The sequence below is a fragment of the Hymenobacter aerilatus genome, from assembly GCF_022921095.1.
GTDB classification, from domain to species: Bacteria; Bacteroidota; Bacteroidia; order Cytophagales; family Hymenobacteraceae; genus Hymenobacter; species Hymenobacter aerilatus.
Genome location: NZ_CP095053.1, coordinates 662,501 through 1,123,873 on the forward strand (window position 1 = coordinate 662,501; position 461,373 = coordinate 1,123,873).

The following is a 461,373-nucleotide window of genomic DNA, read 5'->3' on the forward strand; positions in this document are numbered from 1 at the left end:
GTGAAAAGAACCGGGAATACCGGAGTGAAAAGAACCTGAAACCGTGTGCTTACAAGCAGTTAGAGGGGATTCGTTCCCTGATAGCGTGCCTTTTGCATAATGAGCCTACGAGTTACTCCTCTCTGGCAAGGTTAAGTGTCTGAAGGCACGGAGCCGCAGCGAAAGCGAGTCTGAATAGGGCGCAGAGTCAGAGGGGGTAGACGCGAAACTTTGTGATCTACCCTTGGGCAGGTTGAAGGTTGGGTAACACCAACTGGAGGACCGAACCAGTTTCCGTTGAAAAGGATTTGGATGACCTGAGGGTAGGGGTGAAAGGCCAATCAAACTGAGAAATAGCTCGTACTCCCCGAAATGTATTTAGGTACAGCGTCGGTGTAGAGTTACGTGGAGGTAGAGCTACCGATAGGACTAGGGGGTGTCACAGCCTACCGAATCCTGACGAACTCCGAATGCCACGTAATATAACCGGCAGTGAGGCCTGGGGTGCTAAGGTCCCCGGCCGAGAGGGAAAGAACCCAGACCATCCGCTAAGGTCCCTAAATTCGGACTAAGTTGAACAAAGGAGGTCCACTTGCTTTGACAGCCAGGAGGTTGGCTTGGAAGCAGCCATTCCTTTAAAGAGTGCGTAACAGCTCACTGGTCGAGCGAGAGGGCATCGATAATACGCGGGCATCAAGTCCGGTACCGAAGCGATGGATTTGCATTATGTGCAAGTGGTAGGGGAGCATTCTAGCCGCGGTGAAGGTGACCTGTCAGGGTTGCTGGAGCAGCTAGAAAAGCAAATGTAGGCATGAGTAACGATAAGGCGGGTGCGAAACCCGCCCCCCGATAGACTAAGGTTTCCTGCTCAACGCTAATCGGAGCAGGGTTAGTCGGGACCTAAGGCTACGCCGAGAGGCTACGTCGATGGACAGCTGGTTGATATTCCAGCACTTATTTTATGGAGTGATGTAGTGACGCAGGAGTGAAAGATGCGCGGGCGGACGGAAGTGCCCGTTAAAGTGCGTAGGTATAGGGTTGGTAGGTAAATCCGCCGACTTTGCCGAAACATGATAGTACCTGGCGGCTTCGGCCAACGGGATAGTCATCCTAATCAGACTGCCAAGAAAACCTACTAAGCGTTTACTGTAAGATAACCCGTACCGCAAACCGACACAGGTAGTCAAGGAGAGCATCCTGAGGGGCTCGAGTGAATCACGGCCAAGGAACTCGGCAAAATGGTCCTGTAACTTCGGGAGAAGGGACGCTTCCTTGCAGCAATGCAAGAAGCCGCAGTGAAAAGGCCCAGGCGACTGTTTAACAAAAACACATGGCTTTGCGAACGCGTAAGCGGAAGTATAAGGCCTGACACCTGCCCGGTGCCGGAAGGTTAAGAGGGGGACTTAGTCGCAAGGCGAAGGTCTGAATCGAAGCCCCGGTAAACGGCGGCCGTAACTATAACGGTCCTAAGGTAGCGAAATTCCTTGTCGGGTAAGTTCCGACCTGCACGAATGGTGTAACGATCTGGGCGCTGTCTCAGCCGTGAGCTCGGTGAAATTGTAGTCTCGGTGAAGATGCCGAGTACCCGCCACGGGACGGAAAGACCCCGTGCACCTTTACTATAGCTTGCCATTGACGCTGGCTAACACATGTGTAGGATAGGTGGGAGACTGTGAACCGGTATCGCTAGGTATCGGGGAGTCAACGTTGAAATACCACCCTTGTGTTCGTCGGTGCCTAATCTGGAAACGGAAACAGTGGCTGGTGGGTAGTTTGACTGGGGTGGTCGCCTCCAAAAGAGTATCGGAGGCTTTCAAAGGTCCGCTCAGGCCGCTTGGTAACCGGCTGTAGAGCGCAATAGTAGAAGCGGGCTTGACTGTGAGGCCTACAAGCCGAGCAGGGTCGAAAGACGGATATAGTGATCCGGTGGTTCCGCATGGAAGGGCCATCGCTCAAAGGATAAAAGGTACGCCGGGGATAACAGGCTGATCTCCCCCAAGAGCTCATATCGACGGGGAGGTTTGGCACCTCGATGTCGGCTCGTCACGTCCTGGGGCTGGAGAAGGTCCCAAGGGTTCGGCTGTTCGCCGATTAAAGTGGCACGCGAGCTGGGTTCAGAACGTCGTGAGACAGTTCGGTCCCTATCTGTGGTGGGCGTTGGAGATTTGACAGGACCTGTCTTTAGTACGAGAGGACCGGGATGGACCAGCCGCTCGTGCACCGGTTGTGGCGCCAGCTGCAGCGCCGGGTAGCGACGCTGGGATGAGATAAGCGCTGAAAGCATCTAAGTGCGAAACTCACCTGAAGATGAGATCTCCCAATAGAAGAGTCGTGGTAGACGACCACGTGGATAGGCGCCAGGTCTAAGGCTAGAAATAGCGAAGCTGAGGCGTACTAATGACTCGAGCGCTTCTGCAAAGCAAGCTCACCTGTTTTCTTCTTACCCGTTACCTGCGTCAACGATTTTGTTGTTGTGCTCACTGAACACGAGCCAACCACACCAGCAATGGTGGCTGTAGCCCGGGTGTTCACCTCTTCCCATTCCGAACAGAGTCGTTAAGCCCCGGAGCGCCCATGGTACTGCCTTCACCGGCGGGAGAGTAGGTCGCCGCCAACTTTATTTACTGTCGCGAGGCCCCGGCCCGCGTCCTGACTGACAGGATGCGGCCGGGGCCTCCCGCATTTCAGCCCATCGCTGCTCTACCACCCGTGATTATCCTCTCTCCCTGCGTGCGGCGTGCTTAATGTTACCTCTCCCTGTGGACGTGCTAGCCCCACGTGTCTGTAGAGCTCAAAAAGGGCTATGAGCGAGATATAGAAGAATGATATTAGTGAGCCAGAAAGGTATACTCATTGATTCTATTCATTGAATCAACATTCCTATTCAGCTACCTGGAATGATTTAATGATGAATAAGTATCTATTTCCAATCAAACTTATTTCTATCACAAGTCACGCTTACTCATAGTGATATTAGTAATTGAGTAGATGGGAAATCTTACTGGATAAGAAACGTTAGCTTTGAGAAGCATGCGTGTCGCTGCTCTGCTTAGTTTGTAAACAAGAATGGCATTAACCTATCCTTGGTTTTTAGTAGGAATGCTAGCATTAGCAATTCCTCTTTTTATTCACCTTTTTGAGTTACGCAGGCCCCAGCGTATAGCTTTTACGAATGTTGGGTTCATTCGGGAGGTGAAGCTGGTCACAGCGAGACAACGTAAGGTAAAGCACATCCTTATTTTGCTGTGTCGTTTGCTGTTTCTGTCTTTTTTAGTCTTAGCATTCTGTCAACCTTTTATTAAAGCGCCTGAAGAACAACTAGGAGACAATAGGAATGTGCAGGTACTATTGGATACGTCAGCTAGCATGCAAACGCTAAGTGAAAACGAACAATCTTTGTTTGAGCAAGCCATACAACAGGCGCACGATCTGCCTACAGCCTATGCCTCATCATCAAGATTCTTTTTGAACAACAATCGGGTTGCTCTGTCCGCTGAAGCATTTCAGAATGAGATAGAGCAGTTGAAGCTAGTGTCTAACGGTAGCTCAAGATCTGCATTGTTGACTTCCCAGCAAAACAGACTTGCAAATAATCCTTCCTCCATATTTATACTTTCTGATTTTCAGAAAAACAGTTTCTCTTCAAAAAATATTAGCAGCTTAGACTCAAGTAAGCAAGTATTCTTAGTGCCATTAGCCGCAGCCCCTACCCACAATGTGTATGTAGACAGTGTCTGGATTGAAGATGCATTTGTGCGAGCAGAAAGCAATTTGCCTCTGCATATTCGGTTGCGTAATGGTGGTAAGGTTGAGGTACCGATATGCCGGGTCAAAGTTTTTGTGAAAGAACAGCAAGTAGCTGTACTACAGGTAGCAGTACCAGCGGCGCAAGAGGTTACAAATACAGTACAAATTCGGCTCACTGGTAGTGACCAGCAAGTATGCCGGGTGGAAATAGAAGATCTACCAGTGACATTTGACAACACTTATTTTTTTGTGTTGCAGGCGTCTCCACGTATTAACGTACTGGATGTAGTGGCAAATGCGCAAACTGCCACTCAGCGATTGTATGCCAATGAGGCCTTGTTTACTTATGCAAGTACACAGCCTGCACGATTACAGTATGGGCAGTTATCCAGTGCTAACGTAGTATTATTACAGGAGCTACCGCAAATAGAAGCGGGACTTCGTGATAATATTCAGCAAGTAGTAAAACAAGGTGGATCAGTTGTAATCATTCCGCCTACTACAAGCTCGGGTAGGGCCTCTTATACTGAGCTCTTCCAGTCTTTAGGTCTGAGCGGTATTCAATGGGAGCCTGTGGTTGCAGGCTCACCGGTGTTGCGTGAAGTGGCAATGCCTAATTTACAGAATCCGTTTTTCCAGGGCGTATTTACTGGCCCGACGCGGCAAACGGCGATGCCAAAGGTTGCACCCGTTTTGCGTTGGTCACGCTCGGGCAATGAGATTTTACGTATGCGTGACGGTGACGGCTACCTAGCGCGATTTACGAGTGGGCGTGGCAACGTATATATATTTGCGGCCCCATTCAGCGCGGTATACTCAGATTTTACTAGTCAGGCGCTGTTTGTACCAGTGATGTATCGATTGGCTATGCAGAGTTATCGGCAAGCTACGCAGCCAGCTTATCGATTAAATCAAGCGGTTGTATCAGTAACGGTGCCTACGGGTAGTCAGGGTAGTGCCGACCAAGTGTATAAGCTTACGCAAGACAGCTTGACATTCATACCAGTACAACGGCGAATAGAAAATAGAGTGCAATTCGAAGTACCACCAGCCATGCATTTGCCGGGCTACTATGTGCTCACGCGCAATGGGCAAGTGATTAGTACCTTGGCATTCAACGTGGATAAGCGCGAGTCGGAACTGGCAAGTTATTCCGCTGCAGAATTGAAGCAGTTGGTTGGACCAAACCGGCCAAATGTGCACGTATATAGTACAGCCAATGGTGAGTCCATAGCAGCGCGCTATCGCACTGAACGGGTAGGCACTCCCTTGTGGCGCTATTGCTTGTGGGCTGCGCTTGCGTTCCTACTGGCGGAGATAGTCGTGGTCCGGTTGCTAGGAAGAAGGACGGCCGGCGGTGTCCCAGTTAGTGCCGTTACAGCTTAAAGCGAATCGGGTATTTCTTGAGAAAGACTTCTATCTTGCTGCTTTCCTAAGAGTAGTCCTGTGCAATCTTCTTCGTCTTCCCATGTAATACTACGTACCGCGGTACGATTTGGAGTAGTTGCTGGCTTACTGAGCGTAGCTTGGATAGCAGCACTATATCTGATAGGAGTGAATCCATTTGGCGGGAAAAGGTTGATTACCATGCTATTTGTCGTAGGGGCAGTGTTGGCGGGCCAATGGTGGGTACGACGGTATTTTCAACAAGTAGGGCCCGGACTAGGCCGGTCGTTTGGAATGGGTATACTCACGGCGCTGGTGGCTGCAGTTGTATCGGCTACGGGCCTCTACGGCATTGCACAAGTAGCAGGGCCAAATGCCATGCAGCGCCATTTACTGGAAATGCGGCAGTTATTGGAGTCGAATAAAGAGGCTTACTTGCAGCAGCGCGATGGGCAGAAAGAGTATGAACGTACCTTGCAAAACTTAGCCAGCACACCACAAGGCCTAGCCGCTGATGATTTAAAGAATAAATTGCTTTTCGGTTTACTGATTAGCTTGCCAGGAGCAATTTTTTTCCGCCGGTAGTGCTCATTATTTATTTCACCACCAACTGATTTTGATATGGAAAACACTTCTACCTCCTCGGTTACTACTACCAGTGTAGGTGTACGCTACGGAATACTGACGGGTATTGCCAGCGTCATTATATCGCTGGTGCTGTATGCTACTAATCTTGAGCAGAGTCCGGTTCGTTGGATAAGTATGCTTGTTCTGGCCGGGGGTATCGTGTTGGCACATCAATTATTCAAGCAACACAACAATGGCTTTATGAGCTACGGGCAGGGCCTAGGTATTGGCGCCGTGGTAGGAGCGGTATCTGGTTTGATCAGCGGCGTTTATACGTTCATCTATTCCCAATTTATCAATCCTGATTTCCTGTCAATTGCTTTGAACAAAGCCCGCGCCGACATGGAAGCACGCGGCAACCTGTCGGACGAGCAGATTGAACAAGGCTTGCAGATGTCAGCTAAATTTATGGATGGGCCTTTCCTGTATATCGGAGCTATACTGGGCACGCTGTTTTTTGCTTTTCTGTTTGCCTTGGTAATATCGGCTTTCACTAAACACAAGCGTCCCGAGTTTGAGTAAGCGTAGTTCCTACTTTCCCGTTGAGCTTTCCATCGTTATTCCATTGCTCAATGAGGCCGAATCGTTGCCAGAACTCACGCGCTGGATTCATCGTGTGCTCACGCAGCATGGGCTTACCTATGAGGTGCTGCTAATAGACGACGGCTCGACAGACGAATCGTGGGCGGTGATTGAGGAACTGGCCGAGGCGGATTCCCATCTACGAGGTATTCGCTTCAACCGCAACTATGGTAAATCTGCGGCTTTAAACGTAGGTTTCAAGGAGACGCAGGGTAGGGTAGTGTGTACTATGGATGCGGATTTGCAGGACTCGCCGGAGGAACTGCCCGAACTCTACCGCATGATCACGCAGGACGACTATGATTTGGTGAGCGGTTGGAAAAAGAAGCGCTACGACCCACTGAGTAAGACCATTCCGACCAAGCTGTTCAATGGCGTTACGCGTTGGATTTCAGGTATTCAGCTACACGATTTCAACTGTGGTTTAAAAGCGTATAGCCAGCGCGTGGTGAAGAGCATCGAGGTTTACGGCGAAATGCACCGGTATATTCCGGTCATTGCCAAGTGGGCGGGCTTTCGTAAAATTGGTGAGAAGGTAGTGCAGCACCAAGAGCGGAAGTACGGAACTACCAAATTTGGGCTAGAGCGCTTTGTATACGGTTTTCTGGACCTGCTGAGTATCACCTTCGTAAGTCGGTTTCGGAAGCGTCCCATGCACTTTTTCGGGACGGTAGGGGCACTTTCGTTCCTGATAGGCATGCTGATTACGCTGTGGCTAGTAGGCGAAAAGGTGTACTTGGCTACCCAAAACCTGCACGCCCGCGACGTAACCAGTCAGCCATTGTTTTTCCTGGCATTGGTGGCCGTAGTAGTAGGTGTACAGGTATTTGTAGCGGGTTTTCTGGCAGAAATGATTCAGCTGAACGGACCGCGCAAAAATCAGTACCTTATTCGTGAGAAGCTGAATATCAATTAACAACGAATGAACGTCGTCATCATTGGGCCGGCCTACCCCTTACGCGGCGGACTAGCCACCTACAATGAACGGTTGGCCCGTGCCTTCCGTGAAGCCGGGGATGAAGTGCGGCTGGTTACGTTTTCGTTGCAATATCCTGGTTTTCTCTTTCCGGGTCAGACGCAGTTTAGCACGGAGCCCGGTCCTGCCGATTTATCTATTGAAGTCAGCATCAATTCCGTAAATCCTTGGTCGTGGTGGCGGGTAGGGGAGCAGCTGCGCCGTGAAAAGCCCGATCTGGTGGTGTTTCGATTTTGGCTGCCCTTTATGGGGCCGGCATTGGGGAGTATAGCCCGCCGTATCCGCCGTAACCGCCACACGCGCCTCGTGGCCATCACCGACAACGTAGTTCCCCACGAAAAGCGCCCCGGTGACCGGCCGCTCACGCGCTATTTTCTGAAAGCTTGCCACGGGTTTGTGACGATGAGCCGTGCCGTGCTGGCTGATTTGCGCCGCTTGCACTTCCGTCAGCCGGCGCAATACCAGCCTCATCCGCTTTACGATAATTTCGGGGCGCTACGCACCAAGCAAGAAGCCCTGCAAGCACTTGGTCTCGACCCGCAATTTGGCTACCTATTATTTTTCGGTTTCATCAGGGCCTACAAAGGTTTGGATATTCTGTTGGAAGCCTTTGCCGATGAGCGGTTGCAGCAGCTGCCCGTGAAGCTCATTATTGCCGGCGAATTTTACGAAGATGCCGCGCCGTATGAGGCACTCATTCAACAACACGGGTTGGAAAGTCGCTTGGTGCGAGCCACCGATTTTATTCCGAATGAACAAGTAGCAGACTACTTCTGCACTGCTGATCTGATAGTGCAGCCTTACAAGCACGCCACCCAGAGTGGCGTTTCGCAGATTGCCTACCACTTCGAACGACCTATGCTGGTGACGGATGTAGGTGGTCTGGCCGAGTTAATTCCGGACGGAGAGGTAGGCTACGTAGTGAAACCCACGGCTACAGCCATTGCCGATGCGCTGGTCGATTTCTACCAGCATCAGCGTGAAACCGAGTTTGCCGCGGGCGTATGGGCACGCAAAAAGCAGTTCTCGTGGAGCGAGATGGTAAAAGCGTTGAAGCAGGTAGCCGTTGATTGAGCTAACAGCTACTAGTTTTCACCAAATGAGAGCAGCTATTAGCTAACCGTAATGCTTGCCTGCACAGCCGCAAATACCTTTTCCGCGGGCAATTCTTCCATGCAGCTGGTGCCTAGCTTGCAGGTGCCCCGATAGAAGCACACACACGAGCGGTCGGGCTGCACAAGTTGGCCGCGGCCGTATAGGTCGAACTCGTAGGGGTTGAAAATATTGTTCATCAGCACCGTAGACTTGCGCAGGGCAATGCTGATGTGCATGGCCATGGTCACTTGTGTCACAATGACGTCCATCTGGTAGAGCAGGTTGATGAACTGTTGCAGAGGAAACGTGCCGGGGTAGGCAGCGCCGGTAGCCGCATGTAGGCGGCGGTTCCGTTCGTCCTCCGCCTCGCCACCGAGCAGCACGGGCGCGTATCCGGCCTGTTGCAGTTGTGTGATGAGGGAAATCCATTTCTCATCGGACCATAGACGCGTAGTCCACCGGTCGCCGCAACCGGTATTGAGGCCAATGCGCGGGCTGCCTTGGGGTAGGACATTCCAGTTATAGCCCTTATCCTCGTGCGTGTCGAACACGTATTCTTCACCTCGAAACTCGAAGCCGCACAGCTCAAAAATTTCCTGCACGTAGGGCTTGCGGTTTTCCAGGCTCAGCTGGTCAAATACGCCAGTCAGAAATTTGTGATTAGCCAGCTCGTTGCCAGGCCAGGCCACGCCATACTGCGGATGCAGACGGTAGCCGAATTTCTGGGTGGCCCGAATGGTGTCGTACAGCGCGCAGGCCTCTTTATCCTTATCAAGATTGAAGAGCACGTCAAATTCTCGCGCCTGCAAGTGCAGCGTGGCCGACAGATCGAGTTTCAATACTTCATCAATTTCGCCTTGGGGTAGGATGGCCGGCGTGAGGGTAAGCCACGTAATCTTGGCGGCGGGGTACTCCTGACGCAGCCGCCGAAGCAATGGCGTAGTACGAATTACGTCGCCAATGGCACCGAGCTTAATAATGAGAATACGCTGTTGCACGGGGACATACGCCGGGCAATCGGCGCACAGGTAGCCATGTTCTTTATTGGGTCGGCAGGGGATATCGCCCCGGAAGTGGCGGCAATCGGGACGAACCACAACGCCAGCGAGAAGCTCAGACACAGGAGAAAACAGGAGGTGGAAGCGGTAAAAATAGCAGGCAAAACGTGATAAACCGGCGCCGCGGCCGGGTTGTCAAATCAAATCGAAGGCGCGGGCATACTGCGACAGATCGAAAAAAGTATCGGCGTGCAGCTTTTGCTTGATGTTGCGGCGGTGCGTTTCTACGGTGCGTTCTGAGATAAAGAGGCGCTCGGCAATGTCGGCGGCACTGTGGCTCAGGGCCAGTAGGTGCAGGATTTCCCGCTCACGTTTGGTGAGCTGAGCAAAATGCTGATGGTGCTGCCGCAGAAAATCACGCTCATCCAGCAGGCGTTGCATCTTGGCGGTAAGGTGCAAACTAGCATCCAATGGGCTAGCAAAGCAGAACAAGAGTAAGGGTAGGCCATCGTCGCCGCGCAGTAGCAGGCGCATAGTGGTCAGGTACCAATCCCACTCCACGCTCGGGCTGGCGCGGGCCTGCTGAAAGAATGTGATGATCTGGTCTGGATCATTCTTCGCCACCAAGCCCAGAATATGCGGCACATACTCCAGCGACTCCTGCTGATTAAAAAAACGCGTGTGGTAGGCCGGGCCAAGAGCTCGTAGCTCGGGTAAGGTAGTCTGCAACAAGTGCAGCCCCATCTCCGACATATACTCCACGCAAGTAGTTCGGGTATTCAGAATGATGATGACGCCGGGATACAAGTTAGCCGTAGGCGCTATTTCGGCTACTTTCGCTTCTATCAACGCACGATACATTCCGGGAAAGGTAGGGTAGAAGAGTAAGTATGTTGATGCATCGATTACAGCAATATCAATCAATGCATCAACATACTTATTTTCATCTATATGCCTACGTAATTCATCGGCGAAATAGCGCGTAGTTCCTCCTTTACGCTTTCGGATACTTCCAGCGTATCCACAAATTCGCGGATGGTGTGCTCGGTGATAGAACCGTGGGTGCGCGTGAGGGCTTTGAGGGCGTTGTAGGGGTCGGGGTAGTTTTCGCGGCGCAGGATGGTCTGAATAGCTTCAGCTACTACCGGCCAGTTGGCCTCCAGGTCGCGGTGCAGGGCAGATTCATCGAGGGCCAGCTTGTTGAGGCCGCGTTGCAGGGCCTGCAAGGCAATCAGCGAATGGCCGAGCGGCACGCCTAGGTTGCGCAGCACTGTAGAATCGGTCAGGTCGCGTTGGAGGCGGGAAATGGGAAGCTTAGCAGCCAAGTGCTCCAGCACGGCGTTGGCCATGCCCAGATTACCCTCGGCATTTTCAAAATCGATGGGGTTGACCTTATGCGGCATGGCCGATGACCCTACCTCTCCGGCCTTAATAGTCTGCCGGAAATACCCCATCGAAATGTACTGCCACACGTCGCGTGCCAGATCAATTAGAATGGTGTTGAGGCGCTTGAGGCCGTCGCAGAGAGCGGCCAGGTGGTCGTAGTGCTCAATCTGGGTGGTAGGGTAGGAGCGCGACAAACCCAACTTATCCACAAACTGGTTGCCGAACTGGTGCCAGTCGATGCCAGGGTAGGCCACGTGGTGAGCGTTGAAATTGCCGGTAGCGCCACCAAACTTGGCTCCAAACGGCACCTGCGCCAGCAGTGCCACCTGGGCATCCAGCCGGGCCACAAACACCTGAATTTCCTTGCCCAGGCGGGTAGGCGAGGCCGGCTGTCCGTGCGTGCGGGCCAGCATGGGCACCGCGGCCCATTCCTGTGCCCGCGCCGCCAGTTGGTTGCGTACGGCTGCATAGGCGGGCAACAACGTTTCCAGCAGGCCTTCGCGCAGGCTCAATGGAATGGCCGTATTATTGACATCCTGAGACGTAAGCCCGAAGTGAATAAACTCTAGGTAATCAGCAAGGCCCAGGGCCGTAAACTGGTCGCGTAGAAAGTATTCCACAGCCTTCACGTCGTGGTTCGTCACTTTTTCGTGCGCTTTCACAGCCTCGGCATCGGCCTCCGAAAAGTTTCTATAGATGGCGCGCAACTGCTCGAATACTTGTGTATTTACCCCGCTCAGCTGGGGTAGGGGCAGTTCGCATAGCGCGATGAAATACTCTACCTCCACCAACACGCGGTAGCGAATCAGGGCCAACTCGGAGAAGTACGGGGCCAGCGCGGCGGCAGTGCGGCGGTAGCGACCATCGAGAGGCGAGAGGGCGGTGAGGGGCGAAAGCGAGAGGTAGGCAGTGGAAGTGGACATGCAGAAGAAAAATAACCCGTTGGGGCCAAAGGTAGTAAAGGCCAACAGGATGCCGATGCGGCACACCTGCCTTTTCGTACCTTTGTATCTTCTCCCTACCCCAAGCCCGGCACGAATCTAGCGCATCGGGCTACTCAGTTTATCTCTCCGAAACGTTCGCGTGACTCCAGCAACGAAGAAAAAAATCGGTATCGGTCTGGGCATCCTAGTGGTGCTGCTGGCCGGTGCATTTGGCGTGTTCCTTCTCAAGCGTCAGCAACTGTTGCAATATGCCATGCAGCAGGTAAAAAGCAAGGTAGAGCGCAAATACCCCCTCACGCTGGCTTTCGGCCCGGCCCGGTTCACCGATTGGAACTCAGTGCAGATTGACGGCGTGAGCCTGGTGCCCGTAGCGGGCCCGGCCGTGGCCGCTGATACGCTGCTGCAAGCCCGCTTGATTAAAGCCTCGGTGAGCCTCCGGTCGTTGTTTGCGCTGCGGCCCGTGTTCAGCAACCTCGAAATTGACGATGCCCGCCTGACCGCCCGTAGAACGGCGGCGCAGGATAATTTTTCCTTTCTCTATAAAAAGAAAAAAGGAGAGCCGGTAGTGAAGCGCGATACGACCAAGGGCGCCAACTACGGGCTGCTGGCCAACCAACTGCTGGAAGCCGCTTTCGATAATGTGCCGGGCCAGGCTAGCTTCCGGCGCTTTCTGGTTACCTACCGTAGTCCTAAGCACAATGCAACCATCGAGATGCCACAGCTGGCGATTGAAGACGGTGACATCAACGGCCAGCTGCTTACCAACATCGACTCGGTGGCCAACCAGCTAGGCGTGCAGGGCCACATCGAGCCCGGCGACTATGAGCTCAATGCCTCCTTGTTTGGCCTGAACCAGCAAGCCGTGACGCTGCCCTACCTGCAGCGGCGCTTCAATGCCCGCGTGCAGTTTGATACGCTACAGTTAAGCCTAGATGGGAAGGAGTATGGCAGCGAAGAGCTAACAGTACGCGGCACGGCGTCGGCGGTTAATTTCAAAGTATATCAGCCCAAAATTGCAACCCGCGACATTGTGGTGCGCCACGGTGGCCTCAATTTTATTACGACACTGGGACAAGAGTCTTTTGCGCTGGAAAAAGGCTCCAAAATCCGGCTGAACCGGATGGAGCTATACCCCGAATTCAGCGTGCGCAAGCTGCCGTACAAACAGCGGGTGATTGGGAAGAAGGTGAACGGCGTGACCTCACGCAACGACTTGCTGGCGGGCTTGCAGGTAGCCATCGATGTGAACTCAGCCGAAACCAAGGCCAATGATTTTTTCGCCTCCCTACCCGAAGGCATGTTTGAGACGCTGGAAGGTATGCAGGGCGAAGGCACGCTTACCTACAGCCTGCACACGGCCCTGGACATGAACCAGGTAGATAGTCTGGAGTTCAACTCGTCGCTGAAAGGAAAAAACTTCCGCATTACGAAGTTCGGTGCCGAAAACCTGAACAAGCTGAATGAAGACTTCGCCTATACTGCCTACAACGACAAAGGCGACTCCATCAAAACCTTCCTGGTAGGGCCATCCAATCCGGATTTTGTACCCTATAATCAGATTTCCAACTACCTGAAAGGCGCTATCCAGACGGCTGAAGACCCACGCTTTTTCTTGCACAAAGGCTTTATGGAAAAGGCTTTTGTGAAATCGGCTATTCAGAACATCAAGGAGCGGCGGTTTGCCCGCGGCGGCAGCACTATCTCCATGCAGTTGGTGAAGAACGTATTCCTGACGCGGCAGAAAACCGTGGCCCGCAAGGTGGAAGAAATGCTGATTGTATGGCTGCTGGAAAACACGCGCCTGGTATCGAAAGAGCGAATGTTTGAGGTTTACCTGAACATCATCGAGTGGGGCCCGAAAATCTATGGGGTGAAGGATGCCGCCCGTTTTTACTTTGCCAAGCAGCCGGCCAACCTCAACTTGTCGGAAAGCCTGTACTTGGCCAGCATCATTCCCAAACCCAAGTTCTACCGCTATTCCTTTGACAGCTACGGCAACCTGCGTGGCTCGGCGCGCTACTTCTACCGCCTCATTGCGGGCCTGATGGCACGCAAAGGCCTCATTCCGCAGGAAAACTACGATAACCTATCGTTGGGGGTAGCACTGAACGGACCAGCCCGTAAGTACATCGTAACGGCTGTAGACACAGTACGGACCGTGGTGCCGGCCGATACGGCACAGTTTGAGCCGCTAGATCTGATAGATTTGCTGGGTGGCGGCACGCCGCGTACCCCCGACGAAGGGGCCAATACGGCGCCGCCTACCACGGCCCCGCCACGAGTTCCGTAAGGCTTCTTTTATAGCCGCACAAGCGTGCTTTCCTGAGTGGAAAGCACGCTTTTTTTATGATTCTATGGTAGTGGCTTTTCGGCTTTGGGAAACAGCACTGACAGAAGCACCGAGCCCAGTAAAATAGCCCCTACTATACCCAGCGCAATACCCATCGAAATGTGTACATACTCACTGAGTAGCAGCTTGCCGCCAATGAAGATTAAAATAAAGGACAAGCCGTAGTGCAGGTAGTGAAATAAGCGCATCAGGCCGGCCAGTGCGAAATACATAGCACGCAGGCCCAGAAGGGCAAATACGTTGGAAGTAAACACAATAAACGTGTCGCGCGATACGGCCAGAATAGCCGGAATGGAGTCGGCAGCGAAGACTACGTCCGTTGTCTCTACCATCACCAGTACCACAAAGAGTGGGGTAGCAAACAATACCCCATTACGGCGCAGGAAAAACTCGGGCCCATCAATGCGGTTGGTAAGAGGCAGATGACGGCCTAAGAACTTAACAATAGGATTGGCCTCAGGGTCAATCTCGGGGTCGTTGGCGCTAATGGCCATTTTGACGCCCGTATACACAAGAAAAGCACCTAGCAGATAAAGCAGAAAGTGAAATTTAGCCAGCAACGCTGCTCCCGCCAGAATGAAAGCAGCCCGTAATACCAACGCGCCGATAATTCCCCAGAATAGAATCTTGTGCTGATACTGCGCAGGTACCTTGAAGTAGCTGAAAATCAGCAGAAAAACAAATAGGTTATCGACGCTTAAGGACTTCTCGATGAGGTAGCCCGTCAGAAATTCCAAACCAGCTTGGCGCCCCATGGTACGGTACACCAAATAGTTGAAGCCTAGCGATAAGGCTATCCAAAAGGTACTCCAGCCCAGGGCTTCGCGCATACGCACCACGTGCGCTTTGCGGTTGAGCACCAGCAAATCGAGCAAGAGCATGGCCAGCACGAACACGACGAAGCCGGCCCAGAAGAAAGGAGTATTTTCCATGCGTAGCCCAAGATACGAGGCTGCGCATATTTTGATAGTCAGCTGCTTGGAATCAGCCGGGAAGTACTAACGGCTTTTTGATGCCGCTGGCAAAATAGCTCCCTCGTTAGAAGCAGCTGCCTGCGCCGTTGCCCGATTGAAGCGCCTAAACCAGCTAGATACTTTCATTTGCAGAACTCCAAAAAAAGCTTCTTTAAAAATGCCTTTGCTCATTTTGGAGGTGCCCCGCGTGCGGTCGGTGAAAATAATGGGTACTTCTTTGATACGGAACCCATATTTGTAGGCCAGCCATTTCATTTCAATCTGAAAAGCATAGCCCACAAACCGGATACGGTGCCGCACCACTGTGCGCAACACCTTCGCTGAGTAACATTTAAAGCCCGCGGTGGCGTCCATGATGGGCATTCCGGTTACAATGCGCACGTAAGCCGAGGCAAACCACGACATCAGCACGCGGTCCATAGGCCAGTTTACCACGTTCACGCCCTGAATATAGCGCGAGCCAATGGCCAGGTCGTAGCCCTGCTGCGTACAGGCTTCATAGAGGCGAATCAGGTCTTCGGGATTGTGGGAGAAGTCCGCATCCATCTCGAAAACATAGCCATAGTCGCGCCGCAGCGCCCACCGGAAACCGTGGAGGTAGGCTGTGCCTAATCCTTGCTTACCGGCGCGCTCTTCCAAAAACAAGCGGTCTGGAAACTCCTGCTGAAGCTGCCGCACCACAGCAGCCGTACCATCGGGCGAGCCATCATCAATAACGAGCACATCGAAGGCTGCGGGTAGCGAAAAGACCTTTCGCACGATTAGCTCCGCGTTTTCGCGCTCATTGTAAGTAGGAATCAGGACCAGCCCATTGTTCATGCGACAAAGGTAGGAGGATGGGTGAAATGGTGGAATTGCGGAAAGGTATAAAGAGCGTGGTATGCCAACAGACCTAATCAAGCAGTGGGGCGAAAACTAATGACTAGCCAGTTCGCCAGCCAGCCGCCGGGCGTGACGGATGCAATCGGGAACGCCTACCCCGGCCAGCCAGTTGGCGGTGGTGTAAATGCACTGCTCTGCCAAGGTAGCGGCGGCAGCGTGCGCCGGCACTATACGAGCATCAAATTGTGGAATGGCCCGCTCCCAATAGTAACGAAACTGCCCCGTAGGTTGCCCCTGAATCCCATACAGCTGACTCAATTCCTGGTGCACAGCAGCTTTCTGCGCCGCTTCGGGCTGCCGGGCCTGCTCTTCGTACTGTGCACCGCCCACGAAGGTAGTGAACAGCACCTCACCCGTCGGCGCACGTTCCGGAAACAACGATGTAGTCCAGACGCTACCGGCAGCGTAGCGGTTTTCTTTTTTTGGGTGCAAGGCCCCGAAACCATCCAACGGATGCGTGACGGCCTTGCGGGGGTAGGACGAGTAAACAGCAGCCATGGGCGGGTAGTACACATCAGCCAAAGCGGCAGCTTCTGGCGTGAACTGTGGTTTGAGCAGCGCCGCGGCCGCATACGCAGGCAGCGCCAGCACCACAGCTGAGTAGGGGGTAGGCAGCGCCCCGGCAGAAGTATGTAGCTGATAAGCGCCATCAGATTGGCGGATGATAGTTACAATGGCCTTTCCGCTATGGTAGTGAGCAAGTTGTTGGGCAAGCGTATCCGTCAGCGTTTGCAAGCCGCCTTGCAGCGAAACAATGCGCCGCCGCTGCCCGCCGCCACTTTTGGCCAAACCTTTCAACACAGAACCGTGAGCTTGCTCCATCGCTGCCAATTGGGGGAAGGTTTTATGCAGTAGCAGCTGCTCCGGGTCGCCGGCATAAATGCCAGAAATGAACGGGTTCAGCGCGTAATCAACCAACTCCTGACCGAAACGACGACGGATGAAACCGGCCAGCGTTTCGTTGGGGTTAGCTGGGCCAGCCGGGCGGCTCAACTCGCGCAGGATGTGGTAGCGGGCCTTCAGGCTGAAAAAGCCGCTGAATAACAGTTGTTGCGGCTTGCCGGGTAGCTTGCGGTAGTGGCCATTGCGCAGCACGTAGCGGTTGGCACTCACGGCCGCCGTATCCTGAAGTTGCTCGGTGAGGCCAAGGTCTTGGATCAGGTCGCGCAGGTCGTCGCTGAGTTGAAGGGAGTTAGGGCCGGTTTCGAGCAGGTAGCCGTCGTGGTGCTGGGTGCGAATGGTGCCACCGGGCCGGTCGCTGGCTTCAAATAGGTCGTAGGCAACACCGGCCTGCTGCAGATACCACGCCGTGGTAAGGCCCGAGATACCACCGCCGATAATGGCTATAGCCATAAAGTGAGCTGGTGAAATAGTGAGAGGATGCGTTAGTCAAAACACCATCGTAGCACGCTGAGTTTAGAGAAACTGCGAAATCAGATCAGCTGAATGGCCTGCATCGGCGCAAAAGACGCAAATTTGCGCTTGCTTTTTCTCGCGACGCGCTTCCTTTTTGTACCGCCCCATATGTTGCCTACCTTCAGCAGAGCTATTTTTCTGGACCGTGACGGCGTCTTGAACGACGAAATCGGGGACTACATCCTAGATGTGGATAAGTTTGTAGTATCGCCGGGAGTGCCTGAAAGCCTGGCCCGGTTGAAGGCGGCCGGCTACTACCTCATTGTGGTAACCAACCAGGCCGGTATTGCCAAGCAGCTCTATGATGATCAGCATGTAACAGCTTGCCACAACAAGCTACAAGCGGCCTGCAACCACTTAATTGATGCGTTCTACTACGCGCCGGGACATCCATCGGTGAGCGAGTCACTCTCCCGCAAACCGGGCTCCTTGATGCTGGAAAAAGCTATTGCCCGCTTCCGGCTGGATCCTGCGCAGTGCTGGATTATTGGCGACCGGCTCCGCGACTTAGAAGCCGGAGCGCGGGTAGGCGTACGGGGCATTCTGGTGGGCCATTCCGAAGCGTATGCGGCCACGCCCTACGCGGTAGATCTGGCCGCCGCTACGGACCTTATTCTGGCTGAGGGATAGGCGCAGCTTGCGCGGTGAGCACTATAGCTGGTGCAGCGCATGGAAGGGTAGGCTGTTTGTGCGTGCAAGCAGGGCAACCAGACTTACACGGTGCCAACCCCACTAACCCAACAGCAGCCAGAAGCAAAATCCTTTTCACTTTTTTCAGGCGAAACAGGTAAATCAGCTTGCTAACGCTGCTAGAATAGAAAATTACTGGTGATGCTGCGGTTAGAAACCACCTTAATAAAAAAACGCCTTCCGCACGAGGCGGAAGGCGCTGTATATTCTGCGCAAATAGTATCTACTGACGCACAGTCGAGGTCGTAGCCGTTGAAGCCGTAATGGTCGAAGAAACCCGGTTGGCGGCTTTGGTGCTCGTATAAGCCGGGCACTTAGATCTGTTGCAAGCGCTCAAACCGGACAGGGCCACGAGGCTGAGCAGAAGTAATTTTTTTGCCATGAGTGAAAGCGAGGCTGAAGTCGTCTGATAAAGTTGAGCAACAAAGCTTAAGCAACAAAGGTACCAGAATACAAAAATTAAAATTGCCATTCCGAGCGCAGCGAGGAATCTGAGGTAGAACCCGCCAGATTTCTCGCTGCGTTCGGAATAACACTTACTCCTGATAGCCCAGAATTTTCATCATTGTCTCGGGTTTCTGCTCGTCGGCAAATACCCGGTCGGTAAGAGTGCCATCCTCGGCACGGTCCAGGATGACATGCTTGGGCGCCGGAATCAGGCAGTGCTTGATGCCGCCGTAGCCCGAGAGACTTTCCTGGTAGGCGCCGGTGTGGAAGAAGCCCACGTAGAGCGGCTTCTTATCGGCCTCCTTGCGCTCAGGCAGGAACACTTGATAGATGTGCTTCTCAGCGTTGTAGTAGTCCTGCGAGTCGCAGGTGAGGCCGCCGAGCTGGGTGCGGCGGTAGTTCTTCTCCCAGCCATTCACTGCCAGCATAATAAAGCGCTGATTTAGGGCCCAGGTGTCGGGTAGGTTAGTGATGAACGAGCCATCAATCATGTACCACAGTTCCTTATCGTTCTGTAGTTTCTCGTCCAGAATAGAATACAGAATGGCGCCCGACTCGCCCACCGTGAAAATGCCGAACTCTGTGAAGATATCCGGCTCCGGCACGCCCTGCTCGCGGCAGATGCGCTGAATGGTGCGCAGTACCTCCTGAATCATGTAGGGGTAGTCGTACTCGGGCTGGATGCTGGTCTGAATGGGTAGGCCACCGCCGATGTCGATGGTGGTGAGGGTAGGGCACACCTTGCGCAACTCGCAGTATTTGTGCACAAACCGGCTCAGTTCCGACCAGTAGTAGCTGGTATCTTTGATGCCTGTGTTGATGAAATAGTGCAGCATCGTTAGCTCGAAGCGCGGGTCTTCCTTGATGCGCTCCTGGTAGAGCGGAATCACATCGGCGTAGCGCACGCCCAGGCGCGAGGTGTAGAACTGAAAGCGCGGCTCCTCGTCCGATGCCACCCGAATGCCCATCTTGCACTTCTCGCGCACATGCTCGTGGTAGAAATCAAACTCGCCAAGGTGGTCCAGAATCGGCATGCAATTCACAAATCCCTCGTTGATGAGAGACGAAATTTCATGCCGGTACTCAGCCCGCTTGAAACCGTTGCAGATGATGTAGGTGTCCTTCGAGAGCTTGCCCTTGGCATGCATGGCCCGAATGATACTGGTATCAAACCACGACGACGTTTCGATGTGCACGTTGTTTTTTAGGGCCTCCTCTACCACAAAAGAGAAGTGCGAGGCCTTGGTGCAGTACGCATACGAGTAGCTGCCCTTGTAATCGATGTTTTTGATTCCTTGCGCAAACCATTCTTTGGCCCGCTGAATCTGGGAGCTGATTTTGGGTAGGTAGGTGAGGCGCAGCGGCGTGCCGTGCTTCTCGATAAGCGCCATCAGGTCGATGTCGTGGAACTGTAACTCGTTGTTCTCGACGGTGAAACCCTGGCTGGGAAAGTCAAACGTCTGACTGATCAGGTCGTGGTAGGTATCCATTGAGGAGGGTAGGGAATAAGTAAGAAGAACGTCATGCTAAGCGCAGCCGAAGCATCTCTACTGTGAGCAATCATATACTATCAGTAGAGATGCTTCGGCTGCGCTCAGCAGGACAATTGTCAGCATGACTATCCAGTTAGTCAGCATAACAACCAAATGCGCGCTTTTCGCGAACTTTAGACTTGCAAAGATACCCCGCGCGCGGGGTTTTGGTTGTGCTTTGTTCGTTGACCGCCGCGGAAGGTCCGCTGGCGCCAAGCCTACCCCGGTCCCACCCCTGGCAATCGGCAAGCATCGAAACCATATAACTGTTAGCTGCCCATGTAGTATGCGTCGCATTAAGTTGCTCGAAGTCCGCTCTGAGCTGGGAGCAGGCACCCGCGGTTCCAGCCTCGGTATTGATGCCCTGCGCATCGCCTGCCTCAACCAAGGCTCCGATTATTTCCGCCGGTTCAGTGCCGTAGTAGTGCCTGACCAGAACCAAGCATTGTTCGACGAAAATCAGTTCCTCTTCGCCAAACACATTGATGCGGTGTATACGGTGCAAAAGGCCATTGCCAGCACCGTAGAGCAAACGCTCCGCTTCGGCGAGTTTCCGCTGGTACTGGCCGCCGACCACTCCAATGCTGCTGCTACCATCGCCGGCATCAAAGCGGCCTATCCCCACAAAACGCTTGGGGTAGTGTGGGTCGATGCCCACGCCGATATTCACTCGCCCTATACCACGCCCTCGGGCAACTTGCACGGCATGCCGCTGGCTCTGGCCCTGAATGACGACAACCTGCCCTGCCAGTGCAACCAGGTACCCCCCGAAACCGAGTTTTTCTGGCGCCGCCTGCAAAACCTGGGTGAGCCCGGTCCCAAACTACTCCCCGAGCACCTGGTATACGTGGTAGTGCGCGACACCGAAGCCGAGGAAAACGCCATCATCCAGCGCCACGGCATCAAGAACTTCAGCCTGGAAGAAGTAACCGAAAAAGGCGCCCGCCAGGTAGCCCGCGAAATCTACGAGCGCCTGCGCTTCTGCGACATAGTATACATCTCCTTCGATGTCGATTCGCTGGATTCGCGCTTCAGCAAGGGAACAGGAACACCCGTGCGCGCTGGCCTCGATGTGCCCCAGGCCACTGCCCTCTGCCAAGCCCTACTCGACAACGAACGAGTGGTGTGCTTTGAGATGGTGGAAATCAATCCTACTCTCGATTCGGAAAACACGATGGCCCAAAACGCCTTCACGATTCTGGAAGCCGCCACCGAAACCATTCAGGAGCGCCTGCGGGTAGATGCCGTAACCTCGCGCGGGCCTCGGGGGGAGGTAGCAGGAGGGTAGGGGCTACGGAGCTATATATTTATATATCTTTCAAGCAGATATGTAAGTTCTACGTGTAGCTCTGCCTTATGAAAAGTGGTATTTCACTCGTGTTGCTGTGGTTAGTGAGTCTAACGGTACAAGCGCAACTATCGGTAGACCTTGCTGCATTCAGCAAGAAGAATGGTGCTACTGCGCGAGTCGATAAGGAGAAGCTGGAAGTGAGTTGGCCCGTTCAAGGGGCAGATCGTGGTAAAATCATCATTAGCCTCGCAGAGAACACGCCTCTTTTTACTAGCATCCAGCTCAGCCACAATCGGCGCTACCAGGTCATCGCCACCGAGTTGCAACCTGAGTTCGTCCTCACGATTGGCAAGCGGGATTTAATCTCGCAGAATGGTTGGAATATTTTCTTCGATAAAGTCCCTAACAAGCCCTTCAAGTCCTACCGGGTAGGGATGAGCAACAGGAAAGTTGAGGTAAGCAGCGTAGGTTCCCGAACGAAAATAACGGTAGGTGGCCTGCAAGCGGCTGATTTTAACGGTAATCTGGAGGTGACGCTGTACCACGGCAGCCCGTTGCTGAATATAGCAGCTGTACTGGCCACCAAAACGGATTCGACGGCTATTGTGTACGACGCCGGATTGGTGAGCGAGAAACCAGCATGGCAGCGGGTAGGATGGTCGGCTACCAACAAACAATACCAAAGCACCCTAGTAAGCGCCGCCGATACCAGCCGAAATCAGGCGGTGAAATATCGAACTATTCTGGGCGAAAGTGCCGGCGGAAGCCTGGCGGTGTTTCCGGCGCCCCACCAGTATTTTTATCCCCTAGACGAAGCCTTCAACCTCAAATTTGTGTGGTTTGGCAGCAAGTACCGGAAGGTGTTGCCTGGGTATGGCCTGGGTATCCGGCAGGATTTGTATGGAGATAAACGCTATGTGCCATGGTTTAACGCCCCTCCCGGCACCGCGCAGCGCCTGAACTTCTACTGCTTACTGGGAACCGGCAAAGCAGAGCCGCTTTTGGATGAAGTGAAGCGCTACACGCACCAGGATACGTATGCACAACTGCCGGGATACAAAACCATGGCCAGCCACTTTCACAACGAGTACGTGATGAACGTGATGCTGCCTGGCAAAGAAGCCGCCGGTACTCCAGAGTTTGTGAGGGTGTTCAAGAGCCTCGGCCTCGACATTGTGCACCTGGGCGAGTTTCATTACACTGCGCACCCAAAAGGACCCGATGAGCAACGCTTGCGGGAAATGGCTGCCTTGTTTGAGCTGTGCCAAAAGTCATCCGACAAGGACTTTTTGCTGCTACCCGGCGAAGAACCCAACGAGTTTTTGGGCGGCCACTGGCTAGAGCTTTTCCCGAAGCCCGTGTACTGGGTGATGGCAAAGAAGCCGGGGACGCCGTTTGTGCAGGAAAACACCACGTATGGCCGCGTATACCACGTGGGCGATAAAACCGAGATGCTGAAGCTGCTCGAAGCCGAGAATGGGTTGGCCTGGACAGCACACGCCCGCACAAAAGGCTCGACCGGCTACCCGGATGCCTATAAAAACGAGGCTTTCTTTAAATCAGACCACTTCATGGGCGCCGCCTGGAAGGCCCTACCCGCCGACCTGTCACAGCCTCGCCTTGGAAAGCGTACGTTGGACTTACTTGATGATTTCAATAATTGGGGCGTGAGAAAGCATATTATAGCGGAGGCAGATTTATTCACGGTGAACTTTGAGAATGAGATGTATGCTCACTTGAACGTGAATTATTTGCCGCTTTCTACATTACCTGATTTCAAAACGGGGTGGCAGCCAGTGGTAGATGTCTTGAAAAAAGGTAGCTTTTTCTCCTCTACCGGCGAAGTGTTGATTCCGCAATTCACCGTGAACGGAAAAGGTGCCGGGGAAACAGTCACGCTACAAAATCCAGCTAAAACCACTGTTGAGTTTACCTTAAACTGGACCTTTCCAATGGCCTTTGCCGAAATTATTTCCGGCGACGGCCAAAAAGTGTATCGCCAACAGGTAGACCTGCTTAAAACGACAGCCTTTGGGAAGCAAGCGTTTCACGTATCCGCTGATCTTACTAATCGCAAATGGGTGCGGCTTGAAGCCTGGGATGTGGCAGCAAATGGAGCCTTCACGCAGACCGTCTACCTTACTGAGTAAAAGGTGTTTCTTATCTCAACTCCGAAAACACCATGGATCAGAACACTGCCAGGATTCTGGTATCCGCCACCGAAGGCCATTCAGGAGCATTTGCACGTAGACATGGCGACCTCGCGCGGGCCGCGGGGAAGCGGCAGGAGGGTAGGGGAATTATTTCATTGGCAGCTTTTTCATACACTTCTCTACAAAGCATCCAACTAAAAGCAGAGCTTGGCAAGAGAATAAGCCCACCTTCCCCTCTACCTTTCTACCTTTGCATCAGTAGAAACCGGCTGCGGCTTCTGCTTCTGCTCGTTGCGCAGGCGGTGGCTTGCGTTGTGCCCTCTTTGGCGGCACTAGGGTAGAAGCAGCCGCGCCACCCCAGCATCTCTCCCGTGCAACAACTCGAACAGACCCTCAAAGCCGCCCTCAGCGCGGCCATGCAACACGTTTTCGGGGCCGATGTGCCCGCACAGCAACTCACGTTGCAGCCTACCCGCAAGGATTTTGCAGGTTCATTTACGCTCGTTACGTTTCCTTTCACCAAAACCCTAGGCAAAGGCCCCGAGCAGATTGGGCAAGCGCTGGGCGAGTGGCTGGTCGCCAACGAGCCTGCTATTACGGGCTACAACGTAGTGAAAGGCTTCCTGAACCTGGAAGTGGCCGTGCAGGAGTGGGTGAAGGTGTTTCAGCAGTTGCGCCAACAGCCCGCCGATGCGCCGGTAGTTACTGGTGGGCCGCAGGAAGTAGTGGTGGAGTATTCGTCGCCGAACACCAACAAGCCTCTGCACCTAGGTCACTTGCGCAACAACTTCCTTGGCTATTCAGTGGCCGAGATTCTGAAAGCCACCGGCGCGCACGTGACCAAGGCCAACTTGGTAAACGACCGGGGCATTCACATCTGTAAGTCTATGCTCGCCTACCAGCAGTATGGCCACGGCGAAACTCCGCAACAAGCCGGTATCAAGGGCGACCATCTCATCGGCAAATACTATGTGCTGTTTGAGAAACACTACCGCGAGCAAATCAAGCAGCTCGAACTGGAAGGAGTAGCCGCCGACGTAGCCAAGCGCCAGGCCCCACTGATGCTGGAGGCCCAAGACATGCTGCGGCAGTGGGAAGCTGGCGACGCCGACGTAGTGGCCCTGTGGCGTCAGATGAACGGCTGGGTGTACGAGGGCTTCAACGCTACTTACGAGAATATTGGTGTCGATTTCGACAAATACTATTATGAGTCGGAAACCTACTTGCTGGGCAAGGAGCGGGTAGAGGAAGGCTTGCAGAAAGGTGTATTCTACAAGAAGGAAGATGGCTCAGTGTGGGTAGACCTCACCGCCGAAGGCCTCGACGAAAAGCTCCTGCTCCGCGCCGACGGCACTAGCGTCTATATCACCCAGGACCTGGGCACGGCCGAGCTGAAGTACGAAGATTTCGGCTACGACCTGTCGGTGTATGTTATTGCCGACGAGCAGAATTACCACATGCAGGTGCTGAAGGCTGTGCTCAAGAAGCTGGGCAAGCCCTACGCCGATGCCATCTACCACCTCAGCTACGGCATGGTAGACCTACCCTCTGGCAAGATGAAGTCGCGCGAAGGCACCGTAGTAGACGCCGACGAGTTGGTGAATGAAGTAGTGGAAGCAGCTAAAGCCGCTACCCTCGCAAAAGGCAAAACTGAAGGGCTATCGGAGGAAGAAGCGCAGCAGCTTTACCACATGCTGGGCCTAGGCGCGCTGAAATACTACCTGTTGAAGGTAGACCCCAAGAAGCGTATGCTATTCAACCCCGAAGAATCGGTGAGTTTGGAAGGACACACGGGACCGTTTATTCAGTATTCGCACGCTCGTATTTCGGCCATTCGTCGCAAGGCGGCCGAGCAAGGCATCAGTGAAACAGCCGATTTAAGTAGCCTTGCCGCGCTTCATGCTACAGAGCAAGAACTGGTGCAGGAGCTTGCCCGCTATGCGGCCGTGGTAACGGAAGCAGCTCGCATCTATTCGCCTGCTATCATCGCCCAGTACGCCTACGACCTCGCTAAGGCTTACAATCGTTTCTACACCGAAGTGCCGATCTTCACTGAGCCCGATGCTGCCAAAAAAGCGTTCCGGGTGGCACTTTCGGCACAAACGGCTGGGGCTATCAAAGTCAGCATGGGGCTGTTGGGTATCCAGGTGCCGGAGCGGATGTAAGCTATTATCGGTTTCTAATTCAAACGTCATATCGACCGCAGGAAGAAATCTCGCTTGATAGTAATTGACATCAGCACGCGAAATTTCTCCCTGCGGTCGATATAATGTTATGAAATTCAAGTAGTAAGATAAATGAAATCAGTAGCAGTATACTGCGGTTCCAGCATCGGCCGCAATGACCTCTACCGACAGCAGGCCCACGAAATGGGCCGTGTGCTGGCCGAGCGTGACCTGACGCTGGTGTACGGCGGCGGTAGGGTAGGGCTGATGGGAGCCGTGGCCGACAGCGTACTTCAGCACGGCGGCCGGGCTGTAGGCGTCATTCCCGAGTTTCTGGCCAGCAAAGAAGTGGCGCACCTGAGCCTCACGGAGTTGTACGTAGTGCAGTCTATGCACGAGCGCAAGCTGAAAATGGCCGAGCTGGCTGATGGCTTTGTGGCCATGCCCGGTGGCTACGGCACGCTGGAGGAACTGTTTGAGGTGCTAACCTGGGGTCAGCTGGGCCTGCACCGCAAGCCCATTGGCGTGCTGAACGTGGCCGGGTTCTATACCCACCTGCTGCGCGCCCTCGACCATATGGTAGACGAAGCCCTGCTCCGTCCCGAAAACCGCCACCAGCTTCTACAAGCCGAAACGCCCGCCGTTCTGCTCGATTTGATGGCAGACTATCGGCCGGCGCAGGTAGAGAAGTGGCTGACGCCCTCTAAAACGTGAAATTATAGTATGCTTCCTGCGGGTAAGCAGAACCGTTGTATCCAACAATTACGTACCTTCTCCACCGAAACCAATGAGCTAGTCTAGTGGTTTGTCGGTTACGTATCCTCCACTTTCTCCTCCGCGTATTCTCATGAAAATTTCGTCACTGTTTCTGTTGGGCACTCTGGCAATTGCCGGTCTCTCGGCCGCTACGTTTGCCCCCCAACCTGCTCCTGCCATGACCGAAGCTCCCGCCGCTGCGCCCGCCACCGTGTACGACTACACCGTGAAGACCATCGAAGGTAAAGACGTGAAGCTGAGTCAGTACAAAGGCAAGAAGCTACTCATCGTGAACACAGCCTCTAAGTGCGGCTACACTCCACAGTATAAAGAGTTGGAAGAGCTGTCGAAAAAATACGCCAACAAAGTAGTGGTACTGGGCTTCCCCTCCGACAGCTTCAACCAGGAGCTTGATTCTGATGCCGAAGTAGCCTCGTTTTGCGAGAAGAACTACGGCGTTACGTTTCCGCTGTTCAGCACCGTATCAGTGAAAGGCGATGATGCCGCGCCGCTGTATAAGTTCTTGTCGGATAAGTCGAAGAACGGAACTGTGAGCGACGCGCCTACCTGGAATTTCTGCAAATACTTGGTTGATGAAAAAGGCCATGTAGTAGCCTTCTACCCATCCAAAGTAAAGCCCATGAGCGACGAGCTGGTGGCGGCTATTTTAAAGTAAAAGGGCTCTAACATAGTAGTATTCCGGACAGCGAGAAGAGGATAAACCACTTCCCACTGTCCGGAATATCATTTTATGCCCGCATGCTACCTACCTTCGCGGGGCTTAGGATCAACTGCTTTTGCTATGATACGCACGGTCATTTTTGATATGGATGGGGTAATTGTCGATACGGAACCTGTACACCGCTATGCCTTTTTTCGGCATTTTGAGGAGTTAGGTATCAACGTATCGGATGAGGAGTATGCTACGTTTACGGGTTCGTCCACCAAAAACGTATATCAACAGCTGAAAGATCGGTATGACCTTTCGGCGGATATTGACGAGCTAATGATGCGCAAGCGGGAGTTCTTCAACCGAGCGTTTGACGAAAAGCCCGACCTGTACCTGCTCGGCACTGTTCGTACGCTTATCGAAGACTTGCATGCGCACGAACTTCAATTGATTCTAGCCTCTTCGGCCTCCAAAAGCACTATCAACCGGGTGATGAAGCGGTTCGATCTATATCCATATTTTGACCACATTATCAGCGGCGAGGACTTCACGCACTCTAAGCCCGATCCGGCAATTTTTGAGCATGCCGCGTCCCTAGCCGTCGGCTCGAAGCGGGAGTGCGTTATTATCGAGGACTCTACCAATGGTATTGCTGCCGGTAAAGCCGCTGGTATCTATTGCATTGGCTACGACAGCGAACATTCGGCCTTGCAGGACCTAAGCCAAGCCGACTTGGTGATTCATGACTTTTCGGAGTTGAGTGCTGCTACCATCGCGGCTATTGAGCCGGCGTAAAGCAGGCCGTTTTTTTCGCTTTCCCTACCCTGTATTTCTGCTTCGTAATGGCTGCCCCTCTTTCTGCCACGTCCGCTGGTGCCGTTAGCCCAGCCAAAGCGTGGATTTCGGCTTTTCGGCCCCGTACCCTTCCCTTGTCGCTGGCCAGTATTTTCACGGGCGGCTTCCTGGCCGCTGCGCATGGGCAGTTCCGGGGGAGCGTATTTGCCTTGGCCGTCTTGACTACCATCTTGTTGCAGATCCTGAGCAACCTGGCCAATGATTACGGCGACTCGCAGAACGGCGCCGACAGCATCCACCGCGAAGGGCCACAACGCGCTGTGCAGGCAGGACACATTACGCCAGCGCAGATGAAGCGCGGCATGCTCTTGTTTGGGGCGTTGTCTCTAGCTTCTGGTGTGGCATTGCTATGGGTAGCGCTGGGCTTAGCTGCCATGTGGATTACCATTAGCTTCTTTCTGTTGGGGCTGGCTGCTATCTGGGCAGCCATCAACTATACGGCTGGCGCCAAACCCTATGGCTATGCCGGGTTAGGCGACGCATCGGTGTTTTTGTTCTTTGGACTAGTAGGTGTGTGTGGCACGTACTACCTCCAAACGCAGGCATTGCCGCTTCTGGTGCTGTTGCCAGCCGCCGCGCTGGGGTGTTTTGCAACGGCTGTGCTGAACGTCAACAACATTCGGGATATTCGCTCTGATAAGCTAGCTGGTAAGATTACAATCCCGGTACGATTGGGACCAGTAGCGGCCCGGCGCTACCATTGGTTGCTCCTGGGGGTAGGGTTTGCCAGCGCGGTACTGTACGTTGTACTTACCTACTATTCGCCCTGGCAATGGCTGTTTTTGTTGTCGGCACCACTGTTTTTGCGCAATGGTCGGTTGGTTGCGCAACGCCAAGAGTCGATGCAATTAGATCCACTGCTTAAGCAGATGGCCATGAGCACGCTGGCCTTTACTATATTATTTGGGGTAGGGCAAACGCTCGTGATGGTAGCTAGGCTTATAAGTGAGTCTTAACCGTGCAATCGATTTCGTAGATGGAAAATGTCATTGTTTTTTATCTGCGCTACTCTTATCCTAAAATAAGCTTTAGGTGCTCTAAGGCACATGTGTGGGGTATAATTACGTGTGTGCTAAACGTATAATGTATATTGTGCATCACCTGAAAAAGCGTGTTTAAACGCGTTTTACGCAGTTTTATAGTTTGCATTTGGTGCACCAACTATTCTATATTTGGTTGCCTTTCCACATGATGGCAACCTGATTACTAGACGTTTTCTTAAGTAGCGCAAACGTTGTAGTATCATAGGCTAGCGCTATGAGCAATACATACATGCTAGGTACAGCCTATCATGTAGTATAAGAGTCTATACCGGAGTGGAGAAGGGAATACTGCTGTTATCCTACAATCCTATTCTTCATATGGTGCTACATTTCCACCGGTTCCACCTTCTGAGCAGGTATCGGACTTGTCTATTTGTGGGGTTGCTTCTACTTTTTGCTCACGTCAGCCAGGGGCAACAGTTGCTGAGAGCCAAGGGCACTGCTATTATAGATGAGCGTGGAAGAGAAATTGTGCTGAAGGGAGTAGGACTGGGTGGCTGGCTACTGCAGGAAAGCTACATGCTGGGCACCGACACGCTGGACGCGCAAGGGCGCATCAAACGGGCCATGCGCCGTACTATGTCGGTTAGCGAGGTGGAAAGCTTTTATAAGCAGTACCGCAATGGCTTTATTACAAAATCAGACATTGATTTTATTGCTGCTCAAGGGTTTAATTGTGTGCGGCTACCCATGCACTATGACCTTTTTTTGACGAGTGCACAGCGTCATTTGCGCGAGCAGGCCTTGGATCAGGGCAGTGCCGTGCCAGCCTATGTGGCGGCCTTGGCAAAATGGTACGACGCAGACCAGCTGTTCACAAATCCAAAAGAGTTGGATGGATTTCGCTACATCGATGACCTGCTAGCGTGGTGTAAAGCGAATAAGCTCTATGTAGTACTTGATCTGCATGCGGCCCCCGGCGGCCAGGGCGCCGACCGTAACATTAACGACGGTATTATACCATTGGATTTATGGAAGCGTCGTGATGCAAAAGGGCGTTTGCTATATCAAGACGTGACCGTGCGGCTATGGCAAAAGCTAGCTGCTCGCTACCGCAACGAGAGCTGGGTAGCGATGTATGATGTGCTCAATGAGCCGCATGGTATGGACACGGCCCATGGCATGGCTGGCGACAATTCCGAGGCGCAGGCCTTGTACGGCCGGCTGATTACTGCTATCCGGGCGCAGGGCGATAAACACCTGATTATGGTGGAGGGCAACGGCTACGGCAATGAGTACACCAACCTGACACCTGATAAGCTGCCGACCAAGTACAAAACCAACTTGGTGTATAACGCCCACCGCTATTGGTGCACCAACGACCCTACCGTAGGCGATGCAAATCCCAATCAGATCAATCTGATTCGTAATCTGGTGGCTTTCCGTGAGCGGTGGAAAGTGCCGGTATGGGTAGGGGAGACGGGCGAAAACTCCAACGAGTGGCTGACTGCCGCCGCCCAGGCACTGAACGAACGTACTATTGGCTGGTGTCACTGGAACGTGAAGCGAGTAGCCGGTACAACTAGCCTGCTCAATATCAGGCCATATGGTTCTATACTGACACCGGAGGGTAGGGCAAATCTGCTGCGCAACATCCAGTTTAAGCATTGCGAGCCCAACCGCGACGTGCTTGATGCGCTGATGCGGCAGCCCGGCACCATGGCTACCAAAGCCTATGTGCCGTTAGCGCTGCCCGGCACCATCGCTGCTACCCACTACGATATGGGTAGGGTAGGCACTGCTTACCAAGATAGCTTGTACCAGAAAACGGATTACCGCCGACCCGACCGCTGGAACCTGGGCGGAGCTGGCCGCAACGACGGCGTTGATATCGGCCTAGCACACGATGGCAATGATACGGCGCTGGCCGTGCAACACATGACTGCTGGCGAGTGGCTGCAATATACAGTAACTGTCAAGCAACCTGGGCGCTATAATGTGGAGGCACGGGTAGCAAATGATGGCACAGTCCCGGCTGAGCTACAGATACACGTGGCCGATAGTCTTGTTGCTACTCTACCCGTTCCAGCCGGTCCCAGTATGAATACCTGGATTACCCTCACTACGACAACAACCATGTTGCCAGCCGGGCAGCATATGCTGCGAGTGTACGTGGCAAAACCGGGAGCCCGATTAAACTGGTTGCAGTTTAGCCCGGCGGCCACAACCCAAAGCGGACAGTAACTGGGCGCTGCAGCGCACTACATACCGAAAACAGGCAGCATATGATCCTACCCTACCCCATATTGCGGTATTCCTTTAGATGGATTACGCTGTGTATACTGCTAGCAATGAAGATTTTAATGGGCAGCAGTGCGTGTCAGGCCGCGGTACGGGAAGACACGCTGCACATCACAACGAACATAGACGAGCTTTTTCTCACACCTAGCTCTTACAGTATACTGGAGGACCCCACGGGCCGGCTAACCATTCAAGATGTACAGAAGCCCGAATGGACCCGACGCTTTACGAGGGCGAGCCAGGCGTATGCTAGTATTCAGCACACCTCCGCTACCTACTGGCTACGTCTGACGCTGCACGATGCCGAGCGTGCAGAGCGCCATTGGTACCTGGAGCTACTGGACTCGCACATCAACAATATCGCACTCTATCAGGATGATAAGTCAGTTCCCGTAGTACGTACGGGAGCAGATCTGCCTTTTAATAGTCGGCCGTATTTCTACAAAAATTTTCTGTTTCGGCTCACGCTAGCACCTGAGCAGACGCATACTTACTTTATCAGATTACAATCAGGTTCCAAAACGTCTTTCCTGGCCCGGCTGCGCACCGAAACCATCCTAGCTAGTCATTTTCAGCTCGAATATGGTCTGTTGGGTGGTTTCTATGGGGTGTTGCTGATCATGGTTATTTACAACTTGTGCATTTACCTGTTCATTCGCGAGCAGATGTACCTGCGATATGTAGCCTATGTGCTGAGTTGTGGTTTAGTGTTTTTGTCGGAAGACGGGTTGGGGTTCCAGTATTTGTGGCCTATGCTACCCTGGCTAAACCAGCTGGTGAATGCAGTGGCTCCGGTGTTGCTGTTGCTCACCTTCAGCTACTATGCCCGACAGTTTATGGACTCTGCCGAGCGGCTCCCGCGCTACGATGCGTGGGTACGGCGCGTGGTGTTAGGAAGTGCTGCGCTATTGTTGCTTGATGCTCTGGTGCTGCGCTCGGGGTTAGGGTTTTGGCTATACCCTTTGCCCTACACAATGATATGTTACCTAGCTGTGCGAGTTTACCAGCGCGGTTTTCGACCAGCTATTTTCTTCCTGGCAGCGCATAGTTTCGTAGCAGTCAGTGTATTATTTCTCGTGCTTCGGAAGCTGGGCATTCATACGTTCACCAACACCTTTACGGTATACAGTATGAATGTAGCCTTTGTGCTGGAAATAGCCGTGTTGTCTTACGCACTCGGCGACAAGATAAAGGCTATCAAAGACGCTACTATACGGGCTCAGGAACGGCTAGTGAAACAACTGCGTAAGCGGCAGCACGCCCAAAATCAGTTGCTAGAGCAACTACAGCAAAACCAGCAACTGAAAGATCAGCTCAACTCGGACCTGGAGGCCCAGGTGGCGCGCCGTACAGAAGAGTTGCGCTACCAAAGCGAAACAATTGCCGGTCAAAACCGAGAACTGGTGCAAGCCAATCGGTTGCTGGCGCTGCAGTCGGCAGCCATAGAAAAGCTAAATGCTGAGTTACAGCACGACCTGCAACAGGTCCAGGAAGCGCGTGTACTCTCCCGCGAAGTGGATTTCGGGGAATTCAGCCAGATTTACCCTGATAAGGATGCGTGCTTAACTTATCTGGCAGAACTAAAGTGGAGCCACGGCTACCAATGCCGCCGTTGCGGCCACGAGAAGTATTGCGACGGACGCGAGGCACATTCCCGGCGCTGCACCCGCTGCCGATACGTGGAATCGGCCACTGCCTACACGCTCTTTCAAAAATGTAAGTTTTCCATCGTGAAAGCTTTCTATGCAGTATTTCTGCTGCACACGCACCACGGTCATTATTCCTCCCAAGAGTTGTCTCGAGTGTTAGATCTACGACAGGGCACTTGCTGGAGCTTCAGTCAAAAAGTAGCCGATGCCATGCGTCGCCGGGAACAAGCACCCGATTATGACGAACAGGAAAGCTGGACGAAACTACTTTTAGATAATCACGAAGCAGAAGAAGATGAATTGTTGACAGAGCTAGCAGGCAAGCAACAGTCACAGCCTATGCAATAATGTCGCAAACGTTTTCGGTATTTTAAGAAATCTGAAAAAAATATTCTGCTTGAAGCCTATTTAGGGGTTGTTTTTTAACTGCGTTTGCTAAGGCAAGACGAAGCAAAGAACAGCTAGTGGACCATAAATAAGCGTGTAAAACGTGTGTGTTATGTGTATAGATAATTTGTGTAGTAGTCGAAAAAGGTCCTTTTTTATACATCTATGCAGGTTTTGAAGCTTGCATTTGCCAAACAAGTCCGAATATCTTTGGATAGTTGACAGAGTTTGTTGCACTGGTTGTCGTCTCACTACGCATCATCTAGGGGGTAACAGCATCAGAAAAGATTAGTGAGAAGACAGATTTAGAAATGCTGTTACTCTCTATTTCCTAAATCGATTTCTGAGATATGTATTTTAGATTTTGATATTCCCAATTCCCACACCCATTCTCTTTTATGAAGCACAACTCCTACTCACTTTTTTTCAGGCGACGGGTAGTATTGCTGGCTGCTTGCGGCCTGCCAATGACAGCGTTGCCAGTAGTAGGTGCTAAGGCACCTACCGGGCCCTTTCTGCTGCTGTCGGGAAAGTATCTAGCTGACGTTCCTGTATCTGGCCGCGTGACGCAGGCCAATGGGGAAGGCTTGCCCGGCGTAACCGTGATTGTAAAGGGTACAACGCTGGGTACATCTACCGGTGCCGACGGCTCTTTTTCGTTGAATGTGCCGGAGGGTAGCACACTAGTAATTAGTTCGGTGGGCTACATCAAAAAAGAAGTTGCCGTAACTGGAGCTATTACTGGCCTAACGGTAAGTCTACTGGAAGACCGTCAAGCGTTAGGCGAAGTAGTAGTGGTAGGATACGGGACCCAAGAACGAGGTAGCGTCACGGGTGCTATTTCCTCCGTAAATGGGCAAGAACTGGTGCGGCAACCAGTAGCCGACGTGACGCAGGCATTACAAGGCAAGGTGTCCGGCGTCACGATTACGTCGAATGGTGGTGCTCCTGGTGGTGCGGCTGGTACTTCTGTGCGTATTCGTGGTATTACGTCGGCCGGTAATAATAACCCGTTGTACGTAGTCGATGGATTTCCCTTGCCTGATGGCGGCGACAATCAACTCAATGCTATCAGCCCCAATGATATTGAGACGATTGATGTACTGAAAGATGCGTCGGCTACTGCTATCTACGGGGTGCGGGCAGCTAACGGGGTAGTAATTATTACGACGAAGCGCGGTAAAGCAGGCAAAGCGAATGTTAACCTGGATGTGTATCGAGGGGTGCAGTCGGTGGCCAGAAAGCTGGATTTGCTGAATGCGAAGGAATACGCGACAATCAACAACGAATCGTTGATAGCAGCCGGAAAGCCAATTGCGCTGGAAAAGCTACGCAACCCCGATGCGCTGACAGTGGATACCGATTGGCAAGACTTGTTGTTCCGTCGGGCAAAGATTCAGAACTACTCACTATCGGCTACAGGAGGTAGTGAGAAAGCGCGCTACGCACTGTCGGGTACTTACTACCAGCAAGATGGGATTATCCTGGGGTCTAATTTTGAGCGTTTCACATTACGCGCTAATGGCGACGTGGAGCTAAGCAAAATTTTCAAGATAGGAAATAGCATTTCGCTGACGCACCTTAGCGACCGGCAAATCACTACGAATAGTGGGGAGTATGGCGCTGTGCAACAACTACTGCGTATTCCGCCTACCGTGCAGGCCTACCGTCCCGATGGGTACTGGTACCAGCCAAATAGTGCCGATGATAACTTCACAGAAGAAAACCCGCTGGCTACTTCTCAGCGCACCAATCAGCGGTTTACACGCAACCGGGCGCTAACTACCTTCTACGCAGAGCTGGAGCCGTTGAAAGGGCTACGATTCCGCACCAACATAGGCGCCGATTTCATCTTCGATAACTTCAATGCTTTCTCGCCTCGTGGTCCAGAACTGGCAGGCTATACGCAGCGCTACATTACGGCTGGCGCTACGGCTACTTCCAGCTACGCACCTAGTTACCTTATCGAGAATACGGCTACCTATAACCGTCTCTTCGCAGATAAACACCAGGTAACTTTCCTGTTGGGTCAATCGGCGCAGGAGTTCAATTTCAGCAACGTAGCGGCAAACCGTTCGCAGTACCTGCGGAACGACTTGCAAACCATCAACTCAGGGCCGATCAACACCTTGCTGAGCAATGGCGGCACCATCGATCCGTCGCGCCGATTAGCTAGTTACTTCGGGCGTCTCAATTATGAGTTTGGCGGCAAATATATCTTCCAGGCGACGGCTCGCTACGATGGTTCATCGCGCTTCCAACCCGGAAACAAGTTTGGCTTCTTCCCCAGCGTATCGGCCGGATGGCGAATTTCGGAGGAAGAGTTCCTGAAGGACAACCGAACGATAAGCAACCTGAAGCTGCGGGCTAGCTACGGCCGGGTAGGCAATGAACTGAATGCTGGTCGTTTTGCCTACTTGTATTCCATCAACTTCGGCGCTGTTTACCCACTGGGGCCAGATGGAGCTATCAACACAGGCGGCGCACCTACACGCTTGGCCAACCCCAACTTACGCTGGGAGTACAACGACCAGGCGAACATTGCCGTGGACCTGGGTTTCTTGGACAACCGCCTGGAAGCCACTATCGACTTCTACAACCGTAACTCGCCAAACCTGATTGCTGGCGTACCGCAGTCGTTGGTGTCGGGTACGTATGAGTCGGTGAATACCAATGCGGCCTCTGCCTATAACCGGGGTATCGACTTCTCGCTGACCTCCCACAATTTCACAGGTGCCGACAAAGCACTGAGCTGGACTACTACCCTTAACGTATCGGCCTTCAAAACGCGGTTGGAGTCGCTAGGGGCAGGTATTCCCTATAACGGGTTGGGGTCCCTGAGTGGCACTATTGTACGCTATGACGAGGGCTATGCTTTCGGCTCGTTCTACGGGTACGTAGCAGAGGGTCTATTTCAAACTCCCGATGAGGTAGCCGCAGCACCTACGCAGCAGCCCGGTACAGCCCCAGGCGACATCCGCTTCCGTGACTTAAATGGCGATGGCGCTATCACAGACGCCGACCGTCAGTTCATCGGTAATCCGAATCCAAACTTCACGTTTGGTATCACCAATACTCTGAACTACAAAGGCTTTGATCTGAGTTTCTTCATTCAAGGTGTGCAGGGTAACGATGTGTATAACCTCAACCGTTACATCACAGAAAGCGCCCTATACAGCACCACCAACGGCACCACCCGCATTCTGAACCGTTGGACCGGCCCCGGCACCAGCAACGACATTCCGCGGGCTATCAACGGAGACCCCAACAACAATCTGCGCGTCTCTACGCACTACATCGAAGACGGCTCCTACGCACGCTTGAAGAACCTGACACTGGGCTATACCCTCCCTAGCAGCATTTTGAGTCGCTTCTCGATGACCCAACTACGGGTGTATGTCACGGCACAGAACCTGGCTACCCTCACCAAATACACGGGCTACGACCCCGAGGTGAGCGCCAGTGGTGTTGACTTGGGTATTTACCCACAAGCTCGCGTGTTTATGGGCGGCTTGAACATCGGGTTCTAATCACGGCTAATTCCCACTTACTTAATCATGACTATCTCAAAAATTACCTGCGGTGCTTTTCTGCTGTCGTTAGGTCTGCTAACTAGTTGCGGGGAGAAGTTTTTGGAAGAGGCACCTGCTGACCAAATAACCGACGCTAACTTTTACCAAACGCAGCAAGATGCCATCCAGGCCGTGACGGCTGCTTACAGCGAGCTGACAAAGGAAGGCCAATACAACCTAGCCATGTGGGCCTTCGACATTATGGCTGATATCTCGGTAACGGGCGGCGATGATGGCAACGACGGCATTGAATACAAACAGCTGGAAGCGTTCAGTATTCCGTCTACCAACCCCGTAGCTGGGCGCCTGTGGGGTGGTGCGTTCATTGGCTTGCAACGGGCTAACATTGTCCTGCAGAAGGTGCCAAATATCGCCAATATGGACCCCGCCATTCAGCGGCGATGCTTAGGAGAGGCTCAGTTTCTACGCGCCAAATACTATTTCGACTTAGTGCGGGTGTACGGCGACGTGCCGCTTTTCACAACGCCACCTACTGGTCAAGAGCAAGTAAACATCCCGCGTACCCCAGCGGCCGAAGTATACAAGCAGATTGAGCAGGACCTGACGGACGCCATCGGCAACCTACCCGCTGCGTACAGCGGTGCCGATTTGGGTAGGGCAACCAAGTGGGCTGCCACTGGCCTACTGGCCAAAGTGTACATCACGGAAGCCTCGATGGGCGATGCAAGCAAAAAAGCACTGGCTGCCCAGCGTGCCCGCGAGGTAATTACGGGCTCCGGCAAAACGATGTGGGCCAACTACGCCGATAACTTCAAAGTAGCCAACGAGAACAACAACGCCAAGGAGTCGCTCTTCGAGGTGCAGTACGTGAATGGACGGAATGAGTACGAGCGCAACAGCGTGGGGTCTGCCATGAACGAGTTCTTCGGACCACGGGGTGCCAACCAAACGCCGGGTAGCGGCTACGGTTTCAACGTGCCTGAGCCCGATTTTGTGAATGGTTACGAAGCCGGTGATACGCGCAAAGCAGCTTCTGTTTGGGTGCCCGGCGACGTATTCCCAAACGGAGCCGTACAGGCGGCTAAGGCAACGGGCTCCCCATTTGGCTATAACTGCAAAAAGTGGTTTGTAGGTAAGGTGAATACCAATATCTGGGACTCTCCTTTGAACGTGCCGGTACTACGCTTGGCAGAGATGTACCTAATTCTAGCAGAAGCAGTAGGGCCAACGCCAGAAGGATTCGAAGCCATCAATAAAGTACGGCGCCGGGCATTTGGTGTCGATAGTAACACGGCTTCTGCTGCGCACGACCTTTCAGCGTCTAACACTCCCGACTTCACAGGAGCCGTGTTGCGCGAGCGTAAGTACGAATTGGCTTTCGAATTTGACCGGTGGTTTGATTTGAAGCGCTACAACGGTACGCAGTATGGTCTTATCCCTGTGATGACAGCGCAGGCAGCCTACCTCCGTAGTCTGAACATTGGTGCCCAACGCGGTATTCCAACGGCTACTAATCTAGTGTTGCCTATTCCGCAATCGGAGCTAGATACCAACCCTGCGTTGGTGCAAAACCCAGGTTACTAAATCGCTTTTCACGGACGCTTTCAGCTTCATCTTAACATGAAAACTACCTGGAATAAAGCGGTTACGGCATTACTTATAAGCCCACTGCTCTTTACAGCCTGCGATAAAAACGAGGATGGCCAATTGGAGGGCCCACTGCCCGCTGCCAGTTTTACCAGCACCGTTAACTCAACGCAGTTTCCCGTAACGGTTACCTTTACAAGTACCAGCGAAAATGACTTTGTTAGTGGATGGGAGTTTGGCGATGGAACAGTAGGCTCCGGCTCGTCTGTAACGCACACCTACAACACACCTGGTACTTACAAGGTACGGTTGAACGTATCGGGTAGGGGTGGCTTCGCAGCTACTCCTCAAGCCGACGTAGTGGTGCCTACTGCTTGCGGCAATACAGGTTTCTCGGCACTAGTGGCCTGCAACGGTGGCGCTCCGGCAGTACGCGTTTGGACGTTGTCCAACGCGGCTGGCGCTATCAAGCGACTAGACGCTAGTAACAACGTTACCTCATCATCGGCGGCCAACGCTTTAGCTTCTTGCCAGGCTGATGACCAGTTCAGCTTTAGCGGCAGCTCTTTCACCTACACCTATACTGCCAACAATGCCTGCGGCACAGAAGCATCAGGTTCCTCAGGCTTTGTGTATAAGCCGGGTAGCGGCGGCAGCCTAGGGCAAATTGTGCTGGGCGGTACCAGCACGTTTATCGGTGAAAACGTGGCCGTTCCCAACCGCACCTACGATATCATCGAAGCCAGCAACACGATCCTGCGCCTGCGTGGTACACTAGCCAACGGTACCAAAACGGAGGTGACGCTGGTGCCCTTCGATGCCGTGACCCGCGTGAAGCAACTGCTGACGGGTGGTACGCAGAAAACCTGGATGCTCGATAACGCAGTAGAGAAGACTATTACGGTAGGCACCGAGTCTAACCCCACAGAGTACTACGGGGGGGGCAGTGTTGGTGCATTGCCTGCTTGCCAGGCCGATGACGAATTTACATTCTCCGCAGCCGATATATTTACCTACAATGCAAAGGATGAGACGTTTGTGGCTGGTAGTCCCGGTAGCTGTCAGACTGCTCGCTCGGGTACCTCGGCCTACACCTTCGGCCCGGCCGACGGTGCTGGCTTAGCTCAGTTGGTGTTTGCCAAAGCAGGCACGTTTATCGGCATCACCGATGCGCCAGACCTAACGTACCGTATCCTATCCATCACGGACAAAAACATGGTGATACGCGCCGGTACGGGCAAAAATAAAGGCACTGTATTCGACATCAAGCTGATTGCCAAATAACTATTGCGTGCCGGATGAGCTACCTTATCCGGCACTTGCTTTTCTCTTCTTATGAAAAACCACTCGATTCTCCCTCATTCTTTCCGTTTTCGCAAAGCCGGGGCCGGCGCATTGCTAATTCTAGGCCTACTGGCCTGCACTGAGGAGAAAAAGCCGGATATCCCGACGCCTACCCCCGACCCGACTAGTACTGCATCCAACGCCGAAGCCAAGGATTATGGGCAGTACACCGAGCTTATCTGGAGTGATGAGTTCAATGGTAGTGGTGCTATTGATGGTACTAAATGGACTGCCGAAACAGGAGGAAGTGGCTGGGGTAACAACGAGCTACAGTACTATACAACCTCCACCGAAAACGCTTATATGGTAGGTGGCAACCTGATCATTGAGGCTAAAAAGCAAAGTATGGAGGGCCGCAATTATACCTCGGCCCGCCTCATTACCAAAGGCAAGCGGAGCTTCCAGTTTGGCCGGATCGATGTGCGGGCAAAGCTACCGAAAGGGCAGGGTATCTGGCCGGCTATCTGGATGCTAGGAAGCGACATCGACCAGAATAACTGGCCCGCTTGCGGCGAAATTGATATCATGGAATTGCGCGGCCAGGAGCCAAACAAGATACTTTCTACAATGCACTATGGGAGCAGCACGGCTACTCACCAATACAAAGGCAGCGAAACTACCTTGGCAAACGGCAGTTTCGCCGATGACTTTCACATCTTTAGTGTGGTGCGTAGCAAGGATAAAATCCGTTCTTACGTAGATGGGCGTGAGTTTTACGCCTTTACGACGAGCGATACGGCACCGTATGCCTACCCTTTCAATAATCCATTCTTCGTGATTCTAAATGTAGCGGTAGGGGGAAATTTTTTGGGTAATCCTAGTACTACAGTAATTGACACCACGCCGTTTCCGCAGCAGATGATGGTTGATTACGTACGCTTCTATCAGTATAAATAGAGGTAGAATAAATACTATTTCCTCGGTGCGGCGCAACTGCACTGAGGTTTCGGGAGCCGGTTCCGCTTCGTGTTAGGGTAGCGGGTCGGCTCTTTTGGAACCTGCTTTTCTGGCTTATGCCGCTGAAATGTTGGAAAAAACCGGGTAATTGCGTCATTCTTCCAACTATTTTTTCGTCCATGGCTGGTATTCCACAATCCAACTCACCAACACTTGCTGTTGATAACCCCTCCGGAGGAGGGAAAAGTTATACCTCAGCCCTCGCTTCTCTAACAGTACTGTTTTTCATGTGGGGGTTTATCACCTGCCTGAACGACATTCTGATTCCCTTTCTTAAAGTCATCTTCGGACTCAGCTACGCGCAGGCTAACCTGATTAACCTATGTTTCTTCGGGGCGTACTTTTTGGTGAGTATTCCGGCCGGTAAGCTGGTAGCGCGGGTAGGCTACAAAAACGGTCTGCTGATTGGGCTGGTGGTAGCGGCCATAGGCTGCTTTTTATTCTATCCTGCTGCCGGTAGCCGGGCCTACGCGTTGTTTCTGGGGGCGTTGTTTATTCTGGCCTCAGGCATCACGGTGTTGCAGGTAGCCGCCAATCCGTATGTCGCCATCCTGGGTAAACCGTCGTTGGCTTCAGCCCGACTCACGCTCACGCAGGCCTTCAACTCGCTGGGGGTATTTATCGCGCCGTACATCGGCTCCATCCTCATCCTCTCGCATTTGCCCGAGCTGGACAACGTGGCGCCCGAAACGATTGATATTGGGGCGTTGCAGATTCCCTATCTGGTATTCGGCGGTATTTTGCTGTTTGTGAGCCTCGTCCTAAGCCGACTTAAGCTACCGGTTATCGCACATACCACGCCCGATGGCTATTCTGCCGCCGATATGGGCCGGGCATGGCACCGCCGCCACTTGGTGCTGGGGGTAATTGGCATTTTTGCCTATGTAGGTGCCGAGGTAGCTATTGGCTCGCACATCGTGAACTACCTCAACCTACCCGACGTGATGAACATGTCGCCGAAAGAGGCAGGTATCATGCTGATGTTCTATGGCGGTACGGCCATGGTAGGGCGCTTCCTTGGTGCGTATCTGCTAGGGCGCTTCCCCACAGGGCGGCTATTGGCCATCAACGCCGTAGGAGCGGTGCTGTTAATCCTGCTGTCTGTGAGTACCACCGGCGAGGTAGCCATGTGGACGCTGCTGGCCGTGGGCTTTATGAACTCCCTGATGTTCTCGGCTATTTTCACGCTAGCAGTGGCCGACTTGGGTTCTCTCACAGAAGAAGCTTCAGGCTTATTGTGCACCGCCATCGTAGGTGGCGCGCTCATTCCGCCGCTGTTTGGCTTGATTGCTGACTACCAGAGCTTGCGCCTAGCTTTCATCCTGCCAGCGTTGTGTTATGCCTACATCGGGTGGTATGGTTTGAGCGGCCACAAACAAAAAGCACTTTAGTAATCTGCTAAAACGAATTAGCTAGCAAAAAACACCCCCGGTACCAATAGTACCGGGGGTGTTTTTTGCTGTATGTAGCGCGCTACTCTGCGTTGGAAGAAGCTGGCGCTGGGGTAGGCGTCGCAGTAGCGTCTGAAGCCTGGCCCTCTGGGCGCGGGCCACGGCCGCCGCGGTTGCGGCCGCCACGCTTCCGGCGGCGCTGACCTTCACGGGCTTGTCCATCGCTACCAGCAGCCTCGGTGGTAGCTCCCTCGGGGCGTGGGGCGCGGGGCGGACGGCCTTCTGTAGCAACGAGTGGCGTAGTACCATCGGCGGCTGGGGTAGGGGCACTCTGGCCTTCGCGGCGTGGGCCGCGGCCACCGTGGCTGCGTCGCTCGCCACCTTCGCCACGGGGCTTGTCGCCTTCGCGGCGGGGGCGGCTACCATCGCGACCGGAACCGCTGCGGCCGTCGCGCCCGCCTATTTTGCCGCGTAGGCCGCTAAAGCGCTTGGGGTCGAACTCGGGGGCTTCGCCCAGGCCCAGCTCTTCCGTGATGTTCTGCTTTTCTACCTCGCGTTCCAGCAGCTTCTCAATCTTCACCACACGGTCCTGGTCTTGGTCCGAAATGAAGGTGATGGCCGTGCCGGTAGTAGCAGCGCGGGCCGTGCGGCCAATGCGGTGCACATAGTCCTCGGCGGCGCGTGGAATGTCGTAGTTTACCACGTGGCTCAGCGAGTCGATGTCGATGCCGCGGCTAAGCACGTCGGTGGCTACCAGAATAGGGAACTGCTTGTTCTTGAACTCGCGCATAATCTGCTCGCGCTCCTCCTGCGTGCAGTTCGAGGAAATACCCTTGGCTGCGTAGCCCAGCTTGTTGATGCTGCGCACAATGCCGCCTACCGCCGCTTTCTGCGACGTAAACAGCACCATGCTTTGCACTTGCTGATTCTTCAGAATATGCTCCAGCAGATAGATCTTCTGGCGGTCGAAGGCCATGTAGAACTGCTGGTTGATGCCCTCGGCCGGCTTGGATACAGCCAGTCGGATTTCATCTGGTTCCTGCAACAGCTGCTTTGAGAACTCTCGGATCTTGTTAGGCATAGTGGCCGAGAACAGCAGCGTTTGTCGCTCCTTGGGCAGGTGCCGCACAATGCTCAGAATGTCGTCGGAGAAGCCCATGTCCATCATCTTATCGGCCTCGTCGAGCACCAGATAATTGAGCTGGTCAAACTTTACGTAGCCCATTTGCATGTGGGCAATGAGGCGGCCGGGGGTGGCAATGATGATGTCGGCGCCGCCGGTGAGGGCACGTTTTTGCTGCTCCCAGCCTTCGCTTTTGCCACCTCCATAGATGGCAATGCTACTAGCTTCCACGAAGTAGCCAAAGCCCGTTACCTGCTCATCTATCTGAGTAGCCAGCTCGCGGGTAGGCACCAGAATGAGGGTGCTGGTGTGCGTGTGCTTGGCGTGCGAAATCTTATCGAGTAGCGGAATAAGGTAGGCAGCGGTTTTGCCAGTGCCCGTCTGGGCGCAGGCAATCAGGTCCTTGCCTTCAATAATTTTGGGAATGGCCTGCTCCTGAATGGGCGTGGCCTGTTGGTAATTCATGGCATCCACGCCGGCCAACAGGTCTTCGTGGAGATTGAAATCGTGAAACGTCAAAGGACAGCAAATATGAAGTGAAAAACAGGCTGACCTTGCGTTTCCGGTCAGCAAACAGCGGATAATGTGGTAAAGATACGGCATTTGCGCGGTTAGGTCCGTACACCAAACAAGCGGGTTACTTTCGCGAAACGCTAGTAGCTCCGCAGAAATTCCTTCTATTCCACGCCACCCTATGTCTCCACTCGACCGTTTTTCTACGCAAGCCGCCCAATACGCACAGTACCGCATTGATTATCCCCAGGAACTGTATACCGATTTGCTCACTGGCCTAAAATCCAGGCAGCGTGCCTGGGACTGTGCCACTGGCAATGGCCAGGTAGCCGCCGCGCTGGCCGAGCAGTTTGCGCACGTAGAGGCCACCGACAGCAGCGCGGCCCAGCTGGCCAAGGCTGTCCTGCGCCCCAACATCACTTACCAGGTAGCTGCCGCCGAAGCCACGACTTTTGCCGACAATACCTTTGACCTGATAACCGTGGGGCAGGCCGTACATTGGTTTGACTTCGACCGATTCAACGCGGAAGTGCAACGCGTGGCTCGGCCGGGCGCTACTATCGCCGAGTGGGGCTACCAGTTGGCTCAGCTACAGGCAGATCTGAACCCGGTTCTGGCGCACTTCTACGCCGATACGATGCGCCCGTACTGGGACGACAACCGCTGGCACATCGACGACCAGTACGCCCGCATTCCGTTTCCGTTTGCACAGGTGCAGCACCGTACCTACCACGTGCGCCGCAACTGGACGGCCGCGTGGTTTTTGGACTATCTGCGCACGTGGTCGAGCGTGGTGAAATACACGCAACAGCACGGTACCGACCCGGTGCTGTTGATTGAGGAAGAAGTGGTACGGCGCTGGGGCGAGGGGGAGCGAGAAGTGATTTTTCCTGTGTTTCTGCGGCAAGGAATAATAGAGAAATAGGGGTAAGAAAAGGGAAAATTGTACGTGGCTTATACAGCACCGGCACGCATACAATTGGCGTGATTTTGTATACTAGCAACTCGTGCTTACCTGTTTTTTTACCGCTGTGCGGTATTTTTCATCCTAACGCGTCGCTCGGGCGGCGCCTTTTTACTTATGGACGATACGCCCCGCTCTACCCCGCCGGCTGCCTTCAGCCCCGAGCAACTCCCTACCCCCGCCGCCACCGAAAGCGCAACTGCGCCTACCCCCGATACCGCGACGGCAATGATAGAGGAAACCCCCGACCGCCTGGATCAGATTTTTGAAGGGCTCAAACAAAAGTCCTCGGCTAAACAGCAGATCTACCGCAACACCATTGCCACCTTCGACTTGCTGCGGCAGGTGTCGCAGGAGCTGGTGGTGGAGCTAAGCCGCAAGATTTCGCCCCTCGACTCGAGCGTGTTGGTGGAGTACCGTCCCATCAACGACATGGAGTTCCACATCAAGTTTTCGGGCGATTTGCTGGTGTTCGTGCTCCACTCCAACATCGTCACCTTCCCCGACGACTACGGCCCGATGAATACAACGTACGTGGAGGCTGATTTTCGGCGGCGCTTTTTTGGGCACATCATGGCCTACAACTTCATGGCCGATAGCGTGAAATTCCAGCGCATGAACGACCCCGGCTATCTCGTGGGGCGCCTACTTGTCAACATCGACAACCACTACTTCTTGGAAGGCGTGCAGCAGCTGGAGCTACCCGACCACGACATGGCCGCATCGCCTATCACCCCGGAAATGCTACGCCTGTTCGTGGAAAGCGCCATGATTGCGGCCGTCAACAACGACCTCATCGCGCCGCCCATGAACGAAATCAAGAAGATTACGGTGAAGCAAAAGATTGAAAACCAGCAGGTAAGCCGCGGCAGTAAAGTCGGCTTTAGCTTCTCCCACCAGCAGCACCTCGGTGAGGGCTTGGTGTATTGAAGTGGTGAGGTTATGAATTAGAAAACGCCTGTCATCCTGAGCTTGCGAAGGACCTTATTAAGCCTGAACGGTTACCGTAACAACGACTCGTTCTGACGTGATAAGGTCCTTCGCAAGCTCAGGATGACAGGCGTTTTCTAATTCACAATCTCACAATCTCATCGCATAGCCTACCTTCTCGCGTACTTTGTTGAGGACGGTGCTGCCATAAGCCTGCGCTTTGCGGGCGCCTTCGGCAAGGCGGGCGTCTATTTCGGGGAGGTTGCTTGTGTAGTAGGCGAACTGCTCCCGCTCGGTGGCAAACCGCTCCCGAATCAGTTCGTACAGGGCCGTTTTGGCGTGGCCGTAGCCGTAGCCACCGTTCAGATAGTTGGCACGCATGTCGGCAATTTGCTCCGGGGTGGCCAGCAGGGAGTAGAGCTTGAAGGTTGTATCGTTTTCGGGGTCTTTGGGCGCTTCCAGGGGCGTGCTATCCGATACGATGCTGCGGATGGTTTTGAGCAGCGTTTTGTCGTCCACAAAAATGTCGATGATGTTGCCGTAGCTCTTGCTCATTTTCTGGCCGTCGATACCGGGGATGGTCATCAATTGCTGATCGACGCGGGCCTGCGGCAGCACGAAGGTTTCGCCGTAGCGGTTGTTGAAGGCTGAAGCAATGTCGCGGGTAATTTCCAGGTGTTGGATTTGGTCTTTGCCCACGGGAACCACCTCCGCATCGTAGAGCAGAATATCGGCGGCCATCAGTACGGGGTAGGTAAACAGACCCGCATTTACGTCCGAAAGCCGGTCCGATTTGTCCTTGAAGGAGTGTGCGTTGGCCAGCATCGGGTAGGGCGCAAAGCACGACAGGTACCATGCCAACTCCGTTACCTGCGGCACATCAGACTGCCGGTAGAACATGTTCTTCTCCGTGTCGAACCCACAGGCCAGCCACGCGGCCGCCACGGCGTACGTGTTCTGACGCAGCGTTTTGGCGTCGCGCACTGTGGTGAGGGAGTGCAGATCAGCAATAAACAGCAACGACTCGTTGGTGCTGGTTTTCGACAGCTCTACGGCCGGAAGAATGGCACCCAGCAGGTTGCCCAAGTGCGGGCGACCAGTGCTCTGAATGCCGGTAAGAATGCGGGACATAAGTGGTTTTTGATTATTCGTTGTTGGTTTTTGGGGTTCGTTATGCAGCCATGGAACAAAGGCCAAAAGCCAACAACGAATTCCTAAAAACCAGTTTTACACGCTCACGTCGGCTGCGGCTTGTTCTTGCAGTTCCTCGGTTTCTTCCTGGCCCAGGTATCGGTCGATGAGGCCGTGGGCCACGTAGAGCACCGGCGTGAGCAGAATGGCTGCCGCAAATTTATACCAGTAGTTGGTGTTGGCAACCTGCACCACTTGCGCTAGGCTCCAGTTGCCGAACAGGTAGAACGCCACGTACAGCACCACAAACGAGTCGACCAGCTGCGAAACCAGGGTAGAGCCGGTGGCGCGCAACCATACGTAGCGCCCGTTGGTCAGGCGTCGCAGCCACGCAAAAATGGTGGCATCCAGCACCTGCCCAACACCAAACGCCACAATGGAGCCCGTGATAATGCCCAGGCCCTGCCGGAAGATGCTATGGTAGGCAAAATCGATGTTGAACGGCCTACCCTGCGCGTCGGTGCCGTTCACATCCAGCCAGAATTTGGCCGGTGGCAGGTGGGTGGTGGCTAGAATAACGAAGAACGCGTACAGAATCAGCCCCATTGTGAGGAAGCTCACGCGCAGTACGCCCGCCTTGCCGAAGTATTCATTGATGATATCGGTAGTGACGAACACCACCGGCCAGATGAGTACGCCGGCGGTCAGGTCGCCGGGCAGGGTAGGGGGGAGGCCCAGCAGGGCATTGGCAGAAAATATCTTTACACCAATAATTTCTGCCAGCAGGGCATTCACAATGAAAATGCCGCTGAGAACCAGGTAAAGCTGTTGTTTCTTCTTCGCCATAGTGGCGGATAATAAGCCGTAAAATCAGTAGTGTAGGATCTGTGGTGGTACCAGCCAGCCTATCTATTTCGACAGAAAAATCGTTTTGCCTTCCTTGGCCGACTGCCGGGCCGCATCCAGAATCTCTACCACGATAAGGTTAGTCTCCAGCGACGACAGCTTATCCACCGGAATGTCGCCCCGTACCACGGCGGCCAAATAGGCAAAGGGCTCGTCGTAGGGTGCGGTTGGGGCGGCAATGGTCAGCTCCTGCGGAGCGGCCTTTTCCGTGGGTCGCACGCGCAACTGGCGGCTGTCGAGCGCAAACACGGCGCCGGTCTGCCCGTAGATTTCCATGTCCTTGCGAGAGTAGGGCCAGTTCCAGGATGCCTGAATGATGCCCTGCGCGTGCGGGTAGGTAACCACAATGGTGGCCTCATCATCTACGCGCGGGTACACCTGCGGCTGGAGGTGCTGGGTCACGGCTGTCACTGACTGAGGTCGTTGGCCCTGCATCAGCCAAGTCATTAGGTCGGCGCCGTAGCAGCCAAAGTCAATCAGCGCGCCGCCGCCATTCTGCACCGGGTCCGTCAGCCACTCCAGAAACTCTGGGTTCACATTGATGGCCTTTGGGCCCTGGTGACCGTCGTGCACCACCATTTTACGAATGTCGCCGATGGTTTTCTGCTGCGTCACCAGCTCATAGGCGCGATGGTTGGTACCGTACCAGCTGGTTTCGTAGTTGGTAAGCAGGTGAATGCGGTGCTTAGTTGCCAGGGCGGCCATCTGGCGGGCATGATCTACGCTCACGGCCAAGGGTTTTTCTACCATCACGTGCACGCCGCGGGGTGCGCATGCTTGCACTACGGCTAGGTGGTCGTAGATGCTATTGAAAGCGGTAACGGCCTGGGGCTTGGTCTTCGTCAGCATCTCCTCCAGGGTAGGGTACACCAGCTTCATGCTCAGGCCGTACTGCTTGGTGATGCGCTGTGCCAGGTCGCGGTTGGGTTCCGCAATGCCTACTATTACCACGTCGCCACGTTGTGCACGGCCTAACAGCACGTGCACGTGGGCATGCGTGAGGCCCGCAATGCCTACGCGCACGGGTGCTGGAGCAGGGGTGGCGCTAGCAACGGCAAAACAGCCGAGCAGCAAGGCAAGTAGCAGAATAATTTTAGGCATGGGTGGGAGGAGGTAGAGGAGGCGGCTGATTATAAACTCATTGCGACATCATGCTGAGCTTGGCCGAAGCAAGGCACTCATAGGCTTACGGTCTTACCTTCTACCCCCAACTCTGTATTCGGAAATACCGCCTGGGCCTCGGCTAGCAAAGGTGCCAAGTCGCGGTAGCGCGACGAAAAATGGCCGATAAGTAACTGCTTCACCTGCGCTTGTTGGGCCAGCAAAGCAGCTTGGTGAGCCGTGGAGTGGTGCGTGAGGGCGGCCCGCTCGCGCATCTCATCCGAAAAGGTGGCTTCGTGATAGAGAAGATCTACGCCGTGCAGCAGTGGGGCCAGGCCCGGCAGATACAGCGTGTCGGAGCAGAAGGCGTAGCTGCGCGAGGGGGTAGGGTCGGTGGTAACGTCGGCGTTGCGGGCCAACAAGGCGCGGGTGTCTGGGTCGTACACATCTTCGCCTTGCGTGAGGGCCGTAAGCTGGGCCGGCGTGAGGGCCGCTGGCAATTGCTCCTTGATGAGGTGGCGGCGCTTGGGCTTTTCCCGGAATAAGTAGCCGCAGCACGGAATGCGGTGCTGCATAGGCAACGTATGCACTGTTAGTTGCTTATCCTCGAAGATTTGTTGGTGCTGCGTGGTATCTACTGCCGTAAACAGCAGCTCGAAGTTGAGCCGCGTGTGCGAGTAGCGAAACTGTGTGGTCAGAATCTCATCGAGGCCGGGCGGGCCGAAGAGCTGGAGCGGCTCCGTGCGACCGTGCAGGTGCATAGTGCCCAGCAATCCAAACAACCCAAAAAAATGGTCGCCGTGCAGGTGGGAGATAAAAATGGTATGAATACGCGGTTGCCGGATTTTGTATTCCAGCAGGCGCCGTTGCGTACCCTCGCCGCAGTCAATAAGGTACTGGCTAGTGCCTACCGTAAGGAGTTGCGCCGTGTGGTGGCGGTCCATCACGGGAGTAGCCGAGGCACTGCCAAGTATTTTTAGTTCGAACTCCAAAATAGGCTGTTAGCTATTAGCTGATGGCTGCTAGCTTCATTAAAACGGATGAATGGCAATCAGTACCTATCTAAAAAAGAAAAGCTGCTGGTTGTCAGCTATCAGTGTAAAACTAATAGCTAACAGCCAACAGCTAACAGCTATCCGGCAGACTATTCCTTGTTGGTCAGGTCGCGCTCAATGGCGTGCAGGAAGATGCGGTCAATACCTTCTTCTACAGTGGGTAGGATATGCAATACCGATTCCAGCTTAGAGATGGTGATGAGCTTCATCACGTGGTCTTGCAGACCGGTAAGCACCAGCAGGCCACCAGTAGAGTTGCACAAGCGGTTAGCAATCAGAATGGAGCTGAGACCCGACGAATCGGTGTATTTTACGTTGCTCAGATCCAGAATCAGGTTATTGGTGCCTTCAGCATTCAGCTTCACAAACTCCGACTTCAGATCGGGCGCAACAGTAGTGTCGAGCTTCTTCTCGTCAATCGTGATTATGGTGTAGGTGTCCTTTTTATCAATCGAGTACTTCATACCGCGTGTTTCGGTGGTTAAGGGAGTTGCGAAGGTAGGAAAAAAATGTTCGGGACGGAGAGAAGAAAGGTACGGGAAAGATAGCAGAATTTTAATAACTAGTTGTACCTACCGTACCAAAAGTAAGAGAAGCCCACGTGCTATGCCAGTCGGCACGGGCGTGGTCGGGGGAGGCAGCCATTTGCACCGTGCTTAGCAAGTAGCTGCCAGGGGTAGATAAGCGTAACAAAATTCGGCCGCTAAGGTTACTATAGAAGCGCGAAGCTTTCGGTTTTTGTCCGGGTGGGTGCTGCCACACCTGCACCAAGGCGCCCGCAACGGGCTGGCCGGCTTGCTCTACGCGCACCGTGAGCACAGCACCCGGCCGCAGCAAGTAGGGGTTTTGCTCAGGCACCAGTTCTAGGGGTAGGCCCAGTGGCCGGGCGTAGGCGCGGGCTGTATCGCGGGAGTTGGGTTTGCCGGCTTGCACCAGCGTTTTGGCGCAGCGTTGGTAGGCCTCACGGGCCGATTTGCTTAGCTCGTTGCGCTGCTGGCGCAATACTAGTACTTTATCAAGTCCTTCTTCTTTCAGGTAGGTGTTAAATTCCTCGGCTGTTTGCTCTAGATAGGCGTCATTAGTAGTGAGGGCCACTACATGGGTACCGGGCTGGGTGAAGGTGAGGGCTGTTTGTAGCGTATCGGTTTGGGTAGCGGCCGGGGTAAGGTCTTCGATGCCTGCCGGACCTGCGTGCACAAAGCGCGTGAGGCGGTTGCTTTTGCCTACCCAGCGCTGGCCAGTGAAGTTCTCGCCTACCCATGTTTGCAGCCGCACTTTCTGCCCAACTGTTACGACATACTGCGGTGGCGCCAGCCAAAACTCGTGGGCGGCCGCCAACAGCGCCGGCGTGCTGATGAGGATAGTAAGAACGGTGCTTTTCAGCGCAAGCCGCATACAAGCAAGTAAAGATGAACACTACCGCCTGGGCGGCGGCCCGAAAAACGCGCGCCGCCCAGGCGGTAGTGCATGTAAGGTGAAAAAAAAGGATGTACGGCGGATGAAGCTCCGCCGTTTGCCCACTGGGCAAAATAGGATTAAAACCGCTCCAGCGCCAGCGCGTAAGCGCGGTCGTAATACACGCGCAGGTTTTTCCAGTCGAATAGCTCCGAGGAGTTTTCTACCCGGTTGCGTTGGGCAATCCGCTCGCGGCGGTTTTGCAGCACAAAATTCCAGAGCATGTCCGTGAGTTCTTCGGCGGCCTCGTGGAAGGAGCGTTCCTGGCGGTGCACCACATAGATGCCCTTGTCTTCGTGGTCTTGCACGTGCTGCATCACATAATCGCCGAAGCCGGACAGGTCGGAAGTGATGGCCGGCACGCCGCGCGCGATGCACTCTAGCGGCGTGTAGCCCCAGGGCTCGTAGTAGCTTGGGAACACGCCCAGGTGACAGCCCCGCACAAACTGCCCGTACTCCATACCAAACAACGGCGAGGTAGGCGACACAAAATCAGGGTGATACACCATCTTCACGCGGTCGTGCTGGTAATTCAGCAAGTTGGCGCGGCGCATGAAGTTCAGGATGTCATCGTTCTGGTCATCAATCAGGTTGTGGGTGATGATGGAGGGTAGGGCGTTGGTTTTCCAGCTTTGCAGGGTGCGGCGGTAGCGCAGGCGCCAGTAGTCGTCTACCATGGCGCTGAGGTCGGGGAGGCGGTGGTCAGTGCCAGCAGCAGCGGCGTAGAACAGTCGCTCACCCACCTGCTCCTGAATGGCCTCGCACGTCTCGCGCACCTCATCCAGAATAGCGCGGTTTTGGAGCACCAGCGGATTGATGCTGGTGAAAGGTCGTTTGGTGATAAAGAACATCACCACGTTGCCCTCCAGGCCACTTTGTTGCAAGCGGTAATTGAGGCGGGCCAGCGCCTCTAGGGTCAGGTCAAACCCCTTGTTGTGGTACTCGTAGCGGCCCGAGGTAAACAGGTACAGCGTGTTGTCCAAATCAAAGGAGTAGCTCTGGAAAAAGTGCGCCATCACAAACTCATTGATCTTGTCCTTATACTGCTTGTGCAGGTTCTGGAACTCGTGCAGGGCCACAAACCGCTCGATGTTCAGGCCGTTGGGCAGCACCGCGTCGGGGAAACGGTCGAGCAGGTAGATGCACTCGCGCACCGTCAGCTCGCTCACGGTCGTAAATACGTGCGAGCCGTGGGCGGCCGCTCGCTCAATGCTCACGGCCGTTTCGATGTTGAAGTGGCGCGCCTCGGCCAGCCAGTCTACCTGCATCAGGTGCTCGTAGAAGTTGGGGTCGTTCATGGCCAGGTAGCGGCCCAGCAGGGTAGCGTGGGTAGTAAACACGATGTGGGCCGGCACCTGGTCGCGGCGCAGATCGGGAATGGCTACGCCGGTCATCCACTCGTGGAAGTGCGCAATTACGCGGCGGGGCGGCACTACCTCGGCGGTTAAAATTTCAATGAAAATCTTCGCCAAATGGCCAAACGCTTCTACTTGGTGCAGAAGGTCGTCGTTGTCGGGGGTAGGGATGCCGTGGTGGTGCCACAGGTCGCTCTTGATGCTGCCCAGATGGCCATACACCTGAAAGGGGTTGATAAGCACCGTGCGGGGCCTACCCGTTACGAGCCATACGCCGTACTGCACATCATAGCCCATTTGGCGCATCTGGCGCACGGCTCCGGCAAAGGGGTCAGAGAGGAGCGTCAGCTGAATGTCGTCGAAAGGCTCGAACTCGCTTTGGGCTTGCTGCGGAAAGTAGGGGCCCAGCAGGCAGTACCGGTCGCCCCAGCCTTGCACGGCGGCGGGCACTTTGGAGCGAATGACGGTGTAGATGCCGCCTACCTGGTTGCAAACTTCCCAGGCGCTTTCGACGAGCAAAGCATCCAGGGCAATGGCATTGGAGGTACGGGTGGGGTATTGCATAAGGAGAAAGGGTAGCGGGAGTACACTAGCGTAGTAGGAGTACGGGCAATATAGCGGGGAGAGTTGGCAGAAGCGGCAAGATTTTCCCGATGAGGGAGAGATTTATTTGTTCCTGTTTCTGAGTGGAATGCCCAAACGCCACACTTCTGCTTTGCTGGTAGGCACACAAAACCAGGTATAGCAACGACGAGCAGCGCTAAACGCAACAAGGGCTTTACGCCAAAAAAACGTCCTATTGCGAGAACAGTTGTTTTTCGTGCGCAAAGCCCTTGCGAGCAGATAAATCAGTAAATCAGTCTACTAGGCGCCTAGCATTAGCTTTTCTTGGTAGCATCGTAGCGCTTGCCGGCTTCCGACCAGTTCACCACGTTCCAGAAAGCGGCAATGTACTCGGGGCGCTTGTTTTGGTGTTTGAGATAGTAGGCATGTTCCCACACATCAATACCCAAAATAGGCGTGCCGCGCTGAATGCCGGGCAGGTCCATGAGGGGGTTGTCTTGGTTGGGGGTGCTGGTGATGGCCAGCTTGTTGGTTTTGGTATCGTGGATGAGCCAGGCCCAACCCGAGCCAAAACGGCCGGTGGCGGCTTTGGCAAATTCTTCCTTGAACTTATCGAACGAGCCGAAATCCTTGTTGATGGCGGTAGCTAACGTGCCCGTGGGCTGCCCGCCGCCTTTAGGCGCCATCAGCTGCCAGAAAAACGAGTGGTTCCAGTGTCCGCCCGCATTGTTGCGCACCGCATCGGGTTGCTTGCTGGCCGAGGCCAGGAGCTGCGCTAGGCTCAGCTTTTCTTCGGGTTTGCCCGCCACTGCCTCATTCAGCTTCGACACGTACGTTTTGTGGTGCGCATCGTGGTGAATTTCCATGGTGCGGGCGTCGATGTGCGGCTCCAGGGCATTGTTGGGGTAGGGTAGGGCCGGCAGGGTGAAAGGGCCATCAGCCATGGGGGTGGCGCGGGCCTCGCGGAGCAACCGCTCCTCGTGCGCAGCAGCCAGCACCGATGGGCCAACCAGTGCGCCAACCATCGTCAGCAAACCGTTCTTCAGAAAATCTCGCTTCAGCATGAGCGTAACAATAAAGGTGAAAAGCAAAAGGTATACAGCGCCTTTTCGACACTGGCTAGAACATCTAGGCAACTACTCTTGCAAAGTAGCTATGGTAGTGAAAACTGCACAGCAGGCCAGTTGTTGGACCCACCCGCAGAACAAGCGCTGTCTACAAAGCACATCAGCCTACTGATGCTCGTCTATAGCGAGTGTCAATAGGCTGATGACTAGATAGAAAAGGTTTATTGCGGGTCTTGTGAGATGATAAGTACGGCGTAGGGCGCCAAACCAAACGTGCCGTGGTAGGGCTGGTCGTCGTACACGCCTTCTTCGGCCTGGGTGCCTACGCTCTCAAAGTTGCCGAACTCTTCGTCGTAGCCTTGCCAATCGGAGTTGAAACGCACGTGCCAGTTGCCGCTGCGGGGTAGGCCAATGGTATAGTTCTCGTGGCATTGGTTAGCAAAGTTGGCAATGACGATAGTGGTATCGCCGGGGCCGCCCTGGTCGCGGCGGGCAAAGGCAATGACTTTGTTCTCGTTGTTGAGGTGAAATACGTCCACGTATTGGCCCATCAGGCCGCGCGTGTTGCCGTGGAAGTTGCGTCGGAGTGCCGCCATATCGCGGTAGAGCTGCACTAGGCCGCTATGCACTTCGGCGTGCTCCCAGTTCAGGGGTTGGTCGTCAGAAAAGAAACCATCGGCCAGCATGGCCTGCCCCTGAAACACCATCGGAATGCCCGGCGCCGTGAACACCAGCGCGGCGCCCAGAGTAGCCCGCTTTTTCGGGAACCACGTGTGGGCGTTGCCGGGCATAATCTCCTCCGTTACGCGCGATTTGCCGTTGGCTACTTCGTCGTGCGACTCAGTGTAGATCACGCGCTGGAAGGCGTCGCCGTTGTACACTTTCGTGATGGCTGCTGCCACCGCGTGCATGTCACGCTCCTCATCGGAGTAGGCCGTGATGGCGTGCCGAATGGGGTAGACAAAGGCCGAATCCCACTGCGTGGAGAAGCCCTGGCCGCCGTCTTCGGGCATGCGGGTGATGTAGTCGTTGCCCAGCAAATCCTCGGCAATGGTAATCTTCCAGGGCATGCGCTGTCGGATTTCCTCGTTGATCCAGCGCATCAGCGACCAGCCATCGGGTAGGTCACGGGTAGGGTCCTCGGAGCCATCCACGTTGCGAATGTGGGAGATAGAGTCGGCGCGCAGGCCATCCACACGATAATCTTCCAGCCACATCAGGGCGTTGTCGCGGATGTAGTAGCGCACGGCGTCGCGGCCGTAGTCGGGACGATTGTGGCCCCAGGGCGTTACGGCGCGCCAGTCGTTGTAGAAGTAAATACCGCCGCCGTTATTTTCCGACCAGCCATCAAACTGCCAGAGGTCCAGGTCGCCGGGACCAAAGTGGTTGTATACCACATCCAGAATAATAGCAATGCCGTGGCGGTGGGCCTGCTTCACCAATTCTTTAAAGGCTTGCGGTCCACCATAATCGGTTTCGAGAGCAAACGGATGGGCGGGATTGTAGCCCCAAGAGCGGCCGCCGGGAAACTCCGTGGCGGGCATCACCTCAATGGCGTTGATGCCCATATCGCGCAGGTAATCCAGCTTGTCAATCACGTCGTAGAACGTGCCGGGTTTCTCGGGATCGGGGGCGTTGAAGGTGCCCACGTGCAGCTCATACACAATCAGCTCGTTCCAGGCAGGCATCTGGAAATTATCGTCTTCCCAATCGAAATTGGGGTCGAGCACCACCGAGTTGCCGGCCGAGTGTGTTACCTGGCGGGCGTAAGGGTCGTTGCGCTGTAGCTGGCCGGTGGGCGTATCCAGCCAAAATTTGTATTCCGTACCGGGGCCAAGGTCGGCAAAATCAGCAGCCCAGTAGCCATCAGCTTCGTGGGTAAGCGGGTGCGACTCGTGGTTCCAGTCGTTGAAGGGGCCTACCAGCGCTACGGCGTCGGCCGAAGGGGCCCACACCCGGAAGGTGGTGCCGTGTTCGTGCGGAATAGCGCCCATGCCGGGCTGTAGGGGGGTAGGTGTAGAGGTAGGGGCGGGAGAAAGGTCAGTTTCAGGCATAATAAGTTCGAAAAATCCCAGCGGGAGTGTGAGCCTTTAACTGTCCGGTTTTCATTTAGGTTGTGCTGCCGAGGTTGGTAGACAATTAAATGCTGCTTGCAGCCTATTTTAGAAAGCTACGGTTCTCCTTTCGGCTGGCACCCAGCTAGGCTAAATCCCATGCTAGCATACGGCAATGCGCCATTGCGTGCGGCCGCAGTGAGGGCAGGCTGCTTGGGGGAGGGCATCGGCCTGTTGCCCTTGCCCACACCAAGTACAGGCGTAGGCGCCGGATACGGCGGGCTGGCTTTGGATATAGTCCTCGTCCCAGTCGGGGGCCAGAGTGAGGCCGGGCCGGGCGGGCTGCTGTTTGATAAGTGTGAAGGTGCCATTGGCTTCCATATAGAAGCGTTTCACCTGGCCTAGCTGTTGCAGGCCCTGACTACGCAGTTGGGCCACTACCTACTCCCGCGAGAGGGTAGCCTGCTCTAGCGCATCGAGTTGCAGGCAGCCATCCAGCACCATAATGCTGAGCTTGCCCTGAGAAATCTGCTCGAACCGCCGGCTGCGACTCGACCACCACGCCACGCTGCGCTCCACCAGCACCACCACGCCGGCCACCACTACCGCCGGCAGCAACCCACGCTCCGGCGTGAGAATGGGCACGCCAATGCTGGCCGCCAAAGACGACATAGCCGCTACCTCACTGCGCCCTAGTTGGCCAGCCATGCGCTTGCCCATCAGGCGCATCGACACAATCAGCAGCGTGAAAAAGAACACAATGCGCACCACGGCTTCCAGCAGAAAGCTCGGCGGCAACTGGCCCAGTAAAATGCGGACGTAGTCAGTCAGTTGAATTTCTTCAGGTTTCATACAAGTGTAGTGCAGACCGGGTAGGGCCGGGTAGAGTTAGCACACAGCCGCTTCCCAGTGCGTAGACTGGCAGTTGCGGCAGTGGCCCCCCGTGTGGTCGGTGGGCTGGGACAGGGTACCACAGCGTGCGCAGGCCTGGCGCTGAGTGGCATCGGAGGTAGCGCGTAGCGCGGCATCAGCCTCAGGCAGCAGCGACAGGCCCGGCACCGGCTCGTCGTGTGTGAACACGCTGAAGGTGCCATTGGCTTCCAGGTACGCTCGCGCTACCTCGCCCAGCTGCCACACCTCACTGGCGCGCAACTGCGCAAATAACTCCTCGCGGGAGATACGGTAGTGTTGCAAGGTAGGCAGCTGCAATACCCCATCTTTCACTAAGGCCACCACGTCGCCCTGCAGCACCACCTCGGCCCGCCGCGACTTGAAGGCCAGCCAGTTGCTACCCCGTTGCAGGAGCAGGCAGCCTAGCAATACCAGCACACTAGGCAGCAGGCCTCGATCGGGCACCTGCATGGCCACCGACACAATGCCGCCGAGTGTCACCATTACGGCCATTTCCGTCACGGTGAGCTGCGCATGCATGCGCTTGCCTAGCCAGCGCAAAATTAGTAACAGCACCACGTAGGTGAACAGGGTGCGACCCACCACCTCTAAGGTAAACTCAACCGGCGCGTCCCCGAAAAGCAGGCGCTGCCAGTCGCTGAGCTTAATTTGTTCTTTCTCCATGAAGTATGAAATAATTCAGCCACGCAAGTGCATACGAAACTCCTCCTTATTGTGCTGCCCGGTTGTAGGAGTGCTGCGCTTCGGGAATGAACAAGGCCGTTTTCGTGTTGGTTTACTTCAGGTTTATTCACCCACCGCGCCGCGTATCTTCGCGGCTCGTTTCACAATCCGCTTTCCAGTGCCCCGACTCAAACCCGTGGTATACGGCCTCTATGGCTGGACGCCCGCCTACGGCTACCGCTACATTCATCCCGCCAACCGCCGCACCTTTGAGTGGCTGGAACCGGTGGGCAAGCTGTTCGAAAAAATCGACGAAACCGACGAGTGGCTGCTGCTGCGCTACGACGAACAGCAATTCAAAGTCAGCCCCGAGCTGTTCAAAGAGCTGTACGGCCGCCCCGCCTTCAGTTTCGGTGATTTGGTGGAGGAAGTGAATCCGCCCGCCGGCCGTGCCGCCCACCGCGGCCTTATCTCCGACGTGTTTTGGGACGAAGCTACCGACCGCGCTACCTACCAGCTGGTGGAGCGCAAGCGCAAAGTGCGGCAGGTGTTTGAGGCCGACGAGTTGCGGTTGGTGTAGGCATCTTGCTTTTCCTCCGGCTCTTTCGCAGAAGACGTTTGCTGCCTTACACGCTTTCTAAAAACGCTTGCGCTGTATGCTCTTGTCACTTACGCCTGCACAAGAGGATGATTACCACCCGTGATAAAGGAGCCGGTCGCGGCGGCGGTGCAACTTCATAAACGCGACCGTAGTAGATAAGCACGGCAGCTCCTCATAGACGTAATCAGCGCTGCCTCTATTACAGAGCATGAGTATGATAAATCCGTCGGCTTTTCTACAGACTATGGTGGAGGAGATGCCGCACATCTTCTTCATCTATCAGGTGAATACCAGACAGGTGGTATACGCTACCCCCGCCTGTGAGCAGCTACTAGGGGTAGCACCCGCACAAGCCACCGAGCAACTGCCGGAGCTACTGAGTCGGCTGCACCCCGACGACCAACCCTATCTAGCTCGGTGCTGGAACCTGTGGGTGCGCGGACATTTGCACGACGAACTGCAATTTCGCGTGCGCCGCGCTGACGCGCCTGATCAGTGGCAGATGCTGGTCCTGAACCCGCATAGCCAACAACATGCGGAGGATGGAATACTGCTTGGCGGCTTCCTGCGAGATGTTACGACGGAGCAGGATATCTTGGAAAACGCGCACAAGTTCAACGCCAAGAAAAACGCCACACTGGAAATTCTTTCGCATGATTTGGCGGGGCCTTTGGCGCTGGCACAGCAAATCAGCGAAGCGATGCAAGCACAGGTGCTACCCCTGGGCGACGCCAAACTCACGGAGGCGCTGGGCATTATGCAGACGATCAGCCAAGACAGCGTGAACCTTATCCGCGACTTCGTGGATAACGAGTTTATGACTTCTGCCAATGTGGATTTGAAGCTGGACCGGGTAGACTTGGTGTGGCGTTTGAACCTGACAATGGAAGAATATCAGCGCTCGGAGGCACAGCTCAACAAGCAGTTTATCTTCCTGCCCGCTTCGGCCCCCATCTACGTCAACCTCGACGAAAATAAGTTTCTGCAAGTGCTGAACAATCTGATCAGCAATGCCATTAAGTTTACGCACGATGGTGGTCATATCACCGTACGTGTAGAGCAGCAGCAGGGCCAGGTACTCCTAACGGTGCAGGACGACGGCATTGGCATTGCGCCGGAATTACAGCCAGTGCTGTTTGAGCGCTTTACTAAGGCGCGCCGGCAGGGGTTGCGGGGCGAGAAAACCACGGGCCTGGGCATGTCTATCATTAAAACGATTGTAGAGCTGCACCGCGGCCAAATCTGGTTGGAAAGCGCCGAAAACCAGGGCACCACGTTCTACATCACGCTTCCCGCGTCTGATTTTTAACGTTGTGGTCGGTACTATTTTTAGGTGTTCCTACTGTGGAGCAACAGTCAAAATCTGGGTGGTTTATGAGGACGGAGTGCGCAGGTAGGTAAGCTGCGCACTAGCAACTCGGAGGCTTGGGAAGCCGTTTTTGAGGTTGATTACGGCCTACACTACGGCCGTTGACCTTCCCAACCAAACCCTGATGGAAAACAAACCAACCTCCCTACCCCCGCAGGCCCAGGACCAACAGCCCGGCCTGGAAACCGAAATGACTCCGCAGCCGGAATACATCCGTGCTAACTACAAAGGCAGCGAAAAACTACAAGATAAAGTAGCCCTGATTACGGGGGGCGACTCCGGTATTGGCCGGGCTGTGGCCATCCATTTTGCCCGCGAAGGCGCCGACGTGGCCATCACCTATAAGCCCGAAGAAGAGCAGGATGCCTACGACACGCGCCAGCTGGTAGAAGCCGAAGGCCGCCGCTGCCTCACACTGGCCGGCGACCTGCGCGACAAGCAATTCTGCGAAGACATTGTGCAGCGCACCATCGATGAGCTGGGCAAGCTGAACATTGTGATCAGCAACGCCGCCGAGCAGTTTGTGAGTACAGATGTATCGGAACTGCCCAACGAGCAATTCGAGGACACCTTCAAGGTGAATTTCTTCCCGATGGTATACGTGGTGAAAGCCGCCTTGCCGCACCTGCACGAAGGCGACTCCATTATTGCTACTTCCTCGATAAACGCCTATAAAGGCAATGAGCAACTAGTGGATTACACCTCCACTAAAGGTGCCATTACAGCCTACATTCGCTCCATTTCGCAGCAACTGGCCGATAAGAAAATACGCGCCAACACCGTAGCGCCCGGCCCCATCTGGACTCCACTGATTCCAGCCAGTTTCCCACCCGATAAAGTGGCCAAGTTTGGGCAGGACACTACTATGAAGCGCCCTGGACAGCCTTCGGAAGTAGCTCCAGCCTACGTATTCCTGGCCTCGGAAGACTCCTCGTATATCACGGGGCAGGCCATCCATCCCAATGGAGGCTCAGTGTTAAATACCTAAGCAGTAGTCGTTGTATCTAACGATAATTGGGTGCAGTCAGGAGCCGTGTGCTACCAGACTGCACCCGATTGTTTTTAGCCCAGTCCCACGGCAATGCCCACCACCACGGCCACCACGCCCAGCGCCAGCAGCAGGAGGTAGAGGGGTAGGGCAAAGCGCCACCATGTATCAAAGCGCACCCCACAGGCGGCCACTATGGCCATCAGAGCGCCATTGGTGGGCGTAATCAGCTCGCACAGGCCGGCGCCGTATTGGTAGGCCAGCACCGTTACCTGCCGGGGTAGGCCCAGCAAATCGGAAAGGGGCGTGAGGATGGGCATGGTAAGTACCGCCTGCCCGCTCACCGAGGGCACCGGTAGGTGCAGGGCCGTGTGCACGACCATCATGCCCACGGCCGAAAGCGTAACCGGCAGGTGCGCCAGCGGCGCCGAGAGGCTGTTGACGATGGTATCCACCACCTGTCCTTGCTCCAACACCACAAAAATGGCCCGCGCAAACCCAATCAGCAGCGCTGAGAAAGCTAGGTCGCGGAAGCCTGCAATGAAGGCCTCGGCGGTGCCATTGAGGCCCAGCCCGCCTAGCAGACCAGCGGCTACCCCCAGCCCAAAAAACAAAGCGCCCATTTGCTCAAACTCCCAGCCCAACCGCAGCACACCGTAGGTGAAAACGCCAAACGCACCCAGCAGCAGCGCCAGCACCAAGCCGTGCCGGCCGTGGCTGGTTTCGGTCAATGCGGCTTCTTCGGCGGCCACCTCCACCACGGGTTCCTGGCGGTGGCGCCGGGCAAAGCGCATGGTGCCGCCAATCCAAATCAGCAGTGCACCGGCCAGAAACACCAGCCGAAATCCGGCCCCAGATAGCAGCGGCAGTTGCGCCAGCTTTTGCGCAATACCCACCTGAAATGGATTAAGCGGGCTGAACGCGGCCCCCACGGCGGCGGCGCCCAGACTGACGGCTGCGGCCGTGATGGAGGGGTAGCCCAGGCGGCGCATCAGCACCAGCAAAACCGGCACCAGCGGAATGATTTCCTCCTGCATATTCTCGAGGGCGCCCATAGTCGCGAACAGCAGCGACACGATGGGAATAACCAGCGCCTCGCGTCCGCGCAGCCGCACCAAAAGCCAGTCTACCCCATGGCGCAGCGCGCCCGTCTGGTCCACTACTGTGAAGGCGCCGCCCGTCAGGAACACAAAGAAAATTACGCTGGCTGCGTCGGCCATTCCCTTCGGAATGTCCACAATTGCGGCCAGCGGATTGACCGGCGTAGACGGCACGTGGTGGTAGGAGCCCGGCACCACTACCTCCCTACCCGTAGCGGGGTCGGGCAGCCGGTCGAATACACCGGCCGGCAGTAGGTAGCTTAGTAGCAGAGCCAATAAAATAAAGCCAAGCAGCAGCACCAACGGATGCGGAAAACGGAGGTTTTTTTTCATGCCTGATGGCAACAAGGATGAAGTAAATAACAGAAAATCAACTGATAAGCGTCGGGGCAAAAAGCTGTTTCTTTACAGGAAATCAACTTCGCCGCTTTACAGAGGACATACAGCAAGGTCGGCACCCGGCGTTGAGTGGGAACCTGCCGTGGTAGTACCGTAGTTGCTGCTGTCATCGTCCTGCTTATGCAATTTACCGCTTTCAAGCTCCTGCCCCTTCCTCAACAAACTGCCTACCTGCTGCAGCATGGTCGCTTTTTGGCTATGCAGCAGCAGGATAGCTTTGAGCTGCAACTATTTGCCTGCCACGATTTTTATGCGGAAATGTGGCGGGTGCAGGGAGAAGAACGGGTCCTGTTTATTCACATTTTCCAGAATCAGGACTGTCTTTTCCATTATCTGGAAAAAATCATACTGCCGAGCATATAAAATCCGGAACAACTTAGGTAGCTTTGCTCATAAGGAAAACGAAAGGGTGCTATGTCGACTATCAACGAAGCAGAATACTGGAAAACGCGAAAGCAGGTGCGCGAGGATATTCTGTCCATTCGCAACGAATTACTGGATATAGTAGCCAGAAAGAGCGTTATCGAGCGTCGGCTGGAGCAGATGCAAAACGAGCTGGCGGTGCTCAACAGCGCCCTGCTCAACGAGGCGTACTACCTGCGTTTGGGCTACGCCGATTACGCTCTGGACGCCCCCAATATCTACGATACGCCCCTGATTGTGCACGCCGTACCGGTGCCATTTGGTTCATATCGGGACGTGAGCCTGGAGGGAGAACAGCCGGTTCAACTATTCGGCCATGAGCGTACCGTAGAAGGTTTTCAGCGCGTGGCCATGCCCGAAACCGTGCCCGAACTAGCCCACCACACCGGCCGCTACATCACCGATGCCCTCGGTAAAGTGCGCTACCTGCTCGACGACCGGGTGCTGGCGGCCCTGCTGCAACTGGATCCAGAGGCATTCCGCCGTATCACCCGCAAAGATGCTGAAGGGCAAATTCTGATTCAGGGTGAGTTCGGAATAGTACCATCTTACCAGGAGGTAGCACCCGGCCGCATCTACGTAGACGAAGCGGAGTACTACGGCGCCCTGGCCCGCTACTACACCGACATGTCGAAGCTGGCTGGCCTAAAGGGGCGCGAGCAACACACCGCCGCTTAGGCACCTGGGACCGGACTGGTTTCTGCATCACTCCGCTGGCTAGAACAATTATAGCAAACGCCCTCTGCCGCGCAGGTCTGGAGGGCGTTTTTGCGTTATCTTCCGGCTCTGATGCCAGCGGCATCTCAACCGGCCTACATCAGCCGCTACTATGCCAAAACGCTTTGTTCCGCTGCTGTTTGCGCTACTGAAATTTGCAGCGGGTTTTCTGCTGGGCAGCCCCGCCTACGACTTGCACCGCGACGAGTACCTCTACCTCGACCACGGCCGCCACCTGGCTTGGGGCTACTTGGAGGTGCCGCCCTTGCTAGCGGCCCAGGCCTGGCTGACGCACGCGCTAGGCGGTGGCTATTTCTGGGTGAAGTTCTGGCCCTTTCTATGGGGCGCCCTCACGGTGTACCTGGTGTGCCGGCTGGCGCAGCGGCTCGGGGGCGGCTGGTTTGCGGCGGCACTGGCCGGCAGTTGCTACCTGGCCACAGCCTACACCCGCCTGAACTTCCTGTTTCAGCCCAACTCGTTTGAGGTGGTGGCATTTACGGCCTGCCTCTACTGGCTGGTGGTGTATTGGCAACCCGAGCGCTCACAGTATTTGTACTACGTGGGGGTAGGGGTAGGGCTGAGCTTGCTGAACAAGTACACCACGTTCTTCTTTGTAGCGGCGCTGGTGGGCGCGTTGCTCCTCACGCCACAACGCCGCCTGCTTCTTAACCGGCACGCGTGGGCGGCAGCCGGGGTAGCACTGCTGTTGTGGCTGCCCAATCTGCTCTGGCAGCTACGCCACGGCATTCCATTTCTGCATCACATGCGCGAGCTGCACGACACCCAACTGGTGCACATGTCGGCCGCCGATTTCTGGAAAGAGCAGTTGGTGATGTGCCTGCCCGCCTTGTGGGTGTGGGTGCCGGGGCTGCTGGCGCTGCTGCTGTACCCGCCGTTTCGGCCCTACCGCGCTGTGGGGCTCACCAGTGTGTTGGGCTTGCTACTGCTCACGGTGCTACACGGCAAGGGCTACTACGCACTGGGCTACTACCCGGTGCTGTTCGGCTTCGGGGCGGTGCTGTGGGCGCGGTGGCTGGCGCGGTTTCGCTACCACCGTTACGTGCAGCCGGTGCTGGTGGCACTACCGGTGCTAATTACGCTGCCCGTACTGCCACTGCTGTATCCACTCTACGCGCCTGCTCCAATGCAGGCCATCAGTGCCCGGTACAGCGGCCTGGGCGTGACGCGCTGGGAAGACGGCCGCCAGCACGCCCTACCCCAAGACTACGCCGATATGCTGGGCTGGCGCGAGCTAGCCGATAAAACCTGGCAAGCCTACCAAGCCTTGCCCGCCGCTACGCGCGCCCGCACGCTCATCAAATGCAGCAACTATGGCCAGGCCGGCGCTATCAATTACTACAACCGGCACCGCAACATGCCGCCGGCGCAGAGCTTCAATGGCAGCTACCTGTTTTGGTTTCCGCAGCAGTTGCAGGGCTATCAATACATCATCAATATCGACGACGAGCCCGACGACCTGACGGCGTATTTCACCAGTTACCAGCGCGTGGCGGCCGTGCAGAATCCATATGCCCGCGAGCAGGGTACCGCTATTATGGTAGGTGCTGACCCTACCCCAGTCTTGCTGACGCGGGTGAGGCAGGAGCATCAAGCGGCACTCGAAGTCTGGGAAGGTGCTACGGTCAAATAAGGAAGTAGCCAACGGTGCGGGTAGCAGGTGGTTTTTGATAAAAAAGCAAACTTGTTTTAGCCTTTAGACATTGTATTTTACTTATTTGTTATTGATTGAAAGTCAAATGAATAGCTTTTTTATTCTCTGATTTAGAAATAGTAGCGCTCTACCCGTTCTGCTTTTTGGGTGGCAGGGAGGTCTGCTAGTTTTGGTATAATGAAGGACGGCAACTAGCCTGCTGGCTTTGCTCCAACGCTTTCACCATTCTCATCATCTGCCCTTGTTATGCGCGTTGTCCTGGTCATTATTCACAGCCTGTGGGGCTACTAGGAACCGCTACTTATTGCTGCGCATAAGAAGCCTTTCTAAGCCCCGCTCAGAAGGGCTTTTTGTTGACGAGCTTTCTTACCTGACACCTACCTATGTACTTCACCGCCGACACCGTTGTTTTTCTGGATGGCCAGTTTATCCCGGCCACGCAGGCGCAGTGCAGTCTTTATGTGCCGAGCCTGCACTACGGCCACGCCGTATTTGAGGGCATTCGGGCCTACCAAACGGCCAACGGGCCACGTGTTTTCAAGGCCAAAGAGCACTACGAGCGCCTGCAGTATTCCTGCCGCGCTATTCACATGCCGCTGGCCTACTCGGTAGAGGAGCTGACAGCCCTTACCTACGAACTGCTCGAAAAAAACAACCTCACCAACGCCTACATCCGGCCGCTGGTGTACGCCGCCGAGCCTAGCATGGGCATCAAAACGCCTGCTACCAGCAGCCTGTTTTTAGCGGCTTGGGAGTGGGACAAGTACCTCGGCGACCAGCTGATGCGCCTCACCATCTCGCCCTATGAGCGGCCCAACCCCAAGGCCGTGCCCATTGAGGCCAAGGTGAGCGGGCACTATGCCAACTCCATCATTGCCAGCCACGAAGCCAAGAGCCGCGGCTACGACGAAGCTCTGCTGCTCGATATGAACGGCTACGTGGCCGAGGGGCCCGGCTCCAACTTTTTCTATGAGTGGGACGGCGCCCTTTACACTGCCCCGGCCGGCAACATCCTGCAAGGCATCACCCGCAACACCATCATCGGGTTGGCGCGCGACATGGGTATTCCGGTGTTCGAGGAGTTCTTCACACCCGAAACCCTGCATCACGCTACTGGCGCCTTCCTCACCGGCACCGCCGCCGAGGTAGTGGGCGTGGCTTCCATCGACGACCACGTGTTCGAAACGCCTTACGAGGAAACAATTGGCGCCAAGCTGGCCGCTGCCTATGCAGCTCTGGTGCGCGAGAAGGTAGGGGCGCGTACTACACACCCAGTTGCCGAACGCTCTGCCTAATACATTCTACCAACGACAAAAGGACGCATGCAGCGCCCCTACACAACCGCATGATTCTCAATAAATACAGCCGCATCTACACTCAAGACGACAGCTTGCCGGCCTCCCAGGCCATGCTCATCGGCTCGGGCCTCTCGGATGCGGATTTGCGCAAACCGTTTGTGGGCATTTGCTCCACGGGTTTCGAAGGCAATACCTGCAACATGCACCTCAACGGCCTGGCCGACGAGGTGAAGCGTGGCGTAGCGGCGCAAGGGCTGGTAGGGTTGCGCTTCAACACTATTGGGGTAAGCGACGGCATCACGAACGGCAACGCTGGTATGCGCTTTTCTCTGGTTTCCAGAGAGATTATTGCCGATTCGATTGAAGCGATGGCGGGCGCACACTACTATGATGCGCTGGCAACAGTGGTAGGTTGCGACAAGAACATGCCCGGCGCGCTGATTGCCATGGCGCGGCTTAACCGGCCCTCGCTGATGGTGTACGGTGGTACTATCCGGGGCGGCGAGTTCAAGGGGCAGCAGCTCAACATTGTGTCGTGCTTCGAGGCGTATGGCAAGAAGGTAAACGGACAGATTTCGGACGAGGACTACCGCGGCATTATCCACAACGCCTGCCCCGGTCCCGGTGCGTGCGGCGGTATGTACACAGCTAATACTATGGCGGCGGCCATCGAAACGCTGGGCATGTCGGTTCCGGCATCATCGTCCCTACCCGCCGATAGCGCGGCCAAAACCCAGGAGTGCCTCGACACGGGCGCCTACCTGCGCCGCCTGTTGGAGCTAGACCTCAAACCCCGCGACATTCTGACGCGCGAAGCGTTTGAGAATGCGCTGGTGGTGGTGACGGTGCTGGGCGGCTCCACTAACGCTGTGCTGCACCTCATTGCCATTGCTCACGCCGCGGGCGTGCACCTTACCATGGAGGACTTCCAGGCCGTGAGCAACCGCGTACCGGTGCTGGCCGACCTCAAGCCCAGCGGCAAGTACCTGATGGAAGACCTATCGAAAATCGGAGGGGTGCCCGCCGTGCAGCGCACCCTGCTCGACCACGGCCTACTCAACGGCGACCTGATGACCGTGACCGGCCGCACCCTAGCCGAAAACCTGGCTGATGTGCAGCCCCTCGGCGCCGAGCAAGACCTGTTGCGTCCGCTCAGCAACCCCATCAAAGCCGACGGCCATATCCAGATGCTGTATGGCAACCTGGCTACCAAGGGTAGCGTGGCCAAAATCAGTGGTAAAGAAGGGCTGCGGTTTGAAGGTCCGGCCATTGTGTTCAACTCGGAAGAAGAACTGAACCAGGGCATCACCGAACACAAAATCAAAGCTGGTCAGGTGGTCGTGATTCGCTATGTAGGGCCGAAAGGCGGCCCCGGCATGCCGGAAATGCTGAAGCCTACCTCCGCCATCATGGGCGCCGGCTTGGGCGACAAAGTGGCGCTGATTACGGACGGCCGCTTCTCGGGTGGCACGCACGGCTTCGTCATCGGTCACGTGTGCCCCGAAGCCTACGACGGCGGCGGCCTGGCCCTGGTGCAAGACGGCGACTGGATCGTCCTCGATGCCACCAAAAACACCATCAACGTGCAGCTTTCCGACGAAGATCTGGCCCAACGCCGCGCCGCCTGGCAGCGCCCTCCGCTGCCCGTACGCCAGGGGGTGCTACTGAAGTACATCCGCACCGTGAGCGACGCCAGCCACGGCTGTATCACCGATTTATTCGAAGAAGACCAGACGGGAGCACCTTATCCCCCGGCCCCCTCTGTTCAGGAAAGGGGGAACCTAACGACTTCCAACGCCTGATTGCAATTACTCTGTAAGTAATGTCTATCCATGCCGCCTCGGCTTCCCCTCCACGAGGAGAGGGGGCCAAGGGGTGAGGTGCCCGCCAGAACGATACGACTATGCAAACCCAACCCGCAACCGCTCCCGCTACCATCGCCCCCGAAACCACGCCTACCTCTGGCGCGGTAGCCACGCTGCAAGCCTTGATAGCCGAGGGCGTGGACACGATTTTCGGCTACCCCGGCGGCGCTATCATCCCTATTTACGACGCGCTTTACGACTTTAAGGAGCAGCTGCACCACGTGCTGGTGCGCCACGAACAGGGCGGCATCCATGCGGCCCAGGGCTACGCGCGGTCGTCGGGTAGGGTAGGGGTGGTGTTTGCCACTAGCGGCCCTGGTGCTACTAATTTGGTAACAGGATTGGCTGACGCCCAGATTGATAGCACGCCGTTGGTGTGCATCACGGGGCAGGTGTTTGCCAGCTTGTTGGGGACTGATGCGTTTCAGGAAACCGATATCATCAATATCACGACGCCCGTTACGAAGTGGAACTACCAGATAACGGACGCCACCGAAATTCCGGAGGTGCTGGCTAAGGCGTTCTACATTGCCCGCAGCGGCCGGCCCGGCCCGGTGCTCATCGATATTACCAAGAACGCCCAGATTCAACGGTTCGATTTTACAGGCTATACGCCGTGCCAGCACATTCGCAGCTACCGGCCCAAGCCCATCGTGCGCAACGAATACGTGGAGCAAGCGGCCGCGCTGATTAATCAGGCCAAAAAGCCCTTTATCATTTGGGGGCAGGGCGTGATGCTGGGCGGGGCCGAGCAGGAATTCAAAACGTTTGTGGAGAAAAGCGGCATTCCGGCCGCCTGGACCATCCTGGGTGTAGACGCCCTACCCACCGACCACCCGCTGAACGTGGGCATGCTGGGCATGCACGGCAACTACGGCCCCAACGTCCTCACCAACGAGTGCGACGTGCTGATTGCCATTGGGATGCGCTTCGATGACCGCGTGACCGGTCGCCTCGACAAGTATGCCAAGCAGGCCCAGATCATCCACCTCGACATCGACCCCACAGAAATTGGCAAAAACGTGCCCACGGCCGTGCCGGTGTGGGGCGACTGTAAGGAAACCCTACCCTTGCTCACGGCCCTGATAGAAGAGAAGCAGCACACGGCCTGGCGCCAGCACTTCGATGAGTTCCGGGACCAGGAGGTGGCGGCTGTTATTCAGAACGAGCTGTTCCCTACCTCCGAGGAGCTGACGATGGGCGAGGTAATTCAGCAGTTGAACGAGCTGACCAACGGCGACGCCATTATAGTAACCGACGTGGGCCAGCACCAGATGGTGGCCTGCCGCTACACCAAGTTCAACCAGAGCCGCAGCAACATCACCTCGGGCGGCCTGGGCACTATGGGCTTCTCCTTACCCGCTGCCATAGGGGCCAAGTTTGGGGCTCCCGACCGCACGGTGGTGGCTGTGATTGGCGACGGCGGCGTGCAGATGACGATTCAGGAACTGGGTACGATTATGCAAACCGGCGTCAACGTCAAGATCCTGATTCTCAACAACCAGTTTCTGGGTATGGTACGGCAGTGGCAGGAGCTGTTCAACGACCGTCGCTACTCCTTCGTGGATATTGCTAGCCCTGACTACGTGCAGGTAGCCAAGGGGTACTACATTGAAGGTCAGCGCGTTTCGGAGCGCGCAAACCTGCGCAACGCCCTGCGCACCATGCTGGAGCACGACGGCTCCTATCTGCTGGAGGTGATGGTTACGAAAGAGAACAACATTTTCCCGATGGTGCCACAGGGCTGCAGCGTGGCGGAAATCCGGTTAAAATAACTGCCGGCAACCCTTACAAGGGCTTCAAGCCCTGTCAGGGTTATGGACAGGAAAGAATCAGACGCATAATAACTCACCGCATGGAGCGCCAGGAATACAACATCACGGCCTACACCGAAAACCAGATTGGCTTGCTCAACCGCATTGCTATCATCTTCTCGCGTCGTAAAATCAACATCGAGAGCCTAAATACCTCGCCTTCGGAGATTGACGGCATCCACCGCTTCAACATCGTGATTGTGGAAACGGAGGAGGTGGTGCGCAAGATTGCGGGGCAGATCGAAAAGCAGGTGGAGGTACTGAAGGTGTACTACAACACCAACGAGGACGTGATTTGGCAGGAAATGGCCCTGTACAAAGTGCCTACCGACGTTATTGCCGAAAAGGCCCTGGTAGAGCGTCTGCTGCGCGAAAACGGCGCCCGCGCCGTGGTGATTCGCAAGGATTACACGGTGTTTGAAACCACCGGCCACCGCGAAGAGACCGATAACCTCATCAAGGTTTTGCAGCCCTACGGCCTGATTGAATTTGTGCGTTCAGCCCGCATTGCCATCATCAAAGACAGCGAAGGATTCAATAAGAAGCTGCGCGAGTTTGAGCAGCGCGAGCCGGGCTCGGAGGTAGTCGAAAACGAATACCTGAACAGCCGGGAAAAGGTCTTCACGATGTAGAGACACACCATGTTGTGTTTCTACCCCATACATCAACACTCAACATTCAACCCTTAACACTCAACATTTCACACATGGCAACCATCAACTTTGGCGGCGTCGACGAAACTGTAATCACCCGCGACGAATTTCCGCTGTTTAAAGCGCAGGAGTTCCTGAAAGACGAAACCATTGCCGTACTCGGCTACGGTGTGCAGGGTCCCGGCCAGGCCCTGAACCTGCGCGATAACGGCTTCAACGTGATTGTGGGTCAGCGTGAGGATTCGGCATCGTGGCAGAAGGCGGTGGAAGATGGCTGGGTGCCCGGCGAAACGCTGTTTGGGCTGGAAGAAGCCGCCGAGCGCGGTACTATTGTGTGCTACTTGCTCTCCGACGCTGGTCAGATTGCGCTGTGGCCTGCTATCAAGGAAAAATTGACGCCCGGCAAAACCCTCTATTTCTCGCACGGCTTCGGCGTAACCTTCAACGACCAAACCGGCATCGTACCACCCAAGGATATCGACGTGATTCTGGTAGCGCCCAAGGGTAGTGGCACCAGCCTGCGTCGCCTGTTTGTGGCCGGTGGCGGGTTGAACTCGTCGTTTGCTGTGTTCCAGGATGCTAGCGGTGAAGCTTTCACCAAGGCCACGGCCCTGGGCATCGGGGTAGGCTCGGGCTACCTGTTCCAGACCGACTTCAAGAAGGAAGTATACTCCGACCTCACCGGCGAGCGTGGCGTGCTGATGGGTGCTCTGGCTGGCATCATCGAGGCGCAATACCAGGTGCTGCGCCAGCGCGGCCACTCGCCCTCCGAGGCCTTCAACGAAACCGTAGAAGAGCTGACCCAGAGCCTGGTGCCGCTGGTAGGCGAAAACGGCATGGACTGGATGTTTGCCAACTGCTCCGTGACGGCCCAGCGTGGTGCCCTCGACTGGAAAGGCAAGTTCCGCGAAGCTACCCTGCCCGTACTCAACGAGCTGTATGACAGCGTGGCCTCGGGTGCCGAAGCCAAGCGCACCATCGAGCGCGGCTCTACCCCCGACTACCGCGAGAAGCTGCAAGAGGAGCTGAAAGAAGTACGCGAGTCGGAGCTGTGGCAAACCGGCGCCCGCGTGCGCGAGCTGCGCTCGAATACGACGAACGTAGAGGCGTAAGGAAACCAGAGGTAGAAGCTAGTTCCCCTCCTCAGCTAAGGAGGGGAACTAGCTTCTAATTCTAGTTTGAGAGTTATAGAAACCATGCAGTGGAACGCTGACACCTACAGCCAAAAGCACGCCTTTGTCTTTCATTACGGCGCGGGGCTGCTGGACTTGTTGGCCCCGAAGCCAGGGGAGCTGATCCTAGATCTGGGCTGTGGTTCCGGCGAGCTGACGCAGCGGATAGTCGCTGCGGACGCTGTGGTTATTGGATTGGATGCCTCGGCCAGCATGATTGCCAAAGCTCGCGAGCAGTTTCCTACCCTCGACTTTCGGGTAGGGGATGGGGCTAGCTTTGCGCTGCCGGAGCGCTTTGATGCCATCTTCTCCAATGCCGCGCTGCACTGGATGCCTGCTGCCGCTGCTGTTGTACAGCAAATGCAACAGCACCTGAAGCCGGGCGGCCGCCTCGTGGCGGAGTTTGGAGGCAAAGGCAACGTGGCGCAGATTACCAATGCGCTGTTGCGCCACCTGCACCAGCGCGGCCACACGCACATTCAAGCCGAGTGGTGGTACTTCCCCTCGCCCGGCCAGTACGCCACGCTGCTAGAGCAACACGGCTTCCGGGTGCAACTCGTGCAGCACTACGACCGGCCTACCCCACTTGCTGATCCAGAAACCGGCCTAACCGATTGGATTCAGCAGTTTGGCGCCAACTTCTTTGCGGGAGTAGGAGCCGAGGAGCAAGCCGATATCCTGGCGGCTGTCAATGATGAGTTGCGTCCGGTGCTGTTCCAGGACGGCCAATGGGTGGCTGACTACAAACGCCTGCGCGTGGTAGCGCAGAAATGACGCGGTTGTACTGGCGCGGGGCTATGCCCCGTGTTTACAATTCGCAGGCCTCTGGCCTGCCCGCCAGAACGATTTGCTTGTGCTAATGTTTGTGCCGAGCGGTGCAGACGGCAGCAGGCCAGAGGCCTGCGAATAGTAGACACGGGGCATAGCCCCGCGCCAGAAGCACCGACGCAGCCTGTGGGCCGCTATCTTTTATTATTGATTTCTCATGCAAGAACCTGCCACTTCCATCCCCGCTACGGTCGTCACCCTCGAACACGTACAGCAAGCGGCGCGCACGCTGGAAGGCGTGATTCTGAAGACACCGCTGCTGCAAAACTTGTGGCTCTCACGTACCTACGAAGCTGCGGTGTATCTGAAACGCGAAGATTTGCAGGTGGTGCGCTCCTACAAGATTCGGGGAGCCTACAACAAGATGGCGACGCTGCCGCCCGCGTCGGGGGGTAGGGAGGTGGTGTGTGCTTCGGCTGGCAACCATGCCCAGGGAGTGGCCCACGCCTGCCACCTTTTGGGCGTGCGCGGCTACATTTTCATGCCGGCCAACACGCCCGCTCAAAAGGTGGATAAGGTGCGGTTGTTTGGGAAAGACCAAGTAGAAGTTGTGCTCTGCGGCGCTACCTTCGACGATACCTACCACGAAGCCAAAGCCTTCTGTGACGCCCACGACTACACCTTTGTGCACCCGTTCGACGACCCGGCCATTGTGGCGGGCCAGGCAACGGTAGGGCTGGAGGTGTTGCAGCAAGCCACTTACTCCATCGACTACTGCTTTATGCCGATTGGTGGCGGCGGGTTGGCCTCGGGGGTAGGGAGCGTGTTTCGGCAGTTGAGTCCGCACACCAAGCTCATTGGTGTGCAGCCAGCCGGGGCGCCTTCCATGCACGATTCCATCAAAGTGCACCAGGAGCGGCGCGCTTTGGAAACCATCGAAAGCTTTGTGGATGGAGCAGCCGTGAAGTGCCCCGGTGAGCTAACCTTCCAACTCTGCCGCGAGCTGCTCGACGATGTGGTGCTGGTGCCCGAGGGTCAGGTGTGCGCCGACTTGCTGAAGATGTACAACGAGGAAGGCATCGTGCTGGAGCTTGCCGGCACGCTCAGCATCGCGGCCCTGCGCCAGTACGCCGATGAAATCCGCGGCAAAAACGTGGTGTGCATCATCAGCGGCTCCAACAACGATATCACCCGCATGGAGGATATCAAGGAGCGTGCGCTGCGCTTCCAGGGCCTCAAGCACTACTTCATGGTGACCTTCAACCAGCGCCCCGGCGCCCTGCGCACCTTCGTGAACAACGTGCTGCAACCCGAGCAAGACATCATTCACTTTCAGTACATCAAGAAAAACAACAAGGAAAAAGGTCCGGTCTTCGTGGGTATCGAGGTGAAGCAACCCGGTGACGAAGAGCTAATTAAGATCCGAATGGTGGAAGAAGGCTTCGGCTACGAATACCTTAACGGCAAACCCGATTTCCTGGCTTTGCTGGTGTAGGGGGAAGTTGCACGCGCCCGTAAAGAAACTAGCGCTATAGAACTAGCTCCCCTCCTTAAAAAGGGAGGGGAGCTAGTTCTATAGCGCTAGTTTTAGCATGGTTACCGTACTTTCGGCGGAAACAACGCCTGCTATGCTCTCCGCAAAACACCTGCTGCTACTGCTTCCTTTTTTGTCTACTCTCGGCCACGCGCAAGGGCCGGCCATTACCACTGGCGTTTCGCAGGAGCTGGCGCAGCACCGGACGCGGGTACTGCGGCAAGTGGCATACAAACTGCATTTCAACGTGCCGCCGCAGGTGACGGCGCCCATTCCGGCCACGGAGGAAATCACGTTTCAGCTGCTCGACAACGCGGCGCCGTTGCAACTCGATTTTAAGGAAAAGTCCGACCACGTGGGCCGCATTACCGTGAATGGTCAACCGCAGCCGCTGACGGTGCAGCAGGAGCACTTGGTCATTCCTGCGGCAGCTTTGCGGGTAGGGGAGAACCGCGTGGCCATCGAATTCACGGCTGGGAACTTGTCGCTGAACCGCAACCCGGAGTATCTCTACACGCTGCTCGTGCCCGACCGCGCCCGCACGGTTTTCCCGTGCTTCGATCAGCCCGATGTGAAGGCCGTGTTTCACCTCACGCTCACGGTGCCCACCGAGTGGCAGGCCGTGGCCAACGGGCCGGTGGCCGATTCGAGCAGGGTAGGGGCGCGGCAAACCTACCGCTTTCAGCCGTCCGATACCATCAGTACCTACCTGTTTGCCTTCGTGGCGGGTAAGTTCCGGCACACCGCGCGCCAGCCCGACGGTCGGCCCATGCACCTCTACTACCGCGAAACCGACCAAGAGAAAATCAGCCGGAGCCTGGGGCCGATTTTCGATATTCAGGCCGGAGCGCTGAAGTTCCTGACGGAATACACGCAGATTCCCTACCCCTTCCGCAAGTTCGATTTTGCGGCACTGCCCGATTTCCAGTACGGCGGCATGGAGCACGCAGGCGCCATCGACTACAAGGCCAGTACGCTATTTCTGGACGAAGGCGCCACCCGCGACCAGCTGAACGCCCGCGCCAACCTGCTGGCCCACGAAACGGCTCACATGTGGTTTGGCGATTTGGTGACCATGCGTTGGTTCGACGACGTGTGGACCAAAGAGGTATTTGCCAACTTCATGGCCGACAAAATCAGCGTCGTGACCCAGCCTGATGGCAATTTCGACCTGAAGTTTCTCACCGACCACTACCCCGCCGCCTACGCCGTGGACCGCACAGCCGGGGCAAATCCCATCCGGCAGCCGCTGGATAATTTGCAGGATGCCGGCTCGCTCTACGGCAACATCATCTACCACAAAGCGCCCATTATGATGCGCCAGTTGGAGCGGCTGATGGGTCAGGAGGCCTTCCGCGACGGCCTGCGCGCCTACCTCAAACGCTACGCCTACCACAACGCCACCTGGCCTGACCTCATCCATATCCTCGACGAGCGTACGCCCACCGACCTGCAAGCCTGGAACAAAGTATGGGTGAACGAGCCCGGCCGCCCGCAGTTCGACTACTGGCTACGCGTGCAAAACGGCAAGATCAAGCGCTTCAACATCGACCAAAAAGGCGAGGACGGCAGCCGCCGCGTGTGGCCGCAGCAGTTTGAGGTAGCCCTGGTGTACGCCGACCACGTGGAAGAACTGACCGTGGACATGCGCGCCGACAAGGTGCGTGTGCGCGAAGCGGAGGGCAAGCCCGCGCCGCGCTTTATCTTGTTCAACTCGTCGGGGCAGGGGTATGGGCTGTTTCCGGTAGATGCGCAAAGTATGCCCTACCTGGGGCAACTGCAAAGCCCGGTGATGCGTGCCGCCGCGTATATCAACCTCACAGAGAATATGTTGTCTGGCCGGGCTGTATCGCCCGCGCAGCTGCTGATGCTGGTGCGGCCGCTGCTGGCGCAGGAGTCGGAGGAACTGAACTTGAACCTATTGCTCGATCAGCTTACCACAGTGTTCTGGCGCTTCACGCCGCCGGCCCAGCGCCCTACCCTGGCCGCTACCCTGGAATCGGAGTTGTGGCAGGCCATGCAGCAGGTAGACGCCCCGAACAAGAAAAAGCAGTTGTTTAAGACCTATGCCAGCATTACCCTGAGCCAGGCCGCGCAGGACCGGCTGCACACTATCTGGCAAACCAAACAGCCGCCCGCTGGCGTGAAACTCTCCGAAGACGACTACACCGACCTGGCCGCCGCGCTGGCCCTGCGCGCCTACCCCGGCCACCAGCAAATCCTGCAAACCCAGCTTCAGCGCATTCAAAACCCCGACCGCCGCCTGCGCTTGCAGTATCTGTTGCCAGCGCTGTCGGATGATGTAGCCACGCGGGATGGCTTTTTTGCGGGCCTGGCCGAGGACAAGAACCGCCAAAAGGAAGCCTGGGTGCTCTCGGCGCTGGGCTACCTGCACCACCCGCTGCGCGCCGCTACCTCCGAAAAATACCTGCCGCAGAGCCTAGCGCTGCTCGAAGAAATTCAGCAAACTGGCGACATTTTCTTTCCGCAAAGCTGGCTGCAAGCTACGTTTCGTTGGTACCAAACGCCGACTGCGGCCGCCACTATTCGCAGCTTTTTGCAAGCGCATCCTACCTACAATCCGAAGCTGAAAGCGAAGGTGTTGCAGGCGGCCGACAACGTGTTTCGGGCTGAGAAGTTGATAGGCGAAAAAGGTAGTGCTGCGGCTGGTCAGTAACAGCCTTTTATGGATAGCTAATTTAGGGTTGTTTGCGCACATATACGGTGCGTTTGCGCGCACATTTTTGATTTTAGCAATACTTTATTGCAACGCTTCGCTATATTGGAAGCAAGTAGGTGAAATGTATAGATTTCGCTTCGCCACTTTTTGCCCGCAATTCAACCACCCTTCTCTATGAATCTATTTACCCGTACGCTGGCTCTGGCCTCTCTTTCTGTGCTTTGTGCCCGTGCCGGGCAAGCCCAGGAGCAAGGCGTCCACCAGCAATCCACGCTGTATGAAGCACCCACTGATCCGCTGGTGAAGAAAAAGCTGGACAAGTGGCAGGACCAGAAGTTTGGGTTGATTCTGCATTGGGGGTTGTACGCGGTGCCGGGCATTATTGAATCGTGGCAGCTATGCTCCGAGGATTGGGTGGAGCGCGACAGCACTGTGGCCTACAACGACTACAAAAAGTGGTACTGGGGCCTGAGCAAGGACTTCAATCCGGTGAACTTCAACCCCGAGCAATGGGCCAGCGTGGCCAAAAAAGCCGGCATGCGCTACCTGGTGTTCACCACCAAGCACCACGACGGGTTCAATATGTTCGACACCAAGCAGTCGGATTTCAAGATTACCAACGGCCCGTTCAAGGGCAACCCCAAGGCCAACGTGGCCAAGTACATTTTCGACGCCTTTCGGAAGCAGGACTTCATGATTGGAGCCTACTTCTCGAAGCCCGACTGGCATTCGCAGGACTTCTGGTGGTCGAAGTACGCCACGCCCAACCGCAACGTCAACTACGACATCAAGAAGTTTCCGTGGCGGTGGGATAAGTACAAGGAGTTCACCTACAATCAGATAAGTGAGCTGATGCACGACTACGGCGCCATGGATATTCTGTGGCTGGATGGCGGCTGGGTGCGCCCCCGCGAAACCGTAACCGACGAAGTACGGGCCTGGGGCGCCCCCATTCCGGAGTTCAGCCAGGAAGTAGATATGCCCCGCATTGCTACTATGGCCCGTCAGGCCCAGCCTGGCCTGCTGATGGTGGACCGCACCGTGCACGGTCCCTACGAGAACTACCAGACGCCCGAGCAGCGCGTGCCCGACCACAAGATTGACAACCCCTGGGAAAGCTGCCTCACACTGGCCAACAACTGGGGCTACGTGCCGAACGACAAGTACAAGTCGCCCACCAAAGTCATTCACTCCCTGGTAGAAGTGGTTGCCAAGGGCGGTAGCCTGCTGCTGGGGGTAGGCCCTAAGCCCGACGGTACGCTGGACAACGAAGCCGTGACGCGCCTTACGGCCATTGGCAAGTGGCTGGATGTGAACGGCGACGCCATCTACAGCACCCGCGCCACCGACCGCTACCAGGACGGTAGCACCTACTTTACGCAGGGCAAAAAAGGCACGCGCTACGCCATTGCCCTCCTGCCCGAAGACAAAGCGGCTCCCACCACCATCGCCTGGACCGGCAACACGCCCAAGAAGGGTAGCAAAATGACGCTGCTGCAAACCGGCAAATCGGTGAAATGGACGCGTACTGGCGACAAGGTAACGGTGGCCCTACCCAGCTCCCTTGCCAAGCAAGCGGGCACCTATCCCGCGCTGGCCTTTGCCTACGCGGCGGAGTAAACAACGATTCGCCTCACCCCCCGGCCCCTCTCAACAGGAGAGGGGAAGCCAGACGATGAACGGCTGAGTATTAAATTTTGAATAGTATTTCTGATTCAGTAACTCTTGATTTCCTCTCGGCTCCTCTGCTCCTTTCTCGGGGAGAGGACCGGGGGGTGAGGTGAATCGTCAGAACGCCCTGCCATGCCCCACCCCATGCTCCCCCGCTGCCTGCTCGTCCTCCTGCTGCTCGCCAGCCTGTCCACCCAGGCGCAGAAAAAGCACACGTTCGAGATAAAAAAGGGGCAGTTTCTGTACGACGGCAAGCCTACCCAGATTCACTCCGGGGAGATGCACTACGCCCGCGTGCCGCAGCCCTACTGGCGGCACCGGCTGAAGATGATGAAGGCGCTGGGACTGAACACGGTAGCTACCTACGTATTCTGGAACTACCACAACACCGCGCCCGGTGTGTGGGACTTCAAAACCGACAGCCGCAACGTGGCGCAGTTTATCAAAACGGCGCAACAGGAAGGCCTGTTTGTGATACTGCGGCCGGGGCCGTATGCCTGCGCCGAGTGGGAGTTTGGGGGCTACCCCTGGTGGTTGCAGAAGAATAAAGACCTGGTAATTCGGGCCAACAACCAGCCGTTTCTGGATTCGTGCCGGGTCTACATCAACAAGCTGGCCGCGCAGGTGAAGGGCTTGCAGGTGAGTAAAGGCGGCCCCATCATCATGACCCAGGTGGAGAATGAGTTTGGCTCGTACGTGGACCAGCGCAAGGATATTCCGCTGGAAGAGCACCGGAAGTACAACGCCGCCATCAAGCAGCAGCTGACCGAAGCCGGTTTTGAAGGACCGTTTTTTACCTCCGATGCGGCAGGGCTTTTTGAAGGCGGCGCCACGCCGGGCGCCCTACCCACCGCCAACGGCGAGGGCAACGTGGAGGCTCTGAAAACAGCTGTGAACCAGTACCACGGCGGCAAAGGCCCCTATATGGTGGCTGAGTACTACCCCGGCTGGCTCGACCATTGGGGTGAGCCGTTTGTGCGCGTGCCCACCGAGCAGGTGACCAAGCAGGTGGAAACCTACCTGAAAAACGGTGTCAACTTCAACTTTTACATGGTGCACGGCGGCACCAACTTTGGCTTCACCTCGGGCGCCAACTACAACAAAGAGCACGACATTCAGCCCGACATTACCAGCTACGACTACGACGCCCTCATCAGCGAGCCGGGTTGGGCTACGCCCAAATACACCGCTGTGCGGGCACTGATGCAGCAGTACGTGAAGTACCGCGTGCCGGCCGTGCCCGCCCCGCTGCCCGTAGTAACCATACCCGACATTATCCTGAACAAAACGGTGGAGTTGTTTGACCTGAAAAGCGGCATGCAGCCCATTGTAAGTGCCCAGCCACTATCGTTTGAGGAGTTGAACCAGGGCCACGGCTACGTGCTATACAGCCGGCGGTTTGCGCAGTCTGCCCGCGGCACGTTGCAGGTGCCCGGCCTGCGCGATTACGCCACCGTGTACGTGAATGGCAAACGGGTAGGGACGCTGAACCGCCAGCAGAATAAATACGAACTGGACGTGCAGATTCCGGCCAATGGTACGCTGGAATTGCTGGTTGAAAACATGGGCCGCATCAACTACGGCGCCGAGATTGTGCACAACACTAAAGGCATCATCGAGCCCGTGACGCTCGGTGGCGCGGCCCTTACCGGCGACTGGCAGATATACAAACTGCCCTTCGACAAGGTGCCCGACCTGACGCGCTACGCTACCAAAAACAAAGCCGGCCGTCCTACCCTCTACACGGCCAGCTTTGAGGTAAAGCAGCCCGGCGACACGTTTCTGGACATGCGCGGTTGGGGCAAGGGCATCGTGTTCGTGAACGGTCACCACCTGGGCCGCTACTGGAAGATAGGTCCTCAGCAAACCCTCTACGTACCCGGCTGCTGGCTCAAGAAAGGCCAGAACGAGGTGGTGATACTAGAGCAGCAAAACGACACGCCGCAGCAAGCCCTGAAAACCGTCGATAAGCCGATTCTGGATCAATTGCAGTCCGTGAAATCGGCAACCCGCCCTGCGCCGTAGAGACGCATCCTTGCGTGTGCCGTTGAATGCCCGCGTAGAAATCTGGACTCCTCACGTCTTGGCGTTGAACGTCCGGCGCCCGAATCGTTCAATGCCAAGACGCAGGGATGCGTCTTTACAGCGACCCGGCAAAATATCCTTTCTTACTTCTACCCCCCAACATGTTAAAACCCATTCTCTTCAGCCTCAGCTTATTTAGCGTAGTCCCGGCAGTTGCACAAAAACCTCTTTATAAAGACCGCAACGCCGCCACCGAAGCACGCGTGAAAGACCTGCTGGGACGCATGACGGTGGAGGAGAAGGTAGGCCAGCTGGGCACGCTGCTAGGCTGGGAGATGTACGAGAAGAACGGCCAGCGCGTGGGCACCAGCGCCGCCTACCGCAAGGCCATAGACGAGCGCCACATCGGTGCCCTGTGGGCCACCCTGCGCGCCGACCCCTGGACTCAGAAAACTCTGAAAACCGGCCTGAACCCGACCCTGGCCGCCGAGGCCACCAACGCCCTGCAAAAGTACACCGTGGAACGCACCCGCCTGGGCATTCCGCTGCTGCTGGCCGAAGAGTGCCCGCATGGCCACATGGCCATTGGCACCACGGTATTCCCTACCTCCATCGGGCAAAGCAGCACCTGGAACCCGGCCCTGATCCGGCAGATGGCGGCGGCCATTGCCACCGAGGCGCGGGCGCAGGGCGCCCATATTGGCTACGGGCCGGTGCTGGATTTAGCGCGGGAGCCGCGCTGGTCGCGGGTAGAAGAAACTTATGGCGAAGACCCCGTGCTCAATGGCCAGATGGGCGTGGCGATGGTGCAGGGCTTTCAGGGCGATAATTTGAAAAGCGGCGCCAACATCGTGTCCACGCTCAAGCACTTCACGGCCTACGGCGTGCCCGAGGGTGGCCACAACGGCGGCAGCATCAGCACTGGCCAGCGCGAGCTGTATCAGAGTTTCCTACCCCCATTTCGGGCGGCGGTGGGGGCGGGGGCCTTGTCGGTGATGGCGGCCTACAACTCCATCGACGGCGTGCCGTGCTCGGCCAACGAGTGGCTGCTGACCGATCTGCTGCGCCACCGCTGGGGCTTTCAGGGCTTTGTGGTGTCGGATTTGAATAGCGTAATAGGCGTGATGGGCAACCACCACGTGGCGGCCACACCCGCCGAGGCAATGGCAATGGCCCTCAACGCCGGCCTCGACAGCGACCTAAGCAGCTACGGCTACGACAAGGCCCTGCACGCGGCCATCGACCAAAAGCTGGTGTCGGCGGAGGTGCTGGACCGGGCCGTGAGCCGGGTGCTGCGCCTCAAGTTTGACATGGGCCTGTTTGAGAATCCGTACGTCGATGCCAAGAAGGCAGGCCGGCAGGTGAAAACACCCGCCCACGTGGCCCTGGCCCGTCAGGTAGCCCGCGAGTCCATTGTGCTGTTGAAAAACGAGCAGAACGCCCTACCCCTCAGCAAAACCCTGCAACGCATTGCCGTCATCGGCCCCAATGCCGACAACATGTACAACCAGCTAGGCGACTACACCGCACCCCAACCCGACGAAAACGTGGTGACGGTATTGGAAGGCATCCGGGCCAAAGTAGCCAAGGGCACGCAGGTCACCTATGTGCAAGGCTGCGCCATTCGCGACACCACCACGGCCGACATTGCAGCGGCTGTGGCGGCGGCCAAGCAGGCGCAGGTAGCCGTGGTGGTGCTGGGTGGCTCCAGCGCCCGCGACTTCAAAACCGAATACCAAAGCACCGGCGCCGCCACCGTGACGGCGGCCAAGAGCAATCAGCCCATCAGCGACATGGAAAGCGGCGAGGGCTACGACCGCGCTACGCTGGATTTGCTAGGCAAGCAGCTACAGCTGGTGCAGGCCGTGGCCGCTACCGGCACGCCGGTGGTGGTAGTGCTCATTAAGGGTAGGCCGCTGAACCTGAATTGGCTGGCGGCGCACGTGCCGGCTATGGTAGACGCGTGGTACCCCGGTCAGGAAGGCGGCAATGCCGTGGCCGACGTACTGTTTGGCGACTACAACCCCGCTGGCCGCCTACCCATCTCAGTACCGAAAAGCGTGGGTCAGCTGCCGGTGTACTACAACTTCAAAAGCCCCGCTAAGCACGACTATGTGGAGATGGACGCCAAGCCGCTCTATAGCTTCGGCCACGGCTTGAGCTACAGCACGTTTGCTTACTCCGGTCTGCAAGTAGCCTCCCCCGCGGAAAGCAATGGCGCCGTGCGCGTGCAGGTGCGTTGCACCGTGAAAAACACCAGCACCCGACCCGGCGACGAAGTGGTACAGCTTTATCTGAATGATAAAGTAAGCTCCACCGTCACGCCCGCTAAGCAGCTCAAGAAATTTCAGCGCATCACCTTAAAAGCTGGTGAGCAGCGGGAAGTAACCTTTGAGCTAACTGCCGAAGACCTGAAGCTACTGAACCCGAAGATGGAATGGGTGGTAGAGCCCGGCGCCTTCACCGTGATGGTAGGGGCCTCATCGGAGGATATCCGGTTGAAAGCTGATTTTGAAGTGAAGCAGCCCATTCGGCTGTCGGCCGCGCAGTAGATGGCGCCTACCGGTCGGACGTCGGAGGCGTCGGACCGGTAGGCGAATTGTGCGTAACGAATCAACTTAAAGTAGACCGGCTACAGCAACGACGAGATACAACATTTTGTGTCTCTATTTCAAGCTATGAAAAAGCACCTTCTTCTCGCCGCCATCTTGCTACCCCTATCCGTCTCGGCTCAGTCTAATTGGGTGAAGATGAAGGAAGAAGTGCTGTTTCCGGATCCACCGTTCCGGCAATGCCACGCCTCCACGCTGGTGGAGGTATCAGACGGTAAGCTGCTGGTATCCTGCTTTGGCGGCTCGGGTGAGGGGCAAAAGGACGTGGCTATCTGGCTGGCAACCATCGATAAGCAGGGCCAGGTGTCGAGACCAAAAAGCGTGGCGACGGGGGTAGTAAACGACACACTGCGCTACCCTACCTGGAATCCGGTGCTATTCAGGGAGCAGCAGGGCAAGCTGTTGCTATTCTATAAAGTAGGCCCCAACCCGCGCGAATGGTGGGGTATGGTGCAAACCTCGTCCGACGAGGGAAAGACCTGGACCACGGCGCGCCGCTTGCCGTCGGGTATTCTGGGGCCCATCAAAAACAAGCCTGTTCAGTTGGCCAACGGCACGATCCTGTCCCCATCCAGCGTGGAGGAAACGACGGACCGCTGGAAAGTGCACCTCGAAAAATCGACGGACCGCGGCCAGACCTGGCAGCGTATTCCCGTAGACACGGCCTCGGCGCTGGATGTTATTCAGCCCAGCATTTTGCGCTATTCCGGTGGCCGACTGCAGCTGCTGTGCCGCAGCAAGCAGGGTAGCGTGGTGCAGGCTTGGTCTACTGACAACGGCAATACCTGGGGCAAGCTGTCGAAAACCACCCTGTTGAATCCCAACTCTGGCACCGACGCCGTAACCCTGCGCGACGGCTCTCAGCTTATTGTCTACAACCCCGACGTGCCGGGCAAGGACTGGTTCAACGGCCGCGGCAAGCTGCGCGTGGCGCAGTCGCGGGATGGCCAGAAGTGGAACGACGTGGCCGTACTCGAAAACGGCGACAAAGAGGAATACAGCTACCCCGCCATCATCCAGACCCGCGACGGCCGCGTGCACATCACCTACACCTACGACCGCAAAAACATCAAGCACGTGGTGTTGCAGGGTGGAGGGAAATAGGTGGCAACTTTACTTTATAACTAGTAGAATGTCCTGCTGAGCTTATCGAAGCAGTACGTTTCGCTATTTTTTCTTTCTATCAGATAATCTTTTATTAAATTTTTAGTAAAGTCCTTTGACTTGTTGAAAAAAGTAAGCTTCTTGAGACACCAATCATAAGAAGCGCGCTAGCATGAGTTCACTATTAGCCTTGGAGGATACCTTTCTGGCCGGGCTGAATAATGTGGAACGGCGCAAATACGTGCAGAAGCTTAAGATTGTGAAGCACCTGTATGTAAAGGGTGCTAAGACCACCGCCGACATCTGCGGGCGTTTTCAGATCAGCGCGCCCACCTCCACGGCCATGCTGAACGAGCTGATTGCCGAGGGCTTGGTGGAAAAGCAGGGTAGGGGCAAATCCATTGGTGGGCGCAAGCCGGAGCTGTACGGTTTACGGGATAAGTCGCTGTTTGTCTTGAGTATCCACATGGAGAAGTACAAGGCACGCTTAGCTATTTTCGATAATAACAACAGCCCCGTCACTGGTGTGCAGACCTTCCCGATTGAGGTGACGCAGGACCTGCAAGCCGTGGACCAAGTGCACGAGCAGGCCACGCGACTAATTGAGGCGTCGGGCATCGACCCAGAGAAATTAATTGGGGTAGGCATTAATATGCCAGGTCTGGTAGCCTCCAAGGAGGGCAACAACCACACGTATCTGCGTGTGCCGGGAGCGGCCGAGTCGTTGCAGTTGTTACTGGAGCGTAAGTTTGGCAAGTCCGTGTACATCCAGAACGACGTGAAAAGTGCTACCCTGGCCGAATACCGCTTTGGACTGGCCCACGGCCGCCGCGACGTGCTGGTGCTGTCCATGGACTGGGGTGTGGGCCTGGGCATGATCTTGGACGGCAAGCTGCGCAGCGGCGCTTCGGGCTTTGCCGGCGAGTTTGGGCACATTCCGCTGGTAGAGGATGGCCGCCTGTGCCACTGCGGCAAGCGCGGCTGCCTGGAAACCGTGGCCTCGGGTAGCGCCCTCGTACGCAACGCCCAGGAGGGCATCCGGGCCGGCGAAAACACGCAGCTGCAAGCCCTGTCGGAAACCGAAATAGACCAGCTGGAAGTAGAGCAGGTCATCCGTGCCGCCCACGATGGCGACCAGTTTGCCATCAACATCTTGGCCGAGGTAGGGCTGAATTTGGGCAAAGGCATTGCCATCCTGATTCAATTGTTCAACCCCGAGCTGATTATTCTGGGTGGCGAGATTGCGCAGGCCAAGCCCTTTGTGGTGCCCGCCATCCAACAAGCCATTACCATCTACTGCATGAAGCAGCTGCGCGAAAACACCCGCATTGTAGTATCGGAGCTAGGCCGCGACGCTATGATTCTGGGCTCCGTGGCCACGGTCATGGAAAACGTATTCGAAACGCATTTGGACTCTGTGTGATTAAAAATTAGCAGCCTTGCTCCGCTTTACCTACCTGCTTACCGCCTTCTTTCAAGTTTTACCGCTCCGTCCCGCAACCTCCAACCGCCTAACAACCCTTCTACCCCCTCACCTACACCGCTTATGGCACGATTAAACCTACTCGAAGAAACTCGTTTTGAGAAGCTGCTGGTAACCGTTTACCCCGATAAGCAGATTGCCTCCGTGAAGGTGGCCGAGCGCATTGCGCGGCTTATCCGGCGCAAGCAGGAGGCCGGCGAGCAGGCCGTGCTAGGCCTGGCCACCGGTGCTACCCCGGTAGGCGTGTACGAGGAGCTGGTGCGCCTGCACAAGGAAGAGGGCCTGAGCTTTCAGAACGTGGTGACCTTCAATCTGGATGAGTACTACCCTATGCAGCCCGACGCGCCGCAGAGCTATGTCACGTTCATGAACGAAAACCTGTTCGACCACATCGACATCAAGCGGGAAAACATTCACATCCCCGACGGCACGCTGGCGCTGGAGGAGGTAGTGACGTTTTGCCTGAACTACGAGCGGCAGATTGAGGAAGCAGGCGGGCTGGATTTGCAGATTCTGGGCATTGGCCGCACTGGCCACGTAGGCTTCAACGAACCCGGCTCGGCGCCCAACTCGGGCACGCGCCTGGTGACGCTGGACGACCTCACGCGCCGCGACGCCTCCCGCGACTTCGGCGGTAAGGAAAATGTGCCCACCAAGGCCATTACCATGGGCATCGGCACCATCTTCAAGGCCCGTGAGATTATCCTGATGGCCTGGAGCGGCAAGAAAGCGCCCATCATTAAGAAAGCGGTGGAAGGCGAGGTGTCGGGTGAGGTGCCGGCTACCTACCTGCAACTGGCCGACAACGTGGAGTTTGTACTGGACGCCGACGCCGCATCGGAGCTGACGCGCTTTGACACGCCCTGGCTGGTGAAGGACTGCATATGGGATGAAATGCTGATCAAGAAGGCCGTGATTTGGCTGTCGAACACCCTGCGCAAGCCCATCCTCAAGCTCACAGAAGAGGACTACAACAACAACGGCATGGCCCAGCTGGTCACGGAGCGCGGCCCCGCCTACAACATCAACATTCACATTTTCAATAAGCTGCAGCACACCATCACGGGATGGCCCGGCGGCAAGCCTGGCGCCGACGACTCGCAGCGCCCCGAGCGCGCCCTACCCGAGAAAAAGCGCAGCATCGTATTCTCGCCCCACCCCGACGACGACGTGATTTCAATGGGTGGTACCTTTATCCGCCTCATCGACCAGGGCCACGATGTGCACGTGGCGTATCAGACCTCGGGCAATACCGCGGTGTGGGACGACGACGTGCTGCGCTACATGGAGTTTGCCATTGACCTAGAAAACAGCCTGGGTCGCGACAGCAGCGAGCTGCAAACGGTGTACGACAACATGCGCCAGTTTATCCAGCAGAAGCAGCCCAACCAGGTGGATACGCAGGAGATTCGGAACGTGAAGAGCTATATCCGGAAGAGCGAGGCTATTGCGGGCGCCCGCTACGCCGGTCTGCCCGACAGCCACATTCACTTCCAGGCCCTACCCTTCTACGAGTCGGGCAAAACGTCGAAGTACCCCGTAACGGACGCCGACATTGAGCTGACCATGGAGCTGTTGCAACAGGTGAAGCCTCACCAGGTATTCGTGGCTGGCGACTTTGCCGACCCCAACGGTACCCATATTGTGTGCTTCAATATTATAGCTGAGTCGTTGCGCCGCCTGAAGCAGACCGAGGACTGGGTGCAGGATTGCTGGGTGTGGATGTACCGCGGCGCCTGGCACGAGTTTAAGCCCTACGAGATTGAAATGGCCGTGCCCCTGTCGCCGCTGGAGGTGATTCGCAAGCGCAACGCCATCTTCAAGCACCAAAGCCAGAAAGACACGCCCGTATTCCCCGGCGACGACTCCCGCGAGTTCTGGGTGCGCGCCGAGCAGCGTAACCGCGAAACTGCCTTGCAATACGACAACCTAGGCCTAGCTGATTACGAGGCCATGGAGGCCTTCGTGCGCTGGCATTTTTAAGGGGGTAGGGTAGTTTCTTACTCCTGTCATCCTGAGCTTGCGAAGGACCTTATCACGTAACAACGACTTGTTTTCACGTGATAAGGTCCTTCGCAGGCTCAGGATGACAGGAGCAAGACAAACGGTGAAACTTTCCGCTACACGCACACAGCAGGCCGCTTTCGGGTAGGCGCGCAGAAGTAAATAGAATGACCTACACCAACTACATCGGCATCGACATCGGGGGCACCAAGGTGCACATCGGCGTGGTGCAGGATGGGCAGATTGTACACGAAGTCCGCTTCGAAACCTCGGCGCAGGCACCACAGGAGCAGATTCTGGGGGAACTGGTGCGGCATATTCAACTGATGCTGGATACGGCCGACGTAGCCGGTATTGGTATTGGCGTGCCAGGGCTGGTAGACGAGCAGCAGGGCGTAGTGCACAACGTGCAGAATATCCCCTCATGGCGGGAAGTGCGGCTGAAGGAGCACCTCGCCGCCCACTTCGCGCAGCCCGTGTATATGACCAATGATGCCAATGCCTTTGCCGTGGGCGAAAAGATCTTCGGCCAGGGCCAGCCCTACGCCAACCTGGTGGGTATTACGCTGGGCACAGGGCTGGGCGCGGGCATCATCATCAACCACGACCTGCACGCCGGCGTGCTGTCCAGCGCCGGCGAGTTCGGCTGCCTGCCCTACCTCGACAAAACCGTGGAGGACTATTGCAGCGGCAAGTTTTTCGTGCAGCAGTACCAGCAAGAGGGAGGCGCCCTGCACGCCCAGGCCCGCACCGGCGACGCCCGCGCTCTGGAGGCGTTGGCCAGCTACGGCCGCCACCTGGGCAACGTCATCAAAATGATTCTGCACACGCTGGCGCCGGAAGCCATTTTCCTGGGCGGATCGGTGAGCCACTGCTACGAGTTTTTTCGGGAGGCCATGGAAGCCAGCATCCGCGAGTTTCCCTTCCGCCTAGTAACCGACCGCTTGGTGGTAGCACCCTCCAAGCTGCGCAACGCGGCCGTGCTGGGCGCCGCGGCCCTGTGCAAAATGAAGCAGGATCTTAGCCCCGCTACTCCCCAAACACTGCCCCTTTAACCGTCTATTCAGCCTTATTCTCAATCCATACACCATGACGAAAGCAGTTCCCACGTCTTCGGCGGCCGTGCCCACCACCAGCACGCAGCAAACCAGGTCCATTGTCATCATTGGGGCGCTGTTCTTCATTTTCGGCTTCGTAACGTGGCTGAACTCGGTGCTGATTCCCTACCTGCGCATTGCCTGCGAGCTAAATAACTTCGAGGCCTACCTGGTGGCATTTGCTTTCTACATTTCCTACCTCGTGATGGCCATTCCATCGGCGTGGGTGCTGAAAGCCACAGGTTTCAAGAACGGCATGTCGGTGGGGTTGCTAGTCATGGCCGTGGGGGCCTTGATTTTTATTCCGGCGGCCCTCACGCGTACGTATGGGCTGTTTCTGTTTGGCTTGTTTGTGCAGGGCACGGGCTTGGCGGTGCTGCAAACGGCGGCTAATCCCTACATCACCATCCTCGGTCCGCGCGAAAGCGCTGCCAAGCGCATCAGCGTGATGGGCATTTGCAACAAAATAGCCGGTGCGCTGGCTCCGGTGGCCCTGGGTGCCGTGGCGCTGAAAGACGCCGACGCCCTGGTAGCCCGCTTGGGCACGATGAGCGTGGCAGCCAAAACCGCCGAGCTGGATGCGCTGGCTACCCGCGTTATCACGCCCTACCTGCTCATGACGGCCGTGCTGGTATTGCTGGCTGTACTGATCTACTTTTCCTCTCTACCCGAAATCGACACCGACCACGAGGATGAAACCGTGGCTGCTGCCAACACCAACAAAACCAGTGTGTTGCAGTTTCCGCATTTGCTGTTGGGCGCGCTAGCCATGTTTGTTTATGTGGGGGTAGAGGTTATTGCCGGCGACACCATCATTAGCTACGGTAATGCGCAGGGGATTGAACTGGAAACGGCTAAGTTTTTCACCACGTTTACGATGGGGGCCATGATTGTGGGCTACCTCGTTGGTGTTGTGGCCATTCCGAAGTTTATTTCCCAGGAAAAAGCATTGCAGGTGTTTGCCGTGGCTGGGGTAGCGTTTGCCCTGGGGGCGCTGTTCACCAGCGGCATCACATCGGTACTGTTCATTGCGTTGCTGGGGCTAGCCAACTCGCTCATCTTTCCGGCTATCTGGCCGCTGGCCATCGAGGGCCTGGGCCGCTTCACCAAAATCGGTTCGTCCTTCCTGATTATGGCCATTGCCGGCGGCGCTGTGCTGCCGCCACTCTATGGTTCCCTGGCCGATGCCTATAGCCCCCAGCAGGCCTACTGGCTGGTGATTCCCTGCTATCTGTTCATCCTGTACTACGGTCTTGCCGGGCACAAAGTGCGCCGGTAAAACCTCACCCCCGGCCCCTCTCCTCGGGGAGAGGGGTGCGTTCTGGTAGTGAATCTGTAAGTAATGAAAGGGGAATAATTCACTACTCACAACTTCACTATTCACCTTCCGTCTGGCACCCCTCTCCCCGAGGAGAGGGGCCGGGGGTGAGGTTCCGCTTTCGCTTACCAACACCTACGTCTGCATCGTTTTCGAATGTCACCACACAAACTCCTGCTCCCGCTTCTTCTCCTGACTACCCCGTTGCTTGCCCAGCAGCGCTACGAGCTGAACACGGGCTGGCAGGCCACACCCAAAAGCAAAGTGAGCGTAGATGGAGCCGCGCTTTCGCAGCCTACATATGCCCTGAGCGGCTGGCAGCCCGCCGTGGTGCCCGGCACCGTGCTTACGACCCAGCTGGCCAACAAGCAAGTGCCCGACCCGTTTTACGGGATGAACAACAAGCAGATACCCGACATCTACCGCACGGGTAGGGACTATTACACCTACTGGTTCACCAAAGACTTCACCGAAAAAGTTACGGGCGATGAGCAGGCCTGGCTGCACCTGCGCGGCGTGAATTACAGCTGCGACGTGTTTTTGAACGGCCAGAAGCTGAACGCGCAGACCCACCACGGCATGTTTCTGCGCCAGACCTACAACGTGACGCCCTACCTGGCCAAGGACGGCAAAAACCGGCTGGCCGTTATCGTGTACCCGCCCGACCCCGTGGGTAACCCCAACGGCGGCCAGGGCGGCGACGGCACTATTGCCCGCAACGCCACCACGCAGTACACCGCCGGCTGGGACTGGATTCAGCCCATCCGCGACCGGAACACCGGCATCTGGGACAAGGTGACGATTGAGAAAACCCAGCAGATCAACGTTAAGAATCCGCATATCATCACCCGCGTGCCGGGCAAGCGCAAGCCTACCGGTCCGCAGGCGCCGGCTACCGTGCAAGTATCGGCAGAGCTGGACAACCCAACTGCCAAGGCCGTGGCGGGTGTGCTGCGCTATACCATAGATGGTCGCACGGTGGAGCAGAAAGTGACCATTCCGGCGCGCACCACCCAGCAGGTGAGCCTCAAAGACCTCAGCCTACCCAACCCCAAACTGTGGTGGCCCAACGGCTACGGCGAACAGCCGTTGTACGAGTCGAAGCTGCAATTCCTGGTACGCGGCAAAACCGTGTCGGATGAGGAAACGGTACAGGTAGGTGTGCGCGAGATTCAGCGGGAATGGAACACCACCACCCAGAGCATGGAGGTACACCTGAATGGGCAGAAAATCTTCATCAAGGGCGGCAACTGGATTATTTCCGACGCCATGCTGCGCTTCACGGATGCCCGCTACGACGCCGAAATCCGCTTTCACCGCGACATGAACCTGAACCTGATTCGGGTGTGGGGCGGCGCGCTGGTGGAGCGCCCCGAGTTCTACCAGGCCTGCGACAAGTATGGGATGCTGGTGATGCAGGACTTCTGGATGTCGGGCGACGCCAACGGGCGTTGGGTAGACCCCATGAAGCTAGAGGACCAGTGGACCCGCCGCCAGTACCCCAACGACCACCAGCTGTTCATCAAATCAGCAGCGGACCAGGTGAAAATGGTGCGCAACCACGCCTCGCTGGCCATCTGGTGCGGTGGCAACGAAATCACCCCGCCCAAGGACATCCTCACGGCACTGGAAGATTCTGTCTTACCGAAGCTGGACGGCACGCGCTGGTTTGTGCCCTACTCCAACTCGGATAGCATGTCGTACAACAACCAGGGCGGCAACGGCGACGGGCCCTATGGCATTCAGAACCTACGCAGCTTCTGGCAGCACCGCACCTACCCCTTCAACTCGGAAGTGGGCTCGGTAGGGGTAGGCGATGAGGAGTCGTTGGCGCGGTTTGTTCCGCCAGCCAACATGGTGCCCCCGCGCTACCTCGGCGCTGATAAAAAGCCCACGGAGGCTGTAGATTCGGTGTGGCAATACCACCTCTACATCGGCTACGAAGACCACCTGCTACCCTACGGCGCGCCCAAAAACGTGCGCGACTTCGGCTTGAAAGCCCAGCTAGTGAACTACGACCAGTATCGCGCTTTGATGGAGGGTTTCAGCTCGCACATGTGGGAGTGGTACACGGGCAGCATCATTTGGAAAACCCAAAACCCCTGGACCGCCCTGCGCGGCCAGATGTACGACTACTACCTCGACCCCAACGCCTGCCTCTACGGTCTGCGCACCGGCAGCGAGCCGCTGCACGTGATGTACAACCCCGTGGATAGCGCCGTGGTACTGGTGAACAACACCTTCGAGACTAAGCGCGACCTGATGCTGGTGGTAGACGCCTATGACATGGCCGGCAAGAAAACCAGCCTCACGCAGGTAATTGTGGAAATCAACCCCTCGCAGGCCAAGAAATACTTGCCCATTGCCGGCACGATGCGCAAGCTGGCGCGGGAGAAAGGCACATTCCTGATGCTGCAATTGCAGGACCTGAACAAGCAGCCCGTGAGCCAGAACTTCTACTGGATACCCGATGCCAAAGGGCAATACTCGGGTCTGCAAACCATGAACAAGGCGCCCCTGGGCGTCTCGGCCCGCCAAACCGCACCCGGCAAGGTAGAAGTAACCCTCACCAACCCCGCCAACCAGCCCGTTGCCTTCTTCAACCGCGTGTCGCTGGTAAACCAGCAAACTCAGAAGCGTGTGTTGCCTACCTTCTACAGCGACAACTACGTGTCGGTGCTGCCCGGCGGGCGCCAGACTATCACGTTGGACTACACGCCCGGTGCGGAAGCAGGCACGCCAGCTGTATCGGTAGAAGGGTGGAACGTGGCAAAGCAGGTGGTGCCGGTGGCGCAGTAGGGGAGGGAGGGCACCCTCCGCGGGGCGCCTCACCCCCCCGGCCCCCTCTCAGAAAAGGAGAGGGGAAGCTGAACGATTTCGCTTAGAAACAAAGGTAATAAACCGTGCCGCCGTGGCTTCCCCTCTCCTTTTCGGAGAGGGGGCCGGGGGGGAGGCGCAACGTTGAACACTACCTATGAAAAGATTTTTGTGGTTGCTCCTTCTGGTTCTCACTACCGGTTCAGCCTCCGCCCAAACCGCTCCCGAGCGCTACCCGCTGATTCCCTACCCTGCCTCCTTGACGCCGGCAACGGGCACGTTCACCATTACCAAAGCCACCCAACTGGCCCTATCCAAGGAGAGCAAACGCTTTGCGCAGGAAGCTGAGCAACTGCAACTGCTGCTAACAAACGGGGTAGGGGCACCGCTGAAAACCACGAAGAAAGCCGGAGCTAGTAGCATTGAGCTGCGCTACGATGCTTCGATAACAGCGCCGGAAGGATACAAGCTGACCATCACGCCGCAGCAGGTGACGCTGGCGGCGCGTGAGCCAGCCGGCATGTTTCGGGCGGTACAAACGGTACGGCAGCTGCTGCCGCCTACCCTTGAGAAGGCCGGAAAAGGCGCTACCCCCCTGACGCTGCCCGCCGTGCAGATCGAAGACCAACCGGCGTACGCGTGGCGCGGGATGCACCTAGACGTGTCGCGGCACTTTTTTGACGTTGCCTACCTCAAGAAGTACATGGACTTGCTGGCGCTCTACAAGTTCAACAAGCTGCACCTGCACCTCACCGACGACCAAGGCTGGCGCCTCGAAATCAAGAAATACCCCAAGCTGACCGAAGTAGGCGCGTGGCGTACCTTCAACAACCAGGATTCGGCGTGCATCCGCAAATCGAAGGATAATCCCGATATGGCGCTGGAGACCAAGTTCTTGCGGCAGCGTAACGGCCAGACGGAGTACGGCGGCTTCTACACCCAGGACGACATGCGCGGCATCATTGCCTACGCCGCGGCCCGCCACATTGAGGTCATTCCTGAAATCGATATGCCTGGCCACATGATGGCTGCCATCCGGGCCTGCCCTTTCCTCACCTGCAACGGCAAAAACGATTGGGGAAAGCTGTTTTCAACCCCCATCTGTCCCTGCAACGAAACCACCTACGAGTTCGTGGAAAACGTGCTGACGGAGGTAGCCGCTTTGTTTCCAAGCCCCTATGTGCACATCGGGGCCGATGAGGTGGAGAAAACCAGCTGGAGCACGGCAGCCTGCACCGAACTGATGCAGAAGGAAGGCATTAAGGACGTGAATGGACTGCAAAGCTACTTTGTGCGGCGCGTCGAGCGGTTTTTGCAGAGCAAGGGTAAGAAGATGATTGGCTGGGACGATATGCTGGAAGGCGGCATCGACGCTTCGGCTACTGTAATGTACTGGCGCAGCTGGGTAAAGGACGCCCCCGCCAAAGCCCTTCACAACGGCAACCCGCTCATTATGACGCCGGTGAGCACGCTCTATTTCGATAACCTGCCGGATAAGAACTCCGTGGAGAAGGTGTATCAGCTGGAGGTAGTGCCCTCCGATCTGGACCCTACATCCGCCCGAAAGGCCATCCTAGGCGCCCAGGCCAACCTCTGGACGGAACAAATACCCTCCGAAAACCGCGCCGACTATATGGTAATGCCCCGCATGACGGCGCTGGCCGAGGTGGTGTGGACCAACAAAAACCAGTACGCTTCCTACCTCAGCCGCCTGCGCCAGCATTACCCCCGCCTGGCCCTATTGAACGTGCACTACCGCGTGCCCGACCTGGCGGGTTTCTCCGAGGAAAGCGTCTTCACCGACCGCACCACTCTCGCGGTAGAAAAGCCCCTCGACCAACTAATTTTGCGCTACACCACCGATGGCAGTACGCCCACGGCTACCTCACCCGTGCTGCCGGCTGCCCTACCCATCACCCAGCCCACCACGGTGAAGCTGGTGGCCTTCACGCCGGAGGGGCTGCGGGGTGATACCTACACCATCCGGTACAGGCAACAGCCCTACGCCACGCCCGTAGCCGCGAAGGCCCCGGCGTCTGGCCTCACGGCTACGTACTTCACCGGCTACTTCAAGAAATCGGCGCTGATGCAGGAGGCCAAGGCCAATGGCAGCATCACCGTAACCAGCGTGCAGGTGCCCAAGCAAGCGGAAGCCGACCAGTTTGGGGTGCAGTTTCGGGGCTACCTCGACGTACCGGAAACCGGCGTCTACACCTTCTACCTCACCTGTGACGACGGCGGTACCCTGCGCCTAGCCGACCGCATGGTAGTCGACAACGACGGCCTGCACTCGGCCATTGAGAAAAGCGGGCAGGTAGCCCTCTCGAAAGGATTGCACCCTATTGCCCTCGATTTTGTAGAGGGTGGGGGTGGCTACACGCTGCTGCTGAAATACAGCAAAGATGGCAGTGAGCCACAGCAAGTACCTGCTAGCTGGTTGAAACACTAATCTCTATTTCAATGAATTTTCTCGCAGTGTTTCGCAGTGCATGCGAGGAAATAACACTGCGAAACACTGCGAGAAAGCCCCATGCACAGAAAGCATAAACACCATAGTATAATGAAGTTAAGTTCCACCCATTCTGTCTGGTCTATTGTGGCGCTGGCTGGCAGCGTTGCCTTGTTCAACGCCTGCTCGGGCACAACTAAGGTTGCTGGTGGCTCCACGGCCGCTCCTGCCATTCCGGCCCCCACGGGCCTCACTCGATTTGTAGACCCGTATATCGGTACGGGCTTCCACGGGCACGTATTTATGGGGGCCAATGTGCCCTTCGGGGCAGTGCAGTTGGGGCCGGTGAACATTTCTGAGGGCTGGGACTGGTGCTCGGGCTACCACTACTCCGATTCTACCATCATCGGTTTCTCACACACCCACCTCAGCGGCACCGGCATCGGTGACCTAGGTGATGTGGCGGTGATGCCCACTACGGGAGAAGTAAAGGTGATGCGCGGCTCGGTGAAGAATAAGAGCCGCAGCTACGTGTCGGCGTTTTCGCACGAGGACGAAACTGCGCGCCCCGGCTACTACGCCGTGCAGCTGAAGCGCTACGGCATCCGGGCCGAGCTGACCGCCTCCGAGCGGGTAGGCTTCCATCAGTACACCTACCCCCAGTCGAAAGAATCGCACCTGATTATCGACTTGCAGCAGGGTATTGGTTGGGACCAGGCTACCGATACGCACATAGAAAAGCTCAACGACAGCACCTTGGTAGGTTACCGCTTCTCCAAAGGCTGGGCCCGCGACCAGCGCCTGTATTTCGCGGCGGTGCTATCGAAGCCCATCCGCGACTTTAGCAGCGTGCAAGTAGTAGACTCGTTGGGTAATACAACACCGGCCAATAAAGGCAATCGTCTGAAGGGCATCGTTACGTTTGCTACTAAGGCTGGCGAGCAGGTGAAGCTGAAAGTGGGTATTTCGCCTGTAAGCAGCGAAAATGCACTGGCCAACATTCGGGCTGAAATTCCGCACTGGAATTTTCAGAAAACCGTAGCCGCCGCCGATGCCGCCTGGAACCAGGAGCTGGACAAGGTGCAGATCAAAACTGAAAACCCAGACCAACAAAAGGTATTCTACACGGCGCTCTACCACACCATGATTGCGCCCTCAACCTTCAACGACCACAACGGCGACTACTGGGGTACGGACAAAAAAGTGCATAAAAACGCGCCGTTCACTAACCTCACTACCTTCTCGCTCTGGGATACGTACCGGGCGGCGCACCCACTGTTCACGCTCCTGCAAACCAACCGGGTGAACGACATGGTGAATACCATGCTGGCTATTTATCAGCAGCAGGGTAAGCTGCCAGTGTGGCACCTGATGGCCAACGAAACCAATACCATGGTAGGCTATAGCGCCGTGCCGGTGGTGGTCGATGCCTACCTCAAAGGCTTCAACGGCTTCGATGCCAACCTGGCCTACGAGGCCATCAAGACCACGGCCATGCGCGACGAAAGCGGCCTGAAAGCGGTGAAGGAATTGGGCTTCATCCCAGCTAACAGCGAGGTGGAAAACGTGTCGAAAGGCCTGGAGTACGCCGTGGACGACTGGTGCATTGCACAGATGGCCAAGAAAATGGGCAAGCAGGAAGACTATGCCTATTTCAGCAAGCGCGCTAAAAACTACCAGAACTACTTCGATAAAAGCGTGGGCTTTATGCGGGGCCGCGTGTCCAAAACCGAGTGGCGCACCCCATTCAGTCCCTTCCAGTCGGTGCACATGAAGAGCGACTTCACCGAGGGCAACGCCTGGCAGTACACTTGGCTGGTGCCCCAGGATGTGGAAGGCCTGATTGGCCTGCTGGGCGGCGAGCAGCGCTTCACACAGAAGCTCGATTCGTTGTTCACGGTACAGGGCAACATGGGCGAGGAGGCCTCCCCCGACATCTCGGGTCTGATTGGCATGTATGCGCATGGCAACGAGCCCGGCCACCACATCACCTACCTCTACAGCTACGTGGGCCAGCCCTGGAAAACCGCCGACAAGGTGCGCTTCATCATGGACCAGTTCTACACCACCAAGCCCGACGGCATCATCGGCAACGAGGACGTAGGGCAGATGTCGGCGTGGTACGTGCTGTCGGCCATGGGCTTCTACCCTCTGAACCCCGCCAACGGTGCTTTTGTGTTTGGCAGCCCCATGGTGCAGCAGGCTACGCTGGCCCTACCCGGTGGCAAGTTGCTTTCTATTGAGGCGAAAAACAACAACGCCACCAACAAGTACATCCAATCTGTGACCCGCAACGGCCAGCCCTACCCCAAGTCCTACATCACCTACCAGGACCTGATGCAGGGCGGCACATTGGTGCTGGAGATGGGCCCCAAGCCCAGCCCTACCTGGGGCGTAGCGCCGGACAGCCGGCCGCGTTCCGTAGTACAATAAGCTGCTCTATACTATCCTGCCCTAACCTAATGCACGCGCCTACACCTCGCGTGCTATGTGAAAAGCCGGCTGCCTCAGGCAGCCGGCTTTCTTTTTGGATAGTGACGACAAGTAACTGACGTGCCTGGTGGAGACGTATCCTTGCGTCTCGTCGTTGCACGATGGTGTTTCACCTGCCTGATGAGTAGCCGCGTCTCAAATTATTTAAGCAGTGTCTGCAAAGGCAAAACGCAACATGTCGCATCCCTATGCTCAACTCTTCCCAACAGCGCCGTCTATTTCTCTACGTAATAGTGTAAGTTTTCCTTCGCAATAATATCCAGGGGTAAGTATTTGAGGGGAGGCACTTCCTTCTTGAAAATGAGCTGATCTGCCAGAGCGTACAGGCCGTAATAGCCCTGTTCCTTAGGGTTTTGGTTGATCAGGAAATCGATAGTGCCCTCTTGCAGATAGTGGATATTCTCCTCCAGCAGGTCGTAGCCTACCAGCCGGATGGCGGCGGCGTAGGGCTGGAGGTAGGGCGCAATGGCATAGGCCCTGGACGTACTAACGAAGATGCCCCGCACCGGCTGGTTCTGGGCCAGTAGCCCGGTAAGACGACCAGCAAAGGCAGGCTCGGTGGGGTAGGGTAGGTCGATGCTGCGGACAGTGATACCAGCCGTCTGCGAGGCGGGCAGCTGCGCAAAATAGTCGCGGAAGCCTTGTTCTTTCTGCGTTACATGCACGGAGTTAGCAATGTCTTCGGCAATGTGCGCAATGAGGTAGGTACCCGGCTGCGTTTGCCCAAACTGCAGGAGCTTGCCCGCCAAAAACCCGCTCTGGTAGGAGTCCTGCCCTACGTAGCTGAGCGGGTTAATCTCCGTGATGTAGGTATTGAACAGTACGTAGGGAATCTTGGCGTGCTGCCACCGCTCGAAAAACGGCAGCGACTCGCGGTAGAACAGCGGGGCAATCACAATGCCATCGGGCTGCGCCTGCGTAGCCAGTTCCATCTGCTCCCGGAAAGAGTCTACCCGCGACATATCGTAGGGGTAGACTCTGAGCGTCACGCCGTACTGCTGCAGTTCCCGCGCCGCCTTGTTGATGCCCTCCCACGGGGCCTGCCAGTAGGGGTCCAGTGTGTGGCTGGGCTGCACGGCCGCTAGCTGGTATGTACGGTTGGAGCCTAGGGTCCGGGCAATCATGTTGGGCTCGTACTCCAATTCCTGCATCATCAGCAGCACTTTCTGGCGTACGTCCTCGGCTACCCGGCCGCGGTTGTGCAGCACCCGGTCTACCGTGCCTACCGAAACGTTTGCTTTTGCTGCTATATCCTTAATGCGTACTGCATTTTTGCTCATAATAATACCTCGTGCGTAAGTGACTAATGAGTGGGGTATTGCGTGAATACGGCTGCCAGAGCCGCGTAGCCGATCGAGGTGTATCAGAACAAGCTACCGTTGCTAGCCATCGGAACCACCAAAGCTAGTGCAATAGCCAGCCGTGGGGCCGCAGCCACAAAGCGTGCCACTGCACAAAAAGTAGCTACCGCCAGCAAGGTCGTTCCAATCCGATAGGCGTTGCAACGCTGCAGTAGCAAAGAACGAAACCCCTCCCGGAACAAGACGAAAACAGGGTGTAGTACAGCAGTTTGTTAGTGGAGAAGGGAGACTGGTTTTCAGCAAAAGAGGGGTAGGAGCTGTGTACAGCAACTAGTAGTTGGCTCCTGCTAGCACACCAGAGCCGCAACAGTGCATATTTACTGGTTTTAGTCCTAAAATGGCAACTAAAATACAATAATATTCTACAACGAAAAGAGCTTTATGCGTGCGCGCCCACTTATTCTGTTTTACTTGTGCGTGTGCCCGCACATTTTTATTTTATATTATTTGCTTTATAATTAACCGATGATTACGTTTGAGTTAATTCACCAAAAACCAGCTTCTTAAAATACAGTTTACCGTAAGTTTCTGCAGACAGTCCGTAAGCAAGACAGTGGTAGTTACAATACCGCTACAATTCTCACTGATTCTTACTTGGTAAAAACGCAGAAAAGCAGAGCTGTATTATAAGAAAAATACTATTTGAGCAAGAATGCATTCCGTCTTACTGTCCGGCGTTCGGATTGGAGGCTGTTTATAAAAAGTAGTGCATAGTTATGGTTGTGACTTTGTGTGTACGCACACATTTCATTCCTTTGCCAGCTGCTTTACCTCAAGTGCGTAGTATGGTTGCTAAGAACAGGTTGCCAGATGTCGGAAAAATCGTATATCTTGGTCTGGCAGAAGTTCATCCGCAAGAGTATGTCTGCCATGCGTTGCCACTGCCGTACCATGCGTGCAACCGATTGTGTGCGACCTGCCGCTCTGAATTCCACCCTTCCCATCAATCATTTCCCACTGCTATGTGCTGCCTGGTAGGCAGGTCATACAGCGACTAGTGCCCTTTAATGGGTTCGAGACGCAGACCGATCCATGTAAGTAGTTCATTTCCATCATTCTCTCACTCCATACACCATGATAAGAAAAACTTTACAGTTACTTGTTTTACTCTTGCTGCTGTGTCAGGCCCACGCCTACGCACAGGGGACGAAAGTCTCGGGCAAGATAACCGACAACCGCAACGAGCCACTGATTGGGGTGAGCGTGGTGGTAAGCGGTACTACCCAGGGCGCCACTACCGATGTGGACGGCAACTACACCGTGACGGCTCCAGATGGTGCCTCACTTGTGTTTTCCTACATTGGCTATATCAGCCAGACGGTGCCCGTCAACGGCCGCTCCTCCATCAACGTTATTCTGGTAAACGATACCAAGCAACTGGGTGAGGTAGTCGTAACGGCGCTGGGTATCAAGAAAGATGAGCGCAAGCTGGGCTACGCCGTGACAACGGTAGACGGCGAGAAGCTGAACGTAGCCCGCGAAACCAACGTGGCCAACTCCCTGCAGGGCCGCGTGGCGGGCCTGAACGTGGGTGGCACCAGCGGTGGCCCTGGCTCCTCGGCCCGCCTCAACATCCGGGGTGTAACGTCCTTCTCGGGTGCCTCGCAGCCACTGATTGTGATTAACGGTGTGCCCATGGACAACAGCGTGCGCGGTAGCTCCGGTGAGTGGGGCGGTGCCGACCTAGGCGACGGTATCAGCAACATCAACCCCGATGATATTGAGTCGATGACGGTGCTGAAGGGCTCGACGGCCTCGGCTCTGTACGGCGCCCGCGCCGCCAACGGCGTTATTCAGATTGTGACGAAAAGCGGCAACCGCGGTAAAACCACCATCGAATACAACACCAACCTACAATTCACCCGCGCAGTAGACGATACTGATTTCCAAACGGTATATGGCCAGGGTAGCCAGGGCGTGCGCCCCGCCGACCGGGCTGCGGCCATCAACTCGGGCAACACGGCCTGGGGCGAGCGGCTGGACGGCCAGCCTGTTATCGGCATTGATGGGCAGGAGCATGCCTATTCTTTGCAGAAGAACAATATCAGAGACTTCTACCGCACGGCACCAGCCTGGACTAACACGCTGGCCGTGTCGGGTGGGGGCGAGAAGGGTACTTACCGCCTGTCGGTATCGAACCTAGACAGCAAGTCGATTCTGCGCAACAGTGGCCTGGACCGCCGCACGGTGAACTTCAATACTCAGTACGACCTGACCAAGAAGCTGAGCTTCAACCTGACGGCCAACTACATCGACCAGAAGGACAACAACCGTCCTCAGCTGAGCGATGCCCCGCTGAATGCCAACAACATCATCTTCCTGGCGCCCAACATCAACCAGGCTACCTTGCGCCCAGGTTACGACCCGAACAACAACGGCCTGGAAACGGCCTGGAACAACGACAGCTACGCCAGCAACCCGTGGTTTGTGGTAAACCAGTTCAAAAACGACCTCTCGCGCAAGCGTCTCATCAGCGCCCTGTCGGCCCGCTATGCTTTCACCGACTACCTGTTCCTGCAAGGCCGGGTAGGCTACGACTACTCCAGCGACCGGCGCTTCAACGTGGCGCCCTACGGCACGCTGTACTCGGCCAACGGGGAAGGCAACCTGGAAAACCTGACGCTGGGCTCGCGCCTGGAACTAAACACCGACGCACTGCTGTCGTTCAGCAAAGATCTGAACCAGGACATTTCGGTGAGTGCTAGTGTGGGTACCAACTTCCGTCGCAACAATTTCGAAGCTACGCGTCTCTTTGGCGGACAGTTTATTGTTCCCTACCTGTACTCGCCTTCCAACCTGCGTACTCCTTCCCAAGAGTATCAGTATAACCTTCTGGAAACGTTCTCGGCCTACTACACCGCAGATGTTACTTATAAATATCTGACGCTGAGCACGACGGGTCGCTATGACCAGTTCTCTACCCTGCCGCGCAACGATCGTAGCATCTTCACGCCCTCGGTAGCGGCTAGCTTCATCTTCTCGGATCTGCTGCAATCTTCGGTTCTGAGCTATGGTAAGCTGCGTGCTTCCTATGCCGAAACCAGCGGTGAGCCGGCCCAGCCTTACCAAACGGGTTTCTACTACAACATCAACCGCTCCATCAACGGCGTGCCTCGTGCCTCGTTTGATTCGCGTCAGCCCAACGCCAACCTGAAACCTTATAGCCTCAACGAGTACGAGGTAGGTACGGAGTTGAAGTTCTTCCAGAACCGCATTGGCTTAGACGTGGCCTACTTCCGCCGCAAAACTGATGGTGAAATTGTAGGCGCCAGCTTGTCGCCAGCTACCGGCTTCAATAGCCGATCGGTGAATCTGGGCTCTACCCTGAACCGCGGCGTAGAAGCGGCCCTGACCGTAACGCCAGTGAAAACGGGTGCCTTCACCTGGACGTCGTCGTTCAACATCACCAAGCTGAAAAACGAAGTACTGGACATTGATAACGCTGCTAACAACCCGCTGCAAACCGGTACCTACCGCCCAGGAGCCAACGGTGGCGCCAACATTGCCATTGTGAAAGGGCTACCTATTGCCCAAATCCGGGCGTATGACTACCTGCGCGATGCCAACGGCAACGTGGTGATAGGAACCGATGGCATACCTATGCGGGGCGAACTGAAGACGATGGGCTCGGGCATTGCCAACCTGTTTGGCGGCTGGAACAACGACTTCAACTACCACAACTTCAGCATGTCGTTCCTGATCGACTACAAGTTCAACAACAAGGTACTGTCGGCTACGGAATACTATTCTTATACGCGTGGTCTGAACAAAGCCACCTTGGAAGGCCGCGAAACAGGCATTGTGGCTGAAGGGGTGAAAATGAACAGTGACGGGGACATAACGAATGAGGCCAACGACATTGTGGTGCCGGCTTATGTATACTATCCCAGACTGATCAACAACGTGGATGCCCTGGCTGTGCTTGACGGCAGCTTCATCAAGTTCCGCCAGCTCACGCTGGGCTACACCCTCAACCAGGCTGTACTGGCAAAGACTCCTTTCCAGGCCGTGACGCTGTCGTTGGTAGGTCGTAACTTGTTCACAATTATGAAGCGCACGGATAACATTGATCCGGAAAATACAATTTCTCCCCTAGTGGCATATGCTGGGGTAGAGGGTGGTTCGCTACCCTTCGCCCGCACGTACGGCTTCACGCTCAACGTAAAATTCAAGTAATACAGGAATATGAAAAAGCCATTCCTATTTATAGCACTCACCGCAGCGCTTTGGAGCACTTCCTGTTCCGAAGACCGCTTCGACGACGTCAATACCAACCCTAACGCGGCCTCGGCCAACAACCTCAACCCCAACTACCTGCTCACCGATGGCCAGCTGGGCTACGCCAATACGGGCTACGCGCAGTTGCTGTACCAGGCTCCCGCCATTCAGGCGCTGGCTAGTACGTTCAACTACTACGGCAACGGCGATAAGTACGTCAACGCAGGCGGTTTTGGGGGCTATCAGGCTCTGACTTTCAACAACGGCTACACGGCGCTCAGCCGCTTGGAGCAGGCCATTAGGGTAGCCAATACGCAGAGTCCCGAGCGCTTTGCCAACGTCATTGCCATCAGCAACATCATGAAGGTGATGATCTATCAGCGTCTCACCGATACCTACGGGGATATTCCGTATTCGGAGGCGCTGAAGGCGGAGGATGGTATTACGGCTCCTGCCTATGACAAGCAGGAGAACATCTACCCGGCTTTGCTGACGCAACTGGAATCTGCCATCAACAGCCTGGACACGTCGGCGCCCCTGGCTACTGGCGACCTGTTGTACGGCGGCAACGTGGCCCAATGGAAAAAACTGGGTTACTCGCTGATGGTGCGCGTGGCTATGCGTATGACCAAGGTGAATCCTACCCTGGCTCGCACCTGGACCGAGAAGGCTGTAGCCGGTGGCACGATGACGGCTACCACTGACAACGCTATTGCCCAAACCGACGCCTCGCAGGGCGACACGCAGAATGCTACGTCCGGCGCCCTGCTCACCACCGATGACTTCCGGGAAGTGAAGTGGAGCAAGACCCTGATCGACTACCTGCGCACCAACAGCGACCCACGCTTGGGCGTTATTGCCGAGATTCCGCAGGCCGGCGAAAAGAACAACGCCAACCAAGGCCTGACCGGCAACACCAACCCCGCTGTGCAGCGCGGCTTGCCCAACGGCTACGATCTGGCCAACGGTGACTTCGACATTCGTAAGCGCGCCGACTATCCGGGTCCTACGGGCGCTGCTGGTGATATTGCCCCACTGGGTAACTACTCGCGTCCCCGCGTGAACGTGTATGTTAAGCGCAACGCGCCTAACTTCCTGCTGACCTACGCCGAAACGGAGTTTCTGCTGGCCGAAGCGGCTACCCGCGGCTGGAACGTGGGCGGTACGGCTGCCACGCACTACGCCAACGGCCTGCGCAGCGCCATGGAATCTCTGGCGCAGATGGACGCGGCGGCTACTGTGCCGACTGCTACCATTACCGCCTACGTGGCTGCCAACCCGCTGAATACGACATCGACAACGGCGTCTTACAAGCAGATCAACGAGCAGTATTGGCTGGAAACGTCTACTACCTTCAACTTTATTGAAGGCTGGTTTAACTGGCGTCGCTCGGGCTACCCAGTACTTACGCCCGTGAACTACCCTGGCAACGTGACCAACGCGACCATTCCGCGTCGTCTCCCATATCCGGCAGCTGAAATCTCCAACAATCCTGCCGGCTACCGGTCGGGTGTAGCCAGCCTGAACGGCGGCGACCTGCTGACCTCGCGCGTGTGGTGGGACAGACCGTAATGACGTTCTAGTTTGAGTGAAAAAGAGGCTTTACCCTACTACTTAGGGTAAAGCCTCTTTTTTTGTAGCGGAATCAATCAGTTTTTTACCAAGTATCGCAAGCATGCATCACTTCTGCCATTTCAAGCGCTTAGCAACGCTAACGTTCCTGCTCGGTGGGGTAGGGTTATCAGCTTCGGCGCAGGATCAAAAGGCGCTCCAAGGTTTGGAGCACCTGTTTACACCGCCCAAAGGCTACGTGGTGCAGCACACCACCCAGGCCCTTACCATGGATGGCAAGCTGCAGGAAAGCGCCTGGCAGCAAGCCCCTTGGACTTCAGATTTTGTGGATATTGAAGGCGCCGCCAAGCCGCTGCCTACCTACCAGACGCGGGTGAAAATGCTCTGGAATGACTCTACGCTGTTCATTGCTGCCACCATGCAGGAACCGCACATCTGGGCCTACCAAACGCACCACGACGACATCATCTACAAGGACAATGACTTTGAGGTGTTCATCGACCCCGATGACAACACGCACCAGTATTTTGAGGTGGAGGTAAACGCCCTCAACAAGATTTTCGACCTGTACCTGCCCAAGCCCTACCGCAACCACGGCGACGCCCTCATCAGCTGGGATGTGGCCGGCCTGCGTTCCGGCGTGAGCATCGACGGTACCCTCAACCAACCCAAGGACAAAGACAAAAGCTGGACCGTGGAAATGGCTATTCCGTTGCGGGCCGTGCGGATGGGCTTTCCGTTTGCGCCGCCTACCGAGGGCACCCTGTGGCGCATCAACTTCTCCAGGGTAGAGTGGGACACGCGGGCGGCCAACGGCAAGTACGTGAAGCTGCAAGACGCCACCGGCAAAGACCTGCCCGAACGCAACTGGGTATGGTCGCCACAGGGCGTGATTAACATGCACTATCCCGAGCGGTGGGGCTACCTGCAGTTTACGCGCCAGGCCAAAGCGCCAGCCTTCGAGATGCCTATTTCTGAGTTGCGTCGGCGCTACTTGTGGCTGGTGTACTACCGCCAGCAGCAGTACCGCGAGAAAAACGGCCGCTATGCGTCATCGTTGGCTGAATTGAACATTGCGCCGCAAGTAACTGTAGCCCAGCAAGCGAATCAGCTGCAGCTGGAAGCTACTACACAACAGTTCACGGCTACCCTCATGGCGCCCGGTGCCACTACCCTGCGCATCAACGATGAGGGACTGGTAGAAACGGTGAAGCGGTAGGGTAGAGGAGTGACAGGCTGATAAAACACCGCCTGTCATCTCTCAACTCGTCTGTCATCCTGAGCGGAGCGAAGGATCTTCTCACGTTTGCACGAATCGTTATTACGTCCGTCGTTCTGCTGTAAGAAGGTCCTTCGCTCCGCTCAGGATGACAGACGAGTTGAGAGATGACAGGCGGTGTTTTATCTGTGTCTACCGGCTTGCCACGGGCTTCAGGCCGGCGTTGCGTAGCTTCGCTATCAGATAGCGGCCTATTTGCTTCCCTTGCTCGTTGCCGTTGTTGATGCTTTCCATGTAGTGGATGCCCCCGTAGAAACGCGATACGGAAGCTTCGCTGGCTGCTTGCCGGAAAGATGTGAATGCCCGCTCGCCGCTGCCAAAGGGAATTTCGGTGTTATCGAGGTAGGCAATATTATCACCGAGCAGGTAGGTAAGCATTTCGGCCACGGCATTGGAAACGACGGCGTGGCCGCTGGTGTACTCCGGGAACGGCGGCGTCTGCAGGAGCGGCTGCCATTTTACGTCGATGTAGCGGTTGATGTATGTTTCGGGGCGGATGCGGTTGGTGGCGTATTTGGCCTCCCAGCAGCTGATAAAGGCGTCCATCAGCGTGATGCCTTCCAGCGCCAATACCATCACCGTTTTGTCAAATCCTACCTTTTGTTGCTGCGCCACCAGTGCCCCAATATTCATCCAGTGGCCACCGGGACTGATCTTTTTGAAGCCGATGGCCATGTGCCCCGAGGTGTTGACTGCAAATGGGTTGCAGTCCCAGAACTGGGCAATTTGTAGCTGCTCGTCGGTGAGGTGCTTCGAGATGTTGTATACGGCTAGCACCTGCTTATGAAAGGCCGAGGCCGTGTCTTTGCTGAAAGGCGCAAACAGAGCCGGCCGGAACTGTGCGGCCGAGTCTATCATGAGGGGCCGAATGGTCTTCCAGTTGGGCTCTACCGCTTCAATGTATGCGGGTGGAGTAGGGTACCAAGAGCCTTCCGCTTTCAGGGGAGTATAGCGCTTCAAGGCGCTCAGGCGGTTGTAGCGGTCAGCTTTGGAAAACGTAACAGCCGCTTTTGCCGCCAGTTTCCCTACCCGAACCGACTGCGCCAGCACAGCTGGCTTCACGCCTTGTTTCTCCAGGCCGCGCACAAACTCCTCTTCTTCTGCTGCCAGATTTTCGCCGGAGGGTAGTAGCAGGCGCGCTGCTTCCAGCATGCTGTAATAGGCCGCTATCTGGTAGTCATACTTGCCCTTCACCGTATCCAGCCGCAGGTCGGTGGTGTAGCCGGTGATGAAGCGGGTAGGGGCGGGCAGGCTCTTGTTGTGGGCTGATACAATGGCGTAGGCGCCTAGTGTGGTGTACGCGTAGTAGCGCGCTGCCACCGGGGGAGCCACCACATCGTGCACCAGCGTCATGTTGATGGCATCCAGGGCTTTACCGGGGTTCAGGGGGGTAGGGGGGGCGGCAGCGTAAACCGATGCGTGGCCGCCCAGCACCAGGCTCATCAGGAAGAGGACCTGCTTTGTCATTTTTGCTTCTTGTAAAACTGTACGGCGCCGTTGCTCACGCCCACCACCAGGTAGGGCTGCTTGCCAACCGTTATTTCGCTCACTGATTTCACGTCGCCCAGCACGCACAGACCGGCTTGAGGCTGGGTTACGTAGCGGAATTCCCCCTTGCCATTGCCTTGCAGCAGGCAACCATAGTTGGCGTCGAAGCTGCCTAGCTTCAAGCGGTTGTCGGAGTGGTTGCCCAGCAGGAGTAGGTCGGGGTGGCCGTCGCGGTTGTAGTCGCCGCTGACAATGTGCGTTACGGCCGAAAACTGCGCCTCCGTAGGTAGGGGAGTAGCTGCAAATTTGCCGTTCTGGTTGAGGTAGAGCATGGTGCGCAGTTCATTCGCCTCCAGCTTACGAGCCTTGCTCAGTTCCTCGGCCGGAAAAATATCCTGCATGGTCGCGTCGGCGTAGGCCTTGTAGGAGGTGAAACGGCGGCGCATGGGGTAGATGACCTCGTTCAACTCGTCGCGGCTCACGAAGGGGTAGCTCTTGCCATCGAGGTAGAAATTGAGGAAAGGGTCGATGGAGCCATTGTTGTCAAAGTCAGCATAGTACAGCTCGGCTGGCTGCTGGGGAGTAGCCCGTATCTGCGTATTCAGCCCCAGGTTGCCGGCTACAATGTCGGGCTGACCATCCTGGTTCACATCGGCCACGTGCAGGCTGAACCAGAAACCTTGCTGCGGGGTAGCAAAGTAGTCGGCCGTTTGGTCCTTGAAGCCCTGCGGCGTGTTGATCCAAACCGTAAGAGGCATCATCTCGCCGCACAGCACCAGGTCAGGGCGCTTGTCTTTATTCAGGTCTACCCACTGTGCATCCGTCACCATGCCAGCGTGCGCAAAGGGCGCGTCGGCTACGGCCGCAAACTTGCCTTTGCCGTCGTTGAGCAGCAAATAGCTGGGCGGCGCCAGCGGGTACTGGCCGGGAATCACGCGGCCCCCCACAAAAAGGTCCTGGTCGCCGTCGCCGTCTATATCGGCCACGCGCACGCAGCCTTTGCTACTGCCGTGCAGCGCGGGTAGGGCGTTGGGAGCCAGCACCAAGCGGCCGTGGCCGTCGTTGAGATACAGTTCATCCTGCAAGTCAGCGGTGCCAGCCTCGTAGAGCGCATAGCCGCCTTTGGCCAGGTAGAGGTCGGGGTAGGAGTCGCCGTTAGCGTCAAAGAAGGTAGCCGCGGCCACTGTGCCCGCGGCCGGCGTGGCACTGCCCGCCAACGCCTGCTCCCGGAAGGTACCGCCCGGCTGCTGTATGTACAGGCGGCCCAGCTCGCCGGGCGCACCGCTCACAAATAGATCATCCAGCCCATCCTTGTTCACATCGGCCTGCGTGAGCACGGGGGCAGTTTTGGAGTACATAAACAGCATCAGCAGCTGGCGCTTGAAGTCGTTGAGGGCCACCTCTTCAGGCTGAAAAGCAAACAGCGGCGTGGCCGGCTGAAACATGGTTTTGGGGATGGGAGCCGGGCGGGCCGCCAGGTTTTTGCCGGCGGGGGGCGCGGTCAGCTTCAGCAATTGGTTGGCCTTCACCTTGGTCAGCAGCTGCCGGGTTTGGTTGGGCCACACAATCCGCACCGAATCCACTACCGAGCTGCTCCCCAAACCAAAGTGTAGGGTAGTGGGCACGCACGAAAGGTAGCCCCGGTTGGGATTCACCTCTTGATATTGCTGATTGCCAGCGGCGTACACATACACTTTGGCGCCCACAGCCTGGGTGTTCTTGTCCGTACCCGTGAGCTTGAGCGCTAGGTAGGCGGTGCGCTGATCCTCTACGCTGCGGTTGCGGTAGATGGCCGCCGGCTGGTTGATGGTGTTCACAATCAGCTCCAAATCACCATCATTGTCGAGGTCGGCGTACACAGCACCGTTCGACATATTGCTCTGGTTCAGGCCCCAGTCGGTTTGCTTGTTGGTGAAAGTGAGGTCGTGGTTGTTGCGGAAGATGTAGTCGGGCACGGCTGTGGAGGGCATGGCCGTCACCAAGTCCATCAGCAGAAATGGCTCCCGCGCCATGGCCTTTTTGATCTTGTAATCACCCCAATAGCGCAGAAAATCCTTGTTGGTGTAGTCGCGCAGGTAGCCATTGGTGATGAAGATATCCTTGTAGCCGTCGTTGTCGAAATCAGCCAGCAACGGGCACCAGCTCCAGTCGGTATTCGACACGCCGGCCAGCTGCCCAATCTCGCTGAACGTGCCGTCGCCGTTGTTGAGGTGCAGCATGTTGCGCATGTACTGGTGGTACAAGTCCTGTTGCAGCATCAGGGCAAACGACTCGTAGTTTTCCTGCAATTGCAGGGACTTCTGCCGGTGGTTGTCGGCCGGTATCATGTCCAGCGTCAGGATGTCGGGCCGAGCGTCGTTGTTGAAATCAGCAATGTCCACGCCCATCGAGAAGTGCGAGTGGTGGCGCAGCACCTGCTTCGACTGGTCCGTGAAGGTGCCGTCGTGGTTGTTGTGGTAGAGGTAGTCGGGCTCATTGTAGTCGTTGGTGACGTAGATATCCGCCCAGCCGTCTTTGTCCACGTCGGCCACGGCAATACCCAGCCCAAACGTGAGCGGGTTCTGCACAATGCCCGCGGCCTTGGATACGTCGGTGAAATGGCCGTTGTCGTTGCGAAACAGCTTGTTGCTCGATAGCACATCCGCCTGGCCTTTCAGGCTGGCGAAGGCCATGTTGTCAATCTTCTTGATGCTGTGGTTGAGCAGAAACATGTCCAGGTCGCCGTCGTTGTCGAAATCGAAAAAGGCGGCCTGGGTGCTGTAGCCGGGGTCGTCGAGGCCATAGGCCTGGGCTTCTTCCTTGAAGGTAGCGTTGCCCTGGTTGATGAACAGCTGATTGCGGCGCGTGGCCTCGTCCTTCTTGCCCGAGTAGCAGATGTAAAGGTCCAACAGGCCGTCGCCGTTCACATCGGCCATGGTTACGCCGGTTTTCCAGCTGTCTTTGCGGCCTTCCAGCAGCGGCGAGGCCTGGCGGGTGATGTCCTTGAACTTGAAATTGCCCTGGTTGAGGTAGAGCCGGTTGGGCCGCATGTTGCCGGTGAACAGCAAATCAGGTAGGCCATCGTTATTGATGTCGCCCACGGCCACGCCGCCGCCGTTGTAGAAATATTCATACGACAGCACGTTCAGCGCCTCGGTTTCGCTGACATCATTTTGGAAGGTAATGCCGGTTTCTTTCGGGCTAAGTAAGCTGAACAGTGTTTGCTGGGCTTGGGTGGGTAGGGTAGCGCCGAGAAAAAGCAACAGAAAAAAGCTGCCAGAGAAACAGTTACGCATAGTGCGAAGGGTAGAAAGAGTAGCTGCCGTGGTGTAAGTTAAGGTAGAATTGGGACTATTGAGCATACTTTTTTTGAAATAAAATCCGATAGATATTCCCGCCACCGTTGAGCAGCGTAACGAATACTATTTATACTTAATCCGCCGATACCTACAGCCGCGTTGAGTGTAGGTATCGGCGGATATGTTGAGGAGCAAGATGCTCGTCTAAATAGCTTCGGAAACAGTAAATAATCGGGCGTGGTCAAGCAGCAGTATGTTGAAACTTGCTGCACTTGTCAGTGCTAAAAAGGCAATGTACTTATGGAAGTTTCCACCCTTGAAAATCACTTCTTGTATTGGATAGACAGATTTGACCATATTCTCAGCGCGGAAGAATTTGGCGACAGTAGATTATATAGTTTTGTGCAAATCAATAATACTTTAAAAAATGAAAATATTATAAATGAATACTTGCGTGAAGAGCAGAAAATAATAAATTTTATTTTCTGTCTCGTAGATCAGCAAGATAGTGAGCTATCAAACTCAAGGATTCGATATAGCTGGCAGAGCAGTTGTTCAAAAAAGGTTAACTATTTATTTACTGAAGAGCAAATTAAATTTTTAGCTAAAGTCAATAGAAAATATGAACAAGAAATCATTTTGAATTCAAAAGACGAATTATATAATTATCTCGTTCTAGGTGTTCGTGAGCTCTTAAAAGTGAAAATAAAGCTTGCTGATGCCTATCTGGAAATAGGTTTCGATATGTCGCTGGTTGCGCAAAACGTAGAAGAGGAAAAGCTCTTGAAGCTGACGCGTGAAGCTGGTTTACATGTTCTCAGAAAGTGGGAGCATTTGATGTGGGAGTAGTAGAGTGTGACGCACGCTCTATCGGCTATGCGATGGGCGGTAACAGTGCTTGTGCACGGCGTAAATACTCTTGGCCGCCCGATAGTTTTCCTACCTCTTACCTAACTTCCCAGCGTCAACGCCCTTACCTGAAGCGGATGAGACCACAACCACTGATTATTCTTATTCTTACCTGCCTATTCTCTTTCACCCAAAAGGCTACGCCTGAGAACTTTATCCAATACGATTATCTATTTGGTATAAGATCAAGCTCTGCAAGTCAACAGTTTGACTGTCGTAGAAACTGGCAGCAATTCTCTCTTGGTACAGGAGTGAAAGGCATGGTTGTTTACCATGCCACTGCGGAATTTCTATGCGGACTTGAGCCAACGGCTTCAGTTACCTTAGTCAAAATATCTACTAACGATACTATCCGTGTATTATGGCTATGCAATACGAATAATGAGTTTGATACCGGGCAGTCTGTCTTAGTTAAGCCATCTACTGAATTCAGTAGTATAATGTCTACAAGCGTTCCTAATGATCCACGAGCGTGCACACTTAAAAAAACTTGCTTTGGGACTATTGAGTCTGTTTTTAAGTAACCGAAGCAATTAATATGAGATAAAGAAGTGCAACTGATGATTACCTTGCCAGCTTCAACGCCCCTATCTGAAGCTGATGAAACGCCTGACCCTTCCTACTCTTCTTCTTTCCTCCCTATCTTCTTTCGCCCAGAAAGCCCCCTCAGAAAACTTCGTGCAGTACGCCCACCCGCTGGTGGGCACGGCCAAAATGGGGCACACCTACCCCGGCGCTACGGTGCCCTTCGGCATGGTGCAGCTCTCGCCCGATACCGATACCATTCCCTACGAGCTGAACGGAAAGTACAATCCCAAGGTATACGAGTATTGCGCTGGCTATCAGTACGCTGATAAAACCATTGTAGGCTTTTCGCACACGCACTTCAGCGGCACCGGCCACTCCGATCTGGGCGATTTTCAGGTGATGCCTACCACCGGCCCGCTTCAGCTCAACCCCGGCACCGCCGACCAGCCGGAGAAGGGTTTCCGCTCCCGTTTCTCACACCAAAACGAGGTAGCGGAGCCCGCTTACTATCGCGTGAAGCTCGACGACCACAACATCGTGGCCGAGCTGACCGCCTCCAACCGGGTAGGGATGCACCAGTACACCTTTCCGCAGTCCGATCAGGCGCACATCATCCTCGACCTCGCCGCTGGCATCTACAACTACCCCGATAAGAACGTTTGGACCTTCGTGCGGGTCGAGAACGACTCGCTGATAACGGGGTATCGCCAAACCAACGGCTGGGCGCGTACCCGCGTGGAATACTTCGCTATGGCGTTTTCGAAGCCGTTTGCGAGCTACGGCAGCCGCAACTACTCCAAGAAACAGGTGTACCGTGGCTTCTGGGGCCGCTTCGATCAAGCCCACAACTTCCCCGAGCTGGCCGGCGAGCAGCTGCGCCTGTACTTTGATTTCAAAACCACGGCCAACGAGAGAATCAAGGTAAAAATGGCTTTATCGGGTGTGAGCATGGATGGAGCACTGCGCAACCTGCGGGCCGAAATACCGGGCTGGGACTTTGAGGCGGTGAAGCGCCAGGGGCAGGCGCAGTGGCAGGAGCAACTGGGCAAAGTGGTGATTGAGTCGCCGAAGAAGGTAGATAAGGAGAACTTCTACACGGCCATGTACCACGCCGCTCTTAGCCCTACCACCTACATGGACGTGGACGGCCAATACCGCGGCCTCGACCAGAACATCCACCAGGCCAAGGGCTTCACCAACTACACCACCTTCTCGCTCTGGGACACGTACCGCGCCCTGCACCCCCTTTTCAACCTGCTGGAACCGAAGCGCAACGCTGACATGGTGCAGTCCATGCTCGCGCACTACGACCAGAGTACCCTACACATGCTACCCATCTGGAGCCACTACGCCAATGAGAACTGGTGCATGATTGGCTACCACTCGGTGCCGGTGATTGTGGATGCCGTGCTGAAAGGCGTGGTGCCCGCCGACCAGGCCCAGCGTGCCCTCGACGCTTGCGTGGCTACCGCCCACCAAAAGCGTTTCGATGGCATCGGCTACTACGAGCAGCTGGGCTACGTGCCCGAGGACAAAAGCGGCTCGTCGGTGTCGAAAACGCTGGAATACGCCTTCGACGACTGGTGCATTGCGCAACTGGCCAAAAAGCTAGGTAAGAGCGATATCGAAGCCGAGTTTAGCAAGCGCGCCCAAAACTGGCAGAACGTATACGACCAGCGCATTGGCTTTATGCGTCCCCGCCTCGCCGACGGCAGCTTCCGCCAACGCTTTGATGTGCTGAGCACGCACGACCAGGGCTTTATTGAAGGCAACGCCTGGAACTACAGCCTCTACGTGCCACAAGACCCAGCCACGCTCATCGCTAAAATGGGCGGCGAGAAGAAGTTTGTGCCCCACTTGGATTCGCTGTTCACCATGGACCTGCCCGATAAGTTCTTCGCCGAAACTGAGGACATCACCCGCGACGGTATTATCGGCAACTACGTGCACGGCAACGAGCCCGCTCACCACGCCGCCTACCTCTACAACTGGACCAACCAGCCCTACAAAACCCAGGCTCGCGTGCGCATGATCCTGCCCAAGATGTACCGCCCTACCCCCGATGGCCTCGGCGGCAACGATGACTGCGGGCAGATGTCGGCCTGGTATATTTTCTCCTCTTTGGGCTTCTACCCCGTGGCCCCCGGCTCGCCGGACTATGCCCTCGGCAGCCCTGCCGTACACGGCGCCACCATTAACCTGGAGAATGGCAAAACCTTCCGCATCAAAGTCAAAAACCAGAGCGACAAGAACGTGTATGTGAAGGAAGCCCGCCTCAACGGTCAGAAGCTCACGCGGCCGTTCCTGGCATATGCGGATGTGGTGAAGGGTGGGGAGTTGGTATTTACGATGGCGGGAAAACCTTGAGCAAAATTGAGGTAATTATCAATTTGAATTATGAATAGCAAAACAAACCCTAGTCGACTACCGGAGGGCGAAATAGTAGCGCGAGTAATAAAGAATTTTATTATAAAAAGTAGGCGAGCTAGGTATTTAGCTGTGACTCAGAAACCCAATTCAAATGGTGGTTACGGGTTTGGTCAGCTAGCTCATTTTACTTCTGAATTGGATATGAAATACTGTAAGCAGATACCATCAAGATACCAATATGCAGATTATGTTATTGAAGAAATTAAAGGTTTAACCAAATCGGCAGAGTGCTATATAATGCATGAAAGCAGCGACCTAGATGGTAAATGGATGAATATAGAGGAAGCAATTAAGCAAATATTAGGTTCTAATTTAGGAGCATTTGTTATCGTTGATAATGGTGATATCATCTATCATGAGAGTGAGAATATTAAAGAGCGATATATAGGCGTGAGGCGAGAGGGGTAGTAGAGATATGCCAGCTAACGCGAGTTTAGTGCGCGGTAGCTCACGTCTATAAAGTCTATATTAAAATGGATAGCATGGATAGCAAAGAATATAGTATTACGAGGAAGTGTAAAAGATGCGGTAACATAGACGTGTTCCCTCTCTCTAAAAGAGAGGCAGCATTCGACTTATACAACCGTTACTCGTTATGGTATTCGGAATGCTCAAATTGTAATTCAACACAATGTGCTTCATTAGGTAGAAGCTATGTTTATCTAGATGAATCTCTTTTGCGCGAATGGGCATACAGTGAAGCTTTACGCGTTAATGAGCAAGATGAAGAAGTGATATTGGGCGATGAGACTATCTCAGATGTGAATGCACTATTTGACTTGTTGGATGATCATAGTGTGCTGTTTACTAAAAAGAAAATAATTATAGAGGCACTGTGTGTGGTTTTACACGATTATCTAACAGGCGATGGATTGGAAGTTAGTAACACCTTAGCTGCGAGAGTGAGGGCAGAGCTCATTAAAAGAAAACCAATGGTTGTTGATTCTGAAGATTGGATAATGGATTATGTAAAGCAAGCTGCATTCCCATACTTAGGTTTATAAATTGAGTAATGTTCTATGCTGGTAAATAGCACGAGTTACGTTACGCTAAACGCAGACCAGCCGACTACACAAATGGCTGTTTCAGTAGTGGCTACTTCCCTCTAACAAAAGTTGTAAACATAGAGTGTAAGAGCAGGGCGTCAACCTGAACGTGGAGGCTGTCGTTATTGGTTAGGCTACTAGCCATTTACCACACACTCAACCTGCTATCCTAATGAAACAACGTCTGCTTGTTATCCTTGGCGCATCCCTGGCCTTACTGTCGTGCTCAGATGAGAAAGAACAGGTTACGGATCCGGTTACGCCGGGGCCTACCACGGCGCCGGTAGAAACCAACGCCCCCAACACCACCTACCAGCCGGCCTTTGCGGGGCAAACTCGGGTAGGCGGCGTGACCACCTCGGCTAGCTATCGGGCCGATGTCGTGACGTCTTCCCTAACTAATCCGTGGGGTATTGTGGGCTTGCCCAATGGACGCCTGCTGGTAACCGAAAAGGCCGGGCGTATGCGTATCGTGGCTTCTTCCGGCACAGTTAGCGAGCCGATTACGGGTATTCCGGCTGTGAATCCGGCCGGGCAGGGCGGCCTGTTGGGCGTGTGCCTCGACCCCGCTTTTGCTTCTAACCGCATGGTGTACTGGTCGTTTTCGGAGGCCCGCCCCGGCGGCAACGTAACGGCCATTGCCAAGGGTAGGCTGGCTACCGACGAGCGCAGTATCGAAGGGGCCACCGTTATCTACCGAGCCGAGCCGGCGTATGGCGGCACGCTGCACTACGGGGGTAGGGTGGTGTTCGACCGCACCGGCAACCTGCTGGTAAGTACCGGCGAACGGTCGGACCTGGTGACCCGGCCCCAGGCTCAAGCGGTTTCGTCGGCGCTGGGCAAGATTATCCGCATCACCAAAGACGGCCGCCCGGCCCCCGGCAACCCCGTGTTTGCGCAGGCCGGCGCCCTACCCGAGCTGTACTCAATTGGGCACCGCAACCCGCAGGGGCTGGCCATCCACCCCGTGACGGGCGAGGCCTGGCAGAGCGAGCATGGTCCTCGCGGTGGCGACGAGCTCAACCGCCTGCAAGCGGGTGCGAATTACGGCTGGCCTACCATCACCTACGGCATCGAGTACAGTGGGCAACCCATCGGCAGCAGCATTCAGCAGCAGGAAGGCTTGCAGCAGCCCGTGTACTACTGGGACCCAGTGGTGTCGCCCAGCGGCATGACGTTCTATTCCGGCAATCGGATAGCGGAGTGGCAGAACAACCTATTTATCGGCTCGCTCAGCGGCACGCACATTATCCGTTTGGTTATCGACAGCAACAACCGGGTGGTAGGCGAGGAGCGGTTGCTGGCTAGTGAAGGGCAGCGGTTCCGGGCCATCACCCAGGGCAGCGACGGCGCCCTGTACGCCATCACCGACCAGGGCCGCCTGTACAAAATCGACCGGTCGTAGCGCGCCTACCCCCGCGGACTGCGGAGGCGTTTGCCGCCACCGCATCGAGGGTAGGGTAGGGGCGCAGAGGGCTGTTCCACCACGCTGCATCTACTACTATTACACCTAGTACCTGCTCCTGATAGACGGATAGTTTCCGTTTGTCAGGAGCAGTTTTCGTTTGGCAGGAACGGGGGCGCGCAGCACGCAGACGGGCGCAACACCAGACCATATACAGGGGTTGCACGCATGCGCTAGGGAGTGTTACAAATAGGCTCTGGTGGCCTCCTGACAAGATAGGGACTCAAAATGCCCCCGCTTTTTCACGAGAATGCCCCCACTTATATAGAAGGGGAGACAATAGCTTTGTCTCGAAAATCTGATGCGGCGCTTAGCAAACGATTGTGTGGAACAGCGCCCCCGTGTAAGCCATCCTGTGCTGGCCCTGTGCTCAAAAGCGACTTGCGTGTAAAAGGTAGCCAGTGGCAGATAGCTACGGCCGGGTAGCAGATGATCATCCTATATTCTTCATTCCCTCAACCCCACCTCCATTTATGAAAAACTTTCTACCCCCACGGTGGTACGCCGCCTGTCTGTTATGCTTTCTATTCTGCTGCACACTAACTACAGCCTTTGCCCAGGCCACCGCGGTGCGGGGCAAGGTGACGGATGAAACCGGCGTTGGCCTACCCGGCGTGACGGTGCTGCTGAAAGGCACCACTACCGGTACCGCTACCGGCTCCGATGGCAACTTCACACTCGAGGTACCCGACGCTGGCAACGGCGTACTGCAATTCTCCTTTGTGGGCTACAAGCAACAGGAAGTAGCCATTGGCGGCCGCACCAACATTAACGTGTCGCTGGGGACGGACAACCAGGTGATGTCAGAAGTGGTGGTGGTGGGCTACGGCTCGCAGGAAAAGCGCACCGTGACCAATGCCGTTACCACCGTGAAAGGCGAGGAGCTAAGCAAGCTGACGGTAGCCGACGTGGGCAGCGCTCTGCAAGGCAAGGCTGCTGGCGTAACGGTAGTAGGCGCCGGCTCGGAGCCCGGTGCAGCCCCACAAATCCTGATTCGCGGTATTTCGACCATCAACGGCAACAGCCCCCTCTACGTGGTAGACGGCTTGCCAGTGGCCAATATCGACTACCTCAGCCCCAAGGACATTGCGACCCTAAGCGTGCTGAAAGACGCGGCCTCGGCGGCTATCTACGGTTCGCGGGCGGCCAACGGCGTAGTACTGATTACCACCAAAGCCGGCGCCAAAGGCGAGCCACGCATCACGGTAGATGGCACTTTCGGCGTGTCGAACCCTACCAATGTGCCCAATATGGCCTCGGCCAGCGAATACGCCCGCATCATGAATCTAGCGGCTACCAACTCGGGCAACGCTGCGGTATATCCGAACCCTGCGCAGTACACCGAAACCACCAACTGGTGGAAGCAGATTGCCCGGCGCGGCATCACGCAGAACTACTCGGTGGGCCTCTCAGGCGGCAGCGACAAGGTGGTGTACTCTACGGGTCTAAGCTACTTCAAGGAGCGCGGCCTGGTGCAAGGCTCTGACTTCGACCGGCTGGCCCTGCGCATGAAATCGGAATATCAGGCCACCAAGCGCCTGAAAATAGGGGAGGACTTCAACATCTCGATGACCTCGCGCAACTACCTCAACAGCGGCACGTTGTTCCGCGACGCATTCAACGACGACCCCATCACGCCCGCTCGCGTGCCCGGCACCTCCGGCAACCCCTACGACTACTACGGCGCCTCGCCTACCGACGTGGGTAACCCCTTGGCCACTGTGGAGCGCAACGACGACAAGCGCAAGCAGTACTTCCTGGTGGGCACGGTGTACGCCAACTATGAGTTCATTCCGGGCCTGATTGCGGAAACGCGCTTCGGCACGAACAACAACGTGTACCGTCGCAACAACTTCAACCCGTTTTACACCATCGACGCCAATGAGCGCAACCAGGTGAACTCGGTGGTGTGGGAACGCAACATTGAAATCAACTGGAACAACACCAATACGCTGAACTACACCCACGCCTTTGGCGACCACAACGTGTCGGCGCTGGCAGCCCTCACGCTGGAGCGCTTCCAGACCACTACCAGCTACACCTCGGGCCAGGGTATTCCTAGCAACGACCCCAGCCTGCGCTACCCCGACGCGGCTACCACGGGCTTCGCCATTCGCGGCAACACCTACACCAACACCATTGCCTCGCTGATTGGGCGCGTGAACTACGACTACCGCGGCAAGTACCTGCTGGGCGCCAGCATCCGCCGCGACGGCGCCTCGGTATTCCCTTCTGATAACCGCTGGGGCACGTTCCCGTCGCTGTCGGTGGGCTGGTTGGTGTCGGAAGAAAGCTTCTTGAAAAACCAAAACGCCCTGAACTTTGCCAAGCTGCGCGCCAGCTGGGGCCGGGTGGGCAACCAGAACATTGCCAGCCTGACCAACAGCGCCTACACGGGCACCATTGGCAAGACCTACTACGTAACCGGCCCCGACCGCGCGCTACAACTAGGCGCTGTGCAAGGCAACGTACCGAACCCCAATGTGAAGTGGGAAACCGTGGAGGACTACGATATTGGCGTAGACCTGGGGCTGTTGCAGAACCGCCTGACCCTGACCGCCGACGTGTTCCGCCGCAACACCTACGACATGCTGATGTTCCAGGCCATTCCGGGCCACGCGGGCTACGGCTACAACAGCCCCGTGACCAACGTGGGTAGCATGAACACCAACGGATTGGACTTCACAGTGGGCTACGCCGAAACCAAGGGTGACTTCACCTACGGTCTGAGCGTGAATGCCACCCGCGCCATCAGCAAAATTGACAAGCTCGCCAACGGTCAGGCCTTGTACTCGGGCAACACGCCCATCTTCGGGCGTCCTTCTAAAACCGAAGAAGGCGGCTATGTAGGCGGATTCTTTGGATATGAAAACACGGGTATTTTCCAGAATCAGGGCGAAGTTGACGCTTACCGCTCGGCTACGGGCACACTCATTCAGCCCAATGCCAAGCCCGGCGACTTCCGCTTTGCCGACCTGAACGGCGACGGTGTGATTGATGAGAAAGACCAGAAATACATCGGCAACCCTACCCCCGATCTGACCTTCGGTGTGAACCTGACCATGGGCTACAAGGGCTTCGACCTGCAAGCGTCGCTCATCGGCAGCCTCGGCAACGACATTGTGAATGCCAACAAGGGCTGGTGGTACTCGGGCAGCTACAACTACAACAAAGTAGCTGGCCTCGAAAACATGGCGTGGAGCGGCGAAGGCACCTCCAACACGGTGCCCCGCATTCTGGCCAACGATAACAACCAGAACCTCACGCGCTTCTCCAATTTCTACGTGGAAGATGGCTCCTACGCTCGTCTGCGCAACTTGCAGCTGGGGTACACCTTCACGAAGGGTGTGAACACGCTACTGCACACCAACAGCCTGCGCCTCTACGTGAGCGCCCAGAACCTGTTCACCTTCACCAACTACAGCGGCGTGGACCCCGAAATTGGGTACGGCCGCTCCTACACCGATGGCGCTTCGGCCCTGAACCGCGGTGTGGACCTGGGTAACTACCCCACGGCCCGCACCTTCCTGGTAGGCGCTAACATCGGTTTTTAATCCATTTCCCACCGCTCTGTATCATGAAAAATATCCGCATTACTCTCACGCTGGCGCTGGGCCTGGGCCTGGGCCTGCAAGGCTGCGAATCCTTCTTGGACAAGCCCCCGCAGGGCCAGCAGAACGTGAACAACTACTACTCGAATGCTGAGGAGTGCAAGGCGGCCGTGATGGGCTGCTACGCCACCGCCGACCAGGACGACTGGTGGAAGATTGACCGCACCCGCATGTTCGGCGACGCTGGCTCCGACGACGCCTGGAAAGGCAACGCCATTGCCGGCGACCAGCGCGAGTTTGGCGACTTTGCCCGCTTTTTCTGGCTGCCCAACAACGAGTGGTTCGACAACCGCTACACCCACATCTACCAGTCTATCGGCAACTGCAACGCGGCGCTGGTGGGCATTGAGTCGGCCCCCATCGACAACACGCTGAAGCAGCAGCTCTTAGGAGAGGTGAAGTTTCTCCGCGCCTACAACTACTTTGAGCTGGTGAAGGGCTACGGCGGGGTGCCGCTGGTACTCACGCCGGTGGCACCGAGCGAGGCAGTAGCGCTGAAGCGTGCAACGGCTACGGAGGTGTACGCACAGGTTGTCAAAGACCTACAGGAAGCTGCTGCCGTGCTGCCCGCCAAGAGCGCCCGCGCCACCGGCGACCTGGGTCGTGCTACCAAAGGCGCCGCCAACGGCTACCTGGCCAAAGCCTACCTCTTCACCGAGCAGTGGGCCCAGGCGCAGCAGGCGGCCGAGACGGTAATGGCCTCGAATGAGTACAACCTGAACACTGATTTCAACAACATCTGGACGGTGAGCAACGTGAACGGGTCGGAGTCGCTGTTTGAGCTGAACTACAGCGCCAACCAGGCATTCAACCTAGGCACGTCGATGACGGTGATTATGCGCAGTCGTGCCGATGGCGGCTGGGGCTTCAACACACCCAGCAGCAACTTGGAGCAGGCCTTTATCCGGGAAAATGACCCGCGCCGGCAGTGGACCATCATCCGACAGGGCGACAACGTGGGGCCGAAAACCGCTGGGTTCGACTACTCGAACTACGACACCAAGCCCTCGGAAAACGAATCGGGTCGCATGAGCCGCAAGATTTTCCTACCCCTGGCCGACCGCCCCGCCAACGAGCGGGAGCACGCCCCCCTCAACCGCATCGAGCTGCGCTACGCCGACCTGCTGCTGATGCACGCCGAGGCTTCGTTCCGCCTGGGCCAGGAAGCCAAAGCCCTGTCGTCGCTGAACCTGGTGCGGGCCCGTGCCAACCGCTTGCAGCCCGGCACAGTGCTACCCCGCACCTCCACGGGTACGGCCCTGCTCAACCACATTTGGTTGGAGCGCCGCTTGGAGCTGGCCATGGAAGGCCACCGTTACTACGACTTGGTGCGCCAGAAACGCCTGGTAGCCGTGATACAGGCCTTTAACGCCGCCCAGCTCACCAGCACCGACCCCTACGACAAGGGCAAGGTGAAAGACCAGATTTCGGAGAAAAACAACCTGTTTCCAATTCCTACCCCGCAGATTCAACTCTCGGGTGGCAACGTGGCGCAGAACCCTGGTTATTAATCGGGTGCGTATTGTAGAGGCATAGGGTGCTGTGCCTCTATACAACCAAGCAATCAACTCACCCCAGTAGGTCGCGCATGGCGTGCATCTGCTGGGGTGACGGGCGTTTCAGGATGCTGCCGCTCCGGGCGCCTCACCCCCGGCCCCCTCTCCGGAAAAGGAGAGGGGGAGCCACGACGGAGCTGTTTGCTCATATTTCATATTTAGGTGTTAGACGAAAACGTTCGGCTCCCCCTCTCCTTTTTGGAGAGGGGGCCGGGGGGTGAGGCACCTTACCAGAACGATAATTACCGCTTCGCATAGCTTATGAAAAACCTGCCTTCTTACTTGGTAGCCGCCCTGGTGCTCACGGCCGCCACAGCCCACGGCCAAGACCCGGCGCCCGTTACCGTCGCCCTCGACCCGACCAAAACCTACCAAACCATCGACAATTTCAGCGCCTCCGATGCATGGTCGTGCCAGTTTGTGGGGCAGTGGCCCGAGGCCAAGAAGAATGCCATGGCCGATTGGCTGTTCAGCACCGAGGTAGGCCCCGGTGGGCAGCCCAAGGGTATTGGCTTGTCGATGTGGCGGTTTAATATGGGAGCGGGTAGTGCGCAACAGGGCGAGCAAAGCGGCATTAAGGACGAGTGGCGCCGCGCCGAATCGTTTCTAACGGCGGACAACACCTACGACTGGACCAAGCAAGCCGGCCAGATGTGGTTTCTGAAAGCGGCGCAGCAGCGCGGCGTGAAGCAGCTCCTAGGCTTTCTGAACAGCCCGCCCGTGCAGTACACCATCAATGGGAAGGCCTACGCCACCGACGCTAAGACCAGCCTGGCACCCGAACGCTACACCGACGCGGCCACCTACATGGCCAAGGTAGTAGCCGGCGTAAAGCAAACCACCGGCATCACTTTCGACTACCTCAGCCCCGTGAACGAGCCCCAATGGGACTGGAGCGACGGCGGCCAGGAAGGTACGCCGTTTTGCAACCCCGAAATTGCCGGCCTCACAAAGGCCCTCAACGCGCAGTTGGTGCAGCAAAACCTGCCTACCAAAATTTTGCTGACGGAAGCGGGCAAGCTGAATTACCTGCTGGCAACGGAAGACAAACCCGAGCGCGGCAATCAAATCGACGCGTTTTTCAAACCCGGCTCGCCTACCTACGTGGGTAACCTGCCGCGCGTGGCACCCATCATTGCAGGGCATAGCTACTTCACCACCTCGCCCTACCCCCAGGCCGTGGCGGTGCGGCAGCAGCTGGCCGACAAGGTGAAGCAGGTGCCGGGCTTGCGCTACTGGCAGTCGGAGTACTGCATCTTGGGCGACAATGCAGGCGAAATCAACGGCAACAAGCGCGACCTGGGCATCGAGTCGGCGCTGTACCTGGCGCGCGTCATCCACAACGATTTGGCTGTGGCTAATGCGGCGGCCTGGCAGTGGTGGGTAGCCATTTCGCCTTACGACTACAAGGACGGCCTGATCTACATCGACCGCAACAAAACCGATGGCGCCTACCACGACAGCAAAATGCTGTGGGCCTTGGGCAACTACAGCCGGTTTGTGCGCCCCGGCGCAGTGCGCGTAGCAGCCGAAGTAGCCAAGAAAGCTACACCAGAGCAGCAGCTATTGGTATCGGCCTATCGTGATGGGGCCAGCAAGCAATTGGTCGTGGTGGTCGTGAATTCGGGCAGCGAGGCAGCGGCGCTGAACCTGCAACTGGGCAAGAAAGCATGGCTTCCGCAACGCGCCTACACTACCTCCGCTACTGCCGATTTGGCACCTACCCCCGCGCCCCGTGCTAAGCAGTCGGTGCAGGTGGCCCCGCAGTCGATTACTACGTTCGTCGGCAACCTGCGTTAGGGGCTGCTACTCACTGTTCTACCTTCCTTTCCCATGATCCGTAACTTCCTACTTGTTTTGCTTTTTGCGTGGGGCTGGTTTGCCACTAGCAGCCACGCGCAAGAGCGCCACACGCTCTTATTCAACGAGGACTGGCGCTTTCACAAAGGCGACGTGGCCGCCGGCGAAACGCCTACCCTCGACGACCACGCCTGGCGCACCGTGCTGCTCCCCCACGATTGGAGCATCGAGGGGCCGTTCAGCCAGGAGTGGGCCAGCGCCACGGCTTTCTTACCGGGCGGCGTAGGTTGGTATCGGAAGTCGTTTGAGGTGCCGACTGAGCTGCGCTCGAAGAAGGTGTTTGTGTATTTCGATGGCGTGTATAAAAACAGCGAGGTGTGGCTGAACGGTCACTCGCTGGGCAAGCGCCCCAGCGGCTTTGCCTCCTTCGAGTACGAGCTCACGCCTTACCTAAACCCAGGCGGCAAGAACGTGCTGGCCGTGAAAGTAGAGCACAGCCAAGTGGCCGATTCGCGTTGGTACACCGGCTCGGGCATCTACCGCAACGTGTACCTCGTGGGTACCGAGCCCGTGCACGTGGCGCGGTGGGGGGTAGGCTTCACCACGCCCGAGGTGACCGAGGCATCAGCCACGGGTCAGGTAACGGTAGCCGTCACCAATGCCACGGCTGCCGCTACGCCAGTGCTGGTAAAGGCTATTCTATCAGATGCTAAGGGCAAGGAAGTCGCCACCACCCAGCAGCAAGTGCAGGCCCAACCCGGCACCGATACGCCAGCTGCTCTCACGCTGAAAATCAACAAGCCTACCCTATGGTCGGTGGGGCATCCCTACCTCTACAAGTTGCGCGTGGCGCTGGAGGTGCAGGGCAAGCCCACGGACGCAGTAGAGGAGGAGGTAGGCGTGCGCACCATCCGGTTTGATGCCGCCCAGGGCTTCTTTCTGAACAACAAGAACATGAAGCTCAAAGGCGTATGCCTGCACGACGATGCCGGCGCCTTGGGTGTGGCTGTGCCCGCCGAGGTGTGGGAGCGGCGCCTGAAGACCTTGAAAGAGGTAGGCTGCAACTCCATCCGGATGAGCCACAACCCCCACGCCGACTACTTCTACACGCTCTGCGACCGGATGGGTTTCCTGGTGATGGACGAGGCCTTTGACGAGTGGGAGGTAGGCAAAAACAAGTGGGTAGAGGGTTGGAACGTGGGCACGCCGGCCAAGTTCGGCTCGCATGAGCACTTCCAGGAGTGGGCCGACCGCGACCTGCGCGACATGATTCTGCGCAACCGCAACCGGCCTTCTATTATTATGTGGAGCATCGGCAACGAAATCGACTACCCTAATGACCCCTACTCCCACGAGGTACTGAACACCGGCCGCAATCCACAGATCTACGGCAAAGGCTTCCTACCCAACCATCCACCGGCTAGTCGGCTGGGCGTGCTGGCCCGGCACCTGGTGGAGGTAGCCAAGCAGTACGACACCTCGCGGCCCATTACGGCGGCGCTGGCGGGCGTGGTGATGTCCAACTTCACCGACTTTCCCGAAGTTCTGGACGTGGTGGGCTACAACTATCAGGAGTTTCGCTACCCCGAAGACCACCAAAAATACCCCAAGCGCATCATCTACGGCAGCGAAAATGGCATGGGCCGCGATGCCTGGGCGGCAGTTGACACCAACGCATACATCTCGGCCCAATACCTCTGGACCGGCATCGACTACCTCGGTGAGGCCGGCAAGTGGCCCCAGCGCAGCAACGGCGCGGGCCTGCTGGATATGGCTGGTTTCCCGAAACCCGAGTACTACTTCCGCCAAAGCCTGTGGGCTACCAAGCCTATGGTATACGCTGCCGTGGCACCCGCGCCCAAAACCGGCGACTCGCCCAACGTGAGTCACCGACGGCTTCAGCCTACCTGGAACTGGCCGGCTGGGGAGCAGGTGCGGGTGGTTGGCTTCACGAATTGCGAAGCCACGGAGCTATTTCTCAACGGAAAATCACTGGGCCGCAAAACCGGCCGCGAGGTGTATTGGGACGTGCCCTACCAGCCGGGTACTCTCTTGCTCAAAGGCTTCAATAAGGGCAAGGAGGTCAGTCGCTCGGAGCTGCGCACGGCCGCCGCGCCGCATGCCCTGCACGCCACCGCCTACCAGACCAAACTAGCAGCCAGCACCCACGAGTTGGCGCAAATTGAAGTAACTATAGTTGACGAAAAAGACAACCTGGTTCCTGATGCGGCCAACGAAGTAACAGTGTCGGTGCAGGGCCCTGGTAGGGTAGTGGGCATCGAAAGCGGCGACCTGGCGAGTCATGAGGACTATCAGGCGCCCAGGCACCGGGCCTACCACGGCAAGCTGCTGGTATTTGTGCAGCCCACAGCTGCCGGGAATATTACTGTGCAAGTGCAAGCACCGGGGCTACGGAGTCGGCAAGTAAAGCTGCGGGCGAAGTAGGCAATGATGAAGCGGTATAGCCCATAATTCATTTTTCATAGGGTAGGGAAATAGCTGTTACTTTAACCTCCTCAACCTTGCCCTACCCTATGAAATCCTACCTTGTTCTTGCCCTATTGGCCTGCGCTACGGCCACCCATGCCCAAACGAAGCCTATCAAGGTGGAAGTCAAGCAAGCCAATGGCCGCTACGAGCTGCTGCGCGGCGGCCAGCCCTACTTTATAAAAGGAGCCGGCGGCGGGCAGTTTCCTGAGCGAGTAAAGGCTTATGGAGGCAACTCCATCCGCACTTGGAGCACCAACGGCGCCGACAAAGTGTTAGCCGATGCTAACAAAAACGGCCTCACCGTGATGATGGGCCTCGATGTGGTCCGCGAGCGGCACGGTTTCGACTACAACAATCCCCAGGCCGTGGCCGAGCAGCTGCAAAAGGTGCGCGCCGAGGTGCTGAAGTACAAAGACAATCCGGCCGTGCTATTCTGGGGCATCGGCAATGAGCTGAATCTGGAGTACAAGAACCCCAAGGTGTGGGACGCCGTGCAGCAGATTGCCCAGATGATTCATGAGGTAGACCCCAACCACCCCACCAGCACCGTGCTGGCCGGCCTCAACCAAGCAGAGGTAGATTACATCAAGGCCAAATGCCCGGCCGTGGATATCCTCAGCATCAACACCTACGCTGGGCTGGCGGCTATTCCGCAACAGGTGCGCGCCATCGGCTGGACTGGCCCCTACGTGGTGGCTGAGTGGGGCCCCACTGGCCACTGGGAAAGCCCCGTTACGCCCTGGAAAGCCTCGGTGGAGGAAACCAGCAGCCAAAAAGCCGCCGTGTACAAAAGCCGCTATGAGGCCTCAGTAGCCAAGGACAAAACCCAGTGCCTGGGCACCTACGTGTTCTTGTGGGGGCAGAAGCAGGAGCGCACGCCTACCTGGTACGGCATCTTCACGGAGGATGGCAAAGAGTCGGAGGTGGTGGATGTGATGCAGTACCTGTGGAGTGGCAAGTGGCCGCAGAACCGCGCCCCTCATTTGGCCGCGTTTCGCTTGAACGGCAAACTGGCGACTGACTCGGTGTACCTGGAGCCCAACCGCTCCTACACGGCCCTCGCCACCGTAACAGACCCCGACAACGACCCGCTCACCTACCGTTGGGAGCTGCTGCCGGAAAGCACCGACCTCAAATCGGGCGGCGACCGGGAAAGCCGCCCTGCTGCTATTTCTGGCCTGATTCCGGCCAACGCAAAAGGCCAAACTACTCTTAAAGCTCCTGCCAAAGCGGGGGGCTACCGTCTGTTTATCTACGCCTACGATGGGCACGATAACGTAGCCACGGCCAACATCCCGTTTTATGTGAAATAGGAAGCTGCGAGTAGTGGGATGGTGCAGTGATGAGATGGTGAAATGAAAAGACATGTGTCATCCTGAGCTTGCGAAGGACCTTCTCACACTAGAACAAGTCGTTGTGATGACTGTCGTTCAGCTGTAAACAGGTCCTTCGCAAGCTCAGGATGACACGCGTCTTTTAACTCACTATTACTACTTCACAAACTCAGAATTTTACTGCCCTACCTCCCCGCTAGCTCTACCCGCAGGGGTTCTTCGTTGGTGATTTCCTCGTTGCCGGCTTTCAGGACCACGTCGCCTACCTTCAGCGGGCCGAATACCTGAATCTGGCCCATGGTTTCGTCGCCTTTTTGCACATCTACCAACTCGGCGCGGTTGTTTTTCACCCGGATGACGTAGGTGCGCTCGGCCGTGCTGACCACCGCCGAGCGGGGCACAAACAGGCTGCTCTTGGCGGCATTTACGGGTACGGTAGCAGTGGCAAACATGCCCGGTCGCAGCCGGTTTTTAACGTTCGGAATGTCGATTTCAATCTGCTCGGAGCGGGTTTCGGGCCGCACGCTATTCGCTACGCGGCTGATGGTGCCCATAAAGGTTTCGCTCGGAAACGTACGCACCATAAAGCGCACCGTGTCGCGCACGTGGATGCTGCCCACGTAGGCCTCGGGTACGGCCAGGCGCAGGCGCAAGCGGCTGAGCTGCCGGATTTTGACGATAGGCAAGTTGGTTTGGCCGCCTGGCCCCACAAAGGCACCGGGCGCCAGATTACGCTCCGTCACCACGCCCGCAAAAGGCGCCGTGATGCGCAGGTAGCCCGCCATCTGGCTGGCCGCCTCGTAGTGCGCCCGCCCGGCCGTTACCAACAGGCTATCGGACAAGGCTTTGGCGTGCGCCTGCTCCAGATTCAGCGGCGATACGGCGCCAGCCGTGCGGCTCGTGACCAGTAGGCGGTGGTAGGCGGCGCGGCTGGAGCTATAGCTGGCCTGCGAGGCTTTCAGCTGCGACAGTGCCTCGCTAAGGGCCGCCGTTAGCTCGGGGGCTTCCAGCTCGGCCAGTAGCTGCCCCGGTCGCACAGCATCGCCAATATCGACGTGCAGGCGCTTGAGGTAGCTGTTCACGCGTGGGTAAATGTCGGTTTGGTAGTAGCTGTCCAGCTCGCCGGGTAGGCTGAGGGAGCGGGTAGGCTGCGCGGCTGTCACCTGCACCGCGTCGTAGGGCAAGTCGGCGGCCGGCTCCTCGGTCACCACCTCCTTGGTGTCGCCGTGGGAGCAGCTGCCCAGTAGGCCAGTGGCTAGGCAGAGAGTCAGGAAAGAGCGGGCAATAGTCATGAGATAAGGCAGTAGGAAGTACGTTGAGGGAGAAAATCCCGCCTAGGCGTGCACGGGCTCGGCCAGCGCCGGGCGCGACGCAGGGGCGTCGGCTTTGGCTTCGGCGGCATCATAGGTGGTGCTGTCCGGGTCGTCTGGGTCGAGCGAGACAGAATCGAAGGACGTCTTGCGCTGCACGGCGGCAAAGGCTATGGGCAGAATGAACAGAGCCGCTACAGTAGAGGCCAGCAGGCCGCCAATCACGGCGCGGCCCAGCGGCGCGGTTTGCTCGCCCGCGTCACCCAGCCCCGAAGCCATCGGAATCATACCGAACACCATGGCAATGGAGGTCATGAGGATGGGCCGCAGGCGGGCAGCGCCGGCGTCGCGGGCGGCCGATACGGCATCGCGGTAGCGCAGGCGCAGGCCCTCGGCATTGGTAACCACCAGTACCGCATTCGCCACCGACACACCCACCGACATAATCAGACCCATATACGATTGCAGATTCAGGGTCTGACCCGTACCCAGCAGCAGCATGAGCGCCCCGGCCAGCACAGCCGGTACCGTCACGAGCACTACCCCCGCCACTTTAAACGACTGGTAGTTAGCTGCCAGCAGCAGGAAAATCACCACCACAGCCAAACCAAGACCAGTTTGCAGGCTACCCATGGTTTCCTGAAGCAGTTGCGAGAGGCCGCGCAGCTCCACCACCGAGCCCTTGGGTGGGTCGCCCACGTCGTTGATGGCCGCCTGCACGGCGCGGGTGGCCGTGCCCAGGTCCTGCTGGTTTATGTTGGCTGATACCGTCACGATGCGGCGCGGGCCAATGCGGTCGTATTGGCCGGGCTGAGTGGCGGGGCGCAGCGTGGCCACGTCGGCCAGGGTAGGGCGCAGCTGGCCGGGTACCAGCGGAATGTTCTGCATGTCAGCCTTGGAGCGCATCTGTTGCGCTTCCATCTGCACCTGCACCTGGTAGGCAAAGCCCTTGCTGCGGTCAAGCCACAGGTTTTTGGCTGTGAAGCGGCTACTGGAGGTAGCGGCCACCAGCGAGCGGGCAATCTGATCGGGAGTGAGGCCGAACTGCGCTGCCCGTTCCCGGTCAATCTCTACCTGCATGGTAGGGTAGCTCAGGGGCTGGTTGATGCGGACGTCGCGCAGGGCGGGTATCTTCTTCAGGCGGCGCACCAGCTTTTCGGCGTACTGCTCGCCCTCGCCTAGGTCTTTGCCCCCCACCAGAATCTCAATGGGCGTTTGGGCGCCCTGGCTCATGATTTTGTCGGTGAGGCTGATGGGCTCAAACGTAATAGAAACGTCGAGCAAGTGCTTTTTTACGGCGGCCCGGATCTGCTCTTTCAGGGCGTCCATCGACTCCACCTCGTAGTTCTCGGCCAGGCTCACCTGCAAAACAGCCTCGTTAGGACCGGAGTTGAACACGTACAGGGCACTAGTGCCGTAGCTGGAAGGCGTCATGCCCACGAAAGCCGAGCTGATGGCGATATTTCCGGGGCCTACGATCTGCTCAATCAGCTGAATTACTTCCTTCGTGCGCTGCTCGGTGCGCTCAATGCGCATGCCCTGAGGCGCCAGAATACGCATTTGAAATTGCCGCGAGTGCGTGATCTGAGGCATCATGTCCTGACCAATCGACATGAAGCCCCAGCCGATGAGGGCCACGCAGGCCACTGCGTAAATCGTCAGGGTAAGGGCACGATGGGCCAGCAGGCCGTCGAGCAGGCGCAGGTAGCGCACTTTCACTCGTTCGAAACCGGTTACTTTCTCGGGCTGGCCGGCATCGTGGTGCGCCGGGTTGGGCGCTTCGGCTGGTTTGCCGGGGGCATGCTCAGGAGCATCCTCGTGCGGGTGGTCTTTCAGCCACCAGTTGGCCACCACCGGCACAAACACCTGCGACAAGAGGTAGGACACGATAATGGAAAAGCCTACCGACAGCGACAGCGGGATGAACATGCCGCGCGGCACACCCGTCATCAAAAAGGCGGGCGCAAACACGGCCAGGATGCTGAGCGTGATGAGCAGCAACGGAAACGATACTTCCTTCGACGCATCCAGAATTGCCCGTGCCTTGGGCTTGCCCATCTCCAGGTGCTGGTGAATATTCTCAATCACCACCGTTCCCTGGTCAACCAAGATACCAATGGCTAGCGCCAACCCACTCAGGGTCATGATGTTAATAGTCTGACCCGTGAGCTGAAGCATGAGCACGGCCGCCAACAGCGAAAACGGAATGGTCAGAATGACGATGATGGAGCTGCGGAAGTCGCCAAGGAATAGCAGCACCACCAAGCCGGTGAGCAGCGCCCCGATGCCGCCTTCCACCAATAGGCTGTGCACGGCCTGCTCCACGTAAATGGACTGGTCGAACTCGTAGCTCAGGCGGATGTTGTCGGGCAGCAGGCTTTGCATCTCCGGCAGCTTGGCTTTCAGATCGTTTACCACGCTCATGGTAGAAGCATCGGCCGATTTGGTAACGGGGATGTACACCGAGCGTTTGCCGTTGATGAGGGCATAGCCCACGGGCACGTCGGTGGCGTCTTCCACCGTGGCAATGTCGCGGATGAACACCGTGGGGCCTACCCCTTGCCGCAGCGGCACGTCGAGGAAGTCGCCTACCTTTTCCATCACCGAGTTGCTGGGCGTCATAATCATGTAATCGCCGATACCCACCGAGCCAGCCGGCGAAATCCGGTTGTTTTTCACCACGGCCTCCACAATCTCGTCGGGCGTCAGCTCGTAGCTTTTCATGCGCTCGGGGTTCACCCGAATCACGATGGTGCGCTCGTTGCCGCCAAACGGCGACGGCGCCGAGGCTCCTGGAATCTGCGAAAACAGCGGCCGGATGCGCGTAGAGGCTAAATCCTGCATTTGCCCCAACGTGGCCGAGCGGCTACTAAACACCAGTTGCCCCACCGGCAGGCTCGACGCGTCGAAGCGTACCACGGTAGGCGGTACCGAGCCGGGCGGTAGGTAGTTCACCACGCGGTTTACCTGGCTGGCTACCTCGCCGGCGGCCTGAGCCATGTTGGTGTCTTCGTAGAACGTGCACTTAATCAGGCACAACCCTTGAATGTTCTTCACCTCCACGTCCTTGATGCCCGACACGTACAGCATCTGGTTCTGGTAGCGCGTCGAGATAAAACCCTCCATCTGGGCAGGCGTCATGCCCCCATAAGGCTGCGCAATGTAGATGGTCGGCAGGTTGAGACGCGGGAAAATATCAATCGGGATGCGCCCCAGGGCCAGCCCCGCAAACACGAGGATGCCCAGCAGCGCCACTATCACGGCAATTGGTTTGGATAAGGCAGCTTTTATCATGAGGGGAAAGGTGAAGTTGTGAAGTGGTGAGGTGGTGAATGGCGGTCTAATGAGCCTCATTCACCATCTCACAGCTGCTCCAGCAGCACGTGCAGGTCGCCGTTGGTGGCGGCGCGCAGGAGCAGGGCGCGCCAAAGGTTGTTCACGGCCAGGGCCTGGTCGGTTTCGGCGCGGTTGAGGGTAAGGGCAGCTTGGGTGAGCACCACCAGATTGTCGAGGCCGGCGTCGTAGCGAGCTTTGGCCTGCACGTAGGCGCGGCGGGCCGCATCAAGCTGGCGCGGGGCTTCCTGGGCGGCTTGGTCAGCAATTTCCAGTTGCAGCACTGCGTTTTGCCGTTCGGTTTGCAGCAGCAGCACTTGCTGGTTGTACTCGGCTTGCGCCTGGGTCACGCGCTTTTGCTGGGCCGTAGTGGCGTACTTGGTGCGCCACAGCTCCGTAATGTTCCACGACAAAGCACCACCCACCACGTAGTTATACGCCTTGAAGGGTAGGCCAGCACCCAACGACGGGTCGATGGGGTAGGTGCCATCGGTGCCGGTGCGGTTGCCGATGCCCGAGCCGCGCCCCCACGTGGCCCCCACCAGCGACAGGGTGGGGCGCTTGTTCATGAGCAGCAGGTTGTTCTGGGCTTCGCTGGCCCGCACGCGCTGCTGTGCTGCCCGCAAAATAGGCGGCAGGTGCATGGTGTCGGAGTACACGGCCGGAGCAATGTTGGGCAGCTTGGTGTAAAACTCCATCGAGTCGAGCTGAATGGCCTGCGTGGGCGTGCCCAGTAGGCTGGCCAGCTGCACGCGCTGCTGCAAAGCCTGCTGCTGGCTGGTCAGAAACTGCAACTGCGCCCGCGAGTTTTCGGCATTCGTAGTGGAGCTGTCGATGCCCGGCCGGATGCCCGACATAGCGCCGGCCCGGATAACCCGCCGCAACGACTGCGTGCGTTTCAGATTGGCCCGCTGCAATTCCACCGATTTTTGTGCCACCAAGGCCAGCATAAAGGCATCGGCCACGCGCACCTGGTGCGCAAACAGCTCCTGCTCGTAGTCGGCCTGAGCTTGGTTGGTGGCGGCGTTGGCCCGCTCCAGGGTAGCGCGGTAGCGCCCGAAGGTGAGCACCGGCCACTCCACCACCAAGCCGCCTTGGCTGGTCCAGGTGGTTTGGCTGTTAAAGTCGGGCCGCACCCCGGTAACACCAAGGGCGCCACCCGGCAGCACCGCGCCGCGCACCTGATTGGAGGTGCCGTGGGCAACCTGCGCCTGGGCCGTAATCTGGGGTAGGAAGTTGGCGCGGTTCGTCCGCACATCGGCGGCGGCGGCATCCACAGAAGCCTGCCGTGCCCGCAGCGCTGGGTAGTTGGTGCGGGCCAGCTCCAGCGCTTGCGTGAGCGTGAGCGGCGACGAGGGCACAGTCTGCGCCACGGCGGGCCTGATGGCGGCTATACTCAGCAGGCCCACTACTAGCAGCACCAGCAGGCGGCGGTCAGCCATTACGATATACGGAGAGGAAAGCGTTACTAACATGATGTCAGCAAAGCTAGATTCGCGGTATTAGACTGATGTTAGTGATGGATTAGAAGTTATTAGAACGCCTTCTAATGTGCTTATTCGGCTACGCCATCGATGTTTCTGTCGCAAACTCTAGGGTAGAATAAGAGGATGCGTTGCCCAGCCCACCTTGGCCACTTTCATTCAGTAGCGCCTTAAAAATTCACTATGCGTAGTGAAATAAAATCGTATGACGTAAACATGCGTCATAATGAGTCGTATATTTACGTCATACTTCGCACCTCTGCTGATGACGTACGCCAAAACCGCCGCATTCACCCAAGAGCAACAGCTACTCGCCCGCGTAGCCAAGGCGCTGGCTCACCCGGCGCGGGTAGCTATTATTCAGTTTTTGGCTAGTAAGAAAACTTGTATTTCGGGCGATATCGCGGCCGAGCTGCCGCTTTCGCGCACCACAGTATCACAGCACCTGCAAGAGCTGAAAGCGCTGGACCTGATTCGCGGCGAAATCGACGGCCTCACGATTTGCTACTGCCTCAATACGGAGTTGCTCCAGCAGGTACAACAGCAGTTTGCGGCCTTTTTCGACGAGGCTACTCGCGGCGGTGCGGTCTGCGGGCCAGACGACGCCTGCGCGTGCTAGGGCCACTCTACTTTTCGCTCTTTTAGAAGAACATCAATACGAACAACGCCATGAAAATCTCTGAAATCAAACAGGCCCTCGCCGAAGTAGAAGCTGTCAATTTTCGCCTGCCCTCGGGCGAATACTTGCCCGCGCATTTCCACGTGACGGAAGTGGGCCTGGTCAGCAAGCATTTCATCGACTGTGGCGGCGTGGAGCGCCGCGAAACCGTGGCCAACTTCCAGCTCTGGGAGGCCGGCGACTACGACCACCGGCTGGCCCCGCAGAAGTTTCTACACATCCTGGAGGTATCGCAGCGCATTCTGGGCACCGAGGACCTTGCTATTGAGGTGGAGTACCAGCAGGCAACCATCGGCAAGTTTGGGCTGACGCGGGAGGGAAATGACTTTGTGCTAACGCCTAAGCAAACTGCCTGCCTAGCGCAGGATGCCTGCGGTATTCCCGACGCCCAGCCGTTTGCCCTACCCCAGTTGCAGATGGCGGGCGCTGCCTGCACGCCGGGCGGCGGGTGCTGCTAATAACGTGGCCTCACGGCGCGGTCAGAAAGGACCGCGCCGGTTCGTTTTTGTCTCCACTCTTGCTTTCCTCCCGATGACCATTGCCTTTTTCTCCGACGTGCATGGCAACCTGCCGGCGCTGGAAGCCGTGCTGGCCGATATAGACCAGCGCCGTCCGGATATGGTTTTCTGTCTCGGCGACCTAGTAGGCTACGCGCCTTGGCCCAACGAGGTAGTGAACGAGGTGCGTCGCCGCGGCATTCCTACCCTGGCCGGCAACTACGACCAGGGCATTGGGCTGGCGAGCAACAATTGCGGCTGCGCCTACAAAACCGACACTGACAAGGACTTGGGCGCCCAAAGTATTGCCTACACCAACCGCGTGATAGGTGAAGCGGAGCGGCGCTACCTGCGCCTGTTGCCCAAGCACATGCGCCTCGACTTTCAGGAGGAACCCTGCACACTGAGTCTACTAATGGTGCATGGCTCGCCGCGCAAAATCAATGAGTATCTGTTTGAAGACCGGCCCGAAGCCAGCTTCCAGCGGATGCTGCAAGACGCGCAAGCCGACGTGCTGCTCTTCGGTCACACTCATAAGCCCTACCACCGCACCTTGGCCTACGAGCACGAGGGCGAAACCCGCTACCGCTATGCCCTGAACATCGGCTCGGTGGGCAAGCCCAAAGACGGCGACCCGCGCGCCGCCTACCAGCTCCTGCACCTGGATGAGCAGACTACGCTGACGGACCCTACCCGTGTACGCTCGGAGTTGGTGCGGGTAGCATACGACGTAGAGAAAGCCGCACGGGCCGTAGAGGCCTCGCCGCTGCCCAACGAGTACGCCGATATGTTGCGCAAGGCATACTAAGCGCCCTACCCAATGACTACAATGCGCTTGAGTGCAAGCATACCCTTGAGATGAGCGTAAACTCGTTAACTACCCTTTCAGTAGAGGTAAGCTGACCTCAGCAATGGTGCCGCCACCCGGCCGGGGTAGTAGCCGCAGCACGCCTTGGTGCAGCTGCAAAATCTCGTGCGCTAGCGTCAGGCCGATGCCAAAACCGCCAATGCGCTCCACGTTGCTCCCCCGAATCAGGGGCTGAAAAATGTGTTGTAGGTCGGTGGGTGAAATGCCAATGCCTTGGTCCTCAATGCAAAGTCGTATACCCTGGTCGGTGTTCATCTCCAAGTGCAAGGCCACGGGCTGCTCCGCTGAATACTTGCAGGCATTGTCTACCAGGTTTCCCAGCGCCGTGCGCAGCAGGTGGCGGTTGCCGAGCACGGTGGGCGGCGTGTGCTGCCGCTCCACGCCCTCGCTCACGGCCAGCGACAGACGCTGCTGGGGGCGCTGGTGCTGCACAGTATCAATCACATCCAGCAAAATGTCCATCACCTCCAGCGGCTGCCGATCCAGGGTAGGGGCCAGGCCGCCAAGGCGGGCCAGGTGCAGCAGGCCGTTGGTCAGCTCCGTGAGCTTGTCCAGCTCCTGGGCCGCGTGGCTGATGCTTTCTTTCAGGCTAGGCACGTCGGTATCGTAGTCCAGGGAGGTTTCCAGCCAGCCTTTGATGGTGGTGAGGGGCGTGCGGAGCTCGTGCGAGGCCTGCGCAATGAAGGCTTGCTGACTGGCCGCCAGAGCTTCCTGCCGCGTGAGTAGGTCGTTGAAGGCCGTGGCCAGCACGCCTACCTCATCGTGGGGGGTGGAGGCCCGCAGACGAAAGCCGGACGCCTGGGAGCCCGGCGCCCGCAACTGCCGAATCAGAAAATTGAACGGGGCCAGCGCCCGGCTGGCAAAGAGCAACCCCAGCCCGGCCACCACTACCACGGCCATCAAGTTGCCGTAGAGCAGCGAGTTCAGCAAGCTATACTGGCGGGTGTAGCCGTTACTGTCGTAGGCCGTCACGATGGCTACATACTCGCCGGGCGCGCCGGGTTTGCGGTACATAATGGCCACACCATCCTTGGGGTAGCGGTGGCCGGGGCTATGAAACGAAAAAGCATGTTCTTTTTTCTCCCGCACCCGCGCCAGAAACGACGGGGTAGCGTGGAAGTCCTGGCCGTGCAGGCTATGGTAGAGCGGCGTGTTGTCGGGGGCATACAGGTACTCGGCCTGTTCGGGTAGGGAAGCCAGGATATTGCTCATGGTCGTGTCGCCGAGCACCTGCTCTACCACATAGGCCTTGCGCGTGAGGCGGGCTGTGAACGACTCCTGCCGAAAGTCAACATAGCTCAGGTACACGTAGACGGAGAAGGCCAGCAGAATCAGGCCCACCAGGCCGCTGAACCACAGCAGCAGCTTGTGTTTGATCTGAAGCCGCGCCGCCATCAGCCCTGCATCAAATAGCCCATGCCTACCACCGTGTGCAGCAGCTTCTGCCCAAAGTTCTTGTCGATTTTCTTGCGCAAGTAGTTGATGTACACATCAATCACGTTGGTATTGGTGTCGAAGTGCAGGTCCCAAACTTTCTCGGCAATTTCCACCCGGCTCACGGTTTTGCCCTTGTTCACCATCAGAAACTCCAGCAAGGCATACTCGCGGGTGGTCAGCTCGATGCGCTGCCCGGCCCGGCGCACAATGCGGGCGTCCACGTCCATTTCCAGATCGGCTACCTGCAGCAGAGCGTGCTGGCCGGCGTAGGAAACGCTACGGCGGGCCAGCGCCCGAATGCGCAGCAGCAGCTCCCGAAACACGAAGGGCTTCACGAGGTAGTCGTCGGCGCCTACTCCAAAACCGCTTTCCTTGTCCTGCATGCTATCCAGGGCCGTGAGCATGAGCACGGCCTGGCGCGGCGAGTGTTGCTTGATGTATCGGCACAGCTCGAAGCCGTTGATGTGCGGCAGGTTCACGTCCAGAATCACCACGTCGTAGGGCTGCTGGTCGAACAGGCGCTGGCCCATCAGGCCATCGTAGGCCACTTCCAGCTCGTAGTTTTCGCTTTCGATGCCCTTTCGGATAAACGAGGCCAGACTTACTTCATCTTCGATGAGGAGAATTTTCAAGGCAATAGCTGTATTGAGTTTCAAGAAATGCCTACTCCTGTATAATATAATAGGGGAGCTGGCGGTAGGAGCAAGCAGCAAACTCAGCGGCCGGCGGCTGATAGCGCAGCCCCACCGCTGACTTTAAATACGTATGCCAGCGGGGAAGGTATCTGCGCCGGGCTCAGGGCGGGCGGCTGAATAATAAGCTGTCCACCTTTGGTGGTGCATTTCACTGGTGCCGGGCTGCCCAGCAGCGTCACATGAGGCGGCTTGCGGGTAGGGCGCACACCCGCCACCGCAAAAGGCGCCGTAGGCCAGGCTGTGGCTAGCACGTACAGGTCGTTGCCTTTGGCAGTGTAGTACAACGTTCTGGTTTTCTCGCCTTGCGTAAGGCCCGGCGCCCAGGGGGTCGTGCCATAAATGGCCTCGCCGTTGATGGCCAGCCAGTTGCCTATATCCACCAACCGCTCCTGCATCAGCACTGGAATGGTGCCATCGGCCGCCGGCCCAATGTTGAGCAGCAGGTTGCCGCCTCGGCTCACAATGTCAATGAGCTGGTGCACAAGTTGAGCTGAGGAAAGATAATCGTCGATGTTTTCGGCGCGGTTGAAGCCGTACGACTGGCCCATGCCGCGGCTTTCTTCCCAGGGATGATGGGCGCCTACCTTGTCGTTGTCGCTGGCATACTCGCTGGTATAGTAGCCGCCATGCTGGCTGCGGGTGCCGCGGCCCCACCGGTCGTTCACAACCACTTCTGCCTTGTTGGGGGCATTGTTGTAGAGCCACGCCAGAAACTCGCGGCTTTTCCAGTACTCGGCGGGCCGGTCCCATTCACCGTCGGCAAAGAGCACGGCCGGCTGGTAGCGAGTCACCAGCTCCTTGAGCTGCCATAGGGAGTTCTGCTCTACGTACTGCGCATCGGGTATCTGGTGCTTTGCAATGTCGGCCGGGGGGAGGTAGTAGCCACCGGGCCGACTGGTAGTAGGGGTGCTTTCCCACTCCATCAGGGAGTAGTACAGGCCCATTTTCAGGCCGCGGGCGCGCACGGCCTGGGCCAGGCCGCCTACCAAATCGCGCTTTGGCCCCACGGCGGCGCTGTTCCACTGTTGCTTGTAAGGGGCAGTGGTGGGCCACAAGGAGTAGCCATCGTGATGCTTCGAGGTGAGCACCACGTAGCGGGCACCGGCGCGCACAAACAAATCGGCCCAACGAGCGGGGTCGAACAGCTCCGCCCGAAACAGCGGCCCAAAGTCGCGGTAGGTGAAGGTAGGGCCGTAGTTTTTGTTGTGGAAACTCTCACGCAGCGCCGCATTGCCGTACACGTCGGCCCCATACCACTCGGCGTAAGTTTCATAGGGGCGAGGGCTCACAGGACGGTAGGCCGGCACCGAGTACACGCCCCAGTGAATGAAAATGCCAAACTTCGCCTCCGTAAACCACTGCGGCATCGGGCGCTGGTCCAGCGAAGCCCAAGTAGGCTGATACGTAGGCTGGGCTCCTGCCCGCGTTGCGGTGGCCAATCCCGCCAGCAGTAGGTAGGGCGCGTAAGAGGTGAACGGCATAGGAAACGCGTTGTATGAAAGGAGCCAAACGGCGATTCACCGCTCCATCAAGATACCAGTAACTCCATTAGCCGCAACAGAAGCAGCAAGGAAATGGTCAGTTGGCAGCAGAGGGAGTCTTACTGCGTCGGTCCATCGTCTACCCGCGCTTCTATAGTGGCTTGCACGGCGGTGGAAATGGCGGAGAGCAGGTCCAGCCCCGTGGCCTGTTCAATGGCGTCGACAGAGGTGCGGTAGGTGGCCCAGTCCGGGTTCAGGTCATTTCGGTTGGGCGTGTTGATGGCAATAATGCGGGTGTCGGCCGAGACGCGCCGGGCGTCGTCGGTGCCTACCGGCAATACCACCACTACCTTCCAGCAGCGGGCGGGCACCGTCACGCGGCCGTCGTCGATGGTGGTGGCGTAGCCGTTGCTGCCAGTGCCGCCCCGGCCGTAGCTGCCGCAGATGATGTACAGCTCATTGCCCTGGTCCACCAGCGTGCGGCAATAGTTTTCCAGCCCTACCCACGTGCGCTGGTTATTGGTAGGCGCCTGGGGCATGATGTTGGTCATCAGGAAGGTAGCCGAGTTGTCGTCTGAGGTGCGGGTGCGGTCGGCGGAGGGGCAGTTGTGGCCTCGGTCGAAGCCCGAGCCGGTGTAGCTGCTGGTCGTGACCTGGTACCAGCCGCGGGGTAGGGCCGCATCCGTCCGGAAGTCGTCTTGGCGCGGCGCCGAGCCCAGCCAAGCGCCACTCAGGTGCCACGATACCCAGTTCGGAATGCCCCGGTCGCGGTGGTAGCTAAGCGCGTATTGGGGCTTGCTGAGCAGGTAATTGGTGGGCTGCTTCTCATCGGCCGTGGCGCCGCTGGGGTTGCCCAAGGCCAGGTTGTCGTCGCGGGTAGGGGCGGTGGGGTCCGGCGCATCGGTGCAGGCGCTGGCGCCCGCTAAGCCGGTTAATAACAGAAAGCGCAGTGCCCGGCGAAAAGAAAGAGTAGTGCAGGAGGGTAGGAACATCATGGCGCAAAGCTACGCGCTAGCCCGCGAAGCTGCCCGTGGCGCCAGTAGTTCCGAAGAACTTGTCTGAGTTAAATCGGTAGGCCATTGAAAGGGTGTAGAGACGCATCCTCGCGTCTCGTCGTTGAACGACTCGTATCAGCACCATTCTAGCGAACAGTCTCAGCAACGACAAGACGCAAGGATGCGTCTCTACCCCAACTTCCGGCGCATCTCCTGCGCTGGCCTACCTCTATTTCTTTCCAAACCGCGTCCCGAAAAAGTCATTCTGATTCCAGGTAGGGCGCTGTGGGTCCTGCGCCACCTGGTAGCCAATCAGGAAGTTGAGCTGCGCATAGCGGCGGCCGGCTTCAAAGTCGAAGGTGCCAGTGGTGTCGTCCTGGGGCTTGTGGTAAGTGGCGGCGCGCCACACTTGCACTTGTTCGCTGAGATTGTTTTTGCCATCGGCAGTTTTGTTGCCGTACTTGATGTGCAGAGCCGGAATACCCTGCATCACAAAGCTATACTGGTCGGAGCGGATGAAGCGGTTCTGCTCCGGCTCGGGGTCCTGCTCCAGGCTGATGCCCAGGTAGGCCGCAGCCCGTTCGGCTGGCTGTAGCAGCGAGGAGTGCTGTGCCCCCAGTGCCACCGCCGACAGCAGCGGCGCAATAATCGTAGGCATATCAGTGTTGATGTCGGCTACGATATTCTCCTTTGGCACGGTGGGGTGGCTGGCGAAGTAGGCCGAGCCCAGCAGACCCAATTCCTCGCCGGTTTGCAGCACAAACAGCACTGAGCGTTTCGGCTGGCTCTTGCCCTTCAGCTTACTGTAGATTTTAGCAATTTCCAGCACCGAGGCCACACCCGAGGCATTGTCGTGGGCGCCGTTGTAGATGGAGTCGCCGCGCACGGGCACGCCTACCCCCAGGTGGTCGAGGTGGGCGCTGTGCACCACGTACTGGTCGCGCAGCTGCGCATCGGCGCCGGGTAGCTTGGCCACCACGTTGTAGCTCTCAAAATCCTGGTAGCCCGACTGGTAGCTGGCTTGCAAGGTGCCCATAAGAGCTTTCGACGCTGGCTTGCCGCTCCGCAAAGCCGGCAGTACCTGCGTGGTATCCAGCTGCGAGGCAACCAGCAACTGCTGAAAAGCAGGCGTGCTCAGATTGCCTACTATCTGCATGCCTTTCAGAAACGTGCGGGAGTTGGCCACCTGGCCCTGCGCGTCCAGCACATTGTAGGTCTGGCGCTTCGCGGTGGGCGAGGGGGTAGGCGCTTTCGGGTTGGTGCTGCCTACCAGCACGCCCACGGCGCCGTGCTGCAACGCCGTTTGCATCACCACCAGCAAGTCCTGGCTGGCCGAGGCCACGGTGCTGGGGAAATTGCGAGGGGCACCGCGCACTACCACTACTACCTTGCCTTTCACATCAAGGCCGGCGTAGTCGTCGTAGCCCAGCTCGGGGGCACTGATGCCGTAGCCGGCAAAGGCCAGCGGGGCCTCTGCAGTGCTGCTGGGCGCGCCGGGATTAGGGTTTAGGGTGAAGTCGGGGCCGTAGGTGAGGGCGCGCCCGTTGATGCTAAGGGTAGCGCCGGGTAGGGTAGTGGCCCGGCGCAGGCGCACAGTTTGGGTGTAGGTATCATTGTCGCCGGCGGGCTGCATGCCGAGGGATTTGAGCTGCCCTACCACGTAGTCGACGGCCAGCTGGTAGCCGGGCGTGCCGGGCTGGCGTCCGCGCAGCTTGTCGTCGGCCAAGTACCAGATATGTTGCTTAATGGCAGTAGGTTTCACTACTTCTAGTGCCCGCACCACTGGCTTGATAGGAGCAAGCGACTGCGCCGAAACTGCCGGCCCGACCAGTACAAAACCAAGAAAAAAACAAACCGAACGAAGCCGCATAACGCAAAAGAAAAGCCCCGAATCACCTGATTCGGGGCGCGCAATATGCGAAAAAAGGCTGGGCCGCTTAGGCTACCGAACGCGTGCTTTGCTCTAGCTGAAGCAATAGCGTCTCAATTTGAGCCGCATACTGCTCCACTTTTTCCAGGCCGGTGCGAGACTCTTCAATCTGGCCGCGCTGGTACCGGCGCACCAGGTCGCGGCCTGTTTCGAGTAGAGTTTGCATCGTTTGCTCGATGGTGCGCACCTCGGGAAAGTCGCTGTATTTGGGCTTTACCACGTTATACAGCCACTGTCCTAGCGGATTGTCGCGCAGTACAAATAGGCTGTCTTCGGGTTCGCGCACGCCGTAGAGCACGGAGCGTAAGCGCGATTTGAAGAGCACCAGCTTGATGCGCGCCTGTTGAAAATCCAGTGTACTTATATCCATGCAGGAGAGATGCGGCAAAAATGCTACCGAGAGAACTGGATTTACTGAAGATCAGCAGCGGGCGAGGTGGTATCTTCCTGGTGCTTGCGGGCGCTAATCAAGTCCGTCACATCATATGCAAACACAGTGATGCCTGCTTTCTGCCCGTTTTCTTCGAAGGGTTGGTAAGTAAAGTTAAAATAATGTTTTCGCAATTCGCTGGTGCCATCCTGGGCCAGCAGTAATTCTATTTCGTTGCCAATGAATGGCTCACCGGTTTCGTACACTTGGTTGAGCAACTGCTGAATGCCTTGGTCGGCCAACTCGGGTAGGGCCTCCAGCACGGTTTTGCCCACCAACTGCCGGTTCGGGAACAGACGCTGATACTCCGGGTTCACAAACTCGTACCGGTGCTCGGGCCCGCGTAGAATGCAGATAACGGCCGGGGCCTTCATCAGCAGGTTGTACAGCGTGTCGCGCTGGCTTTCCGCCATTTGATAGGCCTGATACGCTTGGTCGGAGAGGGTAGCCTGCTGCTCGTTGGTCACCAGCAGCTCCTCCACCATTTGCTTCTGGGCCTGTATATCAATGCCGCAGCCTATCCACATACTCACCTCGCCCTCGGGCGTGAAGTGGGGTAGGGCCTGCACCAGCAGCCAGCGGTACTGCCCGTCGTGGCGGCGCAGGCGGTACTCCACCTGGAACAGCGCCGGGTTGCTGACGGCTTGCTGCCACTGTTGCGCCACGCGCGGGGCATCATCGGGATGGAGCATTTTCAGCCAGCCTTTGCCCTCCAGCTCCGGCGGCGTGGCGCCCGTAAACTCCAGCCAGCGGGCATTGAAACTATCGGGGGTGCCATTGGGCTGGGTGGTCCAGATCATCACCGGCAACGACTCCAGAATGAAGCGCGTGCGTTCTTGCTGCTCGGCCAACTCGCGCTGCATCTGCTGGTTGCGCAAGAAGGCGCGGTGCTGCTCGGTTACGTCCTCCGTCTTTTGCAAGACGTACACCAGGCTGCCCTGCTCATCTAAAATAGGGTAGTGCGTGGCCTGCCAGTAGCGCTCCTCGAAGCCGCCGCCCTGCTCGGCAGGCCGCTCCAGATCGTACCGGATCAGGGGCATGGTGTGCGGGGTGTGATGCTGGCGCACATGGGCGTGTGAGCCGGCCAGAATATCGGCCTCGTTCTGGCTGGCTACCGGGTAGGCTTCAAATAAAGGCTTGCCTACCACCTGGTTCCGGCTTTTCAGCGACACGGCTACGTGGCTGTCGGTATTGTCTAGTACGGTGGCTTCCTCATTGGGAGCCATCAGCAGGAAGTTATCAGGTAGGGCGTGAAAAAGCTTCTGGTAATCGACGGGTAGGGAGGAAGTGGACATGAAGCTGAAGCGCAGAATGGCAGGTACAGCGCGAATACGCAGTAATGAGAGTAAAGATACACCGATTCCGGGGCGCACGCCGGCGCCGGTAGCCGCACTAGAGGCAGCGCAAAGGCAGGAGGTGCCCGCAGGCGGCAGCTACTATTTGCTCACGCGGTCGAGCAACTGCGCTATATCCTTAGTCGATACGGCTTTACCGGTGTCGGCGGCACGGTAGATAGCCTCCAACAGCTGCACATCGCGCAGGCCCATTTCGCCGGGCACGCGGGTAGGTTTGTTTTGTAAGATACAACTAGCGAAGTCGTCCATCTGCCGGGCCTGCTGATTCACGTTCTGCTTGTCCATCTTGCCCTTGCTGGTGTCGCCCTTCAAGCCACCGTAGCCGAAAGCAGGTTGCAGCTCAAACCAGCCGTTAGCCGCTTCGGCGCGTAAGCGCCCCATATTTTCGGTGTAGCTGCTACGGCAGTCGGCCGTAGAGCCATCGGCAAACGTGAATTGCCAGTTGATGGATTCCTCTACCTCGTTGAACTGCTCGGGCCGCGTTTTCTTGGGATAGTTAGCCGTCACAGATACCGGCAAGGCACCCTTCGTATAAATCACGCCCTGCACCGAGTAGATACCCATATCCATGAGTGGGCCGCCACCCGAAAGCTTCTTCTGAATGCGCCACGGCCGCTCGTTCTTGCCCATGGTAAAGCCGTTATCAGATTCCAGCTTCTTCACCGGCCCATATACCTTTTGCTGACCCAGGCGCATCATTTCCAGGTTGTGCGGGTCGAAGTGTAGGCGGTAGCCAATGCTGAGCTTTTTGCCGGCTGTGCGGCAGGCTTCAATCATGCGGCGGCAATCGGCGGCGGTGGTAGCCATCGGCTTTTCGCAGATGACGTGCTTGCCAGCCTTGGCCGCCCGCACCACGTACTCGGCGTGCAGGGCATTGGGCAGCACCACGTACACAATATCAATGGCCGGGTTGTCTTTGATCTGGTCGAACGTCTCGTAGGAGTAGACGTTTTTCTCCGGGATATTGTACTTCTGGCGCCACTCGGGCACCTTATCGGGCGAGCCCGTTACGATGCCGGCCAGGTAGCAATTCTTGGTTTCTTGCAAGGCCGGCGCCAGCTGCCCCTTGCTGTAGCCGCCCAGTCCCACCAGCGCCACGCCCAGTTTGCGCCCCTGCGGCCGCGCCTCCGAAAACAGGGGTAGGCCCAGCAACGTAGCGCCCAATCCCAGCGACAAGCGTTGCACAAACTGGCGGCGGCGGATAAGAAAGTCAGTGGTTTTCATCGGCGGAAAAGGAAAGGAGGTGGCGTAGAGACACACTATGTTGTATCTCGTCATTGCTAAGGTGGTGTATTCTGCGTGAGTCCAGTTGTTCAACGATGAGACACAACATAGTGTGTCTCTACCTCATATACTTGCGGTTGGCGCTCTGCAACTTGTGTGCATAAGTACTGGCTTGGCAGCAGGAAGGTTATGGTTCAGCGTGTCTGCTGCGGCGCTGCATCAGTGGATAGGACCACGTTCTTTGCTTACTATTGCAAACCTGACTCTACGCCTCCGCGCTTCATTGTGCGGGGGCTAAGTTCTTCGTTCCTCTTTCTTACTATGAAGCTTCCCTACCCCTCTTGCCTGCTGTCCGCGCTGGCCCTGCTGGCCGCCTGCAACAGCCAACCCGCTACCACAGCCACTACCGCCGCCACCGAAACCACCGCCACCGCAGGAGCCGACAGCATCACGGCCGAAACAATCGGCGGCTACCTGCGCGAGGTGTCATCGGACGAGATGATGGGCCGCAAGCCTTTCACGGCGGGCGAGGACAAGGCCACCGCCTACCTGGCCGCGCAATTCAAAGAGCTAGGCTTGCAGCCGGCTCCGTCGGGCAGCTATTTTCAGCCCGTGCCGATGGTCGAAATCAGCGTGAAGCCCGCGCCCACGGCCCAGATTGCCGGCAACGGCAAGAAGCTGACCATGCAATATAAAGACGATTACGTGGTGTTCAGCCAGCGCGAGCAGCCTACCGTGTCGGTGCAGAACTCGCCGCTGGTGTTTGCCGGCTATGGCGTGGTGGCGCCCGAGTACGGCTGGGACGACTACGCCGGCCTCGATGTGAAAGGCAAAACCGTGGTGGTGCTCGTAAACGACCCCGGCAACGCCGGCAACGACACTACCCTCTTCAAGGGCAAGGCCATGACCTACTACGGCCGCTGGACCTACAAATACGAGGAAGCCGCCCGCCACGGCGCCGCCGGCCTGCTCATCGTGCATGACACCAAGCCGGCCGCCTACCCCTGGTCGGTGGTGCTGAGCGGGGCGGTAGGCCCCAAACTGCGCCCCCAAACCGAAGACAAAGGCGCCAGTAAGTGTGCCATAGAAGGCTGGCTGACGCTCGACGCGGCCAAGCGCCTCTTCACGGCCGCCGGCCAAAACTACGACCAGCTCTACACCGCCGCCAACACCAAGGGGTTCCGTGCCCGGCCGTTGGGTGGCCTCACGTTCAGCACTAGCCTGCAAAACGAGCTGCGCCGCCAAACCAGCAAAAACGTGCTGGCCGTGCTGCCCGGCACCACCCGCCCCGATGAGTACATCATCTACTCGGCTCACTGGGACCATTTTGGGATAGGGAAAGCCATTGCCGGCGACTCCATCTACAACGGCGCCGTAGACGATGGCACCGGCCTGGCCGCGCTGCTCAGCATTGCCAAGGCCTTCAAAGAAGCACCACATAAACCCGAGCGTAGCATCGTTTTTCTGGCCGTGACAGGGGAGGAGCAGGGCCTGCTGGGCTCAGCCTACTACGCCCAGCACCCGCCGTTCCCGCTCAACAAAACCGTGGCCGACCTGAACATGGACATGCTCTGGCCTTTCGGTAAGATGAAGGATTTGACAGTTATCGGCTACGGCCAATCGGAGCTGGAGGAGTACGCCCGTGTCGCCGCCCAGGCCCAAGACCGCTACATCCTACCCGACCAGCAGCCCGAAACCGGCATGTTCTACCGCTCCGACCACTTTAGCTTTGCCCATGTGGGCGTGCCCTCGCTCTACGCCAGTGGCGGCTACGAAAGCCGCGATAAAGGCAAAGACTACATCGCCCAAAAGCGCCAGGAGTACACCACCAACTACTACCACAAGCCTGCCGACCAGTTCGACCCCAACTGGGACCTGTCCGGCATTGCCCAAGACGCGCAGCTGTACTTCGAGGTAGGAAAGAAGCTCGCCAGCGAAACGACGTTCCCACAGTGGAAAGAAGGCTCGGAGTTTAAATCTATAAAGCGGTAAGTTGTAGTAATGGCGCGGGGCTGTGCCCCGTGCCCACTATGCGTAGGCCTCCGGCCTACCCGCTAGAACGATTCATCCGAACATCCTAGCGGCGCGGACGACAGCAGGCCAGAGGCCTGCGCATAGTCGGCACGGGGCACAGCCCCGCGCCATCATCGGGCCTTATGCCAGTTGAACGACTGACGTACCAACGACTCGTTATTTCGTAATAAGGTCCTTCGCTCTGCTCAGGATGACAGATGCTTTTTATTCACCACTTCATTCCTTATTTCATCGCCCGAAACTTCCGCTGCATAATCTCCTGCACGGACACGTTTTCAATCTTGCTTTCCAGCCAGGAAATAATGTCGAGGTAGAGGAAAGGCCGGCGCTCCAGTGGGTTCACGGCAATAGCGATGAGCTGGTTTTTGAGGTTGGTGAAGGCGCCTTTTAGCTCGCCGGGCGTGAGGTCGCCCACGGTGCGCAGGAAGCGGAAAATAGCCACCTGCATCTGCTGCTGTTCGTTCATCTTGCCCAGGAAGCGGTACACCGACTTAATCTGGTAGTCCAGGGCTTCGTCTTGGCCAGCTTCGTAGTGGGCTATCAGGTTCAGGATGCGGGCAAAGCACTGGATGTCCTCGCGCAGGCTGACTTCCTTGAACTGAATGATTTTGGTGAGGTATTCGATGGCCTTCTCATTGTCACCGCTACCAAAGTAGAGGCTGGCAATCTTGTAGTAGAACACCAGGCGGCGGTGCATATCAAGCTGTAGCCGGTACTCGTCGAGCTGCCCCAGTAAGCCCGGAATCAGCGCCAGTCCCTCCGTGAAGCGCCCTTCCAGAAAGTACAGGTTGATGTCGTTGGTGGCGATGTACTGGAACAGTAGGGACTCGATGTTGGGGGTAGAACGGCGGTTGGGGTCGTTGGCGAAGGCCTTCAGCGTAGCCAGCACCTCCCGAAAGCGGCTGTAGTACAACGTATTGAACAGGGCAGCCAGCAAATTGTGCAAGCCCTTGATGTAGAGCATGGTTTGCTGGTTTTTCATGTCGGGCGTCTGCTCAAATAGCTCCACCCACTTGGAGGCGTAGCGGTAGCCGGCCGTGAAATCCTGCACAATGGTATAGTACCACACGTGCGCCTGGTAGTAGTAGAGCTGCTCGAAAAAGCCGCTCTGCTGCACCTGGGTAGGGGGCAGGGTAGTCCGAAAAAAGGCTGTCACCTGCTCGTAGTCCTGCTGGTTGCGGGCGTGGCCGGTTTTCAGGTAAAGCCCATACATCTGCAAGGCCGCATTGGACAGCGCGTGCAATTGGCTCACTTGCCCCGTTGTGCCAGTCGATTCGCTGGCCAGCTCCTCAGCCCTACCCTCCAGGCTGCGCGTGATAAACTGCGACTCAATCAGCTTCTCAAAATCCAGAGCCAGCAGGGCAATGTGCGAAAGCTGTTGCTGATACGCCGTGTTCTTTACCTTATCCAGCATTTTCAGGCTTTGCTGGTAGAAGCCCTTGTTGTAGAGCACGCGGGCGTAGCCCAATTGCTCGTGCAGCTGAATATCCACGTTCTGGCCCGCGTGGTAGAGGCGCAAATCGGACAATAATTGCCGATAAAGATTGGCCTTGAGGTTGGCGAGCTGGGCCTTTTTGATGGCCGGCGCCAGCGTCAAAATGCGTTCTTCGTCGTAGTGTGGGAGCTGGTCGAGGGCGTCGAACAGCTGCAAAAACTTCAGTTCTTCGGCTGCCCCAGGGCGGTCGGCCGATAGTCGGAAATGCCGTTTTTCGGAGCGCGTCAGCGACTTGATGAGCTGAAATACCGATTCGCCTGCTTCGTTTGGCATTGTAGGAATGCGGAAGTTAATAGTATGGTAATCAAATGCTTTTGGAAATGTTCAAGGCATTAGAAATAGTAACAATTTCCAAAGCCTTTTTCCGAAGCCCAACTTTCCCGCCGTAGTTAGTAGACTGAAATCTGCTCACAATTTTCGCATCTACTATGGGAGCGCACAACATCCAGATATTTGATACCACGCTGCGCGACGGCGAGCAAGTGCCGGGCTGCAAGCTAAACAAGGAAGAGAAACTTGTAATTGCCCGGCAGCTGGAACTACTCGGCGTGGATGTTATTGAGGCGGGCTTTCCAGTATCCAGCCCCGGCGATTTTGCTGCTGTGGAGGCCATTGCCGCCCAAACCCGCGAAGCCACCGTGTGTGGCCTGACCCGCGCCGTGGAAAACGATATTCGCGTAGCTGCCGATGCCCTGCGCAACGCCCGCTACCCCCGCATTCATACCGGCATAGGCACCTCCGAGCTGCACGTGCTGCACAAGCTGCGCACCACCCAGGAAGATGTGGTGGCCCGCGCCGTAGCCGCCGTGAAACTGGCTAAATCCTTCGTGGAAGACGTAGAGTTTTATGCCGAAGACGCCGGCCGCACCGACAACGAGTTCCTGGCCCGCGTGTGCGAGGCCGTGATTAAGGCTGGTGCCACCGTCCTCAACATTCCCGATACCACTGGCTACTGCCTACCCTCCGAGTACGGCGCTAAGATTAAGTACCTAGCCGATAACGTGCGCGGTATCGAGAACGTCACGCTTTCTACCCACTGCCACAACGACCTGGGCATGGCCACCGCCAATTCCATTGCGGGCGTCATCAACGGGGCTCGGCAGATTGAGTGCACCATCAATGGGGTAGGGGAGCGCGCCGGCAACACGGCCCTGGAAGAAGTGGTGATGGTGCTGCGCCAGCACCCCGACCTCAACCTGACCACGGGCATCAACACCAAGCTGCTCACCGAAACGTCGGCCATGGTCTCGCACCTGATGCAGATGCCGGTACAAGCCAACAAGGCCATTGTGGGTGCCAACGCCTTCGCGCACTCCAGCGGCATCCACCAAGATGGCGTCATCAAGCACCGCGCTACCTACGAAATTATCGATCCACAAGAGGTAGGCGCCCCCGATTCGGCTATTGTGCTCACCGCCCGCTCGGGCCGCGCCGCACTGGCCTACCGTTTGCAGAAGCTGGGTTACGCCTTCGGCGGCCAGTCGCTCAACAAAGCCTACGCCTCGTTCCTGGTGCTGGCCGACTGCCAAAAGGAAGTGCAAGACCACGATTTGCACGCGTTGGTAGAGCAGGAGAAGCTGGTGGCTGTTGAGTAGAGTTTAGTAAAAATCAGAGCACAGCAAAACGTCATGCTGAGCTTGTCGAAGCATCTCGTCTGCTGACGTTGCAGTTACAATCTGCTATCAGCACGCGAGATGCTTCGACAAGCTCAGCATGACGGCCTAATGGAGTTAAAATAGAGTATTCCGCCCCACCCCATGCCCAAGTCCTTATTTGATAAAATCTGGGAGGCCCACGTAGTCAAAACCGTGGGCGATTTGTCGGTGTTTTACATCGACCGCCACCTGATACACGAAGTAACCAGCCCGCAGGCGTTCGACGAAATCGAAGCACGCGGGCTGCCACTTTTCCGGCAGCAGCAGATTGTGGCCACCGCCGACCACAATGTGCCTACCCTCAACCAGCACCTACCCATCCAGGAGCCGCTTAGCCGCTCGCAGGTGGACAAGCTGACTGAAAACTGCGCCAAGTATGGCGTAGAGCTGTATGGCCTGGGCCACGAGCGCCAAGGCATTGTACACGTGATTGGGCCAGAGCTAGGCCTCACCCAACCAGGCATGACCATTGTGTGCGGCGACAGCCACACGTCTACCCACGGCGCATTCGGGGCCATTGCCTTCGGCATCGGTACCAGCCAGGTAGCGCAGGTGATGGCCTCGCAATGTCTGCTTATCGACCGACCTAAGCGCATGCGCATCTCCGTAGAGGGCGACCTGCGGCCGGGGGTAGGCGCCAAAGACCTGATTCTCTACGTGATTTCGCAGCTGGGCACCGGCGGCGGCACAGGCTACTTTGTGGAATATGCGGGCAGCGCCGTGCGCAGCCTGAGCATGGAAGGCCGCATGACGGTCTGTAACATGAGCATCGAGATGGGTGCCCGCGGCGGTATGATTGCCCCTGACCAAACTACCTTCGACTACCTGCAAGGCCGTCCCTACGCGCCCCAGGGCGAACAGTGGGAGCAGGCCGTGGCGTATTGGCAAACACTCTACTCCGAAGACGGCGCCGAGTTTGAGGCTGAACACCACTTCGACGCCGCCAACATCACGCCCATGATTACCTACGGCACCAACCCCGGCATGGGCATCCCATTGGGCGGGACCATCCCGCTGGACGTAGTGCCGAGCGAAGCCGCCGGCTTCAGCAAGTCGTTGCAGTACATGGGCCTGACGCCGGGTGAGTCGTTGCTGGGTAAACCCATTGACTACGTGTTTATTGGCAGCTGCACCAACTCCCGCATCGAAGACCTGCGCACCGTGGCGGCCTACGTACGCGGCAAGCACAAGGCACCTCACGTAGAGGCCATCATTGTGCCGGGCTCCAAGCAGGTAGAGAAGCAGGCGAAAGAGGAAGGCCTGGATAAAATTCTGGCCGCGGCCGGCTTCGAGCTGCGCGAGCCAGGGTGCAGTGCCTGCCTGGCCATGAACGAAGACAAGATTCCGGCCGGCGCCTACTGCGTGTCTACCTCCAACCGCAACTTCGAAGGCCGCCAAGGGCCCGGTGCCCGCACGCTGCTGGCCTCGCCGCTAGTAGCGGCCATTGCAGCTGTAGAAGGCAAAATCAGCGCCGTACCTGCATACGCGGAGCTAGAGCTAGTCGGTGGGTAAATGGCTTGTCTACCTGCCTGTCATCCTGAGCTTGCGAAGGACCTTATGATAGTAGAACGAGTTGTTATACTGGCTGTTCTAACGTGAGAAGGTCCTTCGCAAGCTCAGGATGACAGACAGGTAGACAAGAAGAATCTTTCTATCTCCAAATTTTCGCCTGACCTCAGGCCACCCAATACATGGAAAAATTTCAAGTTCTGCGTTCTACAGCGGTGCCCCTACCCAACGAGAACGTGGACACCGACCAGATCATCCCAGCGCGCTTTCTGAAAGCCACTACCCGTGAGGGATTCGGCCAAAATCTGTTCCGCGACTGGCGCTACGCCGCCGACGGGCAGCCCAAGCCCGACTTCGTGCTGAACAATCCCCGCTACTCAGGCCAGATTTTAGTAGCAGGCCAAAACTTTGGGTGCGGCTCCAGCCGGGAGCACGCCGCTTGGGCTATTTTCGATGCTGGCTTTAAAGTGGTTATTTCCAGCTACTTTGCTGATATATTTCGGGGCAATGCCTTGAACAACGGCTTGCTACCCCTACAGGTGTCGGAAGAGGTGTTGCAACGCTTGCTCGCGCAGATTGAGCAGGACCCGCAGACGCAGCTCGTGGTTGACCTGGCTGCGCAGACGCTAAGCGTGCCCGCATGGGAGGAAACCATTCCCTTCGCCATCGACGCCTACAAAAAAGAGTGCCTGCTGAACGGGTACGATGATATTGATTTCTTAGTAAGCCAAAAAGAGGCCATTGCCGCCTACGAAACCTCCCGACCATGGACGTATTAAAAAAGAAAATAGCAGTGCTGGCCGGTGACGGTATTGGGCCGGAAGTGTGCCGCGAAGCCATTAAAGTACTGGAAGCCGTAGCCGAGCGCTTCGGACACCAGTTCACTTTCGATCAGCAGCTGATGGGCGCTTGCGCCATCGACGCCACCGACGACCCGCTGCCCGCGCAAACCTTGCGAGCCTGCTTTGAGGCCGATGCCGTGCTGCTGGGCGCCATCGGCGACCCAAAGTACGACAACGACCCCTCGGCTAAGGTGCGGCCCGAGCAAGGCCTGCTACGCCTGCGCAAGTCACTAGGCTTGTACGCCAACATCCGCCCCGTGACAGCATATGACGCCCTGCTGGCGCATTCGCCTCTGAAACCAGAGCGCATCAGCGGCACCGACATGCTGATTTTCCGGGAGCTGACTGGCGGCATTTACTTCGGTGATAAAGGCCGCACCGACGACGGGCAAGGCGCCTACGACCACTGCACGTACTCGCGTGAGGAAATTGAGCGCATCGCGCACCGCGCTTTCCAGGCCGCCGAGACGCGCCGCCGCAAGCTCACGCTGGTAGACAAAGCCAACGTGCTGGAAACCTCGCGCCTGTGGCGCGAAGTAGTGCAGCAAATTGCCCCCCAGTACCCCGAGGTGCGCGTTGACTACTTGTTCGTAGACAACGCAGCCATGCAAGTGATTCTCAACCCCAAGCAATTCGACGTAATTCTGACGGAGAACATGTTTGGCGACATCATCTCCGACGAAGCCTCCGTTATTGCTGGCTCGTTGGGCCTGCTACCCTCCGCCTCGGTAGGAGACCAAGTGGCGTTGTTCGAGCCCATCCACGGTTCCTACCCTCAGGCCAAAGGTAGAGGCATTGCCAACCCCATTGCCACCATTTTGTCGGGTGCTATGCTGCTGGAGCATTTTGGGTTGCAGGAAGAAGCCGATGCGGTGAAGGCCGCCGTGCAAGCTGCCCTCGACAGCAACATCCTGACGCCGGAATTGAATGCAACCTCCCCGTGCAGCACCGAGCAGGTAGGCAACTTCATTGCCTACCAGGTAGCGGGGGGCATTGATTGTCAGATGTACAAAGAAAATATTGCCGTGGGCATGAGTACCATTATTTAATCCACGTTGCTTTTTAATTGAAAAGTCCGCTGGCGTAAGCTGGTGGACTTTTTTACTTATTACTTGGTCTGAAAACGGCAACTCATCTGCTAAAAATGAGTTTACTCTACACGCCTGCATCGTTTGCCGCCGCGAAAACGTGTTGACTGTCTGCAACCTCGCGGTCGGTTTCTCCTCAATAGCTTATGTGGATAGTCTTTTCTTTGCTGGCGGCGCTATGTGCCGCAGCGGTAGTAACGTTGTCGAAAATCGGTATCAAGAATATTGAGTCGAGCGTAGGGTTTGCTATTCAATCAGTGCTGATTGTGCTAGTGGCCTGGAGCGTGGTGATTTTTCGGGGTCACCTAGGTGAGTTGGAGCGCATCGACCGCCGCTCTTGGATGTTTTTGGTGGCCGCAGGCGTTATCACCTGTATGTCGTCCCTGTTTTCCTTTCAAGCCCTTAAGATGGGTGAGGCTTCTCGTACCAGTTCTTTCGACAAAGTCTCGCTGGTGTTTTCAGTGATTCTGGCCGTTGTGTTTTTGAAGGAAAAGGTGAACTGGCAACTGATAGTGGGTGCTACGTTGATGGGCGCCGGAGCTATTTTTATCGCCTATTCCAGCGACCCAAAGTAGGAAGCACGTTGTGGCGTTGCTAGGAACTGAATGCGCTAAGCTCGTAGCAGCCGCGCCTGCCACTGCCGCCGATACCACCAGAAAACAGCGCCGCCGGGTACAAACACCAGTGCCACCGACCAGCTAGCCACAGTCAGAAACGAGAGATGAGGTCGGTGCGAAAGTACTTCGGCCACTAGACCCACGTACAGCTCCATGATCGACCAGTACATACCGTAATAATGCCATGCGAGCCACTGAGAAGTGGGTTTCTTGGTAAGTACCGGTACCATACCGGCCAACAGGGTAACCAGCGTGAGCAGCGCAGCATAGTGAAAAACGCCAAAAGCATGGTAGAGGCGGTAGACACCGAAGGCCGTAGTCAGCATCAAGGCCATGCTGCCGAGGTAGACATAGCCCAAACTCTTATGTAAGCGAGTGCCCCACCGACCAACCAGCAAAACGCATGGCCCTAGCACTAAGGCTACAACAGCACCCACGAGATGCAGCAAGCCGGGGAAACTGTAAAAAGGCGTTGGCATGAATACCCAATCAACAACAAAAGCAGTAGCTGAGTTTTACGCCCCTAGTTGTGCCGCTAACTCGTGTAGGTCGCGGGCTACGTAGGTAAACGTGTGCTCGGGGTGCAGGTCGTTGGTTTGGCCGGGGCCGTGCTCCAGCGGGCGCGGGATGAAAGCCGTTTGCAGACCCAGCGCTCCGGCAGCCACCAAATCCTCGTTGTGGGCGGCTACCATCACTACCTCGGGTGGCGTGAGGCCTAGCGCCGCAACGCTGCGAAGGTAGACTTCGGGCTGAGGCTTGTAGTGCTGCGCTACCTCGGCACCCAGGATAACGTCCCACGGCAGATGGGCAAATTTCGCCATGCCTACCGCCAGCGCAATATCAGCGTTGGAATTGGGCGCAATGATGAAGCGTGTTTTCAGGCGGTGCAGGCCGGCTACGGTATCGGGCCAGGGTAGGAGGTAGCGCCAGGCCAGGTTAAAGGCATCGCGCTCGGTTGCGGACACCTGTTGCAAGCCAAAATCGGTAAGCACGGTATCCAACGATTCGCGGTTGAGAATTTCCAGCCGCGTCCAGGGGCGTGCGCCGCTGCGCACACTCGTGAGCTGGGGCTGATATTGAGCCCGCCACGCATCAGCAAACGCTGCCCAATCAATATCCATCAGGCCAAGGCGCTGGCCCAGCGCCTCACCGGCCCGCGTAATGCTGGTGCGCCAGTCGACGCACGTACCAAACACATCAAACAGAATGGCTTTGGGAGGAAGTGCTACGGACATACCAAGTAGAGGGACACGGTTGAAAACTACGTGCGTTTACGGCCGAAACATATAAATGTGCTCAATGCCATCTTCCAGGTACATAGCGCCCTGCTGCACAAAGCCGAAGCTCTCGTAAAACGCTTTCAGATAGAGCTGCGCGCCTATTTTGATGGGCTGGGGTCCGAAGGCTTGATTGCACGCGTTGATAGACTCGCGTATCAACTCCCTACCCAGACCGTAGCGCCGGTACTTAGGTGACACGGCCACCCGGCCGATGCTCACCTGCTCGTAGCAAGCGCCCGCGTCGAACAGACGGGTGTAGGCGGCTAGCTCGCCGGTATCGGTGTGGCCTAACAGGTGCAGGGCCGTTTGGTCCTGGCCATCAATGTCCTGAAAAGCACAGGTTTGCTCCACCACAAACACCTCGCTGCGGAGTTGTAGCAAGGCGTATAGCTCGTTGAGGGAGAGGGTAGGGTAGGGCTTGAGGGTCCAGTTCAGCTTCATGGGAAAGTGGGGAGAAGGTCTAATCGAAGGCGCAAAGATTGCCGTAGTAGGGGAAACAATTGCGTTGCCCGACCGGGCGACCCTACCTCTACGACAAACTGTATGGACTATATCCGACTGGGCAATACCGGCCTGCACGTCTCCCGCATCTGCCTCGGCACCATGACGTATGGCAAGCCTACCGAGCGCTGGCCCTGGGCGCTGGAGGAGGAGCAGAGCCGACCCTTCATCAAGCAAGCCCTGGAAAAAGGCATCAATTTCTTCGATACCGCCGATGTGTATGCCGATGGGGCCAGCGAGGAAGTGGTAGGCCGGGCCCTGCGCGACTTTGCCAAGCGCGACGAGGTGGTGCTGGCCACCAAAGTATTCAACCCCATGGGGCCGGGTCCAAACGACAAGGGCCTCTCCCGCAAGCACATCATGAGCGCCATCGACGCCAGCCTAAAGCGCCTCGGCACCGACTACGTGGACCTCTACCAGATTCACCGCTGGGACTACAACACGCCCATAGAGGAAACACTTGAGGCGCTGCACGACGTGGTGAAGGCCGGCAAAGCGCGCTACATTGGCGCCTCTAGCATGTACGCGTGGCAGTTTGCGCAGGCACTCTACCTGGCCGATCTGCACGGCTGGACGCGCTTCGTGAGCATGCAGCCGCACTACAACCTGGTGTACCGCGAGGAGGAACGCGAAATGCTACCCCTGTGCGAAGACCAGAAAATTGGGGTGATTCCCTGGTCGCCGCTGGCGCGGGGGCTGCTCACGGGCGGCCGCAGCAAGGAGCGCAATGAAACCGAACGCGCCAAAACCGATGCCTTCGGCAAGAGCCTCTACGGCCGCGACGACGATTTTGCCGTGGCCGACCGCGTGGCGGAAATTGCCCAGGAGCGCGGCCTGCCCGCCGCGCAGATTGCGCTGGCCTGGGTGCTGTCGAAGTCGGTCATCACTGCGCCTATTGTGGGTGCCAGCAAGCCCGGCCACCTCGACGATGCCGTGGCTGCCGTGGGCGTGACGCTTTCCCAGGAGGAAATCAAGCGCCTGGAAGAACCCTACCAGCCGCATCCGGTACTGGGCTTCTCGTAAGGGCGTTCGTCATGCTGAGCTTGTCGAAGCATCTGGCGTGTTGACGTTGGATACCATCTATCATCAGCACGCGAGATGCTTCGGCTCCGCTCAGCATGACATTCTGAACCATATCTATCTCTACCTACTACAACCAATCAGCCGATGACTGCTATTCCAAAAGATAAAGCCCTCGACAGCACCTTAAGTTTTCTACGCGAGGGGTACCATTTCCTACCCCAGCGGCGGAAGCGCCATCACTCCGATATTTTTCAGATGCGCCTGATGGGTGAGAAGGCCGTGTGCTTGAGCGGCGAGGAAGGTGCGGCTCTGTTCTATAACCAGGAGCATTTCCAACGCGAGGGCGCCCTACCCCGGCGTATCCTCACGACCCTCATGGGGCAAGATGGTGTGCAAACGCTGGACGATGCTGCTCATCAGCACCGCAAGGCGTTGTTTATGAAGTTGATGACGCCCGATAGTCTGCATCAGTATAGCACGCTGGTGGCCGAGACTTGGCGCGCCTACCTGCGCCGGTGGGAGCAACTGGAGCAGGTAGTGTTGTTTCCGGAGGTGGAGGAGGTGCTGTGCCGGGCCGCGTGCGCGTGGGCCGGCGTGCCCTTCGAGGAGAAAGACATCAAGCCTCTAACCCGCGACCTGAGCGCCATGATTGACGCGTTTGGTGGGGTAGGGCCGCGCCACGCCAAGGGCAAGCTGGCCCGCCACCGCGCCGAGCGGTGGGTAGGCAAGATGATTGACCAAGTGCGTGCTGGCAAACAATACGCTGTGGAAGGAAAGGCGCTGCACGCTATTTCCTGGCACCGCGAGTTGGATGGCAAGCTGCTTTCCACCCACGTGGCCAGCGTGGAGCTGCTGAATCTGATACGCCCCATCGTGGCCATCGGGCGCTTCGTGGTGTTTGAGGCGCTGGCCCTGCATGAGCACCCGCGCTGCGTCGAGCTGCTGCGCACCGGTCCGGCCCAGTACGCCGAGTGGTTTGCCCAGGAAATACGCCGTTTCTACCCCTTCACGCCGCTGCTGGGGGCCCGCGTGCGCGCCGATTTTGAGTGGCATGGCTACCGTTTCCGCAAGGGCACGCTCACGCTGCTGGATGTGCACGGCATCAACCACGACGAGCGTCAGTGGGAGCACCCGCACCTGTTCCGCCCCGAGCGGTTCCGCGAGTGGAACGGTAGTCCGTTCAACTTCATCCCCCAAGGTGGTGGCGACTATGCCCACAACCACCGCTGCGCCGGCGAGTGGCTTACTATCGAAGCTCTGAAAACCACTGCTGTGCTGCTAGCGACCAGTATGACCTACGAGGTGCCCGAGCAGGACCTGAGCATTGATCTGACCCGGATGCCAACCCTACCCGCTAGCGGCTTCATTATCCGCAACGTGCGCGCCACGGCTACGCCCGTAGTACCCATTGCCACTGCGCCTACGGTAGCCGCTGCGGCCGGCTGTCCATTTCATCAGTAATAAGTTCTAAGAATCTAATCAGCCGCTATTTTTCGCGCGCCACCTGCTTTTGTGCAGGTGGCGTTTTTTGTATGAGGTAAGATTATCGCAACTGCAAGCTAAATCAGATTCTTGTGATAACGATCTGTTTATAAGTTAGTTGATTGTTGAGATTGCATCCCAGCGGCACAGAGCGTTTATACTACGTTGTTTTGGGCTTAGATTAGGCAGCGTGTACCCATTACATCCTAATTCCACCCTACCCACATGGAAGAAATAGCCTTCGCTATGCAGCTGATGCCTGGCATGGAAGCCGAATACCAACGCCGCCACGATGCCATCTGGCCCGAACTGTCGGAGGCGCTGGGGGCAGCGGGTATCCGCGACTACGCCATCTACCTGCATCAGGAAAGTAGGCTGTTGTTTGCCGTGCAGAAGCGCCTGCCCGGCCACACCGCCCACGACTTACCCAGTCTCCCCATCATGCAAAAATGGTGGGCCTACATGGCCGACTTGATGGAAACGAACCCCGATAACTCGCCGGTAGTAATGCCACTACCGTGTGTATTTCGGCTGATGTCTTAAATAGCAGGAGAGTGCGGGAGGGTAGGGACCCAACTATAATGCAGCTTTGTATCAGGCTATTGTTCCACAAACGCGTGGTCGGATGTCAGTGCTGCGGCCGTGGGAATCCGTAGTGCTACTTTTCCGACCACGCGCTTTGTTGCCCTGCACCTTCTGTATCTTGCCGCCCCTGCACCGTTGCTATGCTTGCCTGGGCGTTGTTTGTGTTGATCAAGTAGCAAGCAGTGACCACGCTAAGCCTACAAGTGCGCGCCCGAAACAGGAGTAAAGTTTAGCTTTACTTCCAGCCCGGAGCTGGGCAGCTAAGCGGCAGAAGCTCACTTTCGTAACTTGTTGGCCTAATGAAGCAGGCCCAAGGGCAGGCATGCACCATCATTCAACTAGTACAGTTTTCATGTTTAGCTTACAAGGAAAAAGCGCCGTCATTACAGGCGGCGGTAGTGGTATTGGGCAGGCAATGGCTCAATTATTTGCTCAGCAAGGTGCCACAGTGCACATCATTGAACTGAATGAGGAAGCCGCCCGGCAAACTGTAGATACTATCGCGCAAGCCGGTGGCCAGGCCCAGGCGCACCACCTCAATATCAGCCAGCAGGCGGAGGTAGTGCGGGTATTTCAGGAGATTGGAAAGATCGATATTCTGGTGAATAACGCCGGTATAGCGCACGTGGGCAACGCAGAAAACACCACCGAGGCCGACTTCGAGCGCGTGTATCAGGTGAACGTGAAGGGCGCCTACAACTGCCTCTACGCCGCCCTACCCTTGATGAAGGCGCAAGGCGGCGGGGCCATTTTGAACCTAGCCTCCATTGCCGCCGTGGTGGGCATCACCGACCGGTTTGCTTACTCCATGAGCAAGGGTGCTATCTTCGCCATGACGCTCTCCGTGGCCCGCGACTACCTCGACGCGGGTATCCGGTGCAACAGCATCTCGCCGGCCCGCGTGCACACGCCTTTTGTGGATGGCTTCATTGCCAAAAATTACGCTGGCCGCGAGGAGGAAATCTTCGATAAGCTATCGAAAAGTCAGCCTATCGGCCGCATGGGCAAGCCCGAGGAGGTAGCCGCCCTGGCCCTCTACCTCTGCTCCGACGAAGCCGGCTTTGTAACAGGCTGCGACTACCCGCTGGACGGCGGATTTATCAAGCTGAACAACTAGGGCGGCTAAGAAGCTGCGTAACGCAGGAGGGTAGACGGCGCGAACGTTCGCACCGTCTACCCTCCTGCGTCGTAATGTCAGAAATTACACCAGCAGCACCACCATACTGCGCGCGCCGTGCGCCCCAATCACAAGCGACTGCTCAATGTCGGCGGTTTTGGAAGGGCCAGCCAGGAACGTGCCGTAGCCGCCCACCGAGGGGATGCGGGCATAGGCTTGATGCATAGTAGCGACCAGATTGCGCCGGTCGAGGACCAGGGCTAGGTGCTGGGTAATCATGGGGAGGGCGCGGTGCAGCATATTGGCCTCGGGCACCCAAATAGACCCGTTTTCGGCCACACCGAATTCGCCCTGCAACACGGCCAGGTCCACGGCGGCCAGCACCTCTATGGGCGTTTGGGCCGTCACGGGCACATTGGCCTCGGGGAGCAGAGGAGAGGCAATGCGGTAATCGGCCGGAAACAGCTGATGGATGACCTCTGGCAACCGAGTAGCATCGGCCACCTCTACCACCGTGCCGCCAATACCCTGCACGATGCTGGTAAACTTCTCCACCGAATCATCGCCCTCGAAAGACGGTACAGTGGGTAGCGGCAGCTCGACGGGCTGGTTAGTCCGTACGGCAGCCAGAATTTTCTCGCGGGAGGAAGACATAAACTGGTGAAATAGTGAACTGGTGAGATAGTGAGTGTGATGATGAAACGGCCGCGTTGCCAGCACGACAACTCACCATTTCACCATCTCACTATTTCACCGCTTGCTGGGCATACCACTCGCGGAAGCTCTGCTTCGGCGGCTCCGGTAGCTCGCGGGCAATAGCCCAGGGGTTGTAGCCCTTGCCGTGGGTAAGACCGTGGGGTAGGAAGCGAAGGCCCTGCCGGGCTACCTTGCCGCCCAGGCCATACACGGCGGGCTTGGACAGTACGCGGCTAAGCAGGCGCATGCTCCATTTCTTGCTGGCCGGAATTTCGCCCTCCTGCCCCAGCACCTGCCGCCACTTATAGAGTTGGGTGTGAATGTCGATTTTCACCGGGCACACATCCGTACAAGAGCCGCAGAGCGTACTGGCAAAGGGGAGGGAGGCGTGCTTGCGCATGTCGATGTTAGGCGACAGAATCGCGCCAATCGGCCCCGGAATGGTGAAGTCGTAGCTGTGGCCGCCGCTACGGCGGTACACCGGGCAGGTGTTCATGCAGGCCCCGCACCGGATACACTTCAAGGAATTGCGGAAATCGGGGCGGCCGAGCTGCTTGGTGCGCCCGTTGTCTACAATCACCACGTGCATTTCCTTGCCCTCGGCGGGCTTGCTGAAGTGCGAGGTGTAGGTGGTGATGGGCTGGCCGGTGGCCGAGCGCGTGAGAATGCGCGTGAAGACGCTCAGGTCGGAGAGGCGCGGAATCAGCTTTTCCATGCCCATGCAGGCAATGTGCACCTTGGCCAGGTTCACGCCCAGGTCGGCGTTTCCCTCGTTGGTGCACACTACCACCGAGCCGGTTTCGGCCACCGCGAAGTTGACGCCCGAAATGGCTACTTCGCTCACCAAGAACTTCTCGCGCAGGTGCTGGCGGGCAGTTTCGGTGAGCTGCTGCGGGTCGTTGTTGCCTTTTTCGGTGCCCAGGTGCAGGTGAAACGTGTCGCCGACGTCCTCTTTCTTGAGGTGAATGGCTGGTAGCACCACGTGGCTGGGAGCCTCGTCGCGCAGTTGGATGATTCGCTCGCCCAGGTCGGTGTCTACCACATCTACCCCGTGCTTGATGAGGTAGGGATTGAGGTGACATTCCTCCGTGAGCATGGACTTGCTCTTGACCACGCGGGTGGCGCCGTGGCGCTTCAATAAGCCGAGCACAATCTGGTTGTGCTCGTGCGCATCGGCAGCCCAGTGCACCTGCACGCCATTGCGGCGGGCGTTTTCCTCGAACTGTTGCAGGTAGAAATCCAGTCGGCTAAGGGTGTGGTCCTTGATATCGGAAGCCAGCTGGCGCAACTCCTGAAACTCGGGCGTGGCGTACACGGCCTTGTCGCGCTTCTGGCGCACAAACCACAGCGTTTCATCGTGCCAGGTGGTGCGCTCAGCGTCGAGCAGGAAGATATTGGAACGTTTAGAATGACTCATAGAATAGCGCCGTTTAGAATTTCGGCGGCGTGCATCACCTTGATGGGCAGCTTGGCGCGGCGCACAATGCCCTCCAGGTGCATCAGGCACGACATATCGCCGCCCGTGAGCACGCGGGTGCCGTTGCGGACGTGGTCGGCCACGCGGTCTTGCCCCATGCGGGCCGAAATGCCGGCTTCGCTTACGCAGAATGTACCGCCAAAGCCGCAACACTCGTCGTTGCGGTCCAGTTCGGTAAGCTCCAGGCCCTGCATGCTGCTCAGCAACCGCCGCAGCTGCCCGTCACGCACCGGCGTCATCTCCGATTCGTTGGCCTGGTGCAGGCCACGCTGGCCATGGCAGCTCAGGTGCAGCCCTACCTTGTGCGGGAAAGAGCCGGGTATTTCGTTGATGCCGAGTACGTTGAGAATGAAATCGAAAAGCTCGTAGGTGTTGGTGCGCACATGCTGTACGGCTGGCGTTTGCTCGATAATGTCGAAGTGCTTACGGACGTGGTAGACGCAGCTACCGGCTGGCCCCACCACGTACTCATAGCCATCAAACGCATCGACAAAGTTGTGGTACACTGGAATGGCGTCCCGCTCGCAGCCGCTGTTGGCCATAGGCTGGCCGCAGCAGGTCTGTTGCTTGGGGAAATCTGCCCGTACGCCTAGTTTTTCCAACAATTGCAGGGTGGCAATGCCTACCTGCGGGTAAAACTGATCGACGTAGCAGGGAATAAAAAGGGCTACTTTCATAGAAGAGTATGGTAGCTAGAAGGCTAGCTCCCCTCTTTAAGGAGGGGGTAGGGGGTGGTAAAGTCGTTGAAACGATAAACAACTAGTTCTAGTCCTCTAGCTCTAGATTTTACCACCCCCTACCCCCTCCTTAAAGAGGGGAGCTAGCCTTCTAGTTTCTAGCTCTAAAAATGCTGTTCAACTGAACAACAGCTGCGTTTTTTTCCAGGCTTCCCCCTGTTCCAAATGAATAAGGGCACCCAGGGCAGTGGCTTGTGGCACTTCTAGCGTCCGGATTTTGGCATCGGGGAAGTTCTGGCTGAGCAACTGCATAAAGAGCGGGTTGCGGGCAAAGCCGCCGTCCACGTAAATCAGCTTCTCGTCTCGCCGCACCAGGTTGATGGACTCGGTGAGGATGCTCATCAGCCCGTGCATGAGGTGCTGGTAGGCATCGGCGGCGGTGCTGAAGTTGCTCAGGTCCCACTCTACAACTGGCTGGTCGGGGTAGGGGCCGGTGCCCTTCATGCACCAGGGCCGGAAGCTGTCCGAAGCCGCATCGTAGGGGCGCGCCACCATCAGCGAATGGTAGAAATCGGGCTTGACGTGGAAGTGGTCGGCAATGCGCTGGACCTGAAAGTCGTGCTCGCGCCCGAAAAACACGCGGGCAGCCTTGGTCATCTCGCCCTTGGGCGAGAGGTAGCTCAGGCAGTCGCGGCGCAGCAGCTCGGGCGTAAGCGGCTCGCGGTTGAAGGGGTTGAGCGTAACGGCCCATGTGCCCGTGGATACCAGCAGAAACGACTGCCCGCCCTCCTGCCGGTAGGGCAGCAGGGCGGCCGAGCTATCGTGCAGGCCTACCCCCACCAGGATGCCATCTACCACCGAGGCAACCGAATCTTTCGTCAGCGGAGCCAGCTTTTCGTCGATGCCCTCGCGGTACACCCAGTCGTGGTAGCGCCCCAGCCTGAAATCCCACAGGCCCGTATGGCAACCCACGGACGTGTAGTCGCTAAACGCCTCGCCCGTGATGAGATAGGAAAGATACTGCGGCAAATGCAGGGACGTGCGGATGCGGCTAAACTGCTCAGGCTGCGTGTGCTTCAGCCAGTAAAGCTGCATGCCTGAGTTCAGCATGCCCATCTGCGGCGAGCAGGTTTCGGCCGCAAACTCGGTAGGCTCCGATTCCAGCTCGGCGTAAAACGCCTCCTGCACCGGGGTAGGGAGGGGCTTGAGGTAATTGTAGAGGGGTAGGATCGGCTGGCCGTTGGCGCCCAAGTGCACAAAGCTGGCCCCGTAGGAGGTGAAGTTCACGCCCTTCAGGTTATAGTGCGCGTTCTGGCGCAGGGCCTGCCAGCGGTCCAACACCCAGTGCGACAGGCGGCTTAGGGTTTCGCACGCAAAGCCATCCTCGTCCACGGTTTCCAGGCACACCTGCTGGTGCTCGTCGATGATCTGACGCGCCTCATCAAACAGAATAACTTTCTTGTTGGTCTTGCCAACGTCGAACACGGCGTAAATGGGTTTTTTCATGCTTACAGGCCGGTCGAGAGGCTGAATTTGCCGCGTTGCTGAATGAGTTGCTCACGCACTTGCGCAGCGCGGTAGGCTGCCACCGGGTTGAGCGCACCGCCGCTCTGGCGGTAAGCTTCCTGCACCAAGGGGCGCACATCGGTTAGGAAGGCATCACGCAGGATTTCCTCGGCCCGCACCACGTCGTTGTTTTCCTGGGCTTCCTGCAGGGCTGCGCGGTCTACCAGCAGGGCTTTGGCATAGGCGCCCAAAATGCTTTCTACCGATTGCAACAGGTCTTCGAGCGGGTCTTTGGTGTTGTGGCTGGCGTCAATCATGTAGGCCACGGCCGGGTTGGTCACGGCCTCGTCCTGGGCACCGTCTACTAGTTCGTTGAAGATCAGGAAGAGTTGGTAGGGCTTGATGCTGCCCGTGGTTAGGTCGTCGTCGCCGTACATGGAGCCGTTGAAGTGGAATCCCCCAAGGCGGTCGAAGTGCAGCAAGCGGCCCACAATCTGCTCGATGTTAGTGTTAGGCAAGTGGTGGCCCAAGTCTACGAGCACCTGCGCCTGCTTTCCCAGATACTGGCACAACGAGTACGACGTGCCCCAATCCGGAATCACCATGGAGTAGAAGTGCGGCTCGTAAGGCTTGTATTCAATCAGCAGGGTCATGTCGGAGGGCATGGCCTCGTAGATGCTGGCCAGCGACTCGGCCGTGCGCTGGTAGGCGCGGCGCAAGTGTTGCTGGCCGGGAAAGTTGGAGCCATCGGCCAGCCATACAGTGTGCACTTTGGCACCCAACTGCTTGCCATACTCCACGCACGCAATGTTGTGGTCGATGGCATGCTGGCGCACGGTGGCTTCGGTGCTGCTCAAAGAGCCGAATTTGTAGGAGTACGGCTGCTCTTTTTGGTCCTGAAACGTGTTCGAGTTCATCGAATCAATTGTCAGGCCTACCTCTTGCAACTGCTGCTGCACGGCGGGCACATCCTGCGGGATATCCCACGGAATGTGCAGGGAAATAGAATTAGAAGAACCGTTGAGCTGATTCAACAACGCCACATCGGCAATTTTCTCCTCCAAGCTGCGCGGCTCGCCGCCCCGTGGGTAGCGCCCAAAGCGCGTGCCGCCCGTGCCCAGCGCCCAACTCGGAATAGCCACCTGAAAAGCAACCAGCTTCTGCACTACCCCCGCCACGTCGGTACCCCGGCGGTTGAGGAGCTCCGTAAGGTGCTGGTAGCGAAACTGATGGTCCGAAAGATTCGCCTGGTTGAAATCATGGAGTTGTTGATCAGAAAGCATAGCAGGGTCTGGGGCAGGGTGGGGGTAGGGACCTAATGGCTTCGTGGCAGTGGTACCCACGTAGTGAGACATACTTTTTTAGAGAAGCAACTTACTTTTTTTACTGCCTCAAACTGTTCTGAACTCTCCTGTATAGAGGGATTAAATAGGCTTTTTGCTTCGCTTGTGTCAGCAAAACTGCCGTTTCGGCGTGGCCGCGTAGCGGCTATAGATTTGTAGCACAGCAGAATATATTAGGACTGCATAGGATCGAGCCGCGTAGTGGTGCAAGAATAGCAGAACGTTCCTTTTACCGCTACGTGGCCACGCCGAAACCTGAGAAAGGATAGTATGTCTGGTGCATTTGTACCCGTCTGGGTATGAAAAAAGCTGTCGGCTGCTTCTCCTGTAAGTAGCCGACAGCTTTTTTGGGTAGGATAAAAACTACAACGACCCGCGCCGGATGGTATAGAACGGGTTTTTCACCTTCACGCGCTGCTTGTCCAGCAGCAGCTCGGCGGCGGTGCGGCCCATGGCCTCAAAATCGGTGGTGATGACAGTGATGCCCAGCAGCTCCTTAAGCGTGCTAGAATTGAAGGAAAGAATGCCGATTTCGCGGCCCAGCAGATAATGCGTTTGCCGCACTTTCTTGATCAGCTCGGCCAGATCGGTGGTTTCTACCACCACATAGGCAGTGCCAGGCTCCATCACCTCCGGAATGGCGCTTTCCTTCACCGCAAAATCCTTTTTGTAATTGATACAAAAGCTACGGAAGCCCCAGGCAATTTCCATGGGGTAGTTGTTGCCCACACTGGGTAGGATGAGCACCAAACGATTATACTTTTCCAACAGGTCGTTCACTCCTTCCAGGGAGGTGAAGATATCCTTGTCGAAGTCCTGGTATACCGTCAGCGGTTGGTGCTTCAGCTCGGGCATCTCCTTGTCCAGCAGCACCAGCTCCCCGGGCGGAATGGCGTTCAAAACGCTCTTGTAATCTGCTTTGTCCAGGTCCTGGGTGAAGTGCGGCATCACCACGTAATGATTGTACTTGCCAGCGTTCTTCTCCATGATTTCCTGGAAGATAGAAGCACTATAGTGGTGAATTTGCAAGTCGACGGTGGCGCGCTCCCCCAGGGCCTGCAAGAAGGCGTAGTACACGATTTTCTTGTAGGAGCTGAGCTTGTTGAGCACCAGCAAAATCTTGAGCTTGTTGTTGTCGGGGGCCTGTACGTAGTAGCCTTTGCCCTGCACTGAAGTGCAGAAGCCCCGCTCACGCAACTCGCGGTAGGCTTTTTCCACGGTGTCGCGGGCTAGGTAGTACTCGGCGCTCAGCTCGCTGATGCTGGGTAGCTGGTCGCCTTTGTGCAGTTTGCCCCGCTCGATATCGGCAATAACGGACTGCACAATCTGCTTGTATTTCGGCGTCTTGTCGAAGGGCTTGAACTGTAGCTTATACATGCTTTGGATGGGTGGAAGTAGAGCAGGCATAGACAGATGAGCCAGCAGTTTTAAGAGGTAGGGAATAAGGCCAACGATTGGATAAAACCGGGAGGCGTAGAGAGGGCGGAGACGAAGCAGATACTGGCAGACGCATAAGCTACAAGGATTTCAAAATTATGCACGCTCTACTCGCTGATAAAATCGCGCAAACGTTTTCGGGAACGTTCCCATACAAATTACTATTCCCGCTAAGGAGAATAGTGCACAAAAAAATAGACCGGATTGGCAAGCCAACCCGGTCGTAACACGTGAGATATAAAATATAAAAATCAATAGCTAGCGCACAAAAGCCATAGCCACGCCGCCGTCTACGTTCAGGATATTGCCGGTCGATTTAGCTAGTTGATCATCCACGAAGACCAGCACGGCTTTGGCAATGTCCTCGGCCAGCACTTCCTCGCCCAGCAGGGTGCGCTTGGCGTAGTGCGCCGGCAGATCCTCCACCGATACGCCGTAGGCCTTGGCCCGACCAGCGGCCCAGTCGCCTTCCCAGATTTTGCTACCCCGCAGCACGGCGTCGGGGTTCACGGTGTTCACCCGGATGCGGTCCGGGCCTAGCTCGGCGGCCAGCAGGCGCGTCATATGCTGCTGGGCTGCTTTGGCCGTACCATATGCCACGTTGTTGGGGCCGGCTACAAGGCCGTTTTTGCTGGCAATGTTCACGATGCTTCCGCCCAGCTTCTGCTGACGCAGAATCTCCACGGCGGCCTGGCTCACCAGGAACTGACCTTTCACCAGCACATCATTCAGGATGTCCCAGTCAGCCTGGGTGGTGTCGGCCAGGGGCTTGCTGATGCTCAGGCCGGCGCAGTTCACCACAGTATCTACGCCGCCAAACTGCAACACGCTCTGCCGCAGCGACTCGGCAATGGTCTCGGCATCCGTCACGTTGATGGACGCGGTGAGGGCGTTGTCCTTGCCGTAGCGCTTGCGCAGGTCGGTTTGGGTTTCCTCCAGCCGGTCGCGGTCCACGGCTACCACGCAGGCACCGTTTTGCAGCAGCACCTCGCAAATGGCTTTGCCAATGCCGCCGGTGCCACCCGTTACGTAGGCCACCTGCCCGGAAAGCGACTTGGGCTTGGGCATACGCTGCAACTTGGCTTCCTCCAACAGCCAGTATTCAATGTCAAACGCCTCCTGCTCGGGTAGGCCCTGGTACTCGCTCACGGCCTCGGCGCCCTTCATCACGTTGATGGCGTTGGTGTAGAACTCGGCGGCCACGCGGGCGGTCTGCTTGTCCTTGGCAAAGCTGAACATGCCCACGCCGGGCAGCAGAATCACCACCGGGTTGGGGTCGCGCAGGGCGGGGGAGTTGTCGTGCTTGCTGCGCTCGTAGTAGGCGGTGTAATCCTGGCGGTAGGCGTCGAACTCCTTTTCCAGGTAGGCCCGCACATCGTCTTGGGTCAGCTGCTCGGGGTCGAGTACCAGCGGACGGATTTTGGTGCGCAGAAAGTGGTCGGGGCAAGAGGTGCCCAGGCGAGCCAAGCGTGGCAGGTCGTGCGAGTTCACGAATTCCAGCACGCGGGCGTCGTCGGTGAAGTGGCCCAGCATGCGGCGTTGCTGCGAGGCCAGACCGCGTAGGGTAGGCATCAGCTTCGCAGCCTGCGCACGGCGCTCCTCGGGGGAGAGGCTCTCGCTTTTGGCGCCGCCAAACACGGGGCGCTTCTGGCCGTAGTTGGCTTCGAGGTAGGTAGCGGCTTGCTCAATCACTTCTAGCGTGTTGAGGTAGGACGCGTACGAGGTATCGCCCCACGTAAATAGGCCGTGTCCGCCCAAAATCACGCCCCGCAGGCCGGGGTTTTCCTTTACTACTTTTTCCAGCTGCAAGCCCAGGTCGAAGCCCGGCCGCTGCCAGGGTAGCCACGCCATGGTGTCGCCCCAGATTTCCTTCATAATCTGCTCGCCGTCTTTGCTGGCGGCAATAGCGATGAGGGCATCAGGGTGCAGGTGGTCGATGTGCTTGAAGGGTAAGAGCCCGTGCAGGGGCGTATCGATGCTAGGGGCGGCGCACTTGGGGTCGAACAGGCAGTGGTTGAACAGGGCCACCATCTCATCTTCAAACTCCAGGCCGCGGTAGCGGTGCTTCAGCTGGTGCAGCTTCTCCACGTAGAGGTTGGCGCAGCCGGCTTTGGTGAGCGTGCCAATGTCGCCACCCGAGCCCTTCACCCACATCACCTCCACAGGCTGGCCGGTAACAGGGTCGATTTCAGTGATTTTGCAGGAGGTATTGCCGCCGGCGTAGTTGGTCAGGCGCAGGTCGGCGCCGAGCAGGTTGCTGCGGTAGATAAAAAGCGCTACTTCGTCGCCGGCAAGCTCCAGCGCCTTCGCTTCGTCCCACAAGTAGCTAACGTGCTGAAAGGTTAACGTTTTTTCCATAAGTTGAAACGGCCGGCTGATACCGGAGTCTGGTTGGAGTAATACACCAACAAAAGAAATCTGCCTAACTGGCGGCAACCTCCTGCACTCTCCTGCCTTACCAAAAATTAATGGACGAGTACTACGCCTGTGGCGACCACCCGATGGGGTAGGGGCTGGTCAGGAGAGCACAGGAGGGTTTGGTGGCCGTAACCAGACAGCTTTGATACTACCCACCACACACGAGCTTTTCATATGAGTGTCTTTCTCGGAGTTATTCTGCACGCGCTGGGCGGCTTCGCCTCCGGTAGCTTCTACCTACCCTATAAAAAAGTGAACGGCTGGGCCTGGGAAAGCTACTGGCTGGTGGGTGGGTTGTTTTCGTGGCTACTGGCGCCCATTCTGCTGGGCTACCTCACGGTACCCAACCTGTGGGGCGTGCTGGGCCAGGCCGATACTAGTACGCTCATCTGGACCTACATCTGGGGGTTGCTGTGGGGGATGGGCGGCCTCACGTTTGGGCTGGCTATGCGCTACCTGGGGTTGTCGTTGGGCATGGCCGTCACGCTGGGGCTGTGCGCGGTGTTTGGCACGTTGGTGCCGCCCATCTGGGAAGGCACGCTGGGCACGTTGTTCGCCACCACCTCGGGGCGCTACGTGCTGCTGGGGCTGGGGATCTGCGTGGCGGGTATTCTGCTGTGCGGCCGGGCTGGTATTATGAAGGAGCGCGGCCAAACCACCGCCGAAAAGCAAGCCAGCGTGGCCGAGTTCGACCTGCGCAAGGGCCTGGGTGTGGCCGTGTTTTCGGGGGTGATGAGCGCCTGCATGTCGTTTGGCCTCACGGCCGGACAGCCTATAGCCGAGCTAGCGGCGCAAAACGGCGCTAATCCGCTCTACGTCAACAATGCCATTCTGGTGATTATCCTGCTAGGCGGCCTCACCACCAACGCCATCTGGACCATCTACCTCAACATCAAAAACAATACCTACACCGATTATACCCGCGTGTCGGCGCCCATCTTACGCAACATCATTTTCTGCGCGCTGGCGGGCTTCACGTGGTATTTCCAGTTCTTCTTCTACGGCATGGGCGACAGCCAGATGGGCGAGTACCGCTTCTCGGGCTGGACGCTGCACATGGCCTTCATCATTGCTTTTAGCAGCATGTGGGGCCTAATACTGCACGAGTGGAAAGGCGCTTCGTCGGCTACGCTACGCACCATTTCGGCGGGCATTCTGCTGGTTGTATTCTCTACCGTAGTGGTTGGAATTGGGAATTATCTGGCGGCCTAACTGCATCTATTTTCAAAATTAAGCGCTTGGGTAGCGCTGATGTGCTTCTTTATGAAATACTGCCTTTTACTGCTGAGCTTCTTCATCTGGAGCTGCGCAACCACAAATCAGTCCACCACTACCCGCTCCGCCCGGCCGCTGTCGCAGCAGATGGCCGACTCGTTCATGGCGCTCTACCCCGACTCGGTGCCGGCTGTGCGCAACCGCGCCGCTCGCTGGGGCTACGAGCATGGCCTGATGCTGAAGGCAATTGAGCGCGTGTGGCAGCAAACCGGCGACAAAAAGTACCTCAACTACATCGTGAAAACGCTGGACCACTCGTTTCCGGCCGATGGCTCCATTCTGTACTACAAAGCCGCCGATTACAACCTCGACAACATCAACCCAGGCCGCGTGATACTCACGCTCATGCAGCAGCCCGGCCTCGATCAGCAGAAATACCGCCGCGTGGCCCAAACGCTGCACAAGCAACTAGACGAGCAGCCCACCACCAAGGGCGGCGGCTATTGGCACAAACAGCGCTACCCCTACCAGATCTGGCTGGATGGCCTTTACATGGCCGAGCCCTTCGCGGCCGAATACGCCAAAGTGTTCAACCAGCCCGAGGGCTTCGACCACGTAGCCAACCAGTTTGCGCAGGTAGAAAAGAATTTGGTAGACCCCAAAACCGGCCTGCTCTACCACGGCTACGATGAAAGCCGCGAGCAGCAGTGGGCCAACAAAGAAACCGGCCTGTCGCCCAACTTCTGGAGCCGCGGCATGGGCTGGTACGCTATGGCGTTGGTGGATGTGCTCGACTACTTCCCCAAAAACCACCCGCAACGCCAGCAACTCATCAAGGATTTGCAGCGCCTCGCCCCCGTGCTAACCCAGTACCAGGACCCCGCCACCGGCGGCTGGTGGCAGGTAACGGACCAGGCCAACCGCCAAGGCAACTACATCGAAACTTCCGCTTCCTGCATGTTTGTATACGCCCTGGCTAAAGGCGCCCGCCTGGGCTACATCGATAAGAAATACCAGGAAGTAGCCAAGAAAGGCTATCAGTGCATCGTCAAGAAATTCGTGGAAACCCAGCCCAACGGCCTGCTGGCCCTCAACGGCACGGTAAGCGTGGGCGGCCTCGGCGGCAACCCCTACCGCGACGGCAGCTACGAATACTACCTCTCCGAGCCCATCAAGCAAAACGACTTCAAAGGGGTAGGACCATTTATTATGGCGAGTTTGGAGATGGAGAAGTAGTCTTTCAAAAAGCACAAAAAGCCCCCAGCTGGTAATCAGCTGGGGGCTTTTTGTATAGTACTCCGCTGTTAGGCTTTCTTCAGAAATTCCGTCTTCAACACCATGGTGCTACCCCCGGCGCGGCCTTCAATTTCGGCAGGGCTATTAGTGAGGCGGATGTTCTTGACCAACGTACCACGCTTGAGCGTCTGCGACGAGCCTTTCACCTTCAAGTCCTTAATCAGCGTCACCGAGTCGCCTTCTGCGAGCAGGTTGCCATTGCTGTCCTTTACGTCCATGTGCGTGTGTTGTAAGGTAGGGAAAGTGAGAGCAATGAAGGGCGCGTGCAACGAGCCCCTACATCGTCCACAAAATCCGTGGAATCTGTTATAATCCGAGCGAATCCGTGGTCTTAGACGTTGAAGCGGAAGTGCATGATGTCGCCGTCCTGCACCACGTATTCCTTGCCTTCCACAGCCATTTTGCCGGCTTCCTTGATCTTGGCTTCCGAGCGATACTGCTCGTAGTCAGCTAGTTTGATCACCTCAGCGCGGATGAAGCCTTTCTCGAAGTCGGAGTGGATAACGCCGGCGGCGGCGGGGGCTTTGTCGCCGCGGTGCACGGTCCAGGCGCGTACTTCCTGCACGCCGGCGGTGAAGTAAGTAATCAGGTTCAGCAGCTCGTAGCTGGCCCGAATCAGGCGGTTCAGACCCGACTCAGTGAGGCCGTACTCACCCAAGAACATTTCCTTTTCTTCGGGGTCGTCCATTTCCGCAATCTGCGACTCGATGGCGGCCGACACCACCACTACCTGTGCATTTTCGTTTTGCACGTGAGCGCGCAGGGCATCTACATAGGCATTGCCGTTGTTCTGTATGCTACCCTCGTCCACGTTGGCTACGTAGATAACTGGCTTGATGGTGAGCAGTTGCAGGTCTTCTACAGCTTCCAGCTCTTCTTCGCTGGCGCCCAACGAGCGGGCGTTGTTGCCGGCTTCGAGGTGGTCTTTGAAGCGTTGCAGGGTCGCTACTTCCTTCTTAGCCTTGGCGTCGCCGCTCTTAGCCGAGCGCTCCGATTTGGCCAGCTTCTTATCAATGCTTTCCAGGTCTTTGAGCTGCAACTCGGTGTCAATCACGTCCTTGTCGAACACCGGATCAACGCCGCCCGCCACGTGCACAATGTTGTCGTCGTCGAAGCAGCGCACCACGTGAATCACGGCGTCTACCTCGCGGATGTTGGCCAGGAACTTGTTGCCCAGGCCTTCGCCCTTGCTGGCACCCTTCACGAGGCCGGCAATGTCCACAAACTCCACGATGGTAGGCACCACGCGCTGGGGTTTCACAATTTCCTCCAACACCTGCAGGCGTGGGTCGGGCACGGTAATCACGCCCACGTTGGGCTCGATGGTGCAGAAAGGATAATTGGCCGATTCGGCCTTAGCATTCGATAACGCGTTGAACAGCGTGGACTTACCCACGTTCGGCAGACCGACGATTCCGCAGCGGAGACCCATACGGTGAAATGGTGAAGTTGTGAGATGGTGAGCTGACGTTCTTTACTATGGCGTCAATTCGGGCACAAAGGTAAGGGTTTTGTAGGGGCGCGTGGCACGCGCCCGTCGTTGTTTATCCAGAAGGGGTAGGGTAGAGGTGGATAGATAGTATGCCTACAATTAAAAAACGGCGTGCATCAGCCTGAGCCGATGCGCGCCGTTTTGAATAAGCCGAGTAGCAAAAAGGGATAGTAGGGCTGTTTCGCTAGGCCGATGGGTTAGTACGTGTCGGTGGCGTTATTGTACGAATCGTTGTCGTAGGCGGGGCGGGGGCGGTCCAACTCAGCTACTTCTTCGGGCGAGAGCAATTCCTCGCGTACATAATCAACGGCATCCTGCAACGCATCTACGAACTTGGCAAAATCTTCTTTGTAGAGGAAAATCTTGTGTTTTTCGTAGGAGAAAGTGTCATCATCTCGGAGGCGACGCTTGCTTTCCGTAATAGTGAGGTAGTAGTCCTGCCCGCGGGTGGCTTTCACGTCGAAGAAGTACGTGCGCTTACCGGCTTTAATGCGTTGGGAGTAAATTTCTTCTTGATCGTGACGGTCTTCCACAGAATCTTCAGTAAGAGTGAATTATTCCAAAATGAACTTTTTGTAGGCTCAAAGTAAATCAGATACGACGAATATAAAAATACGAAGGCCGGCTTTTTTTATTGGAAAATGTACCATTTTGAGAAAATAGCGAAGCACAGCAATTTCTGTTTGCCCGTTGCCGGCACTGTTTCTCGTATTTTTACCGTTAGCACAGATTCGGCTGCCATTGGGCACCGCTCACCTCTTAGCTTGCATCTCTATGGCGCTCGATTTAGCCGCAGTTCGTTCCTTCGAAAATCTGGAATTTCTGGCCCGGCAGCTGGTAGAAGGGTTTATCACAGGCCTACACCAGTCGCCCTACCATGGGTTTTCGGTGGAGTTCTCGGAGCACCGGCTCTACAATCCTGGTGAGAGCACACGTCACATTGACTGGAAAGTGCTGGCCCGCACCGATAAGCTGTTTGTGAAGCGCTACGAGGAAGAAACCAACCTACGCTGCCACCTGCTGCTCGACGTGTCGCCATCCATGTACTACCCCGCGCCCGACCACGACAAACTGCGCTTTAGCATCCTGTGCGCGGCGGCCCTCATCACGCTCCTGCAAAAGCAGCGCGATGCCGTGGGCCTTGTCACCTTTGCTGACCAGATAGAGCTGCAAACGCCAGTGCGCTCCACTAGCACCCACCGCCACACGCTGCTACTCACGCTGCAACAGCTGCTAGAGCGCCCCGCTGCCCCGCGCCGCCCCACCGATGTGGCCGGCGTGATTCACCGCATTGCCCAGCAGATTCCGAAACGCTCGTTGGTGGTACTTTTCTCCGATATGCTGGGTCGGGCGCCCGAGGAGCAAACAGCGGCGCTGGCGGCCTTGCAGCACCTGCGCCATCAGCAGCATGAGGTATTGCTGTTTCACGTGATGGACCGCGCCACCGAGTCAGACTTCGATTTTGCCGAGCGGCCCTACCTGTTCGAGGACATCGAAACTGGCGAAACCATCAAGCTGCAACCCGCCCAGGTACGTGAGCAATACCGTGCCGCCATGCGCAGCTACGAGCAGGAACTAGCCCTGCGCTGCGGCCAGTACAAGATTGACTTCGTGCCGGTTGACATTCGAGAGCCGTTTGATAAAGTACTCTACGCATACATGGTAAAGCGGGGCAAAGCGAAGTAAGTGGTGAAGTAAAAAGCGTGTCATCCTAAGCGCAACGAAGGACCTTATGCCCGCAGAACGATACCGTACCAACGATTCATTTTAACGTGATAAGGTCCTTCGCATGCTCAGGATGACACGCGTATTTCACTCATCACCTCACAAAATCACCACTTTACATCCAAGCTACGCCACAAATACTTGCATGCTACTGACCGATATGGCCGCCAGGTTTCGGCAATTTTCGTCATGCGGCGCAGGAGGGCGCGGCCGGTTTCTTCCAGGCCGTAGTGCTGGCGCATAGCGTTTTGCACGCCTAAGTCGCCTTCGGAAAACACGTCGGGCTGGTCGAGGGCAAACATCTGAATCATTTGCGCAGTCCAGCGGCCGACACCTCTTATCTGGGTAAGATGCTTGGTGAAGTCTTCCTCCGAAAGCTGGCTGAGGTGGGCGTGGTCAAGCTGGTCGCGGAGAGCAAACTCGGCAATGGCGCGCAGGTAGCCGGCTTTCTGGTAGGAGAGGCCGGCAGCGCGTAATTCTTCGTCTGGCATAGCCACGAGTACGGAGGGCTCGGGGTAGCCATCGGGTAAGAACAGGCCCTGCACCTTGCGCCAGATGGCCGCGGCCGCCTTCGTCGAAATCTGCTGGCTGACGATGGCGCGCAGCAACGCCAAGTAGATATCCTCGTGGGCGCTGGGCTGCACGGGCGGCACCCGCGCAATGATGCGCGCCAGCACCGGATCGGCGGCCGAGAGGTAGGCATGGGCTTCGGCGTAGGGCTGAGCGTCGTCAGGCGATGTCATCGGCGTGGGTAGGAATGGTGATGGTATCGAGCAGGTCGCCGGTTGGGGAAAGGCGGATGGCCGTGAGCCCCCGCCCAGTGTAGGCGCCCGTATCGAGGTAAAAGGCATTGGCGGCCTCGTCGAAAACGGGTGTGCCATCGGGGGTAGGGGTGTGGCCTACCACTTGCCGCCGCCCCAAATTGCGCAACGGCCCGCGGCGCCACAAAATGCCGTCGGGGTTGGCTTCGCTGAGCGGCTGAGGCGTATCGGCTAGGCCCGCATGGCTGATAAACAGATGGTCATTTTCCCAGTAGAGTGGCAGCTGATTCAGCCATGCAGCGTGATGGCGCAACGTGGCTGGCGAGAGTAGCTGATACTGAAATAGTGTGCCGCGCCCGCCCCATTGTAGCCAGGGGGGGTAGGGGCCGTCGGGGCCGCAATGCTGCCACAAGCTAGCCTCGTGGTTGCCCTTCAAGAAAAAAACACTGTCGGGGTGGCGCTGGCGCAGGCTGATGGCCGAGGCTACGGTGGCGGGCGTGAAATTGCCACGGTCCACCAAATCGCCTACCTGAATCAGCAGCTCTTTGGCCGGCTGCCAGTGCCGGAGCAGCTGCTGCCAGGTGTAGTAGCACCCGTGCACATCGCCAACAACAAACAAATTCATGCAATAAAAAACTTAGTGCGCTGCACTGTTGGCTTCCGTGGGAAGGCTGATGCCCAAGCGCTTCACAAGACGATTGATAGTTAAGCCTTGCACAAGAATAGAGAAAATCACTACGATGTAGGTGACGGCTACCAGCAACTCCTGCTCGGGACTAGCGGGCAAAGAAAGGGCAAGTGCTACGGAGATGCCTCCCCGAAGGCCACACCATGTGAGTACTTTCACAGAATGCTCTGAAAATGCGTGTCGACGGCTTAATATCTGTAGAGGTAGGAAAACTGCCAACAGCCGGCCTAGCAATACCACCACAATGGCCCCTAATCCTACTAACAGATAGGTCGTCTCGAAGCGAAGAACCAAAATTTCGAAACCAATGAGCACAAACAGGATGGCGTTCAGGATTTCGTCCAGCATCTCCCAAAACTTATCTACGTACTCACGGCTTTCGTCCGACATGCCGTGTTTGCGACCATGCTGCCCAATAATAAGGCCCGCAGCCACCACTGCCAAGGGAGCCGAGGTATGCAGGGACGTAGCCAGCGCAGTGCCGCCCGTGACGATGGCCAAGGTAAGCATCACCTCCACCTGGTAGTTGTCGATGGTGCGCAGGAGCTGGTAGCCTACGTAGCCCAGCACCCCGCCCAACGCTACACCGCCCAGCGCTTCCTGGGCAAACAAAGCCCCCAGGCTACGTAGCGTAGGCGCACTGCTATCCGGAACAGTAGCAAATTCAAACAAGCTCACAAACAGAACCAGGGCAGTGCCGTCATTAAACAGTGACTCGCCTACGATGCTTGTTTCCAGTTGTTTAGGAATGCGTGCCTGTTTGAGGATACCCATAACCGCCACGGGGTCGGTGGGCGAGATGAGGGCTCCAAACAGCAAGCACCATGATAGAGGAAGTTGCAGCTGAAAGAAGGGTAGGGCCAGATATAGTGCTCCTCCAATGAATAGAGTGGAAATAAAAACGCCTGCGGTAGCCAGTGTAATCACCGGCAGCCGCTCTTGTCCGAGCTGACGCACATCGACGTGAATAGCCCCAGCAAACAGCAAAAAGCTTAGCATAACTTGCATGAGCACTGCATGAAAGTCAATCTGCCGCAACGCCTTCACAATCCCGATTAAACTAGGAAATTCAAACCGACCTAGCACAGCAATGCCAACGGACGACACCAGAGCCAGCACCATGAGCCCAATGGTGGAGGGTAGGCGCAGAAACCGGTGATTGAGGTAGCCAAAAAGAGCTGCTACCACAAGTAGCAAAGCAAAGACGTTGTATAAATCCATAAGTAAACAGAACGGAGGACGGGCTGCTTCGGTTAAAAATTATTGGTGAAACGCCTTACACCGGAACCGAAAGATCCGCCAGCGTATCTGTCACCCGTTGCACCATTGCATCGTCTATATCCAGATGCGTGACAAACCGAATCATCTGCGGTCCGAATGAAGAGGCGCGGATACCTTGCTGCTCCAGGTGCTGGAGAAAGGTGTCGGCGGGCATCTCGGGCTTGAGCTTGAAGATAACCAGATTGGTGTCGGGCGGGAGTACAAACTCCACGTAGGGTTGGGTGGCCAGCGCCTCACCCAATTGGCGGGCACGGCGGTGGTCGTCGGCTAGGCGGTCTATATGGTGCTCCAGGGCATAGAGGCCCGCTGCAGCCAGAAAGCCGGCCTGGCGCATGCCGCCGCCCATGGCCTTGCGGATGCGACGGCACTTATGGATGAAGGCCTTACTACCCAGCAGCACCGACCCCACCGGCGTACCCAGTCCTTTGGAAAGACACACTGAAATTGAATCGAAATACTTCCCGTAGTCCTCGGCGCGCTGGCCGGTAGCCACCAAGGCGTTGAAAACGCGGGCCCCGTCGAGGTGCAGGGCCAGCTTGTGTCGCTGGGCTACGTCGGCAATAGCGGCAATTTCGTCTAGGGCGTAGCAGCTGCCGCCGCCGCGGTTATGGGTGTTTTCTAGGCACACGAGGCGCGTGTCGGGGTAGTGCACGTTGTCGAGGGGACGGATGGCAGCCTCTACCTGCGCGGCTGTGAGGCGGCCCCGGTCGCCGGGCAGCAGCGCCACCGAGGCGCCCGAGTGAAAGGCAATGCCGCCTACTTCCCACAGATATACGTGAGCCGTCTGCTCGCAAATTACTTCCGAAAGCGGCTCGGTGTGGGCCTTAATGGCAATTTGGTTGGTCATGGTGCCGGAAGGGCAGAACAAGCCGGCTTCCAGCCCGAACCGGGCGGCGGCTTGCTCTTCCAGTGCCTGCACGGTGGGGTCTTCGCCGTACACATCGTCGCCGACCTGCGCCTGAAACATGGCTTCTAGCATGGCGGGGGTAGGGCGGGTAACGGTATCGGAGCGGAGGTCGACGGTTGGCAAGGACATAAAGAAGAAGGGGAAAGGTTTTCGAAGTCAAAAATAAGACTTACTTTTGCCCCTCATTCAAAAAATGACATTCAACCGACCCGGATATGACTGCTACCCGTCTCAAGCGGAAACACCGCAAGAACATTGCCCGCGCTAACAACAAGCAGCGCGTGATCAAGCAACTGCTCGCTACCCCCGTTCTGAAGAACGTGGATACCGACGAGCTGAAGGCCCGCTTCAACGGTGGCACGGCTCCTGCCGCTACCTCGGAGACGACTACTTCGCCCAACATCGCGAAAGTAAACCAGACCGGCACCGAAGGCTTCGACGAAGCTGAGGCTGTGGTAAAAGAGGTGAACAGCGACGGCCAGGAAGGCGAAAAGCCTAAGCCCGAAATCGCGCTGTAAGTAAGTCGCCACCGGCGTCGGTTGGCTTTTGCTTTATAGATTTAAAAAGGCTTTTCTGCTCTGGCAGAAAGGCCTTTTTGCGTTGATGAGGGGTAGGAGAGTGTGAGCGGGGGGTGGTAATGGTATGGAGTGAGAGTAGAAATACGGCTGTCATCCTGAGCGCAGCGAAGGACCTTATGCCAGTTGAACGAACATCGTATCGCACAACGACTTGTTCTCACGTGAGAAGGTCCTTCGCTGCGCTCAGGATGACAGCCGTATTTTTACTCACTACTCACTACTCACTACTCACTTTTTCCTATCCCCGCTCAGTGCGTGGCCCCAACTCAATAGCTTGCAACTGCTCTACCTTGCCCCGGTTGACTTGAAAGCGTAGCATGGTGCGCACCGTATGAAAGCCGTGGCGGCCCGCCGCGCCGGGGTTCAGGTGCAGCAGATGATTGCGCTTATCAGGCATCACTTTCAGAATGTGCGAGTGCCCACTGATGAATAGGCCGGGGCGGTACTCGGCAATGAGCGGCTTGGCAGCGGGGGTATAGCGGCCGGGGTAGCCGCCGATGTGGGTCATCAATACGCGCAGTCCTTCGATTTCAAAGGCCTGCACCAGCGGCTCGGTGGCGCGTACGTCCTGGCCGTCGATGTTGCCGTAGACGCCGCGCAGGGTGGCTATGGCCTCCAGGGTATCAGCCACGGCTACGTTGCCAAAATCGCCGGCGTGCCAGATTTCGTCGCAGGTGCTGAGATGATGCAGGATACGCTCGTCGAGGTAGCCGTGGGTGTCGGAAAGCAAGCCAATGGATTTCACCAGATACTGTACGAAAAGAAGCGGAGGGTAGTAAAGTTGCCCACCACGCACGGGCTGAGCTACCTCTACGCGGAAAACGCTGAGTGGAGCCAGTTAGGTAGGCCGCCCGCGTAATTGGAACACGGCGCAAGGTAACTACCTCGGCTGTTCCGCGTATCTTGCCCCACGCAGTTATTTCCGTTTGCCGATAATTATGCTGTGTTTTGCAATAAACTTCGGCTCGTTTTTGCTTTCTTGCCCTCCCAGAAGACTACTCCGCGATGAATGTTTTCATCAATGATATCCCGCTGATTATTAAGAAGAACAGCGAGAAAATATACAAGCACCGCTACGACCTGATTCTGAATCCGGAGGATGAGTTTTCGTCCAAGGATTTGGTGGGCGACGTGCTGGTGCGCGACGTAACCGACGTGTTCATCGACCGGCTGTTGCGCATGATGGAGGTGAAAAAGCTGAAAAAGCTAACCTCCCTCACACTGCTAGCCCGTAAAAAAGGCCGACTGATTCTGCATCTAAAAGACCAGTTCCGCATCGTGAAAGCCGCCGGTGGCCTGGTTACCAAAGACGGCATGGTGCTGATGATTTCGCGCTTCAACAAGTGGGATTTGCCCAAGGGCAAGCTCAAAAAAGAAGAAGACCCTGGCATTGGCGCCCTGCGCGAGGTAGAAGAGGAGTGCAACATCAAAGTATCGCTGGGCGAGAAGCTACCCAGCACCTGGCACTCCTACGCCTACAACGGCAACAAAATCCTGAAGAAAACCAACTGGTACACCATGCAGTGCCTCGACGATTCCCTGATGAAGCCCCAGGCTGAGGAGTACATCGAAGAAGTGCGCTGGATGACGCCCCAGGAGGCCCTAAGCGTACTCGACGACTCCTACGCCTCTATTGCGTTGGTCGTGCGCCACTACCTCAGCGAAGCCGCCGGGGAGACAGTCGAGAAATAAGAATGAATAATTAAGAGTAAAACTTACGCCTGTCATCCTGAGCAGCGCGAAGGACCTTATATCAGTAGAACGACTATCGTACCAACGACTCGTTCAACTGATATAAGGTCCTTCGCGCTGCTCAGGATGACAGGCGTAAGTTTTACTCTTAATTGACTTTCGGTAGCGCAAACGGTACGAAATCATCTACGTTGCCGCCGAAACGATGAATCTCGCGGATGATGGTGCTGCTGATGGCGGCCAGAGCGGGGGAGGTGATCAGGAAAACGGTTTCCAGCTCCGGGTTTACGTGGCGGTTGGCTTGGGCAATGGTATTCTCATACTCAAAATCGGTGGTGTTGCGCAGGCCGCGCAGCAGGTAGCGGGCCCCTACCTCGCGAGCAAAGTCGGCTGTGAGGCCTTTGTAGGCTTGCACGCGTACGCGCGGCTCATCCCGAAACACCTCGGCAATGAGGTCCAGCATTTGCTCCACGGGTAAGTAGCGGGTTTTACTGCTGTTGTTGCCTACGGCAATAATCACCTCATCAAACAACTGCGTGCCCCGCCGCACCACGTCGAGGTGGCCATTCGTGAACGGGTCGAAAGAACCAGGAAACAGCGCAATACGGGCCATGAGGTGAAATGGTGAATGGTGAAATTGTGACTGCAAAACCGTTTGTCATCCTGAACATTCCGCGCATCAAGCGGCGATGAAGGACCTTCTCACGTGTGAACGACAGACGTCACAACGACTCGTTTCTACGTTAGAAGGTCCTTCATCGCCGCTTGATGCGCGGAATGTTCAGGATGACAGACGGTTTTTGACCGTACGCTACTCTATTCGCACAAGTGCAGGGCGTACAGGTCGAAATAGCGGTATTCCGTTACGTCGTTGAGGCGGTAGCTGTAACGCAGGTCGAAGGGACGGTTGCCGAAGCGTAGGTGACGAATGTACTTGCGCAGAATGGAAAACAGCTCCGAGTCGTGCAGCAGGTCGCCCCACACCACTACAGGGTCCTGGTCGGGGTTGAGCTGTAGCTCCTGCATCACCAAGATGGTGTAGTATATCAGATCTTCGGGCGTGGTGAAGGCAAAAACGTTGCACAGCTCGGGGCGTTTGCTGCGCATCACCAGCACTGTAAGCTCTTGATGGCCAATGCTAAGGTAGACCCGACGCGGTGCGGCGGCCTCGCTCTGGTGCAACACACCTTCGAGCAAAGCGCTGGTCTGGTGCAGCAGCCGGCCGGTAGGGTAGGCCTGCCGAAACCAGTCGGCCAGTGGGCGGTCGGCAGCAAAAACGCTCACAATATCGAGGCCGGTATGGCGGTAGGCGCAGGCCATTTCGGTAGGCGCGCAGGCGTGGTGCAGCTGGAGGTACGTGGCCTCATCGCCGGGCGCAAACAGGGGGGCTGGTAGCAGCGTGAAAGCGCGGTTGTGTACGGCTAGGCGCACCTTGTTCCAGCCCGAGCGGGAAAGCAAATCGTGGTGGGCGGCCAGGGCGGGCAGTTGCGCCGCAGTTGGCACGCCTGGCTGCGCGGCATAGTCTTCTAAGGCCACAAACTTGTTGCGCTGCACATCGGCTATGCCCACGCGCACACCGGCCGCACCCACCGTGAGGTAGAGATTATAGGCGGCTAAGCGACTGGCATCCAGCGTTTCGTCGCGTAGGTAGGCCAGGGCGGTAGGAGCGGTAGAAGGGAGAGGGACAAGCGTAGCAGACACGAGCACAAACGGGTTGAGCCGCTAAAGGTACTATTTATCGGGCGGTCGTGCTATGCCCATGCGCCACCAAGTCGCGAGTAGCTTAGGGTGCAAACCGCAACTGCGGAATAAAAATATCATCGGGGCTGATGATCTGGCGCAGCACCGGGTGCACCTGCTGCATAGGGAGGGCAATGAGCTGGCGGGGCGTCAGGAAGGCCAGTTCGGTCAAGATTTGGGCGTCGGCGGCGTGCTCGGGGTCGGTGCCCAGTTGGGGTAGGGCAGTGGGGTCGGCAGGTGTCACCTCAAAGAACATTTCCAGGGCTTGCAGCGTGTCGGTCTTGAACTCGTGCAGGTGCAGAAAGCGCCCTACGTTCACTACTAGACCAGTCTCTTCGCGAAACTCGCGGCGCAAACACTCGTGCAGACTTTCCCCAAACTGCCACCCGCCGCCCGGCGGCGACCAAAACGGTGCCCCCTCGGGCAGCAACCCCCGGTGTGCGGCCAGCAGCAAAGCACCTTCGTGAATAAGCAGACCACAGGGCCGAACGCGCACCTGATGGGCATACGTAGCGAGAAGAGAAGAATCTGAAGTAGGCGTATCGGGCATCGAAAAGCAACTAGTGACGGGTAGCCTATACGGGAGCTTGCCAAAAAGGTGCGGCCCGCGCGGCGGGGGCTGCTACCTTTGCCCCATGCCTGACCTCCCTACCCCCGCTCCCGAAGAATCTCTGGAAACCCGCATTCGTCGCAAATTGGTGCGGCAAAACTTCATGCATCTCATCGGTGCCGACCTCACCCGCATTGAGCCCGGCAGAGTAGAGGCCGAGCTGACGCTGGCCGAGCAGCACCAGCAGCACCGGGGCTTCGCGCACGGCGGCCTAGTGGCCACTATGGCCGATCTGGTGGCGGGCTTCGCGGCCGTTACGCTCGTGCCGGAGGGTACGGGCGTCGTCACGGCCGAAATCAAAGTTTCCTACTTGCATCCGGGGGTAGGCACAACGATGCGCGCCGTGGGCTGGGTGCTGAAAGCTGGCCGGCGCCTGCACTTCTGTGAGGCCGAGGTGTGGTGCGATGACAAATTGGTGGCCAAAGCCACGGCCACCATGGCTGTAGTGGAATAGAGTATTCCTACAGTTCATAGGCTGATACTCTTCGCCATTCGCCTTGCCAGCGGCAGGTGAGAATACTGCACTGGTGTTATAAGAACGGTTTGTATTCAGCTTTTATCTATTGATTATGAGTTTACTGCGATTCTGCGTGCTGAGTAGTCTACTATTGACTGCACCCGCCCTGTACGCCCAAACTGCGCCTCCAGCTGCTCAGCCAAAGTCAGCCGAAGCGCCATCGTTCAATAAGCCGGTGCGCCTGGTGGTGGCGGCTGATGGATCGGGCGACTACCGCACTGTGCAGGAGGCCATAATGGCCGTGCGCGACTTTATGCAGGTAGAAGCCACTATTTTCATCAAGAATGGCACCTATAAGGAAAAGCTGCTGATTCCGTCGCAGAAAACGCACATCACGCTGCTGGGTGAAAGCACAGAGGGTGTAGTCATCACCTACGGCGACTATTCCGGCGATGCCGAGAAGCACACCACCTACACCTCCTCCACGGTGCGGGTGCAGGGCAACGACTTTCGGGCCGAGAATATCACCTTCGAAAACTCGGCTGGCAGGGTAGGGCAGGCCGTGGCCCTGCACGTGGAGGGTGACCGGGCCGTGTTTCGGCACTGCCGCTTGCTGGGCAACCAGGATACGCTGTTTCTAGCCATCGAAAACAGCCGCCAGTACTACCAGGACTGCTACATCGAGGGTACTACCGATTTTATCTTCGGGGCCAGCACGGCCGTATTCGACCGTTGCACTATTTTAAGCAAGAGCAATTCCTACATCACGGCGGCTTCTACCACGCCCCGACAGCGGTTTGGACTGGTATTTCTGAACTGCCGACTCACGGCCGCCCCCGAAGCCCAGAAAGTCTACCTCGGTAGACCCTGGCGTCCTCATGCGCGCACCGTCTTTTTGGATACAGAAATGGGGGCGCACATCACGCCGGCAGGCTGGGACAACTGGCGCAACCCAGAAAATGAGAAGACAGCTTTCTATGCCGAGTACCAATCGCGCGGGCCGGGCGCCAACCCTGAGGGGCGGGTGCGGTGGAGTCGTCAGCTCACCAGCAAAGAGGCCAAGCAGTACACGTTGAAAAATATCTTTGCGGGCACCGAGCCGTGGCTGCCTGAAAGCAAATAGGGTAGGGTGTGTTCAAGTAGAGATATAAAATGCTGTGCTACTACTCTACAACGCAAAGGCCTGGCCCTGCTCCGGAAAGATAAACCGGAGTCGAAGCGTATTATTCGTTTCGAGCTGCTGTTTGATCTGAATGAGGTTGTCGGCTGTGGGCTTGCTGTGGGTAACAACGATAGGCAGGTTGCGCAGGGCGCCAACTCCCGTCAGCCGGGCCAGCACCAACAGCTCTTGCTGTAGCCAGTGGGGCGTGAGGTGCCCGAACAGCTGGGTGTCGGGTTGGGCGTTGGGGTAGGATACTTCCATAAAAATACCCCGCAGTGTGCCGGCTCGTGCTAGTGGCGCTACCGCCTGCCACAGCTCGGCTAGGCGTGTGCTGTGCTCCACGGCATCGGGGCCAGTGTCGCCGAGGTAGAGGAGGTAGTTGTTGCCGTAGCGGAGCAAGAAAGCCGCGCTCTCGTAGCCGGGGCCGTGGCTGAGTGGAAAGGCTCGGGCCAACAGCGCGGTACCGGCCACGGCGGTTTCGGGGGCGCCAGGTAGGAGGGGGTGGTATTGATATTTGCCGAGGGTAGGGGCCGCGCCAGTAGTGCCGAAGTTGGGCCAGCTCTGCCAGTTGAAGTAGTGCTGTTGCAGGATAGCGAGGCAGCTAGGTAGGCCGTACAGGGTTTTGCTGGTGTCATCGGGGGCGTTGAGCAGCAGGCCGGCCATATGGTCGAGGTGGGCGTGGGAGAGTAGGTAGGCTTTGATCTGACGACGGATAATCTGGTCGGGAGTGCCGGGTAGGGCCCGTTGCGCTACCGCCTTTTCTACCCCGGCTCGGATGGTGCCGGCATCCAGACAAGCGTAGCTGATAGCGCCAACGGGGGCCACTAGGTAGGCCGAGAGGTTGCTTTCATCGAGGCCACCCCGTACGCCTAGGGGCACTACCCGAAAGTCTGGTTGCTGGGCTGTTGCCAGATGGCCCAGCAGAAGGAGAAGGCAAACGACAAGCTTCGACATGTATTACTAGTGGAGAACAAACTCACGTGGACCAAGCCAAAGGTAGATAGGGTAGAAACAACGACACAACCACGCCTACTCTATCTTTACCCTAGCTACCTACCCCGCACGCCCGTATGCTACTCAACCAAGCCCGCTTCGATGAAGCCATCCGCCTGTTCGACGACGCCAACGCCGAAGACCCCCACCAGGAAGTTGCGGACGGACAGTCCTACCCCAAAGAACTGCTCTATGGCCAGCGCATGAGCGCCTGTCTGCACGCAGTGGCCCCCAACGCTCCGGAAGCTATACAGCTGGCAGCCCGCTGCCAGCACATCCGCCGCTGGACCATCCCGCGCCAGGATTTTCCCATGGACCGCGCCGGCTACCACAAATGGCGCAACACGCTCAAGAAATTCCACGCTCAGCTAGCCAGCGAAATCCTGACGCAGGTAGGCTACGATGCCGAAACCATCCAGCGGGTGCAGGTGCTCCTGCAAAAGCAGCAGATGCACCTCGACCCCGAAGTGCAGCTGCTGGAAGATGTGATTTGCCTGGTGTTTTTGCAATACTATTTCCTTGATTTTGCCGCTCAACACCCGGAGGATAAAGTCATCGACATTGTGCAGAAAACCTGGCGCAAAATGACGCCCGAGGGCCACCAGCTAGCCTTGCAATTGCCCTTAGCGCCCAAGGCGCAGGCATTGATTGGCAAGGCGCTAAATAGTTAGTAGAGCAAAAGTCCGCAAATCTATACTCAGCCAATAAACCAGCTAATCAGTAAATACAGGCCAAATTTTATCAATCTGCCAGTGCCCGGTGTGGCGCGACAGGCCAAAAGCCAACCCCGTGCGGGGCATTTGCGCGTGGCTGGGCTGTGGTAACACCACCTGCGCCGAATCGGTCGTGTGGTGTTGCAGATGAGGCGTAGCGCGTAGTAGCTCGGTCAGTTCCTCAGCGTCTTGGGAGAAGATGATAGGGTCATAGTCGAAGCCTGCGGGCGGTCCGTCATATTGCGGGTGCAGCCGGAGCGTGTCGGCCCACTGCTGGTATTCTGCCCGGCGTGCTGCGGCGTAAGCCGCCGACACGTAGCCACTGCTACGCAAAGTAGTCAAGTAGGAGTCTACGGCTTCAAGGTCAACCGCGTAGATATCGGTACTGTCTTCGGAATAAGCTGCGGGCACTAGCGGCAGTTGATTCAGCTCATCAGCCTGCGGCGCATACCAGCGCAGAAACTGCTGCACTACGGCTACAGGCGTAGCGGCTGTATCGGTGGTAGTGTGGGCAGGAACTGGCCGCTCTGCGCCCGAAGCAGTAGTTTCTTCGGACGCAGAGTGCGTACAGGCGCAGCTTACAAGCAACAAAATAAGGCAGCAACGGCGCATAGTGCTTGCTTTCTACCGCACCGGCTTCGGAATCACTGGCAGGCTTTCGTGGCCTTGAGCATCCACGGAGGCCACCCCGAAGATGTAGTTGTCTTTGCTCTGGGTGAGGTCGGCTTTCGTGTCGGTCACGAATACCTTTTGCTGCCACTTGGGCGAGGTAGTTTCGCGGATGAGCACATAGTAGCCGGCGGGCTTGGGGCCGGCGGCAGGGGCGTCCCACTTCAGCTGCGTGCGGTTGGTGAGCTGGGCCGTGAGCACACCCACGTTTTGGGGCGAAGCCGGTGCCAAGGCCAAGCCGGCCAGGGTAGCCAGGTTCACGCCGGTGTTTTTGCGTAGGTAGCCAAAGTCCATGAACTTGGCATGGTCGCCGTACTCCACGCCGTTTTCGGTGCGCAGGTCTTGGTGCTGGTGGCGGAAATCTTCATTCATCTCCGTGAAGCGCACCGCCGTGAAGCCCTGCTGATTGAACGGCGTATGGTCGCCACCGCGTAGGAATCGGTCGGGGCGGTACACCACCACCACATCGAGGCCATCTACGTAGTCCTCAGCGGACTGCTGAGCGTAGCGGGCTAGTTGGCGGGAAGGCGAATCGTTTTCCGACGACAACGTGCGGCGCACCCTACCCTCGGCCTCGGTTTCAGTGGCAGGCACGCCCTCGCTAAATACGCGCAGGTGCTTATTATCGTCAGTGGAAGGGTCGTCGCCGTGCGAGTTGCCCACAATGTCGTTGTTGAGCATGGCTACCACGTTCCAGCCTTCGGCCTTGGCGCGTTTGGCCAGGTGCGTTGAGCCATAGAGACCCTGCTCCTCGCCCTGCACAGCCACGAAGATGATGGTGGCCGGATATTTCTGCTGCGACATCACGCGGGCCAGCTCCATCACGGCCACCGTGCCGGAGCCGTCGTCGTTGGCACCGGGCGCGTCGGCGGTAGCGTTCATCACATCCGACACCCGCGAATCGATGTGCCCGCTCACGATAAAGATGCGCTTGTCATTGGGGTCGGTGCCGGGTAGGGTGGCCATCACGTTGGCCATCACCACGGGCTTGTCGATGCGGCGGCCGTCAGGCTTGATGGTGAAGGTGTCCTGGGTGACTACAAGGCGGTTGCCGCTGGCTTTGCTGTACTTTCGGAACTCATCTTCCACCCAGTTGCGCGCCGCCCCAATGCCGCGCTTCTTGCTCTTGGTATCGCTCAGGGTATGGCGCGTGCCGAAACTCACGAGCTTGTCAACGTCCTCTTTCAGGCGTTTCTCCGAAATGTCATTCACCATCTTCTTGATGGTGGGGTCGGGAGTGGTCGAGGGCTTGTTTTGCGCCAGCAGGGGTAGGGCCGGTAAGAGAAAAGCAGTCAATAGGGTAGAGCGAAGCTTCATGCGGAGGTTGGTTTGGTTGAGGGCAAGCTACAGCTTGGTTGTTGGTTTGTAGTGATTCGTACTACTAAAGAACGTCATTTCGACCACGTTGCGCCGCAAGCAAGGAGGAGAAATCTCGCATGCTGACAAGCCAACGGCTGAATCTACACCAAAGACACCAACGCGCTGGCCGCGTTGCCCCCAAAACCCGCCGCATTCACCAGAATACGCCGAATAGGCTGCTTAGGCGCCGTGGCCAGATAAGTAGGAAAGGGCGCGACAGGCCATTGCTGCGTTGCCAGTATTTGCAATGCAAAATCGAGACTGAGTGCTGCCGAGGCACCCAACGTGTGCCCTACCAGCCACTTATTGGAAAGAAGCAGCGGGGGACTCCCGCTGAAAACTGTCTGTACGGCTGCCAGTTCGGCAGCGTCGCCGGCCGGGGTGCCAGGGCTATGCAGCACTAGGGCGTCTACCTCGTGCAGCTCCCTACCCGCCTGCTGCAACGCCTGCCGCATCGCTTTCTGAAAATGCTGCCCATCGGCCGAAATACCCGTTTTGCTGCCGATAGCTTCAAAACCAAATCCCACGCTTTCCAAGCGGAACAGCGGCTGGTGCGTCGCCGCTGCTTCGGTGGTGGCGGTAGTAGCGGCTACTCTCTCTAGGGCAAACACGGCCGCGCCCTCACCCAGCGTGAAGGTAGAAGGCCGCCCCGCCCCCGGCCGGCAGGGCCACGTGCCCGCCGCGAAGGGCGAGTAAATGCCGATAGCCTGCATCTGTGCTAGCGTGAACTCCGTGAGCGGCGCCTCAGCTCCGCCCGCCAAGTAGCGGTCTGCCATACCTGCTCGCAGCCAGGCCACGGCATTGCCCAGCGCCTGAAACGCGCTGCTGCACGTGCTAGAATGGCTTAGCGCAGCCCCATCGGCACTACCCGCATCAAAGGCCACCCAGCTAGCCACATTGCCCAACGTCGTAAGCGGCGACGCAGCCGCTGGCACGCTGCCTTCGCGTAAAAACTCCTCGTGGTACTGCTCTAAGTGGTGCGTGGCCCCGCGGCTGCTGCCTATGCTGACGGTAAGAGCGTGTTGATTGTAGGTTGTAGGTTGTTGGTCATGATTCCATCCCGCGTCCGTGGCGGCCTGGCGGGCCGCCAGTATGGCAAGCAACACAGTGCGGTCGAGCTGGCGGTAGGCGGGATGGGCGCGCCGCAGCTCCGCCACGGCCGCCTCGGTAGCGGGGGGTAGGGTGGCTACAGGCAGGCCGTTGGGGTGGGTGGAAAAAGGCGAATCGGAAGAAGCTGGAAAGGCCTGCTCACCCAGCGCCGACACCCGGCCTCGGCCCCGAATGATGATAAACGCCTCGTCGGCGCGGGCGTTAGTCATGCAGGTATTCGGGCAGGGTAGGGGCGGGCGTGAAGTTCAACACCAGCTCGCGCATCTGGCGCAGCACTTGGTAGAGTAGGGCTAGCTCGGCATCGGTGGTGCAATAAGGCGGCAGCAGATACACTACGTTGCCCAAGGGGCGCAGAATCACGTGGTTGTCGAAGGCGAGCTGGTAGAACGCGTCGCGGAGGCGACTGAAGTAGCTAGTGCCCTCGCCGGGGTCGTACTCCACAGCCAGCACTGTACCCACATGGCGCACGGCCCGGATGCCTGGCTGGTCTTCTAGTTCCTGCTTAAACGCGGCGTGGGCGGCCGCAATGCGCTGGCGCTGCTGTGTACACGCCTCAGCGCGGGTGAGCTCCAGGCTAGCCAGGGCGGCGGCGCAGGCTACGGGGTTAGCAGTATAGGAGTGGCCATGAAACAAGGCCTTCATCTTGTCGTCGCTCAGAAACGCCTCGTAGAGCGGCGCGGCGCAGGTGGTCAAGCCCATAGCGAGCGTGCCGCCCGTGAGGCCCTTCGAGAAGCACATGATATCGGGCTGCTCCTGCAACTGACTGCTGGCAAACAGCGGCCCAGTACGGCCGAAGCCGGTCATCACTTCATCGGCAATGCACAGCACGCCGCGCTGGTGGCAGCGGCGCACCATTGCATCCAGCACCTCGGCCGAGTAGGCTACCATGCCCGCTGTGCCCAGCAGCAGCGGCTCAAAGATGAAGCCCGCTACCTCGGGATGTTGTAAAGCTGCGTCCAGCTGCGCCAGAACCTCGGCCTCGCGGCCCGGCACCGGCACGTCGATAAACTCCACTTCAAACAGCAACGGCCAAAACGGCTGCGTAAACGCCCCCCGGCTGCTTACCGACATGGCCCCGAACGTGTCGCCGTGGTAGGAGTCGCGGAAGCAGAGGAAGCGCCGCCGCTGGGGCTGACCTTGGTTGTGGAAGTATTGCAGCACCATTTTCAGGGCTACCTCCACTGCCGTCGAGCCATTGTCGGAGTAAAATACGCGGGACTGGTTACGGGGTAGGAGTTCGAGCAGTTGCTCAGCAAGCTCCACGGCTGTAGGGTGAGTGAAGCCGGCAAACAGCACGTGCTCCAGGGTGCGGAGCTGCGCGCTCACACGCTCGGCAATGGCGGGGTGGGCGTGGCCATGTAGGTTCACCCACCACGACGAGATGCCGTCGAGGTAGCGGGTGCCGTCTTCGGCAATAAGCCAGGCGCCCTCGCCGCTGATGATAGGTACGGCCAGCGGGGCGGTTTGCATTTGAGTGTAGGGGTGCCACAGCACGGCGTGGTCCCGTTGGGCAAGCGTAGACATACCGCAAAGCTACGCGGTTCCGGGCGGACGTGGGTTCTCGGGTGGGCAGGCGCAGGCTTTTGGGTAGGGAGGCCAAGGTTCCTGTATAGGTGCGCGGAGGAAAAGCACGTAGGTGCCCAGACGCCGCCCAGTGACCTATTCTTGACTGTCATCCTGAGCTTGCGAAGGACCTTCTCACGTGAGAACGACCATCGTACCAACGACTCGTTCTCACGTGAGAAGATCCTTCGCAAGCTCAGGATGACAAGTGTTATTCCTCAATTACCCGCAAACCACTCCCGAAACTCTGCTGCATACCGCTGCACCACAGCCGCATCCAGCACCGGCTCGGGCAGTACGCGGGGCATAATGGGCACGCCAGTGTGCTGCGCAATAAATTCTTCGGTGGTGGGGGTAGGCTCGCCGTTGAATACGAGGCCGCGCACCGGAATCTGCCGCTGCCGCAGCACCTCCAGCGTCAGCAGGGTGTGGTTGATACTGCCCAGGTAATTACGCGATACCACCACCGCCGCCAAGCCCAGTTGCGCCAACAAATCCACCATCAGAAACCTTGGTGCCAGCGGCACCAGCAGGCCGCCCGCACCTTCTACTACCAGATGGTTGTCGGTGCGAGGTAGGTGGAAGGCGCTGGGCGTAGGCTCAATGCCCTCGGCGGCAGCAGCGGCATGGGGTGAGGCGGGTAGGGCTAGGCGGTACGCTTCGGGGTGGAAGTAAGAATTTGGGTTGCTGACCAAGCTGCGCACGGTGGCCGCGTCGGTAGTGGGCGTGAGGCCGGCTTGCACAGGCTTCCAGTAGTCGGCGCCCAGAGCTTCGGTGAGAATGGCGGCTGCGACGGTTTTGCCTACGTCCGTGCCGATGCCGGTGATAAAGAGGTGTTCCAAAAGAGTCAATTTAATATTCTCCCAACACCTCCGCTAGCCTATCAATCTCCGCCTCCGTGTTATACGCGTGCACAATCAACCGCAGGCGCTCGGTGCCAGTGGGGACGGTAGGCGCCACAATAGCTCGCACGTCGAAGCCAGCGTCTTGGGCGGTGGTGGCTATTTGCTTTACTGCTTCGGGGCCGGGGGAGGTAGGGAAGAACACCGGGTGAATGATGTGACTATCGGCCGGTACATGCAGACCAGGTACCGCGTTCAAGGTGATTTTTAAGTGATCTGACAGCGCAAATAGTCGCTGCCGCTCCGTATCTAGGGTAGGAAGCAACTGATACGCCGCCGCCAACGTGGCAATCATGTAGGGTGCTGGGGCGGTGGTATAGATGAAGGGGCGGCTGAAATTCAAGAGGTAGTCGCGCAGGATGGCTGAACCAGCTATAGCTGCACCCTGGCTGCCTAAGGCCTTGCCAAACGTCAGCACGCGGGCGAATATGTCGTCTTCCAAGCCCAACTCCGCTACCAAGCCGGCGCCGTGCGGACCGTAGAGGCCGTTGGTGTGGGCCTCGTCTACTACTAAGTACAACTCATGCTGCCGGCACAAATCAGCTAGTTCGCGCAGGGGAGCCATGTCGCCGTCCATGGAGTAGAGCGCCTCCACGGCCACAAACACGGCGCCGGTGGCGCGGGGTAGGCGACGCTCCAGGTCGGCTACATCGTTGTGACGGAAGCTGTAGGCCGTGGCAAAGCTGCCGCGAATGCCGTCTTTCACGGAAGCGTGCGAAGCTTCGTCGTAGAAAATGGTATCGCCGCGGCGGGGCACGGCGGCAAAGAAGCCCAGATTGGCCGCGTAGCCGGAGTTGAAAAGTAGCGCTGCCTCGGCGCGATGGAACTGCGCTAAGTGGGTTTCCAGGACTTCGGCCGCCACCGAGTTGCCGGTAAGCAGGCGGGAGCCGGTGCTGCCAGCATCTTCTCGTTGAATAGCAGTTTGCAACGCCTGCCGTAGGGTAGGGGAGCGGGCCAGGCCGAGGTAGTCGTTGGAGCTGAAATCAACCAGGTTGTCAGCGGACAGCGACAGGCGGCGGCGGGTGCCTTCAGCTTCGCGCTTGGCAAGGTGCTGAGCGAGGCGGTGGTGGAGGGGAGAGCTAGTAGACATGGTAGACTACAAAACGCGTGTCATCCTGAGCTTGCGAAGGACCTTCTCATGCCAGAACGAGTCGTTAGTACGATAATCGTTCATGCGTGAGAAGGTCCTTCGCTGCGCTCAGGATGACACGCGAAGGCTTACAGACAAAACAGGGAACTGCGTACTCTAAACGACTGCCGTTTCCTGCTTACCTAAAACCGCGGCGCCCTGCGGTACATCCTTAAACGCCTTGCGCGGCTTCAGACCCAGCAGCTCAAACATCTGCTTGTCGGCGTCGAAGTCCGGGTTGGGGGTAGTAAGAAGCTTTTCGCCGGAGAAGATGGAGTTGGCGCCGGCCAGGAAGCAAAGCGCTTGTTCGGTTACGGGCATTTCCTGGCGGCCAGCCGAGAGGCGCACAATGGTTTTAGGCATCAGCAGGCGGGCGGTGGCAATCATGCGCAGCATTTCCCACACGCTTACGCGGGGCTGCTCGGCTAGAGGCGTGCCTTCCACCGGCACCAGCGCATTCACCGGCACCGACTCGGGGTGTTGGGGTAGGGTAGCCAGCGTATGCAGCATGGCCACACGGTCCTCATCTGTCTCGCCCAGGCCAATGATGCCGCCCGAGCACACCGAAATACCCGCTTTTCGCACGTGCTCCAACGTGTCGAGGCGGTCGTCGTAAGTGCGCGTGGTGATGATGTCGTTGTAGTGCTCTCGGCTGGTATCGAGGTTGTGGTTGTAGGCGTAGAGGCCGGCTTCCTTCAGGCGCTCGGCCTGGTACTCGTTCAGCATGCCCAAGGTGCAGCACACTTCTAGGCCTATGTTATTTACTTCGGTCACCATGTTTAGCACTCGGTCGAAGTCGCGGTTGTCGCGCACCTCGCGCCAGGCAGCGCCCATGCAGAAGCGGGTAGAACCCGAGTCTTTGGCGCGTTGGGCTGCGGATAGCACCTCGGCGTCGGGTAGGAGCTTGTGGGCTTGCACGCCGGTGTGGTAGCGGGCAGCCTGAGGGCAGTAGGCGCAGTCTTCGGGGCAGCCGCCGGTTTTCACGCTCAGTAGCGTGCACACCTGCACTTCGCCAGTGGCTTGAAACTCGCGGTGCACGGCGGCGGCCTGCGCCACCAGCTCCAGCACGGGTTGGTGATAAATTGCGTTTACTTCATCGAGGGTCCAGTCGGTGCGCAGCATAGGGGTTGCCAGTTGTGAGTTGCCAAGTAGCAGAATGAAAAACGGTCCGCTCAGGCCGGAGGGGCGCTTGGGCGGACCGCAAGATACAGCAAACAGCGGTTGTGCCCTAGTGGGTGTTGAAACCGGTTTCGGTTGGTTGGGCTCCCGAACGGCTGCTCTGCGCGTCGCGCGTGTTCTTCTGCACCGCAATAGCCCCAAACAACGCCAGCATAAACGACATGGCATAAAAGCCTTTCTCACTCAGCAGCAGCGTCGCGTTCCATAGCCCTACAGCCAGCAACAAAATAGCCGAGAGCGTAGCAAACCAGCTCAGCCCGTAGTATATGCTTGTGACGGGAATACCCTCCAGCTGGTCGCGTACACTCTTTTGCAGCGATATAGCCGCAAACAACCCGTAGAGCAAAACTGTGAAATAGTACCCCTTTTCGCTGAGCGGCATGGTAGCATTCCATAGCCCTACCATAAAGGCAACCATACCGACCAGGAGTGCTGCCCACGAAGCGGCTATAAATGCATTGGATGGTTTCTGCATATACTGAAAGCTATAGAGAATAGAGGTGGGTAGGATGACTAATCAACCAAGCCAAACATAGTGATAATTGTATGAAATTGATACGTGCACTGCCCTGCTTCAGTAAGCTGCCGAACTGCACCTTTGGCTCAAACTGTTAGAAAACAAAAAAGCCCCGAATGACAAAGCATTCGGGGCTGAAGTTGTGTGATCCCGCTGGGATTCGAACCCAGGACCCGTACATTAAAAGTGTACTGCTCTACCAGCTGAGCTACAGAATCAGAAGAAATAAAAGCTCTCGTGCTGGTGCGGGGTAGGGCTTAGCCTACCTTTGTGAGAGACGAAAAAGCCCCGCCAATTGCGAGGCTTCGTGTGATCCCGCTGGGATTCGAACCCAGGACCCGTACATTAAAAGTGTACTGCTCTACCAGCTGAGCTACAGAATCAAATTGCAATAACAGGAGCGTTTTCCGTTATTGTGGCACAAAAGTAGGGAGTTGACGCCCGATTGTCCAAATATTTTGTTGAAAAAGGTTTTATTTTTTTCATTTCTAGCGCTGCTGTTCAGCCAACCAATTCTGGCTCAAAAAGATACTGAAGCGCTACAAAAGGCAGATTCTTTGTTTGCCGCCGACTCGGTGGAGGCTGCCTACCCCATTTACCAGCAAGTGCTGCGACAACAGAAAGCCTACTCGCCCCGCATGTTGCTGCGCATGGCCTACGTGCAAGAAGGGCTGGGGCATTATCCGGCGGCTCTCTACTACCTAAGTCTGGCGCAAGCCCGCCAGCCCCGGCGCTCTACCTGGACCAAGATGGCTAGCCTGGCCCAGCGCCACCGCCTCACGGGCTACCCCGATACGTGGCGGCAACAACTGCGCATTGTGTTTCGGCGCTACTACTACCGCCTGTTGCAGGCTGCGCTAGTAATAGCGGTGGTGGGTGGTACCGTGCTGTGGCTGCGTCGCCGCGAGCGGCGGGGTTGGTGGATGGCCTATGCTACTTATGTGCTGGCTACAGGAGCTTTTCTGAACTTGCTACAACCCGAGCGTAGCGGTCTGGTAGCCCGCTCGCGCGCTGCTCTCATGGCCGGCCCCAGCCCCGGCGCTACCTGGCTGACTACCGCTGCCGCTGGCGACCGGCTGGTCGTGCTGGGTCGGCAGGACGTGTGGTACCGCGTGCGCTGGCAGGGCAAAGATGCCTACATCCGGCAGCACGACTTACTGGAGGTGCAGTAGGGGTAAGGGATTTGTTATCCTGAGCTTGCGAAGGACCTTCTCACAGTAGAACGAGTCGTTGATACGCCTGTTGTTCTCACGTGAAAAGGTCCTTCACTGCGTTCAGGATGACAAATAGCTAGCTATACTATAACCTTACAGCGAAAAGTCAGCTTCCTCCTTGCGGAAGTGGTTAAGCACTAATTTGTCAGACAGGCCGGGTAGGATCTTGTTCAAGAAGACCGTGAGCTTGCCCATGCCGGTGAGCACCAGGTCGCGGCGGCGCTGCTGCACGGCGCGCAGAATGTGGCGGGCTACTTCCTCGCTGCTCATCATCTTCTGCTCGTCGCGGGGCGACTCGCCCTGGGCAGACCCATCGGCGGCCAGGGCGGTCTGGCGGATGTTGGAGGCCGTGAAGCCGGGGCAAGCTACCAGCACGTGCACGCCCTGCGGGAGTAGCTCCGTGCGTAAGGCTTCCAGGAAGCCCTGCATGGCAAACTTGGAAGCCGAGTAGCCCGTGCGGCCGGGTAGGCCCCGGTAGCCGGCAATACTGGAAATGCCTACGATAGAGCCTTTGTTGGCTACGATATAGGGTAGGGCAAATTTGGTGGTGTACACAGTGCCGAAAAAGTTGGTCTGCATCAAGCGCTCAATCACGCTCAGGTCAGCATCGGCAAACTTGGCCCGCATGGAAATGCCCGCGTTGTTGAGGAGCACATCGAGGCGGCCGAAGGCGGCCACGGCTTCGTCTACCGCGCGGGCGGCATCGGCCTCCACGCCCACGTCGGCGCGTACGGTGCGGTGCGCAATGCCCAGTTGCGTGAGCTGTTGTGCGGTATCAGCGAGGCGGCTTTCGTCGCGACCGGTTACAACGACGCTGGCGCCGGCTTGCCCAAATGCCACGGCGCAGGCCCGGCCAATGCCGGAAGTGCCCCCGGTGATAAGTACAACTTTTCCTTTCATAGCAGTCAACCAAAAACAACGGTGGATATAGACGACAAAGCTACTGCTTTCCGGTGGGAGCGGCGGCTGGTCGAGTGAGGAAAGAATCCGGTCGATTATGCACGGGGCAGCCCAAAAATGTCTCTACTTTAGGCCGTAGTATTGCGGAAGCTGAGAATTGCTTCTGCCGAGGTATGGTGCCTGCTTCTCTGGATTGTACTGTATGCGTGTAAGTCTACTGCGAGTAATATGGTTGATGTTGGTGCTGGCGGGTGTGGCCGGGCAGTCTGCGTGGGCGTCGCACCTGTTGGGCGGCGAAATCAGCTACCAGTATCTGAACGCCAACGGCTCAGCGGCCACGCCCTACCAGTACCGGCTGTCGATGACTATCTATTTCAACGCCGACGTGCTGACCTCGCAGGTGCCAGGCGGAAGGGCTAACGCAACAGTGGGTATCTATAGCCGCACCACGGGGCTGCTGCTGCGTTTCGCAACGCTACCCCGCACGCAGAACACGATTATCAGACCAGCCAGCAACGGCTCGTGTACCGTCACAGGCAATACAGCGGTGGAGGTGCGACTCAATCGGTACGAAGCCACGGTGGCGCTACCCGCCGATGCCCGCGGCTATTACGTGTTCTTCTCCGAAACGGCCCGCAACAACGACATAACCAACATCATACGGCCCAATAACGAGGGCATGACGTTGTACGCGGATATGGCGCCGCCCAGTATTCCCAACAGCTCGCCCAACTTCTCGGACACGGCTGTAGCCGTTATCTGTCAGGGCGATACGTCTATCATCGTCAACAATGCCTACGACCCCGATGGCGACCGGCTGGAATACTCTTTTGGCACCCCGTACGGTGGTACGTACCGTACGCTGCCCTCTTACTTTGCTCCACCACCTCAGCTGATTAGCTACCCCGCGCAGTACAGTGTGCAGCAACCTTTTGGCCCGGCAGCTGGGAGCTATGCATTCCTGGATAAGAACACGGGCCTAAGCCGCTACGCAGCGCCCGCGCTGGGCAAATACGTTATAGCAGTGGACGTGCGCGAGTACCGGCGCATTGCCGGGCGCGATAGTCTGGTGGGCACTACCCGGCGCGACGTGCAGTTGGTGGCGCGCACCTGTGAGCCCAACAAAGCGCCCGAGTTTAGCAGCGGCAGCGCTACGGCGCAAGAGCATACGGTGCTGGAAGGTCAACCCTTAACGCTCACTACCACCGCCAACGACCCGGAAGGCCAGCGCATAGCGCTGCGTGCTGCCAGCGTACTGTTGGATGGCGCTGGGGGCGTCGATGCTACCTTCAACAACGACCCTGGCACGGTGGCTACCCCCGGCAGCACAGGCACGGCGGTAGTGACGGGTACGGGCAGCGTCACGGGTACCTTCCGGTTTGTGCCGGCTTGCGGATCGGCTCGCACCGAGCCGTACGATGTGATTGTGACGGCCACTGATAATGCCTGTAACAGCAAAAGCGCGGCGGTTATTTACCGTGTGCGGGTAGTAGCTGCTCCTACCGTAACGGCGGGTCCCGACCGCACGGTGTGCTCGGGAGAGACAACGCAGCTGGGCGCGGCGTCCGTGCCGGGCATCAGCTACCAGTGGAGCCCCGCCACCGGACTCAGCAGCCCTACTGCCGCCAACCCTACCCTGATTCCTGTGAATACTGGCTTAGAGCCCGTGGTGGTGCCCTATGTGCTGACGGCTACCTCGGCCGGTGGCTGCACGCAGCAGCGCACGGTGCGCATAATGGTGAACCCCGCGCCAGCTCTGGATACTATTAGTGGTAGTCGCTCGGTGTGCCCCACGGTGCAGGGCGTCACCTACAGCGTCCGCAACCCACGCAACGCTACTTACCAATGGACCGTGGCGGGCGGCACCATCGCCAGCGGCCAGGGCACCAGCAGCATCACCGTAAACTGGGGAGCGGCCAACGCCACTGCCAGCGTGCAGGTGCTAGGCACCACAGCATATGGCTGCCCAGCGCAGCCAGCTACGCTGCCCGTTGTCATCAATCAGCAACTAGCTACTGAAACCCCTGCCGGCCCGGTGCGGGTGTGCCTGGGGAGCACCTACACCTATCAGACGCAGTACACTAACGGCTCTAGCTATGCCTGGCAGATTACGGGCGGCACGCAGGTGAGCACCAACCAGGCTACCGTGCAAGTCACCTGGACGCAGCTGGGTACTACCCGCTTGCAGGTGACGGAAACCAGTAACCCCGGCGGTACGGTACGGTGCCTGGGCGTGAGCGCGCCGCTGGTGGTGGAAGTGGTAGCGCCACCTGCTAACAATCTGGCCATTGCTGGCCCTGACCGCGTGTGTGTGGGAAGCAGCTTTGTCACGTTCTCGCTACCTGGATTTGCTACTTCTACCTATCAGTTTGCGCTGCTGAATACGGCTACGCAACAGTCGACTACGCTCACGGCAACGGGCAACAGCACCACGTTTGCGGTGCCGGCTGTGGGCACATACGCCATCACGGTCCTCGAAACCAGCGCTTGCGCAGGGCCACTCTACTCCAAGCAATTTGTAGTTGATCCGCTACCCTTGGCGGTGGCTATTGCTGGCCCTACCCGCGTGTGCCCCGAAAACCTGACGGGCCTGCGCTACTCCCTGGCGGGTCTGGCTGGCTCTACCTATCAATGGACCGTGATGGGCGGCACCATCACCAGCGGCCAGGGCACCGGCAGCATCACCGTCGACTACCCCAACAACGCCAGCGTGAAGACCGTGCAGGTGCTCGAAACCTCGCAATACGGCTGCTCCGGCCCAGCAAATGCCCTGCAAGTCCGCCCCGACAACATCAGCCTCGACCTGCAAGTAGCCAGCGTAAGCCTGACCAGTGACCAGCAGGTGCAACTCACGTTTCGGGCGCCGCTGAATGCCGATAACAACCAGCGGATTGTCGTTCAGCGCCGTGTGGCCGGTACTACGGGGGGCTTTACCAGGGTAGGCGACGTGCCCAACACGGCCACTACCTACACCGATGCCGCCGATACCGACACGCAGGCCTACGAGTACCGCTTGGCCCTCGCCAACGCCTGCGGCACCGAACTTACCAGCCCGGCGCATACCATCATGCATACCACTGCTTTGGCTACGGAGGCTGCCGGTGGCCGCGCCGAAGGCTCGGTACTGGTGCAGTGGAGCGCCTACCAGGGCTTTGCCGTGCAGCAATACGAAATATACCGCGTGGCCGACCAGGGCGCGCCTACCCTGGTAGCCACCGTGCCGGGCACTACCCTGCGGGCCTCGCTTACGACCAGCGCGGCGGGCTTCAACCAATGCTTCCGGGTGAAAGCCATTGGAGCGGGCGCATTGGTTTCGTACTCCAACGATGCCTGCGTAGACTTCGCCAATAAAATCCTGCTTTACAACATTATTACCCCGAACGGCGACGGGTTCAACGACGTGTTTTTCATCGACAACGTGGCCCTGTACCCTGGCAGCACCCTCACCATCTTCGACCGGTGGGGTAGGGAAGTGTATTCCGCCCGCGACTACCGCAACACCTGGGGCGGCGAAAAAACCGGACCCGGTACGCATTATTACGTTTTCAAACTAGCCGACGGCACGCAGTACAAAGGGTGGTTTGAGATTGTGAAGTAATGTCTGAACCACGGATTCGCTCGGATTTATCGGAGTACACGAATTTTGTAGGTGATTATGATGCGCGAAATGGTGACTTGTAAGTAGACTGTAGAGCTTTGATGGGTGGAGTAACCCGCTTCGAACGGCTGGTGTGCGTGTACTTTGGGCCAGAGGGCGTAGTTAGTAGCTGCTCCTTTGTTTCTTTGCGGTTTCGCTACTCGTTGCTATGCTGCTTACACTTCTTAAGTCTCCGTTTTATTTACTTCGGCTTGCGTTTGTGGCCTACCGCAGCCGCTACCGGGGGCGCGAGGGACTGGAAGTGTTTCGGGTGCTGACGGCGCTTTGGCTGAAAACCACCTTCAAATGGACGCCGAGTGGCGGTATGTATCGGCAGCGGCTGTTTGGGTTTACGGTGGAAGGCAGCAGCTACGAGCTGCTGCTGCGACTATTTAAAGAGTTGTTTTTGGTAGAGCCCTATGCATTTGAGCCGGCCACGTCTACCCCCTATATTGTGGATGCTGGGGCCAACATCGGCATGGCAGTGCTGTACTTCAAAAAGCAGTTTCCGACTGCTCATATTATAGCCTTCGAGCCGAATCCAGAAGCCTTTCGGCTGTTGGCATGCAACGTGGCTGCCAACAACCTGCGCAACGTGCAACTGCACAACGTGGCCCTGGCACCGACGCAGGGAGAGCTACCGTTTTACTTTGGCACCGATGGGGCCAGTCTTACCGGCTCGCTGCACCCACACGCCACGGGCGTACAGACTGTGCTGGTGCCTACCCGCCGCCTCGCCGACTACTTTGATGCTACCCCTATCTTCCACCTACTGAAGCTGGACGTGGAAGGCGCGGAAGCCGGCATCTTGGCCGACCTGGCAGCAACTGGGCTTCTGCCTCGCTTTCAGCAGTATGTAGTAGAGTTTCACTACTCCATCGGCACGACAGAAAGCGCTCAGTTAGCGGCTTGCCTGCAAGCGTTTGAGCAGCGCGGTTTCGCGTACAGTATCCGGCAGGCTTTGCCGCGGCTGGCCCATTCGCAGGACATCATCCTGCACTTCTGGCAACGTTCCTATTTGTAGACTGTCAGCTACTTACAGAGGCTGCAAAAATGGTTTTCGCTACGTCTGGGCTGCCGCGATGTGCCTATCCACAACCGCAAGCCCGCTCACAAAATCCGTGTAATCCGGAAAATCCGAGCGAATCCGTGGTCCAGACAGATTATCTTTGCCCTGTGAACAAGACTGCAAAGAAAATTCCCGCGGAGGCGCTCCGCGAAGTAGAGATTCAGGACATGGTGGCCGAGGGCAAGTGCATTGTCCGCCACGAAAACCTCGTCATTTTTGTGACCCAGGTAGCACCCGGTGATGTGGTGGACCTGCGCATCACCAAAAGCAAGAAGAACTTCCTGGAAGCCGTGCCCACGCACTTCCATAAGTATTCCGACCTGCGCGTAGAGCCGTTTTGCCAGCATTTTGGTACCTGTGGGGGCTGCAAGTGGCAACACCTTGGCTACGATACCCAAACCAAGTACAAGCAGCAGCAGGTAGAAGATACCCTGCAACGCATTGGCAAAGTGGAAATTCCGGAAGTGCTGCCCATCGCGCACTCGCCGGCCTTGCAGTACTACCGCAACAAGCTGGAATTCACGTTCAGCTTTATGGGCTGGCTGACAGAAGAGCAAATTAAGGACGAAACCGCGCAGTACGACCGACGCGTGCTGGGCTTCCACACGCCCGCTCGCTTCGATAAGATCATCGATGTGGAGCACTGCTGGCTGCAACCCGAGCCCAGCAACTCTATCCGCCTCGCCATCCGCGACTACGCGCGGGAGAATATGCTGCGCTTCGGCAACATCATCAAGCAAACCGGCCTGCTGCGCAACCTCATCATCCGCACGGCCGAAAGCACCGGCGAGCTGATGGTGATTTTGCAGTGCTACCGCCAGCACCAGGCCATCGAGCCACTGCTGGACTACGTGTACGAGAAGTTTCCACAGATTACCTCGCTCAACTACGTCCTCAACGACAAGGGCAACGAAACCTTCCACGACCTGGAGGTGGTGTGCTACAAGGGCAAGCCCTACATTGAGGAGGAGATGGAAGGCCTGCGCTTCCGGGTAGGGCCGAAGTCATTCTACCAAACCAACTCGGCCGGCGCCTACAACCTCTACAAAATCACCCGCGACTTTGCCCAACTCACCGGCAACGAGCTAGTATATGACCTCTACACTGGTGCCGGTACCATTGCCAACTTCGTGGCGCGCCAGGCCCGGCACGTGGTAGGGGTAGAGTATGTAGAGCAAGCCGTACAAGACGCCCGCGTGAACTCCGAAATCAATGGTGTAACGAACACCGAGTTCTACGCCGGCGACATGAAAGACGTCCTCTCCGCCGACTTCATCCAGCAGCACGGCCGCCCCGACGTAGTCATCACCGACCCACCCCGCGCCGGCATGCACCCCGATGTAGTGCAGCGCCTACTAGAAATGCGCGCCCCGCGTATCGTCTACGTCAGCTGCAACCCCGCCACCCAAGCACGGGATTTGGAGCTACTTGACGAGGCGTATAAGGTAGTGAAGGTGCAGCCCGTGGATATGTTCCCACATACTCACCACGTGGAGAATGTGGTATTACTGGAGCTGCGGTAAATCAAAAACTGTTTGTCATCCTGAGTGCAGCGAAGGACCTTATCACGTTAAAAAAACGAGCGTAACAACGACTCCCCTAACGTGATAAGGTCCTTCGCTGCACTCAGGATGACAAACGGTAAGATAATAACACTAGATTTTAGTAAATGGACTACGCCAACGACCCCGAACTGAATGGTAAATACCTCGGTACCATCACTAAGGATTTTGCCGCCGTTTCTGATACGCTGCAAGAGGCTTCCGCCCAGATTCGGAAGCGGGATATTTCCAAATACCCGGTGTTCATCTTTGCCCGACAGGAGGTGCCGCTGGGCACGCTACTGGTAAATGCCGATGATGCTGGCTTGGAGTGGCACGTGTTTGCCTCCTATCTGGAATTGTTGGTGCAGCAAGGCATTGTAGGTATGGAGGGTATCGAAACCTTTCAGCAGACCTACAAAGATGCCGACGAATTCTGCTGCCTGTTTGTGGTAGATGAGGAGTTCACCAACTTCGTGTTTATTCCCTACCCGGAGGATTAAGAACTGTCTACAAAGTCTGTCATCCTGAGCGCAGCGAAGGACCTTCGCTGCGCTCAGGATGACAGACTGTTTATTTGCTCTCTATTAAGCCGACTACCCCTCCGATACTTTTCGCAGCACCCGGCACGGATTGCCCACGGCCACCACGCCCGCCGGCACATCGCGCGTGACAATGCTACCCGCGCCAATGACTGAGCCCGCGCCGATGCTCACGCCGGGCATCACCTGTACACCGGTGCCGAGCCACACATTGTCGCCGATGGTGATGGGGCGGGCAAACTCCCAGCCAGCAATGCGCGGCGCGGTTTCTATAGGGTGGCCGGCGGTAGTCAGCACCACGTTGGGCGCCAGAAACACGTTGTCGCCGATGGTAACGGGGGCGCAGTCCAGCACAATCAGGTTATAGTTGGCGTAGAAATTCTCCCCCAGCCGGATGTTGTAGCCGTAGTCGCAACGGAAGCTGGTTTCGATGTGGGCATTGGTTTCGTAGCCAAGTAGTTCGGCCAGTACTTGTTTGTTCAGCTCTACGGGCTCTTGGTTGTAGCGGTGGCAGAGCTGCTTGGCGCGGAGGCGCTCGGCTACCAGTTCGGGGTCATTGGCCTGGTACAGCTCGCCGGCCAGCATTTTTTCTTTTTCGGTAGGCATGGGGTAGGAAGAAGAAAGTTTAGATAGAAAGTAAGGCATGCAAGATTTAAAAATAAAACGGGCCACTCCTGAGTAGGAGTGGCCCGTTTGTAAAGTGCCAACGGCAGTTAGCCCAGCGTGTGGTACACCGCCTGCACGTCGTCGTCCTCCTCAAACCGGTCGATGAGCTTGAGCACTTCCTCGGCCTGCTCCTCGTCCAGCGAAACAGTGGTATTGGGCACGCGCTGCAACTGCGCGCTAATCACGTTGAGGCCTTTTTCTTCCAGTGCTTTTTGCAACTGACCGAAATCGGGGAAAGCGCATTCTACCACGATGAGGTTAGTTACGTGGCCATGCTCGTCCTCCTCTTGGTCTTCGTACACGTCCTCAGCGCCGAAGTCAATCAGCTCCAGCTCCAGCTCGTCGCGGTCGAGGCCTTCGGCGGCCAGCTTGAACACGCCCTTGCGGGTGAATGTATAGTCGGAGGAGCCAGAGGTGCCCAGCGTGCCGTTGCCGCGGTTGAAGTACATACGCACGTTGGCTACCGTGCGGGTAGGATTGTCGGTAGCCGTTTCGACCACAATGGCCACGCCGTGCGGGCCGTAGCCTTCGTACACAACCTCCTGATAATCTTTTTCTTCACGGCTGCTGGCGCGCTTAATAGCGGCGTCTACCCGATCTTTGGGCATGTTCACGCCCTTCGCGTTCTGAATAGCGGTGCGCAGGCGAGCGTTGGTATCGGGGTTGGGGCCGCTTTCCTTCACGGCCATCACGATTTCCTTGCCGATGCGGGTGAAATCCTTGGACATCCGGTCCCAACGCTTCATTTTGCGGCCTTTGCGAAATTCAAATGCGCGTCCCATCTATGGTGAAATTGTGAAATGGTGAGTGGTAAGTTTTGGTGTTCGGCATGAGGTCGAACGGGGTTGCAAGTTAGCAGAAAGCCAGGCCGGGCGCAATGTTGAGTATGACGCGCCGGGTTATAGCGGATATACACTCCGGTTTTGCCACTGTTGTCAGAGTATATATCAAAGGCACCGACATAGGCAAACGGCGCAGCCGCGGCCACTAGTGCCGTTGCTGCGCCGTTTGCGCCAAGCTATACTATTGTCGCTTATTCCCAGGATCTGGTGCTTTGGCGCCGAAATTTCTTGGGAGTTTTGTGCGTAGGACTCTCGGGTTTCACTCGCTTGGCCTTTTTCTTCTTTTTATCGAACAAGAACGTGAGGCCAGCCGCCAACAGACCCGCACCAGCTAAGGCCATCAGCTTCTTGGGGAGCTGGTCGGGCGGAGCTACAGGCAGGTGAGCCACGCCGTTTTCGTCGAGGCGGGCGGGCGTGTAGGCGTAGCGGCCGTAGAGCGGCAGCGGAAACTCATCGGCCAGGCGTTGCAGGCCCATGGTGGCTTCCACTCCTGTAATCACCGGGCCGTGGCCGCAGCCGATGGCCTGTGGTTGCAATTCGGCCAGCTGACGCACAGAGTCACGCACTTGCTGCCAGTCGTAGTTGAAGGGCGCGCCGGCCACGCTGATGCAGGGCCGTTGCAGCAGCAGCGAGGGCACCGACTCGTGATTGGCCGTAGCAAACGCGTCGCCGCCGATGAGGGTGCGGTCCTTCTCACGGAACAGCGCCACCTGGCCAGGCGCGTGGCCAGGCACATGGTGCCATTGCCAATCGGGCAGGAAAGGCGGGTCTATGTCGTTGTTGGGTAGGGCTTGCACCTTGGCAAGGTTGAACGACTGCGGCGGAAAAAACCGGCTCATAAATGCCAGCGAGCCACCGCCTTCCACGGTAGGGTCGGCGGGCGGATACACGGCTTTGCCAGTCAAGAATGGCAGCTCCAGCGGGTGCGCCAGCACTGGTACGTTCCAATGCTCCGATAGTGCTTGCGCCGAACCAGCATGGTCCATATGGCCGTGGGTGAGGATGATGGCCTCGGGGTGCGTGCCAGGGTAAAATAGCTTATCGGCTGCCTCAATAATGGCCTTTTCGGAACCGGGTAGGCCAGTGTCTACCAGCACCCACTCACCCGGCGTGCCGGTCTCGACGAAGTATAAATTAACGAAGCGTTGGATGGTGAGCTGGTGTACACCAGGGGCTACTTGTTGCATAACAGTCAGGAAAGAGATGAACGGGAGGTACCGTATACGGAGAGTAGTCAGGCAGGGTAGGGATATATGCGAAAAGCCCCGCCCAGCTTTCACAACGGAAAACGGGACGGGGCTTTTAGGACTAAAGGCGATTTTCGACTCGCCTATACTGCTGAGCTTCTCGAAGCAGGATATGTAGTGTTACTGTGCTACAGCTTCCAGCTCCAGCACTTCGCTGGTTTTGGCGCGTAGCTCCTCGCACAGCGCCGGGTTGCTGGCCAGCTCCTGCCCAAAGGAAGGAATCATAGCCTTGAACTTAGCCTGCCACTCGGGGGTAGCAGCTTGCTCGGGGAAGCAGCGCTGCACCAGGCCCAGCATAATGCTGACGGCCGTAGAAGCGCCGGGCGAGGCACCCAACAGCGCCGCAATAGAGCCGTCGGCTGCGGCTACTACCTCGGTGCCAAACTCCAGCACGCCGCCTTCCTTGGCGTCTTTCTTGATCACCTGCACGCGCTGACCGGCCACTTCCAGCTCCCAGTCCTCGGCGCGGGCCGTGGGCAGGTAGTCGCGCAGGGCGTTCAGGCGGTCTTGCGGCGACTGGCGCACCTGCTGAATCAGGTAGCGGGTGAGGGGTAGGTTTTTGGCCCCCGCAATCAGCATAGGCCGTACGTTGCCAGCCCGGATGGATTTCAGTAGATCAAGGTAAGAGCCTTTTTTCAGGAACTTGGTCGTGAAGCCGGCGTAGGGGCCAAACAGTAACTCCTTACGGCCGTTGATCTGGCGCGTATCCAGGTGCGGCACCGACATGGGCGGTGAGCCCACGGCCGCTTTGCCATACACTTTGGCGCCGTGCCGGGCAATCACCTCGGGGTTGGTGCACTTCAGCCACTGCCCGCTCACGGGGAAGCCACCAAAGCCGTGTCCTTCCGGAATATCCGATTTTTCGAGCAGAGGAAGGGAGCCGCCGCCCGCGCCAATGAACACGAACTTGCCGTACACCTTGCGCGAAGTATCGGCGGCCCGGTCGCGCACCCGGATGCGCCAGGTGCCATCGGGTTTCTGCTTCAGCTTCTCTACCTCGTGGTTGAGGTGAAACGACACGCCCGGCATTGCCTGCAGCCGCTCGAACAGCGTGCGGGTGAGGGAGCCAAAGTTCACGTCGGTACCAATGGGCATGTAGGTAGCTGCCACAGACGTGTGCGGGTCGCGGCCTTCCATTACCAGCGGCATCCAGTCGGCTAGCTGCTGCCGATCCTCGCTGTACTGCATGCCCTGGAATAAGGGCGACTGAATCAGCGCGTCGAAACGCTTGCGCAGGAAATCCACGTTATTGTCGCCCCACACAAAGCTCATGTGTGGCACTTGCTGAATGAACTCGTGGGGCTCTGGGAGCACGCCCTTCTGCACGAAGTAGGACCAGAACTGCTTGGACTGCTCAAACTGCTCGGCAATTTTCACGGCCTTGCTGATGTCCACAGAGCCGTCGGGGCGCTGGGGCGTGTAGTTGAGTTCACAAAAAGCCGAGTGGCCGGTGCCGGCATTGTTCCAGGCATCGGAGCTTTCGGCGGCCACCAAATCGAGGCGCTCGAAGATGGCAATGGTCAGGTCGGGTTGTAATTCTTTGAGCATCGTGCCCAGCGTGGCGCTCATAATACCCGCGCCAATCAGAATGACATCGACAGAAGAAGAGGTAGGGAGCGAAGGGCTCATAGGTTGATGGTACAGAGCAAGAAATCAGGAAGAAAACGCAAAAGTATCCGAGTTGTTCGGTTTATGCACACGAAAACCTATTAACCACAGCAGTACCGCCTGTCTTAGACGGTACGCCAGCACCTCAACAATACCTGAGGCAAGCGGCTGAAAACGAACATTTTTTCGTGAAAGTGTGTATTAAACACACCATAAGTTAGTCTGGTTGCGCATGCCCCTACACTATATTGTCTACACGAGTGTGGCCGAAAAGCCTTTCACACCGGCGGAGTTGGAACAGATTCTGGTTCGGGCGCGGGCCAAAAACCACACCCTACGCGTGACGGGCATGCTGCTATACAGCGCCGGCCAGATTCTGCAAGTGCTGGAAGGTCCGCCCGACGCCATCGAGCAACTCTACGCTACCATTGCCAACGACCTGCGCCACCGACACGTGCTCACTGTGGCCGAAGGCGCTAGTGAGCGACGCCTGTTCCCAGACTGGAGTATGGGCTTCGGCGAAGCCTCGGCGCCCGAGTTTGCCCGCTTGGCCGGCTACGTCGACTCTAGTCGCACCACTTTTTTGCTGCCGCGCGCCCACAATCTGCCCGTAGAGCTGCGTGATATGCTGATGCGTTTTGTTAGCAAGCCTGATGCGGCGTAAATAGTTTTGAATACGATATAAGATTTTGGTAATCAATAGGTTGTATTAAGGTAGAAAGATGCTTCCTATTGCCTTCTAAGGACCTTTCTACCCTGCTTTGGTGTTGTGCTAAGTGATGATCGACCTACCACAACTTCCGCTTTTCGATACTGCTCCCGTTCGCACGCACGCCGCCAAAATCTGGCTACCCAAGCGTGTGGTCTTCACTCCCGATGCCCTCGATGAGGAGTTTGGTCAGCAGATTCTGAGCCGCGTAGAGGCGCACGGCCTGGAGGTAGAGCTGCTAAAAAGCAACCGCATCACCAACCTGCGCGGCGCCGATACCGCTGAGACTTACCGCCGGGCCAAGAGCACGTTGGCCGTAGTGAAAGCCCCGCCCAGCGCCCTGCGTCTGCAACCTACACCCCCCTCCGCCGACTGGCAGATGAACTTGGCCGAAGGCTGCCCTGCACACTGCCAGTACTGTTATTTGGCTGGTTCGCTTTCGGGGCCGCCGGTGGTGCGCGTGTTTGCCAACCTACCCCAATTGCTGGAAAATACGGCGCAGTATGAGCAGCCCGGTCGCCTCACCAGCTTCGAGGTGAGCTGTTACACCGATGTGCTGGGCATTGAGCACCTCACAGGCAGTTTGGCCGAGTGCATCCGCTACTATGGGCAGCGTGAGGGCGCCCGCCTGCGCTTTGTGAGTAAGTACGACCATGTGGATTCCCTGCTTTCCCTACCCCACCATGGCCATACCCGCGCCCGTTTCAGCCTGAACGCCGAGCCGGTAGTACGACGCCTGGAGGCCGGCACGGCCTCGTTGGAAGCGCGCCTGCAAGCGTTGCGCCGGCTGGCCCTACCCGTGGCAGAAGGCGGTGGGGGCTACCCGGTAGGCGTGGTGCTGGCTCCCATCATGCCCATTCCCGACTGGCAGCAGCACTATACCAACCTGCTGGACCGCTTGGCCGCTACCCTCGATTTCGACTGCGACCTGACGGTGGAGTTCATCAGCCACCGCTTCACGCCCGGCTCCAAAGACGTGCTGCTGCAGTGGTACCCCAACACTTCCCTCGACCTCGACGAAGCTACTCGCGCCGTGAAGCGCAACAAGTTCGGCGGCCACAAATACGTATACCAGCCCGACGATATGCGCACGCTTAAAGAGTGGTTCTACCAAGAGTGGCAACGCCGCTTTCCTAACGCGCCTATTAAGTACTGGACGTAGGGAATGGTGAGTTTGTGAAGTGGTGAATGCCAAAGTGGCTGTCATCCTGAGCGGAGCGAAGGACCTTCTCACGTGTGAACGACTATCGTAACAACGACTCGTTCTGCGTGCATAAGGTCCTTCGCTCCGCTCAGGATGACAGCCGCTTTGGCATTCACCACTTCATCGTGCTCCTCACCCCAAAAACACAAACTGCCGCACCGATTCCCAGGGGCCGCCGCGGTAGGCCCATAGGTGCATACCTTTGCCTTGGGCCTCGAAGGGCTGAAACGATGTACTCAGCTCCTCGTGGAGGGCGCGTGCCACCTTGGGGTCTACCTTGTTTTGGATGGTGACGTGGGGGCGGCGGCGCTGCTGATCCTGGGGCGTGAGGTAGGGCCACCATTGCTGCTGCAATTCCTGGTGCAGGGCTTGCAAAGCAGGGCTTTCGAGGGAATAGGCCACACCGCGGCCCAGAAACTGCACGCCCGTGACGCTTAGGGTAAGCGCCGTCAGGTGGCGAGCACGGGTGGCCAATTCCCGCATGATGGTCTCGCGCTGCTCGCTGGGCAAGTGATGAAACAGCGTGAGGTGTGCCGCCAGGTAGTTGCGCTCGGGCGGAAAATGTTCTTCGCGCAGGCGGTTGAAAAACTGCTGCGCGTCGGCGTCGAGAGTGAGTGTGAGGATAAGGGGTGCGTCCAAAGAGGTAATCGTTACGAAAGTAAATCGGCACTGTGGACCAGCTGGCCGCCGCGGTGCTGTACGTCGGCGCGGGCGCCGGCATAGCCCTCCGCATCAATAGCGCGGGTGGCATCCTCTATCACATACGTGGCAAAGCCCTCAGCCAGCGCATCTTTGGCCGTGAAATACACGCAGTAGTCGGCGGCTAGGCCGGCCAGGTATACCTCCTTCACGCCCCGGCCGCGTAGATAGTCAGCCAGACCCGTGCTTTTCAGGTGGCCATTGTCGAAGAAACCACTGTAGCTGTCAATCTCCGGGTTGGTGCCCTTGCGGAAGATGGCCTCGATGCGGTGTTGATCCAGTTGCGGGTGCAGCGCGGCGCCGGGCGTACCCTGCACGCAGTGGTCGGGCCAGAGCACCTGCTCGTGCCCGTGCAGCGAGATGCGGTCGAACACGGCATGGCCGGGGTGGCTGCTGGCAAAACTCTGATGGCCAGCTGGGTGCCAGTCCTGGGTAGCTACCACCAAGTCAAAGTGCGGTTGCAAGGCATTGGCCAGCGGAATGACGGCGTCGCCATCGGGCACGGGCAAGCGGCCGCCTGGTACAAAATCGGGCTGAATATCAATGAGCAGGAGAGCTTTCATGCAGTGTATACAATAAACGTGGTAGGGAGCGGGGCGGTAGGGTAGGCCGCCTGCGGCAAATTAGCCGACCTGCCGGAATTTCTTCTACACCTGGCAAGCCAGACCAAGCAACGACTGGAAGTAGTGCCGAACCTACCCAGCGTAGACCACCGAATTTTCCGTGCGATTTCACCCGCCACCCTGTACCTTGCCGCCGAGATGCTGGTAGACAGCAGCACCAATAGCGGCATGAAACAAAGACTAGCGTTAGGCATCGGAGGGGGTAGGGTAGGGCTGATGGTAAGCTTCGGTTTGTTGATGGGGCACTTATCAACAGCGCAGTTATTAAGCAAACCTTCTGAGGGACTAGCAGCTGAAACCCTACCGGCTGGCTACGTGCGGATACCCAACACCCGTCTGTTGTTGTTGCCCCCAACCGGGTTTGGTACAGCGCCGGGCTTTGCGGGTCTGCGCCACGGCAACGATGCTGTGCAGGTCTATGAATTACCGACCACTAACTACTACACCAACGCTGCCAGCTTTGGACCAGCCAAGATTACGGCCCGCGGGGGCAAGGTACTGTCCGATGAGCAAGTGCAGGTGCAGGGCTACCCGGCCCGCCTGATCTGGGCCGAGCCGCAACCTACTCGCCGCAGCTATCAGCTGGCCTTCGGCGACTCTGCCTTTGCCGTGCTGCTCACCACCACGCCCTACCCTGCCGCCGATACGGCCACCGGCACGGCGTTGCGCCGGGCCCTGCTCTCGGCCCGCTACGAGCGTGGCATGGCCGCCGACCCTTTTGCTCGCCTTGGCTTCACTCTGGATGATAAAGCCTCGCGCTTTGCGTTTGCACGCCAGATGGGCAACCAGCTCATTTATACCCGTGCCGGCAGCCGCGTGGAACCCCTCGGCAACGAGCCTGTAGTCACGGTTATTCCCATGCCCTTCAGCTCGGCTATGACGGCCGCCGACGTGGCCGAGGACCTCATCACCACCCTGCGTCAGTACGGCCTCACCGAGTACACCGTGCGCCGCACCGCCACCACGCACCCCCACGAGCTGGAAAGCTACGAGGTGGAAGCCTACGGCAAACTGCGCGGCCATAAGGTGTTAATATTCCAGCAAATAACCGTGCTGCGTAACACGGCCATAGCCCTGGAGGGCATCGCCCGCGACGACTACGAGACGAACCTAACAGAGTTCCGAAAGCTCACACAGTCTATCCGGAAAAAGTAATATCGGGTACTCAATATTTTCACTGCTCTTTCTTATGCTGCTGCCCCTCTACCAGGTCGACGCCTTCACGGATACACTATTTGCCGGCAACCCGGCCGCTGTGTGCCCACTCACGGCATGGCTGCCTGCCAGTATCATGCAGGCCATTGCCGCCGAAAACAATTTGGCCGAAACAGCCTTCTTTCTACCGTGTGAGGGCCAGGAAGGAGAGTACGAAATCCGCTGGTTTACGCCCGCGGTAGAGGTAGAGCTGTGCGGACACGCCACGCTGGCCTCGGCTCACGTGCTACTACGGCATCTCAATTTCAAGGGCGATGCGCTGACATTCCATTCTAAAAGCGGCCCGCTCCGGGTGAGTCGGCACGCCAGTGGCCGCCTTACGCTGGACTTCCCCAGCCGCCCGCCTCACCCGCTCGACGCGGTGCCGGAAGGACTGCTGAATGGGCTGGGCGCTACCCCCCAGCAGGTGCTGGCCGGCCCCGATCTGGTGGCGTTGTTTGCCTCGGCAGAAGAGGTAACGGCCTTGCAGCCCGACCAAGCTGCGTTGCTGCAAGTGCCCTACCGGGGCGTTATTGCCACAGCGCCGGGCAGCGGCCAGGTTGATTTTGTGTCGCGGTTTTTTGGGCCGCGAGTAGGCGTGCCCGAAGACCCCGTAACCGGCTCTGCGCACACTACCCTCGTACCGTATTGGGCCGAACGGCTGGGCAAAACCGAACTACGCGCCCGGCAGGTGTCGCCCCGTGGCGGCGACTTATGGTGCAAGCTGCGCCAGGACCGGGTGCTCATCAGCGGCTACGCCGTGACGTATTTGAAGGGCGAAATTGAAGTAGGGTAGCAAACGGACAGCCTAGCAATGCGACTATTTCTGCGCTACCTCTTTGCAACTGTGTGGCTCGTGAACGGCACGGTGAAACTATTGCATCTGGTGCCACGGCATGAAGCTATTGTAGCGCGCATTGTGGGAGCTACTCACGCCACGGTACTTACCCGCCTGATTGGCGTAGCCGAATTAGGAATGACTATATGGGTGCTGAGCGGGCGCTGGGTGCGGGTGAATGCTGCCCTGCAAATAGCAGTGGTACTGCTAATGAACGTGTTGGAATTTTGGCTGGCACCCGATCTGCTCCTGTGGCATCGACTTAATATAGTATTCGCCGGTTTGTTTGCGCTGGTGGTCTACTACTATGGTTTTGTATTGCAGCCCGCCGCTACGGTACCCACCGCCCAATGAGCTGGCTGAAGCACCATCCGTTTGGGGTAGAAGCGTACCTCACCCGCACGACCGTTCTCACTTTTGCGGCGCCCACTACGGTGCTACAACCATTGCTGCCGGAGTGCCTGACGCTGGACACGCTGGATAATACGTGGGGCTTTGTGGCAGTGGCCCTAGTGCAAACCCGCAACTTGCGTCCGCAAGGTCTGCCAGCCTGGTTGGGCCACGATTTTTTCCTGATCGGTTGCCGCGTCTTTGTACGCTATACCACCGCTACCGGTAAGCGTCTACGCGGGTTGTATATCCTAAAATCGGAAACTGATAAGCGAAAAATGCAGTGGCTGGGCAATGTATTTACCAGCTATCAATACGGCCTCATTGATATTGAGCAGACTACCGCGGGCGAGAAGCTGGCTTTCAAATCGAAACAGGCTGATCTTGCCATTCAAGTGGAGGTGCTACCCAATGGAAGTGAGCCAGAACTGCCCAGCGGGTCACCGTTTGCCAGCTGGCAGCAAGCCCGGCGGTTTGCGGGGCCGTTGCCATTCACGTTTTCCTACGAGCCGACTACGCAGCAAGTGACCATTGTAGAAGGTATTCGGGAGGCGTGGCAACCGCAGCCGGTGCGTGTGCAGCAAGCACAGATTGGGTTTCTGGAACATGCACAACTTCACGGCCTACAGTTGGCCAGCGCCTTTACTATGAGCGATATTCCTTACCGTTGGCAAAAAGGTCGAACTGAACGATGGCATCCATAGGCACTAGAAAACTCGGTCAGGGTACTTGGAATATCATCCGGTTTAACTGGCACTTTTATGCAATGATTGCTGGTGGGTTACTGCTGCTCACTGTACTTGCCTTCTACAGTGTTTCGTTGCGTCCCTACTTCTATTTGCTGATGGGAGCATTGGCCGGGCCTACCCTGCTATCCTTGGCCGTGTCTTATTACGTGTATGACTATTCCAATCTGTATACATTCAAATGGCTAACGAATGAGAAGGGAGCGTGTAAAGGATTGGTGTTGAACATTCACGCCGGTTTTGACGAAACCAGTACCTTATTACAGCAGCGTTTCATCTCATCTACGCTGCGCGTACTGGATTTTTATAATCCGGCCGAGCACACGGAGGTATCCATCCGGCGGGCACGGGTCGCCTACCCACCCTACCCAACTACTGAGTCTGTGCAGCCCCATGCGCTACCTGTTGCCAATGCATGTGCCGAGTGGATATTTGTGGTGTTGGCTGCGCACGAAATTCGGCAACCAGCGCAGCGTGTTGCTTTCTTTACGGAGCTACGCCGCGTTGTGCATCCGCATGGAAGAATTGTGGTGGTAGAGCACCTGCGCGACCCTGCCAATTTTCTGGCCTATACAATTGGGTTTCTGCATTTCTTTTCTCGCGCCACGTGGCAAAGCACCTTCCTGCGCAGCGGGCTAACGCTGGAGCGAGAACAAAAAGTGACTCCGTTCATCTCTGCGTTTATTCTCCGCCCAAGTGGAAGTGCAGCTTAAAATCATTGGTGGGCTGCTGGTCGTGCTGGCGCTTCTGCATGCTGGCTTTCCGCGCTACTTCAAGTGGTCTGATGAATTGCAGCCGCTCAGCCCAATTAATCGACAGATGATGTATGTGCATACCTTGTTTGTGGCCTTCACGGTGCTACTAATGGGCGTGCTTTGCCTGGGGTTTGCTGCTGAACTAGTACATACGCCGCTAGGCCGGGTAGTAGCACTAGGGCTAGGAATCTTCTGGCTGTTGCGACTCCTGATACAGTTCTTCGGCTACTCAGCTACGCTATGGCGAGGAAAGTATTTTGAGACAACCGTGCATATTGTCTTTGCACTGCTCTGGACTTATATAACGACAGTTTTTTTCTTGGTTGCTATGGGATAAGCGCTTACTCTATGCACACCATGTAATACCCAGACGTACACGCTGACCTTCAGAAGCCGTCAGAAAAACCAACCATCTGCTACCCACAACCTACCTATCTTACCTGACCACTCCCTGATGCGAATGAAATACTTACTATTAGTTGCCTGCCTGCTGTCCGCCGTGGCCAGTTATGCCCAGCGTAGCGCCACCATCACCTACGATGTAACTTACCACGGCAAAGCCGTTCCCGAAGGGCGCCTGCAATTGTTTATCGATGGGCCGCGGGCACACGTGCAGCGAGTAGCCGATACGCAGGCCAAAGAGCAGCAATACCTGGACTACGCCGCCCAGCGCACCTTGCAGGTGCTCACCCTACCCAACGGGGGGCACGTGACGCAAGCCAAGGCCTTTAGCGCCTACGAGCAGCCTGAGCTGCTTCCCGATACGGCCACTATCCTGGGCTATCCTTGCAAGAAGGCCAAGGTCATCATTCGCTCTAATACGGTGGAGGTGTGGTACACCAATGCCCTACCCCTAAGGGGTACGCCCAGCATTGGGGTAGCGCCAGGCCTGGGGTTGATTCTGAAAACGGTCCGTAATGGCGAGCAGGCCGTTACCGCTACCCGCATCAAACTCGGCTCCGTTAAGAGTGCCGATTTGGCCTGGCCTACCCCGGCCACAATGGGCCCAGTGGTGGATGCTGCCACCTACAACCGCCAGGTGATTGACAGCCGATTTACCACCATTCCGGTGTTCCGGCAGGAGCAGCTTTCCTTCGGCAACGACCAGCCCAACCCGGCGGCTGGGCAAGCCAACGTCACCTACCACTACGCCGGCGGCACGGTTATCCTGAAGAAAATCAAGCTGCCCGAGTACAAAGCCGGTACGCAGATTTTGGCCGAGCTGTCGCAGTATTCCAACGGCGACGCGTACGACCGAACAGGGTCGGTGTTTATGATTCCGCTGGACAAGCAACAGTCGTTTCTAAATGGCTTGCAGCAGAGCGTGAAGGCTTTGCCGGTGTACAAAGAGAAGTACCAGGGTGTGGTGGCTACCGAGCAGTACCTACCCCCGCTGGAGCTGATGCGCTTTTTTACCCCCTTCGGCGTGCGGGCCTACAACGCGGCTTCCACCATCAAAGGCTACAGCTGGGCCGATTCGGCGGTGTTTCGGCAGGACGTGACGGAGCTGGCGCCCCGCTTGCAGGGCGAGGTATGGCTGGGCGTATTTATCGGCAACTACGACAAAGGCGGACACAAGGTGAGCCTGCGTCTGCAATACTACCCTGGTGGCAGCGCCGACAAGCCAACGGCCGCCCCCGCGGTGCTGCCGCTGTTCAACTCTACCAACCTCATGGAAATGGCCGGGCAAGAATACGGTACCATGTTTGGGCAGGACTCACTAACCGTTACGGTGAATATTCCGCGGGCCATGAAGAACGTGCAGCTGCGCTACATCACCACGGGCCATGGGGGCTGGGGTGGCGGCGACGAGTTCAATCAGAAGCTGAACGAAATCTTTCTGGACGGCAAGCAGGTGTACCAGTTCATTCCCTGGCGTACCGATTGCGGCACGTATCGGCTGCTGAACCCGTCGTCTGGCAACTTCGGCAACGGCTTGTCTTCGTCCGATCTGAGCCGCTCGAACTGGTGCCCCGGCAGCCTGACCCCGCCCGTGTACATTCCCCTGCCCGATTTGCCCGCCGGGCAGCACACCTTCAAAGTAGCTATTCCGCTCGGCAAGCGGGAAGGTACCGCATTTAGCGCCTGGAACGTGTCGGGGTGTCTGCTGGGCACGGCCAAGGAATAGAGTGATGCTTTGGGAATAGAAATGGGCTTGTAGCTGATAAAACGCTTACCAGTTACAAGCCCAAAACTGCTACGGGCCACGGCCGTAGCGTAAACAATAAAGCTATAGCTGCACACCTATTTTGACGCCGGCCGGAAAGTAGAAGCCCCGATGCCCGTAGTTGGAAGTGCCGCTCTTAAACTGAGCCGCAACAGCATCCGACTGATTGTGTCGTTGCCGCCAGCCCACACCTGCGTACAAGTCTAAGAAAACCCGGCCGGGGGGTAGGGGCGCTTGGTAGCCCACCGTGGCCGCCGCGCCATAGCGGTTGATGGTGGTGCGGGTAGGAATGCGGCCGTACTCCAAGTACTCTAAGCCGTTGGGCCCTTTCACCTCCCGCCAGCCCAGGGTAGGGTAGGTCATGCGAAAGTGCTGGAAAGTAGGGCCGTAGCTGAAGTAGAAGCCGGTGGGATAGGCTTGGCGTTCCGCTGCCCGGAGGTACAGGCGATGACGCAGTTCTGCACCCACGCCCCGCACCGATTCGCCAGGGTCGGAGGCGGCGTAGCCCGGCACGTTGGGCCGCCCGGCCGGGCCGTGGTACAGTTGTGCCGTGAGGGCCACGCTCTGCTGCGGGTGGCGCGGCAGGCCATACTCCGCCTCCAGCCAATAGCCACTCAGTACCACGTGCTGCGGCACCACCTTCAGCGCCAAAAAGCGGGCGGCGGGGAGTGGAGCCTGCTGGGCCGCAGCGGGTAGTGCCCCCCCGGCCAGCAGGGCCGCGCACGCCCACCATGTTATTCTCATAAGACGAAAACGTGCGCGCACTAGGGTAGGGGCGTAATGGGCAGCAAGCTCAGCTGTTCGAGCTTCGTGCCGGTGTAGCGGTACTGATAAAGGCCGTCGGCACCAATAGCCAACAGAAGGCCTGCGTGCGGAATTACGTCCGTCACCTTCACCTTGAAGTGCTCTTGTAACGTGAGCTGCGGTGTTTGCTGGGTAGAGAAGGTTTTCAGACCGTCGCTGTCGCATACAAACAGTTGCCCGTTGTCGACTCCCAGGCCCTGTGGTCCCGTCATAGGGTAGGTTTGGGCCAGGCGGGGCTTGTCGAGGCTGGTGAGGTCGATAACCTGGAGCTGGTTGGGTCCGCCCCCGCAGAATTGCCCGCTGCGCAACGTCACGTAGGCGTACTTGCCATCCACCACCACCGGGTCGCAGCTCACCACGTGCTGGTAGTAGGATACTTGGCGCGGAGCCTGGGGCGTGGCGGCGTCGAAAATGTACATGCCCCGCTGGGTGCCCAGGAACAGGTAGTGGTCGTAGGGGAATATCGTTTCGACGCCAAAGGCCAGCTCTATCTTGGCGCCCGCTACCGGCGATGCAGGCGTGCGCAGGTCAAACAAGCGCAGGCTCTGGTTGTCAACCGTATACAGCATCTGGTTGAGGATGGTGAATCGGGCCAGCGACCCGCTTTTCCCGGTCAGGTTGCCGGGTGCGGCCGAGGCAGTACCGGCGCTGTTACTGAAAAATACGCCCCTGTCCCACAAGCTCGGAAAAGTTGTGCCCCCGCCGGGCGCCGGAATATTGACGTGTTGCCAGCCTACTACTATTGTATTCTCGGGGCGGGTGGAAGCGCAATTGTATGCCACGTATCCCATCGGCGGTAGCAGCTCCCGGAAAGCGTTGCGCACGCGACTGGTGATGCGGGGCGCCTGCACGTTGCTCACGTCCAGTGTCACCAGGTCGGGTCCGTTGTCGACGTAGAGGTAGTTGTTTTGAATGGCGAGGTCTACGTTGCCCGGTACGCGCAGAAACCCTAGCGCTTTGGGGTGGCTGGGGTCTTGGTTATCCACGATATGCAGGCCCTCATACAGCTCGTTGATGAAGATGTACTTTCCCCACAGGTAGATCTTGCCGGTTTGGTGCATGGCCCGTGCGGGCAGCACCGTTACGGATTCTTCCAGCGCCGTGCGCGTCATCAGCTGCGGGCAATACCCATAAGCGGAATTGCTCCACATGGTGTCCGTGATGGACGGCTGTGGTTCCTCTTTATCGACAGAAGAACAGGCCAGCAAGCCGCTCAGCAGCAAGCAGCTAAGCCAGCGAGTATAAGTGCGAATCATACAGATAATGAATGAAGATGTGAAATAGTAAACCCTGCTTTTTTGGTAGAGGCCACCGTTGTTGAAATGGTTGCAGGTCTATATGTGATTTTTATATATAGTTCACTAGAGGGCACATAGAAGCCTTCGGAGTAGCCGAGAAGAAAGTTAGTTGCCGAGAATAGAGTGCTATTGAGCTTGCTGCTCGTGCACAATTTGGACGCTGGGGTAGAGAAACGCTACCCCTTGGCCCGCACGGCCTTTTTGCCGGCAACGGGCGCGGCCAGCTTGTCTGGGTTGTCGGCCAGAAACTTACCCCAGCTTTTGCCGCCGGCTTTCTGGTTGTTGCCTTTTTGGTAATGGTGGCACATGGCCACAGCCAGCGCATCGGTGGCATCCAGAAACTTGGGAGCTTCCTCGATGGGCGGCAGTTGCAGGGTTTGACGCAGCATGTGAGCCACTTGCTCCTTACTGGCTGCGCCCGAGCCCGTTACCGACTGTTTTACCTTGGTAGGCGCGTATTCTACGTACGGAATTTGGCGCGACAGGCAGGCGGCAATGGCCACACCCTGCGCCCTACCCAGCTTCAGCATACTCTGGGCATTCACGCCGTAGAAGGGCGCTTCGATGGCCAGCTCGTCGGGCAGAAACTCGTCAATCAGCTCCACCATGCGGTCGTAGATGCGCTTGAGCTTGAGGGCGTGGTTGGCCAGCTTTTTCATCTCAATCACATCGTAGCGCAGCACCTTCACTTTGGAACCCTGCACCTCAATCATGGCATAGCCCATGATCTGCGTGCCAGGGTCGACCCCCATGATGATTTTGGGAAGTAAATCGGTGGCGGTGAGGGGTGCGAGCATGAGCGAGTGATTTCGGGGGCGGGTGGCCGGTAGAAGCAGATACGTGTCGGTTTTCAGGTAGCAGTATCTGCTAGAAACCAGTTCCCGACAACCAACAACTAGCAACTGACAACTAACTTGCCGGGACAACAAGCTTTTTCTCTTTTGCCTCCCGACCCTCTACAAAACTACGCCCAAAAGCCGGATAATGCTGGCCGGCGGCGCAATTGGCTGGTGCTGGCGGGCAAATTACTCGTGACGCTGCTCACGCTGGGCTTGCTGTACTACTCTGTGTTTGCCGATGCTGCTACGGCCGCCGCCTGGCGGCAGTTGGTAGCCGCCTCGCTCACGGGCGCGGGCCGCGGGCCAGTACTGGCCGCGCTGGCGCTGGTGCCCGTCAACTGGGGCCTGGAGGCCTGGAAGTGGTGGCGCCTAGCCCGGCACCTAGAGCCCGTCTCGTTTCGGCGCAGCTACCGCGCCGTACTCGTGGGCCTCACCCTGGGCTTCGTGACGCCTAATCGGGTAGGCGACTACGCCGGCCGCATCATCGAGTTGAAAAGCCGTCGGCTGGATGCCTTGGGGGCCGTGTTTCTGGGCCGCTATTGCCAGCTGATTGCCACAGTAATAGCCGGCTCGGTAGGCATTGCCTACTTTCTGTTGCGGTTTTACTTGGTAGGTTACCCGGCCACGCAGGTAGGCGTGGTGGTTGCCGTGCTGCTGCTGAATGCGGCTGTGCTGCTGCCGTACTACCGCTCGCGCCTGTTGCTGGCTGCTCTGGGGCTAGTGCGACCGTTGCGCCGTTTTCGCCGGTTTCTGGCCATCATGCCCAGCTACTCGGCCCGCGCCCTCACAGTAGTACTAGCCATTGCCGGACTGCGCTACCTAGTGTTCTGCGTGCAATTTGGCTTGCTGTTGCTGGCCTACGGCGCCCGGCCGGGGGTAGGCGAGGGGCTGGCCGCCGTGGCAGGCACGTTTTTGTTCAAGTCGTTGGTGCCCTCGCTCAACGCCCTGGCCGATGTGGGCGTGCGGGAGCTGTCGGCCACGCATTTGTTTGGCTTGCTGGGCCAACCGGTGCTGCCGGTGCTCAGCGCCAGCCTCAGTCTGTGGGTCGTCAATATTGCGCTGCCCAGCGCGGTAGGGCTGCTGTTTGTACTGCAAGTGAAGGTTTCCCGAAAGAAAAAAGCCCGTCGGGCCACTCATTCATGAAAACGAACTGGCTAGGGGTAGGGCTTGTAGTAGCGCCGCTGGTGTACGCCGGCGTGATGGTAGTCCTGCGCCGGGCGTGGACCTCAATGGGGGCCTCACCCCCTAGCCCCCTCTTCGAAAAAGGAGAGGGGAGACTAGTTTTAGAACTAGAAGCTAGAGTAAATAAGGTATTATTAAATTTAGAGCTAGAAAAACTAGTAGCTAGTTCCCCCTCTCCTACGGAGAGGGGGTTAGGGGGTGAGGTTTCCCATGAACCCTACTTCTCCGTCCTCATTGCCGCCCGCAACGAAGCCGCTACCCTGCCGCATCTGCTGCACGACTTGCGCCAGCAAACCCTACCCGCCGCGCAGTTTGAAGTCATTCTGGTCGACGACCATTCCACTGATGCCACGGCAGCCGTAGCTGCTCAGGCTGCTACTGATTTCCCGCTTCACCTCATTCAACTAGCCCAGCAGCCCGGCGCGCCTACCGGCAAAAAAGCGGCCCTGCAAGCGGCCTTGGCCGTGGCCCGCGCGCCCTGGGTGGTTTGCACCGATGCCGATTGCCGCCTCGGCCCCGACTGGCTCCGCAGCTACGCCCAGCTCATCTGGCAGGCGCCTACCACGCGCTTTATCAGCGGCCCCGTGCTGCTCACTGGCCCCGATACCGTGCTGCACCGCCTGATGGGGCTGGAGTTTGCCGGGCTAGTAGGGGTAGGCGGCGCCTGCATCCAGGCCGGTTTCCCCACGATGTGCAACGGTGCCAACCTTACCTACCGTCGCGACTCCTTCGCGGCCGTGCAGGGGTTTGCCGGCAACGAGCACCTGGCCAGCGGCGACGACGAATTTCTGCTCCACAAACTGCACGCGGCCTACCCTGGCAGCATTCGATTTTTGCAGGCTGAGGCGGCCGTGGTGCGCACGGGCGCGCCGCCTACCTTAGCAGCGTTGCTGCGGCAGCGGGTGCGCTGGGCCAGCAAATGGCGCCACTACCAAGCCGATGCGCCGCAACGCCTGGCGGTGCTGGTGTTGCTGGCTAATCTGTCGTTGGCGGCCGGGCCAGTGCTATGGCTGTGGCAGCCAAGCCTGGGGCCGTGGGTAGGAGCGGGGTGGGCACTCAAGCTCGGCGCCGATGTATGGTTTCTCCGTCCTGTGCTGCGCCTGTTGCACCGGCAGCGGTGGCTACGCATGGTGCCGCTGTTGCAATTAGCCTACGCGCCCTACGCGCTAGGGGTAGGGCTGCTGGGCCTACGCGGTGGCTACCAGTGGAAGGGGAGGCAGGTGAAATAAAAAGCGTTTTTTACTTGAGAATATAACGCGCCTGACGGTACTTGAGGGGGTAAGCAATAACAATTAACAACTTCATCAAATATACTATGAGTCAGGCATCGATACGCGGCGCATTAACGGTAGGGATGGGGGTAGTAGCGTGCGCCATAGGAGCAGTTTGTTTGTCGGCAGGCGGGCTGTTGCACGAGCCGGAAGAGATAGAAATGGTTGAGGTTGGGGGGTGTGGAGTGGTAAGCACACCTGTTTCGCAAGAGGCGGAATTGCCAGTGCTGGCCCCGGAGGAAATAGCACGTTTTGCCGCCGGCGACGCGCTATTTAAAGGCAACTGCGCTCAGTGCCATGCAATGAACGACGTCGTGGTCGGCCCTGCATTAGCTGGCATCACCAAGCGACAATCAGAAAAATGGATTGTGAAATGGGTGCAGAATTCTTCGAAAGTCATTGCGAGCGGAGATGTATACGGGGTGAAACTGTACGAGCAATACGGCAAGCAACAGATGCCCAGCTTCCGGCTTTCTGAGCAGCAAATCAAGAATATTGTAGCCTATATAGAGGTGCAGCAAGGTGCTAGCAGAGTAGCGTATAATTGAGCTACCCACACGGCTGCCTGACTTTCTCCCGGCTCAAGCTTATCTTTGCTACCCTCCCCGACCTACACCATCCCGTGACCGACGCCGAATTTGATATTCTCGACGAACTATATTTCGTCACGCCGTTTGCCGAGCTGAGCCGCAAAACCGGCCTTGCTGCCCCCGTTTTAGAAGAAAATCTGCGCAGCCTGCTGGAGCAGGACCTCATCCGCAGCTTCTGGCCCGATGCCGATACCGAGCAGGCCTACGAGCCTACCTCCTTCGGTGCCATCTGCCGTGACGCGTTTTTTCTGGCCTCCAAGGAAGGCCTGCTGCAACACAACACCCGCTAGTTGTGGCCGCACCTACCGCTCCCGCGCCCACTGTAGCGGCGGCTGCCCGGCCGCCCGGCTACTACGTGCGGCAGCGGCTGCTGCAAAATCGGCCCGCCATGTTTGGGCTGGCTTTTATTGGGCTGTGCACGCTGCTGGCGCTGTTGGGCTACTGGGTGCTGCCCGATAACTCCTCCAACGCCAACAATGGCCTAGTGCAGTTGCAAAAGGAGTCGCCGGGCTTCCAAGTTACCATCCTGAAACTACCGTTGCCTGCGGCCGCCCGCGCTGCTGCCACCGACAACCCGCTACGGACGTGGTGGCAGGGCAGGAGTCGCCAGTTTCAGGAAATTCCGGTTGGTGGCCGCCCCACCTTCACCAACGACTCGGCCTTTTTCCCACCTTACCAAAACCACAGCGCCCTACCCGACCCGCCGCGCCGCTACAGCCTACGGCAGCTAGCTGGTAAAGACGGTTCACCGGCCGAGCTGCAACGCTTCATCCTCGAGGAGCGCGTGGAGCAGCGCACCTACTGGCTGGGCACCGACAAAGCCGGCCGCGACGAGCTGAGCCGCCTGCTACTAGGCACGCGCATCTCCCTGGGCATTGGCCTGGTCGCCGTCCTGATCTCGCTGGCCCTGGGCATGCTCATCGGGGCCGTAGCGGGCTACGTGGGCGGCTGGGTCGATAGCGTGCTGCTGGGCTTGATGACGGTGGTGTGGAGCATTCCCGGTATTATGCTGGTCATTGCTATATCGCTGGCCCTCAACAGTAAAGGCGTATGGGTGTCGTTTGTGGCGGTGGGCCTTACCATGTGGGTAGATGTGGCCCGCGTGGTGCGCGGCCAAATGCTGAGCCTGCGCTCTGCAACGTTTGTAGAGGCAGGGCGCGTATTAGGCCTACCCCAGCGCCGATTGATAGCCCGCCACCTGCTGCCCAACATGATTGGTCCGCTGATTGTGTTGGCTACCAGTAACTTCGCGGCGGCTATTCTGCTGGAGGCCGGACTAAGCTTTCTGGGCCTGGGCGTGCAGCCCCCGGCCCCGTCGTGGGGATTGATGGTGAACGAGGGCTTTCAGCTCCTGGGCACCGAGGCCGGCTTGTGGCTCACGCTGCTGCCGGGCCTGGCCATCAGTCTGCTGGTGCTGAGCTTCAACCTGCTCGGCAACGGCCTCCGCGACGCCTATGATCCTAAAACACCCGTTGCCAATGTCTAAGTATATATCGCCCGAAAAGCGCCTGTTTCTGAAAGAGCGCGAGCTGGGTGCCCTGTTGGAAATCACCCAGGCCATCACGCTCGACTCGCCGGAGGCTGCGTTGTATAAAATATTTCAATTCACCCTACTCGGCCAGCTCAACATCCGGCGCATGGTGCTCTATGTGAAGGAAGAAGGCCAGTGGCAGTGTGTGGTGAGCTTTGGTGGCGGCATGGTCGATTTCTACCGCCTACCCCTGCCCGAGCATATCTTAGAGCACAGCCCTACCCAACCCGTACCCGTGGCCGACTTAGGCCTGGGCGACGAGTGGCATCAGCTGGAACTGCTGATTCCGGTGCAGCACCGGGGCGAAACCCTGGCCTACGTGCTCATCGGCAACGTGCACGACGACTATGTGCCCGAGGAGGCCACCAAGTTTCTGGAAACGCTGAGCAATATTCTGATCGGGGCGGTGGAAAACCGGCGCCTGGGCCGGCAACGCGTGGCGGCCGCGGCCATGCGTAAGGAAATTGAAATTGCGCAGGAAGTGCAAACCATGCTGTTTCCGCGCAGCCTACCCAACGATGCCGACGTGGCGGTGCATGCCAGCTACGTGCCGCACACGGCCATCGGGGGCGACTACTACGACGTGGTGCCCATCGATAAAAACCGGTTTTTGTTCTGCGTGGCTGACGTATCGGGCAAGGGCGTACCGGCGTCGTTGCTGATGTCGAACTTCCAGGCGGGACTACGGACGTTGTTGCGCCAGCAAGCCGATCTGGCAACTATTGTGGCCGAGCTGAACAACCTGATTTACCGCAACGCCGTGTCGGAGAAGTTCATCACGGCCTTTTTCGGCATCTACGACCGCGCCACCCGCGAGCTGGAATACGTAAATGCGGGCCACAACTCACCCATCCTGCTCTGCGACGACCACCACCACGAGCTGCTGGCCGACGGCACTACCATGCTCGGTATTTTCGAGGAGCTACCCTTCCTGAAAGTACAGAAGACCAACGTGCCGTCCCGCTCCCTGCTGCTCACCTACACCGACGGCCTCACCGAAGTGTTTGACCAGGAGGTAGAAGAGTTTGGCGAAGAGGGCGTCCTCAACTTTCTGCGCCAGTCACGCTACGTACCGCTCCCTACCCTGCACCGCGAGCTGCTCCAGGAAATAGAAGGCTTCAACAGCGAAGGCAGCCACTTCGCCGACGACATCACCATCCTCACCTGCCGGTTTAAGTGAGATGGTGAGGATGAGTGGTGAGTGAAAAAAGACGCGTGTCATCCTGAACGCAGTGTAGGATGACACGCGTCTTTTTTCACTCATCGCTTTCCACTTCATTCTCCAACCACGTCTGCATCCGAATCAGGATGGCCATATTGATGAAAAAGAAGGAGCCGACTTTATCAGTTTCTACCAATTCGTTCAGTAGTAGGTGGAAGACGATGATGAGAAAGGACAAGCTGCTGGCCAGCACAATGTAGCGCTGCGCGGGCAATCGGCTGCGGTGATATAGTCGCTCACAGAGAAGCAGTGTAGCGCCAACCAACAGCGTAAAAAGCAGGAAACCCGGAACGCCTTGCTCCGCCATCAGCAGCAAGAAGTAGTTGTGCGTGGTAGAGCGCTCGGGGTTGCGACTGACGTAGGTATGAAAGCTCCAGACGGTGTAGCGCTTGTACTCGGGGTAGAACGTGCTGGGGCCGCTGCCCATCCAGGGGCGGTCGGCTACCATGTGGCCGGCTGCCACCCAGCGGTACACACGCTCCATCCCCGACATATCTTCGAGCTTGTAGGTGGCCTCCAGGTGCTTTTCGAAATCCTGCCCGTTGAAGACAGTACGCTCAAAATTAGGGGCGTACTGCAAGTAGGTATTATCATGCACCAGGTAGTAGGTTAGGCCGATGGTACCCACCACTACCCCTACCAGCATCAGCCGGGTGAGGCGGTAGCGGATGACGAAGTAGTACAGTGCCGCGACGGGCACCGACAAGAGCGACGCCCGCGTAAAAGACCCCAGCAACCCAAGAAAAAGCACGAGCGTAGCCGCTCCCCAGAGCCAGCGCGTACGGCTGCGGCCCGCCGCACGCATACCATACAACGCGTACGGTAGCAGCAGTGCCAGCACTGTGGCGTAGATAACGTGATTGAGATAAAAGGGCTGAATAGCCCAGTTAATGGTATCAAACGAAAAGCCCCGCGTGGCGTGGCGTACCAGCGTGTATGCAACCGTGAAGCACACGCCGCCCAGATAAAGCGCGCCAATGCGCCACACCCGGTCGGGGCGAGTAAGCAGCAGGAGGGTGCCAAACAAGAACGGCCCCACGTACCACAGCTTGGCCAGCAGAAACTTCACTGACTTCACTACATCCACCGACGAAAGCATCGTCAGGATAGCCCAGCCGTAGCCTAGCGCCAGCAGCAGCAGTAGCGGGTGGCGCCACTCCCGGCGGGGTAGGGCGCCAGGGTGCAGCAACAGCGTGAGGCCCACGTTGCCCAACAGGAGCAGCATGAGGGGCTCAGAAGGCATGTCGAGGCTGAGGCCGCCAACTAGGCCACTGATTTCATACGAGAAAGGGAGCGTACATAGGAACGCATAATACAGCAGGCGCCACTCCACCGCAAAAACCGCGCCCGCTAGTACGGCCAGCGCGGGGAGTAGCCACAGAGGAGAGCCGGCCAGCAGCGCCAGTACGCCCCCCGGCAGCAGCAGCAGCAAAAACAGCACAAAGACGCGCTGAAGTTGGTCGGCAGGGCGCAGCAACTGCAACAAACGACTCATGCGGGTGAGGCGCTGGTAGCCGGCACTTGATTGGCACGATACAGTTCCAGCAGCATAATCAGCAGCAGCGACAGCACAAACGTGACCACCACCGATGCGGCCACGACGAGGCCACGCTTCGGAGAGACTTTTTCGCCAGTAGGGTAGGCTGGCTGTATCACATACAAAGAGGAGCTACGACCTTTGAGCGCTAACTTGGCGGCATCATAATCTTCTTGCAGCTTGTCGAGCCGCTTCTGCACATTGTCGAGGCGGGCATACATACTGCCTAGCGTATCGCTGCCTTCCACATAGCCTTCTAGGCTTAGGGTGTTACCGCCGTCAATCTTGGTGAGGCCGCGTAGTGCCCGGCGCAGGCCCGCAATCTTCGCTGCCGAAGCACCGCTGCCTTCTGCTTGTCGCAACTCATTTTCAGTGCGGATAATTTCCCGTATCAGGTAGCGTGTCTGTTCCTGCGTGAAGATACCGTAGTGGTAGCGAGCCGCTATCAGACGGTTGCGTAGCTTTATCTGCGTCTTTTTAAGCGTTGGATATAGCTTGTATTGTTCTAACGCTTCGTAGTGCGTGTGCAGGGTAAGGCGCTGATTGGACGTGTCGATGGCCGCCACCAGCGCATTTGCCACTGCGGCTGCTACCTGTCTGTCTGCATCTTTAAAGGAAGCTTCAATAACGTCGCGCTCGTTGTGCACGAGTGCCATGTGCTGCTTAAAGTGTTCGATGGCCGCCTCAGTGGCCGCTGGGTCGCCTGGCTGGCCTGTGCCATAGTGCTCCTGTAGGCGAAAGCGCAGTACTAAAGCTTGTGCCACTGGCTGCGACTGGCCAATGGTCAGGATGCGGTCTAAGTCTTCGCCACGCGTACTGGGTTGGCCATTCTCCGGGTTGGCCGGGTAAAATAGCGCTGTCGACTTGTAAATGTTTGGTAGTAAGAAGGTAGCCAGTAGGCTAACAACAAAAGCCAGTGCTACCGCAGCACCTAGCAACGTTTTCCAGCGGTTAATAATAGGCCACACATCGGGCAGTGAGTATGAGCGAACAGCCATAGAGGGGTTTGGGCAGACAATAAGACAGGCCAGCTGGCACGGCACGCCGACAGCAGGGTAAATATACTGGTAAACTTGGTGCTGCCTAGTGCCCTCATGGTAAGTGGCCGCCCCGGTACTAGCGCCACGTAAACGTCTATAAGGCGTCTTTCCTACTTAATTACTATTGCTTTTTGAAGCGGTAGGCAAGACTACGAATAACGGTGGGTAGGCAGGTAAAACAGGTTATTGTAGTAGCTTAGCAGCCGTTTTTCAGCCTCTGTTCTTCACACCTATCAAACGTTTTCTCGGAAATATCAGCTTTGTCTTGCTGTTGAACCTACTGGTAAAGCCAGGGTGGCTAGTGGTCGAAAACCTTGTGCAAAACCAGGTGGGGCACGCTGAGTACGGGCTGTTTGCAGCCCTGCTCAATCTGGCCCTGATTACGTCGGTACTGGCCGATCTGGGGCTGGCACAACACACGACCAAGCGCATTGCTTCGGCACCCGAGTACCTGGCCGAGTATTTTCCTACCGTGCTGCCACTCAAAGTAGCGCTATCCGGTTTGTTTTTGGGAGGTACCCTGCTTGTCGGCTGGCTGTTGGGCTATCGGGGCCATACGCTTGTATTGCTTGGATTAGCCACCGGTATTGTGCTGCTGACGCAGTTTACTGCCTTCCTGCGAGGAGCACTGCAAGGGTACCAGCGCTTTAATATAGATGCAGTGCTGTCGGTACTGGACAAGGCCACGGCTATACTATTGCTGCTTGGTGGGCTAAGTCTTGGTGTCGCACTGACGTTGGATGGTTACGTGATAGTGCGGGCCGGTGCTACCCTGCTTACGTTTGTAACACTCTACGCGCTACTCACCCGACTCTACGGGCGCGTGCCATACCGACCGCGCTGGTCGCAAGCCCGCACAGTGCTGCGGGAGAGCCTGCCGCTGGCTGCTATTGCGCTGGTATATGGCCTCAACGAGCGGGTAGACGGGCTGATGCTGGAACGGCTGGTCTCGGCGAGGGAGGCGGGCTACTATGCCGGCGCCTACCGGTGGGTAGACGCTGTGATGATGTACCTGTGGACGGTGCTGCCGCTGTTCTTTGCCAAGTTTGCCCACGCCACTGCCCGCCGCGACGAGCAACAAACGCTACTCTGGTTTGGGCAGCGCATCGTAACGGTGCCGCTGCTGCTGGTGTGCGCGTTTGTGCTGTTTCGGGGCGAGGTGCTATTCTGGCAGTTCACGCGCAGCACGCCCGCCGAGCTGGTGCGCATGACGTGGTGCCTGAAGCTACTGTTTCTGAATGTGCTGGTGCACGCGTTCTTTGCCATCTACAGCACCCTGCTTACGAGCACCGGGCAGGAGCAACCTGTGAGCTGGCTGGTGGCGGGAAGCACGCTACTCAATATCAGCCTGAACCTGTTGCTGCTACCCCGCTACGGCGCTCTGGCCGCCGCCGCAGATACGCTGCTGTGTGCGCTGTTTGTATCGGGCGGGTATTTGTGGCTGGTGACGCGCCGGACCGGGGTAGCCGTGCCCTGGGCTACGCTGGCACGGCTGCTGCTTGCTTTCGGGCTGCTGTGCGCCGCATGGTGGGGCCTGCGTTGGTGGCTGAATACCTGGTGGCTGGAAGCAGGGCTGGCAAGCGGCTTGTTCGTGGGCATCCTGTTTCTGACCGGCAACGTGCGCGTAGCCGAGCTGCGACAGTTGTTGCAACGTAAATAAATTGCGTTGTGCGGTGCGAGTTAATAGGTTGCCGTATACATATCTCTCACCACTCTCACCCTGTAACTGACAACTCAATTACCGTCTTGAATATTGCTGTAAACGTACGCTTTCTGCTGCCCGGCGACAAGCTGGAAGGCATTGGCCGCTTCACCTACGAAGTGCTGAAGCGGATGGTAGCAGCGCGTCCCGAGCATACTTTCCATTTTCTGTTCGACCGGCCCTACGACGAGCGGTATTTGTTTGCCGAGAATGTGGTGCCGCACGTGCTGCTGCCACCGGCCCGGCATCCCTTGCTGTTTGTGGCCTGGTTTGAGGGCGCTGTGGCACTGTGGCTGAAGCTAAACCGGCCCGACGCTTTCCTGAGCCCCGATGGCTTCACAACCTTAAATACACGTGTTCCGCGCCTTACAGTGATGCACGATCTAGCCTTTGAGCACTTCCCGCAAGACGTAACCGGGTCGGTACGGCGCTACTACCAGTTTTTTTCGCCGCGCTTTGCCCGGGCGTCGGAGCGGCTGGTGGCGGTGTCAGAGGCTACGCGCCAGGATATCGTGCAGACCTACGGTATTGCACCCACCAAAATCAGCGTGGTCTACAATGCCGCCGATGCCTGCTTTCGGCCTCAGCCCCAAGCTACGCAGCAAGACACCCGCGACAGGTTCAGCGCGGGCAAACCGTATTTCCTGTTTGTGGGTGCGTTGCAGCCGCGCAAAAACCTGGTGAACTTGCTGCGCGCCTTCGATCAGTTCAAAACCGCCACCGGCTCTCCGGTAAAGCTGCTTGTGGTGGGACGCACCGCCTGGAAAGCTGGCCCCATCTTCGAGGTGTACCAGCAACTGCACCACCGCCACGATGTGCACCTCACCGGCCGCGTGACGGATACCGAGCTGGTGCAGCTGTATGCTGCCGCACTGGCTACTACCTATGTACCTTATTTTGAAGGCTTCGGCATTCCTATTGTGGAGGCGCAGGCCTGCGGCTGCCCGGTTATTACGTCCAACGTCAGCTCCCTACCCGAGGTAGCTGGGGCCGCTGCCCACCTCGCCGATCCATTTTCTGTGGATAGCCTGGCCACGGCCCTGACAGACGTAGCCGGCAACGCCAATCTGCGCGCTACACTGGTGGCGCAGGGACTGCAAAATGTCCGTCGCTTCTCCTGGGACGCCAGCGCCGCCGCGCTGTGGACCGCACTCAGCGACATGCTGAATGAATTTTCCGCAGATTAACGACTCCAGCCTATGCGTATCTTCCGAATACCCGCCTTAGTGCGCCGCCTGGTACCCCAGGGGCAATGGCGTATGCCGGTAGGGGCCGGAGAGAAAACGCTCTACCTCACCTTCGACGACGGCCCCATTCCCGACGAAACGCCCTTTGTGCTGGAGCAGCTGGCTGGGGTAGGAGCACGCGGCACGTTCTTCTGTGTGGGCGACAACGTAGCGCGCCACCCCGAAGTGGCCCAGCAAGTGCTGGCCGCTGGCCACCGGCTTGGTAACCACACCCACCATCACCTCAATAGTTGGAAAACGCCCCCGGCCGACTACCTTGCCGACATAGCCCGCTGCCAGCAAACGCTGGATGCGCTAGAACCCACGGCCGCAGAGACCCGCCCTCTGTTGCGGCCGCCTTACGGGCGTATCACTCATCCCTTGGCTCGCACCCTGGCCGTCACGCATCAGCTCATTATGTGGGACGTGCTGACCTACGATTTCGACGCTACTTTTGCCCCCGAGCAGTGCCTGCGCGCTGCCGTACGCTATTCCCGGCCAGGCGCCATCGTGGTGTTTCACGACAGCTTAAAAGCTAGTCGTAACCTGCGCTTTGTGCTGCCACGTTATCTACAGCATTTTGCTGAGCAGGGGTATCAGTTTCGTAGTCTGTGAAAGCCCCGGACTGCTTACGCTGCTGCGTGGTCTATGCGCTGATCGGCTATCCATTACACCTCATAGCCGTTAGGCAGCTAAGAAGGCGTTAGCGTTAAATCGGTGGGCCGTTGAAAGAGTGTAGAGACGCATACTTGCGTCTCGTCGTTGAGTGGGATATGGTCTTATGATGCATGCGACGAAACGCAAGTATGCGTCTCTACATGCTTATAGTTAACTCAAACAGCTTTTTTGGTTATCATATGATATGGCTGACGGTCTACTTCGCTTGCTGGTTTGTGCTTCTGGGACTGTCGGTGCTGTCGTTGGCGTGGCGGCGCGGGAGCCCGCCCCAACCCCTGCCCGACGCGCTGCCCCGCGTGAGCATTCTCATTGCCGCCCGCAACGAGGAAGCGGCGCTGGGCCGATGCCTGCACGCCATCCGACAGCTGCGCTACCCCGTGCACTTGGTAGAGGTGCTGGTGGGCGATGATGGCAGCACCGACCGCACCCGCGCCGTGGCTGAGGCTGCCATGCAGGGCTACGCAGGCAGCTTTCGGTGTCTCGCCATTACTGAGGCACTGGGGCAGGCCCGTGGCAAAGCCAATGTGCTGGCCCACCTCACCCGCGCCGCCACCACCGACTATTTCTTCATCACCGACGCCGACATTGCCGTGCCGCCCACCTGGCTCACGGGACTGCTGGCGCACGCCGCGCTGGGGGTAGGCACCATCACGGGCCTCACGCTGGTGCAGGGGCCGCGCCTGTTCCACCAGCTACAGGGCCTGGACTGGCTTACTTCCCTAGGCCTGGTGCAGGTGGTATCCGATTGGGGCGTGGCCGTCACGGCTATGGGCAACAACATGCTGGTGACCCGTGCCGCCTACCAGGCCACCGGCGGCTACGAAACGCTACCCTTTTCCGTCACCGAAGACTATGCCCTGTTTAAGGCCACTGTGCAACAGGGCTTTGGGCATCGTATCCTGTTTCGGCCCGAGGTGCTGGCCGAGTCGCTGCCGCAGCCCACGCTGCCAGCGCTGCTGCACCAACGGCGGCGGTGGTTGCGTGGGGTAGAGCAACTGCCGTGGTGGTTACAAGCCAACCTGCTACTGTACAGCGGTTTCTATCCGGCACTGGCAATTCTTTGCTGGCTAGCCGGACCAGCTTCCGCTCTTAGCGTGTGGGCAGCCAAGTTGCTGATGCAGGCGGCCCTGACGCTAGTGTGCTACCGCCGCGCCGGGCGCCAAGCGCCCCTGTTGCTACTGCCAGCATTCGAATTGTACACGCTGCTGCTGGCGGTTGGCCTGCTGGGCTTTCGACTGCTGCCGTTGCCGTTTGTGTGGAAGGGTAGGCGCTACACTCGCTAAAGCTTGGCAGAGTTTCAGTCTTTAATACAACAGCGCTATAGCGCTACGCGAAGATTAACTTTGATTAAACGTAGAAAATAAGTGGAAAACAGATTGTTATAAATACCTTGTTGATAGCTAATTATATCATCACTATGCTGCCTATCTCTCCTTTCCTGATTCCGCCTGACGATGCTGCCCGCCTCGTTACACTCCGGCGTTATGCTATTCATCGGTTTTTAGATGAGAAGGTATTTAATGAGCTGGTGTCTTTAGCGGCGCGCATCTTCAGCCTGCCTATTTCCCTCATTGCCCTTGTCGACGAGACTGAGGTAGAATACATAGCGAACTATGGTATGCCCGGCAACGACGTGCAGTCGCGGCAGGAAGCGCTGTGCGCCACGGCTATTCTGCGCAATAGCGCGGTAGTCTACAAAGACTTGTTGGCTGACAATGAGCCATTCATAACGCCCCAGGCGGCTCAGGCGGCGCAGCAAAACAACATTCGGTTTTATGCAGCGGCGCCACTCCGGATGCCCGACCGATGCAACATCGGCACTCTGTGCATTATCGATTATCACCCTCGTACACTTATCGCGGCCGAGCAGCACCTGCTGGAGCATTTGGCCGATGTAGTGAGCCACGCCCTCGTAGTACGTCGGCAGTGCCAGGACCGGGGCGCTGCTGGCGAGCTGCATTGGCAAACCATTCGGGCGCACCTCGCAGCTGAAATTCAAGGCTTGACAGCACTAGTGCGCTATATGCTTACGCGCTACGGCGTGCAAGTACCGCTCTCAAACGAAGTACTGACGCAAATAGAACGGCGGCTACCCGATTTGCACGAGGTGCTGAGGCCAGTGAGTGAGTCGAGGGTAGGAGGTTAGGAGGTTAGGAGGGTAGGCAGGATGCCCTACCTTTGTGCTTCGTTGCTTACCATCTCACGCCTTACTTTCCTTTCATCGTGCACCTCACCGATTCTCACGCCCACGTCTACTCCGAGCAGTTTAAGCCCGACCGCGACGAGATGCTGCACCGGGCCTTCGAGGCCGGCGTCACCACCATCGTCATGCCCGCCATCGACCATACTACCCTCGATAGTATGCTCGAAACCGAGGCACGATTTCCGCAGCAGTGCTTTGCCATGATGGGCCTGCACCCTACCTCCGTGAATCAGCATTTCGAGCGTGAACTATACGCCGTGGAGGAGTGGCTGGGAAAACGGCCGTTTGCGGCAGTAGGCGAGTGCGGCCTCGATTTGCACTGGGATAAAACCTACTTTGCCCAGCAACAGGAGGCCCTGCGTGTGCAGATTGATCTGGCTAAAAAGCACAACCTGCCCCTGGTCCTGCACACCCGCGACGCCTTCCAGCAAACCGCCGACCTCATCGAAGCTGCCCAGGACGGTACGCTGCGCGGCGTGTTTCATTGCTTCTCGGGAAGTAAAGCTGAGGCTGACCGGGCCATCAGTCTGGGCTTTCTGCTCGGTATTGGCGGCGTGGCGACCTTCAAAAACAGGGGTGCCGATAAAGTCCTGCCTGGCCTCGCCCTGAGCCATCTGCTGCTGGAAACCGACTGCCCCTACCTGGCGCCGGTACCGCACCGCGGCAAGCGTAACGAGCCGTCTTATCTGCCGCTTATTGCACACCGGGTAGCCGAGCTGCTGGGAAAAGACGTGGCGGAAGTAGCCGAAGCCACCACGCAAAACGCGCAAAAGCTGTTTAATCTGTAGCAGTTGGTTACCTTCTTAGGCAGCGTGTTGTTCCAGGCAGAGTAGGGAAAGTGCCGATTGCCTGCTAGCTTGCGAATTCGGCTGCGTGGTTGCGCAGCTGATTACGCGCTATTTCCCGCCGGCATTGGACACAAGCTACTTTAATATTGACACGGCCGCACCGGCTACTCCCGAGGTTTCGGTACTATTAATTTACACGGGCGGTACCGTAGGAATGGCCTACGACGCCGATGGGTCGTTGGTGCCCATGCGGTTTGATAGCATTATGGCAAATATTCCGGAGCTGCGCCAGTTTCGGATGCGCCTGTCGGTATACAGCCTGCCTACGCCCATCGACTCTTCCAACGTGACCCCCACGGTGTGGGCCGAGCTAGTGCGCATCATTGCGCAGAACTATGAGGCATACGATGGCTTCGTGATTTTGCACGGTACCGATACCATGGCGTACTCGGCCTCGGCGCTGAGTTTCATGCTGGAAAACCTGACCAAGCCAGTTATCTTCACCGGGGCCCAGCTGCCTATTGGGCGTATTCGCACCGACGCCCGCAAAAACCTGCTCACGGCGTTGCAACTGGCCTCAGCCCGCCACAAAACCACCGAGGCAGCCCGCATTCCGGAGGTGTGCATTTACTTTCACAACGTACTGCTGCGTGGTAACCGGGCCAAGAAGGTAGAGAGCGGCCACTTCGATGCGTTCAAAAGCGAAAACCACCCGCCGCTGGTGCGCGCCGGTATCGACCTGGAGTTCAATGATGCCGCCATCCGGCCTGGGTCGGTGCTACCTCGCAAGTTTCATCAGCACCTCGATGAGCGGGTCGTGATTCTGAAGCTGTTTCCGGGCATCAGCGAGTCGGCCGTGCGAGGCATTTTGGCCATCGACGACCTGCGAGGTTGCGTACTCGAAACCTTTGGTTCGGGTAATGCCCCCACGGCCCCGTGGTTTACGCAGGCCCTGCGTGAGGCCCTGGATCGGGGTGTACACATGCTCAACGTCAGCCAGTGCGACGAAGGCCGTGTGCAGCAGGGACGCTACGAAACCAGCGCCCACCTGCGCGACCTGGGCGTCATCGGCGGCGACGACATCACCACCGAGGCGGCCGTTGCCAAGCTCATGTTTGTACTAGGGCTGAATCAGGATGCTCCTACCACCCGCCGCTTGCTGGCCCGCGACCTGCGCGGCGAAATTTCCAACTGGGAATCATAGAAAGGTTGCGTTTCTGATAAAACCCCCGTTTCTTTGCGCCACCATTAGCCCTAGAGAGGTGTCCGAGTGGTCGAAGGAGCACGCCTGGAAAGTGTGTATAGCCCAAAAGGTTATCGTGGGTTCGAATCCCATCCTCTCTGCATAAAAACCCGTTTGCGAGCTGCGAACGGGTTTTTTTATTTTTTCGGGGTACGTGTAGGGGTACACACTCTTTTTGTGGAGTGTATGGATCGCAAGTTGCCAGCGCTTTTTGGCGGCGGTGGGCTATCTTTGTTTTACCCGCCGGGTAAGTAGTTGCCAGCTCCTACCTAAGGGCAAGGGCCGCCGCGTCAATCGACTTGGCGGCCCTTCTCTTTATTTAGCAGGGTGTCCTGCTTCCAACTTGTTGGGTTGGTACTTCTGCTCACTGCTGAGAAAAAGCCCCGCTGTAAATGGTGGGTGTTGCCGACTTCTTGCGCCCTATTCCCGGAGCAGCCGGCGGGCGGCCTGTCTGTTGGCTTCGCGCTGCTCCGGGGTACCGCCGATATGTAGGGTAACTGTTACCGGGCTTTCCTCATCATCGGCAGCCAGGGCGGTGCGCTGCAGCTTGGGGGTTATAAACTGGGCAAGCTTTACATACGAGTCTATAAACTCCTTGCCGTTCAGGCTGAGCAGGTGCGCTCGAAGTATATCGGCATCAAGGCCAGCCAGGGCCGCCCCGATTAGTTCCCGGGCGTGGGTGGTAGCTTTGTTCTGGCTGCCTTTTGGCCGACCGGCAGAGTTGCCGCTTTGACCTTGTTCGTACTGCATAACTGCTGTTATTGTCTGTTCTTTACAGGGAATATAAGGCGAAAGGAGTGGGCTAGCTGGGTACGAATTTTTGGTTTTGAGTTTTGTACGCGTGTAGTTACGGGATAGATAGTGGTTGGCGCGTTAGGTAGAAAAGAATTTATTCCTTTACCCGTTGCAACGTCAGGCTTGAACGTAATAAGTAAGCGTTACCTCTTTTCTCTAGATTTTGCACACATGAAAAAAGCGATGGTTAGCAACTGCCATTTGCAGAAGAAATAGACCTCCTACCCAGTATGGGCTGTAAGTAATAGAAAAGGGTATACCGTTTCGGTATACCCTTCGGAATTGTTGCAGGTGTGCAGATTTGTGACCCGAAGCTGCCGGGTATAGTGAGTAGATAACTTGCTAGTGAAGATAACAAAAGATCGCGCCGCCGCAACTAAGCCTCAAATGTTAGAGCGAAGGCTATAATTAGTCATTGCACTATTAGCAAGTTCCAAAGCATTCATTTCTTGCCAAGGGAATGGGCGGCCGTGGGAAAGTGCGCGTTGAATTACTTCGGCTAAGGTATGCTGGCTATTTTGGTGCTTAGCAACGTGAATTGCTTCGAGGTAACGAGTGTAAGGCATTTTTCGGCCTTGGTACCTTGGCATTGGGTAATTAAAATCTTCTTGAATTGAAATCCATTTAATAGAACTAAAAAGTTCTTCAATCGTCAGGTCAGCGGAATTTCCTTCCCTTTTATATGATTTGCCATCATGGGCTAATTGAGCATAATTTAATAACGCTTCGGAGGGTGAAGTAGGCCGATAAGGCAAACGGGTGGCCAAGGCTTCGTAATCGATACCACAGTCACAGAGTTGCTCAAGCAAAGCTTGCTGCAGATCATCAGGATTCATATTACCGTTTACAACCTTGTTATATATATCAACAATAAGGTTCGCATGAGAGAGGGGGATACTGGCTTGACCGGGCTTTGTAATATCAACACGATAGTCAGGTCGGAAAGGGTTCAATTGAGCTTTGTAGCCAGGGAAGTGTACGGTAAGTTCGGCACCGCTTGCGCACCGGTGTACTTGGTGAGCTTTCTGTTGCTTCGTTGATAACAATTGCTCGAAGCCGTGAGACTTAAACACGGCGTACAGGTCATCTGTAACTTTATTGTAGCTCATTTTGGGTGTAATTATTAGAATGACCCCAATAGTAGCTATTCGCAAGTGTCAAATCATATAAAAATGCAAAATGATACTTATTGTCGGTTGAGCTGCATACAATAGGTATCTTCCTTTGACGGATGAGAGAAAACTCTCTTAAAGCCTTTGGCCTTACTGTCCGTTTCTACCGCAACGAGCTAAGAATTTCTCAGGAAGAGCTAGCTGAACGTTGTGGGTTCCATCGCACATACATAGGGCAAGTTGAGCGCGGAGAGAGAAACCCCTCGCTAATCAATATCATAACCCTGTGCAAAAGCCTGGAGGTAACCCTTCCCGATTTTTTTGTGCGCTATCAACAAAATAGTGACTCGTAGCTATAATACCGTTGGCGGTGGTGCTAATACCAATCTCAACGGTCTGGAATTTGAACGTGGTACCGACCTTAGAGAGGCATTTGCAAACCATCCGCAATACAAACTAAGCGGTGATTCTATAATAGACCGGACTACCCAAGAGGTAGTCGGGCGACTCTACGAAAAGAATAAACTATATAAAAATCTTCTTGAAGCTAATCACATCAACTACAAGAATATTATCTCCAAAAAGCTGCTTCCAGATGACGCTTTAGTAGTTGGTAACACATTGTACATCATCGAGAAGAAATACCAAGCTGGTGCTGGTTCCGTAGACGAAAAGCTTCAGACTTGCCACTTTAAGAAGCGCCAGTATATAAAGCTCATGACCTCATTGGGACTTGAAGTTCAGTTCTACTACCTACTTAGCGACTGGTTCAATGCACCCTCGTATAAAGATGTTCTTGACTACATTGAGGAAGTAGGCTGCAAATACTTCTTTGGTAAAATTCCATTAGAAAAGTTGGGTCTCTAAATCAACTCTGGTACACCTTGATAGTTACTGATTAACAGCTCACTAATCTTACCTCGCTCAGTGCCCTTCGAATTGATGTTACGGCTTGCCTGAATGCGTCGGATATTGAAACCGTCGTATAGGTCATCAAAATAATGATTGTCCGCGTCGGTATTCTTAACATCGGAATTACTCAGCAACCAGTAATGTTCTTGCTCGTCAAGCGTCCGGCAGAAATTGGCTAAGCGCTGCTGGCTTTCGTCGTTGAATACCTCTGAAACGTACGCATTGAATGAGGCTGTAGTACTCAACGGTTTGTAAGGCGGATCGAAATAAAAGAAAGCCCGGCCGGAAATATGCTTAAGTGTCTCCGAGAAATCGCCCGTTAGGATAGTAACACGCGACAGGAGGTGGCTATTGGCACGGATGGTAGCCGAGTCACAAATCAAAGGCTTTTCGTACTTGCCAAATGGTACATTGAACTTACTCTTGCTGTTCACACGGTACAAGCCGTTGAAACAAGTCTTATTCAAAAAAATAAGTAGGCAGGTGTTGCGAAGGCTATCTAAAGTCCGTGTATTAAACTCAGCTCGAATCTTATCGAAGAATTCTCTTCGTACATCTTCGCCAATCAAAGCGTAATATTCGGCTTGCATAGCTGCAAGCTGCTTAATGAGTTCTTCAGGCTGCTCTTTAATAACCTGATAGGCTGTCGTTAGGTCAGGATTAATATCGTTAATGATAGCAGTCGTGATGCTGCGGTAATGTTGCAACATCCAAAACATTACGGCTCCGCCACCAATGAATGGTTCGACATAGGTAGTAACCTTGCGTTCGAAGTCAGCAGGTAAAGCTTGCTGAATAGCTGGAATTAATTGCCGCTTACCACCGGCCCATTTTAAGAAAGGCTTAGCGCCGCTCACGTCTCCAAATAAATTCATGGACCAAAATTAGCTGCTTTTGTTGTTGAAACCAGCGTTAAGTTAGAGTTACTAAGTTTAGTAGAGTGCTGTAGCAAGTAGTGACAGTATATCAAAATGGCGGATATCCTTCCATCTTCAGGGCTAACATATTGTTTAGCACTTGCTGTAGTAGGTAATATCCTTGTAGGTCGTCCGGCGGCATCTTAGCATACAGGACGGCAAGTTGCTGGGCAGCGTTTAACACGGCATTAAATCGGGCCGTTAGCCGTTCGTTGGCTATGTCCTCATTAATTTCCTGTTCTATCTGTTCGATAATTGGTATAGGTACCATCCGACCGCTTTCATCAGGCCGGTACATAGTTATTTCCTTACCGCTTACGGCCGTGAACATCTTACGTAGAGCAAAATCGGTTTGATGTTCTACAGCCAAGGTAAAACGGTGAAAATCAATTGGACCACTGGTGCCAATGTATTCGCCGTGGCTTTCGGGGTCGGGAAAGAAGCGGGCTAGCTCGGCGTGTAGGCCGTACTCTGCCAGGCGTGCCGGGTCGGTGGTGTCGGTTACTTGCCAGCCTTCGCCCGCGTCGGGGTTGCCGGTGCCGGTGTGGTGCCAGTCGTCATCTTCGCCGCCGCCGTACTCTTCTAGCAGGCGTTTCCGGTTGGCGGCCGCGTAGGCGGTTAAGTCGCCTTCGTACACGGCAAAGAAGCTGTCGAGCAACGCGGCCGCGGCTTGTACGTGGCCGTGCAGGTGGTTCAGGGCGTTGCTCAGTACCGTTAGCTCGTAGTAGCGTTGGGCCTGGGCTACAATGGACAGCGGGGGCTTTGCGCCCTGGGCTTCGGTGGTAAACGCTACCCGACAGGCCCGCATGGATTCGCGGGGCGTGCTGAAAATATCCAGCGTTGAAAGACCGGCCAGATAAGCATTAAATAAGTGAGCCAACGGGGTATCCGCGTCGATTTTTTCCAGGATGGTGAAACGCATAACTGTAGAGTAATTAGAAAGTGTAGTAATTGGAGAAAGTGTAGCGTAGCACTTTTGCTACACGCTACGCGTCGAAGCGCAACCAGCGCGCAACGGTGGTAAAATGCACGCCTACTTGTGAGGCTATTTCACGCACACCCAACCCTTGCCCGTGTAGTTCCTGCACCCGGGCTTCCTGCTCCGCTTTCCCGGCGTACTTGCTGGCTGATTTGAAGGCAGAGCCGACGGGGCGGGGTAGTCGCTCATACAAAGCCAGCGCGTGTTGCCGGTACACATCGGCAATGGCTAGGGCAGCGGTTAGGTCGGCATCTTCGCAGGTGAGGGTACGGTCGGTCGGGGCTTCCCCGTTCTCAAAGCAGCGTAGCAGCGTCAGCAGCATGCAGAGGCGGAAACAGGCGCGGCCGTGGCGTTTAGAGGCACTACCAGAGCCCTCCCCGAAGTCCGCTATTCCTTCGCATAGCCACTGCTGCCAGGCCGCGTTGAAACGTTGTTCCTGAGTTGGGCTAAGGCGTACCACTATCCGGCCCGCACTGGCGGCGGCTATCATTTCCGATACCCGCACCGACAGCGCATCAAACCACGTATCAAGGGAGCCGCCGGCGGGCGCGGCAAATGGGTCGTCCCAAACGTGCGGAGACTCAAAGGCATAAAACCAGAAGCGCGAAAACAACCCATCCTCAGCAGTTGGAATAAGCCGGGCCACCTGCTCCGGCGTACCTCCCAGCGCTACCGATAAGGCCGGCCGGCTCAACTCATAGGTGCCGGCAGTTTTGCGGTCGTACTGGTGCGGTTCATGTTCGGAGCATTTGCGCAATAGAGCAGAGTAATCGCCAAAATCCTGCTTTAGCGCGCCGCTTAGGGTGTCGGCTTCCGTTTCACAGATGATACCCCGCTCGTTGTTTTCGGCCAGCGTCTTTACCACATTGGCCGCGCCGTTATCAGCTGGGATAAAGAGGCGGCGGCGTGGGGGCTCTGTTGGTTTCGGAGGCAGCGGCCCGCCGGCTTTGGCGGCGCGCTTCTGTTGCTCGTATTCCTGTAGCTGCAACTCGTATCCGTCCCGTTCCCGCTGGCTGGCTTCGCGCACAGCCAGGTGGTGAGGCCAGGCCAGCCGGCGGGCCCAATCCAGCGCGCCCTTGCCGGAGGCCGCGGGTGCTACTACAAAGGCATACACGTTGGCCCCAATAATTTTGCCCCGGTACATCCCTTCCAGCGTCGGGAAGCAGCCCGACAGCACGGCCAGCGCACCGGTCAACAGCACATCCCGTTCGCGGGCTGTGGGCAAGGGCTGGCAGCACTGTTGCAGGAAGTTGGGTAGCAGCTGGTATACTTCCGCCGAAATGGTGGGGGTATTGAGGGGCGCGGCCGGCAAGGGGCCGGAGCCCGTGCCGCCGGGGCTACGTCCGGCGCTACCGTACTCAGCTCCGGCGGTTGAGTTAGACCGGGCCGTGGGCGGCTCCCAGGGTTTGCTGTTGTGCTGGCTGGTTCCCCGCTGGTAAATACCGCGCACGGTGCGGGCTATTTCATCGGCGGAAAAATCGGCGGCGGCATACCCGGCGGCGTGGCTCTCAAAATCGGGTAGGGCTACTCCCTTTTCATTGCAGAAGAACGCCAAAGCAGTTAGCCAGGCATTGCGTCCGCCCTTAGCCGGAAAGGTGCCGTGCCGCGCTTCATGTTGTGTTACGCACCAAGTAAGGGCGTCGAGGGTAGGCATTCTCGGACCATTACGCGCGTACGCGTGCGCGCGCGTAGGGGTGTCCTGTTCTGTCCAGTTGGCAGTTTCGGGAGCAGTACGCGCGTACGCGTGCGTGCGCGTGGAACTGTCAACATTTGTCAACATCGGCGGCGGAGTTTCGCACCCATCGCGCGCGTGCGCGTACGTGCGCGTATTGGTCTCGAAACTCCCGGCGGCGGGTTGCGCGGGCGTTGATGTGTCGGGTTTTGTCGGGTCGGGCTCCGGTGCCGGGGTAGCGGCCCGGAGGGCGTTTAAATCTAACGTCATTGCCAGCTCTGTTGAAAATGTAGGGTTTTGTAGGGTTCACTGTGCCTATTAATTTTATAACCTCCCTTTTTATGGGTATTTAAGCCGCAAAACCTAGTTTATTCTTCGGCTCAATTCTGAGCGAAAGCCCGGCGGCTTACCCCGCAAAGCGTGGGCTTAGCCAGGCGTCGGCATCGTGGCAGACAAAGCAGGCGCGGGCCACATCTTTGCCGCTGGGGTCGGGCTGTAACTCCGGCCCGTAGGAGCCCAACAGGTAGCCCGATAGCACCCGGAAGTTGTCAAGGTGAGAAGCTGTCGGGTCGGTTTCCAGAATAACCTTTAGCCCTTCCCCGCCGGGGCTGGTAAACAAGACTACCAGCGCGGGGCTCAACAGCGGATCAGCTAGTAAGGCGGTGCGGGCCGCGCCCACGTCGGGCAAATGGTCAAAGTCCAGCACCAGCAGGCCCGAAGGGGTAACTAGGTTGCCATTGGCACGGGTAGGAGCGAAGGTGCCGGCGGGCGTTACGTAGTCGAGTCGTTTTTTCCATTCGGCGCGGGCTTCACTACCCGCCGGTGCTTGCCGGAGTTGGGTTGTAGCCGGCGCGAATAGAGGCCCGTGTACCATTTCCCAAAGTTGGCGCGGGGTAATGGCCGCATACGGGGCGGCGCTCCTAATACCGCCCCGGAAGTAGCTGAATTGGGGTGGCTCCGGTGCCGTTGAATCCGGGTCTGCTATTACTGCTTTGCTTCTGCTATCGGCTGGTAGCTCCGGCGGTGTGGCCTCATTAACCGGAGTCGGATTTATTCCTGCTTCATACCTGCTTTTGTCCGATTCTTCGGAATAATTCCCTGTTATTTCCCTGCTTTCTGTTGGCTCCCAAGGTGCGCCAAATACACCCCGCCGCGGCTCCCGGAGGCCACCCGCCTGGAGCATGGCTAGCCAGTCGGAGAGAGGCCCCGCGTAGCCGTGCCGGTGCAAAGCCGCTTCCAGCTCGGCGGCGGTGCGTGTGAAGGTTGGGCTGTAGTCAGAGAATAACGCGCGCACGGCGGCCGAATCCATGGCACGGGTTTCAGCAGCCAGCGGTCCACCATTAGCCACGGGGGCGGCGGGCCGGGCCCGTTCTGGTAACTACAACGGGTGAAGCCGCGGCAGTCGGATTTAACAAGTAGAGGCGCTTTATATCAGATGCCTCAAAACGAAATACCGGGTCGTCATTGGGGTGCGGGTCAGCTGGAACAAAGGCTATAGCGCCACCTCTGTAGGAAGTGAGTAGATTAGTTACTGCCTTACCTACCCAAAGTATACGCGGGCCGAAGTCCAGCCCTTCCCCGGTGGTGAGTAGTGCGACAGCAGAGCCAGCGGGCACAGCGGGCCAATCCCGGCGCCGCACACGGTAAGCTAGGCAGGGCCGGCCGCTGGCTAACAGCAGCACCGGTGCTGAATCTAGAAGCAGTACGTTAGGCACGGCGCGTTCCTCCTTTCCCGGCTGGTTTAGCCGTACGGTGCTGACGTTGCAGGCTAGCGAGCAGTTCGCTCCGTTTCAGATATACACGACCTCCTAAGCGGTGCTTCGTAATTAGGCCACGACGAGCAAAGTCGTGTACGGTCTGCTGGCAGATGTCAAGCAGCGCGGCGGCCTCCCGCACAGTTAGCAGTTCCGGCCCGGTGGCTATATCGGTAGGCACGGCCGGGCCGGAGCTACTGACCTCATGCCGGATAATGGCCCGGAGGTCGTCTAAAAGTTGGGAGTAGGTTACTCCGCTGGTTAAAATGGTTTGCATTGTACATCATGCCCGCCGGGGTGTGGTTCGGTCGAGATGATGCAAAACTGACTTAGGCCGACTAGTCGAAATTAGCCGACTAGAAAAGACCTAAAAAGACCAGTTTATTTAACCGTGAAGTGTGTTTTTATAACGTCGCAGATACGGGCTGTTTCCGTATTCTTGGCAGGAGTTTTATCTTCTATTTCATTTCTGTAAACCGAACTGACACTGCTTTTGCTTGTTTTCCCATTAAAAGACACAGCAATTAATTCAGGTACTCGCTCCATAGTAATCTTCTGTACATACCCCATCGAGAACAGAGCCCAATACAAACTTGCCCATTGTCCCGGCTCAGCAGACGCTTGCTTGCTAGCAACATCATAGAATGCCAAATGCTGTCTACTTACCAATGCTGCTAATTGGGTTGGTTTGAATCCACCTGCAAGAGCTCCCTCAAAAGTTGAAGGGTAGACACGCGGTTTTCTTCCTCGGCTCTTTGGCTGAGGGCTTACTATTCGCATAGTTGGATAAAGCTCTGGCATAGGTAACCATTCACATTCTGGCAGCCTCTTATTTATCCAATCATTGATGTGTTGCTTATGCCAAACTTCCATGTTTGCTCTAGGCAAGAACCCTTGTAAGGCATAGACGAAGTTCAATCCAGATTCACCACCTGAAAACGACTGCTTTTTATATTCTCCTTCTAAGTGTATGGGAATATCAATTCTGCCTAATTGACCTAAGACACAGCACAGCTTTGTAAAAAAAGTCAAGGTACTTGCGGCCTCTACACTTACATCAAATTCCTCTCCGTAGAAATTAGCCTCTTGGATATGAACCGCTCCCTGAGAACTAGCCTGTATAAACATGGCTTGATTAGTTATCTCTTGCGCAAAGCGAGTCCATTCCTTACCCGAACGGCCTCTCAACATCAGAGCGGGCATAGCAATTAGGGCTTCTAACTTCGTTTGAAAGTGCGCCTGCTGATACTTTACTCTCAAATAGTCAAATTCTACTATTCTAGTGCTTGCTCTCATGGCTCTAACTGGTGCCAATGATGCATGAACTGGAGCAGGTATTCGAGAATTAGACTGATCTAACGTTGTCCCAAAAGATAGAGGTTGAGCTACAGGTAATAGGCTATATTTTTTCATTCGACTTAAGTAGATATAGTTACTGAGCTATTTTAAGTAAAGAAGGCATTTCATAAACGCGGGCAAACTCTCGTTCTACTGCTTGCTCTGTAATATTCACATAGCGTTTAAAAGACTTCCAATCCCGGTGCCCGGTTATCTTCATTACCAACTCCGGCCGTAGGCCCCGTTCTAGGCTTAGGGTTACGAATGTACGGCGGCCAGTATGGCAGCCTAAGCGGTGCCACTTGGGTACGGTATGGCTTTCACGGGCTCCGCCCCGGTACCGGATAACTTCTACTAGCTCTGTAATGCCGGCTCGTTCTCCTAACTCCTTTAGGTAGTCGTTGAGCTTTTGGTTGGTTATTGGCCGCACTTCACCGGCAATCATCCGACGCACAATGGGCAAGGCGCGGGCCTGTAGCGGGATGGTTACTGCTTCCCGCGTTTTCTGAGTAGTGAGGCGTAAGGTTTGGCCGCGTAAGTGTTCGGCCCGGATGCTTACTAGGTCGGAGTAGCGGAGGCCAGTATAGCAACTCAGTAGGAATAGGGTACGGGCATTGTCTAGGTAGCCGGCTTCGGGTAGGGGCAAGGCTTCCAGCGCTTCTACTTCCTCAGCAGTAAGCGTCATTATATCGGGCTCCTGTCGTTTCCAGGTTAGCCGCTCGTACCCTATGCTTTGATGGTAGCCGCGTTCGGCTGCCCACTTCATAAAGCGTTTGAGCGTCATTACCTGCTTGGCTACGGTGTTATCTGTTAGGCCAGCAGTACCTAGTAGGTAAGTCGTGAAACGATCATTGAAGGTCGTAGTAACCGTGTCAAACCCTACGGCGTACTTCGCTTTCTTCTCGAAGCCGCGTAAGTGCCGGCCGGTGGTTTCATATACGGAGGCGCTTCGGGCCTTACCACGTACGCGGGTCAACTCTACCCATTCCGTATAGTAGTCCCAAAAGGTGAGGGTAGGGGCCGCTTCGGGCGTTGCATCCTGTTTTTTTGGCGCGGCGGCCTCTTTAAGTTGAGCTGCTGTCGGAAGTAGCCCCTCAGCCAAATAAGAGGCGTAGCAATCTTCTATCTGCTTCCCCTTGACTTCCAGCGCATCATTAACAGCTGGGTTATCCGGGTAGCCGCGTTCCAAGGCTTTTTGAGCTTTAGTCAGCCATTGGTTAGGATGGATAGAAAGGCCGGTATAAACCTTTATCCGAGTGCGCCGATCAACAGTAAGCAGCGCGAAAATAGCCGTAGGGCGGTCAGCCTTAGGCTCCTTCAAATGGAAGGATACAGTTGCCATAAAACGGGGTAAGTAGTTGCCGTTCTAAAGCTACTGAAAAATGTTTTTCGGGGTACACACAGGGGTACACACTTGCCGATTTATCCCGACTTTACCTGATTTGTTCTTTCAGGGTACACACTCAATATACCTCTATGCGCTGCAAATGGGTATTATTTCAGTCTTATGTCATCGGGCATGCATATAGGGAGTAAGTCCCATCCTCTCTGCCCTTATCTTTTAGCAGCCCCCGCCCTCCCCAGGCCGGGGGTTTCTTTTTGCCGCTATGCGCCGCGTGAACCGCGTTTCTGGGCTGCTAGGCCACTTTCTGCACGGATACCCGCCTGGCTACCCACAAAAAAGCGTCGGCTACACATAGTGATTCGTGTATCTTTCATCCAATAGTCTTAGTAACTAGGGTTAGTTATACTAATCTTTTTAGCTACTAGGATTCATGCAACACTATATGTGTATACGTTTCATCTTCCGCAAAAACGCTCGGCATCCCGAGCGGGAAGGTGCTATTACGTGTCGCATTACCGTTGATAAAACCTACAAGCCGTTTACTACCCCCGTGCACTGCCTGCGCAAAGAATGGGATGCCAAAGCCCAGCGCGTAAAAGGCAACAGCCAGCGTGCACGGCTACACAATGCATTGTTAGGTGATATCGAAAGCGACATCAACCGCATCTATTATGATATGGAGCGGGCGAAAGAATACATCACGCCCGAGCGGTTGCTATCCGCCTACCAGCGAGGCGACCAACCCCGTACTACTTTGCTGGTAGCCTGGGAAGAGTTTGAGCAGAGCCGGGCCCCGCTCATCGGTGTCTCGCTTAGCAAGGCCGCTGCTGAGTCCGTGCACGTCTGCTACGAGCATCTGAAAGCCTACCTCGAAGCCAACGGCCTGCGCGGCCTGCTGCCTGAAGAGTTTGGGGCGAAGCATGCCGACCGTTTTCAAACATGGATGCTCACCAAACGCAAGCTCTCGCAGAACTACACGGCCAAGAAGATTCAGAACATCAAACAGGTGCTTCGCTGGTGCGTGCGCCAGGAGTACGCGCAGCTCAATCCGCTGGATAGCTACAGTCTGAGCTTCGAAGCGCCCGCCGAACCTGTCTTTCTTACGCCGGTGGAACTGGGGCGTATCTGGAGCTACCCGTATGCCGCCGAGCCCTTGCGCAAAGTAGCCGACCTGTTTCTGTTTCAGTGCTACACGGGCTTGGCCTACGTCGACCTAACCCGCTTTGACCGGCGCCGTGATGTGCAGCCTGGGCCGGATGGGCGGCCGTGGCTGGTCATGCAGCGCTCGAAGACGCGGAAGAAAACCGGGCAGGCTGCCACGGTGCGGCTGCCGCAGGTGGCGCTCGATATCCTGGACCGTTACGGTGACACGCTACCCGTACCGACGAATCAGGTATTCAACCGTTACCTGAAAGAGATAGGGGCGCTACTGGGCCTGGGCAAAACGCTGACCACGCATGTAGGCCGTAAGACCGCCGGCATGTTGCTACTCCAGGACGGTATGAGCCTAACGGCAGTGTCGAAAATCCTTGGCCACGCCTCCGTTACGATGACTGAACGGCATTACGTCAGCATCACGGATGACGTGGTGAGCAAAGAATACGAGCGCGTGTATGGGAAGACTGGCACCGAAGACTAGCTATCTTTACACCCTATGCCCGCACTCACCTTCCTACGCGTCAAGTTCACCAGCAACAACGTGATCTTCCAGCTCTCCGACAATAGCACCCACTACCGCTTGTACACGGCCATGCCGTTCACGTTCCTCTACGAGACGCAGGCCACGCAGGCGCAGCGCGAGGACTACGACATTATTGCCAATGGGAAGATTGTCGAGTGGGCGGAGCTGGGGCAGATGGTGACGGTGGAGCAGGTGGTGGGGTAAACCATATCAACTAACCAACTTAGATTTGTACTTTATAGGTATAATTAAATTTTTTATGTGATATGTTTAAAAAATGACAACCAAACGCAACCAAACGCAAACTGTATTTGTATATTTGGCGAGTCCACGGTTGTGGATACGCGGGTGGAGCCGCGAGGAAATCAGGCATAGCCGTCTCGTCTAATCGGGATGATTCAGCTGTGTTTAAAGCCCCGACGTTGCTCCACACACGTTCGGGGCTTCTGCTTTTAAGGCCCTCTGGTGTGTAGCGAAAGGCTACAAATAACGCCAGCAGCGAAAACGGTAGCCCTCAGGCGGGACGGTCTTAAAGACCCCTGTGCGACAGTAACGGCACGGCGGCGACTGACTCCTGTTAAATGCGGGTAAGGACTTCTGGTTACTTGCTCACCTGCCCGCAGCCTCACCTATGACGAGAACTCACTGGATGCACACTTGCACTATGCAAGTTGGTCAGGATAGTATTTAATCCTCTGGATACCCTTACAATTTGTAAGGGGGATTTAGGGGGTTACTTGCTTTTTCCTGGCCTACCTACAACTTCGAATCTTCTAGCTGCACACCACAACGATTTAATTAACGACCGGAGGGAGTTAATTAAATCACTCATTTGGTACACCAGAACGATCTAAATCTGTTAGTGACCAGCGGGAGCTAACAGATTTACACTCTCAACAAAATTTGAAAAATTGCTTTCTAAGTACATTAATTGCTTTGAACTGATGATCAACAATTTAATGACCTTCTATGCTTATACTTTTATGGTATAAAGCAAAGGCCATTTTTTTGTCAGTTAATTTCCTTACTGGGAAAAGGAATTTCAGCTGTCAGATTGAATATGAAAACAACTTTAGTTTTTCTTCTTTAATGCCTCTTAATGTAGAAGCATTAACTGTAATCAGACACAGACTTAATATTGCCGTTGGAGCGGCTTTTGAACATAAACTATGGCGCACCAAAGCATCGAGCACGATGGGGAAAAACTCACGTTGCAAATCGAGGCGTTTATTCTGAAGGAAGGCAAACATTACGTAGCCTATTGTCCTGCGCTAGAGCTTTCTTCTTATGGATCTTCTCCGGAAGATGCGAAAGAGGCATTCGGTGAAGCTATTGAAATTTTTCTTGAGGACACCGCTGAAAAAGGTACTCTTGAAAAACTTTTACTAAGCTTAGGCTGGACGCTACGAAAGCGGCCTACTCCAGAATATCAACCGCCTCATTTTACTTATCAGCAGATAAGTAACCTAGGGTCACAATTCGGAACTAGTACTCGTGGTCCTATTGACACCATTAATCAACGTTTAGCTCTTTCTGTATAAGGATATGCCGAAAGCAGTTGAAATGTGGTTATGGTTAGAGTTTTTAAAGGCTCAAGGATTAGTGTACATACGTACGCACGCAAGTCATGATATTTATGATCGACCTGATAATTCTCTTCTGAGAAATATTACGGTACGTCCTAATAAAGATGACGAAGTCCCTATGACTCACATGAAAACTTCTTTGCAGACTCTGGGCTTACAGATGAAAGACTTTACCGAATGGCAGAAGCAGCGTGGTAAAGGGAATAAAAAGAAGAAAGTTGTGCAACCTGAAAAAAAGGCAACTGATTCAGAATAGTAACAATATAAATTCAATTCAATGAAAAGCCCCAGCCTATAGACTGGGGCTTTTATTTATTAGCAATCTCCACAAGACCTGGCTGTTTTCATGTACTGTTCCTCTAATCTCCATTTATTCCCCTCCATATCCTGAAAATCAGCATAGGCAACACCGGTGCTATGTTTATTTACTGTCAAAACTTGCTCTAACTGTCCTGAATCATTTATTCTTTGACACTCAGCTAGCACATTTTCTACATGGACTGTCTGAGGGATTGGGTCAGCTTGAAGCTCAGTGCTTGGTGCAAAGAATTCCGGATTGCCAGCTAACATAAAAGTATTGTCAGCAATATCGGGCTGAAATAGCTCCCCGAAGATGGCAGCAAGTTGCGCTCTATGTTCAAGAGGTCGTGTTGACCGGATGTAAAAGATATTAGGTTGGATAAGACTCATAGGACTGTATCTGATTTTCACTAAGATAAACGTTTTATAATTCGGGCAAGTCAATATACACCGCGTAATCTTCCAGCTCCTCTTTCCGCACAAACGTCCTACAATGGTGCAGGTGGTTGACCTCCGGATCATAGTACACCTCGGCAAAGAAGCTGCCCATGTGGTAGAGGTTCACCGTATCCTCTTCCTCGAAGCGTGTGGCCAGGAAGGTACCCTCGAAGACGACGATACCGAGTCGTTCGCTTAGGGGTAGCTGGTCGAAGGAGGCGCGGGATGGAATAGCCATGGTGGCAAGATAGCCACCGATTACAACAAGCCCCGCGCCGTTGAGCGTGATACCCGCGCACACAACGCATAGTTGCAGTCATCCAGCCAGCGCTCTACTTCTGACCAGTTCATAAGTTCCCCACAGTCCTCAGAATCAAATGCAAGCGGCTGGTTCCCGAAATGGTGGGCACGCAACAACAGCCGCGTAGTGCTTGGTTGCTCAAGCTCAACTTGCCAGCCCAAGAGTTGCGCAGGGTTCAGCATTGCAGCAAGCAAATGATGCACAAAAGGCAGCTGTTGAGTAGAAATTATCATACTCGAAGTTCAACAACTAGAATAGCGAAGACAAGCGCAACAGAGAAGATTTATAAAACAAACGCCCCGACCAACCGGCCGGGGCGTTTGTGTTGCAATAGATCAGGGCGTTTCTTTATTCATTCACACTCCTCATAGACGGGAGCTACGGCAGAGGGTTGCGCGGCTGATCTAAACGGGGCCGCCACGTTGCGAGCGGGCGGCGTACGGTTGTCGAGTCTACTATACGTGAGAAGGTCCTTCGCAAGCTCAGGATGACAAGCTACTTCGCAAATAACTTGTCAAATTTGATAAGCTTTTTGCGAAGCTACTTCCTGGGCGCCTGCCAATACCCGCGCCGGGTGCCAGGCCTACGCACGCCCTAACAGCACGGCCGCTGCGCTAAAGAGGATAACCCCAGCTAGCTTCAGGTACGCATAGGTGCGCCCACTTAACTGCCATTGCCCTACCTGCTTATCCAGGGCTGCCGTGTTGGCGTCCTGTCCTACGTAGTACCGCCCCAGCGCCCGCCGTAAGTTGAGACGGATATCGAAGCGCAGGCCGAATAGGCAGGCAGCGGCGGCGAAAGCACAGGGTGGCGCCAGCGCTGCCCACCAATGCGACACGCCACGGTGGGCGTAGGCTAGCACCACAAAGCCAGTAATGGCAGCAATCCGTTCACGGGTTTCCCACAGGTGCGACACGTCGAAGTCCCGCTTAATCTGGTAGGCATTGCTACCAGCCGCAATGCCTGCGTAAATAAAGGTAGCTGCCAGCACCAGCAGCAACGGAAGCAGTTGCGTAATCATACCCGCTTGCGCCGTTGCTCTTTGCTGAAGTAGGTCACGCCTACATTGAAGCCCTGCACCACAGCGGCAGCGGCTGCCACCCACGGGGCGTTTTCCGTCTCGCCTGTCAGGATGAAGATAATAGCCAGCAGCAGGATGAAGTTGAGGCCCCAGAACAGCCCCTTGTCGCCGGGCCGGCCTTGCAGTTGATACCAGTAGGTTTCCATAAAATGAGGAGAGCTAAAGTGAAAATGTGGAGAGTTGAGAGCTATAATGTGGAGAGCTAGGCCACGAACGGTGCCGTGGTTCGGCTCAGCCAGGCATTCAAAAACTTGCGCTGCGAGGCGTCGGGCCGCAGCTTCAGCTCGGTGTGAAAGAAGGTGTGCCACGCTGCCAAGCTGCGGTTATCCTCTGCTTTCCAGGCGTTGGCGCGGTAGGTGTGAAAAGCTCGGCGCATCTGAATCAGATGGTCGTACACCACAGCCGCCGGTGCGGCATTCAGCGCGTTGATGGTCTTGCGGCCGATAATGCCATCGACGGCAATGCCTTCGATTTCCAGTTCCTTCGCCAGCACGTACTGCACCAGCTTAGCCGGCCGGGAAGTGCCGGCATTCACACCGAAATCCGCCAGCTGCGTGGCAATGCTCTGGCTTTCCACTTCATCCAGGCGGAGCGGATTCCAGTACTTGGCTTTGTAGAACTGTTCGACCATCTTCGATAGCGCGGCGTTGCCCGCTACGTGCCGGTCAATCATAGCCCACGAAGCGTAAGCAACGGGGCGGCTAATGCCTAGTGCCTTCATAGCAGCCAGCACGGTAGGCCAGCCCGCCCACTCCGGATGGAAGTTGTAGGCAATGCCGCGGAACGTCATGCCGCCTTTATCACTCGGGTTGTCGGCGAAGCCACCTTCGTGGCCCTGCATGACGCGAAAGAATTTAGAGAAGTCAGCCATAACAATAACTAAGGAGTGGTGGGTGGTAGAGAATTGGTGGGCTCGGCAGGGAGTTGGGCGGCATCATCGACCGCCAGCGAGGCCACCGTGGCGGCGCCCGTGAGCATCAGTGTCAGGCCGGCAATGCAGTAGGTGCCGATGTGCACCAGCGGATTGTCTTGGGGCAGCATGGCCAGGCCAGCCGTGGCCGTGCCGAGCGTGCCCGCCGCAACGAGGGCGCGGGCGCGAAGCTTGCGCCAGAACTGCGGCGAGGGCAGGCGCAGGCGGTGGTAGGATTCAGTGAGGAAGTTCATTTGCGGAGCTTGTTAAGGAGCCAGATTAGGAAGAGTATCAGCAAGAAAATCAGCGCCCAAAACCATGCTTTCACGGCAATCCACAGGGTCTGCCAGAAGGTGGGCTCGATGATTTTCACCGGCTGAAGCGGCCCGGTTTCCGTCACTTCTTTTTCCACCTTGATATTCTGCTCCTTGTTGACCGAAGAGATATGCACAATACCGCGCGCATCAACCCAGGCCTTGACGACCAACGGGCCTACCTGCTGCTCAACCGTATCTCGGCTTAGCTGCGGGCGCTGGGCCAGAATGGTGTGCAGCCGCTGGGCAAACGCGGCGCTGTCGGCTTGTTTGAACTGATGGGTAGCGGATTGCAATAGCGAGTCGACGAGGCGCTTATCCGTCTCCGGAGTGGAAGCCGCGGGCACCGTGACCGTGATGGTCTGACCGGGCACCTTCACGTACTCGATCTTCGTGACCACTCGCGTTGTCTTGCCTACTAGCTCCGGATGCTCTTGCACCAGTTCGGCTAGTTGCTCCTCGGGCGGAAGTGCTGCCTTACGGGCCGCTTCCTTTTTCTGGGCAGCCTCGAACTTGCGGGCGGCCCGCTGGGTGGCGCAGCCCGATAGGAAGGCCACCAGTAACGCGTAAAAGAATAGCTGTTTCATGGCTGCTTATTTAGGTGTAGCGGCCGGCCGTGCGCCTACCGCAATGCGGATTTGGGTAAGCGTTTCCTGAATCTCCGAGCGCCACTTCTCATCCTTGTCGCTCTTGGCTTGCATGGCCGCCGACATGGCTTTGAATTGCTCGTTGATGGCCGTTTTGTTGTCGCGTACCTCGTTGATGTGGTTTTCTTTCCACGTCTTCAGGTCCGCCACGTCGGCGCGGATGCTGTTGCCCCACCCGGCCAGCGCTAGGATGATCGTAACCATGATAGCCAGCAGCGGAAACGGCAGCGTAATCGAATTGTCGGGGTTTACTTTCAGCGCTGCCATAGAGAGGGTAAGCGGATGAGCACAGGTAGGATAGAAAAGGACTTAGCGCCGGCAGCCAGTTGGCCGGCGGATCGGTTGCACTACTACCGAGGGCGTGCGGCCGGGCGTACTGGTGCCACATCCACAGGTGTTGTGTGGGTAGAAGTCACCGAAGCTTTTGGCGTTGGCCAGTAGCCACGTTTTCAACTCGACCTCATAGCTCAGTGCCTCACCATCGTAGACCGAGGCCATGCGCGCCAGGTCCCGCCCATCCGTCGCCTCGCTGTGCTGGCTGTTCTTCATGCGGATGCCGTTGCTGGTTATCGTCGACTGCGCAAACGGCATGTAGCGAGCCAGCGAAGCTGTTGCCAAAACGGGTACACACTTGCTGAGTAAGGTCAAGTAGGGCTCCGTCAACTCGTTTGCCTTGTACAGTCGAGCTAGTTCCGCATATAGCTTCTCAGTGAGCAGGGGCCGCAGGCGCGCCCGCTGCACCGCCAGAATGTGCGGGGTCAGCCGCTTCATTTCCAGCGACTCGGGCATGTCGGCGTAGGCCGCGTAGTCTTCTTTAGCTAGGAGTAGGTGCTGATCCATTACCGGTGTTGTTGGTACCGGTAGTCAGGCTAGCGGCCTGCTCCAGCGTGAGGTTTTGAATGGAGAAATCTTTGGTGGCATTCAGGGCACCGGGCTGCCCTCCAGCAGGCTGAAACAGCTCAAACACCGCCCGAAAGCCACGTTCTAAAGCCCGTTGCTCCCGGTTGATGACCATGCGCTGCACGTACTTGACAGCATTGCCAAAGTCGTCGGAGGTGCCCAGCTTGCCCGCTACTTCGCGGCCGATGACGGCGGAAGGGAGCTGAAACACTTCCCGGATGTTGACCTTTATAGCCTCTTCGTCGGTGGCGTAGCGCTTGCTGGCGTCAGGCGCTGGCAAGGCATCTACTTGAGGCTTCGTCGTTTGCTCAGCTGCATACTGTAGTAGAATGCGGCTTGCATTTTCGCCTACCATGGTGCCGTACTTGACGGCGTTGGCGTCTAGTACTTCCTGCGAAGGATCAGCGCTGCCAAACTCGGTAATCATCACCTGGGCTTTGAAGCCCTCGGCAATGTCCCCGTGGCGCGAAACCTTCAGGCGGGCCTCGGCATACACGTCTTCTAACACTGAGTCGTAGACCGGGCGCGGGTGATGGTGAGCACCAGGGCGCTTACGCCACCAGTAGTACACCTCACCAGGGTAGCCTTCAAGGCCTACGGGGTTGCCCTCCTTGTCTTTCCAGGCGTTGGCGCGGGCCAACCGCTCTTCTGGCTTTTCGCGCGGGTTGAAGACTGGGTGCTTCACGGCATCGGCCTTGCGGTAGCGCTTGCCCTCGCTCGGGTCGAATACCTGATTAAGCAGGTAGGTGTAGCGCAGGGGCTCCTCTTTGTCGGGGCGCCACTTCTCAAACGGAGCATGCAGCACCTCGGCCGGGTAGCCGTTGGCGTTGATGTTGATCAAGAGCGCGTAGCCTTCAAGCTGCGCCACGTCCTGCGTGGCCAGGCTCAGCAGCTCATCTACGGTCTGACCCTGGTCGTTGCACTCGGCCTCGTAAAAATCGTTGTCGTTGAAGCCGTTGCCCTCAATAAACTTGGCCTTCGTATCCACACACACCGAAGCCGTACCGCTACCTGCTACCGCCTCGATCAGGCGTTGCGGGTAACGGTTGTCATCTCCCCAGCGGCGAAAATCGACCTGAGAGTTGAACACAACAATATTCGGGCGGAGAGGTGCCTCCGCCCGAATCGCTTGCTTCTGTACTTGTTGCGTGGTGAGCGGCACAGCTTATTTCTGAACGGTGGCGCGATACTTTACCAGGGCGGCAATCAGCTCCCCTTTGTTTGCGAAAGCCTTCGCTGGGTCGCTGTCCGGTACTTCGCTGGTATACAGCGCATCGAGTTCTTCGCGCTTCAGCTTGTCGAGTTCTGCCGTTTGCTCGGCTATGGTCGGAGCAGTAGGCACTGGGGCCTCCGTGGCCTTCAGCAGCTTTTCAAAAGCCGGGTCGGCCTTGATTAAGCGCTCGGCCACAGCATCTGTGAGGTTGGCGTTGTTGTACACCGAGGGTGAACCGAACGGGCGGTAGCTGGTGTCATCGGACACGAAAGAGTATTTGCGGGCTTGCTCAGCCATAGCAGTAGGGGTTGAGGTGGAAGTAGGCTGGCTACTCAGCCAGCGGATAATGCGGAAGTAGGCAGGGCCGTATTTGCGGGGGCACGTCTCACAGACGGCCTCGGCGCTGGGGAACAAACCCGCGTGCACCGCGGCTATTTCCTGCGGGGTAGCGTGACTAGCGCCCGTCAGCTGCAACTGACGAGCGCGTAGCACCCACTCACCCAATTCACTGGAATTCACCACGAGCTATAAAAACTAGGCGGCCGGAACGGCCACAAACAGCGATTCGAACAGCGTGCGCGTGGCAGCCTCGTCGTAGTTGCCTTCGTCGTCCAACACCATCAGAATGTCTTCGCGGCCACCCTCTTTGGCGCTGGAGATGGTCTCCTGTGAGCCGCCGCCAAGGTCCTCGTTTGCCGAATCGTAGACGTCAGCACTCAGCTTGAGGCCCGCACCCAACCCGAAGATTTTGTAAAAGCCGTCGTTAGCCTTGATAATGGCAACGGAGGGCGTTTTCGCCATGTCTTCGATGGTCTCCAGGTTCTCGGGCGTATTGGCGAAATTCACCAGATCGACCTCATGCAGGTAGCGTCCGCCGAAGCGGTTGGGCGTATAGGTGGCGCGGCCCACATTGCTATCGGCCAAGCCTTCGAAGAAGAAGCCTTTTTTGCCGGTGGCCAGCGAGATACCAGTAACTATTTTGCGCTTTTCGGTGCTGCGCTGCACACCGATGATGAACGCCATGGGCAGAAGGCCCAACAGGGTAGTCAAGCCGCCGGCAGCCGGCACGCAGGGGGCGGCCATGCCGCGTTTTAGTTGGCCACAAGATGGCATAATTGAAAACAGGTTGAGGTGAAAAAGAAAGGCCCGCCCACCGGGGCGGGCCTGCTTTAGGTCTGAGGGAGAAAGCCTAGTAGGCAGCGGCTACGAGGTCGTAGCTCATCACCTTCACGTCCATTTTGAAGTTGGAGCGCATGTGGTTCATCTTCGTCTCTATGTTGAACCATGCGGCTACGCGGGTCGCTGCGTCGTAGGAGTCGAAGCCCAGCTGCAGGTTGCGCTTCGTGGTGTAGAGCACACGGTGGGGCAAGTCTTTCTTGCCAGCGATTTCGAAATCGGTTTCAATGATTTCGTCCAGCTCATCCACGGCAATCAGCGGCACGTTGCGGTACTTGGCCTTGGTGGTACCCTCTTCCTGCAACTGGAAGCTGGTTTCCAAGTTCTGCGACTCACGGTAGTCCGACCAGTTGATAGCCAGCGAGTCGGTGATGATCATCATGCGCTCAGGGTCACGCTTCAGGTGACGTGGGGCCTTGTTGTGCACGGCACGGAAGATTTTCAGTGACTCTTCCGGCTCCAGCTCCTGGCCTTCGCGGGTGTTGGCTTCAATCTCGTACACGCGCACAGCGGGATTTGAAGCAGCCATTTCGAACACCTGCGTGTACACCCCGTCGACCTGGTTGTAGTTCTTCACGTCGTCCGCACCGCCAGTGAGTTGGGCAGCTGTGATGGTCTTCTTGCCGAAGAAACCAATGCGGAAGATGTCCGACTTGAGGGCGGCAATAAACTGGTCCTGAATGAACTCCGTCCAGTAGCTGATAGCCTGTGCGTCGGAATCATCGGCCGCCTTTACCTTGATGAGGGCCTGATCGAGGTCGTAGCGCTCGTAGCCGAGGCCCAGGCCCCACGCCAGGAAAGTTTTGTCCAGCTCATCGGCACACTCAGTAATCCAGGCCTCCAGCTTCACTGGGTCCCAGGTCAGCTTGTCGAGTGGAATTTGTGGAGTAGTGGGCACCGAACCGCAACCCGCATCCAAGTGCGTGATTTTGGTGAAGCGGCCAACGAACAGCACGTCTTCTTTCGCCTTCACGCCGTTGCGGATGGTGAAGAGCACAGCCACATCAGGCGACTCAATAACGGGCTTTAAGATGAACTCCCGGAATTGTTCCGGGCCGTACACTACGGACAGGCCCGCGAGTGCGGCCATGCCCAGAATGCTAGGAGTAGATGCCATTTTTTACGTTGAAAAGGGCGTTTGTGAAAGCCGGCGAACCGCGCCGAACGGGCCTAGTGAGTAGGCGGCCTGCCCGGTGGGGCTTATTTTTTGCTGTTGCGGGCGGCGCGACGGTCAGCAGCTAGCTGATCAGCGGTTTTGCCTTCTTCCGTCGTGTCCGACGTGGTATTGCGCGTCTCAGCGTTGTCGTCAAGGTTCACCTTACCACCCGATTTTACCAGCGAGTTGACCTTGTTCGTCAGGTTGGTGATGGCTGTGCGGTCCTGCTTCATGGCCTGCACGTCTTTGGCGAGGTTGGTTACCACGCCAGCCAACGCCGTAACGGCTTCGGCTAGCTGCGTCACGCCCTCGGCATCAGCTGTGTTGGTTGCGCTGTCGGTGTTTTCCGTGGCCACGATGGACGTGATAGCGCCGGCGGCCGTGGTGATGGTGTTGCCATCGGTCAGCGCATAGCTGTTGTCAGCTACAGCGTTGCCCTCGGCATCCGTAACCGCATCACCCTCAGCGTAGGTATCCCGGTCACCGGTGTCAATAGTGAGGGTAACAGGCGCATCGCCGGTGGTGGTAACAGACAGGTTGGTTTTCGCCGCCGTTTCCAGGTTCGTTACGGCGTCCTTAATGGACTTGAGAAAGTCGGTGAAGCCTTTGGCCATAGTGGTAAGGGCCGAATCCGACGAGGCGGCGGCCGGTTTGGGTTGAACAAGTGCGTTTTTGGGAGGGGCAATAGCCAGCGCCGTGACGGGCTGCACAATCTGCGTGGCGAAGCCCAGGGACAGCATAGAATCAGCGGATTGCTCCACTTCCTGCGCCATCACGGCGGCCATTTCTTCTTCCGACCGGCCGGTGCGGGCCACGTAGAGGTCGATGATCTTCTGCTGACAGGCCGCCATTTCATCGGCCCACTTCTGCGCCTCAGAAGCCGTGGCGCCAATGACGCCACCACGGGGTAGGTGCACCAGGCAGACGGTGTGCTGATGAATCAGACGCACGCTGCCGGCCAGCATGATAGCGGTAGCAATGCTGGAGCATTGTCCCAGGGCCTCCGTCGTGATGGTCACGCCGGGTAGGCTACGCAGGTAATCATAGATGCCCAGGCCCACGTCTACCCGCCCGCCAGGCGAGTTGATGACGACCCGCACGCTATCGAACGGCTTTTGCCATTCGAGCTGCATGGTCACGTCTTCGAGCGTGGTGTAGGGGTAGCCATAGCCAGAAGCCTCAGCTTCTGCGCTGTCAGCGACAATCGGACCCGAGATATATACTTTAGCCTCTGCCATGCCCCAAAATTCCTATGAGCAGGGCCGGGCAATAGGATATTTCTGTCACGAATCTGACAGCACCAGCAATCGAGTTACGCTTTTGGCAACTCCGTTACGCTTTTGCGCTTGATCGTTTGCTAGCGGGCCTGTATTAGAGGAGTTTCGGGCTGTATTCATCCCGACTTCCATGGCCGACCAGACCGAAAAGGTTCTCTTCGAGATTCGTCTCGACGATGAGCAGTATAAGCAGGAAACCAAACTCATCCGCGAGTCATTGGTCGCGCTGGTGCTGGACATCGATAAGACCAAAGCGCAGCAAAAGCAGCTCAATGAGCAGCGTAAGCTAGGCGCTATTACCGATGCCGAGTATGCAAAGAAGGCCGTTGAACTACGCCAGCAGCTTCGCGCACAGCAGGCCGACCAGCGGGAGCTAGAAAAGGGGCTGGTAACACTGGATAAGGTATACAACAGTGCCGCTGGCAGCATCGACCAACTGAAAGCCCGCTCGGCAGAACTGACCACGCAGTACAATGCGATGGCCAAGGCTGGCCGTCTGAACACGGAGGAAGGTAAAGCGCTGACGGCTGAACTCGGTGAGGTAAATGCAGAATTGTTGAAAGGTGGGCAGGTCGTCAACGACAACCGGCGCAACGTCGGCAACTATACGGCCTCGTTTAAGGCTGGGCTAGAGCCGCTAATTGTAGAGCTGGCCAAGGTGCGGGCGCAGATGCAAGGGCTAGATCAGAGTAGCGAGGCTTTTGATGGCTTAAAGCGCCGAGCTATTGGTTTTGAGACAGCTGCAATTCGGGCTGGGGCGCAAGCTGGGCTCAGCTTTGAGCAGGCCGAGGCGAAGATCAAGGACTATGGCGCGCAGATTCAGCCTGTCGTTGAGAACTTGGTACGCCTGGAGCAAGAGCAGGAGAAGATAGAGGAAGGGTCAGAGGCTTACCGCAAGATTGGCTTTCAGATTGCGGCGCTGGGCAAGGAGTTGGAGCAGGCACCAGCCGACACCAAGAAGCTGAGCACCGCCTTAGTTGAGGCGGCTGGTAACACGGACTTGCTTGGTGGCTCCGTTCAGAAAGCCACTGAACTACAACAGGGCTACACGCGGGCTCAAGAGCTTGCCCGTATTGCTATGGGCACCAGCACAGGAGCAGCTAAAGCGCTTCGGATTGCTCTTATTGCAACGGGGCTCGGCGCCTTCTTGGTGCTAGTAGGGACCCTGTTTGCCTACTTTACTCAGACCGCCGAGGGTGGCAAAATTCTGGAAACTGTCTTAGCTCGTATCGGGGCCACCGTCGACGTGCTGACGGACCGCATTGGTAACTTCGGCAAAGCGGTAGCACAGTTCTTTAGTGGTGACTTTGAAGCCTCTGCTGAGACGGCCCGCCAGTCCTTCGCGGGTATCGGAGATGAGATAGAACGGGAAACCAAGCTAGCTGGCGACCTGAGCAAAGCCCGCCAGCAGCTGGAGCGCGATGAGATTAATAACATCGACACGAATAAGAAGCTGCTCAACCAAGTTGAACGGCTGAAGAACATTCGCGACAATGAATTCAACTCGTTGCAAGTCCGGAAGAAGGCTAACGAGGATGCTTATAAAATTGAGTTGGAGCGGGAAAAGACACTCGCTGACCTGGCAGCACGCCGGGTTGAGATTCTACGCCAGGAAATTGAGCGGCGCGGCGGCATGACCAAAGCCACTAACGACCAGCTCAAAACCTTTAAGGAGGCACAGAATGAGCTAGCCGACATTCAGGAAGATGCAGCGGGTAAGCAAAACGAACTGATCACCAACCGCTACCAGCTGGATAAAGAAGGCCAGGACGCCGCGAAAGAACGGGCGAAAGCTGCGGCCGATGCGGCCAAAAAGCGTGAGGAAGAAGCGTTGAAACGTCGTCGCGAAGCCATTCAACTAGAACTAGTAGCGCTCGATCAGCAGCTTAAGGCAACCACCGAGGGCAGTGATGAGGAACTAGCCATTCTGGAAAAGAAGCTAGCCAAGCAACGCCAGCTAGAGCTAACCGCGAAGGACCTTACCATTGGGCAAAAGAAGATCATCGACGCCAAGTACGAGGCTGACCGAGATGCACTAGTCGTAGAGCAGAACCGCAAGCGCATTAACCTGGCGCTGCAGGAAGAGGCCAACAACATTGCCGCCCGCTTGGTGGCCGTGAAGCGGGGAAGTGATGAGGAGTTACGCCTCCAGCAGCAAGTCATTGAAAAGCAGCGCCAGCAGCAGTTGGCCGCCATCAGTGAGCGGGCCAGTGCTGACGACCGGGCTGCGCAGGAGCGGCTGATTAATGCGCAGGCCGAGGCCCAGCAAACCGACCTCATCTACCAGAATCGGGCGGGCGCTGTCAATGCTTTCTACCTGCAGGAGCGTAACGCCCTGGAGCAGGCCCGTGCGCAGGGGCTGGTAACAGAGCAACAGTATAGTGATGCGCTGTTTCAGCAGGAGTTGGGTCGCCTCACCGCGCAGCTGGAGGTAGCCAAGCGCTACGGGCAGGATACCGCCGAGATTGAGCAGCAGATAACCGAGTTGCGGATCCAGAACATTGACCGGGTAACCGCGAAGGACCGCGAAGCCAAGCTGCAACAGCTCAACTCGGCCATTGCTTTCGGTGAGCAGTTGGGGCAGCTCTTTGCCGATACCATGAGCGAGACGGGTGCGCAGCTGCAGGACTTTGCCGCGAAAGCGCTGGTGCTGATTCTGGATACCATCAGCAAGGCCGTGATTGCTGCCCAGGTAAAGATTATTACCGAGGCGCTGGCCTCGCCTGAATCGGTGGCCACCTTCGGCGTGGCAGGCTTCGTGAAGGCGGGTCTTATCATTGCCGGCCTGACAGCGGCCACCGCTGGGCTAAAGGCCTCGCTTACCAAGTCTACCCCGAAGCAATTTGCCGAAGGTGGGGTAGTGCACGGCCCGAGCCACGCCCAGGGCGGCATTCCGATGTACCACCGCTCGGGCCGCTATGTGGGCGAGATGGAAGGGGAGGAAATTATTCTGACGCGCAACGTGTACCGTACGCCAGCGCTACGGGCCGCCGCTTCCGCTATCAACGTGGCGGCCGGCGGTAAGCCATTCGCGCAGAACCTACAGCAAATGGTAGCTATTCCACGCCACTACGCTGAGGGCGGGGTAGTTCGCTACGACCCGGCTACCATGGACCCGATGCGGGCAGGCACTAACAATGTGCAGGTGATTCAGCAGCCCATTGACTACGACCTATTGGCGGCTAAGCTGGCACCCGCTTTTGTGGCGGGCGTGCGGGCGTTGCCACCGCAAACCATTGAGCCCACGCAGTTCAAACGGTTAGCCGAAAATGAACGCCGCACTCAACTCACTAGCGACAACTAACCATGGCTACACTCATTTCGATGCTCAATACGCTGGCCGAGTCGGGTCAGCTGGCTACTCTCTACGCCGCGGGCGTGGTGAACCTGAAGACTTACAATTACCGTGATGTGTACCTGTACTACCAGGCCCTACGGACCACGCCGCGCTACGTTGATAACGCCACCCAGGCAGTAGAAGAAACGGCCCGGCAGTGCGGCGTCTCGAAAGAAACCGTCTACCGGGCCGTGAGGGAAATGGAGCAGGATGTGTGAAGGGTTGATTAACCGTATACAATAAGAAAAGCCCCGACGTATGCCGAGGCTTTTCTTATTGTATAGACAAGGTCTTATCAGTGCTGAATGATCAACCGATCTGTATGAGGCACGCCTTTTTTGATAGAGCGCACCTGATAAACACCGGACGAAAGACTTTGAACATCTAGCTGCACTTGCTCGTCTCCTGACGGGATTTGAGCCGATTTACATAACACACCTTTGTTGTCATAAACCGACACAGTAGATTCAGTATCCGCCCCTACGATAGTGACAGAGGATGACGCGGGATTTGGATACACTCCAGGGGCAAGGGTGCTGACTGATTCGTTTTCTGGAGAAGCGTTTGTAAGATCCTCCGTTTTCGACTTGGCCTGCAAATTTCTGTTGTACCAGGGGCTGGCAGTTATATGTATCTGCGCTGTGTTAATATTTCCACACTGATCTGTATACGTCGCTTGAAGGGTTCCTTCTGTTTCGTATCCAGGTGATTGCAAGGTTATGGATGGCCCTGTATAACCATAGCTGTTAAATCCATAAGGGAGGGACCATTGAATATTAGAGTTGCCAGCCCCCACTAGGTAGTAGGTTGAAGTAGCATATGGATTTGTACTGATGTAGGCTGGGCCGTCTATGTAGGAGTTCGGCGCCATGCCGACAATGATTTGAATTGACTTGTAGCCATTCGATCCACACGGCCCTTGGCTTGACACGTGCATTTCGTAATTCCCTGCTGGGGTATTAGCAGGGACATCTACGGTGATTTCGACCGAACCGCCTACGTTATGGCTGGACTGATAAATTACGCCTTGCCCGCCGTTTATGCGCCAATTAGCATTTGGTGCCGACCAATTAGTGGTAGTGGCTGGGTCGCCATCTGCTGGCGTAATTCTAATCTTGAAGGAGCTGCCAGCGCAGGCGCCGTACCCGTATAAATCTGTTTCGGGTGGAGGCGGAGGTACACCTATTTTAACGACGTTGCTGGTGTACCAGTGGTCGCGTCTGTCTATGCGATCCCAGTCGAATCCTGCACCCAAACCTGTACGGTAAAGGAGATGGGTAGAAACACGACGATAGTATGTGGTGCGAGTAATAGCCCCAGGTTGAAAGTTACGATCAGTAGCTCCCGAAATGTCATACCAATCCCTATTATTATAGCTATATTGCCACTGTACCTGTTCTTCTTCTTTTGCCCCTTTCCCATCGAAAGTATGGTAAGAAAATGCACCAAAATCCTTTTTATCAGGAAGGCAAGATGAAGCAGTATTCATATAAATTAGATAGCTAGCATCATTGTTATTAGCGAGCGCTCGACCTGAAATACGGGTAGGTGCCGAATTATATGGCACGCACTGATCTCCGCAGATAGCATTATATACATCTCCGCAAGGATATACTGCCCCTGTAACTACAACTGGGTTAATACCACCACAAGGAGATGTAGGCGGTGGCGTCGTGGGCGGTGGCGTCGTGGGCGGTGGCGTCGTTATAAATTGCAAGGGAATAGGGTCGCTAACTGATTTCTTCCCAAAAACCCGGTCTGTAAATACTGCTCGTATTTGGGTATAAGCAGACAATGTTTGAGGCTTCACGTCGCATTGCCCAGAAGTCGTAGCCTCTTTTATTCCTGAGCGTGGCCCTGGCCAAACAACTAATTGTTGCGCCGATATAGCCGGGCCACGAGTGCCATCTGCTTTCTCTGGAAAAATCTCTACGTACCCTTCAGTGGGGTCACTTTCTGGTTTATATAAAGTCACTACCCAAGAGGCCCTTGGGTCATTTTCCCTTACTTTCAAAGGTGTCTTGCTTGAAGATATACCTTCGCGGCACATAAAGTCTTGTGGGCTAGCCGTTCTAAATCGCACATCAGATTGCACTTGCGCAACTGCTTGTTGCCGCCCACAGAGCAACAATATCAGCAAGGCGAGAAATTGGTAAAGATTTTGTCTCATACAACTAAGAATTTAAAAAGGTGATAGATAGTAGGTGTGAAAAGGTAAGGACAAGGTATTGGCCTTATCCGAGTTAAAACAGGACACAATTAGGCCAATTGTGACTATAACATATATAATATTATATGTTATATAACCTACTCTGACAACCGCAATAGCTCTGCCTCGCTACTCGGCTGATCTGCTTCCCACTGAGCCACTTTGTTCACGTAGAAGAAGCTCCCTTCTTCCTCCAACCATACTGGCTGTAGCTGCTCAAATGCCACAACCTCAGCAGCGCTCAGCCGCACGGAGAGCGTCAGCGCCAAGGGCCGTCGTAGCACGGCAGCCAGGTGCGGGTAAAACGTCGGCAGCAACACGGAAGCAAAGTCCAACCCGCTGAACGTCGCCACCGGCAGTGCCACATCATGTAGCGTCGCTAGGCCATCCGTCAGATCAACTGGCCGGCTGTTGGCAGAGGTGTACAGCAAACGAGGCTGTGGACTTTGTGTGTCGTATTGCAGCGCAATCACCTCCCGCCGGGCTGCCTCGCGCTCCAGCTTGCTTTTCTTGGCGTCAGCCGCAATAGCTTTTTGCTCCGCCAGCTTCGCCGCGTCAACCGCATCTTTCTTCTTCCAGTAGGGCACCAACGGCAAGCCAGCCGCACCCGTAGGCGTGGCGGCAAAGGGTAGCGTCAGCACGTCTTTCGTAGCATCAAGCGTGGTATTGTCGCACAGCAGACTACCACTGCCCAGGTCCTTCAGCGCTTCCGGAGTGGTGCTGTCTTCCTTCCAGCGAAACCAGTTCACCTGCGCATAGTCGCCTACCCGCCAGCTGCGGCTACTGCTCTGACTCGCGTCAATGCGTCCGGACCAATCGGGCGCCGTGCTCAGGCGCGGCATAACGTTGGCCGTAGGCGTGAACAGCACGGCCCCGCTGTAGGCGTCTGTGCGCTGCGTCAGGCCATACAGCCCGATGACGGTCTTCACCAGTTCCTTTTGCGTCAGGTCGGGTAGCCAGTCCTGCAGGCGCACCAGGCCACCAGGCGGGAAGTCTTCCAGTAGTTCTACTTCGAAGATGTCCAGGTCATCCAGCGGGCTGTTGCCGTACTCCCACCGCTCGCCTACCACAACCTTCGTCCGCTCCTTGCCGCTCAGCCGTACCGTGACGGTGTCCCCAGTCTGCAACAGCATCCGCTCTTTTTCAGCCAATAACCCCACAGCAGCGCTGCCTGTGCTAACAAAATCCTGCGCTACTGGCTTCCCGTTCACCAGCACTTCCAGCGTACCCGATACGCGGCCCACATCGCAACGCAGGAACAGCCTGAGCCCTGCCTTCAGTCGGTAATAGCCCGCCAGTTGAATGGTCCGTACGCCCGTGGTGGCGTTGTAGCCGCCGCCGGGGTCTACGTAGCGTGGCGCCGCTACCGAGTCATACACCAGCGTATGCGTAAACTCACTGGTCTTCAGCACCCGGCCAGCCGTACCCAGACCACCGGAGCGCTGAGCGGCGCTGGTGTGCTCCTTGCGCACCTTTTCGCCATAGCCAAACGGCTCCGTCGCCGGCATCACCAACTGGTCGAACTCGGGCGGCATCGGCCCACCCCACACGGTACCCGCTTCCTTGAAAATTTGCTCCCAGACAGCACGCACGTAGGCAGTAGGCCATAGCCCCGCCTCAAACACATTCAGCGCCGTGTCGGCCACCGGAGCACCCTGGCCACGGTCGTACAGCTCGTAACGGTAGGCACTGGTGCGCAGGCTGCCATCCAGGATGCCGTTCAGGCTCCACACGTGGTCGTACTGGCTCAAGTCCAGCTCACGTAGTTTCTTATCCCCGAGGGCCGCGTAGAAGTCGCTGTTGCCGCCAAAAACCTGCACTTCGAAGCCTTCGTGGCGCGTGTGGCCCCAGGTAAGCAGTTGGCCCCGTGGCACTACCTCTACGCCACCCAGGCGCAGCACCGCTGGCACCTTGCGGTAGGGTAGTTGCGTAGTGCTGGTGCCTTGCTCGGCATGGCCCAGGGCCCGGCGCACCGGGGCGGCATCCGGCAGATTGATGGTGGTCGAGTAGTCCGACTGCACCGAGTCAAGCTTCGTCAGATCGTTGTCGCAACGCGTGACAGCCACGCGGTCGACCAAGAACGTAGCGTCGGAATCAGGTAAGAGCAGTTCGTTCATGGCTAGTTGCTCAGCGCGTTACGGGCGGGTAGCTCCAGTTCGAAGCTCAGCTCATGCAGGCCATCTCGGGGCGTAAACTGTGCAGAGCCGGGCACTAGGTACACGGGTGTGAGCTTGCCGCTGTAATCTTGCAGATAGACTTGTGGTGAGTCTAACAGGGTCGTCAGCGCCTGTACCTGCAAGGTATCCAGGCCACCCGCATACAGCACTTGCGAGGTGTAACCAGGGCGCCGCACAGCGACAGTGCGGCGGGTACCGGCGGGCTGCCAGCTGGTGGCATTGCGCACCTCCGTTTTCTGGTCGTCGTCGCCGCTAAATAAAAAACCTTCGAGGTTGCCTAATGGACTGAGCCAGCGTAAGTACGTGCCGGCCGGTGGGCACAAGTCGATTGCGATGAGAAGCGGGGCTGTGTAGGGCATAGGGTAAATATCCTATAGCCTGTTAGCCAGTGCAAAAGAACTTGCCGAAAGCGTAACTCGGTTTTCAGGCAGGCACAAAAAAGCCGCCTGCGGGTGGCAGGCGGCTTTCATGATTACCATCCAAACAGGAGGATCAACGTAAGAAATACTAGAAAAATGATTATTGCTAGAAACCAACCTATCCGTTCAGGTACTGCTGTGCTGCGTACACGTCGCCTTCTGCCAAAAAATCTCATATTACCAAGTAAGTTTGCGTCACCAAACATCTATGTTAATGAAGATCTGGAATTATATCGTTCGTTGGTATCAGTTACGGGAGTTAAAAAGACGTGCACGTGGCATCACTCCAATCTATCCGCTCGATTACGACGACATCGCAGAGGACTAGAGGTACTGTTCGAAACGGTAGAAGTTATTCTGGCCGCCGTCGACCGGATACCACTGGATAGTATGTGTGGCGCCATCGTTGAATTTGAAGTCGAACACAATCTGCCCGTTCGCAACCGGAAAAGGACCAGCGACAGCAACGCCATCCACGGTTACGACCATCGCACTAGGATTCGTAGTGCCGAACAATAGGTTCGAGCCAGGCGAGTCTGCGGAGGAGGCTGGCCAGCGTAGCCGACCGCCTTTCGTGCTAGTATGCCGGTACCACAAGGCGGGGTCGCGGCCGACCGTCCTGAATTCGGTGTTAGCTGGCACGCCAGATGGACCTGAATTGCCAGTGGAGTACAGGTAGCCGTACTGTCCATTCTCTGAGATATTGGCGTGATTGAACGGAATTTCTACGAAGTCCAGTACGACAGTAGCCTTCGTAAATGCCTGACTTTCTCGTTCTAAGCTAGCGTAGTAGTTGCCTACAGCAATCGAGTACACCACAACTTTTCCGTCAACGTCACCGACGCTAATTAGTCCATCTGACGGCACGGGCTGCGCTGTAGCAGAGCCAGGCAAGCGGTAGCGGGCGGCGGCTAGGCCAGCTGCGTTGGCTACTACTCGAATTGTATTATTCGTGTCGTTGTAATCTGCGAAGGTTGGTGCTGCTGGCGTCGTTTTTTGTGGTTGTGTTGTGCCAGTAGCCACCAACTGAATGATAGGTAATAGCTGCTGGGCATATTCCTCGTGGCCAACATTTCCCCAGTGGAAGCTATCGAACGGCACACCACCATTGCCAGTGCCTCCCACGCCCCCGAACATATCCAGCGCGAAATAGTCTGTGTTACTCGGGTAGTTCAGGCGGTTTATTTTGTCATTATTGTAAAAGTCTGCGAACCCAGCCGCGCCAACACTGCCCAGCGCGTTTTGCTGCAACCACGTACAAAAATCTCCAAACCATGCAGCATGTGGACGGCCTTGGTGGGCGCTTGGTTCTATTGCACTAGACACGATTAATTTACCGCCTAACGCTTCTACCTTTGCTTTGGCATCGATTAGATTTTGTTTCGCCTGTGCAGTGCTGACGCCGTTGTTGTTATCATTGGTGCCCATCATATAGCACACTACTAGGCCAGGATATTTAGTCTTATCCCATGCCGCGCTAGCTTGGTCTATCTGCCCCGAAGCGTTAGCGCTAGTAGCGCCGCCAAAGCCAAAATTTGCGGTGCCATAATTGGTGCCCGACCAACGCTTTCCATCCGTTTTTGTGGCGCCTAAACGTTCAGAAATAAGCGAGTAAAACGATTTGCCAGGACTGGTGAAATATGGCTGTGCGGCGGTGCCTTCGCCGCCGTCGGTGTTGCTGTCACCCACAAAGGCGATAAAGGTTTTTTGCCCGCCCGTTGCGGCTGCCTGCACTGTCACGCTTCGCACCGTCGAAATCCTCTGCGTCCCGGCTGCGTCCGTAACCGTGTTGGTGAGAGCATAGGAGCCGGCCGCGGTTGGCGTCCAAGTACCAGAATAGGTGGCGGCGCTACCTTCATAAATCGTAGCAGGCACACCGGTCGCACTGTTTTCCGCTACTACCTTCAGGCTGTAGGGCGCCGTGCCGCCACTGGCCGTGGCCTGGTAGGCAATGGCGGTGCCGACTGTAGTTGTGTTGCCGTTTGGCAGCGTCAGGCCCGCCGCCAGCGTTGCTGCTGCGGCCTGTGTTGTCGCTGAAGCACTCGCATAGTCCGAGTCCTGATAGCCCGAGGCCTGCGCTTTGGCGCGGGTGTAGTAGGTCGTGTTGGCCGTGAGCCCTGACCAGTTCTTGGTGGTACCACTTTGCGTAGCAGCCTGCGCATTTTGAGTGAAGCTGCTGTCAGTGGCTAGCTCAAACACGTAGCTGGTGGCATTGGCTACCGCGCTGAGTGCTGTGCTGATGGCGTTGGCAGAGGTAGCCGAGGCCTGATAGCCCGTAGGCGTGCTGAGCTTGGGTAACGTGGCAGGCTGCACGTTGAGCGTGATGCTAGCCACCTGCACGTTGCCGGCAGCGTCGGAGGCCTGTGCCTGGAGCGTGAGCGGACCGAGCGCTGAGGGAACGACGAAAGGCAGCGTGTAGGTGCTGCCGTTCTTGTTGGCGACACCTATCGTTGCGCCTGTACTACCGTTCGTATAGCTAACAGCTGTCACAGCTACGTTATCGGTGGCGATTGATGTAAGCGTCAGTTGCTGGCCAGGGTTGACGGTAGCACCCGAAGCAGGCGCGGTAAAGGTGAGGTTTGGTGCGGTGGTGTCGGTAACGGCTGGTGGTGTCACCGTGCTGCCTCCTCCAACAGCTACCCCAATCGGTCGCCACTTGCCACCGAATTTGCGGTAGACTGACAATGTTTTGTCGTTCGGGTTCGTATACAGCCACAGGTTGTCATCCACGCCCAATGCGTCATCCGGCGCATAGGCCTCGGCAAATACGATGGTGCCATCCTGCCCATCGTCACCATCCTGCGGCTGTTGATAGTCGATACCTGCCTGTGGCTTGGCCCCGTCGCTGCCCTTGGCAATGTACTGGAACGCATAGACACTATTTAGCCGCTGGTACACACGCCCGTTGGTGGTGTCGGTATACGTGTCGTAGTCCTTGCCGAGCGAGTTAGCGGGTAGCCCAGCGCCAAAGCGTGGCACCGAGGCGGAGCCGGTAGCGCGTAGGGCGAGGATGTCCGTTTTTACGGCGTTGAGCACGGCCCGCAACTCAGCGGCCGTGTTGCTGCCGCCGTCTTCAAACGCGGCAATGAGTTGATTGTATTGTTGCTCCGTTGCCATTAGCGGTAATCTGAAGTGTTAAAGTCTGAGGAGTTGAAGTCGCGCGGGGCAGGCTTGACGGGTGTCGTCGTGGGTGGCGTCACTACCACGGGGGCGCAGTTAGCGGCGCTGGTGCGGTCGATGTCCATCAGCGTCAGCTCTACCGAGGCCGCACACACCGGTGGCAGTGGTGGCACGCGCAGGCGTACCACGCCAGCGGGCAGGTCAGCTGGCAGCGGCACGGCCTTGACTTCCACCTGCCGGCCTGCGCTATCGAGGTAGCGCCACTGCGCGTACCAGGTGCCAAGGCGGTCAGCGGGCAGCACGGCTGATACCTCCAGCGGGTAGCCAACAAACTGGGTAGGCTCCGCGAAGGCCGTCAGGGGGAGGGCGTCACTACCCGCGATATAAGGCCGTAGGCTGCTCTCCGGAGCACTGAGCACCGCGTAGTGCGAGGCGGGATGCTGGCGCCACTGGCCAACCCCTTCGCTGTCCACCTCCCGGTATCGGTAGTTGAACACGACAGTGGCTGTGTCGTCGACGTAAGCATCGACGCGCACGGGCACAGCCTCCGTATCCAGTAGGCCCCGCAGATAAGGCTCTGCGTTGGTCGTCGTGTACTGCGAGCGGACAGCTTGCCGGAGCCGGGCAAACGGCACTGTCTCAGTAATTCGGTATAGTTCCACCTCCACATACAGCCCTTGGCGCGGGGTTTGGTCTGCCTTGAATAGCGAGGACACCGGCGTAGCCAGCGCCGCCACGGGCGGGTAGAGGCCACCCACAGCAAACCACTGCGAGCCGGGTAACTGGCAACTGCCATCATCATCGGTCGCGTCCGGATTCCAGTTGCTAGCGAAGGGATTGGTACAGCCGCGCACCTTTGGCACCACAACCTGCACATTGCGCAACACCGTGCAGTTGTTGGCATCGTAGGCATTCAACTGAAACTCCCCCTCGGGTATATGAGGCCACGTCACGCGTCCGTTGCCATCAGCCGCCACGTAGTCGAAGTACGGGTTGTAAGCATCACCCAACCCATTATTCAAGCGCGCCCGAATGCCGCCGGCGCTGCTGGTAAAGCGTACCGTCAGATAGGGGCCGTTCTGAGCGAACTCGGCTATTTGCAGGTCACAAGCCATATCAGAGTTTGCGGGGTATAGAAGTAGCTATATCACTGGTCAGCCCACTGCGCACGGCCTCCGTCAGGGCAGCGCGTAGGCGGGGCAAGGCAGCCTGTATGGGCGCCTGAAAGGTGTCGGTGGGCTTTTGGAAGCGTGGGTCTTCGCCACGGTAGAGCAGCGTGCCCAGCTGGCTAATGCGTTCGGCTACGGCGAAGGGGTTCAGGTTGAGCCGCTTGGCCTGTATCCACTCCCGGATAGCCTGCACCGACACGCCACCAGGGCCGCGGCCGTCACGCAGGTAGCGCACGTGGCTGGGGCCCAGGAGCTGGCCCAGGTTGGGTGCCACGACTTCACGCACAGCCCGCAGGGTTTTGCCGGTGGCTATCTGGTCGTTGGCCACCATCTGGTCGCCTACGTCCTGCTTGAGGCGTAGCAGCTCACGGCTGAGGATGTCGCTGAAGTCGGTCATACTGCTAATCCTGAGTAGTGCCACATCAATAAAATCACCACGCAGTGCGCGTACTGATCAAGACCGAAAACGCACCAGTGCAACACGTTTTGTGGGTTTTGCAACACGACAAAGTGTTGATTGAGCATGCCTTTGGCAGTGTCGATACCTGCGTGGGTCCATGTTTGAAATATGTACAGCTCAACCGCGCGTATCTGCTCCACTCCAAAGAGTAGCAACACAGCAAACATGAGCGTAGCATGTATCAGACCGTGCATGAGGATTGGTCCGAACGGCTTGCCAAAGCGCTTGGCGGCCAACATATCCGGCCGGGAAAGCCAAGTGTAGTCAGCTAGCCAATGGCAGAAGAATAGGGCGAGTAAGAGCTTCATGCCTGTGGTTGGTCTAAGGGTAAGCACACATTCACCGTGCCTTTCAGCGTGATATCCAGAAAGAGCGTCACGCCGTCCACAGGCCTATCGAAGGGACCAATGGCCATGATTTCGGCGGGTCGCACCTGCTTAATGTTCTGTACCCGCATACCTAGGTCTGCTAAGAACCTAGCAGAAGCATCAACCATGGCCGCGCTACGGGGTAGGCGCTGCTCCGGGGTGTCGTTCAGATCGGAGGGCACCAACAGCATAATCAGGCAGGAGCAGGTAAGACCTGTGATTTGCTTGTACTTGTTGACGTTGAAACGGAAGGGCATCTTGTCGTCGAGGAACACGATGCGGTCGGTGCTGCTGGTCTCGTCCAACTTGATGTTGGCTAGCTCCTGCTCACCGTGCAGCCAGAAGCAGCCGGGTAGTACCTGGCTGGCAGCGGCTTGAATGAGGGCGTGGGGTAGGTTCATTTGTCCGTAGCAGTGAATTGTACAGAAAGTACCACGTAGGGCGACATAGGCGAGCCAATGGAGCAGGTGGCATGCTGAAGGCCGATGATCTTCTTTTCTGGATTGGCTGTCATGTACCCATCAACTATCTGATTGAAGGCAGCTGGCACTTGATCGGGCGTGCACTTCGCAGTGCTGAGAGAGAAGTAGGTATTCATCGTGTGGCTTGCCGAAAACCTATCGGCTGAGGTTTTTCAGCTTCTTGTATTTGCTTGCGGAGGCGCTTATGTAGCTTGCCCAGCACTTTTGCCTTATCCTCCTTATTCAGGCTCTCCACTGAGGTATTGAGTGTGGCTAGTAGTGTCTTAGCGTGTTGCTTGTGCTTCATTATTTCCTCTGTTTCTCCTGTTGCTGACGCAGCCGGTAGCGGACGTGCGCTTGATGGTTTTCGTACTCAATCATCACGTTTACCTCGGCCCAGCTGAGGCGGAAGAAGTAGGGCCAACGGGTCTTGTCGCCTCCACTGAGCGCGTCCACGACGGCCACCGTATCCCACTCCGCCACCAGCTTATCCAGGCCGGCCGCACGCTCTTCAGGGCGGAGCGGTATCTTTTTAAGCTGCCGAGCGTGCTGCTGCCTGATGCGCTCGTACTGCGCAAAAAAAAAAGCGGTGATGGGCAGGGCTTCATCTAGCGTGGCCTGCATGCAGATGTCTACAAAGGCCTCGATAGCGTCCGAGTCGTAGGCGCAGCGGTAGTACAGCGGGTAGAAGTAGATAGCCAGCACCTTAGCGTGCTGCTGGTAAGCGCTCAGGCTGGTGTCGGTGAGTACGGCGGCCAAGTCGACGGACTGGCCGAAGCTCAGGCTACTGATGTCCTGCGGCACAGCCATTGACACCCACTTGTCTGGGCCAGCGCCAGGCAGGGCAAAGTATTTCGGCACCGACAAGGTGCGCAGCTCGGGCATGGGTTGGCCCAGGAAGGCTAGACACTCCAGTTGGCCGGGCGTTAGCACCGAGGCGGGCCACTGCATAATGTGCTCCGGAGACACGCCACAGAGAGCCGCCAAGTAGTCGTAGATATCCTTGCCAGCGCTAAGAGCATCGGCCTGCTGTAGCGTCACGTCCTGCCAGCGGTCGGGCAGGATAACGAGGCGGTCGGAGACGGGGAGGTGAAACGCGTAGGGCATAGACTAGCGGCGGCGCACGGCGCCGAAGGATTGGGAGTGACGGATAGGGGTATTCACTTTGTGCTCCAGCGCGTAGGAGTAGGTGCCGTAGCGGCCCGCGTCAATAGCGTCATCATTGAGCTTCACTGGCTCATCAAGAATCTGCCCGGTGCGCAGCGTTTTCCACTTATAGGCCCGTAGTTCCTTGATCAGGTCCACGCTATCAGCCGTGACGAACAGCGGCTTGCTTTTCACCTCGTCAATACCCGCCTTCACGGCCTTGTCGGCCTCCTTGATGGCAAAGCCAGCGCGCCGGATGTCCTCAATGATTTCGGGGCGGGCATGGTCGGCATAGATGACTTCCCGCCGGTTCGGTACCGCCACCTTCAACTGCTCAATCAGGTCGGGTGTTGTGAGGTGCGACTGATACAGCCGCTGCTGCCAGTAGCGGGCCGTTTCGGTTTCCGTTACTTCCACCAGGCTAGTGGGGTGGTTGAAGCCAAAGTCCAGCCCGTAGCGACGGTGGGCGGCGGATGGTGGCACACTAGCTACCTGCTGCCAGTGCGTGAAAATGGTGGTGCCAGCGGCACCCCGTTCACCCAAGCCATAGATGCGCCAGTAGTTGGGGTCAGCGGCCTCCAGCAGGCGAATTTCCTGCATGATGCTGACAGGTAGGAACGGATTGTCGAGGTAGGTGCTTTGAATGAACACGCAGTCCGGCCGGGGCAGCACCTCGTCATAAATCCAGTGAAATTCCTCACTGGGGTTGAAGTCAATAAACAGCACCCGGCTAGTGCGGAAGATGAGCTGGCGCCAGTCGTCGAGGCGTAGCTCGTTGGCTTCATTAGCCAGTAGGTAGTCGCGTTTGCGGCCGCGGATCTTCTGCGCGTCGTCGATGCTGAAATATTCTACCTGGCTGCCGTTGGGGAAGGTGTAGAGGTGGTCCTTCTTGTTATGTGAGTCCAGCACCTGAAACAGGCCCAGCGTCGTCAGCTGCTCCTCAAAGTCACGTAGCACCGTGGCCGTTAGCGCGGGTAGCGTCTCCCGCACAATGCTGATGAGAATACCCGCTTCCATCAGGCATAGGTAGATAGCCAGCTGTACTAAGCTCACCGTCTTGCTGCTACGGGTGCCGCCTTGGTTCACCACAATGCGCGTGGTGGGCTGCTGGCAAGCCTCAAGGTTGCGCGTGAATACGCTGGTGTGGCGAATGTCGAGGGTACTGCTCATGGCTGGCCCTCCCGCTTTACCTCCGTTAGCCGGATGGTGGTGAGCTGAATCGGGCCACCACCTTCGCCCGTGTGCTCTTTGCGGCTGAGCTTGGGCCGTACGTACTCCTGCAACTGCAAAAACGCCTCGACACGTTTGGCGGGCGTTAGCTTTTCCAGGTCTTCGAGCAGCGTCTCGTCGAGCTTGCTCAATACGTCCTCAATCCGCTCGGTGAGAGCGGTGGTAAACTTATTTTTGGCGCCTTTTTTTCGGCCACCCTGTCCAGCTTTGAAGGAAGTTGAGGTTTTCGGCATTGCCCTAGATAGCCCTACTTTAGGGCCGTTCCCCGAACTTCCGACTCCTTTAAAGCCTTACAAAACGCGCCCTTCCAAATCCGTAACTCGGCTGCAAAAAGCGTAACTCAATTTGCATTCTGGCTGACTTGCTCTTGCTCGGCAGCCTTACGGAGCAGGTAGCGCAGCTGCACGGTGCTGATGGCCAGCTCCCGTGCGACGGTGCTCCGGACGCGGGCCTGGGGCCAGCTCGGGTGCTTGCGGCTGATGTCGGTTACCCGGCGGGCAGCGGTGGTCATCTCGGAGATCAGGAAGCTGCGGGAGCCAGGCTGCGGGGCGGGAGCTTGGCAGGTAATGGGAAGAATAATAGCGGTGAGAGCGGGACGCATAGTAGGGATGGGATAAGGGTAGTACATCAGGCCGTCAGCAGGGGCACGTTTTGAATCAGCGGCATCGGCGTGGGGTGGTTAGGGATGTAGTTGTTGGGCTTTATGCCACAAACGGGCAATGCGCAGCTTCTCTGGCAAGGCCCGCCGTAGTTCGTAATGGGCTACAGATAACGGGAACTGTCGGCCTGTCTCTACCGCCTTTGCGCTTAGTTCACAGTACTCACCCAGTCGTTTAGCCGCAAAGTTTAATGAGGGGAAATACTTGTAGGGACGCTGCCGAAGTAGACTCTTGCGATACTGCTTTTGAGCGCGTTTATAGAGGAAACTCATCTTCTTAGGTTATAACTGTTGGGGAATACCAGCGGCCTGGCAGGCTTGGCGTAGGATGGCTACCTGGGCCTCACTGATACCGTGGCACACGAAGCGGTAGGCGTTGGAGTCGGGCCATGCTACTACACGGTAGGCAGGGCGCAAGGCAGGAGGCTGCTGGGTATCGGTTTTCTGGCTTCTGGCAGCACTTGGAGCGGCGGGCGGGCGTTTCCCTTTCCCGCCGCTCGGTAGTGCGCCTGCCGCGATTAATTGGGCGCGGACTGCTTCAGTCATCTTCACAGGGTTCTGTCTGCTGAATCTCAATGCCCTTACTCCGCAACACCTCTCGTAACTCAAGAAAGGCTTTGTGTTGAGGCCCATCCTCACTGAAAGGCACCATGTAGATTAGCGTAGGCAGTGCTGCGGCCAACCCATGAACTGCTTCGGGTGACAGGCGGATAGTTATACCCTTCCTCATTTCCCCTCACCTCCTTTCTTACCCGTGCAGGCCGGACACCAGTCAAGCCACTTGCCACAGAATAGCTTGAACTCATCCAACCTATTGCAGCCGGTTACAGTGCTATGCGCCTCACAAAGCACAAAGTATTTACAACCGTTGGCGGCCGGGTGTAAAGGGTAGTTTTCGTAAAGTAGTATTCTGCCGACAGGGCCTTTTGCTGTTTTTAGTAGTGTGTGGCTCATGTTATTTGTAGTAGGCGGGTTTGGGTTGCAGTTGCTTCAGTCGTTCGTCTATGGCCTTCACGACCTCCCGTTCGTTGGGGTAGAGCCGGCGTAGGCGGTGCAGCTGGGCCTCATCGGTGCCGGCGAGGTGCTGCTGAATTTTGGTGCGGGTGCTCATGTCAGCAGCCCTTTGCGTCGAAATAATGAATCCAGTACTGCCACACACCCTTCACGTAGAAACCCCACTCGCGCCGTCGCTTTGTCATCAGCACAAGGGTTATAGCTTCAGCAGGCTTTAGCCGTTTGCCCATAGCGAACTTGCCTGGCATGTATTCTTGCTGGCTTGGTTCGTCCTGCCACTTGTTGTGCAGAATGACTCGGTGGGTATGCCTGGCGGGGCGGTAGTACAGCCGCCCTACCTTGCATTCGCGAATTCGGGTAGCGTGTGGCTGGCCTGGCGTGGTGGCGTACTCTTCTTTGTAGCCGTGCCGCAGTGGTAGTGTCCAGAAATTCCAAGGATGATCATGCAGGTCATCCGCATCCGAACGGTGAAACACATGCACACACAATTGAAACCAGCGTGTGCTCAGCAGTGTGTAGCGAGTCAGGTAGGGGCTATCTGCGTCGCCGCGGGCTTCGCAGCCATAAATGATTTTCTTATTCATGCCGCTTCTTCGTTGGGCAGCGCCAGGCCGCGGGTGGAGGATGGTCGGCTGTTGCGCACCGCGCGCATCAGCTGTCGGTAGTAGGCGTGCAGGTCAGCCTGGGCCTGGGCAATGGCTGCCTGGGCGGCGGCGTTGGTGAGCAGGCCGCTGGGCACGTTGCCCATCACCTGATCGATGTACTGCTGGGGCGTTTTCATCAGAATGGTGGGTCTTCGGCGGGAAATCGGGCTTTAATGCCAATCAGTAGGCAGATAATTTCGTCGGCATCTTGCCGGGCGTCCTGAATGCGTGGGTCTTGGCGGCTCAGCAACTCCTCGTCTGTCATCGTGTCTTGCGTGACGAAGCCGCGGCGCTTCATCGCCCAGCGCACCAACACAGCGCGGGTGCGGTCCCTGTCGTCAGTATCGACGAGGCGGGCAATACAGTTCTGGCAGAGGCTCATGCGGCGTTCCGATTAGGTTTCTTGCCCCAGTCCTTGCGGTCGGGCCGGGTCGTCATCTGACGGTGCTCTGCCTGCACCTTCTCGTGCTGCTCTTTCGAAATCAGGTTTCGGGCAGCACGGGCCTTTGCTAGGCTGAGCCGGCGCCGTAGCCGTTCGCGGTTGGGGTGGTCTTCAGGAATGCGGGCAGCAATGTTGTCCAGCACCTCACCTGCGCTGACAGAGAAGGTGCGCAGCGCAACCGCCTCCGCCGCTTGGCCCATCACCTTCTGATCGTAGTGCTGATTTTCGAGGAAGTCCGCCTTCTTTTCGAAGTACTTATTCAGGCCGGCGTAGATGGTGCTGGGGTCCAGCGACTGATAGAACTTCGTGCCCTGGGTCCGCATATCCTTCAAGGCCAGTACAATGTCCTTGATGCTGTCGTGGGTGTAGGTCTGCGCCAGCGTGTCCGCCATTTCGATGATGTCGGCCGCGTCGGGCTTGGTCGGCACCTTCACAGAGTCCACGAAGGATTTCAGAATCACTACCAGCAGCTTCACCACCGTAGCCTCACCGAGTTGCCGATTGAGCTGAAAGAGCTTCGGTGCCGAGGTGGCCACCGCCGGGGTAAGTCCTACCGACAACTCGGCCAGCATCATGCGGGCGTCGGGGTTCTCCGTGCGGGCCAGCTCACTGATCGTACCGGGAGACGTAACCAGGGCGAGTAGCGCGTGCTCCGGCGTGGGCAGGGGCGCGCTGAGTGCTTGGGTCGAGGACGAGGCTGTTGGAAGAGATGTCATGGAGGAAGAATTGCTTTGCGGTGGCTAGCCAGTCTTTGCGCCGGGGTACTTCTCCCTTCTGGCGCCAGGCCGAAATCTTTTCGTGGTAGTAGCGCAGGTTGGCCAGCGCGTAATCGGTGCCGACGAAGGCTGCGGCGAACGTGTCGTAGTCGGCGTACTCGGATTCGAGGAAGGGCACTTCAGGCCGAGAGGTGCGCGGCGCCTTGGGTAGCCGGCTCTTCTTGGCGGGCTTGCTCGGCGCGGGCTCGGCCGCCCCCCCAGTGTGCGGAGCCTGAGCGGCTGGGCGGATAGGGTCGACTTGAATTTCTTCGGCTGCGACCTGCCCAACTTCTTCACTTTCCACCGCCGCCTCGTGCGTAGCACTGGAAGGTTTAATGGAATGTTCTATTGGAATATTAGTAGTGGAAGTATTACCGCCGGAAATTCCGGTTTGTGAAATCGGAAATTCCGGTTTGTGGAAGCCGGAATTTCCGGCGTGTGGAACCGGAATTTCCGGCGTGTGCAAACCGGAATTTCCGTCTTGTACACGCCGGAAATTCCGGCGTGTGTTTACCTCCACATCTGGGTAGGGATTGGTAGCAGCCTTGGCGGTAATAGCGGCGGGGTTGGGCGTTAGCGTCCGGTACTTGCCGCCCTGAACGGGTACCACTACTTTGCTTATCAAGCCATCGGCTTCGAGTAGCTTGATGGCCACACTCACCGTGTCTTTATTGACGCTCAGCCGAGCGGCAAAGTGTGGGTCGGATGCATCGCACAGGCCAGCGTTGCACGCATGCAGCGAGACGATTTCCGCCAGCACCAACCGCGTTGCCGGTGGGTACGGCAAGCGCAGCACATCGGCGCTTAGCGTGAGGGGCAACTCGGCAGGGGTAAGCTTCATAACGGGGCGGGTAATCGGAGTGAGCGGGCTTCCTGCACTCTCGGCGTGCAGGAAGCGGTTCGGGCGGTGGCTCATGGCGTGGTAGGCAGTAATTGATATTGCAGGCCGCGCATGCGCTTATGGTGTAGCTTCACGTTCTCGGGCTTTGCTTCCATGCCGATGTAGGCGCGGCCGTGGCGCAGGGCTTCCTGTCCGGTGGTTCCGGAGCCTGAGAACATATCTAGCACCACGTCGCCGGGGCGGCTGCCAGCCAGAATGCAGGGCTCAATCAGCGCCGGCGGGAAAACAGCGAAGTGAGCTTCGCTATAGGGCTTGGTGGCCACCGACCAAACTGAGCGCTTGTTGCGCAGGTCATCAGCATCTACCCAAGGCACAGAGCCCATTTGATTGCCTACTTGAGATTCTGGCGCATCTGGCCGAGGCTTGCGCTCTAAATTGCCAGAGGTGCGCTTAACTGCCTTCATCAGTTTTGCGCCGCCACCGTAGGCGCGTGCACTTCCCTCTTGTTGCTCGAGATCCTGAGCGAGTCGCGCAACGGAAGATGAAGCCAACGGCTCGGCTATTGCCTTGTGGTCAAAGTAGTACTGCTTTGACTTGCTGAATAGGAAGATGTACTCGTGAGCCTTCGTGCACCGATCTACTGTGCTTTCCGGCATTGGATTGGGCTTGTGCCAAATGATGTCTTGGCGGAGTATCCACCCATCAGCCTGCATAGCTAGCGCAAAGCGCCAAGGAATACCCACCAAGTTTTTCGCTTGGAGGCCTCCAACCTGTACATCGGATCGAGGTACTGCCGTACGGTCACGGCGACGGCTTTCCGTTTGAGCCTGCAATACTTGCTTGCGGGCCCCAACCGACTCAGCACGCCCGCGGCCGGACTGCTTGCCTTGAATAATGCCAGTATTGCCGCCACATCGGCTACCGCTATAAGTATCCCCCAGATTGACCCACGCCGTGCCATCCTTGCGCAGCGCTGGGGCAGCCAAGCGAAACACATGCAGCAGGTGCCCAATGAATGCTTCGGGCGTAGCTTCCAGCCCCAGGCAGCAAGTCATAGCGGGTATCACCAGCGCAGGCAGGCCCGCCATCGGGGCGTAGCTGATTTCGGGCCACTCAGTCGGGGCAATGCCGTAATCACGCAGCCCCCAATAGGGCGGGCTGGTGATGATGGTTTGCACGATGCTGGGGGCAAGGGTCGGCAGGCCGTTGATGCAGTCGCCGGCGAGAATATTGTAGCTGCTCATGCTTCTTTCGGTAACTGGTCCTTCGGTAGCAGCAGCGACAGTGGCATAGGCAGGTGCTTGCGGCGGCGCGGGCCATCGGGCACGCTCACGGTGTAGAAGCCATCTTGGCGGGGCTGGCTGTTCTCGCACTGCCAGGCGGTACCGGCCAGTGGGCCGCGCTGAATAGTACCCGTTTGGCCTTTTTGCAGAGGTGGGGTGGTCTTCGGCATGGCTTAGCGCGCATTGTAGTCAGTGAGCATCACCGGCATCAGCAGGCACAGTAGCCCGTCGCTGGCATCAGCGGAGGTGAACACACCCGGTTGGTTGTTGCGGCCCATGTTGATGCGCACGCTCTGGCAGGGCATCTTTTCCAGGAAGAAGCGCAGGAAGTTGGCGTTGAAGCCAATGGTCATATCTGCGCCCTCGTAGGTGCCCGGTACCGACTCGGTGGCCTTGCTGATCTCATCTTTATTTTCGGCCTCTACCTGGCAGCCAGCAGGCGAGAGGATAAACCTGACTTGGTGCATCGTATGCGGAGCGAAGAGCTGGCAGCGCTTGATAGCCGCTAGCATCTCTACCCGGTGCACGGTGAGCATATTGGGGTTATCGGCTGGGATGACCTTCTTATAGTCAGGATACTTTTCATCAAGTAGGCGCACCTGCAACTCGCCCCGCTCCATCTTCACCAGCAGTTGTGAGGCGCCTACCAACAGCTCAATGGTTTCGGCGCGGTTGACCAGCTTTAGCAGTAGTTCAGCCGCTTTGTGGGGCAGAATAAAGCTGCGGGCTTCGCCGCTCAGTACGTGCTCATCATCCTTTGTGATGGCTACCAGGCGGTGCCCGTCCGTGGCCGCGAATTCAATCGTTGCCGCGTTTACGGTCACGAGAATGCCCGTCATAGCGGGGCGCAGCTCATCGCGGCTCGTAACAGGCAGCGTAGCTTGCAGGGCGGCCAGCAGTACGTGGCCGGGCAGGGTGAAGGAGGTCGCAATCTTGCCCATCGGGTGAGCTGCGGGGTAATCATGGCCCGGGTCGCCGCTCATCTCGTAGCGGGCGGTTGCGGTATGGGTAGGAATAAAGCCCAGCGAGTCGGTCACAGCATGCACGTGCAACGAGGGGTATTTGCTCTCGTCGCTTACCACGGCTAGCGTTAGGGGCTGGTCGGGCAGGTTTTTGAGCAAATCAATTAGCTGACGGCCACGCACGCACACGTGTACATCCTCGGTGCCACGGCGCTCAATCGGCAGGGGGCAGGAAGTAAAGCGGTGCTCCAGGTCGTAGCCCGTGAAGGTGAGCTGAGAGCCCGCAACTGACAGCAGTAGGTTTTCCAGAATGGGTACAATCGGCTGATTCTTTGGGGCGGCCAGCTGCGCATGTTGCGCAACACGTAATAAGGCGGCGCCAGAGGCAATGAATTTCGAAGTGGTAGCGACAAGGGTTTTCTCGACAGTTGCCATATCTTTGGGCTGTGTTTAAGGTTGTTGAAGGGCCGCGCTATGTCAGTAGCGCGGCTTTTCGTTTTCTAGGCCGCCTGTGCGTGCTGTTCTTGTTCGGTGCGGCGCTTGGCGTAGCGCACGCTCAGTTCGCGGGCCATGTTGATGAGCGTCTCGTAGGGTCGCTCGGTGCTGTGGCAGAAGTTCTGCTGGGCGCTATCCAGGCCCGACAGGCTGTAGTAGGGCAGGGCCAACCCGCGCAGGTCCATCTTGGAGGTAGCCAGCGCCGTGCAGCTGGCGCAGTGGAACTTGTCGGCTAACTCCTGCGCCTGCTGGCAGAAGCGGAAGAAGTCGTGGCCGGTGTCGGCAATGCCGTACTTGGTGGCTATTTCGTCGTTAGTGCGTGCCATGGTTAAAAGGGCAACTCGCCGTTGATGTACTTGATCAGATTTTGCACTGCCCAAAGGCGGTTAGCGCAAGCGGCCGTAGCAGCCTCTAGTGCACTGGTTGGCGAATATTCGACCGTGGAGACAGTGAGAATTTCTATTATCGGCCGGCTGGCCTCTATCACCTGTTTGTAAGCCTCAGTCATAGCCAGTAACTGCTTTTCCTCGGCTTTCAATAGCGTGAGCTTGGCTTGCTCTACTGGTGTCAGCTCTCTGTTTTGATTATCCATCTTAGTAGGTCTTAGAGGTGAGGCGGCGCTGGGCCTGCTGGGCGCTGCGGTACTCGGCATCGAGGAGTAGGACCGGGCGGCTGTGGTAATTGGCCGGGCGGTGCACGCGTAAATCGGCGGGGCGGCGGGCACACCCACCGAGTAGTAGGCCGATGACAGTAGCCAGCACCAGCAGGAGGTAGGCGTGCGCCTCGCGCTTTTGGCGGGGTAGGCGGTAGTCGCCAGGAGTGCCACGCATTACCGCGCGCTCGTTTTGACAGCCTCCAAGGAGCCTACCAGGTGAGCAATCGGCATCGGGCCACGGCCACCACGGGGCACGTAGCGTTTGGCCTTAGCGGGCACTGCCTCCACCACGACGGCGGTTTCAGCCGGTAGGCCCGCGCCTTGCAGTAGCGCCTGGGCATCCGTGCGCACCTCTTTGGCGGCTTTATCCTTGGTTTTGCACGTAGCGCAGGCCAGTAGTTGGCCGCAGCGCACAGCCGTAGCCGTATGGCCATCCTGTGCGGGGGTAATCGTGATATGAAACATCGGAGTAGGATTAGGAGAAGAGAAGGATACAGGCCACCATCAGCACGAAGGCGAGTACACCCACCGTGCGCAATAGGCCAGGACTCAGGCCGGGTGTCTCGTAGCCGCCTTGCAGCAGGCTGCGGTCGGTCGGCTGACCGTGTTCGTCGGTGCGGTGGTGGCGCATGGTGTTATTTGCCTTGCAGGCGTAGGTATTCGGATTCCAGAATCTCAATCATGTCGGCCACTGGCTCGTACTTGGCTTTGCCTGTGTCCACTAGGATTTGCTCCTCTCCCCAAATCACCCCTGGACGCGAAGCCCAATACATCTTGTCACCATCGCAGACTGTCTGAAACTTGTAGTTGAGCAGACCATTCAGGTCGTCGTTACCAACTGTAGGCAGGGCCGCTATAGCATCGTGCAGTGGGCGGTTCGCCTTTGTTACCTTGGGATAGTAATAGTTGGGTTGCTGCAACAGCCTGTAGCCTTCTGGCTTGTCGTCGAAGCATAGGGCGGCAATGCCACCAGCTATCATATTGCGGCCTGAGGCGAAGCCGTTTGCACCTTGCTGGTCGGCTAGCGCCCGCGCTGCCTTATTGCATTCCGTGCATTTAGCCTGCAATTCAGATAGCTTTTCGAATAAGGCAGTGCCTTTTACAATCTTGAATTTCATAGCAGTAGGCTTAAGCGAGTCGTAAAGGATTAGCCAGCACGGCCCGGCGGCGGGTTTCGGCAGCCAGCAGAATGGGCGTCTCTTCGCGGAAGCGGGGCTGCGTGCGCGCTACCTCATCACAGCGGCGGGCCAGCTCAGGCAGCGGCACCAGCTGTGCCAGTGGTTCAGGAATGACGCGGGTTACCAGTTCGCTGTAGTCGCGGATGCAGGGCTTGCCAGCCGGGGTAGGGGCCGCTACCTGCATGTAGGTGGTAGCGGGAAAGCCTTGGTGGTTGTCGAGAGATTGGTACATTTGCAGTGCAGTTATTTGTTGAGTGAGGCCCCGCTATTGGTAGTAGCGGGGCTTTGTGTTTAGTGACCGAGTAGATCGTAGAGTGCCTGCCGGAAGCAGTGTTGGCCGTAGAGGCGGCATTCCATCAGTGTGCAACCCAGGTCGCGGGCGGTGCCGTAGCCGATAGCAGCCTGGAAATCGGCTTGGCGGTAGATGGCAATCAGGCCGTTGGCGGTGTGCATGGCTAGTCGGCCCAGTGTCGTAGCACGTCGCGCACATCATTGGCGGCGTACTCCAGATTATCTGCCAATTCAGCCAGTGAGCTTTCTAGCTTAGCAGTAGCAGTGCTTGCATTGGCCTCGTGCATATCATGCACCCGATTAGCGAACTCAAGTAGTTCGTGTCGGATGTTTTCCAAGTCCGACTTTTCTTCTGGCAGTAGTGGCATGGTAGGGGTTGTTGAGTGAGTGTGTTACTTATTGATACAAATGTGTGTAATATATCACACATAAGCAAACATGAATTGTGAAATATTACACACTAGCAGGCAAAAAAATATCAGGCAGCTAGTACGCCCTTATTGAATTTGTCGCACCATACGTTGCGCAGCACCTCAAGTAACTGGTCTTGTGTGCGAATGAAACCCATTTTTATGGAGAAAGCCATGTTCTCTTCCAGGCTGGTCAGCTCCTTTAGTTCAGCGGCTGTTCCCAGTTGTCTTATACCTGCTTCGTGCTTTCCGAATACAATCAGATTCAAGGCGCGGGCCACGGCGGCATAGTCTGGCTTGGTGAAGTTGGCAATAGCGGCCGATAACCCCCGGTACATGTTGCCTGCTTCAATTCGGTTGAGTAGTAATGCGTCAGTCAGCCAGATAACTGTCTTCGCATAGATCATCGGGTTCAACTCCATTGCAACCAGTGACCAGATATAGGGGTTGCACCACGTTGTTTTTGTTTGTCGGGCGCCAGTGGTTTTATAGCTCTTGCAGGCTTTTAGGTATTTGTAAATACCCTGCTTTTCAATCTCTTCTATAAACGTATGAAAGTCTACGTTTATAATTTTTAGCTCTTGGAGCAGGTAATACACCCTTTCGCGATTCTCGACCTGGGGTAGGATGTGGTCAATGCGCTTCTCTGACCAGCCGTATTCTTCACGCGCTACCGCGTAGGCGGCTTGCAGGTCGGATAGGTTAAGGTGGCCTGTTTTTGACTCTTGACGAATCTTGATGCCGAATAACTCCCGGTCTGGCGAGAGCATCACTACGTTGGTCTTCATGGCTATGCTTCTACAGGCTGGGGCATGAACTCTTCGAACCAGTAGGCCAACACATCCCAGTCAATCACAGCGCGCTGCTTCACATGTTGAATGTGAAGTAAAGTGCGGTTTGGGAATTTACGCTTGGTCATGCGTGAAAAAAAGTGATCCATATGCGGAACCACCTCAGCAAGAGCCTCTTTAAAGCGCTCCTTTTCCTGGCGATTTGTCTCGCCTTGGACTTTTTGAAGGATGTGTTTCATATTAAATTATTTAAATGTTTTGTTTTTGTGTGCGATGAATCGCACATTTGTAATGATATGCGGCACTGATGTAACAATATTACACACTGCAAAGCATAAATGCAAAATATATCACACTAAATTTCACGCCTGACAATGGATACTATCAACACCCGTCTAGCTGCTTTGCGAAAGCACTTAGATATGAACGTGACCGACTTCGCGCGGCACGTTGGTATAGACCGCAGCCGCTACACGCGTATTGAGACTGGACCTAATAAACCGGCGCTTGATGCAATTGAAGCCGTGGCAGAGCGAATCCCAACCGTTAGCTTAGATTGGTTGCTTACTGGCAACGGTGAAATGCTGCGCGAGAGTCGCAGCCTCGCACCGATGCCGAAAGACCCCAAGCCCCAGCAGCCCCAGGCTGTGGTCGAATCTGCCGAACTAAAGGAAGTAAAGGACGACCGGGATAAGTGGCGCAAGATGGCGCTGGAGCTTATGGAAGAATTGCGTAGCCGCCCACGTCGGCAGTTGCAGGCCACGGGCACCGATGGCGAGTCTTTTAACTCGGACAACGATGCAGCAGTTGAGCAGCCCGTTTCTATGTCTGTCTCCTGGCGTGCGCCTGAGACGGAAGAAGAGCTGGCCGCTTAAGTCGTTGTCCTAGCAGCCTTGCTTTCGGCGTTCCGGCTACACACCCGGTTACACACAGAGAAAGCTCGGCTGCAACCTGCTAAAAGATAAGTAGTTACGAGAGGTGTTCGAATCCCATCCTCTCTGCAAACCCCGTTTTCAAACTGAAAACGGGGTTTTTGCTTTTTAGGGAACATTTTGGTTCTGGGTAATATTGTATAGCAGCGCGAAGTTGTATTTCTATAAAGTATGGAAATTAAAGGTGCGTTCTGCTTTTGAATAAAACTTGCATTACACAAAAAGGCCCTAACTATTTTAAAAGCTAGGGCCTTTTTGTACGAAATAACCTTCTTTACACCGAGAAACTTTCACCACAGCCGCAGGTACGGCTGGCATTGGGATTGTCGAAATAGAAGCCTTTGCCGTTTAGCCCATCCGAGAAATCGAGTTCGGTGCCGGCTAGGTAAAGGAAGCTTTTCATGTCTACTACCACCCGGACGCCTTTGTCCTCAAACTCCTGGTCCATGGGCTTCACCTCGTTGTCGAAGTCTAGCTTGTAGGACAGGCCCGAGCAGCCGCCGCCTGCCACTGATGCACGCAACCGGTAGGTAGCATCTAGTTCGGCATCGCGCATGAGATGTTCGATTTTATCTTTTGCCTTGTCAGAAACGGTAATCATGGCAGTAAGGGTAGGGGTAAGCGAAGCTGACCGATGTGGCCATTTCTAGTACAAAAGTACACCCCAAAAGGTTTAGTTTATCTGATACCTTTCTAAATAATAAAGGGTAGGAAGCAACAGCTATTTTAGTTGCTTCCTACCCTCTACAATGGTATGCACCCGATAATACCGGGAGCCAACTTAGTGGTGTGACTTCTCCAACTCCAGGGCTGGCAAGCCATTCTTCACGCGGTAGTCGTTGATGGCCGATTTGATGGCATCTTCAGCCAACACCGAGCAGTGGATTTTCACGGGCGGCAACGCCAGTTCTTCCACAATCTCCATGTTGTCGATAGCCAGTGCCTCGTCTACGGTTTTGCCTTTCAGCCATTCCGTAGCAAGCGACGAAGAAGCAATAGCCGAGCCGCAGCCGAACGTCTTGAATTTAGCGTCGGTGATGGTGTTGGTGGCTTCGTCTACCTCAATTTGCAGACGCATAACGTCGCCGCACTCAGGAGCGCCTACCAAGCCAGTACCTACGGTTTTTTTTGCTTTTGTCCAGCGTGCCCACGTTGCGGGGGTTGCTGTAGTGGTCAATTACTTTATCAGAGTAAGCCATGACGTTGTCAATTAAGAATTAAAAATTAAGAATTAGAAAATTGAGTTTCAAATCAAAAGATAGTCAGGATAGTGAACCACCTTTCGGTTTTTAATTCTCAATTTTTAATTGATTCTAGTGTTCTGCCCACTCAATAGAGTTAAGGTCGATGCCTTCTTTGTGCATCTCCCACAGTGGCGACATCTCACGAAGCTTAGTCACGGCTTCTTTTACGTGGCCGATAGCATATTCGATTTGCTCGTCGGTGGTGAAGCGCGACAGGCCGAAGCGTAGCGAGGAGTGTGCCAAGTCGTCGCTCAAGCCGAGGGCCTTCAGCACGTAGCTAGGCTCCAGCGAGGCCGACGTGCAAGCCGAACCCGACGATACAGCCAGGTCCTTCACACCCATCATTAGGCCTTCGCCTTCTACATACTTGAAGCTGATGTTGGCTACGTGGGGTAGGCGGCGCTCCACAGAACCGTTTACGTAGCTTTCTTCCAGCGTCAGCAGTTCTTTTTCGAGGTGGTCACGTAGTTTGCTCAGGCGCTCAGCATCCTGGGCCATTTCGAGGCGGGCCAATTCACAGGCTTTGCCGAAACCTACGATGCCGGGTACGTTCAGCGTGCCGGAGCGCATACCACGCTCGTGGCCGCCACCGTCCATCTGGGCCGTCACCTTCACGCGGGGCGATTTACGCCGCACGTACAAAGCGCCTACCCCTTTGGGGCCGTACATTTTGTGAGCCGTGAAAGCCATCAGGTCAATGCCGTCAGCAATAACGTCTACCGGAATCTTGCCTACTGCCTGCGTGCCGTCGGTCATGAACAGCGCGCCGTGCTTGTGGGCAATTTTGGCGATTTCCTGGATGGGCTGAATCGTGCCGGTTTCGTTGTTGCCGTACATGATAGTCACCAGAATCGTTTCGGGTGTCATGGCGGCCTCCAGGTCTTCCAGGCTAATCAGGCCCTGCTCATTCACGGGCAGGTAAGTAACCTTACCACCCAGCTTTTCGATATGCTTGCAGGTGTCGAGTACTGCTTTATGCTCGGTAGTAGCCGTGATGACGTGGTTGCCCTTCTGAGAATACATCTCGAACACGCCTTTGATAGCGAGGTTGTCCGACTCAGTAGCGCCCGAAGTGAAGATAATTTCTTTTGGATCGCAGTTGATCAGTTGCGCGATTTGCTCGCGAGCGTAATCCACAGCCTCCTCAGCGGCCCAACCGAAGGGATGGTTGCGAGACGCCGCATTGCCGTATACTTCTGTGAAGAACGGTATCATGGCATCCAGCACCCGTGGGTCGAGAGGGGTAGTGGCGTTGTTGTCGAGGTAGATAGGTAGCTTGAGCATGGCTCGGAGTCAGTGAGTTCAGCGGAGAATCATTCGCATCTAGAACAGCAAAACTACTAAAGAGGTTTTACTTTGCCAGTGTAAATGTCTTTATAATCCTAATACTGCTATAGAGACCTTCTATAGCCTTTCTGCCTAGCTTCTCATGCTCACGAATCTCGAACACCTTGGCCTAGCCGTCCACGATTTGTCGGCGGCCACGGCCCTCTACACAAAGCTGCTAGGCGTGGCGCCCTACAAGCAGGAGCACGTAGCCAGCGAAGCTGTAGATACCGTGTTTTTTAAGGTAGGCGGTTCCAAAATTGAGCTGCTGGCCGGTACGTCTGCTGATAGTGCCATCACCAAGTATCTGCTCAAAAAACCAGAAGGTATTCACCACGTGGCCTTTGAAGTAGATGATATCCGAGCTGAAATGGCGCGGCTGCGGGCCGAGGGCTTCGTACTGCTCAACGAGGAGCCCAAGCGCGGCGCCGACAACAAGCTCGTGTGCTTTGTGCACCCAAAAAGTGCTGCCGGCGTGCTAGTGGAGCTATGCCAAACGATAGGCAATAGTGAAGTAGTGCGTAGTGAAATTGCGAATGGTGAGGTGAACTATCCATCTGCCTGAGTTGCGAAGGACCATTTTGGGTAGGCACCAGTTGCTAATACATTTGCTTCCTCACTGATACGAAGGCTCCGTGTACACCCAGACAAGCAAACGCTTCCACTCGCCATTTCACCACTTCACCACTTCTATGAACCTATTCCAGCAAGAAGTAGAAGCAGCCGTAGACGCGCTGCTGCTGCAACAAGTCATTCTCTACCCCACCGATACGGTATGGGGCCTGGGCTGCGACGCCGAATCGACGAAAGCGGTGGAGCGGCTCTACAAGTTGAAGGGTAGGCCCGAGGGCAAGCCCAGCATTGTGCTGGTAGCCGATGAGGCCATGTTTGCCCGCTATGCTGCCACCGTGCCCGACAACCTGGCCGAGCTACTGGCCGCCCAGGAGCGGCCTACTACCTATATCGTGGCTGCCAGCCGGCATATGGCACCGCAACTGGTAGGGCCCGATGGTACGGTGGGCCTGCGCATTCCGCGCGACGAGTTTTGCCGCAAGCTAGTGCGCCGGCTGGGGCACGGACTGGTGTCTACATCGGCCAACCGAAGCGGGGAGCCGACGCCGGCCGTCTACCGCGACGTAGACCCGCAGCTAAACCGCGGTGTGGACTATGTGGTGAGCTGGCGCCAAGACGACGACACGCGAGTAGCGCCCTCGCGGGTGGTACGGGTGCTGGTAGACGGTAGTCTGGAAACAGTACGTGATTAGTCGCAGCAGAAAAAAGTAAGCTCGACAGGGGGTTACATTTAGCTGGGTAGCGGTATGAAGGCCAAACAACTCCTTCACCTTTTCACTGATTGACCATGAAATTCTCGTTCAAATCACTGCTCGTTCTGGCCGCTTTCGCTCCTTTCGCCCTGGCTTCTTGCTCCGAAAAAACGCAGGAAAACGCCGAAGCTACCGCTGAAAGCGCTACCAACGATGCTGCTGCTAATGTAGACGCTGCTGGCGATGCCGTTGAAAACACCGCTGATAAAGCCGCTGCTGAAATGGCTCCTGAGTCGGGCGACACGGCTGTAGTGCGCGACGTTCCTGCCGATAAAATGGTAGAAGAAACTCCCAAGCAGTAGTTGTTTGGCGGGTTACCGCTCTAAAAAGCGCCTTCGGAATTCTCCGAAGGCGCTTTTTTTTGTACAAGGCGATGGTTTGGCATATTGGACGAGAGAACCATTTTAGGGGCGTTGCTACCTTTGCGGCATGAACAATCCGCAGCTGCCCGACCTTCCCCTGTTTCGTACCATTGCTGAAGCCGCCGGCGAGCTGGGCTACCCCGCCTACGTGATTGGGGGCTACGTGCGCGACTTGGTGCTCAGCCGGCCGAGCAAGGATGTGGATGTGGTGTGCGTGGGCGACGGCATCCGGCTAGCGCAGGCCGTGGGCAAGAAGCTGCCAGGCCGGCCGCGCGTAACGGTGTTCAAAAACTTCGGCACGGCCATGCTGCCTACCCCCGAGATTGAGGTGGAGTTTGTGGGTGCCCGCAAGGAAAGTTACCGCGCCGAGAGCCGCAAGCCAGAGGTAGAAGCCGGCACGCTGGAAGAAGACCTAGCCCGCCGCGACTTCACGATCAATGCTTTGGGCATCAGCCTGAATCCGGCGGATTTTGGTGCGCTGGTAGACCGCTACGATGGCATAGGCGACATCCGGCGCAAGACCATCCGCACACCCCTCGACCCCGACGTTACATTCTCCGACGACCCGTTGCGCATGCTGCGCGCTATTCGGTTTGCTACTCAGCTTGATTTCGATATTGAGCCGGATACCTACGATGCCATTGCCCGCAACAAGGACCGCATCAAGATCGTGTCGCAGGAGCGCATCACCACAGAGCTGAATAAAATTATCCTGGCTGACACGCCCAGCTATGGATTTAAGCTGTTGTTTCAGTGCGGGTTATTGCAGCTGATTTTCCCGAAGATGGCCCAATTGCAAGGGGTAGAGCGGGTAGGGCAGCACGCGCACAAAGACAACTTCTACCATACCCTGCAAGTGCTCGACAACGTGGTGGCCACCGGCGCCGACCTGTGGTTACGCTGGGCGGCCATTCTGCACGATATTGCCAAGCCCGCCACCAAGCGCTTCGACAAACGCGTAGGCTGGACCTTCCACGGCCACGAGGACAAGGGTGCCCGCTGGGTACCGCAGATTTTTGCCGATCTGAAATTGCCCTTAGGCGAAGAGATGCGGATGGTGCAAAAGCTGGTGCGCCTGCACTTGCGGCCTATTGCGCTGGTTAAAGAAATCGTGACCGATTCGGCCGTACGGCGCCTGCTCTTCGAGGCCGGCGACGACATCGACCACCTCATGCAGCTGTGCCGCGCCGACATTACCAGCAAGGACCACCAGCGCGTGGCGCGCTACCTGCGCAACTTCGATGTGGTGGAAGAAAAACTACGCGAAGTGGAAGAAAAAGACCACTTGCGCAACTTCAAACCCGTCATTACCGGCGAAATCATCATGGAAACCTTCGGCCTGAAGCCCAGCCGCGAGGTAGGAGAGCTGAAGGAAGCCGTGCTGGAAGCCATCCTCGATGGCCGCGTGCGCAACGAGTATGACGAGGCCTTCCCGCTACTGCTGGAGCTGGGCGAGAAGAAAGGGCTGGAAGTGGTGAAGTTGTGAGGTTGAGTAGTTAAAACGCGTGTCATCCTGAGCGCAGTGAAGTGCCTTCTGCCGGTGGAACGAGTCTTTGTTACGCCTGTCGTTCTAGCGTGAGAAGGTCCTTCGCTGCGCTCAGGATGACACGCGCTTTTTTATTCACACATTTCTCAACCTCACAACTTCACTCTTATAAAAAGGAGAAAGCCCTTTGCCCTTCCGTTGCAGCGGGGTAGGGAAAGGGCTTTCTTGGGTCACGGGCTCACTCACCACAAACCAGCGACCCACCGGCGGATTCTAATAGGGTAGATGGCGGTAGTTGCCAAAGCGTTGCCTGTGCGATAGTTATTCGCGGATGGCTACCAGGGAAGAGCCGCGGCTTACATCTTTCGAGATACGGCTGGGGTTGCCAGCATACTTTACCTCACTGGCGCCGCTGAGGTCCACTTTCAGGCTTTCCTGCACACGGGCTTTGGCGTTGCTGGCTCCCGATAAGTCGAAGTTGGCAGTACGGGCAGTTAGGCCCAGAGCATCCACCTGGCAGGCCCCGGAGCCATCTACTACTAGGTCGTTGGCTTGGCCGCGCAGGGTAGTTTGACAAGCCCCACTTAGATCCAGCGACAGGCGCGTTGCATTCACGGCGAGGGTAGCGGCGCAGGCACCGTTCTGCTCCACATTTAGATTGCGGGCCTCGTTGAAGCCAGCTACATCAGCTTGGCAAGCACCATTCAGCTCTAGCTTATCTATGGCAGGCATGGTTACGCGCACTAGCACGGGGTTGCGGTTGCCTTTCCAATTCGACCAAAAGCCCCGCTCGTGGTGCCGAATCAGCAACTCATTGCCGTTGGTAGAAATCTGCAAATCGCGCAGGTCACGGTCCTCGCCGGCAGCTTCTACTTTAAACTCGCTGCCCTGGCGCACCAGCACCCGGTAGGCGCCGTTGGCTTGAATGGTGCGAAAGTCGTTGAAGGAGTAGGTGCGGCGGCCGTCACCGTAGGAGTTGAAGTCAGTCGGAAACTCTGCCTTGGGAATGTCAATGTTCACTTTTACATTCCCGTTCTCATCGGTATCCGTATTGATGTGCACACCGTCTTCAGACTCGTTAATGCGCACATCCACACCGTCGTTCTCACCTTCTTCATCGGTGGTCTGCTCATCGTCGCTAGCAAAGTCCGAGGAGGTGCACTCGATGCAGTGCAGCTGGCTGCCGATGATTTCGTAGGTACGTGTTTCGGGGCTTTCGGGCTTCTCGTTGTTACTGAAGTTCTCAGAGTCGAGGCGGTCAGCAAACTCCTTGCTCAGACGGTAGCGCTTGTTTTGGGGTAGGCGCAGGGTCACGTCCAGGTCCTGGTCGCGGAAACGGGCGTCGGGTTGGAAGGTGAAATAATCATCCAGTATCAGCGTAGCGTTGTCGGTAGCGCGGGCAGTGTAGCGGATGGAGGTAGAGGCCGTACGAATAGCTTCCTGCTCCGTAACCCCGCGTGCCGAGAGGTATTTCACCACTTCCAGTACTTGGCCGCTGTCGGCTTCTGTCAGGTTCAGATCCACCCATTTGTGGCCGTCGTTGTGCGTGGTACGGTTGTCGAGCAGAACGGTAGCGGCCGTGAGGGTAGGGAAACGTTCGGTCTGCGTCACCTCGCCTTCCATCTGAAAGTCGCGGCTGATACGCACGCCGGCTGCGCTAGCCCCTACTACGCTCAGCAGCCACAAGCCCAGCAGCGAGAGACCTGCAATCCGGCTTAGAATAGGCCGGCGCAAAATCAACCCAAGGCCCAATAGAAACATAGCCAGTACCGGAATGGCCCCGGCGGCGTAGAAGGCTAACAGCGCCCACGAAGGCACACTGTTGGTGAACAGGTAGGGAGGGAATGGGCCGGTGTGGATGAAGCCCTGCGACTCGGGCAGCACGCCCAGGCCCACGCCCAGCGCAATGGTGAAGGCCAGTAGCAACCCAAAGCCCGTTGCAACCAGCAGCACGCCAGCGGCCACCCGAATCAGCGTACCTACAAAGCCCACGGCGGGGCGCAGATTGCGGCCAGCACCCTCAATAAAAGTCCCGATTGGGCGGTTGCCGGGCGTCACAGCGCCTTCTTCCGATGCGCGCAGGTTACTATCTAAGGCCGAAAGTGTTACAGCATCGCCCCGCATCCGAAGACGGTCGGAGGCCGTTTTGGCCTCCGGTACCAGAATCCATAGAATGATGTAGACCAGGAAGGCAAAGCCCCCCGCGAACAGGCCCGCCAGGAAGAGCACCCGAATCAGCACCACATCGGTGCGGAAGTAGGCCGCTAAGCCAGCCGATACGCCGCCGATTTTGCCGCTGTCCACGTCGCGATAAAGCTTGCGGAAATTGGGGTCCTCGTCGCTCAGTACGTTGTCGTAGCGCTTGGGTAGGGCAATCCAGAGCACCACGTAGGCAATCACAGAGAAGGCCGATAGTTTTCCGCCCAGCTCTTCTAACCAGCTGATATCGTCAAGAGCAGGACCAGCGAGCAGCAGCCCCACAAATGCCAGCCGGAACCACAGCGGATTGACGGCGAAGTAGCGACCCAGACCAGCGGCTACGCCGGCTACCTTGCGGTTGGCCATGTCGCGGGTGAGGCGGCGAGGCTCGTCGGAGGCGGCGGTAGCGGTATCGGGGTCGGTCGTGTTCTTCGTGCTGCTAGTATAGGCCCGGCCGCTGGTGCTGCCTGTGCCACTGCTAGTGGTGCCCGTGTAGAAGCCCTCGGCAGTGCCGCTGGCCACGGCCGAAGCCAGTGTTTCTTCGTCTTCTTCGGCCTCATCGGCGGCCTGAAAATCACGTACACGGCCCATCTTCGCTACCATCTGCTCCACGTCTTCCAGCGAAATAATCTGCTTGCTAGGCGACAGCCGCGACACAAACAGCTCGGCAATGCGGCTCTCAATATCGGCTACGATTTCCTCGTGCCCGCGGTAGCCAGAAAAGTGGGCTTTCACCTCGGCCAAGTAGCGGCCAAGGACTTCGTATCCATCTTCCTCGATGTGGAAGATGATGCCCTGAAGGTTGATGCTGATGTTCTTTTTCATCTCAGTGCTGCAACTAGTTCAAGTGAAAGGGAGTGGGGAGAGGGTAGCGGGCTAGGCCGCATCAGAGGTAGGGGAGTGGGAGCGAATAATGCGAATGGACTCCTCTACTTCCTCCCAGGTCAGGCGCAACTGGTGCAGAAACTCCTGGCCTTCTGGCGTGAGCGTGTAGTACTTGCGGGGCGGTCCGCTGGTCGATTCCTTCCAGGTATAATCCAGAAGGGCGGCATTCTTGAGGCGGGTGAGCAGCGGGTAGAGGGTGCCCTCCACCACAATCATGCGGGCTTGCGTGAGCTCCTCCAGCATGTCGGAGGCATACACCTCGCCGCGGGCAATGATTTCCAGGATGCAGAATTCCAGAATGCCCTTCCGCATCTGCACTTGGGTGTTCTCTACTTTCATGGGCTGAGGACAGATATCGGTGAAGAATGAGACAAAGGTAACAGAAGGTACTATGTAAAACAAGGTACTGTGTAAATTTATTTTTGGTTGTCATTTCAGCAGATTTTTTTGGCTGGAAATGAGATGCTACAGGAGGGGATTAGTTACTGAACAATCTGATTATCAGATGACATGCAGTTGAAAATTGCATCGGCCCGATTTGTGCTAAGCGCCAGTTGACCGCTTTTGCCGAAACCGCAGGGAATGAAGTAACTTGCGTGTCGGCCGTAAATGCGGCAGGTCGTTTTACCCTGTAAGGATACTATGATGCACTTCTCCCGCTATGCTGTTCTTAGCGCATTATTATTCGGGTTGTCGCTGGGGCAACAGGCTAAGGCTCAGAGCACCACGCCCAAATACAGCAACGAGTTTCTGAACATTGGCGTGGGTGGCCGGGCCCTTGGGATGGGCAACGTACAGGTGAGCTTGGCTTCCGATGCCACCGCTGGCTATTGGAATCCGGCGGGCCTCACGCGGCAAAAAAGCAAGTACGACGCCGTACTGATGCACTCTGAGCTGTTTTCGGGCATCGTCAAAAACGACTACGCTGCTTTCTCCATGCCGCTCGACGAGCAGAGCGTTATCGGCGCCAGCCTTGTGCGCCTGGGGGTAGATGATATTGCCGACACGCGCAACCTAGTGAACGAGTACGGCCAGATCGACTACGGCCGCATCACCTACTTCTCCATTGCCGATTATGCCATGCTGCTGTCCTATGCCCGCAAAATTGGGAGCGTGGAGGGTTTGTCGGTAGGGGCCAATGCTAAGATCATCTACCGCAACGTGGGCGACTACGCCAATGCCTGGGGCTTTGGCATCGACGCGGGCGTGCAGTACAACCACGCCGGCTGGCAGCTGGGCCTGATGGCTCGCGACATCACGACAACCTATAATGCTTGGTCTATCAACGCCGACAAGTTCCGGCAGACGCTGGTGCCCGGCGAGGCCATGCCCAAGGGCGGCCCCGAGGTAACGCTACCCCGCTTCATTCTGGGCGCTGCCCGCCTGATTAAGCTGCCGGGTGAGTTCACAGCCCTACCCGCCGTAGACCTGGAAATGACTACCGACGGCCAGCGCAACACCCTGATTTCGTCCAGCGCCGTGAGTATTGACCCCCGTGCCGGCATCGAGATAGGGTACAACAACCTGGTGTACCTGCGCGGCGGGGTAGGCAATTTTCAGAAGATCAAGTCTTTCAGAAGCACCACGCAGGAAGACTGGCACGCCCAGCCCAGCCTGGGGGTAGGGGTGGCCCTCAGCGGCCTGCGCCTCGACCTGGCCCTCTCGCGCCTGGCCGTCGAAAACACAGGCGGCAGTGCTTCTCAAACCAACTCGGTTATTGTGTCGCTGGGCTACGGCTTCAAATAAACGCGACTTCTACTTTCTTGACTTTTAGCTACTACTAGAGTATCTGATTTCTATGAACTACACCTACAATTGGGCAGTACGCGGGCTGTGGCAGCGCCTGTTGGCGGTAGTGATGCTTATGCTGGGCGGGTATCCAGTGCTGGCCCAGTCCGGACCGTACGGCAACGAGTGGATTGTACCCGGCCAGCAGTACTACAAGGTACAAACCGTGCGCGACGGTCTCTACCGCCTCGACAACGCCTACCTCACGCAGGCCGGCATCAACGGCGTAAATCCAAGTCAATTCCAACTGTGGCGGCGTGGTCAGCAAGTGGCTATTTATGTGGGTGGCAATGCCACTACGCAAGATGCCAGCACTTATATCGAGTTCTTCGGGCAGGGCAACGATGCCAAGCTGGACCGCGGTATGTACAAAAGAGCCCAGGACCAGGCGCAGCCCTACCATAGTCTCTATACGGATACTGCCGCGTATTTCCTGACGTGGTCCAGCGCTTCTCAGACCAAGCGTATGGCCCAGCCGGTGGCAACCGCACCAGGTACGGCGGCGCCTTACTGGCTACGCCCGGAGTTGCAGGTGCACGGGTATCTCTACGCCGATGTAGACGAAACAGCCTACCTGTTCCAGCCATGGGCCGAACCTGGGGAAGGCTTCTTTTCCGGAGCGATGAATACCAATGGTTTCACATTCCCGATTGGTACGGAGCAGCGTCAGAACATGGCTGCCGGGGCACGCTTAGAAACACGCTTGGTTGGTTCATCCAAGGCAAATCATATTGTTGAGGTAGCCATTGAGCAGCCCTCTGGTACCCGACGTCTACTAGGTGCCGAACGATTTGACAACTATGCCAGTCGGAAGGTATCCTATGCGTTGCAGCCTGCCGATGTGCGGCCGGATGGTACTATTCGCGTGCAAATCAAGCCCAGCAATACAGCTGAGGGCCAACGCGACATTGCACGTATCTCTTATTTTAAAGTTACCTACCCTCAAACCGCACGCTGGATAGCCACTCGGGAAAGCCGCCATTTTCAGAGTGACTCCACCCTGAACGCGCCGGCTTACTATGTGCTCGACAGCATTCCAGCCAGCGTATATGGCTACGATGTAACCGACCCCTACGCCGTACAACGTATTACAGGAACTGCCGCCACTGGTGCAAAGCGCGGTTTTTATTTCCCATCGGCTAGTGCCTCCAGTTCCCGGCGCCTGCTGCTGGCTGACACCGAAAAGCCTTTGGTGCCGGTGCTGCCGGCTCGGCGCGTCAATTTTCTGGCCCTACAGCCAACGATGGCAAACTACATCATTGTCACGAGCCCCGTGCAGATGCGGCCGGCCGGAGGCGTTGCCAATCCTGCTCAAGCCTATGCCGACTACCGGGCCTCGGCCGCGGGTGGCAAATTTGATGTGTTGATGGTGACTAGCCAGCAGCTTTACGACCAGTTTCACTACGGCGAAAAGTCGGCGCTAGCATTGCGGCAGTTTGCCTTGTGGATGCTCACGGACAAGAGTCGTGAGAAATTCCTGTTGCTGTTGGGTAAGGGCTACCACGTGGGCGAAGGGTTCAACGGCACCTACCCACGCAATATGCCAGGAGTGGAGCAGGTACCTACCAGCACGCGCAGTGCCTCGGATATATTTTTTACTGCTGACTGGCCCAATAATAATTACACTGCCGGCATGGCCACCGGCCGTATCTCGGCTTCCACGCCGCAGCAGGTAGTCAATTATCTGAACAAGTTAAAGGAACACGAAGCCCTGGGGCTGGAGCCCTGGCGAAAGCGGGCTATAAACCTAGCCGGTGGTGCCAACCTGACGGATTATGCAGAGTTCAACGGCTATATTGATAAGTACAAGCAGCTGATTGAAGCCCCTTGCTTCGGGGGAGAAGTGGTAAAAACCTACCGCCGTTCAGCGTTGGGCTCAGTTGGCTCATTTCCGGTAGGAATTAATATCTCAGAGGAGTTGAACAAGGGCTTATCCATGATTACGTATTTCGGTCACGGCTCCACTACTACCCTTGATTTAGATATAGGCAGCGTTAATGACGCTACCAAAAACTACAACAATAAAGGCAAGTACCCGGTAATGTTCGTGAACGGCTGCGCTGCGGGCAACACCTTTACTCCCTACGCTACGCTGTGCGAAGATTGGGTATTCACTCCCGACAAGGGCTTTGTAGGCTTCATGTGCGAATCGGGCTTTGGCTTCTCCAACGACCTGAACGAAAGCCAGACGCTGATGTACAAGCTGTTGCTGAACGACCCGGCCTGGTATGGCAAACCCGTGGCGCGAGTATGGAACGAGGTAGCCCGCCGCCTGCAACCCATTGCGCAGTATAGCCCTTCCACGGCTTCCAACTTGATGTGCACCATCTGGCAGGGCGACCCGGCCCTGCGCCTGTTCTCGCCCGCCAAGCCCGATCTGGTCGTTACCAACGACAGCCTCCACATTCCGGCAGCGGCCAACGGGCAGCCCGTGCTGGCTTCGGCGGAGTCGTTTAAGCTGGTTATCAACGCGGGCAACCTGGGGAGCCTGTGCGGGGCCGAAAAGGTGGATGTATGCGTAACCCGCAAATATCCCGCTACCTCCGGCCGCCGAGACGACGCGTACAGCTTCTCCTTTACCGCTACCCAGCGCGACAATACCTACACGGTGGACATTCCGAATACGGGCGACGTATTCGGCGAGAATACTTTTATCGTGAAGCTTGATTGCAACAACCTGATTGACGAGCTGGACGAAACCAACAACGAAGCACAGCTGAAATACAACTTCCTGCGGGGCGGCGTCACGGCCCTCACGCCCACGGAGTTTGCCATTGTACCCTCGGGTACAGTGCGGCTGGTAGGGCAGAGCAACCTTATCAGCACCGAGCCGCGCTTGTTTGATATGGAGCTGGATACAGTGCCTACCTTCAACAGCCCTCTGGTACAGCGCAACAACACCGTTTCGGGGCGGCAGCTGGCCAGCTGGTCGGCTACGGTGCCTACCGTTGCCGGGCGCGACAGTGTGGTGTGGTACTGGCGCCTGCGTCTGCAAACCCCGCAGGCTGAGGAAAGCAACGCTTGGGCTACCAGCTCGTTCCGGGTGATTCCGGGTAGTGCGGGTGGCTGGTCGCAGAGCCATTACGGACAGTTGCAGCGCAACACCCAGCAGCGCGTAGTCGTGGCGGCACCCAATGGCCGCTGGAGCTTCACGGAGGCCGATGGCGGCAGCGGGGTAGTCACCTCCACGCTTATTGGCCCGGCGCAGCAGTGGACTACCTTGTTCCATACTGTGCGTACGCAGGAAAACGACAGCTACACGCTACGCCTGCTGGGCGTAGATGCTACGGGTGCCACTACTGTGCTGAACCCCAATGTCACCAGTCGCACCTATTCGCTAGCCGACGTATCCGCTACGCGCTACCCTTATCTGCAACTGCAAGTAGTGCTGCGTGATACCCTTAGCCGCACAGCGCCGCAACTCAGACAACTTTTGGTGACGTACCAAGGCGTGCCTGAAGGCGTTGTGCGCCCGGATCTGGCTACGACCGATGCCTACGCGGCTGCCACACTCACTAGGCAGGCAGCTAGCGGTACACTCAGCTTTCCGGTATACTTCCAGAATATTTCTACTACAGATTTTGGTACGCCGCTGAAGGCGGAAGTAACTCTACGCGACGCGGCCAACCGCACCAGTACTACCCTGGTTGAATATAAAGGCGGTGTACTGAAAGCCGGTGAAACCGCCAAAATCGACGTGACAGCCAACGTGGTGAATCTGGCTACCGGCGTTGTAACGGGCTCCGTGAACGTAAACCCGCGCCTGCTGCCCGAGCAGTACTACTTCAACAACCAGCTAGTGCTGCCAAACTTCAACGTGAATAACAGCAGCACACCGCCTACCCTAGATGTAGCCTTCGACGGGCAGCACATCCTGAACGGCGATATTGTGTCGCCCTCGCCGCTGGTGACGGTGCAGTTGCAAAACAACAACCTGCTGCGGCCGGTGAAAGAAGCCAGCAACTTCAGCCTGTTTCTGGTAAAGCCGGGCGAAAGCAACGCCACGGAAGTAAACATGAACTCGTCGGCGGTGGCCTTTATGGCCGATTCGGCTAAGGGGATGGCGCGCATTGAGTACCGCCCCATCACGGCACTGGCTGATGGTAAATACACGCTCATCGCGCAGGGCCGCGACGCCTCCGGTAGTACAGCGGGTAGTCAGGAATACCGCGTGACGTTCGAGGTCATCAACGAGTCGACCATCACCAACGTGTATCCCTACCCCAACCCCATGACCAGCAAGGCGAAGTTTGTCTTCACGCTGACCGGGGCGCAGGTGCCACGCAACATGAAGATTCAGATTCTCAGCCTCACGGGCCGTGTGGTGCGCGAAATCATGATGGCTGAGCTTGGCCCGCTGCGCATCGGCAACAATATCTCCGACTATGCCTGGGATGGTACCGACGAGTTTGGTGACCGACTCGCCAACGGCACCTATCTCTACCGCGTGGTGCTCGACGACCCCAACAAAGACTTCCAGCACCGCACCACCGCCGGCGACAAAGCCTTCAAGAAAGACTGGGGTAAAATCGTGCTGCTGCGGTAGCAAATGACTGAGTAGTGAAATGGTGAGTTAAAAAAACGCCTGTCATCCTGAGCAAGCTCAGGATGACAGGCGTTTTTTTAACTCACCATTTCACTACTCACCATCTCACTACTTACCTCCTTCGCAGCGTCACGAAGCTATAAGCGAAGGCGTGTTTGAGGTCGGGCTCGTGTCGTTCACGAGTTTCTTCTTGCCATTCGGTGCGGTTGAGGTCAGGGAAGAGAGCGTCGCCTTCCACGGTTTGGTGCACCTCCGTGAGAAAAATAGTGTCGGCGGCAGGTAGGGCCTGGCGGTAGATTTCGGCACCGCCAATGATGAAAATATCTTCGTCGAAGGTCTGGGCTAATTCCACCGCGGCGGGTACGGAATAGGCTACTTCACAGCCTGCAGGCTGCCAGTCCGTTTGCCGTGTCACCACAATGTTTTGCCGGTTGGGCAGCGGCTTGCCAATCGAATCAAACGTGCGCCTACCCATCACAATAGGGTGACCCGAGGTAAGTTGTTTGAAATGCTTAAGGTCATTGGGTAGGTGCCAGGGCAGGGTGTTTTCTTGGCCAATAACGCCGTTTTCGGCCACGGCTACGATGAGGGCTATCATGAGGTGAAGTGGTGAAATGGTGAGTAAAATACGCGTGTCATCCTGAGCTCGCGAAGGACCTTCTGCCAGTTAAACGAGTCGTTATTATGTCTATCGCTCTAGCCTGATAAGGTCCTTCGCGAGCTCAGGATGACAGGTTTTTCTCGTTCAGCATTTCACTGTTGAATCCGCGTAGAAAGTCCTGCACGGGCATGCGCTTTTTGCCTTCCAATTGCACATCGAGCAGGTCGAGCATGCCGGAGGTAGTGGCAATGCGCAGGTAGGTACGGCCGTCGGTGGCCCAGGAGCCGGGCACGGCGGGCTGGGGCGTAATGGCCTCCTCGGGCGTGACCACGCCGGCGCGGAAAATCTTGAGCGTGCGCCCGTCGGGGAGTTGGGTGAAAGCCGTGGGAAAGGGCGATAAGCCCCGGACACGGTTCACCAAGGCCAGTGCGGGCTGCTGAAAGTCTAGTCGGCCTGTCTCCTTACTGATTTTGGGCGCCGTGCGTAGGGTAGGGCTATTGTGCTGAGGTGTGGTAGGCACGTGGCCAGCCGCCACGGCTTGTACCGTGCGTAGCGCCAGCGCGGCCCCAGCCACTTTCAGCTTTTCGTAGAGCGAGCCAAAATCGTCCTCAGGCTTGATGTCGACCACATCCTGCAAAATCAGGTCACCGGTGTCAATTTCGTGTTGCAGGAAGAAGGACGTGACGCCGGTTTGTGTTTCGCCTTCGATGAGGGCCCAGTTGATGGGCGCCGCGCCCCGGTACTGGGGTAGGAGGGATGCATGGATGTTCAAAGAACCCAAGCGGGGCATGGCCCACACGGCCTCGGGCAGCATCCGAAACGCCACCACCACCTGCAAATCGGCGGCGTAGCTGCGCAGCTCCTCCTGAAACGCCGGCGACTTCAGGTTGGTGGGTTGCAGCACCGGCACACCGTGCGCCACCGCCGCCTGCTTCACCGCCGACTCCTGCAGCTGTCGGCCGCGCCCAGCGGGTTTGTCGGGTGCCGTTACCACGGCCACTACTGCGCAGCCAGACCAAGTAAGCAGGGTTTCTAAGGTAGGCACCGCAAAATCGGGCGTGCCCATGAAAATAATTCGAAGCATTATATGAATGGTTGGATGGTTGAACGGTTAAATGGCTGAATGGCTGAATAGTTAAATGGTTAATTGTTCGGTGTCTCCTCAACAATCACTCATTTAATCTTCTAACCATTTAACCATCTAGCCATTCAACCATTAAAATCAGGATACAGCAGATACTTCTTGCGCAGCTGTTTGTACTGGCTTAGGCCCGGCTCCCACGTCTTGCGAATTTCCGCCTCCGTTTTGCCCGCAATAATCTGCTGCCTCAGCTCTTTGGTGCCAGCCAGTCGCTCAAAACCTTTGTTGAAGAACTGGTCTTTGGCGGTGCTTTTCTGGTAGAAGTCGAGCAGATAGCGAAGCGTGAAGCCCTCTACCTTCGCGTCGCGCAAGTTCACGCCGCGGCAGGGCTGGCCTTTCTGGGGTGGGTCGGTGGAGCCGGGGTTGGGGGTAGGGACAAACGTAAAGGGCCGCGAGGCTGGCTGCTTCGGGCTTCCTAGAATCTCGAACGGCGTGTTGGTGCCGCGACCCACGCTCACGTCGGTGCCCTCGAACAGGCACAGCGAGGGGTAGAGCGCCACGCTCTGCGCAGTGGGCAAGTTAGGGGAGGGGCGCACCGGTAGCTCATAGCGCGTAGCGTGGGTGTAGCCCGCCACCGGCACCACCGTGAGCTTGCACTGCACACCGCCGGCCAGCCATTTTTCGCCATTCAGCATCTGAGCCAGCTCGCCTACCGTGAGGCCGTGCACAATGGGCAGCGGGTCGAGGCCGACGAAGGACTTGAGCGCCGGGTCTAGCACGGGGCCATCTACGTACCAGCCGTTGGGGTTGGGGCGGTCTAGCACCAGCACTTCCTTGCCCTGCTCAGCGGCAGCTTCCATCACGTAATGCAGCGTGCTGATGAACGTGTAGAAGCGCGTGCCCACATCCTGAATGTCAAATACCAACACATCCAGATCTTTCAGCATCTCGGGGGTAGGCTTTTTGGTGGCGCCGTAGAGGCTGCGCACCGGCAGGCCGCTGCGGGCATCTTTGCCGTCCTTAATAGTCGCGCCATCGGCCGCCTCTCCCCGGAACCCGTGCTCGGGCGCGAAAATCGTTTTCACGCCTACCCCCTGCGCCAGCAGCGTATCCACGAGGTAGGACTGGGCCACGCGCGAGGTTTGGTTGACCACCAGACCCACACGCTTGCCTTTCAGCTGGGGCAGGTAGCGACCAAACTGCGCGGCGCCTACCTGCAACGCGGGGGCTGCGGGAGTTGCGCTAGCAGATGCCGGCCGGGTAGGCGGAGTAGTTGCCGTGGGCGCGGCAGCGCGGCTGCAATCGGTGGCGAGCAAGGCAAGGCTCAGCAAGCTGGGAAGAAAGGATACTGTCATCGGAAGAAAAGGGGCTAGAAAACTGCCCGCAGACGCGTAGCTTTACGGCAGTGAACGTCTCGCAGTACATATCCCACAAGATTGATGGGGCCGACTCAGGTTCTTTTACCTCGTCGGTGACAAAAATAGCCATTATCAGCATTGCCATGGGCTTGGCCGTGATGATTGTGTCGTTTGCCATCCTGGAAGGCTTCCGCAACGAAATTCAGAACAAAATTTTCTCGTTCGGGGCGCATCTGCAAATCACTAAGTACGACACCAACAACTCGCTGGAGGTGGCGCCCATCAACGGGCAGCAGCTCACGCAGGAGCTGCGTACGTTTCCGCAGGTGAAAACCGTGCAGCCGTTTGCCATTAAAACGGCCATTATCAAAACCCGCGATGAGGTGCTGGGCGTGGTGCTCAAGGGCATCGACGAGCCGCAGGCCGGTAGCTCGCCCATGCGCCAGAACCTGGTGGCTGGCAAGTTTCTGACCTTCCCCGACACGGCAGCCAGCAACGACGTGCTACTCTCGCGCAAAGTAGCCGACAAGTTGCGCCTGAAAGTAGGCGACGAGGCACTGTTCTACTTCATCCAGAATCCGCCCCGCATCCGGCGCTTCAAGGTCAGCGGTATCTACCAGACCGGCCTCGACGAGTTCGACGAGGTGTACGTCATCGGCGATATCCGGCAGATACGCGACCTGCGCGCCTGGCCCGATTCGCTGGTGGGCGGCATGGAAGTGGTGCTGCGCGACTTCCAGCAGCTCAATCCGGTAGCCGACAACATGTACGAGCAGCTTCCCTACGACCTGAAGCTCGACAAGATTACGGAGCAGTATCAGCAGCTCTTCGACTGGCTGAAGCTGCTCAACCGCAACGTGGTTATCTTCTTGGTGCTCATTATTGTGGTGGCGACGTTCAACATGATTGCCACCATCTTTATCATGATTTTGGAGCGTACCAACATGATTGGGGTGCTAAAGGCCATTGGCGCCACCGACAACCAGATTCGCAGTATGTTTTTCTTCCGCGGCCTGAGCCTCACGGTGCGCGGCATGCTCTGGGGCAACGTGATTGGGCTGGGCTTCTGCGCGGTGCAGTACTTCTTCCATGTCATCCCCCTCGACCCCGAGAACTACTACATGGACCGCGTGCCGATTCATTGGGACCTGCTCATCATTGTGGTTCTGAACGTGGCTACGTTCCTGGCATCGTTGCTAGCCGTGCTAGTGCCTACCTACCTCATCTCGCGCATTCGGCCGGTGACGGCTATTAAGTTCGACTAACTGTCTGAACCACGGATTCGCTCGGATTTTTCGGATTACGCGGATTTTGTGGCTGCGGTGTACGCGTACTGGGCTCTGTATAATACTCTTTCTCAACCGGAAGGGATGATGCGCGGTTGGTTTTTGAGGAAGCGTTTAAAGCGTAAGCTCGTCTCCCCGAAATTGATTAGTAGGCCTACCTCCAGCTTGTAGGCTTCTAGATAGTTGATGGTCTGAGCAAAATGCACTGCGCCAATTTCGGTTAGTGCCTTCAACTCCACCAACACAGTATCGTCCACCAGAAAATCGACGCGACGGGAGCCTACTTCTGTATCCCGATAGTACAGTGGCATTTCTACCTCACGAGCGAAAACCAGCCCTTCCCGCTCCATTTCCAGTGCTAGATAACGCTGGTAAATCACCTCCTGAAAGCCATTGCCCAATGTGCGATGCACTTGCATCGCACAGCTAATTACAGCTCCTGTCAAAGTATTGTAGCGCGTATCAAGCAACATATATCAAGGTAAATTAGAGAGCCAAATAACTTCTCGACCCTCCATCTACCTCACAAAATCCGTGCAATCCGATAAATTCAAGCGAATCCGTGGTTCAGACAACCTGGCTTTGCAGAATCAAATGCGGATCAGGACACAGCGCTGCCCATTGCTCCCGCTCTGCTGGGGCCGCCACGCCCGGAAAGTCGCCCTGGCGGCCTTGCAGGTCGGCTATTACCTGGAAATGCAGGTGCGGGGGCCAGTCGCCGTTTTCGGGTGGGGGGCCTACCTCGGCAAAGGTGGTGCCTTGGGCGACGGTCATGCCGGGACGCAATAGCGCTGTTTCGCGGCGGGTGAGGTGGCCGTAGAGGGTGTAGAAAATCGTGTCTTCGAGCTGATGTTGCAGAATCACGGTAGGGCCGTAGTCGCCGAAATTGGCATTGTCGGCCAGGCTGTGCACCACGGCATCGAGTGGGGCTAACACGGGCGTGCCGGCGCGCAGCCACACATCCACGCCTAGGTGCAGGGTGCGGGCCGGGGTTCTGTCGTCGGCGAAGAGGGTAGGGCTGCGGTGGTAGACAGCGCGGTTTTCGAGGTAGCCGCCAATGCCAATATCGGCCTGCTGTGCGGCGAGCATGCGCGCCACCAAATCAGAAAAAGCATCCGTATCGCGCAGGTCAACATCAGCCAACAGCGCATTGGCCGCAGTGAAATCCAGGCGAGCCACATCGGGCGCACTAAGGTCAACAGGCAGCACTGGTCCAAACTCGTGTTGGTGGCGCTCTAGCAGTTCGGCAAGGGAAGAAGACATAGCGTTTTTAGGGAATGAGGGCCTGTGGCGTTGGGTACTAGGTAGGGTAGGCGAAAATACTGTACGGCAGGTAATGCCCAATCTGCCAGCAAAACACGTAAATACGGGCATAAGCTACGTCATCCGGTGCGGAATCCCGTACTTTGCGCCCCCCAAACCGGTAGCTCATAGCATTGTTTACCTGCTGAGTTCCCTGGTTCCTAAACCCCTCAGTTCCTAAGTTTACCTAGCATGTCTTACCTCACGCTGAACGTCGTTGACCTCACCCAGGAAGCGCCCGACGCCGTTACGATTCACCTCGAAAGCCCCGACCGCCAGCCCATTGCCAGCCAGCCCGGCCAGTTTCTGACCCTGATTCTGCCCTGCGGCCCCGGCGGCAAAAAAGAGCGGCGGGCCTACTCGCTTAGCAGCACGCCCAGTGAGGCCCCGCGCCTGGCCGTCACGGTGAAGCGCGTGGCCGGTGGCCTGGTCAGCAACTACTTGCTCGATACGGTGCGGGTAGGGCAGCAAGTAGAGGCCATGGCGCCACTCGGTAACTTCACCCTGAAGCCTGATTCCAGCGCGGCCCGCTCGTTGGTGCTCATCGGCGCCGGCAGTGGCATCACCCCGCTCATGAGCATGCTGAAAGCGGTGCTGCGCGAGGAGCCCCGCAGCCAAGTGCTGCTCGTGTACGGTAACCGCACCGAAGACTCGGTGATTTTCCGGCAGCAACTAGCTCAGCTGGAGGCACAGTCGGGTGGGCGCTTGCAGGTAGAGCATGTGTATAGTCAGCCGCACACGCCCGCCAGTGGCAAGCCGCACCAGTACACCGGCCGCCTCAACCGCACCATGCTGCTGCGTATTCTGGAGCAGCGCCACGCCAGCTTGCCGGCGCAGGCTGAGTATTACATGTGCGGACCCGAAGGCATGATGAACGAAGCCCGCGCCGCCCTGGACCTATTGGGCGTGCCGGCCGCGCAGATTCACCGCGAGAGTTTCGTGGCCGCCGCCGACTCGGCTGAAACTGCCGCCGCGCAGCCCAGCGGCCACGGCGACGTATCGACGGCCGATGACGACGATGCCTCGGCTACCCGCCAGGTGACCGTTCAGTACGAAGGCAGCGAGTACCAATTTGACGTGGCGCCCGATCAGACTATTCTGGAGGCGGCTCTCGACCTGGATATCGACCTGCCCTACTCTTGCCAGGCGGGCCTGTGCACCGCCTGCCGTGGTAAGTGCTTGAGTGGTAAAGTGCACCTTGATGAGCGTGAAGGCCTGTCGGACTCTGAAATGGCCAAGGGCTACATACTAGTGTGCGTGGCGCACCCGCTCACCAAGGATGTGGTGATTGAAATAGATTAGCAGTCGAGCTAGCATTTGCTTACCTTCCGTCATGGACACAACCCGGTGGCTGACCATTGCCCAGCGCCTACAGGCGCTAGCGCAAGCTGGTCTGGAATACTCAAAAAACAGCCCGTTCGACCAGGAGCGCTACGCCGAAATCAGGGCGCTGAGCGTGCAGATGGTGGCCGGACTGACGGAAGAGCCGCTGGAAAAAGTAACCGCCTTTTTCACCTCCGAAACGGGCTACCAGACTCCCAAGGTGGATGTGCGGGTAGTGGTGTTTCGGGGAACCGATGAAGTGCTGATGGTGCAGGAAAAAATGGACCACAACCGCTGGACCCTACCCGGTGGCTGGGCCGATGTGGGCCTGACGCCCTTTGAGGTAGCCGAAAAAGAAGCCGAGGAAGAAACTGGCCTGCACGTGCGGGCGGTGCGCCTATTGGCCCTGTTCGATAAAAAGCAGCACCCGCATCCCCCACAGCCCTGGTACGTGTACAAGTGCTGCGTGCTATGCGAGGTGGTAGGCGGCGAGCTGGGCAACGACAACGTGGAAACCGGCGAGGCCCGCTGGGTACACGAATCGGAGCTGGACAACCTGGAGCTGTCTACCGACCGTATTACCAGGTCGCAGTTGGCTACCCTGTTCGAATTTGCCCGCCAACCTGACAAACCGACGCTCTGCGACTAAAACCTGTACGGCTGCTTGGTAGTTACGTAGTATTGACCCGGTGCAATCTCGACGGGCCCTTTTCCTACCCCGAATTAAATAACAGACTATATGAATCTTGCTCCCGCGTCGGCTACTGAGCTGGCTACCGATACGCAGCGTCTGGCGCGCCGCTACCTGCCCGAGTCGTTTGCGGTAACCGATTGGGCTTCTTTACAGGCCTATTTTGAGGAGTTGCGCGACCGGGAAATTACCTCCGCGGCTGAGCTGGAATCCTGGTTGCTCGACCGTTCGGAGCTGGAATCGGTGCTGAGTGAGGACTTGGCGTGGCGCTACATCCGCATGACGTCGGACACGCAGAGCCAGGAGCGGGCCGAGGCGTTTCAATTTTTTGTGAATGAGGTGGAGCCGCAGGTAGCGCCCTATGACCATGCCCTCAACGAAAAGCTGATGGCTTCGCCCTACCTGCCCGAGCTGGACCAGGACCGCTACCGCGTGTTTATCCGCTCGGTGCGGCAGGCCCTAGACATCTACCGCGCCGAGAACATTCCGCTGAAAACCGAAACCAGCACCAAGCAGCAGCAGTACGCGTCTACGGTAGGCGCCATGACGGTGACCCTGGACGGGGAGGAAGTAACCCTACCCCGCGCCGCCGATAACCTCAAGAGCACCGACCGCACCGTGCGCGAAACGGCCTACCGCGCCATTCAGGAGCGCCGCTTGCAGGATGCCAAGGCCCTCGACAAGCTATTTACGGAGCTAGTGGCCCTGCGCGACCAGATGGCCCGCAACGCTGGTTTCGCCAACTTCCGCGACTACATGTTTGCCGCGCTGGGCCGGTTCGACTACACGGCCGAGGACTGCTTCAACTTCCACCGCGCCATTCGTGAAACCGTGGTACCCCTCATTGATGACCTCGACCTGGAGCGCCGCCAAGACCTGGGCCTACCCGAACTGCGCCCCTGGGACCTCGACGTAGATACCTCCGGCAAAGCGCCGTTGCGGCCGTTTGAAACAGGGGAGGAGCTACTGGAAAAGACCATTACCGTGTTCCAGCGCCTCGACCCCTTCTTGGGCGAGTGCCTGCGCACCATGCGCCAGATGGGCCACCTCGATCTGGAGTCGCGCAAGGGCAAGGCGCCGGGCGGCTACAACTATCCGCTGGACGAAACCGGCGTGCCGTTCATCTTTATGAATGCCACCGCCTCCCTGCGCGATGTGGTGACGCTGCTGCATGAGGGTGGCCACGCCGTGCACTCTTTCCTGACGCGTCGCCTACCCCTCTCTGCCGACAAGCACCCACCATCCGAAGTAGCCGAGCTGGCCTCGATGAGCATGGAGCTGATGAGCATGGATTACTGGGACGAATTCTTCCCGGACCCCGACGAGTTGCGCCGCGCCAAGCGTACTCACCTCGAAGGCGTGCTCGAAACTTTCCCCTGGGTAGCCACCATCGACAAATTTCAGCACTGGGTATACGAAAATCCGCAGCACACCGAGGCCGAGCGGCACCAGCGCTGGACGGAGATATTCGACGAGTTCAACCAGCGTACTGTGAGCTGGCAGGGCTTAGGTACTTACAAGCCCTACCTCTGGCAAAAGCAGTTGCACCTCTACGAAGTGCCGTTCTACTACATCGAATACGCCATGGCCCAGCTAGGCGCCATTGCCGTGTGGCGCAATTACCGCCAGGATGCACAGGAAGGACTGGATGCCTACAAGCGTGCTTTGGCGCTTGGCTACACCGCGCCCATCGGAGAGATTTACGAGGCAGCCGGTATTCGCTTCGATTTTAGCACGGAATACCTGCGCAGCCTGGCCGATTTTGTGCGCGAGGAAATGGCGAAGCTGTAGCCTCTTACCAGTATTGCTTTTACCAACGCCCACCTGCACAAGGTGGGCGTTGGCCTTTTATAAGGCGGCTTGCCGGCGGCTTCGCAAACCGACACGATAGTGCGGGCTCTATGAAGAGGTAGCAGGTAGCGGTGTAGAAGTCTTTGGCAAACAGATTCTAAAACAATATTATGATAAACAGAAGCTGAGCAGTAACCCACGCAAACCGGCGCTGGTATAGCTACTCAATTCTCACCTATTCTCCTCCTGTATGCTACCCCTACCTCACCCCACCAAGCACCGTTCTCTACTGGCGGGCCTGTGCCTGCTGCTACTTCTGCAGTTCACTGGTTGCGGCATTTCCGATCAGGTGCAGCAAGCCAAGGCGTTTAAGGACGCACAGATTCGTCTGGCATCGGTGCAGCAAGCCACCGTGGCCGGCGTCGATATCATGCAGATCCGGCAGCTTAGCGACCTGAGCACCGTGGACAAGGCCCGCCTGGCCGCCGCCTATACCTCCGGCAACTTGCCCCTGCGCATGCTGGTGAATCTGGAAATTCGCAATCCGAATGATGAGATGGCTGCCCTAAATGAGTTGGATTACATAGCGCTCATCGGCGGGAAGCAGGTAGCCAAAGGCCGCTCCACGCAGCGGATTGAGGTAGCGCCCAATGGCGGTACTACCCTGGCACCCATCACGGTGGAAAGTAATTTGCGCGAGATGCTGAGCGAGGAGTCGGGCGAGTCCTTGGCCGATTTGGTGCTGGGCTTTGCCGACCGTGACCGTCAGCCCGTACGCCTGACCATGCGCGTGCGCCCTACCTTCGTTACCAACAGTGGCCGTCGTATCACGCCAGCTGGTTACATCAACCTGAGTAAGGAATTTACTGCGAGTCAGTTAATTGACGCCATAGAAAAGCGCGACTCGCTAAACACACGTCCGTAGCCGCAGCACTCTTGTAGATTGTGCTGCTCTAGCTCGCCGACCCGATTTACCGGGTCGGCTTTTTTGTGCACCAGATAAAATTTATTTAAATAAAATCTAAATAAGGCTTGCATCTGAAATGTGGGAGGCTACTTTTGTGTCACTGTTTAGAATATTTCTAAACAGTGGTTTGGTGACCATCGGGGCTGTTCGGCGGAATGGCCCCGATTAACCAAGCTGTAACCGCAACGACTTCTTCCACTATGGCTTGTGTTCGTCTTTGTTTGTTGTTGCTGACTGCTCCGCTGGCCGCATTGGCCCAGCGGCCAGTAGCGCCGGCAGACACGGTTCGGCTCCGGGGGCGCACGCTAGGCGAAGTGGTTGTAACAGCCACCCGCACGGAAAAGGCCCTGACGGAAGTGCCAATTCCGGTGACGGTGGTAAGCAAAGCGCAAATCCAGGCCATGGGCTCATTGCGCCTCAACGACGTGCTAAGTGAGCAAACCGGCCTTACCCTCGTAGCCGACCACGGCCGGGGCGTGCAGCTGCAAGGCCTCAACCCCGAGTACACCCTAATCTTGGTGGACGGTGAGCCGCTGATTGGCCGCACGGCCGGTACGCTGGAATTGTCGCGCTTGGCGGTGGGCAACATTGAGCGAGTAGAGGTAGTGAAGGGGCCGGCCTCGGCACTGTGGGGCTCGGAGGCGCTGGCGGGCGTGGTCAACATCATCACCCAAAAGCCCCAGCCCGGCACCCGCGGCGACGTGCGCCTGCGCTACGGCTCCAACCGCACCACCGATTTGGGCGGTACCTTCAACACCAAAGGCGAACGGCTGGGCCTCACGGTTTTCGCTAACCGCTACAGCTCCCAAGGCTACACCCTGCAACCCGAAAGCGGTACGGCCACGGTGCCTCCCTTCGCCAGCTATACCGGCCAATCGCGCCTCACCTATAGGGTAGGGGAGCATACCAATTTGAGCGTGTCGGGGCGATATTTTATTGAAAATCAAGAAAGCACGATGCCCATAACGGGCGAGGATGGCACCATAGCCGACGTGCGCAGCAAGGGCCGGCAGTTGGACTACAGCGTAAATCCGGTGCTGACGCACACATTCTCCGACAAGCTCTTCGGCACGGCGCGCTTCTACCACGCTGGCTACCGCACCAAGGAAGACTACACCTACACAACTACCGGCGCGCCCTACGACGCCAGCTACTTCCACCAGACGTTCACGCGCCCCGAGGCCCAGCTCGACTGGCAGTTGCACCCGCAGCACCTGCTTACGGTAGGCGGCGGTTACCTCACCGAAACCGTGGAAGCCACCCGCTACGACCAACGTCAACGGATGCGCTCGGGCTATGGGTTTGTACAGGATGATTGGTCGCCGGTGTCGGGTCTGAACCTGGTGGCTGGCGCCCGATACGATGGGCACAGCCAGTACCGGGGACAGCTCAGCCCCAAGCTCTCGGGGCGCTACCAGGCGCTACCGTGGCTGGCGGTGCGCGGCTCGGCGGGTAGGGGCTTCCGGGCCCCCGATTTCCGCCAGCTTTACCTCAATTTCGCCAATCCGGTAGTAGGGTACAGCGTGTTCGGTACGCATCAGGTAGGGGAGAAGGTAGCCCAGCTGGCCGCTCAGAATCAGATTGCCCGCGACGCCGCTACGGGCGAGTTGCTGATCAGCCAAACGCTGCTCGATCAGGCCAGTAGCCTCACTGCCGAAAGCTCCCGCGCCTACAATGTGGGCGTGCAGCTCACGCCCGGCAATAAGCTGAACCTGACGGTCAACCTCTTTCATAATGACCTGAAAAACCTGATTGAAACGGCGGCGGTGGCGCAGAAAACTAATGGGCAGTCGGTGTACTCGTACCGCAACGTGAGCCGGGCCTACACCCAAGGCGCGGAGGCGGAAGCCAGCTACCCACTGCTGCCGGGCCTCACGCTGAGCGCGGGCTACCAGTACCTGATTGCCAAAGACAAAGCCGTGGTAGAGCGGCTGAAAAATGGCGAGGTGTACCGCCGCGACCCTACCTCCCTTGTCACCGAGCGGGTGCCGGTGGGTGACTACGGCGGGTTGTACAACCGCTCGCGCCATTCCGGCAACGTGAAGCTGTTTTACCAGGATATGCGGCGGGGCTACTCGGCCAGTCTGCGCGGGATTTACCGGGGGCGCTATGGCTTGCAGGACCGCAACGGCAATCAGATCCTGGACGCTGATAATGAGTACGTAGCAGGCTACTGGGTCTGGAACCTGGCTGCCAGCAAAACCCTGCGCCAGCGCTACACCGTGCAGGCCGGCATCGACAACGCTCTGAATTTCACCGACGCGGCCAACATTAGCACGCTGCCGGGCCGCCAGTACTACGCCAGCCTGGTAGTGGCCATCGGGCAGAAGTAGCCCTACCCCAACGATTTCCCTTTTCCAATCACTATACGCTGCTTTCAGATGAACGCTCTTCTCTCCCGTGTTGCCCTACTTACCCTGACCACGGCTACCTTAGGCCTGACCGCCTGCTCCGACGACTCGGCTGACACCAACGCCGTGGCGCCGGCCTTGCAAGTGCAGACGGCCAGCAACCTAGCCCCCGCCGTGGGTAGTGCCACCGGCACCGGTCAGCCCTCCACGCCTAAACACCACGCGTTCTACAACCTGGCTACCAACAAAGAGGTGTCCTACACCGACTCGGCCTCGACGAAGTGGGACATTGCCGTGCGCGGCACCGACATTCTGGTGAATGGCGGCACCAGCGGCCCCGGCAAGGGTAGCGCCCAAGTGGTAGATGGGCTGTTTACGGAAATTACCGAAGCGCCCCCAACCGGATATAAGCAAGATGCCGGCACTGCGAAAGCCATTCCCAAGGGCTCGGGCAATGGCTGGTACAACTACAACTCCACCACGCACATCATTACGCCCCTTGCCGGCAAGGTCATTATGCTGCAAACCGCCGAGGGCAAATACGCCAAAATGGAAGTGGTGAGCTACTACAAAGATGCGCCTGCGGCGCCCACAGCTACCTCGCCCACTGGCTACACCTTCCGCTACCTATACCAGCCCGACGGCTCGCGCAACCTGAAATAAAGTCCGGTCTGGGTGGGTAGGCGCGGCGATATGGAGCGCCTACCCTACCTGCCTGGTGCCGGCACAAATCACTCGTTCACCTTCTCTTTTCATTGCTCATGCTCAAGCAATTTCTGAAACCGTTGCTCTTATTCTTGCTGCTGGCTGCCGCCGAGCTAGGCTATGCCGCCGCGCCCGCCCGCATTGTGTCACTGAGCGGCACCATCAGCGAAATAGTGTGCGACCTGGGCCAACAGGCCAACCTAGTGGGTGTAGACGTAACCAGTACCTACCCCACCGCGCTGGCAAAGCTGCCCAAGGTAGGGCATACCCGCAGCATCTCGGCCGAGGGCGTGCTGGCCCTGCGTCCTACCCTGGTGCTGGGTACTACCGAATCGATAAAGCCGGAGGTGGCGGCGCAGCTGCGCTCGGCGGGCGTGACGGTGCACCTGTTCAAGCAGGACTACTCGGTGGCGGGCACCAAAAAGCTGATGCAGGAAGTGGCAGCCGTGCTGGGCGCTACGGCACAAGTACCAGCGCTTACCAAAAAGCTCGACGCCGACCTCACGAAAGTGCAACGACCCGCCAAAGCGCCGAAAGTGCTGTTTGTGTACGCCCGCGGCACCGGTACCATGATGGTGGCCGGCCAGGGCACCTCGGTGGAAAAAGTCATTCAACTAGCCGGTGGGCAGAACGCGGCCGTTGGATTCTCTGACTTCAAACCTCTTACCGCCGAGGCCCTCGTAGCGGCCAACCCCGACTATCTGCTGCTGTTCGACAGCGGCTTGGAAAGTCTGGGCGGAAAAGCGGGGCTGCTGCAAGTGCCCGGCGTGGCCCAAACCACCGCCGGCCGCACTGGCCGCGTCATCGAAATGGATGGCCAGTTGCTCACCGGCTTCGGTCCACGCCTGGGACAAGCCACGGCTGAGCTAGCGCGCTTGATGAAGTAACGAAAACGCAATAACCTGCGCGCGAGCTTTCTTCCGCTAGTTGGAACAACAATCATATCTACTTCCCTATGCCTACCCTCACTGCTGCACCGATATCTACCACTCCTACCCTCACCGCCACTCGTACCGGCGCGGCTACTCGTCGTCGGCTGATGCTGGGGGGCGCGGTGGTGTTGCTGGTGGTGGCTGTGGTGGTAAGCGTGGGCGCGGGTGCCATGCGTATTGCCCCCACGGCGCTGCTGGGTATCTTACTGGCGAAGCTTGGTGTATCGACCAGCCTGGCGTTTGAGCCGCAGCAAGAAGCCGTGCTGTGGGCCATTCGGTTGCCGCGGGCTTGTTTGGGCGTGTTGGTAGGCGCCAGTTTGGGTCTGGCGGGGGCGGCTATGCAAGGGCTATTCCGCAACCCCCTGGCCGATCCGGGGCTGATTGGCATATCGGCGGGGGCATCGTTGGCGGCGGTAGCTACTATTGTGCTGCAAGTCACGCTGTTTCAGACGGTAGGTGAGTGGCTGGGATTGTATCTGCTACCAGTGGCGGCGTTTGTAGGTGCGTGCGGCACTACGCTGGCCGTGTATCAACTCTCGAAGGAAGGGGGTAGGGTGGTGGTGAGCACCATGCTGCTGGCGGGCATTGCCATCAACGCGTTGGCGGGTGCCCTCACGGGGTTGCTCACCTATGTAGCCACCGATGCGCAGCTGCGCAGCATCACGTTTTGGGGGTTGGGGAGCTTGGGCGGCGCTTCGTGGCCTGTTATCCTGAGTGTGCTACCATTTCTGACGGTGCCGTTGCTGTGGCTGCCTCGCTTGGGCAAGCAACTGAATCTGTTGGCGTTGGGCGAAGGTCCGGCCGCTCACCTGGGGCTGCCGGTGGCTTCGCTCAAGCGCCAACTGATTGTACTAAGTACCCTGGCCGTGGGCACGTCGGTGGCCGTGGCAGGAGCCATTGGCTTTCTGGGGCTGGTAGTGCCGCACCTAGTGCGCTTGGTGGCTGGCCCCGATCATCGGGGCGTGCTATTAGGCTCGGCGCTGAGCGGAGCGGCTGTGCTCACCCTGGCCGATACACTGGCCCGCACCGTGGTAGCCCCCACCGAGCTGCCCATCGGCATCCTGACGGCCCTGCTCGGCACACCGGCCTTCATCGCTATTCTACTGCGCGAAAAACGGCGGTTGTTTTAGTTTTTCGAACTGAACGTTTCCCACATAACACGCAAAGGCAGACCTTCCATCGTCTGGCTCCCCCTCTCCCCGAGGTAATGCGCATCAAGCATTTGCGGGGGCCGGGGGGTGAGGTGCCCACTGTAAGAATCACTACCCATGTTCGACGTACAAAACATCAGCTACCACATCGGACGGAAAACCCTGCTGCAACAGGTTTCCTTCTGTGCCCGCCCCGGCGAATTGATGGTGATATTAGGAGCCAATGGGGCGGGCAAATCTACCCTGCTGCGCCTGCTCAGCGGCGACCTGCTACCTAGCGGCGGAAGCATCTTCTTTCAGGGGCAGCCTCTGATGAGCCAGTCGCCGGGCGAGCTGGCCCAGCAGCGTGCCGTGCTCACGCAGCAGCACGCGCTGGCGCTGGCTTTCTCGGTAGAGGAGCTGGTGATGATGGGCCGCTACCCCCGCTTCGGGGGGCAGCCTAGCGCCCGCGACTACCACGTGGTGGAGACTGCGCTGGCAATGGTGGGCATGACCAGCATGGCCCAGCGTAGCTACCCTACGCTGTCGGGTGGGGAGCAGCAGCGCGTGCAGCTGGCGCGGGTGCTGGCCCAGGTGTGGGAAGCCGACCCTGGCTACCTGCTCCTCGACGAGCCCCTTACCGGCCTCGACCTGCACCACCAGCATCGCACCCTGGCCGTGGCCCGCGAACTGGTAAGTAAGGGCTTTGGGGTGGTGGCGGTACTGCACGACCTCAACCTAGCCGCGCAGTTTGCCGACCAGGTATTGCTGCTGCATCAAGGGCAACCGCTAGCCTATGGCCCGCCTGCCCAAGTGCTGACGGCCGCCAACATCCTCGTCGGCTTCGACTTACCCGTGCAACTCGTGCCGCATCCTCATCATGATTGCCCACTCATTGTGCCGTGCCCGACGGTGAATTGGTAGGGAATCTATGTATTCTGTCATTTCTAAATTGTCATCCTGAGCAGAGCGAAGGACCTTATCACGCGAGAACGAGTCGTTGGTACGTTCATCGTGCAGGCGTGAGAAGGTCCTTCGCTCTGCTCAGGATGACAGACGTAGAGTAGAGATGACAAAATAAGAAGGCTACTATTTCACAATTTCACAACCTCGCAACTTCATCATTCCCTATGTCAATCGCCACTATCTCAATTCCTGCCCTGGCCCGACGCTGGGCCGAGTACCGCCAGCAACACCCCAAAAGCCGCATCCGCAACGCGGCTGAGGACCTGGGCGTGAGCGAAATGGAGCTGCTGGTAACGCAATGCACCGGCCAGGCCAATGCGCCTGTGACGCGGCTGCGCGCCGAGTTTGCCGACATCCTCAAGCAAGTGCCTACCTTGGACCGCGTGATGGCTCTCACCCGCAACCACAGCGTGGTGCACGAGCGCAAAGGCCCCTACCTCGAGGTGGCCATCAACGGCCCAATGGGGCTGGTACTGGGCGAGGATATTGACCTGCGTTTGTTCCTGATGCACTGGCAGCACGGCTTTGCGGTAAGCGAAGGTGGCCGCCGCAGCCTCCAGTTTTTCGCCAAAGACGGCGAAGCAGTGCACAAAATCTACCTACTCGAAGAAAGCAACGCAGCCGCCTACGATGCGCTGGTAACGCAGTTCCGGGCCGAGGACCAGTCGCCGGACGTGGCAGTAGAGCCCGCGCCTACCCCCGCCGCCGAAGCCGCCGACGATACCATTGACGTGGAAGGCTTCCGGGCGGCGTGGCGGGCCTTGCCCGATACGCACGCGTTTTTTGGTTTGCTGCGTAAGTTTGGCGTCACGCGTACACAGGCCCTGCGCCTGGGTCCACCTGAGCTGGTGCGGCAGGTAGGCAACGACGCCGTAGACCAGGCTCTGCAAGCCGCTGCCGCCCAAGAGTTGCCCGTGATGCTGTTTGTAGGTAGCCGCGGCTGCATCCAGATTCATACCGGCCTTGTGCACCGCATTGTGCCCATGGGGCCGTGGTTGAACGTGCTCGACCCGGATTTCAACCTCCACCTCAAAGCCGAAGACGTGGCCGAAAGCTGGGTGGTGCAAAAGCCTACTACCGATGGCATCGTGACCTCGCTGGAGCTGTTTGATGCGCAGGGCAACAACCTGCTGCTGTTCTTTGGCAAGCGCAAGCCCGGCATCCCCGAGCAGGACGCCTGGCGCAAGCTGGTGGCGGGGTTGAACTAGGGTAGGGCAAGGGGCGACGTCGGCATCGGTTGCTGCGTAGAAGGAAACACCCTGGCCCGGCCGCGTGTTGTGGCTACCTTTGCCAGTGCGTCGGCCGTTTGGGCAATCCAATGTCCAAACGGCTGGCCCTACCTTCTTCAAGATTCCTACCCTATGAGCTCTGTTACCCCTTTAAACGCCCTCGGCGAGTTCGGCCTAATCAACCGCCTGCAGCAAACCATCACGCTGCGCCAGCCCAGCACCACGCTTGGTATTGGCGATGATGCGGCGATTCTGAGCCCGGCAGCCGGACAGGATACCGTTATCAGCACCGATTTGCTGGTGGAGGGCGTGCACTTCGACCTCACGTTTTGCCCCCTGAAGCATGTGGGCTACAAGGCCGTGGCCGTGAACGTGTCGGATGTGGCGGCCATGAATGCCACGCCTACCCAGATCGTGGTGGGTATTGCTGTGGGTGCCCGCTACTCGGTGGAGGCCATTGAGGAGCTGTACGAAGGCATGCGTCTGGCCTGCGAGGCCTACAACGTGGACCTGGTAGGCGGCGACACCACTGCCAGCCGCGGTGGCCTCACCATCAGCGTGACGGTGCTGGGGCAGGTGGCGCAAGGCCAGGCCGTGCGCCGCAGCGGCGCGCAGGCCAACGACCTACTTTGCGTGACCGGCGACCTGGGCGGCGCCCTGCTGGGCTTGCAAGTGCTGGAACGCGAAAAGCAAGCCTGGCAAGCCGACCCTGAGTTTCAGCCCGAGCTGGAAAAGTATAGCTACGTGGTGCAGCGCCAGCTTCGGCCCGAAGCCCGCATGGATGTGATTTACGAACTGCGCGAGCTGGGTATCATGCCCACCAGCATGATCGACATTTCGGATGGATTGGCTTCCGAAACCCTGCACCTGTGCCAGGCCAGTGGGGTAGGGGCGCGCGTATTCACCGAAAATCTGCCCATCGCCAACCCTACCCTGGAGGTGGCCGAGGAGTTCAGCCTCGACCCCATTATGTGCATGCTCAACGGTGGCGAGGACTACGAGCTGCTGTTCACGGTGCCCCTCGCCGACCACGACAAAATCAAAAACCACCCCGACATCACCATCATTGGCCACATGGTGCCCCAAAGCGAAGGCGCCAATCTCATCACTAAAGCCGGTCAAGCTGTGCCCCTGCGTGCGCAGGGCTTCAAGCATTTTTAGGGTAGGGAAGAGTTAATAATTACGAACGTCATGCTGCGACAAGCTCAGCATGACGTTCTATTTACTGTTGTTGCTGTTGCTGCTGTTGCAAGTCCAGGTACTTGCGATAGGAATTGACGGGCAATATAGGCGCGGCTACCTCTTGCGTATAGATGGGCTCGGTGGGGGTAGGAGCAGTCAGGGGCGTGCCGTTTTCGATGTGCACGGACACCTCTAGGCGGTGGGCGCTGGTGCCTTTGTAAGTGCCCTTCACGGGTGTGCAGTCCGAGAAGTTGCGGCCGATGGCCATGCGCACGTGGCCGTCGTTCACGATGCAGTTGTTGGTAGGGTCGAGGCCCAGCCAGCCGTAAAACGGGATGTAAGCTTCCACCCAGGCGTGGGTGGCGCCGGTGCCGCGCACGCCCTCATCCTTGGGGCAGATGTAGCCGCTCACGTAGCGCGCCGGAATGCCGTAGAGGCGTAGCATAAAGAGTAGAATGTGCGCAAAGTCCTGACACACGCCAGCTTGCAAGCGCCAGATTTCTTCTGTGGGCGTTTCCACATTGGTCACGCCTTGCTGGTACGCAAAGTGGTCGTACACGTATTCCGACAGCACCAAGGCGTTTTTTAGCGGTTTCTCCGTGCGGTTCACCACAGCATCCAGGGTCGCACGAATGGCCTCGGTAGCAGCTGAGTGCTCCGGAGCGAGGAAGTCGAAGAACTCAGCATCGCCGCGCAGGGCGTGCAGGTGCTGCCACTGCTCGGCGGCCGGCTGCTCGTCCATCGGGAACTGGATGGGGTGCGTCACCACTTCCGCCAGCGAGTCAATCAGCAGCTCCGAGTGCGGAGCAATCACCGAAAATACGCCGACCTGGTTGCCGAAATAATCGGTGAACACCTCCACTTCCGGGGTGTGTGTGATAATCAGCTCGTGCTTCTTCACCTCCAACCGGTCGTCGGGTAGGGGGTACACCATCACTTGGTTGGCGCAGTCAATAACCGGCGCGGCGTAGGCGTAGCGGGTGCGGTGCTTGATGGTATAGGCAGGCATGGGGGTATAGGTAGGAGGGAATGGGGGTAGGAAGGTAGGAGGGTAGAAAGTTATAGAGATAGGAGAGTAAGAAGTTTGTCATCCTGAGCTTGCGAAGGACCTTCTCACGCTAGAACGACCATCGTATCAACGACTCGTTCAGCCGCGATAAGGTCCTTCGCTCCACTCAGGATGACAAACTTTTTTGAATGGCTTAAATAGACTTAGTTATACCCAAAATAAGACGTATTCAGTGCGCTGGCCACGTCCAACAACTGTTGGCGGGTTTGCAGCAGAAAGCTGGTCAACTGCTCGGGCTCTTGGGCCGAGAGGCTGCTGTAGCGCACGGCGGTGCGTACTTTGCCAATCAGAAACGCAACGTGCGCGTGGCTTTCAGGGAGGCTCTCGGGTTGCAGGCGGCCGAAGTAGTAGGCCAGCTGGTCGAGGCTGTAGAGCAGCGCGTGCGGAAACTGCGTGTTGTAGACGATGAATTGCAGCACGTTATCCGTATTGAATGTGCCCTTGTAGGTCTTGATATACTGCTCGTAGCCCACCAGCGAGTACAGCAGGTAGCGCAGGGCAGGCGCATCCAGCGGGTGCACGTTGTGCTCCTTCACGGCGGCCCACCGCACGCGCAGGATGTCGGTGGTTTGGATGGCGCGCTCCAGGCACTTGCCGATGCCGAGGTAAGCGTAGCCCTCGTCGCGGGGCATGGTGTGCTGCACGGTGCCGGCATACAGCAGCGCCTGCCGTAGCAGCGCATCCAGGCCCGAAATGGGGTCTTCGTGCGTGATTTGCTGCCCTACCTCCGGGTCACGGATGACGTGGTAGAAGTCGTTGAGCGACTGCCACACTTCCTTGGTAATGTGGTCCTGCACGGCGCGGGCATTCTCGCGCCCCTGTAAAATGTTGCGGTAGGCCGAGGCGCCGTTATGCCGGTCCAGTACCAAATGGGTCAGAATGGGGGTAGAGTGGCCGTCCAGCTGCGCCAACTCGTCGGGCGTAAGGTCGCCGTAGAGCTGCAAAAACGGCCGCCAGTTGAAATCGTAGATTTCGTTTTGCGAGGCAATGTAATTTGTGCGAATCACCTGAAGCATCGACTGCGTGCGCTCCATGTAGCGCGCCAGCCAGTAAATCGTATCCGCAACGCGACTAAGCATGTGGTGAAGTTGTGAATTTGTGAAGTTGTGAAGAAGGAAAAGGCGAGGTGGTGAGTTTGTGAAATGGTGAATCTACTGTTCTGCCTGCGCCGATAGCAAGTTCACCATTTCACAAGCTCACAACTTCACTATTCCCCTAGCACCCAGGTGTCTTTGCTGCCGCCGCCCTGGGAGGAGTTCACGACAAGCGAGCCTTCCTGCAACGCTACCCTAGTGAGGCCGCCGGGCACAATGTCGATGCCGGAGGGGCCGTAGAGGGCGAAGGGGCGCAGGTCCACGCGGCGGGGCTGGAGCACGCCGTTGAGGTAGCACGGCGTCGATGACAGGCTGATGATGGGTTGCGCAATGAAGCTGCGCGGGTCTTCCAGAATGGCTTTTCGGAAATCCTCCATCTGCTCCTCGGTGGCCGCGCTGCCAATCAACATACCATACCCGCCCGACTCATTGGTGCGCTTAATCACCATGCGGTCCATCTGGCTGAACACCAGCTGGCGCAGGTCGGGGTCGGCCATCTGGTAGGTAGGCACGGTCTTCAAAATCGGCTCCTCGTTAAGGTAGTACCGAATCATCTCGGGCACGTAGCTGTACACCGCCTTGTCGTCGGCCACGCCGTTGCCCATGGCATTCACGATGGCCACGTTACCCTTGCGGTAGGCCCAGTACAGCCCCGATACGCCCAGGGCGCTATCGGGCCGGAACGCAAGTGGGTCCAGAAACTCGTCGTCGACGCGGCGGTAAATCACGTCCACGCGTTGCAGGCCCTTCGTAGTTTTCATGTACACAAAGTGATTGTGTACTATCAGGTCGCGGCCCTCTACCAGCCGGATGCCCATGAGGCGGGCCAGGGTGCTGTGCTCGAAGTAGGCCGAGTTGTAGATGCCCGGCGAGAGCAGCACCACCGTGGCGTCGCTATCCTGGCGGCCGGCGAGGGCCAGCAGGTTGCGGTAGAGCAGGTCGGGGTAGTCCTTCACCGGCTGCACGTTGTTTTTGGGCAGCAAGTCGGGGAAGATGCGGTAGGTGATGCTGCGGTTTTCCAGCATATACGACACCCCCGAGGGCGTGCGCAGGTTGTCTTCCAGCACGTAAAACTGCCCATCGTTGTCCCGAATCAAATCCACGCCTGCAATGTGCGTGTAGATGTCGTGGGGTACGTCTACGTGCATCATCTCGCGCAAAAACTGCGGGCACGAGTACACCAGCGCCGCCGGAATCAGCCCATCTTTTAGGATAAACTGCTGGTGATAAATGTCCTTCAGAAAGATGTTGAGGGCGCGAAGACGCTGCTTGATGCCAGCTTCAATGTGCTGCCACTCCCGCTGCCGAATGATGCGCGGAATGATGTCGAAGGGAAAAATCTTCTCGATGCCCTCGCCGCTGCTATACACCGTGAAGGTGATGCCTTGGCTCATAAACAGCTTTTTGGCCAGCTCGTCCTTGCGGGTCATCTCTGATGCCGGTAGGTTTTCGATGGCTGTTACGAAGTGCGTATACTCTGGCCGGATGCCATCGGCCCCAAACATTTCGTCCCACACCTGCGGCTGCTCCTGGTAAGCCTTTAGTAGCGAATCGTCTTTCATAAACAGAATAGGTAGGCGGTAGGGTAGGGGCAGTCACCAGTCGGCCAATAGCGCGCTGGTAGTGTAGGTAGTACGGCAAACTACTGAAAAACCGCTAACGAAGTGCGTCAGGAGAAAGGGGTATTTTCAAAAAAGCGGCTATAATTTGATGAAAATAGTAAGTGGTAAGACGCGTCAACTTATCCAATGATTCTCCGTTTGATAGGGCCAACCTGAGCTGCTAGCCCCTGCAAACTGCTCGCGCTAAGCCGCCTACCCTTTCCATGCGCCTCTTCCACTGCACCCACTGCGGGCACCTGCTCTACTTCGAAAACAACCGCTGCGAAAAGTGCGGCTATGCGCTGGGTTTCGACGCCGGCCAACTTCAGCTTTTCCCCTTAGTGGAGCAGCAGCCCGGCATTTTTGAGTTGTACGATCAGCCTACCCACGGCACCTTCCGCTACTGCGCCAACCACGCCCATGACGTTTGCAACTGGTTGGTGCCCACCACCAGCGACAATATTTTCTGCCAAGCTTGCGACCTGAACCACACCATTCCCAACCTCAGCAAGCCCGAGTACCTCACGCGCTGGCGCAACATTGAGGTAGCCAAGCACCGCTTGGTATACACGCTGCTGCGCTTGGGCCTACGCGTGGTCAGCAAGCGGGTAGAGCCGGAAACCGGCCTGCAATTCGACTTCAAAGCCGACGAAAATCCCGACAGCCAGCAGGGCGAAAAAGTAATGACTGGCCATGCCAACGGTCTCATTACCTTGAATATAGCTGAGGCTGACGACGTGGAACGCGAAATGGCCCGTCAGTCGATGGGGGAGCTGTATCGCACCATGCTGGGCCATTTCCGCCACGAGGTAGGGCACTACTACTGGGACCGACTCATTGCCGACTCGCCCTACCTGCCCGAGTACCGCCGCCTGTTTGGCGATGAGCGCGCCGACTACGGCGAGGCTCTGCAACGCCACTACGACCAAGGTGCCCCCACCGATTGGCCCCAGCACTACATCAGCGCCTACGCCACCATGCACCCTTGGGAGGACTGGGCCGAAACCTGGGCGCACTACCTGCACATCACCGACACGCTGCAAACTGCCCACGCCTTCGGGCTACGCATCAACCCCCAAGAAGCTGAGACGGAGGCCAACCTGCGCGCCACCATTCAAGACCCCTACCAGCTACCAGACTTCAAGGAGATTCTGCAACAATGGCTGCCCCTCACGTTCGCCATGAATAGCCTCAACCGCAGCATGGGCCAGCACGACCCCTACCCCTTCGTGATTGTGCCCGAAGTAGCCGAGAAGCTGAGTTTCATTCATCGAATTGTGAAATTGTGAGGTTGTGAAATTGTGAGTAAAGAATACGGCTGTCATCCTGAGCAGAGCGAAGGACCTTCTCAGGGTAGAACGAGTCGTTGTTACGTCAGTCGTTCACGCGTGAGAAGGTCCTTCGCAAGCGGACGCCAGATCAGGGATGACACGCGTCTTTCCATTCACAATTTTACAATTTCACCACTCCCCAAGTGCACCCGGAAGGTGGTACCCTCGCCTACGGTGCTGGCCACGTCGATGTGGCCGCCGGCTTGCTCTACCAGACGGTTTACCAGGTAGAGGCCCACACCAGTGCCGTGTACGTGGTCGTGGAAGCGGCGAAACATCTGGAATAGGTCGGCGCCGTAGCGGGCCAGATCTATGCCCAGGCCATTGTCTTGGACCACCAGCACGGGTATACCCGCTGGCGTCGGCTCCGTCGCTACCCGAATATGGGGTGGCCGGTCGGGGTGGGCGTATTTTAGGGCGTTGCTGAGCAGGTTGTAGAGGATGCTTTGCAGGCTGAGCTGCGCAAACTGGAGCGTGGGCATCTGGTCGAACTCCAAGGTAAATACCGCCCCGGACGCGGCTACCTGGTGGTGCATGCTCTGGATAACGGCCTGCGTGAGCGGACGTAGCTGCACCGTTTCGACGGGTAGCTGGCCATGGTGGCGCTCCACCTGCACTATCTCGGCCAGACCCTGCACGGTGCTGTGAATTTGGGTGAGGGCGCCCTCAAACATAGCGAGTAGCAGGGGCGCATCGGGGTCATGGAAGGTAGCCGTGCGCTTTAATTCCTCAAAGATGCCGGCCATATTATTGACCGGCTGCTTGAGGTCGTGTGAGGCCGTGTACACGAAGTTGTCGAGGTCCTGGTTGATGCGCGTGAGCTGCTGGTTGGTGTTGCTTAGCTCGTGGTTGGCCGCATCCATCTGGTGGCGGGCCACTACCTGCTCGGTCACCTCATACGCAAAGACCAAAACCCCGTCAATCATGCCAGTGGCATCGTGGCGCGGCTGGTACACAAAGTTGAAGTAGATATTTTCGAGGGGGCCGCCATCCTCGCGCGCTGCCTGAATCAGCCACTCGTTGCCTTCGTGCGGCTCGCCGGTATGGTACACGTGCTGTAGGATATGCCAGATGGGTTGCCCTACCAGCTCCGGCATCGCTTGGGCAATGGGGTGGCCCAGCAGGCGCCGCCCCGGGAAATGGCGTTGGTATGCCGGATTTACCAGCTCATACACCAGGTCGGGGCCGTCCAGAATGCAGATGGCGCCGGGGGCCTGCATAAACAGCCGCTCCAGGCGGGCGCGCTGCTGCTCGGCCTCTGCCTGCGCTAGTTGGAGCTCGTAGGTGCGGTGCTGCACGCGGCTTTCCAGCTCCTGGTTAAGTAGGCGCAAGGCATATTGTGTGTTAAACAGCTCATCGTTGTTGGCGCGGATTTCCTCGTTGGCGGCCTGCAATTCCTCGTTGGCAGCGGCCAGATCCTCGTTCAGAACCCGTTGCTGCCGCTCGCTGGCTTCCACGCGGTGGCGGGCCACTACCTGCGCCGTTACCTCGTAGGCAAACACCTGAATTCCATCAATATCGCCCTTGTAGTTGTGGGTAGGCTGATAGATGAAGTTATAGTAGTTATGCCCCAGTGTACCGGAGTTGCCGTGGTCGAGCTGCACCAACATTTCGGTGGCGTAAAACGGCTCACCAGTTTGATACACCCTGTCGAGCAGACCAAAAATGGGCTGCCCGGCAAGCTCCGGCATGGCTTCGGCAATGGGCTTGCCCAGCAGGGGGCGTGGCCCTACCAGCTGCTGGTATAAAGGGTTCACCAGCTTGAAAACATGTTGGGGCCCCTCAAAGATGGTAATCATGGCCGGGGCTTCCATAAACAGCCGCTCCAGGTGCACACGCTGCGTCTCGGCTTCGGCCCGGGCAGCGTGCTCGCGGGCTTGGCTGAGGCGCAGCGCCTCCTCAATACCAGGGCCGCTGCGCTCTATATTGGGGTTGAAGCTCACCAGCAGCCCATTGCCGGCCCGCCGCGCCGAAATGTAATAGGTGGCATTTTCGAGTGGATAATCGAGCAGGTGGTGTGCTGGCTGGCCCGAGAGAAAGGTGTGGTGGAGAAAGGTATACACGCCATTGGTACGGCTCTCTGGGTAGATGCCCAGCTGCGTACCGCCAGGCTGGGCCGGAAGCTGGAGCAGTTGCTGGGCAATGGTATTAAGCCGCAGCAATTCAAAATCGATGAGGGTAATGCCATCCTGAGCCCACACTGGCTTCATCAGCACGATGCCGGTATGCGACACTTCCAGCAACCCCGTAAGAAGCTCATCGGGGGGGAAGGTAGGCTGCAGCTCGGCAGTAGTAAACGTGGCAGGGTCGGGTAATGGCATAGAAGCAGGTAGAAATCAACAGCGTCAGACAACCAAAGCAGGTACGGGCGGGTAGTAGGGATACTGCTTTGCGGCAAGAAAGTAAAATAACGCAAATCTGCGGCGCTGGTCGGCCTGAGGCTTCCAAAGAATAGCCTGGGCCCACGCTCTATGCCCCTATGCTATGAAAATTACAAAATATAGTCATTCCTGCCTGCTGCTGGAGCACGACAGCAAGCAACTGCTCTCCGACCCCGGCATGTTCACGTTTGCCGACGGCGCGGTGGCGCCCGATACGTTCAGGGACGTGTCTACCGTCTTCATCACCCACCAGCACCCCGACCACTTGGATGTGCAGGCGCTCCGGCAGATTGTGCGCCTAAGCGGGGCCGGGGCAGTCCGTCACGGTGTAGTTTTCAGGGAATATCTGTCGTTGCTGGAAACCTGCATGCCGGCTAGGTGTTGAAGCTGTTTAAGAATCTTCAATGTGCGCGTCAGATCAAGCATGACGTGTAGCTTGCTTTGTTGAATTTCCTAAGCCGCTTCTTTGTCAACTGACCGGTACGCAGCCGGTCCGTTCCGCCTTTCTTTTATGTCGCATTCCACCGTTTCCATCGACCAGGCTTCGTTTCGCAACTCCTTTGCCGAAGAGCTGCGCGGCGACACCGCCGCCGACCTGCGCCCACGCCAGGTGCCCGGCTACCACTACTCGCACGTATCGCCCACTCCCGTGCGCGACCCGCACCTGCTGGCGTGGTCCGAGGAGTTGGCCGATTTTCTGGGCCTGACGCGCCCGCCCGAACGCGGCCCCGCCGTGGAGGTACTGGCTGGCAACCGCCAGGCGCCCGGCATGCAGCCGGTGGCCGCCCGCTACGGCGGGCACCAGTTTGGCAGCTGGGCCGGACAGCTCGGCGACGGCCGCGCCATTTCCCTGGGCGAGTTGATGGCCCTGGATGGCAGCAGCTGGGAGGTGCAATTGAAAGGCGCTGGCCCCACGCCCTACTCGCGCCGCGCCGACGGGCGAGCAGTGCTGCGCTCCTCGGTGCGGGAGTTTTTGTGCAGCGAGGCCATGTACCACCTAAGCGTGCCCACCACACGGGCGCTCAGCCTGGTAGGCACCGGCGACGAGGTAGTGCGCGACATGTTCTACTCCGGCAATCCATTGCCCGAGCCGGGTGCCATTGTGGCGCGGGTGGCGCCGTCGTTCGTGCGTTTTGGCAGCTTTCAGATCCTCACGGCGACTGGCGAAATCGACAACCTACGGGAATTGGCCGATTACGTCATCCGGCACCACTATCCCGAGCTGGGCGCGCCTTCGCCTGCGGTATATTTGAGCTGGTTTGCGGAAATATGCCGGCGTACGGCCGTGATGGTGGCGCACTGGCAAACCGTGGGCTTCGTGCACGGCGTGATGAACACCGACAACATGTCCATCTTGGGCCTCACCATCGACTACGGCCCCTACGGCTGGCTGGAGCCCTATGACCCCGACTGGACCCCCAATACCACTGATTTTGGGCAGCGCCGCTACGCCTTCGGGCAGCAGCCGCGCGTGGCCCTCTGGAACTTGATGATGCTGGCCCAGGCCCTGGTGCCCCTGGTAGGCAGCGCCGACGAGCTGACGCCGGTGCTCAACAGCTATGCCGGCATCTATACCAGCACCTACCGCACTCTGCTGTTCCGCAAGCTGGGCCTCACGCCCCACCCCGACGACCTGCCGCTCCTGTCGGCCCTACCCGACGCGCTAACCGCCGCCGAGGCCGATATGACGTTGTTTTTCCGTGGGCTTTCGTACGTGGCCCCCATGCTGCTGGAAAATGGCGCTATGGAAGAACAGGCCTTACAGGATTTGCTGGAAGCCGCCACCTACACCGCCCCCGGCAGCCCGGCCCACGAGCCGCTGCGCCAGTGGCTGGGGCAATACGTGGCGCGCCTGCGCCAGGAAACGGCAGCACCTGCCGCCATCCGCGAACAAATGCTGCGCGCCAACCCCAAATATGTACTGCGCAACTACCTCGCCCAGCAAGCCATCGAGGCCGCCGAAACCGGTGACTTATCGTTGCTGAACAACTTGCAGCACGTGTTGCGCACGCCCTACGACGAACACCCCGAGCACGAAGACCTGGCCGCCAAGCGCCCCGAGTGGGCCAGCACCAAGCCCGGCAGCGCCACGCTGTCGTGCAGCTCGTAGGGGTAGGAGGGCGTGGGGGTAGGAAATATTTAGGTGAGAAAGCGTCTGTCATCCTGAGTGGAGCGAAGGACCTTCTCACATTGAACGACCTCCGCACTCGCTCGACTGTGCCGAGTGAGGCCTACGCTCAAGCAGCTCTGCTGCGCACGTCTGCATCACGTTGAGGCGGCCTCGGGCAAGCGGCGCGGCCAGATTTGGGGAGCAGCCCCGCAGGCGTAGGGCTCACTCGGCACAGCCGAGCGAATGCGGTAGGAGTAGGAGAAGTTAGCGTCTGGTCAGGAAATATTGTTTTCAGGCGGTTATCTACCCGCTATAAAACGCGAGTTGCCGCTCAATTCTGCTGTTGGTCTGGTAGGGAAGAAACTCAAAACGCACGGGGTTTCACGGTCGTTGCCCGATAAATCCCGAACTATGCACCCACAATGGAAAGTCAACCCGAATTGCGCACCGTGGAGGTGACGCGCTACGTGACACCGCTGCGCGAGGGCGGCTCCCTACCCGCGCTGGTAGAAGCCGACGATGGGTTCCTGTACGTGCTCAAGTTCCGGGGTGCGGGGCAGGGCCTCAAGGCCCTGATTGCTGAGCTGATTGTGGGCGAGCTGGCCCGCACACTGGGCCTGCGTGTGCCGGAGCTGGTATTTTGCCAGCTCGACGAAGCCTTCGGCCGCACCGAGCCCGACGAGGAAATCCAAGACTTGCTGCGCTTCAGCACAGGCCAGAACCTGGGCCTGCACTACCTGTCCGGCGCCGTTACCTTCGACCCTTTGGTAAATCAGGTAGCGCCGCTGCTGGCCTCGCAGATTGTGTGGCTCGATGCCCTCACGCTGAACGTAGACCGCACCGCCCGCAACACCAATATGCTGATGTGGCACCAGGAGCTATGGCTGATAGACCACGGCGCCGCCCTCTACGTACACCACACTGGCCCCGACTGGGCGCAGCCCGACCGCCAGCGCACGTTTGCGCAGGTGAAAGACCACGTGCTCCTACCCCAGGCCAGCGAGCTAACGGCCGTAGATGCCGAGTGCCGCGCCCGCCTCACGCCCGAGCACATCCGCCAGATTGTGGAGCTGGTGCCCGAGGAATGGCTCCTGGCCGATGCCTCTACCACCGCCCCGCCCGCCGAGCAGCGCGAAAACTACGTCCGGTTCTTGACTGCCCGTCTGGCCGCATCCGAAACCTTTGTGCAGGAAGCCAATCATGCCCGACAAGCACTTATTTGAGTACGCCGTGCTGCGCGTGGTGCCCCGCGTGGAGCGCGAAGAGTTTCTGAATGTGGGCGTTATCCTGTACTGCGCGTCGCAGGGGTTCCTGCAAGTGCGCTTCACGGTGCCCGAAGCCCGTCTGCAAGCCTTCGCCGGCCAACCCCTCGACCTGGCCGACTTGCACGCACGGCTGCACGCCTTCGAACGTATTTGCGCGGGTCGCCGCACGGGTGGCCCCATTGGGCAGCTGCCGGTGTCCTCGCGCTTCCGCTGGCTCACGGCCATGCGCAGCACCATCGTGCAGACCTCTGCCGTGCACCCCGGCCTCTGCACCGACCCCAGCGCCGCGCTGGACCGGTTGTTTGAGGAGTTGGTAGCTTGACAGTATCTTCTTTCTAGTCTCTACCCATGCACACTCTCGACCAAATCCGCGCCGGCCAGCTGGCCGGCATTCAGCGCCTTGACCTTTCCTGTGGCCTCTCCGAGTTCCCCCGCGAAATATTCGATCTGGCTGATTCGCTGGAAATCCTGAATCTGTCGGGCAACCGACTCTCCTCCCTACCCGACGACCTGGGGCAGCTGCACAAGCTGCGCGTGCTCTTCTGCTCCGACAACCAGTTTACCGTCGTGCCGGAGGTACTGGGCCAGCTGCCGCACCTGAGCATGGTCGGCTTCAAGGCCAACCAGATCCAAACGCTGCCTGCCGCTGCGCTGCCGCCCCGGCTGCGCTGGCTGATCCTGACCGATAACCAACTGCAAGCGGTGCCGCCGGAATTGGGTAACTGCCGGGAGCTGCAAAAGCTGATGCTGGCCGGCAACCAGCTCACCGAGCTACCCGATACCATGGCCGCCTGCACCAACCTGGAACTGCTGCGCATTGCCGCCAACCGCTTCGCGGCGCTACCTGCGTGGCTGCTGGCGCTGCCGCGGCTGAGCTGGCTGGCTTACGCCGGAAATCCCTTCTTCGATGAGATAGAGGCCCGCGTAGTAGCCCAGCATCCCATCCGCAGCATCGAGTGGTCGGCGCTAACCATCCAGCAGCAGCTGGGCGAGGGCGCGTCGGGCGTGATCTACCGCGGCGAGTGGCAACAAGTGGCAGGCGCTGCGCAGCCAGTGGCCGTGAAGCTCTTTAAAGGAGCCGTGACCAGCGACGGACTGCCGCACAGCGAAATGTCGGCTTGCATCAGCGCCGGCCGGCATCCGAACCTAATAGCTGTGGAAGGCAAGATCAGCCACCATCCTGCCCAGGCCGAGGGGCTGGTGCTAGAGCTAATTGATCCTGCCTTTGGTAATCTGGCTGGCCCGCCCAGTCTGGCCTCCTGCACCCGCGACGTGTATGCACCCGGCACCATGTTCAGCCTACCCGCCGCGCTGCGCCTAGCCCACGGCATCGCCTCGGCCACGGCCCACCTGCACGCCCAGGGTATTTTGCACGGCGACTTGTACGCGCACAACATCTTGAACACCAGCGCCGGCGAGTGTCTACTCGGCGACTTCGGCGCAGCCTGCTTTTTCGATGCGGGCACACCCACGGCGCAGGCATTGCAGCAGTTAGAGGTGCGGGCCTTCGGCTGTCTGCTGGAAGAATTACTGGCCCACACCGAGGCCACAGCCGAAACTACGGCGACGGTGGAAGCCCTCGCAACCTTGCAGCAGCGTTGCGTGCAGCCAGAGGTTGCGGCCCGGCCGTTGTTCGCGGAGATAGAGCAGGTGCTGACGGAGTTGTAGTAGAATACTTGATAGGAATGGCGCGAGGCTGTGCCCCACGCCATTGATAGGTCGTGTGCCGGCGGACGCCGGTACACGACTCGGGCGTAAGACGCTGCTTTACGTTGAGCAGTCTCTCATAAGTAACCGTATGCGCATTAGTCCTGCTGGCTCGACCGCCCTAAGTGGTCGGACCGGTTGAAGCAAAAACAATTTCGTTCTGTCGGCAACCGGTCGGATCGCCTAGGGTGGTCGGACCGGAGCATACGCTTTCTTATGAATGAGTACTTAAAGCCGATAATTCAGCCCCAGTGCGGCACTGACACCGGGCGCAATGGGATAGAGGCTGTTGATAGGGCGCTGCAGATTTGCACTAGTGAGCAGGTCGGTGGCTAGGTGCAGCCGGCTGGTTAGCCGGAAGTTGCTGCCCAGGCCAAAGTTGAGGTAGCCGTTGGTGTCGCGGGCATCTTCGGTTTGCTTCGGGCCGGCCTCGTACCGGAAGGCCGTGTAGCGCTGGGAGAAGAAGCACAGGCTAAAACCCACCAGACCCTGCACTTGGAAGCGGTGAGGGGTTTTGGCAAACGACCACCGCAGCTGCGCGGGCACCGTCCAGGCGCTACGGATGTAGTTGGTTGCGGGATAGTTACTGAACGGGCCGCTGCCCGACAACTGCTCCACCGGCGTAGCTCCGCGCCCGTACGCCAGCCCCACCTGCAACATCAGCCGCGGCTGGAGTTCGTAGCCGCCGTGTACGCCGATGGCGGCGGTAGCCATCCCGGTACCGTTGAATTTATCTGTGTTGTATACCTGAAGGCTTGGCCCGGCCTGCGCTCCCACATACCACGAATGAGCGCTGGCCAGCGTAGGCGCCGCCTGTTGAGCGCTGGCACCAGCACCGCTTAGCAGGAGCGCACTCAGCAAGGCCATGCCGTGACGATGCCTTACAACGAACTGAACTTTCATGGCTTGAAGGAGAGGGGGTTAAACCTGCTTCAATAATAACACATCCCCGGTGGGCTTTCTATCAGCAGCGCCTTGGGCCAGAGCCTGGGCACAGCGTGACTTGCATGTAAGCTGTTAAGTAATTGCGCAAAAGTAAGCGTCTATCTGGCGCATGCTCCGGTCAGGCCGCCCTAGGTGGTCTGACTGGTTGTCGTCAGGGTGTAATTGTTGTTGCTTCAATCGGTCAGACTGCCTAGGGTGGTCAGATCGGGTATACGGTTACTTCTGCAAAACTACTTAAAGAGTTGTTACTTGCTCTTTTGCTTCAAAGCCTTCGCCACCGCCTGGTTCAGCAGGGGCTCCATGATGCGGTAGCCGGCCAGGGTAGGGTGCACGCCGTCGTTGGCGTATTTAGCGGGCAGGCCCTGGCGCTCGTCGGCGAGGGCCTTGTGGTAGTCGAGGTACACGAAGTTGTGCTGCTGGGCGTAGGCTTTGATTTGCTCATTGAGAGCCACAATCTTGGGGCCGGGCGTCAGGCCCTTACGCCACGGAAACTCGGAGGCCGGCAGCACCGAGCACAAAATCACCCGCACGCCGTTGGCCTGCGCCAACTCTGCCATTGACTTGATGTTGTTCATAGTAGCCTGCTGATCGTAAGGACCAGTGTTTTCGGCCACATCATTGGTGCCCGACAGAATGGCCACCACGGCGGGGCGCAGGTTCAGCACGTCTTGCCGAAAGCGCAGCAGCATCTGCGGAGAGGTCTGCCCGCCAATACCGCGGCCAACGTACTCGTAGGGCCGCCCGGCAAAAAAGGCTGAGTCAGCGCGGGGCCAGGCGTCGGTGATGGAGTTGCCCATTAGTACCACGCGAGGCGTGTTCGTGCTGGGAGCTTTCAGCTGCTGATTGGCGGGCGTGTAACGCTTCAGGTTGGCCCAATCAGGGTTTTGCTGCGCGAGCAGGGGAGTGGTGAGCAGGCTAAACGCTAAGGTAAGCAGGGGTAGGGTTTTCATGAGAAAGGAGCAAGGGTAGGATGAGGCCTGAAGGTAGCGAATGTGCCAAGGACGCGCAGCACACTGCGGACGTTGCTAGTGCCTACCTCCAACGGCGCGAATGGAAGCCTGTGGCGCCCAACCCGTGCTGAAGTCCTGTAGAAGTGAGTACTTCGAGCCGAAAACTACCCTACAAGCTGCTGCATATCCCAGCACTTCAGCCCTAAAAGGGTAGGGGAATGCCACAACAATGTCATTTATGAGCTTATTAACTGTATCAGATATCCGGCTGGAAGAAAAAGGTAACCTGGCATTGCAGGACATCAGCTTCTTGCAGCAGCGCTTCCAGAAGCTGGCCGTGGCCGGCGAAACGGGCTCCGGCAAAAGCACACTGCTACAAACTATTGCCGGGCTGGTGCAGCCCAGCGCAGGCACCGTCATGTTTGAAGGAAGCCGGGTGCGCGGCCCGGCCGAAAAGCTGATTCCCGGCCAGGCCGGCATTGCTTACCTCTCGCAGCAGTTTGAGCTGCCGCAGTTTTTGCGGGTAGAACAGGTGCTGCGCTACGCCAACAAGCTCCGGGGCAACGCCGCGGCCGATCTGTACGAGGTGTGCCGCATCAACCACCTCATGCACCGGCGCACCGACCACCTTTCCGGCGGCGAGCGGCAGCGCATTGCCCTGGCCCGCCTGCTGCTGGCCGCTCCGCGCCTGCTACTGCTCGACGAGCCCTACTCCAACCTCGACCGCGTACACAAGCAGATTTTGAAAGACGTGGTACGCGACCTGGGCGAGCAGCTGAGCATCACCTGCACCCTCGTCTCGCACGACCCCCTCGACACGCTCTCCTGGGCCGATGAGCTGCTGGTGCTGCAAGCGGGCCAGCTGGTGCAGCAGGGTACGCCCGTGCAGGTTTATCAACAGCCTACCAACGAGTACACCGCCGCCCTGTTCGGCGACTATCACCTGCTGACCGGCCCGGCGGCCGGCGCCCTCACCAAAGCTGCCGGCCGCCGCCTGCCGAAGGAAAAACGGCTACTGCTGCGCCCCGAGCAGGTGCAGCTAACTACAGCAGCTCCCGAAGGAGCTGTTGTGGCCACCGTGCAGGCCGTGCAGTTTTTTGGGAGCTACTACGAAACGGAAGTGGAGCTGCTGGGTAGTCGTCTCACGGCCAAAACCAGCATGCCCCCCGCCGCGCCGGGCCATGCCGTGGCCGTTTCCTACCCTGGGCCGCAGATGTGGTTTCTGTAGCAGACAACGTTGTGTCGTGCCTACCCTGGCAAATCGAACTATCTGCCGGGGTAGCTACGTATGGAGAATAGCATGCTTCCTCTTCGCCTATTCCCGCACCGCGCATGAACCTTCCCGGCCTAAAGATGCGGCGCCGCACCGGCGGTGCCCCCCAGGAACCCGACAACTACAACAAATGGGGCTGGTACGCCATGGCCGTGCTGGCCGTGGTGTGGATTATCTACAGCCTGTTTTTCGATAAATAGCCGCTGCCGGGCCTATGCTGCGTTGGCTGGATGTGCTCACCTTTGCCCGGTATGGTAACCCCGAGCCGCCCCACCGGGTAGAGAAAACGGCGGCCGTATGGGCGCAAGAGTTGTCGCCCGAGCAGTTTCGGGTGCTGCGCGAGCAGGCCACCGAGCCGCCCTACCGCAATGCCTACTGCCGCCTCTACGAGCCGGGCGAGTACGTATGTGCCGGTTGCGGTAGCCTGCTGTTTAGTGCTGCCACCAAGTACCACGCTATTTCGGGGTGGCCCAGCTTCACGCAGCCGGCCCACAAAAACGCTATCTGCTACCACTTTGACCACAGCCACCACATGCAGCGCGTGGAGGTGCGCTGCAATGTGTGCCAGGGGCACCTGGGCCACGTGTTTCCCGATGGCCCCGCGCCCGGCGGCCTGCGCTACTGCATCAACTCGGCCAGCCTGCAACTGGTAGCACCTACAGGGTAGTCGAAGCTATAATGGCGGCTCTTCCGAGGGTGGATTCTGTTTCTCTTCAAAGCGAATAATGCTGATGCGACCCGTTGGCTCCATATACGCTTCCTTGATGCCCGATATATCCGTCAGGCCGTTGGTGCGCAGCTCGCTCATCAGCTCACTGCGGGTAATCAGCTCCTTGCGCATGTTGTCTTTTTGCAGTTGGCCATTGCGGATCAACAGGAGCTTGGCGGGCTTTATCAGCCGCTGAAACAACGGATAATGAAAGCCCAGCCAGTTCAGAAAATAGCTCCAGCAAATGATAACGCCCACCAGCAGAATGCCTTCCGTAACGGAGCGATACTCACCGGCCATGCCGTTCTGAGCGGCGTCGGCAATCATCACCACAAACAGCATATCGGTGATGCCTAGCGTACCCGACTCGCGCTTCAGCACCACGCGCAGCAGCAAAAACAGCCCCAGGTAGATAAGCGTGCCCCGCACCACAATTTCGAGTAGGGGTGTATTGGGCACAAAGACTGCGTGCCAGTCTACTTGGTCAAACATAATGCGTTGGGTTGAAGTCTACCTACCGCATACGGGCGCTGCCGGCCAGCGGCTATGCTGGCAGGTGGATGTTGTTGGCAGCAGGGTAGGCGGGGCCGCACGGGTAGGGCGCGACCAATGCCTACTTCAGCAACTCTTGCTCGTACACCCAGCGCGCCTCCTCGTTGTAGGCCACAAACACCACGGTGGCGGGCAGCTCGTTTTCCTTTAGAAACGCCTGCACCTCGCGCACTGCAATGCGGGCCGCGTCGGCCTTGGGGTAGCCGTAAATACCGGTGCTGATGCCCGGAAACGCCACGCTGCTGAGCTGCTTCTCTGCCGCCAGGCGCAGGCAGTTGCGGTAGCAGCTGGTCAATAGCTCCGCCTCGCCCTTGATGCCCCCGTTCCACACCGGCCCTACTGTGTGTATCACGTAGCTGGCTGGTAGCTCGCCGGCGGTGGTTATCACGGCCTCGCCGGTAGCGCAGCCACCCTGCCGCGCCCTGATCTGGCGGCACTCCTCCAGAATAGCTGGCCCACCAGCCCGGTGAATGGCCCCATCTACGCCGCCTCCACCCAGCAGCGAGGAGTTGGCGGCATTCACGATGGCGTCGGTATCCACCCGTGTGATATCGCCCTGGTAGAGCAGGATGCGGCCGAAGGTTTGGGCGTCGGGGCGCCAGGTAGCAGCGGTAATAGCCATAGCAAAAGCGTAAGAAGAGCAGAGTGGCAGCGCCATTCATCCCTGTTGTAAGACAGTTCGGCCCGAAATGTTGCTGATTGGGTAGCAAAGAATTGTGTTGAGATAGACCATCGACTACCTTTCCTGCACTGTTTCACCTCGTTATCCTCTCTGCCATGGAGCCCCTCAACCGTGACCCGCAACTCTGGCGCCAGGCGAAAGCCCGTGCCCGCTTCAAAGCCAGTGTACTTACCTATTTGTGGGTGAATGCCCTGCTGTGGACCATCTGGGCTTTCACGGGCCGCGGGTCCTACCCCGTGCCGTGGCCGCTGTGGGCTACCTTCTTCTGGGGCATCGCGCTGCTAGCAAACGGCGCCAGCGTCTACGGGTGGTGGGGCCAAAGCCAGCAAGCCGAGCGTGAGTACGAGCGGCTGCTGCGAAAGCGAGAAGAGTAAAGTGGTGAGTTAACAGAAATACGTGTCATCCTGAGCATTCCGCGCATCAAGCGGCAGCGAAGGACCTTCTCACGCATGAACGGCAGGCGTATCAACGACTCGTTCACGCATGAAAAGGTCCTTCGCTGCCGCTTGATGCGCGGAATGCTCAGGATGACACACGTATTCTTTACTGAACCTCATCACTTGTATGATTGTACTACCCTAACTTAAGGGTAGCTAGAAAAGGAAACGGGGACACCATCCATCCCTAAATGCGGTGCTTTGGCGTCGACGTTGCGTGTGAGAATCTGTGCCCCGTTTCCCGTTTTTGCCTGAAGACTGCACAGTATGGAGGGAGCCCCGCCCTGGCGCGGATGGCATCCCGCATTTGTACAAGGAGAGTTGCGGTGAAAACCTTGCTGGCTGGTTGCTTTCCACCTTTTTACCCCGTGCCGATGCCCCGCGTCCCTTCCCCCACCGCCCCGCTGAAATACGTTGTGGGCATTGACATTGCCAAAGACACCTTCGTGGCCTGCTTCGGCCGCATCGAGGCCAGCCAGCAGCTGCGTTTTGGTAAAGAAACCACGTTTGCCAACACGCTGGCCGGCTTCACGGCCCTGCTGGCCTGGACGGCCAAGCAACAGGCGCCCGCCGCCCCATTGTGGTTCGTGGTCGAAGCCACTGGGGTCTACTACGAAGCCTTAGCCTATTTTCTCTCCGATAACGCACAGGCCCTGAGCGTGCTACTGCCCAACAAAGTCAAGCACTTTGCCCAGAGCACCGAGCTCAAGAGCAAGACCGATCAACTCGATGCCCGCCTGCTTTGCCGCCTGGGCCTGGAGCGGGCCTTGCCCGCCTGGCAACCACCAACGCCCGCTCTGCGCCAGCTGCGGGCCCTGGCCCGCGAGCGTCAGCGCCTAAGCGAGCAGGGCGGACAGCTCAAAACCCGGTGCCACGCCTACCAGCACAGCTACCAGCCCGACGCCCGCACCCTCGAGCGCTTGGCCGCTCAGCAGCAACTCGTTGCCCAACAGCTAAAAGCCGTCGACCAAGACCTCTCGCTGCTGCTCGACGCGGAGCCGGAGTTGGCCCGCAAACTGGCCCACCTGACCAGCATCCCCGGCATCGGTCTGACCACGGCCATCGTGGTGGTGGCCGAAACCAACGGCTTCATCCTGGTGGAAAACGAGCGCCAGCTCGCCTCCTACGCCGGCCTAGACGTGGTGCAGCGCCAAAGCGGCCTCTCTTCCCAAGCCACGCGCATTTCCCGCCGAGGGAACGTGCGCCTGCGTACGGCGCTCTACCTGCCAGCCGTGAGCAGCCTGCGCTATAATCCGCAGCAAAAAGCCTTCTATGCCCGCTTGCGCGCCCGCCAGCCCAGCGGCAAGCCCGGCGTCATTGCCGTCATGCGCAAGCTCTTGCTGCTCTGCTATTCGCTCTGGAAAAACGACCGCCCCTACGACCTGCAGTTCCACCCGGCCCACATGGCCGAAAAAGAAGTAGCCCCGGCCGATTAATGGGCCGAGGCTACACAGGATGAACCCGAAGGCTCTCCTTGAAGGAGCCTAAAGATAAAAAACTTGCCCAAGTTCTTGCTCTTTATCACAGTATCTCACAAGTTCACCTTTTCCTACCTTCGCGGGGATGAAAAAAATGCGAATTCCGAAGCGGGTAGTGGGGCGGCGGGAGCTGGTCGATTTCCCGGCGTTTGGGCTGCAAGGCATAGAGGCCAAGGTAGATACCGGCGCCTACACGGGCGCCATTCACTGCTCCGACATCCACGAGGAGCGCCGCGCCGACGGGCAAATTGTGCTGCGCGTGCTGCTACTTGACCCGTCGCACCTTAACTTTGACGGCCGGCCGCTGGAATTTACCACGTTCTCGCGGCGCGACATCCGCAGCTCGAATGGCGACGTGCAGGAGCGCTACGTGGTAGCCATGGTCATCCGCCTGTTCGGGGAGGATTTTGCCACCGAGTTTTCGCTTTCCGACCGTTCCGACATGAAGTACCCCGTGCTGATTGGCCGCGCTCTGTTGCGGCAGGGGCGCTTTGTGGTGGACGTAGGGCGGCGTAATGTTTCGTATAAGGCAACCCAACACCCCTCTTCGTAGTACCCGGCTAAGCTATAGCACTCGCCTTTTATAACCACCCGTCGACCGCCCCATCCTCTGTGTCACCCATGAAATTAGCGATTCTATCGCGTGAGCCAACACTATACTCTACCCAGCGCCTGGTAGAAGCCGCCCAGCAACGCGGCCACGAGGTGGTGGTGCTAGACCATTTGCAGTGCAACCTAGTGCTGGAAAAAGGTACGCCGGGTATTATTTATAAGGGCGAGCGACTGCACGATATCCAAGCTGTTATTCCGCGCATTGGGGCCTCTGTTACGTTCTACGGCACGGCCGTAGTGCGGCAGTTTGAGATGATGAAGGTGTCGACGGCCGTGAGCAGCCAAGCCATTGTGCGCTCCCGCGACAAGCTGCGCTCGGTGCAGATCCTGAGCCGGGCTGGCATCGGCATGCCCAAAACGGCCTTCACCAACTTCTCTGCCGACGTGCCGACCATGATTGAGCACGTGGGCGGCGCCCCCGTTATCATCAAGCTATTGGAGGGCACGCAGGGTCTGGGCGTGGTGCTGGCCGAGTCGGCCAAGGCTGCACAGTCGGTGATTGAGGCCTTTCACAACCTGAAGGCGCGCATCATCGTGCAGGAGTTTATTGCCGAAAGCAAGGGCGCCGATCTGCGGGCCTTCGTGGTGAACGGCGAGGTAGTGGGCGCCATGAAGCGCCAGGGCAAGGAGGGCGAGTTTCGCTCGAACCTGCACCGCGGCGGCACCGGCAAGCTGGTGAAGCTGAGCCGGGCCGAAAAAGCCGCCGCCCTGGCCGCCGCCAAAGCCCTGGGCCTGGGCATTGCGGGCGTAGACATGCTGCAAAGCAAGCGCGGTCCGCTGGTGCTGGAGGTAAATTCCTCGCCCGGCCTGGAGGGCATCGAGAAAGCCACCGGCCTCGATATAGCCGGCAAAGTCATTACCTATACCGAGGAGCTGGTGAAGAAGCGCAAGAGGGCCGAAGTCGCCAAGAAGCGCAAAGCCACTGAAACCGACGAGGAGTAGGGAAGTAGCGAAAGCTAGAAGCGGTTAGAACGAATTCCCCTCCTTTTTTAAGGGGGGGAATTCGTTCTAACCGCTTCTCAATCTCAACATTCAACACTCAACACTTCCCCTCCTTGCAGCTAAACGGCCTCACTATCCAGCCTGGCGAGCGGGTGATGACCCGCTTGGTTATCTCGCGCCTACCCTCCGGTACTATCATCGACGTGCCGGTGCACGTGTTCCGGTCGAGGGAGCCGGGGCCGACGGTGCTGCTGATGGCCGGCATGCACGGCGACGAGGTGAACGGCGTGGAAACCATCCGCCGCCTGATTCAGCAGGACTTGCTGCGGCCGTTGCGGGGCACCATCATTGCTATTCCGCTGCTCAATATCTATGGCTTCCTGAACTTCTCGCGCGAGGTGCCCGATGGTAAGGACGTCAACCGGTCGTTTCCCGGCAACTCGCGCGGCTCCTTGGCCAGCCGGGTAGCGCACCGCTTCATGCGCGAAATCATGCCGCTGGTCGACTACGGCATTGATTTCCATACGGGCGGCGCCTCGCGCAGCAACCACCCGCAAGTGCGCTGCCTGCTCGACCACGAGCCCAGCGCCACGCTGGCTCGCACGTTTGCGGCCCCCTTCACGCTGCACGCCAAGCTGCGGCGAGGCTCCCTGCGAGAAGCAGCGTTTGGCTTGGGCAAGTCTATTATCGTGTACGAAACCGGCGAGTCGTTGCGCTTCGATGAAACGGGTATTGAGCTAGCTATAGCTGGCACCTACCGCGTGCTGCACCACCTGGGCATGGTAGCCGAGGCCACGCCAGCCACGCAGCCCAGCATTGAGTGCTGGCGCGGGCGCTGGCTGCGGGCGCGCTTCGCGGGGCTGTTTCGCAGCCAGGTGCGCAAGGGCGACTACATCGAGCAGGGCCAGGTCTACGGCATCATCACCGACCCCTACGGCGAAATGGCCGTGCATCTGGAGTCGCCGGTGAGCGGCTACGTGGTGGGACTCAACCACATGCCTGTCGTCAACCAGGGCGACGCGCTCCTGCACATTGGCTTGACAGAACCGGCACCCGTTCCCACAGAAGACACCGACGCCCCTGCTCCGACTCTTTGAGTTGCGAGTTGTCAATCCCTAAAGATTGTCATCCTGAGCAGCGCGAAGGACCTTCTCACGCATGAACAAGTCCTTGGTACGTCTATCGTTCTACCGTGAGAAGGTCCTTCGCGCTGCTCAGGATGACAGATCCCAATAACTACTACCTGACAACTCCTCCTTAACAACTAAATAACCCGAGGTTTTTCTGTTTCTTTGTTCTGCCCGTAACGGGCGTTTCTACCTTTCTCCTTTTTCCTCGAATGAATAAGACTGCTCAACTCATTGTCAACGCCGTTTTGGTTCTGGCCGTTGCCGTGCTGTTTTACCTGCACTTCTCCTCCCGCCCTGCTGCCGCGCCGGTAGCTGCTACCCCTAAGGTGACCATGGCTGCTGATTCTACAGCCGAAGTACCTGTAGATGAGGTAGCCACCGTAGCCAGCGCCGACAGCAACAAAGTAGCCTACGTGGAGTCGAACAAGCTGCTGGAGGGCTATAAAGGAATGCAGGTAGCCCGTAAGAGCTTCGAGGTCAAGGCCAAAGGCTGGCAGGCCCAGAATGATGCTTTGGTGCGCAACTTCCAGGCGGCCGTGCAGAAGTACCAGCAAACGGCCCAGTCGCTGACCAACGAGCAGCGCGCAGCCACCGAGCAGAACCTACAACAGCAGGAAGCCCAGGCTGGCCAGAAACAACAGCAGCTACAGCAGCAAGCAGCGCAGGAAGAAGCCAAAATGACCAAAACCGTCCTCGACCGCGTGGAAAAGCAGATCGAAAAATACGGCAAGGAGAACGGCTACCGCATGATTTTGATTTCGTCGCCCGGCGGTGCCATTGCCTACGCCCGCAAAGAGCTGGACATCACTGCCCCCGTACTGAAATACCTCAACGACGAGTATAGCGCCAAGAAATAACACTTACTCTTCGTTCCTGACTTAAAAGCCCGGCCGTGTGCCGGGCTTTTTTTGTGGTTGTCGCGCAATGTCGGTTGGGCTGGCAACGGGTAGGGTAGGGTAGGGTAGGGTAGGGTAGGGTAGGGTAGGGTAGGGTAGGGTAGGGTAGGGTAGGGTAGGGTAGGGTAGGGTAGGGTAGAGTGACGCGCCATGTTATGTTTCGTAGTTGCCGAAGCGGCACGGGAAACGTGCGCTATACGGTGCTGCTTTTCTTATCCATACTATGAAATTACTTTACTCCTTATACCCAATTAAACCTTTGGGGGGTGGCAGGCGTCTAATAGGTATACCATCAACTAACACGCGGTAAGTGCTTGACAAGCTGCGCTTTTATACTATGAAAAAGTTTCTGAAAATACCCGTTTTACTTCTTGTCTTGGCCGCTGGCAGTCTGCTTAGCGGCTGCGTGGCCTCGGGTGGCGTGGGCTACGGCGACGTAGGTCCTTATTACGGTGCCGGGCCGTACTACGGTGGGGCGTATCCCCACTACGGGCGCTATTATGGGGGCTACCATCCGTATGCCCGGCCATACTACCGCAACCATACCACCGTGATAGTGCAGCCTACCCCGCGCCGTGCGCCGCGTGGAGTGGTACGACAAAACTATGTGCGCCCCAACACCACGTACCGCAACAATCCCCGGCCCGCGTACCGCGGCAACAATATGCAGGGTCAGAACCACGGGCCAGTGCAGGGCGGAAGCCGTGGCCGGGTGCGTTAGAGCGCTGTAGATGAAGTGATTATTAAAAAAAAGCCCCAGGCAACGAAGTATTGCCTGGGGCTTTTTTTTATGTGGTTTGCGTAGCTGTTTGCTCACAAAGTTGCTGTTGAGCGGCGCTTGATGAGTTTCGATTTCAGCTCTTGACTCTGAGTGGGTAGGGTAGGGCGGTTCTTGAGAATTGCTTTGAACAGGATGCGTGCCGCCTCCCTACCTATTTCGTAGGCCGGCTGGGTGATGGTGGTGAGAGGCGGATCGAGCAGATCGGCAATTTCCAGGTTGGAAAAGCTGATGATTTTCACGTCTTCCGGAATGCGGCGGCCCAGGTGGCGACACGCCAGGTAGCTACTCATGGCCAGCGTTTCCACGGATGCAAAGATGCCATCGACGGCCGGGTTTTGCTGCAGTAGCTCCTGAATAAGGGCTTGGTTGTGGGCCTTGTTGGGGGTGCCGTGCAGCAGCAGGGTAGGGTCGGGCGTGAGGCCGTGGTCCCGCAGCGCGTCGTGGTAGCCTTGCAGTCGCTTCTGCCCAATGGATAGGCGGTCGGAGATGAGCAGGTGGGCAATGTGGAGGCAGCCGGCATCCAGCAAATGCTGGGTGGCCTGGTAGCCACTCTGGTAGTCGTCGGTGGTAATTTTGGCCGTGGCAAACTCCTCGCACACCCGGTCGAAAAACACCATGGGCGTGCGGCGGGCCTGTAACTTACCGAAGTGAGTGAAATCCTGCGTGGCACCCGCCACCGATGCTAGCAGCCCATCTACCCGGCCGCTGGCAAGGTGCTGCACAATGGTGGCCTCCTGCGCGGCGTCATCGTGGGTGAGGTAGATGAGCACGTGGTAGTTGTTTTCGCGGGCCACCTCCTCAATGCCATTGATAGCCAGCGAGAAAAAGTTGTTGGCTACTTCCGGAATCACCACGCCGATGGTTTTGCTTTTCTGCCGGCGCAGGCTGCTAGCGTAGGGGTTGGGCTCATAGCCCAGCTGCCGGGCCAGCTCCTGCACCTTGGCCTTGGTCGTCGCGCTTATCTCGTAGCTGTCGCTCAATGCCCTGGAAACGGTGGATACCGATAGGTTCAGCTCCTGGGCAAGCTGTTTGAGATTGACGGGATTCATCCCGAAAAATAGCCATTATTTGCGTTTCTGCCCTGTATGTTTGTGCTGCGCAGGGGTATGCACGGGTAATTGTTCGCCTGTCCCCGGGTAGCACCAAGCAAAAAGCCCGACCAGTTGGCCGGGCTTTACAGTGGGTAGGGCGTGGCCAGGGTAGGAGCCAGCAACTTGCCGCCGCGCTTACTTGGTTACGGCCACACGCTTCTTGGCAAAGTTGGCAGCTGATTCCTCTACTTGTGCAGGTGCCAGCACCTTCACACCATTGCTGATAACAACGCGGTAGCGAAAGCTCACCGACTCGCCTTTTTTGAGCTGTAGGTTTTTCGCCGATTTGCCTTCCGTAAATATTTTCTCGCCCAAGGGGTTGGCCGCAAACAACCCGTAGCCGCGAGCGTGCCAGAAGGTAGGGTAGTTGGGGTTGGTCGGGTGGTCGATAATGGCAACGCTCACAGAGTCGTTGCCCATTTTGCCGTAGGCCATGCACCAGGCGGCGCGGGTGCTCCAGGCGTCGTTGCCGCGCTTGCCGGCGCTGGTGAGGTAGTTGCCGTTGGCTACCTTGTCGGTGCCGCCCTTCACTACGGTCACGTTGCCTTTATCGTCGGTGAACTTTTGGTCTTTCGTCTCCGGGATTTGCAGGGCGTGGGCCAGCCGCAGCCCCAGCATGCCGTCTTTGGCATCGGTGAAGGTGACGGTGGTGTTTGCTTTCAGGGTAGTATAGCGGTCGATGATGCGCTGCTGGGCCGTGCCGCTGAACTCCAGGCGGGTGGTTTCTTCCAGCAGCACGTCGCGTTGCTGGTTGGTCCAGTTGGCGTGGTAGGCGAGGGTGCCGGTAGAGCCGTTGGTGGTTTCCAGAATTTTATCCGTCCGGATCCAGCCATAGTTGGCCTTTTTCTCGGCCGGAATAGCGTAGGAGTTGTTCCAGAAATCCAGACCGTTCACATTCTCGAAGTTGAACCACAGGCCCAGGTGGTGCGGGTGGTCGGTGGGGTCGCCGGGCTGGGGCGCCACCGGAAAGCCGCGGGTGACGACGGCACCGCTGGCTGCGTGCAGCGGGTATAGCACAGGCTTTTCCAGCGTATCGGGGTAGAGGAAGCTGGTGAAGAGTTGCTTGCCTACAAACACGTCTATTTTGCGGGCCTTCGGGTCTTTTGCCAGTCGTACAGGTTGCGCCTGCTGCGCGTATGCGGCAGAACAATAGAGCAGGGGCAGAAGTAGATAGAGTGCTTTTCTCATTGCAATACAGTAAGCAGACAAGTACAAGATGAAACCCGTGTCCCTACCCCCTTCTGCAGTAGAGGGGTAGGGACACGGGCTCTGGCAGCAACTTACATCGTAAACACCTTGCCGCCTACCATCACCTCCTGCGTTTTCTCATCGAAGGTGGCTTTCAGGCCGGTGTGGCTGGCCGCGGTGGTCATGATATTAGCAATGGAGTGGCTGTAGCCGGCCTCTACGGGCGCGTTGGTTTCCTTGCGGCTGCGGATGCACTCCATCCAGTTGCGCACGTGGTTGGAGGTGAGCACGTCGCCGCCGGTGTTGGCCGAAGCCACCGCCGCTTCGGTGTTCGACAGGCTAAACTCTTGCAACAGGTTGGGCTGCATGTGCATGGCCTCGGCGTGGCGCTTGGTGAGGCCGCCGTTGGGCGACACCTTGTTGGTAATCAGGTTCAGCTCGCCGCCGTTGGAGTAGTAGATTTCAGCCGGGCGCTCGTCTCCGTTGTGCATGCGTGAGGCAAACATCACCTGGAAGCCCTGCGATGGGTCGTTTTCGGGACCATAGTCGAACACCGATGTGATGGTGTCCCAGTTGCGACGGCCGTCTTTCCACATATAAATGCCACCGTTGGCCACTACGCTGCGCGGGTGCTTCAGGCCCGTAAACCAGTGCACGGTATCAATCTGGTGCGACATCCACTGGCCGGGTAGGCCCGAAGAGTAGGGCCAGAACAAACGGTACTCCAAGTACTTACGTGGGTCGTAGGCTTCGTTGGGTCGGTTCATCAGGTAGCGCTTCCAGTCGATATCTTCCTGCCGGAGCTGGCTTACTAGCTCCGGCCGACGCCACCGGCCCGGCTGGTTCACGTTCCAACTCAACTCTACCATCGTAATCGGTCCAAACTTGCCCGACTTGATGTACTGCTCGGCGGCCTTATAGTTGGAGCCGCTGCGGCGCTGCGAGCCAATCTGGATAATCTGCTTCGAGGCCTTCACGGCTTTCAGGGCAGCGCGGTTGTCGGCCATGGTTTCGGCGAAGGGCTTCTCCACGTAGGCGTCGCAGCCGGCCTGCACGGCTTCAATGGCGTGCAGCGCGTGCTGAAAGTCGGCCGTACCGATGAACACCGCATCCACGCTCTTGCTACCATACAGCTCGTCGTTGTTGCGGTAGGCCTTCACGCTGTGGCCCAGCTTTTCTTTCCAGACGGCGGCACCTTCCTCGCGGCGCTGTTTCCAGATGTCGGATACCCCTACTATATCGAAGTTTAGCTCCTTGTAATGGTTCAAGAAGCAGGGCATGTGCGAGTTGCGGTGGCGGTCAGAAAAGCCGACCACGCCTACCCGTACCCGGTCGTTGGCGCCAATGATGCGCTTGTAGCTGCTGGCCGACCACGTAACCTGCGGTAGAAGCGTACCCGCCCCGGCCAGGGCCATTTGTTGTAGAAAAACACGACGTGATGTAGACATATAGAAAGGCTGTTTGCTAGGTGGGGAATAGGGTAGGGAACCGTGTGCTTACTTCAACTCCTTCATCTTGATGCTGCGGAAGGAAACTAGGTTGCCGTGGTCTTGTAGCAGCAAATGGCCTTTTGGCGCTTCCCCGAAGTTGGGCCACACCTTGTATTTGCTGATGGCTACCAGGTCGCGGAAATCTTTGGAGCCGCGTTCGTACTCCAGCACCTTCGAGCCGTTGAGGTAGTGCTCCACGTGGTTGTTGGGGTAGACCACCACGCGGCCCGTGTTCCACTCGCCAATGGGGTGGATAAAGCGCGGCGACTTGTCGGCCTTTTTCAGGTCGTAGAGCGAGGCTAGGGTGCGGTTGCCGTCGCGCCCGAGTTTGGCGTCGGGGTGCCGTTCGTCGTCCAGCACCTGGTACTCCAGACCGATGGCCGAGCCCTGGGTTTTCTCGTCTAAGGTCACAAAGTATTTCACGCCGCTGTTGGCGCCGGGCGTCAGCTTAAACTCAAACGACAGGTCGAAGGCGCTGTACTGGTCGTCGCTCACAATGTCGCCGCCGTTGGCCGCCTCCTTGCCCTCCGACGATAGCACCGTCATCGTGCCGTCCGTTACCTGCCAGCCCTGGGCCGGGAAAGCACCGCCTTTGGCACTGTGCCAGCCTTTGTTGGTTTTGCCGTCGAAGAGCAGCTTCCAGCCGCCTTTCTTTTCGCTGGCTGTGAGCGTATTCGGTACAAAGTTTACCACATACACATCACTTGGGAAAGCCGTGGGCTGCAAGTTGGTGGTCTTGATTTTGATGTTCTTGAAGTAAATTTTCTTCCCCTCCTGCGCCTTGTCGGAGATGCCGTGCACTTGCAGGCCAATGAAGCCCTTGGGATCCAGCGGGTCTACCACGTAGGCCACGGGCACGTTGTTGAGCCAGGTTTTCGTCTCGTTGCCGATGCACTCAATCTTGAGGTGGTTGTACTGCCCGGCTTTGTAGGCCGTTTTGGCCTCGGGGTGCAGATCCAGGGGGTAGAGCCACTGCCGGCGCGCCTCATCGTAGATGCCGCCCGACCAGCTCCGCGCCGAGGGGTCTATTTCTACTTGCCGGCCGTATACCTTGCCCTTCTGCTCCGGCGAGTCGAAGTGGCTGCGGGTTTGCACGCCGGAGTTGCCCTCGTTGCTTTCCAACTTGATGTCCAGCTCCAGCACAAAGTCGCCATATTCTTTCTCCGTCACCAGAAAAGTGTTGCCAGAGTTCATCACGGTAGTGCCCACAATAGCGCCGTTTTCCACCTTATAGTCAGCGGTGCCGGCCAGCTTTTTCCAGCCTTTCAGCGTTTTGCCGTCAAACAGGTTTTGCCAAGTATCGGCCGGTTTGGGTGCCGGCGGGTTGTGGAAAGCAGTTAGCAGAAAGGTAGCGGCGCAGGTGGTCAGAAAGGTTGTTGGTTTCAAGGAGTGGGGAGTAAGGTGGATGAGTGTGTTGTTGGAGTAAGCTACTCTTTTTTACCAGAATAGGCAGGCCGTTGGCACTTCCATATAGAAGTGCCAACGGCTGGAGGGTTGCTTAATAGCCAGGATTTTGCGGGAAGGCAGCGGCCCCGCCCGCCGTGCGGTCAATTTGGTTTTGCGGAATGGGGCGCAACACGTGATAGTCTTTGATGTTGGGGGCACCATCAGGATTGTAGAGCTTCACGCGCTCTATCAGCTTGCCCCAGCGCTTCAAATCAAACCACCGAAACATCTCGCCCAGCAGCTCCCGCTCGCGCTCTTCCATAATAAACTCCATCGTCAGCTGGTCAGCGGTGATTTGCATGGCGGCCTCCTTGCCCGCAAACGCCGCCCGCCGCCGCACCGCGTTGATATGGGGTAGTGCCTCGTTTGCTTTGCCCTGCTTCAGCAGCGCTTCGGCCGCAATCAGGTGCGTTTCGGCCAGCCTAAACATCAGGAAGTCGCGGCTGCCGTTCAGGTAGGATAAATCGGGCCGCAGAGCATCAAGAAACTTGGTGAGGGTAGGAAAAAGGCGTGCACTATACAGGCTGGGCACCAGCACCTGGTAGGGCTTGCTGGCGCGCTTGGCCCGTGACCATTCCTCGCCGGGCAGGTAAATGGCCGTATCGCCCAGCTGGTAGGTAACGCGCGTTTTGGTGTTGTCGAAGACGTTGGTATACGTGCCGGGCTTGTTGCTGAGGTACGTGGTGCGGAAGCTTTTCTGGTAGCGCGAGTCGTTGGTGCGGTCCTTGAAAATGGTGTTCAGCGTGTAGTTGGTCGGCCGGAAACGCTTGTAAGGACGGCCGTAAAAAACGTCGCGTTGCATGCCGGCCACCACGTCGTACTCCATCAGAAAGTGAATGTGCGTTTCGTTGCCGGAGCCGTTGGTGGTGGGGTCGGAGGTGTACTGGGTAGCAAAAATCACCTCGTCGTTCACCTCGCCCGCGCCCTGCGCAAACACGTTGGCAAAGTCGGGGAGCAGGCGGTAGGAGTAGTTCTTGATGACATTTTGGGCGTAGGTAGCGGCCTGGGCGTAGTCATCGGCGGCAGCGGCTTCGGAGGTGGCTTTGGTGAGGTACACCCGCGCCAGCAGGTGCTCACAGGCGCCTTTGGTCACGCGGCCGTAGTCGGTAGTGGAGTTTAGGTCGGGTAGGGCTTCCTGCAAGTCCTTCACAATGGCGGCGTATACCTGGGGCACCGGCGTGCGCGAAGCCTCCTTGGTGGCCGTAGCGTTTTGCTCTAGTACCAGCGGCACCGCTCCAAACATCTGCACAAGAATAAAATAGTGGTGCGCCCGCAGAAACTTCACCTCCGCCACGCGGCGCTTTTTCACGGCCTCTTCCAGGCCCGTCACGTTCGGGGCCTGGGCCACCACCGCGTTGGCCGTGTTGATACCCAGGTAGAAGGCGTTCCAAATATCGTTGAGGTAGCCTGTGCGAGCGTCGAGCTGGGTGGTGTACTGATTCACAAACTTATACACCCCATCCGACCCCATCGTGTAGGTGTCAGTGCCGAACACGGTCATGGTCATGCCACTTTCGCGGCCGTAGTAGTCGCGCAGAGAGGCGTACACGGCTTGAGTAGCCGCGTTGAAGCCAGCCGGGCTGGTAATGTATTGGGAGCCCACCTGCGAAATCACTTCCTCTTCCAGCAAATCATTGCACGAGGAACTAGCCGCTAAAACGAAAGCTGCTGCAAGCAACCTGCTGTATGTCAAGAATTTCATAAGAATACATCGGAGTAGTTGAACAACGGACTACCGCGCGGCACCGCAGCCGGCAGGGTAGGGGTAGAAAGGCCTAGAGCTTGGCGTTCAGGCCGAAAGTGATTTGCCGCACCGACGGAATCTGGCCAGCATTCACCTGATCGTCCACTTCGGGGTCGATGCCTTTGTATTTGGAGCGGTAAGGGGCAAAAATGAAGGGCTGTTGAATGCTGGTGTACAGGCGCAGCCCACTCAGGTGCAGGCGCTGCACCAGGGCCGGTGTGAAGTTGTAGCCGAAGTTGATGTTGCGCACCTTCACAAACGTGCCGTCGAAATACTGGAGGGTAGAGCCGTAAATGGGTTCTTCCTGGTTCACATTGGGCCGCGGGAAGTCGTTGGTGGGGTTGTTGGGCGTCCAGTAATCGATATCCAGGTTGTTGTAGCGGCCCGCTAGCCGGTTGTACGCCGTGTGAAACTCGCTGCGTATCATGCTGCCTACCCGCGCATAGACGAAAAACGAAAAGTCAAACCCCTTGAATTCGAAGCGGTTGGTGATGCCGCCCGACCACTTCGGCACTTGGGAGCCCAGCACCACACGGTCGTTGGCATCGATGCGGCCGTCGCCGTTCTGGTCCTTCACCTTAATCTGGCCCGGCGCCTGCCCAAAGCCTCTGGCCTGGTCTGCCTCGTCGGTCTGCCAAATACCAATCTTTTCGTAATCGAAGTACGCCGTAATCGGCTTCCCAATAAAGCGCCCGCTGCCCACGTCATCCACCTTGCCGTTAAACAGTTCCAGAATAGCCTCGCGGTTGCGGGTGAACTGCACGTCCGTCGACCAGCGGAAGCCGCCAGCAGTATTCAGGTTGACGGTAGAAACCGTGGCTTCGAGGCCGCGGTTGCGGGTGCGGCCCACGTTGCGCAGCACCTGCGTAAAACCGTTGGAAATGGGCAGCTGGTCGTAGAGCAGCAGGTCGCTGGTATTGGCCTGGTAGGCTTCTAGGGAGCCCGACAGGCGTCCTTTCCACAGGCTGAAATCCAGGCCGATGTTGCCGGTGGCGGTGGTTTCCCAGCGCAGGTCAGAGTTGCCGAGGCTGCCTACCCGGTAGCCGTAGGCGGGGTTGTTGCCGAAGGCATACGTGGTGCGCGACAACAGGCTCTGGGTCTGATAGGGGTCGATGCCCGTGTTGCCGATAACGCCGTAGCTACCACGTACTTTCAGCTGATCCAGCCACGACACGTTCTTCAGAAAGGCCTCGTCGCTGGCATTCCACCCCACCGCTACCGACGGGAAGAAACCGTATTTGTTGTTGGCCCCGAAGCGGGAAGAACCATCGTAGCGACCCGTGAGCGTGAGCAGGTAGCGGCCCTTAAAGTCGTAGTTCACGCGGCCCATGAAGGACTGCAACGTCCAGGTACGCAGGTCGGTGCCAGGGGTATTGAAGGTGCTGGCCTGCCCCAGGTTGTAGAACTCCTGCGTTTCAGCTGCCACCCCGTTCACGTCGATGAAGGCCCTTTCGTACCGGTCGCGCTGGATGGAATGCAGGGCCGTAACGCCCAGCGTGTGCACGTCCTTGAACGTCTTGTTGTAGGTCAGAATGTTCTCTAGCGTGTAGTTGAAGCGTTGGCCGTACTCGGTGCGGGCAGTGGCCGGGGCCAGCCGGCGGGCGTTGGTGTTGCTCCCCGTGAAGCTGCCAAACCGCTCGTTGGTGAGGTCGGGGCCGAAGTTGAGACGGTATTGGAGCCCGTTGGTAATCTTCCAGTTCGCATAGATGCTGTTGAACAGGCGCATCGTGCGGGTTTCTACAATGTTGGCGCCCGGCACTACCTCGGCCGCGGGGTTGGAGCGCAGGCCGTCGGGGTAGGTAGGAAAATGAGGTTGCCGTTCTCATCGTAGGGCTTGCCCAGCGGGTTTTCGTTGAGTGCCCCGCCGAAGGGACTAAAGCGTCCCCCTCCGTACACGGGGCTGTCGTTGCCGTTGTTGAGGCTGTATACCCCCAGGGTAGAAGTACCTACCTGAAAGTGGTCGTTGATCTGGTGGTCGAGGTTGATGCGGAACGTAAAACGCGTGAAATCAGTGGTTTTCAGAATGCCATTTTCCTTGAAGAAGTTGCCCGAAACGGCAAACTGCGTTTTCTCGCTGCCGCCTCGTACCCCTACCTGGTGGCTCTGAATGCCTGCCGTGCGCAGCAGCATGGAAGGGTAGTCGATGCTGCGTCCTTGCTCAATTCCTTCCAGCTCCACGGCCGAAAACAAGCGCTGATCTGCCGCAGCCGGGTTGGAGTCGTCGTAGTTGCCTACGGCCCGGCGCGACTCCCGCTTCATCTCCGCAAACTCTGCTCCGTTCATGATATCCACCCGGCCTAGTGCCTGCGAAAAGCCGCCGTAGGCATCATAGCTCACCACGGTTTTGCCGGCCGTACCCCGGCGCGTAGTTACCAGCACCACACCATTAGCCCCACGCGAGCCGTAGATAGCCGTGGCCGACGCATCTTTCAGCACTTCCATAGAGGCAATGTCATTGGGGTTGATGTCGTCGATGCCCGCGGCCAGCGGAATGCCGTCTACCACGTACAGCGGCTCGTTGCTGGCATTGATGGAGCGCCGCCCCCGAATGCGCACCGTAACGCCCTGACCGGGGCGGCTGCCCGCTTGCGTTACATCCACGCCGGCAGCCCGTCCTTGCAGCGCCCGACGCGGGTCGGCTATGGGCAACTCGCTGATTTCCCGAGAAGTAACCGAGGAAATAGCGCCCGTAGTTTGGCTTTTTTTCTGGGTGCCGTAGCCTACCACTACCACATCGTCTAAGGACTTCACATCCTCCTGCAACGTCACGCTGAATTGCCGCCGACTGCCAATGGCCACGGTTTGCGGCGTGTAGCCAATCGAGCTGACAACCAGCTCGGTAGCGGTAGGAGGGGCTTGTAATGTAAAAGTGCCATCGGGGCCGGTGCTGGTGCCGGTAGTGGTGCCTTTCACCTGAACTGTAACGCCGGGCAGTGCGGACCCTTTTGCGTCTACAATCTTGCCGCTAATGGTGTTGCCTGGCTGCTGGGCTATCAGCCTCGTAGCCGTTGCTAGCAAGAGCAGCAACAAGAAGAGAATAGCCTTGGGAAAGTGGCTGGTATACGGTGTTGCCATATGATAGAGAATAGGGGTGGGACGGAAAGAATACAGGCAGTAAATGCCCTGAAGCAGGCCGATGATGCGCCCTGAAAGCAGTAAGTACTATAGGAAAAAAAGTAGCTTAAATCGTTCGTGCTAACGTTTGCAGAAATGCAGCGCAAAAGCCGCAATTATGTAGCTAATTATAATGTGGCTGAGAGACTTAGTGGCGGTGGTAAACCTATAGAAAGGGATTAGTACTTCAAAAAAATAGCGGATTAATCTATGCAAACGTTTTCGTAAAAAGTGAACACAAAAGGCTGGAATTATGCTAAAGGACCGTAGCTTGTCGGCTGCTTCGTTTCAGCATATGTTTAGTCGACTTCTACTTGCTGTTATAACATCTCTATGGACGCCAGCGCCGGCCCCGTTGCAAGCGTTTCACTTGCACGGCTATGCGCAGGGCACTACCTATGCCCTCACGTACTACGCCGCCGATAGCATAGTGAAGCAGGCTGAAGTGACACAGCAACTGGCCGAAATCGACGCTTCGTTGTCGCTTTATCAGCCCGGCTCGCTCATCAACCGCTTCAACGCAGCCCCGCGGGGCGTGCGTGCCGACCAGCACCTGCAACGTGTGGTGCGCAAGGCGCTGGAAGTGTGCCGCGCTACCGATGGCCTGTTTGATGCCACCGTGGAACCGCTGGTACAAGCCTGGGGCTTTGGGCAACAGCCCGCAGCCGGAGCGCCTACCCCGGCAGCCATCCAGACCCTTTTGCGCAGCGTGGGTTCCGATAAGCTGACGCTGCGCGGCGACTCCCTGCTCAAGCAAGTGCCTACTTTGCACCTCGACCTCAACGGCATTGCCCAGGGCTACACCGTGGATGTGCTGGCGGCTCTGTTGGAACGCCACGGCATCCGCAATTACGTGGTGGAGCTAGGCGGCGAGCTGCGGGTGCGCGGCCACCGGCAGCCGGGCGGCGAGACGCTGCGCATCGGCATTGAGCGGCCCGATACCAGTGCGTTTGCCGCGCCGGCCTTGCAGCAGGTGATTGGCCTAACGGCGGGAGGCGTGACCACCTCCGGCAACTACCGCAAGTTTCGGCGGGTAGGGGAACAGCAGGCGGCGCACCTCATCAACCCCAAAACGGGCTACCCCTTTCGCAATGAACTGATTAGTGTGACGGTGGTAGCGCCCGACGCCCTCACGGCCGACGCCTATGATAATGCCCTGATGGGCATGGGCCTGGCGCGCGCCCTCGCGTTTCTGCGGCAAAATCCTGATCTTCAGGCTTATTTTATTTATCAGCGCCCTACCGGCGCCGTGGCCGATACAGCTACTGTAGGCTTTACCAAACTCCTGCTCCACCCATGACGACCGATTTTCTTCGCCGCGATTTTCTTAAAAAAACCGGCCTGCTGACCAGCGGCTTGCTGCTGCACAACCAGATGCTCAGTGCCTTCGCCGCTCCTGCGGCGGCCGGCAAGCTCAAAGTGGGAGTAATTGGCTGCGGCGACCGGGGCACAGGCCTGCTCAAAATCATCAACGACCTACCCGACAAGTACGAAGTGACAGCCCTGTGCGACGAGCTGCCCTTCCGCCTCACCAATGCCCTAAAGGTGAAATCGGCCGCCAAAGCCAAAACCTACCTCAACTACCGCGCTTTGCTGGACTCGCGCCAGGTGGAGGCCGTTATCATCTGTGTGCCGCTCTACCTGCATTTTGAGGTAGCCAAAGCGGCTTTACTGGCCGGCAAGCAGGTGTATCTGGAAAAAACCATGACCTACGACATTCCGCAGGCCCTGGAGCTGGTACAGCTGGCCCGGCAACGGCCCCACCAGACGGTGCAGGTAGGGCACCAGTATCGCTACTCGCCGCTCTACTACAAAGTGAAGGAGATGATAGACAAGGGCTACTTGGGCAAGGTGACGCAGATTGACTGCCGCTGGGACCGAAACGGCAGCTGGCGCCGCCACGTACCGGAGCCGGAGTTGGAGCGCAAAATCAACTGGCGTATGTACCGCGAGTATTCCGGCGGGCTGGCGGCCGAGCTGCTTTCCCACCAGATCGACTTTATCAACTGGGCCTTCAACACCCACGTTGATGAGTTGTTTGGCACTGGTGGTATCGACTACTACAAAGACGGCCGCGAAACCTACGACAACGTGCAGGTGATGGCCCGCTACGCCCAGGAGGGCATGGTTGGCAACTTCGGGGCCACCTGCGGCAACGCCTACGACGGCTACCTGTTCAAGCTGAAAGGCACCCGCGGCACCATTTCCCTGCTCATCGACGAGGGCGTGTACTACCCTGAAAAGGACACGCTGAAAGAGTACGGCACCGTGGACGGCGTGACGGGCGCCACCAAAATCACCTGGGACAAAAACGGCGGTATTCCCATCCAGACGGGGCCGCTGAAAGACGGTTCCTGGTACGCGCTCAACGATTTTCACCGTACGGTGCACGAAAAAAAACTGCCCGATTCCAACGTCTTCACTGGGGCCAAGGTGGCCTGCACAGTGCACATGGCCAACCAAGCCATCTACAATCACACCATCGAGCGGTGGCAATCTGAGTACAACGTGTAGGCCGTGCCGCTGCCCAGAAGCAGGGTGTTTCCGCCGGAATGCCTTTACTTCGGGGCTCACTTTATCGTTTTTTGCATGACCGATTCGTTTTCCCTGCAGGACAAAGTAATTGTAGTGACCGGTGGTACCGGCATTTTGGGTGAGGCATTTATCAATGGTATTGTGGCGGCGGGCGGTGCCGTAGGCATTTTGGGGCGCAATGCCGAGGTGGCCCAGGCCCGCGCCACCACCATTCAGCAGCAAGGGGGTAGGGCCGTGGCTCTGGTGGCCGATGTGCTGGAAGAAACCGAGCTAGAAGCCGCCCGCCAGCAGGTGCTCGATACGTTTGGGCGGGTAGACGGCCTCGTGAACGGGGCCGGCGGCAACGCCCCCGACGGTGTGCTGGATCCCGCCGAGGACGTGTTCAAGATGAACCTGGCCGGCATGAAGCGCGTGATGGACCTGAACGTGTGGGGCACTGTGCTGCCTACCCAGGTGTTTGGGCCGGCGCTGGCCGAGTCGGGCACGGGCAGCATCGTCAATATTTCGTCCATGAACTCCAAGCGGGCCATTACCAAGGTGCTGGGCTACAACATGGGCAAAGCGGCTGTGGACTGTTACAACCAATGGTTTGCGGTGGAAATGGCCAACCGCTACGGCGACCGGCTGCGCATGAACGCGCTGGCCCCCGGCTTCTTCCTCACCGAGCAGAACCGCAGCCTGCTCACCAACCCCGACGGCAGCTTCACCGCCCGCGGCGAAAAGGTAATCCGCCAAACGCCCTTCCAGCGCTTCGGCCACCCCGATGAGCTGCAAGGTGCCCTGGTGTGGCTGCTCAGCGACGCCTCCAAATTCGTGACCGGCTCCATGATTTGCGTGGACGGCGGCTTCTCTATTTTTGGCGGCGTGTAAAAGAAAACAGCCCGTCTGTCATTTATTTAAATCCCGATATATCTAGTAATGCCCCAACAACCTTACTTTCTGGAGCAAACCATGCGCTGGTTTGGCCCTTCCGACCCCGTTTCTCTGGCTGATATTCGACAAGCGGGCTGCACAGGCGTAGTCACGGCCTTGCACCACCTACCCAACGGCGTGGTGTGGCCGGTGGCCGAAATCCAGCAGCGACAGGCCGAAATTGCGGCAGCGGGCTTAGTGTGGAGTGTGGTGGAAAGCGTGCCGGTGCACGAGGCCATCAAGACGCAGGCCGCAGGGTATCAGCAGTATATTGAGAAGTATAAGGAGTCGTTGCGCAACCTGGGGGCGTGCGGGATTCGCACCGTTACCTACAACTTTATGCCGGTGCTCGACTGGACGCGCACCGACCTGAGCTACCCCATGCCTGACGGCTCGCGTGCCCTGCGCTTCGAGCGGGCGGCGTTTGTGGCCTTCGATACCTTGCTGCTAAAGCGCCAAGGCGCCGAGCACGACTATACGGCTGAGGAGCTGGAAGCCGCCCGGCAGCGCCTGGCGGGCATGAGCGAAGCCGAGCAACTGCAATTGCAGCGCAACATCATTGCAGGCCTACCCGGCAGCGAGGAAAGCTTCACCCTGGCCCAATTTCAACAGGCGCTGGATGCCTACCAGGGTATTGATGCGGCGCGGCTACGGCAGCACCTCATCCACTTTCTGAGCGAAGTAGCGCCGGTGGCCGAAGAAGCCGGCGTGCGCCTCGTTATTCATCCCGACGACCCGCCGTATGCCATCTTAGGCTTGCCGCGAGTGGTGAGCACCGCCGCGGATGTAGCCGCGCTGTTTGCCGCCGTGCCCTCGCCCAGCAACGGCCTGTGTTTCTGCACCGGTTCGTTCGGCGTCATCCCCGAAAACGACCTGCCCGCCATGGTGCGCCAGTTCGCCGACCGCATCCACTTCATTCACCTGCGCAGCACCCGCCGCAACGCTGCCGGCGACTTCTATGAGGATAACCACCTGGAAGGCGACGTGGACATGTATCAGGTGATGAAGGAGTTGGTGGAAACCATGCAGCAGCGTGGGGTTACGCTCCCCATGCGCCCCGACCACGGCCACCAGATGCTCGACGACCTCACCAAAAAGACCAACCCCGGCTACTCCGCCATCGGCCGCCTCCGCGGCCTAGCCGAATTACGCGGCTTGGAGTTAGGGATTCAGCGGGGGAGAGTAGGGTAGGGGGGTGTGAGGGTAGGAAATAGGGAGTAGGGTGTGAGGGCAAGTGGGTATAAGGGTAAGAAGTGTGTCATCCTGAGCGCAGCGAAGGACCTTATCACAATAGAACGACGAGCGTGACAACGACTTGTTCCAACGTGATAAGGTCCTTCGCTGCGCTCAGGATGACACCCTTTCTATGATGGCAGCCTTTCTAGACAGCTACTTTCTCGGTGCCTACCAGTCCCCACGCCCCTTCGCTACACTCAAGATGACACACTTCCTACCCTCATTTCTCTCCTACCAACCGCGTTTCCAGCGGCGCGAGCGTTACCAAGCCTTGCTTGTACAGGCTGCCCAACGCTTTTTTGAATACTTTCTTGCTCATGCCCAGGCGGCGGTAAATGTCGTCTGGCTCGCTTTTGTCGCCGAGGGGGATAGAGCCAGTTTTGCGGAGGGCAGCCAGCAGGTCGTCGGCGGCGGCCAGGGCTTCGTCGTAGCCGGGGCGCTGAATGGTGAGGTCGAGCTTGCCGTCGGGGCGCACTTGGCGCACGTAGCCGGTGTGCACATCGCCCAGGCGTAGGGGCTTGAAGACTTCGTTGTGGTAGAGCAGGCCCTGGTGGGTGCCGTCTACAATGGCTTTGTAACCCAGGTCAGTTTCGTCGGCAATGAGCAGCTCGGCGGTGTCGCCGGCCTTGCCGGGGTAGGGCTGGTCACTCAGAAACCATTCCCACTTAGCCGAGGCCACGATGCGGTCGGTGGTTTCATCGAGGTAGACAAATACCGTGGCCCGGTCGCCGGGGCGCAGAGTGCGGCGCAGGTTGCTATGCGGAATCAGTAGGTCTTTCTCCAAGCCCCAGTCCAGGAAGGCGCCTACCCCCGACACATCGCGCACAGTGAGGGTAGCAAACTGACCTACCAGCGCGTAGGGCTCCAGATTGGTGGCAATGAGGCGGTCTTCGGAGTCGCGGTACACAAACACGCGCACCGTGTCGCCTACCCTGGTACCGTCTGGTATGTACTTGGCGGGCAGCAGAATATCGCCGTCGTCAGAAATCAGGTACATGCCGAAATCAACTTCGCGGGCTACTTCGAGTTCGTTATAATCACCTAAAAGCATCAGGTCTCAAGTAAAAAGTAAGAATGAGAAAGGCGGAAGGCCTTTCTAGGACAGCAGTGACCAACTGGTATACGGAGTTTTTCTCTGTGTTGCGCAATGCTTCTGGGAGCGAACGAGCATAATACACCGTCGGAAATAGCCGCCGCGCTAGCAAGCAAAGGTCAATTCTTAATTCTTAATTCTCAATTTTTAATTGAAAGCTACTGGTAGGTAGTGATGCTGGGCTGGCCGATGCTGAAATCGTTGAAGCCGTAGTAGGAACGCGAAGACTGGAAAATTCGAAACCCGTCGCCGCTGACCTGGCCGCGGGGGTAGTAGCCCAAAAAGAACTGGAACGTGCGCAAGACGGTGTATTCGTTGCGGAAGCGCAGGCCCAGCCCAAACCCTGTGTAGGGCCTGCTGGAAAACGGAACCGCCTGCCCTCCGCCCGACAACCAGGCAGCATCGGCAAAGGCCACCGCGGCCACCCGGAAGCCCAGAAAGGATAGGGGCGTGAATACGTTGGCTTCGTAATTCAGAATGAAGCGGCTCTGCCCGCGTAGGGTTTGGTTGGAGTTGAAACCGCGCAGACCCCGGCTACCATCAATGACCAACGGTGCCTCATCGGCCAAGCGGTTGAAACCCAGGGTGGAGCGGTTCCAGAAAAAATGGCGCCACTGGAAGTTGCCGGTGCGATAGAGCGGTGTGAAATACAGCACTTCGGTGTTGAGCTGACCTTGCTGCCAGCTGTTTTGGGGGCGGAGCAGGTAGCTGCTAAACTCGGCATTGAAGTAGAGGTAGCCCCGCAGCGGACTATACCCGGCATACGCCGCCCGGATGCCATAGTAATGGCGGTTCTGTTTGGCGTTCAGCTCGTAGCCCGTCGTGAAGCTGAAAATAGAGCCTGTTGGAATGTCCTCGGTGCGGCCAAAGCCAAACAGGTATTTGTCCTTGTAGTAGCGGCGCACGGTGTAGCCCAAGGTGCCGTACAGCAGCGTATTGGTGCGGTACTCGGGGTAGGGCGACAGAATAATGCGCGTGTTGATGGCCCGCGCTGCTACTACCAGGCGACCGGGGTTTTCGTAGCCCAAGTCGTAGCTGGGCAAGTGCAGGGAGCGGCCCACCCACACATCTTGCCGGTAGAAGCGCAGCGGCCGGTACAGCGTATCGGGGTAGCGGGTGGCGTCTATATTGTAGTGGTCGATGTTGAGGGCGTAGGCGTAGCGCGTGTTCACGGAGTAGAAGCTCCGGTTCAGGCTGAGGCTTTGCTCTTTGTTGCGATACTCATCGCGCACGCGCACCTGGCCGTATAGAAAGTTGCGGAACGGCACCAGGTAGCTTCCCCTATACGACCAGCTCTGGGGCAGATTGCGGCCATACTGGTAGGAGTTGCGGAACTGGTGGCCCATGCCCAGAAAGTTGATGTCGCGCAGGTCGACAATGGCCGCGTCCACGTCGCGCAGCTGAAAGCCACCGCTGATGCTGAACACGTCTTTGGTGATGACCTCAATATCTACGCTGTCGGCGGTAGTGGTGGCCTCGTTCACGAACACGCGGGCGTCCAGAATCTCGGAGGTCTGGCGCAGCAAACGTTCCGATTCGGCCAAGTCCAGTGGGTCCAGCTCCTGGCCGGGCCGAAACAGCAGGACCTGCCGCACCCGCGAGCGGGATGTTTTGATGTGCAAACTGTTGCCGGCCTTCTCCAGAAAGTTGCGCGGCTGCCGGTTCACGTCGTTGATGTTGTAGCCAAACGCATCCAACGGCGTGATATTGATGTGGCGCACAATTTTGAAGTTGTGCCTGGCAAACTGCCGGTCTACCAGCTGGGCATCGAGGCCGGCCCGATCCTCACGTGGCGGTGTAAAGCGAAACAGTAAGGCTGTGGCCTTGCCGACAATGGTTTTGCGCTTGGTGTAGGCTTTCAGGCCATTGAGCAGGCGCTCCTCGTCGAAACCCCGCCTCAGCGAGTCGGGCTGCGCTATTTCGGTGGTGTCGGGGGGCAGCACCCGCACCGGTTGCTGCGCCCGCGCGGGTAGTGCCCATAGCAGCCAGCATCCTACCACCAGCGCCAAGCGCCAGGGCAACGACAAGCTGAAAAAGGCAACGCAGAAACGCATAAGGAGGAAGGCAGCCAATCGGCAACTGGCAAGTTACGAGGATTGTGCACGGTGTGGATTAGCAAGGCGGCCGCGTAACGGCCACAAGCAGGCACAAATTGCGCAGTGTAGGCAACGATACGCTCCTATTTCAAATTCAGCACGTCCTGCTGAGCTTGTCGAAGCATCTCGCGTGCTGATGAAAAATAGTATCCAACATCAGCTGCGAGATGCTTCGACTCCGCTGCGCTGCGCTCAGTAGAACATTCTACTTAGCACAAAATAGAAGACTGTGTTACGAAACTATTTCTAAAAAAATTAGCTTAACTATTACCTGGTTTATTGCAGATCAATCAATACTTTTAGGCCCGAAAAGCAGACTCTTACATGAACGAGCGGATTCAGGAAAAACTAAGCATCTTGGCAGATGCCGCGAAGTACGATGTATCGTGCTCCAGCAGCGGCGGCAAGCGCAAAAACGTGGACAAAGGTCTGGGCAATGCCGAGGGTATGGGTATCTGTCACTCGTTCACGGAGGACGGGCGCTGCGTGTCGCTGCTCAAGATTCTGCTCACCAACCACTGCATCTTCGACTGTGCCTACTGCGTGTCGCGCAAGAGCAACGACGTGAAGCGTGCGGCTTTCACAGTGGAGGAGGTAGTGGATCTGACCATGAACTTCTACCGCCGCAATTACATCGAAGGCCTGTTCCTGAGTTCCGGCATTTTCTCCTCGCCCGACTACACGATGGAGCGCCTGGTGCGCATCATCAAAAAGCTGCGCACCGAGCACAAGTTCAATGGTTACATCCACGTGAAGGCCATTCCGGGCGCTTCGGAGGAGCTGATTCAGGAGGCCGGCCTGTATGCTGACCGCTTGAGCGTGAACATCGAGCTACCCTCCGAAATGAGCTTGCAGAATCTGGCGCCGGAGAAAAACTACCAGGAAATCCTGACGCCGATGGCGCAGATCCGGGACGGTATTGTGCAGAATAAGGAGGAAAAGGCGCTGTTCAAGAAAGTGCCACAGTTTGCCACGGCTGGCCAGAGCACCCAACTGATTGTGGGTGCTTCGACGGAGAATGACCACCAGATTATTCAGCTCACCGACTCGCTTTACAAGGGCTACGGGCTGAAGCGCGTGTACTACTCCGGCTACATCCCCATCACCGACGACGCCCGCCTGCCCCAGCTCACGCAGCCGCCCGTCATTCGGGAGCACCGCCTCTACCAAACCGACTGGCTGATGCGCTTCTACGGCTTCCAGGCCGACGAAATCTTGGACCCAGAGCATCCCTACCTTGACCTCGAAATTGACCCCAAGCTGGCTTGGGCGCTGCGCAACCGCCACATGTTCCCAGTGGATGTGAACACGGCTGATTACCAGCTGATTCTGCGTGTGCCCGGCATTGGGGCCAAATCGGCCAAGCGCATTGTGGCGGCGCGGCGCTTCACCTCGCTTTCCCTCGACAACCTGCACAAGTTTGGAGTTGTGCTGAAGCGGGCCAAGTACTTCATCACCTGCAAAGGCATGGCCCTGGAAAAGCGCGAGTACGACGAGCAAAGCATCCGCCGGCAGATTCTATTCGGCAGCGGCTCCGTCCGCTCGGCCCTCGTCACCCAGCAGCTCGACTTATTTGCGCAGGCGGGCTAGTTGGTTTTTGGTTGGTGGCTCTGTTGCAGCTTGTTATGTACATAAAGCACCAGCGAAATCAAAGGAGCGCTTACCTGAAAATCATAAACCACCAACCAAAAACCAACTCCATGACCGTGTCACACCGTGCCCACGTCCGACAGATGAAAGTAGCCCGCATGGCGTGCTGCTGCAAGTTGAGCGAGCTGCTGCCGTTGGTGCGCCAGCTGCATGAGCAGAGCCGGGCGGCGTATCAGGCCAGCCAGAATGGCGGTCAGTCGCGCCCGGAAGCGGCCTAAGGGTAGGGAAGGCGTGCAACCCGCGGCCGTTGTTGCGGTATAGCCTCCTATGACGTATTTGCTGGAACACCACACCGTGCCCACCAACGGGCAGCAGCTACACGTGGTGCAATGCGGCCCTCCCGATGGCCCCCTGGTGCTGCTACTACACGGCTTCCCCGATTTCTGGTACGGCTGGCAGCGGCAACTACAGGCGCTGGCTGCGGCCGGCTACCGCGTGTGGGCCCCTGACCAGCGCGGCTACAACCGCAGCAGCAAGCCGCCCCGCATCCGTGACTACCGCATAGAAGAACTGGCTGCCGATGTACTGGGGTTGCTGGCGGCTGCAGGTAGGGAAAAGGCCACTTTGGTAGGCCACGACTGGGGCGCGGCCGTTACGTGGTGGCTAGCTACCCATCATGCTGCATCGGTAGAGCGGGCCGCCGTGCTGAACGTGCCCCACCCGGCCGTGTTGGCTCAGGCGTTGCGCCGCAACGGCCGGCAGCGCCGCAGAAGCTGGTATATGTTCTTTTTTCAGTTGCCTAGGCTGCCCGAGTGGTGGTTGCGCCGTCGGCACTACCGGGCACTGCGCCAGGCGCTGCAAGCTACCAGCCGGCCGGGCACCTTTTCGGACGCCGATATGGCGGCGTACCATATGGCCTGGGCGCAGCCCGGCGCCCTGCGCGGTATGGTGAACTGGTACCGGGCTGTACGCTACCAACGGCGCGCCGCGGCCTCCACTGCTTCTGTTACGGTGCCAGTGCGTATCATTTGGGGCTCTGAAGATGCGTTTCTGCTACCGGAGCTTGCCCAGCAAAGCCTAGCCTATTGTGCGCAAGGAGAGCTGTTCTACCTACCCGAGGCCAGCCATTGGGTGCAGCACGAAGAACCCGACCGGGTAAATCAACTGCTGCTGGAGTTTCTGGAAAAGCCCTGAGCCGAATGCAATTAGGCGCGGTGCGTGCCGCTGGGTAGGCTGTATTGGAAGTGCGTTTGCAGCACCGTATCGATTTTCTCGCGGGTAAGGGGCTTGCTCAGAAAATCAGCCACGTGCAGCTGTTGGGCGCGCGCCACCTCATGCGGCTGCAACGAGTTGGTAAGCATCACAATCACGAGCGCCTGCTGCTGGGCCGGCGGAAGCTGCTGGTACGCTTGCAAAAACTCGAAACCATTCATCACCGGCATATTCACGTCGAGTAGCACCAAAGCAGGGTAGGCTTCGTGCGCGTCAGGCTGCTGGTGCTGCTGCAAAAGCGTGAAAGCTTCCTGGCCATTTTGGGCCACCAGCAGCTGGTCGGCCACTGCCAGGTTTTCCAACAGATGCTGATTCAGGAAGTTGTTCACCGGGTCGTCGTCGACCAATAAAATGCACGGTAGTTTTTCCACAAAGGCAAAAGTAGCTTGTCGGGAGAAAATCTTGAAAGTAGCTGAGCAGGCAAGAGTACCAGTTGGCTGCGCAGAATACAAAATAATACGCATACGTAGCGCCGAATAGTTGCGTGAATACGTTCTAAGTCAATAAGCGTCAAGTGGCTGACGAGCCGGCCACATCACGCCAAACAGCATTTTACGGTATTGTTATGATTGCAAATCAGGCGGCAAACGGGCTGGATTACGTCTACGATGGGTCGTTTGATGGCCTGCTGACGGTGGTGCTGGAAATGTACGAGCGCAAAGCGGTGCCCAACAGTGTGCAGCCTGCCGGGGGTGTGCAGGGGGGACTATTTACGGCTGCCGTGCACATCGACACCAGCGAGGAAAAAGCTACGCGAGTGTGGCAGGGCCTGCTGAAATACATGAACGAAGACGCCCGCCGCCGGCTCTACCACACGTTCCTGTCGGAAAGGCCCGACCGGGAGCTGCTGATCTGCCGCTTCGTGCAGCAGGCCGTGGCGGCGCGGGGTAGGGTAGACGTATCCGAGAATCTGGCCGACGATACTGTGCGCCTCATTGCCCACATCAGCCAGCAGCTGGGTAGGGAAAAGCACCGGATGGAAGCCTTTGTGCGCTTCGAGAAAACCCAAGACGAACTGTTTCACGCCACCATCGAGCCGGATTTCGATGTGCTGCCGCTGATTGCGCCCCACTTCACCAAACGCTACGCCGACCAGCGCTGGCTGATCTTCGACCGGCGCCGCGGCTACGGTCTCTACTACGACCTGCACCGCACCGACATTGTGCAGTTTGAGGCGCCTACTCCCCAGCGCCGCACCGACGTGTCGGCCACGATGCTCGACGAGCGGGAACCGCTGTTTCGGCTGCTCTGGCAAACCTACTTCGACCACGCCAACATTCCGGAACGCCGTAACCTGAAGCTGCACCGCCGCCACGTGCCGCTGCGCTACTGGCGCTACCTCAGCGAGAAGCAACCCCGCGAAACTCGTTTCACGCCCATTGACAATAAGCGCCGCTAAATAGAACGATGGCGCGGGGCTGCGCCCCGTCTCTACTTTTGGCAGGCCTCTGGCCTGCACTCGTCTGCGCTACTTGTGCGAAAGGCTCAGGCCAGAGGCTTGCCAAAAGTAGACACGGGGCATAGCCCCGCACCATCTATGTTGCCTGAAACTTCTAATTTGCGGGCCATTCCGCCGCTGGCGGCGACACAGCTTAATGTAGCGCTATTGATTTTATGGGAACGACTCTCGTTTTTGGTGCCTCCGGTCAGCTGGGGCAATGCTTGCAACACGTGGCACAGGAGCGCGGCCTCACGGGTATTGTATTCCTACCCGAAGAGCAGGCTGATATCCTGGATTTAGGAAAGCTACAGGCTGTTTTTGCTGAGCACCAGCCCGCCTACTGCATCAACTGCGCCGCCTATACGGCCGTGGATAAAGCTGAGGACGAAGTAGCTATAGCCCGCCGCGTGAACCGCGACGGCGCCGAAAACCTGGCCCGCCTGTGTGCGCAACACGGCACCACGCTGCTGCACGTTTCCACCGATTTCGTGTTTGCCGGCACCGGCAACGTGCCGCTGGATGAAACCGATCTGGCCGAACCCATCAGCATCTACGGCCTCACCAAGCTGGAAGGCGAGCAGGCCATTGCCGCTTGTACGGAGCGGTATTTCATTCTGCGCACCAGCTGGTTGTACTCGGAGTATGCCAATAACTTTGTGAAAACTATGCTGAAGCTGGGCCGCGAGCGGGACGAATTGCGCATCATCTGGGACCAGGCCGGTACCCCTACCTACGCCATCGACTTGGCCGGCTGCTTGCTTACCATCATCGAGCAGCAAAACCAGGAGTATGGCATCTACCACTACAGCAACGAGGGCCTGACCTCCTGGTATGATTTCGCCGTGGCTATCTTCGAGCTAGGCAAGGTAGAGGTGCGTGCCCTACCCATCCGCACCGCCGAGTATCCTACCAAAGCTACTCGCCCCGCCTACTCCGTGATGGACAAAAGCAAAGTGAAAAAGGCCTTGAACATCAGCATCCCGCACTGGCGCGAGAGCTTGCAGACGTGCATGGAGCGGTTGTAGAACTGTAGGGTGGCAGAAGCTTGCGCGCCGTTCTGGTGGGCGCCTCACCCCCCGGCCCCCTCTCCGAAAAAGGAGAGGGGGAGCCAAAAGAAAATCATATATGAATGTCGTTCAACGAGCATTCAATACCCAAAAATCAATACTTTATCGTCTGGCTCCCCTCTCCTTTTTCGGAGAGGGGGCCGGGGGGTGAGGCGAACCGCTAGAACAATCCCTCTTAAAACCTGTCGTCGTTCACTTCCACCCAAAAGCCATCGGGGTCTCGCAGGTAGACTTGCTTGATGCCGTCGGGGCGGGGGGTGGTTTGGTTGGCCTCGCCGGTCCAGCTGCCGTAGGGAATGTGGAGCTGCGTGAGGCGAGCGGCAAAAGCATCTAGGTCCTTGACGTGAAACGCCAAGTGGGCGTTCTTGTCGTGGTCGATAACGGCGGTGGCGCCTTGGATCAGGTGGAGCTGGGCGTGGGGGCCGAGGCGCAGCCACACGTGCTTGCCGTCGTGGAAGGGCTCGGGTATTTCAGGCAGCTGCATCACGTCTTTGTAGAACGCAACGCTTTTAGGTAGGTCGTATACATACACCGCTATGTGGTTGATAGTGGGCGTGTTGCGGCTAGCGGTGCAGCCACTGCTGAGGGTAGCGACTGCAAGGCTCAGGCCGCAGCCGAGGCGCACGAGGGTAGGAAGGGGCATACCAGAGAAAAGGATAGGGTGGGAAATGGCACCGTGGAATAGCAGTGCGTTGTAGAGACACAATAGCTTGTGTCTCGTTGCCGAACGGCTCACCATGGCTTGATTTAAATCAGCAACAACGAGACACAAAATCCTGTGCCTTTACTGCAAAACCTTTCTAAACATACGCAATTGCAGTTTCCCCAAGGCTGCGTGAATACAAGGCGCACGGTGCAACCATCGGCCCGGCCGGCGGTTCTTTAGCCGATCATCGGGCGCTGGCGCCTGCGAAAACCTGCGTGTGGTATGTGGATAGTTCGACTGGCGCTGGCGCGCCCCTACACCTTTGTGGTGATGGCCCTACTGATTTTGCTGGGCGGCATCATGACCATTCGCACCATGGCGGTGGACATCTTCCCGGAGGTGAATATCCCGGTGGTAGGTGTGGTCTGGACGTATTCGGGCATGAGCCCCGAGGAAATGAACCGCCGCGTACTGGTCATCAACCAGCGGGCCTACACCACCACTGTCAACAACATTGAGCACATGGAGTCCCAGTCCCTGAAGGGGGTAGGGATTATCAAGGTATTCTTCCAGCCCGGCTCCGACCCCGCGGCTGGCGTGGCCCAGCTCACGGCCATCTGCCAAACCTTGCTGCGCATTATGCCGCCCGGCATCACGCCGCCCAACATCATCCGCTACTCGGCCTCCAACGTGCCGATTGCACAGGCCAGCTTGTCGTCGGAAACGCTGGGCGAGTCGGACCTCTACGACGCCAACAACTCGTTTATCCGGCCGGGTTTGGCCATTGTGAAAGGCGCCTCGCTGCTCCTACCCAACGGCGGCAAGCCCAAGCAGGTGATGGTAGACCTCGACCCCGTGGCCCTGGCCGGGAAAGGACTGTCGGCCAATGATGTCGTGACGGCCATTACCTCCCAGAACATCATCCTACCCGCTGGCACTGCCAAAATGGGCACCCGCGAGTACGACGTGCGCCTGAACAGCAGCCCCGAGGCCGTGGCCGCCCTCAACGACCTACCCATCCGGCAGGTAAACGGCGCCACGGTGTACGTGCGCGACGTGGCCTTTGTGCACGAGGGCGCGGCCGTGCAGCAGAACATTGTGCGCCAAAACGGACGCCGCACGGCCTTTGTGCCCATCATGAAAAGCGGTGGCGCCAGCACCCTCGACGTGATTGAGGGCATCAAGGAAGCCCTACCCAACGTGTTGGCCAACGCTCCCGAAGGCCTCGACTTAAAACTGCTATTCGACCAGTCGTTTTTTGTGCGCGCCAGCATCAAGGGCGTGGTGGTGGAAGCGTGTATTGCCGCTTGCCTTACCGGCCTCATGATTTTGCTGTTCTTGGGCTCGTGGCGCTCTACCCTCATCATTGCGCTTAGCATTCCACTGTCGATTCTGGTGAGCATCATCGTGATGAAGCTGCTGGGGCAGACGCTAAATATTATGACGCTGAGCGGCCTATCGTTGGCCGTGGGGATGCTGGTGGACGATGCCACGGTGGAAATCGAGAACATTCACCGCAACATGGGCTTGCGCAAGGGCCTGAAACGCTCCATTCTCGACGGGGCCCAGCAGATTGCTACCCCCGCGCTGGTGGCTACCCTGTCCATCTGCATTGTGTTTGTGCCGGTGTTTTTCCTGGCGGGTGTGGCGTCCTACATCTTCACGCCGCTGGCCCTGGCCGTGATATTTGCCATGCTGGCCTCCTACCTGCTCTCGCGCACGCTGGTGCCTACCATGGTGCAGTTTCTGCTGCGCAAAGAACTCCCGATTTATCATGCCGAAGGCGGCACCCACCTGCCCACCGAATCGGTGCGCAACCACCAGCCCGTGAGCGAGGCCGAAGCCCGCCTCGACCAGCTCCGCCGCGAGCAAGCCGAGTGGGAGCACCCCAGCGGCACGGCCGAGGAAGAAGCCGAAGAGCCCATCACCGAAGCCGAACGCAAGGCTGCGAAAAGTATTGAGGAAAGCTGGGTGTGGCGCCTGCACAAAGGCTTCGACCACCGTTTCGAGAAGTTTCGGGGGCACTACCGCGACGCCCTAGATTGGGCCCTAGACAACCGCCGGGCGGTGGTTCTGTGCTTTGTGGTGCTGTTTGTGGGGTCGGGCTGTCTGTACCCGCTTATTGGCGAAAACTTTTTCCCGAAAGTAGACGCGGGCGAGCTGCGCCTGCACGTACGCGCCCCCACCGGCACGCGCCTGGAGGAAACGGAGCGCCGTTTTGCGCAAGTGGAGCAGATTATCCGCTCGGTGATTCCGAAAGACGAGCTGGAGCTGATTCTCGATAACATTGGCCTACCCGTGGTGCCCCTAAACTTATTGATGAGCGACAACCCCGTGATTGGGGCCGGCGACGGCGAGATCCTGGTGTCGATGAAGGAGGAGCACGGCCCCACGGCCGAGTACATCCGCGAAATCCGGCGCCGCATCAACAAAGAGCAGCCCGACCTAACGGTGTTTTTCCAACCGGCCGACATCGTGAACCAGACCCTGAACTTTGGCCTACCCGCGCCCATCGATATTCAGGTGACGGGCAAAAACGTAGAGGAAAATCAGAAGATTGCCGCCAAAATTAAGGCCGAAATGAGCCGGGTGCCGGGCGTGGTGGATGCCTTCGTGTACCAGGCTTTCGACTTGCCCCAACTGCGCCTCGATGTAGACCGCGTGCGTGCCCAGCAGGCCGGCCTGGCCCAGCGCGACATTGCCAACAACGTGCTAGTGAACCTGTCGTCGAGCACCCAAACCACGCCCAACCAGTGGCTGAACCCCCAAAACGGCGTGAACTACACGGTGGCCGTGCAAACGCCGCCGCGGGATTTATCATCGCTGGACGCCCTGAATACCATCGGTGTGACGGGTGCCAGCCAGCCTAACCCGCAGCTGCTGAGCAGCTTTGCGACCAACCGCCGCACCGCCACCTCGGCCCTGGCCTCTGACTACAACATCCAGCGGGTGGTAGATGTGTACGCCAGCGTGGAGGGCCGCGACCTGGGCAGCGTGAATGCTGACATGACCAAAATCCTGGACAAATACCGCCAAAACCTACCCAAGGGCACCACCATCACAGTGCGCGGACAGGTAGACAGCATGCGCACTTCATTTATTGGGCTCGGCATTGGGCTGATTGGGGCTATTTTGCTGGTGTACTTGCTGATGGTGGTAAACTTCCAGTCGTGGCTCGATCCATTCATCATCATTATGGCCTTGCCGGGGGCGTTGTCGGGCATTCTGTGGATGCTGTTTGTGACGCAAACCACCTTCTCCGTACCTTCCCTAATGGGCGCCATTATGTGCATCGGGGTAGCCACGGCCAATAGTATTCTGTTGGTGACCTTCGCCAACGAGCGGCGCGAGGAAGACCCCGACCTCTCGCCCCGCGACGCGGCCCTGGATGCCGGCTTCACCCGCCTGCGCCCCGTGCTGATGACGGCTTTGGCCATGATTATCGGCTTGCTACCCATGTCGTTGGGCATGGGCGAGGGCGGCGAGCAGAACGCCCCGCTAGGCCGCGCCGTGATTGGCGGTCTGTTGCTGGCCACGGTCACTACCCTGTTTTTCGTCCCGATTATGTTCAGCTACCTCAAGAAAAAACAACTGAACGCGGAGGCTGAAGTAGAGGCCGAGCAGCAACAGGTAGCCGCTTAATAGAATGCTCACGTTCATCTATACTACTCCGTCTGGCACCCCCTCTCCCTTTTCGGAGAGGGGGCTGGGGGGTGAGGCGAACCGCCAGAACGAAGCGTAGTAAACGACCTAAGAGTCTCATCCCCGCAATCTTTCCAACCACGCGCCCTACCTTTCGCGCTTCAGCCTACCGTATGGCTACTCCCCCTGAAGAACAACCTGATTTCATCACCGACGATGCCAATGCTCATCTCTCCAGTGAGGAGCGGGCACGGCGCAAGCACGCCCACTTTGGCGAAAATCAGGTAGACCACCGCCCCGCCGCTGTGCCCCCGGCCGAAGCGCCACCTGCCCGGCCGCGCAGTCGGCGCACATTCTGGATTGTGGTACTGGTAGCTGTAGCGCTGTTTGCGGTGCTGCTGCTGATTGGGTTACTACCCCGCCTCAAGCAGAATAATGAGCGCAAAGAAGAAGCTCAAAGCGAGGACAACGCCACGCCTGCCGTGAGCGTGCTGCCCGCCGAAGAAGCCCCCGACACCATCCGGCTGGACCTACCCGCCGACACGCGCTCCAACCGCGAAACCTACCTGTTTGCCCGCACCAACGGCTTCGTGCAGGTCTGGTACACCGATATTGGTACCAAGGTGAAGCGCGGCCAGCTGTTGGCCCTCATTGCCACGCCCGAGCTGGATCAGCAGATTGCCCAAGCCCGCGCCAACCTCACGCTGGCCCAGAGCAACTACCGTCGCCTCACGGGCATTAGCATGCCCGGGGCCATCTCCAAGCAGGAGCTGGACCAAGCCAAGGCCCAGTTTGCCGCCGAGCAAGCCGTAGTGAACGGGTTGCTGGCCCAGCAGGGCTTTCGGCGGGTGGTAGCGCCGTTCAACGGTCTTGTCACGCAACGCAACGTGGAGGTAGGGTCGTTGGTGTCGGCGAGCAATGCGGCGGGTAGTCAATTGTTTAAGGTAGAGCAAACTGATACGCTCCGCGCCTTCGTGAACGTGCCGCAGAACTACGCCACCGCCATTCGGCCGGGCCTTGTCACCCAGCTTATCGTGCCGGAGTTTCCGAACCGCACCTTCGCCGGCCGCGTGGCCCGCGACGCCGGTGCTCTGAGCGAGGGCACGCGCACGTTGGAAACCATTGTGAAAATCCCGAACCGCCAGCAGCAGTTGCGGCCGGGCATCTTTGCACAAGTGCGCTTCGAACTGCCGCGCACTGCGCCTAGCGTACTCATCTCGGCCAATACGCTGGTGCCAGGCGGCACCCAGCCCCGTGTGGTCGTTATTCAAGACAAGAAAGTGCACTACCAGGACATCACCCCCGGCCGCGACTTTGGCGCGCAGGTAGAAGTGATTGGCGGTCTGAAAGGCGGAGAACTGCTGGTAGTAAACCCCGCCGAAACGCTAACGGAAGGCGAAACCGTGGCGGCCCGCCTTGCTAAAGTGGAAAAGAAAGCGTCGGCGCCTACCCAGCCCGCCGCCCCCGAGCGTCTCTACGACCCCAACCGACCCATCGTGTCGTCGCCGGCTGGGAAGTAGGGTAGGGGGCAGTTAGCAGCTATATAAAAAGTCTGTCATCCTGAGCGAAGCGAAGGACCTTATGCCCGCAGAACGAGTCGTTGTTATGATAGTCGTTCACGCGTGAGAAGGTCCTTCGCTGCGCTCAGGATGACAGATGAAAAAAAGACGCTCAGAGCAGCTTCTGAAACAGCTCAGAGCTGATAGTCAACCAGTAGCATTCACCTGCATGAGTTTTTCGTTGCGATATTATTCTCTCTCAATACTGATGCTGAGCGCGTTGCTGGTTGGTTGCGTGCGCGCCCCGCAGTACCAGCCCCCTAGCGTGACGGCTCCCACAACCTGGAAAAACAGCACCGATACCACCTTTGCCGCGCCCCAAAACAACCCGCCACCCGCCACCGCAGCCGCAGCGGCCGAGCTACCCCAGCAGCCGGCCGTGCCAGCGTGGTGGAGTATTTTTCAGGACGATGAGCTGGCGCGTCTGGAGCAGCAGGTGCTGGCCGCCAACTACAGCCTAAAGGCCGCCGTGGTGCGCGTGGAGCAGGCCCGCGCCAACGTAACGCTGGTTAACTCGTACCGCTCGCCGGTGGTGGCCCTCAATCCGCAGGCTTTCCGGCAGCGGCTGTCGGCCTACCGGCCACTGCCCATTGTGAGCCCCAATGGTCCCCAGGCCATCACGCAAACGCAGTTCTACTTGCCACTTAATGTGAGCTACGAGGTAGATGTATGGGGCCGTCTGCGCCGCAACGTGCAGGCTGCTGAGGCCGACCGGCAAGCCGCCGAGGAAGACCTGCGCACCGTGCAACTCTCGCTCACGGCCGATGCTGCCAGCTACTACTTCGATCTGCGCGGCCTCGATGCCGAGTTGCTAGTACTGGACAGTGCCCGCCAAGCCCGCGTGGAAAGCCTGCAACTCACCCAGGCCCGCAACCAGGCTGGCGTCGACAACGAAATTGCCGTGCGCCGCGCCGAAACCGAGCTGGCTAACGTGGACGCGGGCATTGTGGAAGTGCGCCGCCAGCGGGCAGGTCTGGAAGCGGCGCTGGCGACGCTGGCTGGGCAGCCCGCCAGTCAATTTGCGCTGCTGGCCCGCCCCGGCCAGCTGTCGATTCCGCGGGTGCCGGCCGCTGTGCCTGCCTCCCTGCTGGCCCGTCGCCCCGATTTGCGTCGCACCGAGCGCCAACTGGCTGCCCTCAACGCCCGCGCCGACGCTGCCCGCCTGGCCCGCCTACCCACCGTGCAGCTCTCCGGATTGGTAGGCCCTCTCGCCTCAGGCCTGGGCGACCTGCCCAAGGTAACGGACAGCTATACCTACTACGCCGGCGGTGGCGTTTCCATCCCGATTTTCAACGGCGGGCGCCTGCGGGCCACCCAGCAGATTGCCGAGCGCCAGTACGACGAGCAGGCCGCGCAGTACCGCCAAACGGCGCTGGTGGCGTTTCAGGAGGTGGAAACCTCGCTGGCCAACGTACAGCAGAGCGCGGCCCAACTGGTAGTACAGCAGCGCGCCCTGCGCTCGGCCCGGCTAGCGGGCCTGCTCACCAAGGAGCGCTACCGTGCCGGCCTCACCAGCTACTTTGAGGTAGTAGACGCCGACCGCCAAACCTTAGACGCCGCCCGACTGGTGGTGCAAAACCAAGCCAACGAACTAAGCTTCACCGTGCAGTTAATCCGGGCGCTGGGCGGTGGCTGGGAGTAGGGGAGAGTAGAACGGATGGCGCGGGGCTGTGCCCCGTGCCGATTAGTGGCAGGCCTCTGGCCTGCGCTGCCAGAACAAGCTTTGGTATGCTTCCCTAAATGGACTTACCCAAACTTTCCGAATGGCGCGGACGATTGCAGGCCAGAGGCCTGCCACTAGTCGGCACGGGGCACAGCCCCGCGCCATCCCTATTCCTATCTACTACATAACCCCAGGCCCGCGGAAACAGTAAGGGTAGGGCATCACCTACCCCTCCGCCCATGCCTACCCCCACTTCGCCTATTCTTCCCAATTTCTCAGGTTTCGTGCAGGTGCGCGGGGCGCGGGAGCACAACCTGCGCCACGTAGATGTGGATATTCCGCGCGATGCGTTGGTGGTGTTTACGGGCGTGTCGGGGTCAGGGAAGTCGTCGCTGGCGTTTGGAACGTTGTACGCTGAGGCGCAGCGGCGCTACTTGGAATCGGTGTCGCCGTATGCGCGGCGGCTGTTTCATCAGATGGCCGTGCCCGCCGTCGATTCTATTGATGGACTGCCGCCAGCGGTGGCCTTGCAGCAGCAGCGCGGCACGCCCACTACGCGTTCCTCGGTAGGGTCCGTCACGACGCTTTCCAACCTGGTACGGATGCTCTACTCGCGGGCCGGCAACTATCCGACGGGGCAGGGCATTGTGTACGCCGAGGGCTTTTCGGCCAACACACCCGAGGGCGCGTGCCCTACCTGCCACGGCCTGGGCCGCATCTACGAGGCCACCGAAGATACCATGGTGCCCGACCCCTCGCTCACCATTCGGGAGCGGGCTATTGCGGCCTGGCCTACAGCCTGGGGCGGGCAGAATCAGCGGGATATCCTGGTGTCGATGGGCTACGACGTGGACCGGCCCTGGCGCGAGCTGCCCCAGAAAGACCGCGACTGGATTCTGTTTACCGACGAGCAACCGGTGGTGCCCGTGTACCCCGGCTACACGCCTGAGCAAACCCAGCGGGCCATCCGGCGCAAAGAAGAACCCAACTACATGGGCACCTTCACCAGCGCCCGACGGCACGTATTTCATTCCTTCGCCAACACCCAAAGCGCTCAAATGAAGAAGCGGGCCTTGCAGTTTATGCGTGGCACCGAATGCCCTACCTGCCACGGCAAGCGCCTGCGGCGGGAGGCTCTGGCCGTCACATTTGCCGGGCTGGACATTGCCGATTTCTCGGCCCTACCCCTGCAACGGGTAGCTGCCCTGCTGCAACCCTACGCCGAAGGTACCGCCCCCGGCCGCGCCGCCCAGGATGCCGCTCATCCTGAGCAGGCCGTAGTGGCCCAGCGCATCACGCAGGACCTAGTAGCGCGCCTGCGTGTGCTGCTCGATCTGGGGCTGGGCTACCTATCGCTGGAGCGCAGCACGCCTACCCTGTCGCCGGGGGAGCTGCAACGGCTGCGGCTAGCTACGCAGCTGTATTCTAATCTGTTTGGGGTGGTGTATGTGCTCGATGAGCCTTCTGCCGGCCTGCATCCCGCCGATACAGAAGCGCTATTGGCGGCGCTGGCTAGCTTGAAAAGCGCCGGTAACTCGCTGTTCGTCGTCGAGCATAACTTGGACGTAATCCGACAGGCTGACTGGTTGGTGGACGTGGGACCGGCTGCCGGCGAGAAGGGCGGGCAGGTGCTGTACAGTGGCCCGCCCGCTGGTCTGGCTGATGTAGCGGCTTCTCAAACCCGTCAGTTTCTGTTTGCCGATGAGGCCGCCGCGCCCCCCCCTACGCCGCGCTCGGCACAAGGCTGGCTGCGGCTGGCAGGCGTCACACGCAATAACTTGCGTGGGCTGGACGTGGCGTTTCCGCTGGGCGTGTTCACCACCGTCACGGGCGTGTCGGGGTCGGGCAAGTCGAGTTTGGTGAGCCAGGCACTGGTAGAGTTGGTAGGGGCGGCGCTGGGTCAGGCCCTACCCACGGCCGAGGAAGAAGGCGACCTGCTGGAAACCGACGAGCCAACGAGTAGCGGCGGGCACATCACGGAGGGCATGGAACACATCAACCGCTTGGTGCGCGTCGATCAGAAGCCCATCGGGCGCACGCCGCGCTCCAACATGGCTACCTACACCGGTTTGTTCGACCATGTGCGGAAGCTATTTGCTGCTACCCCCGCTGCCCGCAAGCGCCGCTACGACGCCGGCCGTTTCTCCTTCAACGTGCCCAAAGGCCGCTGCGAGAACTGCCACGGCGAGGGCTTCGTGATGGTAGAGCTACTATTTTTACCCAGCGTGTACTCGCCCTGCCCCGTGTGCCATGGCACCCGCTACAACGCCCAAACGCTTGAAATCCAGTACAAAGACAAGAATATTGCCGAGGTGCTGAACCTGACCGTAGACGACGCCTGGACTTTCTTTGACGAGGAACCCACCGTGCAGCGCGCCCTCACGGTGCTGCGCGAGGTAGGGCTAGGCTACCTACGCCTCGGTCAGCCTGCCACCGAGCTATCGGGCGGCGAGGCCCAACGCATTAAGCTCGCCACGGAATTACAACGCCCGCCCCGCGGCCATTCGCTTTACGTGCTGGATGAACCCACTACCGGCCTGCACCCCGCTGACGTGGAGCGCCTGCTGACGCAACTGCACGCCCTGGTGGCGGCCGGTAATACGGTGGTGGTAGTGGAACACACCATGCGCGTGGCCGCTGCCTCCGACTGGGTGCTGGACATTGGCCCTGACGCCGGCGACGAGGGCGGCCAGCTGGTGGCTGCCGGCACGCCCGCCGAGGTAGCGAAGGCACGGGAAAGCAAGACGGCTCCCTACCTGCAGCGGGCGTTAAAGCGGCCTTCGGAGAAATAGAAAATGAAAAAAGAACGTCATGCTGAGCTTGTCGAAGCGGCAGAGAAGCTTCGACAAGCTCAGCATGACAGGAGAATTTTAACGTCCATAGCTTAGACCTCACGCTTGTATCGGTTCAGCGTAACAGCCGCAAGCGGCTTAAGTCAACTTTGCGACTGATGGCGTGTTTAGAAGTTATGGAAACTACTCCGCTTGACCTGCAATACCCCATCGGCCGCGCGCCCGCCCGCCCCGAAGCACCCCTCACGCCTGCTGAGCGTGCCACCTATATCGAGCAGATTGCCGCCCTGCCGGCCCAACTCACAGCCGCAGCCCGACAGGCGGGTGGCGTGCGCCTGGAGCAACCCTACCGTCCCGGTGGCTGGACGGGCCGGCAGGTGATTCATCACGTGGCTGACGTGCACCTGAACTTCTACCTGCGCTACCGCCTAGCACTCACCGAAGACAACCCCACCATCAAACCTTTCGACCTGAACGCCTGGGCTGAGCTGCCCGACGTGGCGGCCACACCCATTACGGTGTCGTTGGCGCTACTGGAGGCGTTGCACACGCGTTGGGTTACGCTGTTGTGGCACCTCACGGAGGAGCAGTGGCAGCGCACGTTTTACCATCCTGCCTACGATATTACCTACACGCTCGACCAAGCTCTGGTGCAGTATAGCTGGCATGGGCGGCACCATTTGGCCCATGTAGAACTGCTGAGCCGGGAGGGGTAGGGCACCCGTGAGTAAGCGGGTTCTAGAGGTGTAGCATCTTGGCAACGTGGGCAATTGCTATAACACAAGCGCCTGCGGCACGCGTATGTATGGAGTATATGACTGATACTTCCTCTTCTTCCTTCACTAAGAAATGCCCACACTGCCAAGAATGGTCGGCGTGGAACCAACGCCCCAACGACCGGTGCGAACATTGCGGTGAATTTCTGGATCCGCGGGCGCAAAAACGGCTGGAGGAGCAGCAGCAAAAAGCCAAGCAGCCCGACCAACCAACCTTCTTCGAAATACAACCCGACGACAACGTGGTGGTGCGGTTTTTCAAGCGTATGGGCCGGGTAGGGCAAGTGGTGTTCGGGGCTATTCTGGCATTTTTTATTGCGGTTGTCACCTTCGCGGCGGGCTAGGGTGGGGCTGCGGTCCGGCCCGCGCCGTCTTCTGCTGATGGGCGGGGTGTTGCTCTATGCGGTGCTATACCTCAATCGCCACATATGGCATTACCCACTGCCGTCCTGGCTATCTTCCCACGGCGCCGACCTGCTGGCTATGCCCATTCTGCTGAGCCTCACGCTAGCCGTACAGCGTCGCCTGTTTCCGCAGTTCCGTAAGCTAGTACTCCCCGATTCGTGGCTGTTGGGCGCTTGGCTGGCTGTATCGGTGTGGTTTGAGGGTGTGCTGCCCTATTTTTCCGCCGTAGCTGTAGGTGACCCATTGGATGTGGCCGCCTATGGGGTAGGTACCTTGGCCTTCCGGCGCTGGTTCAACTGGGCTGAGCAGTAAAATGGTGAAGTGGTGAGTTTGTGAAGCGTACAATAAACGCGTGTCATCCTGAGCTTGCGAAGGACCTTATGCCCGTAGAACGAGTCGTTGTTACGATAATCGTTCACACGTGAGAAGGTCCTTCGCAAGCTCAGGATGACACGCGTTTATTGTACGCTTCACAAACTCACCACTTCACCATCTCACAACTCAACGCACGACTTGACATCCTGGGCTAGTGCGGCGGCGCGGGGGGTAGCAGCGGCCAGTAGGTCGGCGTAGACGACCAGCGGCGGGGCGCATTGTTCAAGGTCGGGGGAGAGCGGTAGAAAATACGGATTGAGCAGCTCTACTGGGCCCCGCTGGCAAGGCACTAGCTGGAGCTGATGTGCCAGCTGCGCGCGGGGTAGGGTGCTGTAGAGCATGAGCAGGGGCGGCGGAGCAGCTGCAAGGCCTAGTAACCGCTGCGCAGCCGCTTCGCCGCTCCAAACGCAGCCCGCGGGTAGGGGATAGGGCCAAGTGGGCGGGGCAGCTGTCAGCCACCGGTAGCGCTGCGGATTCAGGCGGTTACGCAGGGTAGTGGCGTAGTGCTCTACCCAGTGCTCTATCACTGCCGGGCGTAGGGCTGCCCACTCGGCTGGCTCAGCCGACCACAGCGCGTGCCCGGCCAGGTAGGCCAGCGTGCGCACCACTACCGAGGGCGAAAAGCGGGTAGCCTTGGCAATTTCCCGGACCGGACAAGCCACCAGTGCCGGCGTGCGCAGCAGCAGAAACACCAGGCGCATCCCAGCCACGTTCAGCCGGGTAGGAGCGGGGGGCGTGGGACCCGGCCCAGCTGGTTGATTGCCGCGCAAGGCTACCAATAGCCCCGCCGCGTGCCGCAGCCAGGCATTGCCGGCGGCATCGGCGTAGCAGATGCCCCGTGTCCGCAGATGGGTGCGGGCCTGTTGGGAGATGCGCTCGGCCACCACCAGCAGTGGTGGCCCCGAATGCGTGAGACGGTCTAGGGCAGTATTCCAAGCAGTTTCGGCTACCAGGGGGAGGGCCACCACGTTGAACTGGGCGCTGGCCCCCAACTGCCAAATCTGCTGGGCTGCCCCAGTTGCCGGCCCCGCACTGATGCGGACGGCCAGTGCCTGCTGTAGCCCCAGCCGGACCTGCTCCAGCAAGACAGATGCGGAAAATAAAGCTGACAAAATACGCGTGCAACCGGCGCTACGCAGCCGGCATAAGAATAAGTAGAACGAAGGAAAGGAAGGTCGAGAAAGCCCCAAACAACAAGACCGGAGCTGGTAGCCAGCCCCGGTCTTGCGTATGCGTCGGCGCGGCAGAAGCCGTGCGATGAGCAGGGTTAGTACGTCGTGTTCTGCGGATCGAAGTTGGTCCAGCCTTGCAGCCAGTTATCGGAACCGTTGAAGGCGCCGCGGTAGGTTACCTTTTCGAAGAAGCTGTCGGCAGCTTTGCCCGTAAACACGGCCCCTGTCAGCAGCGAAGAAGAGCTAGATAGCAGGAAGTTAGGTGCCGTCAGGTTGAAGTTGTTAGTGTTCAAACCCAGCGTGCCCAGGTTGGCCTGCGTTACTACCGCGTTGTTCTTGCCCGTGCCATTAAACCAGGTTTGTACGTCGGCGTCGGTGAAGGCACCCGTGCCGGTGTTGGCGGCGGCGCGTATTGGCGTGTTCATGTTAGCCAGCGTTACGCCAGCTATTTGCATACCATTGTTTTGTACGTTGGCCCATGTAGTAGTACCATCTAAGCGTAAACCTTCGGGGTAACCTACAAATACTGAGTTGAATACACTGAGAGACGTATTACGACGCAGGTGCATAGCCGACTGATACGGGCCACTACCTGACAAGGTGCCGACAGGTGGTGCACCTCCCGTTACGAAGATGCTGACGTTGCTGAATACAGGGGCCGTGAGGGGTAGGCCATTATTCTCGGTTGGGGCGCCCGTAGCAGGCGTGCCAGGATTGTAGTTGTCCGATTCAAAACCGTTGGAACTCGATTGGTCAGCATACTGTGGGTCACGCAGCGATACGGCGTATTGAATCTTACCGGTAAAGCCTAGGTCGGTATCGAAGTCATCATCCCAGCCGCGATGCGCAACCAAGTGCTTAGCATTTACGGTGCCGCCAAACCATTCGAAGGAGTCATCCCCGCAGTAGGATACCTGTACGTAGTCGATAGTAGTACCCGAGCCTACTCCATATAATGTCAGCCCGTTGATTTCGCTATTCGGCTCTGATGTGAGTGGTACCCCAGCAAACTCAATGCGCACGTATCGTATAATACCCGAGTTATCCGTAGGATTCGTACCGCCAAAGGCCCCGCCCTGTGGTCCTGACGTTATTCCACCCTCCATCTTCGTAGCCTCAAGCGGTCGGTTGATGGGAGCTTCTCCTGCTATTATGAGCCCTCCCCAGTCGCCGTAGTTGCGGGTGCCTGGCGCTTGTGACGACGTAAATACAATAGGCCGTTCTTTGGTGCCCTCAGCCCGAATGATTGCGCCTCTTTCAATAATCAGAGCCCCCTTGTTAGTACGGTCGCCCATAATAACTGTACCGGGTTCAATTTCTAACGTCACACCACGCGTTACATAAACAGGGCCTTGTAGAATGTATTTTTCGCTGGCTACCAGCTTGCGATTGGCCGTGATATTACCTTGTAGTATTACTCGTCCTTGGGCATCGGTAGGACCGGAAGGATTTACCGCAGCGGTGTCATTGTCGTCGTTGCAACTTGTTGTGGCAGTGGCAGCACCAGCCAGCATCAGCATCAACAGAAGGCGAGGAATGCGTTTCATAAAAAGAAAAAGGTGAAAGATGGTATGCAAAAAGTAGAGGATGGCTTTATACCGTGTATGCTGGCCTAAGGAGTTTTAGAAGCTGTAGGTCAGCCCCAGGGTACCGTAGGAACCACGACGGAACACGCGCACGTCCAAGTCGTTGCTGTCGATACGGGCATTACGATTTACGTCCTGCACCAGGCGCACACGCTGGTTAAATATGTCTTGGTAGGCGGCGCGCAACTCCCAGTTTTTGCGAATTCGCTGAGTTACTACCAGATCGAGTACGTTGCGCGGTGCCTCATACACATTGGGCACTAGATCGTTACCCACAGCAAAGATTCGGGGACCCGCCACATTATAGAGCAAGCTAATTTGCGTACCCCGTTCTTCGTCGGTATAGTAGGCGTTCAGGTTAATTAGGTAGGGAGATTGGTTTTGTAGTGCCCGGTCTCGTTGCGACTCATCCGGCGTCGCCTCCGTTACGCTACCGCTCTGCGTTGGCAGTAGAATACGCTCACCCAAATTGATGCGGCTGTAGAGATAGGAGGCGTTGCCGACAAACGATAAGCGTTGCAGGAACAGCGACTCCGTGAGGCCTACCAGCGACTTGCGCACTTCGGCTTCCACGCCATAGGTGATTGCTTCCTTCGAGTTAGTGAAGGCGTAGTTCAAAGAAGTAGGGCCCCCAGCGGTTTGCAACAGGTACGATTCAATGGCGTTGTTGAAATGCTTGTAGAAGGCACCTACCGTAATTTGTTCATTGGTCGAAGGGTATAGCTCCCATCGCAGGTCAACGTTCTGAATAGTAGCCGTTTTCAGAGCAGTGTTGCCTAGGTTTACCGAATTTAGATTGAAGTCGTAGAAGATAAATGGTGCCAATTCCCGGAACTCGGGTCGGTTGATGGTAGAAGCATAAGCGGCTCGTACCAAGGACTTATCATTCAGGTTGTAAGTCAGGTTTAGCGAAGGCAGCGGGCTGAACAGCTTCTGACCGCCGGTAACCGAAGGGCCGGTGTAGAGAAAGCCATTCAAGCGCTGGTCGTTGTACTCGCCCCGGAAGCCGGCCGTACCTATGAACTTGCCCAGCGGCAGCGTAAGGCTAGCGTAGGCAGCCGCCAACGTGTTGCTAGCCGTGTAGCGGTTGTCGGGGGTAGTACCCTCTTCCAACGAAAGGCCACCGGTATTGCCAGTCACGTTTGCGGGGGCAAACACCTCGCCCACAGGTAATGTGCGGCTGTTATTCGTGGCAGGGCCTATACCTTGGTAGCCAAAGAAGCGGGCCGTAAAATCCCGGTCTTTACGCTCAGCATAGAAGCCGGCTTTCAGCTTAAACTTGCTCTCGTTCTTTACTGAGTCCAGCAGACCCAAGGCGTGCGTCAGGTCGCCGGTAAGGGTTACTACCCGCTCATTGAGGTTTGAGAAGTAACGGCCTGCATCTGTCAGAACTGGGTTAACAGGGATAGCAACTGAGTAAGGCACCGATTGTTCGCTGGAGCCAGCATTAGCCAGCGGACGGGTGTAGCGCACCCGACGCCAGTCGGGCTCTTTGCGCAAGGTATAGGAGAAGCCGCTCGCCCAGCCAATTTTGGTACGGTAGTTAGCTAGCTCGTGTTGGCCTACTAACTGCCCCGAATAGATGCTGCGACTCTCAAAACGCTGAGAGTAAGAGCGCTCATCTGTAGAAGAAGGATTATTTGCTCCTTCGCGGACTACCGTTTCAGAAGTACCTAATTGGTTAAATAGGTTTTTGAATTCAAGGGTATTACGGGCATTTAGGCGCAGCCAGAAGTTTTGTACTACCCCTACACGCACCTCACTATCGTACAAATTGTCGCGGTAGTCGGTGGCTAGAACGTTATTATTTCCTACCTCATAAGTTCTCAGCGAAACATCGGCTTGCTGATGGTAGTTGGCGTAGTTGATGCTGGTGAGGGTACCGGCTTGTTTCTCGCCCAGCTCAAAGCGCCGGCCCATGTTAAACGACATGCGCAGGTCGGGAGCAACGGTTTTCGACTGTAGACCCCAGGTGTTGGGGAGTTGGTTTGCCAGTTCAGCCCGCTGCTGGTTGCTGTAGTTTTCTCTTACCAACCCCCGGAAGCCCGGCCAGCTATTCGGAATAGCCCGGTCTCCGTCGCCGAAGCCAATAAAGTCCAGTTTGCCCCGTTGGGTCTGCTGCACCGATTTGCCCGTAGTACCAGCGCGGTAGCCGCCCAGCACGCTTAGGTTGGTGAAGTTTTCCTCCGGTGCCCGTTTGGTGTATACTTTGATGACCCCACCGGCAAAGTCGCCGGGCAGCTCCGCCGAGCCCGATTTGTAGATCAGCATGCGGTCAATCACGCTGCTGGGAATCATATCAAAGGAGAAAGCGCGCGTGTCAACTTCCGAGCTGGGCGTGAGCACATCGTTTAGCATCACCGCATTGTAGCGCTGCGTAAGGCCGCGCACCAAGATGAAGCGGTTGTCGGCAATAGACACGCCCGGCACACGCCGCGCTACCTGGGCAGCGTCGCGGTCCTGCGACTTCACAATCTGCTCGGCCGATACACCCACTGCTACCAGCTGGGCATTGCGCACCTCCGAAATAACGGCTACTTCGGTGTTGGTGCGGCGTTGAGCCGTCACGACCACCTCGCCCAGCGACTGCGAAGAGCTGCTGAGGGCCGTATTCACCACCACCACTTTGCCAGGCGCCACGGTTAGACCCGGAATAGTTTTCTTCTCGTACGAAACCGAGCTAACGGCCAGCGAGTAAGTGCCTTCCGGTACGTTGCTTACCGTGAAGCCCCCATCCAAGTCCGTAGAGGCACCCAAGGAAGTGCCCACAACACCCACGCTGGCCCCAATCAGAGGCTCTTGTGTGGTAGCATCTTTCACGGTACCCCGAATAGTACCGGTTTGAGCAAAGGCCGTGAGGCTGCTCAGCAGAAAAAATAGTAGAGTAAGAGGGTGCCGCATAGGTTTGATTTATGCTGCAAAGCTCCTCCGGCTACATTGCCCTAGTTTGTCCCGATTGTTAAGTGATTGTTATAGAATATTGGGCTATGTGAAGCCTGTATTATCTGCCGGGTAGGGCAGCTTAATCGAAGATGATGGTTTTGTTGCGGTGCACGAATACGTGCTCGTTGAAGACCAGGTGCAGGGAGCGGGCCAGCACAATTTTCTCCACGTCGCGGCCGGCCTGGGCCATGTCCTGGGCGCTGCGGGTGTGGTCGACGGGGATGACGCTCTGGGCAATGATAGGCCCCTGGTCGAGCTGCTCGTTGACGAAATGCGCCGTGGCTCCAATGATTTTCACGCCCCGCTCGTAGGCCTGCGCGTAGGGGCTGGCCCCCACGAAAGCGGGCAGAAACGAGTGGTGAATATTGATCAGGCGGTTGGGGTAGGCCGCCACAAAATCCGACGATAGAATCCGCATGTATTTAGCCAACACCACAAAATCAGGCTGGTAGGTGGCCAGGGTGGCCAGCACTTCCGCTTCGTGGGCCTCGCGGGTGCGGTCGGTGTGGGGTAGGTAGTGAAAAGGAATGCCAAACTGCCGCGTGAAAGGACCCAGCACCTCGTGGTTGCTAACCACGGCCAGAATCTCAGCGTTCAGCTCCCCAAAGGCGTGGCGCACCAGCAACTCGCCCAGGCAATGGTACTCACGGGTAGCCAGCAGCACAATGCGCTTCGGCCGATTATCGGACAAGCGCAATACCGCCGCGGGTGGCAGCACGGCGCGCAACTCCCGTTGCAACGTCTCGGCCTCGAAAGTGCCAGCCACCTCCGTCCGCATAAAAAAGTGGTTGTCGTGGCGCTCCACAAACTCGCCGTTGCGCACGATGTTGAGGCCATGCTGAAACAGCACACCGGTAATCTTATGCACCAGGCCCGGCGCATCCGGGCAATGAATCAGTAGGGTAGTGGCCATGGCAGGGGTAGGGTAGCGCCGCAAGAATACATAAACCGGCTAAGAAATATGAGATAGTGAGTGGTATGTAAAGGATACAGATGTCATCCTGAGTGCAGCGAAGGACCTTCTCACGCATGAACGACAAGCGTATCAACGACTCGTTCATGCGTGAGAAGGTCCTTCGCTCCGCTCAGGATGACAGACGCTTTTGCTATTCACCACTTCACAAACTCACAACTTCACCACTCACCTAACCCAAACCTGCTGCCTGCCGTTTGAAGAGCTATGAACGAAGAAAACAAACTCAGCCGTCGGCAGATAATCAGCGGATTAGGCGCCAGTCTGGCCGTGGCCGCCGTGGCACCGGTGCTATCGGCCGAAGGAGCCACCGCTTCTGCCAGTGCTGCTTCCATACCGCTTAAAGATCCTACCTCTGCCTACCCCAAGCCTCCTTTTAAGGTGCAGGAGCAACCCTGGCCGGCACTGGCCAGCAAGATGGAGCCGCGCCCCGACCACGGCGAAACCAGCTACAAAGGCTCGGGCCGCCTGAAGGGCCGCAAAGCCCTTATCACGGGTGGCGACTCCGGTATGGGCCGCGCCGCCGCTATTGCCTACGCCCGCGAAGGTGCCGATGTGGCCATCAACTACCTACCCGCCGAGGAGCCCGACGCCAAGGAGGTAGTAGCCCTCATCAAAGCGGCCGGGCAGAAAGCCGTGGCCATTCCTGGCGACCTGCGCGACGAGGCCTTTTGCAAGAAGCTGGTAGACGACGCCGTGCGTCAGCTTGGCGGGCTGGATATCCTGGTCAGCAACGCGGCCCGGCAGCAAAGCAACGAGTCGATTGCGGACATCACCACCGAGCAGTTCGACTGGACCATCAAAACCAACATCTACGCGCCGTTTTGGCTGATGAAGGCGGCCCTACCTCACCTCAAGCCGGGGTCGGCCATCATTGCCACTACCTCGGTACAGGCTACCGACCCCTCGGCCAACCTCTTCGACTATGCGCTGACCAAAGCCGCCGACACCAGCATGGTTCGCTCGCTGGCCAAGCAGCTCGGCCCGAAGGGTATTCGGGTGAATGGGGTAGCCCCCGGCCCCGTCTGGACGCCATTACAGGCGGCTAAAGGCGGCAGCACCCCGGAAAAGCAGCGGAACTTCGGTGGCGATACACCGCTGGGCCGGCCCGGCCAGCCCGCCGAGCTGGCCGGCATCTACGTGCTGCTCGCCGACCCGCTGGCCACCTACGCCAACGGTCAGATTTATGGCTCGGCCGGCGGCGGTGGCCTGCCGTAGCGGTACCTGCGCCCATTGTCACTACAGAACGCCCCGGCACTTGCCGGGGCGTTTTCGTGTGTGCCGCGTCGCCGCAAACCTACGGTACCTTACAAACAAGGCGAATAGCCAAATGCCGGCTGCTGCCGCGCCGGCTACAAGGTTTGCTGCGGTATGCTCAGTGAAATACGCAGGGTTGATGAAAGCCGCGGAACCGTACATCAGCGGGAAACAGATGATTTGTCAGTCGTCGTTTCCGGCTCCGGACGTGGCCGTGCACGTAGCTTCTTTTTGGTGAGCTACGTTAACATTATTTTATCTATCTGTCTCATTCGGTTATATGCACTATACAATGGCGCTGGCTCAGCATCTGCAAGCATTAGAAACAGTACCTGATTCCTACTTGATTGTGTCGCCGGAGCTGATGATTCTTACGGTCAGCAACGCCTACCTGGCTAATACCCGCACGCAACGGGAGCAGTTGGTAGGCCAGTACATCTTCGATGCCTTTCCCGATAATCCGGCCACGCCCGAAGCTAATGCCGTGCGCAACCTGCGTGCTTCCCTGGAGCAGGTACTGGCCACGGGGCGGCCGCACCAGATAGCATTGCAGCACTACGATGTGCCCGATCGGGGAAAGCCGGGCTACTTTCTGGAGCGCCACTGGGAAGTGGTGAATACACCTGTTTTCGATTCCGAAGACCACCTGTGCTACATTATTCACAGTATTGTGAACGTGACTGAAACAGTGCGCGCGCGGGAGGCGGTGCAACAAAGTAAGCAACGAGAACAGGCTGCCTTGGCCGAGGCCGAGCAGGAGCGGCAACGCCTGAGCCACCTTGTAATGCAAGCCCCGGCGGCCATCTGCCTGCATTATGGGCCTGAGCTGGTGTATGAGTTTGTGAATACCAGCTACCAGCAGTTGTTCTCGGGCCGCGAGCTGATAGGCAAGCCCCTCATAGAAGCCGTACCCGAGTTGCGCGATACGTTTATCTGGGAGCAGCTGCAGGAGGTGTATCGGACCGGGCAAAGCTGCCAAGCGCACGATGTGCTGGTGCCTTTGGTGCGCGCGCCGCACACCGAACCCGAGGACTCGTACTTTACCTACACGTTTCAGGCCCGCTACAATAAGAACCAGCAGATAGATGCCGTGTATGTGTTTGCCATTGAGGTAACCGAGTTGGTGCACGACCGGCGGCAAATACAAGCCCTCAACCACGAGCTCGACCAAGCCAACCAGCAGCTCACCCGCGTAAATGCCGACCTCGACAGCTTTGTGTATATGGCCGCCCACGACCTGAAGGGGCCCATCAACAACCTGGAAGGGTTGGTGCAGCTTCTGCGCGACACGCTGCCTGGCCAGAAGCCCACGGAAGTCGGTATGGTGCTGAACATGATGCAGGAGTCGGTGGCGCGCTTCCAACGGACGCTGGTGCAGCTGGGCGACGTGCTGCAACTGCACCAGGCCCACGACCCTGCCGCCCCGCCCACCCAGCTGGCGGCCGTAGTCGAGGACCTGCGCCAGGATCTGCTACCCGCACTTCAGCAAACCGGCGGCACGCTGGAAGTGGATGCCGACGCCTGCCCTCTGGTAGCTATGCCCGCCAAAAGCCTGCGCTCTTTGCTCTACAACCTGCTCAGCAACGCCATCAAGTACCGCCACCCCGACCGGCCGCCCCAGGTGCAGCTAAATTGCCGCACCCACGGCGGATTCTGGCACCTCACCGTGCAAGACAATGGCTTGGGCCTCGATACTACCCAGCAGGCTTCCCTGTTTGTCTTATTTCGCCGTTTCCATAGCCACGTAGAGGGCTCCGGGCTGGGGCTCTACACCGTCAAAAAGATAGTGGAAAACCTGGGTGGCCGGGTGGAGGTGCAAAGTGAGCTGGGGGTAGGCTCTACGTTTTCGGTGTATATCCCCAGCTAGGTGACTACCCGGCCCCGCCGGCGCGACGTATGCTCGCCGAACCCGCCGCACCAAGGCCGGGCATTTGGCTGCCCCACTTTAGATACCCGTGGGCTTGCCGTCGATGCTGTGGGTGTTGCGGTTGTGCCAGTACTGCGCTACCTGCTCGGGGCCGCGCTGTTCCATGTAGTCGTTCAGCTCATCGCGCTCCGCCCGATAATCGAAGAAGGGCACGGCCATGCCGCAGGAGGTTTGCACCAGATCCACGCCAACCACCACTATCTGCCGGGAGCCGGGCAGGGGCGGGAACAGCGGCAGCAGCTCGGCCCACTCCGCGTCGCGGGGGTGGTACACGGTGGCGGTGCCGTAGAGGCGCAGGATGTTGGGCTTGCCCTCGAAGGCGCACCACATCAGGGTAATGCGGTTTACCTCCAGCAGGTGGGCAGCGGTTTCGTTGCTGCTGCCGGTCAGGTTCAGCCAGGCCACGCGGTTGGCATCGAGCACGCGCAGAGTGTCCTGGCCCTTGGGCGAGATATTGACTCGCCCATCCGCGGCAGCCGTGCCCACGAAGAAGATGTGCTGCTGCTCGATAAACGCCTGGGTATCGGCACTGATGGAAGTATACTGCTTGCCCATGCGGAATAGGGGTTGGCTGGGTAGCAAGGTAGGACTTCCTCTGTACCAACGACAACGCCGCCCAGATTTTTCCAGGCGGCGCGGGTGTGGCTTGCTGCTCGCGCAGTAGGGGGTTACAACTAATATCAACTTATTCCCAAACGTTTCTTCTGCTCCTTCCACAGATCATCCAGTCGCTCCCTGTTTTTACCAAAGAATTCCATATCGAGCGGAATGCTAGCCCAAGCTACAATTGTTTCATAGCGAAGTACATGCATTACCATCTGGGCTACCTTTTTCTCATTCAGTGAATCTGGAATTGTATCCTGAAAAAGTGTGCGCCAACTCAGATTGATATTGCGGACTTCCGCTGTGAAATACCAAAGCTTGATTAATTCAAGTGCAAAGCTGGCTGCGATAATAGATTCAGCAATGACGCGGACAGTATGCTTGTCACCAATTGCGGCAGATAGACAATATGCGGCTACAATAAAGCCGTTCTTAATGCCAACCTTGGGGAGCATCTGGTCTAAATTGTGCTGAGAAGTAAAGCTGTTTTCAAAATTATTTAATGCCATGCGATACAAACCTGCTTGAGCCTCAGTATTTGTATAATATCCTTCGGAATTTGCTTCGGAAAACGTAGTGCCGAACGAGTTATCAACAAAATCAAATCGTCGCTTCGTTTCTGCTTGAACATACAATAAGTGGCCGCGATATTCAGCAACCAGATAAGCTATAACTAGCAATGCATTGCAGGCGCCTAAGGTTCGTGCAGTATCATCGGTAACTAACTTGTTGCGCTCAATAATACTTAGAGTCAGTGCTACTGCTGTAATGAAGTATGCAAGGTATTTCGATACTGTAAAATGCTTGTTAGCCTGGGCGTAACTCCCGTCAAAAGGAACGATTCTTCGTACTGCGTTATTCATGTTGATTTATTTTCTGGGTGGTAAGATGTAGTATAACCACAGTAAAGCCTTCGGCATATCATTATTATATAGATACGCCTCTACATATCCCTTATATTTTTTTAGAGTTGCTATTTTTTCCTTCGCCCACTGCGGTTTGCCGTAATCTGATAATTGATTGATAGCATAGAAAAAACCTGTTTGATAGTTGTCGCCTGAAAAGTTTATATTAATGATTGCTTTTTCTAGTTCGTATGAGGAATAAGGCTTACCAGCTCGTGTGTTCCATGCCTTTAATAATCTTATAATTGGCTTCACAATTGAGCCATAATGTGTATTGACCCGCGTTAAATCGGCTGTTAAGGCTGACGGGTCTGTACTTTGCCATTCGTTGCGACTGTCCGGAATATATAAAGTAGACGTGGACCAATAACTTACTTCGTAAGCTGGTACCAAGTCAAATTTGATGTGGCCTAGCTCAACCACCACCGTCGGGAAGTCCCTGTACACCGATGAACGCGAAAAGTGCTTATCAGCAAAAGCAAGTAGCCATGTGCGGTACGTATCCGGCGTTTTAGCAAGCGTTGCATGGTTAAACTTTACCATAATATCCACGTCTGAGCCGCTGTCGTAGGCACGTGGCAAGATGGTGTCACGCTTATAAGAACCAAAGTCTGAGACGGAAATAAGCTTTGTCCCAAACTCGTTGCGCAACTTACCGCTAATATTAGTCAGCGAAGTTTTAATGCTGTTGTCCTCTTGGCTGTCGTAGCTGATGTAATACTCGTAAGCCAGCTCACGTAATAAACCGTTGATAGAAAGGGCCATGTTTAGTGTAAAAAAAGTTGTGAAATGACGAACTGAACCGCTACCAGTTAGTCAACTATCTATATTTCCTCCTAATCTGAGGGGGAGTAGCCTTAGCTACTCTCGCTTCAACACCTCTCGAATCCCGCTCAACCCACCGGCAATGCTTTCGAGCTTGTCGAGCATCTGTAGGAGTTGGCCGGCGCCGGAGTTGCGGAGGTTGTCGCGGAAGGTGGCTTTGATTTCCTGCCAGCGGGCTTCTTCGGCGGGGGTGAGCCAGCCGAGCAGCTCGCGCAGCTTGAGCAGGTTGGCTTCGGTGGCGCTGGTCAGGGTTTGGGCTTCGCTTTCGTAATGGGCGGCCAGCAGGTCCGTTATTTCCTGGTCGTTCATCACGGGGCGCACTTTCTCGGCCAACTTGTTCATGTTGCGGTAGGAGCCCTGCAGCTTGAACGGCGGCTCGGTACGGTAGGCGTCGGCCTGGGCGGCGCTGGCAATGTAGGCCGCATTCACGCGGGCCACTACGTCGCGCAGGCGCAACAGCTTCTGGAGCACCGCCACGTACTCGTTTAGCTCCTCGGGCGAGTGGTTGCCCTCCAGGCTCAGGCCGTCCTGCTGCCCGGTTTCGGCCAGGCGAATGAGGGCGGGCACGTCCTGGGGGCTTTGGGTGGCGAGGCGGCCCAGGGCGGCGTTGCTGGTGAGGGCGTTTTCGAGGTAGGAGAGGCGGAAGGCTTCCTCGGAGCCGGTGCTCAGGATGTCGCCGAGGTTGTAGATGTCGGCGCGGTTGGCCAGCATGTCGGGCAATTGAAACACGTCGCCGCTTTCGGTGTAGGGGTTGCCGGCCATCACCACCGCCACCTTGCGGCCGCGGAAGTCGTAGGTGCGGGCGCGGCCCTCGTACACGCCCTCAATCTTGCGCTGGGCGTCGCAGAGCGAGATAAACTTTTGCAGAAACTCGGGGTTGCAGTGCTGGATGTCGTCCACGTAAATCATCACGTTGTCGCCCATCTCGAAGGCTAGGTTCAGCTTCTCCAGCTCCTGCCGCGCCCCGGCGTTGGGGGCCTGGGCGGGGTCTACGCTGGTTACGGCGTGCCCGATGGCCGGCCCGTTGATTTTCATGAAGATGAGGCCTAGCCGGTTGGCCACGTACTCCATGAGCGTGGTTTTGCCGTAGCCGGGCGGCGAGATGAGCAGGAGCAGGCCCATGAGGTCGGTGCGCTTGCCCTCGCCCGCCGTCCCGATCTGCTTGGCCAGGTTGGCCCCAATTAGCGGCAGATATACTTTATCAATCAGCTGATTGCGCACAAACGAGGTGAGCACCCTCGGGCGGAAATCTTCCAGGCGCATGTCCTGGGCGGCCCGCACCAGCAGCTGCTTTTTCAGCTCCTGAAACTGCTCGAACTGCGGCACCAGCACCCGCTCATAGTGCAGCAGCCGGCGGCGGAAGTCGGGGAAGTTGAGGGGGTAGGTACGGTCGTCGGAGAGGCGCGGGTGAGTGCCCTGGAAGCCGGCGAGGACTTCGCGGGTAGGCGTGTGGACAACGCGGGCGGGGTCATAGGTGTTGGTGAGCAGGAGGACGGCGCACTCGAGCGCCTCACCCCCCAGCCCCCTCTCCGAAAAAGGAGAGGAGGAGCCGGCCGATTCTGTCTCTAACTCTGCGTTGATTTCAGGGTCGGCTACGGCTCCCCCTCTCCTTTTTCGGAGAGGGGGCTGGGGGGTGAGGCGCTTCGGCTGCACCGCCTGCACCCACTGCCGCACCAACTGAACCTGCGCCACCGGCTGATCCTGGAGCTGGTCGATGGACCGCTGGAACAGCTCCGTGGCCTGGCGCTCCTGTAGCTGCTTCTGAAACTGCTGGTACAGCTCGGCGGCTTCCTGGGAGATGATGAAGTGGTTGTTGGTTTTCGGTTCTTGGTTTTTGGTTAGTTCTGACGTTGGAGAAGTACCACTTACCTGAGTCAGCGAAGCGAACAGGTAGTCACCGGCTTCGACTACTTGGTCAGGCGTAAATAGGCCGGTTTGCTGGGCGAAGGTTCCCACGGCGGCTTGCAGCTCAGCCTTCAGCGCGTCGAATTCCTGCGAATCGGGGAAGACTTGCAGCAGCACCCCGATGCCCTGAAGCTGCCGTTCCCAGTGGGCGCGCTGGTCGGGGTCAGCGAAGCGCAGCCAGTAGAGGGCCGCGGCGGCGCGGGTGTCGGCGGGGTAGCGGAGCAGGTCGGCGGTGCGGGTGAGGCGCACCAGGGCCGTGAGCAGCAGAGCGGCGTCGTGGTCGTGCACACCTTTGAGGTAGCCTTCCTGGTAGCGCGCGGCCATAAATTGCTGCACGTAGGCCAATAGCTCGGCGGCGCTGAGGTGGCCTAGCTCGGGTACGGACAGCACGGCGGGGCGGCCCGCTTCCGCATCGGCGGGCGTGGGGTGCTGGGCAGCCTGCAGGATGCGCCAGGCCAGAAACTCGGCCCGGTACACGTCCTGGTTTTCCGACACCACGGTTTGCTCCCACACTGGCCTAGCCGCCAGCAGGGTAGGGTCGTTGATTTTCTGGAAGAAGTTGGTGCCCGTGAGGTGGTAGTGCAGGTCGCCGTCGCGCAGCACCACGGTCAGCTCCAGGGGCTGGGTGTTCACGGTGAAGGCATGAGGACCGAACTTGAGGGTCTGGCCGCCGTCGGCAAACAGGTCGGCCCGGTCTCGGAGCTGACGCACAGCGTCTTCGCGCAGGGTTTTGAGGCGGCTCAGCACATCGTCGGCCTTCACCGAGTCGCCGAGGTTGAGTAGCTCCTGAGCGGTCTGGCGCACCTTTTCCACCATCACGTCGGCGGCAAAGCACCCGTTGATATCCGCCACCGATTCCAGGCGGGTGAGGCGGCTCTGCACCGCTTTCAGCAGCCGCTCGGCGCTTTGCAGTAGGGCTGTGGCGCGCTGGTTGCGGGCCGCCACCAGGGCCGTTTTCTTGGATTCGAAAGCTTCCACCACCTGCTCGCGGCGGCTAGTGAGTTGCTCGATAAACTGGTCGAAGTCGGGGAAGCGGCCTTCCAGCTCCTCCAGCTGCACCATGAGCTTGGTCAGGTACTCGTCGCACTTGGCGGGCGTGTCGGCCAGGTCGAGGTAGTTGGTCAGGGCCTGCTCCAGCAGCTTGAGCTGGGCGGTAAACTCGGCCTGGGCCTCGGTGCCAGCCAGGGCCTGCCGCCGCCGTTTAAGGGCCGCCCGAATCTGGTTGAAGCGGGCGTACACCGTCGAGATATTGTCGATGATGGCCGTGGTCTGAGTCGGGTCGGGGATGGGCAGGTTGCTCACTACCTCAATCAGCAGCTCCAACTCCTGGGCTACGGCGGTGGCTTCCTGCTCGCGCTGGTCGGCCTCCACGGTTTTCTGCACCTGCTCCACGCCGTCGGCAATGGCCTGCACGCGCTGGGCGTAGGGCGTGAGGGCATCGGGTTTCAGCAGGAAATCCACGGTTTGGGTGGCTACTTCCTTGCTCAACTCCTCTAGGCCAGTGGCATGTTGCTCCACGGCCGGCAGCTCTACGTAGCGCAGCTCCTTCAGGGAAATCACCTCGCCCCGCACCCCGCGCAGCTCGCCCAGCAACTGCACGAACTCCGTCACGGTATCGGGCGCCGAGCGGCGGATGCGGCTGATTAGCTCGTCGGCCTTCTGGAAAACGGTTTGGGTTTGCTGGGCAGTGTTCTTGCGGATGCTCTGTACCTTCTCAAACTCCTCCACGGCGGCCGTGGCCGTCTGCCGGATTTCACCCAGCGGCTCGGCCAGGGCTTGGGCGGCGGGTTCGCGCAGCCAGTGGTAAGCGTCGGTGAGGCTGGTAGTCTGGCGGATCAGATCGAGGTAGAGGCCGGCGTAGGAATCGTCCTTGCCCGTCAGAGTCAGCACTTCCTGTACCTCGCTCATGGCCCGCACAATCTCCTTGTTGCCCAGCTTGTAGAGGTAGGAATCGGAGGTGACGGGTAGCTCGAAGTCGGGAGCGGTGTAGGGCGTCTGCCAGATCTGCACGGCGTGGTGCTTCTTGGGCTCGTCGTCGGCCCGGAAGAAGCATAGCTCCCCGTTCTCAAACAGGGCGTAGCCGTGGCACACAATGGGGTTGTCGACGCGCTGAGCAATGCGGTTGTAGCTCAGCAGCAGGTAAGTGCCCTGGTCCTTGTTGTAGAACACGTACAGGAAATCCTCCCCGTTCGGCGACACCACCCGCTTCTCAAACAGCATCTCCCGCAGCCCGTTGTCGAGCAGCTTGTTGTCGCCGGTTTGCAGGTAGAAACCGTGCGGGAAAATCAGGCCCTGCCCGTCGGGCAGCAGCACGCAGGCATCGGCCAGGGCATCGAGGCGCTGGGCGGTTTTTAGCTTGAAGTTGAAGATGAAGTAGCGGTACTGCTGCTCCTGGTAGGGCCGGATCTTGAGCAGAATCAGGTTGCCCACCACGGCAAAGTAGATTTCCGAGTCGTCGAGGGTCTGGTCCTTATCATCTACCGGCTCACTCAAAATGCCCTGACCGGTGCTGGTATTGTCCTCTACTTTAATGGTCAGGTCGCCGCCAATCGTCTCCACGAACACCTTGTCTTCGATGCTGATGTGGGGGTGCTTGCCGCCGCGCTGCATGTCGCGGGTGGCGCGCTTCCACTGGAACTCGTGCTGGGGCGGGAAGGTGTACTCGTGGTCGGAGCGGTTGTCGAGGTAGGTGAGCGTGTCGCCTTGCATCAGCCACTTGAACGTCTTCACATCCGAGGTGCTGCGGCCCACCCGAAACACCATGAACAGGTGCGCCCCAATCACCGCAAACTTCACGAACTGGGTGTTCTTGTAGTAGCGGTACAGGTTGCGGAACTCCTCCAGAAACTGCGGATTCTGTAGCAGCTCCAGCCCCAGCGGCCGGAAGTCGTGCTCGGTGTAGTCGTACACCCCAAATACGTCGGCCAAATCCGGCTCCGCCTTCAGCCCCAGCGTCACATTGTACCCGAAGATGAAGCGCTGCCCCACCGGCACCATGTCCCAGGGCACGCAGTTGTTTTCGGTGGTAATGCGACCGGTGCCTAGCAGGCGAGTATCCACGGCCCCAAACACCTGCTTGCGTTCCGCATTGAGTGTATCCAGCCGCTGGCGCAGGTCGGTGCTGCTTTTGAGCAGGCGGTTGCGTAGAATTTCGTAGGTGCCGGTTTCGAGTTGTTCCATAGGGGGTAGTAGCCTAGCTCTAATCGCCTCACCCCAACCCCTCTCCGAAAAAGGAGAGGGGCTCTAGTTATGGCTTGTAGAGGTAGAATTAAGACTAGAAACTAGTTCCCCTCCTCAGATGAGGAGGGGTTAGGGGTGGTTGATGATGGTAGAACGGTAATCTAAAAAGCAGCCTCAATAGCTGCCAATACACTTTCGATATGTTGCACGACTAGCTTATTCTCAAACCGCAGCACTTTCAGGCCTAAGCTGCCTAAATAAGAATCTCGCTCCTGGTCCTGTGCCTCACCGCTTGCGGTAAAATGCCCTGCGCCATCTAGCTCTACCACCAGCTTTTCAGCCGGGCAGTAGAAGTCCACGATGTACGGCCCGATGTCGTGCTGGCGGCGGAATTTGCGGCCATCTAGCTGGCTGCGCTGAAGAGCTTTCCAAAGTAGGGCTTCGGCAGGCGTGAGGTTGCTGCGTAGGATGCGACGGGTAGCTTTCTGATAGCCTAGGTTATGGATATGGTTAGTATCGGGCATAGCTATAGAATTCTAGAGGCTAGTTCCCCTCCTTAGATAAGGAGGGGCTAGGGGTGGTTGACCAATCGTTGAACGACAAACTAATTCTAATTCCTAGCTCTAGTTTTTCAACCGCCCCCAACCCCTCCTCATCTGAGGAGGGGAGCTAGTTTCTAGCAGGGGTAGTCACTCTTTACCTCAGCTCCAGCATCTTCGCCGGCTTATCCCCAATACCCAGCGCGGTAGCGGTGCCGGCCAGTTGGGTGATGGTGGCGCGGGTGGCGTCGTCGCCGGCTTGGTTCATCATCTTGAGCAGCAAGGCCGAGACGCTGAGGTTCTTCATATCCTCACTGCTCAGGCCGAACTTATCGACGAAGCGGCGGAGGTTGGTTTTGAAGTCACCGCCGCCGTTGCCGTCGAGGGAGAAGAAGGCGTCTTTCACGGTGCCCAGTACCTCGCTGTTGTGCACGGCGCGGTCTACCATCTTGCCCTTCGTGATAGAGCCGATAATCTGGTCGAAGAACATCGTTTCACCACCCACAATGTCGATTTTGGCGGCTTTGAGGGCCTCGCCAATCACATCGGCTTGCGAAGCGGCAATGTCTTTCTGAATGCTGATTTGGGCCAGCTCCACCGACTTTTCTTTGTCGAGGCGCAGCTTGAACTCCTCGTGGTCTTTGCCTACCCCGTCGAGCTTCTTCATGGCGTCGGCCTTGGCTTCGATGCCCTTGGCTTCCACCGCAAATTTCTGCTCCGATACGGCGGCTTCGGCTAGGCCGCGCTTCTGCTCGGCATCTGCTTTGGCCTGGATGATGTCGGCGTCAGCGAGGCCTTTCTCGCGGTTCACCTTAGCGGCTACTACCCCCAGTTTCTCGTCGGCATCGGCCTGGGCTGCGGCTTTGGCCTGAATGGCCTGCGCTTCGGCTGTGGCCGTAAGCTGGAGCACAGTGGCTTCGGTTTCGCCTTCTTTCTGGCGGGCGGTGGCTTTGGCTTGCATCACCTGGGCTTCGGCCAGGCCTACGGCGGCGGCTTTGCTGGCTTCGGCTTCGGCCAGCGTGCGGATGGCCTGGGCCTTGAACTCAGCGGCGGCTTTTTCGGCCTCAGCGTCAATCAGAGCCTGCTTAGCGCGGAACTCGGCAGCCTGGCGCTCCATATCGGCAGTGCCTACGAGGGTTACCGTAGCGGCTTCGGCTTGCTGCTGGGCAGCCGTCACGGCTACCAACTTCTCCCGGTCGGCCTGCGCTTGAGCGCGGGTGTCCTTGATGCGCTCCTCTTCCTGCACGGTGGCTTTTTCCACTACCACCCGCTCCCGGATAATGGTCTGGATGTTTTTCTTTTCTTCTTCCAGCGCCTTTTCTTTTTCAATCTGCGCCAGGGCTACAATCCGCTCGCGCTCGTTGGCTTCCAGGGCTTTGGCTTGGGCTACGCGCTCGGTTTCCACGGCGTCGGTGCGCTGCTTGTTGCGCTCGGCCACCAGCACCTGCCGGTCGCGGTTTTGCTCGGCAATGCGCACTTCTTCTTCGGTGGCAATGCGGGCGCGCTCCGACTTCAGGCGCTCTTCCTGCTGCACTTTCTCGGTTTCGGCTAGCTCACGGGCCTTGATGTTGGCAATTTCGCGCTTCTGCTTCTCGGTGTTTTCAGCCAGTTGCTTTTCCAGTTGCAGAATGGTTTCCTGCGCCTCCACGTCCTGCTTCTTGATGGTTTTCTGCTGCTCGCGCTGAATCTGGTTGGCCTGAATCTTCTGCTCCGAAGTCAGAGCAATGATTTTCTTGATGCCCTCGGCGTCCAGAATATTATCTTGGTTCAAGGAGTGCAAAGGCGTCTGCTCCAGGTAGTCAATGGCGCAGTCGTCGAGTACGTAGCCGTTCAGGTCGGTGCCGATGATGCGCAGGATTTCCTGCTTGAACTGCTCGCGGGAGTTATACAATTCGATGAAATCGAAGTGCTTGCCTACGGTCTTGAGGGCTTCCGAAAACTTCGCGTCGAAGAGGTTTTCTAATGCGGCCGGGTCGGAGGCGCGGCGGGCGCCTATGCTCTGGGCTACCTGCACTACGTCTTCGTGCGTTTTGTTGACGCGCACGTAGAAGTTTACCTTTAAATCAGCCCGTAGATTGTCCTTACATACCAACCCCTCGGGGCCGGCGCGTTGGATAATAATGGTTTTCAGCGTGATGTCCATCACCTCCAGCTTGTGCAACACAGGCACGATGAAGATGCCGGAGAAAGATACTTTCGTATCGCCGAGGCCAGTGCGCACAAGGGCTTCGCCCTGCACGGCCTTTTGGTACATTTTGACGAGTAGGGCGAGCAAACCCAGCAGCAGAAAGCCGAGGATGAGCAGTACCGCCCAGGATAATTGAGCAACCATCGTTGTAAGGAGTAAGGGTAGAGAAATAGGAGTAGAGAGAAAAATGATGCAACAGAATTGTCGGGAAGCGGCCAGGCAAAACGTGTGCTATGCTGGTGCTGCAAGCGGTTTTGTTTTCAGCGGACGTGCTTACCCTACCTGTATCTGCGGGTTCAACTGACGTAGTGCCTCTACAAACCCCGCCTTATCGCGGGGGGAGAGTAAGATTTCGTCGTAGCGGTTGTAGTGAATAGCCAGTCGGTCGAGCGAAAGCGCTGCTGAACTAATGGGGTTGTGGGTAGGCTCCACACGGGTAATGCTGGCTACTGGCATCTGCACCCGCCATGGTCCACATCGCACCAGCAAGTGGGTAGGGGTTAGCGTGTAATACGTAGTGCGCATCAGGTAGAGAAAAAACGCGACAACCGACAGATTCACGAGGGTAGCTACGAAGTGGCCTGTAGTTTTCTGCCAGTACCCAAAAGGTAGTACTAGCAACAACAATAGTATCGGCCCAAACAACCACCAGCTGATTTTGGAAGGAAAGACTTGATTCATGGCAGTTAGAAGAAATCGGTTAAAAACTCGAAAAGCAGAACCAACGCGTGCCCTACGAGGCGCAAGCCTTTCCATAGCAGCGTTCCTACATCTAGGAGTAACTCCAGGGTGGCAGCCCAGTCCTGCGCCCGTCTGTTGCGCGACATTGCGGTAGATTGCTTACTACCTTTCGTACGGCTCAATTAAGTAGCAGCGCTGCTGGGCATCGAAGTCGATAACCAGGGCTGAGTCGCCTTTGCGCAGCTCGGTGGCCGAGGCGGCGCGCACATTCAGCATGAGCGGAGCGCCGCTGGCTATGCGCACCGCAGCCTGGCCCATTTGCTCACGGGTGGCGGGTAGCACCACCGTGCATATCTTGCCTACTGGCGAGGCGCCGGCGTCGTGGTCTTTCTCTAGTGCCGCGAAGAGTTTCACAAACGGAGTAGTCAGTACCTTCGCCAGCAAAAGGCTGCCTACGAGCAATGGAGCCAGAAAAACTATACCTACTAACCAAGAACTATTGTGAGTATAGTAATTAAGCAGCACGCTGCCGGCCCACAGAGGTAGGGCCACAAAGCTCAGAAACACCATCAGGGGCACGCGGCCCAGGTTGAAAAAAGCCAGGGCATTGTTTAGCCAGTCGGTGCCTACCTCGCCGTGGTGCAGGTGTGGCCCCGCGTGCGTATCGAGGTCAACACCCGCGTCAGCATCGGCGGCTACATCCACGTCCAGCGCATCGAGGTGCACCAGCCCTACCATGACCGTGAGCCAGTAAAGCAGCACGAACACCAGCAGCCCGGTAGGGACCAAGTTGGGCGGCGAAACGGCGGCTTGTAGGAGCTCAGTCATGATATAAGAAGGATAAAAATGGATATATGTATCTCAGGTTGCTGCCAACGTAGCTGGGCAAAGGCAGCACAACTGCCGCAATTATTGTGGCTTTCGCAACTCCGCCAGCTGCTCCTCCAACTCTGTATTGCGCTGGGCCAGGCGGCCGGCATAATGAGCGTATACTCTGGTCGTCAGAATGCTACAGAATAGTATCACAATCATGCCCCAGCCGGGGTCGAGCAGGTGGAACAGGCGCAACCCAACTACCGCAAGAACGATCAGCGAGGCAGCGTAGTAGAGAAGCTTTTCGGCGGTAGTCATGAAAAGGGGATGGTTGAGTTGCTAGCTGTTGGGGTAGACTATGTTGAGCCTTTTTTTGCTACTCCGCAAGGCCCAACTTCGCTTTCAGTGCCTGCACGTCGGTGGCGGCCTGGCTGGCGCTGCTGCCGGCCAGAGCTTTGTCAATCTCGCCGTCGATGCTTTTGCTTTCGTTGGCGATTTGCCCGTACGATTCTGCCAGGGCTTCTTCTGCGGCCACCTTCTCCTTCATGCGTTCGAGTAGCGCCACCGTGCCCGACGAGTCAAGCTGAGCGAGTTGCTTGTTGATGGTCTTGGTAGCGGTGCTTACCGTCTGGCGAGCCTTCAGCGTCTTCAGCTCGTTTTCCCACTGCGAAATGGTCTGCTTGAGCTGCTGCACGTTCTCACTCAGCTGGGCCGCCGATTTTTCGAACTGCTCCTGATCTTGTCCGGAGCGGGTGCTGTGGGCTTCGTTTTCTGCTTTTTTGAGCAGGGCTTCACCTGCCAGTCGGTCGGCTTCTGCTTGGTCTAGGTCGCCTTTGTGGGCGCGTTGCAACAGCAGCACGGCCTTGTTTTCGTAGTCGAGGGCTTTCGAGCGGAAGTTTTCGCCCTCGTTGCGCGCCCGGATGGCCATAGCTTTCACCTCGGCCAGCGCTTGCAGGCTTTTGTCGAGGTCCTGACGTAGGTCGCGCAGGCCCTGCTCAGTCATGTTAATAGGGTTTTCGAGCTGGTCGACGGCGGCATGGGCTTCAGATTGCCCAATTTTGAAGAGGCGGGATAGAATGTTCATGTTGTTAATTTTTAATAGGTTGACTATTTAATGACTGATTTTATTCTCTGTCATCCTGAGCAACGCGAAGGACCTTCTCACGTGGGAACGAGGCGTTGGTACGTCTGTCGTGCAGACGTGAGAAGGTCCTTCGCGCTGCTCAGGATGGCAGAGGTTCTTAGCCCTTTGCGAAGCTGATCAGCTCCTCCGAATACTCGCTCAGCAGCAGGCCTAGTGAGTTGAGCACTGCCTCTAACTCCTGCCGGTCGAGGGTTTCGATTTGCAGGGTATCGCGAAAAATCACCTTGCGGCCCGATTCATCCAGGGCAAAGGCACCGTGAATGATGTCGCGGTTTTTCTGGAGCAACTGCTGGTACACCTCGCACGAGGGCGCGGGCAGTTCCAGCAGGTATTGTTCCAGCAACAGCAGCGGATCGGCGCAGCCAATCACCAAATTGCGGATACCCATCTCCGGCTTATCAACCACCAGAATGCCGTCGGTTTCCTCGGCCCGACGGATGTCGAAACCTAGCTCCAGCAGGTAGCTTTTAATGATAGGGAAGTAGCAGTTTTTCATAGATAAAGAAGGGAAAGCAACCGGTTCGGATGGCAACTTAACCAGATAGCGCTACCACCGGAAACCGGAACATGTTGCAGATGGTAGCCCAAGCTCAAAAAAATAGCAGTCGTAAGAATCCTTCTGGTTGGATTGTAGTAGCTTTACGATACAATACTACTAAAAGTTGGAGATAAGCTCAAAGTTTGAGCATAAATATTTTTTCGCGCATGACGTACATCGGAAAGAACATACGCAAGATTAGAACCGTTAAAAAGCTGAGTCAGGCGGCTTTTGCTGATTTGTTCGGATTGGCGCGGCCTAGCGTAGGGGCATATGAGGAGGGACGCTCAGAGCCGAAAATGGAAACTCTAATTCAGATTGCTCAGTATTTTGGCTTATCGGTAGACTTGCTACTAACGAAAGAACTGACCGTAAATGAGCTCTATAATTTCGATATATTTCAGGAGGCACAGAAGGATGCCGCACCCAAAGAAGGGGCTTCTGAGGCCGACCGTCAGGCATTGCTGACGCCGCTAGTGCCTGCTCGGCGCGTGCTGGAATATATCGTGAACTACCACAATAAAAGCTTTATTGATGGGTTGCAGATGCTGACATTTCCGCACACGCTGGGGTCCGTGACGCGGGCGTTTGAAATCAGCGGGGCTGATATGCAGCCTACCCTACACCACCAGGATGTGGTGCTGTGCTGCCGTGTAGATAAGGCCGCGCCGGTGCTGTACGCGGGGCGGCTTTATGCCTTGGTGACGCAGGGCCGCTTGCTGGTGCGCCGCCTAGCTGAGCGCCTCCCCGACGACGTGCTCAAACTACGAGCCGACAACCGCGACTACCCCACCCAGGATTTTGCCCTCAGCCAGGCCCTGGAAATCTGGGAAATAAAAGCGCAGTTCACCACGCATTTGCACGCGCCTACCCTGCTAGAAGACCGGGTGCAGGTCTTGGAACGCCAGGTAGAAGAATTGCTAGCCCGCATCGGAGCCGCATAACGTTTTTCGCACAGAGTCAGGAGATTGAAAAAGGGAGTAGAAAGAGTGTCGTCGGACCGCTCTTTCTACTCCCTTTTTCAATCCCTGATTCTATACTAAGCTACTCCGCGTTGTGCGCTCGTCCCTGGTGGTGGGGGAAGCCAAACAGCCAGGATGTGAGAATGGGCACCAGAAAAATAGCCACAGTCAGGACGGTGAGGCCTACCTCGGCGGCGGTGCTGGCCAGAAACTCGCTCACGGGGTGTTGGGGTAGGAAATGCTCAAACAATGAGAGCAGCAGCTTCAGGCCCAGAATGACGATGACAAGAAAAGCAGCCGTTTCGAGGAACGGATATTTGCCCATAAGCACCACAAACGACTGCGCCACCAGCCGCATGGCCAGAATGCCAATGAACACGCCCGCACAGATCAGAACCAAGTTATTGGTGAAGGCTACAACGGCGAATACGTTGTCGATGGAAAAAGCCAGGTCCATCAACTCAATGAGGGCTACCGTGGCCCAGAAACCGCCCAATAGGCGCTTGGTATTGCGGTAAAACCAGCTTTTTTCCTTTTCTATAGTTTCTGCCTCATCTGCTTCTCCAGTGGATTTCGGGCGGAAATGGTCGTAGGCGAGGTACAGCAGGTAGAGGCCACCGATGGGCTTCAGAAACCAGAACTGAATCAGGAGAGAGGCAAAAACAATGCACAGCGCCCGGAATACGTAGGCGCCGAAAATGCCGTAACGCAGGGCCTTCGCGCGCTGCGGGCGGGGCAGGTCGTTGACCATGGTAGCCAGCACGGCGGCGTTATCGATGGAGAGTAAGCTCTCGATAATCACCAAGTTGCCTACAATGGCCAGGGAGGGTAGGGGGTGCGCGAGGATGTCTTGCAGGTGCGGGAGAAACATAAGGCAGAAGCAGTGCGAAACGCCAAGGTAAGGAAGCTGGCGGAATGGTTAGAGGGTAGCGTGCGCGGCGGCCAGCTCGCGTAACAACGCCCGCAGGTCGGTGGGTGTGTGTAGTTGCCGGGCCACCTGGGCCAGAGACTCAGCCTCGGTGCGTAGCTGGCGCTTGAGCTGGCGCAGGCCAGCTTCCTGCTTTTTGGGGGTGCTCCCCAAGAAACTCCACGGACCAAACTTCACCTCGTTGAGCTGCTGACGCAGGTCGTGAAGCTGGCGGCGCAGGGCCTCGGTGTAGCGAATGAGCAGGGAATCGTCGGTGGGTTCGGCTTCGTCTTCGGCCAGCAGTTGCAGCAGCGTATAGAGGTCGTTGGCCTCGTAAGCCTGTGTGATGCGCTGCATACGGGTGGTTTTTTCGGCGGCGCGGGCGGGGTCGCGCTCCAGGTCGGGGTGGTTGGCGCGGGCCAAGCGGCGGTACACGGTTTTGGTATTTACCAGCAGGCTTTGCTGGTCCTGCTCGGCTTGCAGGGCCTCGGCGGCGGCAGCGCGTTCGGCTTTGGTCTGCCGGCGGCGGGGGCGCTCGGGCTCGTGCTCGGCCGCTAGGTCGGGGGCGGCTACGGGCTCGGCTTGCCGCGGAGGCGCATATTTCAACAGAATATCCAGAGTCTCTACCCCAAAGCGCTCCTGCAAATCCTGGGCATTGGCCACCAACAGCTCCATAATCTGGCGCTCTTCGTCCCGGCTGAATGCATTCCACAGCAGGGCGTCCTCCAGGGGGGCAAACAACGCTTGGCGGGCCGTCACCACGGCGTCGGCCAGGGGGCCTACCTGCTGCCAGTAACGTCGCCGGGCCTCGGTCTGCGTCGTTTCGGCTTGGCGAAGCTGCTCGCGCAGATTTTCTACCTCCACCAGCGCCCGCTGGAAGGCCTGCTGGGTGAACATATTGGCCGTGAACGGGCCACTGGAAGGCGTAAAAGAAAGCGGAGCCGACATGCGCGGGTACTAAAACAACGAATTCTATGAGACTACCCTATAAAGCCGCAACCGGGCCAGATGGTTCGGGGAAATACGGAGTAGGCGGGTCTTTGAATGAGGTAAACAAGTTTTGCATCGACTACCCCCACAGCGTGTATGCTACCCGAAAGGTGTTGCAATGCGCATCTACGATGTCGGCGAGGCGCTCGGAGTAGCCGCCGCCCATGCTCACGGCCACAGGCAGGCCGCGCTGTTGGCACAAGCCCAGCACCAGTTCGTCGCGGCGCTGGCAGCCGGTTTTGGTGAGGGCCAGCTTGCCCAGCTTGTCGGTCGCTAGTATATCCACGCCGGCCTGGTAGAACACGAAGTCTGGCTGCACTTCGTCGAGCAAGCGGGGTAGGGTCTGGCCCAGCAGGTCGAGGTAGGCGGCATCGGTGGTGCCCAGGGGTAGCGGCAGGTCCAGATCCGACTGCTCCTTGCGCAGGGGGTAGTTGGCCCCGGCGTGCATGGAAAAGGTGAACACGCGCGGCTCGTGTCGGAAAATGCTGGCTGTGCCGTCGCCCTGATGCACGTCCAGATCCACGATGAGCACCTGCCGGGCCAGTTGGTGGTGCAGCAGGTAGGCGGCGGCAATGGCCTGGTCGTTGAGCACGCAGAAACCCTCGCCCCGGTCGGCAAACGCGTGGTGGGTGCCGCCGGCTAGGTTCAGGGCTACTCCCTCGCGCAGCGCATGCCGCGCCGATTGCAGCGTGCCCGCCGAGCTGCTGAGGGAGCGAAGCACCAACTGCGGCGTTTGGGGCAGGCCCAGCTGCCGCACCTCTGCAGGGGAAAGCTGCTGGTCGCGCACCTTGCCCCAGTATTCTGGCGTGTGCACTCGCAGCACGTCTTCCTCGGCGCACAGGCCTGGGTCGTAAAAATCTTCGGGCGGCGCAATGCCCTGCCACAGCAGCTGCTCCCGAATGAGGGCGTACTTGGCAATGGGAAAGCGGTGGGTAGGGGGTAGAGAAAGCGTGTAGCGGTCGGAAGTAGCAAGGCAGGGCATGGCTCACTACAGACGTAGCGCCGTGCCTCGGTGTTTCGTTGGAGTGACTATTGCTTCCTCGCAGACGACAAGACATACTATAGTGCGTCCCGTCGTCTGCGTTATTCAGGGTTTGTCGTTTAATGACGAGACGCGAGGATGCGGCTTTACTTTATACATAAATGCGCGATAAATAGAAATAGGTGCGACTTAATAAGTCTTTCTTTTAGCGAAATACATAATTGCGTAAAAGCGTAATTTTATTGAAAATTAATAGCCGTGGACTACTGAGTAAAAAATATTTTATGAATTTTATATTCAACTATTGACTTATAAAATAACCTTCTTACCTTTGAGACGTTCAAAGCACAAATTACTAACGATTCCAACGACTTCACTCGTCATGCAGCGCCATTTTAATCAATACCCCATGCCATTAAGCTCGCTGGATAGCAAGATCCAGCCGGGGTTCGGCGCGCATTCCACAACGTGAGGTTTCTCTAATAGAAGCTCACCGTGCGAAACGCCCGAATCCCACCAGATTCGGGCGTTTTGTTTTATCTCTACCTTCTAGTTTACTCTTAAATACTTCATTAGTATGCTACTGCTTCAACTCATTCAGCCCAGTTTGGCGTCCCGTTTTCCGGTAGCTGTTGGCGCGTCGGTAGCAACTCGTTGAAACCGATTGATAGGTGCCCGCGAAAACGCGGGTAATTACACAGGTTAATACTCCGGGTAGTTTATTCCTACGGGTAATACTTAATAGAAATTTCCTTGCTAACGAACAGCTAAAAAATAGCTGATAGGAAAATTATTGCCTGAATTTTATTCATAAAACTGTAACGGTAATTATTTAAATAAAAATTGCCGAATGATTTTGTACACCCTTTTTACGCAAATTATTATGTACGACGCTTTCCGACTTCTGCTTTATCCGGTGGCCTCTAAGCCTACCCCATCAACTGATTCTTTATTCGGTAATCGTCCCCGCGAGGACACCCCCGACCGATGGCTAACCGCTACAAACCCTTATCCCACGAAGCCTGGCAAGCTGAACAAGCAGTAATTATTCTAGCGGCCTCACGACGCCTTGACTGGCGCCGCTGGCCAGCCGCCCGGCAGGTAGGGTACCTATGCTCCTTCACTGGGTCGTTGCCCGTGGTGGAGGCTCATCTAGGTACTGGCTCAGTACTGGCAGAGTTCTACCGCAACTGTCTGCACAACCGCTCCTACTCGGAGCAGCAGCGGTGCCGGAAAGTGCTCTTGGCCCTAGCCTATAAGCGCAGTGAACTGCTGTGGCGCCCCGAGCTAAGTGCCGCGCTGGCCGCGCTGGTTCAAGTTTATCCCCAGCGATGCCGCGAACTGGCCGACTGGCAACCCCGCAGCCGCAACCCGTTTCGGCAGCTGGAAAGCTTGGTGCGGCATTTATTCGATCAATACGGCGACCTACCCACCTGGGTGCTGAACGCCTGGACAGCCAATCGGCTGCACGACGGTATCAACATCGCCGACCTCACAACGCATTTGGGGCGGGGTGGTGCCCTCCGGACGTTTCACAAGCTGCCGGTGCCTCTCACCCGGAAGCTCGAACACCACCTGCGGCAAGCTCCCGCTGGCTACACCTTTCTGGAGGCGTTGCTTTACGCTCAGCTAGCTGCCCGCAACCAACTGGCGTGGCTAGGACCGGTGCTCGACTCACGCCTCGGGCGCAGGTTGAGCCGCGACGATGAGTTCTACCTACGGGTAGTCGACTTTTTTGCGGCGGCGCCGATGGTTGACCCCAACCAGTTTGGGCCAGTGTGCGACTGGATTCACCAGAAGCGCCGGGTAGGCATCGGCGACGAGCCCGCCCAACCTGGCTTCTCGCTGAAAGGTAGGTCGATGGCGGGAGTGCTGGCCCACACAGCCAAGTGGCATCGCCAACTGGTTCGGGCACGCAACAACCCCGATTCCCGTCACCCTCAGGAGACGTTTGCATCCACCTGGGAACTGCTGCCCGTGCCCAACTTCACGGGTGGCGACAAAGGGCAGGTGCGCATCACGCAGTTGGGCAGCTACTGGGAGTTGGTGGAAGAAGGAGGGGCCCTGCACCACTGCGTGTCGTCCTACCTGAACTCCTGCCAGCGCGGACGGTGCGGTATCTTCTCGCTCACCCTCAATGGCGTGCGTACGCTTACCCTGGAGGTGCTGGCCAACCGCACCATCATACAAGCCCGCGGCAAATATAACCGCCGCCTCACCGACACTGAGTATGTGTGGGTAACCCGCTGGGCCGCCGAAGCCCGCCTGCTGGTACCAAAGCATCTGTTTGCTGCCGCTGGGTAATACCGTGTATCACAGCGAGCCTAGCAAGGCATCTCGCGTGCCGAATACGGACTTCTCACCCTGATTTGCTATCCTATTATGCGCTTCAATACGCACACTCAACATCACTCGGCGCCTACTGCCGTGAACCACGAAGGCGCTCCTGCTTACCAACTCACACCACAGCTGGAGCTGTACGCTGCCGTGGCTACGGCAGCCCTCAGCAACCAGTTCTACGAATCGGCCGGCACACGTTTGCAGCGGTTGCGCCAGCTGATTGCGCAGAACGACCCACAGTTTGTGGCGCAGTTGGCGGTGTATGCCCGCGAGCAGTTGCACCTGCGCTCGGTGCCGCTGGTGCTGGCCGTAGAGCTGGCCCAGGTGCACCGCGGCGACGGTCTTGTGAGCCGCTTGGTAGCCCGCGTGGTGCAACGCGCCGATGAAATCACGGAGGTGCTGGCGTACTACGCCGCTGCCAACCAGCGCCAGGGCGCCAAAACGCTGAACCGCCTTTCCAAGCAGCTACAAAAAGGCCTGGCGTTGAGCTTCAATCGTTTCGATAGCTACCAGCTGGCCAAGTACGACCGCGCCGGTCAGGTACGCCTCCGCGATGCCCTGTTCCTGGTGCACCCCACCGCTAAGAGCCCCGAGCAGCAAGCTCTGTTCGACCAACTGGTACGCGGTGAGCTGCCTACTCCCTACACCTGGGAAACCGAGCTATCGGCGCTGGGGCAGCAAGCGTTTGCTATGGATGCGGAACGGCAAGCGGCCTTCCGGCAGAAGTGGGAGGAGCTGATTGGCAGCGGCAAGCTGGGCTACATGGCCTTATTGCGCAACCTGCGCAACATCCTGGAGACCAACGTGTCGGGCGAGGCGGTAGAGCAAGTGTGCGCTACACTGGCCGACCGCACAGCGGTGGCACGCAGCAAGCAATTACCCTTCCGGTTCTTGGCCGCCTACCGAGAGGTGGTGGGCCTGGATGCGGGTTTGCTCCGGCGCGCGGCAGCAGCCATCGGCATTGGTAGCAGCAACGGCCACGTGCCCGCGGTGCTGGCAGCGCTGAAAACGGCCATCAGCCACTCGGCTCAAAACCTGCGCGGTTTCGATGCCAATACACGAGTAGTCGTGGCCTGCGACGTGTCGGGCTCCATGCAGCAGCCTGTGTCGGCGCGCAGCAAAGTACTGCTCTACGACGTGGGGCTGGTGCTTGGCATGTTGCTACAAAGCCGCTGTCAGCACGTGGTAGCGGGGATGTTCGGCGACCAGTGGAAGCGCGTGACCCTACCTAAAGGGCAGGTGCTGCGCAACGTGCAGGAGCTCTATCGTCGCGAAGGTGAGGTAGGCTACAGCACCAACGGTCACTTGGTGGTGCAAGACCTGCGCCAGCGCCGGGAGGTAGTCGAGAAGGTGATGATCTTCACCGACTGCCAGCTCTGGGACAGCCGGGGCACCGGCAACACGCTGGCCCAGGCGTGGCGCGAATACCGCCGCACGGTGGCCCCCCACGCCCGCCTCTACCTCTTCGACCTGGCCGGCCACGGCACAACGCCGGTAGAGGTGCACGAGCAGGACGGCGCAGCGCTCATCGCCGGCTGGTCCGACAAGGTGTTTGACGTGCTGGCGGCGCTGGAAAACGGCGGCTCCGCACTGACTGAAATTGAGAAAATTGATTTGTAATCCTAAAAAACGCGGCCCAGGGAGCGGCAGATAGATAAAGCGGCTGCCGCTCCCATTGAGGGCTATTAGATATGAATCGTGAACAACGACAACAATTAGCTACTGAAACCCTGACAGCGCTTCAGCGCGGCGCCTACCTAACGGAAGCCGAGCAAGAGGTGACGATTGCCGCGTGGCAACAAGCCGCCGAGCAAAACAGCCAACTCTACCGCCCAGAAGATGCTACCGAGCTACTCTTGGAGCTAACGAAACCGGCCAGCGCGTCTGCCGAGGTGCGCGTGTACAACGCCACTACACTGCACGCTGCCGCCGATTTGGCGCAACAGTACGTGCGTGTAGCCTGTCTGAACTTTGCCTCAGCGCGTAACCCCGGTGGCGGATTTTTGGGTGGCAGCCAGGCCCAGGAAGAAAGCCTAGCCCGCTCAACGGGGCTGTACCCGTGCATTGCGCAGTTTGCCGAGATGTATAAATACAATGCCCGGCCCACTAGTACAGGCCTCTACAGCGACTACGCCATCTACTCGCCCGGCGTGCCGGTACTGCGAAACGATGCCGGACAGTGGCTTACAGCGCCCTACCGCGTCGACATCATCACAGCACCCGCCGTGAATGCCGGCGCGCTCCGTCAGAATGCTCCGCACCTGCTGCCGCACCTAGCACCCACCATGCGGCAACGCATTCGACAGGTGCTGGCACTTGCTGCCCGTTACAACGTGGAGGCGTTGGTGCTGGGGGCCTGGGGTTGTGGCGTGTTCGGCAATGATCCGACACAGCTGGCGCAGCTCTTCGCCGAGGCGTTAGCCGAGCCTTCTATTCGCGGCCGTTTTCAGCGTATCGATTTTGCGGTGCATGATACCCGACTGCCCTACCCAACACTCACCGCTTTCGAGCACACGCTTGATGCCTTTACCTGAACTTGCCATGTATGACATACCCTGTTGTTTCTATGTATCGGTCGGACAATAGAAAGCTGACTATGTAATTGCTTTAAAATCAACTCCTGCAAAGGTGCCGTAGGTGGGCATTACTTCGTGGTGAAGCCGTATGGTTTGGGTTCGAATCCCACTGCGCAATCCAGGTTGTGCAGATTAGTCGCCTGCCGCTTGTTGCCCTTGTTGAGTTGAGAATACGTACTGATTTTCAAACGGGTGCCGTAGCCAAGCCTTACTTCGCACTCTTAATGCCCGGGTCGTGGGTTCGAGTCCCACCAGCTGCCGTGCGGCGGCTGTAGCTCAGGTGGTAGAGCAGGATACAGTGGCTGGCGTTTGTTGCCCCGCGCGGAAATCAGGATAGTTTGTTGGGTGTCGTAGGGAGCCGATACTTCGGTGTACGTTCCGTAAGGAAGTGCAGGTTCGAGTCCTGCCTTGTGGTCTCGTGGCCGCAAGTGGCGAAACTGGTAGACGCGCTACAGGCAACGGCCGCCGTTTGTTACCCCAACTCATTTTTTACCCTAGTACGGGTGCCGTAGTCGGGTCATACTTCGCCGTTAACATCCAGATGCGGGTTCAACTCCCGCCGGTTGTGTTGTAAACCAACCGTAGCTGAGTCAGAAAGCAGGATGAGAAAGCCCCGGCGCTTGTTGCTCCGTACAAGAATTATTTACCTGATAGGTGCCGTAGCATAGCCTTCCTTCGCTTGGGGCGCTGGGGTCGTGGGTTCGAGTCTCACCTGCCTTTTAGGGCAGTAGCTCAGTTGGTTAGAGCACAGTTTAACGGTGGCTATGCGTTTGTTGCCCTGTCAGTTTTAATAGGAGAAAGGAAGGTGTCGTAGAGTAGTCATACTTCGTACTGAAAATACCAAACGGCTATTCGTTTTTCACCCTTCCTACCTCTTATTGCCTACTACCAGATGCCGTAGGTCCGCGTTACTTCGACCTGTCACGTCGGCTATCAGCCTTGCGCGAACCGCCTGTTGCTCTGGTACCAGTAGGAAGCCATTCAATCATTCAATAAGCAACCATTTAGCATAATGGCTCAACAACTACGCGGCAACGACCTTCGCCAACTGGGTTTCCCGGAAGGTCGGGCCATTGGGCTGGCGCTGGCACAATTGCAGCGCAAGCACCTCAAAAAACTTTCGCATACCGAGCAGCTGATGTTGCTCCAAAATTTACTCGCTAACCCCAACGACTACCTCACCCACCTCGATTGGAGCCACACGGCCGCCGCCTTGCTACCACCGCCTTCGCGCCATATTGCCCTAGCCGAGCGCAAGCCTTACGCCTTGTTTGGGGCTGAGTACATCGACCAGAGTGCCATTCACCAGATGGAAACGGCCATGAAACTGCCCGTGACGGTGGCCGGCGCCCTCATGCCCGACGCTCACCACGGCTACGGCCTACCCATCGGGGGCGTGCTGGCTACCGATAACGCCGTGATTCCCTACGCTGTGGGCGTCGACATTGGCTGCCGTATGGCCTTGTCAGTATTCGCGCTGCCGCCCAAGCACCTGGAGCAGCGTGTGCAGGAGCTACGCAAAATGCTGGTAGACAACACCCGCTTCGGTAACCGCGACGTATTCCGTCACGGGCAGAAGCTGGACCACGCCGTGCTCGACCGCGCCGAATTCCAGGAAATCGGGTTTCTGCGCAATAAGCTGGACACGGCGGCCACCCAAATTGGCTCATCGGGTGGCGGCAACCACTTTGTGGAGTGGGGTGTGGTAGACATTCTCGACCCGACCAATGAGTTGGGCGTGCCGGTAGGGCAGTATCTGGGGCTGTTGTCGCACTCCGGCTCGCGGGGGCTGGGTGCTAGCATCGCCAACCACTACACCAAGCTCGCCAAAGACGTGTGCCAACTGCCCAGCGAGGCGCAGCACCTAGCTTGGCTTTCGCTGGAAAGCGAAGCCGGCCAAGAGTACTGGGCCGCCATGAATCTGGCTGGCGACTACGCCTCGGCGTGCCACCACCAGATTCATCAGCGACTGGCCAAGGCCTTGGGCGAACGGCCCCTGGCAAAAGTGGAAAACCACCACAACTTTGCTTGGAAAGAACGCCTTGCGACTGGGCAGGAGGTAGTGGTGCACCGCAAGGGCGCCACGCCGGCCGGCGCGGGCGTGCTGGGCATCATCCCCGGCTCCATGACGGCCCCTGGCTTTATTGTGCGGGGTAGGGGCGAGGCAACATCGCTGGCATCGGCCTCACACGGGGCCGGCCGGGCCATGTCGCGCACCCGCGCCAAGCAGGAGTTGGGCGAAGCCGACGTACGACGCTACCTCCAGCAGCACCACATCGAGCTGATTGGGGGCGGGGTAGACGAGGCTCCTCAGGCGTACAAAGACATCCACGCCGTGATGGCCAGCCAGCACGATCTGGTGGATGTGCTGGGCACGTTCACGCCGCGCATTGTACGCATGGAAGGCGGGGTATAGTCCCGGCATAAAATGCCAATAGGGGCGCTTACCTACAGGTAGGCGTCCGTATTGGCTTTGTTGGCGTGAGCGAAGGTGTTAATGCAGAAACGTAGCTAGCTCCTGGTCTGTATCACATTACGCGCTGATGGCGACGGCGCAAACGTACCAGTCGGTTTGCGCAAGGGTAGGAGCGGGCCGAGGCGCGGGCAGTAGTAGTCCGGCATACGGAAGAAGTAAGAATAACTCCGCTGGAAAGTAGTAGCAGCGCTAGCGCTGTGAGGGCAAGCGGCGAGGAGGCAGTTGAATTCATAGGGCGGGAGGGTAAAGAGCGGTAGGATACGTAATAGCCGGTAACAAGGCAGAAAATCAGCGCGCAGTAGAAAAGCGGTTGCTGCATTGCTGCCGGGAGTAGCAAGAGATATAAGAAAACTAAGTAGTCTAATAATACGAACTTTTGGGTTTTCTAGTTGAGTTGCTGCCTAAAACCGGCCATTATCAGGCGCGCAAGCTATATTCACGCCACTCCGGTTGCAGGATTAGAAAAATACTACATTACCCTGCTTTCAGACCGTAGATGCCTATGCTGAAGTGCTTTGCAGCGGCTGCCGCAGTTGCCGAAACAGGTAGGCGTAGAAATCCTCTTTGCGCACGTGCACGGCCATTTTCACCCATTGCCCCGAGCCAGGAGCACGATGCGTGCGGCCGGCGCTGGCACCCGTAGGCGTTACCTCTAGCTCTACTCTTTCAAAATCGAGGGCCTCAGGAATAGCGAGGTAGCTGGTCGTGAGTACGTCCCACATAAAATAGGTGTACTCGTAGGCCGGAATAGTGTCGATGGTAGTGGCCCAGAACTGCCCGGCCAGGTTGGAGAAGAAGTACTCCGACTGCCGGGCCAGCTGCTGCAGAAAATCAAAGCTGACGGGCACGTGGTTGGTGGCATCCAGCGGTACGATGGTAACGGGCAGCCCCATACGAAACAGCTTGTGCGCCGAAATCGGGTCCCAAAACACATTCCACTCGGCGGTGCCGTTGTGGTTGTAGGTTTTCACGTTGCCGATAACGTCCACGGCGCCGCCCATCCAGACCACCTCGCCTACCTTGGCCGCTAGGGTAGGGTCTTGTTCTAGGGCATGCACCAAGTTGGAGCACGGCCCCGTGAGCAGCACCGTAACTGGGCCGGGGGCAGCCGTCAGCTTGCGCCAGATAAAGGCCACGCTGTCGTCGTAATGAGCTGCGCCGGGTGTGTCTACGTTGATCATGCTGGGCAGCGCATTCAAAATCTTGGGCTTGGCCCGCCAATCGGAGGGAAAGGCGTTTACACCGTGGTAGTCGCCGCCGCTCACCTCAATATCGGTGCGCTGAGCAAGCGCCAGCAGCTTGTGCGTGGTAAGCAGGGCGGTTTCGAGGTAGCAATCGGCAGGCGTGACGGAAATGCCCAGCAACTCAACCTGCGGCATGTGCAGCAGCAGAAGCAGCGACAGAAAATCGTCTACCCCACCATCGTGGTCGAACAAAACATATTGCTTGGGCTGGCGTGCATCGGGCATATAGCAGTGGGCTAAGGAGGTGAGAAAAACGGGCGGTAAAATTGGGTCGCTTTTACCAGAATGACGCTACCAGGAAGTGAGATAGAACTGGAATATTCGCAGCAACCTGACAGCGAATATCTTTGCAGTACCCTAGGCACTAGCTACTCACTTGCTCGCTAGATTTCTCCTCCTCCGAACAGTTCTTTCTGCCCTCCTCCGTGAAAAAACATCTACTTCTTGGTTTGCACATCCTGTGCTTCATGGGTTTGTATCACCCGTTGCAGGCCCAAACAGCTGTAAATCCGGTACAGCCGTGGGGAAGCTGGGGAATACTGACGCTAGTGCTGCCCGGCACCGCTGAAAAAAAATGGGGAGGCTTTGCGGAAGTACAGGCCCGCACCAATGCCGTGTTTCGGCAGTACTTCTACCACGAGCTGAAAACCGGGCTGAGCTACGATCTGGACCGCAACTTCACCTTCACGCTGGCCGGCGGCCGCTACGCTACTGCCGACTACAAAGACCTTGGGGCTGGCCCGCTCAACGTAGAAAAGCGCTTCTGGCAACAAGTAATTATGAGCCAGTTTACGCACCGCGTGAAGCTGGAACACCGCTACCGGGTAGAGGAACGGTGGTTTCGGTTTCGCGACGACAGCACCAGCTTCCGTATGCGCCTGCGCTACCGCCTGAACGCGTTCCTACCCCTGAACAAACCTACCATCACCGATAAAACCGTGTTTTTGTCGGCCTACGACGAAATCTTCTTGAACCCCGACGGGCCTACCTTCGAGCGCAACCGCATATATGCTGGCGTGGGCTACCAGATCAATGCTCATCTGACTGTGCAGGCGGGATGGGTGAACCAGGCCAACTATAATCTGCCTGCGTTTCGGCAGGGGCAGTTTATTCCGCAGAACACGGCCGCCAAAAACAACGTGGTGCTGGCCATGGCCTACCGGCTGGCGCACCGCAGCGGTGGGCCGGTAGGAGAGCGTCTACCCTCACAGCATGATTAGGCCTGCCAGGGTATTGGCGCTAGCTGGCAGCTATTACCTGCACCGCATCGCCTACCCGAATGGTGCCGCCGTGCAGAATGCGGGCTGTAAGGCCACCGTGGCCGCGCATGGCGTTGTAGCCACCCGGCCCCAGCTCCTCCTCCATCCGCGAGCAAGGGTGGCACTCCCCCGTAATTTCCAGTACTACCTCGTCGCCAATGCGTACCTGGTGGTTTTTCAGCGCCAGCAGGTTCAATCCGCTCACTACCAGGTTGCGGCGCAGCCGGGCCGGGTCCACGGCTTCCGTCAGCCCCAGGTAGCCAGCTACGGCGGGTAGGTGTTCGGCCTGGATGAGGGTAATCTGCCGCTTGCCGCCGGGCTTAGGGCGGGCGTGGTCGCCGGAGAGGTGGCGGTCGGTTTCTACGGTGGCCTCCTGCATGGGCACCATGGGGGCGCGGCGCACCGGCCGGATGCCAATCCATTCTAACTGGCCTACCTGGGGTAGGGTGTTCAGCAAGCGGGCAATGGTGGATTTGTCGTCGCCGACGAAGGGGAAAGGCATGAGCGAAGAAACAGTAGAAGTGAGAAAGCAGCGCTGGCAGCAAGATACGTGACCCGCCGCCAGCACACACCGCCCTACATGTACAAAATAGAGGCAAGGGAAGCAGCCTAATGAATTTAAGCTAACCCCGGCCATAATTGTGCGTACACAGTGGCAAGCAAGCCGCACAGCGCAATAGGTACTCTAGCCTGTACCGGCTTGCCTCTCCAACCTGTTTACTTTCTTTCTGATTATGGCCCTTCCCAGCACCAATAAAAAGGCTCCCGTAGCCGCCAAAGCAGCTCCTGCTAAAGCAAAAGAATCTAAGAACGCCGTTGCTGCACCCAACCCTGCTGTCAACGTGCAACCTATCCTAAATCAGCAGCAAAACGCGCCAGCTCCCATCCAGAAATACGGCACTGTATCGCAGCGTCTACCCATTGGCCTGAGCGAAGACACCCGGCGCGAAAGCGTAGAGCTGCTAAATCAGCTGCTGGCTGATACGTGCAGCCTGCGCGATATGTACAAGAAGCACCACTGGCAAGTAGTAGGCCCTACCTTCTACCAGTTGCACTTGCTGTTCGATAAGCACTATGAGGAGCAAAGCGAACTAGTAGACACCATTGCCGAGCGCATCCAGATTCTGGGTGGTGTAGCCGTGGCCATGGCCGCCGACGTAGCCGAGCTAACCAGCATTCCGCGCCCTCCCCGCGACCGGGAAGAAGTACCGGTACAGATTTCGCGTCTGCTGGAAGCGCACCAGATCATCCTGGAACAGTGCCACGACATCGCCAAGAAAGCTGACGACTCCGGCGATGACGGCACCAACGACATGGTAATAAGCGACGTACTGCGCGCCAACGAAATGCAGGTATGGTTTGTGTCGGAGCACGTAGTAGAAGCTCCGCTTACGCAAGCAGAGTAAGTATTTTCTAACAGAAGATTAAAACGCTCGGCCATCCTCTTGGCCGGGCGTTTTGTCTGTAGAGGCAACTACAGGCCGCTCCACCAAACTGATAGGGTAGGGATTCCGCATCTGAGGCCTGCCGCCAAGCTGCAAAAGCGAGTGTCATAGGAAAAAATATCTGGCTGTTGCAAGCTGATACTGAGCCCGAAACCATCTTGCCAAGAATACCCGGCAAGAAAAATACGGTCGTAGGCTTGCACGAGCGGTAGCAGCCCCCTACTTTTGTGCCCACTTCGCCGCCTCAGCGAAGCCCGAAGCTTGCTTTCGGAACCAGAAGTTGTGTTTTTCTAGCCTACTGCGCACGTGGTGAAACTGGTAGACACGCCATCTTGAGGGGGTGGTGCCTTCGGGTGTGGGAGTTCGAATCTCCCCGCGCGCACTTACACAAAAAAGTCCGGTCTATACAGGCCGGACTTTTTTGTTTGGCAGCAATGAAGTAGCCAGTAGTATGTGCCGCTGATGACGCTAGGTAGCGCCGCGCGGAGTCGTTGGCTACACGCCTACCCGTTCAAACGGATTTCCGGGCACTACCAGCACCACCCGCTCGCGCTCTACCACCACGGCGCCCGGCGCGGCGCCTTTGGGCTTGCGCACAAACTTTTTGGGCGTCACCGTCACGGGGCACAGCGAGTCGTGCTGGCGGCGCGAGTACCAAGCGGCTAGCTGGGCGGCGCGCTCTACTACAGGTTCAGGCACCGGGTATCCTGCTCGGTGTCGCACTACCACGTGCGAACCGCTGACGTCTTTGGCGTGCAACCATAGGTCGTCTTTGTGCGCGTATTTCTGCGTGAGTAGGTCGTTATTCTGGGCATTGCGGCCTACCAGAATGGTAAAGCCGCTATCCGTAAATACTTTGAAGGGTAGCTCGTTGCCTGCTGCTTTGGCCTGGGCTGCAGCATCGAGACCATGCTGCTTGCGCCAGGTTCGTAGCGTGCGCAGGTCAGCTAGACCAGTTAATTCTTCTAACCTCTCCAGGCACCAGAAAGCTTCGGTTTCGCGCTGTTCAATGCGCTGGCTGAGTTGTTGTAATTCAATCTGCTGGTTTTTGGCCTTGCGGTAAAGGTTTTGGGCCGTGCGCTGGGGCGTTTCGGTGGGTTTGAGCTTGATAACACGCGGTTGATTATCCTGATAGAAGTCAACTACTTCCACCTGCGCTGCTCCGGCCGAAATCTGGCTGAGGTGCGCCATGATCAGGTCGGCGGTTTGGCGGTAGCCGGCGGTGTGCTCTAGGGCGTGGCGGCGCGTGCGGGCCATTTGGGCGCTGGTGCTGGCTTCCTCGGCTCGCTTTTCCAAGGTCTGGCGCACTTGGCGAATCTCCGTCTCATACGCCCGCCGACTCAGAAAATGCGGTACAAACTCGCGCAAGGCCGCAATAGGGTCGGTAGGGGGTAGGGTCTTCTGTACCTCCCCGAGCGGCAGCAGACTCAGGCGCGTTCGGTTTTCCAGCTGTATGATGTAGAGCTGCGCTGGTTGCTCCAATTGCCGGATAATATCTGCTACCAGTTGCTCCCGTTGGGGTAAGGGTGCGGCGTCGTAGCCGTGGACGCGCAGGTAGCGGGCGGGTAGGTCGCTGAGGGCAGGGTAGCGGCGCAGCGGATCGGCCTCGTGCGGGCGGGTACCAGCATCCGGGGCGGTGGTAGGGGGTAGGGGCAGAATGTCCGCATCGGCAGTGTAGCGCTGGTGAAACAGCTCGGCGGGCGCATCCGGGGTAGGGCGGAAAATGGCGTTGGGCCGTGGGCCAAACAGCTTCAGCAGCAGGGTAGCACCATCGATGAAGGTGAATTGCAAAATTCTGTCCTGCGGTAGCGCATCCACGTGGCTTACCTCGCGCCCTAGCAAACCAGGCAACAGATCCACTGAGTTTTGTCGGGCGCGGTGGAAGGTTTCGGGCAGGGCTAGCGCCGGAAAGGCCGCCGACAGCTGCGCTTTCAGCCAAAACTCGGCCGCACCGTTGGTCAAACCAATCACCAATTCATCCTTTTCCTGCGAAAAGCACGTGACTACCCGGTAGCCGGCCAGGGCGCGAGTGAGAGCAGGCGCCAACAGACGCAGGAAATAGTAATTGGTATGCATGAATTATTCAACTAGTGCGAGTAGAGGAAGTGTTGCAAAGGGCGTGTAAATGCAACCTCCGCCACTATTTTAAGCTCTTGCAAATGGGATAAACTACTCCTTGTATTTTCTTTAATTATGAAAAAATATCCACTACTGATTGGTGTAGCATTAAGCCTGACAGCGTGTTATACAGCCGATGAAGGTGAGGCTATACCATTGTCTATTGTCGCCGATTTCGACCGGGAGTTTGCCCTAAACTATCGGCAACAGGCGTAGTTAGATGCCGCCTCACAGCCAGAATTGACGGTAGAGGTGACGGATATTCAATCTACGTTCTGCCCTAAGAACGTGACTTGCGTTACAGGTAACTTTGTAATGCCTACGCTGTGCGTAACAGATGCAACTGGGAGAGCACAAGAGTTGAAATTACCCGTTAGCGAAAACAGAATTTATACCTCAGCTTGGGTCGATACTACCAGCGTGCATGCTAATGGTAAGCGTTATATTTTATACTACACTAAATGGACTTTTGATACTGAGCGCGAACAGCCGAGTAAAAAGGACATTACCGTCTCCTTCCGCATTACAAAATAGCACATCCGTCACACCTCTATCTGCAACCCATCGTATGCCAGCCGCACGAAGTCCGGCAGTGTGGCTTCTACTTCGTGGTGTTTTCCCAATTGATGGCTGATATGGGTAAGGTAGGCCTGCTCGGGAGCCAAATCCTCTAGTAGTTCCAGCGCTTCGGGCAGCGAGAAGTGCGAAATATGCTTTTCGTGGCGCAGGGCGTTGAGTACTATCACCCGCGAGCCGCGCACCTGGGCTAGTGCCTCTTCGGTCAGATAATTGGCGTCGGTGATATAGGTGAAGTCGCCGATGCGGTAGCCTAGCACCGGCAGCCGGTAGTGCAGGGCTCGGATGGGCTGAAACGGTACGCCTTCCACCAAAAACACCTCTGTGTCGCTGGTGATGGGAATGGTTTTCACGCGGGGCACGCCGGGGTATTTCTCCTCCGCGAAGATGTAGGCAAATTCCTGTTGGAGCTGCCGAAGCACGCGCGGCTCGGCGTAAAGGGGCATGTCGCGCTGCTGCAGAAAGTTGTAGGAGCGAATATCGTCGAGGCCGGCGGTGTGGTCTTTGTGCTCGTGCGTGAACACAAGGGCGTCCAACTGCTCAATCCGCTCGCGCAGCATCTGCTGCCGAAAGTCCGGCCCCGAGTCAATCACAATGCTCTTGCCGGCCACTTGCACATGCACCGACACCCGCAAACGCTTGTCGCGGTAGTCCACCGAACGGCACACGGGGCAGTGGCACCCTATTACGGGTACCCCCTGCGACGTGCCCGTGCCGAGAAAAGTAATTTGCATCGTCAAATGGCTGAATTGCTAATTGGTTGTTGAAATAAGCTGTATGAAAAGCCAACCATTTAACAATTCAGCCATTAAACTACTTACCCCACATGCTGCTTCACTACGCGCACCAGGGCATCGAAGTCGAGAGGTTTGGGGAGGTAGTCGGTTACGCCAGCCTCGCGGAACTGCTCCATCGAGTAGTTGTTGGCGTTGCCGGTGATGGCGATAACCGGAATCTGAGCGATGCGCGGATCAGGGTTGCGGCGGATTTCGCGGGTGCACTCCATACCGTCCTTCACCGGAATATTGATATCCATCAGAATGCAGTCAATTGGCTGGCTTTCAACCTGCTTGATGACTTCACCCCCATTTTTTGCCGATATGATGCGGTACTTTTGCAGCTCGAGTATTTTCTTGGTGAGGTTCAGAATAACGGAGCTATCTTCCGCAATCAAAATAGTTTTAGAATCAGCCATGCGGGTAGTTGTGTTGAAGATGTAGGTTGGGAAAACGTGATGGATAAAAACAGATTTGCCGGTTACGGCACCTGCGTGACCTGCTGATATACGGCCTTAAACTGCGCAAAGTAACGCAGTAGGCGCTGAAAATCCTGAACAACGTTGGTCGTTTCTCCTTTCTTGAGGTCGTGCTCCAACTCCTTGGCGCCCTCGGCCAGCCGGTTTATTCCCAACGTGAAACCTGTGCCCTTTAGCTGGTGCAAGTGAGGTAGAATGGCCTCGAAGCGCCCAGTACTCACCAAATTGCCAGCTTCGGTGAGCAACTGCTCCGCTTCAGTCTCAAAATCGGAATAGAGGCTGGCCGCAAAATCGTCGCCGCCCAGCTGCCGTAGCTGGTTGATTACTTCGGCATCAATGCAGCCTTCCAGCTCTTCGGGCGCCAGCTCTTCGGCGGCCACAGGCGTGGGGGCGGGGGTATCGGTTGGGGCAGTTGGGACGGGCTCGGCGGGGGGTAGGGCCGTGCCCATGTCGCGGGTGGGTAGCACGGCCCGCTCGGTGGTGCTGGTCCAGCGGCGCAGCACCGTGTAGAGGTCCTGCGTTTTCACAGGCTTCGACACGTAGTCGTCCATGCCTTCTTGCACAAACCGCTCGGCATCCTCCTTCATAGAGTAGGCCGTCATGGCCACCACCGGCGGGCACTGCTTGCCCAAACGACGTCGGATTTCGTGCATGGCCGTCACGCCATCCATCTCCGGCATCTGAATGTCCATGAAGATGATGTCGTAGCGGTTTTTGGGTGAGTCGGCCTTGCTGATGGCCTCAAAGCCATCGGATGCCATTTCCACGTGGCAGCCCAGCTTATCGAGCAGGCGCGAGGCCACCTTCTGGTTGATAGGGTTGTCATCAACCAGCAGCACCCGCGGCACCGACTCGAAGCGCACCACCTCCTGGGTCCGCTCGCGAGCCACCGTGCGCTGGTGCAGAATCTCTTCCTCGTTGTGGGCAATGTTGCACTGAATGGTAAACCAGAACGTGCTACCCTCCCGCACGTGCGAGTCTACCCCAATCTCGCCGCCCAGCAGCTCGGCCAGTTGCTTGCTGATGGCCAAGCCCAGGCCCGTGCCGCCAAATGCTTTGGTAGGGGTTGTATCGAGTTGGGTGAAGTTGGTGAACAGCAGCTTGGCGTCTTGCTCTGAAATGCCAATGCCCGAGTCCTGCACCGCAAAGCGCAGCGTGTGCTGCTCCCCATCGGTGGCAATAGACGACACCTCGATGCTCACCGTGCCCTGGTTGGTGAACTTGATGGCGTTGGACGTAAGGTTAGACAGGATTTGCAGCAACCGTGTTTCGTCGGTGAGGATGAAGCGCGGCGTGTGCGGCGTGACATGGTAGGTGAACTGCAAGTCCTTCTGGCTGGCACGGTTGGCAAACAGCGAGTGAATCTTGTCCAGCGTGTAATACAGATCCAGGCCGTGGGAGTGCAGCTGTAGCTTGCCCGCCTGAATCTTCGATAAGTCCAGAATGTCGTTCAGAATAGCCAGCAGCGCTTCCGACGATTTCCGCAGGGTATCCACATAGTCTTCCTGCTCCTCCGACGTTACCGTCTGGTGCAGCAGGTCAATCATGCCAATAATGCCATTCATGGGCGTGCGCAACTCGTGGCTCATATTAGCCAGGAACTGCGTTTTGGCTTCCAGCGCGGTTTCGGCTTCGTCCTTGGCGCGGCGCAAATCGTCCTGAATCTGTTTCAGCTCCGTGATGTCACGGCCGATGCCCTCGGTACCGCCCGTTTGCCCCGGTGCAGGGCGGGCATTGATGAGCATGCTCACGTAGTGCCCATCTTTATGACGGATGGCCGTTTCGAAGTTGCGCAGCACGCCCTTCTCTTTGATTTCCTGCTGCAGGCGGTCGTAGTCGGCTGGGTCGGCGTAGTGCGAGGGTAGGTGCTTGCCAAGCGCTTCTTCAGGCTGGTAGCCCAAGGCCTCGTATACCGACGGGCTCACCAGCGTGACGTGGCCGTTTTCGTCGGTGCGGTAGTATATATCCTGGAACGACTCGAAGATGGCGCGGAATTTCTCTTCCTGTGCTGCAAGCTCCAGTTGCGAAGCCTTGGTTTCGGTGATGTCGTGGGCCATGCCCGATATTTCCTCAAACGAGCCGTCGTCGAGGTAGATCGGGTTGAGGTAGATTTCGCGCCAGGTGTCGTGGCCGCGGGGGTCGCGCAGGCGCACCTCAAAGCGCTGCGGGTGCCCCTCGAAGGCCTGCTTATAGTGCTCCACAAACAAGTCGCGGGCTTCTTCGGCTACCATCGCCAGGTCGGCCTGCCACAGGTTCACGTTGAGGGTAGGGTAGACCCCGTTGTTGCGCAGGAAGTAGGCAGCGTAGTTGCGGTTGAAGGATGTTAGGCGCGAGTGCGTATCCACGGACCACATCAAGTGAGAGCCGCTCTCGAAAATGGCGTTCAAACGCGCGTTCTGCTTGTTGATCTGCACCTCATTGCGCTTGCGCTCAATGGCCAGGGCCACCTGATTGGAGATGAAGTGCAAAATCTCAATGTCGCCCACCGCGTAGGCATCGGCCTTGTGGTAGTCCTGCACGGCAATGACGCCGATGATTCGTTCCCCGATGCTTAGGGGCGAGCACAGCATCACCTCCGGCATCACACCATAGGCCGTAATAGCGCCGTTGCCAATCAGCTCCTCTAGCTCGCTTCGCAGCAGAAACTGCGGCCGCCCCGTGCGGATAATATACTCCGACACCCCCGACGAAAACGGCCGCGCCTTGCTGGGCTGCTCGTTGGGCGAGCTTTGATCTACATAATACACAAACTGCAACTGCGTGCGGGCGTCGTCGCAGAGGGCAATGTAGAAGTTATTGGTTTCAATAATCTTGCTCAGCTCCCGGTGAATGGCGCCGTACAGCGCGTGCAAGTCTTTGGAGCTAATGGCCAGGTTAGCAATGCTATAATATACCTTTTGCAAACGTTCCGCCTTGATGCGGTCAGTGATGTCGTGCAGAATAGCGCGGGTGCTCACGGGCTCGTCTTCCTGCCAGGCGCAAGAGATAGAGCCAATCAGGTGCACCGGCTTGCCGCTTTTCGTCAGGAAAACGGTTTCCAGCTTATTGACTTTTTCCCCCTTGTACAAATTGCGCAGCTGGTAGAGCAGCTTGGCTTTATAGTAGGGGTGCACCACGTCGTTGAGCGTGAGCTGAGGTAGGTCTTCTTCCGAGTAGCCCAGCTTTTCGCGCCAGGCCTTATTCACGGACAAAAACCGGTTGTCGATGCTCAGGTTTTGGATCAGGTCGTGGGCATTGTCGAAGAAATCCTGGAGGCGGTTGCGGTTGTCGTTGAGGACGCGGGCCGTCATGTGGCGGTCTGTCCGGTCGCGCCCGATAAAGAACATCCCCGTCACGTTGCCGCTTAGGTCGCGGGCCAGCTCGGCGTGCCAGAACACTTGCCGGGGCTTGCCAGCGCGTGTCAGAATCACCCGTTCTATATCGTCAACCTCCTGCTCGCCCCGTATCACCACCTCAAAATGCCGCCGCCGGGCGTCGCGCTCGGCTGCGGGCACAAAGAGTGCGTGGTAGTTTTTGCCCAGCACCTCTTCGCGGGTATACTCCGTGAAGTTGAGGAAAAACTCGTTGACGTCCTGAATGGTGCCTTCCTGATCAATGAGGATGTACGCCTGGTCGGTGCGGCTGAGTACGTCGCGCAGCTCGCGGCGGGTACGGTCGAGCAACCCCGCCTGGTCGGGCGGGCGCTGGGCGGGCCGAGGGGCCCGCGTAATGTCGCGTAGCGTGAGTTGCACGCGGGTTCCCTGTGGGGTAGGCACGCGGTGCAGGGTCACCCATCCATCGAGGCGGGAGTGGTTGATGCCCAGGCCATGCCAGCTTTTGGCATAGGTCTGGCCAGTGCGGGCCGTGTCGAGCACCGCCTCGCGCAGCATAATATCCGACTGCCAAAAATCCTCGCCGCTAGCGCCGCCGTGGGGGCGGGCAAAGCTCATGAGGCCAGCCATCAGCAGGTGGTTGCGAGTGGTGCCCAGCAGGTGCACTGCAGTTCGGTTGCAGTCGAGCAGCTTGCCCCGTTCGTCGTAGAGCAGCAAGGCATCGTACGCATCGTCAAATAAAGCCCGATACATAGCATCAGAGGCAGTAGCGCCTGGGGTAGCGGGCAGGGAGCGAGTAGACATTAGAAAAATGAAATCCGGGCGACAGGCGATATGGCCTTAGACGGGTATTCGTAATAAAACAGGCTAATTTCCTAAATTTGTCAAAAATAACGCAATTTTCAGGCTTCTGCCTCAGGAATTTATCCTACAAGCGCAACTAGCGTCTTTTCGAGTATGCGCTCTTTGCTCTTCGCTGTTACTACTGATCTGAACTACGACCAGCGGATGCAGCGCATTTGCGGCAGCTTGGCTCGGCAGGGTTACCACGTGACGCTAGTAGGGCGCGCGTGGCCGCAGTCAGAACCGCTGCAACCTCAACCGTACAAACAGCACCGGCTGCAGTGCTGGTTCACGAAGGGGAAGTTGTTCTACGCGGAGTTTACGGTGCGGCTGCTGCTCTACCTGCTACGGCAGCGGGCCAGCGCCTGGTGCGCCATCGACCTAGATACGGCCCTACCCGTATGGTTGCGCGCCCGGCTGGGGGGGCAGCCCTTCGTATACGATGCGCACGAGCTTTTCACGGAAGTGCCCGAGGTAGTAAGTCGCCCCGCGGTGCAGCGTGTGTGGCGATGGGTAGAAGGCTTTATTGTGCCGCGTGCGGCCCTAGCCTATACGGTAGGGCCCGCGCTGGCGGGCGTGTTCGAGGCCCGCTACGGTAGGCCCTTTGCCGTAGTTCGCAATATAAGTCGGTTAACGGCTGCGGAAACCGAAACGCATTTGCCAGCGCCCGGAGGCTATATCCTCTATCAGGGTACGCTGAACGTAGGGCGCGGCCTGGAGGCGCTGCTAGACGCCATGCCCCACGTGCAGGGGCGGCTGGTGCTTTGCGGCGAGGGCGACTTGTCGGCGGAACTGCGGGCGCGGGCCGGGCGGCTGGGGCTGTTAACCTCGGGTAAGGTAGAGTTTAGGGGGTATGTACTGCCCCACGAGCTGCGTGCCGTGACGCATGGGGCGGTGGTGGGTATTATGCTGCTTGAAAAGCAGGGACTGAGCTACTACTACTCACTGGCTAACAAGTTTTTCGATTACCTGCACGCGGGTGTGCCGCAGCTGATTGTGGATTTTCCGGAGTATCGGGCCCTGAACGATGTATATGATGTGGCCGAGGTGGTGGCCCTCACGCCCACAGCCATTGCGCAGGCGCTCAATCAGCTATTGCATCACGCGCCCGGCCGTTACCAGGAGTTGGTGCGCAACTGCCGGCGGGCGCGGCAGGTGCTCAACTGGCAGCACGAGGAGCAGCATCTGCTACAGCTCTACGCGGGCTTGTGGCCTACCCCCGAAGCACAACGTGCCTGCGGGTAGGCCAAAACCATTGTAGTTTTGCGGCTTCCTGTATTCATCTTCGCGCAGCAGCAAGATGCAGGACCTTTGTTTTATGCTGGATCTTACCTCGCTGGCAGCGGCCGCTCGTCCTACCTTATTAGTTATTGCCGGTCCCACGGCCGTGGGCAAAACGGCGCTGTGTGTAACGCTGGCTCAGCAGCTGGGCACCGAAATCGTATCGGCCGACTCGCGGCAGTTTTTTCGGGAGATGAGCATTGGCACGGCCAAGCCTACCCCGGCTGAGATGCAGGGGGTGCCGCACCACTTCATCAACTCGCACAGCATCACGGAAAGCTACAATGCGGGGCGCTACGAGGTGGAGTGCCTGGCGCTGCTCGATCAGCTGTTTCAGCGGCACCAGGTAGTGATTCTGACAGGCGGCTCGGGCTTGTACTTGCAAGCCGTGACGGATGGCTTTGATGCCCTACCCACCATCGACCCGGCTGTGCGGGCCGGCATTCAGCAGGAGCTGGTGGCGCACGGCCTACCCGCGCTGGTGGCCGAACTGGCCCGCCTCGACCCGGTGGCGCACGCTCGCATCGACGCGCAAAACCCCCAGCGTGTGGTGCGGGCCCTGGAAGTAACGCGGGGTACGGGGCAGCCCTTTTCCAGCTTCCACGGCCAGCACACTAAGGCGGCGCGCCCTTTTGATGTGGTGAAGATTGCCCTGCACCGCGAGCGGGAAGAGCTGTACCAGCGCATCGACCAGCGCGTAGACGAGATGTTGGCGGCGGGCCTGCTGGCTGAGGTGGAAAGCGTGCTGCCCTACCGCCACCACAACGCCTTGCAAACAGTAGGCTACCAGGAAATCTTCGGCTACCTCGATGGGGCCTACGACTGGGCCGAGGCCGTGCGCCTGCTCAAGCGCAACACCCGCCACTACGCCAAGCGCCAGCTCACCTGGCTCCGCCGCGATGCGCAGTATGAGTGGCTGCACCCGGCTGAGGTAGGGCCGCGCTAAAAGCGCCGCCCTACTTTCAATTGCAACGTAGCCATCGTGTTGCCGAACGTATCATTCTGAAAAGAAGCTTTGCCGCCCGCCAGCCATTGGCGGTCGATGCCCAAGGCCACATCCAGATTCAGCGAGAGCATGTATCCGGCGTGCAGGCCCTTCTCTTGGTCAAGTGAGTTAGTCTTTATACCGGTAGAAAAGTCGATAGTTGTCTGGGGGGCACCATAGCGCTGCGAGTAGCCGGCGTAGCCACCGCCGCCCACGGCAAACAGCACCTGCTGGTCGTTGCCGAACGGGTAGAGGTAAAACTCGTGTTCCACGTTCATGGCCTGATAGGTCATAGCGAAGGGCACGTTCACGCCGGTTGTGCCGGTCCGCGGATCAGGGTTGTATACTGTCTGATAAGATTCCTGGCTGCCACCAATAAAGGCTAAGCGTGTGCCCGTACCCAGGTGACGGCCGAAAAATGGGGCGTATTCTACGTGGGCCTTCAGTGCCTTATAGTCGCCGGTGCCTACCAGCGCAGAGCCTACCCCTAGCTGAATGCTGGCAGGCCGTTGGGCAAGGGCGGTAAATGACGAGAAACTTAGCACGGCCGCAATAGCAGCTACTTTGTGGTAATTCAACATAAATGCAGACAAAAAAGAATAAATAGTTAAAGCGTCAGCCAAGATAGGAACTGCCTAATATAATCCAACAGGTACCAAAAAAAGCAGTGCCTCCGGGTGGAAGCACTGCCTGTAAGAGTTGCATAGGTAGCTTGCTAGCTACGAGTTCAAAATCTCTACCATCCGCATAAAGCTTTGGTTGATGAGCTTTTTCTTACTAATAGTGTCGGCGAAGGGTGTGTATACCAACTTCTTGTCTACAATGCCGGCCATTACGTTGCGCATACCATTAACTAAGCCCTCTACGGCGGCAATACCAATCTGAGAGCTAAGCAGGCGGTCGGCGGCGGTGGGGGAGCCCCCGCGCTGGATGTGGCCCACAATCGTTACGCGGGTGTCGAGCTGCGGAATGGCTGCCTTCACGCGCCTGGCTACTTCGTGTACATTGCCCTCTACCTCGCCCTCGGCCACAATCACGATGAACGAGGTTTTGGAACGCTTCCAGCCCTCGCGCAGCGTATCAATTACCGCCTCCGTCGACATTTGCGTTTCCGGCACCATCACAATCTCGGCGCCGCCGCCAATGGCGCATGGAATGGCAATGTAGCCCGAGTCGCGGCCCATTACTTCAATAAAGAAGCACCGGTCGTGCGAGTCAGCTGTATCGCGGATTTTGTCGATGGCCTCCAGGGCCGTGTTCACGGCCGTGTCGTAGCCAATGGTGTAGTCCGTGCCAAACAGGTCGTTGTCAATCGTGCCGGGCGCGCCTACCGTAGGTATGCCAAATTCCTGCTCGAAGAGGGTAGCCCCCGTGAAGGTACCGTTGCCGCCAATGGCAATCAGACCTTCGATGCCGTTGTTCATGAGCTGATCGTAGGCCTGCTGGCGGCCTTCTTTTGTCATGAACTTCTGGCTGCGCGCCGATTTGAGGATGGTGCCACCTCGCTGCACCATGTTGGAGACGGAAGCCGAATCCAGCTTCACGAACTCGCCCTTGATCATGCCCGAGTAGCCGCGCATAATACCGTATACTTCGATGCCGTGGTAAACGGCCGTGCGTACCACGGCCCGAATGCAGGCGTTCATACCAGGCGCGTCGCCGCCGCTGGTGAAAACTGCAATACGTTTCATCATGATGGTCCTTCTGTGCCACCCGCAAGGGTGGCAGTGAGCCGGCAAAGTTGGTGAATCTGTGCGGAAAGTACAGCGTCCGGCGAAGGAAAGACAAAATCAAGCGGTAGAAGCCAGCTTTTTTTTCTGAACTGCGTAAGCGGAGCTATTGGAAGAATCTGAGTATTCTTTTAACTTTCACAACTTACCACGCTGTAAGCCGGCCTCGGAGCGTCATACACGCCTGTTGCTGCGTCCGCCCTTGTGTCATCTCTAAATCCCCCCAGTATGTTTGGTTTTTTTTGAAAACGAGCAGACCAAAAAAGTGAAAAGCCACCTGCTAAACCTGGCCGCACTAGCCAAAGCAGACGGGCACATCGACGAACGGGAGATGAACTTTATCGTGTCGGTGGGTCGCAAAAACGGGATGCGGGCCGGAGATGTGCGTGATATTGTGGCCAATTCCAGCAGCGGCACGCTCATCATTCCTGATAACGACTCTGAGCGCTTCGACCAGATCTTTGACCTTGTGGACATGATGCTGGCCGACGGGGTGGTAGACGAAAACGAAATGGATTTTTGTATTGGCATGGCCGGCAAGCTGGGTTTCCGCCAGGCCATTGTGAGCGTGCTGGTGCGCAAAATATCTATAGGCGTGCGCGACGGCCTACCTCGCGAGCAAATCAAAGAAGAAACCCAAAGCTTTTTGAGCCAGAACAATCAGGCAAACTGAGAGTTTTGAGAAGATAAGTAGTTTTCATCCTGAACGCAGTGAAGGACCTTTTCGCCCGAAAGCAGCCGTCGTACAAACGACTCGTTCTCGGGTGAAAAGGTCCTTCACTGCGTTCAGGATGACAGCTGATGTATAGCGTGTCTACCCCACCACAAACTCGATTGCCCGCAGTAGCGCGGCGCAGGCCTCGTCTATCTGATCATTGGTAATGATGAGGGGCGGGGCGATGCGGAGGGAGTTGTCGCAGAATAGGAACCAGTCGGTGAGGATGCCCTCGTGAAACAGGGCGCGGTCGATGATGGGCTTGAGCACGTCGAACGACTCAAACTCCACTGCCATCAGCAGGCCGCAGCCGCGCACTTCCCGGATGGCTGGGTGCTGAAGCTGCGCACGGAAGCGTGCCGCTTTGTCGGCCACGCCCGCCAGCAGATTTTCCTCTTGAATGGCGTGCAGCGTAGCTAGCGAGGCCGCGCACGATACCGGGTGGCCGCCAAAGGTGGTGCAGTGACCCAGAATCGGGTTGGTCTTGAAACCGGCCATAATCTCTTGCGTGGAGATAAAGGCACCAATGGGCATGCCGCCACCCATGCCCTTGGCACACAGCAGGATATCAGGCTCGATGCCAAATTGATCGAAGGCCCAGAACGTGCCGGTGCGCCCAAAGCCGCATTGGATTTCGTCCAAGATGAGCAGGGCGCCTACCTCCGTGCAGCGCTGGCGCAGCGCGGGCAGGTAGCCGGGAGGCGGCACGCGCACGCCCGCCTCGCCCGCCACCGTTTCGATGATAACCGCCGCCGTGCGCTCCGTAATCAAGGCCAGATCAGGTAAGTAGTGGGGCTCGATGTGGCGCACGTCGGGTAGGAGGGGGCGGTAGCTGCGCTTGAACCCCTCAGACCCCGTGACTGATAAGGCACCCTGCGTAGAGCCATGATAGGCGCGGTGGCAGCTTACTAGCTCGGTGCGGCCGGTGTGGCGCTTGGCTAGTTTCAGGGCACCTTCCACAGCCTCGGCGCCGGAATTGGTGAAGTAAACGGTATCGAGCTGCTGGGGTAGGGTCTGGTGTAGGGCCTCGGCCAGCAGCGCCGGCGGCGCCGACACCAGCTCGCCGTATACCATCAGGTGCAGAAACTTATCGGTCTGGTCCTTGATAGCCTGCACGACTCGCCGGTGCCGGTGCCCCACGTTGCTGACGCCAATACCGGCAATTAGATCAAGGTAGCGGCGGCCGTCAGGGGCGTACATGTACACGCCTTCGGCCCGTTCAATCTCTAGTAGCAGCGGAAAATCGGAGGTTTGCGCCTGGTGGCGCAAGAAAAGCTGGCGGGGGGTAAGCATCCCGCAAAGATACAGGATGGTGAAGTGGTGAGATAGTGAGTAGAGAATACGACTGTCATCCTGAGCGCAGCGAAGGACCTTCTCATGGTAGAACGATGTTCGCAACAACGACTCGTTTCAGCGTGAGAAGGTCCTTCGCAAGCTCAGGATGACAGTCGTATTCTCTACTCACTATCTCACCATTTACCTCCTCCGGCTGCGAGTAACGCGTTGGAGGACTTCGCGGGTAAACTGGCGTTCGGCAGCGTAGAGTTGGCTCACTTGCCGGATACTCAGGACTTTCTGAAACTGACGGAGGTAATCTTTGTCGAGGTCTACCTCCTGCTGGCGCAGGGCCAGTACTTGGTTGAGATTGTCTTTTAGCTGCTGGTCGCTGAGGGTTTCGGGTCGGGTGGTGCGGAGCTGGCGCGAGCGTTGATTCAGGTCGCGGCGCTTGGCGGCGTATTCGTTGTAGACGGGCCAGAACTGCTGCGCCTGCTCCTGCGTGAGCGAAACTTTCTCGGTGAGGTAGGCAATGCGGGCATTCTCAAGCTGGCTGAGGCGGCCGCCAGGGGGCGTTTGCGCTGCGCCGTGCAGGCTCAGGGTCAGCACGAAAAGCACCAGCAAGGGGCGAAGAGGACGAAAAAAAGCAGATAACGGGTGCATGGTGTAGAAAGCGGGCTTATAAATACGAGTCATCGGTGGGCTGGGCGTCGAGGGCACGCTCCAGCTCCTCGGGGGAGGCGTGCAGGTAGCTAGCGGCGGTAGCAGGCGCAGTGACCGATACATCGGCCAAGTCGGCCAGGGTTACGCGGGAGTCGTTGGCCAATAGGTACTGCACCAGTTCTTCTTGGGGCACGGCGGCTAAGGTAGCCGAGGCCGAGGTAGGCGTGGAGCTGAGCACCAGCGACGCCGCAAACCCACCTAGCAGCAGCACGGAGGCCAGCGCGGTGCGAAGGGGTAGGGGCAGACGGCCCAACCAACTCAGCGCCGGGGCTGCAGGATCGGTTGGCTGCACGCGGTCCATCACGCGGCGCGGCAGCTGCTCGAAGTAGCTGGCTGGGGGCGGCGCCAGCGGGTAGGGCCGGCGCGGGTGGTCATCCAATCGGAAGGGCGTGTTCATATCGGTTAGAAACGGCGCGGGCCGCGGGGTTTAATCGTTGGTAGGCTGATTGTTGACGTACTGCTCAATTTTCTTTACGGCGTGGTGGTAGGAGGCTTTCAGCGCACCCACCGACGTGCCCGTGACGTCGGCCATCTGCTCGTAAGTCATGTCCTCGTAGTATTTCAGGTTGAACACCAGGCGCTGTTTGTCGGGCAGGCGCAGGATGGCTTTTTGCAGCTTTTGCTCCACCTCATCGCCGGAGAGTAGGCCGGGGTCAGCCTCGGCCTTGGCCAGCAACTCGGCACCCACATCGTTGAGGGGTAGGAAGAACTTACGCCGCTTGCTCGACAGAAAATTCAGGCACTCGTTGGTGGCAATGCGGTAAATCCAGGTGAAGAGGCTGGCGTCCTGCCGAAAGGTTGAAAGGTTCTTCCACACCTTCACGAAGGTGTCTTGCGTGAGGTCGTCGGCGTCTTGGTGGTCGACTACCATCTTGCGCACGTGCCAATACACCCGCTGCTGGTATTTGCGCACCAGCTGGTTGAAGGCCAGATTGCGGGAGGCCGGATCAGCAAACTTGGCAAGTATCTCCTGGTCTTCCAAGCAGAAGCGGGGGTTAGGTCGGGTAGGGTATGAGGGTTAGACGCAAGGAATAGGGTAGGGTTTAATCGGTAAATAAAAATAGACCAAGACCAGCGCTGCAACACCGTGCGTCCCAGGCCGAAGCTCTGGATGTGCTACTGGACTGCACGCAGGGGGCGTGCCGGGCACACCGGGCAGCCAAAACCTGGCGCCCGCCGTACTACCAGAGGTCGGTGGGCGTTTCATGGATGTCGTCCCCGATTTTCTCACCAACCCGCCCCTGCATGGACCTTACCCATTCCAACTACGGCCTTTCGGCCAGCAAAGAAGAGGAAGAGAACACCACCTCACCCGTTGCCAGCGAACCTACCAGCCTACCTACCGAAGACCCCGGCAACCCGCTGCCCCGCGCCGTGCTGCGCCTCAACAATCACCAGCTGCTCGATGGCGAGTGGAAGTTTGCGGTGGATACCGAAGACCACGGCCTGCGCGACGGCTGGCAATTGGGCCACGCCTACCAGCACACGGCTCAGTGGCCGGGCTCGGTGGAAATGCACATGGCCACCGCCAAGGGCGAGCACAGCCCCGTTGCCTGGAAAGACAAGGTAGTGGTGTGGTACGAGCGGGAGTTTGCCCTACCCGAGCGCGACGACGAGCAGGCGCATTCCATGCTCCAGCTCACCTTTGGCGCCTGCGGCTACGAAACCCGCGTGTGGCTGAACGGGCACTTGCTGCAAACCATTGAGGGTGAAGAAGTACACTACGGTGAGTATACGTCTTTCTCCTACGAGCTACCCGAGGAAATCCTGCACCTGCGCAACCGCCTCACCGTGCGCATTGCCGATACGATGGACGCCGAAACGCCCCGCGGCAAGCAGGAATCGCACGTGTACAAGCGCGGCGGCATCTGGTACCAAACCTACACGGGGGCTGTGCGCTCGGTGTGGTTGGAGATGGTAGAGCGCAACCGCCTCCGTTCCCGCGTGGGGGTAGTGAGCGTGGTAGAAGACCAGTTGGTGCGCTTCAATCTCACCATGCGCATCCATGACCCCGGCCACTACATAGTGCGCTTGCAGGTATTTGGGCAAGAGTCAGAAGCGGCAGAGCCGTTGGCTGTTTCTGATTTTCCGCTGCTGCTGGAGGCAGGGCAGCACGAGCAGCGCGTGGTGATGGAGCTACCCGGTGCCGAGCTCTGGTCGCCGGCCTCACCGCATCTCTATCGGCTGGTGGCTCAGCTGATTGATGCTGATGGCTACGCGGCGCAGATAGAAGCCTACTTCGGGCTGCGCAAAATTGAGGCGCGGGGCTGCTACGTGTACCTCAACAATGAGCGTATCTACCTCGATGGTATTTTGTACCAACCCGGCACGGCTACCTACGCCGAGATACAGCGCCATTTCTACGCCATGAAGGAGCTGGGGTGTAACCTGGTGCGCGTGCACATTGCCGGCGTCGACCCGCGCATCTACAACTTGGCCGACGAGCTAGGGCTGCTGCTGTGGGTGGAAGTGCCCAGTCCGCACAGCTCTACCACGCGCAGCCGGCGCAACCACCGGGCCGAGCTGCTGCGCATGGTGTCGCTCATGGAAACGCACCCATCCATCATCATTTGGAGCTTATATAATGAAGACTGGGGCGCCCAGGACATTGCCGTCAACCGCAAAACCCAGCAGTACATTGTGGATACCTACCACTACATGCAGCTGGCGCACCCGCAGTTTCTGGTGGTCGACAACGATGGTTGGCACCACATTTCCTACCACGGCCGCTTGAAATCGGACTTGCTGACGGCCCACCTCTACACGCCCGACGCCAACCGCTGGCGCGAGCTGCTGGACCGGCTGGTGCGCGGCGAGTTGGAAGGCACGGCCGCTTTCCCGCTGGTGGTAGGCGACCCGTTTTTCTACCGTCGTCAGGTGCCGTTGCTGGTAAGCGAGTGGGGCGGCTTTGGCTTCCCCGACTACGGTGGCCCCCAAGACGATGCCGAGCGTGCCGAGCGCATTCGGTTGTTCAAAGAGGAGCTGCGCGCCCGCCCTATTGCCGGCGACGTGTACACGCAGGCCACCAACATTGAGGATGAGCGCAACGGCCTGATAGACCCGCAGACCGGCGAGCTGAACGTGCCGGCGGGGCTGCTGGCCTCGGGGCCGCCGCCTGCACCGTCAGTGTAAGGGCAATTGCTGGACGCCCGCCGGTCCGATGCGTTGTTATGCATCGGACCGGCGGGCGTCCGCTGTTACGTGTTATCAGCACTACTTGTATATCGAATGCATCATCCCCCAGCTATTCCTACCCGTGCAGCCGTGTGGCACTCCGAGGCCTATACGCTCTACCCCGACCGCGTGGCGCAGGGTGGGTATGAGGCGCGGGCCGTGTCGCGCACTGAACTGGTGTCGAATTACCCCAACACAGCCGGACGCTGGCAGCAGACCATCAACACCGCCGACTTTCCGCAGTACCACTCCGACTACCCTCTCTCCGACACGCTTTACAACCTGGCCCTAGAAGAAGCCCGCCGCGCCGTGGAACTCGATGGTACGTTCCGCACGGGGCAGGAGTGGGCCGGCGTCTGGACGCGCGACATCAGCTATTCCATCATCCTGTCACAGGCCCTGTTGCAGCCCGAAGTGGCCATGACCAGCCTTTTGCGTAAGGTCACGCCCAACGGCCGCATTACACAGGACACTGGCACAGGTGGTGCCTACCCTTGCTCCACCGACCGCATGATTTGGGCCGTGGCTGCCTGGGAAATCTACCTGGTGACCGGCGACGAATCCTGGCTGCGCAAAGTCTACCCCATCATCAAACGGTCCATCGAAGACGATATGCAGAATGCCTACGACCTGCACAACGGCTTGGTGCGCGGCGAGTCGTCGTTCCTGGACTGGCGCGAGCAGACTTACCCCCGCTGGATGCAGCCCGCCGACATCTGTCAGAGTGAGTGCCTGGGTACCAACGCCGTGCACTACCAAGCCAACGTGGTGGTGGCCGAAATGGCTCGTCACCTTGGAGATGCCCCCGCCGCCACCCGCCATCAACAGTTGGCCCATCGCATCCGGCAAGGCATCAACCGGCACCTGTGGCAGCCCGACAAAGGCTACTACGGCCAGTTTCTATACGGGCGTCATTTCTTGATGCTTTCGCCAAAAGCCGAGGCGCTGGGCGAGGCCCTGAGCGTATTATTTGGTGTGGCCGAGGACGAACAGGCGCAGCAGGTAGTCGCTCAAACACCTACCGTTCCGTTCGGCGTGCCATGCATCTACCCGCAAATTCCGGGCGTTCCGCCCTACCACAACAACGGGGTGTGGCCCTTCGTGCAGAGCTATTGGGCGCTGGCCGCCGCCAAGGTAGGCAACGAGGAGTCGGTGCTGGAAAGCATAGCCGCCATCTACCGCCCGGCAGCGCTGTTCCTGACCAACAAGGAAAACTTCGTGGCCGAAAACGGTGACTTCACCGGCACGCAGGTCAATAGCAGCAATATGCTCTGGAGCCTCTCGGGTAGCCTGAGTTTAGTGTATAAGTTGTTGTTTGGGATGCAGTTTGAGGTGGATCGGCTGGTGTTCAAACCCTTTGTGCCGCAGGCGTTGCAGGGCACACGCACGCTTACAGGCGTGCGCTACCGTGATGCCGTACTCGATGTGGAGCTGCAAGGCTTCGGCAACGAGCTGAGCAGCATCCTGCTCGACGGACAACCTGTGGCCGAAGCCGCTGTGCCTGCTACCCTCACGGGTCGGCACACGCTACGCCTGGTGCTCAGCGGCCAAGCGCCGGCGCCGGCGGCCGTCAATCGGGTGCGCAATACCTGTTCACCCGAAACCCCGGACGCCCATTTGCAACTCGGGTCCGACCACGTAAAGCGATTGGAATGGCAGCCGGTGCCGGGCGCAGCGCACTACCGGATATACAGGTACGGCCGGCTCCACGAAACGACGCCTAACGGACGGGTGACGGCTGTGGCGGCCGACGATATACTTGCGGAATACCAGGTGACGGCGGTAGACAAGGATGGGCTGGAATCGTTTGCCAGTGAGCCCCAACGTTGGCAAGACGCGCTGGCCCAGCAGGTGCAGCTCGAAACGGTAGCCACGGCATCGTTCCTACCCTACAACGGCTTCACAGGTAAGGGCTTCATCGAAATCAGCAAAACCACAAACACCACTCTCACCATCCCCGTGACCGTGGCCGAGGAAGGCCTATACATCGTGGATTTCCGCTACGCCAACGGCAACGGCCCCATCAACACCGAAAATAAGTGCGCCATCCGCACGCTGCGGCGGGGCGCCGAGCTACTGGGCACTGTGGTACTACCCCAGCGCGGCACCGATGCGTGGTCGGACTGGGGCTATACCAACCCGCTGCCCGTGCGCCTACCCAACGGCACCACCCACCTGACCCTAACCTTCGAGCCCGCCAACGAAAACATGAACGGCGACGTGAATCAAGCTATGCTGGATTATATGCGGGTGGTGAAGTTGTGAATGGTGAGATGATAAAATAGTGAGTAATAAGTTGAAAAATGCCTGTCATCCTGAGCGGAGCGAAGGACCTTCTCACGCGTGAACAAGTAGTTGTTACGTCTATCGTGCTAATGTGAGAAGGTCCTTCGCAAGCTCAGGATGACACACTTTTTAACTCACCATTTCACAAACTCACCACTCACCTTCACTATCTCACCGCTTCGTGGCATAAGAAAACCCGACAGTAATATTTGTATTGTCAGGGACTTTGCCTTCGCTGTATTGGCTTTCGTGCGTATAGTTGTAGCTGAAGTTGAAGGCCAAGTGGTTGGTGAGCTTGAGGGCGGCCGTGGAGACGTTGCTGAAGCGGTAATTGTTGAAATTGGCCAAGGATGGCTGATAGAACGTGATGGAGCTAACCGTCAGGATTTTAATGGAGTAGGCGACTTTGAAGCGCACCGAGTTGCGAGCCGTGAGCTGAGAGGTGCCATCCAGAAAATTAGTTTTCTCCCGGATAATAAGGTTGCTGATCGAGACTTCCCTACCCAGCGTATCGGAGTAGAAAGCCCAGCCGGGCCCGGCGCCCAGCTGCACGCGGTCGGTGATGCCGCGCAAGTTGCTGCGCTCGAAGCCCCCAATGGCATAGGCCCGAAAACGGCCTTTGTAGTAGTAGGGGGTGGCGTTGAGCAGCAACTCCCGCTCCCTCAGCAAGCCATCTTGTTTGCCATAGATAAAGCTGCCGTTGAGGGGTAGGCCGTAGTGCTGCCCGCGGGTGAAGGTGAGGGCCTGGGTGGTAGATAATAGTGCCCTGTTGACGCCTCCTTTGCTGAAGGCACCTGTCAACTGGCTGTTGTATACAATTAGCGTGGTATCGCGCTGCTGCTGGTTTTGGGCGCGAGCTGCCGGCGGGGCGAGCAGCAAAGCTGCCAGGAGCAGCAAACAAAAGCAATACAGTTTGGGCATAAAATCGAGCTGGGCGGGTCGCTGCAACCAGCCAGGGGCAACAGCAAAAAGGCAAATTGGCAAAGGCTCCGACTAGGGCGGAATCCTGTAAAGGTAGGGCCGCTGCCTCGACTTTGCTGGGAGGTAAGATTGATAGTCACCAAGGTATATTGCATGATCAGCCCCAGCCTGGACGCCTGGCTTTCACCTTTTGTGTGTTTCATTGAAAAGTATGCGTATTCGTTTTTGGTGTTTTTTGTTGTTGATAGTGAGTCTGTTAGGAACTGCGAAACGGGTGGGCGCCCAAGCACCCGCGCCTACCCTGCGCGACTCTGTGCGCACCCAGGCCCTCACCTCCGACACGCGCCAGCTGCGTCAGCTCGATTCGCTGCGCCGCCAGAACACCGAGCGCCTGGCGCAGTTGCAGCAGGAGCTGCTTACGCTGAAAGGCGCGGGCCAGAACCGCACCCGTGAGCGGGAGTTGGTGCAGGAGCTGCGCACTCTGCAATGGGTCGACTCGCTGCGCCACGTGCGCGCCCGCCAGCGCATCGACTCGCTGAAGCAATATGCCCGCGGCTACCCCGTGGTGCCCCACCACGATACCTTGTTTTACGTGTACACCAAGCTGGGACCATTTTCGCCTCAGGAGCGCGCCAACCTTATTGCCGAGAAAGTGCGGCGCCTGGAGTCCGATGTGTTTTTCCGGCCCGACTCGCTACGCCTTTACCCCTCGGAGCAAACCATCGACCTGATGTATGGTGCCTTGGTGATACAGAGCATTTCCGACAACGATGCCCTTTGGCTCGACACCTCCCGCGACTCGCTGGCTGTGCGCTTCCGGACGCGTATTGTGCAGGCAATAGCAGTCTACAAAGAGGAGCATAGTTTTTACAACATCTTGAAGGAGATTGGATTGGCGCTGCTGGTGCTAGTAGTGTTCTACTTTATTATACGCCTCGTCAATCAGTTTTTCCGTTGGGTACGGCTCAGGCTCATCGACCGCGAAGAAACCTGGTTCCGAGGGATTAAGCTGGGTGCTTACGAGCTGTTTACACCCCGCCGTGAGCTGGATGCGGCCTTGCTGCTAGTGAACGTGCTGCGCTGGGTTGTCATTTTCTTGATGATTTACCTGGTACTGCCCGTACTGTTCAGCATCTTCCCCGGCACCCAGAATGTGGCCGATACGCTGCTGGGCTACGTACTCACGCCTCTACGCAAGATGCTGCTGGCGTTGTGGAACTATCTGCCCAACCTTATTACTATTGTAGTGGTAGTCACGGTGTTTCGCTATATTCTGAAAGGGGTGTATTTTCTGAAAGAGGAAATCCGTCAGGGCCGCCTTACCATTCAGGGCTTCTACCCCGATTGGGCCAACCCTACCTACCAGATTGTGCGGGTGCTCATCTTTGCCTTTCTACTGGTCGTTATCTTTCCCTACCTGCCTGGCTCCGACTCGCCCATTTTCAAGGGGGTCTCGGTGTTTTTGGGCTTCCTGTTCACGTTTGGGTCGGCGGGGTCGTTGTCAAACATTGTGGCTGGGCTAGTGCTCACCTACATGCGCGCCTACAAGCTGGGCGACCGGGTGAAAATTGGCGACGTGACGGGCGACATTATCGAGAAGAACCTACTCGTGACGCGTATTCGCACCATCAAAAACGAGGAAATCACCATTCCGAATTCCTCTATTATGAGCAGCTACACCACCAATTATAGCAGTGCTGCACCCACATTGGGCCTCATCGTACATACTACCGTTACGATGGGCTACGATGTGCCTTGGCAGCAGGTGCACGAGTTGCTGATTACAGCCGCTCTACAAGCCGAAGGCATTTTACCTGAACCCAAACCCTTCGTCTTGCAAACCAGCCTCGACGATTATTATGTGAGCTACCAGCTAAACGCATACACGCGCGAGGCCAGCAAGCAGGCGCTGATCTACTCTAGCCTCCATCAGCATGTGCAGGACGTGTGCCACGCCGCAGGCATCGAGATGATGTCGCCACACTTCCGCGCTGTGCGTGATGCGTCTGCTCCGCAAATGCCCCCAGAATACGTCCCCAAGGATTTTGAACCGCCGAAGTTTCGGGTAGAGGGACTAGGCGACAAGGACTAGGTGACGCCAACAGGCCGGGTGATGTGTAGCGGTAAGGGACGGTAGTGCACTCATGCGGCGCTGCCTCCGAAGGCGATAAAACATGGCCTTATCAAGCGCTTGCTAAGCACGTTTAATACGAGTTGTCTACTTGAAGGTCTTTTATTTAGCTATACTGCAGAGACTATTTAGCTAAACGACAATGGCACGTATCTTTTTAGGTAGCCCTGCGAAGTATCAGCATAAGTGGGCGCACTTGTTCCTGTTTGCACTTCTGGCCGTGGTTTGTATCTCCTACACCGCTGGTTATGCTGCGTTTCAAAAGGCAACCGTGGCCTCCCTGCGGCCAGAAAATGCCGGCAGTGCAAGCAGCAAAGACAGCAGCCAGCGCCAGGAAAACCCGGTTATCCCCGGCGACTTTGCCGATCCGTCCGTTATTCGGCAGGGTAAAGTATACTACGCTACGGGCACCTCGTCGGAATGGGCGCCGCACTTCCCGCTGTTTCAATCCACCGATTTGCTGCACTGGCAACCTATGGGCTATGTGCTGCCCAAAACGCCCGACTGGGCCGCCGCTTCCTTTTGGGCGCCCGAGCTTTTCTACCGCAACGGCACCTACTACGTGTATTATGTGGCCCGCCGCAAGAGCGACAATGTCTCCTGCATTGGCGTAGCCACTTCCCCCAACCCCGCGCAAGGCTTCACCGATCGGGGCATCGTGCTGGCCTACGGCAAGGAGGCCATTGATCCGTTTGTGCTGGAAGAAAACGGCCAGCTGTATATCACCTGGAAAGCCTACGGGCTGGATCAGCGCCCCATTGAGCTGCTGGGCAACCGACTTTCCGCCGATGGGCTGCGGGTGGAGGGGGAGCCATTTATGCTGCTTCGCGATGACGCCAAGAAAGGCATAGAAGGCCAGTGCCTGGTAAAGCACGGCGGCTACTACTACCTGCTCTACTCGCTGGGTGCGTGTTGTGGGCGAAACTGTAGCTATCAGGTGGAAGTGGCCCGGTCGGCCACGCTGCGCGGACCCTACACTCGGTCTGCCAACAACCCCATTCTGGCCACCACCCAGGAGTGGAAATGCACCGGCCACGGCACCATCGTGACTTCAGACGAAGGCAAAGACTATTATTTGTACCATGCCTACAGCAAAACGGCCGATGTGTATACTGGCCGACAGGGCATGCTGGGCGAAGTGCGTTGGAACGAGACAACGGGGTGGCCGGCCATACTGCCGCTGGGCAATGCGGCCGCTCCCGTGCAAAACTTCCGGGACGAGTTTGCCGCAAAAACGCTGACCGATGCCTGGCAGTGGGATTTTCGTCATAGTCAGCCCACGTGGCAGGTAGCCAACGGGACGTTGGCGCTGACCGGCCGCCCAACCGCCGACAACCTGACCGGCACGGCCCTAACCGTTCGCCCACTCACTAGCTCCTATACCCTGACCACGGAGGTAGTTAGGCCCAACGCGGCCCTGAAGGGACTGGTCCTCTACGGCGACGCTGGCCAGGCAGTAGGCGTGGGCGTCCGCAACAACGCGGTGGAAGTATGGGCAGTGAAGGACAAGAAAAGGACGGTATTGCGCACCGCCGCCGTGAAAGCCAGCCAACCGTTGCAGCTGAAGATGACGGTACAAAACGGGTATCAGTGCCGATTCTTCTGGCGGAGTGGTGGCAAGCAATGGAATGAAATAGCTACGGGCGGGCCCTACTACAACGGCGACTTCCTACCCCCGTGGGACCGTAGCCCCCGGCCCGGCCTACTCCACCAGGGGAGCGGGACAGAACCGGCCGTTTTCCGCTTTTTCAAGCTTGCCTATCAATAAAAATCTAAAAGTTCGGGCGCTAGGTAAACACTCCAGTATCCAGCACGCCCCACTGTTCGTTGTCATGCTGAAAACCACGCTGGCCTTTTGCCTGCTCCTGCTTCTACAGACCGCGTACGCCAGCTCGCCGGCTACCATTGCCGGCTTGCAGTGCGAATACCTGGAGCGTCCTTTGGGCCTTGATGCGCCGCAGCCGCGCTTTACGTGGCGCCTACGAGATGCGCGGCCGGGCGCCCGCCAAACTTCCTACCGCGTGCTGGTGGCTACCGACTCGGTGGCGTTGGCGCAGGGTAGGGGTGCGGTCTGGAACTCGGGGGTGGTGAAAGCGGGCAGTACGTTGGTGACGTATGCGGGGCCAGCGTTGCAGCCCTTTACGCGGTATTACTGGCGGGTAGAGACGAAAGACCACCAGAAACAACCGGTCATCAGCGCCATCACCAGCTTCGAAACCGGAATGCTGGACCAGCGCAATTGGCAGGGTGCTTGGATAGCCGATGCCCACGATGAGCATGTGAAGCCTGCGCCCTACTTCCGCAAGGTGTTCGAGGCGAAAAACAGCATCCGGTCGGCGCGGGCATATGTGGCGGCGGCGGGGCTGTATGAGCTGTCGGTGAACGGGCAACGGGTAGGCGACCATGTGCTAGACCCGCTATACACGCGTTTCGACCGTCGCACGCTTTACGTCACCTATGATATTACCAAGCAGCTACAAACCGGCCAAAACGCCCTAGGCGTGCTGCTCGGCAATGGGTGGTACAACCTGCAATCTACTGCCGTATGGGACTTTCATAAGGCACCCTGGCGCGCCCGCCCTACCTTCTGCATGGATGTGCGTATCACCTACACCGATGGCCGCGTGGAAACTATCACGACCGGCAAGGATTGGAAAACGGCCCTGAGCCCTGTCATCTTCAACAGCATCTATACCGCCGAGCACTACGACGCCCGCCGGGAGCAGCCAGGCTGGAACACGGTGAATTTCAACGATAAGGAGTGGAAGGAAGTCTTCTTCCGCACGGCGCCGTCGCGCAATATTGTAGCGCAAGCGGTGCGGCCTATCCGGGCCGTGGAGGAGCTACCGACCCAAAGCGTGCGTCGCCTCAACGATACCACCTACGTGTTTGACTTGGGTAGGAACATTGCGGGCGTGAGCCGCCTCACAGTGCAGGGACCGGCTGGCACGGTGGTGCGCCTCAAGCACGGCGAGCGGCTCTACCCCAATGGCCACGTGGATATATCAAACATCGACGAGCACTACCGCCCCACCGATAAATCGGATCCATTTCAGACTGATATTTTCATCCTGGGCGGAAAGGGTAGGGAGAGTTTTCAGCCGCGTTTCAATTACAAGGGCTTTCAGTACGTGGAGGTGACAAGCAGCCGCTCGTTGCCGCTCACGAAAGAGAGCCTGATGGGCTACTTTCTGCACAGCGACGTGCCTGCCATCGGCCACGTGGCCAGCGCCAATCCTACCCTCGATAAGCTCTGGCAGGCTACCAACGCCTCCTACCTCTCCAACCTCTTTGGCTACCCCACCGACTGCCCGCAGCGCGAGAAAAACGGCTGGACCGGCGATTCGCATATTGCCCTGGAAACGGGTCTGTATAGCTTCGACGGCATTACAGTATACGAAAAATGGCTGGCCGACTACCGCGACGAGCAGCAGCCCAACGGCGTGCTACCCTCCATTGTGCCCTCCAACGGCTGGGGCTACGAGTGGGGCAATGGCCCCGACTGGACCAGCAGCATGGTGCTGATTCCTTGGAACATCTACCTGTTCTACGGCGACTCGAAGCTGCTCGCCGACTGCTACGACAACATGCGCCGCTACGTAGACCTCATCACCGACATCAGCCCTACCCACCTCACCACCTGGGGCCTCGGCGACTGGGTGCCCGTCACGGATAAGCCGCCCGTGGAGTTTACCTCCACCTGCTACTACTACGCCGATGTGGTGATAATGGCAAAGACCGCCCGGCTGTTTGGCAAGACGGGCGATGCGGCTCGGTACGAGGCGCTGGCCGCCGCCATCCGGCAGGCCTTCAATGCGAAATACTTCAACCCGCAAACCAACCTCTACGGCAACGGCACCCAAACCGAGCTGAGCATGCCGCTCTACTGGCACCTGGTGCCGGAGGCCGCCAAAGCCCAAGTAGCCGCTAACCTGGCCAAACAAGTAGCCACTGATAACTATCACCTCAATGTAGGCTTGCTAGGCCAGAAGTCCATCCTGAACGCTCTTAGTGAAAACGGCTACGCCGACGTGGCCTACCGCATTGCTGCGCAGGAAACCTACCCTTCCTGGGGCTGGTGGATCAAGAACGGCGCCACCACGCTATACGAAAACTGGAATATCCAAGCCAAGCACGACATCTCGCTCAACCACATCATGTTCGGTGAAATTGGGGCGTGGCTCTACAAAGGCCTCGGCGGCATCCACCCCGACCCGGCCCAACCTGGCTTCCGCAACGTGCTGCTCACCCCGCATTTTGTGCCGAACCTTGCGCACTTCGAGGCCAGCCACGAGGCGCCCCAAGGCACCATCCGCTCCGCCTGGGCCCGTACTGGCCGCGCCGTGCAGTACACCGTGACCGTTCCGCCCAATGCCACGGCTACGCTGCGCCTACCAGTGGTAGAGGGCTTGCAGCCGCACCGGGAGGGTAGGGCAGTGAAGGGCGAAGAGGTGCAGCTGGTGGCCGGGAGTTACGTATTCGACTGGAAGTGAGCCTATATATGCCCCTACCCGAATTGCAGGGCAAATAGGTACGCGTCTTCTCGTTGCCCTACTTCACTTGTTTCACAAATCGTGTGGTCAGGCGCTGTTCACCTTTGAGCCAGCAGAGGGTGTACACGCCTGGTGCTAGTGCAGAAACGTCCAATCGCTTTGCATAGGAATCGACCAGCATAACCGTTTGTCCCAGCGAGTTAACAACCGTAACTTTTCCTCCTGCTACGGTGCGGTTGCCTTGTAGCGTGAGGTGGTCCGTTGCCGGGTTGGGGAAGACCCGTAGCTCATCGGTGCTGGCTGCACGGCGGGTAGTAGCGAGCGGCGTAGCGGTGGCTTGCGCTACCCGCAAAATGGCCGCCGCCGCACAGGCCTGGCCCATCATCTGGATGGAAGCGGGTGAGATGTAGCGGCGGTCTAGGCTCCAGGTACCATCCGCATCGTTGTAGGAGCCGGGATAGTAACCCAACTGGTCGCGGCCGTACTCTATAAGGTAGTCCACAATGTTTTGTGCCGTAGTAAGCCACTTTGGATTGTGGTCAACGTCGTAGAAGTCCACCAGCATTTCCACCATGTCGCTGCCACCCCAGAAAGAGATTTCTCTCACTCCCTTGCCAGGCGTATACCATTGCTTCAGGCAGGCATCGGCCATACTCCTCGCATCGTCGAGGTAGCGGATGTTGCCCGTCAGTTGGTAGAGCTTGAGGGCTAACTGAATGTTGGGCGTAGTTTGATAGGCACGGTAGCCCGCCCCATTTTCGCCGTGCCCCACTAGGCTCCAACTGCCGTTGGAGTAAAAGGAATACTGATGAAGGAGGTGGGTGCTACCATCACGCATCTTGCGGTTCACATCATTGATGAGGTCGTAGTAGCGTTTGGCAATGGTCAGGTAGGTAGGGTCGGAGCTATTTTTGGCGATTAGAGCGCAGTGGAGTGCCGGCAAAATCGTGGCCTGCGAGTAGAACTTGCCCCATCCTAACTCTGCTTCTTTTTGCGGGACGCCCCAATTTGCATCGCGTGCGTTCAGGCAGTAATTGAGGCCAATCAGGGAGCGGTCGTAGATGCCGCTTTCGGTGGGGAGTACCTGTTGATAGGCATCCATCAGCGCCAGCCCCACAATGGCATTATCGTCATACAGCGGATCGGCGCCGGGCACAATGTCGGAGGCGTATATGCCACGCTGCTGGTACTGATCGAGGGCGTAGGCGTAGGATTTGAGCCGCGCTGTATACTTCGCCGGATTTACCAAGGACCCGTAGCGCAGCGCCCGCAGCATATGCGATGCAGGCCACACGTAGCTTGCGCCGCCGCGCTCCACAATCACGTTTTCGTTGGCATCAATCTGCTCCACATACAGCTGCCTGCTGGCGTTGTAGAACTTGGTATTCAGCTTATCCAGAATAGCCTCGCCCGCCACTTGGTATTTGTTCTGGCCAAAGGCAGTTGGAGCAAGCAACAGGCAATAGGCAGCAATCAGCAAGCGAAGGCGATGCTTCCTGAAAAGGATAGTAGAAAAGTTCGGCATAATTCGTCGGAGATATAGATGGGAAGGATAGGTAACAACACGTAAGCTATTTATGATTGCAATGTATATAATTAATAGTTATTTTGATCGTATTACAATAAAGCGATCATTCATTTTTAGCTTCCTATAAAGACTCACTTCTGTTAAAATGAATCCTCATAGTTTTAGAAACGAATTATCCACTACCCATTATTTAGTGGCAGTTATTAGCATAATCATGTATTGCGTGTCAGCTCACAAAGCTGACAGCACGTACTCGTGTGGGGCCATACCACGCTAGTGCGCTATAGTTTGTCATTGTAGCTGTGGTTCAGGGCGCCTACAAGCGCCGCTAGTTGCTGTCCTTACTATTTATTAACCGCTAGTAACCTTTGGTTTGGTAGTTAAAAAGGCAAGAAAGTTAACAGGCTGGAGACTATTGCATAAATATTGCCTAGAGGGATTTCTAGGTATTATCTCATTAAACATTCTACTTTATGCCTACGAAACACTTTTACCTTGATGATGACAAAACTCACCTTATCAAGCTACGTTGGGGCCTATTCTGGAAAACCTTACGATTGCTGAAAATGGTCATATAGTAGGGCAGGTCAAAAACCAAGCGGCTTTGCGAACAGCTTCAACATTTCCATTAGCCGACGGCCGGTCATTGACAGTACAATTGCGTCGCGTACTAATGTCGGAAGACTTGGAAGTGCTTATTGATGGAGAGCCGGTAGCAGGTAGTTCTTCTCATCCGGCCGAACGCTTCAAGCAAGCATTATATACGTTGCTGCTCCTAGCTGCTTTCAATGGAATACTGGGTATAGTTGCTGAAATCGTCGATGTTGAGTTATTTAAAGCATTAGGTCTGGGGTACGGTACCGTAGTTGTAGGCATGGTATACTTAGGACTGTATTGGTGGGCTAAAAACCAGTTTTCCTCCGTCGCCCTGTATATCGCTATCGGAATCTTGATACTTGACTTTATACTTGCTGTCGTTTATGCTACTGATAGTCAAGCTCCAAATACACCCGGTGCGGGTGTATTAATGCGCGTAATATTCTGCACTCTATTATATAAAGGTGCTCAGGGAGCCAAACAATTGAAAGCGAGTCAGACTGAAGTAGACTTAGCATAAAAAGCCTCTATAGAGTGTATTCTCTTCCAAAGAAAAAGCCCGATGCTAACAAGCATCGGGCTTTTTCTTCATTTAGTATGGCAGCCTTACTTCCGGCGGGCCATTACTTTTTCAACGGCGGCTACAATAGCGGCTTCGTTGAGGCCGTATTTTTCCATCAATTGGTCGGGGGTACCGCTTTCGCCGAAGGAGTCATCTACGCCAACCATCTCCAGGGGTAGGGGCTCCTCGCGGGCTAGCAGCTGGGCCACGCTGTCGCCGAGGCCGCCGTTGAGCTGGTGCTCCTCAGCCGTTACCACGCAGCGCGTTTTGCGCACCGAGTTCAAAATAGCTTCGGCATCCAGGGGCTTGATGGTGTGGATGTTGATGATTTCGGCATTGATACCTTTGTCAGCCAGTAGCTTACCAGCCAAGATGGCCTTCCATACCAAGTGGCCCGTGGCGAAGATGCTCACGTCGGTGCCTTCGTTCAGCATCACGGCTTTGCCAATGATAAACTCCTGGTCAGCGGGGGTGAACACCGGCACCACAGGGCGGCCGAAGCGCAGGTACACCGGGCCTTCGTGGTCGGCAATGGCAATGGTGGCGGCTTTGGTCTGGTTGTAGTCGCAGGGGTTGATGACGGTCATGTTGGGCAGCATCTTCATCATGCCCACGTCTTCCAGAATCTGGTGGGTAGCCCCGTCTTCGCCCAGCGTCAGGCCCGCGTGCGAAGCGCAGATTTTCACGTTCTTATTAGAATAGGCAATGCTCTGCCGAATCTGGTCGTACACGCGGCCCGTGGAGAAGTTGGCAAACGTGCCCGTGAAAGGAATCTTGCCGCCAATAGTCAGGCCAGCGGCCACGCCCATCATGTTGGCCTCGGCAATACCTACCTGGAAGAAGCGCTCTGGATTGTCTTTGATGAAGGCATCCATTTTCAAGGAGCCTACCAAGTCGGCGCAGAGGGCTACTACGTTGGGGTTGGTTTTGCCCAGCTCCTGCAAGCCGGCGCCAAAGCCCGAGCGGGTGTCTTTCTTTTCGGTGTAGGGGAAGTCTTTCATGTGAGGTATGGGAGAGTTTGAGATGTTCAACGATTGGCCTCACCCCCCGGCCCCCTCTCCGAAAAAGGAGAGGGGGAGCCAGACGGCGAAGAAAAAATTAGAGAATAGGTAGCCTTTCGCGCCAGTGCAAGCCGCTTGGCAACTCAGCCGCGCTAAATTCTAGGTGAATCACGCGGCGAGGGCGGGCGCTAGTACTGCGGTTGGAAGCATGTAGCGTCAATGGTTTCATCAGCATCACGCCACCGGCCGGTACGGGGCACGTTATAGCGTTAAGGGTATACGCTGGTAAATTGGCAGCCGGAATAGCGCCGCACTGATGCGAACGAGGTACCACTTTCAGCGCCCCATTGGTCGCGTTGCAATCATCAAGGTGAAGACGAAGGGTACAGATACTTTCCAGAATTTCTCGCGGGGGCTGTACGCTCACGTTGTCTGACTTTGTGCTCCACGGACTAAAGCCAAGAAAATCAAGTCGTTGGTTAACGTTATGCATCAAGTCTTGATGCCAGGCTACCAGCCAGTTCGATTGAGCTGGCTTGTCAAAGTAGATAGCCTTGGTGAGGCAAGGTGTAGTGTTCGGAAACAAAGTATCTAACAATTGCCGCAGTTTCGGTGTGAAAAGTGCCCGCTGCAACTCAGGTATTTCTCCTAACAAATTGCGAATTGCAAACAAATCCTGTGTGCGTCGAAAGTTATGAGATGTGGCTTCTGCTTTGTCAATGATTTGTAGCAATTGTGTTACCTCCTGAATGCTAAATACCTGCGGTATAGTAGCGCAACCATTCAGCGCCAGCTGTTCAGCGGCGGCGGCTGGAGCATTAGGCGCCACTGGAAATAAAACGGGTAGCGTAGCAAGCTGAATCATTTCCCGAAAATGCTAACCGAGGTGACCTGCCCCGAGCGAATGGAAAAATTGCGCGTGTCGGTGAACTTGCTGCCCAGTGCGTTGGCCGAGCGGAACACTAGGCGGTAGTTGCCCGGCTGCATGGGTAGGTTGAGCTTGCTGCTACCTCCATCGGGCAGGGTGTACACCCATGTTTGCGAGTCGTCCTGGTTTATCTGGTAGATGCTGCCGTAGCCTTTCAGATCCGAGATGATGTTGAGCGTACCGGGCGCTTCGTACGTCACGGCCGTTTCTTGGCCCTGCTTCACCGTGATGCGGCGCACCAAGCGGGGTAGGGTCAGTAGCTCTACCTCGTAGTTGCCGGCCAGTAGCTTTTGCTTCGCGCCAAAGGGTAGGGATACTACCGTAGCCGCATTGCCCTGCGCCCGCACCACGGCTCGCACCGTGCCATAGGGGTTGGGCGTGAGCGACGGATTGCGAAGTGCCAGCGTGCCTTGGGGCGTTTTGTATGTCAGCACGTTGGCTTTGCCGGGCCGGATGGGTAGGTTGCGTTGCACCACCGGCGGCACGGTGTTTATCACTAGGTCATAGCTTTGCAAGGCATCCACGTCCAGCACGTCGGGCTTGCCCTGGGCGTCGCGGTAGTGCACGTAGTTGTACTCCGGCTGCTCCGTCACGTTGTTGAGGAACGTGAGGTTGACGTTGCTTTCCGTCGGTCTACCCTGTTCGTCGGTAAGGTTCACGGCCACGGTGGTTTTGCTCAGGGTTTGGGCAATCACATCGTTGAGTACTGTGCGGAAAGTGCCCACGTCGGCGGCGTTGTAGTACTGTCCCAGGCATTCGAGCTGCTTGCCGAACTCCTTTTCAGCCCCAATACCAATTACAAACGGCTTCAGGAACACCCGCTTGCGCTGCAACGCCAGCGCCGTAGCGCAAGGGTCGCCCTTGCAAGATTCGAGGCCGTCTGTGATGAGGATGAGCACGTTGCGGGAGTTGGGGTCGGCGGGAAAGTCCCGGGCCGACTGTTGCAGGGAGTAGGTGATGGGCGTATTGCCCTTGCCCTCGATGGTCTTGAGCTTTTCGCGAATAGCGCGGGCATTTTTGCTGGCAAACGGCACTTCCAGTCGGGAGTCCTCACAGTTGTTTTCCTTGGCCAGGTGCTGATGGCCGTACACGCGCAAGGCCAGTTGCAGGTTGGGGTAGGAGTCGAGCGAGTCGGCCATGCGAGCAAGTAGGCGTTTGGCTACCTCCATGCGTGGGCCGCCTTCCCAAGAAGCATTCATCGAGCCCGAGGCATCGAGCAGAAACAGAATGCGGGTGGTGCGGGGCTTTTCAGACTGATTTTGAGCGCGTAGTGGGGCTGTGAGTAGCAGCAGGCTACCCAGTAGAAACCCACATACGCGGCCCAGTGTCAGCATACGGTGCGCCTCACCCCCGGCCCCCTCTCCGAAAAAGGAGAGGGGGAGCCACGGCGGCTTTTTGTGCTTGCGTTAGCAAGACGACTACAAAATCCGATAAATCCGGCTAATCCGAGAAATCTGTGATTAGTAGTCGCTGGCTTCCTCTACCAGTAGCTGCTGCAAGGCTTTTTCCAGCTGCTCGTCGTTGGGGGCGGTGCCGTGCCACTTGTGCGTGCCCATCATGTAGTCCACACCGAAGCCCATTTGGGTGTCCATCAGGAACATCACGGGCTTGCCGTTGCCTAGTAACGACTTAGCTTGCTCCAGGGCGGGCAACAGGGTTTCAAATTGGTTGCCATCGGCTTCAATCACCTGCCAGTTAAAGGCTTCAAACTTGGCACGCAAGTCGCCGAGCCCGCCGATTTTCTCGGTGGGGCCGTCAATCTGCTGACCGTTGCGGTCTACGATGGCAATGAGGTTGTCTACCTTGTGGTGTGGAGCGTAGAGGGCGGCTTCCCAGATTTGGCCTTCCTGCAGCTCGCCGTCGCCCATGAGCACATATACGGTGCGGTCGTCGTTGTTGAGCTTCTTAGCCTGGGCGGCGCCCGTAGCCACGCTCAGGCCCTGGCCCAGTGAGCCGCTGGCAATACGCACGCCGGGTAGGTGCTCAGCGGTGGTAGGGTGGCCCTGCAGGCGCGAATCGATCTTGCGGAAAGTGTTCAGCTCGCTTACCGGGAAGTAGCCCGAACGCGCCAGCACCGAGTAGAGAGTAGCCGAAATGTGGCCGTTCGAAAGGAAAAATAGGTCCTCGCCGATACCATCCATCGAAAACTCGGGGTTGTGCTTCATCATTTTGAAGTACAGCGCCACTAGCAGATCGGTGCAGCCCAGCGAGCCGCCGGGGTGACCCGAGCTAACGGCGTGCACCATGCGCACGATGTCGCGCCGCACTTGGGCAGCAATCTGCTTGAGTTGAGGAATAGACTTGGGTTCCAGAGAAACGGGGGGCGCGGGGGCAATCGGCTGCGTCATCATACGTGAGAGTAGGTATGGCGGTAAAGGTAACAAGGATTGCCACACTCCCAAATTTCCCCATTAATTTACTCTTGATACGACTAAATAATGCCGATTCTAGGGCATTAACCAGCTTTTTACCAACACAATCGTTTGTGATAGGAGTATAATAGCAGGTTGCCGCATAGCATAGAAGATTTCCCGCAGCAGGCTCAACCTACAGTTTCGAGATATTGAAGGAAGCAAAGTCCCCTTTTGCTGTTTCTTGGTTCTGCAGCACCGGTAGCATAGGATTCAAAACCCGTTTGCCCGCAACGTAGAAGCAGTATTTCAGTTCTTCCCGGTTTGTTTTCAGCTTTAAAAGCCAGCCAGTAGGCGTTTTTTGCATAAAATGGAAAAAACTATACTCGCCTTTAATCTCTACGACAACGGATTTTGCCTTCAGATAACCTGGTAACTCAATTACCACATTAGCTTCTATTGAGTCCCGAAGGTTGGCAAGCAACGCGTTGGTTTTCCAATTAGGCTTTGCAAGTGCCTCTAGCACCTGAATGGCTTCTTCGTTCCTACCCTCAACGGCTAACACCTCTGCCTTCGTAAACTGTACTTCTGTACTGTCCAGACGCTTATTGGTGTACATATACTGCTCCCACACAGGAAAAAGAACGTTTGCTTGCGCAAATTTTTTGTCGATGTAGAAGTCGTTCAGAAAAGCCATGCGCAACTGTGATTCTCTCTGGTCTGCAGTGAGTTGGCTCTTTTGCAAAAAGCGACCAACTGCTTGCGCATCACCCCCATGCTGCAACACCGAAGCAAGGAGCTGACTGGTATTTCGCGGAAATTTGGTCGCTAGTAAGATGTGCTGCTTGCCTTGCGTGAGCAATTTGGCCACGCTCGTGTGCCATGGCATGGTGTATTCTTCGGCCAGATAAAACCAGATTTCCCCCGTAGATAGGTTGTGAATATTCGTGTAGACTGAGGTCGTAAACTCACGCTGGGACGTAGCGGCTGCAATCTTGAGGAGGCTTTCATGACTTACACCATCTTGCGCCAGCAATTTCTGCGCAATAGGGTAACGCCAGCAACTCTGCTTTTGCAGACCAGTAGCGCACACGTTGAAATTCGTGGAAGTGAGGTATTTGGTGGCGCGAAGAATGGTGTCAGGGGCAATAACGGCCAGATTCCCATATTTATCGGCGACATGGATTTGATCACCTAGATCGGGTAAATAGTAGGTGTCCCACAAGGCCAAAAATTCGGGCACCGATTTACAATGCTGAAGCATGTATTCCAGCATGTTGCCGTGAGGAAACGGCTTTTTGCCAACGCTTACTTTGTACTGCTGCGGTGGCGGTAGCGCATTGATATCAAAAAAGAGACCAGCCTCGTTCACACCCCCTTGCACGCTGCTTTGAGGAGAACCGTAGGTAAGGGTGATGTAACCCAGCGTGTGCTTGTCCTTGGCTGGAAAGGCATTCACGTAGTTAGAAGACGTATGAAAGAAGTCTTCATTATTCATGGCCCACGTCTGGCCTTTCTGATCTGTACCCGAAACGATGGTACAAGCGAATAGCCAGCTTACGGGGACGAATAGAAAAAGTAGGAGTAGGGCAGTTCGCATAAGTATTAAGAACTGTAATGAGAAGCGCTACCCTACTCATTAGGTAGCTTTGGGTAGGTGCCTTAAGCTAACTGCTCGGTGTGGTTTTTAGTGTCTACTTTCTTGATAACCTTCTCAATCACACCTTCTTCATCAATGAGAAAGGTGGTGCGCACAATGCCCATATAGGCGCGGCCGTAATTCTTCTTTTCCTGCCACACACCGTAGGCTTCTACCAATTGCTTATCGGTATCGGCGAGTAGGGGAAAGGGTAGGTCGTACTTCAGAGCAAATTTCTTATGTGAGGCTTCGTTATCGGTACTTACACCGATGACCTGCACGTTTTTGGCGGTCAGCTCCTCTTGGTGGTCGCGCAGGTTGCAGGCCTGGGCCGTGCAACCAGGCGTGTCATCCTTGGGGTAGAAGTATAGCGCTACTTTCTTTCCCCGAAAATCGGAGAGGCTAACGGTGTTGCCATCCTGGTCGGTGGCAGTGAAGGCAGGGGCGGTATCGCCAGCTTGTAAGGCCATGGTGGTGAAATGGTGAGTTTGTGAAGTTGTGAATATGAGTGAAAAGCCACGTGTCATCCTAAGCAGAGCGAAGGACCTTCTCACGCGAGAACGACCATCATAACAACGACTTGTTCTCACGTGAGAAGGTCCTTCGTCGCCGCTTGATGCGCGGAATGCTCAGGATGACAGACGCTTATCAACCGCCTACCCTAAAACGCAGGTGGGGCTTGCTGGGTGAAAATCAGCTTTTCGACGGGGAATCCCAACTCCTGGCCGCGCTGTACCAATTCATTTTGTACAACGACGGGCAGTTGCGGGGTGCGGCTCAGCAGCCACAGGTTTTCGCGGCTGGGTTCGCCTACTAGGGCGTAACGGTAGTCGGCATCGAGAGCCAGAATCCAATAATCGCCTTTAAACGGCCAGAAAAATTGCACTTTCAGCTTGGCATTAGTGGTAGGGTCGGCTACGGTGGCCAGACCCGCGGCCTTCTTCACTTTGCCCGTGGGCGTATGCTTATGGCAGGTGTTTACCACCGTCACGTCGCCGTCGGGGCGGATGGTGTACTGGGCCGTTACGCTGGTGCAGTCTTTCTCGAAGGAAGCAGGCAGGCGGGCAATTTCATACCATTTGCCCGCGTAACGCGGCAAATCGACGTAGGGGACGGTAGGCAGCGGCTCATGGTGGCGTGATTTGGCGTACAAAGCAGCCACGGCGGCCACGGTGGTGGCCACGGCTCCTACAATAATCGGACGGCGTGCAGACATAGCAAAGGTTGGTTGAGGTCAAACGAAGCTCCTTGTACGGAGCTGTTGCGAAAGAGTCGGCTAGCAGCCTTACTTCAGCTTTACCGGAATTACTTTTTTGTTGCCGGCCTGGTCTACCAGGTGCAGCTCGGCGGCGCCGTGCAAAGGCGGGCCCAGTGTGTCTTCCTTCACCGTGAATAGGGTAGCGTTTTTGTATTCGTAGCGCAGCAGGCGCCACTGTCCGTTCACAAGCAACCGGTAGCTGCTCAGCCCCGAGAGGTTGTCGCCGACCACGAAGGTGAGGCCGGCCGGCGTGTTGCGTATCACCCGCGCCGAGGGCGCAATGGTATCCGTGAGCACCCGAAACATGCCGAAGGTTTTGATGGGCGTGGTAATCTGGTTGCCGGTCCACTTGCCGCCCTGGTAAATCTTGCCGCCTTTGGAATTGATCATATACACCGCCGAGCGGGCTTTGTCGGTTACTTCCTGCTCGGGTTTCAGGGTCAGGCGCAGGGTTTGCAGCAGGGGCGTGCGCAGGTTTTGCACGGTGTAGGTGCCACCAGCCAGGGGCTGGTAGCTGGTTTGCAGGTACAGCGTATCGAACAGCGTGCGCGGGGCAAACGCCAGATTCAGGTGGGCATCAGCAAAGGTCCAGTCGCGGCCGCTGGGCACCATTGCTTGCCGGTTGAAGGCGCGGTGCACTTTCCCAAACAGCAGGGAGTCGGGTAGGCCGGCGCGCAGGTCGTAGAGGTACACGTTCTGGCTTTGCTGTACGTAGCTGGGGCGCAGCTGCAAGCGTCGCGCGCCGCGCGTGAGCGTGAGGTTGCCTACCTGGGTGGCCGTGTCGGGGTCGGCCACCAGTACCTTCAGAATGTTGCGGGTGATGTCGTAGCGCAGGCTGGGCTGCTTCACGGCCGCCGAACGAGTTTTGAAGTAGGCCGGCTGTTGTCCGCGCAGCACAAACGACACAGGCGTAGTATTGCCATAGGAGTCGCGCATCTTGATTTCCACGGTATAGAGTTGCCCATCTTCCACCCGCAGCGTGCCCTTGCTGGGGCCAGTGGTGTAGAGCGGAATGGTGGTGCCATCGTCCACAAACAGCTTTTCCAGCGTGCGGCCGGTCATTTTCTGCCAGTCGTAGTCGATGTGGTTGGAAATCTGGCGCGACTCCGTGAAGGGCACGCCGTCGATGTGGTGCTCGTATAACGGCTGCCCGTTTACGGTTACAGCCACATGTTGCAGACCGTACTTGTTCCACACGTTATCAAACCGGTCTACGGCTTGCAGCAGCAGCCCTACCGTGCCGTAGGCCTGGATGGTATCGGGGTGGGTATAGGCAGCGTTGGGGGTAGGCGTTTTGGGCAGAAAAACACGCTTCTCAAACAGGCCCTGCACGCGGGCATCAATGCTAAGCGGCTCTATGGCGAAAGATTGGAGGGTAGGCGGCACATGGTCCTGAATTTCGGGGAAGCCGCCCCACTGCAAGGGGTTCAGCTGCTCGTCTTTGGCCGTGCGCACCTCCCAGTGCACGTGTGGTCCACCCGAGCCACCGGTGTTACCCGATAGCGCCACCACTTGCCCACGCTTCACCGGAAACTGGTCCTTGTCGAAAAACAGCTCCAGCTCGTAGGTCTGCTTCTGGTACTGACGCCGCAGCAGCGTATCGGCCACGGGGCCGAGGAAGCGGTTGAGGTGACCGTATACCGTGGTTAGGCCATTGGGGTGGGTGATGTAGAGCACGTTGCCATAGCCGAAGCTGCTCTGCTTCAGGCGCGAAACGTAGCCATCGGCCGAGGAATATACTGGCAAATCCACCCGCCCATCGGTTTTGATATCGAGGCCGCCGTGGAAGTGGTTGGGTCGGATTTCGCCCATGCTGGCCGCCAAAAAGTTGGGGTTGCCGGGCTTGATGGGAAATAGGAAGTAGCCTTTGGGTACCTCTACGGGCATGAAAGGCCGCTTGGGCACCACCACCGAGGAAGAGTCGGGCGCGGCCGCGGTAGGGGTGTCTGCGCCGGGCGCTGGCACATCGCCGGCAAATGGAGCCGGCCGCAGGCCCAGCGTCGTCAGCAGCAGAGTAGCCGCCGCGGCGCCCAACCGCCAGCCGGAAAAGAAATAGGGCATTCTGGAAAGGAAATCTAGGAAACAGGGTAGGGAGCAGCGAAAAGCTAGGGCTATGGGTCTAACTCCCCTCCTTGAAAAAGGAGGGGAATTCGTTCTAACCGTTTCTCGCTTCTAGCCTTTAAACTCCCAACCGCGCAAAAAATTATTTAACCGCTACATCCAGCACGCGTTCCTGCTCGATAAAGCCCACCAGCCGGTCGCCGATTTTCACGGGGCCGACGCCGCTGGGCGTGCCGGTGAAAATCAAGTCGCCGATTTTCAGGGTGATAAAGCGCGAGATGTAGCTGATGATGGCGTCGAAGGGATGCAGCATCAAGCTGGAGTTGCCCTGCTGGCGCACTTCGCCGTTCACTTCCAGCCGGAAGTTGATGTTTTTCAGGTCGGCAAAGTCGCCCACAGGTTTGAATACGGTGCCCAGCGGGGCGGAGCCATCGAACCCCTTGGCTAGCTCCCAGGGTAGGCCCTTGGCCTTGAGCTTGCTTTGCAGGTCGCGGGCCGTGAAATCGATGCCCAAACCGATGGCATCGTAATAGGTATGCGCAAATT

General features: G+C 57.5%; 394 protein-coding genes, 4 tRNA genes and 2 rRNA genes (2 of these 400 only partly in view). 190 read left to right on the top strand and 210 right to left on the bottom strand.

Features of this window, described 5'->3' with window-relative positions; all coding sequences use genetic code 11:
- The 7 genes from MUN82_RS02795 to MUN82_RS02825 all read left to right on the top strand — a co-directional run.
- A 23S ribosomal RNA gene (locus MUN82_RS02795) occupies window positions 1-2,397 on the top strand (it extends 510 nt beyond the left edge of the window).
- 87 nt (window positions 2,398-2,484) lie between these two features.
- Window positions 2,485-2,596: ribosomal RNA gene (gene rrf / locus MUN82_RS02800) — 5S ribosomal RNA — on the top strand.
- 449 nt (window positions 2,597-3,045) lie between these two features.
- Complete coding sequence (locus MUN82_RS02805) at window positions 3,046-5,112, top strand: BatA domain-containing protein (RefSeq protein WP_245094808.1); 2,067 nt, start codon at window positions 3,046-3,048, stop codon at window positions 5,110-5,112.
- A 60-nt stretch (window positions 5,113-5,172) separates the two neighbouring features.
- Window positions 5,173-5,697 (top strand): DUF4199 domain-containing protein, encoded by a 525-nt coding sequence (locus tag MUN82_RS02810; RefSeq protein ID WP_245094810.1) that lies wholly within the window; start codon window positions 5,173-5,175, stop codon window positions 5,695-5,697.
- Window positions 5,698-5,733: 36 nt separating this feature from the next.
- Window positions 5,734-6,261, top strand: coding sequence for a DUF4199 domain-containing protein (locus MUN82_RS02815; protein ID WP_245094812.1), 528 nt, complete (start codon window positions 5,734-5,736; stop codon window positions 6,259-6,261).
- A complete protein-coding gene (locus MUN82_RS02820; protein ID WP_245094813.1) occupies window positions 6,254-7,237 on the top strand; it encodes a glycosyltransferase family 2 protein in 984 nt (327 codons plus the stop codon). The genes MUN82_RS02815 and MUN82_RS02820 overlap by 8 nt, the downstream gene beginning before the upstream one ends.
- Window positions 7,238-7,243: 6 nt before the next feature.
- A complete protein-coding gene (locus tag MUN82_RS02825) occupies window positions 7,244-8,371 on the top strand; it encodes a glycosyltransferase (protein WP_245094815.1) in 1,128 nt (375 codons plus the stop codon).
- Between the two features lie 38 nt (window positions 8,372-8,409).
- Here the strand turns inward: MUN82_RS02825 and MUN82_RS02830 are convergent, their stop codons facing one another.
- From MUN82_RS02830 to purB, 3 genes are all read right to left on the bottom strand, one after another.
- Window positions 8,410-9,513 (bottom strand): glycosyltransferase family 9 protein, encoded by a 1,104-nt coding sequence (locus MUN82_RS02830; protein ID WP_245094817.1) that lies wholly within the window; start codon window positions 9,511-9,513, stop codon window positions 8,410-8,412.
- Between the two features lie 72 nt (window positions 9,514-9,585).
- On the bottom strand, window positions 9,586-10,251 hold the full coding sequence (locus MUN82_RS02835; RefSeq protein WP_245094819.1) for a helix-turn-helix domain-containing protein: 666 nt from the start codon (window positions 10,249-10,251) through the stop codon (window positions 9,586-9,588).
- A gap of 86 nt (window positions 10,252-10,337) precedes the next feature.
- Window positions 10,338-11,699: an adenylosuccinate lyase gene (gene purB / locus MUN82_RS02840; RefSeq protein ID WP_245094820.1), complete on the bottom strand. Its 1,362-nt coding sequence runs from the start codon at window positions 11,697-11,699 to the stop codon at window positions 10,338-10,340.
- Between the two features lie 160 nt (window positions 11,700-11,859).
- Between purB and MUN82_RS02845 the strand changes: the two genes are divergently transcribed.
- Window positions 11,860-14,010, top strand: coding sequence for a transglycosylase domain-containing protein (locus MUN82_RS02845; protein ID WP_245094822.1), 2,151 nt, complete (start codon window positions 11,860-11,862; stop codon window positions 14,008-14,010).
- A gap of 62 nt (window positions 14,011-14,072) precedes the next feature.
- Here the strand turns inward: MUN82_RS02845 and MUN82_RS02850 are convergent, their stop codons facing one another.
- The 3 genes from MUN82_RS02850 to hemG all read right to left on the bottom strand — a co-directional run bounded on the left by MUN82_RS02850 (window position 14,073) and on the right by hemG (window position 17,279).
- Window positions 14,073-15,002, bottom strand: coding sequence for a TerC family protein (locus MUN82_RS02850; RefSeq protein ID WP_245094823.1), 930 nt, complete (start codon window positions 15,000-15,002; stop codon window positions 14,073-14,075).
- A 66-nt stretch (window positions 15,003-15,068) separates the two neighbouring features.
- Complete coding sequence (locus tag MUN82_RS02855) at window positions 15,069-15,863, bottom strand: polyprenol monophosphomannose synthase (protein WP_245094824.1); 795 nt, start codon at window positions 15,861-15,863, stop codon at window positions 15,069-15,071.
- 96 nt (window positions 15,864-15,959) lie between these two features.
- The gene (hemG, locus tag MUN82_RS02860) at window positions 15,960-17,279 is read right to left on the bottom strand and encodes a protoporphyrinogen oxidase (protein ID WP_245094826.1); all 1,320 of its coding nucleotides are present in this window, start codon (window positions 17,277-17,279) and stop codon (window positions 15,960-15,962) included.
- A 171-nt stretch (window positions 17,280-17,450) separates the two neighbouring features.
- Between hemG and MUN82_RS02865 the strand changes: the two genes are divergently transcribed.
- On the top strand, window positions 17,451-17,972 hold the full coding sequence (locus MUN82_RS02865) for a D-glycero-alpha-D-manno-heptose-1,7-bisphosphate 7-phosphatase (protein WP_245094827.1): 522 nt from the start codon (window positions 17,451-17,453) through the stop codon (window positions 17,970-17,972).
- A gap of 596 nt (window positions 17,973-18,568) precedes the next feature.
- Here the strand turns inward: MUN82_RS02865 and MUN82_RS02870 are convergent.
- Entirely contained in the window at window positions 18,569-19,969 is a 1,401-nt protein-coding gene (locus MUN82_RS02870) for a type III PLP-dependent enzyme domain-containing protein (RefSeq protein WP_245094829.1), read from the bottom strand.
- Between the two features lie 328 nt (window positions 19,970-20,297).
- Here MUN82_RS02870 and MUN82_RS02875 point away from each other — a divergent pair, with 328 nt between their 5' ends.
- From MUN82_RS02875 to MUN82_RS02940, 14 genes are all read left to right on the top strand, one after another.
- Window positions 20,298-21,299, top strand: a complete 1,002-nt coding sequence (locus MUN82_RS02875; protein ID WP_245094831.1) for an arginase — start codon at window positions 20,298-20,300, stop codon at window positions 21,297-21,299.
- 68 nt (window positions 21,300-21,367) lie between these two features.
- The gene (locus MUN82_RS02880) at window positions 21,368-23,452 is read left to right on the top strand and encodes a CehA/McbA family metallohydrolase domain-containing protein (protein ID WP_245094833.1); all 2,085 of its coding nucleotides are present in this window, start codon (window positions 21,368-21,370) and stop codon (window positions 23,450-23,452) included.
- Window positions 23,453-23,826: 374 nt separating this feature from the next.
- Window positions 23,827-25,620, top strand: coding sequence for an arginine--tRNA ligase (gene argS, locus MUN82_RS02885; RefSeq protein WP_262922835.1), 1,794 nt, complete (start codon window positions 23,827-23,829; stop codon window positions 25,618-25,620).
- 132 nt (window positions 25,621-25,752) lie between these two features.
- Window positions 25,753-26,334 carry an LOG family protein gene (locus tag MUN82_RS02890; protein ID WP_245094834.1) on the top strand — a complete coding sequence of 194 codons (582 nt, stop codon included), beginning with the start codon at window positions 25,753-25,755 and terminating at the stop codon, window positions 26,332-26,334.
- A gap of 133 nt (window positions 26,335-26,467) precedes the next feature.
- On the top strand, window positions 26,468-27,052 hold the full coding sequence (locus tag MUN82_RS02895; protein ID WP_245094836.1) for a glutathione peroxidase: 585 nt from the start codon (window positions 26,468-26,470) through the stop codon (window positions 27,050-27,052).
- Window positions 27,053-27,178: 126 nt separating this feature from the next.
- Complete coding sequence (locus MUN82_RS02900) at window positions 27,179-27,841, top strand: HAD family hydrolase (RefSeq protein WP_245094838.1); 663 nt, start codon at window positions 27,179-27,181, stop codon at window positions 27,839-27,841.
- Between the two features lie 47 nt (window positions 27,842-27,888).
- Window positions 27,889-28,857, top strand: coding sequence for a 1,4-dihydroxy-2-naphthoate polyprenyltransferase (locus MUN82_RS02905; protein ID WP_245094840.1), 969 nt, complete (start codon window positions 27,889-27,891; stop codon window positions 28,855-28,857).
- 468 nt (window positions 28,858-29,325) lie between these two features.
- Window positions 29,326-31,128, top strand: a complete 1,803-nt coding sequence (locus tag MUN82_RS02910; protein ID WP_245094842.1) for a cellulase family glycosylhydrolase — start codon at window positions 29,326-29,328, stop codon at window positions 31,126-31,128.
- A 107-nt stretch (window positions 31,129-31,235) separates the two neighbouring features.
- Window positions 31,236-33,182: a 7TM diverse intracellular signaling domain-containing protein gene (locus MUN82_RS02915; RefSeq protein WP_245094844.1), complete on the top strand. Its 1,947-nt coding sequence runs from the start codon at window positions 31,236-31,238 to the stop codon at window positions 33,180-33,182.
- 437 nt (window positions 33,183-33,619) lie between these two features.
- On the top strand, window positions 33,620-36,751 hold the full coding sequence (locus tag MUN82_RS02920) for a SusC/RagA family TonB-linked outer membrane protein (protein WP_245094846.1): 3,132 nt from the start codon (window positions 33,620-33,622) through the stop codon (window positions 36,749-36,751).
- 27 nt (window positions 36,752-36,778) lie between these two features.
- On the top strand, window positions 36,779-38,338 hold the full coding sequence (locus MUN82_RS02925; RefSeq protein ID WP_245094848.1) for a RagB/SusD family nutrient uptake outer membrane protein: 1,560 nt from the start codon (window positions 36,779-36,781) through the stop codon (window positions 38,336-38,338).
- Window positions 38,339-38,374: 36 nt separating this feature from the next.
- Complete coding sequence (locus MUN82_RS02930; protein WP_245094850.1) at window positions 38,375-39,625, top strand: PKD domain-containing protein; 1,251 nt, start codon at window positions 38,375-38,377, stop codon at window positions 39,623-39,625.
- 51 nt (window positions 39,626-39,676) lie between these two features.
- Window positions 39,677-40,582, top strand: a complete 906-nt coding sequence (locus MUN82_RS02935; RefSeq protein ID WP_245094852.1) for a glycoside hydrolase family 16 protein — start codon at window positions 39,677-39,679, stop codon at window positions 40,580-40,582.
- A gap of 287 nt (window positions 40,583-40,869) precedes the next feature.
- Window positions 40,870-42,033, top strand: coding sequence for a sugar MFS transporter (locus MUN82_RS02940; protein ID WP_245094854.1), 1,164 nt, complete (start codon window positions 40,870-40,872; stop codon window positions 42,031-42,033).
- 82 nt (window positions 42,034-42,115) lie between these two features.
- Here the strand turns inward: MUN82_RS02940 and MUN82_RS02945 are convergent, their stop codons facing one another.
- Window positions 42,116-43,621, bottom strand: coding sequence for a DEAD/DEAH box helicase (locus MUN82_RS02945; protein WP_311136440.1), 1,506 nt, complete (start codon window positions 43,619-43,621; stop codon window positions 42,116-42,118).
- 229 nt (window positions 43,622-43,850) lie between these two features.
- Between MUN82_RS02945 and MUN82_RS02950 the strand changes: the two genes are divergently transcribed.
- Together MUN82_RS02950 and MUN82_RS02955 are read left to right on the top strand one after the other, a co-directional pair.
- On the top strand, window positions 43,851-44,594 hold the full coding sequence (locus MUN82_RS02950; protein ID WP_245094858.1) for a class I SAM-dependent methyltransferase: 744 nt from the start codon (window positions 43,851-43,853) through the stop codon (window positions 44,592-44,594).
- A 156-nt stretch (window positions 44,595-44,750) separates the two neighbouring features.
- A complete protein-coding gene (locus MUN82_RS02955; protein WP_245094860.1) occupies window positions 44,751-45,563 on the top strand; it encodes a hypothetical protein in 813 nt (270 codons plus the stop codon).
- 150 nt (window positions 45,564-45,713) lie between these two features.
- On the opposite strand, the gene trpS is transcribed toward MUN82_RS02955, so the two are convergent.
- From trpS to MUN82_RS03015, 12 genes are all read right to left on the bottom strand, one after another.
- On the bottom strand, window positions 45,714-46,694 hold the full coding sequence (trpS, locus tag MUN82_RS02960) for a tryptophan--tRNA ligase (protein WP_245094862.1): 981 nt from the start codon (window positions 46,692-46,694) through the stop codon (window positions 45,714-45,716).
- Between the two features lie 96 nt (window positions 46,695-46,790).
- Window positions 46,791-47,540, bottom strand: coding sequence for a queuosine precursor transporter (locus MUN82_RS02965; protein WP_245094864.1), 750 nt, complete (start codon window positions 47,538-47,540; stop codon window positions 46,791-46,793).
- 63 nt (window positions 47,541-47,603) lie between these two features.
- On the bottom strand, window positions 47,604-48,701 hold the full coding sequence (locus MUN82_RS02970) for a Gfo/Idh/MocA family protein (protein ID WP_245094865.1): 1,098 nt from the start codon (window positions 48,699-48,701) through the stop codon (window positions 47,604-47,606).
- Between the two features lie 77 nt (window positions 48,702-48,778).
- Window positions 48,779-49,693 (bottom strand): ribonuclease Z, encoded by a 915-nt coding sequence (locus MUN82_RS02975; RefSeq protein ID WP_245094867.1) that lies wholly within the window; start codon window positions 49,691-49,693, stop codon window positions 48,779-48,781.
- Window positions 49,694-49,845: 152 nt separating this feature from the next.
- Window positions 49,846-50,220 (bottom strand): STAS domain-containing protein, encoded by a 375-nt coding sequence (locus MUN82_RS02980; RefSeq protein ID WP_208307201.1) that lies wholly within the window; start codon window positions 50,218-50,220, stop codon window positions 49,846-49,848.
- A gap of 91 nt (window positions 50,221-50,311) precedes the next feature.
- Window positions 50,312-51,151 carry a DUF4198 domain-containing protein gene (locus MUN82_RS02985; RefSeq protein WP_245094868.1) on the bottom strand — a complete coding sequence of 280 codons (840 nt, stop codon included), beginning with the start codon at window positions 51,149-51,151 and terminating at the stop codon, window positions 50,312-50,314.
- Window positions 51,152-51,291: 140 nt separating this feature from the next.
- Window positions 51,292-53,130, bottom strand: a complete 1,839-nt coding sequence (locus tag MUN82_RS02990) for a glycosyltransferase (protein WP_245094870.1) — start codon at window positions 53,128-53,130, stop codon at window positions 51,292-51,294.
- A 314-nt stretch (window positions 53,131-53,444) separates the two neighbouring features.
- On the bottom strand, window positions 53,445-54,074 hold the full coding sequence (locus tag MUN82_RS02995) for a superoxide dismutase (protein ID WP_245097500.1): 630 nt from the start codon (window positions 54,072-54,074) through the stop codon (window positions 53,445-53,447).
- Window positions 54,075-54,418: 344 nt separating this feature from the next.
- Window positions 54,419-56,251 carry an alpha-amylase family glycosyl hydrolase gene (locus tag MUN82_RS03000; RefSeq protein WP_245094872.1) on the bottom strand — a complete coding sequence of 611 codons (1,833 nt, stop codon included), beginning with the start codon at window positions 56,249-56,251 and terminating at the stop codon, window positions 54,419-54,421.
- Between the two features lie 162 nt (window positions 56,252-56,413).
- Window positions 56,414-56,689 carry a hypothetical protein gene (locus tag MUN82_RS03005; protein WP_245094874.1) on the bottom strand — a complete coding sequence of 92 codons (276 nt, stop codon included), beginning with the start codon at window positions 56,687-56,689 and terminating at the stop codon, window positions 56,414-56,416.
- A 3-nt stretch (window positions 56,690-56,692) separates the two neighbouring features.
- Window positions 56,693-57,103 (bottom strand): DUF421 domain-containing protein, encoded by a 411-nt coding sequence (locus MUN82_RS03010; protein ID WP_245094875.1) that lies wholly within the window; start codon window positions 57,101-57,103, stop codon window positions 56,693-56,695.
- Window positions 57,104-57,139: 36 nt separating this feature from the next.
- Window positions 57,140-57,826 (bottom strand): DUF421 domain-containing protein, encoded by a 687-nt coding sequence (locus MUN82_RS03015; protein ID WP_245094877.1) that lies wholly within the window; start codon window positions 57,824-57,826, stop codon window positions 57,140-57,142.
- 178 nt (window positions 57,827-58,004) lie between these two features.
- Here MUN82_RS03015 and MUN82_RS03020 point away from each other — a divergent pair, with 178 nt between their 5' ends.
- From MUN82_RS03020 to MUN82_RS03030, 3 genes are all read left to right on the top strand, one after another.
- Window positions 58,005-58,406, top strand: a complete 402-nt coding sequence (locus MUN82_RS03020) for a DUF6960 family protein (RefSeq protein WP_245094878.1) — start codon at window positions 58,005-58,007, stop codon at window positions 58,404-58,406.
- A gap of 235 nt (window positions 58,407-58,641) precedes the next feature.
- A complete protein-coding gene (locus MUN82_RS03025; protein ID WP_245094880.1) occupies window positions 58,642-59,736 on the top strand; it encodes a PAS domain-containing sensor histidine kinase in 1,095 nt (364 codons plus the stop codon).
- 184 nt (window positions 59,737-59,920) lie between these two features.
- Window positions 59,921-60,784: an SDR family oxidoreductase gene (locus tag MUN82_RS03030; RefSeq protein ID WP_245094882.1), complete on the top strand. Its 864-nt coding sequence runs from the start codon at window positions 59,921-59,923 to the stop codon at window positions 60,782-60,784.
- Between the two features lie 74 nt (window positions 60,785-60,858).
- Here MUN82_RS03030 and MUN82_RS03035 read toward each other — a convergent pair whose 3' ends face one another.
- Window positions 60,859-62,217: a YfcC family protein gene (locus tag MUN82_RS03035; RefSeq protein ID WP_245094884.1), complete on the bottom strand. Its 1,359-nt coding sequence runs from the start codon at window positions 62,215-62,217 to the stop codon at window positions 60,859-60,861.
- Between the two features lie 186 nt (window positions 62,218-62,403).
- Between MUN82_RS03035 and MUN82_RS03040 the strand changes: the two genes are divergently transcribed.
- From MUN82_RS03040 to MUN82_RS03145, 22 genes are all read left to right on the top strand, one after another.
- Window positions 62,404-62,646: a hypothetical protein gene (locus tag MUN82_RS03040; protein ID WP_245094886.1), complete on the top strand. Its 243-nt coding sequence runs from the start codon at window positions 62,404-62,406 to the stop codon at window positions 62,644-62,646.
- Window positions 62,647-62,697: 51 nt separating this feature from the next.
- Complete coding sequence (locus tag MUN82_RS03045) at window positions 62,698-63,384, top strand: hypothetical protein (protein WP_245094888.1); 687 nt, start codon at window positions 62,698-62,700, stop codon at window positions 63,382-63,384.
- Window positions 63,385-63,535: 151 nt separating this feature from the next.
- Window positions 63,536-65,074: a glycosyltransferase family 39 protein gene (locus tag MUN82_RS03050; protein ID WP_245094890.1), complete on the top strand. Its 1,539-nt coding sequence runs from the start codon at window positions 63,536-63,538 to the stop codon at window positions 65,072-65,074.
- Window positions 65,075-65,478: 404 nt separating this feature from the next.
- Entirely contained in the window at window positions 65,479-66,390 is a 912-nt protein-coding gene (locus tag MUN82_RS03055) for a branched-chain amino acid transaminase (RefSeq protein ID WP_245094892.1), read from the top strand.
- Between the two features lie 50 nt (window positions 66,391-66,440).
- Entirely contained in the window at window positions 66,441-68,195 is a 1,755-nt protein-coding gene (gene ilvD / locus MUN82_RS03060; RefSeq protein ID WP_245094894.1) for a dihydroxy-acid dehydratase, read from the top strand.
- Window positions 68,196-68,296: 101 nt separating this feature from the next.
- Window positions 68,297-70,033, top strand: coding sequence for a biosynthetic-type acetolactate synthase large subunit (ilvB, locus tag MUN82_RS03065; protein WP_245094896.1), 1,737 nt, complete (start codon window positions 68,297-68,299; stop codon window positions 70,031-70,033).
- An 80-nt stretch (window positions 70,034-70,113) separates the two neighbouring features.
- Entirely contained in the window at window positions 70,114-70,704 is a 591-nt protein-coding gene (gene ilvN / locus MUN82_RS03070; RefSeq protein ID WP_245094898.1) for an acetolactate synthase small subunit, read from the top strand.
- Between the two features lie 74 nt (window positions 70,705-70,778).
- Window positions 70,779-71,837 (top strand): ketol-acid reductoisomerase, encoded by a 1,059-nt coding sequence (gene ilvC / locus MUN82_RS03075; protein WP_245094900.1) that lies wholly within the window; start codon window positions 70,779-70,781, stop codon window positions 71,835-71,837.
- Between the two features lie 84 nt (window positions 71,838-71,921).
- On the top strand, window positions 71,922-72,671 hold the full coding sequence (locus tag MUN82_RS03080; protein WP_245094902.1) for a class I SAM-dependent methyltransferase: 750 nt from the start codon (window positions 71,922-71,924) through the stop codon (window positions 72,669-72,671).
- 211 nt (window positions 72,672-72,882) lie between these two features.
- Window positions 72,883-74,160: a threonine ammonia-lyase IlvA gene (ilvA, locus tag MUN82_RS03085; protein ID WP_245094904.1), complete on the top strand. Its 1,278-nt coding sequence runs from the start codon at window positions 72,883-72,885 to the stop codon at window positions 74,158-74,160.
- Between the two features lie 133 nt (window positions 74,161-74,293).
- The gene (locus tag MUN82_RS03090) at window positions 74,294-76,876 is read left to right on the top strand and encodes a M1 family metallopeptidase (protein ID WP_245094906.1); all 2,583 of its coding nucleotides are present in this window, start codon (window positions 74,294-74,296) and stop codon (window positions 76,874-76,876) included.
- Between the two features lie 177 nt (window positions 76,877-77,053).
- Window positions 77,054-78,499, top strand: a complete 1,446-nt coding sequence (locus tag MUN82_RS03095) for an alpha-L-fucosidase (RefSeq protein WP_245094908.1) — start codon at window positions 77,054-77,056, stop codon at window positions 78,497-78,499.
- Window positions 78,500-78,694: 195 nt separating this feature from the next.
- Complete coding sequence (locus tag MUN82_RS03100) at window positions 78,695-80,575, top strand: beta-galactosidase (RefSeq protein ID WP_245094909.1); 1,881 nt, start codon at window positions 78,695-78,697, stop codon at window positions 80,573-80,575.
- Window positions 80,576-80,736: 161 nt separating this feature from the next.
- A complete protein-coding gene (locus MUN82_RS03105; protein WP_245094911.1) occupies window positions 80,737-83,127 on the top strand; it encodes a glycoside hydrolase family 3 N-terminal domain-containing protein in 2,391 nt (796 codons plus the stop codon).
- 126 nt (window positions 83,128-83,253) lie between these two features.
- The gene (locus tag MUN82_RS03110; RefSeq protein WP_245094912.1) at window positions 83,254-84,291 is read left to right on the top strand and encodes a sialidase family protein; all 1,038 of its coding nucleotides are present in this window, start codon (window positions 83,254-83,256) and stop codon (window positions 84,289-84,291) included.
- Between the two features lie 172 nt (window positions 84,292-84,463).
- On the top strand, window positions 84,464-85,714 hold the full coding sequence (locus tag MUN82_RS03115; protein ID WP_245094913.1) for an ROK family transcriptional regulator: 1,251 nt from the start codon (window positions 84,464-84,466) through the stop codon (window positions 85,712-85,714).
- A gap of 123 nt (window positions 85,715-85,837) precedes the next feature.
- Window positions 85,838-87,757 (top strand): glucosamine-6-phosphate deaminase, encoded by a 1,920-nt coding sequence (gene nagB, locus MUN82_RS03120; protein ID WP_245094914.1) that lies wholly within the window; start codon window positions 85,838-85,840, stop codon window positions 87,755-87,757.
- Window positions 87,758-87,945: 188 nt separating this feature from the next.
- On the top strand, window positions 87,946-88,833 hold the full coding sequence (locus MUN82_RS03125; RefSeq protein WP_245094916.1) for an ROK family protein: 888 nt from the start codon (window positions 87,946-87,948) through the stop codon (window positions 88,831-88,833).
- A 34-nt stretch (window positions 88,834-88,867) separates the two neighbouring features.
- Window positions 88,868-90,154: a sugar MFS transporter gene (locus tag MUN82_RS03130; protein WP_245094917.1), complete on the top strand. Its 1,287-nt coding sequence runs from the start codon at window positions 88,868-88,870 to the stop codon at window positions 90,152-90,154.
- A 195-nt stretch (window positions 90,155-90,349) separates the two neighbouring features.
- Window positions 90,350-92,992 carry a glycoside hydrolase family 2 protein gene (locus MUN82_RS03135; protein ID WP_245094919.1) on the top strand — a complete coding sequence of 881 codons (2,643 nt, stop codon included), beginning with the start codon at window positions 90,350-90,352 and terminating at the stop codon, window positions 92,990-92,992.
- Between the two features lie 175 nt (window positions 92,993-93,167).
- Window positions 93,168-95,459, top strand: coding sequence for a family 20 glycosylhydrolase (locus MUN82_RS03140; protein ID WP_245094921.1), 2,292 nt, complete (start codon window positions 93,168-93,170; stop codon window positions 95,457-95,459).
- A 111-nt stretch (window positions 95,460-95,570) separates the two neighbouring features.
- Window positions 95,571-97,892 (top strand): GH92 family glycosyl hydrolase, encoded by a 2,322-nt coding sequence (locus MUN82_RS03145; protein ID WP_245094922.1) that lies wholly within the window; start codon window positions 95,571-95,573, stop codon window positions 97,890-97,892.
- A 275-nt stretch (window positions 97,893-98,167) separates the two neighbouring features.
- Here MUN82_RS03145 and MUN82_RS03150 read toward each other — a convergent pair whose 3' ends face one another.
- A complete protein-coding gene (locus MUN82_RS03150; RefSeq protein ID WP_245094924.1) occupies window positions 98,168-99,232 on the bottom strand; it encodes a LacI family DNA-binding transcriptional regulator in 1,065 nt (354 codons plus the stop codon).
- Window positions 99,233-100,387: 1,155 nt separating this feature from the next.
- Between MUN82_RS03150 and MUN82_RS03155 the strand changes: the two genes are divergently transcribed.
- From MUN82_RS03155 to MUN82_RS03165, 3 genes are all read left to right on the top strand, one after another.
- Complete coding sequence (locus MUN82_RS03155) at window positions 100,388-103,489, top strand: SusC/RagA family TonB-linked outer membrane protein (protein WP_245094926.1); 3,102 nt, start codon at window positions 100,388-100,390, stop codon at window positions 103,487-103,489.
- Window positions 103,490-103,498: 9 nt separating this feature from the next.
- Entirely contained in the window at window positions 103,499-105,103 is a 1,605-nt protein-coding gene (locus tag MUN82_RS03160) for a SusD/RagB family nutrient-binding outer membrane lipoprotein (protein ID WP_245094928.1), read from the top strand.
- 103 nt (window positions 105,104-105,206) lie between these two features.
- Window positions 105,207-106,322: a carbohydrate-binding family 9-like protein gene (locus MUN82_RS03165; protein WP_245094930.1), complete on the top strand. Its 1,116-nt coding sequence runs from the start codon at window positions 105,207-105,209 to the stop codon at window positions 106,320-106,322.
- Between the two features lie 192 nt (window positions 106,323-106,514).
- Here the strand turns inward: MUN82_RS03165 and MUN82_RS03170 are convergent, their stop codons facing one another.
- Together MUN82_RS03170 and MUN82_RS03175 are read right to left on the bottom strand one after the other, a co-directional pair.
- Window positions 106,515-107,849, bottom strand: coding sequence for a vanadium-dependent haloperoxidase (locus MUN82_RS03170; RefSeq protein ID WP_245094931.1), 1,335 nt, complete (start codon window positions 107,847-107,849; stop codon window positions 106,515-106,517).
- Entirely contained in the window at window positions 107,846-111,145 is a 3,300-nt protein-coding gene (locus tag MUN82_RS03175) for a VCBS repeat-containing protein (protein WP_245094933.1), read from the bottom strand. Before MUN82_RS03175 ends, MUN82_RS03170 begins: the two co-directional genes overlap by 4 nt.
- Window positions 111,146-111,448: 303 nt before the next feature.
- Here MUN82_RS03175 and MUN82_RS03180 point away from each other — a divergent pair, with 303 nt between their 5' ends.
- The 10 genes from MUN82_RS03180 (at window position 111,449) to MUN82_RS03225 (ending at window position 128,296) form a co-directional block, all read left to right on the top strand.
- Window positions 111,449-111,997: a hypothetical protein gene (locus MUN82_RS03180; protein WP_245094934.1), complete on the top strand. Its 549-nt coding sequence runs from the start codon at window positions 111,449-111,451 to the stop codon at window positions 111,995-111,997.
- 660 nt (window positions 111,998-112,657) lie between these two features.
- The gene (locus MUN82_RS03185) at window positions 112,658-114,952 is read left to right on the top strand and encodes a GH92 family glycosyl hydrolase (protein ID WP_245094936.1); all 2,295 of its coding nucleotides are present in this window, start codon (window positions 112,658-112,660) and stop codon (window positions 114,950-114,952) included.
- 132 nt (window positions 114,953-115,084) lie between these two features.
- Window positions 115,085-115,423, top strand: a complete 339-nt coding sequence (locus MUN82_RS03190; RefSeq protein ID WP_245094937.1) for a hypothetical protein — start codon at window positions 115,085-115,087, stop codon at window positions 115,421-115,423.
- A 74-nt stretch (window positions 115,424-115,497) separates the two neighbouring features.
- On the top strand, window positions 115,498-116,019 hold the full coding sequence (locus MUN82_RS03195) for a hypothetical protein (RefSeq protein ID WP_245094939.1): 522 nt from the start codon (window positions 115,498-115,500) through the stop codon (window positions 116,017-116,019).
- A gap of 214 nt (window positions 116,020-116,233) precedes the next feature.
- Window positions 116,234-117,466: a PQQ-dependent sugar dehydrogenase gene (locus tag MUN82_RS03200; RefSeq protein WP_245094941.1), complete on the top strand. Its 1,233-nt coding sequence runs from the start codon at window positions 116,234-116,236 to the stop codon at window positions 117,464-117,466.
- A 533-nt stretch (window positions 117,467-117,999) separates the two neighbouring features.
- Window positions 118,000-121,080, top strand: coding sequence for a SusC/RagA family TonB-linked outer membrane protein (locus MUN82_RS03205; protein ID WP_245094943.1), 3,081 nt, complete (start codon window positions 118,000-118,002; stop codon window positions 121,078-121,080).
- A 23-nt stretch (window positions 121,081-121,103) separates the two neighbouring features.
- A complete protein-coding gene (locus MUN82_RS03210; RefSeq protein WP_245094944.1) occupies window positions 121,104-122,648 on the top strand; it encodes a RagB/SusD family nutrient uptake outer membrane protein in 1,545 nt (514 codons plus the stop codon).
- A 306-nt stretch (window positions 122,649-122,954) separates the two neighbouring features.
- Window positions 122,955-124,493, top strand: coding sequence for a glycoside hydrolase (locus MUN82_RS03215; RefSeq protein WP_245094945.1), 1,539 nt, complete (start codon window positions 122,955-122,957; stop codon window positions 124,491-124,493).
- A gap of 33 nt (window positions 124,494-124,526) precedes the next feature.
- Window positions 124,527-126,938 carry a glycoside hydrolase family 2 TIM barrel-domain containing protein gene (locus MUN82_RS03220; protein ID WP_245094947.1) on the top strand — a complete coding sequence of 804 codons (2,412 nt, stop codon included), beginning with the start codon at window positions 124,527-124,529 and terminating at the stop codon, window positions 126,936-126,938.
- An 89-nt stretch (window positions 126,939-127,027) separates the two neighbouring features.
- On the top strand, window positions 127,028-128,296 hold the full coding sequence (locus MUN82_RS03225; protein WP_245094949.1) for a glycoside hydrolase family 2 TIM barrel-domain containing protein: 1,269 nt from the start codon (window positions 127,028-127,030) through the stop codon (window positions 128,294-128,296).
- 206 nt (window positions 128,297-128,502) lie between these two features.
- On the opposite strand, the gene MUN82_RS03230 is transcribed toward MUN82_RS03225, so the two are convergent.
- The 3 genes from MUN82_RS03230 to MUN82_RS03240 form a co-directional block, all read right to left on the bottom strand.
- On the bottom strand, window positions 128,503-129,609 hold the full coding sequence (locus MUN82_RS03230) for an efflux RND transporter periplasmic adaptor subunit (protein ID WP_245094951.1): 1,107 nt from the start codon (window positions 129,607-129,609) through the stop codon (window positions 128,503-128,505).
- A gap of 42 nt (window positions 129,610-129,651) precedes the next feature.
- A complete protein-coding gene (locus tag MUN82_RS03235; protein WP_245094953.1) occupies window positions 129,652-132,921 on the bottom strand; it encodes an efflux RND transporter permease subunit in 3,270 nt (1,089 codons plus the stop codon).
- Between the two features lie 68 nt (window positions 132,922-132,989).
- Entirely contained in the window at window positions 132,990-134,402 is a 1,413-nt protein-coding gene (locus MUN82_RS03240) for a TolC family protein (RefSeq protein WP_245094954.1), read from the bottom strand.
- Between the two features lie 268 nt (window positions 134,403-134,670).
- Between MUN82_RS03240 and MUN82_RS03245 the strand changes: the two genes are divergently transcribed.
- From MUN82_RS03245 to MUN82_RS03255, 3 genes are all read left to right on the top strand, one after another.
- On the top strand, window positions 134,671-135,063 hold the full coding sequence (locus MUN82_RS03245; RefSeq protein ID WP_245094956.1) for an ArsR/SmtB family transcription factor: 393 nt from the start codon (window positions 134,671-134,673) through the stop codon (window positions 135,061-135,063).
- Window positions 135,064-135,113: 50 nt separating this feature from the next.
- Entirely contained in the window at window positions 135,114-135,581 is a 468-nt protein-coding gene (locus MUN82_RS03250; RefSeq protein WP_245094958.1) for a DUF6428 family protein, read from the top strand.
- A gap of 73 nt (window positions 135,582-135,654) precedes the next feature.
- Window positions 135,655-136,428: a metallophosphoesterase family protein gene (locus tag MUN82_RS03255; protein WP_245094960.1), complete on the top strand. Its 774-nt coding sequence runs from the start codon at window positions 135,655-135,657 to the stop codon at window positions 136,426-136,428.
- Between the two features lie 69 nt (window positions 136,429-136,497).
- Here the strand turns inward: MUN82_RS03255 and MUN82_RS03260 are convergent, their stop codons facing one another.
- From MUN82_RS03260 to MUN82_RS03295, 8 genes are all read right to left on the bottom strand, one after another.
- Window positions 136,498-137,883: a sensor histidine kinase gene (locus tag MUN82_RS03260; protein WP_245094962.1), complete on the bottom strand. Its 1,386-nt coding sequence runs from the start codon at window positions 137,881-137,883 to the stop codon at window positions 136,498-136,500.
- Entirely contained in the window at window positions 137,883-138,557 is a 675-nt protein-coding gene (locus MUN82_RS03265; protein ID WP_245094963.1) for a response regulator transcription factor, read from the bottom strand. Before MUN82_RS03265 ends, MUN82_RS03260 begins: the two co-directional genes overlap by 1 nt.
- Before the next feature lie 83 nt (window positions 138,558-138,640).
- Window positions 138,641-140,101, bottom strand: a complete 1,461-nt coding sequence (locus MUN82_RS03270; RefSeq protein WP_245094965.1) for an alpha-L-fucosidase — start codon at window positions 140,099-140,101, stop codon at window positions 138,641-138,643.
- A gap of 119 nt (window positions 140,102-140,220) precedes the next feature.
- Entirely contained in the window at window positions 140,221-141,096 is an 876-nt protein-coding gene (locus MUN82_RS03275) for a DNA/RNA non-specific endonuclease (RefSeq protein WP_245094966.1), read from the bottom strand.
- A gap of 229 nt (window positions 141,097-141,325) precedes the next feature.
- Complete coding sequence (locus tag MUN82_RS03280) at window positions 141,326-142,966, bottom strand: M28 family peptidase (protein WP_245094968.1); 1,641 nt, start codon at window positions 142,964-142,966, stop codon at window positions 141,326-141,328.
- 67 nt (window positions 142,967-143,033) lie between these two features.
- Entirely contained in the window at window positions 143,034-143,396 is a 363-nt protein-coding gene (locus tag MUN82_RS03285; RefSeq protein ID WP_245094970.1) for a hypothetical protein, read from the bottom strand.
- A 41-nt stretch (window positions 143,397-143,437) separates the two neighbouring features.
- Entirely contained in the window at window positions 143,438-144,751 is a 1,314-nt protein-coding gene (locus MUN82_RS03290; protein WP_245094971.1) for a PAS domain-containing protein, read from the bottom strand.
- A 141-nt stretch (window positions 144,752-144,892) separates the two neighbouring features.
- Window positions 144,893-146,035, bottom strand: coding sequence for a Gfo/Idh/MocA family protein (locus tag MUN82_RS03295; RefSeq protein ID WP_245094973.1), 1,143 nt, complete (start codon window positions 146,033-146,035; stop codon window positions 144,893-144,895).
- A 321-nt stretch (window positions 146,036-146,356) separates the two neighbouring features.
- Here MUN82_RS03295 and MUN82_RS03300 point away from each other — a divergent pair, with 321 nt between their 5' ends.
- Window positions 146,357-148,027 carry a M28 family metallopeptidase gene (locus MUN82_RS03300; RefSeq protein ID WP_245094974.1) on the top strand — a complete coding sequence of 557 codons (1,671 nt, stop codon included), beginning with the start codon at window positions 146,357-146,359 and terminating at the stop codon, window positions 148,025-148,027.
- Between the two features lie 265 nt (window positions 148,028-148,292).
- Here the strand turns inward: MUN82_RS03300 and MUN82_RS03305 are convergent, their stop codons facing one another.
- Window positions 148,293-149,837 (bottom strand): hypothetical protein, encoded by a 1,545-nt coding sequence (locus tag MUN82_RS03305; RefSeq protein WP_245094975.1) that lies wholly within the window; start codon window positions 149,835-149,837, stop codon window positions 148,293-148,295.
- Between the two features lie 155 nt (window positions 149,838-149,992).
- Between MUN82_RS03305 and MUN82_RS03310 the strand changes: the two genes are divergently transcribed.
- From MUN82_RS03310 to MUN82_RS03330, 5 genes are all read left to right on the top strand, one after another.
- A complete protein-coding gene (locus MUN82_RS03310) occupies window positions 149,993-151,159 on the top strand; it encodes a 2-isopropylmalate synthase (RefSeq protein ID WP_245094977.1) in 1,167 nt (388 codons plus the stop codon).
- A gap of 162 nt (window positions 151,160-151,321) precedes the next feature.
- On the top strand, window positions 151,322-152,731 hold the full coding sequence (leuC, locus tag MUN82_RS03315; protein ID WP_245094979.1) for a 3-isopropylmalate dehydratase large subunit: 1,410 nt from the start codon (window positions 151,322-151,324) through the stop codon (window positions 152,729-152,731).
- A gap of 179 nt (window positions 152,732-152,910) precedes the next feature.
- The gene (leuD, locus tag MUN82_RS03320) at window positions 152,911-153,507 is read left to right on the top strand and encodes a 3-isopropylmalate dehydratase small subunit (RefSeq protein ID WP_245094981.1); all 597 of its coding nucleotides are present in this window, start codon (window positions 152,911-152,913) and stop codon (window positions 153,505-153,507) included.
- Window positions 153,495-154,619 (top strand): 3-isopropylmalate dehydrogenase, encoded by a 1,125-nt coding sequence (leuB, locus tag MUN82_RS03325; protein ID WP_245094983.1) that lies wholly within the window; start codon window positions 153,495-153,497, stop codon window positions 154,617-154,619. The genes leuD and leuB overlap by 13 nt, the downstream gene beginning before the upstream one ends.
- Window positions 154,620-154,804: 185 nt before the next feature.
- Window positions 154,805-155,233 (top strand): EamA family transporter, encoded by a 429-nt coding sequence (locus MUN82_RS03330; RefSeq protein ID WP_245094985.1) that lies wholly within the window; start codon window positions 154,805-154,807, stop codon window positions 155,231-155,233.
- 35 nt (window positions 155,234-155,268) lie between these two features.
- Here MUN82_RS03330 and MUN82_RS03335 read toward each other — a convergent pair whose 3' ends face one another.
- From MUN82_RS03335 to MUN82_RS03345, 3 genes are all read right to left on the bottom strand, one after another.
- A complete protein-coding gene (locus tag MUN82_RS03335; protein WP_245094986.1) occupies window positions 155,269-155,610 on the bottom strand; it encodes a hypothetical protein in 342 nt (113 codons plus the stop codon).
- A 180-nt stretch (window positions 155,611-155,790) separates the two neighbouring features.
- Window positions 155,791-156,510, bottom strand: a complete 720-nt coding sequence (locus tag MUN82_RS03340) for a haloacid dehalogenase type II (protein WP_245094988.1) — start codon at window positions 156,508-156,510, stop codon at window positions 155,791-155,793.
- Between the two features lie 36 nt (window positions 156,511-156,546).
- Window positions 156,547-156,996 carry a GNAT family N-acetyltransferase gene (locus MUN82_RS03345; RefSeq protein WP_245094990.1) on the bottom strand — a complete coding sequence of 150 codons (450 nt, stop codon included), beginning with the start codon at window positions 156,994-156,996 and terminating at the stop codon, window positions 156,547-156,549.
- Between the two features lie 102 nt (window positions 156,997-157,098).
- Between MUN82_RS03345 and MUN82_RS03350 the strand changes: the two genes are divergently transcribed.
- From MUN82_RS03350 to MUN82_RS03365, 4 genes are all read left to right on the top strand, one after another.
- On the top strand, window positions 157,099-158,079 hold the full coding sequence (locus MUN82_RS03350; RefSeq protein WP_245094992.1) for an aldo/keto reductase: 981 nt from the start codon (window positions 157,099-157,101) through the stop codon (window positions 158,077-158,079).
- 144 nt (window positions 158,080-158,223) lie between these two features.
- Entirely contained in the window at window positions 158,224-159,540 is a 1,317-nt protein-coding gene (cypC, locus tag MUN82_RS03355; RefSeq protein WP_245094994.1) for a CYP152 family fatty-acid peroxygenase CypC, read from the top strand.
- Between the two features lie 246 nt (window positions 159,541-159,786).
- Window positions 159,787-160,104 carry an L-rhamnose mutarotase gene (locus MUN82_RS03360; RefSeq protein ID WP_245094996.1) on the top strand — a complete coding sequence of 106 codons (318 nt, stop codon included), beginning with the start codon at window positions 159,787-159,789 and terminating at the stop codon, window positions 160,102-160,104.
- Between the two features lie 394 nt (window positions 160,105-160,498).
- On the top strand, window positions 160,499-161,263 hold the full coding sequence (locus tag MUN82_RS03365) for an SDR family NAD(P)-dependent oxidoreductase (protein ID WP_245094997.1): 765 nt from the start codon (window positions 160,499-160,501) through the stop codon (window positions 161,261-161,263).
- A gap of 84 nt (window positions 161,264-161,347) precedes the next feature.
- Here the strand turns inward: MUN82_RS03365 and MUN82_RS03370 are convergent, their stop codons facing one another.
- The 7 genes from MUN82_RS03370 to MUN82_RS03400 all read right to left on the bottom strand — a co-directional run bounded on the left by MUN82_RS03370 (window position 161,348) and on the right by MUN82_RS03400 (window position 170,757).
- The gene (locus MUN82_RS03370; protein WP_245094999.1) at window positions 161,348-161,917 is read right to left on the bottom strand and encodes a LutC/YkgG family protein; all 570 of its coding nucleotides are present in this window, start codon (window positions 161,915-161,917) and stop codon (window positions 161,348-161,350) included.
- A gap of 91 nt (window positions 161,918-162,008) precedes the next feature.
- Window positions 162,009-163,376, bottom strand: a complete 1,368-nt coding sequence (locus MUN82_RS03375; protein ID WP_245095001.1) for a lactate utilization protein B — start codon at window positions 163,374-163,376, stop codon at window positions 162,009-162,011.
- Window positions 163,373-164,113, bottom strand: a complete 741-nt coding sequence (locus tag MUN82_RS03380) for a (Fe-S)-binding protein (protein ID WP_245095003.1) — start codon at window positions 164,111-164,113, stop codon at window positions 163,373-163,375. Before MUN82_RS03380 ends, MUN82_RS03375 begins: the two co-directional genes overlap by 4 nt.
- 177 nt (window positions 164,114-164,290) lie before the next feature.
- Window positions 164,291-165,619: an FGGY-family carbohydrate kinase gene (locus tag MUN82_RS03385; RefSeq protein ID WP_245095005.1), complete on the bottom strand. Its 1,329-nt coding sequence runs from the start codon at window positions 165,617-165,619 to the stop codon at window positions 164,291-164,293.
- Window positions 165,620-165,621: 2 nt separating this feature from the next.
- Window positions 165,622-166,902, bottom strand: a complete 1,281-nt coding sequence (locus MUN82_RS03390; protein WP_245097502.1) for a sugar isomerase — start codon at window positions 166,900-166,902, stop codon at window positions 165,622-165,624.
- Window positions 166,903-167,325: 423 nt separating this feature from the next.
- On the bottom strand, window positions 167,326-168,369 hold the full coding sequence (locus tag MUN82_RS03395) for a GntR family transcriptional regulator (protein ID WP_245095006.1): 1,044 nt from the start codon (window positions 168,367-168,369) through the stop codon (window positions 167,326-167,328).
- Window positions 168,370-168,657: 288 nt separating this feature from the next.
- Entirely contained in the window at window positions 168,658-170,757 is a 2,100-nt protein-coding gene (locus MUN82_RS03400; RefSeq protein WP_245095008.1) for a bifunctional aldolase/short-chain dehydrogenase, read from the bottom strand.
- A gap of 234 nt (window positions 170,758-170,991) precedes the next feature.
- Here MUN82_RS03400 and rhaT point away from each other — a divergent pair, with 234 nt between their 5' ends.
- Both rhaT and MUN82_RS03410 read left to right on the top strand, forming a co-directional pair.
- Window positions 170,992-172,029: an L-rhamnose/proton symporter RhaT gene (gene rhaT, locus MUN82_RS03405; protein ID WP_245095010.1), complete on the top strand. Its 1,038-nt coding sequence runs from the start codon at window positions 170,992-170,994 to the stop codon at window positions 172,027-172,029.
- A gap of 51 nt (window positions 172,030-172,080) precedes the next feature.
- A complete protein-coding gene (locus MUN82_RS03410) occupies window positions 172,081-173,268 on the top strand; it encodes a glycoside hydrolase family 88/105 protein (protein WP_311136419.1) in 1,188 nt (395 codons plus the stop codon).
- Between the two features lie 68 nt (window positions 173,269-173,336).
- Here the strand turns inward: MUN82_RS03410 and MUN82_RS03415 are convergent, their stop codons facing one another.
- From MUN82_RS03415 to MUN82_RS03425, 3 genes are all read right to left on the bottom strand, one after another.
- A complete protein-coding gene (locus MUN82_RS03415) occupies window positions 173,337-173,546 on the bottom strand; it encodes a zinc ribbon domain-containing protein YjdM (RefSeq protein ID WP_187321078.1) in 210 nt (69 codons plus the stop codon).
- Between the two features lie 113 nt (window positions 173,547-173,659).
- The gene (gene ychF, locus MUN82_RS03420) at window positions 173,660-174,760 is read right to left on the bottom strand and encodes a redox-regulated ATPase YchF (protein ID WP_245095012.1); all 1,101 of its coding nucleotides are present in this window, start codon (window positions 174,758-174,760) and stop codon (window positions 173,660-173,662) included.
- Window positions 174,761-175,017: 257 nt separating this feature from the next.
- On the bottom strand, window positions 175,018-175,353 hold the full coding sequence (locus tag MUN82_RS03425; protein WP_245095014.1) for a DUF3276 family protein: 336 nt from the start codon (window positions 175,351-175,353) through the stop codon (window positions 175,018-175,020).
- Window positions 175,354-175,588: 235 nt separating this feature from the next.
- Here MUN82_RS03425 and MUN82_RS03430 point away from each other — a divergent pair, with 235 nt between their 5' ends.
- Window positions 175,589-176,506 (top strand): DUF58 domain-containing protein, encoded by a 918-nt coding sequence (locus MUN82_RS03430; protein WP_245097504.1) that lies wholly within the window; start codon window positions 175,589-175,591, stop codon window positions 176,504-176,506.
- Between the two features lie 146 nt (window positions 176,507-176,652).
- Here MUN82_RS03430 and MUN82_RS03435 read toward each other — a convergent pair whose 3' ends face one another.
- From MUN82_RS03435 to MUN82_RS03450, 4 genes are read right to left on the bottom strand one after another with little or no spacing between them, the layout of a single operon-like run.
- The gene (locus MUN82_RS03435; RefSeq protein WP_245095016.1) at window positions 176,653-177,288 is read right to left on the bottom strand and encodes a DNA-3-methyladenine glycosylase family protein; all 636 of its coding nucleotides are present in this window, start codon (window positions 177,286-177,288) and stop codon (window positions 176,653-176,655) included.
- Window positions 177,275-177,931 (bottom strand): metallophosphoesterase, encoded by a 657-nt coding sequence (locus tag MUN82_RS03440; protein ID WP_245095018.1) that lies wholly within the window; start codon window positions 177,929-177,931, stop codon window positions 177,275-177,277. Before MUN82_RS03440 ends, MUN82_RS03435 begins: the two co-directional genes overlap by 14 nt.
- A gap of 12 nt (window positions 177,932-177,943) precedes the next feature.
- The gene (locus tag MUN82_RS03445; protein ID WP_245095020.1) at window positions 177,944-179,215 is read right to left on the bottom strand and encodes a cation:proton antiporter; all 1,272 of its coding nucleotides are present in this window, start codon (window positions 179,213-179,215) and stop codon (window positions 177,944-177,946) included.
- A gap of 55 nt (window positions 179,216-179,270) precedes the next feature.
- Window positions 179,271-180,311: a threonine aldolase family protein gene (locus MUN82_RS03450; protein WP_245095022.1), complete on the bottom strand. Its 1,041-nt coding sequence runs from the start codon at window positions 180,309-180,311 to the stop codon at window positions 179,271-179,273.
- Window positions 180,312-180,397: 86 nt separating this feature from the next.
- On the opposite strand from MUN82_RS03450, the gene MUN82_RS03455 reads away from it, so the two are divergent.
- On the top strand, window positions 180,398-180,700 hold the full coding sequence (locus MUN82_RS03455) for a hypothetical protein (RefSeq protein WP_185284418.1): 303 nt from the start codon (window positions 180,398-180,400) through the stop codon (window positions 180,698-180,700).
- Window positions 180,701-180,998: 298 nt separating this feature from the next.
- Here MUN82_RS03455 and MUN82_RS03460 read toward each other — a convergent pair whose 3' ends face one another.
- On the bottom strand, window positions 180,999-181,505 hold the full coding sequence (locus tag MUN82_RS03460; RefSeq protein WP_245095023.1) for a metallophosphoesterase family protein: 507 nt from the start codon (window positions 181,503-181,505) through the stop codon (window positions 180,999-181,001).
- A 260-nt stretch (window positions 181,506-181,765) separates the two neighbouring features.
- Between MUN82_RS03460 and MUN82_RS03465 the strand changes: the two genes are divergently transcribed.
- Window positions 181,766-182,452, top strand: a complete 687-nt coding sequence (locus tag MUN82_RS03465) for an NUDIX hydrolase (protein ID WP_245095025.1) — start codon at window positions 181,766-181,768, stop codon at window positions 182,450-182,452.
- Between the two features lie 148 nt (window positions 182,453-182,600).
- Here MUN82_RS03465 and coaD read toward each other — a convergent pair whose 3' ends face one another.
- From coaD to MUN82_RS03480, 3 genes are all read right to left on the bottom strand, one after another.
- Window positions 182,601-183,065 carry a pantetheine-phosphate adenylyltransferase gene (gene coaD, locus MUN82_RS03470; RefSeq protein ID WP_245095027.1) on the bottom strand — a complete coding sequence of 155 codons (465 nt, stop codon included), beginning with the start codon at window positions 183,063-183,065 and terminating at the stop codon, window positions 182,601-182,603.
- A gap of 203 nt (window positions 183,066-183,268) precedes the next feature.
- The gene (locus MUN82_RS03475; RefSeq protein ID WP_245095029.1) at window positions 183,269-184,153 is read right to left on the bottom strand and encodes a DUF3822 family protein; all 885 of its coding nucleotides are present in this window, start codon (window positions 184,151-184,153) and stop codon (window positions 183,269-183,271) included.
- Between the two features lie 82 nt (window positions 184,154-184,235).
- The gene (locus tag MUN82_RS03480; RefSeq protein ID WP_245095031.1) at window positions 184,236-184,742 is read right to left on the bottom strand and encodes an NUDIX domain-containing protein; all 507 of its coding nucleotides are present in this window, start codon (window positions 184,740-184,742) and stop codon (window positions 184,236-184,238) included.
- Window positions 184,743-184,827: 85 nt separating this feature from the next.
- Here MUN82_RS03480 and MUN82_RS03485 point away from each other — a divergent pair, with 85 nt between their 5' ends.
- The gene (locus MUN82_RS03485; protein WP_245095033.1) at window positions 184,828-185,256 is read left to right on the top strand and encodes a PaaI family thioesterase; all 429 of its coding nucleotides are present in this window, start codon (window positions 184,828-184,830) and stop codon (window positions 185,254-185,256) included.
- Window positions 185,257-185,371: 115 nt separating this feature from the next.
- Window positions 185,372-186,382 carry a pectinesterase family protein gene (locus tag MUN82_RS03490; protein WP_245095034.1) on the top strand — a complete coding sequence of 337 codons (1,011 nt, stop codon included), beginning with the start codon at window positions 185,372-185,374 and terminating at the stop codon, window positions 186,380-186,382.
- Window positions 186,383-186,427: 45 nt separating this feature from the next.
- On the opposite strand, the gene MUN82_RS03495 is transcribed toward MUN82_RS03490, so the two are convergent.
- On the bottom strand, window positions 186,428-187,375 hold the full coding sequence (locus tag MUN82_RS03495) for an MBL fold metallo-hydrolase (protein ID WP_245095036.1): 948 nt from the start codon (window positions 187,373-187,375) through the stop codon (window positions 186,428-186,430).
- A 116-nt stretch (window positions 187,376-187,491) separates the two neighbouring features.
- Here MUN82_RS03495 and MUN82_RS03500 point away from each other — a divergent pair, with 116 nt between their 5' ends.
- Window positions 187,492-188,085, top strand: a complete 594-nt coding sequence (locus MUN82_RS03500) for a DUF4202 domain-containing protein (protein ID WP_245095037.1) — start codon at window positions 187,492-187,494, stop codon at window positions 188,083-188,085.
- Window positions 188,086-188,127: 42 nt separating this feature from the next.
- Here the strand turns inward: MUN82_RS03500 and MUN82_RS03505 are convergent, their stop codons facing one another.
- The 10 genes from MUN82_RS03505 to MUN82_RS03550 form a co-directional block, all read right to left on the bottom strand.
- The gene (locus tag MUN82_RS03505; RefSeq protein WP_245095039.1) at window positions 188,128-188,715 is read right to left on the bottom strand and encodes a hypothetical protein; all 588 of its coding nucleotides are present in this window, start codon (window positions 188,713-188,715) and stop codon (window positions 188,128-188,130) included.
- Between the two features lie 36 nt (window positions 188,716-188,751).
- A complete protein-coding gene (locus tag MUN82_RS03510; protein WP_245095040.1) occupies window positions 188,752-190,113 on the bottom strand; it encodes a M28 family metallopeptidase in 1,362 nt (453 codons plus the stop codon).
- Between the two features lie 143 nt (window positions 190,114-190,256).
- Entirely contained in the window at window positions 190,257-191,474 is a 1,218-nt protein-coding gene (locus MUN82_RS03515; protein ID WP_245095042.1) for a beta-ketoacyl synthase N-terminal-like domain-containing protein, read from the bottom strand.
- The gene (bioA, locus tag MUN82_RS03520; protein WP_245095043.1) at window positions 191,467-192,789 is read right to left on the bottom strand and encodes an adenosylmethionine--8-amino-7-oxononanoate transaminase; all 1,323 of its coding nucleotides are present in this window, start codon (window positions 192,787-192,789) and stop codon (window positions 191,467-191,469) included. The genes MUN82_RS03515 and bioA overlap by 8 nt, the downstream gene beginning before the upstream one ends.
- Window positions 192,790-193,046: 257 nt before the next feature.
- Entirely contained in the window at window positions 193,047-193,670 is a 624-nt protein-coding gene (gene bioD, locus MUN82_RS03525; RefSeq protein ID WP_245095044.1) for a dethiobiotin synthase, read from the bottom strand.
- 10 nt (window positions 193,671-193,680) lie between these two features.
- A complete protein-coding gene (locus tag MUN82_RS03530) occupies window positions 193,681-194,820 on the bottom strand; it encodes an aminotransferase class I/II-fold pyridoxal phosphate-dependent enzyme (RefSeq protein WP_245095046.1) in 1,140 nt (379 codons plus the stop codon).
- A 156-nt stretch (window positions 194,821-194,976) separates the two neighbouring features.
- Window positions 194,977-195,981, bottom strand: coding sequence for a biotin synthase BioB (gene bioB / locus MUN82_RS03535; RefSeq protein WP_245095048.1), 1,005 nt, complete (start codon window positions 195,979-195,981; stop codon window positions 194,977-194,979).
- 106 nt (window positions 195,982-196,087) lie between these two features.
- On the bottom strand, window positions 196,088-196,513 hold the full coding sequence (gene yiaA, locus MUN82_RS03540; RefSeq protein WP_245095049.1) for an inner membrane protein YiaA: 426 nt from the start codon (window positions 196,511-196,513) through the stop codon (window positions 196,088-196,090).
- Window positions 196,514-196,700: 187 nt separating this feature from the next.
- Window positions 196,701-196,773, bottom strand: a tRNA-Lys gene (locus tag MUN82_RS03545).
- Between the two features lie 92 nt (window positions 196,774-196,865).
- Window positions 196,866-196,938, bottom strand: a tRNA-Lys gene (locus MUN82_RS03550).
- 174 nt (window positions 196,939-197,112) lie between these two features.
- Between MUN82_RS03550 and MUN82_RS03555 the strand changes: the two genes are divergently transcribed.
- The gene (locus MUN82_RS03555; RefSeq protein WP_245095051.1) at window positions 197,113-197,727 is read left to right on the top strand and encodes an SH3 domain-containing protein; all 615 of its coding nucleotides are present in this window, start codon (window positions 197,113-197,115) and stop codon (window positions 197,725-197,727) included.
- A gap of 135 nt (window positions 197,728-197,862) precedes the next feature.
- Here MUN82_RS03555 and MUN82_RS03560 read toward each other — a convergent pair whose 3' ends face one another.
- The gene (locus tag MUN82_RS03560) at window positions 197,863-198,669 is read right to left on the bottom strand and encodes an SDR family oxidoreductase (RefSeq protein ID WP_245095052.1); all 807 of its coding nucleotides are present in this window, start codon (window positions 198,667-198,669) and stop codon (window positions 197,863-197,865) included.
- Window positions 198,670-198,871: 202 nt separating this feature from the next.
- Here MUN82_RS03560 and MUN82_RS03565 point away from each other — a divergent pair, with 202 nt between their 5' ends.
- From MUN82_RS03565 to MUN82_RS03580, 4 genes are all read left to right on the top strand, one after another.
- Entirely contained in the window at window positions 198,872-202,267 is a 3,396-nt protein-coding gene (locus MUN82_RS03565; protein WP_245095054.1) for a PKD-like domain-containing protein, read from the top strand.
- A 259-nt stretch (window positions 202,268-202,526) separates the two neighbouring features.
- Window positions 202,527-203,330 carry an FkbM family methyltransferase gene (locus MUN82_RS03570; protein ID WP_245095056.1) on the top strand — a complete coding sequence of 268 codons (804 nt, stop codon included), beginning with the start codon at window positions 202,527-202,529 and terminating at the stop codon, window positions 203,328-203,330.
- Window positions 203,331-203,482: 152 nt separating this feature from the next.
- Window positions 203,483-204,898 carry a 23S rRNA (uracil(1939)-C(5))-methyltransferase RlmD gene (gene rlmD / locus MUN82_RS03575; RefSeq protein ID WP_262922836.1) on the top strand — a complete coding sequence of 472 codons (1,416 nt, stop codon included), beginning with the start codon at window positions 203,483-203,485 and terminating at the stop codon, window positions 204,896-204,898.
- Between the two features lie 146 nt (window positions 204,899-205,044).
- The gene (locus tag MUN82_RS03580) at window positions 205,045-205,419 is read left to right on the top strand and encodes a hypothetical protein (protein ID WP_245095058.1); all 375 of its coding nucleotides are present in this window, start codon (window positions 205,045-205,047) and stop codon (window positions 205,417-205,419) included.
- Between the two features lie 93 nt (window positions 205,420-205,512).
- Here MUN82_RS03580 and MUN82_RS03585 read toward each other — a convergent pair whose 3' ends face one another.
- The 4 genes from MUN82_RS03585 to MUN82_RS03600 all read right to left on the bottom strand — a co-directional run bounded on the left by MUN82_RS03585 (window position 205,513) and on the right by MUN82_RS03600 (window position 209,842).
- A complete protein-coding gene (locus MUN82_RS03585; RefSeq protein ID WP_245095059.1) occupies window positions 205,513-206,064 on the bottom strand; it encodes a sugar O-acetyltransferase in 552 nt (183 codons plus the stop codon).
- 107 nt (window positions 206,065-206,171) lie between these two features.
- On the bottom strand, window positions 206,172-206,906 hold the full coding sequence (locus MUN82_RS03590; protein ID WP_245095061.1) for a YebC/PmpR family DNA-binding transcriptional regulator: 735 nt from the start codon (window positions 206,904-206,906) through the stop codon (window positions 206,172-206,174).
- A gap of 251 nt (window positions 206,907-207,157) precedes the next feature.
- The gene (locus tag MUN82_RS03595) at window positions 207,158-208,153 is read right to left on the bottom strand and encodes an MBL fold metallo-hydrolase (protein ID WP_245095062.1); all 996 of its coding nucleotides are present in this window, start codon (window positions 208,151-208,153) and stop codon (window positions 207,158-207,160) included.
- Window positions 208,154-208,333: 180 nt separating this feature from the next.
- Complete coding sequence (locus MUN82_RS03600; RefSeq protein WP_245095064.1) at window positions 208,334-209,842, bottom strand: malate:quinone oxidoreductase; 1,509 nt, start codon at window positions 209,840-209,842, stop codon at window positions 208,334-208,336.
- Between the two features lie 211 nt (window positions 209,843-210,053).
- On the opposite strand from MUN82_RS03600, the gene MUN82_RS03605 reads away from it, so the two are divergent.
- Together MUN82_RS03605 and MUN82_RS03610 are read left to right on the top strand one after the other, a co-directional pair.
- Window positions 210,054-210,485 (top strand): BLUF domain-containing protein, encoded by a 432-nt coding sequence (locus tag MUN82_RS03605; RefSeq protein ID WP_245095066.1) that lies wholly within the window; start codon window positions 210,054-210,056, stop codon window positions 210,483-210,485.
- Between the two features lie 115 nt (window positions 210,486-210,600).
- Complete coding sequence (locus tag MUN82_RS03610) at window positions 210,601-211,692, top strand: spore photoproduct lyase family protein (RefSeq protein WP_245095067.1); 1,092 nt, start codon at window positions 210,601-210,603, stop codon at window positions 211,690-211,692.
- Between the two features lie 174 nt (window positions 211,693-211,866).
- Here MUN82_RS03610 and MUN82_RS03615 read toward each other — a convergent pair whose 3' ends face one another.
- A complete protein-coding gene (locus tag MUN82_RS03615) occupies window positions 211,867-212,373 on the bottom strand; it encodes a 2'-5' RNA ligase family protein (protein WP_245095069.1) in 507 nt (168 codons plus the stop codon).
- Window positions 212,374-212,384: 11 nt separating this feature from the next.
- Window positions 212,385-212,996: a bifunctional nicotinamidase/pyrazinamidase gene (pncA, locus tag MUN82_RS03620; RefSeq protein WP_245095071.1), complete on the bottom strand. Its 612-nt coding sequence runs from the start codon at window positions 212,994-212,996 to the stop codon at window positions 212,385-212,387.
- Window positions 212,997-213,224: 228 nt separating this feature from the next.
- Here pncA and MUN82_RS03625 point away from each other — a divergent pair, with 228 nt between their 5' ends.
- The 7 genes from MUN82_RS03625 to MUN82_RS03655 all read left to right on the top strand — a co-directional run bounded on the left by MUN82_RS03625 (window position 213,225) and on the right by MUN82_RS03655 (window position 219,107).
- Entirely contained in the window at window positions 213,225-214,211 is a 987-nt protein-coding gene (locus MUN82_RS03625) for a hypothetical protein (protein ID WP_245095073.1), read from the top strand.
- 34 nt (window positions 214,212-214,245) lie between these two features.
- Entirely contained in the window at window positions 214,246-215,046 is an 801-nt protein-coding gene (locus tag MUN82_RS03630; RefSeq protein WP_245095075.1) for a PhzF family protein, read from the top strand.
- Between the two features lie 18 nt (window positions 215,047-215,064).
- Window positions 215,065-215,442 (top strand): DoxX-like family protein, encoded by a 378-nt coding sequence (locus MUN82_RS03635; RefSeq protein ID WP_245095077.1) that lies wholly within the window; start codon window positions 215,065-215,067, stop codon window positions 215,440-215,442.
- Window positions 215,439-216,182 (top strand): DUF2071 domain-containing protein, encoded by a 744-nt coding sequence (locus tag MUN82_RS03640; RefSeq protein WP_245095078.1) that lies wholly within the window; start codon window positions 215,439-215,441, stop codon window positions 216,180-216,182. Before MUN82_RS03635 ends, MUN82_RS03640 begins: the two co-directional genes overlap by 4 nt.
- Window positions 216,183-216,244: 62 nt before the next feature.
- Complete coding sequence (locus tag MUN82_RS03645; protein WP_245095079.1) at window positions 216,245-216,937, top strand: class I SAM-dependent methyltransferase; 693 nt, start codon at window positions 216,245-216,247, stop codon at window positions 216,935-216,937.
- A complete protein-coding gene (locus MUN82_RS03650) occupies window positions 216,921-217,316 on the top strand; it encodes a hypothetical protein (protein ID WP_245095080.1) in 396 nt (131 codons plus the stop codon). Before MUN82_RS03645 ends, MUN82_RS03650 begins: the two co-directional genes overlap by 17 nt.
- Window positions 217,317-217,439: 123 nt before the next feature.
- Window positions 217,440-219,107: a PNGase F N-terminal domain-containing protein gene (locus tag MUN82_RS03655; RefSeq protein ID WP_245095081.1), complete on the top strand. Its 1,668-nt coding sequence runs from the start codon at window positions 217,440-217,442 to the stop codon at window positions 219,105-219,107.
- Between the two features lie 102 nt (window positions 219,108-219,209).
- On the opposite strand, the gene MUN82_RS03660 is transcribed toward MUN82_RS03655, so the two are convergent.
- The 3 genes from MUN82_RS03660 to ruvC all read right to left on the bottom strand — a co-directional run bounded on the left by MUN82_RS03660 (window position 219,210) and on the right by ruvC (window position 222,045).
- The gene (locus MUN82_RS03660; protein WP_245095082.1) at window positions 219,210-219,890 is read right to left on the bottom strand and encodes a hypothetical protein; all 681 of its coding nucleotides are present in this window, start codon (window positions 219,888-219,890) and stop codon (window positions 219,210-219,212) included.
- A gap of 20 nt (window positions 219,891-219,910) precedes the next feature.
- On the bottom strand, window positions 219,911-221,206 hold the full coding sequence (locus MUN82_RS03665) for an LVIVD repeat-containing protein (RefSeq protein ID WP_245095083.1): 1,296 nt from the start codon (window positions 221,204-221,206) through the stop codon (window positions 219,911-219,913).
- Between the two features lie 218 nt (window positions 221,207-221,424).
- Window positions 221,425-222,045: a crossover junction endodeoxyribonuclease RuvC gene (gene ruvC, locus MUN82_RS03670; RefSeq protein WP_245095085.1), complete on the bottom strand. Its 621-nt coding sequence runs from the start codon at window positions 222,043-222,045 to the stop codon at window positions 221,425-221,427.
- Window positions 222,046-222,189: 144 nt separating this feature from the next.
- Here ruvC and MUN82_RS03675 point away from each other — a divergent pair, with 144 nt between their 5' ends.
- The 6 genes from MUN82_RS03675 to MUN82_RS03700 all read left to right on the top strand — a co-directional run bounded on the left by MUN82_RS03675 (window position 222,190) and on the right by MUN82_RS03700 (window position 227,841).
- Window positions 222,190-223,230: a lysylphosphatidylglycerol synthase transmembrane domain-containing protein gene (locus tag MUN82_RS03675; protein ID WP_245095087.1), complete on the top strand. Its 1,041-nt coding sequence runs from the start codon at window positions 222,190-222,192 to the stop codon at window positions 223,228-223,230.
- On the top strand, window positions 223,227-224,498 hold the full coding sequence (locus tag MUN82_RS03680; protein WP_245095088.1) for a glycosyltransferase: 1,272 nt from the start codon (window positions 223,227-223,229) through the stop codon (window positions 224,496-224,498). Before MUN82_RS03675 ends, MUN82_RS03680 begins: the two co-directional genes overlap by 4 nt.
- A gap of 86 nt (window positions 224,499-224,584) precedes the next feature.
- A complete protein-coding gene (locus tag MUN82_RS03685) occupies window positions 224,585-225,088 on the top strand; it encodes a c-type cytochrome (protein WP_245095090.1) in 504 nt (167 codons plus the stop codon).
- The gene (locus tag MUN82_RS03690; protein WP_245095092.1) at window positions 225,085-225,420 is read left to right on the top strand and encodes a hypothetical protein; all 336 of its coding nucleotides are present in this window, start codon (window positions 225,085-225,087) and stop codon (window positions 225,418-225,420) included. Before MUN82_RS03685 ends, MUN82_RS03690 begins: the two co-directional genes overlap by 4 nt.
- Before the next feature lie 2 nt (window positions 225,421-225,422).
- Window positions 225,423-226,616 (top strand): ABC transporter permease, encoded by a 1,194-nt coding sequence (locus tag MUN82_RS03695; RefSeq protein WP_245095093.1) that lies wholly within the window; start codon window positions 225,423-225,425, stop codon window positions 226,614-226,616.
- Complete coding sequence (locus tag MUN82_RS03700; RefSeq protein WP_245095095.1) at window positions 226,609-227,841, top strand: PP2C family protein-serine/threonine phosphatase; 1,233 nt, start codon at window positions 226,609-226,611, stop codon at window positions 227,839-227,841. The genes MUN82_RS03695 and MUN82_RS03700 overlap by 8 nt, the downstream gene beginning before the upstream one ends.
- Window positions 227,842-227,917: 76 nt before the next feature.
- Here the strand turns inward: MUN82_RS03700 and MUN82_RS03705 are convergent, their stop codons facing one another.
- Both MUN82_RS03705 and MUN82_RS03710 read right to left on the bottom strand, forming a co-directional pair.
- Window positions 227,918-229,378: an O-antigen ligase family protein gene (locus MUN82_RS03705; RefSeq protein WP_245095097.1), complete on the bottom strand. Its 1,461-nt coding sequence runs from the start codon at window positions 229,376-229,378 to the stop codon at window positions 227,918-227,920.
- Window positions 229,375-230,418: a GumC domain-containing protein gene (locus MUN82_RS03710; protein WP_245095099.1), complete on the bottom strand. Its 1,044-nt coding sequence runs from the start codon at window positions 230,416-230,418 to the stop codon at window positions 229,375-229,377. Before MUN82_RS03710 ends, MUN82_RS03705 begins: the two co-directional genes overlap by 4 nt.
- A 295-nt stretch (window positions 230,419-230,713) precedes the next feature.
- Here MUN82_RS03710 and MUN82_RS03715 point away from each other — a divergent pair, with 295 nt between their 5' ends.
- From MUN82_RS03715 to MUN82_RS03750, 8 genes are all read left to right on the top strand, one after another.
- Window positions 230,714-232,120 carry an oligosaccharide flippase family protein gene (locus MUN82_RS03715; protein WP_262922857.1) on the top strand — a complete coding sequence of 469 codons (1,407 nt, stop codon included), beginning with the start codon at window positions 230,714-230,716 and terminating at the stop codon, window positions 232,118-232,120.
- A gap of 86 nt (window positions 232,121-232,206) precedes the next feature.
- Complete coding sequence (locus MUN82_RS03720; RefSeq protein ID WP_245095101.1) at window positions 232,207-233,349, top strand: glycosyltransferase family 4 protein; 1,143 nt, start codon at window positions 232,207-232,209, stop codon at window positions 233,347-233,349.
- Window positions 233,350-233,361: 12 nt separating this feature from the next.
- Window positions 233,362-234,003, top strand: a complete 642-nt coding sequence (locus MUN82_RS03725) for a polysaccharide deacetylase family protein (RefSeq protein ID WP_245095102.1) — start codon at window positions 233,362-233,364, stop codon at window positions 234,001-234,003.
- Window positions 234,004-234,245: 242 nt separating this feature from the next.
- Window positions 234,246-235,349: a glycosyltransferase gene (locus tag MUN82_RS03730; protein ID WP_245095104.1), complete on the top strand. Its 1,104-nt coding sequence runs from the start codon at window positions 234,246-234,248 to the stop codon at window positions 235,347-235,349.
- 134 nt (window positions 235,350-235,483) lie between these two features.
- Window positions 235,484-236,212 carry a GAF domain-containing protein gene (locus MUN82_RS03735; protein ID WP_245095106.1) on the top strand — a complete coding sequence of 243 codons (729 nt, stop codon included), beginning with the start codon at window positions 235,484-235,486 and terminating at the stop codon, window positions 236,210-236,212.
- 32 nt (window positions 236,213-236,244) lie between these two features.
- Window positions 236,245-237,057, top strand: a complete 813-nt coding sequence (locus MUN82_RS03740) for a TatD family hydrolase (protein ID WP_262922837.1) — start codon at window positions 236,245-236,247, stop codon at window positions 237,055-237,057.
- Window positions 237,058-237,181: 124 nt separating this feature from the next.
- Window positions 237,182-238,261 carry an asparaginase gene (locus MUN82_RS03745; protein WP_245095108.1) on the top strand — a complete coding sequence of 360 codons (1,080 nt, stop codon included), beginning with the start codon at window positions 237,182-237,184 and terminating at the stop codon, window positions 238,259-238,261.
- 52 nt (window positions 238,262-238,313) lie between these two features.
- Window positions 238,314-238,401: transfer RNA gene (locus MUN82_RS03750), tRNA-Ser, on the top strand.
- A gap of 319 nt (window positions 238,402-238,720) precedes the next feature.
- Here MUN82_RS03750 and MUN82_RS03755 read toward each other — a convergent pair.
- Together MUN82_RS03755 and MUN82_RS03760 are read right to left on the bottom strand one after the other, a co-directional pair.
- Window positions 238,721-239,050, bottom strand: a complete 330-nt coding sequence (locus tag MUN82_RS03755; protein WP_245095110.1) for a DUF5681 domain-containing protein — start codon at window positions 239,048-239,050, stop codon at window positions 238,721-238,723.
- Between the two features lie 428 nt (window positions 239,051-239,478).
- Window positions 239,479-240,204, bottom strand: a complete 726-nt coding sequence (locus MUN82_RS03760; RefSeq protein ID WP_245095112.1) for a hypothetical protein — start codon at window positions 240,202-240,204, stop codon at window positions 239,479-239,481.
- A 122-nt stretch (window positions 240,205-240,326) separates the two neighbouring features.
- Between MUN82_RS03760 and MUN82_RS03765 the strand changes: the two genes are divergently transcribed.
- Window positions 240,327-240,560 carry a helix-turn-helix domain-containing protein gene (locus tag MUN82_RS03765; RefSeq protein WP_245095113.1) on the top strand — a complete coding sequence of 78 codons (234 nt, stop codon included), beginning with the start codon at window positions 240,327-240,329 and terminating at the stop codon, window positions 240,558-240,560.
- The gene (locus MUN82_RS03770) at window positions 240,529-241,074 is read left to right on the top strand and encodes a hypothetical protein (protein WP_245095115.1); all 546 of its coding nucleotides are present in this window, start codon (window positions 240,529-240,531) and stop codon (window positions 241,072-241,074) included. The genes MUN82_RS03765 and MUN82_RS03770 overlap by 32 nt, the downstream gene beginning before the upstream one ends.
- Here the strand turns inward: MUN82_RS03770 and MUN82_RS03775 are convergent.
- The 7 genes from MUN82_RS03775 to MUN82_RS03805 form a co-directional block, all read right to left on the bottom strand.
- The gene (locus MUN82_RS03775; protein WP_245095117.1) at window positions 241,071-241,994 is read right to left on the bottom strand and encodes a DNA adenine methylase; all 924 of its coding nucleotides are present in this window, start codon (window positions 241,992-241,994) and stop codon (window positions 241,071-241,073) included. The two genes, MUN82_RS03770 and MUN82_RS03775, sit on opposite strands and share 4 nt — an antisense overlap.
- 91 nt (window positions 241,995-242,085) lie before the next feature.
- A complete protein-coding gene (locus MUN82_RS03780) occupies window positions 242,086-242,958 on the bottom strand; it encodes a hypothetical protein (RefSeq protein ID WP_245095119.1) in 873 nt (290 codons plus the stop codon).
- Between the two features lie 64 nt (window positions 242,959-243,022).
- Window positions 243,023-244,957 (bottom strand): DUF3987 domain-containing protein, encoded by a 1,935-nt coding sequence (locus MUN82_RS03785; protein WP_245095121.1) that lies wholly within the window; start codon window positions 244,955-244,957, stop codon window positions 243,023-243,025.
- 136 nt (window positions 244,958-245,093) lie between these two features.
- Window positions 245,094-246,035 carry a BT4734/BF3469 family protein gene (locus tag MUN82_RS03790; RefSeq protein ID WP_245095123.1) on the bottom strand — a complete coding sequence of 314 codons (942 nt, stop codon included), beginning with the start codon at window positions 246,033-246,035 and terminating at the stop codon, window positions 245,094-245,096.
- A gap of 359 nt (window positions 246,036-246,394) precedes the next feature.
- The gene (locus tag MUN82_RS03795; RefSeq protein ID WP_245095124.1) at window positions 246,395-246,718 is read right to left on the bottom strand and encodes a helix-turn-helix domain-containing protein; all 324 of its coding nucleotides are present in this window, start codon (window positions 246,716-246,718) and stop codon (window positions 246,395-246,397) included.
- A 104-nt stretch (window positions 246,719-246,822) separates the two neighbouring features.
- The gene (locus MUN82_RS03800) at window positions 246,823-247,854 is read right to left on the bottom strand and encodes a hypothetical protein (protein ID WP_245095126.1); all 1,032 of its coding nucleotides are present in this window, start codon (window positions 247,852-247,854) and stop codon (window positions 246,823-246,825) included.
- A gap of 19 nt (window positions 247,855-247,873) precedes the next feature.
- Complete coding sequence (locus tag MUN82_RS03805) at window positions 247,874-249,121, bottom strand: site-specific integrase (RefSeq protein WP_245095127.1); 1,248 nt, start codon at window positions 249,119-249,121, stop codon at window positions 247,874-247,876.
- 445 nt (window positions 249,122-249,566) lie between these two features.
- Between MUN82_RS03805 and MUN82_RS03810 the strand changes: the two genes are divergently transcribed.
- From MUN82_RS03810 to MUN82_RS03825, 4 genes are all read left to right on the top strand, one after another.
- Window positions 249,567-250,763, top strand: a complete 1,197-nt coding sequence (locus MUN82_RS03810) for a site-specific integrase (RefSeq protein WP_245095129.1) — start codon at window positions 249,567-249,569, stop codon at window positions 250,761-250,763.
- A gap of 15 nt (window positions 250,764-250,778) precedes the next feature.
- Complete coding sequence (locus MUN82_RS03815; protein ID WP_245095131.1) at window positions 250,779-251,009, top strand: hypothetical protein; 231 nt, start codon at window positions 250,779-250,781, stop codon at window positions 251,007-251,009.
- 965 nt (window positions 251,010-251,974) lie between these two features.
- Window positions 251,975-252,346, top strand: coding sequence for a type II toxin-antitoxin system HicB family antitoxin (locus MUN82_RS03820; protein ID WP_245095133.1), 372 nt, complete (start codon window positions 251,975-251,977; stop codon window positions 252,344-252,346).
- Window positions 252,347-252,350: 4 nt separating this feature from the next.
- Window positions 252,351-252,647 carry a hypothetical protein gene (locus tag MUN82_RS03825; RefSeq protein WP_245095134.1) on the top strand — a complete coding sequence of 99 codons (297 nt, stop codon included), beginning with the start codon at window positions 252,351-252,353 and terminating at the stop codon, window positions 252,645-252,647.
- 59 nt (window positions 252,648-252,706) lie between these two features.
- Here MUN82_RS03825 and MUN82_RS03830 read toward each other — a convergent pair whose 3' ends face one another.
- From MUN82_RS03830 to MUN82_RS03895, 14 genes are all read right to left on the bottom strand, one after another.
- Entirely contained in the window at window positions 252,707-253,081 is a 375-nt protein-coding gene (locus MUN82_RS03830) for a hypothetical protein (protein ID WP_245095136.1), read from the bottom strand.
- 34 nt (window positions 253,082-253,115) lie between these two features.
- Window positions 253,116-253,367, bottom strand: a complete 252-nt coding sequence (locus MUN82_RS03835; protein ID WP_245095137.1) for a hypothetical protein — start codon at window positions 253,365-253,367, stop codon at window positions 253,116-253,118.
- 646 nt (window positions 253,368-254,013) lie between these two features.
- Window positions 254,014-254,451 (bottom strand): hypothetical protein, encoded by a 438-nt coding sequence (locus tag MUN82_RS03840; protein ID WP_245095139.1) that lies wholly within the window; start codon window positions 254,449-254,451, stop codon window positions 254,014-254,016.
- Window positions 254,448-254,657, bottom strand: a complete 210-nt coding sequence (locus MUN82_RS03845; RefSeq protein ID WP_245095141.1) for a hypothetical protein — start codon at window positions 254,655-254,657, stop codon at window positions 254,448-254,450. Before MUN82_RS03845 ends, MUN82_RS03840 begins: the two co-directional genes overlap by 4 nt.
- Window positions 254,658-254,713: 56 nt before the next feature.
- Window positions 254,714-255,382 (bottom strand): glycoside hydrolase family 108 protein, encoded by a 669-nt coding sequence (locus MUN82_RS03850; protein WP_245095143.1) that lies wholly within the window; start codon window positions 255,380-255,382, stop codon window positions 254,714-254,716.
- 8 nt (window positions 255,383-255,390) lie between these two features.
- Window positions 255,391-255,675, bottom strand: coding sequence for a hypothetical protein (locus MUN82_RS03855; protein ID WP_245095145.1), 285 nt, complete (start codon window positions 255,673-255,675; stop codon window positions 255,391-255,393).
- On the bottom strand, window positions 255,672-256,322 hold the full coding sequence (locus MUN82_RS03860; RefSeq protein ID WP_245095147.1) for a lipoprotein: 651 nt from the start codon (window positions 256,320-256,322) through the stop codon (window positions 255,672-255,674). Before MUN82_RS03860 ends, MUN82_RS03855 begins: the two co-directional genes overlap by 4 nt.
- Window positions 256,323-256,328: 6 nt before the next feature.
- Window positions 256,329-256,649, bottom strand: a complete 321-nt coding sequence (locus MUN82_RS03865) for a hypothetical protein (protein ID WP_245095149.1) — start codon at window positions 256,647-256,649, stop codon at window positions 256,329-256,331.
- 42 nt (window positions 256,650-256,691) lie between these two features.
- Window positions 256,692-257,222 (bottom strand): DUF6712 family protein, encoded by a 531-nt coding sequence (locus tag MUN82_RS03870; RefSeq protein ID WP_245095151.1) that lies wholly within the window; start codon window positions 257,220-257,222, stop codon window positions 256,692-256,694.
- Window positions 257,197-258,372, bottom strand: a complete 1,176-nt coding sequence (locus MUN82_RS03875; RefSeq protein ID WP_245095153.1) for a hypothetical protein — start codon at window positions 258,370-258,372, stop codon at window positions 257,197-257,199. Before MUN82_RS03875 ends, MUN82_RS03870 begins: the two co-directional genes overlap by 26 nt.
- Window positions 258,373-258,447: 75 nt before the next feature.
- Window positions 258,448-259,017 (bottom strand): hypothetical protein, encoded by a 570-nt coding sequence (locus MUN82_RS03880; RefSeq protein WP_245095154.1) that lies wholly within the window; start codon window positions 259,015-259,017, stop codon window positions 258,448-258,450.
- A 12-nt stretch (window positions 259,018-259,029) separates the two neighbouring features.
- Window positions 259,030-259,578: a hypothetical protein gene (locus MUN82_RS03885; RefSeq protein ID WP_245095156.1), complete on the bottom strand. Its 549-nt coding sequence runs from the start codon at window positions 259,576-259,578 to the stop codon at window positions 259,030-259,032.
- Between the two features lie 106 nt (window positions 259,579-259,684).
- A complete protein-coding gene (locus MUN82_RS03890; RefSeq protein WP_245095158.1) occupies window positions 259,685-260,788 on the bottom strand; it encodes a hypothetical protein in 1,104 nt (367 codons plus the stop codon).
- Window positions 260,789-260,871: 83 nt separating this feature from the next.
- The gene (locus MUN82_RS03895) at window positions 260,872-262,065 is read right to left on the bottom strand and encodes an ATP-dependent Clp protease proteolytic subunit (RefSeq protein ID WP_245095159.1); all 1,194 of its coding nucleotides are present in this window, start codon (window positions 262,063-262,065) and stop codon (window positions 260,872-260,874) included.
- Window positions 262,066-262,234: 169 nt separating this feature from the next.
- Here MUN82_RS03895 and MUN82_RS03900 point away from each other — a divergent pair, with 169 nt between their 5' ends.
- Window positions 262,235-265,408 (top strand): coiled-coil domain-containing protein, encoded by a 3,174-nt coding sequence (locus tag MUN82_RS03900; protein WP_245095161.1) that lies wholly within the window; start codon window positions 262,235-262,237, stop codon window positions 265,406-265,408.
- 2 nt (window positions 265,409-265,410) lie between these two features.
- Window positions 265,411-265,659, top strand: a complete 249-nt coding sequence (locus MUN82_RS03905) for a hypothetical protein (protein ID WP_245095162.1) — start codon at window positions 265,411-265,413, stop codon at window positions 265,657-265,659.
- Window positions 265,660-265,736: 77 nt separating this feature from the next.
- Here MUN82_RS03905 and MUN82_RS03910 read toward each other — a convergent pair whose 3' ends face one another.
- The 34 genes from MUN82_RS03910 to MUN82_RS04075 form a co-directional block, all read right to left on the bottom strand.
- Window positions 265,737-267,611 carry a T9SS type A sorting domain-containing protein gene (locus MUN82_RS03910; RefSeq protein WP_245095164.1) on the bottom strand — a complete coding sequence of 625 codons (1,875 nt, stop codon included), beginning with the start codon at window positions 267,609-267,611 and terminating at the stop codon, window positions 265,737-265,739.
- Between the two features lie 137 nt (window positions 267,612-267,748).
- Complete coding sequence (locus MUN82_RS03915; RefSeq protein ID WP_245095166.1) at window positions 267,749-269,767, bottom strand: hypothetical protein; 2,019 nt, start codon at window positions 269,765-269,767, stop codon at window positions 267,749-267,751.
- A gap of 2 nt (window positions 269,768-269,769) precedes the next feature.
- The gene (locus MUN82_RS03920) at window positions 269,770-270,186 is read right to left on the bottom strand and encodes a hypothetical protein (RefSeq protein WP_245095167.1); all 417 of its coding nucleotides are present in this window, start codon (window positions 270,184-270,186) and stop codon (window positions 269,770-269,772) included.
- A 384-nt stretch (window positions 270,187-270,570) separates the two neighbouring features.
- A complete protein-coding gene (locus tag MUN82_RS03925) occupies window positions 270,571-273,363 on the bottom strand; it encodes an SGNH/GDSL hydrolase family protein (RefSeq protein WP_245095169.1) in 2,793 nt (930 codons plus the stop codon).
- Window positions 273,363-274,481, bottom strand: coding sequence for a hypothetical protein (locus MUN82_RS03930; protein ID WP_245095171.1), 1,119 nt, complete (start codon window positions 274,479-274,481; stop codon window positions 273,363-273,365). The genes MUN82_RS03925 and MUN82_RS03930 overlap by 1 nt, the downstream gene beginning before the upstream one ends.
- Before the next feature lies 1 nt (window position 274,482).
- Window positions 274,483-274,932 (bottom strand): hypothetical protein, encoded by a 450-nt coding sequence (locus tag MUN82_RS03935; RefSeq protein WP_245095172.1) that lies wholly within the window; start codon window positions 274,930-274,932, stop codon window positions 274,483-274,485.
- Entirely contained in the window at window positions 274,929-275,303 is a 375-nt protein-coding gene (locus MUN82_RS03940; RefSeq protein WP_245095174.1) for a DUF3307 domain-containing protein, read from the bottom strand. The genes MUN82_RS03935 and MUN82_RS03940 overlap by 4 nt, the downstream gene beginning before the upstream one ends.
- Complete coding sequence (locus MUN82_RS03945) at window positions 275,300-275,764, bottom strand: hypothetical protein (protein WP_245095176.1); 465 nt, start codon at window positions 275,762-275,764, stop codon at window positions 275,300-275,302. The genes MUN82_RS03940 and MUN82_RS03945 overlap by 4 nt, the downstream gene beginning before the upstream one ends.
- A complete protein-coding gene (locus MUN82_RS03950; protein WP_245095178.1) occupies window positions 275,761-275,961 on the bottom strand; it encodes a hypothetical protein in 201 nt (66 codons plus the stop codon). The genes MUN82_RS03945 and MUN82_RS03950 overlap by 4 nt, the downstream gene beginning before the upstream one ends.
- Window positions 275,962-276,130: 169 nt before the next feature.
- The gene (locus MUN82_RS03955; protein WP_245095180.1) at window positions 276,131-276,931 is read right to left on the bottom strand and encodes a hypothetical protein; all 801 of its coding nucleotides are present in this window, start codon (window positions 276,929-276,931) and stop codon (window positions 276,131-276,133) included.
- A 3-nt stretch (window positions 276,932-276,934) separates the two neighbouring features.
- Complete coding sequence (locus MUN82_RS03960) at window positions 276,935-278,140, bottom strand: PBSX family phage terminase large subunit (RefSeq protein WP_245095182.1); 1,206 nt, start codon at window positions 278,138-278,140, stop codon at window positions 276,935-276,937.
- Window positions 278,137-278,433: a hypothetical protein gene (locus MUN82_RS03965; protein WP_245095184.1), complete on the bottom strand. Its 297-nt coding sequence runs from the start codon at window positions 278,431-278,433 to the stop codon at window positions 278,137-278,139. Before MUN82_RS03965 ends, MUN82_RS03960 begins: the two co-directional genes overlap by 4 nt.
- A gap of 107 nt (window positions 278,434-278,540) precedes the next feature.
- Window positions 278,541-278,828 carry a hypothetical protein gene (locus MUN82_RS03970; protein WP_245095185.1) on the bottom strand — a complete coding sequence of 96 codons (288 nt, stop codon included), beginning with the start codon at window positions 278,826-278,828 and terminating at the stop codon, window positions 278,541-278,543.
- Window positions 278,829-279,140: 312 nt separating this feature from the next.
- Complete coding sequence (locus MUN82_RS03975; protein WP_245095187.1) at window positions 279,141-279,404, bottom strand: hypothetical protein; 264 nt, start codon at window positions 279,402-279,404, stop codon at window positions 279,141-279,143.
- 409 nt (window positions 279,405-279,813) lie between these two features.
- Complete coding sequence (locus MUN82_RS03980; protein WP_245095188.1) at window positions 279,814-279,969, bottom strand: hypothetical protein; 156 nt, start codon at window positions 279,967-279,969, stop codon at window positions 279,814-279,816.
- A 1-nt stretch (window position 279,970) separates the two neighbouring features.
- Entirely contained in the window at window positions 279,971-280,456 is a 486-nt protein-coding gene (locus tag MUN82_RS03985) for a hypothetical protein (protein WP_245095190.1), read from the bottom strand.
- A complete protein-coding gene (locus tag MUN82_RS03990; RefSeq protein WP_245095191.1) occupies window positions 280,453-280,653 on the bottom strand; it encodes a hypothetical protein in 201 nt (66 codons plus the stop codon). The genes MUN82_RS03985 and MUN82_RS03990 overlap by 4 nt, the downstream gene beginning before the upstream one ends.
- Window positions 280,653-280,898: a hypothetical protein gene (locus tag MUN82_RS03995; protein WP_245095192.1), complete on the bottom strand. Its 246-nt coding sequence runs from the start codon at window positions 280,896-280,898 to the stop codon at window positions 280,653-280,655. The genes MUN82_RS03990 and MUN82_RS03995 overlap by 1 nt, the downstream gene beginning before the upstream one ends.
- Window positions 280,895-281,674, bottom strand: a complete 780-nt coding sequence (locus tag MUN82_RS04000) for a hypothetical protein (RefSeq protein WP_245095194.1) — start codon at window positions 281,672-281,674, stop codon at window positions 280,895-280,897. Before MUN82_RS04000 ends, MUN82_RS03995 begins: the two co-directional genes overlap by 4 nt.
- Window positions 281,565-282,629 carry a helix-turn-helix domain-containing protein gene (locus tag MUN82_RS04005; RefSeq protein ID WP_245095196.1) on the bottom strand — a complete coding sequence of 355 codons (1,065 nt, stop codon included), beginning with the start codon at window positions 282,627-282,629 and terminating at the stop codon, window positions 281,565-281,567. The genes MUN82_RS04000 and MUN82_RS04005 overlap by 110 nt, the downstream gene beginning before the upstream one ends.
- The gene (locus MUN82_RS04010) at window positions 282,626-283,798 is read right to left on the bottom strand and encodes a DNA-methyltransferase (RefSeq protein WP_245095198.1); all 1,173 of its coding nucleotides are present in this window, start codon (window positions 283,796-283,798) and stop codon (window positions 282,626-282,628) included. The genes MUN82_RS04005 and MUN82_RS04010 overlap by 4 nt, the downstream gene beginning before the upstream one ends.
- Window positions 283,795-284,007, bottom strand: coding sequence for a hypothetical protein (locus MUN82_RS04015; protein WP_245095200.1), 213 nt, complete (start codon window positions 284,005-284,007; stop codon window positions 283,795-283,797). The genes MUN82_RS04010 and MUN82_RS04015 overlap by 4 nt, the downstream gene beginning before the upstream one ends.
- A gap of 3 nt (window positions 284,008-284,010) precedes the next feature.
- Window positions 284,011-285,234 carry a DNA polymerase III subunit beta gene (gene dnaN / locus MUN82_RS04020; RefSeq protein ID WP_245095202.1) on the bottom strand — a complete coding sequence of 408 codons (1,224 nt, stop codon included), beginning with the start codon at window positions 285,232-285,234 and terminating at the stop codon, window positions 284,011-284,013.
- A 65-nt stretch (window positions 285,235-285,299) separates the two neighbouring features.
- The gene (locus MUN82_RS04025; RefSeq protein ID WP_245095204.1) at window positions 285,300-285,620 is read right to left on the bottom strand and encodes a hypothetical protein; all 321 of its coding nucleotides are present in this window, start codon (window positions 285,618-285,620) and stop codon (window positions 285,300-285,302) included.
- Between the two features lie 2 nt (window positions 285,621-285,622).
- Window positions 285,623-285,886, bottom strand: a complete 264-nt coding sequence (locus tag MUN82_RS04030; protein ID WP_245095205.1) for a hypothetical protein — start codon at window positions 285,884-285,886, stop codon at window positions 285,623-285,625.
- 1 nt (window position 285,887) lies between these two features.
- Window positions 285,888-286,124 carry a hypothetical protein gene (locus MUN82_RS04035; protein WP_245095207.1) on the bottom strand — a complete coding sequence of 79 codons (237 nt, stop codon included), beginning with the start codon at window positions 286,122-286,124 and terminating at the stop codon, window positions 285,888-285,890.
- A complete protein-coding gene (locus MUN82_RS04040; RefSeq protein WP_245095208.1) occupies window positions 286,124-286,414 on the bottom strand; it encodes a hypothetical protein in 291 nt (96 codons plus the stop codon). Before MUN82_RS04040 ends, MUN82_RS04035 begins: the two co-directional genes overlap by 1 nt.
- Window positions 286,415-286,424: 10 nt before the next feature.
- Entirely contained in the window at window positions 286,425-286,628 is a 204-nt protein-coding gene (locus MUN82_RS04045) for a hypothetical protein (protein WP_245095210.1), read from the bottom strand.
- Window positions 286,585-287,067: a hypothetical protein gene (locus MUN82_RS04050; RefSeq protein WP_245095212.1), complete on the bottom strand. Its 483-nt coding sequence runs from the start codon at window positions 287,065-287,067 to the stop codon at window positions 286,585-286,587. Before MUN82_RS04050 ends, MUN82_RS04045 begins: the two co-directional genes overlap by 44 nt.
- A gap of 10 nt (window positions 287,068-287,077) precedes the next feature.
- On the bottom strand, window positions 287,078-287,359 hold the full coding sequence (locus tag MUN82_RS04055) for a hypothetical protein (protein WP_245095213.1): 282 nt from the start codon (window positions 287,357-287,359) through the stop codon (window positions 287,078-287,080).
- Between the two features lie 59 nt (window positions 287,360-287,418).
- Window positions 287,419-287,580: a hypothetical protein gene (locus MUN82_RS04060; protein ID WP_245095215.1), complete on the bottom strand. Its 162-nt coding sequence runs from the start codon at window positions 287,578-287,580 to the stop codon at window positions 287,419-287,421.
- Window positions 287,581-287,582: 2 nt separating this feature from the next.
- Window positions 287,583-287,786: a hypothetical protein gene (locus MUN82_RS04065; RefSeq protein ID WP_245095217.1), complete on the bottom strand. Its 204-nt coding sequence runs from the start codon at window positions 287,784-287,786 to the stop codon at window positions 287,583-287,585.
- A 110-nt stretch (window positions 287,787-287,896) separates the two neighbouring features.
- Entirely contained in the window at window positions 287,897-288,616 is a 720-nt protein-coding gene (locus tag MUN82_RS04070; RefSeq protein ID WP_245095219.1) for a hypothetical protein, read from the bottom strand.
- Between the two features lie 2 nt (window positions 288,617-288,618).
- A complete protein-coding gene (locus MUN82_RS04075; protein WP_245095221.1) occupies window positions 288,619-288,858 on the bottom strand; it encodes an RES family NAD+ phosphorylase in 240 nt (79 codons plus the stop codon).
- A gap of 165 nt (window positions 288,859-289,023) precedes the next feature.
- On the opposite strand from MUN82_RS04075, the gene MUN82_RS04080 reads away from it, so the two are divergent.
- Window positions 289,024-289,494, top strand: a complete 471-nt coding sequence (locus MUN82_RS04080) for a helix-turn-helix domain-containing protein (RefSeq protein WP_245095223.1) — start codon at window positions 289,024-289,026, stop codon at window positions 289,492-289,494.
- Between the two features lie 331 nt (window positions 289,495-289,825).
- Here the strand turns inward: MUN82_RS04080 and MUN82_RS04085 are convergent, their stop codons facing one another.
- The 4 genes from MUN82_RS04085 to MUN82_RS04095 all read right to left on the bottom strand — a co-directional run bounded on the left by MUN82_RS04085 (window position 289,826) and on the right by MUN82_RS04095 (window position 292,079).
- Window positions 289,826-290,152, bottom strand: coding sequence for a HesB/IscA family protein (locus MUN82_RS04085; protein WP_185280586.1), 327 nt, complete (start codon window positions 290,150-290,152; stop codon window positions 289,826-289,828).
- A 180-nt stretch (window positions 290,153-290,332) separates the two neighbouring features.
- Entirely contained in the window at window positions 290,333-290,629 is a 297-nt protein-coding gene (locus MUN82_RS04090; RefSeq protein ID WP_445991659.1) for an iron-sulfur cluster assembly scaffold protein, read from the bottom strand.
- A 13-nt stretch (window positions 290,630-290,642) separates the two neighbouring features.
- Window positions 290,643-290,750 (bottom strand): iron-sulfur cluster assembly scaffold protein, encoded by a 108-nt coding sequence (locus tag MUN82_RS22525; RefSeq protein WP_445991660.1) that lies wholly within the window; start codon window positions 290,748-290,750, stop codon window positions 290,643-290,645.
- 114 nt (window positions 290,751-290,864) lie between these two features.
- Complete coding sequence (locus MUN82_RS04095) at window positions 290,865-292,079, bottom strand: IscS subfamily cysteine desulfurase (protein ID WP_245095224.1); 1,215 nt, start codon at window positions 292,077-292,079, stop codon at window positions 290,865-290,867.
- A gap of 145 nt (window positions 292,080-292,224) precedes the next feature.
- Here MUN82_RS04095 and mce point away from each other — a divergent pair, with 145 nt between their 5' ends.
- The 4 genes from mce to MUN82_RS04115 all read left to right on the top strand — a co-directional run bounded on the left by mce (window position 292,225) and on the right by MUN82_RS04115 (window position 295,294).
- Window positions 292,225-292,686, top strand: coding sequence for a methylmalonyl-CoA epimerase (gene mce / locus MUN82_RS04100; RefSeq protein ID WP_245095225.1), 462 nt, complete (start codon window positions 292,225-292,227; stop codon window positions 292,684-292,686).
- Window positions 292,687-292,813: 127 nt separating this feature from the next.
- Entirely contained in the window at window positions 292,814-293,386 is a 573-nt protein-coding gene (locus tag MUN82_RS04105; RefSeq protein WP_245095226.1) for an L-threonylcarbamoyladenylate synthase, read from the top strand.
- A 95-nt stretch (window positions 293,387-293,481) separates the two neighbouring features.
- The gene (locus tag MUN82_RS04110; RefSeq protein WP_245095227.1) at window positions 293,482-293,748 is read left to right on the top strand and encodes a hypothetical protein; all 267 of its coding nucleotides are present in this window, start codon (window positions 293,482-293,484) and stop codon (window positions 293,746-293,748) included.
- Window positions 293,749-293,875: 127 nt separating this feature from the next.
- Window positions 293,876-295,294, top strand: coding sequence for a CCA tRNA nucleotidyltransferase (locus MUN82_RS04115; protein ID WP_245095228.1), 1,419 nt, complete (start codon window positions 293,876-293,878; stop codon window positions 295,292-295,294).
- A 321-nt stretch (window positions 295,295-295,615) separates the two neighbouring features.
- Here the strand turns inward: MUN82_RS04115 and MUN82_RS04120 are convergent, their stop codons facing one another.
- Both MUN82_RS04120 and MUN82_RS04125 read right to left on the bottom strand, forming a co-directional pair.
- Window positions 295,616-298,318, bottom strand: coding sequence for a GIN domain-containing protein (locus tag MUN82_RS04120; protein ID WP_245095229.1), 2,703 nt, complete (start codon window positions 298,316-298,318; stop codon window positions 295,616-295,618).
- A gap of 51 nt (window positions 298,319-298,369) precedes the next feature.
- A complete protein-coding gene (locus MUN82_RS04125) occupies window positions 298,370-298,717 on the bottom strand; it encodes a PadR family transcriptional regulator (protein WP_245095230.1) in 348 nt (115 codons plus the stop codon).
- A 303-nt stretch (window positions 298,718-299,020) separates the two neighbouring features.
- On the opposite strand from MUN82_RS04125, the gene MUN82_RS04130 reads away from it, so the two are divergent.
- Both MUN82_RS04130 and porU2 read left to right on the top strand, forming a co-directional pair.
- Window positions 299,021-300,124 (top strand): putative type IX sorting system protein PorV2, encoded by a 1,104-nt coding sequence (locus MUN82_RS04130; protein ID WP_245095231.1) that lies wholly within the window; start codon window positions 299,021-299,023, stop codon window positions 300,122-300,124.
- A gap of 52 nt (window positions 300,125-300,176) precedes the next feature.
- Window positions 300,177-304,712, top strand: coding sequence for a putative type IX secretion system sortase PorU2 (gene porU2, locus MUN82_RS04135; RefSeq protein ID WP_245095232.1), 4,536 nt, complete (start codon window positions 300,177-300,179; stop codon window positions 304,710-304,712).
- Window positions 304,713-304,824: 112 nt separating this feature from the next.
- Here the strand turns inward: porU2 and MUN82_RS04140 are convergent, their stop codons facing one another.
- The 3 genes from MUN82_RS04140 to MUN82_RS04150 form a co-directional block, all read right to left on the bottom strand.
- Window positions 304,825-305,310, bottom strand: coding sequence for a dihydrofolate reductase (locus MUN82_RS04140; RefSeq protein WP_245095233.1), 486 nt, complete (start codon window positions 305,308-305,310; stop codon window positions 304,825-304,827).
- 124 nt (window positions 305,311-305,434) lie between these two features.
- A complete protein-coding gene (gene fmt, locus MUN82_RS04145; protein WP_245095234.1) occupies window positions 305,435-306,397 on the bottom strand; it encodes a methionyl-tRNA formyltransferase in 963 nt (320 codons plus the stop codon).
- A gap of 125 nt (window positions 306,398-306,522) precedes the next feature.
- The gene (locus MUN82_RS04150) at window positions 306,523-307,749 is read right to left on the bottom strand and encodes an exo-beta-N-acetylmuramidase NamZ family protein (protein WP_245095235.1); all 1,227 of its coding nucleotides are present in this window, start codon (window positions 307,747-307,749) and stop codon (window positions 306,523-306,525) included.
- Window positions 307,750-307,799: 50 nt separating this feature from the next.
- On the opposite strand from MUN82_RS04150, the gene MUN82_RS04155 reads away from it, so the two are divergent.
- Complete coding sequence (locus MUN82_RS04155; protein WP_245095236.1) at window positions 307,800-309,017, top strand: ABC transporter permease; 1,218 nt, start codon at window positions 307,800-307,802, stop codon at window positions 309,015-309,017.
- Window positions 309,018-309,109: 92 nt separating this feature from the next.
- Here the strand turns inward: MUN82_RS04155 and MUN82_RS04160 are convergent, their stop codons facing one another.
- Together MUN82_RS04160 and MUN82_RS04165 are read right to left on the bottom strand one after the other, a co-directional pair.
- Window positions 309,110-309,511 (bottom strand): GxxExxY protein, encoded by a 402-nt coding sequence (locus MUN82_RS04160; RefSeq protein ID WP_245095237.1) that lies wholly within the window; start codon window positions 309,509-309,511, stop codon window positions 309,110-309,112.
- A gap of 94 nt (window positions 309,512-309,605) precedes the next feature.
- Window positions 309,606-310,301, bottom strand: coding sequence for a peptidoglycan DD-metalloendopeptidase family protein (locus tag MUN82_RS04165; RefSeq protein WP_245095238.1), 696 nt, complete (start codon window positions 310,299-310,301; stop codon window positions 309,606-309,608).
- A gap of 231 nt (window positions 310,302-310,532) precedes the next feature.
- On the opposite strand from MUN82_RS04165, the gene MUN82_RS04170 reads away from it, so the two are divergent.
- The 11 genes from MUN82_RS04170 to thiL all read left to right on the top strand — a co-directional run bounded on the left by MUN82_RS04170 (window position 310,533) and on the right by thiL (window position 323,586).
- On the top strand, window positions 310,533-311,642 hold the full coding sequence (locus tag MUN82_RS04170; RefSeq protein ID WP_245095239.1) for a ferredoxin--NADP reductase: 1,110 nt from the start codon (window positions 310,533-310,535) through the stop codon (window positions 311,640-311,642).
- A 31-nt stretch (window positions 311,643-311,673) separates the two neighbouring features.
- Window positions 311,674-312,312 (top strand): NUDIX hydrolase, encoded by a 639-nt coding sequence (locus MUN82_RS04175; protein WP_245095240.1) that lies wholly within the window; start codon window positions 311,674-311,676, stop codon window positions 312,310-312,312.
- Between the two features lie 90 nt (window positions 312,313-312,402).
- The gene (locus MUN82_RS04180; RefSeq protein WP_245095241.1) at window positions 312,403-314,145 is read left to right on the top strand and encodes a M3 family oligoendopeptidase; all 1,743 of its coding nucleotides are present in this window, start codon (window positions 312,403-312,405) and stop codon (window positions 314,143-314,145) included.
- A 250-nt stretch (window positions 314,146-314,395) separates the two neighbouring features.
- On the top strand, window positions 314,396-315,070 hold the full coding sequence (locus MUN82_RS04185) for an LEA type 2 family protein (protein WP_245095242.1): 675 nt from the start codon (window positions 314,396-314,398) through the stop codon (window positions 315,068-315,070).
- A gap of 242 nt (window positions 315,071-315,312) precedes the next feature.
- Window positions 315,313-317,445 carry a TonB-dependent receptor plug domain-containing protein gene (locus MUN82_RS04190; RefSeq protein ID WP_245095243.1) on the top strand — a complete coding sequence of 711 codons (2,133 nt, stop codon included), beginning with the start codon at window positions 315,313-315,315 and terminating at the stop codon, window positions 317,443-317,445.
- A 48-nt stretch (window positions 317,446-317,493) separates the two neighbouring features.
- Window positions 317,494-318,126, top strand: coding sequence for an HmuY family protein (locus tag MUN82_RS04195; protein ID WP_245095245.1), 633 nt, complete (start codon window positions 317,494-317,496; stop codon window positions 318,124-318,126).
- Between the two features lie 98 nt (window positions 318,127-318,224).
- Window positions 318,225-319,055, top strand: a complete 831-nt coding sequence (locus tag MUN82_RS04200) for a heme/hemin ABC transporter substrate-binding protein (protein WP_245095247.1) — start codon at window positions 318,225-318,227, stop codon at window positions 319,053-319,055.
- 68 nt (window positions 319,056-319,123) lie between these two features.
- Entirely contained in the window at window positions 319,124-320,230 is a 1,107-nt protein-coding gene (locus MUN82_RS04205) for a FecCD family ABC transporter permease (RefSeq protein WP_245095248.1), read from the top strand.
- A 138-nt stretch (window positions 320,231-320,368) separates the two neighbouring features.
- Window positions 320,369-321,154, top strand: a complete 786-nt coding sequence (locus tag MUN82_RS04210; protein WP_245095249.1) for a heme ABC transporter ATP-binding protein — start codon at window positions 320,369-320,371, stop codon at window positions 321,152-321,154.
- A 206-nt stretch (window positions 321,155-321,360) separates the two neighbouring features.
- Window positions 321,361-322,404, top strand: coding sequence for a hemin-degrading factor (locus MUN82_RS04215; RefSeq protein WP_245095251.1), 1,044 nt, complete (start codon window positions 321,361-321,363; stop codon window positions 322,402-322,404).
- A gap of 153 nt (window positions 322,405-322,557) precedes the next feature.
- Entirely contained in the window at window positions 322,558-323,586 is a 1,029-nt protein-coding gene (thiL, locus tag MUN82_RS04220; protein WP_245095252.1) for a thiamine-phosphate kinase, read from the top strand.
- Between the two features lie 61 nt (window positions 323,587-323,647).
- Here the strand turns inward: thiL and MUN82_RS04225 are convergent, their stop codons facing one another.
- The 3 genes from MUN82_RS04225 to MUN82_RS04235 all read right to left on the bottom strand — a co-directional run bounded on the left by MUN82_RS04225 (window position 323,648) and on the right by MUN82_RS04235 (window position 327,332).
- Window positions 323,648-324,616, bottom strand: coding sequence for a transglutaminase family protein (locus tag MUN82_RS04225; protein ID WP_245095253.1), 969 nt, complete (start codon window positions 324,614-324,616; stop codon window positions 323,648-323,650).
- Window positions 324,617-324,819: 203 nt separating this feature from the next.
- Complete coding sequence (locus MUN82_RS04230) at window positions 324,820-325,755, bottom strand: alpha-E domain-containing protein (RefSeq protein WP_245095255.1); 936 nt, start codon at window positions 325,753-325,755, stop codon at window positions 324,820-324,822.
- Between the two features lie 128 nt (window positions 325,756-325,883).
- Entirely contained in the window at window positions 325,884-327,332 is a 1,449-nt protein-coding gene (locus tag MUN82_RS04235; protein ID WP_245095256.1) for a circularly permuted type 2 ATP-grasp protein, read from the bottom strand.
- 263 nt (window positions 327,333-327,595) lie between these two features.
- Between MUN82_RS04235 and MUN82_RS04240 the strand changes: the two genes are divergently transcribed.
- Window positions 327,596-328,660: a zinc-binding metallopeptidase family protein gene (locus MUN82_RS04240; RefSeq protein WP_245095257.1), complete on the top strand. Its 1,065-nt coding sequence runs from the start codon at window positions 327,596-327,598 to the stop codon at window positions 328,658-328,660.
- Between the two features lie 155 nt (window positions 328,661-328,815).
- Here MUN82_RS04240 and MUN82_RS04245 read toward each other — a convergent pair whose 3' ends face one another.
- Window positions 328,816-331,023 carry a PAS domain-containing sensor histidine kinase gene (locus tag MUN82_RS04245; RefSeq protein WP_245095258.1) on the bottom strand — a complete coding sequence of 736 codons (2,208 nt, stop codon included), beginning with the start codon at window positions 331,021-331,023 and terminating at the stop codon, window positions 328,816-328,818.
- A 163-nt stretch (window positions 331,024-331,186) separates the two neighbouring features.
- On the opposite strand from MUN82_RS04245, the gene MUN82_RS04250 reads away from it, so the two are divergent.
- The 5 genes from MUN82_RS04250 (at window position 331,187) to MUN82_RS04270 (ending at window position 336,126) form a co-directional block, all read left to right on the top strand.
- On the top strand, window positions 331,187-331,468 hold the full coding sequence (locus MUN82_RS04250; protein ID WP_245095259.1) for an MBL fold metallo-hydrolase: 282 nt from the start codon (window positions 331,187-331,189) through the stop codon (window positions 331,466-331,468).
- Window positions 331,469-331,594: 126 nt separating this feature from the next.
- A complete protein-coding gene (locus MUN82_RS04255) occupies window positions 331,595-333,193 on the top strand; it encodes a protein adenylyltransferase SelO (protein ID WP_245095260.1) in 1,599 nt (532 codons plus the stop codon).
- Between the two features lie 422 nt (window positions 333,194-333,615).
- Window positions 333,616-334,416, top strand: coding sequence for a HipA family kinase (locus MUN82_RS04260; protein WP_245095261.1), 801 nt, complete (start codon window positions 333,616-333,618; stop codon window positions 334,414-334,416).
- Window positions 334,394-334,780, top strand: coding sequence for a DUF3037 domain-containing protein (locus MUN82_RS04265; protein WP_245095262.1), 387 nt, complete (start codon window positions 334,394-334,396; stop codon window positions 334,778-334,780). Before MUN82_RS04260 ends, MUN82_RS04265 begins: the two co-directional genes overlap by 23 nt.
- 26 nt (window positions 334,781-334,806) lie before the next feature.
- Window positions 334,807-336,126, top strand: a complete 1,320-nt coding sequence (locus MUN82_RS04270) for a leucine-rich repeat-containing protein kinase family protein (protein ID WP_245095263.1) — start codon at window positions 334,807-334,809, stop codon at window positions 336,124-336,126.
- A 267-nt stretch (window positions 336,127-336,393) separates the two neighbouring features.
- Here MUN82_RS04270 and MUN82_RS04275 read toward each other — a convergent pair whose 3' ends face one another.
- Entirely contained in the window at window positions 336,394-337,068 is a 675-nt protein-coding gene (locus MUN82_RS04275) for an outer membrane beta-barrel protein (protein ID WP_245095264.1), read from the bottom strand.
- A 287-nt stretch (window positions 337,069-337,355) separates the two neighbouring features.
- The gene (locus tag MUN82_RS04280) at window positions 337,356-338,060 is read right to left on the bottom strand and encodes an SGNH/GDSL hydrolase family protein (RefSeq protein ID WP_245095265.1); all 705 of its coding nucleotides are present in this window, start codon (window positions 338,058-338,060) and stop codon (window positions 337,356-337,358) included.
- Window positions 338,061-338,298: 238 nt separating this feature from the next.
- On the opposite strand from MUN82_RS04280, the gene MUN82_RS04285 reads away from it, so the two are divergent.
- From MUN82_RS04285 to msrB, 3 genes are all read left to right on the top strand, one after another.
- The gene (locus MUN82_RS04285; RefSeq protein ID WP_245095266.1) at window positions 338,299-339,288 is read left to right on the top strand and encodes an ATP-binding cassette domain-containing protein; all 990 of its coding nucleotides are present in this window, start codon (window positions 338,299-338,301) and stop codon (window positions 339,286-339,288) included.
- 104 nt (window positions 339,289-339,392) lie between these two features.
- Window positions 339,393-339,533 (top strand): hypothetical protein, encoded by a 141-nt coding sequence (locus MUN82_RS04290; RefSeq protein ID WP_245095267.1) that lies wholly within the window; start codon window positions 339,393-339,395, stop codon window positions 339,531-339,533.
- 14 nt (window positions 339,534-339,547) lie between these two features.
- Entirely contained in the window at window positions 339,548-340,000 is a 453-nt protein-coding gene (gene msrB / locus MUN82_RS04295) for a peptide-methionine (R)-S-oxide reductase MsrB (RefSeq protein WP_245095268.1), read from the top strand.
- A gap of 6 nt (window positions 340,001-340,006) precedes the next feature.
- Here msrB and MUN82_RS04300 read toward each other — a convergent pair whose 3' ends face one another.
- Window positions 340,007-340,534: a DUF421 domain-containing protein gene (locus MUN82_RS04300; RefSeq protein ID WP_245095269.1), complete on the bottom strand. Its 528-nt coding sequence runs from the start codon at window positions 340,532-340,534 to the stop codon at window positions 340,007-340,009.
- Window positions 340,535-340,655: 121 nt separating this feature from the next.
- A complete protein-coding gene (locus tag MUN82_RS04305) occupies window positions 340,656-341,216 on the bottom strand; it encodes an O-acetyl-ADP-ribose deacetylase (protein ID WP_245095270.1) in 561 nt (186 codons plus the stop codon).
- Between the two features lie 155 nt (window positions 341,217-341,371).
- On the opposite strand from MUN82_RS04305, the gene MUN82_RS04310 reads away from it, so the two are divergent.
- The 6 genes from MUN82_RS04310 to MUN82_RS04335 all read left to right on the top strand — a co-directional run bounded on the left by MUN82_RS04310 (window position 341,372) and on the right by MUN82_RS04335 (window position 346,732).
- Window positions 341,372-341,650 (top strand): 2TM domain-containing protein, encoded by a 279-nt coding sequence (locus tag MUN82_RS04310; protein WP_245095271.1) that lies wholly within the window; start codon window positions 341,372-341,374, stop codon window positions 341,648-341,650.
- Window positions 341,651-342,087: 437 nt separating this feature from the next.
- Window positions 342,088-343,149 carry an IS110 family RNA-guided transposase gene (locus MUN82_RS04315; protein WP_245095272.1) on the top strand — a complete coding sequence of 354 codons (1,062 nt, stop codon included), beginning with the start codon at window positions 342,088-342,090 and terminating at the stop codon, window positions 343,147-343,149.
- A 127-nt stretch (window positions 343,150-343,276) separates the two neighbouring features.
- Window positions 343,277-343,744: an ATP-dependent zinc protease family protein gene (locus MUN82_RS04320; RefSeq protein ID WP_245095273.1), complete on the top strand. Its 468-nt coding sequence runs from the start codon at window positions 343,277-343,279 to the stop codon at window positions 343,742-343,744.
- Between the two features lie 68 nt (window positions 343,745-343,812).
- A complete protein-coding gene (gene rimK / locus MUN82_RS04325) occupies window positions 343,813-344,745 on the top strand; it encodes a 30S ribosomal protein S6--L-glutamate ligase (protein ID WP_245095275.1) in 933 nt (310 codons plus the stop codon).
- A gap of 113 nt (window positions 344,746-344,858) precedes the next feature.
- Complete coding sequence (locus MUN82_RS04330; RefSeq protein ID WP_245095277.1) at window positions 344,859-345,842, top strand: succinylglutamate desuccinylase/aspartoacylase family protein; 984 nt, start codon at window positions 344,859-344,861, stop codon at window positions 345,840-345,842.
- 242 nt (window positions 345,843-346,084) lie between these two features.
- The gene (locus MUN82_RS04335) at window positions 346,085-346,732 is read left to right on the top strand and encodes an OmpH/Skp family outer membrane protein (protein WP_245095279.1); all 648 of its coding nucleotides are present in this window, start codon (window positions 346,085-346,087) and stop codon (window positions 346,730-346,732) included.
- Here MUN82_RS04335 and MUN82_RS04340 read toward each other — a convergent pair.
- Window positions 346,704-346,952 carry a hypothetical protein gene (locus MUN82_RS04340; protein WP_245095280.1) on the bottom strand — a complete coding sequence of 83 codons (249 nt, stop codon included), beginning with the start codon at window positions 346,950-346,952 and terminating at the stop codon, window positions 346,704-346,706. The genes MUN82_RS04335 and MUN82_RS04340 overlap by 29 nt on opposite strands.
- A gap of 156 nt (window positions 346,953-347,108) precedes the next feature.
- Between MUN82_RS04340 and MUN82_RS22345 the strand changes: the two genes are divergently transcribed.
- Complete coding sequence (locus MUN82_RS22345; protein WP_311136421.1) at window positions 347,109-347,492, top strand: hypothetical protein; 384 nt, start codon at window positions 347,109-347,111, stop codon at window positions 347,490-347,492.
- A 92-nt stretch (window positions 347,493-347,584) separates the two neighbouring features.
- Here the strand turns inward: MUN82_RS22345 and MUN82_RS04350 are convergent, their stop codons facing one another.
- From MUN82_RS04350 to MUN82_RS22355, 7 genes are all read right to left on the bottom strand, one after another.
- Window positions 347,585-348,601 carry a LacI family DNA-binding transcriptional regulator gene (locus tag MUN82_RS04350; RefSeq protein WP_245095282.1) on the bottom strand — a complete coding sequence of 339 codons (1,017 nt, stop codon included), beginning with the start codon at window positions 348,599-348,601 and terminating at the stop codon, window positions 347,585-347,587.
- Window positions 348,602-348,778: 177 nt separating this feature from the next.
- On the bottom strand, window positions 348,779-349,831 hold the full coding sequence (locus tag MUN82_RS04355) for a DUF6807 domain-containing protein (RefSeq protein WP_245095284.1): 1,053 nt from the start codon (window positions 349,829-349,831) through the stop codon (window positions 348,779-348,781).
- A 92-nt stretch (window positions 349,832-349,923) separates the two neighbouring features.
- Window positions 349,924-351,279 carry a Gfo/Idh/MocA family protein gene (locus tag MUN82_RS04360; RefSeq protein ID WP_245095286.1) on the bottom strand — a complete coding sequence of 452 codons (1,356 nt, stop codon included), beginning with the start codon at window positions 351,277-351,279 and terminating at the stop codon, window positions 349,924-349,926.
- 48 nt (window positions 351,280-351,327) lie between these two features.
- Window positions 351,328-352,707: a 3-keto-disaccharide hydrolase gene (locus MUN82_RS04365; RefSeq protein ID WP_311136422.1), complete on the bottom strand. Its 1,380-nt coding sequence runs from the start codon at window positions 352,705-352,707 to the stop codon at window positions 351,328-351,330.
- Between the two features lie 112 nt (window positions 352,708-352,819).
- The gene (locus MUN82_RS04370) at window positions 352,820-354,397 is read right to left on the bottom strand and encodes a RagB/SusD family nutrient uptake outer membrane protein (protein WP_311136423.1); all 1,578 of its coding nucleotides are present in this window, start codon (window positions 354,395-354,397) and stop codon (window positions 352,820-352,822) included.
- A 145-nt stretch (window positions 354,398-354,542) separates the two neighbouring features.
- Window positions 354,543-356,270, bottom strand: a complete 1,728-nt coding sequence (locus tag MUN82_RS22350; RefSeq protein WP_311136424.1) for a SusC/RagA family TonB-linked outer membrane protein — start codon at window positions 356,268-356,270, stop codon at window positions 354,543-354,545.
- Complete coding sequence (locus MUN82_RS22355) at window positions 356,270-357,586, bottom strand: SusC/RagA family TonB-linked outer membrane protein (RefSeq protein WP_311136425.1); 1,317 nt, start codon at window positions 357,584-357,586, stop codon at window positions 356,270-356,272. The genes MUN82_RS22350 and MUN82_RS22355 overlap by 1 nt, the downstream gene beginning before the upstream one ends.
- 334 nt (window positions 357,587-357,920) lie before the next feature.
- On the opposite strand from MUN82_RS22355, the gene MUN82_RS04380 reads away from it, so the two are divergent.
- From MUN82_RS04380 to uxuA, 4 genes are all read left to right on the top strand, one after another.
- A complete protein-coding gene (locus MUN82_RS04380) occupies window positions 357,921-358,925 on the top strand; it encodes an FAD:protein FMN transferase (RefSeq protein ID WP_245095290.1) in 1,005 nt (334 codons plus the stop codon).
- Window positions 358,922-360,139, top strand: coding sequence for a Gfo/Idh/MocA family protein (locus tag MUN82_RS04385; protein ID WP_245095291.1), 1,218 nt, complete (start codon window positions 358,922-358,924; stop codon window positions 360,137-360,139). Before MUN82_RS04380 ends, MUN82_RS04385 begins: the two co-directional genes overlap by 4 nt.
- Window positions 360,140-360,214: 75 nt before the next feature.
- Window positions 360,215-361,030, top strand: coding sequence for an SDR family oxidoreductase (locus tag MUN82_RS04390; RefSeq protein ID WP_245095293.1), 816 nt, complete (start codon window positions 360,215-360,217; stop codon window positions 361,028-361,030).
- 48 nt (window positions 361,031-361,078) lie between these two features.
- Window positions 361,079-362,263, top strand: a complete 1,185-nt coding sequence (uxuA, locus tag MUN82_RS04395; protein WP_245095295.1) for a mannonate dehydratase — start codon at window positions 361,079-361,081, stop codon at window positions 362,261-362,263.
- 265 nt (window positions 362,264-362,528) lie between these two features.
- Here uxuA and MUN82_RS04400 read toward each other — a convergent pair whose 3' ends face one another.
- Both MUN82_RS04400 and MUN82_RS04405 read right to left on the bottom strand, forming a co-directional pair.
- Window positions 362,529-363,359, bottom strand: coding sequence for a CvfB family protein (locus tag MUN82_RS04400; RefSeq protein ID WP_245095297.1), 831 nt, complete (start codon window positions 363,357-363,359; stop codon window positions 362,529-362,531).
- A 200-nt stretch (window positions 363,360-363,559) separates the two neighbouring features.
- The gene (locus MUN82_RS04405; protein ID WP_245095299.1) at window positions 363,560-365,455 is read right to left on the bottom strand and encodes a BamA/TamA family outer membrane protein; all 1,896 of its coding nucleotides are present in this window, start codon (window positions 365,453-365,455) and stop codon (window positions 363,560-363,562) included.
- A gap of 366 nt (window positions 365,456-365,821) precedes the next feature.
- Here MUN82_RS04405 and MUN82_RS04410 point away from each other — a divergent pair, with 366 nt between their 5' ends.
- The 3 genes from MUN82_RS04410 to MUN82_RS04420 all read left to right on the top strand — a co-directional run bounded on the left by MUN82_RS04410 (window position 365,822) and on the right by MUN82_RS04420 (window position 368,281).
- Complete coding sequence (locus MUN82_RS04410; RefSeq protein WP_245095300.1) at window positions 365,822-367,087, top strand: putative DNA modification/repair radical SAM protein; 1,266 nt, start codon at window positions 365,822-365,824, stop codon at window positions 367,085-367,087.
- Window positions 367,088-367,203: 116 nt separating this feature from the next.
- The gene (locus MUN82_RS04415; RefSeq protein ID WP_245095301.1) at window positions 367,204-367,365 is read left to right on the top strand and encodes a hypothetical protein; all 162 of its coding nucleotides are present in this window, start codon (window positions 367,204-367,206) and stop codon (window positions 367,363-367,365) included.
- Between the two features lie 49 nt (window positions 367,366-367,414).
- Window positions 367,415-368,281, top strand: a complete 867-nt coding sequence (locus tag MUN82_RS04420) for an alpha/beta fold hydrolase (RefSeq protein ID WP_245095302.1) — start codon at window positions 367,415-367,417, stop codon at window positions 368,279-368,281.
- 11 nt (window positions 368,282-368,292) lie between these two features.
- On the opposite strand, the gene MUN82_RS04425 is transcribed toward MUN82_RS04420, so the two are convergent.
- A complete protein-coding gene (locus tag MUN82_RS04425) occupies window positions 368,293-368,730 on the bottom strand; it encodes a response regulator (protein WP_245095303.1) in 438 nt (145 codons plus the stop codon).
- 194 nt (window positions 368,731-368,924) lie between these two features.
- Between MUN82_RS04425 and MUN82_RS04430 the strand changes: the two genes are divergently transcribed.
- A complete protein-coding gene (locus tag MUN82_RS04430; protein WP_245095304.1) occupies window positions 368,925-369,758 on the top strand; it encodes a TIGR03915 family putative DNA repair protein in 834 nt (277 codons plus the stop codon).
- 215 nt (window positions 369,759-369,973) lie between these two features.
- Complete coding sequence (gene rfbD, locus MUN82_RS04435; RefSeq protein ID WP_245095305.1) at window positions 369,974-370,825, top strand: dTDP-4-dehydrorhamnose reductase; 852 nt, start codon at window positions 369,974-369,976, stop codon at window positions 370,823-370,825.
- Between the two features lie 217 nt (window positions 370,826-371,042).
- Here rfbD and MUN82_RS04440 read toward each other — a convergent pair whose 3' ends face one another.
- Entirely contained in the window at window positions 371,043-371,510 is a 468-nt protein-coding gene (locus MUN82_RS04440; protein ID WP_245095306.1) for a VOC family protein, read from the bottom strand.
- Window positions 371,511-371,795: 285 nt separating this feature from the next.
- On the opposite strand from MUN82_RS04440, the gene MUN82_RS04445 reads away from it, so the two are divergent.
- From MUN82_RS04445 to MUN82_RS04475, 7 genes are all read left to right on the top strand, one after another.
- Window positions 371,796-375,155 carry an efflux RND transporter permease subunit gene (locus MUN82_RS04445; protein ID WP_245095307.1) on the top strand — a complete coding sequence of 1,120 codons (3,360 nt, stop codon included), beginning with the start codon at window positions 371,796-371,798 and terminating at the stop codon, window positions 375,153-375,155.
- Between the two features lie 173 nt (window positions 375,156-375,328).
- A complete protein-coding gene (locus tag MUN82_RS04450; RefSeq protein ID WP_245095308.1) occupies window positions 375,329-376,675 on the top strand; it encodes an efflux RND transporter periplasmic adaptor subunit in 1,347 nt (448 codons plus the stop codon).
- 208 nt (window positions 376,676-376,883) lie between these two features.
- Window positions 376,884-378,356 (top strand): efflux transporter outer membrane subunit, encoded by a 1,473-nt coding sequence (locus tag MUN82_RS04455; RefSeq protein ID WP_245095309.1) that lies wholly within the window; start codon window positions 376,884-376,886, stop codon window positions 378,354-378,356.
- A 260-nt stretch (window positions 378,357-378,616) separates the two neighbouring features.
- Window positions 378,617-381,169 carry an excinuclease ABC subunit UvrA gene (gene uvrA / locus MUN82_RS04460; protein ID WP_245095310.1) on the top strand — a complete coding sequence of 851 codons (2,553 nt, stop codon included), beginning with the start codon at window positions 378,617-378,619 and terminating at the stop codon, window positions 381,167-381,169.
- Window positions 381,170-381,345: 176 nt separating this feature from the next.
- Entirely contained in the window at window positions 381,346-381,885 is a 540-nt protein-coding gene (locus tag MUN82_RS04465) for a YfiT family bacillithiol transferase (RefSeq protein ID WP_245095311.1), read from the top strand.
- A gap of 98 nt (window positions 381,886-381,983) precedes the next feature.
- Complete coding sequence (locus tag MUN82_RS04470; protein ID WP_245095312.1) at window positions 381,984-382,289, top strand: hypothetical protein; 306 nt, start codon at window positions 381,984-381,986, stop codon at window positions 382,287-382,289.
- A gap of 1 nt (window position 382,290) precedes the next feature.
- Entirely contained in the window at window positions 382,291-382,662 is a 372-nt protein-coding gene (locus MUN82_RS04475; protein ID WP_245095313.1) for a hypothetical protein, read from the top strand.
- Window positions 382,663-382,844: 182 nt separating this feature from the next.
- Here the strand turns inward: MUN82_RS04475 and MUN82_RS22405 are convergent, their stop codons facing one another.
- The 4 genes from MUN82_RS22405 to purU form a co-directional block, all read right to left on the bottom strand.
- Window positions 382,845-383,216, bottom strand: a complete 372-nt coding sequence (locus MUN82_RS22405; protein WP_375374091.1) for a type IV toxin-antitoxin system AbiEi family antitoxin — start codon at window positions 383,214-383,216, stop codon at window positions 382,845-382,847.
- Window positions 383,217-383,992: 776 nt separating this feature from the next.
- Window positions 383,993-385,444: a beta-helix domain-containing protein gene (locus tag MUN82_RS04485; protein ID WP_245095315.1), complete on the bottom strand. Its 1,452-nt coding sequence runs from the start codon at window positions 385,442-385,444 to the stop codon at window positions 383,993-383,995.
- Window positions 385,445-385,519: 75 nt separating this feature from the next.
- Window positions 385,520-388,384: a TonB-dependent receptor gene (locus tag MUN82_RS04490; RefSeq protein ID WP_245095316.1), complete on the bottom strand. Its 2,865-nt coding sequence runs from the start codon at window positions 388,382-388,384 to the stop codon at window positions 385,520-385,522.
- A gap of 121 nt (window positions 388,385-388,505) precedes the next feature.
- Complete coding sequence (purU, locus tag MUN82_RS04495; RefSeq protein WP_245095317.1) at window positions 388,506-389,339, bottom strand: formyltetrahydrofolate deformylase; 834 nt, start codon at window positions 389,337-389,339, stop codon at window positions 388,506-388,508.
- A 267-nt stretch (window positions 389,340-389,606) separates the two neighbouring features.
- Here purU and MUN82_RS04500 point away from each other — a divergent pair, with 267 nt between their 5' ends.
- Both MUN82_RS04500 and MUN82_RS04505 read left to right on the top strand, forming a co-directional pair.
- Window positions 389,607-390,617, top strand: coding sequence for an SDR family oxidoreductase (locus MUN82_RS04500; protein WP_245095318.1), 1,011 nt, complete (start codon window positions 389,607-389,609; stop codon window positions 390,615-390,617).
- Between the two features lie 319 nt (window positions 390,618-390,936).
- Window positions 390,937-392,523, top strand: coding sequence for a sensor histidine kinase (locus tag MUN82_RS04505; RefSeq protein ID WP_245095319.1), 1,587 nt, complete (start codon window positions 390,937-390,939; stop codon window positions 392,521-392,523).
- A 78-nt stretch (window positions 392,524-392,601) separates the two neighbouring features.
- Here the strand turns inward: MUN82_RS04505 and MUN82_RS04510 are convergent, their stop codons facing one another.
- From MUN82_RS04510 to MUN82_RS04560, 11 genes are all read right to left on the bottom strand, one after another.
- The gene (locus MUN82_RS04510) at window positions 392,602-393,138 is read right to left on the bottom strand and encodes a pyridoxamine 5'-phosphate oxidase family protein (RefSeq protein WP_245095320.1); all 537 of its coding nucleotides are present in this window, start codon (window positions 393,136-393,138) and stop codon (window positions 392,602-392,604) included.
- A gap of 125 nt (window positions 393,139-393,263) precedes the next feature.
- The gene (locus MUN82_RS04515) at window positions 393,264-394,049 is read right to left on the bottom strand and encodes a hypothetical protein (protein ID WP_245095321.1); all 786 of its coding nucleotides are present in this window, start codon (window positions 394,047-394,049) and stop codon (window positions 393,264-393,266) included.
- Between the two features lie 6 nt (window positions 394,050-394,055).
- The gene (locus MUN82_RS04520) at window positions 394,056-394,856 is read right to left on the bottom strand and encodes an SMODS domain-containing nucleotidyltransferase (RefSeq protein WP_245095322.1); all 801 of its coding nucleotides are present in this window, start codon (window positions 394,854-394,856) and stop codon (window positions 394,056-394,058) included.
- A 96-nt stretch (window positions 394,857-394,952) separates the two neighbouring features.
- Window positions 394,953-400,001, bottom strand: coding sequence for a DNA repair ATPase (locus tag MUN82_RS04525; protein ID WP_245095323.1), 5,049 nt, complete (start codon window positions 399,999-400,001; stop codon window positions 394,953-394,955).
- A gap of 161 nt (window positions 400,002-400,162) precedes the next feature.
- Window positions 400,163-400,525, bottom strand: coding sequence for an endonuclease domain-containing protein (locus MUN82_RS04530; protein ID WP_245095324.1), 363 nt, complete (start codon window positions 400,523-400,525; stop codon window positions 400,163-400,165).
- Between the two features lie 172 nt (window positions 400,526-400,697).
- Window positions 400,698-402,872, bottom strand: coding sequence for a flotillin family protein (locus MUN82_RS04535; RefSeq protein WP_245095325.1), 2,175 nt, complete (start codon window positions 402,870-402,872; stop codon window positions 400,698-400,700).
- 129 nt (window positions 402,873-403,001) lie between these two features.
- Complete coding sequence (locus tag MUN82_RS04540) at window positions 403,002-403,409, bottom strand: PH domain-containing protein (RefSeq protein ID WP_245095326.1); 408 nt, start codon at window positions 403,407-403,409, stop codon at window positions 403,002-403,004.
- A 162-nt stretch (window positions 403,410-403,571) separates the two neighbouring features.
- On the bottom strand, window positions 403,572-404,237 hold the full coding sequence (locus MUN82_RS04545) for an OB-fold-containig protein (RefSeq protein WP_245095327.1): 666 nt from the start codon (window positions 404,235-404,237) through the stop codon (window positions 403,572-403,574).
- An 81-nt stretch (window positions 404,238-404,318) separates the two neighbouring features.
- The gene (locus tag MUN82_RS04550; RefSeq protein ID WP_245095328.1) at window positions 404,319-404,540 is read right to left on the bottom strand and encodes a hypothetical protein; all 222 of its coding nucleotides are present in this window, start codon (window positions 404,538-404,540) and stop codon (window positions 404,319-404,321) included.
- Between the two features lie 58 nt (window positions 404,541-404,598).
- Complete coding sequence (locus MUN82_RS04555) at window positions 404,599-405,306, bottom strand: PspA/IM30 family protein (protein ID WP_245095329.1); 708 nt, start codon at window positions 405,304-405,306, stop codon at window positions 404,599-404,601.
- Window positions 405,307-405,463: 157 nt separating this feature from the next.
- Window positions 405,464-405,862 (bottom strand): YbjN domain-containing protein, encoded by a 399-nt coding sequence (locus tag MUN82_RS04560; RefSeq protein ID WP_245095330.1) that lies wholly within the window; start codon window positions 405,860-405,862, stop codon window positions 405,464-405,466.
- 209 nt (window positions 405,863-406,071) lie between these two features.
- Between MUN82_RS04560 and MUN82_RS04565 the strand changes: the two genes are divergently transcribed.
- Window positions 406,072-406,848, top strand: a complete 777-nt coding sequence (locus tag MUN82_RS04565) for an XRE family transcriptional regulator (RefSeq protein WP_245095331.1) — start codon at window positions 406,072-406,074, stop codon at window positions 406,846-406,848.
- A 100-nt stretch (window positions 406,849-406,948) separates the two neighbouring features.
- Here MUN82_RS04565 and MUN82_RS04570 read toward each other — a convergent pair whose 3' ends face one another.
- The 3 genes from MUN82_RS04570 to MUN82_RS04580 form a co-directional block, all read right to left on the bottom strand.
- Window positions 406,949-407,737 (bottom strand): MeeY/MeeF family manganese export membrane protein, encoded by a 789-nt coding sequence (locus MUN82_RS04570; protein ID WP_245095332.1) that lies wholly within the window; start codon window positions 407,735-407,737, stop codon window positions 406,949-406,951.
- A gap of 48 nt (window positions 407,738-407,785) precedes the next feature.
- On the bottom strand, window positions 407,786-408,721 hold the full coding sequence (locus MUN82_RS04575) for a J domain-containing protein (protein ID WP_245095333.1): 936 nt from the start codon (window positions 408,719-408,721) through the stop codon (window positions 407,786-407,788).
- 121 nt (window positions 408,722-408,842) lie between these two features.
- Window positions 408,843-409,745 (bottom strand): histone deacetylase family protein, encoded by a 903-nt coding sequence (locus MUN82_RS04580; RefSeq protein ID WP_245095334.1) that lies wholly within the window; start codon window positions 409,743-409,745, stop codon window positions 408,843-408,845.
- Window positions 409,746-410,732: 987 nt separating this feature from the next.
- Here MUN82_RS04580 and MUN82_RS04585 point away from each other — a divergent pair.
- The 4 genes from MUN82_RS04585 to MUN82_RS04600 all read left to right on the top strand — a co-directional run bounded on the left by MUN82_RS04585 (window position 410,733) and on the right by MUN82_RS04600 (window position 417,077).
- Window positions 410,733-412,049, top strand: a complete 1,317-nt coding sequence (locus MUN82_RS04585) for a PcfJ domain-containing protein (protein WP_245095335.1) — start codon at window positions 410,733-410,735, stop codon at window positions 412,047-412,049.
- Window positions 412,050-412,127: 78 nt separating this feature from the next.
- Window positions 412,128-413,705 (top strand): TROVE domain-containing protein, encoded by a 1,578-nt coding sequence (locus tag MUN82_RS04590; protein WP_245095336.1) that lies wholly within the window; start codon window positions 412,128-412,130, stop codon window positions 413,703-413,705.
- Window positions 413,706-413,776: 71 nt separating this feature from the next.
- Complete coding sequence (locus MUN82_RS04595; protein ID WP_245095337.1) at window positions 413,777-414,619, top strand: TIGR02452 family protein; 843 nt, start codon at window positions 413,777-413,779, stop codon at window positions 414,617-414,619.
- Between the two features lie 1,054 nt (window positions 414,620-415,673).
- Entirely contained in the window at window positions 415,674-417,077 is a 1,404-nt protein-coding gene (locus MUN82_RS04600; RefSeq protein ID WP_245095338.1) for an RtcB family protein, read from the top strand.
- Window positions 417,078-417,189: 112 nt separating this feature from the next.
- On the opposite strand, the gene MUN82_RS04605 is transcribed toward MUN82_RS04600, so the two are convergent.
- Both MUN82_RS04605 and MUN82_RS04610 read right to left on the bottom strand, forming a co-directional pair.
- Window positions 417,190-417,369, bottom strand: coding sequence for a hypothetical protein (locus MUN82_RS04605; protein ID WP_245095339.1), 180 nt, complete (start codon window positions 417,367-417,369; stop codon window positions 417,190-417,192).
- Between the two features lie 268 nt (window positions 417,370-417,637).
- A complete protein-coding gene (locus tag MUN82_RS04610) occupies window positions 417,638-418,606 on the bottom strand; it encodes a nucleoside hydrolase (protein WP_245095341.1) in 969 nt (322 codons plus the stop codon).
- 200 nt (window positions 418,607-418,806) lie between these two features.
- On the opposite strand from MUN82_RS04610, the gene MUN82_RS04615 reads away from it, so the two are divergent.
- On the top strand, window positions 418,807-419,601 hold the full coding sequence (locus MUN82_RS04615; RefSeq protein ID WP_245095343.1) for a DUF2490 domain-containing protein: 795 nt from the start codon (window positions 418,807-418,809) through the stop codon (window positions 419,599-419,601).
- Window positions 419,602-419,620: 19 nt separating this feature from the next.
- Here MUN82_RS04615 and MUN82_RS04620 read toward each other — a convergent pair whose 3' ends face one another.
- The gene (locus MUN82_RS04620) at window positions 419,621-420,142 is read right to left on the bottom strand and encodes an MOSC domain-containing protein (protein ID WP_245095345.1); all 522 of its coding nucleotides are present in this window, start codon (window positions 420,140-420,142) and stop codon (window positions 419,621-419,623) included.
- A gap of 232 nt (window positions 420,143-420,374) precedes the next feature.
- Here MUN82_RS04620 and MUN82_RS04625 point away from each other — a divergent pair, with 232 nt between their 5' ends.
- Together MUN82_RS04625 and MUN82_RS04630 are read left to right on the top strand one after the other, a co-directional pair.
- Window positions 420,375-421,046 carry a Dps family protein gene (locus MUN82_RS04625; RefSeq protein ID WP_245095347.1) on the top strand — a complete coding sequence of 224 codons (672 nt, stop codon included), beginning with the start codon at window positions 420,375-420,377 and terminating at the stop codon, window positions 421,044-421,046.
- A gap of 339 nt (window positions 421,047-421,385) precedes the next feature.
- Window positions 421,386-421,467, top strand: a tRNA-Leu gene (locus MUN82_RS04630).
- Window positions 421,468-421,580: 113 nt separating this feature from the next.
- Here MUN82_RS04630 and MUN82_RS04635 read toward each other — a convergent pair.
- The 4 genes from MUN82_RS04635 to MUN82_RS04650 all read right to left on the bottom strand — a co-directional run bounded on the left by MUN82_RS04635 (window position 421,581) and on the right by MUN82_RS04650 (window position 429,149).
- Entirely contained in the window at window positions 421,581-423,161 is a 1,581-nt protein-coding gene (locus MUN82_RS04635; protein WP_245095349.1) for an NFACT RNA binding domain-containing protein, read from the bottom strand.
- A 584-nt stretch (window positions 423,162-423,745) separates the two neighbouring features.
- The gene (locus tag MUN82_RS04640) at window positions 423,746-424,513 is read right to left on the bottom strand and encodes an MBL fold metallo-hydrolase (protein WP_245095350.1); all 768 of its coding nucleotides are present in this window, start codon (window positions 424,511-424,513) and stop codon (window positions 423,746-423,748) included.
- A gap of 83 nt (window positions 424,514-424,596) precedes the next feature.
- Window positions 424,597-424,974, bottom strand: coding sequence for a response regulator (locus tag MUN82_RS04645; protein WP_187318155.1), 378 nt, complete (start codon window positions 424,972-424,974; stop codon window positions 424,597-424,599).
- A 62-nt stretch (window positions 424,975-425,036) separates the two neighbouring features.
- Window positions 425,037-429,149, bottom strand: coding sequence for a PAS domain S-box protein (locus tag MUN82_RS04650; RefSeq protein WP_245095351.1), 4,113 nt, complete (start codon window positions 429,147-429,149; stop codon window positions 425,037-425,039).
- A 153-nt stretch (window positions 429,150-429,302) separates the two neighbouring features.
- On the opposite strand from MUN82_RS04650, the gene MUN82_RS04655 reads away from it, so the two are divergent.
- Window positions 429,303-430,433: a glycosyltransferase gene (locus tag MUN82_RS04655; RefSeq protein ID WP_245095352.1), complete on the top strand. Its 1,131-nt coding sequence runs from the start codon at window positions 429,303-429,305 to the stop codon at window positions 430,431-430,433.
- 73 nt (window positions 430,434-430,506) lie between these two features.
- Entirely contained in the window at window positions 430,507-431,415 is a 909-nt protein-coding gene (miaA, locus tag MUN82_RS04660) for a tRNA (adenosine(37)-N6)-dimethylallyltransferase MiaA (RefSeq protein WP_245095353.1), read from the top strand.
- Here miaA and MUN82_RS04665 read toward each other — a convergent pair.
- Both MUN82_RS04665 and pfkA read right to left on the bottom strand, forming a co-directional pair.
- Window positions 431,412-432,035, bottom strand: coding sequence for a hypothetical protein (locus tag MUN82_RS04665; protein WP_245095354.1), 624 nt, complete (start codon window positions 432,033-432,035; stop codon window positions 431,412-431,414). The two genes, miaA and MUN82_RS04665, sit on opposite strands and share 4 nt — an antisense overlap.
- Before the next feature lie 138 nt (window positions 432,036-432,173).
- Window positions 432,174-433,145, bottom strand: coding sequence for a 6-phosphofructokinase (gene pfkA, locus MUN82_RS04670; RefSeq protein ID WP_245097512.1), 972 nt, complete (start codon window positions 433,143-433,145; stop codon window positions 432,174-432,176).
- Between the two features lie 271 nt (window positions 433,146-433,416).
- Here pfkA and MUN82_RS04675 point away from each other — a divergent pair, with 271 nt between their 5' ends.
- Window positions 433,417-433,857 carry a tellurite resistance TerB family protein gene (locus tag MUN82_RS04675; protein WP_245095355.1) on the top strand — a complete coding sequence of 147 codons (441 nt, stop codon included), beginning with the start codon at window positions 433,417-433,419 and terminating at the stop codon, window positions 433,855-433,857.
- Window positions 433,858-433,998: 141 nt separating this feature from the next.
- Here MUN82_RS04675 and MUN82_RS04680 read toward each other — a convergent pair whose 3' ends face one another.
- From MUN82_RS04680 to MUN82_RS04695, 4 genes are all read right to left on the bottom strand, one after another.
- Window positions 433,999-435,192 (bottom strand): aspartate aminotransferase family protein, encoded by a 1,194-nt coding sequence (locus tag MUN82_RS04680; protein ID WP_245095356.1) that lies wholly within the window; start codon window positions 435,190-435,192, stop codon window positions 433,999-434,001.
- 183 nt (window positions 435,193-435,375) lie between these two features.
- Complete coding sequence (locus tag MUN82_RS04685) at window positions 435,376-435,870, bottom strand: Spy/CpxP family protein refolding chaperone (protein ID WP_245095357.1); 495 nt, start codon at window positions 435,868-435,870, stop codon at window positions 435,376-435,378.
- Window positions 435,854-436,294: a hypothetical protein gene (locus MUN82_RS04690; protein ID WP_245095358.1), complete on the bottom strand. Its 441-nt coding sequence runs from the start codon at window positions 436,292-436,294 to the stop codon at window positions 435,854-435,856. The genes MUN82_RS04685 and MUN82_RS04690 overlap by 17 nt, the downstream gene beginning before the upstream one ends.
- Window positions 436,295-436,324: 30 nt before the next feature.
- Window positions 436,325-436,879: an RNA polymerase sigma factor gene (locus MUN82_RS04695; RefSeq protein ID WP_245095359.1), complete on the bottom strand. Its 555-nt coding sequence runs from the start codon at window positions 436,877-436,879 to the stop codon at window positions 436,325-436,327.
- A 263-nt stretch (window positions 436,880-437,142) separates the two neighbouring features.
- Here MUN82_RS04695 and MUN82_RS04700 point away from each other — a divergent pair, with 263 nt between their 5' ends.
- A complete protein-coding gene (locus MUN82_RS04700) occupies window positions 437,143-439,029 on the top strand; it encodes a glycoside hydrolase family 2 protein (RefSeq protein ID WP_245095360.1) in 1,887 nt (628 codons plus the stop codon).
- A gap of 96 nt (window positions 439,030-439,125) precedes the next feature.
- Complete coding sequence (locus MUN82_RS04705) at window positions 439,126-441,336, top strand: alpha-L-rhamnosidase-related protein (protein WP_245095361.1); 2,211 nt, start codon at window positions 439,126-439,128, stop codon at window positions 441,334-441,336.
- Between the two features lie 192 nt (window positions 441,337-441,528).
- On the opposite strand, the gene MUN82_RS04710 is transcribed toward MUN82_RS04705, so the two are convergent.
- Window positions 441,529-442,278, bottom strand: a complete 750-nt coding sequence (locus tag MUN82_RS04710) for a DUF481 domain-containing protein (RefSeq protein ID WP_245095362.1) — start codon at window positions 442,276-442,278, stop codon at window positions 441,529-441,531.
- A 211-nt stretch (window positions 442,279-442,489) separates the two neighbouring features.
- Between MUN82_RS04710 and MUN82_RS04715 the strand changes: the two genes are divergently transcribed.
- The 3 genes from MUN82_RS04715 to MUN82_RS04725 all read left to right on the top strand — a co-directional run bounded on the left by MUN82_RS04715 (window position 442,490) and on the right by MUN82_RS04725 (window position 448,902).
- On the top strand, window positions 442,490-444,370 hold the full coding sequence (locus tag MUN82_RS04715; protein ID WP_245095363.1) for a mechanosensitive ion channel family protein: 1,881 nt from the start codon (window positions 442,490-442,492) through the stop codon (window positions 444,368-444,370).
- 181 nt (window positions 444,371-444,551) lie between these two features.
- Window positions 444,552-446,177, top strand: a complete 1,626-nt coding sequence (locus tag MUN82_RS04720; RefSeq protein ID WP_245095364.1) for a glycoside hydrolase family 43 protein — start codon at window positions 444,552-444,554, stop codon at window positions 446,175-446,177.
- A 64-nt stretch (window positions 446,178-446,241) separates the two neighbouring features.
- Entirely contained in the window at window positions 446,242-448,902 is a 2,661-nt protein-coding gene (locus MUN82_RS04725) for an alpha-L-rhamnosidase (protein ID WP_245095365.1), read from the top strand.
- A 58-nt stretch (window positions 448,903-448,960) separates the two neighbouring features.
- On the opposite strand, the gene MUN82_RS04730 is transcribed toward MUN82_RS04725, so the two are convergent.
- Window positions 448,961-450,358, bottom strand: coding sequence for a T9SS type A sorting domain-containing protein (locus tag MUN82_RS04730; RefSeq protein ID WP_245095366.1), 1,398 nt, complete (start codon window positions 450,356-450,358; stop codon window positions 448,961-448,963).
- A gap of 601 nt (window positions 450,359-450,959) precedes the next feature.
- Here MUN82_RS04730 and MUN82_RS04735 point away from each other — a divergent pair.
- On the top strand, window positions 450,960-451,547 hold the full coding sequence (locus tag MUN82_RS04735) for a hypothetical protein (RefSeq protein ID WP_245095367.1): 588 nt from the start codon (window positions 450,960-450,962) through the stop codon (window positions 451,545-451,547).
- An 86-nt stretch (window positions 451,548-451,633) separates the two neighbouring features.
- On the opposite strand, the gene MUN82_RS04740 is transcribed toward MUN82_RS04735, so the two are convergent.
- From MUN82_RS04740 to MUN82_RS04780, 9 genes are all read right to left on the bottom strand, one after another.
- Window positions 451,634-452,590: a transketolase family protein gene (locus MUN82_RS04740; protein ID WP_245095368.1), complete on the bottom strand. Its 957-nt coding sequence runs from the start codon at window positions 452,588-452,590 to the stop codon at window positions 451,634-451,636.
- Window positions 452,591-452,687: 97 nt separating this feature from the next.
- Complete coding sequence (locus MUN82_RS04745; protein WP_245095369.1) at window positions 452,688-453,455, bottom strand: phytanoyl-CoA dioxygenase family protein; 768 nt, start codon at window positions 453,453-453,455, stop codon at window positions 452,688-452,690.
- Window positions 453,452-454,852, bottom strand: a complete 1,401-nt coding sequence (locus MUN82_RS04750) for a vWA domain-containing protein (protein WP_245095370.1) — start codon at window positions 454,850-454,852, stop codon at window positions 453,452-453,454. The genes MUN82_RS04745 and MUN82_RS04750 overlap by 4 nt, the downstream gene beginning before the upstream one ends.
- Before the next feature lie 126 nt (window positions 454,853-454,978).
- Complete coding sequence (locus MUN82_RS04755; RefSeq protein ID WP_245097514.1) at window positions 454,979-455,866, bottom strand: transketolase; 888 nt, start codon at window positions 455,864-455,866, stop codon at window positions 454,979-454,981.
- Between the two features lie 199 nt (window positions 455,867-456,065).
- Complete coding sequence (locus MUN82_RS04760) at window positions 456,066-457,367, bottom strand: C45 family peptidase (protein ID WP_245095371.1); 1,302 nt, start codon at window positions 457,365-457,367, stop codon at window positions 456,066-456,068.
- 164 nt (window positions 457,368-457,531) lie between these two features.
- Window positions 457,532-457,978, bottom strand: coding sequence for a thioredoxin-dependent thiol peroxidase (gene bcp, locus MUN82_RS04765; protein ID WP_245095372.1), 447 nt, complete (start codon window positions 457,976-457,978; stop codon window positions 457,532-457,534).
- A gap of 191 nt (window positions 457,979-458,169) precedes the next feature.
- A complete protein-coding gene (locus MUN82_RS04770) occupies window positions 458,170-458,724 on the bottom strand; it encodes a lipocalin family protein (RefSeq protein WP_245095373.1) in 555 nt (184 codons plus the stop codon).
- A 69-nt stretch (window positions 458,725-458,793) separates the two neighbouring features.
- Window positions 458,794-460,827: a M23 family metallopeptidase gene (locus tag MUN82_RS04775; RefSeq protein WP_245095374.1), complete on the bottom strand. Its 2,034-nt coding sequence runs from the start codon at window positions 460,825-460,827 to the stop codon at window positions 458,794-458,796.
- A gap of 142 nt (window positions 460,828-460,969) precedes the next feature.
- Window positions 460,970-461,373, bottom strand: partial view of a fumarylacetoacetate hydrolase family protein gene (locus tag MUN82_RS04780; RefSeq protein ID WP_245095375.1) — the 3' portion only. It continues 211 nt past the right edge of the window; only the last 404 of its 615 coding nucleotides appear in the window; the start codon falls outside the window, past its right edge; its stop codon occupies window positions 460,970-460,972.

Excerpts from the sequence above, each read along its gene's own strand:
- MUN82_RS03980 (WP_245095188.1), bottom strand. The coding sequence starts at position 279,969 with ATGAGCACCCGCACCAAAATTCAGCAGCACCTCGCCGGCACCGATGAG.
- MUN82_RS04420 (WP_245095302.1), top strand. The coding sequence starts at position 367,415 with ATGACGTATTTGCTGGAACACCACACCGTGCCCACCAACGGGCAGCAG.
- MUN82_RS03835 (WP_245095137.1), bottom strand. The coding sequence starts at position 253,367 with ATGGCTATTCCATCCCGCGCCTCCTTCGACCAGCTACCCCTAAGCGAA.
- MUN82_RS03160 (WP_245094928.1), top strand. The coding sequence starts at position 103,499 with ATGAAAAAGCCATTCCTATTTATAGCACTCACCGCAGCGCTTTGGAGC.
- MUN82_RS03200 (WP_245094941.1), top strand. The coding sequence starts at position 116,234 with ATGAAACAACGTCTGCTTGTTATCCTTGGCGCATCCCTGGCCTTACTG.
- MUN82_RS03910 (WP_245095164.1), bottom strand. The coding sequence starts at position 267,611 with ATGAGACAAAATCTTTACCAATTTCTCGCCTTGCTGATATTGTTGCTC.
- MUN82_RS03515 (WP_245095042.1), bottom strand. The coding sequence starts at position 191,474 with ATGACTAACGCCCGCGCCGACGAGGCGTTTATCATCATTCGGGGCCGA.
- MUN82_RS03995 (WP_245095192.1), bottom strand. The coding sequence starts at position 280,898 with ATGAGCCTCTGCCAGAACTGTATTGCCCGCCTCGTCGATACTGACGAC.
- MUN82_RS04400 (WP_245095297.1), bottom strand. The coding sequence starts at position 363,359 with ATGCTTTTAGGTGATTATAACGAACTCGAAGTAGCCCGCGAAGTTGAT.
- MUN82_RS03685 (WP_245095090.1), top strand. The coding sequence starts at position 224,585 with ATGAGTCAGGCATCGATACGCGGCGCATTAACGGTAGGGATGGGGGTA.
- MUN82_RS03245 (WP_245094956.1), top strand. The coding sequence starts at position 134,671 with ATGAGTCGTATATTTACGTCATACTTCGCACCTCTGCTGATGACGTAC.
- MUN82_RS03415 (WP_187321078.1), bottom strand. The coding sequence starts at position 173,546 with ATGGACGTAAAGGACAGCAATGGCAACCTGCTCGCAGAAGGCGACTCG.
- trpS (WP_245094862.1), bottom strand. The coding sequence starts at position 46,694 with ATGTCCCGCATTCTTACCGGCATTCAGAGCACTGGTCGCCCGCACTTG.
- MUN82_RS04240 (WP_245095257.1), top strand. The coding sequence starts at position 327,596 with ATGCGCCTCTTCCACTGCACCCACTGCGGGCACCTGCTCTACTTCGAA.
- MUN82_RS04165 (WP_245095238.1), bottom strand. The coding sequence starts at position 310,301 with ATGTCTTCTTCCCTTGCCGAACTGCTAGAGCGCCACCAACACGAGTTT.
- MUN82_RS03735 (WP_245095106.1), top strand. The coding sequence starts at position 235,484 with ATGCTGCCTATCTCTCCTTTCCTGATTCCGCCTGACGATGCTGCCCGC.
- MUN82_RS04060 (WP_245095215.1), bottom strand. The coding sequence starts at position 287,580 with ATGCACACCGCCAACGGCCTGATTGCCATCTACCGCCAAGCCGATTTC.
- MUN82_RS03015 (WP_245094877.1), bottom strand. The coding sequence starts at position 57,826 with ATGGAGAAAGAACAAATTAAGCTCAGCGACTGGCAGCGCCTGCTTTTC.
- MUN82_RS03580 (WP_245095058.1), top strand. The coding sequence starts at position 205,045 with ATGGACTACGCCAACGACCCCGAACTGAATGGTAAATACCTCGGTACC.
- uxuA (WP_245095295.1), top strand. The coding sequence starts at position 361,079 with ATGCCCCAACAACCTTACTTTCTGGAGCAAACCATGCGCTGGTTTGGC.
- MUN82_RS03700 (WP_245095095.1), top strand. The coding sequence starts at position 226,609 with ATGTCTAAGTATATATCGCCCGAAAAGCGCCTGTTTCTGAAAGAGCGC.
- MUN82_RS04270 (WP_245095263.1), top strand. The coding sequence starts at position 334,807 with ATGCACACTCTCGACCAAATCCGCGCCGGCCAGCTGGCCGGCATTCAG.
- MUN82_RS02870 (WP_245094829.1), bottom strand. The coding sequence starts at position 19,969 with ATGGATACCTACCACGACCTGATCAGTCAGACGTTTGACTTTCCCAGC.
- MUN82_RS04705 (WP_245095361.1), top strand. The coding sequence starts at position 439,126 with ATGCATCATCCCCCAGCTATTCCTACCCGTGCAGCCGTGTGGCACTCC.
- MUN82_RS02920 (WP_245094846.1), top strand. The coding sequence starts at position 33,620 with ATGAAGCACAACTCCTACTCACTTTTTTTCAGGCGACGGGTAGTATTG.
- ilvC (WP_245094900.1), top strand. The coding sequence starts at position 70,779 with ATGGCAACCATCAACTTTGGCGGCGTCGACGAAACTGTAATCACCCGC.
- MUN82_RS02945 (WP_311136440.1), bottom strand. The coding sequence starts at position 43,621 with ATGAATTACCAACAGGCCACGCCCATTCAGGAGCAGGCCATTCCCAAA.
- MUN82_RS04555 (WP_245095329.1), bottom strand. The coding sequence starts at position 405,306 with ATGAACATTCTATCCCGCCTCTTCAAAATTGGGCAATCTGAAGCCCAT.
- MUN82_RS04430 (WP_245095304.1), top strand. The coding sequence starts at position 368,925 with ATGATTGCAAATCAGGCGGCAAACGGGCTGGATTACGTCTACGATGGG.
- MUN82_RS02835 (WP_245094819.1), bottom strand. The coding sequence starts at position 10,251 with ATGTATCGTGCGTTGATAGAAGCGAAAGTAGCCGAAATAGCGCCTACG.
- MUN82_RS22355 (WP_311136425.1), bottom strand. The coding sequence starts at position 357,586 with ATGGCAACACCGTATACCAGCCACTTTCCCAAGGCTATTCTCTTCTTG.
- MUN82_RS04650 (WP_245095351.1), bottom strand. The coding sequence starts at position 429,149 with ATGTCTACTCGCTCCCTGCCCGCTACCCCAGGCGCTACTGCCTCTGAT.
- MUN82_RS04115 (WP_245095228.1), top strand. The coding sequence starts at position 293,876 with ATGAACAATCCGCAGCTGCCCGACCTTCCCCTGTTTCGTACCATTGCT.
- MUN82_RS04390 (WP_245095293.1), top strand. The coding sequence starts at position 360,215 with ATGACCGATTCGTTTTCCCTGCAGGACAAAGTAATTGTAGTGACCGGT.
- MUN82_RS04570 (WP_245095332.1), bottom strand. The coding sequence starts at position 407,737 with ATGTTTCTCCCGCACCTGCAAGACATCCTCGCGCACCCCCTACCCTCC.
- MUN82_RS03480 (WP_245095031.1), bottom strand. The coding sequence starts at position 184,742 with ATGCCCGATACGCCTACTTCAGATTCTTCTCTTCTCGCTACGTATGCC.
- MUN82_RS04405 (WP_245095299.1), bottom strand. The coding sequence starts at position 365,455 with ATGCGTTTCTGCGTTGCCTTTTTCAGCTTGTCGTTGCCCTGGCGCTTG.
- MUN82_RS03815 (WP_245095131.1), top strand. The coding sequence starts at position 250,779 with ATGCCCGCACTCACCTTCCTACGCGTCAAGTTCACCAGCAACAACGTG.
- MUN82_RS03705 (WP_245095097.1), bottom strand. The coding sequence starts at position 229,378 with ATGAGTCGTTTGTTGCAGTTGCTGCGCCCTGCCGACCAACTTCAGCGC.
- MUN82_RS04320 (WP_245095273.1), top strand. The coding sequence starts at position 343,277 with ATGAAAAAAATGCGAATTCCGAAGCGGGTAGTGGGGCGGCGGGAGCTG.
- MUN82_RS03140 (WP_245094921.1), top strand. The coding sequence starts at position 93,168 with ATGAAAAGATTTTTGTGGTTGCTCCTTCTGGTTCTCACTACCGGTTCA.
- MUN82_RS04655 (WP_245095352.1), top strand. The coding sequence starts at position 429,303 with ATGCGCTCTTTGCTCTTCGCTGTTACTACTGATCTGAACTACGACCAG.
- MUN82_RS04465 (WP_245095311.1), top strand. The coding sequence starts at position 381,346 with ATGGAAACTACTCCGCTTGACCTGCAATACCCCATCGGCCGCGCGCCC.
- MUN82_RS03820 (WP_245095133.1), top strand. The coding sequence starts at position 251,975 with ATGGCGCACCAAAGCATCGAGCACGATGGGGAAAAACTCACGTTGCAA.
- MUN82_RS03825 (WP_245095134.1), top strand. The coding sequence starts at position 252,351 with ATGCCGAAAGCAGTTGAAATGTGGTTATGGTTAGAGTTTTTAAAGGCT.
- MUN82_RS03590 (WP_245095061.1), bottom strand. The coding sequence starts at position 206,906 with ATGGGACGCGCATTTGAATTTCGCAAAGGCCGCAAAATGAAGCGTTGG.
- MUN82_RS03970 (WP_245095185.1), bottom strand. The coding sequence starts at position 278,828 with ATGTACTACCCTTATCCCATCCCTACTATGCGTCCCGCTCTCACCGCT.
- MUN82_RS04070 (WP_245095219.1), bottom strand. The coding sequence starts at position 288,616 with ATGAAGACCAACGTAGTGATGCTCTCGCCAGACCGGGAGTTATTCGGC.
- MUN82_RS04550 (WP_245095328.1), bottom strand. The coding sequence starts at position 404,540 with ATGACTACCGCCGAAAAGCTTCTCTACTACGCTGCCTCGCTGATCGTT.
- MUN82_RS04225 (WP_245095253.1), bottom strand. The coding sequence starts at position 324,616 with ATGCCTGCCTATACCATCAAGCACCGCACCCGCTACGCCTACGCCGCG.
- MUN82_RS03130 (WP_245094917.1), top strand. The coding sequence starts at position 88,868 with ATGACGAAAGCAGTTCCCACGTCTTCGGCGGCCGTGCCCACCACCAGC.
- MUN82_RS03920 (WP_245095167.1), bottom strand. The coding sequence starts at position 270,186 with ATGCCCTACACAGCCCCGCTTCTCATCGCAATCGACTTGTGCCCACCG.
- MUN82_RS02970 (WP_245094865.1), bottom strand. The coding sequence starts at position 48,701 with ATGCCTAAAATTATTCTGCTACTTGCCTTGCTGCTCGGCTGTTTTGCC.
- MUN82_RS04150 (WP_245095235.1), bottom strand. The coding sequence starts at position 307,749 with ATGACAGTATCCTTTCTTCCCAGCTTGCTGAGCCTTGCCTTGCTCGCC.
- MUN82_RS22345 (WP_311136421.1), top strand. The coding sequence starts at position 347,109 with ATGAAAAAGTTTCTGAAAATACCCGTTTTACTTCTTGTCTTGGCCGCT.
- MUN82_RS04770 (WP_245095373.1), bottom strand. The coding sequence starts at position 458,724 with ATGTCTGCACGCCGTCCGATTATTGTAGGAGCCGTGGCCACCACCGTG.
- MUN82_RS04680 (WP_245095356.1), bottom strand. The coding sequence starts at position 435,192 with ATGCTTACCCCCCGCCAGCTTTTCTTGCGCCACCAGGCGCAAACCTCC.
- MUN82_RS02895 (WP_245094836.1), top strand. The coding sequence starts at position 26,468 with ATGAAAATTTCGTCACTGTTTCTGTTGGGCACTCTGGCAATTGCCGGT.
- MUN82_RS03165 (WP_245094930.1), top strand. The coding sequence starts at position 105,207 with ATGCATCACTTCTGCCATTTCAAGCGCTTAGCAACGCTAACGTTCCTG.
- MUN82_RS03150 (WP_245094924.1), bottom strand. The coding sequence starts at position 99,232 with ATGAGCAAAAATGCAGTACGCATTAAGGATATAGCAGCAAAAGCAAAC.
- MUN82_RS04445 (WP_245095307.1), top strand. The coding sequence starts at position 371,796 with ATGTGGATAGTTCGACTGGCGCTGGCGCGCCCCTACACCTTTGTGGTG.
- MUN82_RS03335 (WP_245094986.1), bottom strand. The coding sequence starts at position 155,610 with ATGGCCTTGATGCTGACTACGGCCTTCGGTGTCTACCGCCTCTACCAT.
- MUN82_RS03270 (WP_245094965.1), bottom strand. The coding sequence starts at position 140,101 with ATGCCGTTCACCTCTTACGCGCCCTACCTACTGCTGGCGGGATTGGCC.
- MUN82_RS03230 (WP_245094951.1), bottom strand. The coding sequence starts at position 129,609 with ATGACTATTGCCCGCTCTTTCCTGACTCTCTGCCTAGCCACTGGCCTA.
- MUN82_RS04125 (WP_245095230.1), bottom strand. The coding sequence starts at position 298,717 with ATGAAAGTAGAGAACACCCAAGTGCAGATGCGGAAGGGCATTCTGGAA.
- MUN82_RS03680 (WP_245095088.1), top strand. The coding sequence starts at position 223,227 with ATGAAAACGAACTGGCTAGGGGTAGGGCTTGTAGTAGCGCCGCTGGTG.
- MUN82_RS04275 (WP_245095264.1), bottom strand. The coding sequence starts at position 337,068 with ATGAAAGTTCAGTTCGTTGTAAGGCATCGTCACGGCATGGCCTTGCTG.
- MUN82_RS04585 (WP_245095335.1), top strand. The coding sequence starts at position 410,733 with ATGGCTAACCGCTACAAACCCTTATCCCACGAAGCCTGGCAAGCTGAA.
- MUN82_RS22525 (WP_445991660.1), bottom strand. The coding sequence starts at position 290,750 with ATGGCTTACTCTGATAAAGTAATTGACCACTACAGCAACCCCCGCAAC.
- MUN82_RS04530 (WP_245095324.1), bottom strand. The coding sequence starts at position 400,525 with ATGCCCGATACTAACCATATCCATAACCTAGGCTATCAGAAAGCTACC.
- rimK (WP_245095275.1), top strand. The coding sequence starts at position 343,813 with ATGAAATTAGCGATTCTATCGCGTGAGCCAACACTATACTCTACCCAG.
- MUN82_RS03135 (WP_245094919.1), top strand. The coding sequence starts at position 90,350 with ATGTCACCACACAAACTCCTGCTCCCGCTTCTTCTCCTGACTACCCCG.
- MUN82_RS03305 (WP_245094975.1), bottom strand. The coding sequence starts at position 149,837 with ATGCCAAACGAAGCAGGCGAATCGGTATTTCAGCTCATCAAGTCGCTG.
- rhaT (WP_245095010.1), top strand. The coding sequence starts at position 170,992 with ATGAGTGTCTTTCTCGGAGTTATTCTGCACGCGCTGGGCGGCTTCGCC.
- MUN82_RS03465 (WP_245095025.1), top strand. The coding sequence starts at position 181,766 with ATGAATGTTTTCATCAATGATATCCCGCTGATTATTAAGAAGAACAGC.
- ychF (WP_245095012.1), bottom strand. The coding sequence starts at position 174,760 with ATGGGTCTCCGCTGCGGAATCGTCGGTCTGCCGAACGTGGGTAAGTCC.
- MUN82_RS02965 (WP_245094864.1), bottom strand. The coding sequence starts at position 47,540 with ATGGCGAAGAAGAAACAACAGCTTTACCTGGTTCTCAGCGGCATTTTC.
- MUN82_RS03255 (WP_245094960.1), top strand. The coding sequence starts at position 135,655 with ATGACCATTGCCTTTTTCTCCGACGTGCATGGCAACCTGCCGGCGCTG.
- MUN82_RS03115 (WP_245094913.1), top strand. The coding sequence starts at position 84,464 with ATGAGTTCACTATTAGCCTTGGAGGATACCTTTCTGGCCGGGCTGAAT.
- hemG (WP_245094826.1), bottom strand. The coding sequence starts at position 17,279 with ATGGCTATAGCCATTATCGGCGGTGGTATCTCGGGCCTTACCACGGCG.
- MUN82_RS03030 (WP_245094882.1), top strand. The coding sequence starts at position 59,921 with ATGGAAAACAAACCAACCTCCCTACCCCCGCAGGCCCAGGACCAACAG.
- MUN82_RS03600 (WP_245095064.1), bottom strand. The coding sequence starts at position 209,842 with ATGAGCCCTTCGCTCCCTACCTCTTCTTCTGTCGATGTCATTCTGATT.
- MUN82_RS04015 (WP_245095200.1), bottom strand. The coding sequence starts at position 284,007 with ATGCCGAAGACCACCCCACCTCTGCAAAAAGGCCAAACGGGTACTATT.
- MUN82_RS04040 (WP_245095208.1), bottom strand. The coding sequence starts at position 286,414 with ATGTTTCATATCACGATTACCCCCGCACAGGATGGCCATACGGCTACG.
- MUN82_RS03055 (WP_245094892.1), top strand. The coding sequence starts at position 65,479 with ATGTACTTCACCGCCGACACCGTTGTTTTTCTGGATGGCCAGTTTATC.
- dnaN (WP_245095202.1), bottom strand. The coding sequence starts at position 285,234 with ATGGCAACTGTCGAGAAAACCCTTGTCGCTACCACTTCGAAATTCATT.
- MUN82_RS02805 (WP_245094808.1), top strand. The coding sequence starts at position 3,046 with ATGGCATTAACCTATCCTTGGTTTTTAGTAGGAATGCTAGCATTAGCA.
- MUN82_RS04105 (WP_245095226.1), top strand. The coding sequence starts at position 292,814 with ATGAACCTATTCCAGCAAGAAGTAGAAGCAGCCGTAGACGCGCTGCTG.
- MUN82_RS04515 (WP_245095321.1), bottom strand. The coding sequence starts at position 394,049 with ATGAATAACGCAGTACGAAGAATCGTTCCTTTTGACGGGAGTTACGCC.
- MUN82_RS04190 (WP_245095243.1), top strand. The coding sequence starts at position 315,313 with ATGGCTTGTGTTCGTCTTTGTTTGTTGTTGCTGACTGCTCCGCTGGCC.
- MUN82_RS03180 (WP_245094934.1), top strand. The coding sequence starts at position 111,449 with ATGGAAGTTTCCACCCTTGAAAATCACTTCTTGTATTGGATAGACAGA.
- MUN82_RS02955 (WP_245094860.1), top strand. The coding sequence starts at position 44,751 with ATGGACGATACGCCCCGCTCTACCCCGCCGGCTGCCTTCAGCCCCGAG.
- MUN82_RS04455 (WP_245095309.1), top strand. The coding sequence starts at position 376,884 with ATGAGTTTTTCGTTGCGATATTATTCTCTCTCAATACTGATGCTGAGC.
- MUN82_RS03845 (WP_245095141.1), bottom strand. The coding sequence starts at position 254,657 with ATGGAAACCTACTGGTATCAACTGCAAGGCCGGCCCGGCGACAAGGGG.
- MUN82_RS02815 (WP_245094812.1), top strand. The coding sequence starts at position 5,734 with ATGGAAAACACTTCTACCTCCTCGGTTACTACTACCAGTGTAGGTGTA.
- MUN82_RS03985 (WP_245095190.1), bottom strand. The coding sequence starts at position 280,456 with ATGAATAAGAAAATCATTTATGGCTGCGAAGCCCGCGGCGACGCAGAT.
- MUN82_RS03810 (WP_245095129.1), top strand. The coding sequence starts at position 249,567 with ATGTGTATACGTTTCATCTTCCGCAAAAACGCTCGGCATCCCGAGCGG.
- MUN82_RS04195 (WP_245095245.1), top strand. The coding sequence starts at position 317,494 with ATGAACGCTCTTCTCTCCCGTGTTGCCCTACTTACCCTGACCACGGCT.
- MUN82_RS04470 (WP_245095312.1), top strand. The coding sequence starts at position 381,984 with ATGACTGATACTTCCTCTTCTTCCTTCACTAAGAAATGCCCACACTGC.
- MUN82_RS03865 (WP_245095149.1), bottom strand. The coding sequence starts at position 256,649 with ATGGCAGCGCTGAAAGTAAACCCCGACAATTCGATTACGCTGCCGTTT.
- MUN82_RS04130 (WP_245095231.1), top strand. The coding sequence starts at position 299,021 with ATGATGCACTTCTCCCGCTATGCTGTTCTTAGCGCATTATTATTCGGG.
- MUN82_RS03400 (WP_245095008.1), bottom strand. The coding sequence starts at position 170,757 with ATGGAAAAAACGTTAACCTTTCAGCACGTTAGCTACTTGTGGGACGAA.
- MUN82_RS04205 (WP_245095248.1), top strand. The coding sequence starts at position 319,124 with ATGCCTACCCTCACTGCTGCACCGATATCTACCACTCCTACCCTCACC.
- MUN82_RS03855 (WP_245095145.1), bottom strand. The coding sequence starts at position 255,675 with ATGAACTTCCTCACTGAATCCTACCACCGCCTGCGCCTGCCCTCGCCG.
- MUN82_RS04170 (WP_245095239.1), top strand. The coding sequence starts at position 310,533 with ATGTCTTACCTCACGCTGAACGTCGTTGACCTCACCCAGGAAGCGCCC.
- MUN82_RS04590 (WP_245095336.1), top strand. The coding sequence starts at position 412,128 with ATGCGCTTCAATACGCACACTCAACATCACTCGGCGCCTACTGCCGTG.
- MUN82_RS02890 (WP_245094834.1), top strand. The coding sequence starts at position 25,753 with ATGAAATCAGTAGCAGTATACTGCGGTTCCAGCATCGGCCGCAATGAC.
- MUN82_RS04545 (WP_245095327.1), bottom strand. The coding sequence starts at position 404,237 with ATGACTGAGCTCCTACAAGCCGCCGTTTCGCCGCCCAACTTGGTCCCT.
- MUN82_RS03440 (WP_245095018.1), bottom strand. The coding sequence starts at position 177,931 with ATGAATTTGTTTGTTGTTGGCGATGTGCACGGGTGCTACTACACCTGG.
- MUN82_RS03380 (WP_245095003.1), bottom strand. The coding sequence starts at position 164,113 with ATGAAAGTAGCCCTTTTTATTCCCTGCTACGTCGATCAGTTTTACCCG.
- MUN82_RS03800 (WP_245095126.1), bottom strand. The coding sequence starts at position 247,854 with ATGAAAAAATATAGCCTATTACCTGTAGCTCAACCTCTATCTTTTGGG.
- MUN82_RS03125 (WP_245094916.1), top strand. The coding sequence starts at position 87,946 with ATGACCTACACCAACTACATCGGCATCGACATCGGGGGCACCAAGGTG.
- MUN82_RS04720 (WP_245095364.1), top strand. The coding sequence starts at position 444,552 with ATGGCACGTATCTTTTTAGGTAGCCCTGCGAAGTATCAGCATAAGTGG.
- MUN82_RS03450 (WP_245095022.1), bottom strand. The coding sequence starts at position 180,311 with ATGTCCTTGCCAACCGTCGACCTCCGCTCCGATACCGTTACCCGCCCT.
- leuD (WP_245094981.1), top strand. The coding sequence starts at position 152,911 with ATGGAAAAATTTCAAGTTCTGCGTTCTACAGCGGTGCCCCTACCCAAC.
- MUN82_RS03645 (WP_245095079.1), top strand. The coding sequence starts at position 216,245 with ATGATTGCTGGTGGGTTACTGCTGCTCACTGTACTTGCCTTCTACAGT.
- miaA (WP_245095353.1), top strand. The coding sequence starts at position 430,507 with ATGCTGGATCTTACCTCGCTGGCAGCGGCCGCTCGTCCTACCTTATTA.
- MUN82_RS04520 (WP_245095322.1), bottom strand. The coding sequence starts at position 394,856 with ATGGCCCTTTCTATCAACGGTTTATTACGTGAGCTGGCTTACGAGTAT.
- MUN82_RS03805 (WP_245095127.1), bottom strand. The coding sequence starts at position 249,121 with ATGGCAACTGTATCCTTCCATTTGAAGGAGCCTAAGGCTGACCGCCCT.
- MUN82_RS04760 (WP_245095371.1), bottom strand. The coding sequence starts at position 457,367 with ATGAATAATGAAGACTTCTTTCATACGTCTTCTAACTACGTGAATGCC.
- MUN82_RS03225 (WP_245094949.1), top strand. The coding sequence starts at position 127,028 with ATGAAATCCTACCTTGTTCTTGCCCTATTGGCCTGCGCTACGGCCACC.
- purB (WP_245094820.1), bottom strand. The coding sequence starts at position 11,699 with ATGTCCACTTCCACTGCCTACCTCTCGCTTTCGCCCCTCACCGCCCTC.
- MUN82_RS04450 (WP_245095308.1), top strand. The coding sequence starts at position 375,329 with ATGGCTACTCCCCCTGAAGAACAACCTGATTTCATCACCGACGATGCC.
- MUN82_RS03375 (WP_245095001.1), bottom strand. The coding sequence starts at position 163,376 with ATGAGTCATTCTAAACGTTCCAATATCTTCCTGCTCGACGCTGAGCGC.
- MUN82_RS03595 (WP_245095062.1), bottom strand. The coding sequence starts at position 208,153 with ATGCAACAAGTAGCCCCTGGTGTACACCAGCTCACCATCCAACGCTTC.
- MUN82_RS03010 (WP_245094875.1), bottom strand. The coding sequence starts at position 57,103 with ATGAAACCTGAAGAAATTCAACTGACTGACTACGTCCGCATTTTACTG.
- MUN82_RS04360 (WP_245095286.1), bottom strand. The coding sequence starts at position 351,279 with ATGTCTACATCACGTCGTGTTTTTCTACAACAAATGGCCCTGGCCGGG.
- MUN82_RS02950 (WP_245094858.1), top strand. The coding sequence starts at position 43,851 with ATGTCTCCACTCGACCGTTTTTCTACGCAAGCCGCCCAATACGCACAG.
- uvrA (WP_245095310.1), top strand. The coding sequence starts at position 378,617 with ATGCCTACCCCCACTTCGCCTATTCTTCCCAATTTCTCAGGTTTCGTG.
- MUN82_RS04300 (WP_245095269.1), bottom strand. The coding sequence starts at position 340,534 with ATGTTTGACCAAGTAGACTGGCACGCAGTCTTTGTGCCCAATACACCC.
- MUN82_RS03725 (WP_245095102.1), top strand. The coding sequence starts at position 233,362 with ATGCGTATCTTCCGAATACCCGCCTTAGTGCGCCGCCTGGTACCCCAG.
- MUN82_RS04575 (WP_245095333.1), bottom strand. The coding sequence starts at position 408,721 with ATGTCGGCTCCGCTTTCTTTTACGCCTTCCAGTGGCCCGTTCACGGCC.
- MUN82_RS04595 (WP_245095337.1), top strand. The coding sequence starts at position 413,777 with ATGAATCGTGAACAACGACAACAATTAGCTACTGAAACCCTGACAGCG.
- MUN82_RS03155 (WP_245094926.1), top strand. The coding sequence starts at position 100,388 with ATGATAAGAAAAACTTTACAGTTACTTGTTTTACTCTTGCTGCTGTGT.
- MUN82_RS03495 (WP_245095036.1), bottom strand. The coding sequence starts at position 187,375 with ATGTCGAAGCTTGTCGTTTGCCTTCTCCTTCTGCTGGGCCATCTGGCA.
- MUN82_RS02980 (WP_208307201.1), bottom strand. The coding sequence starts at position 50,220 with ATGAAGTACTCGATTGATAAAAAGGACACCTACACCATAATCACGATT.
- MUN82_RS02985 (WP_245094868.1), bottom strand. The coding sequence starts at position 51,151 with ATGCGGCTTGCGCTGAAAAGCACCGTTCTTACTATCCTCATCAGCACG.
- MUN82_RS04110 (WP_245095227.1), top strand. The coding sequence starts at position 293,482 with ATGAAATTCTCGTTCAAATCACTGCTCGTTCTGGCCGCTTTCGCTCCT.
- ilvA (WP_245094904.1), top strand. The coding sequence starts at position 72,883 with ATGCAAGAACCTGCCACTTCCATCCCCGCTACGGTCGTCACCCTCGAA.
- MUN82_RS03840 (WP_245095139.1), bottom strand. The coding sequence starts at position 254,451 with ATGATTACGCAACTGCTTCCGTTGCTGCTGGTGCTGGCAGCTACCTTT.
- MUN82_RS03585 (WP_245095059.1), bottom strand. The coding sequence starts at position 206,064 with ATGCCTACCGAAAAAGAAAAAATGCTGGCCGGCGAGCTGTACCAGGCC.
- MUN82_RS02905 (WP_245094840.1), top strand. The coding sequence starts at position 27,889 with ATGGCTGCCCCTCTTTCTGCCACGTCCGCTGGTGCCGTTAGCCCAGCC.
- MUN82_RS03235 (WP_245094953.1), bottom strand. The coding sequence starts at position 132,921 with ATGATAAAAGCTGCCTTATCCAAACCAATTGCCGTGATAGTGGCGCTG.
- MUN82_RS04725 (WP_245095365.1), top strand. The coding sequence starts at position 446,242 with ATGCTGAAAACCACGCTGGCCTTTTGCCTGCTCCTGCTTCTACAGACC.
- MUN82_RS03730 (WP_245095104.1), top strand. The coding sequence starts at position 234,246 with ATGATATGGCTGACGGTCTACTTCGCTTGCTGGTTTGTGCTTCTGGGA.
- MUN82_RS03395 (WP_245095006.1), bottom strand. The coding sequence starts at position 168,369 with ATGCCTGCTCTACTTCCACCCATCCAAAGCATGTATAAGCTACAGTTC.
- mce (WP_245095225.1), top strand. The coding sequence starts at position 292,225 with ATGCTCACGAATCTCGAACACCTTGGCCTAGCCGTCCACGATTTGTCG.
- MUN82_RS04260 (WP_245095261.1), top strand. The coding sequence starts at position 333,616 with ATGGAAAGTCAACCCGAATTGCGCACCGTGGAGGTGACGCGCTACGTG.
- MUN82_RS03710 (WP_245095099.1), bottom strand. The coding sequence starts at position 230,418 with ATGGCTGTTCGCTCATACTCACTGCCCGATGTGTGGCCTATTATTAAC.
- MUN82_RS03035 (WP_245094884.1), bottom strand. The coding sequence starts at position 62,217 with ATGAAAAAAAACCTCCGTTTTCCGCATCCGTTGGTGCTGCTGCTTGGC.
- MUN82_RS04005 (WP_245095196.1), bottom strand. The coding sequence starts at position 282,629 with ATGAGCCACCGCCCGAACCGCTTCCTGCACGCCGAGAGTGCAGGAAGC.
- MUN82_RS04035 (WP_245095207.1), bottom strand. The coding sequence starts at position 286,124 with ATGCGTGGCACTCCTGGCGACTACCGCCTACCCCGCCAAAAGCGCGAG.
- MUN82_RS03890 (WP_245095158.1), bottom strand. The coding sequence starts at position 260,788 with ATGGCATCTACTCCTAGCATTCTGGGCATGGCCGCACTCGCGGGCCTG.
- MUN82_RS04055 (WP_245095213.1), bottom strand. The coding sequence starts at position 287,359 with ATGTACCAATCTCTCGACAACCACCAAGGCTTTCCCGCTACCACCTAC.
- MUN82_RS04690 (WP_245095358.1), bottom strand. The coding sequence starts at position 436,294 with ATGAACACGCCCTTCCGATTGGATGACCACCCGCGCCGGCCCTACCCG.
- MUN82_RS03795 (WP_245095124.1), bottom strand. The coding sequence starts at position 246,718 with ATGCAAACCATTTTAACCAGCGGAGTAACCTACTCCCAACTTTTAGAC.
- MUN82_RS02935 (WP_245094852.1), top strand. The coding sequence starts at position 39,677 with ATGAAAAACCACTCGATTCTCCCTCATTCTTTCCGTTTTCGCAAAGCC.
- MUN82_RS04215 (WP_245095251.1), top strand. The coding sequence starts at position 321,361 with ATGTCAATCGCCACTATCTCAATTCCTGCCCTGGCCCGACGCTGGGCC.
- MUN82_RS04120 (WP_245095229.1), bottom strand. The coding sequence starts at position 298,318 with ATGAAAAAGAACATCAGCATCAACCTTCAGGGCATCATCTTCCACATC.
- MUN82_RS03530 (WP_245095046.1), bottom strand. The coding sequence starts at position 194,820 with ATGTCTACTAGCTCTCCCCTCCACCACCGCCTCGCTCAGCACCTTGCC.
- MUN82_RS04280 (WP_245095265.1), bottom strand. The coding sequence starts at position 338,060 with ATGAAAACCCTACCCCTGCTTACCTTAGCGTTTAGCCTGCTCACCACT.
- MUN82_RS04210 (WP_245095249.1), top strand. The coding sequence starts at position 320,369 with ATGTTCGACGTACAAAACATCAGCTACCACATCGGACGGAAAACCCTG.
- MUN82_RS03045 (WP_245094888.1), top strand. The coding sequence starts at position 62,698 with ATGTCGACTATCAACGAAGCAGAATACTGGAAAACGCGAAAGCAGGTG.
- MUN82_RS04750 (WP_245095370.1), bottom strand. The coding sequence starts at position 454,852 with ATGCTGACACTGGGCCGCGTATGTGGGTTTCTACTGGGTAGCCTGCTG.
- MUN82_RS03205 (WP_245094943.1), top strand. The coding sequence starts at position 118,000 with ATGAAAAACTTTCTACCCCCACGGTGGTACGCCGCCTGTCTGTTATGC.
- MUN82_RS04755 (WP_245097514.1), bottom strand. The coding sequence starts at position 455,866 with ATGACGCAGCCGATTGCCCCCGCGCCCCCCGTTTCTCTGGAACCCAAG.
- MUN82_RS04740 (WP_245095368.1), bottom strand. The coding sequence starts at position 452,590 with ATGAAAGACTTCCCCTACACCGAAAAGAAAGACACCCGCTCGGGCTTT.
- ilvN (WP_245094898.1), top strand. The coding sequence starts at position 70,114 with ATGGAGCGCCAGGAATACAACATCACGGCCTACACCGAAAACCAGATT.
- MUN82_RS04085 (WP_185280586.1), bottom strand. The coding sequence starts at position 290,152 with ATGATTACCGTTTCTGACAAGGCAAAAGATAAAATCGAACATCTCATG.
- MUN82_RS02850 (WP_245094823.1), bottom strand. The coding sequence starts at position 15,002 with ATGGAAAATACTCCTTTCTTCTGGGCCGGCTTCGTCGTGTTCGTGCTG.
- MUN82_RS04385 (WP_245095291.1), top strand. The coding sequence starts at position 358,922 with ATGACGACCGATTTTCTTCGCCGCGATTTTCTTAAAAAAACCGGCCTG.
- MUN82_RS02930 (WP_245094850.1), top strand. The coding sequence starts at position 38,375 with ATGAAAACTACCTGGAATAAAGCGGTTACGGCATTACTTATAAGCCCA.
- MUN82_RS03610 (WP_245095067.1), top strand. The coding sequence starts at position 210,601 with ATGATCGACCTACCACAACTTCCGCTTTTCGATACTGCTCCCGTTCGC.
- bioB (WP_245095048.1), bottom strand. The coding sequence starts at position 195,981 with ATGCTGCGCACCGACTGGACCCTCGATGAAGTAAACGCAATTTATCAC.
- pncA (WP_245095071.1), bottom strand. The coding sequence starts at position 212,996 with ATGAAAGCTCTCCTGCTCATTGATATTCAGCCCGATTTTGTACCAGGC.
- MUN82_RS03755 (WP_245095110.1), bottom strand. The coding sequence starts at position 239,050 with ATGCAGTACGAACAAGGTCAAAGCGGCAACTCTGCCGGTCGGCCAAAA.
- MUN82_RS04000 (WP_245095194.1), bottom strand. The coding sequence starts at position 281,674 with ATGACATCTCTTCCAACAGCCTCGTCCTCGACCCAAGCACTCAGCGCG.
- MUN82_RS04310 (WP_245095271.1), top strand. The coding sequence starts at position 341,372 with ATGGAGCCCCTCAACCGTGACCCGCAACTCTGGCGCCAGGCGAAAGCC.
- MUN82_RS04580 (WP_245095334.1), bottom strand. The coding sequence starts at position 409,745 with ATGCCCTGCCTTGCTACTTCCGACCGCTACACGCTTTCTCTACCCCCT.
- MUN82_RS04185 (WP_245095242.1), top strand. The coding sequence starts at position 314,396 with ATGCTACCCCTACCTCACCCCACCAAGCACCGTTCTCTACTGGCGGGC.
- MUN82_RS04490 (WP_245095316.1), bottom strand. The coding sequence starts at position 388,384 with ATGCGGCACCCTCTTACTCTACTATTTTTTCTGCTGAGCAGCCTCACG.
- MUN82_RS03560 (WP_245095052.1), bottom strand. The coding sequence starts at position 198,669 with ATGAAAGGAAAAGTTGTACTTATCACCGGGGGCACTTCCGGCATTGGC.
- MUN82_RS03410 (WP_311136419.1), top strand. The coding sequence starts at position 172,081 with ATGAAATACTGCCTTTTACTGCTGAGCTTCTTCATCTGGAGCTGCGCA.
- MUN82_RS03040 (WP_245094886.1), top strand. The coding sequence starts at position 62,404 with ATGCAATTTACCGCTTTCAAGCTCCTGCCCCTTCCTCAACAAACTGCC.
- MUN82_RS02915 (WP_245094844.1), top strand. The coding sequence starts at position 31,236 with ATGAAGATTTTAATGGGCAGCAGTGCGTGTCAGGCCGCGGTACGGGAA.
- MUN82_RS04600 (WP_245095338.1), top strand. The coding sequence starts at position 415,674 with ATGGCTCAACAACTACGCGGCAACGACCTTCGCCAACTGGGTTTCCCG.
- MUN82_RS02925 (WP_245094848.1), top strand. The coding sequence starts at position 36,779 with ATGACTATCTCAAAAATTACCTGCGGTGCTTTTCTGCTGTCGTTAGGT.
- MUN82_RS03285 (WP_245094970.1), bottom strand. The coding sequence starts at position 143,396 with ATGGATATAAGTACACTGGATTTTCAACAGGCGCGCATCAAGCTGGTG.
- MUN82_RS02990 (WP_245094870.1), bottom strand. The coding sequence starts at position 53,130 with ATGCAATACCCCACCCGTACCTCCAATGCCATTGCCCTGGATGCTTTG.
- MUN82_RS03330 (WP_245094985.1), top strand. The coding sequence starts at position 154,805 with ATGTGGATAGTCTTTTCTTTGCTGGCGGCGCTATGTGCCGCAGCGGTA.
- MUN82_RS03300 (WP_245094974.1), top strand. The coding sequence starts at position 146,357 with ATGAAGCTTCCCTACCCCTCTTGCCTGCTGTCCGCGCTGGCCCTGCTG.
- MUN82_RS03885 (WP_245095156.1), bottom strand. The coding sequence starts at position 259,578 with ATGGCCGCCCCCTGCGTGCCGGCTGCCGGCGGCTTGACTACCCTGTTG.
- MUN82_RS03360 (WP_245094996.1), top strand. The coding sequence starts at position 159,787 with ATGGAAGAAATAGCCTTCGCTATGCAGCTGATGCCTGGCATGGAAGCC.
- MUN82_RS04065 (WP_245095217.1), bottom strand. The coding sequence starts at position 287,786 with ATGCCACTACTGCCAGAAGAAAAGTCGGACTTGGAAAACATCCGACAC.
- MUN82_RS04525 (WP_245095323.1), bottom strand. The coding sequence starts at position 400,001 with ATGGAACAACTCGAAACCGGCACCTACGAAATTCTACGCAACCGCCTG.
- ilvB (WP_245094896.1), top strand. The coding sequence starts at position 68,297 with ATGCAAACCCAACCCGCAACCGCTCCCGCTACCATCGCCCCCGAAACC.
- MUN82_RS03095 (WP_245094908.1), top strand. The coding sequence starts at position 77,054 with ATGAATCTATTTACCCGTACGCTGGCTCTGGCCTCTCTTTCTGTGCTT.
- MUN82_RS04410 (WP_245095300.1), top strand. The coding sequence starts at position 365,822 with ATGAACGAGCGGATTCAGGAAAAACTAAGCATCTTGGCAGATGCCGCG.
- MUN82_RS02855 (WP_245094824.1), bottom strand. The coding sequence starts at position 15,863 with ATGAACAATGGGCTGGTCCTGATTCCTACTTACAATGAGCGCGAAAAC.
- porU2 (WP_245095232.1), top strand. The coding sequence starts at position 300,177 with ATGAACTACACCTACAATTGGGCAGTACGCGGGCTGTGGCAGCGCCTG.
- MUN82_RS03145 (WP_245094922.1), top strand. The coding sequence starts at position 95,571 with ATGAAGTTAAGTTCCACCCATTCTGTCTGGTCTATTGTGGCGCTGGCT.
- MUN82_RS03210 (WP_245094944.1), top strand. The coding sequence starts at position 121,104 with ATGAAAAATATCCGCATTACTCTCACGCTGGCGCTGGGCCTGGGCCTG.
- MUN82_RS03175 (WP_245094933.1), bottom strand. The coding sequence starts at position 111,145 with ATGCGTAACTGTTTCTCTGGCAGCTTTTTTCTGTTGCTTTTTCTCGGC.
- MUN82_RS03850 (WP_245095143.1), bottom strand. The coding sequence starts at position 255,382 with ATGGCTGACTTCTCTAAATTCTTTCGCGTCATGCAGGGCCACGAAGGT.
- MUN82_RS03780 (WP_245095119.1), bottom strand. The coding sequence starts at position 242,958 with ATGCGTTTCACCATCCTGGAAAAAATCGACGCGGATACCCCGTTGGCT.
- MUN82_RS02865 (WP_245094827.1), top strand. The coding sequence starts at position 17,451 with ATGTTGCCTACCTTCAGCAGAGCTATTTTTCTGGACCGTGACGGCGTC.
- MUN82_RS04140 (WP_245095233.1), bottom strand. The coding sequence starts at position 305,310 with ATGATAGCCCTCATCGTAGCCGTGGCCGAAAACGGCGTTATTGGCCAA.
- MUN82_RS03455 (WP_185284418.1), top strand. The coding sequence starts at position 180,398 with ATGACTGCTACCCGTCTCAAGCGGAAACACCGCAAGAACATTGCCCGC.
- MUN82_RS03000 (WP_245094872.1), bottom strand. The coding sequence starts at position 56,251 with ATGCCTGAAACTGACCTTTCTCCCGCCCCTACCTCTACACCTACCCCC.
- MUN82_RS03900 (WP_245095161.1), top strand. The coding sequence starts at position 262,235 with ATGGCCGACCAGACCGAAAAGGTTCTCTTCGAGATTCGTCTCGACGAT.
- MUN82_RS03605 (WP_245095066.1), top strand. The coding sequence starts at position 210,054 with ATGCCCCTACACTATATTGTCTACACGAGTGTGGCCGAAAAGCCTTTC.
- MUN82_RS04715 (WP_245095363.1), top strand. The coding sequence starts at position 442,490 with ATGCGTATTCGTTTTTGGTGTTTTTTGTTGTTGATAGTGAGTCTGTTA.
- MUN82_RS04565 (WP_245095331.1), top strand. The coding sequence starts at position 406,072 with ATGACGTACATCGGAAAGAACATACGCAAGATTAGAACCGTTAAAAAG.
- MUN82_RS02940 (WP_245094854.1), top strand. The coding sequence starts at position 40,870 with ATGTGGGGGTTTATCACCTGCCTGAACGACATTCTGATTCCCTTTCTT.
- MUN82_RS03775 (WP_245095117.1), bottom strand. The coding sequence starts at position 241,994 with ATGAATTTATTTGGAGACGTGAGCGGCGCTAAGCCTTTCTTAAAATGG.
- MUN82_RS03765 (WP_245095113.1), top strand. The coding sequence starts at position 240,327 with ATGAGAGAAAACTCTCTTAAAGCCTTTGGCCTTACTGTCCGTTTCTAC.
- MUN82_RS02900 (WP_245094838.1), top strand. The coding sequence starts at position 27,179 with ATGATACGCACGGTCATTTTTGATATGGATGGGGTAATTGTCGATACG.
- MUN82_RS03275 (WP_245094966.1), bottom strand. The coding sequence starts at position 141,096 with ATGATGTTCCTACCCTCCTGCACTACTCTTTCTTTTCGCCGGGCACTG.
- nagB (WP_245094914.1), top strand. The coding sequence starts at position 85,838 with ATGGCACGATTAAACCTACTCGAAGAAACTCGTTTTGAGAAGCTGCTG.
- MUN82_RS03625 (WP_245095073.1), top strand. The coding sequence starts at position 213,225 with ATGAAACAAAGACTAGCGTTAGGCATCGGAGGGGGTAGGGTAGGGCTG.
- MUN82_RS04245 (WP_245095258.1), bottom strand. The coding sequence starts at position 331,023 with ATGCCATTACCCGACCCTGCCACGTTTACTACTGCCGAGCTGCAGCCT.
- MUN82_RS04775 (WP_245095374.1), bottom strand. The coding sequence starts at position 460,827 with ATGCCCTATTTCTTTTCCGGCTGGCGGTTGGGCGCCGCGGCGGCTACT.
- cypC (WP_245094994.1), top strand. The coding sequence starts at position 158,224 with ATGACTGCTATTCCAAAAGATAAAGCCCTCGACAGCACCTTAAGTTTT.
- MUN82_RS04075 (WP_245095221.1), bottom strand. The coding sequence starts at position 288,858 with ATGAAACACATCCTTCAAAAAGTCCAAGGCGAGACAAATCGCCAGGAA.
- MUN82_RS04050 (WP_245095212.1), bottom strand. The coding sequence starts at position 287,067 with ATGAAATTCAAGATTGTAAAAGGCACTGCCTTATTCGAAAAGCTATCT.
- MUN82_RS03195 (WP_245094939.1), top strand. The coding sequence starts at position 115,498 with ATGGATAGCAAAGAATATAGTATTACGAGGAAGTGTAAAAGATGCGGT.
- MUN82_RS04710 (WP_245095362.1), bottom strand. The coding sequence starts at position 442,278 with ATGCCCAAACTGTATTGCTTTTGTTTGCTGCTCCTGGCAGCTTTGCTG.
- MUN82_RS03215 (WP_245094945.1), top strand. The coding sequence starts at position 122,955 with ATGAAAAACCTGCCTTCTTACTTGGTAGCCGCCCTGGTGCTCACGGCC.
- MUN82_RS03510 (WP_245095040.1), bottom strand. The coding sequence starts at position 190,113 with ATGAAGCTTCGCTCTACCCTATTGACTGCTTTTCTCTTACCGGCCCTA.
- purU (WP_245095317.1), bottom strand. The coding sequence starts at position 389,339 with ATGGCCACTACCCTACTGATTCATTGCCCGGATGCGCCGGGCCTGGTG.
- MUN82_RS04610 (WP_245095341.1), bottom strand. The coding sequence starts at position 418,606 with ATGCCCGATGCACGCCAGCCCAAGCAATATGTTTTGTTCGACCACGAT.
- ruvC (WP_245095085.1), bottom strand. The coding sequence starts at position 222,045 with ATGCTCGCACCCCTCACCGCCACCGATTTACTTCCCAAAATCATCATG.
- MUN82_RS03310 (WP_245094977.1), top strand. The coding sequence starts at position 149,993 with ATGGGAGCGCACAACATCCAGATATTTGATACCACGCTGCGCGACGGC.
- MUN82_RS03950 (WP_245095178.1), bottom strand. The coding sequence starts at position 275,961 with ATGAATACCTACTTCTCTCTCAGCACTGCGAAGTGCACGCCCGATCAA.
- MUN82_RS04255 (WP_245095260.1), top strand. The coding sequence starts at position 331,595 with ATGTCGCATTCCACCGTTTCCATCGACCAGGCTTCGTTTCGCAACTCC.
- MUN82_RS03110 (WP_245094912.1), top strand. The coding sequence starts at position 83,254 with ATGAAAAAGCACCTTCTTCTCGCCGCCATCTTGCTACCCCTATCCGTC.
- coaD (WP_245095027.1), bottom strand. The coding sequence starts at position 183,065 with ATGGCCCGTATTGCGCTGTTTCCTGGTTCTTTCGACCCGTTCACGAAT.
- MUN82_RS03490 (WP_245095034.1), top strand. The coding sequence starts at position 185,372 with ATGAGTTTACTGCGATTCTGCGTGCTGAGTAGTCTACTATTGACTGCA.
- MUN82_RS03965 (WP_245095184.1), bottom strand. The coding sequence starts at position 278,433 with ATGCCGAAAACCTCAACTTCCTTCAAAGCTGGACAGGGTGGCCGAAAA.
- MUN82_RS03895 (WP_245095159.1), bottom strand. The coding sequence starts at position 262,065 with ATGGCAGAGGCTAAAGTATATATCTCGGGTCCGATTGTCGCTGACAGC.
- MUN82_RS03655 (WP_245095081.1), top strand. The coding sequence starts at position 217,440 with ATGAAATACTTACTATTAGTTGCCTGCCTGCTGTCCGCCGTGGCCAGT.
- MUN82_RS02875 (WP_245094831.1), top strand. The coding sequence starts at position 20,298 with ATGCGTCGCATTAAGTTGCTCGAAGTCCGCTCTGAGCTGGGAGCAGGC.
- MUN82_RS03760 (WP_245095112.1), bottom strand. The coding sequence starts at position 240,204 with ATGAGCTACAATAAAGTTACAGATGACCTGTACGCCGTGTTTAAGTCT.
- MUN82_RS03635 (WP_245095077.1), top strand. The coding sequence starts at position 215,065 with ATGCGACTATTTCTGCGCTACCTCTTTGCAACTGTGTGGCTCGTGAAC.
- MUN82_RS04230 (WP_245095255.1), bottom strand. The coding sequence starts at position 325,755 with ATGCTTAGTCGCGTTGCGGATACGATTTACTGGCTGGCGCGCTACATG.
- MUN82_RS02995 (WP_245097500.1), bottom strand. The coding sequence starts at position 54,074 with ATGGCTGATGGCCCTTTCACCCTGCCGGCCCTACCCTACCCCAACAAT.
- MUN82_RS03345 (WP_245094990.1), bottom strand. The coding sequence starts at position 156,996 with ATGAAGCTGAACTGGACCCTCAAGCCCTACCCTACCCTCTCCCTCAAC.
- MUN82_RS03025 (WP_245094880.1), top strand. The coding sequence starts at position 58,642 with ATGATAAATCCGTCGGCTTTTCTACAGACTATGGTGGAGGAGATGCCG.
- MUN82_RS03975 (WP_245095187.1), bottom strand. The coding sequence starts at position 279,404 with ATGACTGAAGCAGTCCGCGCCCAATTAATCGCGGCAGGCGCACTACCG.
- MUN82_RS04335 (WP_245095279.1), top strand. The coding sequence starts at position 346,085 with ATGAATAAGACTGCTCAACTCATTGTCAACGCCGTTTTGGTTCTGGCC.
- MUN82_RS04665 (WP_245095354.1), bottom strand. The coding sequence starts at position 432,035 with ATGTTGAATTACCACAAAGTAGCTGCTATTGCGGCCGTGCTAAGTTTC.
- MUN82_RS04540 (WP_245095326.1), bottom strand. The coding sequence starts at position 403,409 with ATGAATCAAGTCTTTCCTTCCAAAATCAGCTGGTGGTTGTTTGGGCCG.
- MUN82_RS04685 (WP_245095357.1), bottom strand. The coding sequence starts at position 435,870 with ATGACTCGTATTTATAAGCCCGCTTTCTACACCATGCACCCGTTATCT.
- MUN82_RS04175 (WP_245095240.1), top strand. The coding sequence starts at position 311,674 with ATGGACACAACCCGGTGGCTGACCATTGCCCAGCGCCTACAGGCGCTA.
- yiaA (WP_245095049.1), bottom strand. The coding sequence starts at position 196,513 with ATGCAGAAACCATCCAATGCATTTATAGCCGCTTCGTGGGCAGCACTC.
- fmt (WP_245095234.1), bottom strand. The coding sequence starts at position 306,397 with ATGCTTCGAATTATTTTCATGGGCACGCCCGATTTTGCGGTGCCTACC.
- ilvD (WP_245094894.1), top strand. The coding sequence starts at position 66,441 with ATGATTCTCAATAAATACAGCCGCATCTACACTCAAGACGACAGCTTG.
- leuC (WP_245094979.1), top strand. The coding sequence starts at position 151,322 with ATGCCCAAGTCCTTATTTGATAAAATCTGGGAGGCCCACGTAGTCAAA.
- MUN82_RS03385 (WP_245095005.1), bottom strand. The coding sequence starts at position 165,619 with ATGAAAAAACCCATTTACGCCGTGTTCGACGTTGGCAAGACCAACAAG.
- bcp (WP_245095372.1), bottom strand. The coding sequence starts at position 457,978 with ATGGCCTTACAAGCTGGCGATACCGCCCCTGCCTTCACTGCCACCGAC.
- MUN82_RS03500 (WP_245095037.1), top strand. The coding sequence starts at position 187,492 with ATGCTACTCAACCAAGCCCGCTTCGATGAAGCCATCCGCCTGTTCGAC.
- MUN82_RS03785 (WP_245095121.1), bottom strand. The coding sequence starts at position 244,957 with ATGACGTTAGATTTAAACGCCCTCCGGGCCGCTACCCCGGCACCGGAG.
- MUN82_RS04200 (WP_245095247.1), top strand. The coding sequence starts at position 318,225 with ATGCTCAAGCAATTTCTGAAACCGTTGCTCTTATTCTTGCTGCTGGCT.
- MUN82_RS04510 (WP_245095320.1), bottom strand. The coding sequence starts at position 393,138 with ATGGGCAAGCAGTATACTTCCATCAGTGCCGATACCCAGGCGTTTATC.
- MUN82_RS04380 (WP_245095290.1), top strand. The coding sequence starts at position 357,921 with ATGTTTAGTCGACTTCTACTTGCTGTTATAACATCTCTATGGACGCCA.
- MUN82_RS04350 (WP_245095282.1), bottom strand. The coding sequence starts at position 348,601 with ATGAATCCCGTCAATCTCAAACAGCTTGCCCAGGAGCTGAACCTATCG.
- MUN82_RS03565 (WP_245095054.1), top strand. The coding sequence starts at position 198,872 with ATGCGTGTAAGTCTACTGCGAGTAATATGGTTGATGTTGGTGCTGGCG.
- MUN82_RS04265 (WP_245095262.1), top strand. The coding sequence starts at position 334,394 with ATGCCCGACAAGCACTTATTTGAGTACGCCGTGCTGCGCGTGGTGCCC.
- MUN82_RS04290 (WP_245095267.1), top strand. The coding sequence starts at position 339,393 with ATGAACCTTCCCGGCCTAAAGATGCGGCGCCGCACCGGCGGTGCCCCC.
- MUN82_RS03870 (WP_245095151.1), bottom strand. The coding sequence starts at position 257,222 with ATGGATCAGCACCTACTCCTAGCTAAAGAAGACTACGCGGCCTACGCC.
- rfbD (WP_245095305.1), top strand. The coding sequence starts at position 369,974 with ATGGGAACGACTCTCGTTTTTGGTGCCTCCGGTCAGCTGGGGCAATGC.
- MUN82_RS03340 (WP_245094988.1), bottom strand. The coding sequence starts at position 156,510 with ATGTCCGTAGCACTTCCTCCCAAAGCCATTCTGTTTGATGTGTTTGGT.
- MUN82_RS03940 (WP_245095174.1), bottom strand. The coding sequence starts at position 275,303 with ATGAAGCTCTTACTCGCCCTATTCTTCTGCCATTGGCTAGCTGACTAC.
- MUN82_RS04635 (WP_245095349.1), bottom strand. The coding sequence starts at position 423,161 with ATGCATACCAATTACTATTTCCTGCGTCTGTTGGCGCCTGCTCTCACT.
- MUN82_RS04095 (WP_245095224.1), bottom strand. The coding sequence starts at position 292,079 with ATGCTCAAGCTACCTATCTACCTCGACAACAACGCCACTACCCCTCTC.
- MUN82_RS03945 (WP_245095176.1), bottom strand. The coding sequence starts at position 275,764 with ATGAACCTACCCCACGCCCTCATTCAAGCCGCTGCCAGCCAGGTACTA.
- MUN82_RS04745 (WP_245095369.1), bottom strand. The coding sequence starts at position 453,455 with ATGATTCAGCTTGCTACGCTACCCGTTTTATTTCCAGTGGCGCCTAAT.
- MUN82_RS04250 (WP_245095259.1), top strand. The coding sequence starts at position 331,187 with ATGAAAATTACAAAATATAGTCATTCCTGCCTGCTGCTGGAGCACGAC.
- MUN82_RS03365 (WP_245094997.1), top strand. The coding sequence starts at position 160,499 with ATGTTTAGCTTACAAGGAAAAAGCGCCGTCATTACAGGCGGCGGTAGT.
- MUN82_RS04030 (WP_245095205.1), bottom strand. The coding sequence starts at position 285,886 with ATGGATAATCAAAACAGAGAGCTGACACCAGTAGAGCAAGCCAAGCTC.
- MUN82_RS03050 (WP_245094890.1), top strand. The coding sequence starts at position 63,536 with ATGCCAAAACGCTTTGTTCCGCTGCTGTTTGCGCTACTGAAATTTGCA.
- bioA (WP_245095043.1), bottom strand. The coding sequence starts at position 192,789 with ATGTCTACGCTTGCCCAACGGGACCACGCCGTGCTGTGGCACCCCTAC.
- MUN82_RS03390 (WP_245097502.1), bottom strand. The coding sequence starts at position 166,902 with ATGCTTTCTGATCAACAACTCCATGATTTCAACCAGGCGAATCTTTCG.
- MUN82_RS04700 (WP_245095360.1), top strand. The coding sequence starts at position 437,143 with ATGGACCTTACCCATTCCAACTACGGCCTTTCGGCCAGCAAAGAAGAG.
- MUN82_RS03660 (WP_245095082.1), bottom strand. The coding sequence starts at position 219,890 with ATGAGAATAACATGGTGGGCGTGCGCGGCCCTGCTGGCCGGGGGGGCA.
- MUN82_RS04235 (WP_245095256.1), bottom strand. The coding sequence starts at position 327,332 with ATGAAAGACGATTCGCTACTAAAGGCTTACCAGGAGCAGCCGCAGGTG.
- MUN82_RS03185 (WP_245094936.1), top strand. The coding sequence starts at position 112,658 with ATGAAACGCCTGACCCTTCCTACTCTTCTTCTTTCCTCCCTATCTTCT.
- MUN82_RS03250 (WP_245094958.1), top strand. The coding sequence starts at position 135,114 with ATGAAAATCTCTGAAATCAAACAGGCCCTCGCCGAAGTAGAAGCTGTC.
- msrB (WP_245095268.1), top strand. The coding sequence starts at position 339,548 with ATGCTGCGTTGGCTGGATGTGCTCACCTTTGCCCGGTATGGTAACCCC.
- MUN82_RS04090 (WP_445991659.1), bottom strand. The coding sequence starts at position 290,629 with ATGCGTCTGCAAATTGAGGTAGACGAAGCCACCAACACCATCACCGAC.
- MUN82_RS03290 (WP_245094971.1), bottom strand. The coding sequence starts at position 144,751 with ATGTCCACTTCCTCCCTACCCGTCGATTACCAGAAGCTTTTTCACGCC.
- thiL (WP_245095252.1), top strand. The coding sequence starts at position 322,558 with ATGAGCTCTGTTACCCCTTTAAACGCCCTCGGCGAGTTCGGCCTAATC.
- MUN82_RS03080 (WP_245094902.1), top strand. The coding sequence starts at position 71,922 with ATGCAGTGGAACGCTGACACCTACAGCCAAAAGCACGCCTTTGTCTTT.
- MUN82_RS04605 (WP_245095339.1), bottom strand. The coding sequence starts at position 417,369 with ATGAATTCAACTGCCTCCTCGCCGCTTGCCCTCACAGCGCTAGCGCTG.
- MUN82_RS03935 (WP_245095172.1), bottom strand. The coding sequence starts at position 274,932 with ATGACCGACTTCAGCGACATCCTCAGCCGTGAGCTGCTACGCCTCAAG.
- MUN82_RS03090 (WP_245094906.1), top strand. The coding sequence starts at position 74,294 with ATGCTCTCCGCAAAACACCTGCTGCTACTGCTTCCTTTTTTGTCTACT.
- MUN82_RS03925 (WP_245095169.1), bottom strand. The coding sequence starts at position 273,363 with ATGGCAACGGAGCAACAATACAATCAACTCATTGCCGCGTTTGAAGAC.
- MUN82_RS03960 (WP_245095182.1), bottom strand. The coding sequence starts at position 278,140 with ATGAGCAGTACCCTCGACATTCGCCACACCAGCGTATTCACGCGCAAC.
- MUN82_RS03915 (WP_245095166.1), bottom strand. The coding sequence starts at position 269,767 with ATGAACGAACTGCTCTTACCTGATTCCGACGCTACGTTCTTGGTCGAC.
- MUN82_RS03100 (WP_245094909.1), top strand. The coding sequence starts at position 78,695 with ATGCTCCCCCGCTGCCTGCTCGTCCTCCTGCTGCTCGCCAGCCTGTCC.
- MUN82_RS03630 (WP_245095075.1), top strand. The coding sequence starts at position 214,246 with ATGCTGCTGCCCCTCTACCAGGTCGACGCCTTCACGGATACACTATTT.
- MUN82_RS04485 (WP_245095315.1), bottom strand. The coding sequence starts at position 385,444 with ATGAAACGCATTCCTCGCCTTCTGTTGATGCTGATGCTGGCTGGTGCT.
- MUN82_RS03350 (WP_245094992.1), top strand. The coding sequence starts at position 157,099 with ATGGACTATATCCGACTGGGCAATACCGGCCTGCACGTCTCCCGCATC.
- MUN82_RS04640 (WP_245095350.1), bottom strand. The coding sequence starts at position 424,513 with ATGCAAATTACTTTTCTCGGCACGGGCACGTCGCAGGGGGTACCCGTA.
- MUN82_RS03240 (WP_245094954.1), bottom strand. The coding sequence starts at position 134,402 with ATGGCTGACCGCCGCCTGCTGGTGCTGCTAGTAGTGGGCCTGCTGAGT.
- MUN82_RS03930 (WP_245095171.1), bottom strand. The coding sequence starts at position 274,481 with ATGGCTTGTGACCTGCAAATAGCCGAGTTCGCTCAGAACGGCCCCTAT.
- MUN82_RS04355 (WP_245095284.1), bottom strand. The coding sequence starts at position 349,831 with ATGAGAAAAGCACTCTATCTACTTCTGCCCCTGCTCTATTGTTCTGCC.
- MUN82_RS03990 (WP_245095191.1), bottom strand. The coding sequence starts at position 280,653 with ATGAAAACGCCCCAGCAGTACATCGATCAGGTGATGGGCAACGTGCCC.
- MUN82_RS04625 (WP_245095347.1), top strand. The coding sequence starts at position 420,375 with ATGGCCCTTCCCAGCACCAATAAAAAGGCTCCCGTAGCCGCCAAAGCA.
- MUN82_RS02825 (WP_245094815.1), top strand. The coding sequence starts at position 7,244 with ATGAACGTCGTCATCATTGGGCCGGCCTACCCCTTACGCGGCGGACTA.
- leuB (WP_245094983.1), top strand. The coding sequence starts at position 153,495 with ATGGACGTATTAAAAAAGAAAATAGCAGTGCTGGCCGGTGACGGTATT.
- MUN82_RS04285 (WP_245095266.1), top strand. The coding sequence starts at position 338,299 with ATGAGCTTATTAACTGTATCAGATATCCGGCTGGAAGAAAAAGGTAAC.
- MUN82_RS04440 (WP_245095306.1), bottom strand. The coding sequence starts at position 371,510 with ATGCCCCTTCCTACCCTCGTGCGCCTCGGCTGCGGCCTGAGCCTTGCA.
- MUN82_RS03640 (WP_245095078.1), top strand. The coding sequence starts at position 215,439 with ATGAGCTGGCTGAAGCACCATCCGTTTGGGGTAGAAGCGTACCTCACC.
- pfkA (WP_245097512.1), bottom strand. The coding sequence starts at position 433,145 with ATGAAACGTATTGCAGTTTTCACCAGCGGCGGCGACGCGCCTGGTATG.
- MUN82_RS04315 (WP_245095272.1), top strand. The coding sequence starts at position 342,088 with ATGCCCCGCGTCCCTTCCCCCACCGCCCCGCTGAAATACGTTGTGGGC.
- MUN82_RS03905 (WP_245095162.1), top strand. The coding sequence starts at position 265,411 with ATGGCTACACTCATTTCGATGCTCAATACGCTGGCCGAGTCGGGTCAG.
- MUN82_RS04645 (WP_187318155.1), bottom strand. The coding sequence starts at position 424,974 with ATGGCTGATTCTAAAACTATTTTGATTGCGGAAGATAGCTCCGTTATT.
- MUN82_RS04560 (WP_245095330.1), bottom strand. The coding sequence starts at position 405,862 with ATGAAAAACTGCTACTTCCCTATCATTAAAAGCTACCTGCTGGAGCTA.
- MUN82_RS03105 (WP_245094911.1), top strand. The coding sequence starts at position 80,737 with ATGTTAAAACCCATTCTCTTCAGCCTCAGCTTATTTAGCGTAGTCCCG.
- MUN82_RS04025 (WP_245095204.1), bottom strand. The coding sequence starts at position 285,620 with ATGGCACGCACTAACGACGAAATAGCCACCAAGTACGGCATTGCCGAC.
- MUN82_RS04160 (WP_245095237.1), bottom strand. The coding sequence starts at position 309,511 with ATGTTGCTTGATACGCGCTACAATACTTTGACAGGAGCTGTAATTAGC.
- MUN82_RS04305 (WP_245095270.1), bottom strand. The coding sequence starts at position 341,216 with ATGGCTATTACCGCTGCTACCTGGCGCCCCGACGCCCAAACCTTCGGC.
- MUN82_RS03280 (WP_245094968.1), bottom strand. The coding sequence starts at position 142,966 with ATGCGGCTTCGTTCGGTTTGTTTTTTTCTTGGTTTTGTACTGGTCGGG.
- MUN82_RS03370 (WP_245094999.1), bottom strand. The coding sequence starts at position 161,917 with ATGTCTTCCTCCCGCGAGAAAATTCTGGCTGCCGTACGGACTAACCAG.
- MUN82_RS03435 (WP_245095016.1), bottom strand. The coding sequence starts at position 177,288 with ATGACATCGCCTGACGACGCTCAGCCCTACGCCGAAGCCCATGCCTAC.
- MUN82_RS04535 (WP_245095325.1), bottom strand. The coding sequence starts at position 402,872 with ATGGTTGCTCAATTATCCTGGGCGGTACTGCTCATCCTCGGCTTTCTG.
- MUN82_RS04010 (WP_245095198.1), bottom strand. The coding sequence starts at position 283,798 with ATGAGCAGCTACAATATTCTCGCCGGCGACTGCATCAACGGCCTGCCG.
- MUN82_RS03485 (WP_245095033.1), top strand. The coding sequence starts at position 184,828 with ATGCCTGACCTCCCTACCCCCGCTCCCGAAGAATCTCTGGAAACCCGC.
- MUN82_RS04620 (WP_245095345.1), bottom strand. The coding sequence starts at position 420,142 with ATGCCTTTCCCCTTCGTCGGCGACGACAAATCCACCATTGCCCGCTTG.
- MUN82_RS03860 (WP_245095147.1), bottom strand. The coding sequence starts at position 256,322 with ATGAAACAGCTATTCTTTTACGCGTTACTGGTGGCCTTCCTATCGGGC.
- MUN82_RS03445 (WP_245095020.1), bottom strand. The coding sequence starts at position 179,215 with ATGGATTTATACAACGTCTTTGCTTTGCTACTTGTGGTAGCAGCTCTT.
- MUN82_RS04505 (WP_245095319.1), top strand. The coding sequence starts at position 390,937 with ATGCACTATACAATGGCGCTGGCTCAGCATCTGCAAGCATTAGAAACA.
- MUN82_RS02880 (WP_245094833.1), top strand. The coding sequence starts at position 21,368 with ATGAAAAGTGGTATTTCACTCGTGTTGCTGTGGTTAGTGAGTCTAACG.
- MUN82_RS03220 (WP_245094947.1), top strand. The coding sequence starts at position 124,527 with ATGATCCGTAACTTCCTACTTGTTTTGCTTTTTGCGTGGGGCTGGTTT.
- MUN82_RS03955 (WP_245095180.1), bottom strand. The coding sequence starts at position 276,931 with ATGCCCTACGCGTTTCACCTCCCCGTCTCCGACCGCCTCGTTATCCTG.
- MUN82_RS03830 (WP_245095136.1), bottom strand. The coding sequence starts at position 253,081 with ATGAGTCTTATCCAACCTAATATCTTTTACATCCGGTCAACACGACCT.
- MUN82_RS03260 (WP_245094962.1), bottom strand. The coding sequence starts at position 137,883 with ATGGCGGCGCGGCTTCAGATCAAACACAAGCTGCTGCTGTGGTTCAGC.
- MUN82_RS04180 (WP_245095241.1), top strand. The coding sequence starts at position 312,403 with ATGAATCTTGCTCCCGCGTCGGCTACTGAGCTGGCTACCGATACGCAG.
- MUN82_RS04500 (WP_245095318.1), top strand. The coding sequence starts at position 389,607 with ATGAACGAAGAAAACAAACTCAGCCGTCGGCAGATAATCAGCGGATTA.
- MUN82_RS03295 (WP_245094973.1), bottom strand. The coding sequence starts at position 146,035 with ATGAAAACCACTGACTTTCTTATCCGCCGCCGCCAGTTTGTGCAACGC.
- MUN82_RS03665 (WP_245095083.1), bottom strand. The coding sequence starts at position 221,206 with ATGATTCGCACTTATACTCGCTGGCTTAGCTGCTTGCTGCTGAGCGGC.
- MUN82_RS03170 (WP_245094931.1), bottom strand. The coding sequence starts at position 107,849 with ATGACAAAGCAGGTCCTCTTCCTGATGAGCCTGGTGCTGGGCGGCCAC.